At 42.5% G+C, this 461,373-nt stretch carries 401 protein-coding genes, 3 tRNA genes, 12 pseudogenes and 1 riboswitch (2 of these 417 cut by a window edge); of the genes and pseudogenes, 263 read left to right on the top strand and 153 right to left on the bottom strand.

All coding sequences use genetic code 11. The features are described from left to right. The 6 genes from QK890_RS03625 to QK890_RS03600 all read left to right on the top strand — a co-directional run. Positions 1-23 carry the 3' end of a glycosyltransferase gene (locus QK890_RS03625; protein ID WP_367627196.1) on the top strand. Its footprint begins 1,111 nt before the window's first position, so only the last 23 of its 1,134 coding nucleotides appear in the window; its start codon lies off the left edge, out of view; its stop codon occupies positions 21-23. After that, entirely contained in the window at positions 16-795 is a 780-nt protein-coding gene (locus tag QK890_RS03620) for a polysaccharide deacetylase family protein (protein WP_367627195.1), read from the top strand. Before QK890_RS03625 ends, QK890_RS03620 begins: the two co-directional genes overlap by 8 nt. Positions 796-849: 54 nt before the next feature. After that, positions 850-2,070 (top strand): glycosyltransferase, encoded by a 1,221-nt coding sequence (locus QK890_RS03615; RefSeq protein WP_234165319.1) that lies wholly within the window; start codon positions 850-852, stop codon positions 2,068-2,070. Positions 2,071-2,094: 24 nt separating this feature from the next. Further along, positions 2,095-2,844: a glycosyltransferase family 2 protein gene (locus QK890_RS03610; RefSeq protein ID WP_005800461.1), complete on the top strand. Its 750-nt coding sequence runs from the start codon at positions 2,095-2,097 to the stop codon at positions 2,842-2,844. A gap of 4 nt (positions 2,845-2,848) precedes the next feature. After that, complete coding sequence (locus QK890_RS03605; RefSeq protein WP_234190782.1) at positions 2,849-3,745, top strand: NAD-dependent epimerase/dehydratase family protein; 897 nt, start codon at positions 2,849-2,851, stop codon at positions 3,743-3,745. A gap of 115 nt (positions 3,746-3,860) precedes the next feature. Continuing rightward, positions 3,861-4,811 carry a glycosyltransferase family 4 protein gene (locus QK890_RS03600; RefSeq protein WP_234190783.1) on the top strand — a complete coding sequence of 317 codons (951 nt, stop codon included), beginning with the start codon at positions 3,861-3,863 and terminating at the stop codon, positions 4,809-4,811. A gap of 159 nt (positions 4,812-4,970) precedes the next feature. On the opposite strand, the gene QK890_RS03595 is transcribed toward QK890_RS03600, so the two are convergent. Further along, entirely contained in the window at positions 4,971-5,162 is a 192-nt protein-coding gene (locus QK890_RS03595) for a hypothetical protein (RefSeq protein ID WP_220575510.1), read from the bottom strand. Then, entirely contained in the window at positions 5,146-5,472 is a 327-nt protein-coding gene (locus tag QK890_RS03590; RefSeq protein ID WP_175636643.1) for a helix-turn-helix domain-containing protein, read from the bottom strand. The genes QK890_RS03595 and QK890_RS03590 overlap by 17 nt, the downstream gene beginning before the upstream one ends. Before the next feature lie 329 nt (positions 5,473-5,801). On the opposite strand from QK890_RS03590, the gene QK890_RS03585 reads away from it, so the two are divergent. Together QK890_RS03585 and QK890_RS03580 are read left to right on the top strand one after the other, a co-directional pair. Beyond that, positions 5,802-6,281, top strand: a complete 480-nt coding sequence (locus QK890_RS03585) for an HU family DNA-binding protein (RefSeq protein WP_005776650.1) — start codon at positions 5,802-5,804, stop codon at positions 6,279-6,281. Positions 6,282-6,335: 54 nt separating this feature from the next. Then, the gene (locus tag QK890_RS03580; RefSeq protein ID WP_005786866.1) at positions 6,336-6,431 is read left to right on the top strand and encodes a smalltalk protein; all 96 of its coding nucleotides are present in this window, start codon (positions 6,336-6,338) and stop codon (positions 6,429-6,431) included. 41 nt (positions 6,432-6,472) lie between these two features. Here the strand turns inward: QK890_RS03580 and QK890_RS03575 are convergent, their stop codons facing one another. Continuing rightward, positions 6,473-7,651, bottom strand: a complete 1,179-nt coding sequence (locus QK890_RS03575) for a dicarboxylate/amino acid:cation symporter (RefSeq protein WP_022012978.1) — start codon at positions 7,649-7,651, stop codon at positions 6,473-6,475. Positions 7,652-7,783: 132 nt separating this feature from the next. Here QK890_RS03575 and gnd point away from each other — a divergent pair, with 132 nt between their 5' ends. The 10 genes from gnd to QK890_RS03525 all read left to right on the top strand — a co-directional run bounded on the left by gnd (position 7,784) and on the right by QK890_RS03525 (position 17,852). Then, positions 7,784-9,259, top strand: coding sequence for a decarboxylating NADP(+)-dependent phosphogluconate dehydrogenase (gene gnd, locus QK890_RS03570; RefSeq protein ID WP_032530627.1), 1,476 nt, complete (start codon positions 7,784-7,786; stop codon positions 9,257-9,259). Positions 9,260-9,273: 14 nt separating this feature from the next. Beyond that, positions 9,274-10,770, top strand: a complete 1,497-nt coding sequence (gene zwf / locus QK890_RS03565; RefSeq protein WP_005819720.1) for a glucose-6-phosphate dehydrogenase — start codon at positions 9,274-9,276, stop codon at positions 10,768-10,770. Beyond that, complete coding sequence (gene pgl, locus QK890_RS03560) at positions 10,767-11,483, top strand: 6-phosphogluconolactonase (protein ID WP_022012975.1); 717 nt, start codon at positions 10,767-10,769, stop codon at positions 11,481-11,483. The genes zwf and pgl overlap by 4 nt, the downstream gene beginning before the upstream one ends. A gap of 355 nt (positions 11,484-11,838) precedes the next feature. Beyond that, complete coding sequence (locus QK890_RS03555; RefSeq protein ID WP_220575511.1) at positions 11,839-12,063, top strand: hypothetical protein; 225 nt, start codon at positions 11,839-11,841, stop codon at positions 12,061-12,063. A gap of 244 nt (positions 12,064-12,307) precedes the next feature. Continuing rightward, positions 12,308-12,622: a hypothetical protein gene (locus tag QK890_RS03550; protein WP_005776657.1), complete on the top strand. Its 315-nt coding sequence runs from the start codon at positions 12,308-12,310 to the stop codon at positions 12,620-12,622. A gap of 248 nt (positions 12,623-12,870) precedes the next feature. After that, positions 12,871-13,551: a hypothetical protein gene (locus QK890_RS03545; protein ID WP_220575512.1), complete on the top strand. Its 681-nt coding sequence runs from the start codon at positions 12,871-12,873 to the stop codon at positions 13,549-13,551. Between the two features lie 2 nt (positions 13,552-13,553). Beyond that, positions 13,554-14,162 carry a hypothetical protein gene (locus QK890_RS03540; protein WP_220575513.1) on the top strand — a complete coding sequence of 203 codons (609 nt, stop codon included), beginning with the start codon at positions 13,554-13,556 and terminating at the stop codon, positions 14,160-14,162. 71 nt (positions 14,163-14,233) lie between these two features. After that, positions 14,234-14,731 carry a hypothetical protein gene (locus tag QK890_RS03535; RefSeq protein WP_234190784.1) on the top strand — a complete coding sequence of 166 codons (498 nt, stop codon included), beginning with the start codon at positions 14,234-14,236 and terminating at the stop codon, positions 14,729-14,731. A gap of 198 nt (positions 14,732-14,929) precedes the next feature. After that, entirely contained in the window at positions 14,930-16,993 is a 2,064-nt protein-coding gene (locus tag QK890_RS03530; protein ID WP_022012971.1) for a sugar-binding protein, read from the top strand. A 49-nt stretch (positions 16,994-17,042) separates the two neighbouring features. Then, entirely contained in the window at positions 17,043-17,852 is an 810-nt protein-coding gene (locus tag QK890_RS03525; protein ID WP_220575515.1) for an RNA methyltransferase, read from the top strand. 105 nt (positions 17,853-17,957) lie between these two features. Here the strand turns inward: QK890_RS03525 and uraH are convergent, their stop codons facing one another. The 4 genes from uraH to QK890_RS03505 form a co-directional block, all read right to left on the bottom strand. Next, a complete protein-coding gene (gene uraH, locus QK890_RS03520; protein ID WP_032541214.1) occupies positions 17,958-18,380 on the bottom strand; it encodes a hydroxyisourate hydrolase in 423 nt (140 codons plus the stop codon). 46 nt (positions 18,381-18,426) lie between these two features. Further along, on the bottom strand, positions 18,427-18,561 hold the full coding sequence (locus QK890_RS03515) for a hypothetical protein (protein ID WP_005819730.1): 135 nt from the start codon (positions 18,559-18,561) through the stop codon (positions 18,427-18,429). Positions 18,562-18,789: 228 nt separating this feature from the next. After that, positions 18,790-20,463: a S41 family peptidase gene (locus QK890_RS03510; RefSeq protein ID WP_032541202.1), complete on the bottom strand. Its 1,674-nt coding sequence runs from the start codon at positions 20,461-20,463 to the stop codon at positions 18,790-18,792. An 11-nt stretch (positions 20,464-20,474) separates the two neighbouring features. After that, positions 20,475-21,209, bottom strand: a complete 735-nt coding sequence (locus tag QK890_RS03505) for an outer membrane beta-barrel protein (RefSeq protein WP_050550288.1) — start codon at positions 21,207-21,209, stop codon at positions 20,475-20,477. 630 nt (positions 21,210-21,839) lie between these two features. Between QK890_RS03505 and QK890_RS03500 the strand changes: the two genes are divergently transcribed. Next, on the top strand, positions 21,840-22,769 hold the full coding sequence (locus tag QK890_RS03500) for a hypothetical protein (RefSeq protein ID WP_032540547.1): 930 nt from the start codon (positions 21,840-21,842) through the stop codon (positions 22,767-22,769). A 404-nt stretch (positions 22,770-23,173) separates the two neighbouring features. After that, entirely contained in the window at positions 23,174-23,503 is a 330-nt protein-coding gene (locus QK890_RS03495; protein ID WP_005776668.1) for a hypothetical protein, read from the top strand. A 236-nt stretch (positions 23,504-23,739) separates the two neighbouring features. On the opposite strand, the pseudogene QK890_RS03490 reads toward QK890_RS03495, so the two are convergent. Further along, positions 23,740-23,919 (bottom strand): annotated as a pseudogene (locus QK890_RS03490) (LexA family protein); the annotation flags it as partial. 167 nt (positions 23,920-24,086) lie between these two features. On the opposite strand from QK890_RS03490, the gene QK890_RS03485 reads away from it, so the two are divergent. The 4 genes and pseudogenes from QK890_RS03485 to QK890_RS03470 all read left to right on the top strand — a co-directional run bounded on the left by QK890_RS03485 (position 24,087) and on the right by QK890_RS03470 (position 26,492). Continuing rightward, positions 24,087-24,845 (top strand): DUF4751 family protein, encoded by a 759-nt coding sequence (locus QK890_RS03485; protein ID WP_050550269.1) that lies wholly within the window; start codon positions 24,087-24,089, stop codon positions 24,843-24,845. 129 nt (positions 24,846-24,974) lie between these two features. Continuing rightward, positions 24,975-25,382 (top strand): hypothetical protein, encoded by a 408-nt coding sequence (locus QK890_RS03480; RefSeq protein WP_032540548.1) that lies wholly within the window; start codon positions 24,975-24,977, stop codon positions 25,380-25,382. A 102-nt stretch (positions 25,383-25,484) separates the two neighbouring features. Continuing rightward, positions 25,485-26,001: pseudogene (locus QK890_RS03475) on the top strand (transposase); the annotation flags it as partial. Positions 26,002-26,243: 242 nt separating this feature from the next. Then, a complete protein-coding gene (locus QK890_RS03470) occupies positions 26,244-26,492 on the top strand; it encodes a hypothetical protein (protein ID WP_032540646.1) in 249 nt (82 codons plus the stop codon). Positions 26,493-26,867: 375 nt separating this feature from the next. Here QK890_RS03470 and QK890_RS03465 read toward each other — a convergent pair. Together QK890_RS03465 and umuD are read right to left on the bottom strand one after the other, a co-directional pair. Further along, positions 26,868-27,515: pseudogene (locus QK890_RS03465) on the bottom strand (SOS mutagenesis and repair protein UmuC); the annotation flags it as partial. Between the two features lie 11 nt (positions 27,516-27,526). After that, positions 27,527-27,967, bottom strand: a complete 441-nt coding sequence (gene umuD / locus QK890_RS03460; protein ID WP_175413969.1) for a translesion error-prone DNA polymerase V autoproteolytic subunit — start codon at positions 27,965-27,967, stop codon at positions 27,527-27,529. A gap of 322 nt (positions 27,968-28,289) precedes the next feature. Here umuD and QK890_RS03455 point away from each other — a divergent pair, with 322 nt between their 5' ends. From QK890_RS03455 to QK890_RS03440, 4 genes are all read left to right on the top strand, one after another. Further along, positions 28,290-28,733: a hypothetical protein gene (locus QK890_RS03455; RefSeq protein WP_032540550.1), complete on the top strand. Its 444-nt coding sequence runs from the start codon at positions 28,290-28,292 to the stop codon at positions 28,731-28,733. Positions 28,734-28,750: 17 nt separating this feature from the next. Next, entirely contained in the window at positions 28,751-29,437 is a 687-nt protein-coding gene (locus QK890_RS03450) for a hypothetical protein (protein WP_032540551.1), read from the top strand. Between the two features lie 68 nt (positions 29,438-29,505). After that, positions 29,506-30,048, top strand: coding sequence for a hypothetical protein (locus QK890_RS03445; RefSeq protein ID WP_032540556.1), 543 nt, complete (start codon positions 29,506-29,508; stop codon positions 30,046-30,048). 491 nt (positions 30,049-30,539) lie between these two features. Continuing rightward, entirely contained in the window at positions 30,540-31,112 is a 573-nt protein-coding gene (locus QK890_RS03440) for a hypothetical protein (protein ID WP_032540557.1), read from the top strand. Between the two features lie 207 nt (positions 31,113-31,319). Here the strand turns inward: QK890_RS03440 and QK890_RS03435 are convergent, their stop codons facing one another. From QK890_RS03435 to QK890_RS03410, 6 genes are all read right to left on the bottom strand, one after another. Beyond that, positions 31,320-32,018 (bottom strand): LytTR family DNA-binding domain-containing protein, encoded by a 699-nt coding sequence (locus tag QK890_RS03435; RefSeq protein WP_022012080.1) that lies wholly within the window; start codon positions 32,016-32,018, stop codon positions 31,320-31,322. Then, the gene (locus QK890_RS03430) at positions 32,015-33,073 is read right to left on the bottom strand and encodes a sensor histidine kinase (RefSeq protein ID WP_005808802.1); all 1,059 of its coding nucleotides are present in this window, start codon (positions 33,071-33,073) and stop codon (positions 32,015-32,017) included. Before QK890_RS03430 ends, QK890_RS03435 begins: the two co-directional genes overlap by 4 nt. Before the next feature lie 225 nt (positions 33,074-33,298). After that, the gene (locus QK890_RS03425) at positions 33,299-34,519 is read right to left on the bottom strand and encodes an ABC transporter permease (RefSeq protein WP_005776673.1); all 1,221 of its coding nucleotides are present in this window, start codon (positions 34,517-34,519) and stop codon (positions 33,299-33,301) included. A 138-nt stretch (positions 34,520-34,657) separates the two neighbouring features. Beyond that, positions 34,658-35,401, bottom strand: coding sequence for an ABC transporter ATP-binding protein (locus tag QK890_RS03420; protein WP_005776674.1), 744 nt, complete (start codon positions 35,399-35,401; stop codon positions 34,658-34,660). A gap of 2 nt (positions 35,402-35,403) precedes the next feature. Next, a complete protein-coding gene (locus QK890_RS03415; RefSeq protein ID WP_005808799.1) occupies positions 35,404-36,627 on the bottom strand; it encodes an efflux RND transporter periplasmic adaptor subunit in 1,224 nt (407 codons plus the stop codon). A gap of 14 nt (positions 36,628-36,641) precedes the next feature. Continuing rightward, on the bottom strand, positions 36,642-38,069 hold the full coding sequence (locus QK890_RS03410; RefSeq protein ID WP_005808797.1) for a TolC family protein: 1,428 nt from the start codon (positions 38,067-38,069) through the stop codon (positions 36,642-36,644). A 459-nt stretch (positions 38,070-38,528) separates the two neighbouring features. Here QK890_RS03410 and QK890_RS03405 point away from each other — a divergent pair, with 459 nt between their 5' ends. From QK890_RS03405 to QK890_RS03360, 10 genes and pseudogenes are all read left to right on the top strand, one after another. Continuing rightward, a complete protein-coding gene (locus tag QK890_RS03405) occupies positions 38,529-39,356 on the top strand; it encodes a DUF4373 domain-containing protein (RefSeq protein WP_032543899.1) in 828 nt (275 codons plus the stop codon). Positions 39,357-39,632: 276 nt separating this feature from the next. Further along, positions 39,633-39,812: pseudogene (locus QK890_RS03400) on the top strand (AAA family ATPase); the annotation flags it as partial. A 165-nt stretch (positions 39,813-39,977) separates the two neighbouring features. Next, positions 39,978-40,193 (top strand): DUF4492 domain-containing protein, encoded by a 216-nt coding sequence (locus QK890_RS03395; protein ID WP_005776680.1) that lies wholly within the window; start codon positions 39,978-39,980, stop codon positions 40,191-40,193. Between the two features lie 32 nt (positions 40,194-40,225). Further along, entirely contained in the window at positions 40,226-41,779 is a 1,554-nt protein-coding gene (locus tag QK890_RS03390) for a cytochrome ubiquinol oxidase subunit I (protein WP_005776681.1), read from the top strand. 25 nt (positions 41,780-41,804) lie between these two features. Next, positions 41,805-42,953: a cytochrome d ubiquinol oxidase subunit II gene (cydB, locus tag QK890_RS03385; RefSeq protein WP_005776682.1), complete on the top strand. Its 1,149-nt coding sequence runs from the start codon at positions 41,805-41,807 to the stop codon at positions 42,951-42,953. Positions 42,954-43,075: 122 nt separating this feature from the next. Further along, a complete protein-coding gene (locus QK890_RS03380; protein WP_367627194.1) occupies positions 43,076-44,140 on the top strand; it encodes an STM4015 family protein in 1,065 nt (354 codons plus the stop codon). Positions 44,141-44,144: 4 nt separating this feature from the next. Continuing rightward, complete coding sequence (locus tag QK890_RS03375) at positions 44,145-45,155, top strand: STM4014 family protein (RefSeq protein WP_195316508.1); 1,011 nt, start codon at positions 44,145-44,147, stop codon at positions 45,153-45,155. Continuing rightward, positions 45,142-45,993: an STM4013/SEN3800 family hydrolase gene (locus tag QK890_RS03370; protein ID WP_005808788.1), complete on the top strand. Its 852-nt coding sequence runs from the start codon at positions 45,142-45,144 to the stop codon at positions 45,991-45,993. The genes QK890_RS03375 and QK890_RS03370 overlap by 14 nt, the downstream gene beginning before the upstream one ends. Beyond that, positions 45,990-47,270 (top strand): STM4012 family radical SAM protein, encoded by a 1,281-nt coding sequence (locus QK890_RS03365; RefSeq protein ID WP_122330482.1) that lies wholly within the window; start codon positions 45,990-45,992, stop codon positions 47,268-47,270. The genes QK890_RS03370 and QK890_RS03365 overlap by 4 nt, the downstream gene beginning before the upstream one ends. Positions 47,271-47,283: 13 nt before the next feature. Then, positions 47,284-48,795 (top strand): STM4011 family radical SAM protein, encoded by a 1,512-nt coding sequence (locus QK890_RS03360; protein WP_022012215.1) that lies wholly within the window; start codon positions 47,284-47,286, stop codon positions 48,793-48,795. 2 nt (positions 48,796-48,797) lie between these two features. On the opposite strand, the gene QK890_RS03355 is transcribed toward QK890_RS03360, so the two are convergent. The 5 genes from QK890_RS03355 to wecB form a co-directional block, all read right to left on the bottom strand. Then, positions 48,798-49,754 carry a D-2-hydroxyacid dehydrogenase gene (locus QK890_RS03355; RefSeq protein WP_005776688.1) on the bottom strand — a complete coding sequence of 319 codons (957 nt, stop codon included), beginning with the start codon at positions 49,752-49,754 and terminating at the stop codon, positions 48,798-48,800. A gap of 83 nt (positions 49,755-49,837) precedes the next feature. Further along, entirely contained in the window at positions 49,838-51,109 is a 1,272-nt protein-coding gene (locus QK890_RS03350; RefSeq protein WP_005808784.1) for a replication-associated recombination protein A, read from the bottom strand. A gap of 24 nt (positions 51,110-51,133) precedes the next feature. Beyond that, positions 51,134-53,728, bottom strand: coding sequence for a glycoside hydrolase family 2 TIM barrel-domain containing protein (locus QK890_RS03345; protein ID WP_044299681.1), 2,595 nt, complete (start codon positions 53,726-53,728; stop codon positions 51,134-51,136). Positions 53,729-53,762: 34 nt separating this feature from the next. Further along, a complete protein-coding gene (locus QK890_RS03340; protein WP_005808780.1) occupies positions 53,763-56,324 on the bottom strand; it encodes a DUF5686 and carboxypeptidase-like regulatory domain-containing protein in 2,562 nt (853 codons plus the stop codon). A 113-nt stretch (positions 56,325-56,437) separates the two neighbouring features. After that, positions 56,438-57,523 (bottom strand): non-hydrolyzing UDP-N-acetylglucosamine 2-epimerase, encoded by a 1,086-nt coding sequence (gene wecB, locus QK890_RS03335; RefSeq protein ID WP_032543915.1) that lies wholly within the window; start codon positions 57,521-57,523, stop codon positions 56,438-56,440. Between the two features lie 84 nt (positions 57,524-57,607). On the opposite strand from wecB, the gene QK890_RS03330 reads away from it, so the two are divergent. Then, complete coding sequence (locus QK890_RS03330) at positions 57,608-58,234, top strand: trimeric intracellular cation channel family protein (RefSeq protein WP_005776695.1); 627 nt, start codon at positions 57,608-57,610, stop codon at positions 58,232-58,234. Between the two features lie 13 nt (positions 58,235-58,247). On the opposite strand, the gene QK890_RS03325 is transcribed toward QK890_RS03330, so the two are convergent. From QK890_RS03325 to QK890_RS03315, 3 genes are all read right to left on the bottom strand, one after another. Beyond that, a complete protein-coding gene (locus QK890_RS03325) occupies positions 58,248-58,742 on the bottom strand; it encodes a DUF4251 domain-containing protein (protein ID WP_005776696.1) in 495 nt (164 codons plus the stop codon). Between the two features lie 261 nt (positions 58,743-59,003). Then, positions 59,004-59,972 carry a M48 family metallopeptidase gene (locus tag QK890_RS03320; RefSeq protein WP_032531373.1) on the bottom strand — a complete coding sequence of 323 codons (969 nt, stop codon included), beginning with the start codon at positions 59,970-59,972 and terminating at the stop codon, positions 59,004-59,006. 21 nt (positions 59,973-59,993) lie between these two features. Continuing rightward, complete coding sequence (locus QK890_RS03315; RefSeq protein ID WP_005808774.1) at positions 59,994-60,554, bottom strand: LemA family protein; 561 nt, start codon at positions 60,552-60,554, stop codon at positions 59,994-59,996. A gap of 290 nt (positions 60,555-60,844) precedes the next feature. Between QK890_RS03315 and QK890_RS03310 the strand changes: the two genes are divergently transcribed. The 4 genes from QK890_RS03310 to QK890_RS03295 all read left to right on the top strand — a co-directional run bounded on the left by QK890_RS03310 (position 60,845) and on the right by QK890_RS03295 (position 69,433). Next, a complete protein-coding gene (locus QK890_RS03310) occupies positions 60,845-61,348 on the top strand; it encodes an RNA polymerase sigma factor (RefSeq protein ID WP_005776700.1) in 504 nt (167 codons plus the stop codon). 251 nt (positions 61,349-61,599) lie between these two features. Then, a complete protein-coding gene (locus QK890_RS03305) occupies positions 61,600-63,375 on the top strand; it encodes an oxaloacetate decarboxylase (protein WP_005808770.1) in 1,776 nt (591 codons plus the stop codon). A 769-nt stretch (positions 63,376-64,144) separates the two neighbouring features. After that, positions 64,145-67,522, top strand: coding sequence for a SusC/RagA family TonB-linked outer membrane protein (locus QK890_RS03300; RefSeq protein ID WP_032540574.1), 3,378 nt, complete (start codon positions 64,145-64,147; stop codon positions 67,520-67,522). A 21-nt stretch (positions 67,523-67,543) separates the two neighbouring features. Further along, positions 67,544-69,433, top strand: a complete 1,890-nt coding sequence (locus QK890_RS03295) for a SusD/RagB family nutrient-binding outer membrane lipoprotein (protein WP_032540575.1) — start codon at positions 67,544-67,546, stop codon at positions 69,431-69,433. Between the two features lie 176 nt (positions 69,434-69,609). On the opposite strand, the gene mtgA is transcribed toward QK890_RS03295, so the two are convergent. The 3 genes from mtgA to QK890_RS03280 all read right to left on the bottom strand — a co-directional run bounded on the left by mtgA (position 69,610) and on the right by QK890_RS03280 (position 72,657). Further along, positions 69,610-70,356 carry a monofunctional biosynthetic peptidoglycan transglycosylase gene (gene mtgA, locus QK890_RS03290; RefSeq protein ID WP_032540577.1) on the bottom strand — a complete coding sequence of 249 codons (747 nt, stop codon included), beginning with the start codon at positions 70,354-70,356 and terminating at the stop codon, positions 69,610-69,612. A 128-nt stretch (positions 70,357-70,484) separates the two neighbouring features. After that, positions 70,485-71,159, bottom strand: a complete 675-nt coding sequence (locus QK890_RS03285) for an OmpA family protein (RefSeq protein ID WP_005776708.1) — start codon at positions 71,157-71,159, stop codon at positions 70,485-70,487. 154 nt (positions 71,160-71,313) lie between these two features. Then, complete coding sequence (locus tag QK890_RS03280; protein ID WP_005776709.1) at positions 71,314-72,657, bottom strand: MATE family efflux transporter; 1,344 nt, start codon at positions 72,655-72,657, stop codon at positions 71,314-71,316. Positions 72,658-72,755: 98 nt separating this feature from the next. Here QK890_RS03280 and QK890_RS03275 point away from each other — a divergent pair, with 98 nt between their 5' ends. Next, positions 72,756-73,655 carry a DMT family transporter gene (locus QK890_RS03275; RefSeq protein WP_005776710.1) on the top strand — a complete coding sequence of 300 codons (900 nt, stop codon included), beginning with the start codon at positions 72,756-72,758 and terminating at the stop codon, positions 73,653-73,655. Positions 73,656-73,668: 13 nt separating this feature from the next. Here QK890_RS03275 and QK890_RS03270 read toward each other — a convergent pair whose 3' ends face one another. The 5 genes from QK890_RS03270 to QK890_RS03250 form a co-directional block, all read right to left on the bottom strand. Then, on the bottom strand, positions 73,669-75,228 hold the full coding sequence (locus QK890_RS03270) for a carboxypeptidase-like regulatory domain-containing protein (RefSeq protein ID WP_220575523.1): 1,560 nt from the start codon (positions 75,226-75,228) through the stop codon (positions 73,669-73,671). Between the two features lie 26 nt (positions 75,229-75,254). Beyond that, entirely contained in the window at positions 75,255-76,100 is an 846-nt protein-coding gene (locus QK890_RS03265) for a FecR family protein (RefSeq protein WP_022012207.1), read from the bottom strand. Then, positions 76,097-76,648, bottom strand: coding sequence for an RNA polymerase sigma-70 factor (locus QK890_RS03260; RefSeq protein ID WP_005808756.1), 552 nt, complete (start codon positions 76,646-76,648; stop codon positions 76,097-76,099). Before QK890_RS03260 ends, QK890_RS03265 begins: the two co-directional genes overlap by 4 nt. A gap of 49 nt (positions 76,649-76,697) precedes the next feature. Then, positions 76,698-77,960 (bottom strand): carboxypeptidase-like regulatory domain-containing protein, encoded by a 1,263-nt coding sequence (locus QK890_RS03255; RefSeq protein ID WP_032530249.1) that lies wholly within the window; start codon positions 77,958-77,960, stop codon positions 76,698-76,700. Positions 77,961-78,099: 139 nt separating this feature from the next. Continuing rightward, the gene (locus tag QK890_RS03250) at positions 78,100-78,642 is read right to left on the bottom strand and encodes a hypothetical protein (RefSeq protein ID WP_022012205.1); all 543 of its coding nucleotides are present in this window, start codon (positions 78,640-78,642) and stop codon (positions 78,100-78,102) included. Positions 78,643-78,771: 129 nt separating this feature from the next. On the opposite strand from QK890_RS03250, the gene QK890_RS03245 reads away from it, so the two are divergent. Further along, complete coding sequence (locus QK890_RS03245) at positions 78,772-80,142, top strand: S41 family peptidase (protein WP_367627193.1); 1,371 nt, start codon at positions 78,772-78,774, stop codon at positions 80,140-80,142. Positions 80,143-80,742: 600 nt separating this feature from the next. On the opposite strand, the gene QK890_RS03240 is transcribed toward QK890_RS03245, so the two are convergent. Beyond that, positions 80,743-81,585, bottom strand: a complete 843-nt coding sequence (locus tag QK890_RS03240) for an aldo/keto reductase (protein WP_234190787.1) — start codon at positions 81,583-81,585, stop codon at positions 80,743-80,745. Positions 81,586-81,987: 402 nt separating this feature from the next. Between QK890_RS03240 and QK890_RS03235 the strand changes: the two genes are divergently transcribed. Beyond that, positions 81,988-82,761: a class I SAM-dependent methyltransferase gene (locus tag QK890_RS03235; protein ID WP_005776720.1), complete on the top strand. Its 774-nt coding sequence runs from the start codon at positions 81,988-81,990 to the stop codon at positions 82,759-82,761. A 180-nt stretch (positions 82,762-82,941) separates the two neighbouring features. Here QK890_RS03235 and hemG read toward each other — a convergent pair whose 3' ends face one another. From hemG to QK890_RS03215, 4 genes are read right to left on the bottom strand one after another with little or no spacing between them, the layout of a single operon-like run. Beyond that, positions 82,942-84,330, bottom strand: a complete 1,389-nt coding sequence (gene hemG, locus QK890_RS03230) for a protoporphyrinogen oxidase (protein ID WP_234190788.1) — start codon at positions 84,328-84,330, stop codon at positions 82,942-82,944. A gap of 2 nt (positions 84,331-84,332) precedes the next feature. Beyond that, the gene (gene hemN / locus QK890_RS03225) at positions 84,333-85,697 is read right to left on the bottom strand and encodes an oxygen-independent coproporphyrinogen III oxidase (protein ID WP_234190789.1); all 1,365 of its coding nucleotides are present in this window, start codon (positions 85,695-85,697) and stop codon (positions 84,333-84,335) included. Between the two features lie 5 nt (positions 85,698-85,702). Then, positions 85,703-86,932: an MFS transporter gene (locus QK890_RS03220; protein WP_022012200.1), complete on the bottom strand. Its 1,230-nt coding sequence runs from the start codon at positions 86,930-86,932 to the stop codon at positions 85,703-85,705. Positions 86,933-86,949: 17 nt separating this feature from the next. Further along, positions 86,950-89,019 (bottom strand): TonB-dependent receptor, encoded by a 2,070-nt coding sequence (locus QK890_RS03215; protein ID WP_234190790.1) that lies wholly within the window; start codon positions 89,017-89,019, stop codon positions 86,950-86,952. Positions 89,020-89,649: 630 nt separating this feature from the next. Here QK890_RS03215 and QK890_RS03210 point away from each other — a divergent pair. The 15 genes from QK890_RS03210 to QK890_RS03140 all read left to right on the top strand — a co-directional run bounded on the left by QK890_RS03210 (position 89,650) and on the right by QK890_RS03140 (position 114,881). Next, on the top strand, positions 89,650-91,959 hold the full coding sequence (locus tag QK890_RS03210) for a hypothetical protein (RefSeq protein ID WP_220575524.1): 2,310 nt from the start codon (positions 89,650-89,652) through the stop codon (positions 91,957-91,959). A 12-nt stretch (positions 91,960-91,971) separates the two neighbouring features. Next, the gene (locus tag QK890_RS03205) at positions 91,972-93,168 is read left to right on the top strand and encodes an OmpA family protein (protein ID WP_188520456.1); all 1,197 of its coding nucleotides are present in this window, start codon (positions 91,972-91,974) and stop codon (positions 93,166-93,168) included. Between the two features lie 298 nt (positions 93,169-93,466). Beyond that, a complete protein-coding gene (locus QK890_RS03200; RefSeq protein WP_367627192.1) occupies positions 93,467-94,336 on the top strand; it encodes a helix-turn-helix domain-containing protein in 870 nt (289 codons plus the stop codon). A gap of 816 nt (positions 94,337-95,152) precedes the next feature. Continuing rightward, entirely contained in the window at positions 95,153-97,384 is a 2,232-nt protein-coding gene (locus QK890_RS03195; RefSeq protein ID WP_022012196.1) for a TonB-dependent receptor, read from the top strand. Positions 97,385-97,428: 44 nt separating this feature from the next. Next, the gene (locus QK890_RS03190; protein ID WP_367627191.1) at positions 97,429-100,806 is read left to right on the top strand and encodes a SusC/RagA family TonB-linked outer membrane protein; all 3,378 of its coding nucleotides are present in this window, start codon (positions 97,429-97,431) and stop codon (positions 100,804-100,806) included. A 10-nt stretch (positions 100,807-100,816) separates the two neighbouring features. Then, positions 100,817-102,322, top strand: coding sequence for a RagB/SusD family nutrient uptake outer membrane protein (locus QK890_RS03185; RefSeq protein ID WP_220575526.1), 1,506 nt, complete (start codon positions 100,817-100,819; stop codon positions 102,320-102,322). Positions 102,323-102,360: 38 nt separating this feature from the next. Next, positions 102,361-103,365: a putative zinc-binding metallopeptidase gene (locus QK890_RS03180; protein WP_367627190.1), complete on the top strand. Its 1,005-nt coding sequence runs from the start codon at positions 102,361-102,363 to the stop codon at positions 103,363-103,365. A gap of 5 nt (positions 103,366-103,370) precedes the next feature. Beyond that, positions 103,371-104,396: a DUF4302 domain-containing protein gene (locus QK890_RS03175; protein WP_220575528.1), complete on the top strand. Its 1,026-nt coding sequence runs from the start codon at positions 103,371-103,373 to the stop codon at positions 104,394-104,396. Positions 104,397-104,417: 21 nt separating this feature from the next. Continuing rightward, the gene (locus QK890_RS03170; RefSeq protein WP_220575529.1) at positions 104,418-105,053 is read left to right on the top strand and encodes a hypothetical protein; all 636 of its coding nucleotides are present in this window, start codon (positions 104,418-104,420) and stop codon (positions 105,051-105,053) included. Positions 105,054-105,070: 17 nt separating this feature from the next. Continuing rightward, positions 105,071-106,258 carry a DUF4856 domain-containing protein gene (locus QK890_RS03165; RefSeq protein ID WP_005776737.1) on the top strand — a complete coding sequence of 396 codons (1,188 nt, stop codon included), beginning with the start codon at positions 105,071-105,073 and terminating at the stop codon, positions 106,256-106,258. An 8-nt stretch (positions 106,259-106,266) separates the two neighbouring features. Next, positions 106,267-107,367, top strand: a complete 1,101-nt coding sequence (locus tag QK890_RS03160) for a fibronectin type III domain-containing protein (protein WP_220575530.1) — start codon at positions 106,267-106,269, stop codon at positions 107,365-107,367. Between the two features lie 27 nt (positions 107,368-107,394). Further along, positions 107,395-108,318, top strand: a complete 924-nt coding sequence (locus tag QK890_RS03155) for a hypothetical protein (protein WP_220575531.1) — start codon at positions 107,395-107,397, stop codon at positions 108,316-108,318. Positions 108,319-108,398: 80 nt separating this feature from the next. Continuing rightward, positions 108,399-110,675 carry an SLBB domain-containing protein gene (locus tag QK890_RS03150; RefSeq protein ID WP_220575532.1) on the top strand — a complete coding sequence of 759 codons (2,277 nt, stop codon included), beginning with the start codon at positions 108,399-108,401 and terminating at the stop codon, positions 110,673-110,675. 340 nt (positions 110,676-111,015) lie between these two features. Continuing rightward, positions 111,016-111,235: riboswitch (cobalamin riboswitch) on the top strand. 60 nt (positions 111,236-111,295) lie between these two features. Next, complete coding sequence (locus QK890_RS03145) at positions 111,296-113,812, top strand: ribonucleoside-diphosphate reductase subunit alpha (RefSeq protein ID WP_220575533.1); 2,517 nt, start codon at positions 111,296-111,298, stop codon at positions 113,810-113,812. A 19-nt stretch (positions 113,813-113,831) separates the two neighbouring features. After that, positions 113,832-114,881, top strand: coding sequence for a ribonucleotide-diphosphate reductase subunit beta (locus tag QK890_RS03140; protein ID WP_005808712.1), 1,050 nt, complete (start codon positions 113,832-113,834; stop codon positions 114,879-114,881). Between the two features lie 489 nt (positions 114,882-115,370). Here QK890_RS03140 and QK890_RS03135 read toward each other — a convergent pair. From QK890_RS03135 to QK890_RS03120, 4 genes and pseudogenes are all read right to left on the bottom strand, one after another. Continuing rightward, positions 115,371-116,544, bottom strand: a pseudogene (locus QK890_RS03135) (TolC family protein). 1 nt (position 116,545) lies between these two features. After that, positions 116,546-119,659, bottom strand: coding sequence for an efflux RND transporter permease subunit (locus tag QK890_RS03130; RefSeq protein WP_367627189.1), 3,114 nt, complete (start codon positions 119,657-119,659; stop codon positions 116,546-116,548). Positions 119,660-119,676: 17 nt separating this feature from the next. Next, positions 119,677-120,870 (bottom strand): efflux RND transporter periplasmic adaptor subunit, encoded by a 1,194-nt coding sequence (locus tag QK890_RS03125; RefSeq protein WP_032530266.1) that lies wholly within the window; start codon positions 120,868-120,870, stop codon positions 119,677-119,679. Positions 120,871-121,078: 208 nt separating this feature from the next. Further along, on the bottom strand, positions 121,079-121,501 hold the full coding sequence (locus QK890_RS03120; RefSeq protein ID WP_234168646.1) for a DUF6769 family protein: 423 nt from the start codon (positions 121,499-121,501) through the stop codon (positions 121,079-121,081). Between the two features lie 251 nt (positions 121,502-121,752). Here QK890_RS03120 and QK890_RS03115 point away from each other — a divergent pair. The 5 genes and pseudogenes from QK890_RS03115 to QK890_RS03095 all read left to right on the top strand — a co-directional run. Continuing rightward, positions 121,753-122,226 (top strand): annotated as a pseudogene (locus QK890_RS03115) (TetR/AcrR family transcriptional regulator); the annotation flags it as partial. A gap of 41 nt (positions 122,227-122,267) precedes the next feature. Further along, the gene (locus QK890_RS03110; protein WP_032530268.1) at positions 122,268-122,702 is read left to right on the top strand and encodes a hypothetical protein; all 435 of its coding nucleotides are present in this window, start codon (positions 122,268-122,270) and stop codon (positions 122,700-122,702) included. Further along, positions 122,594-122,992 (top strand): DUF4375 domain-containing protein, encoded by a 399-nt coding sequence (locus tag QK890_RS03105; RefSeq protein ID WP_234168643.1) that lies wholly within the window; start codon positions 122,594-122,596, stop codon positions 122,990-122,992. Before QK890_RS03110 ends, QK890_RS03105 begins: the two co-directional genes overlap by 109 nt. 643 nt (positions 122,993-123,635) lie before the next feature. Further along, positions 123,636-124,106, top strand: a complete 471-nt coding sequence (locus QK890_RS03100; RefSeq protein ID WP_032530269.1) for a hypothetical protein — start codon at positions 123,636-123,638, stop codon at positions 124,104-124,106. Between the two features lie 38 nt (positions 124,107-124,144). Further along, positions 124,145-124,384, top strand: coding sequence for a hypothetical protein (locus QK890_RS03095; RefSeq protein ID WP_137569074.1), 240 nt, complete (start codon positions 124,145-124,147; stop codon positions 124,382-124,384). A gap of 274 nt (positions 124,385-124,658) precedes the next feature. On the opposite strand, the gene QK890_RS03090 is transcribed toward QK890_RS03095, so the two are convergent. Next, positions 124,659-125,567: an AAA domain-containing protein gene (locus QK890_RS03090; RefSeq protein ID WP_269096213.1), complete on the bottom strand. Its 909-nt coding sequence runs from the start codon at positions 125,565-125,567 to the stop codon at positions 124,659-124,661. A 123-nt stretch (positions 125,568-125,690) separates the two neighbouring features. Between QK890_RS03090 and QK890_RS03085 the strand changes: the two genes are divergently transcribed. The 11 genes and pseudogenes from QK890_RS03085 (at position 125,691) to QK890_RS03035 (ending at position 135,366) form a co-directional block, all read left to right on the top strand. Continuing rightward, the gene (locus tag QK890_RS03085; protein ID WP_032530271.1) at positions 125,691-126,302 is read left to right on the top strand and encodes a TetR/AcrR family transcriptional regulator; all 612 of its coding nucleotides are present in this window, start codon (positions 125,691-125,693) and stop codon (positions 126,300-126,302) included. A gap of 226 nt (positions 126,303-126,528) precedes the next feature. Further along, positions 126,529-127,221 carry a hypothetical protein gene (locus QK890_RS03080; RefSeq protein WP_220575536.1) on the top strand — a complete coding sequence of 231 codons (693 nt, stop codon included), beginning with the start codon at positions 126,529-126,531 and terminating at the stop codon, positions 127,219-127,221. A 20-nt stretch (positions 127,222-127,241) separates the two neighbouring features. Continuing rightward, complete coding sequence (locus tag QK890_RS03075) at positions 127,242-128,825, top strand: ankyrin repeat domain-containing protein (protein WP_032530273.1); 1,584 nt, start codon at positions 127,242-127,244, stop codon at positions 128,823-128,825. A gap of 23 nt (positions 128,826-128,848) precedes the next feature. Beyond that, entirely contained in the window at positions 128,849-129,823 is a 975-nt protein-coding gene (locus tag QK890_RS03070) for an ankyrin repeat domain-containing protein (RefSeq protein ID WP_032530274.1), read from the top strand. Positions 129,824-129,873: 50 nt separating this feature from the next. Further along, positions 129,874-130,986: a DUF1266 domain-containing protein gene (locus QK890_RS03065; protein WP_032530275.1), complete on the top strand. Its 1,113-nt coding sequence runs from the start codon at positions 129,874-129,876 to the stop codon at positions 130,984-130,986. A 28-nt stretch (positions 130,987-131,014) separates the two neighbouring features. Next, positions 131,015-131,950, top strand: a complete 936-nt coding sequence (locus tag QK890_RS03060) for a T6SS immunity protein Tdi1 domain-containing protein (RefSeq protein ID WP_050496825.1) — start codon at positions 131,015-131,017, stop codon at positions 131,948-131,950. A gap of 18 nt (positions 131,951-131,968) precedes the next feature. Beyond that, positions 131,969-132,757, top strand: a complete 789-nt coding sequence (locus QK890_RS03055) for a DUF1266 domain-containing protein (protein ID WP_032530276.1) — start codon at positions 131,969-131,971, stop codon at positions 132,755-132,757. Positions 132,758-132,793: 36 nt separating this feature from the next. Further along, positions 132,794-133,480 carry a hypothetical protein gene (locus tag QK890_RS03050; protein WP_032530277.1) on the top strand — a complete coding sequence of 229 codons (687 nt, stop codon included), beginning with the start codon at positions 132,794-132,796 and terminating at the stop codon, positions 133,478-133,480. 522 nt (positions 133,481-134,002) lie between these two features. Next, a pseudogene (locus tag QK890_RS03045) lies at positions 134,003-134,427 on the top strand (hypothetical protein). A gap of 168 nt (positions 134,428-134,595) precedes the next feature. Continuing rightward, entirely contained in the window at positions 134,596-134,946 is a 351-nt protein-coding gene (locus tag QK890_RS03040; RefSeq protein ID WP_080714208.1) for a GAD-like domain-containing protein, read from the top strand. 63 nt (positions 134,947-135,009) lie between these two features. Continuing rightward, a complete protein-coding gene (locus QK890_RS03035) occupies positions 135,010-135,366 on the top strand; it encodes a hypothetical protein (RefSeq protein WP_032530279.1) in 357 nt (118 codons plus the stop codon). Between the two features lie 386 nt (positions 135,367-135,752). On the opposite strand, the pseudogene QK890_RS03030 reads toward QK890_RS03035, so the two are convergent. Then, a pseudogene (locus QK890_RS03030) lies at positions 135,753-136,682 on the bottom strand (transposase). A gap of 28 nt (positions 136,683-136,710) precedes the next feature. Beyond that, positions 136,711-137,094, bottom strand: coding sequence for a transposase (locus QK890_RS03025; RefSeq protein ID WP_220575537.1), 384 nt, complete (start codon positions 137,092-137,094; stop codon positions 136,711-136,713). A 566-nt stretch (positions 137,095-137,660) separates the two neighbouring features. Here QK890_RS03025 and QK890_RS03020 point away from each other — a divergent pair. The 23 genes from QK890_RS03020 to QK890_RS02910 all read left to right on the top strand — a co-directional run bounded on the left by QK890_RS03020 (position 137,661) and on the right by QK890_RS02910 (position 155,211). Continuing rightward, entirely contained in the window at positions 137,661-138,281 is a 621-nt protein-coding gene (locus QK890_RS03020) for a TetR/AcrR family transcriptional regulator (protein WP_032530281.1), read from the top strand. 154 nt (positions 138,282-138,435) lie between these two features. Further along, positions 138,436-139,539 carry a site-specific integrase gene (locus tag QK890_RS03015; RefSeq protein ID WP_044300451.1) on the top strand — a complete coding sequence of 368 codons (1,104 nt, stop codon included), beginning with the start codon at positions 138,436-138,438 and terminating at the stop codon, positions 139,537-139,539. A gap of 130 nt (positions 139,540-139,669) precedes the next feature. Continuing rightward, positions 139,670-140,890: a transposase gene (locus tag QK890_RS03010; protein ID WP_122119191.1), complete on the top strand. Its 1,221-nt coding sequence runs from the start codon at positions 139,670-139,672 to the stop codon at positions 140,888-140,890. 222 nt (positions 140,891-141,112) lie between these two features. Beyond that, positions 141,113-141,457 carry a hypothetical protein gene (locus tag QK890_RS03005; RefSeq protein ID WP_367627188.1) on the top strand — a complete coding sequence of 115 codons (345 nt, stop codon included), beginning with the start codon at positions 141,113-141,115 and terminating at the stop codon, positions 141,455-141,457. A 77-nt stretch (positions 141,458-141,534) separates the two neighbouring features. Further along, positions 141,535-142,026, top strand: a complete 492-nt coding sequence (locus QK890_RS03000; RefSeq protein ID WP_367627187.1) for a YfbM family protein — start codon at positions 141,535-141,537, stop codon at positions 142,024-142,026. An 89-nt stretch (positions 142,027-142,115) separates the two neighbouring features. Continuing rightward, complete coding sequence (locus tag QK890_RS02995; RefSeq protein WP_367627186.1) at positions 142,116-142,700, top strand: hypothetical protein; 585 nt, start codon at positions 142,116-142,118, stop codon at positions 142,698-142,700. A gap of 73 nt (positions 142,701-142,773) precedes the next feature. Next, positions 142,774-143,310 carry a DUF4303 domain-containing protein gene (locus tag QK890_RS02990; RefSeq protein ID WP_367627185.1) on the top strand — a complete coding sequence of 179 codons (537 nt, stop codon included), beginning with the start codon at positions 142,774-142,776 and terminating at the stop codon, positions 143,308-143,310. Between the two features lie 71 nt (positions 143,311-143,381). Beyond that, positions 143,382-143,849 (top strand): hypothetical protein, encoded by a 468-nt coding sequence (locus QK890_RS02985; RefSeq protein ID WP_118477367.1) that lies wholly within the window; start codon positions 143,382-143,384, stop codon positions 143,847-143,849. Between the two features lie 39 nt (positions 143,850-143,888). Then, complete coding sequence (locus QK890_RS02980; protein ID WP_032529706.1) at positions 143,889-144,494, top strand: hypothetical protein; 606 nt, start codon at positions 143,889-143,891, stop codon at positions 144,492-144,494. Between the two features lie 84 nt (positions 144,495-144,578). Beyond that, positions 144,579-144,995, top strand: coding sequence for a hypothetical protein (locus QK890_RS02975; RefSeq protein WP_118477369.1), 417 nt, complete (start codon positions 144,579-144,581; stop codon positions 144,993-144,995). Between the two features lie 79 nt (positions 144,996-145,074). After that, on the top strand, positions 145,075-145,329 hold the full coding sequence (locus tag QK890_RS02970) for a hypothetical protein (RefSeq protein ID WP_367627184.1): 255 nt from the start codon (positions 145,075-145,077) through the stop codon (positions 145,327-145,329). A 137-nt stretch (positions 145,330-145,466) separates the two neighbouring features. Next, entirely contained in the window at positions 145,467-145,961 is a 495-nt protein-coding gene (locus QK890_RS02965; RefSeq protein WP_117963675.1) for an SMI1/KNR4 family protein, read from the top strand. A gap of 66 nt (positions 145,962-146,027) precedes the next feature. Continuing rightward, positions 146,028-147,143, top strand: a complete 1,116-nt coding sequence (locus tag QK890_RS02960; RefSeq protein ID WP_367627183.1) for an Imm5 family immunity protein — start codon at positions 146,028-146,030, stop codon at positions 147,141-147,143. A 68-nt stretch (positions 147,144-147,211) separates the two neighbouring features. Continuing rightward, positions 147,212-147,973, top strand: a complete 762-nt coding sequence (locus QK890_RS02955; protein WP_367627182.1) for a PoNe immunity protein domain-containing protein — start codon at positions 147,212-147,214, stop codon at positions 147,971-147,973. Positions 147,974-148,024: 51 nt separating this feature from the next. Further along, positions 148,025-148,621, top strand: coding sequence for a T6SS immunity protein Tdi1 domain-containing protein (locus QK890_RS02950; protein ID WP_367627181.1), 597 nt, complete (start codon positions 148,025-148,027; stop codon positions 148,619-148,621). A 66-nt stretch (positions 148,622-148,687) separates the two neighbouring features. Continuing rightward, entirely contained in the window at positions 148,688-149,152 is a 465-nt protein-coding gene (locus tag QK890_RS02945) for a hypothetical protein (protein ID WP_117963670.1), read from the top strand. Positions 149,153-149,192: 40 nt separating this feature from the next. Continuing rightward, positions 149,193-149,741 carry a hypothetical protein gene (locus QK890_RS02940; protein ID WP_032529712.1) on the top strand — a complete coding sequence of 183 codons (549 nt, stop codon included), beginning with the start codon at positions 149,193-149,195 and terminating at the stop codon, positions 149,739-149,741. Between the two features lie 27 nt (positions 149,742-149,768). After that, positions 149,769-150,593 carry a helix-turn-helix domain-containing protein gene (locus tag QK890_RS02935; protein ID WP_367627180.1) on the top strand — a complete coding sequence of 275 codons (825 nt, stop codon included), beginning with the start codon at positions 149,769-149,771 and terminating at the stop codon, positions 150,591-150,593. 95 nt (positions 150,594-150,688) lie between these two features. Beyond that, on the top strand, positions 150,689-151,546 hold the full coding sequence (locus tag QK890_RS02930) for an RteC domain-containing protein (protein WP_367627179.1): 858 nt from the start codon (positions 150,689-150,691) through the stop codon (positions 151,544-151,546). A 35-nt stretch (positions 151,547-151,581) separates the two neighbouring features. Continuing rightward, on the top strand, positions 151,582-152,010 hold the full coding sequence (locus QK890_RS02925; protein ID WP_175413995.1) for a helix-turn-helix domain-containing protein: 429 nt from the start codon (positions 151,582-151,584) through the stop codon (positions 152,008-152,010). Next, on the top strand, positions 151,973-154,012 hold the full coding sequence (locus QK890_RS02920) for a bifunctional DNA primase/helicase (RefSeq protein ID WP_269098146.1): 2,040 nt from the start codon (positions 151,973-151,975) through the stop codon (positions 154,010-154,012). Before QK890_RS02925 ends, QK890_RS02920 begins: the two co-directional genes overlap by 38 nt. A 12-nt stretch (positions 154,013-154,024) precedes the next feature. Continuing rightward, on the top strand, positions 154,025-154,303 hold the full coding sequence (locus QK890_RS02915) for a helix-turn-helix domain-containing protein (RefSeq protein ID WP_117988226.1): 279 nt from the start codon (positions 154,025-154,027) through the stop codon (positions 154,301-154,303). Positions 154,304-154,689: 386 nt separating this feature from the next. Further along, entirely contained in the window at positions 154,690-155,211 is a 522-nt protein-coding gene (locus QK890_RS02910) for a dihydrofolate reductase family protein (RefSeq protein ID WP_367627178.1), read from the top strand. A 105-nt stretch (positions 155,212-155,316) separates the two neighbouring features. On the opposite strand, the gene QK890_RS02905 is transcribed toward QK890_RS02910, so the two are convergent. From QK890_RS02905 to mobA, 6 genes are all read right to left on the bottom strand, one after another. Then, a complete protein-coding gene (locus QK890_RS02905) occupies positions 155,317-157,398 on the bottom strand; it encodes a DNA topoisomerase 3 (protein WP_367627177.1) in 2,082 nt (693 codons plus the stop codon). Then, positions 157,395-157,583, bottom strand: a complete 189-nt coding sequence (locus QK890_RS02900) for a hypothetical protein (RefSeq protein ID WP_122143630.1) — start codon at positions 157,581-157,583, stop codon at positions 157,395-157,397. Before QK890_RS02900 ends, QK890_RS02905 begins: the two co-directional genes overlap by 4 nt. After that, on the bottom strand, positions 157,580-159,109 hold the full coding sequence (locus QK890_RS02895) for a DUF3945 domain-containing protein (protein ID WP_367627176.1): 1,530 nt from the start codon (positions 159,107-159,109) through the stop codon (positions 157,580-157,582). The genes QK890_RS02900 and QK890_RS02895 overlap by 4 nt, the downstream gene beginning before the upstream one ends. Positions 159,110-159,283: 174 nt before the next feature. After that, complete coding sequence (gene mobC / locus QK890_RS02890) at positions 159,284-161,293, bottom strand: conjugal transfer protein MobC (protein ID WP_367627175.1); 2,010 nt, start codon at positions 161,291-161,293, stop codon at positions 159,284-159,286. A 20-nt stretch (positions 161,294-161,313) separates the two neighbouring features. Then, complete coding sequence (gene mobB, locus QK890_RS02885; protein WP_367627174.1) at positions 161,314-162,552, bottom strand: conjugal transfer protein MobB; 1,239 nt, start codon at positions 162,550-162,552, stop codon at positions 161,314-161,316. Then, positions 162,537-162,974, bottom strand: a complete 438-nt coding sequence (gene mobA, locus QK890_RS02880; RefSeq protein WP_367627173.1) for a conjugal transfer protein MobA — start codon at positions 162,972-162,974, stop codon at positions 162,537-162,539. The genes mobB and mobA overlap by 16 nt, the downstream gene beginning before the upstream one ends. Before the next feature lie 358 nt (positions 162,975-163,332). Here mobA and QK890_RS02875 point away from each other — a divergent pair, with 358 nt between their 5' ends. From QK890_RS02875 to QK890_RS02795, 17 genes are all read left to right on the top strand, one after another. Further along, on the top strand, positions 163,333-163,662 hold the full coding sequence (locus QK890_RS02875) for a hypothetical protein (RefSeq protein WP_118158783.1): 330 nt from the start codon (positions 163,333-163,335) through the stop codon (positions 163,660-163,662). Then, positions 163,659-164,420: a ParA family protein gene (locus QK890_RS02870; protein WP_118158784.1), complete on the top strand. Its 762-nt coding sequence runs from the start codon at positions 163,659-163,661 to the stop codon at positions 164,418-164,420. The genes QK890_RS02875 and QK890_RS02870 overlap by 4 nt, the downstream gene beginning before the upstream one ends. Before the next feature lie 4 nt (positions 164,421-164,424). Continuing rightward, entirely contained in the window at positions 164,425-164,862 is a 438-nt protein-coding gene (locus QK890_RS02865; protein WP_367627172.1) for a DUF3408 domain-containing protein, read from the top strand. A gap of 1 nt (position 164,863) precedes the next feature. Beyond that, positions 164,864-165,577 carry a hypothetical protein gene (locus QK890_RS02860; RefSeq protein WP_367627171.1) on the top strand — a complete coding sequence of 238 codons (714 nt, stop codon included), beginning with the start codon at positions 164,864-164,866 and terminating at the stop codon, positions 165,575-165,577. Positions 165,578-165,741: 164 nt separating this feature from the next. Continuing rightward, positions 165,742-166,038 carry a DUF4134 domain-containing protein gene (locus QK890_RS02855; RefSeq protein ID WP_224263108.1) on the top strand — a complete coding sequence of 99 codons (297 nt, stop codon included), beginning with the start codon at positions 165,742-165,744 and terminating at the stop codon, positions 166,036-166,038. An 11-nt stretch (positions 166,039-166,049) separates the two neighbouring features. Next, entirely contained in the window at positions 166,050-166,376 is a 327-nt protein-coding gene (locus QK890_RS02850) for a DUF4133 domain-containing protein (protein WP_367627170.1), read from the top strand. After that, positions 166,373-168,877, top strand: coding sequence for a TraG family conjugative transposon ATPase (locus QK890_RS02845; protein ID WP_367627169.1), 2,505 nt, complete (start codon positions 166,373-166,375; stop codon positions 168,875-168,877). Before QK890_RS02850 ends, QK890_RS02845 begins: the two co-directional genes overlap by 4 nt. A gap of 28 nt (positions 168,878-168,905) precedes the next feature. Then, on the top strand, positions 168,906-169,262 hold the full coding sequence (locus QK890_RS02840; protein WP_367627168.1) for a DUF3876 domain-containing protein: 357 nt from the start codon (positions 168,906-168,908) through the stop codon (positions 169,260-169,262). A 4-nt stretch (positions 169,263-169,266) separates the two neighbouring features. Then, positions 169,267-169,896: a DUF4141 domain-containing protein gene (locus QK890_RS02835; protein WP_367627167.1), complete on the top strand. Its 630-nt coding sequence runs from the start codon at positions 169,267-169,269 to the stop codon at positions 169,894-169,896. An 18-nt stretch (positions 169,897-169,914) separates the two neighbouring features. Beyond that, the gene (gene traJ, locus QK890_RS02830; protein WP_367627166.1) at positions 169,915-170,940 is read left to right on the top strand and encodes a conjugative transposon protein TraJ; all 1,026 of its coding nucleotides are present in this window, start codon (positions 169,915-169,917) and stop codon (positions 170,938-170,940) included. A 12-nt stretch (positions 170,941-170,952) separates the two neighbouring features. Then, complete coding sequence (traK, locus tag QK890_RS02825) at positions 170,953-171,576, top strand: conjugative transposon protein TraK (RefSeq protein WP_015532621.1); 624 nt, start codon at positions 170,953-170,955, stop codon at positions 171,574-171,576. 3 nt (positions 171,577-171,579) lie between these two features. Next, positions 171,580-171,885 (top strand): TraL conjugative transposon family protein, encoded by a 306-nt coding sequence (locus QK890_RS02820; RefSeq protein ID WP_175636678.1) that lies wholly within the window; start codon positions 171,580-171,582, stop codon positions 171,883-171,885. Further along, on the top strand, positions 171,860-173,245 hold the full coding sequence (gene traM, locus QK890_RS02815) for a conjugative transposon protein TraM (RefSeq protein WP_367627165.1): 1,386 nt from the start codon (positions 171,860-171,862) through the stop codon (positions 173,243-173,245). The genes QK890_RS02820 and traM overlap by 26 nt, the downstream gene beginning before the upstream one ends. A gap of 39 nt (positions 173,246-173,284) precedes the next feature. Then, a complete protein-coding gene (traN, locus tag QK890_RS02810) occupies positions 173,285-174,193 on the top strand; it encodes a conjugative transposon protein TraN (protein WP_367627164.1) in 909 nt (302 codons plus the stop codon). A 2-nt stretch (positions 174,194-174,195) separates the two neighbouring features. Further along, complete coding sequence (locus QK890_RS02805; protein WP_276858553.1) at positions 174,196-174,774, top strand: conjugal transfer protein TraO; 579 nt, start codon at positions 174,196-174,198, stop codon at positions 174,772-174,774. A gap of 21 nt (positions 174,775-174,795) precedes the next feature. Continuing rightward, a complete protein-coding gene (locus QK890_RS02800; RefSeq protein ID WP_367627163.1) occupies positions 174,796-175,245 on the top strand; it encodes a DUF3872 domain-containing protein in 450 nt (149 codons plus the stop codon). Between the two features lie 12 nt (positions 175,246-175,257). Further along, positions 175,258-175,575 carry a hypothetical protein gene (locus tag QK890_RS02795; protein WP_044301334.1) on the top strand — a complete coding sequence of 106 codons (318 nt, stop codon included), beginning with the start codon at positions 175,258-175,260 and terminating at the stop codon, positions 175,573-175,575. 300 nt (positions 175,576-175,875) lie between these two features. Here the strand turns inward: QK890_RS02795 and QK890_RS02790 are convergent, their stop codons facing one another. The 9 genes from QK890_RS02790 to QK890_RS02750 form a co-directional block, all read right to left on the bottom strand. After that, a complete protein-coding gene (locus tag QK890_RS02790) occupies positions 175,876-176,355 on the bottom strand; it encodes a hypothetical protein (RefSeq protein WP_270419494.1) in 480 nt (159 codons plus the stop codon). A gap of 19 nt (positions 176,356-176,374) precedes the next feature. Next, entirely contained in the window at positions 176,375-176,590 is a 216-nt protein-coding gene (locus QK890_RS02785) for a DUF3873 domain-containing protein (RefSeq protein WP_007483934.1), read from the bottom strand. A gap of 24 nt (positions 176,591-176,614) precedes the next feature. After that, positions 176,615-176,827: a hypothetical protein gene (locus QK890_RS02780; protein ID WP_278777818.1), complete on the bottom strand. Its 213-nt coding sequence runs from the start codon at positions 176,825-176,827 to the stop codon at positions 176,615-176,617. A 43-nt stretch (positions 176,828-176,870) separates the two neighbouring features. Continuing rightward, positions 176,871-177,404: an antirestriction protein ArdA gene (locus tag QK890_RS02775; RefSeq protein ID WP_367627162.1), complete on the bottom strand. Its 534-nt coding sequence runs from the start codon at positions 177,402-177,404 to the stop codon at positions 176,871-176,873. 298 nt (positions 177,405-177,702) lie between these two features. Beyond that, positions 177,703-178,155: a JAB domain-containing protein gene (locus QK890_RS02770; RefSeq protein WP_367627161.1), complete on the bottom strand. Its 453-nt coding sequence runs from the start codon at positions 178,153-178,155 to the stop codon at positions 177,703-177,705. 258 nt (positions 178,156-178,413) lie between these two features. Continuing rightward, on the bottom strand, positions 178,414-178,965 hold the full coding sequence (locus QK890_RS02765; RefSeq protein WP_367627160.1) for an ORF6N domain-containing protein: 552 nt from the start codon (positions 178,963-178,965) through the stop codon (positions 178,414-178,416). 11 nt (positions 178,966-178,976) lie between these two features. Next, on the bottom strand, positions 178,977-179,552 hold the full coding sequence (locus QK890_RS02760; protein WP_367627159.1) for a site-specific integrase: 576 nt from the start codon (positions 179,550-179,552) through the stop codon (positions 178,977-178,979). A gap of 75 nt (positions 179,553-179,627) precedes the next feature. After that, entirely contained in the window at positions 179,628-180,857 is a 1,230-nt protein-coding gene (locus QK890_RS02755; RefSeq protein WP_118308302.1) for a site-specific integrase, read from the bottom strand. Positions 180,858-181,131: 274 nt separating this feature from the next. Then, positions 181,132-181,204: transfer RNA gene (locus QK890_RS02750), tRNA-Lys, on the bottom strand. A gap of 116 nt (positions 181,205-181,320) precedes the next feature. Between QK890_RS02750 and ettA the strand changes: the two genes are divergently transcribed. From ettA to QK890_RS02735, 3 genes are all read left to right on the top strand, one after another. Beyond that, complete coding sequence (ettA, locus tag QK890_RS02745) at positions 181,321-183,009, top strand: energy-dependent translational throttle protein EttA (RefSeq protein WP_005776885.1); 1,689 nt, start codon at positions 181,321-181,323, stop codon at positions 183,007-183,009. Between the two features lie 195 nt (positions 183,010-183,204). After that, on the top strand, positions 183,205-185,994 hold the full coding sequence (locus QK890_RS02740; protein ID WP_022011057.1) for a TonB-dependent receptor: 2,790 nt from the start codon (positions 183,205-183,207) through the stop codon (positions 185,992-185,994). Positions 185,995-186,016: 22 nt separating this feature from the next. Continuing rightward, entirely contained in the window at positions 186,017-187,912 is a 1,896-nt protein-coding gene (locus QK890_RS02735) for a choice-of-anchor J domain-containing protein (RefSeq protein ID WP_367627158.1), read from the top strand. Between the two features lie 111 nt (positions 187,913-188,023). On the opposite strand, the gene QK890_RS02730 is transcribed toward QK890_RS02735, so the two are convergent. From QK890_RS02730 to QK890_RS02650, 17 genes are all read right to left on the bottom strand, one after another. After that, complete coding sequence (locus QK890_RS02730; RefSeq protein ID WP_367627157.1) at positions 188,024-189,109, bottom strand: endonuclease/exonuclease/phosphatase family protein; 1,086 nt, start codon at positions 189,107-189,109, stop codon at positions 188,024-188,026. A 149-nt stretch (positions 189,110-189,258) separates the two neighbouring features. Next, complete coding sequence (locus QK890_RS02725) at positions 189,259-191,946, bottom strand: ATP-binding protein (RefSeq protein WP_367627156.1); 2,688 nt, start codon at positions 191,944-191,946, stop codon at positions 189,259-189,261. A gap of 12 nt (positions 191,947-191,958) precedes the next feature. Further along, the gene (locus QK890_RS02720; protein ID WP_367627155.1) at positions 191,959-193,164 is read right to left on the bottom strand and encodes a glycosyltransferase family 2 protein; all 1,206 of its coding nucleotides are present in this window, start codon (positions 193,162-193,164) and stop codon (positions 191,959-191,961) included. Positions 193,165-193,183: 19 nt separating this feature from the next. Beyond that, entirely contained in the window at positions 193,184-194,038 is an 855-nt protein-coding gene (locus QK890_RS02715; RefSeq protein WP_005776892.1) for a glycosyltransferase family 2 protein, read from the bottom strand. Between the two features lie 3 nt (positions 194,039-194,041). Further along, on the bottom strand, positions 194,042-195,193 hold the full coding sequence (locus QK890_RS02710; protein ID WP_032540616.1) for a glycosyltransferase family 4 protein: 1,152 nt from the start codon (positions 195,191-195,193) through the stop codon (positions 194,042-194,044). Positions 195,194-195,197: 4 nt separating this feature from the next. Further along, entirely contained in the window at positions 195,198-196,109 is a 912-nt protein-coding gene (locus tag QK890_RS02705; protein ID WP_022011783.1) for an SP_1767 family glycosyltransferase, read from the bottom strand. Then, the gene (locus QK890_RS02700) at positions 196,106-197,266 is read right to left on the bottom strand and encodes a glycosyltransferase family 4 protein (protein WP_032540617.1); all 1,161 of its coding nucleotides are present in this window, start codon (positions 197,264-197,266) and stop codon (positions 196,106-196,108) included. Before QK890_RS02700 ends, QK890_RS02705 begins: the two co-directional genes overlap by 4 nt. Beyond that, the gene (locus QK890_RS02695; RefSeq protein WP_250709835.1) at positions 197,263-198,378 is read right to left on the bottom strand and encodes a glycosyltransferase; all 1,116 of its coding nucleotides are present in this window, start codon (positions 198,376-198,378) and stop codon (positions 197,263-197,265) included. The genes QK890_RS02700 and QK890_RS02695 overlap by 4 nt, the downstream gene beginning before the upstream one ends. 27 nt (positions 198,379-198,405) lie before the next feature. After that, positions 198,406-199,866 (bottom strand): lipopolysaccharide biosynthesis protein, encoded by a 1,461-nt coding sequence (locus tag QK890_RS02690; protein WP_005776896.1) that lies wholly within the window; start codon positions 199,864-199,866, stop codon positions 198,406-198,408. Between the two features lie 122 nt (positions 199,867-199,988). Next, on the bottom strand, positions 199,989-200,933 hold the full coding sequence (locus QK890_RS02685) for a glycosyltransferase (RefSeq protein WP_032540618.1): 945 nt from the start codon (positions 200,931-200,933) through the stop codon (positions 199,989-199,991). 71 nt (positions 200,934-201,004) lie between these two features. Further along, positions 201,005-201,184 carry a hypothetical protein gene (locus QK890_RS02680; protein WP_032530920.1) on the bottom strand — a complete coding sequence of 60 codons (180 nt, stop codon included), beginning with the start codon at positions 201,182-201,184 and terminating at the stop codon, positions 201,005-201,007. 845 nt (positions 201,185-202,029) lie between these two features. Then, positions 202,030-203,241, bottom strand: coding sequence for a glycosyltransferase family 2 protein (locus tag QK890_RS02675; RefSeq protein ID WP_032540619.1), 1,212 nt, complete (start codon positions 203,239-203,241; stop codon positions 202,030-202,032). A gap of 43 nt (positions 203,242-203,284) precedes the next feature. Then, positions 203,285-204,175, bottom strand: a complete 891-nt coding sequence (locus QK890_RS02670; RefSeq protein WP_032536123.1) for a glycosyltransferase family 2 protein — start codon at positions 204,173-204,175, stop codon at positions 203,285-203,287. Between the two features lie 138 nt (positions 204,176-204,313). Then, positions 204,314-205,666, bottom strand: coding sequence for an O-antigen ligase (locus QK890_RS02665; RefSeq protein ID WP_175413970.1), 1,353 nt, complete (start codon positions 205,664-205,666; stop codon positions 204,314-204,316). After that, positions 205,653-207,872, bottom strand: a complete 2,220-nt coding sequence (locus QK890_RS02660; protein WP_032536124.1) for a hypothetical protein — start codon at positions 207,870-207,872, stop codon at positions 205,653-205,655. The genes QK890_RS02665 and QK890_RS02660 overlap by 14 nt, the downstream gene beginning before the upstream one ends. 13 nt (positions 207,873-207,885) lie before the next feature. Beyond that, positions 207,886-208,635, bottom strand: a complete 750-nt coding sequence (locus QK890_RS02655; RefSeq protein ID WP_005820002.1) for a TolC family protein — start codon at positions 208,633-208,635, stop codon at positions 207,886-207,888. Between the two features lie 135 nt (positions 208,636-208,770). Then, positions 208,771-209,988 carry a BamA/TamA family outer membrane protein gene (locus QK890_RS02650; protein ID WP_032536126.1) on the bottom strand — a complete coding sequence of 406 codons (1,218 nt, stop codon included), beginning with the start codon at positions 209,986-209,988 and terminating at the stop codon, positions 208,771-208,773. Between the two features lie 162 nt (positions 209,989-210,150). Here QK890_RS02650 and QK890_RS02645 point away from each other — a divergent pair, with 162 nt between their 5' ends. From QK890_RS02645 to QK890_RS02575, 15 genes are all read left to right on the top strand, one after another. Then, complete coding sequence (locus tag QK890_RS02645) at positions 210,151-211,548, top strand: C1 family peptidase (protein ID WP_032540651.1); 1,398 nt, start codon at positions 210,151-210,153, stop codon at positions 211,546-211,548. 556 nt (positions 211,549-212,104) lie between these two features. Next, the gene (locus tag QK890_RS02640; protein ID WP_032540621.1) at positions 212,105-213,457 is read left to right on the top strand and encodes a Na(+)-translocating NADH-quinone reductase subunit A; all 1,353 of its coding nucleotides are present in this window, start codon (positions 212,105-212,107) and stop codon (positions 213,455-213,457) included. Positions 213,458-213,490: 33 nt separating this feature from the next. After that, positions 213,491-214,669 (top strand): NADH:ubiquinone reductase (Na(+)-transporting) subunit B, encoded by a 1,179-nt coding sequence (locus QK890_RS02635; RefSeq protein ID WP_367627154.1) that lies wholly within the window; start codon positions 213,491-213,493, stop codon positions 214,667-214,669. Between the two features lie 14 nt (positions 214,670-214,683). Next, positions 214,684-215,361, top strand: a complete 678-nt coding sequence (locus tag QK890_RS02630; protein WP_005805370.1) for a Na(+)-translocating NADH-quinone reductase subunit C — start codon at positions 214,684-214,686, stop codon at positions 215,359-215,361. Positions 215,362-215,377: 16 nt separating this feature from the next. Further along, entirely contained in the window at positions 215,378-216,010 is a 633-nt protein-coding gene (locus QK890_RS02625) for an NADH:ubiquinone reductase (Na(+)-transporting) subunit D (protein ID WP_005805372.1), read from the top strand. Positions 216,011-216,038: 28 nt separating this feature from the next. Then, positions 216,039-216,665 (top strand): NADH:ubiquinone reductase (Na(+)-transporting) subunit E, encoded by a 627-nt coding sequence (nqrE, locus tag QK890_RS02620; RefSeq protein ID WP_005776993.1) that lies wholly within the window; start codon positions 216,039-216,041, stop codon positions 216,663-216,665. Positions 216,666-216,687: 22 nt separating this feature from the next. Next, a complete protein-coding gene (nqrF, locus tag QK890_RS02615) occupies positions 216,688-217,959 on the top strand; it encodes an NADH:ubiquinone reductase (Na(+)-transporting) subunit F (RefSeq protein ID WP_032540623.1) in 1,272 nt (423 codons plus the stop codon). A 94-nt stretch (positions 217,960-218,053) separates the two neighbouring features. Further along, a complete protein-coding gene (locus tag QK890_RS02610) occupies positions 218,054-219,373 on the top strand; it encodes a DEAD/DEAH box helicase (protein ID WP_005805377.1) in 1,320 nt (439 codons plus the stop codon). 698 nt (positions 219,374-220,071) lie between these two features. Continuing rightward, on the top strand, positions 220,072-221,139 hold the full coding sequence (gene serC / locus QK890_RS02605) for a 3-phosphoserine/phosphohydroxythreonine transaminase (RefSeq protein WP_005776999.1): 1,068 nt from the start codon (positions 220,072-220,074) through the stop codon (positions 221,137-221,139). Between the two features lie 93 nt (positions 221,140-221,232). Further along, on the top strand, positions 221,233-222,153 hold the full coding sequence (locus QK890_RS02600) for an NAD(P)-dependent oxidoreductase (protein ID WP_367627153.1): 921 nt from the start codon (positions 221,233-221,235) through the stop codon (positions 222,151-222,153). An 11-nt stretch (positions 222,154-222,164) separates the two neighbouring features. After that, on the top strand, positions 222,165-223,412 hold the full coding sequence (locus QK890_RS02595) for a DUF1015 domain-containing protein (RefSeq protein WP_367627152.1): 1,248 nt from the start codon (positions 222,165-222,167) through the stop codon (positions 223,410-223,412). 138 nt (positions 223,413-223,550) lie between these two features. After that, positions 223,551-223,952: an FKBP-type peptidyl-prolyl cis-trans isomerase gene (locus QK890_RS02590; RefSeq protein ID WP_367627151.1), complete on the top strand. Its 402-nt coding sequence runs from the start codon at positions 223,551-223,553 to the stop codon at positions 223,950-223,952. 25 nt (positions 223,953-223,977) lie between these two features. After that, entirely contained in the window at positions 223,978-224,595 is a 618-nt protein-coding gene (locus QK890_RS02585; RefSeq protein ID WP_101604309.1) for a YigZ family protein, read from the top strand. A gap of 60 nt (positions 224,596-224,655) precedes the next feature. After that, positions 224,656-225,744 carry an HpaII family restriction endonuclease gene (locus tag QK890_RS02580; RefSeq protein WP_101603087.1) on the top strand — a complete coding sequence of 363 codons (1,089 nt, stop codon included), beginning with the start codon at positions 224,656-224,658 and terminating at the stop codon, positions 225,742-225,744. Between the two features lie 27 nt (positions 225,745-225,771). Continuing rightward, positions 225,772-226,341: a nitroreductase family protein gene (locus QK890_RS02575; RefSeq protein WP_005777012.1), complete on the top strand. Its 570-nt coding sequence runs from the start codon at positions 225,772-225,774 to the stop codon at positions 226,339-226,341. A 115-nt stretch (positions 226,342-226,456) separates the two neighbouring features. Here QK890_RS02575 and gcvP read toward each other — a convergent pair whose 3' ends face one another. The 4 genes from gcvP to QK890_RS02555 form a co-directional block, all read right to left on the bottom strand. Next, complete coding sequence (gene gcvP, locus QK890_RS02570) at positions 226,457-229,306, bottom strand: aminomethyl-transferring glycine dehydrogenase (RefSeq protein ID WP_367627150.1); 2,850 nt, start codon at positions 229,304-229,306, stop codon at positions 226,457-226,459. A gap of 42 nt (positions 229,307-229,348) precedes the next feature. Further along, on the bottom strand, positions 229,349-229,987 hold the full coding sequence (locus QK890_RS02565; RefSeq protein WP_005777014.1) for an MBL fold metallo-hydrolase: 639 nt from the start codon (positions 229,985-229,987) through the stop codon (positions 229,349-229,351). Between the two features lie 19 nt (positions 229,988-230,006). Beyond that, the gene (gene rsmG, locus QK890_RS02560) at positions 230,007-230,627 is read right to left on the bottom strand and encodes a 16S rRNA (guanine(527)-N(7))-methyltransferase RsmG (protein WP_005777016.1); all 621 of its coding nucleotides are present in this window, start codon (positions 230,625-230,627) and stop codon (positions 230,007-230,009) included. Positions 230,628-230,721: 94 nt separating this feature from the next. Beyond that, positions 230,722-231,576 carry an RsiV family protein gene (locus QK890_RS02555; protein ID WP_005777018.1) on the bottom strand — a complete coding sequence of 285 codons (855 nt, stop codon included), beginning with the start codon at positions 231,574-231,576 and terminating at the stop codon, positions 230,722-230,724. Between the two features lie 138 nt (positions 231,577-231,714). Here QK890_RS02555 and QK890_RS02550 point away from each other — a divergent pair, with 138 nt between their 5' ends. The 4 genes from QK890_RS02550 to QK890_RS02535 all read left to right on the top strand — a co-directional run bounded on the left by QK890_RS02550 (position 231,715) and on the right by QK890_RS02535 (position 237,131). Further along, the gene (locus QK890_RS02550; protein WP_080714260.1) at positions 231,715-232,110 is read left to right on the top strand and encodes a hypothetical protein; all 396 of its coding nucleotides are present in this window, start codon (positions 231,715-231,717) and stop codon (positions 232,108-232,110) included. 180 nt (positions 232,111-232,290) lie between these two features. Further along, entirely contained in the window at positions 232,291-234,507 is a 2,217-nt protein-coding gene (locus QK890_RS02545; protein ID WP_367627149.1) for a TonB-dependent receptor, read from the top strand. Positions 234,508-234,557: 50 nt separating this feature from the next. Then, entirely contained in the window at positions 234,558-234,869 is a 312-nt protein-coding gene (locus tag QK890_RS02540; RefSeq protein WP_005777023.1) for a heavy-metal-associated domain-containing protein, read from the top strand. 51 nt (positions 234,870-234,920) lie between these two features. Beyond that, positions 234,921-237,131: a cation-translocating P-type ATPase gene (locus QK890_RS02535; protein WP_005805402.1), complete on the top strand. Its 2,211-nt coding sequence runs from the start codon at positions 234,921-234,923 to the stop codon at positions 237,129-237,131. A gap of 116 nt (positions 237,132-237,247) precedes the next feature. Here the strand turns inward: QK890_RS02535 and QK890_RS02530 are convergent, their stop codons facing one another. Further along, positions 237,248-238,087 carry a helix-turn-helix domain-containing protein gene (locus QK890_RS02530; protein WP_005777027.1) on the bottom strand — a complete coding sequence of 280 codons (840 nt, stop codon included), beginning with the start codon at positions 238,085-238,087 and terminating at the stop codon, positions 237,248-237,250. Between the two features lie 65 nt (positions 238,088-238,152). Between QK890_RS02530 and lipB the strand changes: the two genes are divergently transcribed. Further along, entirely contained in the window at positions 238,153-238,818 is a 666-nt protein-coding gene (gene lipB, locus QK890_RS02525) for a lipoyl(octanoyl) transferase LipB (protein WP_367627148.1), read from the top strand. Positions 238,819-239,408: 590 nt separating this feature from the next. Here the strand turns inward: lipB and QK890_RS02520 are convergent. From QK890_RS02520 to QK890_RS02500, 5 genes are all read right to left on the bottom strand, one after another. Then, on the bottom strand, positions 239,409-240,185 hold the full coding sequence (locus QK890_RS02520; RefSeq protein WP_032530914.1) for an N-acetylmuramoyl-L-alanine amidase-like domain-containing protein: 777 nt from the start codon (positions 240,183-240,185) through the stop codon (positions 239,409-239,411). Between the two features lie 114 nt (positions 240,186-240,299). After that, a complete protein-coding gene (locus tag QK890_RS02515; protein WP_005777032.1) occupies positions 240,300-242,288 on the bottom strand; it encodes an OPT family oligopeptide transporter in 1,989 nt (662 codons plus the stop codon). Positions 242,289-242,418: 130 nt separating this feature from the next. After that, entirely contained in the window at positions 242,419-242,814 is a 396-nt protein-coding gene (locus QK890_RS02510) for a DUF1573 domain-containing protein (RefSeq protein WP_005777034.1), read from the bottom strand. Positions 242,815-242,998: 184 nt separating this feature from the next. Then, on the bottom strand, positions 242,999-244,318 hold the full coding sequence (locus tag QK890_RS02505) for a PAS domain-containing sensor histidine kinase (protein WP_032540631.1): 1,320 nt from the start codon (positions 244,316-244,318) through the stop codon (positions 242,999-243,001). A gap of 20 nt (positions 244,319-244,338) precedes the next feature. Then, a complete protein-coding gene (locus tag QK890_RS02500) occupies positions 244,339-245,709 on the bottom strand; it encodes a sigma-54 dependent transcriptional regulator (RefSeq protein WP_032530860.1) in 1,371 nt (456 codons plus the stop codon). A gap of 226 nt (positions 245,710-245,935) precedes the next feature. Here QK890_RS02500 and QK890_RS02495 point away from each other — a divergent pair, with 226 nt between their 5' ends. The 3 genes from QK890_RS02495 to QK890_RS02485 are packed head-to-tail and all read left to right on the top strand — an operon-like array spanning position 245,936 to position 250,399. Beyond that, positions 245,936-247,282 carry a DUF4933 domain-containing protein gene (locus tag QK890_RS02495; protein ID WP_032540632.1) on the top strand — a complete coding sequence of 449 codons (1,347 nt, stop codon included), beginning with the start codon at positions 245,936-245,938 and terminating at the stop codon, positions 247,280-247,282. A 6-nt stretch (positions 247,283-247,288) separates the two neighbouring features. Then, on the top strand, positions 247,289-249,706 hold the full coding sequence (locus QK890_RS02490) for an ABC transporter permease (protein WP_032540633.1): 2,418 nt from the start codon (positions 247,289-247,291) through the stop codon (positions 249,704-249,706). An 18-nt stretch (positions 249,707-249,724) separates the two neighbouring features. Then, entirely contained in the window at positions 249,725-250,399 is a 675-nt protein-coding gene (locus tag QK890_RS02485) for an ABC transporter ATP-binding protein (protein ID WP_005777044.1), read from the top strand. Between the two features lie 139 nt (positions 250,400-250,538). On the opposite strand, the gene QK890_RS02480 is transcribed toward QK890_RS02485, so the two are convergent. The 6 genes from QK890_RS02480 to QK890_RS02455 all read right to left on the bottom strand — a co-directional run bounded on the left by QK890_RS02480 (position 250,539) and on the right by QK890_RS02455 (position 255,166). Beyond that, the gene (locus QK890_RS02480) at positions 250,539-251,138 is read right to left on the bottom strand and encodes a DUF4923 family protein (protein WP_005777045.1); all 600 of its coding nucleotides are present in this window, start codon (positions 251,136-251,138) and stop codon (positions 250,539-250,541) included. Between the two features lie 16 nt (positions 251,139-251,154). Then, a complete protein-coding gene (gene yihA, locus QK890_RS02475; RefSeq protein ID WP_005777046.1) occupies positions 251,155-251,760 on the bottom strand; it encodes a ribosome biogenesis GTP-binding protein YihA/YsxC in 606 nt (201 codons plus the stop codon). A gap of 21 nt (positions 251,761-251,781) precedes the next feature. Further along, the gene (locus QK890_RS02470; protein ID WP_367627147.1) at positions 251,782-253,227 is read right to left on the bottom strand and encodes a sodium:solute symporter; all 1,446 of its coding nucleotides are present in this window, start codon (positions 253,225-253,227) and stop codon (positions 251,782-251,784) included. A gap of 255 nt (positions 253,228-253,482) precedes the next feature. After that, the gene (locus QK890_RS02465; RefSeq protein WP_032540635.1) at positions 253,483-253,740 is read right to left on the bottom strand and encodes a hypothetical protein; all 258 of its coding nucleotides are present in this window, start codon (positions 253,738-253,740) and stop codon (positions 253,483-253,485) included. 253 nt (positions 253,741-253,993) lie between these two features. After that, positions 253,994-254,509, bottom strand: a complete 516-nt coding sequence (locus QK890_RS02460) for an isoprenylcysteine carboxyl methyltransferase family protein (protein ID WP_005777051.1) — start codon at positions 254,507-254,509, stop codon at positions 253,994-253,996. A gap of 285 nt (positions 254,510-254,794) precedes the next feature. Continuing rightward, positions 254,795-255,166: a hypothetical protein gene (locus QK890_RS02455; protein WP_367627262.1), complete on the bottom strand. Its 372-nt coding sequence runs from the start codon at positions 255,164-255,166 to the stop codon at positions 254,795-254,797. 503 nt (positions 255,167-255,669) lie between these two features. Between QK890_RS02455 and recR the strand changes: the two genes are divergently transcribed. From recR to QK890_RS02440, 3 genes are read left to right on the top strand one after another with little or no spacing between them, the layout of a single operon-like run. After that, positions 255,670-256,287, top strand: a complete 618-nt coding sequence (gene recR / locus QK890_RS02450; RefSeq protein ID WP_005787270.1) for a recombination mediator RecR — start codon at positions 255,670-255,672, stop codon at positions 256,285-256,287. 39 nt (positions 256,288-256,326) lie between these two features. Next, complete coding sequence (locus tag QK890_RS02445; RefSeq protein WP_032540638.1) at positions 256,327-256,776, top strand: hypothetical protein; 450 nt, start codon at positions 256,327-256,329, stop codon at positions 256,774-256,776. Between the two features lie 3 nt (positions 256,777-256,779). Then, positions 256,780-257,316 (top strand): GNAT family N-acetyltransferase, encoded by a 537-nt coding sequence (locus QK890_RS02440; RefSeq protein ID WP_005805429.1) that lies wholly within the window; start codon positions 256,780-256,782, stop codon positions 257,314-257,316. Between the two features lie 2 nt (positions 257,317-257,318). On the opposite strand, the gene QK890_RS02435 is transcribed toward QK890_RS02440, so the two are convergent. Both QK890_RS02435 and QK890_RS02430 read right to left on the bottom strand, forming a co-directional pair. Beyond that, a complete protein-coding gene (locus QK890_RS02435) occupies positions 257,319-257,909 on the bottom strand; it encodes a YqgE/AlgH family protein (protein WP_005777059.1) in 591 nt (196 codons plus the stop codon). Between the two features lie 71 nt (positions 257,910-257,980). Continuing rightward, complete coding sequence (locus QK890_RS02430; protein ID WP_005805431.1) at positions 257,981-259,297, bottom strand: pyridoxal phosphate-dependent aminotransferase; 1,317 nt, start codon at positions 259,295-259,297, stop codon at positions 257,981-257,983. 173 nt (positions 259,298-259,470) lie between these two features. Here QK890_RS02430 and QK890_RS02425 point away from each other — a divergent pair. Continuing rightward, positions 259,471-259,544: transfer RNA gene (locus QK890_RS02425), tRNA-Asp, on the top strand. A gap of 602 nt (positions 259,545-260,146) precedes the next feature. Here the strand turns inward: QK890_RS02425 and QK890_RS02420 are convergent. Both QK890_RS02420 and QK890_RS02415 read right to left on the bottom strand, forming a co-directional pair. Then, positions 260,147-260,299: a hypothetical protein gene (locus tag QK890_RS02420; RefSeq protein WP_005820048.1), complete on the bottom strand. Its 153-nt coding sequence runs from the start codon at positions 260,297-260,299 to the stop codon at positions 260,147-260,149. A gap of 255 nt (positions 260,300-260,554) precedes the next feature. After that, positions 260,555-260,995 carry a hypothetical protein gene (locus tag QK890_RS02415; protein WP_005820049.1) on the bottom strand — a complete coding sequence of 147 codons (441 nt, stop codon included), beginning with the start codon at positions 260,993-260,995 and terminating at the stop codon, positions 260,555-260,557. 247 nt (positions 260,996-261,242) lie between these two features. Between QK890_RS02415 and QK890_RS02410 the strand changes: the two genes are divergently transcribed. Beyond that, a complete protein-coding gene (locus tag QK890_RS02410; RefSeq protein ID WP_005805556.1) occupies positions 261,243-261,479 on the top strand; it encodes a hypothetical protein in 237 nt (78 codons plus the stop codon). 59 nt (positions 261,480-261,538) lie between these two features. On the opposite strand, the gene QK890_RS02405 is transcribed toward QK890_RS02410, so the two are convergent. Beyond that, entirely contained in the window at positions 261,539-262,117 is a 579-nt protein-coding gene (locus tag QK890_RS02405) for an RNA polymerase sigma-70 factor (protein WP_032530196.1), read from the bottom strand. Positions 262,118-262,263: 146 nt separating this feature from the next. Between QK890_RS02405 and QK890_RS02400 the strand changes: the two genes are divergently transcribed. From QK890_RS02400 to QK890_RS02375, 6 genes and pseudogenes are all read left to right on the top strand, one after another. Continuing rightward, positions 262,264-263,280, top strand: a complete 1,017-nt coding sequence (locus QK890_RS02400; RefSeq protein WP_050496814.1) for a FecR family protein — start codon at positions 262,264-262,266, stop codon at positions 263,278-263,280. A gap of 172 nt (positions 263,281-263,452) precedes the next feature. Further along, positions 263,453-266,974, top strand: a complete 3,522-nt coding sequence (locus QK890_RS02395) for a TonB-dependent receptor (RefSeq protein WP_032539368.1) — start codon at positions 263,453-263,455, stop codon at positions 266,972-266,974. A gap of 10 nt (positions 266,975-266,984) precedes the next feature. Beyond that, a complete protein-coding gene (locus QK890_RS02390; protein ID WP_367627146.1) occupies positions 266,985-269,000 on the top strand; it encodes a RagB/SusD family nutrient uptake outer membrane protein in 2,016 nt (671 codons plus the stop codon). Positions 269,001-269,227: 227 nt separating this feature from the next. After that, on the top strand, positions 269,228-270,715 hold the full coding sequence (locus QK890_RS02385; RefSeq protein ID WP_234070555.1) for a sulfatase: 1,488 nt from the start codon (positions 269,228-269,230) through the stop codon (positions 270,713-270,715). Between the two features lie 63 nt (positions 270,716-270,778). Then, positions 270,779-273,462, top strand: a pseudogene (locus QK890_RS02380) (glycoside hydrolase family 2 TIM barrel-domain containing protein). 62 nt (positions 273,463-273,524) lie between these two features. Then, positions 273,525-275,099 carry an arylsulfatase gene (locus tag QK890_RS02375; protein WP_367627145.1) on the top strand — a complete coding sequence of 525 codons (1,575 nt, stop codon included), beginning with the start codon at positions 273,525-273,527 and terminating at the stop codon, positions 275,097-275,099. A gap of 312 nt (positions 275,100-275,411) precedes the next feature. Here QK890_RS02375 and lepB read toward each other — a convergent pair whose 3' ends face one another. Next, entirely contained in the window at positions 275,412-275,945 is a 534-nt protein-coding gene (gene lepB, locus QK890_RS02370) for a signal peptidase I (protein WP_032530200.1), read from the bottom strand. Between the two features lie 583 nt (positions 275,946-276,528). Next, positions 276,529-276,966: a DUF2000 domain-containing protein gene (locus tag QK890_RS02365; RefSeq protein WP_005805572.1), complete on the bottom strand. Its 438-nt coding sequence runs from the start codon at positions 276,964-276,966 to the stop codon at positions 276,529-276,531. 156 nt (positions 276,967-277,122) lie between these two features. On the opposite strand from QK890_RS02365, the gene QK890_RS02360 reads away from it, so the two are divergent. Then, the gene (locus QK890_RS02360; RefSeq protein ID WP_005777087.1) at positions 277,123-277,590 is read left to right on the top strand and encodes an Lrp/AsnC family transcriptional regulator; all 468 of its coding nucleotides are present in this window, start codon (positions 277,123-277,125) and stop codon (positions 277,588-277,590) included. Positions 277,591-277,699: 109 nt separating this feature from the next. Here QK890_RS02360 and QK890_RS02355 read toward each other — a convergent pair whose 3' ends face one another. Together QK890_RS02355 and QK890_RS02350 are read right to left on the bottom strand one after the other, a co-directional pair. Then, positions 277,700-278,023, bottom strand: coding sequence for a hypothetical protein (locus tag QK890_RS02355; protein ID WP_005805575.1), 324 nt, complete (start codon positions 278,021-278,023; stop codon positions 277,700-277,702). An 18-nt stretch (positions 278,024-278,041) separates the two neighbouring features. After that, positions 278,042-278,890 carry a helix-turn-helix transcriptional regulator gene (locus tag QK890_RS02350; RefSeq protein ID WP_005805577.1) on the bottom strand — a complete coding sequence of 283 codons (849 nt, stop codon included), beginning with the start codon at positions 278,888-278,890 and terminating at the stop codon, positions 278,042-278,044. Between the two features lie 200 nt (positions 278,891-279,090). Between QK890_RS02350 and QK890_RS02345 the strand changes: the two genes are divergently transcribed. The 7 genes from QK890_RS02345 (at position 279,091) to QK890_RS02315 (ending at position 286,323) form a co-directional block, all read left to right on the top strand. Next, positions 279,091-279,486 carry a hypothetical protein gene (locus QK890_RS02345; protein ID WP_032539361.1) on the top strand — a complete coding sequence of 132 codons (396 nt, stop codon included), beginning with the start codon at positions 279,091-279,093 and terminating at the stop codon, positions 279,484-279,486. Then, positions 279,483-280,787 (top strand): DUF3440 domain-containing protein, encoded by a 1,305-nt coding sequence (locus QK890_RS02340; protein WP_005777093.1) that lies wholly within the window; start codon positions 279,483-279,485, stop codon positions 280,785-280,787. Before QK890_RS02345 ends, QK890_RS02340 begins: the two co-directional genes overlap by 4 nt. Next, on the top strand, positions 280,784-281,329 hold the full coding sequence (locus QK890_RS02335) for a ParB/RepB/Spo0J family partition protein (RefSeq protein ID WP_005777096.1): 546 nt from the start codon (positions 280,784-280,786) through the stop codon (positions 281,327-281,329). The genes QK890_RS02340 and QK890_RS02335 overlap by 4 nt, the downstream gene beginning before the upstream one ends. Positions 281,330-281,667: 338 nt before the next feature. Next, entirely contained in the window at positions 281,668-282,234 is a 567-nt protein-coding gene (locus QK890_RS02330; protein ID WP_032539360.1) for a DUF3575 domain-containing protein, read from the top strand. 25 nt (positions 282,235-282,259) lie between these two features. Continuing rightward, positions 282,260-283,711, top strand: coding sequence for a DUF3868 domain-containing protein (locus QK890_RS02325; RefSeq protein WP_032539359.1), 1,452 nt, complete (start codon positions 282,260-282,262; stop codon positions 283,709-283,711). 38 nt (positions 283,712-283,749) lie between these two features. Beyond that, on the top strand, positions 283,750-285,309 hold the full coding sequence (locus tag QK890_RS02320; RefSeq protein ID WP_005805588.1) for an Mfa1 family fimbria major subunit: 1,560 nt from the start codon (positions 283,750-283,752) through the stop codon (positions 285,307-285,309). A gap of 33 nt (positions 285,310-285,342) precedes the next feature. Continuing rightward, positions 285,343-286,323 (top strand): FimB/Mfa2 family fimbrial subunit, encoded by a 981-nt coding sequence (locus QK890_RS02315; protein WP_032539358.1) that lies wholly within the window; start codon positions 285,343-285,345, stop codon positions 286,321-286,323. 114 nt (positions 286,324-286,437) lie between these two features. On the opposite strand, the gene QK890_RS02310 is transcribed toward QK890_RS02315, so the two are convergent. After that, entirely contained in the window at positions 286,438-287,397 is a 960-nt protein-coding gene (locus QK890_RS02310) for a hypothetical protein (RefSeq protein ID WP_367627261.1), read from the bottom strand. A gap of 248 nt (positions 287,398-287,645) precedes the next feature. Next, positions 287,646-288,605 (bottom strand): hypothetical protein, encoded by a 960-nt coding sequence (locus tag QK890_RS02305; RefSeq protein WP_032537476.1) that lies wholly within the window; start codon positions 288,603-288,605, stop codon positions 287,646-287,648. Positions 288,606-288,848: 243 nt separating this feature from the next. On the opposite strand from QK890_RS02305, the gene QK890_RS02300 reads away from it, so the two are divergent. The 3 genes from QK890_RS02300 to QK890_RS02290 all read left to right on the top strand — a co-directional run bounded on the left by QK890_RS02300 (position 288,849) and on the right by QK890_RS02290 (position 291,406). Next, positions 288,849-289,166, top strand: a complete 318-nt coding sequence (locus QK890_RS02300; RefSeq protein ID WP_005805595.1) for a hypothetical protein — start codon at positions 288,849-288,851, stop codon at positions 289,164-289,166. Positions 289,167-289,305: 139 nt separating this feature from the next. After that, the gene (locus tag QK890_RS02295) at positions 289,306-290,244 is read left to right on the top strand and encodes a UDP-glucuronic acid decarboxylase family protein (protein ID WP_005777113.1); all 939 of its coding nucleotides are present in this window, start codon (positions 289,306-289,308) and stop codon (positions 290,242-290,244) included. 34 nt (positions 290,245-290,278) lie between these two features. Continuing rightward, positions 290,279-291,406 (top strand): response regulator, encoded by a 1,128-nt coding sequence (locus QK890_RS02290; protein WP_005805597.1) that lies wholly within the window; start codon positions 290,279-290,281, stop codon positions 291,404-291,406. Between the two features lie 140 nt (positions 291,407-291,546). Here the strand turns inward: QK890_RS02290 and QK890_RS02285 are convergent, their stop codons facing one another. Genes QK890_RS02285 through QK890_RS02275 form a run of 3 tightly spaced genes read right to left on the bottom strand, consistent with a single transcriptional unit; the run spans position 291,547 to position 299,191 of the window. Beyond that, the gene (locus QK890_RS02285; protein ID WP_234190819.1) at positions 291,547-294,420 is read right to left on the bottom strand and encodes a PD-(D/E)XK nuclease family protein; all 2,874 of its coding nucleotides are present in this window, start codon (positions 294,418-294,420) and stop codon (positions 291,547-291,549) included. After that, positions 294,417-297,590, bottom strand: coding sequence for an exodeoxyribonuclease V subunit beta (locus tag QK890_RS02280; protein ID WP_032539356.1), 3,174 nt, complete (start codon positions 297,588-297,590; stop codon positions 294,417-294,419). The genes QK890_RS02285 and QK890_RS02280 overlap by 4 nt, the downstream gene beginning before the upstream one ends. A 23-nt stretch (positions 297,591-297,613) precedes the next feature. Beyond that, complete coding sequence (locus QK890_RS02275; RefSeq protein ID WP_005805604.1) at positions 297,614-299,191, bottom strand: beta-N-acetylhexosaminidase; 1,578 nt, start codon at positions 299,189-299,191, stop codon at positions 297,614-297,616. A gap of 257 nt (positions 299,192-299,448) precedes the next feature. On the opposite strand from QK890_RS02275, the gene QK890_RS02270 reads away from it, so the two are divergent. The 22 genes from QK890_RS02270 (at position 299,449) to QK890_RS02165 (ending at position 319,476) form a co-directional block, all read left to right on the top strand. Beyond that, entirely contained in the window at positions 299,449-302,088 is a 2,640-nt protein-coding gene (locus tag QK890_RS02270) for a zinc-dependent metalloprotease (RefSeq protein ID WP_367627144.1), read from the top strand. Between the two features lie 130 nt (positions 302,089-302,218). Continuing rightward, positions 302,219-305,524, top strand: a complete 3,306-nt coding sequence (locus tag QK890_RS02265) for a SusC/RagA family TonB-linked outer membrane protein (RefSeq protein WP_005805607.1) — start codon at positions 302,219-302,221, stop codon at positions 305,522-305,524. A gap of 21 nt (positions 305,525-305,545) precedes the next feature. Further along, a complete protein-coding gene (locus QK890_RS02260; RefSeq protein WP_234190821.1) occupies positions 305,546-306,877 on the top strand; it encodes a RagB/SusD family nutrient uptake outer membrane protein in 1,332 nt (443 codons plus the stop codon). A 645-nt stretch (positions 306,878-307,522) separates the two neighbouring features. Continuing rightward, positions 307,523-308,641 carry a site-specific integrase gene (locus QK890_RS02255; protein ID WP_234190891.1) on the top strand — a complete coding sequence of 373 codons (1,119 nt, stop codon included), beginning with the start codon at positions 307,523-307,525 and terminating at the stop codon, positions 308,639-308,641. 73 nt (positions 308,642-308,714) lie between these two features. Beyond that, entirely contained in the window at positions 308,715-309,335 is a 621-nt protein-coding gene (locus QK890_RS02250; RefSeq protein WP_052510105.1) for a hypothetical protein, read from the top strand. Between the two features lie 63 nt (positions 309,336-309,398). Continuing rightward, the gene (locus QK890_RS02245; RefSeq protein WP_234157059.1) at positions 309,399-309,611 is read left to right on the top strand and encodes a hypothetical protein; all 213 of its coding nucleotides are present in this window, start codon (positions 309,399-309,401) and stop codon (positions 309,609-309,611) included. A gap of 75 nt (positions 309,612-309,686) precedes the next feature. Continuing rightward, a complete protein-coding gene (locus QK890_RS02240; RefSeq protein WP_032543558.1) occupies positions 309,687-310,436 on the top strand; it encodes a hypothetical protein in 750 nt (249 codons plus the stop codon). A 75-nt stretch (positions 310,437-310,511) separates the two neighbouring features. After that, complete coding sequence (locus tag QK890_RS02235) at positions 310,512-311,087, top strand: hypothetical protein (protein ID WP_008627650.1); 576 nt, start codon at positions 310,512-310,514, stop codon at positions 311,085-311,087. A 22-nt stretch (positions 311,088-311,109) separates the two neighbouring features. Further along, the gene (locus QK890_RS02230) at positions 311,110-311,964 is read left to right on the top strand and encodes a hypothetical protein (RefSeq protein WP_137572316.1); all 855 of its coding nucleotides are present in this window, start codon (positions 311,110-311,112) and stop codon (positions 311,962-311,964) included. A 58-nt stretch (positions 311,965-312,022) separates the two neighbouring features. Continuing rightward, positions 312,023-312,400, top strand: coding sequence for an Imm10 family immunity protein (locus QK890_RS02225; RefSeq protein WP_008025582.1), 378 nt, complete (start codon positions 312,023-312,025; stop codon positions 312,398-312,400). Between the two features lie 78 nt (positions 312,401-312,478). Next, entirely contained in the window at positions 312,479-312,985 is a 507-nt protein-coding gene (locus tag QK890_RS02220; RefSeq protein WP_008643518.1) for a hypothetical protein, read from the top strand. Positions 312,986-313,060: 75 nt separating this feature from the next. After that, positions 313,061-313,522: a hypothetical protein gene (locus tag QK890_RS02215; protein ID WP_234190822.1), complete on the top strand. Its 462-nt coding sequence runs from the start codon at positions 313,061-313,063 to the stop codon at positions 313,520-313,522. Between the two features lie 74 nt (positions 313,523-313,596). Next, on the top strand, positions 313,597-314,523 hold the full coding sequence (locus tag QK890_RS02210; RefSeq protein ID WP_234190823.1) for a tetratricopeptide repeat protein: 927 nt from the start codon (positions 313,597-313,599) through the stop codon (positions 314,521-314,523). An 81-nt stretch (positions 314,524-314,604) separates the two neighbouring features. Then, complete coding sequence (locus tag QK890_RS02205; RefSeq protein ID WP_234190824.1) at positions 314,605-315,060, top strand: macro domain-containing protein; 456 nt, start codon at positions 314,605-314,607, stop codon at positions 315,058-315,060. Positions 315,061-315,111: 51 nt separating this feature from the next. Continuing rightward, positions 315,112-315,741: a hypothetical protein gene (locus tag QK890_RS02200; RefSeq protein ID WP_234190825.1), complete on the top strand. Its 630-nt coding sequence runs from the start codon at positions 315,112-315,114 to the stop codon at positions 315,739-315,741. A 44-nt stretch (positions 315,742-315,785) separates the two neighbouring features. After that, positions 315,786-316,139, top strand: a complete 354-nt coding sequence (locus tag QK890_RS02195) for a hypothetical protein (RefSeq protein ID WP_032536036.1) — start codon at positions 315,786-315,788, stop codon at positions 316,137-316,139. A 78-nt stretch (positions 316,140-316,217) separates the two neighbouring features. Next, positions 316,218-316,586, top strand: a complete 369-nt coding sequence (locus tag QK890_RS02190; RefSeq protein WP_234190826.1) for a hypothetical protein — start codon at positions 316,218-316,220, stop codon at positions 316,584-316,586. 49 nt (positions 316,587-316,635) lie between these two features. Continuing rightward, a complete protein-coding gene (locus QK890_RS02185) occupies positions 316,636-317,193 on the top strand; it encodes a hypothetical protein (RefSeq protein WP_367627143.1) in 558 nt (185 codons plus the stop codon). A 45-nt stretch (positions 317,194-317,238) separates the two neighbouring features. Then, positions 317,239-317,583: a hypothetical protein gene (locus tag QK890_RS02180; RefSeq protein ID WP_032536038.1), complete on the top strand. Its 345-nt coding sequence runs from the start codon at positions 317,239-317,241 to the stop codon at positions 317,581-317,583. A gap of 80 nt (positions 317,584-317,663) precedes the next feature. Next, on the top strand, positions 317,664-318,428 hold the full coding sequence (locus QK890_RS02175) for a DUF4274 domain-containing protein (protein WP_032530568.1): 765 nt from the start codon (positions 317,664-317,666) through the stop codon (positions 318,426-318,428). 82 nt (positions 318,429-318,510) lie between these two features. Further along, positions 318,511-318,978, top strand: coding sequence for a macro domain-containing protein (locus QK890_RS02170; protein ID WP_032530570.1), 468 nt, complete (start codon positions 318,511-318,513; stop codon positions 318,976-318,978). Positions 318,979-319,071: 93 nt separating this feature from the next. After that, complete coding sequence (locus tag QK890_RS02165; RefSeq protein WP_234190827.1) at positions 319,072-319,476, top strand: hypothetical protein; 405 nt, start codon at positions 319,072-319,074, stop codon at positions 319,474-319,476. Between the two features lie 180 nt (positions 319,477-319,656). Here the strand turns inward: QK890_RS02165 and QK890_RS02160 are convergent, their stop codons facing one another. Next, positions 319,657-319,878, bottom strand: a complete 222-nt coding sequence (locus tag QK890_RS02160; RefSeq protein ID WP_234190828.1) for a hypothetical protein — start codon at positions 319,876-319,878, stop codon at positions 319,657-319,659. 177 nt (positions 319,879-320,055) lie between these two features. Between QK890_RS02160 and QK890_RS02155 the strand changes: the two genes are divergently transcribed. From QK890_RS02155 to QK890_RS02140, 4 genes are all read left to right on the top strand, one after another. Then, complete coding sequence (locus QK890_RS02155) at positions 320,056-320,568, top strand: hypothetical protein (protein ID WP_032529924.1); 513 nt, start codon at positions 320,056-320,058, stop codon at positions 320,566-320,568. Positions 320,569-320,685: 117 nt separating this feature from the next. Then, the gene (locus QK890_RS02150; RefSeq protein WP_367627142.1) at positions 320,686-321,330 is read left to right on the top strand and encodes a hypothetical protein; all 645 of its coding nucleotides are present in this window, start codon (positions 320,686-320,688) and stop codon (positions 321,328-321,330) included. Positions 321,331-321,338: 8 nt separating this feature from the next. After that, positions 321,339-321,872, top strand: a complete 534-nt coding sequence (locus QK890_RS02145) for a hypothetical protein (RefSeq protein WP_032529955.1) — start codon at positions 321,339-321,341, stop codon at positions 321,870-321,872. A 6-nt stretch (positions 321,873-321,878) separates the two neighbouring features. Then, positions 321,879-322,367, top strand: a complete 489-nt coding sequence (locus QK890_RS02140; RefSeq protein WP_367627141.1) for a hypothetical protein — start codon at positions 321,879-321,881, stop codon at positions 322,365-322,367. Here the strand turns inward: QK890_RS02140 and QK890_RS02135 are convergent. Further along, a complete protein-coding gene (locus QK890_RS02135) occupies positions 322,350-322,895 on the bottom strand; it encodes a hypothetical protein (RefSeq protein ID WP_032529927.1) in 546 nt (181 codons plus the stop codon). The genes QK890_RS02140 and QK890_RS02135 overlap by 18 nt on opposite strands. A gap of 22 nt (positions 322,896-322,917) precedes the next feature. Next, on the bottom strand, positions 322,918-323,472 hold the full coding sequence (locus tag QK890_RS02130; protein ID WP_005777448.1) for a hypothetical protein: 555 nt from the start codon (positions 323,470-323,472) through the stop codon (positions 322,918-322,920). A 424-nt stretch (positions 323,473-323,896) separates the two neighbouring features. On the opposite strand from QK890_RS02130, the gene QK890_RS02125 reads away from it, so the two are divergent. After that, positions 323,897-324,748 (top strand): helix-turn-helix domain-containing protein, encoded by an 852-nt coding sequence (locus QK890_RS02125; RefSeq protein ID WP_367627140.1) that lies wholly within the window; start codon positions 323,897-323,899, stop codon positions 324,746-324,748. 292 nt (positions 324,749-325,040) lie between these two features. On the opposite strand, the gene QK890_RS02120 is transcribed toward QK890_RS02125, so the two are convergent. Together QK890_RS02120 and QK890_RS02115 are read right to left on the bottom strand one after the other, a co-directional pair. Then, a complete protein-coding gene (locus tag QK890_RS02120) occupies positions 325,041-326,411 on the bottom strand; it encodes a VWA domain-containing protein (protein WP_032536045.1) in 1,371 nt (456 codons plus the stop codon). Continuing rightward, positions 326,386-327,960, bottom strand: a complete 1,575-nt coding sequence (locus QK890_RS02115) for an AAA family ATPase (RefSeq protein WP_032529956.1) — start codon at positions 327,958-327,960, stop codon at positions 326,386-326,388. The genes QK890_RS02120 and QK890_RS02115 overlap by 26 nt, the downstream gene beginning before the upstream one ends. Before the next feature lie 185 nt (positions 327,961-328,145). Here QK890_RS02115 and QK890_RS02110 point away from each other — a divergent pair, with 185 nt between their 5' ends. Together QK890_RS02110 and QK890_RS02105 are read left to right on the top strand one after the other, a co-directional pair. After that, on the top strand, positions 328,146-328,928 hold the full coding sequence (locus tag QK890_RS02110) for a HipA family kinase (RefSeq protein ID WP_005777455.1): 783 nt from the start codon (positions 328,146-328,148) through the stop codon (positions 328,926-328,928). Further along, positions 328,906-329,289, top strand: coding sequence for a DUF3037 domain-containing protein (locus QK890_RS02105; RefSeq protein WP_005777457.1), 384 nt, complete (start codon positions 328,906-328,908; stop codon positions 329,287-329,289). The genes QK890_RS02110 and QK890_RS02105 overlap by 23 nt, the downstream gene beginning before the upstream one ends. 5 nt (positions 329,290-329,294) lie before the next feature. Here the strand turns inward: QK890_RS02105 and QK890_RS02100 are convergent, their stop codons facing one another. Beyond that, positions 329,295-330,959, bottom strand: a complete 1,665-nt coding sequence (locus QK890_RS02100) for a long-chain fatty acid--CoA ligase (RefSeq protein WP_005777459.1) — start codon at positions 330,957-330,959, stop codon at positions 329,295-329,297. A 213-nt stretch (positions 330,960-331,172) separates the two neighbouring features. Further along, positions 331,173-332,639, bottom strand: a complete 1,467-nt coding sequence (locus QK890_RS02095) for a potassium/proton antiporter (RefSeq protein WP_005805674.1) — start codon at positions 332,637-332,639, stop codon at positions 331,173-331,175. A gap of 172 nt (positions 332,640-332,811) precedes the next feature. Between QK890_RS02095 and QK890_RS02090 the strand changes: the two genes are divergently transcribed. Beyond that, the gene (locus QK890_RS02090; protein WP_005777463.1) at positions 332,812-333,996 is read left to right on the top strand and encodes a uracil-xanthine permease family protein; all 1,185 of its coding nucleotides are present in this window, start codon (positions 332,812-332,814) and stop codon (positions 333,994-333,996) included. 90 nt (positions 333,997-334,086) lie between these two features. On the opposite strand, the gene hcp is transcribed toward QK890_RS02090, so the two are convergent. The 6 genes from hcp to QK890_RS02060 all read right to left on the bottom strand — a co-directional run bounded on the left by hcp (position 334,087) and on the right by QK890_RS02060 (position 340,898). After that, positions 334,087-335,718 (bottom strand): hydroxylamine reductase, encoded by a 1,632-nt coding sequence (gene hcp, locus QK890_RS02085; protein WP_032539344.1) that lies wholly within the window; start codon positions 335,716-335,718, stop codon positions 334,087-334,089. Between the two features lie 106 nt (positions 335,719-335,824). Beyond that, positions 335,825-336,490: a Crp/Fnr family transcriptional regulator gene (locus QK890_RS02080; protein ID WP_005805678.1), complete on the bottom strand. Its 666-nt coding sequence runs from the start codon at positions 336,488-336,490 to the stop codon at positions 335,825-335,827. A 118-nt stretch (positions 336,491-336,608) separates the two neighbouring features. Next, complete coding sequence (locus QK890_RS02075; RefSeq protein ID WP_032536047.1) at positions 336,609-337,922, bottom strand: PAS domain-containing sensor histidine kinase; 1,314 nt, start codon at positions 337,920-337,922, stop codon at positions 336,609-336,611. Beyond that, positions 337,919-339,250 carry a sigma-54 dependent transcriptional regulator gene (locus QK890_RS02070; protein WP_032539343.1) on the bottom strand — a complete coding sequence of 444 codons (1,332 nt, stop codon included), beginning with the start codon at positions 339,248-339,250 and terminating at the stop codon, positions 337,919-337,921. The genes QK890_RS02075 and QK890_RS02070 overlap by 4 nt, the downstream gene beginning before the upstream one ends. A 153-nt stretch (positions 339,251-339,403) precedes the next feature. Further along, the gene (locus tag QK890_RS02065; protein WP_005805685.1) at positions 339,404-340,114 is read right to left on the bottom strand and encodes a hypothetical protein; all 711 of its coding nucleotides are present in this window, start codon (positions 340,112-340,114) and stop codon (positions 339,404-339,406) included. Next, the gene (locus QK890_RS02060) at positions 340,089-340,898 is read right to left on the bottom strand and encodes a metallophosphoesterase (RefSeq protein WP_005805687.1); all 810 of its coding nucleotides are present in this window, start codon (positions 340,896-340,898) and stop codon (positions 340,089-340,091) included. Before QK890_RS02060 ends, QK890_RS02065 begins: the two co-directional genes overlap by 26 nt. A 304-nt stretch (positions 340,899-341,202) precedes the next feature. Between QK890_RS02060 and QK890_RS02055 the strand changes: the two genes are divergently transcribed. The 5 genes from QK890_RS02055 to QK890_RS02035 are packed head-to-tail and all read left to right on the top strand — an operon-like array spanning position 341,203 to position 349,476. Beyond that, complete coding sequence (locus tag QK890_RS02055; RefSeq protein ID WP_269107234.1) at positions 341,203-343,443, top strand: FtsX-like permease family protein; 2,241 nt, start codon at positions 341,203-341,205, stop codon at positions 343,441-343,443. 32 nt (positions 343,444-343,475) lie between these two features. Then, positions 343,476-344,150, top strand: coding sequence for an ABC transporter ATP-binding protein (locus QK890_RS02050; protein WP_032529935.1), 675 nt, complete (start codon positions 343,476-343,478; stop codon positions 344,148-344,150). Between the two features lie 20 nt (positions 344,151-344,170). After that, positions 344,171-346,465, top strand: a complete 2,295-nt coding sequence (locus QK890_RS02045) for an ABC transporter permease (RefSeq protein ID WP_032539341.1) — start codon at positions 344,171-344,173, stop codon at positions 346,463-346,465. A 15-nt stretch (positions 346,466-346,480) separates the two neighbouring features. Beyond that, a complete protein-coding gene (locus QK890_RS02040; protein ID WP_022011725.1) occupies positions 346,481-347,155 on the top strand; it encodes an ABC transporter ATP-binding protein in 675 nt (224 codons plus the stop codon). A gap of 11 nt (positions 347,156-347,166) precedes the next feature. Further along, positions 347,167-349,476, top strand: coding sequence for an FtsX-like permease family protein (locus QK890_RS02035; RefSeq protein ID WP_032539340.1), 2,310 nt, complete (start codon positions 347,167-347,169; stop codon positions 349,474-349,476). Between the two features lie 83 nt (positions 349,477-349,559). On the opposite strand, the gene QK890_RS02030 is transcribed toward QK890_RS02035, so the two are convergent. Next, entirely contained in the window at positions 349,560-350,924 is a 1,365-nt protein-coding gene (locus QK890_RS02030) for an MATE family efflux transporter (RefSeq protein WP_022011727.1), read from the bottom strand. A gap of 113 nt (positions 350,925-351,037) precedes the next feature. Here QK890_RS02030 and QK890_RS02025 point away from each other — a divergent pair, with 113 nt between their 5' ends. From QK890_RS02025 to QK890_RS02005, 5 genes are all read left to right on the top strand, one after another. Then, a complete protein-coding gene (locus QK890_RS02025) occupies positions 351,038-351,694 on the top strand; it encodes an HAD family phosphatase (RefSeq protein ID WP_005805704.1) in 657 nt (218 codons plus the stop codon). 72 nt (positions 351,695-351,766) lie between these two features. Then, the gene (locus tag QK890_RS02020) at positions 351,767-352,762 is read left to right on the top strand and encodes a quinone-dependent dihydroorotate dehydrogenase (RefSeq protein WP_022011729.1); all 996 of its coding nucleotides are present in this window, start codon (positions 351,767-351,769) and stop codon (positions 352,760-352,762) included. Positions 352,763-352,776: 14 nt separating this feature from the next. Beyond that, positions 352,777-353,505 (top strand): alpha/beta hydrolase, encoded by a 729-nt coding sequence (locus QK890_RS02015; RefSeq protein ID WP_367627139.1) that lies wholly within the window; start codon positions 352,777-352,779, stop codon positions 353,503-353,505. A 91-nt stretch (positions 353,506-353,596) separates the two neighbouring features. After that, on the top strand, positions 353,597-354,418 hold the full coding sequence (gene panB, locus QK890_RS02010) for a 3-methyl-2-oxobutanoate hydroxymethyltransferase (RefSeq protein WP_005777498.1): 822 nt from the start codon (positions 353,597-353,599) through the stop codon (positions 354,416-354,418). Between the two features lie 7 nt (positions 354,419-354,425). After that, positions 354,426-355,592 carry an MFS transporter gene (locus QK890_RS02005; protein WP_005777500.1) on the top strand — a complete coding sequence of 389 codons (1,167 nt, stop codon included), beginning with the start codon at positions 354,426-354,428 and terminating at the stop codon, positions 355,590-355,592. 80 nt (positions 355,593-355,672) lie between these two features. On the opposite strand, the gene QK890_RS02000 is transcribed toward QK890_RS02005, so the two are convergent. Together QK890_RS02000 and QK890_RS01995 are read right to left on the bottom strand one after the other, a co-directional pair. Beyond that, positions 355,673-356,059, bottom strand: coding sequence for a diacylglycerol kinase family protein (locus QK890_RS02000; protein ID WP_022011731.1), 387 nt, complete (start codon positions 356,057-356,059; stop codon positions 355,673-355,675). Positions 356,060-356,061: 2 nt separating this feature from the next. Then, positions 356,062-358,275 (bottom strand): bifunctional (p)ppGpp synthetase/guanosine-3',5'-bis(diphosphate) 3'-pyrophosphohydrolase, encoded by a 2,214-nt coding sequence (locus QK890_RS01995; RefSeq protein WP_005805717.1) that lies wholly within the window; start codon positions 358,273-358,275, stop codon positions 356,062-356,064. Positions 358,276-358,382: 107 nt separating this feature from the next. Between QK890_RS01995 and QK890_RS01990 the strand changes: the two genes are divergently transcribed. Then, complete coding sequence (locus QK890_RS01990) at positions 358,383-359,900, top strand: DUF4301 family protein (protein ID WP_005777505.1); 1,518 nt, start codon at positions 358,383-358,385, stop codon at positions 359,898-359,900. Between the two features lie 65 nt (positions 359,901-359,965). Here the strand turns inward: QK890_RS01990 and QK890_RS01985 are convergent, their stop codons facing one another. After that, entirely contained in the window at positions 359,966-360,211 is a 246-nt protein-coding gene (locus QK890_RS01985) for an RNA-binding protein (RefSeq protein WP_005805721.1), read from the bottom strand. A 646-nt stretch (positions 360,212-360,857) separates the two neighbouring features. Between QK890_RS01985 and purT the strand changes: the two genes are divergently transcribed. The 11 genes from purT to QK890_RS01930 all read left to right on the top strand — a co-directional run bounded on the left by purT (position 360,858) and on the right by QK890_RS01930 (position 372,515). Further along, complete coding sequence (gene purT, locus QK890_RS01980) at positions 360,858-362,024, top strand: formate-dependent phosphoribosylglycinamide formyltransferase (RefSeq protein ID WP_005777515.1); 1,167 nt, start codon at positions 360,858-360,860, stop codon at positions 362,022-362,024. 570 nt (positions 362,025-362,594) lie between these two features. Beyond that, positions 362,595-364,112 carry a F0F1 ATP synthase subunit beta gene (atpD, locus tag QK890_RS01975; RefSeq protein ID WP_005777517.1) on the top strand — a complete coding sequence of 506 codons (1,518 nt, stop codon included), beginning with the start codon at positions 362,595-362,597 and terminating at the stop codon, positions 364,110-364,112. Between the two features lie 11 nt (positions 364,113-364,123). Beyond that, the gene (gene atpC, locus QK890_RS01970; protein WP_005805723.1) at positions 364,124-364,369 is read left to right on the top strand and encodes an ATP synthase F1 subunit epsilon; all 246 of its coding nucleotides are present in this window, start codon (positions 364,124-364,126) and stop codon (positions 364,367-364,369) included. Between the two features lie 30 nt (positions 364,370-364,399). Beyond that, positions 364,400-364,828, top strand: coding sequence for a hypothetical protein (locus QK890_RS01965; protein WP_032529940.1), 429 nt, complete (start codon positions 364,400-364,402; stop codon positions 364,826-364,828). Beyond that, positions 364,812-365,963 (top strand): F0F1 ATP synthase subunit A, encoded by a 1,152-nt coding sequence (atpB, locus tag QK890_RS01960; RefSeq protein WP_005805725.1) that lies wholly within the window; start codon positions 364,812-364,814, stop codon positions 365,961-365,963. Before QK890_RS01965 ends, atpB begins: the two co-directional genes overlap by 17 nt. A 26-nt stretch (positions 365,964-365,989) precedes the next feature. Continuing rightward, positions 365,990-366,247 (top strand): ATP synthase F0 subunit C, encoded by a 258-nt coding sequence (atpE, locus tag QK890_RS01955; RefSeq protein ID WP_005777530.1) that lies wholly within the window; start codon positions 365,990-365,992, stop codon positions 366,245-366,247. Positions 366,248-366,262: 15 nt separating this feature from the next. Further along, positions 366,263-366,760, top strand: a complete 498-nt coding sequence (atpF, locus tag QK890_RS01950) for a F0F1 ATP synthase subunit B (RefSeq protein WP_005777532.1) — start codon at positions 366,263-366,265, stop codon at positions 366,758-366,760. A gap of 6 nt (positions 366,761-366,766) precedes the next feature. Next, positions 366,767-367,327: a F0F1 ATP synthase subunit delta gene (locus QK890_RS01945; protein ID WP_005777534.1), complete on the top strand. Its 561-nt coding sequence runs from the start codon at positions 366,767-366,769 to the stop codon at positions 367,325-367,327. Positions 367,328-367,340: 13 nt separating this feature from the next. Further along, positions 367,341-368,924, top strand: coding sequence for a F0F1 ATP synthase subunit alpha (gene atpA / locus QK890_RS01940; RefSeq protein WP_032539335.1), 1,584 nt, complete (start codon positions 367,341-367,343; stop codon positions 368,922-368,924). A gap of 18 nt (positions 368,925-368,942) precedes the next feature. Next, positions 368,943-369,815, top strand: a complete 873-nt coding sequence (locus QK890_RS01935; protein ID WP_005777539.1) for a F0F1 ATP synthase subunit gamma — start codon at positions 368,943-368,945, stop codon at positions 369,813-369,815. 159 nt (positions 369,816-369,974) lie between these two features. Then, complete coding sequence (locus QK890_RS01930) at positions 369,975-372,515, top strand: helix-turn-helix domain-containing protein (RefSeq protein ID WP_250703458.1); 2,541 nt, start codon at positions 369,975-369,977, stop codon at positions 372,513-372,515. A gap of 68 nt (positions 372,516-372,583) precedes the next feature. On the opposite strand, the gene QK890_RS01925 is transcribed toward QK890_RS01930, so the two are convergent. Then, the gene (locus QK890_RS01925; RefSeq protein ID WP_005777545.1) at positions 372,584-372,940 is read right to left on the bottom strand and encodes a co-chaperone YbbN; all 357 of its coding nucleotides are present in this window, start codon (positions 372,938-372,940) and stop codon (positions 372,584-372,586) included. A gap of 231 nt (positions 372,941-373,171) precedes the next feature. On the opposite strand from QK890_RS01925, the gene QK890_RS01920 reads away from it, so the two are divergent. The 6 genes from QK890_RS01920 to QK890_RS01895 all read left to right on the top strand — a co-directional run bounded on the left by QK890_RS01920 (position 373,172) and on the right by QK890_RS01895 (position 381,595). After that, positions 373,172-374,434 carry a TolC family protein gene (locus QK890_RS01920; RefSeq protein ID WP_250709868.1) on the top strand — a complete coding sequence of 421 codons (1,263 nt, stop codon included), beginning with the start codon at positions 373,172-373,174 and terminating at the stop codon, positions 374,432-374,434. Positions 374,435-374,447: 13 nt separating this feature from the next. Beyond that, positions 374,448-375,536, top strand: a complete 1,089-nt coding sequence (locus QK890_RS01915) for an efflux RND transporter periplasmic adaptor subunit (RefSeq protein ID WP_005777548.1) — start codon at positions 374,448-374,450, stop codon at positions 375,534-375,536. Between the two features lie 14 nt (positions 375,537-375,550). Beyond that, entirely contained in the window at positions 375,551-378,676 is a 3,126-nt protein-coding gene (locus tag QK890_RS01910) for an efflux RND transporter permease subunit (protein WP_005777550.1), read from the top strand. A gap of 33 nt (positions 378,677-378,709) precedes the next feature. Continuing rightward, entirely contained in the window at positions 378,710-379,384 is a 675-nt protein-coding gene (locus QK890_RS01905) for a response regulator transcription factor (protein ID WP_005777552.1), read from the top strand. 17 nt (positions 379,385-379,401) lie between these two features. Continuing rightward, complete coding sequence (locus tag QK890_RS01900; RefSeq protein ID WP_101603135.1) at positions 379,402-380,739, top strand: HAMP domain-containing sensor histidine kinase; 1,338 nt, start codon at positions 379,402-379,404, stop codon at positions 380,737-380,739. Positions 380,740-380,920: 181 nt separating this feature from the next. Beyond that, on the top strand, positions 380,921-381,595 hold the full coding sequence (locus tag QK890_RS01895) for a MarC family protein (RefSeq protein ID WP_005805743.1): 675 nt from the start codon (positions 380,921-380,923) through the stop codon (positions 381,593-381,595). Positions 381,596-381,638: 43 nt separating this feature from the next. On the opposite strand, the gene QK890_RS01890 is transcribed toward QK890_RS01895, so the two are convergent. Both QK890_RS01890 and QK890_RS01885 read right to left on the bottom strand, forming a co-directional pair. Further along, positions 381,639-383,384, bottom strand: coding sequence for an SGNH/GDSL hydrolase family protein (locus QK890_RS01890; protein ID WP_032539383.1), 1,746 nt, complete (start codon positions 383,382-383,384; stop codon positions 381,639-381,641). Positions 383,385-384,126: 742 nt separating this feature from the next. Further along, a complete protein-coding gene (locus tag QK890_RS01885) occupies positions 384,127-384,831 on the bottom strand; it encodes a precorrin-2 C(20)-methyltransferase (RefSeq protein WP_005777562.1) in 705 nt (234 codons plus the stop codon). A gap of 113 nt (positions 384,832-384,944) precedes the next feature. On the opposite strand from QK890_RS01885, the gene QK890_RS01880 reads away from it, so the two are divergent. The 3 genes from QK890_RS01880 to QK890_RS01870 are packed head-to-tail and all read left to right on the top strand — an operon-like array spanning position 384,945 to position 388,148. Continuing rightward, positions 384,945-386,093 carry an ABC transporter substrate-binding protein gene (locus QK890_RS01880; RefSeq protein ID WP_320889380.1) on the top strand — a complete coding sequence of 383 codons (1,149 nt, stop codon included), beginning with the start codon at positions 384,945-384,947 and terminating at the stop codon, positions 386,091-386,093. Between the two features lie 8 nt (positions 386,094-386,101). Beyond that, positions 386,102-387,139 (top strand): iron ABC transporter permease, encoded by a 1,038-nt coding sequence (locus tag QK890_RS01875; RefSeq protein ID WP_022012794.1) that lies wholly within the window; start codon positions 386,102-386,104, stop codon positions 387,137-387,139. A gap of 4 nt (positions 387,140-387,143) precedes the next feature. After that, complete coding sequence (locus QK890_RS01870; protein WP_032529945.1) at positions 387,144-388,148, top strand: ABC transporter ATP-binding protein; 1,005 nt, start codon at positions 387,144-387,146, stop codon at positions 388,146-388,148. A gap of 126 nt (positions 388,149-388,274) precedes the next feature. On the opposite strand, the gene QK890_RS01865 is transcribed toward QK890_RS01870, so the two are convergent. The 6 genes from QK890_RS01865 to QK890_RS01840 form a co-directional block, all read right to left on the bottom strand. After that, complete coding sequence (locus QK890_RS01865; RefSeq protein ID WP_032529946.1) at positions 388,275-389,168, bottom strand: SDR family oxidoreductase; 894 nt, start codon at positions 389,166-389,168, stop codon at positions 388,275-388,277. Positions 389,169-389,179: 11 nt separating this feature from the next. After that, positions 389,180-389,701, bottom strand: coding sequence for a hypothetical protein (locus QK890_RS01860; RefSeq protein ID WP_032529947.1), 522 nt, complete (start codon positions 389,699-389,701; stop codon positions 389,180-389,182). 62 nt (positions 389,702-389,763) lie between these two features. Beyond that, positions 389,764-390,087, bottom strand: a complete 324-nt coding sequence (locus QK890_RS01855) for a hypothetical protein (RefSeq protein ID WP_367627138.1) — start codon at positions 390,085-390,087, stop codon at positions 389,764-389,766. Positions 390,088-390,244: 157 nt separating this feature from the next. Then, complete coding sequence (locus QK890_RS01850) at positions 390,245-390,556, bottom strand: hypothetical protein (RefSeq protein ID WP_367627137.1); 312 nt, start codon at positions 390,554-390,556, stop codon at positions 390,245-390,247. A 9-nt stretch (positions 390,557-390,565) separates the two neighbouring features. Then, positions 390,566-391,261, bottom strand: coding sequence for a response regulator transcription factor (locus QK890_RS01845; RefSeq protein ID WP_005805762.1), 696 nt, complete (start codon positions 391,259-391,261; stop codon positions 390,566-390,568). Next, positions 391,258-392,835, bottom strand: coding sequence for an ATP-binding protein (locus QK890_RS01840; RefSeq protein WP_032539326.1), 1,578 nt, complete (start codon positions 392,833-392,835; stop codon positions 391,258-391,260). The genes QK890_RS01845 and QK890_RS01840 overlap by 4 nt, the downstream gene beginning before the upstream one ends. 598 nt (positions 392,836-393,433) lie before the next feature. Between QK890_RS01840 and QK890_RS01835 the strand changes: the two genes are divergently transcribed. The 3 genes from QK890_RS01835 to QK890_RS01825 are packed head-to-tail and all read left to right on the top strand — an operon-like array spanning position 393,434 to position 395,074. After that, on the top strand, positions 393,434-393,970 hold the full coding sequence (locus tag QK890_RS01835; RefSeq protein ID WP_032539325.1) for a flavodoxin: 537 nt from the start codon (positions 393,434-393,436) through the stop codon (positions 393,968-393,970). Positions 393,971-393,976: 6 nt separating this feature from the next. Further along, a complete protein-coding gene (locus QK890_RS01830; protein ID WP_005805930.1) occupies positions 393,977-394,537 on the top strand; it encodes a flavin reductase family protein in 561 nt (186 codons plus the stop codon). A 15-nt stretch (positions 394,538-394,552) separates the two neighbouring features. Beyond that, entirely contained in the window at positions 394,553-395,074 is a 522-nt protein-coding gene (locus QK890_RS01825) for a DapH/DapD/GlmU-related protein (protein WP_005805932.1), read from the top strand. 105 nt (positions 395,075-395,179) lie between these two features. Here QK890_RS01825 and QK890_RS01820 read toward each other — a convergent pair whose 3' ends face one another. Next, positions 395,180-395,881, bottom strand: a complete 702-nt coding sequence (locus tag QK890_RS01820) for an epoxyqueuosine reductase (protein ID WP_022012790.1) — start codon at positions 395,879-395,881, stop codon at positions 395,180-395,182. Continuing rightward, a complete protein-coding gene (locus QK890_RS01815) occupies positions 395,878-397,005 on the bottom strand; it encodes a GyrI-like domain-containing protein (RefSeq protein ID WP_032539324.1) in 1,128 nt (375 codons plus the stop codon). Before QK890_RS01815 ends, QK890_RS01820 begins: the two co-directional genes overlap by 4 nt. 543 nt (positions 397,006-397,548) lie before the next feature. On the opposite strand from QK890_RS01815, the pseudogene QK890_RS01810 reads away from it, so the two are divergent. After that, positions 397,549-397,911 (top strand): annotated as a pseudogene (locus tag QK890_RS01810) (phage integrase SAM-like domain-containing protein); the annotation flags it as partial. Here the strand turns inward: QK890_RS01810 and QK890_RS01805 are convergent. Together QK890_RS01805 and QK890_RS01800 are read right to left on the bottom strand one after the other, a co-directional pair. Next, positions 397,905-398,024, bottom strand: a pseudogene (locus QK890_RS01805) (epoxyqueuosine reductase); the annotation flags it as partial. The pseudogenes QK890_RS01810 and QK890_RS01805 overlap by 7 nt on opposite strands. Further along, positions 398,021-398,194, bottom strand: a pseudogene (locus QK890_RS01800) (GyrI-like domain-containing protein); the annotation flags it as partial. The pseudogenes QK890_RS01805 and QK890_RS01800, both read right to left, overlap by 4 nt. A gap of 189 nt (positions 398,195-398,383) precedes the next feature. Between QK890_RS01800 and QK890_RS01795 the strand changes: the two are divergent. The 6 genes from QK890_RS01795 to QK890_RS01770 all read left to right on the top strand — a co-directional run bounded on the left by QK890_RS01795 (position 398,384) and on the right by QK890_RS01770 (position 406,118). Further along, positions 398,384-398,932: a flavodoxin family protein gene (locus tag QK890_RS01795; RefSeq protein WP_032539320.1), complete on the top strand. Its 549-nt coding sequence runs from the start codon at positions 398,384-398,386 to the stop codon at positions 398,930-398,932. Between the two features lie 49 nt (positions 398,933-398,981). Then, a complete protein-coding gene (locus tag QK890_RS01790; RefSeq protein ID WP_032537142.1) occupies positions 398,982-400,058 on the top strand; it encodes an NAD(P)-dependent alcohol dehydrogenase in 1,077 nt (358 codons plus the stop codon). A 308-nt stretch (positions 400,059-400,366) separates the two neighbouring features. Further along, positions 400,367-401,395, top strand: a complete 1,029-nt coding sequence (locus QK890_RS01785; RefSeq protein ID WP_005805943.1) for an alpha/beta hydrolase — start codon at positions 400,367-400,369, stop codon at positions 401,393-401,395. A 418-nt stretch (positions 401,396-401,813) separates the two neighbouring features. After that, positions 401,814-402,680, top strand: coding sequence for a DUF3737 family protein (locus QK890_RS01780; RefSeq protein ID WP_005777594.1), 867 nt, complete (start codon positions 401,814-401,816; stop codon positions 402,678-402,680). Beyond that, entirely contained in the window at positions 402,677-403,864 is a 1,188-nt protein-coding gene (locus QK890_RS01775) for a MalY/PatB family protein (protein WP_032537141.1), read from the top strand. Before QK890_RS01780 ends, QK890_RS01775 begins: the two co-directional genes overlap by 4 nt. Before the next feature lie 142 nt (positions 403,865-404,006). Beyond that, on the top strand, positions 404,007-406,118 hold the full coding sequence (locus QK890_RS01770; RefSeq protein ID WP_032537140.1) for an outer membrane beta-barrel family protein: 2,112 nt from the start codon (positions 404,007-404,009) through the stop codon (positions 406,116-406,118). Positions 406,119-406,144: 26 nt separating this feature from the next. Here the strand turns inward: QK890_RS01770 and QK890_RS01765 are convergent, their stop codons facing one another. Then, on the bottom strand, positions 406,145-408,154 hold the full coding sequence (locus QK890_RS01765; protein ID WP_005805948.1) for a sensor histidine kinase KdpD: 2,010 nt from the start codon (positions 408,152-408,154) through the stop codon (positions 406,145-406,147). A gap of 167 nt (positions 408,155-408,321) precedes the next feature. Between QK890_RS01765 and QK890_RS01760 the strand changes: the two genes are divergently transcribed. Continuing rightward, the gene (locus QK890_RS01760; protein WP_367627136.1) at positions 408,322-409,989 is read left to right on the top strand and encodes a formate--tetrahydrofolate ligase; all 1,668 of its coding nucleotides are present in this window, start codon (positions 408,322-408,324) and stop codon (positions 409,987-409,989) included. Positions 409,990-410,076: 87 nt separating this feature from the next. On the opposite strand, the gene QK890_RS01755 is transcribed toward QK890_RS01760, so the two are convergent. The 6 genes from QK890_RS01755 to pyrB all read right to left on the bottom strand — a co-directional run bounded on the left by QK890_RS01755 (position 410,077) and on the right by pyrB (position 415,142). After that, entirely contained in the window at positions 410,077-410,787 is a 711-nt protein-coding gene (locus QK890_RS01755) for a hypothetical protein (RefSeq protein ID WP_005777603.1), read from the bottom strand. Between the two features lie 183 nt (positions 410,788-410,970). Next, positions 410,971-412,251: a serine hydroxymethyltransferase gene (gene glyA, locus QK890_RS01750; RefSeq protein ID WP_005805953.1), complete on the bottom strand. Its 1,281-nt coding sequence runs from the start codon at positions 412,249-412,251 to the stop codon at positions 410,971-410,973. 107 nt (positions 412,252-412,358) lie between these two features. After that, positions 412,359-413,087, bottom strand: a complete 729-nt coding sequence (locus QK890_RS01745; RefSeq protein WP_005805955.1) for a porin family protein — start codon at positions 413,085-413,087, stop codon at positions 412,359-412,361. Positions 413,088-413,091: 4 nt separating this feature from the next. Next, positions 413,092-413,661, bottom strand: a complete 570-nt coding sequence (locus tag QK890_RS01740) for a flavin reductase family protein (protein WP_005805957.1) — start codon at positions 413,659-413,661, stop codon at positions 413,092-413,094. 88 nt (positions 413,662-413,749) lie between these two features. Continuing rightward, positions 413,750-414,211, bottom strand: coding sequence for an aspartate carbamoyltransferase regulatory subunit (pyrI, locus tag QK890_RS01735; RefSeq protein ID WP_005777611.1), 462 nt, complete (start codon positions 414,209-414,211; stop codon positions 413,750-413,752). Positions 414,212-414,215: 4 nt separating this feature from the next. Then, a complete protein-coding gene (gene pyrB / locus QK890_RS01730; RefSeq protein WP_005805962.1) occupies positions 414,216-415,142 on the bottom strand; it encodes an aspartate carbamoyltransferase in 927 nt (308 codons plus the stop codon). Positions 415,143-415,573: 431 nt separating this feature from the next. Between pyrB and QK890_RS01725 the strand changes: the two genes are divergently transcribed. Further along, positions 415,574-415,852 (top strand): LysO family transporter, encoded by a 279-nt coding sequence (locus QK890_RS01725; protein ID WP_005777620.1) that lies wholly within the window; start codon positions 415,574-415,576, stop codon positions 415,850-415,852. Beyond that, positions 415,849-416,469, top strand: a complete 621-nt coding sequence (locus QK890_RS01720; RefSeq protein ID WP_005805967.1) for a lysine exporter LysO family protein — start codon at positions 415,849-415,851, stop codon at positions 416,467-416,469. Before QK890_RS01725 ends, QK890_RS01720 begins: the two co-directional genes overlap by 4 nt. Here QK890_RS01720 and QK890_RS01715 read toward each other — a convergent pair whose 3' ends face one another. Both QK890_RS01715 and QK890_RS01710 read right to left on the bottom strand, forming a co-directional pair. Beyond that, on the bottom strand, positions 416,470-417,387 hold the full coding sequence (locus QK890_RS01715) for a FimB/Mfa2 family fimbrial subunit (RefSeq protein WP_005805970.1): 918 nt from the start codon (positions 417,385-417,387) through the stop codon (positions 416,470-416,472). 23 nt (positions 417,388-417,410) lie between these two features. Continuing rightward, on the bottom strand, positions 417,411-418,790 hold the full coding sequence (locus QK890_RS01710; RefSeq protein ID WP_032537137.1) for an Mfa1 family fimbria major subunit: 1,380 nt from the start codon (positions 418,788-418,790) through the stop codon (positions 417,411-417,413). A 240-nt stretch (positions 418,791-419,030) separates the two neighbouring features. On the opposite strand from QK890_RS01710, the gene QK890_RS01705 reads away from it, so the two are divergent. Together QK890_RS01705 and QK890_RS01700 are read left to right on the top strand one after the other, a co-directional pair. After that, on the top strand, positions 419,031-419,987 hold the full coding sequence (locus QK890_RS01705; protein ID WP_175413946.1) for a hypothetical protein: 957 nt from the start codon (positions 419,031-419,033) through the stop codon (positions 419,985-419,987). A 179-nt stretch (positions 419,988-420,166) separates the two neighbouring features. Further along, positions 420,167-422,338: a fimbrial protein gene (locus QK890_RS01700; protein ID WP_032539314.1), complete on the top strand. Its 2,172-nt coding sequence runs from the start codon at positions 420,167-420,169 to the stop codon at positions 422,336-422,338. 3 nt (positions 422,339-422,341) lie between these two features. On the opposite strand, the gene QK890_RS01695 is transcribed toward QK890_RS01700, so the two are convergent. From QK890_RS01695 to QK890_RS01685, 3 genes are all read right to left on the bottom strand, one after another. Beyond that, positions 422,342-423,292 carry a Dyp-type peroxidase gene (locus QK890_RS01695; protein ID WP_367627135.1) on the bottom strand — a complete coding sequence of 317 codons (951 nt, stop codon included), beginning with the start codon at positions 423,290-423,292 and terminating at the stop codon, positions 422,342-422,344. Positions 423,293-423,506: 214 nt separating this feature from the next. Continuing rightward, positions 423,507-425,591 (bottom strand): RagB/SusD family nutrient uptake outer membrane protein, encoded by a 2,085-nt coding sequence (locus QK890_RS01690; protein ID WP_032539381.1) that lies wholly within the window; start codon positions 425,589-425,591, stop codon positions 423,507-423,509. Between the two features lie 16 nt (positions 425,592-425,607). Then, positions 425,608-428,877, bottom strand: coding sequence for a TonB-dependent receptor (locus tag QK890_RS01685; RefSeq protein ID WP_032539312.1), 3,270 nt, complete (start codon positions 428,875-428,877; stop codon positions 425,608-425,610). 338 nt (positions 428,878-429,215) lie between these two features. On the opposite strand from QK890_RS01685, the gene QK890_RS01680 reads away from it, so the two are divergent. The 8 genes from QK890_RS01680 (at position 429,216) to QK890_RS01645 (ending at position 438,175) form a co-directional block, all read left to right on the top strand. Next, positions 429,216-429,707 carry a PepSY-like domain-containing protein gene (locus tag QK890_RS01680; protein ID WP_220575655.1) on the top strand — a complete coding sequence of 164 codons (492 nt, stop codon included), beginning with the start codon at positions 429,216-429,218 and terminating at the stop codon, positions 429,705-429,707. 1,056 nt (positions 429,708-430,763) lie between these two features. Further along, positions 430,764-431,285, top strand: a complete 522-nt coding sequence (locus QK890_RS01675) for a hypothetical protein (protein ID WP_233481147.1) — start codon at positions 430,764-430,766, stop codon at positions 431,283-431,285. A 214-nt stretch (positions 431,286-431,499) separates the two neighbouring features. Continuing rightward, positions 431,500-431,967, top strand: a complete 468-nt coding sequence (locus QK890_RS01670; protein WP_005805993.1) for an HU family DNA-binding protein — start codon at positions 431,500-431,502, stop codon at positions 431,965-431,967. A gap of 209 nt (positions 431,968-432,176) precedes the next feature. Next, positions 432,177-434,510, top strand: a complete 2,334-nt coding sequence (locus QK890_RS01665; RefSeq protein ID WP_032539311.1) for a transglycosylase domain-containing protein — start codon at positions 432,177-432,179, stop codon at positions 434,508-434,510. A gap of 11 nt (positions 434,511-434,521) precedes the next feature. Further along, positions 434,522-434,890 (top strand): 2-amino-4-hydroxy-6-hydroxymethyldihydropteridine diphosphokinase, encoded by a 369-nt coding sequence (locus QK890_RS01660; RefSeq protein WP_005805998.1) that lies wholly within the window; start codon positions 434,522-434,524, stop codon positions 434,888-434,890. Positions 434,891-434,919: 29 nt separating this feature from the next. Continuing rightward, a complete protein-coding gene (gene kdsB, locus QK890_RS01655; RefSeq protein WP_005777647.1) occupies positions 434,920-435,678 on the top strand; it encodes a 3-deoxy-manno-octulosonate cytidylyltransferase in 759 nt (252 codons plus the stop codon). After that, complete coding sequence (locus QK890_RS01650) at positions 435,675-436,961, top strand: M16 family metallopeptidase (RefSeq protein ID WP_367627134.1); 1,287 nt, start codon at positions 435,675-435,677, stop codon at positions 436,959-436,961. Before kdsB ends, QK890_RS01650 begins: the two co-directional genes overlap by 4 nt. Positions 436,962-437,011: 50 nt before the next feature. Then, entirely contained in the window at positions 437,012-438,175 is a 1,164-nt protein-coding gene (locus tag QK890_RS01645) for a phosphatidylinositol-4-phosphate 5-kinase (protein ID WP_367627133.1), read from the top strand. An 80-nt stretch (positions 438,176-438,255) separates the two neighbouring features. On the opposite strand, the gene QK890_RS01640 is transcribed toward QK890_RS01645, so the two are convergent. After that, positions 438,256-439,194, bottom strand: a complete 939-nt coding sequence (locus QK890_RS01640; protein ID WP_005777652.1) for a ribose-phosphate pyrophosphokinase — start codon at positions 439,192-439,194, stop codon at positions 438,256-438,258. Between the two features lie 131 nt (positions 439,195-439,325). Here QK890_RS01640 and QK890_RS01635 point away from each other — a divergent pair, with 131 nt between their 5' ends. From QK890_RS01635 to QK890_RS01590, 10 genes are all read left to right on the top strand, one after another. Continuing rightward, complete coding sequence (locus tag QK890_RS01635) at positions 439,326-443,801, top strand: DUF5113 domain-containing protein (RefSeq protein WP_220575593.1); 4,476 nt, start codon at positions 439,326-439,328, stop codon at positions 443,799-443,801. A gap of 26 nt (positions 443,802-443,827) precedes the next feature. Continuing rightward, complete coding sequence (locus QK890_RS01630; RefSeq protein WP_005777656.1) at positions 443,828-444,556, top strand: DUF5932 domain-containing protein; 729 nt, start codon at positions 443,828-443,830, stop codon at positions 444,554-444,556. Further along, positions 444,546-446,000, top strand: coding sequence for an AbgT family transporter (locus tag QK890_RS01625; protein ID WP_022012743.1), 1,455 nt, complete (start codon positions 444,546-444,548; stop codon positions 445,998-446,000). Before QK890_RS01630 ends, QK890_RS01625 begins: the two co-directional genes overlap by 11 nt. A gap of 90 nt (positions 446,001-446,090) precedes the next feature. Then, positions 446,091-446,164: transfer RNA gene (locus QK890_RS01620), tRNA-Arg, on the top strand. Between the two features lie 250 nt (positions 446,165-446,414). After that, positions 446,415-447,113 (top strand): SOS response-associated peptidase, encoded by a 699-nt coding sequence (locus tag QK890_RS01615; RefSeq protein WP_005806010.1) that lies wholly within the window; start codon positions 446,415-446,417, stop codon positions 447,111-447,113. 174 nt (positions 447,114-447,287) lie between these two features. Further along, the gene (locus tag QK890_RS01610) at positions 447,288-448,025 is read left to right on the top strand and encodes a hypothetical protein (protein WP_005806012.1); all 738 of its coding nucleotides are present in this window, start codon (positions 447,288-447,290) and stop codon (positions 448,023-448,025) included. 120 nt (positions 448,026-448,145) lie between these two features. Continuing rightward, positions 448,146-449,129, top strand: a complete 984-nt coding sequence (locus tag QK890_RS01605; RefSeq protein WP_080594334.1) for an aminodeoxychorismate synthase component I — start codon at positions 448,146-448,148, stop codon at positions 449,127-449,129. Continuing rightward, entirely contained in the window at positions 449,113-449,709 is a 597-nt protein-coding gene (locus QK890_RS01600) for an aminotransferase class IV family protein (RefSeq protein WP_005777672.1), read from the top strand. The genes QK890_RS01605 and QK890_RS01600 overlap by 17 nt, the downstream gene beginning before the upstream one ends. Before the next feature lie 287 nt (positions 449,710-449,996). Continuing rightward, a complete protein-coding gene (locus QK890_RS01595) occupies positions 449,997-450,665 on the top strand; it encodes a DUF2461 domain-containing protein (protein ID WP_005777676.1) in 669 nt (222 codons plus the stop codon). Between the two features lie 67 nt (positions 450,666-450,732). Continuing rightward, on the top strand, positions 450,733-452,745 hold the full coding sequence (locus QK890_RS01590; protein ID WP_367627132.1) for an alpha amylase C-terminal domain-containing protein: 2,013 nt from the start codon (positions 450,733-450,735) through the stop codon (positions 452,743-452,745). A gap of 68 nt (positions 452,746-452,813) precedes the next feature. Here QK890_RS01590 and QK890_RS01585 read toward each other — a convergent pair whose 3' ends face one another. The 4 genes from QK890_RS01585 to QK890_RS01570 form a co-directional block, all read right to left on the bottom strand. Next, on the bottom strand, positions 452,814-454,511 hold the full coding sequence (locus QK890_RS01585) for an alpha-amylase family glycosyl hydrolase (RefSeq protein WP_005806021.1): 1,698 nt from the start codon (positions 454,509-454,511) through the stop codon (positions 452,814-452,816). Between the two features lie 11 nt (positions 454,512-454,522). Next, positions 454,523-455,581, bottom strand: coding sequence for a Gfo/Idh/MocA family oxidoreductase (locus QK890_RS01580; protein ID WP_220390119.1), 1,059 nt, complete (start codon positions 455,579-455,581; stop codon positions 454,523-454,525). Continuing rightward, complete coding sequence (locus tag QK890_RS01575) at positions 455,572-456,372, bottom strand: patatin-like phospholipase family protein (RefSeq protein WP_367627260.1); 801 nt, start codon at positions 456,370-456,372, stop codon at positions 455,572-455,574. Before QK890_RS01575 ends, QK890_RS01580 begins: the two co-directional genes overlap by 10 nt. A gap of 180 nt (positions 456,373-456,552) precedes the next feature. Beyond that, a complete protein-coding gene (locus QK890_RS01570; RefSeq protein WP_367627131.1) occupies positions 456,553-457,761 on the bottom strand; it encodes an MFS transporter in 1,209 nt (402 codons plus the stop codon). Between the two features lie 225 nt (positions 457,762-457,986). Between QK890_RS01570 and QK890_RS01565 the strand changes: the two genes are divergently transcribed. The 4 genes from QK890_RS01565 to QK890_RS01550 all read left to right on the top strand — a co-directional run. Beyond that, positions 457,987-459,489: a glutamine synthetase family protein gene (locus QK890_RS01565; RefSeq protein ID WP_367627259.1), complete on the top strand. Its 1,503-nt coding sequence runs from the start codon at positions 457,987-457,989 to the stop codon at positions 459,487-459,489. A gap of 87 nt (positions 459,490-459,576) precedes the next feature. Further along, positions 459,577-460,155, top strand: a complete 579-nt coding sequence (locus tag QK890_RS01560; protein ID WP_022012736.1) for a Crp/Fnr family transcriptional regulator — start codon at positions 459,577-459,579, stop codon at positions 460,153-460,155. Positions 460,156-460,226: 71 nt separating this feature from the next. Continuing rightward, positions 460,227-460,940 (top strand): SDR family NAD(P)-dependent oxidoreductase, encoded by a 714-nt coding sequence (locus tag QK890_RS01555; protein WP_005806030.1) that lies wholly within the window; start codon positions 460,227-460,229, stop codon positions 460,938-460,940. Between the two features lie 203 nt (positions 460,941-461,143). Then, positions 461,144-461,373, top strand: partial view of a phosphatase PAP2 family protein gene (locus QK890_RS01550; protein WP_367627130.1) — the 5' portion only. The gene runs 364 nt beyond the window's last position; 230 of the gene's 594 nt are visible here — the first part of the coding sequence; it begins with the start codon at positions 461,144-461,146; its stop codon lies beyond the right edge, outside the window.

Here is a 461,373-nt window from a genome sequence, read left to right as displayed (position 1 = left end):
TTAAACAAGCTAAGGATGAATGACTTTCGGAGTTTAATAAGGAATAGTGTTTTGGATATTTTAGGGATATTTTCCTGTCCTCAAAATGGTATTCATATATTGAATGGACATATGATATGTCGTGGAGTGGCTAATGATCAAGCAAAATATTATTTTTCTTACCAATTAAAAGAACTTTCCCGACATATACGTTTCATAAGGGTGGAGGAGGCCACTTCTCTAATTCTCAATCATGAAAGTGTCGATGAACCTTTGGTTGCCTTTACATTTGACGATGGTTTTATGGAATGTCATTCAATGATAGCACCTGTTTTGGAACAGTTTGGGGTGAATGCGGCTTTTTTTATCAATCCCAATTTTGCGAATGGGGATGATGTGTATATTCAGAATTTTACAAATAACATAGTTCTCACTCCCGGTAAAACTCCAATGCGGTGGAAAGAGATAAGGGATCTGCATGAGAGGGGACATATTATTGGTGCACATACAATGGATCATTATATGATTAATGATAATGATTTGGCAGAATTGGATAAACAAATAGGCTGTTGTAAATCAGTTATTGAACATAAACTTTCTACTCCTTGTGAATACTTTGCTTTTCCATATGGACGCTTGGAACACGCTAATCAATCTTCGATTGATATTGCATGTAAGTATTACAAATATGTGTTTTCTCAATCGGACTATAAACATTACTTTTCTTTTGGCGGTCGCGTAATTAACAGACGGCATTTTGAGCCTTTTTGGCCCGTGAAACATGTTTCTTATTTTTTGAGTTGCCATAAAAAATAGGGGACTTTAATTAGTCTTTTCGATCTTGTTCTCTTCTATTTGATCACTACGATAGTGAAAACTCTCTTTCAAATAAATGTTGTTGCTAACTCTGGTTCCACCGGCCATATTGCAGAGGAGTTAGGGCGTTTGGTTATTGCTTCTGGCTGGAAAAGTTATATTGCTTACGGTCGTTGGGCCTGTCCCAGCCAATCTATGTTGATTAGGGTTGGAACTAGATTTGATCTCTTTGTCCATGGCTTGAAATCCATGTTGTTTGACAGGCATGGTTTTGGTTCACGGAGAGCTACCTTGCACTTAATTTCAAAAATAGAGAAAATAAAACCGGACATAATCCATTTGCATAATCTTCATGGCTATTATTTAAACTGTGAGGTTTTATTTGACTATCTATCTACAGCTAAAATACCTGTTGTTTGGACTTTGCATGATTGTTGGAGTTTCACGGGACATTGTGTCCATTTTCAGAATATCGGGTGTGAGAAGTGGAAGACAGGTTGTTTTGCATGTCCCAATATACGAGATTATCCCAAAGCTTTAGGTTGTGATAACTCTCGTATGAACTATATAGAAAAGAAGAGATTGTTTACTTCGGTTGAACGTATGATGATTGTACCTGTTTGCAATTGGCTAAGTGATATGTTGAGTAAGTCATATCTTTCTCAAATAAAACGGCAGACTATTGTTAACGGAATAGATTTAGATGTGTTTAAGCCGTCAACTGTAATATCTGAAACAGTTAAACAGTATGCTTTACAATCAAAGTTTATTGTGTTAGCTGTAGCTTCTAATTGGAATTCAACAAAAGGAGAATCTGATATATATTATTTTTCAAAGCAAATGCCTGAAGATCTCTTTATAATGATAGGCTTGAGTAAAAAGCAAATAGGAAAATTACCTCCTAATATAATAGGATTTGAACGAACTGAAAATATAAGTCAGCTAGTTGACTTTTATTCAATAGCAAATGTTCTTATAAATCCTACTTATCAAGATACATTTCCTACTGTAAATTTAGAAGCTATGGCTTGTGGTACACCTGTGATAACTTACGATACAGGTGGATGTAAGGAAATGATTTCAGAGCAAACTGGATTTGTAATAGCAAAGGGGGATAAGGAAAAATTCTTGAGTAGTTTGAATAAAATAAAACATGTATCTAAAGATTTCTATCATGAAAATTGCAGGAGGCATGCTGTTGATTTATATGATAAAGAAGAAAGATATAAGGAGTATGTAAATCTGTATTATGATCTCTTGAACAATGATTTATAATTGCTAAATAAAAAATTCCATTTTATGAAATTTTCTTTAATAACCGTTACTTTTAATAGTGGGCAAACACTTCGTTGTACTCTAGATTCTGTATTAAAGCAAACATATAAAAATATTGAATATATACTTGTTGATGGCTTGTCTCATGATAATACAATAGATTTAATTAAAGAATATGAACCATTATTCAAAGGACGCATGCATTGGATTTCTGAGAAAGATGAGGGATTATATGATGCAATGAATAAGGGGTTTTCTATGGCAACAGGGGATGTTATTGGTATAATTAATTCTGATGATCTGTTTGCTGAAGATACAGCGATAGAAAAAGTTATAAATTGTTTTGAAACTGATATATCAATTGATGCCGTTTATGCTGATTTGTATTATGTCTCTCGAAATAACACAGATGCAATAGTCCGTCGTTGGATCACGGGAAAACAAAAGAGTTTTGCTAAAGGTTGGCATCCTGCACATCCAACTTTCTATGTAAAAAGATGTATATATATGAAATATGGATTATTCGATCTGGATTTTAAGTTTGCTGCTGATTTCGAATTAATGCTTCGATTTGTAGAAAAGGAGCATATTAGTTTATTGTATTTTCCTGAACCTTTAGTTCGGATGCGTTTAGGGGGAACTACCAGTAGAAGTCTGAATAATATTAGAAAGGGAAATATTGAGTGTTTCAAGGCATTTAAAAAGAATAGGGTACCTGTTAGTCTTTTATATCCATTGTATCGCTTATTTCCTAAACTTAAACAATTTTTCTAGATATATGAAACTCTTATTTACCGGTGCCTCCGGATTTTTGGGAAGAAACATCTATCAGCTTTTGGAAAAGACGTATGTAATCAAAACGGTTGGACTTACTCCCCAAGATGATTATAAGATAGATATAGCTCGGAATATTCCTGTCTTTACAGAGGTATTTGATATTGCGCTGCATGCTGCAGGTAAAGCGCATTCTACTCCTAAAACAGAAGAGGAGAAACAGGCCTTTTTTGATGTAAACTTACAAGGTACTAAGAATTTATGTACCGCTTTGGAACAAAGTGGTATTCCTAAAGCTTTTATTTTTATAAGTACTGTTGCTGTTTATGGTTGTGATTCGGGTGAGAATATCACGGAAGAGCATCCTTTGAATGGAACTACTCCTTATGCTTTGAGTAAGATTAAGGCTGAGAAATACTTGGAAGGGTGGTGTGCTATGCATAATGTAAAGTTAAGTATACTTCGTCCTTCATTGATTGCCGGACCTAATCCTCCGGGAAATTTAGGAGCGATGATTCATGGGATTAGAAATGGTAAGTACTTAAGTATTGCCGGGGGAAAAGCCCGGAAAAGTGTTCTGATGGTTCAGGATATTGCAAATCTTCTTCCTATGTTAATAGAAAAGGGTGGGATATATAATGTTTGTGACAGTTACCAGCCGAGTTTTCGTGAGTTGGAGATGGTGATATGTAAACAATTGAGTAGAAAAGGACCAATATCTATTCCTTATTGGTTGGCTAAAAGCATGGCTGTCGTTGGAGACTGCCTGGGTGAAAAAGCTCCGATCAATTCTTTGAAACTTCGTAAAATAACAAGCTCTTTGACTTTTAGTAATGAAAAGGCAACGCGTGAACTTGGGTGGAAACCTATGAATGTTTTGAGGAATTTTCAGATAGAATAAGGAGGTATTGTAAGTGGAATTTTTTTTGATTATGGGACTCCTAATAGGGGGTATTTCTTTTGCCTTTTTAGGACTTCAACTTTGGTTTTATTTCATTAAAAAGAACGAATAGTTTATGTATTATCTGCTAATCTTAGTTCTGCTATTCTTAGTAGAACTTTTTTATTTCCGTATTGCTGATAAATGCAATATCATCGATAAACCGAACGAGCGGAGTTCGCACACCCGGATCACTTTGAGAGGGGGAGGAATCATTTTCTTCTTTGGCGCATTAGCTTACTTTCTGACGAATCAGTTTGAGTATCCTTGGTTTATGCTGGCTCTGACATTGATTACTTTTATCAGTTTTGTAGACGACATTCGTTCTACTTCTCAGGGGTTACGTTTGGTGTTTCATTTTACGGCGATGGCTTTGATGTTCTATCAATGGGGGTTGTTCAGCCTGCCTTGGTGGACCATTGTGGTTGCTTTAATTGTTTGCACAGGAATTATCAATGCCTATAATTTCATGGATGGTATTAATGGCATTACAGGTGGATACTCGTTGGTGGTGCTGGCGGCATTAGCATTTATAAATAGGGTATATGTTCCATTTGTAGAGCCGGCTTTGATTTATACCATGCTTTGTGCTGTGTTGGTCTTTAACTTCTTCAATTTCCGGAAACAGGCAAAGTGTTTTGCGGGGGATGTAGGTTCGGTTAGCATTGCTTTCGTGATTCTCTTTCTGATCGGTATGCTGATAATCCGTACGGAAAATTTCAGCTGGATTGTCTTGTTGGCAGTCTATGGGGTGGATAGTGTGCTGACAATAATTCATCGGTTGATGTTGCATGAGAATATTGGTTTGCCACATCGGAAACATTTGTACCAGATTATGGCAAATGAGCTGAAAATTCCTCACATGGTGGTTTCGTTGGTGTATATGTTGGTGCAGGCAGTAGTTATAGCCGGGTATCTTCTATTTCCGGGGAATGAATATGGGTATTTGTCGGGTACCATTATTGCGCTGAGTTTAGTCTATATTCTATTTATGAAGCGTTTCTTTTGCTTGCATCAAGCGAAGTGATATTGTCAATATTATGCTTCCTACCATAGATCTAATATGGTCTAAAAAATAAAAGAAGTTACAGTCGAAAAATAATAGAGTTACAAAACAAAGGGTAGCTAATAATTACAAAGATTCATGTTCAATATAGCATTGATATTCCCATTTTTTATATTTAGCCTATAACATCTCAATACGGTCATTGATTTCCTCTTTTATTTGATGGCTCCAATAGGCATCAACTCCTGCTATGTGCGCATATCGCTGGTAGTTGCTGACAACACTGATTACCTTGTCTACGTATTTCTCCTTATAGGCTACCAATGTACCCACTTTCCGATTCCATAAAAACACATCAAGATTTTGTATCATTATTGTTTCTCCTTACTCTTTGGGGAATGAATTTATTTAGTTGTTTCAGTGCCATTAGTGGCATGGGCAACTCAGGCAGTAAATCACTTATACGTTGCTCCATGCCGATTATCCGCAACAATGATATGAAATTATTTAGGGTCATGTTCTGATTGACACCTTGTTCAAAATGGCTTATAGTAGCAAGACTCACACCGGATTTCTCCGCCATTTCCTTTTGGCTCATCCGTGCGGCAAGCCTATACTCCTTTATGCGTTTCGCTAAAAGTAGCATTATCTCTTGGTTGGTAATATAGTCCGCTTTACTCATACATGGTGGAATATTACTATTTAATTGCAAAATTTTAAAAATAATATCTATATATTACTACCATTGTGAGACTTTCTATACTGGAACTATGCATTTGTCGGATGAACTAAAACTTAACTGATATTGGGTACATGTGTATGAACCTGTTTTGAACGAAGAGCTTAGAATTATGATACAGATAATCAGTGTCTTATAAGTTTTTCTGAGAAAACAGCTTTCCGGACCGTTTTTTTCTTTGCCGATAATTTGTAAATCTTCATCTTTGCAGTGTTGATCAACGAAACATGAATGAAACGTAGTAGTAACATTAGTAAAGAAGGAGAAAAATTATGCCTTTATTTTATAGAGCGAGACAATCGCAGTTGAAAACTAAAGAGGGAAAGAAACAGTGGCATCTCACTCTGGTGAAAGTTGGAAAAATGGTAACTTCACAACAGTTGGCCGAAGTAATAGCTGAAAAATCATCGTTGACACCGGGTGATGTTCATAATGTGATTCGTAACCTGATGACTGCCATGCGTAAAGAGTTGTTAAATAGCCGTTCGGTACGTCTGGAGGGATTAGGCACTTTCACGATGAAAGCTTGTACACAAGGGCATGGAGTGGATCAAGAGGAAGAGGTGAATCCGAATCAGGTGGCGGCTCTTCGTTGTCTGTTTACTCCGGAATATACTCGTCCCGCAGCTATCGGCACTACCCGTGCTTTGCTTCAGGGAGTGGAATTCCAGAAAGTCAGTGCGATAGGGGGAGCAATTAATGGTGGATCGGGTAGTGGAGATGGAGATATTGTAGATGATCCGACAGCTTGATAAAGTTTATTGTAGATATAATAATGATTGCAAATGAAAGGAGGTATGAAGAATATGAAGAAAACGGGATGGAATATTATATTGAAGTTGATTATTGCTGTGGCAAGTGCTGTAGCCGGTGTAATCGGTGGGCAGGCTATGACATTATAAAGCGGAATTAATAACCAAACAGGGTGAACTCCCGATAGCCATTAAAGGCTTTCGGGAGTTTTTCTTTTCCCCATGATCTTGTCTATAATCAGAGCGATGGCTCCATCACCGGTTACGTTACAAGCTGTACCGAAACTGTCCATAGCGATATAAAGGGCGATCATCAATGCCTGAGCCGATTCATCGAAACCGAGCATGGACTGGAGGATGCCTAAAGAAGCCATAATAGCACCTCCGGGGACACCGGGAGCAGCAACCATCGTGATGCCAAGCATGAAAATGAAACCTGCAAACAAGGAAAAATCGAAAGGCATGCCTTGCATCATCATTAAGGCTAAAGCGCAGGCCACAATCTTCAGGGTACTTCCGGATAAATGGATAGTGGCACAAAGCGGGATAACGAATCCGGCTATATCGGCTGATACACCGTTTTTCTTGGTCTGTTCGAGTGTAACAGGGATGGTGGCGGCTGATGACTGAGTGCCTAAAGCGGTGAAATAAGCCGGCAGCATCCGTCCCAACAAGCGGAACGGGTTTTTACGGACAAACAATGCTGCAACAGAGTACTGGAAGACCAACAGAAAGATGTGCAGTACAAAAATGACGCCAATGATCTTAATAAATACCATCAGGATGGAGAATACTTGTCCGGAATGTGTCATGTTGAGGAAGATGCCAAAGATATAAATGGGAAGTAATGGGAGGATAACTGCACTGATCATGCGTACGATGATCTCCTGGAAGTCGCGTGCTACGTTTTTCAAAGCGTCACTGTGCAGACTGGCAAGTCCTAAGCCGAGGGTAAAGGCAAGGACAAGTGCGGTCATGACATTCATCAACGGTGGGATGGCGACCGAGAAATAAGGTAGAATACCTTGGGCCTCACTTACCTCGTCGAGAGGTGCTCCCGGTGTGATAAGTGAGGGAAAAACGGCAGCTCCGGTGAAATAGGAGAGGAAGCCGGAGAAAAGAGTAGCACCGTAGGCAATGAGTGCGGTGACAAGTAGCATTCGTCCGGCTCCTTTACCAATATCGGCAATGGCAATGGTGACCAGGCCGAGGATGATAAGAGGAATGGAGAAATTGAGGAACTCTCCGAAGATGGAGTTGAAGGTCACGAACAGCCGTACCAAAGGCGTCGGCAGGAAATTTCCGATAGCGATACCAAGTATAATAGCTATGATGATACGTGGTAAAAGTCCGATGTGTATTTTCTTCATTACGAGTTTTTAGAAGTTTGTTACAAAAGTAATATTTTATTCTGAAACTATCCGAACAAATATTTTCGATATGTGTTATAGATAATAAGAAATAGAACAAAATATCAACTGATTTAGATAAATATTACAATTATGGCAACTCAGAATAAAACAGATATAGGCCTGATTGGTTTAGCTGTAATGGGAGAAAATTTAGCCTTGAACATGGAAAGTAGAGGATGGAGCGTATCGGTGTATAATCGTACGGTGCCCGGTGTGGAAGAAGGCGTGGTGGAACGTTTTATGAATGGAAGGGCTAAAGATAAGCATATAGAGGGGTTTACGGACATAGAAGATTTTGTGAAATCAATTGCTGTACCTCGTAAGATTATGATGATGGTGCGTGCCGGTAGTCCGGTGGACGAATTGATGGAGCAACTTTTCCCATACCTTTCTCCGGGTGATATATTGATTGACGGAGGTAACTCAAATTATGAAGATACAAACCGCAGAGTGAAACTGGCAGAATCGAAGGGATTTCTGTTCGTCGGTGCCGGTGTGTCGGGCGGAGAAGAGGGGGCTTTGAATGGAGCTTCTATTATGCCGGGCGGTTCGGAAAAGGCATGGGAGGAGGTAAAACCTATTTTGCAGAGTATTGCTGCCAAAGCTCCCGATGGAAGTCCGTGCTGCCAGTGGGTGGGACCTGCCGGATCGGGACACTTTGTGAAGATGATCCATAACGGAATAGAGTATGGTGATATGCAGTTGATTGCTGAAGCTTATTGGGTGATGAAGAAATTACTGGATATGCCTAATGAAGAAATGGCGTCTGTGTTTGCTCGTTGGAATGAAGGTAAGTTGCGGAGTTATCTGATAGAAATCACAGGCAATATACTCCGTCATAAAGATAATACAGGGGCCTATCTGATCGATAAAATTCTGGATGCTGCCGGACAGAAGGGGACAGGCAAATGGTCGGTGATCAACGCCATGGAATTAGGTATGCCATTAGGATTGATTGCTACGGCTGTTTTTGAACGTAGCCTGTCGGCACAGAAGGAACTCCGTGAGACGGCTGCCCGTCAGTACCAATGTAAGCATTCGATGGCTGTATATAATAAACAGGATACGGAAAAAGAAATATTTGCGGCGTTGTATGCTTCGAAACTGGTTTCGTATGCACAAGGATTTGCGGTATTGCAGCGTGCTTCCGATGCATTTGGATGGAACCTCGATTTGGCTTCGATTGCACGGATGTGGAGAGGTGGATGCATTATTCGTAGTATTTTCCTGAATGATATTGCTGCTGCATTTGAGGCAAAAGAAAAACCGGAACATTTGCTGCTGGCTCCATATTTTGAGCAGGAAATCAAAGGATTGTTGTCCGGATGGAAGAATCTGGTGGCGCAGGCTATGCGTGAAGAACTACCTGTTCCGGCTTTCTCCTCAGCTTTGAATTATTTCTATTCGTTAGTGTCGGCTGACCTTCCGGCCAATCTGATACAGGCACAGCGCGATTATTTCGGTGCTCATACATTTGAGCGGAAAGATGAGTTACGAGGAGTCTTTTTCCATGAAAACTGGACTGGATATGGAGGAGATACAAAGTCGGGTACGTATAATGTATAAGCAAAAAAAGAAATATGAGTAAATTTGTAATGACTATCTTTGGTGCTTCGGGTGACTTAACGAAGCGTAAGTTGATGCCGGCGTTGTATTCGTTGTATGTAGCCAAGCGTCTTCCGGAAGAATTTGAAATTCTCGGGGTGGGACGTACGGTTTATGAGGATGCGGACTATCGGACTTACATTTATAGTGAGATGGAGAAATTTGTGAAGTCGGAAGAGCAGAATAAGGAGAAGATGGACGCTTTCGTTGGACATCTTCACTATCTGGCAATAGACCCGGCATTGGAAAGCGGATACGGACAACTTCGGCTGCGAATTGAAGAACTGAGCGGGGACAGCCGGCCGGACGATTTGTTGTTTTACCTGGCTACACCTCCATCATTGTATGGCGTGATTCCGTTGCATCTGAAATCAGTACATCTGAATGAAGGTCGTGCGCGGATTATTGTTGAAAAGCCTTTTGGGTATGATCTGGAGTCGGCCGAGAAACTGAATCGAATTTATGCTTCCGTATTTGATGAACATCAGATTTACCGAATCGATCATTTCTTAGGTAAAGAAACTGCTCAGAATTTGTTGGCTTTTCGTTTTGCCAATGGTATTTTCGAACCTTTATGGAACCGTAACTATATAGATTATGTGGAAGTAACCGCCGTGGAAAATCTCGGAATCGAGCAACGCGGCGGTTTTTATGATACTACGGGTGCTCTTCGGGATATGGTGCAGAATCATCTGATCCAGTTGGTGGCACTTACTGCCATGGAGCCTCCCGCTGTGTTCAATGCAGATAACTTCCGTAATGAAGTGGTAAAAGTATATGAGTCTCTGACTCCTTTGACTGAAACGGATCTGAACGAACACATTGTCCGGGGACAATATACAGCCGGAGGAAACAAAAGAGGGTACCGGGAAGAGAAGAATATAGCACCGGACTCGCGCACCGAAACTTATATCGCCATGAAACTGGGGATCAGTAACTGGAGGTGGAGCGGAGTGCCTTTCTATATCCGGACAGGCAAACAAATGCCGACGAAAGTGACGGAGATTGTCGTACACTTCCGTGAAACTCCGCATCAGATGTTCCATTGTGCGGGCGGTAATTGTCCGAGGGCAAATAAACTGATTCTTCGCTTGCAGCCCAATGAAGGTATTGTATTGAAATTTGGTATGAAAGTGCCGGGACCGGGATTTGAGGTCAAACAGGTTACAATGGATTTCAGTTATGATCAGTTGGGAGGGGTACCCGGAGGAGATGCTTATGCCCGCCTGATAGAAGACTGTATTCTGGGTGACCAGACCCTCTTTACACGAAGTGATGCCGTAGAAGCATCCTGGCATTTCTTTGACCCTATTTTGCGTTATTGGAATGAACATCCCGAGGCACCGCTATATGGCTATCCGGCAGGAACTTGGGGACCTTTGGAAAGTGAAGCTATGATGCATGAACATGGTGCCGATTGGACCAATCCATGTAAGAATTTAACAAACACAGATCAATACTGCGAATTATGAAACCCTATATTTTCCCTTCGTCCATAGAGACGGCACGCGCACTGATATTACATTTGGTGAAACTGATGTTAGATGAACCGGACAGAACCTTCTGCATTGCATTCAGTGGCGGAAGCACTCCGGCACTGATGTTTGACTTATGGGCGAATGAATATACGGATATCACTCCTTGGGAACGATTGAAAGTGTTTTGGGTCGACGAGCGTTGTGTGCCTCCTGAGAATTCGGATAGTAATTATGGGATGATGAGGTCGTTGCTGCTGAGTATCGTACCTATTCCGTACGAGAATGTGTTTCGTATCCAGGGAGAGAATAATCCAAAGAAAGAGGCTGCCCGCTATTCGAAACTGGTAATGAAGGAGGTGCCGGTGGAGAACGGTTTTCCGGTGTTTGATGTAATATTGTTGGGAGCAGGTAATGACGGGCATACATCGTCTATTTTTCCGGGGCAAGAAGAACTGCTTTCGACAGATCATATATATGAGGCGAATTTTAATCCGAATAACGGGCAAAAGAGGATAGCTCTGACAGGAATGCCGATTTTGAATGCGCGTAGAATCATCTTCCTGATAACGGGAAGAGTGAAGGGGCCGGTTGTAGAAGACATCTTTTATTCGGGAGATACGGGTCCGGCTGCTTACATAGCCCATCATGCTGACAATGTGGAGCTGTTCATGGATAACGCGGCGGCGGAAAAGATTATCCGCAGATAAAAAACAAAAACCGTCCGACCTTCACAGGCCGGACGGTTTTTGTTCTATTTTTGAATACGTTATTTACATACAACAATTAAACAGTATGATAATTAAAATAACAACTCAACAAAATGGAATCCGGGAGAATCACTTCGGCCGGATTGGCTTATCTCACTTAAATGTGACTTACGTAATAATTATGACTAATTAATGTATGGCAAAGATAGGTGGTTTTTTGCTTTGGGACAATCACTCGATTTAGGTATTGTGAAGAGGGTTATCACTATAAGTAGGGATTGAGCCGGGCGGAAAGGAGGAGTGTGTTTTGTTTTATGCTCTTTAAGTTGTAAATTTGCGGAAAAACAAGAGTAATATGGAATATAAGTTTGACGAACAGAGTGTGAGAGAATTAATGGAATGGGCGCAAGCTGCACAGCTGCCTCAAGAGCTGGAACTGAGTAAGGCAGAGCGTATTTTTGATGTGAAGCTTTGTGTGGAATCTGATTTATCCTGCATCAGAGCTCACTATCCGGATGCTTTTTACAATCCTGCTATTACTCGCCTGTATCGTATCAAGGAGAAGCTGGAGGAGAAGTGACTTCCGGATATGAGTAAGTGACTTAAAAGTATGTAATCAATTTGCGATTCTGTGGAATTTTTCCACAATAAATGTGGAATACTCCTTTATATTCCACTATTCCAAATGAAAGCTGTTTTTATATAATTACTTGAAAATGAGTTGCCGATCTGGATTGGCATATGTCTGGCATGTGTATTGCATTATAATATTCAGATGTTTAGTTATAGTTAGTAGATCTAGAACAATTAAGTTTTCAAGAATTATGAAAAAGGTATTAGTAGCATTGGTAATAGTAATGGGATTGGGATTTTCAGTAGTAAAAGCAGATGAACCTCTAAAGAAAAAATCTGCGAAAGTGGAACAGAGGGATTCACGGGAAGATTTTACGCCAATCGAGGTTAATAATCTTCCTGAGGCAGTGATTGATGAGTTATCCTGTGAGGGAGCACTGATTAAAGAGGCTTTTATAGCCTATAGTCGTTCGGAAGGCAAACTCTACAAAGTGATTATATTATCGAGCGATTTTCATGAACAGGCAGTGTTCTTGAATGAAAGAGGGAATATACTGAATAGATAGTTTCCCAATCTTTGAAGAAAGCACACAACTGAATTTATGTTAAGCCTCGGTTCGAAAGAACCGGGGCTATTTTTTTGTTCAGGAGAAATGATTCTGTATTTGAGAGGTAAATAGAATGGTTTGAAATTAATAATTGTTTCCGCCTTTTCTCTTTCATACTTTTGTACTGTAAGCTTACAAGAGACAGGAGATTTATAGGCGGATTCTGAAAAGCCTGATAGAAAGAGTAAGAACAAAAAAAGAGTTTTATGGCGAGAATCAATGGTAAATTAGTAGGGAATTTTTTGACAGAAGGTATGATTACGGCGCTACCTGATTGGTTTGTTGTATTAGGTAAGTGTGGTAGTGGTAGTGAAAAAGAAACGTTCATGAATAAAGAGAGTGTCGTGAGAAGTTGTATAAATACTGTTTGGCCTCAAGAAATTGTGCCGTTATGCTATGTACCTGGTAATATTTCATATGTGACTTTAGATAAAATGGGACAGTGTGCTATGAGTTCTCAATTCACTGGTTGTCTAATGAGTTCGTTTTGGTTAAATAAAACAGTATATGGTTTGCCGGTCAATAAACAAATTATTTGTCATATCGCGAATGGAGACGATATAGTTAACGGTGAATGTATTGCAAAGGTTAATAAGTTAATTCCTGATAATATTTCTTTTAAGCCATCTTTGATCATTAATCTGCCAAAATGGGGGGATGATTATCAAAATGCTTGCAAAAAGTTAGGATACATTGTTAAAATAGAAACCAATATATGTGGGATTATTACTGAAGATAACGAATTATTTTCTTTTATTATTGGACAAAAGAATAGCGATAATAAGTTATATGTTATGGCGTGGTGCCGTTGGGAAGTTGATGGGAAGAACCAAAGAATGGTAGAAGCGCTTTCAATAGATGATGAATTGAATACATATTGGGGTTAAATATGGGAATTCGATATATAAATTATCAGGATCGGTTAGAAAATGCTTATTGCGGCGGGTATGCTTTGGCGGCCATGATTAATTTGTTCGATTCGTCACTGACTCCGGATAAACCGTATGGTAAAAGTATTTATGATCAGATTCAGGCCATACAGCGTGCAACTCTCAATAATAACAGGAAATGTTTTATTGATAGGATGACTCGATATTTGCATGATCGGAATATTGAAGGTACATACTCTCTGCCTTCCTCGGTCTCTATGTATGCAAAAAATATGGGATTGAATCCGAGAGTCTGTTATAATGAGTCAAAGTTGAAAGAGAATCTGGTATCCGTAATAAATAATATAGGTTTAGAACAATTTAATGTTGATGATTTGATAGGGGAAGAGATATCTCTGATAGTCTCTTCGGGAATACCAGTTGTTGAAAATGTTACTAATTTTTCTATCATGAACTCTCTGGCATTGGTGGAAGGAGGAATGCATTGGATTGCTATTGGCGATATAAAAGTCGCGAGTGGAGAAAATATGTATTACGATCCTGAATCAGTGGGAAAACCTCCTTATGAATATTCTGGCTTAAACATTGTGTTGAATCCTTTTCAGTGATTTTGCCGTGTTTTATAGGCGGATTCCGAAAAGCCTTGAATAGAGTAGGAAAAGCTTAAGGGTATTATAATATGAAAGTATGTATGTCGTCTAAAAAGAGAAACAATGGTTCTGTTGCTAAAATTCAAGGTCATTACTACAATAATAATGATGACTCTTGTTTTCAGGAAATAAAGGAAATGGCCCCAATTTCTATTAAAGCTTGTAAGGGGAATCAGTTGCTTATTACGCTTACCGTTTTGGATACTTGGTGTGAGAAATCCGGTGACGGAGCATGGTTTGCTATTAAAGTTAATAATAAAATTGTAGCACGGGGATTGTATTCTGTGGCAATGGATGGACAACGTGTTCCCATTACTTTACAGGCAATGGTTGATGTCACTTCGTTGGAAGAAGATATTACGATCAGAGCTATGTGGTGTAATTGTGAGGGAACTTCCGGCAGAGCTTGCTGCATAGGAGAATTCTCAGAATCAATACTTACTGTGTTAGTAAATGACTGGAACGTAGTTAATTCAAAATTAGAAGAAATGACTAAGAATTTATCTAAAATTCCAGGTCTGAAATAAGGCGGACAACGATAAGTCATGGATTATACGGGCAGTGAATTAATGGCGGCATTTGTTCACTGCCCGTTTTGTCGGATTTATCAAAAAAGTAAATAAAAAAGTCATATCTACTTTATGGAAGTTATAATTATGGGTGGTATTATTTACGGGTTTCAGAATAATTCATATCTTTGAAGCTGTAACTAAAACTAATCAATAATGAAGCAAATACATTTAGATTGCCTGGCAGTGAAGCTGTTTCTCTTTTTTTCTCTTTTTAGTTTGCCGTCCGGGGCACAGAGCATTTTTCAGAAATACGATCGTTTCCTGACGGAACCTCGTTCATACGTGTGTTATCGTGTGGACGGTAAACTGAAAATAGATGGTAAACTGGATGAAGTTTCATGGCAGAAGGCAAAATCGACAGCTCCGTTTGTAGATATCAGTGGCGAAGGATTCCCCACGCCCAAATATGAAACTACAGCTAAGATGTTGTGGGATGATGAATATTTGTATGTCGGGGCAATTTTACAGGAAGACGACATCAAGGCACGTCTTACTCAGCGGGATACCATTATTTACTATGATAATGATTTTGAGGTTTTTATAGATCCTGATTGGGATGGACACAACTATTTTGAAATAGAGACCAATGCCCGGGGTGTTATATTCGATTTGATGCTGGACAAGCCTTATCGGTCGGGAGGCAACTTTATGGTGCAATGGGATTGTCCGGGATTAAAGTTGGCTATTCATCGTGAAGGTACGTTGAATAAATCGAAAGACAAAGATAAATATTGGAGTGTGGAGATGGCTATTCCTCATAAGGCATTGACTATGAATTTTAACAACCCGTTGAAAGCAGGCAATTGCTGGCGAATTAACTTCTCACGGGTACAGTGGTTGAAAGCCGGGGGGCCTGAAGAAAATTGGGTTTGGACACCTACGGGAAAGGTGGATATGCACATGCCGGATCGTTGGGGATATTTGTTTTTCGCTGACGAGGCAGTAGGAGCGCCCGAACGTACTGTTGCGCTACCGTATAATACTGCTGTGTATAAACTGCTTTGGGCTATGTTCTATGCACAGCAGGAGAGATATGCAAAAGAGAAAAACTATTTACGTACGGAAAAAGATTTTTTCCTGACGGACGCGGAGTTGAAAGGACTCCCGCAGGGTGCGCAAATCTCAGTTGAGGCTACCCGGAATACATACCAGATAGCTATTACTGTTCCGGGTGAAAACAAGCGTTACGTTATTAATAATGAAGGACGTTTCTGGACAGAGAAGATTGCTCCGCGTCAGGTGAAGAACTGGGTATGGACACGTATAAATAAGAATAAAAGTGAAGCAGATTACCGTCAGTGGTTTGCTTTGCTTAAGGAGTGCGGAATCAGTGGGGTGATGTTTGAAGGGTATGATGAAAATCTATATCGCATGTGTAAAGAAGCCGGTCTTGAGGCCCATTTCTGGAAATGGACAATGAATCGTGCGGAACTGCTGAACGTGCATCCCGATTGGTTTGCGGTGAACCGCAAAGGGGAATCTACGCATGATAAACCTGCTTATGTGGATTATTACCGTTTTCTCTGTCCTAACCATGAAGGAGTGGCGCAATACCTGGCGGATGATTATGTGAAAATAGCTCATTTGCCTTATGTAGATGGGGTACATCTGGATTATGTTCGTTTTCCGGATGTGGTTCTGCCTGTCAGTTTGTGGAAAAATTATGGCATAGAGCAGACGAGTGAACATCCTGAATATGATTATTGCTATTGTGAGGTTTGTCGTGCCAAGTTTAAGGCGCAGACGGGACGTGATCCGTTGGAATTGAAGTATCCGATGGAAGATCAGTCATGGATCAATTTTCGTTTGGATGCCATTACCCGTGTTGTAGACCGGATTACTGAAGCGGTGAAAGCTGACGGAAAAGCAATTTCTGCCGCAGTATTCCCGGGACCTTCTATGGCCAAGAAGATGGTACGTCAGGATTGGGGAAATTGGACACTGGATGCTTATTTCCCGATGATCTATAACGGCTTTTATTACGAAGGACCGGAGTGGATCGGACGTTCGGTTCAAGAGAGTGTGAAGACGGTTGACGGACGTGCGAAAGTGTATGCAGGATTGATGTTTCCTGATATAAAAAATGATTTTGAGAAAGCATTGGATGAGGCGTTTGATAATGGCGCGTCCGGTGTCTCTTTCTTTGACGGACCATCGGACGAATATCTTCATAAATTTAAAGCCTATCTGGATAAGAAGGGATTAAAAACGGAATAAAGCCTGTGAAATATGAATGCTTTAATCAAATGTTATAAAGGATAACAATATGCCTATTATCGAAATATCATCCTTGTCCCATCCCGGAGTAGAGATATTCAGTACCCTTACCGAAGCTCAGTTGCGTAATCGCCTCGAGCCAGAAAAGGGGTTGTTTATAGCGGAAAGTCCCAAAGTCATTAAAGTGGCTTTGGATGTAGGCTATGAACCTTTAGCGATTTTGTGTGAGCAAAAACATATCACGGGGGATGCTGCGAATATCATTGAACGCTGTGGTGATATACCCGTCTATACAGGTGACAGAGAACTGCTTGCTACGCTGACCGGATACGTTTTGACACGTGGTGTACTTTGTGCCATGCGTCTTCCGGTTCCGCGAAGTATGGAGGAAGTATGCCGGAGAGCCAGGCGCATCGTGATCATAGACGGGGTGGTGGATACTACCAATATCGGTGCCATCTTCCGTTCGGCGGCCGCTCTCGGAATAGATGCGGTATTGCTTACGCGCAACTCTTGTAGTCCATTAAACCGACGTGCGATCCGGGTGTCTATGGGGGCGGTCTTCCTTGTACCATGGACTTGGCTGGATGGTCCTCTCAGTGATCTGGCTCGGTGGGGCTTCCGTACGGTTGCCATGGCGCTTACGGATAATTCTATTTCCATCGATGATCCTGTGCTGACAACCGAACCCAAGTTGGCTATTGTGATGGGTACCGAGGGAGACGGGCTCTCGCATGAGAGGATTGCCGAAGCGGACTATGTCGTTCGCATCCCTATGTCACATGGGGTCGATTCGCTCAATGTGGCTGCTGCGTCTGCCATCGCTTTCTGGCAACTTCGTGCTGAGAAAGAGTATTAGTGAATACAAAGAGTAATGTATAATGTAGAAGAACAGAAATGAAAGATAACGAGTAAGGCAGCCTCATAAGGCTGCCTTACTTTATAAATTGTAATAAGGAATATATTAATTCCCTCTGTATGTAGAATACCCGTTGGCTGACATAGTAATGGGAATATGATAATGCTTTTTGCCTTCAATTCTAAATATAACTTCGACAAACGGATAGATTGATTTTAAGCCTTGTTTCAGGAAATAAGGCTCTGTATAAAATTTAAGCATATATATACCTGTATTATCCTCTATGCTTGGTAAAAAATTGGAGATTCTTCCATTTACATCAGTCTTGCCGATTGCAATCTGTTTCCATTGGCTTGGGGTGGAAGGATTTAATTTATAGAGGGTGATGTCAACTCCTTGTGCCGGTTCTCCTTTACTAATATCAAGTATGTGTGTACTTAGCTGATGGCTTTCTGTTTGGGCATAGATAGAGAAGGGCAGGAGGAATAAAATAATAATTACCGAGAATTTCTTGATTAGTTGCGTCATATCTGTTTTCGTTATTATGATTATATAATTAACAAATAAATTGAATTTATGTTTGGTTTGGATCAAAGATGGATCTCCATACCGACTTACCCTCTTTAACCGATAACCATACCAGATATCCGCCACCAATTTCACAAATGCCGGCAAGTATGAAGACTAAAATAGTTCTTAATATAAGCATATATTCATTTTTTTATTATTGGGTCACAAATATAGTTTAAAAAGAGAAGGATGAAATCAACTGGATTCGATTTACATTCTCAAATTTGCTATGCCGGGAGGGATGCCGCTTGATATCCCGTCAATGATTGTACACTGAATACAGGGCACATCATGACCGGAACATCAATGCGGCAATTAATTTTTAGTCGATTCCCGGCTCTCTCCGGTCTTAATCGTAAAAGGGCTGTTAATTGTTGGTTAATATTTCTACAGCCTGTTTTAACGTGCGATCAATATGGGTATAAGGTGAAAGGGCCATTTCATAAATTTCTTCTTCGGTTAGTGGTTCCATTAGGAAGTCCGGTTTAATTCCGATTCCTTCTATTACAGTATGAGTTGCATCCTGCATTGCAAGTAAAGGCATATAAAACTCTAAGTAATCACCGACTTTACCTCTCAGCCCTCCGTTAAACTGATCCGAATCTCCTAATCCGGCAGTTGCACCGGCACTATAATGTCCTACGACAGTGACATGTTTCCCCTGGCTTTTTAGCATTAGGGTACTGATTTCAGACATACTTGCACTGTTCTTGTCTAAGAGAATAACTACCGGTATTTCTTTTTTTATCCCAATGTCTGTTGGCTTTGTCATGCAGGGTGTCCATGGGGTATAACTGAATGGATTATTGTCTTCTTTGAACCTCTGGTAGCCAAAGATGGCGTCTTTGGTGATAAAGCGATCTGTAAATGTTCTTGCATCAAGAACCATACCGCCACCGTTTCCTCTAAGATCCAGTATTATCTTTTTTATATCCCCGTTTTTGAGGGGTACCAGGAAATTCTTATAGAAATCTATCTTATATTGATTGTTGATAACATTATCTATATCCGAGAGAAAAACTGTATACTCACATGCTAATTGTAAATGCTCGGTCGAGCGTTGTTTAAACCACTTGGTATAATTCGGATTTAGTTTAAACTCTTCCAGGCCGCTTAGCTGTAATAGCTCTAAATTTATATTGGGTGCATTCTTTTTGGCTTTGAGTAATGCGTCGACAAAACTCTCGTCTATAGTTTCAGATTGCTTAAAGTTCTCTATTTTTTTTATTGCATCTTGCGCGATCTCGGACATCATAAAAGAGTTAAACTTATCTATATATTCTATAGACTTCTCAATCAGGACACTTTTTACAGCAGGGTCTTTTATTTTCGCTTCAATGGTATCTCTTATCTCTTTTCCTGTTAAATAATACGGGCTTTTATCATCTATAACCAAGTATTCATCACCAAAAGAAACTATATAATCATTACTTATTGTAAACGACTTAAAACCGAAATAGTATATGTCGGGATTGTCTGATAAGAAGCCACCTAACATATCATTTTTATGTCCGAATACTCCTGTGTCAGGTTGTATCTTAGACTTCATATATTCATACTTTAGATCAAAAGGATAAGCATATATCTTGTCTTTACTCTTCATTCCACCATAAAAAATGGTGCTTTTGAAATAACTATGTGACACGGGAAGTGCTATTTTTACATAGAAATGTTGGTCTATGATAGGATCAATGATTTCTGTAAAGTATTCTATTGCTTTGTTACAATCATCTGATATTTCAGCTTTGGTATACTGTTTATCCCTGTTAAACGTTTTTAATTCTTTGAACTTTGGAGTATATTCTTTATATATCGCTTCCCAGTTCAAACTACTCTGCTCGTAAAAATAATTGTATTTCTGGTTCATTGTATTCCAAAACACATCGAACAGGTCAGAATATGATTTTATATCACTTGCTGTATACCGTGTTGGTTCTTTGGTTGATTCTGTAACGTCTTCAACGCAACTTCCAGAAATAAAGAGCACAAGAAATAAAAGAAAGAAGTGACGTAATGTCCAATTATATTTTTTAGTTTTCATAATCTATAGTTTTAGAATTTATAGGCGATGCCCAATGATATTATGTTTGAGATTCTTCTCGATTTACGATTCGAAGAAGTTTTTGCTTTGTATATGTCGGTTAGACCATACTGATAGGTGTATGAAGCAAAAACATCGATCTTCTTAAAAGAATAACCGATTTCTCCTGTGCCCTCTATCCCGAACAGGTTTCTTTTCAAGTTATTTTCATTTCGCTTGAAATCATACGTTTCATTCACTTGAGCTCTGATATAGGAACCGTCTTTCTGTAATTGTGCAAAGATCGGGTATTCTCCTTTCCGGTGCATTCTTGTAAAGTATTCATAGTAAACACCGCCTTGAATTTTGAGCCATACACCATTCTCTTTATAAGGGTTATTGAAAATATATAACCCTACATTCAGCGGTACATTCATAAAGTTGTTTTTATACAGTGTATGCGTTCCCGTAATATTATCCGTCTTTTTATATTCATAGTTTCTTTGTATGAATCCCAGACCTGTTCCCACAATAAAGTCTTTAAAGAAGTTATATTCAAGATTTACACCGGTTGCAACCCCTGTTTGGGTATTGTAACGTGTATTGACCAGATTGGAAACGTCGCTACTTAAAATACTCTTGGAGATACCGACATCCAAACTAACTTTTAATTTCTGTGCTTTTACAGATGAAGGAATTGTTATAATTCCTAACAGAATGAAAATTGCTACTTGTTTTTTCATAAAATTAATGTTTAAATTAAACAAAGAACCAAACGGATGTTGTGGTTCGAATAAGTAAATTATGGTGGATTAAATTAGGTATAATACGAACAGGTATCGACTGTGTATTAATGCTGTCACGAGAAACGTGCAACGGAACTGTATCATCAATGGGATTTTATGCTACTCAGATCCATAGCATGCTCAATCATATTCAGGTATCTTATGATTGAAATATCACTTGGCGAATTCTTCTTGTGGAAAGAATTCGCCTACATCTGATTATCTCTATAAACTTTAAATTTCTTCATATATATTCAGGTTTTGATTAAAATAGGTACTTCTATATTTTACAAAACTATTATTCTATGCCGGAAAACAAACACATTTCATTGCTTTTTTTTAAAATTTATATGAAAAATACCACAAATATGTTAGATGATATTGGTAATATTACCTTTCCGGTATCCATCTGACTGATGCTATTTTGTTTTTTTTTCTTCGATTTAAAAGAAATCTCCCGGTTTTCGGAAGGCCAATATGCTCATCAGAAATTCATAATTGTTCCCGCCCTTTTTATCCCATATTTTTGTATCGTAAGCTTGCAGAAATAGTTAAAACGTATAGGCGGGTTTCGAAAAGCCTTTGATAGAGTAGAACAATATTTTTAGGGTTATGAATGAAAAGATGGACACAGCAGGTTTCAATATAGGAAATATTGCGGGTAACGGAAAAGCGGGCAACCTGCTTAATGTGAAAGGTATGAAGAGAGGAAATTGGAGTTATTTCTTTTCACCAATGGTGAGATTTGAGGAGAATGGTCAGAATTTTCTTTTTTCTCATAGTGCTGATGGAAATAAGATTAAGTTGTCATCTCTGACGTCAGAGGGAGAAGGTCAGGTTTTTATCGATGATAAATGGCATTGGTATTATAATTCTCAGGTTCCGTTTGTTGAGAATGGAAAAAATTACATATTCTGTTATAGTAACAGAGGAAATCGGTGGTTTATTTCTGAGTTATCTACTAAATGGGATGGACAGAAAGAAATAAAAAATGGCCAGGGATTCGGCAAAGACTATGATGTTATGATCCCCTTTAATGAAAACGGTAAAAATTATATTTTTGCTCATAGCAGTTCGGATAAGAGTTGGTTTATGACTGAGTTGTCCACTAATTGGGATGGAAAGAACAGGATTAAAGAAGGGCGTTGGGCACGTTTTTACAAGGTCTTGATACCTTTTGTCGAAAATGGACGTAGTTATTTGTTTGCGCATAGTGCACAAGACAATCGATGGTTTGTTTCTGAGCTATCTACAAAATGGAACGGTCAATCAGAATTGAGATGTGGCAATTGGGCATGCTATTACCCAAGTGTGACTGCGTTTGTGCATTTGGGCAAACCTATTGCATATTTCCACAGCGAGAAAGATAGACGTTGGTTTATGTGGGAACTTTCTACAGATAGAAGAACAGACAAAGATTTAAATAATGGAAATCTCGATTCGTTTTATGATACGGTTACTTCGTTCAAAGAGAATCAAGCATGTTATATACTTGCACAAAGCAGCAAAACCAAGGAGTTCTTTATTTGTCCGGTACTTTAGTTGATGTGCTTTAAATGTTATGGGCGGGTTCTGAAAAGCGATGATAGGGCAGGAAGAAATATCCGAGGTAGTATGGAAATATGTTACTTGAATAGTAAATCGGTACCTCTGGCACCCAAAGTGGCTATCTCCAAATATTGTGTAAACGGAAAACTACGCGATTCTTCTCGTTGTTTCTCTTATAATCGTGTAAGGCTCCGGATCGGAAGATTCGGAGCTTATTGTGTATTTATTCCCCAAAGTGTGTGTCTATTCCCCATTTATTTCCCAATCTTTTTTTATTATATTGAATGTAACTTGCTGTTTTATAGTTGATTTGTGGCCTGTTAGTATTCTGGCATGTCCTTTGCCTTTTATTTGGCATAAGAGTTAGTTTTAATTATTCACACTAAAAAATTACGATTATGAAAAAGGTATTAGTAGCATTAGCAATGATTATGGGATTAGGCACTTCAGTAGCATTTGCCGGTGTATCGGGTGACACTTTAGCAGTAGAACAAACTTTGCAAACTCCTCAGGACGAATTTACAAAAGTTGCCGCAAAGGAACTTCCTACTCCTGTCATCAATGCATTGGCCAAAGATTATGAAGGTGCTTCTATAAAGGAGGCTTTCGTTTCGGAAAGAGAAGACGGTAAGGTATATAAAGTGATTGTGACTGTAACCAAGGAAGATCAATCTACAGAAGATATCACTGTTCTTTTGAATGAAAAAGGTGAGATTGTGAAGGAATAGTTAGCTTTTCAACTTAATTTCTACTTTTATGGCCCTGGTTCTTAGGAATCGGGGCTTTCTCATTTAAGAGAAATCTCCCCCGTTTCCAGAAGGTTAGTTTTATTGTTTCCGTTGATATGGAATTGTGAAAATTCTGTTCGGGCAATCATAATGTATAATTTCTAATGTGTCATTGGACGATACCGGAAGATGTATAACTATTCGATGAAAAGACGGATCTATCATGTTTTTGAATGTCATCTTTCATCTGATATGACGGAGGTGGTAAATTCATTTTCTTTTGTTACCCTGATTAAAGAGTATTTGAGATTCGTCGGTATTAACCAGACGGCATTGGACTCAATTTGTATCCGCTTTATTGTAAACTCTCCATCAATAAAACATACGGCAAGCTAAGAGCCTTTTTATTTAAGGGATATTTTTTCGTTCCTGAAAGATCAATTAACCCGTCTAAAATTTATAATTGTTTCCGGTTCTCTTCTTCCATATCTTTGTATCGTAAGCTTTAATTATGGGCGGGTTCCGAAAAGCCTGGAATAGAGTAGGAAAAATTAAAAATATTTAATTACTAAAACTTAGTATTATGGGAGAAAAATGGTTTGTATTTACTTCTCTTGAGAATCCTCAGGAGACAAAAGCCCCTTCTTTGTATTTGGATTATCTCACTTGGAATACCAGAGGGCGCTGGACTGCGGAGTATAGGGATGGTCAGTTCTATCATTATGAAAATGGTGATAAGAACAAGTGTCATACTGATTCTATCTTGAATTATATATCGGATAGTGGTGATAACTGGCAGATGAAGGTGGAGGGTGATCATTTTGTTCATGCCCCCAATGGTGACTATTCACGTGCCCATACAGATAAGGTGGTACATTACATTGGCTGGGATGGGCGGAAATGGAGTGCCGAACTTTTGCCTTTGATGAATGGGCTTCGTCCTAAGTTGGATGTTGATATCTCTTCGAATTACCCGGAGGGTATGCTTCTTAAAGCTAATAATGCCGCTGAAGTTTATTTAGTTCTATTCGGTAATCGTCATCACATTCCGAATCCGGATGTTTATTTTACTTTATTTCCTTCTTGGGATAAAATTAAGATAAAGAGTCCAAGCGAAGTAAACGCTATTCCTTTAGGTGATCCACTTTCTTTGGATGCTTGTTTGATAAAAGCTAACGATTCTGATTCGGTATATCTTTATACGAATGGTGTGAAAAGTCATATTAAGTCAGCTGAAGATTTTAACAAGGTTGGTTTCGATTGGAATAAAATCAAAGTAATGTCTTCAATGGAGGTAAAGAAAATCCCTACCGTGCCCGAATACAGAATTGCCAACTGGTAATTAGTTTGATTGAGGATGAAGCGGTATGGAGAAGGGGAATTTTAACTGTATAAGTTTACAGAGATAGTTAATTATAGGCGGATTCCGAAAAGCCTGGAATAGAGTAGGAAATTATTAATATGTATAAAAATGGGAAGATATGCTGATTTTTTGAATAGATGTAAAGGTCTAAAAGATGGAACTTATAAGTTTAATAATTTAGATACACCTATTATACCAAGTAGGGACTTTGTTACTTTTTCATCTGGATATCAAGTGTCATTTGTACGCCCTAAAGAAAATATTGCTACAGTGAATATGGATGATGATAAGAAAGTAGTAGAAGCTATAAATGAGTTTAAAACACAATTAGGTTCTGACGTTTTTATTGGAGTTTATTGTGGAGAGCCAGAATTCTCTTTTCATTTGAGCAGTACCCCAACTACGCCAGCTATATCGCTTATGCGAAAGTATAATCAAGAAAGTATTTTTAGTTGGTCTCATAAAAGTATTATTACTAATCTCCATCACGATCATATATGGGAAATATTGGGATAAAGCTGATTAATTGAAATTCTATGTAATTTTTGCAAAAGGACTAAGAATGGAATTTAAACTGTGTTAGCAAAGAAAAATATAAATTTTGTTAACACGGTTTTTCTGAACGAAGAATTTTATTTTGAAAGTATTAAAAACAAGGCTCTTGAGCAGCTTAAATCCGGTAAGTCCTTGTTAGGTAAAGATGGTGCTTTTGCACTTCTTTGGGAAAGTATTCTCAACGCTGCCTTAGCAGGAGAGATGGATGCACATCTTACTCCCGAAGAGCGTGAAGTTTCCGCTGATACCATAAGTTTTATTACGGATCGCGTTCTTTCCGAAATCAAGGCTTGGAAATCCCGGGGCCTTGATCCTGTTTATCCCATCGTTTTCATGGATACTATCCGTTATAAGGTGATGGATGATTGTGGTCAGGCTGTCAGCCATGCTTTTATAATGTCTTAGGCATAGATGTTCAAGGTATCGCTCTTAGTGAAGGCGCTAATTTCTGGTTGTCTGTGCTTACTGATCTCCAGAACCGTGGAAAGATATTCTGATTGCTTGCGTAGATGGTCTAAAGGGATTTTCTGACGCTATTGTAAGTGTTTTTCCTGATACTACCGTGCAACTTTGTATGGTTCTTTTTCAAAATTGGTGGTAAGTTTTCTTCTACTTATAGATCTAATTCAAGTTTCGGAAGTGTAAGCCCTCGTTTATAGTTGACAAAAAAGCAAGTATCCCGGCTTTCGCCCGAAAAGTCCATCCGTAAGGTGGAGAAGCGAATTTTAGACTAAACCATCTAAAAATCAACATCTTTAAAAAATAAGATTTCTGTCCTCAAAAGCTTTGTTTTAACACAGAGTTAAAACTTGTTCTATGGATATGAATAGCAAGTTCTTTAAATGCAAAAGACTTGTTGTTTGCCCACAAGAACCTGACAACCTGAAAGAGGCGTTAACAATGTTAATTGAAGAAAGGTATAAGGATGAAGATACCGGTTCAGACGGCGTAAATTCATTTCCGAAACTTGAGTTATCTTATTCAGCCGGTGTCTATTTTTTCTTATTAAAGCAAGCAAAAAGGACAATTATCAACTTGAAAATAAAAGCAAAGTTACAAAGTATTTTTTAGCTAATCCATTAACTAAATAAGTAATAACCATGAATAACAATTAAAGGTCTGTTTCCAATTATTATTCATTTATTTAACCCTTATTGGTTTTATTAACAGATAAATAAAAAACTACAGAACTCTTCTCGTAGTTTTCTATTCTCTTTTAGGCTACTTTCGATCTTTTTCATAATCCTACAAGTTTTTCGAATAAGGTCTGTCCATTTGTATGTTCTCTGACATTTGACCGGTTGAGAATATTTATCTGGACCCTTTTTCTGTTTAAGAAGGGATACTATCATCGGTTTAGATAATATAGCTTTAGTTCAATGGGGCGCTGATGTAATATATCTGTCTCTATAATAAATCATCGTTAATCCTATTTCGTGTATATTAAGAGAATGATAAAATATTAATTTCTTTTTGTGTTTTGAGTTGAGTACGGTTTTTAATATGGGTAGCGATTGCTTCCGATATTATATCAATATCCTCTACCATCTTGTCGAATGGCCGCCTTGTGCATGTCTGTTTTTTGTTCGGTGCTTAAGTTTCTATATCAATACGGGAAATGCCTAAAAGTTCTTTCCAAGTTCTTTCTCCGACTACAGTCATGTTTTTACGCATCCAAGATCCAGGCAACTTGGTAAAGTCATAGGCTGTTTTGCCCCCTTGTTTTTCTAACTTGGCAACTTGCCGGCGACCGATCCCCCATATATCACCAATTTCAGTAAGCTGTAGGCCCTTGATGCGCTTTTCTTCTGTGCCAATGATACATAAGCGTACTTGTGCCAGTATGGACATCACGCGTCCGGACATGTCGCCGTATAGCGTATAGTTCGATGAAAAGACAGATATACCATATTTCTGAATATCATCTTTAATCTGATAGATATGCCGGAATCCCCATTTTTATTCCCTGTGCTTTCGCTTCGTTACTTCTGGCAATAACACATCCGTCGTTATTACTTAAAACAACGATAGGCTTACATTTAAAGCCGAATTGAACACTCTTTCGCAACTTGCGTAGAAGTTATTGCAGTCCATTAGTCCAAATATTATCTTTTTCTCCTGTTCTTTTTTATTGTATAGGTCACTATTCCCCAGACGATAGATTTATTCTCCTTTGTTATCTTGATTAAAGAGTATTTCGGATTCGTCGGTACTAACCAGACGGCATTAGGTTCAATTCGTACCCGCTTTACAGTAAAATCTCCATCAATAAAACACACGGCAAGGTCGTCATCCTGTAATTCCAGTGATTTGTCGATGACCAGAATGTCTCCTTCTTCTATGCCTTCATCCCGCATCGAATCGTCTACTACACGTCCAAAGAATGTACTGGCGGGATGTTTGATTAGCTCTTTGTTCAGATCTATGGCTTGCTCCATATAGTCTTGTGCCGGTGACGGGAAACCAGCCCGGATACCTTCATCTGCGTATGGGATCGGCAAACTGCTGGATACGTCAATCTTATGTATTTCAAGTTTTCTTTTCATCATTCTATTTCATTTGAGTTGTACCTTAACAAAGCGTTGCGGTATTTGATTCGTTCGGTTAGATTTTTTAGGTGTTTTCTTTATAAATTGTTATTAGACTTGATCATTTGATTTATTAAGTTTTTAGGGTAAGATATTAAAGAGTGTTTTATTCAAGAGAAATCTTTCCGTCTCTGAAAGACCAATCAACCTGTCTAAAATTTATAATTGTTCTCTTCTCTCTATCTCTATATTTTTGTACCGTAAGCTTACAGAGATAGTTAAATTTATAGGCGGGTTCCGAAAAGCCGAGAAGAGAGTAGGAGATAAAACAGTGTTTGTAATGTCGTCATACAGTCAATCAAGACCAGATCATTTGTTTAATGATATTCCGAGTGCACTTACCAAAGGAGGAATACCCGATTGTTTTATAATCGCTTTTAGCGGAGAACAATATGTTAGAGAACTATCGGGTTTGAGAGATAAATTTGTGACTGATCCTATGGGAAATAGAAAAAAGTTAGATATAAATTCTAATAATTATGCAACGTCTCTAACTGCTTTCAGAGATTATTTGAATGATTTAGGTAATAAAACTTTGGTATACAATCGAGAGAAAGCATTAGCAATTGTAATTGATTTGTTTAAAAATTCTATAGATACTGATGTACCTGCGAAATTGGAAAAGAAAAATCGAAATCAAATACAGCGTGCAATAGAGAAGTGGCAAAAGTATATTATTCAAGTGGTAGATACTATTGCTCAAGTTGCAACAAAGTTTGGCTAAATAATAGAAATAAAAGAATGAGCGTAAGAGTAATTAATAAAGATTTTAAATATCAGGAAAGGCAAAGTGATCATGATAATTATTGTGCAGGATTCGCTTTGGCCGCTATTCTGAGTGATTTAAACGGAGATGGAACTATATGTAAAGGAGAGGAAATTTATCGCTCTTTACAAAAATATCCAGTAACAGGGGAGTGGAGTTCTACTCTCCATCGCTTGACAGGATGTATTGAAGGGGTAGATGGGGTCATGACTTTACCAGGAGCTGTTGTAGTGGGAACAGTAGAATTGACAAAAAGAAATGTTTGCGTATTTATTGATGATAAGAAGCTGATTGAGGCGATAGATCAATTGATTCATTTCCTTTTAGATATTGGTCTTGGAAGGGATTTAGATCAGCAGTTGGAAAGTGTAAAACTACATATTCCTAAATTGATAGCTGAGCAAAAAAGTATTGTTGGTGCACAATGTATAAAACCGTGGAAATCGATAGAGGAGGTTCTTCAAGAAAGTCGTTATGCCATAATGTTAGTAAATGGTGTGCATTGGATTGCTGTTAAAAGGGTTGAAAATGGCTATAATGTATATGATCCCGCATGTGGAGTAAGAAGTGCACAGTTGAATACTCAATACATAACACTTATTTCGGACAGATACGGTGATAGACAATATACGATTTCGGGTATTATAATAGCCGTATCGTAGAATCAATTGCGGAATAATGACGGGTTCCGAAAAGTCATAATAGAGTAGGAAGAAATATTAGAAACAGTATGGAAATATATTTTTTAGATAGTAAATCGGTATATAATAAAAAGGAGGTCTCCGATAAAGAGATCCCTAATAATGTAATTAAAGTTGGGGGATTGGGGGATTATTTTAAGTATCATGCCATACTCGAGATTCCAAATAAACGATTTATGCTGAAAGATTTGGTTGGTCTTACTAAATTGTATAATACTGAATTTGCAATATATACATGTGAGGATAAACTGTATGTAAAGAAAGGGAATGAACCCGATTTACGGCATGGGAAGGCTGGGTCAGTTACTATAAAGAAGGGTGAGCAAATGTTGATTCATGTACATCCTACATATTACTCTGTACGTGATCATTTAAATGTTGACTTGCAGGCAAACTCCGGAGAGATAGAGGCCATCATTGATTATAATTATAATATTATCGTTTATCAGAATAACGAGGTTTTCAATAAGAAAGATATGGCCGGGATTTATCAAACTTTGGATATTCATGATGTACATTGGCCATGCTTTCTGGAAAAGAATGCTGGCTATAATATAGAAGTATACATTTAATACTTTGGGGCTATGATATAGATTAAAAAAAGAAACTTTTTTTATTTGCTAGCGGAGGAGGAAGTTCTGACATAAAAAGGGACTATCTCAAATATTGCAAAATAGATAACAACGGGATGCTTTTCGTATTGTTTATTATAAACGTATAAAGCTCCGTGTTGAAAAATTCGGAGCTTTTTGCGTTTTGCCGGTATTTAGGCATATCTTTTTAGTATAAGGGGAAGTTTTGATTATTTACACTAAAAGATTACAATCATATAAGAAAGAGATAGTGAATGAATAGAGCGATTTTAAACTTAATTTATATTTATATCCCTGGTTTCTAAGAATTGAAGCTTTTGTATTCAAGAGGAATTTTCCTGTTTTCGAAAGATTAGTTTCCTCATCTAAAATTTATAATCGTTTTAAGCTCTCTTTATCTATATTTTTGACGTATAGGCGGATTCCGACAAGCCGGAAAGAGAGTAGGATAAATAATCATTGTATTAATTATGAATGAATTAGACTTTAATTTACGCTTTTTAGACCTATTGAACAAGGGGGAAAATATTCCAGCATGGGGGATTCCTTCAGTTCCACAGCCCATTATTGTGGATGAGAATAAATATAAACTAATTAATTGTGGTGTAGAATATGCTCCTCAAAGATTGTATGGAGTTTATTGGCGGCAGTCAAATATCTCATACTATAGAATAGCAAAAGGAGCAGACGCTATTAGTTTTCAGTTTACAGGTTGTTATCTAGCCAAAGTAATGTATAATAGCGATTATTTTGTTTTTCATATTCATAGCTCCGATTCTGATAGTACTGCTCATTATTGGAATCAATTTATTGATGATAATAGAGATAGAATAGCTGAGATTACCATTTTCAAACCTGCTGTTGCTAACGAAAAAGATGATGTTATGTTTAAGTGTTTGAATGAATTTGATGAGGGGGTATTCACCATTGCAGGTATGATCACAGCGGATAATGAATGCTATGAGATATTATTAAATAATAAGACTTGTAAAGCCGAAGTGGTTCTACTTAAAACTAAGTTAACTGACCCACATTTGAGGTAATCAATTAATAGAAAGGGCTTCTAAATCCTCCTCTGAGGTAGAAGCCCTTCAACACAAAAACTAAACTAGACTTAACTAAACTATTCTATTCTTGGAAGTTTCACAACTTCCGTTCTGTTTGTTACAAAGATAGAGATTTTTTTGTTTATATATAAATAATAATCGACAAATGCTCACATTTTACCGATAAATCAGCTGCAAATCCTTTCAACTTCGTTCGTCAAGGAAAGCTTGGAAAGCTTGTTTGTAGCTATCGCTGACGGGGATGTAGGTCTTATCGAATACGATGCGGCCGCGGTCGATGATGCGTATTTTGTCCTTCTGGACAATGAAAGAGCGGTGTACACGCATAAAGCGGGTGGGGGGAAGCAGCTCTTCCATGGACTTCATACTCATAAGTGATAGGATGGGCTTGGGAGTATCTTCGGTATAGATTTTGATATAGTCCTTCAGACCTTCTATGTACAATATCTTTTTGAGCTCTACCTGTACCAGTTTGTAGTCGCTCTTCACGAAAAGACTGTCTATTTCCTCGGGTTTCTGAACGAGTTCGAACCACTGCAATGCCTTGTTGGCGGCCTGCAGGAAGTCGACATACGAGATGGGCTTGAGCAGGTAGTCCAGTGCGTTGACCCGGTATCCGTCGATGGCGTATTGACCGAAGGCGGTGGTAAAGACAATACGGGTACGGGCATCTACCATTTTAGAGAATTCCAGGCCGTTAAGCTCCGGCATCTGGATATCCAAAAACAGCAGGTCAATCTGATGTCCCGGAAGTTCTTTCATGGCTTGTACGGCGCTGGAATACTTTCCTGCCAGTTCAAGGAAAGGGGTTTTGTTGACGTAACTCTCCAGCAGGCTGAGTGCCAGAGGCTCGTCGTCTACTATGGCGCAATGTAGTTTCACGGCTGTGGATGATTAAATATTAATAATTTCGATATATATTCTTTGCCATCTTCAGAGATGGCTTTGTCCCATCGGTAGCGTCCGGGGTAAGACAGTTCGAGGCGCTTGCTCACCTGTTCGAGGCCGATGCCCGATCCGCTTTTATCCATATTGGTTTTGGGATGGCAGCTGTTGCGTATTTCACACCGGATCTCTTCTTTATTCTCAGAGATAAGGATGTGGATGAAGCTCGGTTCGGTAGGGGAGATGCCGTGTTTAAAGGCGTTCTCAATAAGGGAGATGAAGATCAGCGGGGCGATCTTCGTCTGGCTGTCCGGTTGTATGTCGAGTTGCGTAATGACCTCTACGTTTCCAGAGAGGCGGATACGCATTAGTTCGATGTAGTTGCGGATAAAGTCGACCTCTTTGCAGAGGGGGACATAGTTCTGCTGGTTGTCATAAAGCACATAGCGGAGCAGCTTGCTGAGCTCCTGTACAGCCTGCTGCGCTTTGTCGCTGTCGAAGGCAATCAGTGCGTAGATGTTGTTCAGCGTATTGAGCAGGAAGTGCGGGTTGAGCTGATTGCGCAGGTTTTTCAGTTCGGCTTCGGTGCGGCTTTTTTCCGCTTCGCGGCGGGCGGCTTCGGCTTCTCCCCAGCGGGCGCTCATGCGGATGGCGGCACTCAGGCCGATGGTGAAGATAAGGCTCAGGATGTCCCGTACAAAGAAGATCCATCCGGGAGGCATGTGAGGTTTTTTTATGGGGGGGATCGGGGCATTCAGGCTTTGCCAGATGTGCAGCAGGAGGCCGATTATGCAGACCAGCAGGATGTTATAGATGATGTACTTGTTCTTCTGTTCCCGGAACAAGAGGAAGGGGACCAGCAGGAAGTAGTTCAGATAGAATACGGTGACAAAGGAGATGGGTACGGCAGAGTGGCGCAGATAGGCACTCCAATTGATGCTGTTTCCCGCACGATCGATAAAGAAGAAAGGGAAACCAAACACGATCCCCCAGCTGATAATATGTATCAGTATTTCCAGAGGGCGGCGGGCTGATGTCAGAGACTGTTTCATGGGGACAAAGATACTAATTTTAGTTTACGTTTGGGACGTTTTGAACAATGAACGATAAACGGGGATCACCACAGAGGACACAGAGTTTACTATATATAATGTATAAAGAATATATAATAGGCAATGAAAGCAATCAGCATCATAGGCTTTACTGATAGAATATCGGGCTTTCGTCGTTCTTTATACTTTTTTTTACTTTACGTTCTCAGTGTCCTCTGTGATAGATTACTCGTATCGGATTGCCTCGATCGGGTCGAGGTCGGCTGCTTTCTTGGCCGGATACCATCCGAAGAAGACCCCGGTGACGGTGCACACAGCAAACGACAGGAATACACTCCAGGGCTGGATGAAGATGGGCCAATGGGCAACGCTTTTCACGAGCCAGCTGGCACCACACCCGATGATTACTCCGATAAGGCCGCCGGTGATACTGATCAGGATGGCTTCTATCAGGAATTGGCTCAGGATGTCGATTCCCCGTGCACCGACTGACATGCGCAGGCCGATTTCCCGGGTACGTTCGGTGACGCTGACGTACATGATGTTCATGATTCCGATTCCGCCTACCACAAGCGAGATGCCGGCGATGCAGGCAAGCAGGGTGGTCATCAGGTCGGTGGTGGAGTTGAGCATGCTGCTCAGTTCCTGCTGGCTGCGGATGGTGAAGTCATCATCGTCCCCTTCCTTGAGTTTATGATTGCGGCGGAGGAGTTCTGTGATTTCTTCCGTGGCATTGTCCGTCATATCCTCGGTGAGGGCGGAAGCGTAGATGCCTTGCAGATAGGTCTGTGCCAGCAGGCGCTTCATCACGGTGGTGTAGGGGGCCAATACGATGTCATCCTGGTCCATACCCATGGAGTTGTAGCCTTTGGACTTCAGTACGCCCACTACGCGGAACGGGATTTTATTGAACCGGACAATGCGTCCCACGGGGTCTTCTCCACCGGGGAAAAGATTGTCTACAATGGTTTTTCCTATCACGCACACCTTGGCGCTGGACTGGATATCGGCTTCGCTGAACATCTCGCCGTTGTCGACCGAGAGCTGGCGTATCTCCAGATAGTCCGTACCCACGCCACTGACGGATGACGGATAGTTATTGTTACCGGCTATCAGTTGCCCGGAGCTGGAAACATTCGGGCTGACGGCAGCTAAAAAACTGGTTTCGTCCCGCAATGATTCGTAGTCGGTCAGTTTCAGTGTCTGCATGGCACTGGGGTCCTGACGGACTCCTCCGCGCATATCTGCTCCCGGATGGATCATGATCATATTGGAGCCCATTTCGGAGATTTGTGCCTGAATGCTTTTCTTTGATCCCTGTCCGATGGCGAGCATGGTGATGACAGATGCCACACCGATAATGATTCCAAGCATCGTAAGGAATGCGCGCAGCTTGTTGTTGTTCAGGGCACGCAGGGCTATTTTAAATAAATTGGTTCCATTCATAATGGTAAGGTTTTTGAGTATTATTCACCACAGAGGACACAGAGTTTTAATATTTTGTTTATCAGGATGTTTAAGAGAAATATATTCTCTGTGTCCTCTGTGTCCTCTGTGGTGAATCGTATTCGTTTCTAAACTGTATTATTCTTCCTGCACAGGCAGTGCGGCCAGTGCCTCGGCTGCCGAAAGAATGTTCGGGTTGACACTATCATCCTTGACCTGCCCATCGCGCAGCACAATGTTGCGGCTGCTGTATTGGGCTATTTCCGGGTTGTGCGTCACAAAGATGATGGTACGCCCCTCGGCATGCAGTTTCTGAAACAGCACCAGAATCTCGAAAGAGGTGCGTGTATCGAGGTTACCCGTCGCTTCATCCGCGAGGATGACTGCGGGATTGTTGACCAACGCGCGGGCGATGGCTACACGCTGCATTTGTCCGCCGGACATTTGGTTGGATTTATGTTCCAACCGGTCGCCCAACCCTACCGCGCGGAGGGCTTCGATGGCCCGCCGGCGCCGTTCGGAGGCGCTGACTCCCGAGTTGTACATCAGCGGGAGCTCCACATTCTCCACGGCGGTCGTCTTCGGCAGCAGGTTGTAGCTCTGAAAGACAAAGCCTATCTTGCGGTTGCGCAATACGGCGCGTTGCGGCTTGCTCATGGTACGCACCGAGATACCGTCCAGCAGATATTCTCCACTGGTGGGTGTGTCGAGGCAACCCAACGTGTTCAGCAACGTCGACTTTCCCGAACCGGAAGTACCCATGATGGTGACAAACTCCCCTTCGGTGATGGTGAACGAAACTCCGCGCAGCGCATGTACCGTTTCGTCTCCCACCCGGAAGTTGCGTTTGATGTTCTGAAGTTCGATGACTGTTTTGCTCATACTTATTTTCCTTTCTTCTTACTGCCCGGGTGGCTTGGCATGAACGGGCTTTGCTCTCCGCCACCGTCCGGTCCGGCTTCGGGTGCTACGTTTCCACCGGGCATGCTTCCGATGGTTGCTTCGGTCACTACTACCATTCCTTCGGAGGCTCCTCCGGTGATTTCGGTATTGATACCGTTGGTGATACCTGTCTGTACGGGATGTGCCGTGAATGTATTTCCTTCACGTGTCCACAGTTTATGTTCGCCCTCACAGTCTTTTACCACATCCTTGTCGCTTATCAGCGGCTTTTCCGGGGTGAAGCGCAGTGCGCGTGCGGGCACGGAGAGCACGTCTTTGCGGTCCAGGGTATAAATGGTGACATTGGCTGTCAGGCGGGGTTTCAACTTCAAGTCCGGATTGTGGGCGGAGATCACTACTTCGTAAGTGACTACAGTGGTCGACGTACTGCTCGTGCTGGTGCTGCTTGCGTCTCCCAGTCGGATTTGCGTGACCGTTCCTTCGAATACGTCGTTCGGGTAGGCATCTACGGTGAATGTAGCCCGTTGTCCTTCTTCCACACCGCCTATGTCGGCTTCATCCACATCGGCCACAACCTGCATCTGAGTCAGGTCGGCGGCAATGGTGAATAGGGTCGGTGTTTCAAATCCCGAAGCTACGGTCTGTCCTTCTTCCACATCGCGGCTGATGACCACGCCGTCGATCGGTGAAGTGATGGTGGCATACGACAGGTTGCGTTCCGCTTTGGCCAACGAAGCCTGGCTGCTCTCGAACGAGCTTTTTGCCTTTTCATAGTTGTAGAGCGACTGCTCGTAGTCGGTATCGCTGATCAGCGCCTTTTCGTGCAGTCCCCGGCTGCGTTCATAGTTCTTCTTCTGATATTCGTATTCCGCTTTCGCTCCATTGTAAGTGGCGCGTTGTGAAGCGAGTTCACTCTGCAACGTCACGCGGTCCATCTCGGCAATCAACTGTCCTTTGGTCACTGCCGCATTATAGTCCACATAGATTTTGTCGATGATTCCGGATACCTGTGTACCGACTTCCACTTCCGTTACCGGTTCGATGGTTCCTGTGGCGGTCACCGATTCGGATATCTCGCCTTTGCTCACGGTCGCCGTGGTATAGGTCACTTTGTGCTTGGCCGTCGGGCTTCCGAAGAGCCAAAGCCCTCCGCCTGCCAGTACGACGATGCCTGCGGCGATAAGGATGATCTTTTTTTTATTCATATCGTTTATACGTATTAAATGTTTTTGTTCTCTGCGGTGAGTCCTGTCAACTCGTCTCCCTGATAGAACTTCAGCAGTTGAGTGTTCAGAATGGCCATATATTTGGACTGTAGCAACTCCTGCTGTGCTTGCAGCAGATTGTTCTTCTCCGTAAGCAGTTCTACCGTATTCTTCATGCCGGCATTAAACTGTTCGCTGATCAGTTCATAGCTGGTCTGCGTGCTGCGCAACTTTTCTACAGCTGCCGCATAGCGTTGTTGTGCGCTGTTGGCATCGAGCCACAACCCTTCGATGGTCTTATACAGAGTTTTCTGTTCATCGAGCAGCGTCAGTTGGCTGGTCTGATACTGAAGTTTGGCCTTTTCTACGGCGCTTTTCGTCTGCCGGTTGTTGAAGATAGGTACGCTGATGCTGAGTCCGATGGAGTTATTCCATCCGTTTTTCACCTGTTCCCCGAAGGTGAAGTCGCTTCCGCTCGTATGGTTTGTCCCTATTCCGGCTGTCAGGCTGACGCTGGGCAGATATCCCGACCGGGCTATTCCGATGCCCAGTTCCGAAGCCTCCACACTGAGTTTGCTTGCCTCGATCTCCGGCCGTAGGGCCACGGCAGCCTGAAACACGTCTGCTTTGGTGGGCAGGGGCGACAGTACATTTTCGTCACCCAGCACAGGCAGATATATCTGCATCTCCTGTTCGCCGTCCAGTTCGAGCAGTTGTTTCAGTTGCAGTTTATAATCCTGAAGCGTGGCCTGTGCCGTGACCAGTTGATAGCGGTCGGTGCTGACTTGTGCTTCCAGTTGGGCATAGTCGCTCCGGGCGATGCTTCCCGCATCCAGCAGTTGCTTGCCGCGGTCCCGCTGGGCTTCGGATACTTGCAGGGTGTTTTCGTTCACCTTCACCGACTCGGCCGCATACAGTATTTGTATGTAGGTCTGGGCGATGGACTGCCGGATGTCATTCTCCGAAGTAGCCACGTCGAGGTCCGCCACCCGGTTGTTGAGTTTTTCCTGCTCGATGGTCTTCAGGCGTTTGCTGCCGTTGTATACGGTCCATTGTGCATTCAGCCCGTAGTTTCCGTTGTAGGTTGTCTTGTTGCTGCTCTTCAGCACTTCCGATCCGCTGATGATGCTGCTCGACTCTTGATAGGGGCGGTTCACCAGATTCTGGCTGCTGGAGAATGAAAGGCTGGGGAAGAGGGCCGCTTTGGCTGTCTTCACGTCCACCTGTGTGCTTTGTGCGTTGATTCTGTTGCGACGGATGCTGATGTTTTGCTGCAAAGCATAATCGATGCAGCTTTGCAGGTCCCACCGGGCAGGTATTGCCACCGAGTCGCTGGCCTGCATTTGCCCGGAGGTTCCGGTTTGTTGCGCCCACAATCCGCCTTCGGGCAGGGTGGCTGCCAGGCAGAGGGCTATCAGGGTGATTCTTTTTACGTTTGTCATACGCTTGGTTCTTTGATTTTACTGAAACAAAGGTACAGCGTATAAGAAAGAGGCGCAAAAGCGATAGACGGGAGCGGAGGTTTTAACGATAAAAGATGAACTATAATCGATGAATGAAGTTTACCACGGAGTGACACAGAGTTCCACAGAGAATCTTTTTTAAGATTTCCTGAGTGGGAAATGTCCCGGTGACCGGTAACTGCCCTCACAGGTAAAAAGGAGGTGTGTTTCAGGAACTTTGATAGAAGTGTGACCTGTCAGGTCACACTTCTTAAAAGGTAAATATTTACTTTTGTAAGCCGGAACGTTTAGAACGATGAACTGTATAGAAATGAATACGATTCACCACAGAGTACACGGAGGACACAGAGTTTTAATCTCTTGTTTATTAAGATGTTTAAGAGAAAGATACTCTCTGTGTTCTCTGTGTCCTCCGTGGTGAATTAAACTCAAAAACAAATGGAAAGAAAACAATTTTTTATTCTTGAGAAAGATTTCCTGAACACACGGGAAGTGGGAGACTTGATAGAAGCTCTCGGACCGGGAGGAGTGGGAGCCTATATGGCAATTCTGATCTACTTGCGTCATCAGCCTGCCTATACGACGTGTTACAGACCTTCCTTATTGAGCCAGTTGGCGCGTTGCAATAACGGTACTGTTGAGTTGTTCAGAGATGTGCTGCTCAACTTCGGGCTTTTTGATTTTGGTGAAGGAGAGGAGCCGGAGTTTCATTCTTTTTATCTGGACCGAGTGATGGAACCTATGGACCGGAGATGTGCAAGCAGCCGTCGTAATGGAGCGAAAGGAGGACGTCCGCCAAAGGTGGCTCGTACTGTGCATAATGTGATTCCGGAAGTGATGGAAGAGGTTACGGAACCTGTTGCGGAAGAACCTTTGCAACTTGCTGTGGCTGAGGAAGAAAAACCCAGAAAAACCTACAATACAATACAGAACAATACAGAACAATACAATACAACAACAGAAACAACAGAAAAGAGTAAAAGCGAAACCTCCGTGCTTGTTCCTGTTGCCGCCGCCATTGCTGCCACCACTGCCGTTGTTGGGGAGAACATACAATCTTTGTTTGGCTTCCGGACAGACCGGCGGATAAGGATGGACGAAACGCGGATCGACAGGCAATGCTGTATCGGGCATATCCCTATCGGTACGAGGCATTGGCGGGAGGATTGCAGATCTATCTCTTGTCTACCTCACTTGCTTGGAGTGTCCGGAAGAAGTGGCGATCGGAAAATAAGGGCCTCCGGCTGTCAGAGATCTGGTCCCTGACTGTCGGTGAGGTGTAGCCCGGCTGTCGGTGAGGTGTAGCCCGGCTGTCGGTGGGGTGTAGCCCGGCTGTCGGTGGGGTGTAGCCCGGCTGTCGGTGGGATGTAGCCCGGCTGTCGGTGAGGGGGTGCCCGGATGGGTATCCGTCGTAAAATGTTATCTTTGCACGTATCTAAAAACACAATAGAGTCATGAATACACCCGTAACCATTCCGTTGCGGAAACTCCCGATAGGGATACAAAGTTTCGAAAAACTGCTTATCGACGAGTACGATAAACTCGTTTGGCGACTATTGGTTCACCGGCGGAACCCCTGCTTTCCTGGTGGAAATGCTGCAGAAGACCAATTTCGGTTTACGGGAGATGGAAGGAATCGAAGTGCCCTCCACTTCGCTGAACGATGACCGTGCCAATGTGGGCAATCCCATTCCTATGATTTATCAGAGTGGCTGCCTGACTATCTTTGTAATAATCAGAAACTTAGATTCGATTCTGTGTCGTTCTGTGTCCTCTGTGGTGAGTAAGAACCGTTTATTTTGCTTGTTTCATCAACATTTTTAAGATTATCTTTGTTATTATTTGTATAGACACTAATTTTGATATGTTATAAAATTACCCTGTATTATGAAGAATACACTGCTCCATATCTGGAACTTCTATGTCGAAGGTTTTCGAAGCATGACTCTGGGCCGCACCCTGTGGCTGATTATACTGGTGAAACTCTTCATCATGTTCTTCATTCTCCGCCTCTTTTTCTTTCCTAACTTTCTGAGCAGCCAGCCTACCGACAAGGACAAGGAAGAATACGTTGCAGGCGAACTGATACAACGCGGGCAATAAACGGCTGAAGTTTAACTCTAACTACTAATGATATGATTGAAAGTATTGACACTTCACTTATTGACTGGTCGAGAGCCCAATTTGCTCTGACAGCCATGTACCATTGGATTTTTGTGCCGCTCACTCTCGGCTTGGCAGTCGTTATGGGTATCATGGAAACCCTTTATTATAAAACAGGCAATGAGTTCTGGAAACGGACAGCCAAGTTTTGGATGAAGATTTTCGGTATCAACTTTGCCGTAGGTGTAGCCACGGGACTGATCCTTGAGTTTGAGTTCGGAACCAACTGGAGTAACTATTCCTGGTTTGTAGGTGATATTTTTGGCGCGCCGCTTGCCATCGAGGGCATTTTGGCTTTCTTTATGGAGGCCACGTTTATTGCCGTCATGTTTTTCGGGTGGGATAAGGTCAGCAAAGGTTTCCACCTGACTTCTACCTGGCTCACAGGACTGGGAGCTACGATCTCCGCCTGGTGGATTCTGGTAGCCAATGCCTGGATGCAGCATCCGGTAGGTATGGAGTTCAATCCCGATACAGTGCGCAACGAGATGGTCGATTTCATGGCAGTTGCCTTTTCGCCTGTCGCCGTTAATAAATTTTGCCACACGGTGCTCTCGAGTTGGGTGCTGGGAGCTGTTTTCGTGATAGGCATCAGTTGCTGGTTCTTGCTGAAGAAGAGAGACAAGGAGTTTGCCATAGCCAGCATTAAGATTGGTGCCATCTTCGGGTTGGTAGCTTCGGTGCTGACGGTGTGGACCGGCGACGGTTCCGGTTATGCCGTTGCGCAAACACAGCCGATGAAACTGGCAGCGGTAGAAGGATATTACGAAGGACAGAACGGAGCCGGGCTGGTAGCTGTCGGGGTGCTGAATCCTGATAAGAAGACTTATGACGACGGTCAGAATCCGTTTTTGTTCCGTATAGAGATTCCAAAGATGCTCTCCTTCCTGGCCGAGCGTAAAGCAGATGCTTTTGTGCCGGGCATCAAAAATATCATTGAGGGGGGATACGAACTGAAAGACGGCACGAAAGCGCTTTCGGCTGCCGAGAAAATAGAACGGGGTAAAAAAGCGATTACTGCATTGGGCACCTATCGTGCGGCTAAAAAAGACGGTGACGAGGCTGCTATGCAGCAGGCATCCGCCACGCTGAAAGAGAATGTTGCCTATTTTGGTTATGGTTATATTAAGGATGTGAACCAATTGGTTCCCAATGTGCCGCTCAACTTTTATGCCTTCCGCGTGATGGTGATCTTGGGTGGATACTTTATCCTGTTCTTCATTGCGATTCTCTTCTTTGTCTATAAGAAAGACCTGTCGCAAATGCGATGGATGCAATACATCGGACTATGGACCATTCCGTTTGCTTACATTGCCGGACAGGCAGGATGGGTAGTGGCCGAATGTGGTCGCCAGCCTTGGGCGATACGGGACATGCTGCCCACGTCGGCAGCCATCTCAAAGTTGGATGTAGGCTCTGTACAGGCCACATTCTTCATATTCCTTATTCTGTTTACGGTAATGCTGATTGCGGAAATCGGCATCATGGTCCGGGAGATCAAGAAGGGACCGGCGGCTAATCATTAATCACGAACCATTAATCATTTAAACTATGGGTACATACATTTTTCTACAACAATATTGGTGGCTGGTAGTCTCACTGCTCGGGGCTATACTCGTATTCTTGCTGTTTGTGCAGGGTGGCAACTCTCTGCTGTTTTGTTTGGGTAAAACGGAGGAGCATCGCAAGATGATGGTAAATTCCACCGGACGTAAGTGGGAATTTACGTTTACCACACTGGTCACTTTCGGTGGCGCGTTTTTTGCTTCATTTCCTCTGTTCTACAGTACCAGTTTCGGCGGCGCCTATTGGCTTTGGATGATCATTCTTTTCAGCTTCGTATTGCAGGCTGTCAGCTACGAATTTCAGAGCAAAGCGGGCAACCTGCTCGGGAAGAAGACTTACCGTACTTTTCTGGTGATCAACGGTGTGGTCGGCCCTCTGCTCTTGGGAGGTGCGGTAGCTACCTTCTTCACAGGGTCCGATTTTTATATCAATAAGGGCAATATGGTGAACGAGATTATGCCTGTCATCAGCCATTGGGGCAACGGCTGGCATGGGCTCGATGCGCTGACCAATATCTGGAATGTGATTCTGGGACTGGCCGTGTTTTTTCTGGCACGCATCCTGGGAGCTCTCTATTTCATCAATAACATAGCCGATAAGGAACTCGTCGGCAAGTGCCGTCGTTCGTTGATTGCGAATACAGCTCTGTTTCTGGTGTTCTTCCTAACTTTTGTGATCCGCACTTTGCTGGCCGACGGATATGCTGTCAATCCGGAAACAAAGGAGATCTATATGGAACCTTATAAGTATTTCAATAACTTTATCGAAATGCCGGTAGTGCTGATTATATTCCTTGCAGGGGTTGTGCTGGTGCTGTTCGGCATTGGCAAAACAATGTTGAAGAAGACATTCGATAAAGGGATCTGGTTTGCCGGCATTGGTACGGTACTCACCGTCCTGGCACTGTTGCTTACTGCCGGATATAACAATACAGCTTATTATCCGTCTTACACGGATATACAAAGCTCGCTCACCCTTGCCAACAGTTGTTCCAGCCAGTTTACGCTGAAAACCATGGCTTACGTTTCTATCTTGGTTCCGTTTGTCATCGCCTACATCTTCTACGCCTGGCGCAGCATCGACAATCGTAAGATCGATGCAAAGGAAATGGACGAAGGCGGACATGCCTACTAAGATTTTTATCAGATAGAAGTACAGGATATCGGAATTTTATTACTTTTGTAGTGATGCTTATCTGCTCTTGACAAACGAAGGCGGATAAGCATTGTTTTTATCAGTAATTAAACAGACATACTATGAAACGAGTATTTGTATTTCAAGACTTTAAGTCTCAGAAGTTCTGGAGCATCGATGTTCGGGGAACCGATGTTGTTGTGAACTATGGCAAGTTGGGAACAGACGGACAAACACAAGTAAAGAATTTCTCGTCGGTCGAAGAGGCCGAAAAGGCCGCTGCCAAATTAGTGGCGGAGAAGACGAAGAAAGGATATGTGGAAACCCGGGAAGAGGTTGCCAAGGAAATGAAGGTGGAAGCTAAAAAGTATGCGCTGAGCTATGACGAGGCAGAAGAAGGCGTGAACTTGATGGATAGGATATTGAAGGATAAAAAGCTGCCGTCGCTCAGGCAGATTACGATCGGCTGTTGGGGGTACGACCGAGAGGACTGCTCGGCTATTGCCGACGGCATTGTGGCGAATAAGGAAAAGTTTGCCCATCTTGAGGGCCTGTTCTGGGGAGACATGGATTCTGAAGAACAGGAGATCTCCTGGATTGAGCAGGTGGATTTAGGTCCGGTGTTGGACGTGATGCCCTTGCTGAACAATCTCAAGATTAAAGGTACCAATAATCTGAGCATTGGCAAGAAACCTCGTCCCAACCTGAAGTCACTTGAGATTATCAGTGGTGGCCTGCCCGATTCGGTGGTGGAGGACATTCTGGGATCCGACCTCTCTAACCTTGAAAAGCTGGTCCTTTATGTAGGAGTGGAAGACTACGGATTTGAGGGTGATCTGGCTGTATTCAAGCCTCTCTTCTCCAAAGATCGTTTTCCTCAACTGAAATGGCTGGGCATTGTCGATGCGGAAGAACAAGATGCTGTTGTGGAGATGTTCCTCGAATCGGATATTCTTCCGCAACTGGAGACGATGGATATTTCTGCCGGAGTATTGACAGACGAGGGAGCACAACTGTTGCTGGATCATGTGGACAAGATCAGCCACTTGAAGTTTATCAATATGAAATACAATTACCTAAGTGACGAGATGAAAAAGGAGTTGCAGAAGGCACTGCCGGTGAAGATCGACGTTTCCGACTCACAGGAGTATGATGATGATTACAGTTTCCCAATGATTACGGAGTAAATGAATGAAGATATGTGTTGTCAGTAATTCGACTTCAAAACGTACGGACTACTTTATCAAAGCGGGTAGAAGCCTTGGGGCGGATACCTGCTTTGTCACATACGATGAGTTGATGGCTACTCTTCCGGAGTATCGTGATACGGTTGTGAAGCTGGAACCTCCGGTGTTTCAGGAAACGGACTTCCGGAAATACAATTTGCTTTGCCGGGATTACAGGGAAATGTTGAGGCGCTTAGCCGCTGTGGATAGACCGGAGGGCGTGCATTTTCTGAACGAGCCGAGTGCAATTCTCTGTGCTTTGGATAAGGTCCGCACTCAGCAGAAACTGGCCGGGGCAGGCTTGAAAACAACCCCGTTGTTCTCGGCGGCACTACGCACTTTTGATGAACTGGCCGAACTGCTTTACCGGCAGAAGAGGGGAGGGTTTCTTAAACCTCGCTATGGCTCCGGAGCCGGAGGGGTAATGGCTGTCAGATACAATCATCGCCGGGACGAATGGGTGGCTTATACGACCATGCGTTGGGCGGGAAATCATGCTTGTAATGAAAAACGTATCTGCCGGTTGACAAACCGGAAAGAGATTGCCGTGCTGGCAGAAGAAGTCATGCGATGCGGAGCTGTCCTTGAAGAGTGGATGGTAAAAGAAAAACTGGAAGGGGAGAATTATGACTTGCGTGTTGTTTGTAGGGAAGATGAAGTCGACTATGTCGTGGTACGTTGTAGCAAAGGTACCATAACCAATCTTCATCTGAACAACAAAGCAAGGCTGTTCGGAGAGCTTTCGCTTGCACCTTCCGTCCGTGAGGAGCTTTTTTGCCGGAGCATTGCCGCCACGCGGGCTCTGGGACTGCGGTATGCAGGCATAGATGTGCTGATTGCACGGAACACGGATACACCTTATATTATAGAGGTGAACGGACAGGGAGATCATATCTATCAGGATATGTTTACGGAGAATAAGATATACACCAATCAGATAAGAACGATAGAATCACTTTTCAATGGAAATAGATGAACTGCCATCCGGTAAGCAAGACCGGAAACCGGATATAGATATGAATGGAATTGTGGGCACGCATGACATACTGATGCTCTGTTTCGACACCTTGCGCTATGACGTCAGTGTGGCCGAAGAGGCTTCCGGGGGAACTCCCGTACTGAATAGCTATGGCAGTGGCTGGGAGAAGAGGCATGCTCCCGGCAATTTTACCTATCCCTCGCATTTCGCCATTTTTGCCGGATTCTTGCCTTCACCTGCCGAACCCCATGTGTTGCGCAGCCGGAAGTGGCTTTTTTTCCCTTTTCAGGCCGGCACGGGGCGCATACCTCCGGAGGGCAGTTATGCTTTTAAAGAAGCTACATTCGTACAGAGCCTGTCCAATATCGGTTATGAAACCATCTGTATCGGCGGAGTCAGCTTTTTCAGTAAACGGAATGACATCGGAAGGGTATTTCCCGGTTATTTCAATAAAAGTTACTGGCTGCCTGCTTTTGGCTGCACGGATAAGAACAGTGCCGCCAATCAGGTGGACTTTGCTGTCAGTAAACTGGAAAAGTATCCGGCGGACCGGAGAGTATTCATGTATATCAATTTCTCGGCCATCCATTATCCCAACTGCCATTATGTAGAGGGTAAGAAGAAAGACGACAAAGAGTCGCATGCTGCGGCTTTACGATACGTTGACAGTCAGTTGCCCCGCTTGTTCGAGGCTTTCAGAAGACGTTCGGATACATTGGTCATTGCTTTGTCCGATCATGGCACCTGTTATGGTGAGGACGGTTACGAGTATCACTGCATTTCCCACGAGAAGGTATATACGGTGCCTTATAAACATTTTATTCTCAGAAAATGAACGATCAGCAGCAGATTTCACGATATATCAGCTATATGTACAGTTATCCGCATAAGACGGCTTACCGTACTTTTAATCCTCCGGTCTCTCTTGCCCCTTATTTTGAACGGTTGGCAGGGGGGCAGGCAAGTCTATATTTTCATATCCCTTTCTGTGCCCATAAGTGCGGTTATTGCAATCTGTTTTCACAGCAGAGCTGTGATGGAGGGCGTATCTCGGCATATCTCCGTACGATGCGCCGTCAGGCAGAACAGTTGTCCGTGGCGGCACAAGATCTGAAATTTACTTCGTTTGCAGTTGGGGGAGGTACTCCGCTTATTCTGAACGAAAAACAGTTGGATGAACTGTTTTGCATAGCCGAGCTGTTCGGCGTACGTCCTTCGGAGGTATTCACTTCCATCGAAACTTCACCGGAGTATGCCGACAAGAAAGTTTTGCGGCAATTGCGGACGAGGGGGGTGGAACGGTTGAGCATGGGTGTACAGAGTTTCAATGATGCGGAGTTGAAAAAACTGAAAAGGAGGCCTGTGCTTGCTACCGTGATCGATGCACTTCAAAATATTCGGGAAGCGGACTTCCCGCAGTTGAACCTCGACCTGATTTATGGCATTGAGGGACAGACGGTGGATAGCTTTATTTACTCGCTTACCACTGCGCTTACTTATCGCCCCGACGAATTATTTATTTATCCTCTTTATGTCCGGCCGGGTACACGTATCGATGTACGTTCAACGGATGACATGTGCTATGCTATTTACAGGTCAGCTCGTGAACTGTTGGTGGAGCAGGGATTTGTGCAGACTTCCATGCGTCGCTTTGTTAAACGGAAAACAGTGGAACTGGAGTTCTCCTGTGGCGATGAAACCATGCTGTCCTGTGGTTCCGGGGGACGGAGCTATCTGGGAGATTTACATTATGCCACTCCATACGCTGTGCGGCAGGAAGCCATAGCCGGAGAGATAGACCGTTATATCCGGACTGCTGATTTTTTGACGGTAACCAATGGTTATTTGCTTTCCGCGGAAGAGGTACAAATAAGGTTTATTATAAAGAACCTGATGTATTATCGGGGGCTGGACACGGCGGAGTATGAACGACGTTTTGGTAAGGTGCCGGACAGAACGCTCTTCCGGGAATTTACAGACCGGGGGTGGATTGAAGAGAAAAACCGGGTTCTGCTTCTTACGGAAGAAGGAATGGCCTACTCCGATTACATCGGCCAGTCTTTTGTTTCACCTGCCGTAAGGAGACTGATGTCCGAGTATATATATCCTTGATCAACTTTGCACGATGGGGGCTTTGAGTACTATCCGGAATATCTATTATAGGGGCAGTCTGGAATATTGCAATTATACATGTTCGTATTGTCCGTTTGGCAGGAAATCCGCATCTGCCGATACGGACGGTGACCGGGAAGCGCTGCACCGTTTTATTTCACGTATCGGTCAGTGGAAGCATGGGGCGTTGCGTATTCTGATTATCCCTTATGGAGAAGCGATGATACATCGGTATTACAGAGAAGGTATCATTCGTCTGGCTGCCATGCCCCATGTGGCCGGGGTTTCTTGTCAGACCAACCTGTCCTTTTCAGTTTCCCGTTTTCTGGATGAAGTTGAAGAGGCTCGGGCAGATGTCACCAAAATCAAATTCTGGGCGAGCTACCATCCTGAGATGGCGGATGTCACAGATTTTGCGTCTAAAATAGAAAAACTGCATGCGGCTGGTATTGAGGTCTGTGCAGGAGTGGTTGGTGATCCTTCGGCAAAGGAACAGATCCGGAGGTTGAGACTGCTGCTGGATCCGTCGGTTTACTTGTTTGTGAACGCAATGCAAGGTTTACGGAAGCCGCTTTCGGAGGAAGATGTCCGCTTTTTTAACGAGATGGATAATCTGTTCGATTATGATCGGCGGAACGCAAAAGCATGTTTGAATAATTGTTCCGGAGGTAGAGAGAGTCTGTTTGTTGATCGGGAAGGGGGGATGTATGCCTGCCCGAGAAGTGGGGTGCGGACAGGGAATTTCTACGATGATTCTGCTTCGCTCCTTCAGCCTTCTTGTCTCCGTAAAGTATGCGATTGCTATATTGCTTTCAGCAATCTGCGGGATACGCCTCTGAGGAGAATGATGGGAGAAGGGGCATTGTGGCGTATACCGGAGAGGAAAAAGGTCAGGGCTGTATTCTTTGATATTGACGGTACATTGACAGATGTGCAGGGGAGGATTCCGGGGCGTACCGTTTCTGCACTAAAATATATGTCCGGTCGCTTACCTCTGTACCTGAGTACTGCCTTGCCGATGGCACACGCCAAGAAGCGGCTTGGTGATGTGTTCGACTTGTTTTCGGGAGGGGTTTTTGCCGATGGGGGCTTTCTGTGTTATGAAGATACCGTTGAATGTGTTCCGGTTGAACATCCTGTGGCTCTTGATTTCCCCGGTTGCCGGATCACTCGTTATACTTGGAAAGGGGAAATCTTTAAGTATGCCGTGCTTGCGCCTACTGTCCGGGAAGCTACTCGGCTGTCGGCCGGATTGGAGGGGGAGGCATATCAACTGTATCAGGAAGGCCGGTTGCTGACAGTGGTGGACAGCAGGGCGGGAAAAAAGAATGGACTGATGACTCTATGTTCGAGGTTGGGAATCTCTTTGCGGGAGATTCTGGTGGTAGGTAATACGATGCACGATTGGCCGATGATGTCAGTTGCCGGTTATTCTTGTGCAGTGATGGATGCGGAAGAAGAGTTGAAGAAACTATCGGGATATATTCTGAATCCCGATAGTATTCCTGTCTTTTTTGATATCTGACTTTATTTGGCTACGTTGTTTATGGGTTTTCCACCGATGTATGCTTTCAGGTTGTCAACCAGAATGGTCATCAGACGTTCACGGGCGGCGGAAGTAGCCCAGGCTATATGCGGGGTGATATAGCAATTTCTGGCAGTCAGCAATGGGTTGTCCGCACGTGGAGGCTCGGTGGAGAGTACATCCAATCCGGCAGCATAAATCTTATAATTATTCAGGGCGTCTGCCAGGTCTTGTTCATTGATCAAAGGGCCGCGACTGGTGTTGATTAAGATGGCGTTTGGTTTCATCAGTTCAAGGCGGCGGGCATTAACCAGATCACGGGTTGATTCCGTTAACGGACAATGCAGACTGACGATGTCGCATTCACGGAAAATCTGGTCGAGTTCCGCTTTTCTGATTTCGGGAGGCAACTGAAGCCGTGACTTGGAGGTATAGGCCCACACTTTCATTCCGAACCCGATTGCGATACGGGCTGTATTATATCCGGTCTGTCCCAGTCCGATAAGACCGATTTTCTTTCCTAACAGCTCTATAAGCGGGGTATCCCAGTAACAAAAATCCTGATTCCGGGTCCACTGCCCTCCACGCACTTCGTCTGCATAGTGTTGCACTCGCTGAGTGATATTCAGGATATGGGCAAAAACCATCTGTCCGACGGATGGAGTGCTGTAAGCCGGGATGTTGGTAACCACAATACCGCGTTCTTTGGCTGCCGCAATATCAATAATGTTATATCCGGTGGCTATTACGCCGATATACTTCAGGTTAGGCAAAGAGGCCATGTGCTCTGCGGTGATCACGGCTTTGTTGGTAAGGATGGCCTCGGCGTCCTTCGCATGTGTAAGCACCTCTTCGGGGGCTGTGCGATCATAGATTTCACACTCACCTAAAGTTCTCAATTCATCCCAGTTCAGATCTCCGGGGTTGGCGGCATAGCCGTCTAAAACTACTATCTTCATAAATTATTAGGTGTTAAGTATTAAGTTTGTGTACTTGAATACTGAATTAATAACTCTTTATCTAATAAAACAATTACAGATGTTTAATAGTTCTTTTCATTTCCCCAGAGTTGTTTCATTCGTTCGGCATGTTTCTGTTCAGCCGGGTTGTGTTGGGGCTGCCATATTTGCTTATTCTTGATTTCGTCCGGCAGGAATTGCTGTTTTACGAAATTACCTTCATAATTATGGGCATATTTATATTCCTGGCCATATCCTAACTGCTTCATCAGTTTGGTGGGAGCATTGCGCAGGTGCAGAGGTACAGGCAGGTTGCCGGTTTCGCGCACCAATGCCAGTGCATCGTTGATAGCATTGTAGGCTGAGTTGCTTTTAGGGCTGGTTGCCAGATAAATGGTGGTTTCCGCCAATGGGATTCTTCCTTCCGGCCAGCCTATTTTCATCAACGTGTCAAAACAGGCATTAGCCAATAGCAGTGCATTCGGATTGGCCAGGCCAATGTCTTCCGAAGCCGAGATGACCAGACGTCTGGCAATGAATGCCGGGTCTTCTCCTCCTTCTACCATACGTGCCAGCCAGTAAATGGCACCGTCGGGATCGCTGCCCCGGATCGATTTGATAAATGCCGAAATAATATCGTAATGCATCTCGCCGTCTTTATCATAAGCCAGCGGATTCTGCTGTAAGCGTTCGGTTACCAGATCGTCAGTGATAACTACGGTCTCTTCCGTTTCCGACTCTACTACGAGTTCCAGTATATTCAGCAGCTTGCGGGCATCGCCTCCCGAAAAACGAAGCATGGCACTGGTTTCTTTCAGTTCTATTTTACGTTCTTTCAGTACGGTATCGGTAGTGATGGCACGTTGAAGCAATTCAAGCAGGTCCTCTTTCTCCAGAGACTTCAGTGTATAGAGCTGGCAACGGGAGAGGAGTGGACGGATTACCTCAAAAGACGGGTTCTCCGTGGTGGCACCTATCAGAGTAACTGTCCCGTGCTCGACAGCTCCCAGCAACGAGTCCTGCTGAGATTTGCTGAATCGGTGTATTTCGTCGATAAACAAGATGGGACTGGACTGAGTGAAGAATTTGTTGCTTTTGGCGCGATCTATCACTTCGCGCACGTCTTTCACGCCCGATGTTACGGCACTCAGTGTATAAAAAGGGGTTTCCAGCTTATTGGCTATTATCTGGGCCAGTGTTGTTTTACCGACTCCCGGAGGCCCCCACAGGATAAATGAAGAGATACGTCCTGCATCAATCATCTTGCGCAAGATAGCACCCGGTCCCACAAGGTGTTTCTGACCGATATAATCATCTAATGTCTTTGGCCGTAGCCTTTCCGCTAATGGTTGCATATCTATTTGTAATGAATCTGTTTATTAGTCGATCACCGTCCCCATCACCTGTACATCTGTGATAGCGGCTTTTTCTCCGATGAAACTGATACGTATGAAACGTCCCTGTATACCCGGAACAACCTGGATCATCCGAATGTTCTCGTTTTGTTTATAGTTGGTCTGATCCGGAATAAGTGTCCAGTGTTCTCTATCCATCGATGCCTCCACTTTGTATTGGTAATGGTCCGTATCCGGAAATGCGATTCGGATGTGGCGTATGGACAAACCTTTCTCTGTGTCCAATGTCCAGGAGCGTTCCGGGTCGTTGCCGGCAGCTTGCCAATAGGTGGCTCCATCTCCATCGGCAGCAAATGCGGACGAGTGTCCGTCGGCCGATGAACTGCAGAAGGTCGGATTATTGGGCCCGAAGGTTTGCAGGTTATCTGTTTTATCCTGAACCTCAAAACGTGTATAAGGTCGGTCTTTCACTTTGCAGGCTTCGGTATAGGGAGTGCTTCCGATGAACCGGAGTGTGATCTCGGCAGGCTCGAGCCCCGGCGAGGTAGCCCGTATCACGGTTTCTCCGGCATAGTACGACCGGAATTCAATCGCGGCTTTCCCATCGAGAATACGGATATCACTCTCTTTTTCAAATAGGATCGAGGTACCGGTAGGAAACTCTCCCGGACCGGATATGATGTTGAGGCTGACTGCCGGAGAATTGTTGACCGGTTTACCGTCTGCATCCAGAATGGTTACCGACAACATAACGTCATCTGTCCCGTCTGTCTTTATCTGGTTCGTTTGATCGGCTGTCAGGGCAATGCGTGCAGGTGTTCCTGCCTCTGGCCACTCCGGCGGAGCAATCCCTTTGTAGGCATTGCGGTACCAATACCAGGCACGTTTGGGAATCCGGAAGTAATCGATAATTCCCATTTTCCCAAGAGCACTTCCGGCTATACTCCCGTGGTCGAATGCGCACCAGATGGCTTGTCCGCTACGCCAGGCAAAGCCATTTTGCGCATTATTCTTTGCCAAGTCTCCCCAGCCCGGATCGTACTCTCCCGGACGGTCGGCTGTCGTGCTGCCATACTCTGAAACTACCGTCGGTATGCCCGGTTGCTGGAACTCGGGGATGTAGCTGCCATCGCCGTTATATCCGGCTATATCACCCAACTTGTCAATTCGTTTCTCTCCCAACGGACGTTGAGCACCGCCAATGGCCGCCGGACGGGTTGGATCGAGTTGCTTGGAGAGTTTGACGGTTTCTGACAGTAACTTGCGCATCGGGTCGATCGTTTCGGGTGCGGTAAAGAACGGTTCGTTACTCATACTCCATACAACAATAGAAGGATGGTTGCGGTGGATGCGGATCAATTCTTTCAGTTGGGCTTTTACACTGCTCTCAAATCCTGCCCTGTCTGCTTCATTTACGGGATATGCACTTGCGTTCCAGTAGCCATCTCCTTTGTGACCTCCGATTCCCCAAAATGCATTCTCTGCCCAGGATAGCATACCTATTTCATCGCATGCTTGTGAGAAAGCCGGTGAATGGGGGTAATGCGAACCTCGTATCAGGTTGAAGCCGGCTTCTTTTACCAGACGGATATCTCTTCGCATACCGGTTTCGGTCACGGCATCTCCCCATCCGGCATGATCCTGATGAACATTGGCTCCCTTAAAATAATAATGTTCCCCGTTCAGGAAGAATCCCCGGTCCGGTGTCCATTCAAACCAGCGGAATCCGAAAGACGTTTCATAGCGGTCTATCAATTTTTCTCCGTGGTAAAGCGAGCTGACCACCTTGTAAAGTGCAGGATGATCGGGATGCCACAGCTCCGGTGCTTGAATTTCGCGGGTTTGCTGCTCAAATGTGTAGGTTGCGTTGTCCGGCAATGATTGTGATGTAGAAACAGAAGCCGCTTCTTTGCCTCGGGAATCGATAACAGTGGTCAGAAGTCGGTAAGTTTCTGTTTTTCCGGAACGATTGCATACATCTGTCCGTATGTGGACGCTCCCTGACTTTCCTTTTTTTTCTCCTAAGTCCGGTGTGGTGACCAATGTGCCATACCAATCGATATAGGTCGGTTCTTTGATCACTAAGCGTACGTTCCTGTAAATGCCTCCGCTGAATACATGTTCGCCTGCACGTGGAGCGAGGTCAGGCCGCCAGCAGTTGTTAACCCGAACCGCTATCTGGTTTTTTCCTTCTTTCAGATAGTTCGATATATCAACGGAAAATCCGGTATATCCTCCTTGGTGGGTTCCTGCCCGATGTCCGTTCACAAAAACTTCTGCTTCCTGAAATACACCGTCGAATTCAAGAAAGCTCCTTTTGCCAAGCACTTCTTTCTTTATCGGAAAGGCTTTGCGGTACCATCCGTAACCTACATAAAAATCTTTCGACATGAAGTATGGAGTACTGAAAGAGTGGGGAAGTCCCGTCCTTTCCCAGTCGGAGTCGTCAAAATCCGGTCGGGAAGCACTCTTGAAGTCTCCCCGGCAATATTTCCATTCCCGGTTGAAGTTGATGGTTTGTCGTGGAGAGTCCGCCCGGCAAACATGGATTGCACTGCTTAACATAAGAAAAACCAACCATAGCTTCATGCCATTGCAGGTGTGTACTGTGAAATTCATCGTATTGGGTTTTATAGTGTGAATGATAGGCGGATCAGAATACTACCTGAATCATAAACCGGATGCCTTGTTTATTGATTCCCGGGTGGTTCAGGTAAGTCAGACGGCGTACGTATTCGATATGCAACAATTTAAAGATGTTGTAAATGCCCACGCTGGCTTCCAGGTAAGGTACTTTCGGATCCATCACATAGCTGGTGTAGCTGCCGTCCCGTTGCGGGAAATCAAACAGTTCCGGATTATTGCTCTTAAACGGGTTATTCTTATCCGTCAGGTTGCCGTATAGAGCGCGGAAACGGAATACCTCTCTCCACTTCAGTTTCTTAATCAGCGGGATGCGGTTGAAAAGTTTACCATTCATGTCATATGTGAGTGCCAGCGATGCATAACGGTCGTTGAGGAACTCCATATTATTGATCAGGTTGAACGTTTCTTTCTGTGTGATATACGATAGGTTGGCGGCTGGCAAAATAAGTAATGGGAACGGAACGGTATTCCATTGTGCACCTCCTTTTAAGGTAACATCTACTTTACCCCAGGACGAGAGCCAGAAGCGCTTCCAGATACTTGCCTCCGTCAGGTTGAAATTATATTCTCCTCCTAAAACACCTTTAAATCCGGTAGTGTGGGAGAGGGTGAAGATGGGAGCATCCAGCGATACCGGACGACGGCGTTGCTTTGTATTGACGAAGGTCTCGCCCGGCGCATAACGTAAGGTCAGCCCCAATTCGGCGGTAGTTATATCGGGTACGATGGTTTTGGCTGCGTCATTGCGGATGTATTGCAACTTGCCTGCCGGAGTGTCTTCCCGGTGTCGCGCCATGGCCGCAACCGAGAAACCCGATAAAGTTTCCATTTCATATCTCAGTGTGGCGTCCCGTACGTATGACATCTGGTCGACGGTTGTGGTTTTCCACGCTACGAATACGTTATCCTTATCCGTGTCGAGGAATTTATCCATTGGCGACATGACGTCGTAGCGGTAGGAGGCCGAGATGTAATGCTTCGGGAATTCCCAGGGGAAGAATTCGCATTTGCGGAAAGAGTAGGTCACATTACCTTCATATTTCCATTTTTTATCTTTGAGTCCGTACGCTCCGTATCCATTGAAGAACCAGTGGGGATTCAGCTTGGCGGTAGTCATACCGCTGAGACGGAAACGGGTACCATCCACATAATTGCTCGATATCATGGTGTTGATCGGTCCGAAGTCAAACTTACTCGGATGTTCTTTGGTCCCGGTTTCCACATAGTTTTCTATCAACGCTTTTGCTCCGAATATCACATATTTGAATCCGGGTATTTGTTCCAGCCGGTTCATGAAAAGATCCATGCTGCTCTCGGTCTTTGTTAGAGGCACCTGGCGTACTCCGGCCCAATATTCGTCACTTTTGGTCAGCATGTCCGCCTCTTTGATCACACTTCCTTTCAAACGGAAAAGTCGTGGCTCGATGGGGTCGAAGACATAATTGCTATATTTGGTTGTTCGTTTTACCTGGATGCCCTGAATAGCTTTCATGACTAAAAGATCCACAGTCATATCGTCGTCTGTCAGCACCCAGTTGCCATTGGGAAGCTGTTCATATTGCTGTACGACGTCCAGATTTTCTACAAAGTTTACTCCTGTCTTTTTAGGCAGATTCATGGTGCACTTTTTCACTGCATAGGTAGAGTCGTCCAGTACATACAGGTGTCCGGTGAATCCGAAGTCCTGAGAGTTCTGTGGGACGAAGGTGAGATGCACGCATTTATCTTTATCCACCATCACAGTGTCCATCAGGTAGAATTTATAGAAAGAGATGGCTCCGCTTCCGATTGGACTTACGAAACGGCGTTGCAACAGGCGGATATCATCATCATAGATATTGATATCGGCAAATACATCATTGAGGATGGTACCCAGCATATCACCTGTTGAGAAGAATTCTTCCACGCCATTGGAGTTCATACCTTCGATTATGGTCTTTTTGCTTTCCGGGTCCTTCCGGTAAATGGTTTTGGAAGACGTTTCCTGCACTGAGATAGGCAGAATCAGTTTGTTGGTTTCAGGCGAAACCTCAACCTGGTCTTTGAGGAAAGAAAACTTTTTATAGATTCCTTTTTCAAGGCTTTCGGGTGTCACGTCATTGAGTGACATCTTCATCTTCTGATACTTGTTGTACTGATAATAGTCGTTGGTTTCCAGCTTCTGAGCTTTCTTGTGGTCGATGACCTTTCGCATGAACTCCACAGCGGGATTGTTTTTCCGGGAATACTTTTCTTTTTTAGGTTTTATCACCACCTCGTCCAGCATGACATCATCTGGTGAGAGCACCACATTCAGTTCTTTGGCACCTGCCGGAATTTTCACTTTCTTGGTGATATACCCCACTGCAGAGAAGGTCAGTTCGTTCCAACCTTTGCGGGTTTCTACCTGATATTCTCCGTTAGCATTGGATATACCGCCTACGCCTTTTCCTTCATAGAAAACGGAAATGTACATTAGCGGCTCATGTGAAATAGAATCAGTGATTACTCCCTTCAACTGTGCAAAAGCCTGTGGTGCAGAGAGTATAAGGAAGACTACTATTAATAGTTTAGAATATTGTTGTTTCATACACACTTCATCTCATCGTGAGACTGCAAAGGTAATAAATTCCTTTTGATTGAACGGACTATATAACCTTTTTTGTGTATCTTTTGAGTCCTGTAAGGAGGGGGAATCCGGCATTATTCCCCCAATAATATTTGTACAATTCGTTCTGCGGTCCGTCCGTCCCAGCGTTCGGGCAGGGTGCCTTGTTTCCATTCTCCGTTCATCAGTTTATCCATACTGGCAGCCAATGCTGCCGGATCTTCACCAACCAGTTCGTTGGTGCCTGTGCGCCAGGTTTCCGGATGCTCGGCATAGGTGTTGAGGGTGATGCAGGGAATTCCCAGGAAGGTCGCTTCTTCCGCCACATTGCCTGAATCTGTTATAATGGCTTTTGCCTGGTTCATCAGATACCCGAAAGAGAGATAGCTTTGTGTGGGCATGATGTGCAGGTTAGGAGCTGTGATATCGAGAGTTTTGATCGCATTGCGTACATAAGTGTGCAGTGGTGCCACAATCGGCATGCCGTTTGCCTTTTCAAGTAAGGTCTCTATCAAATTCCGCAGATTTTCTTTGTTGTTCAGCAGCACATGGCGGTTGAGGGTCAGCAGGATGTACTCATGCTCTTTCAGTCCCAGGACAGAGAACCATATTGGCTTTATCAGGCGGTTGCGGTTATACCGTATTGTATCGATCAGGATGTTGCCTACATAGTAGACTGTTTCATTTTCTGTTCCTGTCTGATTCAGGTTGCGATTGGCCACCATGCCGGCTGTGAACAGATAGTCGGAAAGTCCGTCTGTTATCATACGATTGACTTCTTTGGGCATGGACATATCGAACGAACGGGTGCCGGCTACGAGATGTGCCACTTTTATATTTTGTTTTTTGGCTACGATCGCACAACTCATAGTTGCAGTGAGGTCATCGACTACCAGAACTACGTGCGTAGGGTTTTCCGTCAGTTCACGTTCAAAGGCGATCATTATTCCCGCAGTAAGTTCTGTAGGGTTATTGCCGTTTACGCCCAGATAGGCATCGGGAGCTTTCATATGCAGATCTGCAAATAAGGATGCATCCAGACTGGTGTCATTCTCTATCCCTGTGTAAACCAGGCGATAAGAAATGCGTTTACCTTGTGCCTTAGCGGCATCGATAGCCCGGGTGATAGGGGCGATTTTCATAAAGTTAGGGCGAGCCCCGGCAACAATCGTTATCTTCATCTTCGTATTCTTACAATTTTCAAGGAACAAATGTACACTTTCTTGCGGAATTATTTGTTTCTTTGCACACAAAAAACTTGATATATGCCAACAATCTTTCAGATTCCGACCTTTATCCAGATTCTGGAGTTTATCGGGACATTTGCTTTTGCCATTAGTGGCATTCGTCTTGCATCTGCCAAACAGTTTGACTGGTTTGGTGCTTATGTAGCCGGTGTGGCTGTTGCCATTGGCGGTGGTACTATACGTGACGTATTGCTGGACGTTACTCCGTTCTGGATGACGAATCCCATTTATCTTATCTGTTCGGCGCTGGCCCTTCTGTGGGTTATCTTTTTCCGGAAGCATCTGATTCATATGCACAACACGTTTTTTATCTTCGATAGCATTGGGCTTGCATTATTTACGGTAGTTGGTATCAGCAAAACGATCGATTTGGGCTATGCCTTTTGGGTGGCCATCATTATGGGCACAATGACCGGAGCGGCCGGTGGCGTAATCCGCGATGTGTTTATCAACGAGATTCCGTTGATTTTCCGTAAAGAGATTTATGCCATGGCATGCGTTATTGGCGGAGTCATTTATTGGGGACTCGACCGTCTGGGTGTTGATGCTGCTTTAACACAGGTCATCAGTGGCTGTTGCATTTTTGTGGTACGCGCATTGGCTGTGAAATATCAGATCTGTTTGCCTATCCTGAAAGGGGAGTAGACTTATACTAATTTTAGTCCGGCAGTATCAGATCACCGGAGAAGCTGATCGATTCACGATTCTGCATATCGACATCTATGCTGGACGAACCATTAGAATAGATAGTGATTCTAAACTTGAACTGATCTTCGGAGTTTCTGGCGGTGAAGTTTATCTTTGCTGCTCCGCGTTTGCCCATGACCATATTATATTTGTCAATCGGAGCCTTGAACATCAGTCCTTGCCCTCCTCCATAGGGAATAGAATAAGCACGCCCGAAATAGGGTAGTTGTGAAAAGACCGAATCGTTTCGAACTACCACAGAATAAACTGAGGTCAGTGGAATCATATGCCCTCGGCGTGGGTATGCTGTAGATACGTCAATCCGGTAGTTTTCCGATTCGATCAGCTCTTTTACTGTTTGCTCTTTTTGCTCTTTCTTTTCTTTCCGGCTTTGGGCCTGAAGCGGGCAAACTCCTGTTCCGATGATGAGCAACATCAGAAGGATGATACATTTGCTTGTTTTCATATCAATGGTTGTTTTTCGGATGTTTACATAAAGATAACGGTCGGAAGAGATAAAATGTATAAAGCAGACAAATGATTTAATATTATTTCGTGTTTACCGGATGGGATTTCACAAAGAATAAAAAAGGAGGGCATGTCAAAACTTACCACAGATTGCACTGATTAACACAGAATGAATTTTAAATCGTCGTTTACATAATGCTTAATCTGTATAACCTGTGGCGAAGAAGACTTTTGAGTCTATATGGGGAGGATATTTCTGTTAGAACTGTTCCAGAATGGCAATTCGTTTTTCGATTGGCGGATGGGTGGCGAAGAGCCCGCTTAGCCCGCTCAATGCGCTTTTAGCCTGTTTGCCAGGATGTTGTATGAATAACTGCGCTACATCTTCGCGCTCCACAGCTTCTATATCGGGATCTGCAGATATCTTTCTTAAAGCACTGGCCAGAGCCAATGGGTTCTTTGTCATTTCTGCTGCTCCTGCATCGGCCATGTATTCACGTTTGCGGGAGATGGCAAAGCGCATCAGCGTGGCAAAGAAATAGCCGATGGCGGCTACAATCATGGCTAAAACCAAGATGAGGATGGCACCATTGTTTTTATCATTCCGGCTGCGTGTCCACGAAGAGTAATAAACGGAGCGCAGTGCTATTTGTGCCAACATCGAAAAGATGCCTACGAATACAATGGAGATAATCAGCAGTCGGACATCGTGATTACGGATATGTGTCAACTCGTGTGCAATGACCCCTTCGAGTTCTTCGTCATTGAGTTTCTCGATGATTCCTTTTGATAAGGTGACCGTATAAGTACGTTCGTTAATTCCGCTGGCATACGCATTGAGTGAATTGTCATCGATTATGTTGATTTTAGGCATTTTCATCCCTTGCGACATACAGAGATTCTCCACTAAATTGTAGATGCGTTTATTTTCTTTACGTTCCAATGGTCGTGCCCCTGTAGCTGCTTTGATAATACTGGAATTGGCAAAGTAGGCAATAATAAACCAGACCAGAACGCCTCCTATAATATAAGGAATCAGGTTAATAAACATTTGATTGGTCATTGCCAATGTGTCGTATTGCCCGTAATCATCTGTCACGGTAAAAGTGATGAGCAGGTAGCTGAACAAATAAGTCAGTACTGCCACCAGGCAAGGGAAAAGGAACAGTAAGATGCCGGAACGTAGGTTATTCCGGCTCTGTTGTGTCTGTATTCCGACGTATTGCATGTGTATATACTTTCCTGGGGATTAGAATTTGATTTTCGGGGCTTCTTCCAGATTGGCACGTTGTTCAGTACCCAAATCGAACATCATTTCTTTATGAAAGCCGAACATGTTGGCTATCAAGTTAGAAGGGAATGTCTGTACTGCATTGTTCAGTTCTTTGGTAGCTGAGTTAAAGTAGCGGCGTACGGCAGCCAGTTTATTTTCTACGTCCGAAATCTCTTCCTGCAACTGGAGGAAGTTTTGGTTGGCCTTTAAATCGGGGTAAGCTTCCAAGGTGATTTTCAATCCCGCGAGGGCGGAACTAAGTTGATTCTCTGCTGTAATCTTTTCATCGATTGTTCGGGCACTGACAGCTCCGTTGCGAGCCTGAATGACGCGTTCAAGTGTATCCTTTTCGTGAGATGCATATCCTTTTACTGTATCTACCAATTGCGGGATAAGGTCGTGACGTTGCTTTAACTGTACATCGATGTCGGCAAATGCATTTTCACGGTTGTTTCTCAGTTTTACCAGCGAGTTGTACATGGAAGCAATGATAATGGCGAGGATGACTACAATCCCCAAAATGATAAGTAAGTTCATAATTCTTTTGATTCTTAGCGTTGTTAAACTTGATCCAAAGGTATGTGATTCAGTCTCTATTTACAAAAAGCGCATAATAAAAAACATTAATTATCAAACAAACCTCTCGAAGTGTATTGAATCCTTCCTAAAATAACACCCAAAAACTGTCAAATAGCACCCAAAAACTATCATTTGATAGTTTTTACCCCAAAGATTGGTGAAATTTACCCTACTGAAATCTAAAATAAGCCTTAAACTTGCATCATCGAGAAAGAAACGAAATATTAACCGCTTAAAAACCGCAACGTATGAAAAGTTTAAGTTTTAGAAAAGACCTGATAGGAGTACAAGAAGAGTTACTCCGTTTTGCTTATAAACTCACAGCCAATCGCGAAGAAGCCAATGACCTGTTACAAGAAACTTCATTGAAAGCATTAGATAATGAAGATAAATTTATGCCGGATACTAATTTTAAAGGCTGGATGTATACAATCATGCGCAACATCTTTATTAATAATTACCGCAAAGTTGTGCGTGACCAAACTTATGTAGACCAAACCGACAACCTCTTCCATCTGAATCTCCCGCAAGACTCCGGATTTGAAAGTACCGAAGGAGCCTATGACTTGAAAGAAATGCACCGTGTAGTAAATGCGTTGCCTAAAGAATATAAAGTACCGTTTTCAATGCATGTTTCCGGATTTAAATATCGTGAAATAGCTGAAAAATTAGAATTGCCACTCGGTACGGTTAAGAGCCGGATCTTTTTTACCCGGCAGAGACTGCAACAGGAATTGAAGGACTTCGTTTAATTAAGGTGATACTGATTATAATTAGAAAGATTGATTTTTAGATACTGATTTAGTGTAGATTTTTAGTTGTGCAAAAGAAGGAGTAAGCGAGGGAACCCCTCCTTGCTCCTTTGTTTTTGTGACAATATGATATATAACATATCTTTTATGGAAACTTTTTAAGGTTGATTTTTGTCTTTATGTCAGATATCTCAGTATATTTGTAATGACAAGTTAACCTATGAATGTGAAATCACTTATAACTTACGGCAATGAAAAAGGAAATTAAATTCAGTCTCGTATATCGGGACATGTGGCAGTCGTCCGGTAAATACCAACCCCGTGTCGACCAGTTAGTACGAATTGCACCTTTGATTATTGAAATGGGATGTTTTGCCCGTGTGGAAACCAATGGAGGAGCTTTTGAGCAAGTCAACCTGCTCTATGGTGAAAATCCTAACAAAGCAGTACGGGCTTTTACCAAACCCTTCAATGATGCCGGAATACAAACCCATATGCTCGACAGGGGACTAAATGGTTTGCGGATGTATCCCGTTCCTGCCGATGTCCGTCGGTTGATGTATAAAGTCAAGCATGCTCAAGGGGTAGATATAACCCGTATTTTTTGTGGATTGAATGAAGTGAGGAATATTATTCCTTCTATACACTATGCGCTTGAGGGGGGAATGATTCCACAAGCGACTTTGTGTATTACCTTCTCGCCGGTACATACGGTGGAGTATTACACAGCCATTGCCGACAAACTGATTGAGGCCGGTGCTCCTGAAATCTGCCTGAAAGATATGGCGGGAGTAGGACGTCCTGTCATGTTAGGGCGATTGACGAAAGCTATAAAAGAGCGTCATCCTGAAGTCTTGATTCAATATCACGGGCATAGTGGTCCCGGATTATCAATGGCTTCCATTCTTGAAGTTTGCGAGAATGGTGCTGATATTATTGACGTAGCCATGGAACCCATATCCTGGGGTAAAGTTCATCCGGATGTGATCTCCGTACAGGCCATGTTGAAAGATGCCGGTTTCCGTGTTCCTGAGATCAACATGAAAGCATATATGAAAGCACGTGCCATGACACAGGAATTCATTGATGATTTCCTCGGCTATTTCATGGATCCGACCAACAAGCATATGTCTTCATTATTGTTGAAATGTGGTTTACCGGGTGGGATGATGGGGTCTATGATGGCCGATCTGAAAGGAGTACATGCCGGTATCAATATGATACTTCGGAATAATAATCAACCTGAGCTCAGCATTGACGATCTGCTTGTGATGCTGTTCGACGAAGTAGAATATGTGTGGCCCAAGTTGGGCTATCCTCCGTTGGTGACTCCATTTAGCCAGTACGTGAAGAACGTGGCATTGATGAACGTAATGGCACATGTGAAGGGTGAGGAGCGTTGGAGTATGATAGATAATAATACCTGGGGGATGATTCTGGGGAAAAGCGGACGTTTGCCCGGACCTTTGGATCCCGAAATTATAGCTTTGGCAAAAGAAAAAGGATATGAATTTACGGATGAAGATCCACAGAAGAATTACCCTGATCAGCTTGAAGAGTACCGGAAAGAAATGCTGGAGAACGGATGGGAATTCGGACCTGACGACGAAGAACTTTTTGAACTGGCTATGCATGACAGGCAATATCGTGACTATAAGTCGGGGGTAGCTAAAAAAAGGTTTGAAGAGGATTTGCAACGTGCCAAAGATGCGGCATTAGTCAAACAAGGTTTCTCTGAAGAAGACGTGAAGAGAATGAAGCGTGCCAAGGCGGAACCAATAACCGCGATGGAAAAAGGAAGAATCATTTGGGAAATTGATGTGGAGTCACCTTCTATGCCTCCGGAAGTAGGGCATAAGTATGAGCCGGATGATGTATTCTGTTATATTGCCACTCCGTGGCATACTTATGACAGGGTATTGGCCAACTTTAGCGGACGTATCATTGAGGTGTGTGCCAAACAGGGTGCTTTGGTCAATAAGGGAGATGCATTGGCTTATGTAGAAAGATGTGAAGAACCGGCATAACGTTTAAAAGTTGTATTGTTATAGAGTGGATAAGGACCGTTCCCGGTGTAAACCGGGGCGGTCCTTGTTTTTTTGCCCTTTCCTCAAGTTAGATGCCTATTTTCTGTAGGTTGTCTGGTCAATTAAAGAAAGTCTGATAGCTATATTTGACTGTCATATTTGCTATAATATTTGATTTCGGTTAGATATTACATTTGTAATATCCTGTTTGGGTAGAAATCTATTGATTGTTTTTCGTAGTTAGTAAATAAATATTGGTTTTATATTCAAAAAAGAAATAAGGAATCTTTTCTAAGCTTTTAAGTATGGATAGAACTTTTACTTGTAAATAGTGATCAAACCTTATGGCTGAAGTTAATCGGAGAAATGACATATACATCTCAAACCCATCTTGGGCGAGTAGAAAAACATATAAGCTAAGTTCTCTTAGAACTCAGTTCTTGGATACATTACAGGCACTTCTATAGGGATTCTGGTGGGTGTTAATTGCCGAAGGGGAAAAAGTAGAAATTAGTATTTAAAAATATTATAGTATATTTATTGTATTTTGATACTTTATATCTATATTTACTCCGCAAAATAAGATTGGCAACTCCTTATTTTAGAATATACAACTAAATCTCATTGACAAATGTAAAATTACGCTGCAATAAAGAGGTTAATATTGTATATAATTTACGTTTTTCAAGAATAACCAAGTTCTAAGAGAACTATAATCTTTATTATAACCTAAATTAACACATATTGTTTAACTAAAAAAGAAAAATGAATGAATAACTCGAAAATTATCAATGTGAGATTGATGAAGAAAATGTTCGTGCTTGTTCTGTCTTTTTTATCTGTTACTGCTTTTGCGCAGAATATAACAGTGAAAGGAATTGTAAAAGATGGAACCGGTGAACCGATTATCGGAGGGAGTGTACTTGTTAAAGGTTCATCAAATGGTACAGTGACAGATATTGATGGCAATTACACCTTATCTAATGTTCCTGTAGAAGGAGTCTTGGAATTTTCTTATATCGGTATGAAGAAACAGGATGTAAACGTAAAAGGTAAAACCGTTATTAATGTTGTGCTTCAAGAAGATACCCAGATATTGGACGAGGTTGTAGTGACAGCTTTAGGTTTGAAACGTGAACAGAAAGCTTTGGGATATGCAGTGACCGAGGTCAAAGGAGACGATTTAAAAGCTGCCAATACGATTTCTCCGGTGGCTGCCTTACAAGGAAAAGTGGCCGGTGTCGAGATTCGTCAGTCGGATGGAGGTATGTTCGGAGCTACAAAAATTCAGATTCGTGGCGCCTCTACCTTGAAAGGCAATAACCAGCCTATTTATGTCATTGATGGGGTTATCCTTGATAACTCGACTTCCGGAAATACAACAATGGACTGGGATGCCGGAAACAATAACGCAAATGATTATGGAAATGAATTGAAGAATTTAAATCCGGATGACTTTGAAACAGTTTCGGTACTGAAAGGTGCAGCTGCGACTGCACTTTATGGTTCGCGTGGTCTGAACGGAGCTGTAGTAATTACTACCAAATCGGGTAAAGGCTTTAAAGGTTTCGGAGTTTCCGTATCTCAAACATTTGGTATCGATCATGCTTACAGAACACCGGATATCCAGACTGAATATGGAGTAGGGGTAATGCCTGGTTGGAAAGACACGGACAACAATGGCTCTGTATGGGATCCTTTTCAGTTTAAACTTGATGATAAAGGAGACCGGACCTTGATTGGTGCGGGTAGTTACGGGTGGGGACCTAAATATGATGGTCAGCCGATCCGTAATTATGACGGTACTTGGACCAACTATTCACCTCATAAGGACAATATGCTGGACCTGTATCAATTGGGACTGAACTCCAATACGAATGTGGCTATTCGCGGTGGGAATGATAAAACATCATATTACACCTCTCTTTCTTATAAAAAAGCAAGATCTACCAGCGAAAAAAATACATTCGAACGTTATTCGTTTTTGTTGAAAGGTTCGCATAAGATCAGTGACCGGGTGGAGGTTTCGGCAGCTATGAGTTTTACTAATTCGAATCCGAAGAACTCTCCGAGAACGGTGGGAGAACGTTTCGTCAATCCGAACGGCACCATTATGACTCCGATGCTGGATGTGAATTATTTCCGTGATAAATATCTGGGTGAGCATGGTGGACTGGCATCTACAAGCTATGGTGATAAATATGGTTCTGTTCCTGGACGTGATCTGTTTTTCATGATTGACAAATACGATTATTCTCAGAAAGAGACCGTGGTTCGCCCCCAGATGGAAGTGAACGTACAGATTCTGGATTGGTTGAGATTTAAGGCCGATGCTAATATGAACTACTATTATACTAAATTTGAAGAAAAACAGTTGGGTAGTGGATATGCAAATGAAGGCGGTAAGTACACAATGGGGCAAACTACGAAAGAGCAAGCTACTTTTGGCGGAACATTTACTGTCAATAAGCAGATAAAAGATTTCAGTGTAGGTGGTTTTGCGCGGTACGAATACTATACGAGCCGTTCGGAGGCATACAAAGTATATACAGATGGTGGTATGGTAGTACCGGGACAGTGGTTTGTCGATAACTCAAAGAATCCTAAAAAGTCGGAAGCCAGCATCTCGAATACTAAGCGAATGATGTCTGCTGTTTTTGCCCTGAATCTGGGATGGAAAAATCAAATTTATTTAGATATAACGGGGCGTAATGACTGGTCTTCTTCTTTGGTATATCAAAGCGGAATGGGTACTTATTCTTATTTCTACCCATCAGTATCCGGCTCATGGCTGCTTAATGAAACATTTGATTTGCCGCGTTGGATCACTTTTGCCAAAGTACGTGGGTCGTGGGCACAGGTCGGTAACGATACCGATCCCTATTATGTGAATTCGGTATATGGTTTTGGAACCAAAGAAATGTATGATGGCAATATCTATGTGAACACTCTGGATAAAACAATGAAGAGTCTGAAGTTGAAGCCGGAACGTAAGAATGCTTGGGAGATTGGTCTGGACTTGCGTTTGTTTGATAGCCGTTTGAATTTTGACGTTACCTATTATAAGGAAAATACGAGGGATCAGATTATGTCGATTGAAGTTCCTGCTATTTCGGGTGTCAACACTCAGTTGATAAATGCAGGTAATATTCAGAATAAAGGTATTGAGATTGCTGTAAACGCCACTCCATATAAAAACAAGGATTGGCAGTGGGATGTCGCAATGACTTATACAAAGAATAAAAATACTATTATCTCATTACATGAAAACGTAGCCGATTACATTGCGCTGAGCGGTTATGCTAATGATTACGATTACCATATCGGTTCGGTTGCCAGAGTAGGTGGTGACTACGGATTGTTGATGTCTGACATTCTCCCTGCCAAAAATGACAAAGGAGAAACACTGTTGGAATGGGACGACAGTTGGAGAGGGGCTTATGAAGCACGTAGCGGAAAAGTACAGGAAGTGGGTAAAATGACTCCTGACTTTTTAGGGTCCTTATCTACTACGCTGTCCTGGAAAAACCTTAGTTTGCATATTGCTACTGATATGCGTTTTGGCGGGTTGGTAGCTTCTTATTCTAACTTGTATGGCACACAGGCCGGATGGATCAAGAGTTCTTTGAAATGGCGTGACCCTGAACATGGTGGCTTGTCTTGGACCAGTCAGTATGGCGATAGCAAAGGTATCTTTTATGGTGATGGTGTTATCCCTGACGGAGTATTTAAGAACGGTACGTTCGCAACACTTGTAGACGGAACTAAAATGGATGTAAGTGGTATGTCCTATAAACAGCTGGTGGCAGAAGGAAAACTGGAACCCACACATGCCGGAACTTATCATGTGAATCGTGCGGCTTGGGGACAGAATACAATATTCGACACTTGGGTACATGAGTTGAATTACATTGCGTTGCGTGAGATCACATTGTCGTATCGCTTTCCGAAATCGGTAGCAAGTAAGTTTGGCGCTCAGGGATTGGGGTTGAGTTTCTCTGCACGCAATCTGGGATATCTGTATAATTCATTACCTAACCATCTGAATCCTGAGAGTGTCCGTGGTAATACGGCTTCTGAGTTCCGTATCCGTGGTTATGAACCTTATACGGCTAACTATATGATGACTGTTAATTTAGATTTCTAAACCTTTAATGTGATATTTAGTATGAAACAAATAATGAAAAAATATCTATATCTTGCAGCTATGACTGTTGTAGGTACAGGGTTCCTGATGTCGTCTTGTAAAGACGAGTTTGCCGGGCAGAATACCGATCCCTCTACAGTTTCTAAACCTAACGTACGCTATTTATTTACTCAATGTGCCATGAGTTTTCAACCGGCCGATTATCTTCAGTGGTTTGCCGGCTTCGATGCAATGTCTACCTGGGTGCAGGCAACTGCAGCGGGAGGTGGAAACTCCAGCAAGTTGAATGTGGTAACTCAAACCGGCTGTGGCTATCAGGTCAACGAAGTGCTTCGTTATACCAATGAAATAAAGTATCAGATCAGTCTGATGCCGGATGACGAGAAGGAAAAGTATGAATATATTGCTTATCTATGTAACCCGATGTTGGTATATCTGGGACTTGAAGACTCGGACATGTATGGTTCCCGTCAGTACTCAGAAGCAGAAATGGCTCGTTACGGTGGGACTCTGACTCCGAAATACGATACGCAGGAAGAATTGTTTGAGCTTTGGTTGAAACAGCTTGACGAAACGATTAACTATCTAAAAGAAAAAAATCCGCAGGACGTGCTTGGTGCCCAGGATTTTATTTATAAAGGAAAGCTTGACAAATGGGCCAAACTGGCTAATTCATTGAAGCTTAGAATTGCTGCCCGTCTGATTAATAAAGACAAGGCCCGTGCAATTGCCATTGTGAATGAAGCTGTTCAGAATCCGGCCGGTCTTATTTTATCCCTTGATGATGATTTTGTTTTCAATAAAGGTAAGAGAGATAATAACTGGAACAATGATATTTCTGTTGGTGCAGGAACCAAGCAGTTGATCGATTTTATGGTGAGCAATCGCGATCCACGTCTGTTCTATTTCTTCCAGAAGAATGATTATAACTCTAATGTAGTTCAAGGTTTCTTTGATCAGAAAAGAGCCTTACCATTTTATGTAGAGGCCAATGTGAATTATACGGTCGGTGCTGACGGAAAGAAACATTTTGAGAGCTGGAAGGCTCCCGGAGAGCCTTGGGTACGCTATTATGGGGTTCCTTGTCAGGTGGATATCAATAAAAAGGATGAATATAAAGATTATTTCGATCCCAACAACGAGTTGTTCTATTTGCTGAGCAAAGACGATGCGAAAAAGACCTATACTCCGATTGCTTACCGGAATACAGAAAATATTAAAGGTTTGCTTATTTACACGTTCCCCGATGTGCCCGATGTAGCTCCTGTACAGGATAAGGAAGAGTACGGATGGTATGGTTTGTATTTCTCTGCGGGTGAAACAAACCTTTTGTTGGCGGAGTTCAAATTGTTAGGAGCCAATCTGCCGATGACCGCACAACAGTATTTGAACGCAGGCGTGGAAATGTCTGTCCGCGGTTATGATTTTGTTGCCGGTAAGAATCATATTCCTTACTATGATAAAACCTATGCGAACGATGTACATGATAAAACAATCAGTCTGAAGGAAGGTATGATTGATGAAATGCTGTCACATGATGCTTACCACTTGACCGGTGATCTGAATAAAGATCTTGAGAAGGTTTATATTCAGCAATACATTCATTATCTGATGCTTCCGATGGATATGTTTGTTACTGCTCGCCGTTCGGGAGTACCGATGAAGAATAGTACCTTGTTACCATATCAGGACTTCGATCCGTTATTGGGCGACCAGTACGTAATTCCACGACGCTTCCCGGTAAGTAAACCTCTTGATTCTGATTTGCTCCGTGACATTACGATTGCAGCTTATCAAGCACAGGGATATACGTATGAGGGCGAAATGAGTAATTCGCCTGTAACGTTGAGCAAAGAACGTGTCTGGTATGATAAAGAGGCGCCGGCTTTTGGTACGGGACCTCAACAGTAATTTCCTGTTTCACATAAATCTGAGGCTGCTTCTATTCACAGAGGCAGCCTTCTTTATTATTCTTATATTATTTTATTTTAAGGAGTTTTTTCTCCGTATACATGATCTGAGACTTTTGAGCTATTATTGAACAATGTTTCTGTGATCAAATTAATCGTCTTTTAATTTTAAAGTTGTTATTTTTTCTTTTTCTTATTTTGAGGGCTTTTCGTATCTTTTCCTTGCTCTTTTTTCTTATTGGCAGAAGGGAATTTCGGAACCAGATTCATCAGACGCAGAATTTGCCCCTGACGTCGTTTGATATAAGGTGAAGGGCGTGCCGAATCAAATCGTATTGGGTTGGGTAAAGTAGCTGCAATTAGGGCACATTGTCCCCTGGTGAGTTTGGCTGCTGTAGTTTTGAACTTATATTTAGCTGTTGCCTGTGCGCCATAAATGCCTTTACCCATTTCGATGGAGTTTAGGTAGACTTCCATAATCCGTTCTTTCGACCAGCATCTTTCGATCAGGAACGTAAAATATACTTCGAATCCTTTTCTTATCCATGAAGATTGAGGCCAAAGAAAAACGTTTTTTGCAGTTTGCTGGCTGATGGTACTGGCGCCCCGTTTCTTTTTCCGGGTTTCGTTTTCTTTCATCGCTTTCTTGATTTCTATCATATCGAATCCGTTGTGTGAAGCGAAGCGATTGTCTTCGGAAGCAATCACAGCCATTGGCAGGCTGGGAGAGATTTTATTAAATGGTACCCATGTATGTTTGCATATCACTTTTTCTCCGGAAGTGAGTTGCTGAACAGAACGGATAATCATTAACGGAGTGACATATACCGGTACGAATCGATAGAAAATGACTGCGCCGATCGAGGAGATAAAAAAGAAGAGGATCAGGTTACGCAGAATGCGAAAGGGTTTCCGGAGTTTCATTGTGTGTGATATTGTTGGTTCGGTATACGAATGTGCCAATGTACCGATTTTATATATCCTCCATCATTCAGGATTAATCAGTATATTGGCACATGGCATAAAACACCTATGGGTGCGTTATGAAATTATTATTTACCAGCCTCAGCGTTTTTAATCATTTGCTCACTGGCGTACATGAATATTTCTACACGACGGTTTTGTTCAGGTGTTTCAGCTTCGTTGTACTGCGAATAGCCTACACCTTCTACCTTTTTGAATTGATAAGGTTTAACACCACAAGACTGAAGGTAATTTTCTACTGCATATGCACGGTTGGAAGATACTTTTTGATTCGCTTCATAAGTACCTACTTTGTCTGTATGACCGATAATGGCTACGTCGACTGTTGGATCTTCTTTCAGAATATTGGCAAATTCAGCTAAAGATTGTTTGGATGCTGCGCTCAGTGCGGAAGAATTGAATGCAAAAAGTATTCCTGACGGGAAAGTTACTTTTACAGCAGCCAGTCCGTTGTTATCAGTAACCTGTTCCACTTGCGCATCTTTAATTTTTGCAGCTTCGGCAGCTTTTTTGTCCATTTTACGACCAATCAACACACCTGCTCCGGCACCTACGGCAGTACCTACTGCCGCACCTATGGCTGCACCTTTTCCTTTACCGGCAATACCACCGATAATAGCTCCCAAAGCAGCTCCCGAACCACCTCCGATGACACCGCCTTTAGCTGTATTGTTCATGCTTCCACAACTTCCGAAAACGAGGGCCATGCTCAGAAACAAAGCCATAAATTTAATCTTCTTCATAATTAAGCTCTTTTTATATAGTTAATAATTAAATGGATACCTCCATTTTATAAAAACATGGCAAATATACAGATTATTTGGTTAGCCTGTCATTTGCCTTGTAAAAAAAACAAGAAGGTATATACTTTTGTTGCCTGAGTTGAACAATTTCTTTTCAGACTACGGGGCGTGACAGTACTTTTCGTTTAATCAGAGCAAACCACCCTGCCAATATCAGTCCTTTAGCAACTGTAGTGACGCACACGGCCCACCAAATGCCTTCTACACCCATGCCCATACGGACAAACAGAATAGCGAGTGGAATACGCATATAGTTACATGTAATACTGATGATGGCAGGCGGAATTGTTCGTCCGATGCCATAGAATACTCCTTGTGTCGTGATTTCAAGCATCATGAAGAGCTGTGAATAGCCATCGATACGGAGAAAAATACCACCGGCCTCATAGGCAGCCTGCTCGGGGACAAAAAGGGCAAATACTTCGTTCCCGAAAAAGACGAATAGTAAGGTACAAAGGGTACCGAAAACCGAAGTCATCAACAAAGTCGTATGCCATGACTTTATTACGCGGTCCGTTCGTCCGGCTGCATAATTTTGGGCGATAAAAGCACTCAGGGCTGTGGAGAATCCCTGCGATGTATTCCAGGTAATGGCTTCTATTTGTCCTCCGGTCGTAAAAGTCATCAGTCCGATGTGTCCTCCTTGTTCGGATGCAGTACGGCAAAGGAACATATTGACGAAAGCAAACAGAGTATTGAGAGTAGCTACCGGTAGCCCCAGTTTCAGGATGCGATGGGTGTATTTCTTTTTTAGCCGCGTGAAAAACGGGAACCGTTCCAACAAAGCATCTCTGCAACGTAATTGGTAGATGAAAATGCCGAATACTGCTGCCTGTGAAATCCAGGTAGCATAGGCCGCTCCGTTGGTACCCAATCCGAAACCGAAAATGAAAAGTGGGTCGAGGATAATATTAAGTAATAATCCGGTGCCACTGATATAGAATGGGATTTTGCTTCTTCCAGCCGCATTATAAATACCGGTGAAGGCCGCCGAAAGAAATATGAAAGGCAGTCCGGTAGAAATGATGCGCAGATAAGCAATTGCATTTTCGGTGATGTGTGCTTCCAGCTCGTAAATGCCGATGATGGGACGGGCGAATAGAAAGAGCAGTCCGCCCCAGCAGAGTGAAATAACAAGTGCAATGGTAATGTTGTGCGAAGCAAAACAACGGGCATCTTCGTAATTTTGTGCACCTATGGATTGTCCGACACTAACCTCAGAACCTACTTTATTCAATAGAGAAATGGAACCGGACATCCATGTAAGAATGCCTACTGAGCCTACGGCAGCGACGGCTTCACTTCCGAGGCGTCCTACCCAGGCCATATCTGTCAGGCTATATGCCATCTGGATAAAGGAGGTTGCCATAATGGGCATGGCCAGGTTGAACAGTTGTCTGTTGATAGGACCTTGAGTCAGATTCTTGATTCCTTGCATAATGGTATTTTTGTGGAAAATGAATGGCAAAGATACGATTTTCTTCCGTCTGCAATCCTTATCTTTGCGGAGAAAATTTTATAGCAAATCGGGCAAATATGAAAACAACTTTAAAAACGGCCGGATGGTATCACGTGATGGCGGCGGTGACGGTAATGATATGGGGAACTACGTTTGTTTCTACCAAGGTCCTGATAAAATATGGTCTGTCGCCTGTCGATATTCTGTTCTACCGTTTTTTATTGGCATATATCTGTATCTGGTTTTTCTCTCCCCGTGTGTTACGGGCCAAAAGTTGGCAGGACGAACTGCGGTTTGTGGGGCTTGGATTGTGTGGAGGCTCACTCTATTTTGTTGCCGAAAACACTGCGTTGGGGATGACGCTTGCTTCAAATGTATCACTCATTATCTGTACAACTCCTGTCTTAACAGCGCTGCTGGCTCCTTTCTTTTATAAAGGTGACAAATTGAAGGCCCGTTTGGTAGGTGGCTCTTTGATAGCACTCATTGGAGTGGGACTGGTTGTGTTCAATGGCAGTTTCATTCTGCAGCTTAGTCCGGTTGGCGATATTCTGACTCTGGCGGCAGCATTGATGTGGGCTTTCTATTGTTTACTTCTCAGGCGGATGAATACTCATTATCCAACGTTGTTCATAACACGGAAGGTTTTCTTTTATGGTCTGCTGACCCTTTTACCTCTCTTTTTTGTCTCTCCTTTGCAGATGGATACACATATTCTTTTCCAACCGGTCGTTGTTTTAAACCTGCTTTTTCTGGGAGTGATTGCTTCGATGCTGTGCTACATTATGTGGAATACGGCAGTGAAACAATTGGGAGTGGTTTGCACTACCAGTTATATTTACGTTGTTCCGCTTATTACCTTACTGACTTCTGCTATCGTGATTGACGAGACAATCACGATAGTTGCTCTATTGGGATCGGCATTGATTTTGAGTGGAGTCTATATTGCCGAACGAGGAGTAGGCAAGAAAAAGTAGATCTGTATGGTCTTCAGTTTTCGGTCTCTTCTATTTTTGAAGAAATTTTCTCGATGGCTTCACTTAACTTTTTTTCGGGAGGAATTATATTGAAATCCTCCCAAAAATCTTTGTCGTATACAAATGGAGTTTCTGCAAAAATGGTATGTGTAGCCAGTCGGTCACTGTAAGCGAAACGGCTGACATTGCCCGTTTCTATCTTACAAGTGACCATTTCAAACCAAGTATGCAGGTTTGTATTGCTGAGCCATTTGTTCCTTTGTTTTATCTTGAAGTGTAAGTCTCCACGGACATGGTGGATGTAATACGTTTGATTCCAGGGCTTATAAGATACCGTATAGACTACCTTTTGTGGAATGATCCGGATATTGCGGCTTCTTTTTTCTACCAGCATGTTGGCGGCTTTGTGTATATACCGGGGAATCAATTCGAATCGTGCGCGTAGCAGGGCACCATCTTCAGGATCGATATAGAGTTCTCCACAATAGTATGGGGTCTTGATGCCCGGATGTTGTTTGAAGTAGATCACGTTGGCAAGCCGGTTATCGATTACGGCAAGATCGCTGGAAGTATAAACGTATACACACTCTTTGGAGTCCGGAAGTAGGAAATCGGGCAGACTCTTGATAAGATCCAATTCGATACAGGCGTGGATACCCGATTTCATTTTAGCAATTAAAGTGTCTTTTACGGCTTGGTTGGTGATGCGTCGCATTTTCAGTAACTTCACCTGATCAGCCTTCTCCGGATCGTCCGAAGGAGCTTTGTATATCTTGAAGATTCCTTCTGTCAGACTGACAAACCGATTCTTTTGTTCGATTCCTTCTCTGTAAAAAGAAGTCAGGTAGACAGGATTTTGTGAGTAATTCTTTTTTCGCAAATTGAGCATTTCTCTCAACAGGCGTACCGGGTTGACAATACGTACAATAACCTCCTGCAAAGGAATTACTTTGGGTTCTAATGCAAAAGTACCGCTTCGTCCGGCAAGGAGGGAAGCGTCCGTCGTTTGTGGCACATAGCCCAGATGCGAAAAGTGAATCCGGCTGTTCTGGAGAGAGTCGGGCAGATTAAGTCTGAAACTTCCATTTTGATTGCTAACGCTGCCAATAGAGGTTCCCTGCACACTTACGGTAGCATAGGGAATCGGTTCTCTGGAGAGTTGGTCTATCAATATTCCCTCAAGGGTGAAAAAGGATGTGCTGTCTTTGTGAGAGTTTGCTTTCCATTCAGTTGTTACCATGCTTTCCGGTTGGTTGATAATAATGTGCTTATCCACAGAGCGGAGTTGAAGACTGTCGCTGCCGATGATGTCATAAATGGCCTGACGTACGGTTCGTTTTCCGCCTTTTAATTTTATCTTACGTTCATTGTCAATCAGTTTGCTGTCATAGATAAACAGATATCCTGTCTCTTCTGTTATTTTGGCCAAAGATTGATAGACTGTTGCTTCAGTTCTTGGAAGCCGGATGATGCGGTCGAAGATACCGGAGCCGTCTGCTTTCACCCGAACTGCCATAAACAATAGCAGACAAGTGAATAAATATTGCAGGGAGAGACTTTTCAAAGTTTTCATTTCTTTTTCTTCTTTAAGTTCCGGAGCTACTTAGTAAGAGTGATTACATTATGCTTACGTGTACACTTCAGGTTCAGTGCCATGCTAATTAATTCGGCCATTTTTTCAGGGGAGTCATCCGAAAAAGAAACTGTCAGCAAATGTTCGTCCAATTCCGGGGAACTCTCTAAATGGATCTCTGACTGGCGTAGATTAATGGCATGCAGGATATTGTCCAGCCGTTCGTCTTTAAAGCACATCTTTTGCATATAACGGGCAAACTGTTTGGAATCTTTGGTTGCAGTCAGGTGCCATTTATTCTGTAATAAAGTGGCAGTTTCTCCTGCTTTGACGTGTATTTCTTGTCCGTTCTGTTTTTGAGTGACTTTTACTTCGCCTCGCTGGACGGATAACTCAAATGGAGAATTACCACTGTTTTTTACATGGAAGGCTGTACCTATCACCTCAATCTGTACTTTTCCGGTTTCAATGAAGAAAGGACGTGCACGATTGCCCGCTACATCAAAAAGGGCATTCCCTTTTAGGCTTACCTCTCTTCTTTTTTCAGAAAAGTGTTTAGGATATTGCAATGAGGTTTGTCCGGAAAGATAGACTACAGAACCATCTTCAAGAGTGGTGACCAGTATGTTCTCTTCTTTATTGGCCTTGACCAGTAACTCACCGGTAGATGGTTGGCTGTCGGTTCGTAATGTTATGGGCAGATAGATACATAGGAATATGATTGCTGCAATCGATATTGTGCTGATCCATACAACCGGACGTATGGCGGAGCTGTGCCCCTCGGCAGGTAGCAGCCCATCTGTCTCCAGGCGATTATATAACTTGTTCCACGCCCGGTCTGTTTTGATCTTGTTTTTTTCTATTCGATTCATGATGTCTGAATATAGTTCTCAATTTCTTTTCGTAATGTTTGGAGTGCCCGGGTCATTTCTTTCTCCACAGTCTTCACCGATAGTGAGAGGAGGGAAGCTATCTCAGAGTACTTCTTTCCTTCTGTATGGTGCAGACGAAAGATCTGGAAACGGCGCTCCGGTAATTTTTTAAGGGTTTTGTCTATCAGCTGTTGCAGTTCTTTGTATTCAATCTGTTCCTGTGGATCGGCTGAAGCCACATTTTCCGGAATAGATAGAACCGCATCCTGATAGCGTTTTCTGACGTCTTGGTGTTCGCAGTACTGGATGGAACGGTTGCGTACAGACCGATAGAGATAACTCTTGATAGAATGAAAGATTTCAAGTTTTTCACGGTCTTTCCAGAGTACATAGAACAATTCTTCAACAATTTCTTCTGCTACGTCTGTTTCTCCCGTTATGCTGGCGGCGTACAGGCAAAGCGGAGTATAATATTGGCGGAATAATGTTTCAAACGCCTTTATATTTCCTTCTTTTATTTGAGTGAGTACGAATACGTCGTTCAGCATATCGGGGGTATTGGGAGTTAGAATTCGTCAAAGATACTAAAAAAAGTGGTTACTGTTTCTGTTGCTTTTTCAGTTTGTTTACCGCATGTTCCAATGATTCGGTGGGTTCTATGATGTTATAAGTTCCCCAGAAGTTGTCATTGGTAAAGTTATCCACTTTGTCGGAAAATACATGGTTTTGTTTGAAAGCGACTTTATAGGGAATGGCTGTTATGTTGTTTTCTTCCCTGTCTGTCACTACCATTTCCGATAAGATCGTGTAATTGGTAGAAAAGAGTTTGCGTTTCCAGTCACATTTGAAACGAATGTTGTTCCGGATATAACTCAGATAAGTAACGTCTCCCTGATTCTTGTACGATACCAGGTAGGATACTTCTACCGGCTTGAAATGCAGTCCGAAAGGTTTTTTCCTCAGAATAGCTTGAGTCGCCTTGTTTTTGTCATCCATACTGAGATTGAACTCTGCCCGCGTGAACGAAAGGCGTTCCTTGTCAATATAGAGTGTACCATAGCACAGAGGATAAGACAACTTTACTTTAGGGCGGAAACTGATGACATACTGTGACCGGTCACCGATGCTGGTCGGGTCTTCCATACGAAATTCGTAGAACAATAAATCTTCTTTAGCCAACAGGCAATCAGGGTTCTTTACTACATCAATATAAATGGCCATATTGGGACCTCCAAGTAATTTTACAGCCAGTGTATCGCTTTGCTTTTGGCTTAGCAGTCTGCGCCCTTTGGAAATCTGAACCCGGTCTCGTTCGGCTGTTTCATTGTAGGGTGTTTTATAAATGTCTATTACGGCTTCCGATATATTGATATACCGTCGTCCTTTTTGGGCAATTTCCCTGTAGAATCCCTTGAGCATATTGCTTTTCGGACTGTAGTTGGCTGGAATCTTGCGAAGTGCTTCTTCCACAATGCTTCGTGGATCTCTGGCCCGTACCAGAATCTCGCTGAGTAAGTTGGCATAAGGAGAGAGCCAAATGGTCTGTTCCGTGAGGCTTTCTCCTTTCAGGGGGATTCGGGCATTGAGATAACCGATATGCGAAACTTCTATGTCTTTAGCTTGAATCGATTCGGGAATTTTTAAAGAGAACTCTCCGTCAGTATTGGTGATGGTACCGATATTACTTTCCGGTATCGAGACATTGACATGCTCCAGCTTCTTTTTATTCGATTTATCCTTGATTACGCCACTGACTATCGTATATTTTTCCACATTGTCCTGTGCTGCCAGTGGAATAACACCCGACAGAATCAAAACTGCCAGTACACATCCGATTGATTTTATCCATTGCGTTTTCATCTTTTTCAGAGTTTAAAGGGTGAATAATAGTTTGCTTCCTATATATAAGATCGTTCAAACAGAGAATACCCTACGAGTTTCTGGAGAAAAATGAAAAAAACTTCAATGAAGAGTGTTTTTCAGGGATAATCTAATCGTTTTACTTCAAAATCTCGTTCAAATCTTTAGTGAGACATCCCCATTTGAATTCATGGTTAGGTGTCAGATAAGGGTACTTGGCATAAGAATTGCGGGTGACAACTTTAAATCTTACTATTTGCTCTCCTCTGATCCAACCATAAAAGCCAACTTCTTTTCTGTTGAAGTCTACCCACCCTACAACGACGTAATCTTTTGTTTCGGGGTGCTGTTCCTGTGGATAACCATAGGTCCAGTTGTCGGATGGAGGATTGGCGGTTGTTTTCTTTGCCACTTTGATATCTATTTTGGCATCGTTTACTTTTACGTCAAATTCATCGGTATGATGGGATTGGAAGTCTGTATGATCCAATTCGAATGGAATTCCCAGATTACTTAAATGTTGTTGGAATGCTAACTCTCCGATGCAGCCTAACAGAGCTTTATCCAATCTCTCTTTATCGGATAACCTGAAACGTGAATAAAGTCCGTTTTCTATCATTTTTTCAGCTTTGGCTTTTGCCAATGCAACCGTTTGATCAAAATTTAAATTTTGTACAATCATAGTAATAAGGTGTTTTGTATTTTATATCCGGTTATTGAATGAAAGCAAAGATAGTTTTTTTATATCGTAATAGTGGTATGAAAGCTAAGTATTCACTACATTTGCGCAGATTATGATTGCTGATAGATTATGAAAAGAGGAAAACTATTGATACTTCCCTTATTGGGAACCCTTATACTGACAAGTCTTTTTTCCTGTGGTGTAGACCGCTGGCCGGAATATTATCCGGAGACGGGACGTGACATTTGGATAGATAGTGTGATGCGTCAGGAGTATTTATGGTATAAAGACATGCCTTCACCTGCCGCTCCGGATTACTTTCAGGAGCCGGCAGAATTTCTAAAAAAGGCTGTTGCTTCCATGGATAAGGGCTTCAGTAATATTGACTCTCTGCTTGACGAGCCTATCCCAAGCTATGGCTTCGACTATAGCTTATATAAAGTGCTTGATAACGATACGGCTTATAATGCTCTGATTTCTTATGTTGTTCCAGGGTCACCGGCCGAAGAGGCCGGATTGAAGCGTGGGCATTGGATTATGATGCTGGATGGAGATTATATCACCAAAAAGGTAGAGCCGGAATTGCAACAAGGAGGTGTCCGGACGCTTCAAATAGGTGTATATAAAGAGATAGTTGGGGAAGATGGCAAAACAACTGGTAGTGTCGTACCGATAGGGGACACAACGATATCTGCTTCACGTTCTTTGACCGATAAGCCTGTCCATTATTTCGATGTTATCCCTTGGGATGGAAAAACGGTTGGGTACCTGATGTACAATGAGTTTAAAGCGGGATCAACAGCGGATAGCCAGGCCTATAATGACGATTTACGGAAAGTTTTCCGGAAATTCCAGACAGATGGTGTAAATGAGTTTGTGTTAGATCTCCGATATAACACCGGTGGCAGTTTAGATTGTGTACAGCTGCTCTGCACTATGCTTGCACCGGCTGATAAAATGAATCAATTGCTTGCTTTATTGAGGTATAATGATAAACGTGTAGAATCGAATCAGGATCTGACGTTCAATCCGGAACTTATCCAGTCGGGTGCAAATCTCAACTTATCTACTGTTTATGTATTGACTACCAATGCTACGAGAGGAGCTGCGGAGATGGTTATCAATTGCCTTAACCCTTATATGAAGGTGATATTGATAGGAACTCAAACTGCGGGAGAATATGTTGCTACAGAGCCTTTTGTTCATCCTACGGATCGGTTCATCCTGAATTTGGTTGTATGTAATGTATTCAACGTACAAGAAAAATCGGATTATGTCAACGGTTTCAAACCTGCATATGAATATAACGAGGATTCTTATTTAAGCACTTATCTGCCTTTTGGTAATACGAATGAGACATTGCTGAGTGTAGCATTGAAAACAATGAGTGGTGTATCGGAAAACGGAGGAGGAGAGGGAGCAACACGTATGGTTGTAACGAAGAGACTTATGAAATTCCATCCTCGCCGCGGATTGACTTTGGGAATATCGGAAAAGTAATCTGTCATTTTGTATTTTAGAAATGCGGAGAGACGTTTCTTTACGGACTGACGATGACAAATAGAATAAAAACGCGTGGATTTTGCAATAGCATAATTCATGCGTTTTGCATTTGGGAAATATTGTGCCCACGATGAAGGGCAATTGACGAATGTTGTAATAAAATTGAATGCTGAAATAGCGGAATGGTTCCAAAATGCTATTCTCCAGATGTTCATCTATAGTTGAATTCTGGAAGAAAATTGCCTTTTTTTGGTTCGGTTTATCATTTTTCTCACGACTTGATCTTGTTTTGCTTTCTGAAATTAATATCCTGAAAACAGAAAGTTAACTTTCTGTTTTCAGGATATTAATTTTCTCTTGATAAGAAGTTCGTTCTTTATTTTTACGATGTTAACTTCTTGTTAACGACTTCCGGCTTTCATCCTATAAATATGCGGAATATTTGCATCTTACTTGCCGATTCATTCCTGTTTCGCTGTTTTTTGAAAAATGAATAGTTAGTCAAAATGGACTTTCTACGATTTTCTGATCAGGATCTGAGGATATTGCTTGTATAATGTCAATCGTCAAGTGTAGATACAGATATATACTTTGCAGCTATTTCACATAGTTAATCAGCCATTTTACCATTTCTGGATCATAATGTGAGAAGAATAGACTTTTTTCATTGTCAAGTGCGGCTATAACCGTCATTTCTCTTTCTGTCAAACTGAAGTCAAAGACATTGAAATTCTCAATCATACGTTCTTTATGTGTAGACTTGGGGATTACTACTATGCCACGCTGAATTAAGAAACGTAGAGCAACTTGTGCAACCGACTTTCCATATTTGACACCAATGGCGGCCAAAGTCCCGTTGGTGAAAAAATCATTTCGACCTTCGGCAAACGGTCCCCAAGCCATTAGTTCTGTGCCGTATTCCTGCATGACTTCCTGTAGTTTTCTTTGTTGATTGAATACATGGGTTTCCATTTGATTCACCGCTGGCTTTATCTCGCAGAATTCTGCCAGATCGACAAAGCGGTCGGGATAGAAATTGCTGACTCCGATAGCTCGCACTTTACCTGTTTTGTTTGCTTCCTCCATGGCGCGATAAGTGCCATAATAATCATTGAAAGGTTGGTGAATCAAAAGCAAATCGATATAGTCGGTTTGCAATTTTTGCAGAGATTCCTCAATAGATGCCTTTGCTTTTTCGTAGCCTGCATTCGATATCCAAACTTTCGTAGTGATAAATAGATCTTTGCGGGGAATGCTTGATTTTCGGATGGCATTTCCCACGCCTTCTTCGTTTCCATAGGCTTGGGCTGTATCGATCAGCCGATACCCTACACTGATAGCATCTGATACGCATCTTTCACACTCTTCGGGAGTTACTTGATATACTCCGTACCCTAAAATCGGCATTTCAATGCCATTGTTCAGTTTTACATATTCCATAATCATATATTATTAGATTACACATTTACCGGCATTAGACTGATCATTCAGTTGTTTTTGCCTTTTTGATTCAAATGCAAAAATAGTCGGTTTTGTTCGTTGATATAGGATATGGATTACAGCTTTTATTACCTTTATTACGGATTAAAAAGTATTATTGCATTATGTTTACCAGATGGTTTGAAAACACTTATAAGATAAACTTGTTTCAACTGTTGTCATAATAAAAATTGTGGTTATCTTTGCGTTCTACTAAAAAAGTTTGGATGTTTAAACTTAAGAAGGATTCCGTGAAGTAAATAACCTTTTAAACGTAAGTTTGAGGTTATGCTGCAATTCTGGCTCAGGCATATTTTTTGTCTGAGATATTTTCATATATATACATTAATAAATTAAAGCATCATGAATAACGATAATAAATCAATTCACGAATTCGATTTCGATTTAATCTGCGAATATTTCTCAAGTATAAAACGACAGGGGCCTGGCAGTCCTGAAGTGACCATTAAGGCTCTTAGTTTTATTGAGGATCTGAACGAAAATTCTCGTATAGCTGATCTTGGTTGTGGTACAGGCACTCAGACAATGACATTAGCCGGGCATACATCCGGACAAATCATAGGTTTAGATTTGTTTCCTGCTTTTATAGACATTTTCAACTACCATGCCAGTCAGTTGAGCTTACAAGATCGGGTAAAGGGAATTGTAGGTTCAATGGACAATCTTCCATTCAGTAGAGAAGAGTTGGACTTGATCTGGTCGGAAGGAGCAATTTATAATATAGGTTTTCAGCATGGGCTGAAAGAGTGGTGGCAATATTTGAAAATAGGGGGCTATATCGCTGTCTCAGAAGTTTCCTGGTTTACTGATAAACGGCCTGCCGAGATTAATGATTTCTGGATGGATGCTTATCCTGAGATAGATACTATTCCCAATAAGGTTGCCCAAATGCAAAGGGCCGGGTATATCCCTGTTGCCTGTTTTATTTTACCTGAAAACTGTTGGATAGAACATTTTTATACTCCACAAGTAGAAGCCCAGGAGAATTTTCTGAAAAAATATGCCGGTAATAAAGCTGCTGTGGATTTTATTGCCAACCAGCGTCATGAGACCCAACTTTACTATAAGTATAAGGAATATTATGGGTATGTGTTCTACATAGGAAAGAAAATCTGATGTTCCTGTCAAAAAGTTAAAGAGGCTCTAAAGGTTATTATTATGGTATTGATAAATACCTTTAAAAGGATTGGGAAAATGAATTTCATCTTTCCCAATCCTTTCTTTTAAGTAGTGTCGTAAGGATTGATAGGTGTTTTTTCAGACTGTTTGTAAATATAGGTAGGCGATAAGAAAGGTTTATTTTTCGCGGGCAATCTCGACAGCTTGTTTGATGCGGTCGGCCATACCGATTCCTCCTTTGAGATTTCCTGCCAATACCAATCCGGGATATTGCTTTTGTAGTTCGTTAATTGTGGTAAACCTGTCGGCGCTGCTGCTTTCGTATTGGGGAATGGCTTTTTCATGCCGGAAGATGCGTATCAGATCGGGTACTATTCCAACAGGATAATTCAGCATCTCGTGCATGGTAGTGCCAATTAACGTGGTAATTTCGTCATTGCTTTTTGTCAGGAGTTCGGGATGCCTTGTTCCGCCCAGGAAATATGAATACAAGGCGCCATCCTTTGGAGAACGGTTGCTGAAGCAAGCCGATGGAAACAAAATACCTAAAACAGATTTTTGTTCACAGGAAGGAACCAATCCCCCAAAGGCAGGGAACTCTTTTCCATAAGTATTACGCAGACCTACACAGACTTGCATAACGGGAGCATAGGCAAGATTGCTAATCCGGTTTATTTGTTCGGTGGGGATAAAAGGAAGAAGTGGAGGCAGGGCATAGGCAGGTATGGTGGTTATCACCTTCCGGCAACGAATTTGATCGACCTTTCCGTTGGCATCTGTAAAGCAAACCAACCAACCACGTTCACAAGGTATCAGGGATGTTGAGGTAGCTCCCAATGAGAATCGTTTATTTCCAATGGCCTGTTCCAATGCTCCTGTCAGATTACTGAGGCCTCCATGGGTAGAGAAAACTTTTCGTGTGGCCAGTCGATCGCGTTGGTTTCGGGGTGAAAACGATTTTGCAATGCCACCGCGAATGAAGCTGCCATAGGTCTGTTCAAGCTGATAAAGCTTAGGGAGGGCGTGACGGGTGACCAACCGCATGGGGTCACCGGCATAGACACCCGAAATGAACGGGTCTACCGCATAATGCAGATAAGACGTGCCCAAGCGACGTTGTACCAGTTCGCCAATGGTTTCGTCAGGATTGTTTCCTCTTGAGCGGAAAGGTTCGCATAGGATATTTAATTTATCTTTTGTACTGAACAACGGTGTGGTAATTGCATTGAACAGTCCCGAGGGGAGAGGGTGAAAACGATTACCTTTCCATATAAGACGTTGTTTGGAAGCTTCGCGGGCTGTTTCTAAACGGCAGATTGGAGAGAGTGCCTCGAGAAGTTCGGCTACTTCAGGGTGAGAGATTATACCGGTATTCGGTCCGCTTTCGAAGGTGAAGCCACTTTCGTGGTAGGTACATATCTGACCGCCCGTGCGGGATTGTTGTTCGATTACTTCGACATCACATCCCTTGCGAGTGAGGTAATAGGCGATAGTCAGTCCGGTGAGACCTGCACCAATGATAATCGTGTCTCGCAAACGATAATTTTTTGTTTCTGGTTGGTTCATTTTTACAAAGGTTTTGAATATGAATGTGGGGTATGGAGCATAAGCTTGTCAAGTGAAGCGGCTACGTTGCGTACAAATGCCGAACCTTCGGTTGTCATCTCAAGATAGTCATCAGTATAGTAAATCAGCCCGTCATTGGCAAAGACCGACAGTTTCTGTTCATCATAGGCTGTAGCGGCTTTTAGAGTCGGTACTGATACGTGCAAACGGTTTGACAGAGCTTTCCAATCGATGCATCCATTGCACATTAAGGTTTCAATCACTTCTCTGGTTAATTGCTCGGTTGGAGAAAGGGCGTAGCCTTTGGTAATACATAGTTCGCCTTTGCCGATAGTCTCGATGTAGTGGGGAATATCTTTCGTGTTTTGAGCATAGGCCGATTCGAGTTGGCTGATAGCAGTTACGCCCAAGCCATATACCTGTGCAGTAGTGCGTCGGGTACAATAACCCTGAAAGTTGCGGTGTAATTTTTTGGTTTGCATGGCGATACTCAGTTCATCGTTTGGGCGTACAAAGTGATCCATTCCGATAGATTGATAACCGGATTCAAGCAATAGCTTGGCAGCAGTGTCAAACATATTCCGTTTTTCACGATTATCGGGTAGACCTGATTTCTCCAGAATCAACTGTCGTTTATTGATCCAAGGCACGTGGGCGTAACTGAATGTGACCAGTCTGTCGGGTGATAAGGAAATGGCTTGCTCTATACTACGGGCAAAGCTCTCTACTGTTTGCTTGGGCAAGCCATAAAGAAAGTCAAGGTTGATGCTTATCCCCCTTTCACGTAGCAGAGCAAAGATATCTTCCATCGCTACTAAGGAAGGGCGGCGATTCACTGTTTTCAGGACTTCGATGTTAAAGTCTTGCACGCCAATACTGACACGGTTGAAACCACATTCGGTTAACTGTAGCCAATCTTTCTCAGAAAGATATCCGGGATGGCATTCAATGGCTATTTCCGGACGATCGATCATCCGGAATGATGATAATAGGTGAGCATTCAGCTCTTTGATCAAGGCTATAGGAATGGCTGTGGGGCTTCCGCCTCCATAATGTATTTGTGCGATCGGGCGGCTCTTGTCCAATAAAGGAAGAATTTGATCCATCTCCTGATGCAAGGCCTTTACATAGGATTCAATGACTTCGGGACGTGCCATAGGATATGAGTTGCATCCGCAATAGTGACACAAGTGTCGACAGAACGGGATATGCAGATAAAACGATAACGCACGTTCTGAAACCTTGTTCGATTGCTGCACAGCCTCCAGGTAGCGGCTGTTGGTAAACGGTTCAAAATAATTGGCCGGTGGATAACTGGTGTATCGGGGTACCGGTACATTGTATTTATTGATTATTTCAGTATACATATGTGTTAAGAATGAATAGTTTGAGATTCTTTTCTGAAGAAACAAAAGATATAGATCAGCGATATGGAAGCCAATACGACTTCGAAGATAAATAGACCGTGATAACCAACCCTGTCGGCCACCACTCCGCTAAGAAAGGCCATAAGCAGACCACTTAGGTGTGTGAGTACAGTTTGAATGGTAAAATCAGTTCCTTCGCATCCTTTGCGTACACAATCCATGGCAGTGGTATATACCACAATGGTTGCCATACCGTAGGCACTCCACAATAGTACGATGCCCAAACAGAGCATTGGGAGTGAGGGAGGCGTCCACGAAATACACATAAAATAGAGTGTGGTAAACAGAATGAATATCGCGAATAGTATTCTGGAATAATATCGTCCGATTTTGCGAACCAGTAATCCGGCCAGAAAAGATGATGCGAAAGCGGCTCCGGTACCTACGATGCCTATCATAATGCCTATCTCTTTCATCGAATAGTCCAGATCAACCAGGTAAGAACGCAGTACCGATAAAATGCCGATAATGCTGGCGTAGTAAAGTAGTAGGAATCCTATTTGTTTCCAGATACTGCGGCGGGCAAAGAACCATATAAAATCGGTAAGTCGTGCTCGCTTTGCAGATTCCTTGACAGTCATTTTCATGCGCTTATTCTTCAGTAACGGGATAACTGCCAATAGTACGAAAATGCATAAGCACGGTATCACTGCATGCCAGCCATAGTGTTGGAGAACAAGAAGCAGCACGCCCGTTCCTATTAATGTACCTCCGAAGCTACCCATTGATTGCATACTGTTGACCAAACTTTTATCCCGCTTGTCAAAAGAAAGTACAGCAAGTGTGTCTGTGGCTATATCTTGTGTAGCTGAAGCTACAAGTGATAGAAACACCAATCCGATAATGAGGTAAAGGTCTGTCTGGATGTCGAGTAGCCCTACTAAAAGGATCAGTAAAGCATATACTATTTCGGATGAAATGATACAGCGTTTATAGTCTTTCATGGTGATGCAATGCCGGTCGATGAGTGGTGCCCAAAGAAACTTCAATATCCATGGAAGTTTGATAAGCTGTAATAAGGCGATGGACGAAAGAGAGTAATCAGCCTGTCTCATCAATACTTGTATGGCAGTAGAGAAGAAACTCATCGGGATGGCCTGTGCGATATATAGACAGAAAAACGTACCAAGGTTCAGTGTCTTCTGGGATAGTGGGAAAAATCTGTTTATTTCCATTTTTTGATGTTGCTTGATTAAAGACGGACGCTGACAGATGTCCCCAGGGTGATGGGTTTTCCTTTTTGCGCATAGGCTTTGCTTGTCACGAAGTAGTAGCTCAGATAGTCGGTATTGGTGAGGTTTTTGCTCCAGACTTCCCACGTAAAGTTTCCTTTACTCGCACCAATTTTCAGATTGACCAGTGCATACAGGTTTTGTTTGGCTTGGTTGTCTTCGTACCAATAGATTGGGCCTGTTGCCGATACGCCACCATTGAGTGTAAGGCGGTCGATCCAGGAGCAGATGTTGTAGAATGTATATCCGGCTGTTAAAGAGAAGGTGTGACAGGGGACCATAGGCAGGTAATTATCCCCATAATCTTTTAGGGTGCCACGTTCTTCTTTCTTATAGTGAACAAATCGGGCATCTGTATATCCATAATTCATATGTACGACCAATGAATTTACCGGACGAGCCTGCAAACTTATTTCGACGCCTTTATTGCGAGAGCGACCGGCGTTTCGGATTATATTACCTACAGCCGGAATAGTATTGGTTATCTGCTGATTGCGCCAATCTATATAGAACAATCCTAAGTCGGTTGTCAGTCGACCATTCAGGAAAGATAGCTTGGCGCCTATTTCGTAGTTCCAGTTATATTCGGGTGAATAGATATACTCGTCATCGTTGAGGAAAGAAACATTAAATCCTCCGGTTTTATATCCTCTGGATACGGAAGCGTAAAGCAATTGATTGTGGGATGAGAGATATTGCAAGCTGAACTTGGGAGTAAACTGGCTGAAGTGAAGGGATCTGTCGAATTGTCCGAGAGATTTTGTTTCTCCCTTACCATCCAACGGCTGTTGCACTTTGGAAAAATCGCATCGGGCCTGTTCATAATCGTAACGTAAACCCACAGAGCAGGACAAACCTTGGAACAGATCGAGTGTGGATTGATGATAAAAAGCAATCCCTTGAGTGGGGATCTCACTATTAGTAAGATGCCGGGTGGTATCTGTAAAACGACTGAGGTCAACTTTCCTATCTACCGTTTGCCGGAAAGCAAAAAGCCCCGTTATCCAGTGATAACGACTGTTATTGACAGATTTTGCTGTAAACTCCTGGCAATACATATGCTGTCGTATCCGGTTTTGCCCGTAGAATATATTGCGGGGCGAGAAATCTTGATCAATCCCCATTTTATCTTGTATATACTGATAGGAGGTTTGGCTGTTGAAACTAATGCGGGAACCATCGTAGCGTACATTAACCCCGGAAGTCAACAGATTTCGTCGATACAGTCCTTCATCATTGTAGTTTACGGCTTCTGTTGTTCCGTTATCGGCATTGTACAATCCGTATGGATATCCTCCCTGATTCGAATACTCGTAGGAAGTTATGAAACGGGTGGTCCAATGGGCTGCAGGTTTCCATATCAGTCCGATTCGTCCTGCTCCATTATCAAGCTTGTCCGCTTTCTTATGGGTATACAGGTTTGTAAAAAAGCCATCATTGTGGTGGTAATTGCCGCTAATGGATAAGCCCAGTTGTTCGTTTACCTTTGTATGGTTTGAAGCCATCAATCGAATATCATTGTAACTGCCATATCCTAAGCGAAAACGTGTACCTTGATAATCAAGGGGTGAATGGGTGTATATATTGATAATTCCACCGATGGAGTTACGTCCGTAGAGGGTGCCTTGTGGCCCGCGAAACACCTCTATACTACTTATGTCCGACAAGTCAACATCGAAAGCTGAGGTTTCAAAATGGGGAATTCCATCGACATAAAACCCCACCGATGGAGCATCTTTTTTTGCTCCTATGCCTCGGATATAAACCGGAGAGTTTTGTTTAGATCCATAATCGGGCATATAGAAATTAGGCAGTAAGGAGCTTAAGTCTTTAGCTCCCGATATTTCATTTTCTTTAAGGAAGCGATTATCTAAGGTAGAAATAGAAAGTGGTTCACGATTGGGACTGTTCTGTTTAAAACCTACTATCGTTACTTCATCCAGATTGATAGGCTTAACCAATACCGTATCGGGTTCATTAGCTGAAACCATTGTGGAAAAGGGTAGGAGGAAAAATAGTTTTCTTATCATATTTTTAGAATTTGCGGCAAAGGTAGACCATGTTTCCAGAGCGGGCAATCCTCATTTCTTAGGATTTTATCTACCAGTTTCAGTTTGCCTTGCATTAATCGTTTTTATCTTTTATTCTGACATTATTGGTCGTGTGCCTTTTTCGTGTTTTCTTCTGGTATATAACAAACCACCCAATTCTATCAGAATAGTATAAATAGGGGGTATTGCTTCATTTGACTGATTTCTGTTAGCGACGACAGCTCCTTTATATTTTCCCTAAAAGGGCTTTATGATATAACTTCCGGGGATGGAAATCATATGTTGTTTTCGTCGGTTTATAGGAAGTAATAGTTTGCTTATAGATTGTATTTATTTGTTGTATAGAGGTTTATGTTACTTCTGTTTTCCTCAGGATGCATTGCGGCTATTTAATAGTTAGCCAATTATAGTGCCGGTATTCTGAAATTGTCTGATACATATAAATAGTGTTCTTTTTTATATAAATATAAGAGTTTATAAGATATTACTTTTGCATCAGAAAGTACGTACTTATTAAACGCGGTTCTGATAATATGACTTTTTATCCCCATATCTGTATTGTCAACTGTCGTTTATATAATTATTTTATACATTTTATTGATAAACAAAATGAACAATGCTAAATTATTACATTTAATGGTTTATATCTTAACCATTATTTTAGGGTGGGCTTGCACAGAAGTGGATATTACGATGCCCAAAGGTCCTAAAGGTGATAGAGGAATGTCGGCTTACGAATTCTGGAAAGAGAATGTAGAGAATGGAGTGATATCCTGGCCTAAACAAGAGACTGAGATAACTGATTTTTTTAAGTACTTAAAAGGTAAAGACGGTCTGGATGGAAAAAATGCTTTTGAACTTTGGAGAGAGGATGTAGCTACAGGTACTTTAGATAATCCTCACCGTCCGGGAAGTAAATGGCCCGTATCTCAAAATAATCTTAGAGATTTTTGGTATTATCTGACAGGAGCGAGTGGTGAGAATGGCCAGACACCTCATATCGGAGATAATATGAATTGGTGGATTGGTAATAAGGACACTGGAATACGCGCACAGGGCAGGGACGGACGAAATGGTGAAGATGCTGTTCCACCGATTGTTACGATTGGGGATAATGGTAACTGGCTGATTGATGGGGTAGATACAGGAAGACCCTCCAGAGGTGAAGAGGGAGTTGCGGGAACAACACCTACTATTACAATTGGAGAAAATGGAAACTGGGTAATCAATGGGAAAGATACCGGAAAGGCTGCGATAGGTAAAGATGGAAGATCGCCAGAGGTAATGATCGGTACTAATGGAAACTGGTATATTAATGGGAAAGATACCGGTATTCGTGCATATGGTAAAGATGGTGTTGATGGCAAAGACGGTACTAATGGAAAGGACGGTACTAATGGAAAAGATGGTGCTGATGGAAAAGATGGTACTAATGGAAAAGATGGTGCCGATGGAAAGGATGGTAGCAATGGAAAGGATGGTGCTAACGGAAAGAGCGCTTATGAATTGTGGGTAGAGAGTGTTGAGGCCGGTTGTAATAATACTGGGCCTAAAGTGAAAGATCCCCATAATCCGTCTTTGGATTGGGATTGTGGTAAAACCTCTTTGAGTGATTTTTGGGAGTTTTTGAGAGGTGCGGATGGCAAAGATGGTGCGGACGGTAAGGATGGAAAACCCGGTATTCCAGGCAAACCGGGTGCTGAAGTTACTATTATTAAAGGAGTACCTAACGTAATTGCGCTTTATTCGCAGCAAGAATTTGGCGAGTATGTCCGTACAACCGATGGAGGAGTAGCTTATCGTGTGTATGATGAATCTGGTAATAAGGCCCCAAAGGCTGTAGTTAAGGGAATCCCCGGCTTGGATCCGACTAAAACCTACACAGCCAATGAGGAGGGGGAGTTTATTATTCCGAAAGAAGATCTTCCTCAGATTGATGATGTGGATGCTCGATGGGGAAAAGTTAAGGAGGTAACTATTAATAATGTGACAAAGGAATCTGCAGAAAACACTTATGTCCCTAACAGAATGCAGATTAGAATGATTTATATTGCCACCTCTCCATATCTTGATTTTGAACATAACCTGCAGTTTAGAGTAGAAAGAAAGACAGATCCTGGTGCGGAATGGAAAACTCTTCCCAGCTATTTACCTAATGTAAATGCCGGGTTTACGGCATACCAGGTTACAAATCCGGAAGATCCGACATCTCTTGATAAAACGAAAAAAATAGAAAGTTCTACACCTAATATGAGCAGTACATCAATGTCTATTAATCCTAATAGATATGTTAAAGAGAACCTTGCTGATATAAAAAATGGAATAGCTGACTTTTGGGATGGAAAAGATAACTATTTCTCAATAGTAAAAGATACCCCTTATTATGGAGAAAAGATTTATTGGAATGGAGTATGTAAAATGGCACCTTACCAGATACCTCCTACACTTAAAACATTAGTTTTGACTAAGGCATCTGCTGAAAGTGGAGATGATGTATTCTTAAATCGAGCTCAGGGGGAGTTTGACTTTTCGACTATTGATTTCAATATCATATCTAAGAGTAAATTGGTAAAAACAGTGAAACCGAACGGCATAGATTACATTGAACCTGAATATTATACCCCGGAAGAAGCGAAGGGACTTCTACTTTGTTATGTTAAGTTTACATATACCTCTCCGTTGGGAGTGCAAACAGCTACAAGCGAGCATAATAAGTCAAGTTATAATAAACCTGAATATGCTGCCCTTAGTCCGTATCTGGGAGCTACAATCTATTCAGTGGGGGCGAATAGTGCTTTTGTCTACTCTAACTCTGTATCTTTAGGAATTCTCAAGAAGAAAGTAGATGATGGTACATATTATGTTGAAAATACATATAAAAATATGCCTGCAATTAGTGTAACTTATAAAGATAAATAAAATATAAGCAAGATGAATTTCAGTGTAATAATAAATAGACTTTTTATAGGAGCATTGGCTTTTACTGTCTTTCCCTTCTATACTTATGCTCAAAACGATAAAGTGGAGAGACCGGAATATAGAACCAAAGCTTGGGAGGTGGGGGCTGGTGGGGCTCTTATCAACTGGGATAGAGTGACCTTCTCCGATTTCCGCCAAATAGATGGTGACTATTTGTATCGGATGAATATCGATCATCTTTTTGGTGGTATCCAACTATATGCTGCTCGTGAACTGAACCCCTGGTTTTACATTGATTTGCAGGGAACATTGGGCTTAGCAAGAAATCAAGTTGAAACAGGCGGGCGTAAATACGATTTCATGTATATGGCCGGTCCGGGACTTCAATTTCGATTTACTCCATTGTTTAAATCAAAATATGTAGAACCTTATTTACGTATAGGTGTTAACTACCTTCATCATGATTTTCATGCAATTAATGCGGGTAAGTTTGGGAATGATCCTATAGGAGAAGCAGAATGGACGTCATCAAATCCTTGGAATAGAGAGACAATAGGATCTAAACAATCCTATTTCCCCTTATCCTTTGGAGCCGGGGTACAAGCTTGGTTTAACGATCATTGGGGAATAGGATTACAGGGAGAATACATAATGCCTGTCGATAAAAATCAAACGCGCTTTGTTCAGGCTTCGATGCGTGTTATGTTCCGTTGGGGTGGAAGTACAAAACGTCCCATACCGGTTGTACAGTACATAGATCGTCCGGTTGATAGGATTGTAGAACGGATTGTTGAAAAGAGAGTTGAAGTACCGACTGTGGTAGAAAGTCATATCTGCGATCTGTTCGATAACATTCATTTTGCGTTTGATAAGGATGTGGTTACTTCCGAGTCTGAACTCACTTTGGATAAAATTGCAGATCTGTTGAAAAGCTATCCGGATAACAATTTCTTGATAACCGGATATACAGACGCAAGAGGAAGTGATAATTATAATATGGATTTGTCAAAACGTCGTGCAAAAGCTGTGTATCGTGCGTTGTTGAAACGACAAGTGCCTCAGCATATGTTGAAATGGCGGGGAGTCGGGTATCATGCCAGTTCGGTGCCGGCTTCAGGTCCGGATAAAGTCAGAATGGGTGATAGAAAAGTGTCTATTGAGAGAGTGACGAATTCAGATTACTGGGGTTGGTTAACAAATGAAGAATAATGAGCTATATTAATTTTTCATAAAACATAAAGGCGGCAAGAACAATTTTGTTTTTGTTGCCTTTTTTGTTCCGTTGTTTTGATGTAGAATGAAAAGATTCGAAGAAATAATAGAATGTTAAAGAATTAATCATCATCTGGCTTAAGAGTAGGTAACTCTTTAAACTTCATAAAAAGAAATGCTTAAAAAGATTATCTTATGAATAAATGTAGAGATAGTTGGCGGATTTGTATAAAATTTTATTCTGTGATAAATAACCGCTAATAGTTTAATTTTGTATGTTTAATAAAATAATATTATGAAATTACTTTATTTTAAAGAACATCTGTCATGCATGAACTATCAAGTAGATGTTAATACAGGTTTTGTTTGTTATAATTTAGAAAAAGATAATGTAAGTCAAATAGATAATAGTGCTTCTCCTTGTATTTTTTTCCTCCTTGATGGAGAGGTGTCTATCGATAGTGGTGAATATCAGAATGTACATGTTGAGAAAGATGAAATGCTTCTTATCCCACAGCATGTGGATAATAAAATCGAAGTCATATATGATGCAAAATGTCTCTTGTTGTTTTGGAATAAAGACATTAGAGTGTGTGATAAAGTTTATATAAATTCTCTCTCTTCTTATGAGAAAAAGAAAGAAGAGATGTGTGTACTTCCCATAAGAGCTCCTTTACTGGCTGTTTTGGATTCCATCGTTGCATATTTATATGCCAAAATGCAATGTAAACATATGCATCTTATCAAACAGCAAGAGGTCTTGTTGGTTTTGAGAGGGTATTATACGAAGAAAGAATTATTTACTTTTTTTTCTTCTATCTTAGGTCATGCAGGACATTTTGAAGATTTTGTAATGGATAATTATAGGAAAGTAAAGAGTGTGAAGGAATTTGCAGGTTTGTACTGTACTTCTGAGCGCTCTTTTAATCGTAAGTTCCGGAATTGTTTTAAAGAAAGTCCTTACCAATGGATGCAAAAAAAGAAAGCGGAGTTGATCAGAGAAAAAATAAGTGAGTCTGATACTCCTTTTCAAGAGATCGCAATGGATTTTGATTTCAATTCACAAGCTCATTTCACTTCTTACTGTAAGAGATTATTTGGAATGACTCCCAGTAAATTGAGAACAGAAAGTAAACGGATCGATGCTTCCGATTTGGGTTACTGATATATATACCGGAAAATCATATAAAGGCTGGATTAGATGCTTATTCTATTCCGGTCTTTTTATTTTAGTGATATTTTGTAATACAGTTAGTTGGGGGGGAAACTCTTTCTTTGCTTGGGTTTCTTGATGGCTTCGGTTTCAATTTCCTGTTTCATTTAAATACTTTTGATCACTTTAAGTCTTTGGTCTTTTTTATTGCTTTGCTCCATTCGGACATATTAATTCTGAAGTCGAAAAGTGTCACTGGAAAATAAGAATGCAGTTAAGAACTATACTGTGAGAAATGATACAAAACTTGTTCTCATGACATACTCCTGACATCCTGTTTGAGAGATGACTGATAAAAGCCGGCTTTAACTGCAGGTTTAATTTGCCGGGATCCGGTGGAACACATAAATATTACTTAATGGACTGTTATCTTACTCCTTTGGTAACTTTATAAGTTTAATGCCATATCATGCTCATACTCTGTGTGTAAGCAATCTGTTTTATGTAATGTTAGGAAAAATTTCGATTTGGTGCAAATACCTAAATATAGTGATTGTGGGTTAAATTTAGTGTCTTTATCTTTGCCGCCGTAATTAAACAAACAACTAAACTATATTAAGGAATACAGTTTCTATACCCTAACAAACATTAGAGTTTTGCTTTCCTTTTTTTCCTATCCATGCAGGCACTACAGCTTTTCTAAAAGAGTCGATATGGGTGTTAAGTAAGCAGGTTATACCGCTATTCGTAGCTTGATTTCTGCAAAGCGCATCTCTTGTGGAGGTAAATCTAATAGAAGCCCCCTGACAATGTTACAATTTTATTAATATGACAAATAGAAAACCTTTATTTATCATCCTCTTTTCTTTGGGATATTCAGCTATATACTCACAGGAACAGCAGGTGAAGAGTGACTCCATCTACCAGTTACAAGAGGTAGTAGTATCATCCCAACAAATACTTGGAAGCAAGTTTAAAGCAAGAAACCGTACAGGCTCGGCATATTATATCTCGCCCGAGGAAATTCGCAAGCTTGGATATACGGATATCAACCGCATGCTGAAAGCCGTTCCGGGAGTTAATATGTATGAAGAAGACGGTTTCGGGCTTCGTCCGAACATTAGTTTGAGAGGAACGAAGGCCGAGCGAAGTGAGCGTATCTCTATTATGGAGGACGGTGTACTGGCGGCACCGGCTCCTTATTCTGCTCCGGCGGCTTATTATTTTCCAAATGTTGCCCGAATGGAAGCTATTGAGGTACTGAAAGGGAGTAGTCAGGTACAATACGGCCCGTTCACTACGGGAGGAGCCATTAATCTGGTATCGACTCCTATTCCGAACAACTTTTCCGGCAAAGCAAACATTTCTTACGGAAGTAAGAATACGTTTAAATCTCATGCAGCTATCGGAAGTAACTGGAAACATTTTGGATATATGGTGGAATATCTGCGTTATCAATCGGATGGTTTCAAGAGATACGAAGATTATGCAGCCGAAGGATTTAAAAGAAATGACATTATAGCCAAAATGGTGGTAAAAACGGATAAAGTAAGGGGAGTGAATCATGCTTTGGAACTGAAATTCGGATATGCAGGCGAAAATTCGGATGAAACGTATGTGGGGCTTTCCGCAGATGATTTTAAGAAAACCCCTTTTCTCCGGTATGCAGGTTCGCAAATGGATAAACTTAAAACTGATCATCAGCAGTGGGTTGCTACTTATCTTCTGACTTTTTCCAACAAATTGAAAGTAACTACCAACGCATACTATAACTATTTTCACCGGAATTGGTACAAACTAAATGATGTGCGTGCAGGAATCACCTCGAAAGAGAAAATATCCGTCGCCGATGTACTTATAGACCCGGAAACTAATATCCGCTATTTTGATATTCTAACAGGAAAAACAGACCGGGAGGGTGAGGCCTTATTGGTAAGAGCCAATAACAGAACTTATCGTTCCAGAGGTATACAAACCAGAGCTGAATACCGTTTCAACGTGAAAGAGTTCTTCTTCGACCTGGAGTTCGGGCTTCGTTATCATGCCGATGAGGAAGATCGTTTTCAATGGGATGACTCTTACTCAATGAAAAATAAGAAGATGGTACTATTCATGGAAGGTATTCACGGTACAAATGCCAACCGTGTTACTTCTGCCAACGCTTTAGCCAGTTACCTGCTTGCCAAATTAAGATATAACGTGTGGACTATTACTGCCGGGTTACGATACGAGGACATAGACTTATTGAAAAAAGACTATACGAAAGAAGATTTGGCGCGTTCGGGTAAAGTACGTATTGAGACCCCGAACCATGCACGTGTACTGATTCCGGGAATAGGCGTACACTATCAATTGCTTCCGGCCGCTTCTGTTTTCTTCGGGGTCCACAAAGGGTTTGCTCCTCCAAGCGCGGAATTATATCAAAAGCCTGAAAGCAGTGTGAATATGGAATTGGGCACACGTGTTTCTATCGGGAAATTCAAAGCAGAGCTAATAGGCTTCTACAACAATTACAGTAATATGCTGGGAAGCGATCTGGCCGCTTCGGGCGGATCCGGAACGCTTGAGCAGTTCAACGTGGGAGAGGCCCGAGTAAAAGGTGCGGAGTTTCTGGTGCAATATCAGCCTCTGCCTCATACTTGTAGCCTAAGATTGCCTTTGCAGTTATCATATACTTATACGGATACGGAAATGAGGAACTCGTTCGAAAGCCACTCATGGGGTAATGTAGTTAGAGGTGATGAAATACCTTATATTTTCAAACACGCTCTGAACATGCAATTGGGGATAGAATATAAATGGTTCTACGCAAATATAGGTGCACGCTATAACAGTGACATGCGCACCTCACCCGGGCAGGGAACAATTGCGGAGAGAGAGAAAGTTCCGGCGAACCTTATACTCGACGCTTCGGTCAATGTACTTGTAAATAAATATCTGACGCTCAGGTTAAACGCGATCAACCTGACCAATAGGGTTTACCTTACATCCCGCCATCCTGCGGGTCTGAGAGCAGGACATCCTTTTGGAATCTATGCAGGAGCTAATGTACAGTTCTGATATTAAAATTCAATTGTGATAAACAACAAAAAGAATAAATAACAATGAATGCAACATCGATTATAAAAATTGTAATTAGTAGTTTGCTGCTGGCAATCTTTTCTCAGATTTGTCTGGCACAGGAGCCGGCAGAGATAAAAGGTACAGTACGTTCTACAACTGGAGAATTTCTGCCGGGAGCTACGGTGGTAGTGGAAGGAACAGCACGAGGGGTTATTACAAACGTGGAAGGGAAGTTCTCCCTTAAAGCTCGGAAAGGGCAGATGCTGAAAGTGAGTTTCGTGGGAATGAAAACCCGGGTAGTCAAAATCACGTCCGGTATAATGAATATAATACTTCAAGACGATGTACAAGAGATAGAGGGAGTGGTGGTCACCGGCTATCAACAGATTAAAAACAGGGTTTTTACAGGGGCGGCAGCTTCGGTAAAACTGGATGAAATCAAGCTAAACGGTATATCGGATGTATCGCGCATGCTCGAAGGACGTATCGCGGGACTTTCCATACAGAATGTAACAGGAAGTTTCGGTGCGGCACCCCGGATCAATATACGGGGCGGTGCTTCCATAATGGGGAATGTACAGCCTCTATGGGTTATAGACGGAGCAGTATACGAAGATCTTGTCTCGCTTACACTTGACCAGCTGGCTTCGGGTGATGCTGTAACCCTCATCAGTTCGGCTGTTGCCGGGCTGAATGCATCTGATATTGAAGATATACAGGTATTGAAAGATGCTTCGGCAACTTCGATCTATGGTGCCAGAGCATTGAATGGAGTGATCGTAATCACCACTCGATCCGGTCAAAGGAATTCGCCGAACAGATTTTCTTATACATACGAACTAAGTATGCGCTCTATTCCTTCCTATACGAATTTCGATCTGCTCAATTCTCAGGAGAGTATGTCTATTTATCAGGAGATGGACAGAAAGGGATATTTCTCTTTGCAAAATACACTATATGGGCGTCGCAGTGGAGTGTATTATCAAATGTATAAAGCACTCAATACAGTTGATCCGACTACCGGGCGATATTATCTGGAGAATACGGATGATGCTAAACGGACGTTTATGCGCGCAAGAGAGTATGCTAACACTGATTGGTTTAAAGAGCTGTTTACATATAAGCCTATCCATACACATACGGTGACTTTTTCCGGAGGAGGAGAGAATTCTGCTATGTATGCTTCTATCGGCTTTTATGATGACAGGGGATGGACACTGGCTGACAATGTTAAAAGGATTACTGCCAATATCAAGAACTCTTTCTACTGGAACGAGGACAAGATAAAGGTTACTATATCCGCACAAGGAAATCTGCGTAACCAAAACTCGCCGGGAACGATTTCGCAACGTAAAAATACTGTTATCGGAACATTCGAACGTGATTTCGATATTAATCCTTTTAGTTATGCTTTAAGTACGAGCCGCACTTTACGTCCTCATAATGCGGATGGCGAACGAGAGTACTATCGGAACAACTGGGCTCCGTTCAACATCCTGAATGAATTTGAAAACAATTACCTTAAAACCGAAGTGTTGGATCTCAAATTGCAGGGCGAACTCTCATACAGGCTTAATAACAACATTGAAGTAAAAGGATTGGCTACGATACGTCATGCGGTTACCAAAAGTTCGCATTTTATAACTGAAGGATCTAATGTGATACAGGCTTTTCGTGCCAACGAGACTCCCTATGTAGCCCGGGAAAACATTTATCTGTTGAAGAATAAAGATGAGCTGATGCAACTGCCCCGGGTGGCATTGACACATGGAGGTATATTCAATAAAACGGAAACTTCTTTGCGAAGTTATTTGGGACGTCTGGCTTTGGATTATAATAAGCAACTGGGCGAGCATAATATACGCGCTTTCGGATTTACTGAAATACGATATGCCGATCGCAGCATCAACCCCTTTCAAGGTTATGGGATACAGTATGATAGAGGGAATCAGGTTTTTTCCAACCCCTTGGTTTTTGAAAAGTTGACCAATGAAGGAGATACCTATTTTTCTCTGACCGAACGTTATGAAAGGGGAGTGACGCTATCGGGCAGCGCTACTTACGGTTATGCCGGAAAATACATTTTCAATGGGGTATTCAATTATGAAGGATCCAACACTGCGGGTAAATATAGTCGTTCTCGCTGGTTGCCGACTTGGAATATCGGAGCCAAATGGAATCTGGATCAGGAGGAGTATATGAAAAAATACTCTACCATTTCAAGACTCGCCCTGCGTGCAAGTTATGGACTAACTGCCAAAATGAATGAACAAGCTATTAACTCTACTGCGGTTTTCAACCATCTTATAGTCAACCGTACTCTTCTGAAAGACAGGGAGAATGCGTTGCGTATTTTACATTTGGAAAATCGTGATCTGACGTGGGAAAAAATGTATGAGTTGAACTTCGGTCTTGAACTTGGACTGTTCAACAATCGCATTAGTGCAACATTTGATGTGTACCAACGCAATTCGTTCGATCTGATAGATCTTATCCGTACTTCCGGTGTGGGAGGACAGTATTACAAATATGCTAATTTCGGGGATATGCGTACGCGCGGAGTGGAGTTGGCGGTACAGACCCAAAATATATTGAGTGAGAAATTCAGTTGGTCTACCACATTTACTATCAGCGGAATGAAACAGAAGATTACCCGGTTGCTGAATACCCCTAACACCTTCGATATGGTGGCCGGAACCGGACGTGGCAACATTGTCGGTTTTCCACGTGGATCTCTGTTTTCTTTCAATTTTCAGGGGCTTAACAGTGATGGTCTGCCTACTTTCGATTTCGGACTTTATCCTTCCAACAAGGGAGTGAACAGTGAAATATCAGGAGCAGACTTTCTGGATGCCCAGCATTCAAAGTCGTACCTTATTTACCACGGACCTATTGAACCGAGTTATATAGGAGGTATTGCCAATACCTTTAAGTATAAAAACTGGGAATTATCGTGCTTCGTTACCATGCAAGCAGGTAATAAGATTCGGCTGAACCCGTCGTTTGATCCGGCATTTGCCGACCTTAATGTATTTTCTAAAGAGTACTACAACCGCTGGTTGACCCCCGGTGATGAGTGGAAAACAAATATTCCCGTTATTCCTTCACAGGATCTGATACGGAATATCGGAAAAGAAAATATCGAAAAAGCTTATAACACCTATAACTATTCACAAAATAGGGTGGCCGATGGCAGTTTCGTGCGTATGAAAAACATCTCGTTGGGATATCGTCTGCCTCAAAGATTCCTTTCCTTTCTCAAAATCAAGCAGATGAATGTAAAGGTAAACGTGACGAATCCATTCCTGATCTATTCGGATAAGAAACTAAACGGGCAAGACCCTGAGTTTTATAGATCAGGGGGAGTTTCACTACCTACTCCCAAACAATATACGATGACATTGAATGTTGAATTTTAATTGGACAAAAATGAAGAAGACAATCTTTTTAAGTATCATGATCCTTCTGCTGACGGCGTGTCAGGACTATCTGGAAACAAATCCGGATTCTACCCTTGATGTACAAATAGACAGCGAGGACAAAATAGCCGAGCTCCTTACCGGAGCCTATCCCGAAGCCAGTTATTTTGCTTTCCTGGAAGCACGTACGGATAATGTGGAAGAAAGGGTAAACGGCATTCATTCGCGGTTGAACGAAGCGATGTATTATTGGGAAGACTACGATCAGGAAGATTTAGATACTCCGCTGAATTATTGGAATGCATGTTATGCCGGAATCGCTCAAGCCAATCAGGCATTAGAGTTACTCGGTAAATACCCTAAAACCGATCGGGTAAAAGCGTTGTATGGAGAAGCGTTTCTCTTGCGTGCTTATCTGCATTTCATGTTGATAAATATCTGGGCCGAGCCTTACGGAACCGCCAAATCGGCAACAGCCCCGGGCATACCTTATTTAAATCGACCTGAAAAAAATGCACTGGTAGACTATGAGCGCGGAACGGTGAAGGAGGTGTATGAAAAGATTGAAAAAGATATGAAACTGGGTCTTTCGTTGGTGGATGATGCTTATTACATCAAGCCTAAATTTCATTTCAATAAGAAAGCGGCCTATGCTTTTGCTTCGCGCTTTTATCTGATTAAGGGAGAATGGGACCGGGTGGTCTCATATTCTGATTATGTACTTGGTGTCGATCCAAAGCCTGTCTTAAGAAACTGGCAGAAGTATAAAAAGGAATTTAACTCCAATAATAAGTATCTCTATATTCGGTATGCAAGTGTTGATGAACCAGCCAATTTATTGTTAGCTACCACAGAATCAAGAGTAGCACGTAATATCCCCTCAGAAAAATATGGAGTAACAACCCAAAGTGCCGAAAAGGTGTATAATCAACACGGAATAGACGGATGTTTTAATTTCCGGAAAATGAAGATGCAGCCGTACTTTCTGTTCAACTATAATGATGGACGTATAGACGACGGACAATATATAGCAAAATTCGATGAACTGTCATTATCCGGTTATACAGGTATACGTCCCAGAGGGCTGTATGTTACCAATGTTTTATTCTCTACCGACGAAGTTATGCTCAACCGGATGGAAGCGTATGCCATGCTTGGAGAGTATGATAAAGCAATAGATGATTTGTTGGTCTACTTATCTGCCAAGTATGGAGTGTACCCTTCTTGCAACCGTTCGGCTTATACGCAGACAAGTAGCGACAATTACCAGACTTATACTCCATTCTATGGAATGAGTATCAATCAGTTGGCGCTGATAAAAATCTTTTTAGGTTTTAGAAGACAGGAATTCCTGCACGAAGGTCTGAGGTGGTTTGACATTCGCCGTTTTTATATATCGGTCAAACGTACATCGAAGTGTAAGTTTTACAGGCAACTGGAAAAAGAAGATTCCAGAAAACTTCTGCAAATTCCGGCAGAAGCCATTAACCGGGGATTGGTTCCTAATCCCCGATAAAATATTCTAAAAAATAATTAAACAATAAAACCGAGCGTATGAAAACAATAATCAAAAAAATGAAATTCAGATATTTTATCCGGGGAAGTCTGTATTTTCTCGTTACCTCTTTCCTATTGGCAGGCTGTGAGAAGGAAGCACCCTTATCTGATCGGAGTGTAGTGGAAGCGGGTGCGGTAGAGCGTGAAAAAACAGAGTTGGACAAATGGATATTGGATACATTCACCCTCCCTTACGGCATCGAAGTGGAATATCGGTGGGACAAAAATGTAGTGCAAAACGGGAGCTATATCTATCCTCCCGAAGTCGCTAATGTAAAAAGTGTGCTCAAGGCTATCAAGGCCTTATGGATTGATCTCTACACAAGCCCCGATTTGGGAGGAGAAAAGTTTTTATTGGGAAAGAATCCTCTTAAAATATATATGTACGGAGGAAGAAATGTAGATGGAAACGGGATGGAATTATTAGACAATCCCGAGGCGACAACTAATGAGATGTTTCTGTACAACATCAACGAGTTCGATCCTAAAGATGAAGATAAAGTTTTTGTCTTAATGCGAAGTGTACATCACCAGTTTGCCAGACATCTTATGGAGCTTTTCCCTTACGACAGAAACAGATTCCTATCCATAAGTAGAAATAAATATATCGAATCGACCACCCCCATTGCATGGGTCTTCAAAGGAGAGACGCATGGACGTAGAGTGTTCGTTTTGGCCAGATATGCCAATAGAAAAGGCTTTTTTACCTACCATTCTCTTCTCTCGCCCGAAAAGGACTTTGCGGAAATTATCAGTTCAAAGCTGACACATACCCTCAAAGATATACTTAAAGCCTTGACTGAAGCAAAAACTCCTTATACAGCCGGATCGGATCAGGACCTCCAAAATGCATATAATGAACAAGCTGTCCAGGCATACAAAGAGTTGACAGAAAAGCAAAAATTGGTAGAAGATTACTTCAAGAAAGAAATTAAGATTTCGCTTAATTATCTTCAACTGAGAAGTATAAAGCAATTAAAAGCATTTACTAAACAAAAATAAAAAGCATGAAAACAGGATTTCGAATACTGATTCTGATAATGGTTTTCTTTTCATGTAAGGATGAAGGAATCTTCGACTTATCTCCTTCTGAACGGAACGCGAAACATATTAGCGAACTGAGAAAGGAGCTTATAAATGCTCCTTACGGATGGTCTGTCACCTACTTTCCCCGAACAGACTCTCTGCTGTTTACGAATGTGAACGAATTGATAACTCTTCCCAAAGGGATATTCGACGAAAAGTATAAATATGGATATGGCGGACACTGCTTCCTGATGAGGTTCTCTGACAATGGAGTTGTACAGGCTGTGGCCGATTATACCGAGCAGAGTTTGCAGGAAGTTCGGCAAAGTGAGTTTGAAGTAAGCCAAAATACATTCACACAACTGAGTTTTACTACTTATAACTATCTGCACTCTTTGGTGAACGACCGGTTCACCGGTTCTTCGGATTTTCTTTATACAGGAAAAGATATTGACGGAAATCTGATATTTAAAACATCTTCATATACAGAGCCTGCACGGGAGTATATTGTATTTACAAAACTGAAGAGTGATGAAAGTTGGCAGGAGGATATTAGAAAGTCATATGACAATAAGCTGTTCTTTGAGAAGATGAAAAATCCTCAACTAAGTATCCGTAAGGCTGACCGGGTTTATTTTCGAAGCGACATGCGTATGAATGCCACTTATAGCACGGATGGAAATACGAAACAACCACTGGAAGTATATCAACGCTATCGTCTGTTTCTTGCCGTAGATTACTTTGCTCCTCGGGGATGGCTTGGGAATAAGGTGAGAGGCTTGGGATCGGGATATGTAGGTACAGCTGACGGCTTGACTTTCAGGCCCGGTATACGGTATAGTGAAACATACACTTTTTATGATTTCCGCAGAGAGGGAGAGCGGTTCGTCTGTGAACTTGTCAAAGTGTTTGACCCTTATAGTAAAACAATGCGTTGGGTAAGCAGATATCTTGCTCCCGAAGGAGAAAAGACCGGAGTAATAGCTGAAATCCGGGATGAAATTTAAATATTAAAAACCAGAATGAATATGAAACATATATGGATAATTTGCCTGCTGGTTGTATGCAGCTGCAATACAGTAAAAGAAGATTTCGCAGTGAATGAAGATTATGAAAAACTATTTCCACCTAAAGAGATAGAGAAACCTGCAAACAAGCGTGGAGAGCTGTTCGTGCAATTGTGTGATCCCAATCAGGCATTGGAAAGTTACCAATACCCCGGTACGGAAGCACCGGATGACGCTGAACAATATAAGATAACCCTGATATGTTCGTTTCAGGAAAAAAGTTGGGATGGAAACCTTACAAATGATGTCATTGCCCAGTACAAAGTGAAATATATTAATGAGAAGAAAGAGTTGGTGACAATCAGTTGTGGAAAGAAGAGTGCGGGAGTGGCACGGGAGGATACAGGCCGGTTAATCCCCAACGTAATGTATAATGGAGAGAAATTGGAAATCTCTTTTAATGTCCATTCGGGATTTTCTCTATATCTGTGTGTTACCGGGGAGGGACCCAGGTCTTCCAACATAAAAGCAAGTATCAAAGCCGTTTCTACCGACGGACTGATTGAAATTCCCGGTTTGGAAACAGAGCAATATCAAAATGAGGAAGGGATCAACCCACTGAGGTATCCTTATTGTGAATATTTGATTTTACCTTAAGAAAAAATAGCAAAAAGATGAATTACTTACTGAAATATATACTCTCTTTCTGTCTGCTGACGAGTGTTGCAGCTTGTACCGAAGGGATAAATGAAACAGTGGAAAGTGCGTACCAACTTCCGGTATTTCCTGAACCTTCATACAAATTCTCAAGAAACGGGGAGAGTTCTGTAAATGTGCTGGAATGTGAATTTCTGAAATCTCCCATTGACCGAATTTTTTCGGAATATATGAATGAAGCGCGTATGAGTACTCAAAGAGATTATGACGAAGCACGCCGTATCTATCATGAAGGGACATTCGGACTGAAACCCCAGAAAGAAGTTTCCACTTCTCCTGTACATCTGAACGATAGAGAAAAGATTCTGCGAGACATTGACAATTGGTTTGAAACTTCTGCACGCATTGCGGGTTTAGGGGCGAACATTCCCTCTTACGAACATAGGAACAGGGAAGCTGCGAAAGGTTCGACGGGATATGTAGGCAATAATATAAGCGATTCAGATATCTGTTATGTAGATGAGAAAGGGATTGCCGTGGCCGAGGTTTACAAATATGCTGTTATGGGGGCGATATATCTGGACAAAATATTGAATATACATCTGGGTGAGGAAATATTGGGAAATAACGAGATACTTGTCCGAAACGACCTGACACAACTCTTACCCGGTCATAACTATACAGAGTTAGAGCATCATTGGGATCTGGCTTATGGATATTACAGCTTCTGGAAAACATTGGCTCAGGCCGATGGCTTACCTGCCCTAAAAGACTGTCACTTACGCATCTTCCGCTCATTTGTAAAAGGACGGACCTTTATGGAGACTTCCCGATATGATGAAATGAGGCTACAGGCCGATACCATCAGACAAGAGCTTTCGCGGGTGGTTGCCGCAAGAGCTATGAATCTGCTTGTCGGCCCTAATACATTTGCCAATCTAAAAGAGAATCCCAGACGTGCATTCCGCCTGCTCTCCCAAGCTTACGGGTTGATCTATGCTGCACAATTTGCACGTAATACGCAAGGAAAGCCATTCATTACAAACGAAGAAACCGGAAACTTATTGCATGAACTGGAGAAGAACGATGGTTTATGGGATAAAGAGCGCTTATTGGGAAGAGAGCAAACCGAAGGGGCGTTATATAATTTGGCAACTCGCATTGGAAAAATATTTGGAGTTTCATTGGAAGACATTAAAAAATAAGGAGAAAAATGAGAAAGATACATAAACTGCTTTTACCGATAATTATATTCATGTCGGCAACAATCCAAGTCAAAGCTCAAAAAGAAAATATCATTCCCAATGGAGGATATGAAGAGTGGAGAGATGGGGGACAGCCCATTGGCTGGCGTATAGCAAGCGACTTTAGTCCGGAACAAGTACATGAGAGGCGTCCCGAGAGTCCGGGTACATATGCACTTAAGATATGGCTCAACGGAGGATCTATCTATTTGGCTCAACCTACACCGGTAGAAGGGGGAAAACAATATGCATTCTCTTTCTGGTACAAAACGAATATAAAAAACACTGAAATAGCAGTAACTTTATTGTGGTATGATGATGGAAGGGTAAAAAGTAGAGAGAAAATACTTTCGGTAAGAACAGTTAAAGATGAATGGAAAAAAGCGGAGGGTGTCGTAACAATTCCGAAAAATGTTTATAGTATGGGGATGGGCATAAAAACACTTCGGGTTTATCAGGAGGGCTATATGCTGTTCGACGATATGTCGATGGTGCCCAAAGGGAACGGACCGGACATATCTTCCGTTCCGAAAGCCCCCCGCAATCTGAGTATAAAAGCGTATCAGAGCGAAATGGAGATCTCTTGGAATAAAGTCATGGATGAAGAAATGCGATGGGAAGTTATGTTTGATGGCAAAACCGAAACAACCACATCCGGAAATTCATATATGAAGACAAAACTTAAACCGGGAAGTGAGCACCACGTTAAAGTAAGAGCAGTAAAGGGTAACGAGTTTTCACCATATGCCGAACGAAAAGGAGTGACGAAAGGAATGAGTAAAGCAGAAAACTCTGAAGATCGGATTCCTTACTTGCGTACTATCACTCCTGACGGGAGTTGTAAGGGGCGTTTCCTAAAGCTCTATTATAATGAACTGGCCAATCCTGATGCGAGAATCTCTTATAAATTGAACGGAATAACAGTTAACCCTAAAGATGATACTTTAGAGTTCCCGGAGTTCGGAGGGTTTTACAAACAGTTTCGACTGGAAATCTATATTGATGAGGGAGAAGGTCGTGAATGGGAGATTTTATATCCTCAACTGGGTGTAGAAAAGATTCAAGAATAAAAATACAATTAAACAGGAAACAAACCAATGATAAAGAATGTAATAACCCAATTGTGTATCGTTTTTTGCCTTATTTGCTTTTTTGCATGTGAAAAACAAAAAGAAGAACTTCCCGATATCCGCATAGGAAAAGAGAAGGGTGTCGAAGAATTGTTGTTGAATAAACAAACGGAAAAAAGACTCCTTCTCTCAGGCGGAAACGGGAAATACATAGTTAACGTAGAAAACGCACAGATAGCTACTGCCTATATAAGTATGGACACGCTTAAGGTAAAAGGTCTGTTGGAAGGTGAAACGTTTGTCACTATCATTTCGCATGACAAGCGTGCAAGGCTGAAAATCAGCGTGGTCTTTCCCGACTTGGAAGTGAGCCATTCAACGGTTCAGTTCCTTCCCGGATTTAAAAGTAAATACGTAAGTATCTTCGGAGGAGGGGAACTGACCAAATTGGAAGAGAACGACCCGGCGGATATCATGGATATCAAATGGGACGGCTCTACCGGGATGCTTGAGATAAATCCTAAATATGAGGGAGAAGCCCAAGTTATCGCTATTTCAGAAGATGCAAAAGAGAAGAAAATCATCCATATTAAAGTGAGACCGGAAGGAGAACTGGAGACTTTGGGTTGGTATAGTACCAATGCAAGTTCATATTATTTGATTCTGAATAATAAAATGGTGGTCAAAAGAAAAGGAGTAGGTACGTGGATTGCAAACAGCGCCCGTCCTTATGGAGGGGGAGGAGTGACTTATAGTAGTTCTTATATAAAATTAGCTCCCATTGTGAACCCCATACAGGGTGATTCTGTTGATCTGAATATTCTTCGTTATGAATCCCAAAAACCGCAAATAACAGAAGGGATACATCGGTTGTTTGTAGAAGAAGTGCGTGAGTCGGAAGTCATGTTGCGGGGGAGAGGTTTCAAGTTTCTGCTTCCTTATCAGAAGTGAAATATGGATGTGGATTGTGTTGATTTATGGGATTCATTATTTGTGTTAGAATCTATATGATTAATTAATAACTGTGTTTTATGAGTATAGAAATATTGTTGCAAACCGTTGCTGCGAGTTTTTCTTGTCAGTCGCTTTTTTGCGTCACAAAAAAAGTAAGCTGTCTGATTGATAAGATATCCGGCAGGGTGAATGATAAGGGAGCATTGTTATTTGCCCTGTTCATTCTATTGGCGGGTGGGAGCAGGGCAAGGCAACATAGAAAAGAGGATTTTATAATCCGTGGTAAGCAGGTTGCAGTTTTTGGACGCAATATATTTACAGACCGGAATTTATCTTTTGAACCTAACCTGGATATCCCTACCCCTGAAAATTATGTGTTAGGACCCGGAGACGAATTGATTATCGATGTGTGGGGCACTTCCGAAAATACAGTCAGAGAAATTATTTCTCCTGAAGGTACTATTCACGTGGCAGGTATAGGTCCCATCTTTCTGGATGGAATGAGTATACAGGATGCCGAACGGAGCTTAAGACGTGAATTCAGTAAGATTTATGCCGCTATTTCCGGAAAATCGGTTCATATCAAGTTATCATTAGGGGGAATCCGTACCATCATGATCAATGTCATGGGTGAAGTACAGGTACCGGGTACTTACCGCTTGTCGGCATTTGCATCGGTATTTCATGCCTTGTATCGTGCCGGTGGGGTCAGTGGTATTGGAAGTTTACGTGATATTCGTGTTGTGAGAGGTGGAAAAGAGGTCGCTTGCATTGATGTATATGATTACATTATGAAAGGAAAGTTGACGGACGACATCCGTTTATCGGAAGGCGATGTCATTTTGATTCCTCCTTATGAGAATTTGGTTAGTATTTCCGGAAAAGTCAAACGTCCGATGGCGTATGAAATGAAAAAAGGAGAAACCATAACAACTCTGCTCAGCTATGCGGGAGGTTTCACGGGAGATGCTTACCGGGACGCGATACGTCTGTTTCGTCTGAATGGGAAAGAGAAACAGATATACAATGTAGGGCAGGATGATTACCAATCTTTTGTTTTGACCGACGGTGATGAATTGTCTGTTGAGGCGGTATTGCAACGTTTCTCAAACAAAGTTGAAGTTCGTGGTGCTGTGTACCGTGCCGGCGTATATCAATTGGACGATAGTATCACGGGAACTGTCAGGCAGTTGATCAGTAGAGCAGAAGGACTTCGGGGAGATGCTTTTCTCAACAGGGCTTTGTTGAGACGTGAGCATGAAGACCTAACACATGAAATGATCCCGGTCGATTTGAAAAGAATGATGGCTGGTGCAGTCTCCGACCTACGTTTACAGAAAAATGATGTTCTTTATATCTCGAGTGTGAAAGACATTGAGAAAGAAGGTACTTTATCTATCTATGGTGATATAAGGAATCCGGGAGATTTCCCTTATGTTAAAAATACGTCCATACAGGATTTGATTGTAAAAGCGGGAGGATTGCTGGAATCTGCTTCTATGGTCCGGATTGATGTCTCGCGGCGGATTAGAGATCCTAAGAGTATATCATCTTCCACTGTTATCGGAAAAAGCTTTGCGGTTGAACTTAAAAACGGGCTGGTGATGGGGGAGGATAAAGGATTTGAACTGGAACCCTATGATATCGTTTTCATTCGCCGAAGTCCGGGATATCGTAAACAGGCCAATGTAACAGTTGAAGGCGAAGTGGCCTTCACCGGTAATTATACATTAATCCAAAGCAATGAGAGGCTGAGTAGTCTGATAGCAAGAGCCGGCGGACTATCGAAAGAAGCTTATGTAAAAGGAGCGCGTCTGATACGCAGAATGACGGCGGATGAAATGCGTCAGAAAAATGATGTTCTACGTTTGTCGGTCAGAGGAAGTGAAAAGGCTTCTGTATCTCCGGTTACTCTGGAAGCCTCTTCCACTTATCCGGTAGGCATAGAACTTGAGAAAGCATTGGTAAATCCAGGCTCTGACGAAGATATGGTTTTGCGCGAAGGAGATGTACTTTTCGTTCCTAAATATGTCAGCACGGTAACAATCAATGGAGCTGTGATGTATCCTAATACGATACTTTATCAGAAGGGGAGCAGTCTTAGTTATTACATTGAGCAGGCAGGTGGATTTGGAAACCGGGCACTGAAGCGGCGTGTTTATGTAATATATATGAATGGTATGGTTTCTCGTCTGAAAAGGAGAATGGGCAATGCAATTGAACCCGGATGTGAAATAATAGTGCCAAGCAAAAAGGGCAGGAAAAAAACTGTGGCGGCGGACGTTATAGGGATGAATATTTCCATCGCCTCTATTGCCGCAATGGTGGCTGCTATGGTTGGTATGACAAAGTAATGTTCATAATAAAAAGAGTAATCCGACAGCTTTTTGTACCCTTAAGATTAAATAAGGAGGCAACTTATAACAGAGTTAGTGGAAAAAATGTCAGTCAGTAACAAAGAAAAGGGACAATCAGCCTAAAACAAATTAACGGTATACGTAATTTTTTCCATCTTGCGCACTAAGATGTATATCTCGCGTGCTAAGATGTGCATCTTGGCTGCTGAGATATACATCTCGGCTACTGAGATGAACTTTAATTGCCTTCTCAGTTAGGATGGATAATCTGTGCATAATACATCTTATGGCAACTTTTTTTAACTACGGAATTATTTGTATATTACTGAAGTCTTTCGTTATTTTGTGGCGAATTGGTTCACTTATGCTTTTCTGCATAAGTGATTAAAAGGGAATCGGGTGTAAATCCCGGACAGTCCCGCTGCTGTGAAACTCCGGTAGACTTACCGATACTAAACTTATTGCCACTGCATTGCCCAAGTAGATGAGGAGAAGTGTGGGAAGGCATCGGAAAGGAGGAGTCAGTCAGAAGACCTGCCATTCATCAAAGGCTGTTTCTACTCGGGGGGTAGGGGAACAGTGCGAAACGATAAAATAATTCATTTCAAGAACATTTCATGCAAATAATCAAGAGGAATGGGGCAACGGAACCATATAATAGAGAAAAGATAGCCGTTGCGATACGGAAGAGTTTTGCCAGTACCGGAAGAGAAGTACCGGACGAAACCGTTTACACAATTGTAGATGAAGTACAACTCTTTTTGTGTGATGAAGTACACCGTAGCGTGGAACAGATTCAAGATGAGGTAGAACGTAGTTTGATGGAACATGGCTTTTATGCCGAAGCTAAAAACTATATACTTTATCGTTGGCAACGTACGGAACGGAGAAAAGCTTTTAACCATATTGTCAGCAGTATAGGTTCTGAAGCGTTGGCTGACACATTGAAAGATATTCAAAAGGATTTTGTTGCCAATGAATATAGTTTGATGATCCTGGCAGAGAAGTTTGTAAACCTCTGCAAAACCGATATGACAGCTGAAGAGAGGTTGACGACTCTTATTAAGGCTGCCGTAGAGCTTACTACGCAAGAGGCGCCTGACTGGGAATTTATTGCTGCCCGTTTGTTTAATTTTCAGTTGACGCAGAAGTTAAAGGTACAGGCAGAAATTGCCGGTATTTATTCTTTTTATGACAAGCTGCGCTATTTGACGGATGAAGGTTTGTATGGTGACTATATCCTGAGCGCTTATTCTCCACGAGAAATAGAAGTGGCTGCCGGGTTTATGTGTCCCGAACGTGATAAACTTTTCAATTATTCGGGATTGGATCTTCTCGCGAAACGTTATCTTATCCGTACGCACTCACATGAACCAATGGAATCGGTACAAGAAATGTATTTGGGGATTGCGCTTCATTTGGGTATGTCCGAAAAGTGTGATAGATTGCAGTGGGTAAAGAAGTTCTATGATATGCTGAGTCGGTTAGAAGTAACCATGGCAACCCCTACACTGTCCAATGCCCGCAAGCCTTATCACCAGTTATCCAGTTGTTTTATTGATACAGTGCCCGATAGCCTGGAGGGGATTTATCGCAGTATCGATAATTTTGCCATGGTCAGTAAGTTTGGCGGAGGAATGGGAATGTATTTTGGTAAGGTGCGTGCGGCAGGAGGAAATATACGAGGGTTTAAGGGAGTGGCAGGCGGAGTAATACGCTGGATGAAACTGGTAAATGACACTGCCGTAGCTGTCGACCAACTGGGTATGCGTCAGGGAGCTGTAGCAGTATATCTGGATGTCTGGCACAAAGATTTGCCCGAATTCCTGCAACTCCGCACCAATAATGGAGACGACCGGATGAAGGCACATGATATCTTTCCTGCCGTATGCTATCCTGATTTGTTCTGGCGTATGGCAAAGGAAGACCTGAATCAGCAATGGCACTTGTTCTGTCCCAACGAAATTATGAATGTCAAAGGGTATTGCCTGGAGGATTATTATGGAGAAGAGTGGGAGCAAAAATACTTGGATTGTATAAACGATCCCCTTCTCTCTAAGCGGGTTCTGAACATCAAAGATATTGTCCGGTTGATACTACGCTCTGCCGTAGAGACAGGGACGCCTTTCACATTCAACCGGGATACAGTGAACAGGGCTAATCCTAATTCGCATCGGGGGATTATTTATTGTTCTAACCTATGTACGGAAATAGCTCAGAATATGTCATCCATTGAAACAGTTTCCACTGAGGTCCGTACGGAAGGTGGTGATACGGTTGTAGTCAATACCGTCCGTCCCGGTGACTTTGTCGTTTGTAACCTTGCCAGCTTGTCGCTCGGACATCTTCCATTGGAGGATGAACGGCAGATGAAAGAAAAAATAGCTGTTGTAGTACGTGCGCTCGACAATGTGATTGATTTGAATTTCTATCCTATCCCTTTTGCCCGGATAACAAACCATCGATACCGTAGCATCGGTTTAGGGGTGAGCGGTTACCATCACGCACTTGCATTGCGTGGTATCCGTTGGGAAAGCGTGGAGCATCTTGATTTCATTGATAAAGTATTTGAGTGTATCAATTATGCCGCCATCGAAGCAAGTACCGGGCTTGCTAAGGAAAAAGGAAGATATGTTTATTTCGAAGGAAGTGACTGGCAAACCGGAGCTTATTTTGCGAAACGTGGTTATGATTCTCCTCAATGGAAAGATTTGGCGGTCAAGGTTGCGGCAGATGGCATGAGAAATGCTTATCTTCTGGCTATTGCTCCTACCAGCAGCACTAGTATCATTGCCGGAACAACTGCCGGAACAGATCCGGTCATGAAACGTTTTTTTCTTGAAGAAAAGAAGGGTGCCATGCTTCCGCGAGTGGCTCCGTCATTGTCTGATAAGACGTATTGGTTGTATAAGGGAGCTTACCGGATAGACCAGACATGGAGCATACGTGCTGCGGGTATCCGGCAATTGCATATTGATCAGGCACAAAGCTTGAATTTGTATATCACCAATGATTTTACCATGAGACAGGTATTAAACCTTTATCTGTTGGCATGGGAATGCGGAGTGAAGACAGTGTACTATGTACGCAGTAAATCGCTGGAAGTGGAAGAATGTGAAAGTTGTGCATCCTGACTAACATTAAATAATAAATATGGAAATAAAGAAATTAAAGAAGAATGCCCTCTTCAATCCCGAGGGTGATACCGAACTCCGTCTCAGAAAAATGATTGGCGGGAATACAACTAATTTGAATGATTTCAACAATATGCACTACAAATGGGTAAGTGACTGGTATCGTCAGGCCATGAATAATTTCTGGATACCCGAAGAAATCAATCTTACTCAGGATACAAAGGATTATCCACATCTGGATAAGGCGGAACGGACAGCTTATGACAAGATATTGAGCTTCCTTGTTTTCCTTGACTCCCTGCAAAGTAACAATCTGCCTACTATCAGTGAATACATTACAGCAAATGAAGTCAATCTCTGCCTGCATATTCAAGCCTTTCAAGAGTGCGTCCATAGCCAAAGTTACAGTTATATGCTGGACTCTATATGTAGTCCGGAGGAGCGCAATGACATTCTGTATCAATGGAAAACAGATGAACATCTATTAAAAAGAAACACTTTTATAGGTAATTGCTATAATGAATTTCAGGAAAGCCAGGACAGCTTTACGTTGATGAAAACATTGATAGCCAATTATATACTGGAGGGTATTTATTTTTACAGTGGCTTCATGTTTTTCTATAACCTGAGTCGTAACGGAAAGATGTCTGGATCTGCTCAGGAAATCCGTTATATCAATCGGGATGAAAATACCCATCTTTGGCTGTTTCGTAATATCATTCTGGAATTGAAGAAGGAAGAACCGGAATTGTTTACTTCTGATAGGGTGAAAGTATACGAAGCGATGATGCGTGAAGGAGTGAAACAGGAAATAGAATGGGGGCAATATGTGATAGGTGACGAGATCCAGGGATTGAATAAGAAAATGATAGAAGACTACATTCGTTATTTAGGAAACCTCCGCTGGACCAGTCTTGGATTTACTCCATTGTATGAAGACAATTTAAAAGAACCCGAAAGCATGCGTTGGGTATCACAATATTCCAATGCCAATATGGTAAAGACTGATTTCTTTGAGGCTAAGAGTACTGCTTATGCAAAAAGTACAGCATTGGAAGATGATTTGTAATTGATGTATTTGAATAAATCGGCATTTTTCATTTCATTTGTCCCGTTACAGCGAAAAAGTAAATGAATTGCTGGTCGGTCATTGTTATTATGTACTGAATGTCTGATTCTTTTTCTTGGGACGTATAGGGAGTGAGAGTTTTTAAATAAAGAACTTTCCGGTATTCATAACCCGGAAAGTTCTTTATTTAAATTGTATGTTACTATTTATAGTATTAACATATGGGATAATATGTTCTACGGGTATGGTCAGAATCTATCGTACCACAAGATGAAAAATAGAAATGCCCCCAGTAGTCCTCCTATGAACATTTCCGGCAACGGATAGTAATTGTAAAAACAATCCTGTTCACCACACTGTGAAACGAAAAACCAGTAACATGCGCCGGCTATGACTCCCAAACATGCAAAAATGATAAACATCTGTCTGGGCGGGAAAGTGTTTTGACTCTTACAGAATTTTTTTCTTGCAGGTTTCATATCTCAATGTTTATAGTTCGACTGCCGACAAATCAGCCAACGCTTTCTCAAAATCACGTTCGGCAGCCAATGTCTGGTTTACGGTATCATAATACAACCCTATTTCAACTATATAATTCAACAGGTTTATTTCACCAACATCCAGCGCTTTCATCAGGAGATCGGTGTTATTAAGCGATTGTAGTGATTTTCTGTACCCGGCGGCCGTTTGTTGCAGTCCGTTGGCACGCATGTATAGGTTTTGCAGCCTGTTGTAAAACTGTTGTTTGCTTTCCTGCTCTCTGGTCTGGGCTGCGATGACACCGGCTTTCGCCTGTTTCACACGATTCTTGTTTTCCCATAGAGGAATGGAAATGCCAATGTTGGCGCCTTGGTACTTTTGTCCAAGGGTTTTCTCCAATGAATACCCCGCGGAGAATTTCGGAAATCTCATAGCTTTATTCAATTTTACTTCTTTTCTGCTTACTTCAATCTGTTGTTTTACGTACTGCAGCAATGGATTTTTTTGCTCGGCGGATAAATACCACTCTTCAAAATCAGCGGGCAGGGAAGCCGGGCTGTAATTATTTTCTTCTAAAAGGATCTCTATACCACCATTCAGACGTTTGAGTTCGGACAGAAGGGTATTTCTTTCCACCTCTACCCGTGACATTTCTCCTTGTACAGTAGATAGGTTCAATTGTACTTTATTGTATTCCAATATGCTGGCATCTCCACGGTCCAACCTCTGCTTGTATGCATCTGCTATGGTTTGTGCATGACGCAAGCGGATTTCCAGCTCTTTCTTCAGCCCATTGTAGTAAATCAGGTCAATAGCGTACTGTTTGGCCTCCAACAGGAGATTGATCCTTTCGGAGGCATATTGTAGTTCTACCAGTTGGTTTTTGTTATTGGCCAACCGACTTTTCATTCCGGTAATCGTCGGGATGTCGAAAGTCTGTGTGACACTGAAATCTTTCCTTGTACCTATATTGGAGGGGGTCCCCCAAAGATAACCAAATGCGACATCAGGGTCAGACAGATATATACCTGTCTTATTCCCTAATTTTTGAGCCTTCATTTCTTCCTTCAATGCTTTGCTTCGTATTGTTCTCCTCAATAGAAAAGAGTATGCTGCTTATATTTTCTTGGGCGGCAAGCGACATACTTGCCAGCAACGCCACTATTATTATAATTGTTTTCATTTTAGTCTTCTGTTATTTCAATTATTTCAACTTGTTTTTCCTGTTTGCGATTAATAAACAGGTACATGATGGGGATAATGAATCCGTTCAGGATGGTTGAACTCAAAAGTCCTCCCAATATCACTTTAGCCATCGGGCTCTGTATTTCATTACCGGGTAATTCGCCACCCAATGCCAATGGAATCAATGCCAGTCCGGAGGACAAAGCCGTCATCAGAATCGGATTCAGGCGGTCCAGAGAACCGTACAGGATACTATCATTCACAGACATACCGGAAGCACGCAGGCTGTTGTACTTATCTATGAGCAGCATACCATTGCGTGTAGCGATACCGAACAGGGAGATAAAGCCTATGATTGCCGGTATACTTAATATACCCGATGTGAAATAGATGCTGAAAACGCCTCCGATCAGGGCCAGTGGCAGATTCAGTAGAATTACCAGTGACTGGGTCGTACTTTTGAATTCCTTGAATAGGAGCAGGAAGATGACCAGTATAGAAAATACGGAGGTAATAGTGATGATGCGTGAAGCAGCCTGCTCACTTTCAAATTGTCCGCCATATTCAAGGTGATATCCTTCCGGTAACTGGATTTCACTATCGACTTTTTTCTGAATATCATTTACTACACCACGTAAATCCCGGTCAGCAACGTTGGCTGAGATTACCAATTTACGTGCAACATTTTCACGGCTGATTGTATTGGGACCCATTGATGAAACTACATTGGCAATATTTTCCAAAGATACTTTACGACCGTTGGCATCCACAATCAGTTTACGTATCCTTTCCGCATTTTCACGGCTACTATCATTTACCTTTAGAGTCAGATCGAAAGATTTATTTTCCTCATATACCTGTGATACCGCCTCGCCTCCAAGCATTACATTTACAATATCTGCAAATTGCGGAAGTGTGACGCCGTATTTTGCCAGCATTTCCCGTTTGGGTTCTATTTTCAACTGAGGGCGTTCCACTTGTTGTTCTACGTTCAGGTCTGCTACACCTTCGATATTCTGGATGGAGTTCTTAATCTGGTTTCCGATTTCATACATCCTGTTTAGGTCTGTACCAAACAGTTTAATGGCAATATTGGCTCTCGACCCCGACAACATAGCGTTGATACGGTGGGTGATAGGCGCGCCGATTTCGATATTCACTCCCAGTATAACTTTTATCTTTTCACGGATTTCTGCCAATACTTCATCCTTTGAACGCTTGTCAAGCACGAACGGTGCTTCAATTTCAGAAGTATTCACTCCTAATGCGTGTTCGTCCAGTTCCGCACGTCCGGTTTTGCGCCCCACAGTTTGCACCTCTGGCACTGACAATAGAATTTCTTCAGCCATCCGCCCGATTTTATCGGACTCCTCCAGTGAGATTCCCGGCAGGGTACTGATGCTTATCGTAAACGAACCTTCATTAAACGGGGGGAGAAAACTACGCCCGAACGAAGCCATCATAATCAATGCTGCGATCAACATAGCACCGATTCCTCCCAGAACCACTTTCTTGTGGCATAGGGTCCATTGCAAAGCTACCTTGTATCCGGATTTCAGTTTGCGGACCAGATAAGGATCACGTTCTTCACCATTTCCCTTTTGCTTGTTCAGCAGATAACTGCACAGAACAGGGGTAAGGGTCAGGGCAACAACAGTGGAGGCAAAAAGGGAAATGACAAAGGTAATACCCAGCGGCGCCAACATCCTACCTTCCATACCGGAAAGGAAGAAAAGAGGAACAAAACTGGCAACGATTATCAGTGTGGAGTTTAAGATAGGCATACGTACCTCTTTGGAGGCTTCAAATACAACCGTTATGACACTCTTTTGTTCCTCTTTAGGTTTTTGCCTGTTCTCCTTCAGACGCTTGAATATGTTTTCCACGTCTACAATCGCATCGTCCACCAATGAACCGATAGCAATGGCGATACCTCCCAGACTCATCGTGTTGATGGTAAGTCCCAGTACTTTCAGGGTAAGAATGGCAACAATAACGGCAAGTGGTATGGTTATCAGTGAAATAATGGTGGTGCGTACGTTCATCAGGAAGAGAAGCAGTACGATAACCACAAAAATACCGCCTTCATATAGAGACTTCTGTACATTGTCAATCGAGTTGTTGATAAAGCGGGCCTGACGGAAAATGTCAGTGGTTACTTTTACGTCTTCTGGCATAACTTTTTGTAAGTCGGCCAATGATTGGTCCAACTTGTCAGTCAATTCAAGGGTGCTTGTATTGGGCTGCTTGGTTACTGTCATTAACACAGCGGATTTACCCCGGTCGGAAGCTAACCCCATTTTGGGGGCTTTAGCCCCGATTTTTACTTCCGCAATATTCTCCAGAACGATAGGCGCTTCGTTGATATTTTTTATCACAGCTTTTCGCAGTGCTTCCACTTTATTGGTTGACAACATACCACGGACGATGAACTCATTTCCAAACTCATATAATACACCTCCTGAAGCATTCCGGTTCATATCTTTTACAACGTCAATGACTTCATTCAATCCGATTCCGTAGCGTTTCATCTTACCCGGATCAAGCAATATCTGATACTCCTTGATATCACCTCCCAAAACCGTAACCTGAGCTACGCCGCCGGTAGACAACAGGCGAGGACGTATGGTCCAATCGGCCATGGTTCTCAGGCTTTGAAGTGACACGCTATCGGAAGTCAGTCCGATAATCACTAATTCTCCCAGGATAGAGGATTGCGGGCCTAAAGTAGGTTTTCCAACATTGGAGGGTAATGCGTCTCCCACTACGGCCAGCTTCTCGGAAACGATCTGTCGTGCCCTATAGATATCGGTCCCCCAGTTGAATTCAACCCATACGATAGAGAATCCGGTAGTAGAGGAGGAGCGTACACGGCGTACGTCAGTGGCACCGTTTACAGCGGTTTCTACCGGGAAGGTCACTAAACGTTCCACTTCTTCGGGAGCCATACCTTTGGCCTCCGTCATTACTACAACGGTAGGAGCGTTGAGATCGGGGAAAACATCCACTTCCATATTGGCAGCTGTATAGGTTCCCGCAATGATTAGCAATAGAGCTCCTATCAGAACAACGATGCGGTTGTTCAACGAAAATTTAATTATCTTGTTCAGCATGATTTCTTCCTTTTGAGTTAATGACTATGTCCTTCGGGCAGTACAGAAGAGTTTGAAGCCAGTTTTACCTGATAAGCGCCTTTGATAACTACCTTATCACCGGTACTAAGTCCGGAAAGCACTCTTACGTTTTTCCCGTCGCTCTCTCCAATGGCTATTTCACGTTTGAGGAATTCTTCTTCGCCTATTTGGAGATAGACGAAATAGATACCTTGCTCTTCGGTAAGTGCCGAGACGGGAATTGAAATGACATTGTTTTGAGGAGTGGCCAGCAGGTAAACCTCCACGTAAGAACCAGGGATGAAATCGCCGATATTGTCGAACTCGAAAGTTACAGGAATATAGAAAGAAGTTTCATCGGCAGCTTTACCAAAGGACAGCAGGCGTCCGTTAAGATCTGCCAACCGGTATGCCTTGTTATTGTAAGACACTACAAAATTGGCATTTCTGATTTTTCCAAGTTCATTGAAATAATTCTCCGAGACATCGGCTCTCAATTGTAGTCTCCTGTTCTTGGAAACCGTGGCAATCGGTTGTCCGACAGATACAAATTCACCTTGGTTGACCAATCTGTTCTTGATATATCCGCTGATTGGGGTGGTTACTTTAACCCCGGATGCCGTAACGTTGGTTGCCTGTGCTTCATAGGCTGTTCTTGCATTCTCGTATTTCAGGCGTGATTGTTCAAACTCCTTTTCCGAGATGATTTTGTCCTTTACCAGGCCTTCGGCACGTTTGAACTCTTTTAGGGCTGTTTCATAGGTGATCTTTGCTTTTGCTACCGGATCACCTTCATAAAGATTTCTGGCTGAAATAGTCACAATCGTAGTTCCTGTACCAACCGGTGCTCCCTCGATAATGGACCGAGCCGGGAAGGATACGATACCGTTAGTGATAGCTACAATGGTCGCTTCATCTCCTTGGGCAGATTGTATCTGTCCGCTGGTCTTTATGACTTGGCTGAATATGCCGGGTTCTACATTATATACTTCCAGCCCGATAGCGTCGGCCTGTTGCCGGGTGAAAACTATTTCGTCCGAGTGCTCTTCACCGGAGTTTTTTTCTTCTTTGTGATTATGCCCATCATCTTCTTCATGGTTGTGACCATCGCCTTTTTGATGGGTTTCTACCGTTTTTTTATCACTTTGTTTTTTATCGCAAGATGTCAGGGAAATGGCCGCAGCCAATATTATGAATATATATTTTTTCATTTTTGTAATTTTTAGAAATTTGACTGAAAGGGAAAGACCGTGTGGCGCAATCGTATAACCGGCAATATCATACCGGGGAGAAACATCCTTATGCTCTTACGAAAAGAATACGCATAGCCGGGCGGATAGCAACACGGAAGATGCTACTCTGGTAACAGCTATCGGAAAGAATGCATACATTGTAGTTTATGCCACACAATGAGATGCTTTAAGATAAGTAACAGGGAGGTGCACGAAGTCCGCAACTTTCGCCAAGCACTACGGACGTATAGGATACGACGTACTCGTCGTATATGGTTTCGAGTTCTGATGTATTGAGGTTAAGAGTCAGAATATCAGCCAGCAGAAACAAAATTGGCAAATGTAGCAGCATTCCATTTCCACTGTCGAGACTGCTCTTTGTCATACCGGAAGAAGAAATATAATCCACGTTGGGTACGCAGATGTTTTGGTGATGTATGTCTTGGTCAGTACCATGGTCGGTATGATCATCATTGTATGTGTTATCTTGTTCGCACAATTCCATAACCATGCACAACACCTCCTTGTGATGGTGGTGTGGAATAGCGGAGAATACTATTATAAATAGAGTCGCTATTACGAGTGGATATATGGAAAGGATACGTTTCATATATTGTTTTCTGGGTTTGATGGCAAAGATAGAGGAATTTCTTTGCAACCAAGTTGCAAAGAAGTCATGTTTCCGTTGTACCCCTTTGGGGAATGTCTGTCTCCGTTCATCTTGGGCTCAAGATACAACTTCATTCTGATTTACTAAGGGGATTCGCCGATTTATTTTTGTTAATCTATTACTTGTAATGTGGCTTGTATGCGAATAAAATATTATTTTCGGGATTGGAAAATATAAAAGGCTGCCATACAATGAAAATTACCCGTGATGAGTTGCTGATCGCTGCGTTCAAGTTGTTTATGTCCGTAAACTATGAGAAAGTCAGTTTTGCGGAACTGGGAAGATGCTTGGGATGTCGAAAGCCGGAATATTCAAATACTATAAGAACAAACAAGAACTATTCATTGCCGTAGTGGATAAGTTCTGGTTCAGCACACAAAACCCGCGAAACAAAGTTCACCGAGATGAACGGTACGTTTGCCGAATTTATAGATGAGTACGTAAGAGGCGTACAACGGACAATGGATATACTGGGCAATCTGATAGGTGTAGATGGCGATAAGGTGGCACAAGAAAAGTTTTCATATCATGCCCAATATTTTCATTTCCTATTCCAGATGCTCCAATATGACCCTGATGCAAAAGAGAAACTCCGTAACCTTGTCGCCAGCGATTATGCTTACTGGCGTGCCGCCATACAGCATGCGATAGATACCGGAGAGCTGCTGTTCCCCACTTAGCCATTAGCAACAAAATAGTGCGAAGCATGAAAAAAGTAAAGATGATATTATTTTATTCCCTGTTTGCCACAGTCCTTTACATCGGTTGTGCGTTTGTAGCTCCGTCTCATGGAGAAAGGTTCTCGGCTTCTTCGCTGGCTCCGTTCTATTGGGGATGCGCCATGATACTGTTCGTACCCGGTGATTTGTGGTTGCATCATAACCTGTCACGCTTTGTAGCCCTCGGCGTATTGGCACTGGCAGGGCTGATGAGCCTTGAATATTACTGGTTTTGCGATGAATACAGATTAATCATCCATCTGAACTCAAACGATAAGATTAGCCTCGCAGACAAATACAATTTCCATCGATATTGGATTCATCTGGGAATAGTTGCAGGATATTTACTTTCAGCGGCAGGAGTATCGCACTTGATAAAAAGAAAAAAGTCATTGGAGGCGACCGTTGCGAATGTGCCCTGAACACCTTCATCCTGCTTGGAGACGACCGGACGGCAGACGTGGTGAAACGTGCTAACGAGTATTTCGTTGCCAACCGCAACAGGCTGCATGCGGCATGGGAGGACGGAACGAAGAAAAGCTTCTGCATTGGTTACAAAGAGAAACTTTTCGATGCGTTCGACAAGGAGTATTATACCTTGATGAATAGCGACAACCAACTTTACGAACTGATAGGTACATACATCAAACATCATCCGCAAGAGTTCTTGTCCGAAGAAGAAACAAGACAAAGGTATGACAATAATGAGTGAACTGCCAGCCCCTGTACACCACCGACCATCAGCCTGTGTCTGCCACCGGACAAGGCATGGCTGTACAATAGGAGAGAAAAGCGTATGGGCATTTTCCTGAAATTCGTGCAATGGCAGAGAGCACGTTGAAGCCCGAGAGGAGATGAAAGGGTATCCGGTGCAGAGCACTGTAAAGATGGTGGAAGGCAAATTGTCTTTCGATTCTGAGTCTCTCGACGAGATAAAGGGTGACAGCTATTGAATACATTATCAATAAAGTAAGAAATATAAGAATTTCCATACCCCACAAGAAAGGAAATACTTGGGGAAGGTGGTATGTACGGTAAGTGGCGATTTGGATAAATTATATATAGAAAGTCATGTTGTCCGATATAGATTACCGTACATTTGGAATTGGACAGAAGATGATGAGGTGGCTCTTTTTATCAGAAATTATGCAGACATAATCCAAAAAACAGATTTGGATTTTTGGAAATTGGATGTGTATTTGGATAAAAATAATTTTTATCTGAGTCACACGAAGATAGAATACTGTTGTGGTTTACATCATGTTTTACAATCAAAAACAAATAAATAAGTTGATAACAAGCACCTGTGCCATCTAAACAGCGGTAAGCTGCGACCCATTACTAACAATAGTGCAATGAATAAAACAGTCCAATCCATCCTATCATTGACAGCTTTCAGCCTTTTGCTGATAGTGGTAACATTCTTTTTTGCTGGCTTAGGTTTCGGTCGGCTGTTCGGAATATATGGTGTTATGGAATATAGCTTTTTAGGTGTGCTGGCAGTTATAGATATACTAATAATCTGCAAGGTCTGTAAACTGTATTTCCTTCAGCCCAAAGTTATCATGTTATTGTTCGGTATGGAATGTTGCTCTGTGCTTTTGTGGCTGGCTTTTATCTGTTTAGACCAAAATCTATTAGATTGGCAAATAACAGACCATTTGTTGAAGATTATCGGTTTGGACGGTTTCACAGGAGATGAACGGGGGATGAATATGCTTGCAGTCTTATGTGGCATTATCTATCCGCCTATCGGGATTGTCTGTCTATTCATCGAATTGAGATCTATAAACAAGTCAGTGGTAACGACGAGAGATAACATCTGACACTGTTTCTTTCTTAATACTATTGATAATTTAGAAGCATGAATAAAACTAATAACTATTTTGAGCGTAACCAGATAGTGCGGAACGCACAGAATTACAGGTATAACTTTATCGACTATCTTTATTATCAAGGAAGGCGATATGAAAAAAGGTACACGACAAGTTGTTCCGACTGGAGCATGGTATTGTGGTATTGGGTGAGCGTTGTTTGCTTTCCGGCTATTTTTCTTTTCTTTCCCCGATTTATAGATATGAGTAATGTATTGATGGAATATTAATCACAAATGGGTATGGCCAGTAACAAGATCGAGCAAACTGTTAAATGCAGTTTCTCGTTAGCCCTATTATCTGTAATGCAAAAAATGTGGAACAATATATCGTTTCTCTAACTTTTCCGTGATTTTTCTCACGGGAAAGTATAGATTTAATTGATGTAAAGTTATCTTGTGTAGATATTACATAATATACAGGTATATTACTGAAATCTGATTAAATATTACCGTAGCAAACTTTATGCTGGTAAAGGTACACAATGTTGCTCGGTCGCAACTTTCATTTTAACGCTTTTAATTTGCTAAAATAGGGTTGTCTTAACCAAATCGTTCCGTCTCCTACGGCTACAAATCGTTGCTTGGCACGTGTCAGAGCAACATTCAGTAAATTAGGTTTAGATGATGCCCAAGAAGCAGCGCCTTTTGACTTCTGATCGAGTCCCAGACATAAGATTACACCTGCCGCCTGCTTACCCTGAAATGTATGGACTGTCCCAATATGAGCATCCAGCCACTTCTGCAACTCGTTATTTTCTATCTGTTTATAGACCATTAGTGCTTGCTTAATAGGCTGACGCAGTTCTTTTTTCAAAATAGATGGTATTTCTGAAAAAGGAGAGATCACGAATAGATCGGACAAGTCCTGTAGTTGGCGTATTTCGTCAATGATCATTTGCCTGATTAGGGCACCTTGTTCTGGTACGTAATGCCGTCCGCTTACTTTACCTTCCACCTGCACAAATCCATTCTGTATAAACAGATGAGGATTATCTGCCAATGTAGAGTTATACATCATGCCATTGTACGCGATCTCATTGGCTATGGAAAACATCGGGTCGACGCAACGCCGATGCACCCTTAGGGGAGAGCCAGTCCAAGTATCATTCGTTATCCAACCATACGGATTCGCACGATCGGCCATAGACTGAACGGAAAGAGAAGTCTGTATCTGTGTTTTATCCAACCCGAAATAACGGCTGATATTATTGACAACCTGCTCAGGTATTGTAATGACAGGTTCTATTTGAAAAGGATCTCCTACAATAACAGCTCGCTTGGAGCACCAGATCGCTCCCGCTGCTGCCTGTGGGACAGCCTGTCCGGCCTCATCAACAAATAACCAAGGGATTGTTCCTGGTCTTATCCTGCTAAACATGCGTTGAATGGATGCGAATGTAGAAGAAACTATAGGGATTATCCTTCGATGAATAACTCGGATTGTAGATGTAGAATGAAAAATGGAGAAAAGAAGATAAAAAATGTTTTTTAATAATGTATCTTTGTAAACGAAATTATTAATAGTAATATATTTATGAAAACCAATAGGGAAAAACTATTGCAAGACGCATTCGTCATGTTCCTGCAATACAATTACGAACGGGCAAGCTACAGTCTGCTGACACAGGCTACCGGTATATCTAAAGCAGGTATTTCATATTACTACCCCACAAAGCAGGAGTTGTTTGTGGCGGTGGTGGACCGCTATTTCATCAACGTGCATGATGCTGATGTGAAGTTTACGCCTGCCGCTTCGTTTGCTGAGTTCCTTGACCATTTCGTGGAGAATATACAGAAGACAATGGACTGGTACGTGGCGCTACTACGGCAAGCAGAGACCACGGGCGACAGTACGGCCTTTTCCAACTTCTTTGGCTTCATGCCGCAGATACAGCGCTACTATCCTGATGCGAAAGTCAAGTTGCAAACTTTCTGGGAAAAATTCCTGAACGGGTGGCGTATAGCGATAACCGCTGCCATAGAACACGGAGAGTTGCGTCGAGACATAGACATCGAATTGACCGCCAACATGTTCAATAACATCTACCTGGGTATGTCGTTTATGAAGTCCTTTTCCACAGGACTGGATACTGGAGAATTGCGTCGTTCCTATGACTACCTTTACTCTATACTGAAAGTACACTAAGAGCTCGTCAGAATTGTCCGGACCCTAAAAATACATCGACTTACAGTTGCTTTTCCCTATCAGTAGAAAGCATCCTAAAACAAAAAACCGACCAACCTTCCGATTTTTACCGGAAGAGTGGCCGGTTTTTTGTTTTTATTATTTATATTTGCCGCACAGATACAATAATCGGGTGTCTGGAAGACAATTAATTTATAGTAATAACCATTCTAATTAAAAAAAGGACATGACTTACCTTATCGTAATCGGATGCATAGCCCTCTACATGGGCTACTTTTTCTATGTGAAACAGAAGAATGCGCAGCGTGCGGCAGTGGTGAACCAAACAGACTTCAAAGCAGAATTTGCCAAGGTGGAAGCCTATAGGAAACAATTCTTAGACTCCGACGGGCTTTTCTTGAAAGAAGCGATGAAGCAGGCACGGATTGATGCCGTGAACTATGCCAATATAGAATATACGTTAGCGGATTCACTTAAAAACGACATGAAGAATAAGCTGAAGGGCATGGCCACGCTGGGCACCGTGCGTTTTCGTTCGGTACATACACCAAAGTACCTGGTGTTGAGCGGTGACACTCTACACTTGTTCGATACCGACACGGATGGAGAGATAGACACCCACCTGACCTTCCCGCCCTTACGCCTAAAGGAATCACGCCTTATTGAATATCCGCTTGCCGGGCAGGAGAAGGCACAGGCAGAAGCGCGTGGTAACAATGTGAAAACTTACAAACTGTCGCTACAGACAGACGACAAGCCTTTGGAACTCATCATCTACTCGTGCTTGATTTTCACTAACATACCGGAAACACCGGGTAGTCCCGAAGAGGCGGTACGAGACATTGTCGTGGCGAATGATTTCCTGAAACAACTGGGCGATTTATACCCGAATCTAAAGATGAGGCTCCCTATTCTGTGATTCATTCCGTCTATTCAACTATGAAAACTTGTAAGGATATATATAATTTGTATCAGGACAGAGAACCGGAGTCACAGATACACGCTGCTTTCGGTGAGGTGGCTGTCAACGACAGAGATGAAAAGTTTGGCAACTTCACGCCACTTCATCTGGCCTGCTACTTCGGCGATGAAGGCGCGGTGCGCATCCTACTGGAGCATGGTGCCTTCGTCGATGCCAAAGACCGAGATGGTTATACACCGCTCTGTACGTTGGGCATGTACCGATACACATATACCGATGAAGAGAAAATAGCCGCCGCTGCCCGACTATTACTTGAGAAAGGTGCGGACGTTCCCCATTCCGCCAAGTGGACGACTGCCCTGCTGGAGGCCATCCGCCAAATGCACTTCCGGATGGCGGAAGAGATTGTGGAGAGCGGTGCAAGAATCGATTCGACCGATACAGATGGACAGAATGCTTTGCATATCGCCTGCCTGACCGCCGGCAACATTGCCCACACTCTGCGCCGGACGGAGGAGCGGCTTGCTTATAAATTGGCAGAGTACCATTCGGAAAAACAGATAAGTGAAATCCAGGCGGAAATCGACCGACTGAAGCAGGCGGAAGAAGCCGTCTTCAATCTAACAAAGAAACTACTCGAAAGCGGACAGATAGATTCGGAAGAGAAGAATAACTGCGGGAAAACGCCGCTCGACATGGCCATGCAAGAAGGTGCTATGCACATCGGAACGCTTCTGGCTGGGCATAATCCTGAGGATGTGCTCGCCGCACGGGTGGGAGGAATGGATGTGTTCCAAGCCTTGTTCCACCAGAACGGGGATGCCCTCGATGCGCTCTTGCAACAAGGCGTGGAGCTTCAGACCTTGTGCGAACACAGGGAGATGTGCGATTTTCTTGGCAAGTCGCCCTTAGCCTGTGCCTTAGCCTGGTCCAACTTTGATGCCGCCGAGCGCATTCTCTGTGCGGGAGCCGATCCCAACTTCCGCATGATGGACGAGCAGACCGCCTTTGCCGTTTGGATGGAGGTGACGGACATTGGGGGAGCTGAGGAGACCTATATTTGCACTTTAGAGTTGATGTTGCAGCAAGGCTGGAACCCTGAAGCCTCCGCAGACCGGGAGGGAAACACTGCTCTTGCCTTGGCCTGCCGGCACGTAGGCTATGCGCCGGGCAAGACCGCTGTTCGCTTCCTGTTGGAGAAGAGAGTGAACACCGACGTTGCTAACCTTTGCGGACAGACCCCGCTGATGATTCTTTACGGAGGAGGCTATTGGGATGGTCGCATTCCCCCGCTGCCCATGTTACCGCGTTCCTATCCCTATGGGTGGAAGTATTGTGGGGAGGACGAGGCGGAGGTGCTGGAGTGGCTGCTTGAGGCGGGTGCCGATGCCCGCAGAAGGGACAAGTGGGGTAATAGCCTGCTACACTACATTGCTGCCTCCTGCTACAATACGGAGGCGCGTCAAGTCGCTGAAGTTCTTGCAGACTTCCCCCTGCCGGATATCGCCTGGACGAACAACGAAGGGCTGGCTGCCATTGACCTGGCTACCGACAAAGGTAGTGAATCGTTTGTAAAGTTCCTGCTCAGACACTTTTGCTAACCTATATAATTGAATATATCATTATGGACAACAACTTGACATTCCTCAACGCTTGCCGCAATGGGCAGAAAAGTATTGTACAGATATTCTTGAAGGGAGGAGGAATTGATGTGAACAAGCGGGATGCGGAAGGTAACACGCCGTTGCATTATGCTTGTCAGAAAGGTTTTAGGGACATTGCCGTTCTTCTTCTTGATAATGGGGCCACTCCAACAGTCGTAAACAATCGTTCAGAAAGTGCGCTTCACGCCGTGGCACGGTGTGGAAACAAGGAGATAATCGCCCGTCTCCTTTGGGAAGGAGCGGAAGTAGATGCCACCGACCGAGAGGGCCGCACTCCTTTACTTTGCCTGCTAAGCAATAAGCACACCGATGCAGCTCTCTATTTGATAAATCAAGGGGCTAATACGGAACTTGCAGACAATATCGGTCATCGGGCCATAGATTATGCCACTGCGTACGGGCTGCGGGAGGTCGTCCTTCACCTTTCCATTGACAATGCGGGCGATGCACGTGGCAACACACCATTACATCAGGCCGTCCGCAACGGACAAGGAGAAATTGTGCGTACCCTGTTGGCTGTTTCAGCTGCGATGCTCGATACTCTGAACGACGATGGTGAGACACCACTTGCCATTGCTTGTATAAAAGGCGACCTGATGATTGCCACCATGCTGGTTGAGAAGGGAGCCGATGTGAACAAAGCTATGCTTAACGGCTCCATGCCCCTGCACTTTGCCGCTCGGTCGGGCAATCAGTTTCTTGGCAAACTCTTATTGGAAGCTAAAGCGCGGACTGATGTGCAGAATGAAAACGGCGACACGCCTCTTATCGTGGCAGCACGCGAAGGAAACCATGAGTTTGTCAGCCTGTTGGTGGAATACCGTGCCGATGTAAATCTGGCCAACAATCTCCGCCACACTGCCTTGCACTATGCAGTGGAAAGGGGGTACAATGAAATCGTGGAAACATTGTTAGTGACCGGAGCGGAGGGCTGAGCGGTCACAAAAAAGGAATCATTATCAACCATTTTTTAATAGAAACAAATATGTCACAAGAAAAAGTAAATCCTCAAAGTCCGGAGGAGATAACCAAAGCGGCACAAGAAGCAGCTATCAAAGCAGCGATGGAGCAAGCGCAATCCATGTTAGGCAGCATCCCCGGTTTTCAAATACCTGATATAGCAGCTATGCAGGAACAAATCAGAGCGCAGATGCAAGTGGCAGTCCCCAACCTCAGCGAGATTCAGGCACAACAAGCAGCCATGGGCACCTTGGGTGGAATCAATGCTGACCACATCGCACAAGAGGGGCAAGATAATATGGCATTCGCTTCACAGATGATGCAAGCCATGATGGATGGAAGCTTGGAGGAAGCACTTAGGAAGACGAACGATAACATCGAGAACGATTGGATCGATGGAGAGGATACGGATAAAGAGAATTTATATGATGATGCAGAGGATAATGACAATCTTCTCATAGCAGTCAAAGACGAAGAGCTTTGGCAGATAGAGCGCGCTGACGATGGTCTCCTCACTCCGCGCCAACTGCATTTGTTGGCCTTCGGTGCGCCGCTGTTCGTCTATAACTCCGAGCAGGTAGACAGCACGGGCAGCACTTACAGCGTCAATACCACCCGAGAACAGATGCAGAGCTGGTGGGGTATTGTGGATCACGACACTACCTTTGAGACCGTCCGCTGGTTATTGGAAGAGGGACATCATACCACTGCTGACCGCATTCTCCATATCCTCCGTACCGAGGGTATTGAAGCTCTGCAACGTGGTGCCGAAGAGGACGAAGAACTGGCAGAGAAGATCGATGAGGTGCTCCCCATACTGCAACTGATGCCTCGTCTGGGCTGCACTACGGACGAGTTGCCTGCCACTTCCATCGGTTGGGACCTGGTACGTGTTACCAATGTCGCCCGCTGGACTTACCAATGCGGCTACATCAGCGAAGAAGAGATGTGGCAAGTGATGGAACTGGTGGAGAGCATTGCTCGTCAATATTTCACATCGTGGCAGGAGTACGGCTTCAGTTACATTTTAGGTCGTGGCGTGTGGCACGGTGACCGTCAAGACAGTATGCTTGCCTACGAAATCTCAGAAACCCTACTGCGCAAAAAAGAATCGCCCTGGAAACTAAGTGAATGGTAATTAGTAATCCATTTAATATATAACAATCATGGAAATTTTGAATGACTTCTTGCAGAAGTTTCCTCCAACCGGAGAATTAAGAAAACCTACAGTATCTGTTCTGAACCGCTTCAAGGGCAGACTACCTGCCGAATGGTTGAAGCTCTGGGAAACGTATGGCTTCGGCAACTACGGTAATGGATTGCTAAAAGTAATCAATCCTGATGACTACATACCTAACCTCTACACATGGCTGGGCGGAGAGAATACTGCCCGAATTCCTATTCTGGTAACCGGTTTCGGTAACATCATCTATTATCGGCAGTTGCCGGATGCGAAGGATGATGTCTGTCTGTTGAACATACACCGTTGTTCCACCCAAACCTGTACCTACAGCTTTAAGGAGTTCATGCGCTTTATCACGGACGACGAGGTCATAGAATCTCTTTTGGATAAGGAGCTCTTCGGACAGGCGGTGGAGAAGTGTGGTCCGTTGGCGGAAAACGAAACCTTTTTCTTTGCTCCGGCACTGGCCTTTGGTGGAGACGAATCGCTCTCATACATCCAAAAGGGGGATGGGGTTACTCACCAGCAACTGCTTTTTGAGATGATGAACAACTCGTCTGACAATGAAGAAGAGGAAGATGGAGAAAAAGACCAATGGATGGAAGCCTATGAAGCCAATCCGCATGTGTTCGAACGTGAAGATGGTACGCTGATGGTCAACTTCACGCTGACCGACACCGTAGACACCGTACTGCCTCAAACTCCCGAGAAGCTGTACGCCGTGGAGGGTAAAGAAATCACATTGTGGGTACTGACCTTTTTCAGCTATGACGATAAAAAGAACCTTGCCTCCCTGGAGTATCACACAGCTTTGCAGGCCCTTCAGAAATATGTAGTGGAAGAGCGCGACGACCATGTGCTACTGCGTGGACTCAATTTGGAGGAAATGAAACAAACCATAGCAATGATAGATTATTAATTGTAAAAAAAACTACTTATGACAGATTTCAACTGGATATTTTGGATCGTAGCTCCGATTATTATCATCTATTTTCTTTACCAACGTGTATGGCCTGTCGTACGCAAGGTGATACGTGTTTTTCAAGGAATACGTCTCAATCCCCGTTCCCATTTGACGGAAGCCGAGTACAAAAAACTTTCTATAGGTTCACTTTACGCTTTACAGCAGGGGGCATACCTCAATTCGCTGACATTAGACATCAAAGATAAACTCTCCACCATCCTTGCCAATTGGTGGAGCATTTACAATACCCAAGATGCCAAGCAAACATTGGAGTATCTCGGCGAGAAGGGATTTGCTTATTATTTTCCCTATGTCTATCAGGCTTTCTTGTTGGATGATGAAGAGGCACAGGACCAAATTTTCCAACAGCATATGACCAGTCAGGAAGATTACGACAAAGCTGTACAACAGCTGTACAATCTCAAGGAGTGTTACGATGAATTGCTGGAGTGCGGCACTATCACTTGTCGGGAGGATCTGCAACGTTACGGCGTAACAGGTTGGGATGCCGGACGTCTTAATTTCATGACACGCGCCTGCTACGACATGAAGTATATTTCCGAAGCCGAAGCGTGGTACTACATAGACTGTGCTTATGAAATGGCACACAACCATTTCTCTTCTTGGCACGACTTTGCCATGAGCTACGTCATCGGACGTGCCTTGTGGGGAGGAAAAAGCGCTTGCAACTCTGGCATGAAGTCTATGGCCGACGACTTATTGAAGGATGAGAAAAGCCCGTGGGTAAGAATCAAATGGTAATACTTCTTATTAATAACATTCAAAAAACAAACTAACATGATAACAAACATCGTAAGAACCTTGTGGACTGCCTCACTGGCCGTCCTCATTCTCACCGCCTGTACAGGTAAAAGCCGTCTGGGCATGGCCTCGGAAGAAGGTATCAGCAAAGTGAAAGAATTGGTCCGTACGCACGTGGACACCGGCACTAATAAAATATATCGCCTCGTGTGGGCAGAGGACGGCGACGAACGTAAACTGGATAACATTTTGACTACCGTAGAGATAGACTACCTTGATCCGGAGAGCAATGATTATTCCCTCACCATCAGCCTGAAGGATGGTGAGTTCGTAGCTGACGGGCCGTTGAAGAGTAAGCGCAACATCTACTCTTACGAGCACTCCACACCGCTCGAACTCGATGTTCTCACCACTGCCGAGGTGCAGCGACTCGTGCAGGAGGCGCACGATCTTTTCCTTACGCAGGAGGATGCCGATAAGTACGAACTGAAGTCAGTCGGCAAATATCACCTCTACATTCCACCCGTGGACAAGCGAAACATCGACCTTTTGCAGAAGCGGTCGGATTACAAGAAAGAGCACAGTCGCACCGCCATTTTCTTCGAACTGAACTTCGTCAAGAAGGACGAACAGCCTGAAGTTAAGGGACGTCACACGTGGACGAACTATTATACCGTGCCTTTCGTGGTGAACCAGGAGGGAAAAGTGGAATTTGAACCTTAAGCCATCGTGAGTAAGCTATTATATGCCTTCTGCCCGTTGCCTTACCGCTGTACGGGCAGATGGCTGTGAAACAGCAATCTCCGGCTGACTCTGTGTGCTGTGCCGACCATCCGTTCGCCACTTCCGTTTCAAGAGACTGCGACCTACGAGGTGATTTCTATTACCCGTGTTTCTCATTTTCGCCTTGCAATATAGGCATGTATAGGCAACGTTATGTATTCTATAGCATACAAGACCAAGATATATGTATCATTTTCATAAGGGATAAGGAGTGGGCAATCGATTCCCGCAAACTATCCTTTGACTTGTTGGGAAATAGGCTTAACAACCCATCGGGTGGAAATCCGGAAAAGCATACGAAAATTACCAATGAGAAATTATATCTGTTAGGAAACAAGCAGAACGATTGGATCATAACAATTTTTGAATGGAAGGAATTGTTTGACAGACTGTAAATAATGAGGTCGAGCCAACAGTTAAACACTATCACCCACCAAACCATTATAAACATAAATCAAAAGTATGGAAGATATTGATATTCTAAAGAAATTCGACAACGCTAAGTTGATAGACATAGTGAAAAATCACCAGCGTTATGGTTATGATGACGAACTTCGTGACAGTGCTATCTGCTTATTGGAAGAAAGAGGCTGGAGTAGAGAAGAATTACAGCAATTCGGTTATCTGACAAACCAGAGGAAGCCAAAAGGCAGTATAAAGCCTATAATCGAAACTCATTGATAGGCATTTGTACGCTTGTGTTCAGCGGAGGTATCCTGGCTGTCGTTTATCTCATCTTTCTAATCCTGGCTTATCGGAATGTAGCCAAATTCTACAAGGCATTAGGGCGCAATGAAGATGAAACCGCATTGTTTAATGCTCTTGGTGTGCTGGCTTATTTTCATCTGAAAGGAAAAATGAGGGAAGAACTAAAAGGAATAAGGTAAGTTGATAACAAGCAGCTAAACTAAGAAATACAGTTAGCTACTGGATATGTTTACTCTGTATAGCCAGTAAATATAGGGTGTAAGTCCCGAACAAGCCTTGATAGTGGGAATCGTTAACCAAGAGCAAGCTGGAAAATTGGTTGTTAATATACCGCACAATATGCTGATATTGCTTTGGAGAGTCTGATTATCTTTTGGAAAGAGACTGGTTGGGGAATGTTTTGTAACGGACTGTTTCGAATTATTCATCCTGAAGAATTTCAGGATTTTGCGGATGAATATAACTCGGACTCATTCAACAAGATTGTTTTGCCATTTATGGTAATGGCTTTCGGATACATATTTGCTTATGTGAATAATTCCATTATTGTGGATTACGTCATTTATATGAATATCAGATACGGATACGGAATAGAAAAAGTCTTAAGCAACAACATTGCACTGCTTCTCAATAAATGTATATTCAATAAAAGTATTCTGGAAGTATGGTTTAAGATAGAACGCTACGAAGCAGGATGATTTAATAATTACAGTGTTAATAAAGTCGAAATGCAGTTTTCCGTTTAACCATTGTGCAGAAGCATGAAAATAACAACGTCATATAAAAGAATTGAAAATGTTCTGCTTGCCGTGATTTCGCTATTCGTAGGATGGCGTCTCATTTCTCATTATACATCCTCATTGCCTGATTTTGATATAGCCGCTAACAATATATTCATAGCGATTAAATGTAAAGTGCTGACATTTGTATTATGGGGGATTCTGTTATTTCTTTTCCGCTTCATCAGAAAACGGGTGGATGATATAATGAAAAGGCGGTTGTTCAAGATAACTTCCGTGCTAGTATATTGGCTAATCGTGTGGAGCTTCTGCTATTACCAATGCGCTATAAAAGCGGTACTGGATTGGAATGACATGATGAACTGGAATGTGGGATAATCATAGTAGTTATAGTTGTCCGAATATCATAACTTCCTGTTAAAAAAGAACAGAGATCAATATAGTCCAGAATCATTATGTAAACAATTACTTCATTTTTATTATCTAAAGAGAGGGAGTATCCGGACATACGCAAGAGCTGGCAGACAAGATACAATGGCTGCCAAACAACAGCCCTTCGCTCAAAGAGAGGTAGTGCTCTCAAAAGTGTGTAAATACCATCATGATTAAAGTTTTATTGCAAATACAAAACTAAATCAAAAAAGGGATTTACACACTTTTGGGAATACTACCTTATCCACCAACAATATGCTTGAAACAGCTATTTTGGGCTCAGTTGTAATTCTAGGGGGATTAACTTAGGTTAATCTCCTTCATTCTCCTTCTCATGCATATACCTTTGCTATTCTGAACAGAAAGAATTTCATATCGACCACTCCTCTGAATGCCGCTCTGAATGCTTTGATTTTAGCGTTAAAAGCTTCTGCCGCTGCATTGGTACTTCTATTAACAAAGAAGTTCAATATCTTTTCATAATGATTTTCAATAGATTGTGCTACTGTTGTAAATGTGTCATATCCATATTCTTCTATTTTATTATACCACAATGCTAATTTGGCTCTTGCTACATCTTTATCCGAGTTTGTAGAGAATATCTTTCCTAATTAGTAATAATAGACTTCCTTAATATCTTCAAATTCCCTAAATAGGATATTTGCTCTAATCTGCTGGCTTTTCGTCCACTTATCGGGTGCCTTAAATAGTAAATATCTGCTTCTGACTAATAATTGTCTGAGTGTATCTCCATTTTCAAAAGTTTCCGGTTCATATTTTTTCCCCTTAGCCCTAGCCTCCTTTATTGCTTTGTTTTCATCCTTGATAACTTGCCAGCGATACGTAATTCTCAGCTCCTGTACCGTCTCATATACTAGCTTTTGTACATGAAAACGGTCTATTACCTGCATAGCGCGCGGGAAGCAATGTTTAGCTATTTTCTGCATACTACCTGCCATATCCAAAGTAATTTCCTTTACCTTGTTGCGTGTTTGTAGTTCGATAGTTTTCAGTACAGCTATAATATCTTCTGCTTTGGTACCTTTAATGATCGCTATGATGGAGCCCTTTCGTCCTCTCTTGTCCTTGTTTGTTAGAATCGTGTAAAGTTCTCCTCTGGTTAATGCTGTTTCATCAATACATAAGTGGTGACCCATGTTCTTGGGGTAAAGGATGTAATCCTTAGCATGTTCCTTTTGCTCCCACTGCCCATACTCACTCAAGTGGCCTTTATACTGGCATTGAAGCTGCTTACCGTCCATACAGTAGTGTTCTGCTACGCTTTGACAGCTAACTGCATGATTGTCTAAGTAGGTCTTTTAAAAAAGCACCGAACTCAGCAGTTATACGAGTTCCGGTGGCAACCAGATTCCAGTCACGACTGTAGGTCTGACTTGTAGAAGGTGTTTCCCAGCGTCGGCGCTTGATGCGTAAATAAACAGCTTTACCACGAATGGGAAAGTCTTGAACTTCAATCTCGGGAAAGAAACCTTTGGAATGAAGAGATAAATGAGAGTATTCATCTGGAATAACAGGCTTTTCCTCAAGATAAAGGATAAAACAAGTGTCCTGAGTGACACCATTGACAAGATCAAAGTAATCAAGCAGGCCCGAAGGAAGAAACAAGCTTAAAGCAGAGAAGGAATCAAAGGGAGATTGAGATTTCTTTTTCATGAAGCAAAAGTAAGCATTTTAACGATATCCCCCAAGTTTTCAAACTGAGCCCTTTTTTGTCTTTTAAGCAAGACTGAAACAATAAAAAAAAGTCCTACAATACGTTGATATTGTAGGACTTGTCTCTTTTTTGTCGCCGTTTGGCTTTGTTCTTATGTGATCCGCCTGGGTCTTTAACCCATGCGGTTCACTGTCCTAAATATCAATATTTTAACTATCGTTATCCCTTTGAGGGGGTACGATTTGGACACTGACTTTTTTATATGTTTCTGTCCGCTTTTGGCGGATGTCTGTCTCCATGTATCTTGGGTTCAAAAGTACACATTCGTTTTGAATTATGCAAGTCTTTGATTATTAATATTTCAACTTAGGTGCAAGGTGCAAGCTATATATATAAATATATGCTTGCACCTTGCACCTAAAATTTATCTTGTCCTAAACCAATTTCGTTCCGATTTACTTAGGCGTTCGCTGATTTATTTTTGTTAATCTATTACCTACAATGTGGCTTGTATGGGAATAAAATGTTATTTTCGGGATTGGAAAATATAAAAGACTACCATACAATGAAAATTACCCGTGATGAATTGCTGATAGCTGCGTTCAAGCTGTTTATGTCCGTGAACTATGAGAAAGCCAGTTTTGCGGAACTTGGAAAGATGCTCGGAATGTCGAAAGCCGGAATATTCAAATACTACAAGAACAAACAGGAACTATTCATTGCCGTAGTGGATAAGTTTTGGTTCAGTGCGCAAAACCCACGAAATAAATTCACTGAAACGAACGGCACGTTTGCCGAATTTATAGACGAATATGTACGTGGCGTGCAACGGACGATGGATATGCTGGGCAATCTGATAGGTGCGGATAAAGACAAGTTGGAGCAAGGAAAATTCACATACCACGCCCAATATTTTCATTTCCTGTTTCAACTGCTCCAATACGACCCTGACGCAAAAGAGAAGCTCCGTAACCTTGCAGAGGGTGATTACGCTTATTGGCGTACTGCCATACAACGTGCGATAGATAGCGGAGAGTTGAGAAAGGATGTGGATGTAGAAGATGCGGTAGTCATGTTCCGGCAGGTTTACATGGGGTTGTCTTTTGAAATGTCCTTTCTCGGCGGATTGGACACCGGGCGACTTGCCAAACATCTGCATGCCGTTTACTCCTTACTGAAATGTTAGGCAGTGCCACCCGGCACATATTCCTTGCAAATCTGACTTTCTCTGCAAAAAAAAGATAAAAAGAAAACGTTCGTTTACTTTCTTCGGAATAGTTTTATAACTTTGGCAATATCATTTAATTAGTGATAGTTGTAACGTTATAAACCAGTTCTATATGGAAGCAGACAAACAACGGGGAAGTATCGTACTGACAAAGCAGAATATAGACGGTCAGGACTATATACGGATTGATTATGGAAATAATCAGGCTATTGCCTTGCTGCTTTCCGAAGATAGTGGAATTAAAATAGCCGGAAACGGAAGTGCCTATATACAGGCATCCGCTTTCCGGCTTCCTGCATTTTATGACCGCTATTCCCCCCACGCCTACATTGATTACAGCCGTGTATATGTACGGCATCCCAAACCTAAGCGGGAATATCTGTTACCGAAAGGCTATTTGGAACTGTTGGAGCAAAAGCGATACAGCCTTTCCACCATAAAAGCCTATAAAATCTATTTCAGCGACTTCATGGAATACCACAAAGGGCATGAACTTGACCTGCTGACGGTCGAGGATATTAATAATTATATGCTCTATATGGTAAAGGAACGACACATATCTGCTACCCAGCAGAATATGCGTATCAATGCAATCAAGTTCTACTATGAGAAAGTCCGAAAAGGCAAACGACAATACTATGGCGGGATAGTCCGTGCCAAAGAATACAAGGCTTTGCCCGAAGTGTTAAGCCGGGAAGAAATGAAAAATATCTTTGCACAGATACCTAACCGGAAACATCGGTGCATGATTTCATTGATATATTCTGCCGGATTGCGGCGAAGTGAACTTCTGAACCTGACCCCTAAAGATATTATCAGTGAACGGATGCTGATAAGGGTAACTGGCAAAGGAAAGAAATGTAGATATTCCTTGTTATCAGAAAAGGCACTCAACGAACTAAGGGTTTATTACAAAGAATACAGACCGCAAAAATGGCTCTTTGAGGGCGAACAGGCAGGTGAACAATATTCACCCAGTGCATTGGTGAAAATACTGAAAGAAGCAGCCCAAAAAGCCGGAATAAAGCACCGGGTACACCTGCACATGCTCCGTCACACTTTCGCTACTCACCTGCTGGAACAAGGGACTGACCTTAGAACTATTCAGGAACTTATGGGGCATAATGATATAAAAACGACTGCTATTTATTTGCACGTATCAAATGCTCACAAAGCCAAAATACCTAATCCACTGGACTATTTAGATGATGATTAGGTATAATTTATTAGTAAATAGGAACTACACCATAGGTGTGGTTATTGAATACATTCAAGACAACTAAAGCAACTATAAATCAACGACTTATATCAGCAAGTCAAAGGCGGACAAAAATAAACTCACTAATATGGTAGATTTGTTAAATAGCATATATACAGCCAGTTACAACACGAAGAAGTACCGTTTATCGGATTTCTTCAATCGGTGGTGGGACGAGTATGCACAGCACCCGGCGGAGTATATCACCCCCGAACAGTACAAGGCGGTGAACGCTATCCGTGTATGCCGTACAGCAGCTTTAGGCATAGATACATATGCTTGTCCCGAATGTGGCGAAGTACGGGAAATCTACCATAGCTGCAAGAACCGTTTCTGCCCGTCATGCGGTTGGCGTGATACGCTGAAATGGGCGGGACGCATGAAAGACAAGTTGCTGCGAGTGCCACACCGCCATGTGGTTATGACCTTGCCGCATATATTACTGGATTTGGTGAAGCACAACAAGAAAGAAATATTGAATATCTTGATGCGCACATCGGCTGAAACTGTTAAGGACTGGATGCAGCATAAGTTCGGCTTGAAAACCGGAGTGATTGCCGTGTTACATACCTACGGGGAAACGAAGCAGTTTCATGTACACACGCACATGATTATGTCGTGGGGTGGTATTGACAGCAACGGAAAGATTGTCATTCCCGAACGTGACTATGTACATATCCCCTCTATCTGTAAGGTGTTTCGCTACAAGTTTGAAAATGCGTTGATAGAACTGTTCGATGCGGGCAGACTGGAACATGATTTTCGTGATCGCATGGAGTTTATGGGCTTCATCAAAAAGGTGGCGAACAAAAAGGATTGGATTGTGCATTTGGAGCCGCCGATACAAATGCCGGAGCAGGTGATACAATATGTAGGCAGATATTCCAAAAGAGCGTGTTTGAGTGAGTATAAGATTACGGCAATGGATGGTGAAAACATTTCATTCCGCTATCGTGACTACCTGAACTCGCCCGACAGAAGAAATCCGGTAGAAAAGGAACTGACATTGCACTATCGTGAGTTCTTCCCCCGATTGTTGCAACACGTTCCCCTGCGTTACTTCCGCATCGTGAGGTATTACGGCTTCTACTCCAACAAAGGTAATTTGCCGGAAGAATACTTCGGACGGGATGAAAGCGAGATTGAGGAAGCCAAATTGCAGCAGGAAGAAAGCGAGTATGAAAACCCGTATTTCTGCGAGTGCTGCGGACAAATGAGAGTTTACAGTCACACAACGGTAGCAAGTGGCGGCACAACATATACGGTTGTATTGGAGCATTGCGACATACACAGACGAAAAGCGGCATGATAGCAACATGGGATAGCTATGCCCTGCCGTGAACAAATACAGAAAAATCCCATAAAACAGAAGAAAGGAGAACAAAAAATGAATGAAATACAGATAAGAGCAGTAATAAAACAAGGAAGGTGTAAGCGTGAACTTTACACCTCTTTCTGCCGGAAACAGCAGTTAAAAATTGAAGTTCTATATAATATGTAACAAGGCAAGGCGGGTAAAACTGTCTTGAACATGAAAATTAAGCACCTAAACGGTGCATATTTCCGTGCCATTATCAACAATAAGATGGAAGAGAGAATACTATATGATAAGATAAGAGATATTTGCGAATACGAACTTGGTGAATATACAAGTTGGGAAGACAATTTATTTCAAAAAGGGTTTATTGTTACAGCCCAATATTGTGCCGAAGGAGGAGAGCAACAAAAGGCTTATGATACTCTTCTTCGACTTCATAATTTTTATATTGGGAAAGAAAGTGATGAAAGTAAACTAAATTATATAGATGATTTATTGGACTGTGTTTCTGGTTTTGTTGGTAATGATAATTATAAAATATGGGATAAACACTTATAGATTGATAACAAACAGATTAACCACTCAAACAATAGGTTATCTGCTGGACATTATCAACAATAAAATAGAAAATAATTATGGGAATGTTAGGAGTTTACATGCTGACAGATGAAAACACAATGAATATATTATCTGATAACGATAATTTATTTGAAGCAGTGGAAAATTACGGAGAGGAGAAAACAACCATATCTTATGGTATTGACAAGTTATGGGATGGACTTCACTTTTTATTAACTGATAAGTCTGCACAAGAGCCTATTGAAGGAGAACCTTTAAGCGAAGCTGTTGTTGGTGTACACGTTCTTGATTGTGAGAGTTTTATAGCATATACTGCTCCATATGAAATTCATACTATCATAAAAGCACTGAATGAAGTGGATATAGATACGCTTATTACGGAAATGAATTTGTCTAAATTCAGAAAAGATAAAATATATCCCAATATTTGGGTAAAGAAGAATGAGGAACAACTAAAAAAAGAGTTGAAAAAAGAGTTCTTCAATCTGAAAACCTTTTATGAAAAAGCATTGAACTCTCAAACTGGAGTTTTAGTAAGTATTTACTAAATAGGTTGATAACAAGCACCTGTACCGTCTAATGGCGGTAAGCTGCATCCCATTAGGCGCAAAATAGTAAAACAAAAAAATATTATGTTATGAATTTCTTAAAGTGCATGAACAATTTTCCGTGGAATAGATTTGCCACGGTATATGAAACCAATTCAATCGGCTTAAAAGGCATCTTTATAAAGATGTTCAACAATACTGCTGAAATGTCGGATTATCAATACGTGATTGATAGGCTTGAATGTCAGGACACACTGTATAGAATTACCCCTTGGGGACTTAAATTCTATATTTGTTTGCTTATGGAAGACAAATCGAATCAAAATATATTATTACAAAACATAAATGTGCTTTTTGAAGCTGCAAATTATAATATGCAGGTCGATATTGCAACCAATTATAATCCAACCAAAGGTAATCTGATGAAATATGAGATAATTAAATCAAAACTCTTTGATAGAGATTTTGACGGAACAATGGATGCCGATTACATAAAAACATTCAAATCCATAGACCGAAATTTCATGCAGAGAAGTACAATAGATTTAATTCAACAGAATATTTCTTTGTTTGAAGATTTAGCAAAGTCAACGAATAGCAATATTGCCCAAAGTGCTTCTTTGCTTATTAATTCAATTTATAATCCTAAAAAGTATGACTTTGGTAAATCGTGATTAAATAATCGCCTAACAAGCACCTGTACCGCCTGACGGCGGCAAGTTGCATCCCATTACCAACAGTAGCATTATGGATAAGGAAATAGAAAAACTTACAGCAGCAATAACAAAAGCCACACGAATGGCTTTCCAAAAGTTGTTTAGCAATGGAGAACATTTCTATTATTGTGCGCTTTTGACAACTGGAGAAGGTCTTGCTCCCATTATTTCCGCATGGTCTTGGGAAGTATTAGACAGAGTATCACAAAAATATTCCAAAACATACGCACAAGATGTAAAGTGGTCTTATGCAGACTCTCCCTATTATGCTTTTGGAGATAACGAATATTTCGATGCTGTTAAACAACTTTTTGAACATAGGACAAACATTGATAATCTGAATGATGAAGCATGGGAAAAAGAGTTGGATTTCAGGATAATGGCAATGGTAGAAGCAATGTCAATTCTTGATAGCGAGGGATTGTTTGCGCAAAACCAATCACGCAAGAATATTCTGATAAATGTAGAATTGATGCCGCCTGATGCTTCGAATACACAAAGGGCTTTAGAGTTAAACAACCCAGAAGATATTGAAGATTATCTTCAAGAAGCTGCTGAAAGTGAATAATTAAGTTGGTAACAAGTAGATAAACTTCCCTAACGGTCAGTTATCTACATCCCATTACTAACAATAGTGCAATGAATAAAACAGTCCAATCCATACTATCATTGACAGCTTTCAGCCTTTTGCTGATAGCGATAACATTCTTTTTTAGCGGCTTAGGCTTCGGACGGCTGTTCGGAATGTATGGTGTTATGGAATATAGCTTATTAGGTGCGCTGGTGGTTTTAGATATGCTGATAATCTACAAAGTCTGTAAGCTATATTTCCGTCACCCCAAAGCTATCATGTTATGGTTCGGCATGGAATGTTGTTCTGTACTTTTGTGGCTTGCCTTTATCTGTATAGACCAAAATCTATTGGCTTGGCAAATTACAAACCTATTATTGCAAGTTGTCGGTTTGGACGGTTTCGCAGGAGATGAACGAGGGTTGAATATACTTGCGGTCTTATGCGGCATTATTTATCCGCTTATCGGGATTGGATGTTTATTCACCGGATTAAGATTTATAAATAAGTTAGTAACAACGAAAGATAGCATCTGACGATGCTTCTTTCTAACCATTAATATTAAAAGAAGCAATATGATACCTGATAGATTGAAAGAAGAGTTTAATTCATCGAAAAGTCTTTTTGATGAATTGAAAAAACAAATAGAAAAGAATGTTGTAAAGGTGGAAAATTATAAAGGTGAGTTTTATGAGATAGCCCCATATTCTTACCAAAGAGGTGGTTTTAAACAAGGGAAAATTGTCAGAAATGTATCAACTCTTAAAACGACTAATAATTTATACACTTATTCTTTTAATGCAGAAAATAAAATTATAGAAGTTCGAGAAGGTTGTGAACTTAAAGACCAATTCGATTATATTTTCTTGTTTTATGAGAAAGATTTTATGAAAACCATTGCATATGATAATAGTAAACGTCTTATAAATGTTTGCCATTATCAATATGGAAGTAATAATAAAATTGAAAAAATGTACTCGGTTGGATTTCGTGGAAGCAGAGAAGAAACTTATTTCTATGAGAATAATAGTCTGCAAAAAATAGTAATAAGACAATTTGATAGAAATGGAGTTGAACACGCAACTTTACAACATTCATTTGAATATAAGCCCAATGGAGAATTAAACTCTATTATTCTTTCAACAGAATTGTATTCTGAAACAATCTATCAAGAGAAGTAAACTTAATATTAACGAGCCGGGATAACGGACTAACGCCGTTCCCCGTCAAACCATTAGCATCAACAAACTAAAAAGTAATAAGATATGAAAGCGACAGAAATAATTTTTAATGAAGACCTCGAAATGTATGTGTTCTTGAAAGACTTGGATGATGAGGTTTGTATCACTTTATCAGATAGTTTATCTGCATCAGAAGAAGAACTGACAGAAGATTATAAAGGAAAGATTGCTTCTTTTGTAAACAATATGCCACAATGGTATAGTAGAGCTTATAATTCTATTATAGCATGGGCTAAAGATACTTACAAGATTGATGCACACGTACAAGATATAGAATTGATAAACATTTTCGTCTTGTTTGAACAAAATGAAGATGAACTGTTTGGAGTAGAGTTCAGAGTTGAATTTGACGTTGAACATGGTTGTGGTATTAAGATAAAGGTCGATAATGGCAAATATGATATTATCGAAGTAGGAACTGGAGATGTCGCTTTCTGCTGATAGTTAAATATGATGCTAACAACGCAGGATAACGGGCAAGCCGTTCCCTGCTAACCATTATCCATAAATAGTTCAATATATGAATAGAATAAAAACAAAGGGATATGCAAATCTTACACGAGAAGCATATATTATGTATTATTTTTGCAATCGAACTTGTGTAGCCAGCGTTGATGATTTCTTGAACCTTTTGAATACTCAAATAAAACTTGACTTCAATAGTTTCAAAAAATCACAGATTATATTGTTAGAAGATGATTTTGATTATTTTATATTGGATTGCAATATAAAGGATAATATTGTCAATATATATATGAAGAAGATTGGAGCTTAATATATGACCTAATAGAAACAAATAATCATTTCATTCTACGTGAATGGGAAACATCGGCATGAACATATGGATAACAAAGCGTGATAACGCTTACAGCGTTCCCCGCTTAAACATTATGAACAATTAAAAACTAATATATGATTGAAGCATTGAGAAATAGAGGATTTGTCGTACAAGAAAGAACAGAAGCTAATGAATTATCTTCTGACTTTTTGCAGCGATACAATAACCTGCCGACAGATTATTTGAAATTCCTGAATGAATTTCAGCTTATCACGAATAAAGACGATAACGCTTGGTTTAATTCCATTGAAGATTTTAACGGAGAAAGTGACAGTGGATTCCGTTGGAATGAATATGAAATGATGAGTCTCGAAGCACTTGGAGATGATGAAGAAGCCTGTAATGAAATCTGTAATTTTTGGAATATACATATTCCCATTGCTATAGCAGTCGAGGGAGAATATCAGTATTTATGTATTGATTTGTCAACAGAAAACTATGGTAAAATTTATTATGGCTTAGAACCTGAATTTGAAGATTCAGCAGACTTACTCTGCAATAGCTTCAATCAATTATTAGAACTGCTTTCTTCTGACAATGAAGATAGTAGGCTTATATCTTTTAAATGAGTTCATAACGATGCAGGATAACGCTTACAGCGTTCCCTGCTTAGCCATTAGAAACAATTAGTGCGCATGAAATATAGTGAAGCCATAAATTCATTGATAAGAAAGGGGTTGAATGAAGTAAATCATTCAATCAATGGACATTTGCCTTTATCTATAAGACGTGAGATACTGCAAACAATCAATGAGCCATGCGTCATTGGGAAAATAAGCATTTCATGCGCATTGAAAGTATATCCGATATGGAATGATTTTTTCAAGAATGATACTGAAATAATCGGATTGATAAAACAGTCGGAGAAATTTCTATTAGGGCAGATAAATGAAAAAGAGTTGTTAGGTAATGCCGAACATTTAGAAGTGTTCGTTCAAGATTATAACAAAGAGGACAATATTATGGCAATGTTTGCGGGTATGACTGCCGTTCATGCCGCATACGATGTTCTTACAAGTGGGGGTATGGAAGAATGTGTTTCGGATGAAGAAGCGTTACAGAACCCTGACACATGGGACACTGCTTTTATTGCAAGTTTAGCCTATAACGGTGGGGCTGTCGCTTTAGACGCAATCAATCACGACCGTAATAAAGAATTTTGGAATTGGTATCTGACTGATTGTATCAGAATAGCTTTTTTCAACGATAAATTGCCATATCCTCCCACCACTTCAATAGTATCTGCCCAATACTTTTCGGGGAATAATATTAAGGAGTATCGTACTCAACCAAATATTTGGAAAGAAAATGCAGAATGTCGTTCCCGCATGAATGACATCAAAGGAATTTTAGTCAAAATAATGGATATTACCCATTGGACTAAAAGTGATTTCTATTTTTATCATGTTGGAACTGCTTCTTATACCCAAGTTTTCTATTATAAAGGAAATGAACTTGTCAAATTTAACCTTGACATAAATATTTCAATGTATCTTTCCCGAAAAGTGGGAGAATTGAAAGATTTGATGTATTCCTTATGTTCGCAAGAGGGAGCTTTTTATCTATGTAAAATAACGATAGGTAGAGAAATTACAATGGATATAAAGTTTGCTTATAACACGAGGGATAAAGTTCTGCAAAAGTCCTTCTTCGATAGTGATTTCAGTGAGGATTTTGAGAAATATCCACGAGCTAAGAAATTCATTCCTGAATGGTTATCGGATATACTTAAAAGGAAAAAAAGAATTTAGTTTCTAACAGCGCAGGATAACGGCAAACCGTTCCCTGCTATACATTAACATTAAAAAAGCGCACCATAATGGAAGTACGAGACAAGTTAAATACAGCAGAAAAATATCAATCACTAATTGATATGAAAAGGGCTTTTATTTCGGAAGAACTAAAGGATTTAGGAGAGTTAGAGCAAGAAAAAATATTGGGGCATCCTGTCGATGATGATATAATATTTAACATATCATACAGTATCTTCGAGGAACAAAAGGCAGTTTTTATCGCCTTATATTCTAAAGGGGAAGCGATTCACAATCTTATACCCGAATACCGTTCATTGATTGATTATATGGATAAGGGTTGGAATAAGATTGGCGGTTATGTACAAATGATATGGATGCTTTCTTGTGGCATAATGTTGAACACGCCTTTATCTGAATTTGAAAAAATGACAGTGTTAGTAAAAGCGCAAGGATTAAAAGATTTTTTAATTGATTTTCTTATTCGATATAAAATACCTGCATGGGATATATCAACGAATGATTTCGTAGATATTCGACCTTACAAGGGCTTGCAGGATGTTATTTTATTATCGAAGCAAGATAAGGAAAAAGCTGTAAACCGCTTGAAAACTTATCTTTCAAAGGAATGGTACAGAGGACATTCGGATTGTGGGTGGCATGATAATCACAAAACAGCATCTATCCATTTCGGTTATTGGAGTTTTGAAAGCGGTGCATTAGTCAAGATATTAGGATTGGACGATAGTAGTCTGAAAGGACTACAATACTATCCTTATGATATGGTGCACTGGGACGAGAATAGAAATGACATTAATAACGCAGGATAACAGCAAAGCGTTCCCCGCTTGCCCATTAGTAACAATTAGAGCATAAATATTATGTACGAAGAATTTTTAAATCAGAACATAAACTGCGCAAGGCAGGTAGCGGATGACGCTTTTCTTGTAAAGTATGCCAGCAAAGCCCCTAAAGAGTTGATTACCCTATGGCAAGAAGTTGGTTTGGGTATATTTTCTAATGGTCTGTTTCGTATTGTACCACCTGATGATTATCAGGATTTTGTAGATACATATATCGAAGACAAAGAAAAATATTTTGAATACTTGCTACCTTTTATGACAACTGCGTTTGGGGATATATTTGTATGGGTTAAAGACATTTGCCAAAATCAGGAATACGTTATCTTTATTAATGTAAGAAGCGGTGACTGGGATATTGTAACTTCACGAATGGATTTATTATTTAGTCTTTATATAGCATCAGAGGGATGTTTGAAAAGAAAATTTGAAATAAATATTTCTGATTTCTCTAAACTGGTAGAGAGGTTAGGACTACCTGCCGAAGATGAATGTTACGGCTATGTTCCTGCATTAGCATTGGGCGGAAATAAAAGCCTTGATAATATTCAAGTCGTAAAAATGTTACCATACATTGATATGATAGCCCAAATGATAGGGGCTTTTGATATGAAATAATGAAGTTACTAACGAAGCAGGCTAACGCTTACAGCGTTTCCCGCTTAACATTGGCATAAAGACAAAATGAAAGTCACAAACGAACCCCGCAGCCGTTTTGAGCAAATGAACTCAAAGCGCAGTACGAAGAAATACAGCTATTGTTTCTTCGACTATCTGTATTACAGGCTTTATGTCACCTACAAGAAGCACAACGACCCGCCACGTTTCAGTGCTTGCTGCGTGTTTGCCGCCACTTTCGATGTTATGCTGCTATTTCTAAGCATCTATGTAAACAATGTTTTGACAGATTCTTACTTTTCGCGGAAGAATTTCACGGAACTGCAAGGCGGACTAATGGTTCTTTGTCTGGATACATTGTTTTGCGTTATCCCCTTTTACCTGCGGTACACCCGGAAGCGGACTGCCGCCATACTGCTGAAATACAAAGGCAACAAGTGGAACAGGATTATCCCCATATGGATAATATATACTTTTCCGGGATGGGGTCTCTTGGCAGGGATAGGAATATATATGTTGATATTCAAATAAGTAACAGATTATAAATAAGATTCATAGAAATCAGTAAAGTATGAAAGCGACATTGAAATACCCCATATTCCAGTTCAGCCCGGACGAAAATATGGTTTATACCTTTTGGAAAGAGAACAAAACAACGCAGCTTGCCCTACTGAAAGAGTGCAAGGGGTGGAATGGCGATATAGTGATAGATTCCACCGGGACAAAGTACACCGTCCGGCGTTCCTACATGACCGGATGGAAAGGCATACACGGCTTTACGGGAATGAGTACGGGGATGATTAGTTACGAAACGGAATATGAAGATAACCCCGAACCTTTCTCCTTGCGCCAATTGCAAGAGAGGATAGCGGAGAGATACCCCAAGACACGGTGGTTCCGGGAAGAATGTTGGGACAGCGTGGACGATTTCCGGCAAACGATTTTCGCTTGCAAATCCTTTGAGGAACTTGCCGAAACGATGATGCCTAAGCATGAATTTACCGTTTGGGAACGTATTCAGGATTATTTCTTCCGTGGATTCTTCTTGGTGCTCGGCGGCATGCTCCTTTATATAATATGGCTGTTCATTAAAAAGGCATGGTTATGGATTGTTGGATAATATGCTAAAAAAATACAGTTATTAAATATGGAAAAACGGATTACATCACTGTTGTTGGCAAACAATCCCGGTAATGAACTGGTACGGCGTGTCAAGGAACTGGATGATAAAATAAAGTGGTTGCAGCACAACAGCCGGAACATGGATAACTACTTGGAACTGGAACCGTTCAGCAAGGACAGTGAACTGTGCGGGTACGTCTGCGACACGTTGAAAGCATTGCCGGAAGTCCCGACCATCGCCGCCTGTAAGGATTATAAGGCGATAGTCATATTGCTGGGGATTTCTATCACGCATTACCAAATACTGGACGAACTGGCGGAACAGCACCGCCACAGGGACGATGTACCCGAACTGCTGGCGTACTGCGATGCGCTGCACTGGATGCGACCGGGGCGGCAATACCTGTGCAACGTATATAATACGGTGTGTTACGCTTTCCATCGCCTGCGCCTGCATCCGGTAAAAGACAGCATCCTGCTGATAACGGAAAAGGAGCTGCGCCATGCCGAACGTATGCTGCCGGAACTGGGCAAGCAGACGTTCATCGAAATGGTGCGGATGAAAGGGTATAAAGTATATGATGCCAAAAGGCTGGCGGAAGCGTGCGGCATGGAATATGGGGCGTTCCGGCGGAAGTTAAAGAAAATGACCGGGTACACGACAAGCCAGTGGGTAAAGATAGAACGGGCAAAAGACGTGGCACACTACCTGAAAAACACGAACTATACACTGACCGAAGTAGCGTTCACCACCGGGTTTTCATCCACATCGAACCTGAACGACTTCTGCAAGGATTACCTGCTCGATACTCCCGGCGAAATAAGAAGAAAAGCGCAAAATACAAAATAATGCACGCTATGAAGAATAGAATGTGAAAAATGAAGAATAAAACAGCGATTTAAAGCCTGTAACTTTGCGCCCGATTAATAAAGGAACGATTAATTATGGGACAACAGAATTTGAACGAATACTTTACCGACCTTTTGCAAAAGGTGGATTTACAGATACAGGATTTTGAAGATAACAACAACGACCCTTTCAGCCTGTGCAAACAGGTCATTGACTACCTGCAAGAAATCATAGGGGAACTGAAAGCCTTTATCATTTCCTACTCTTTCACCAGCAAGGAAGAAGAAATTTATTTCTTCAAAGAGCAAAAGCCAATAATAGCAAGTAAAATTATCTATTACAATACGGTTTACCAGTTTGAACTGCGTTTTCCGAACGGCAGCGAAGAAAGGCAAAAGGAGTTCATTATGGCGGAAACCGACCGGATTTTGGCGCATTTCCAACGTAATATAAGTTTCTACCAGTATTACCGGACAAAAGCCACCTATTTAGACCATAAATATTTCCTGCGTGGGAAACCTGACATTCATATCCTTATAGATAATTTCTATTATGAAGCAGACCCACAGTTCAGCACCAGTTATGATTATAAGGTAGCCAAAATTTTAGCCATCGAACTGTTTGCCATCTACCTCACCAACCGATTGAATGAACTTGAACGGCGTTTCCAACGCCAGCAGGTCAAAAACGGGAATATAAAGAAGCTGCTCCGGTGGACGGGGACAAAACGGGCATTGGTGGAACTTATCTACGCACTCTATACCAATGGCGATTTCAATAAGGGAACGGTTGATATAAAGGATATTGTATCTTGCTTTGAAGATATGTTCGACATAGATTTAGGTGATTTCTACCATACCTACATGGAACTTAAATCCCGGACAAATGACCGGACACATTACCTGAACACCCTGCAAAAACGACTGTTGCGCCGGATGGAAGAACAGGAGTAAACCTTATCCGATTAACAAACTTTATTTCGCCACAGGTGGGTTCGCCTGTGGCTTTTTATTTCCCCGAACCGTCCAACTTTGCAGCAAATCAATTAGTTAATAAAATGGACGTAATAACAGTAGAAACAAAAGCCTTTAAGGAATTGATGGCAAAAATCAATGTGATTGCCAATTATGTATTTTCCCGTCAGGACGACTGCAAAGAGAATGAGGATGATATTTGGGTGGATAGTTACGAAGTATGTACTTTCCTGAAAATCAGCGACCGCACCCTGCAACGGCTTCGTTCCAAAGGAGAAATCGCTTACTCTACCATCAGGGGACGCAATTTCTATAAAATCGGTGAAATAAAACGGTTGCTGGAAAGCCGTTTGATAAAGAGCAATGACGAATGTATGCGTAACCTGATAACCAACCACAAGCTATATGTTAAGGAAAGACGAAATATTAGAGAGGACAAATAACGGTCTGAACGTGTTTAAACATTATATTCCCGGCACGTGGCGGGTCGGTCGTAATTTCCTTAATCCATTGTATGAGGACAGCAAAGCGTCCTGTAACATCTATTTTGACCGCCGTAGCAACAGTTATAAGCTGAAAGACTTCGGAAATGACGATTATTCCGGCGACTGCTTCTTTTTTGTGGGTATGCTCAAAGGGCTGGACTGTAACAATTCAAGCAGTTTCATAGAAATTTTGCGGATTATAGACCGGGATTTGTCACTGGGACTTTCAGAGGGTAATCCCATACCTGTACCTAAAACATTCAAAGAACCGGAAAAGCCTGTGCCTGCTCCGGTAGAACGTACTGGCAGACCGTACACATTCAAGGAGAGGAAACTTACCGCTTCCGAACTGGAATACTGGCAACAATACGGCATTACCCCTGAAATACTGGAACAGTATAAAGTCTGTTCAGTGGTTCAGTTCCAAAGTGAAAATGCAGATGGCAATCCGTTTTCTTATTCTTCCACTAAGGAAGAACCCATTTACGGGTATAAGAACAAACGTTTCATCAAACTGTACAGACCGTTTTCCAAGACCCGCTTTCTATATGGCGGAAACATTGGCGAAAGCTATTGTTTCGGGCTGGAACAGCTACCCAGTAAAGGCGATACCCTGTTTATTACGGGCGGGGAAAAAGATGTCATGTCACTGGCAGCGCATGGTTTCCATGCGATTTGCTTCAATAGCGAAACGGTAACTGTTCCGCCGAACATCATTTATAAACTTACATTCCGGTTTAAACATATCATATTGCTTTACGATATGGATGCTACCGGAGTGGAAAGCGCAAAAAAGCATGAGAAACAACTCTGTGAATACGGTGTGAAACGGTTGCTTCTCCCTTTGCAGGGGACAAAATCGGAAAAGGACATTTCCGATTATTTCCGGGCGGGCAACAGCCGGGAAAATTTCATCAAACTATTTATCGACTTCTTAGATACAATCTATAATGAAACAATGACTATGCTTAAATCGTGTGAGATTGATTTTAATAATCCTCCGGCAAAAGCGCAGGAAATTATTTCGGCGGGTGACGTTCCACTGGGAACACAGGGGAACTTGTGCTGCATCACTGGCGGAGAGGGAACAGGGAAAAGTAACTATGTGGCTGCACTGGTGGCGGGTTCAATCCGTCCGGCGGATATTCAGATTGATACGCTGGGTATCAATGTGAGTGAGAATACGAAACATAAAGCCGTCCTGCTTTACGATACGGAACAATCGGAAGTACAACTGTTCAAGAATGTAACCAACCTGATAAAGAGGGCGAAACAGACCGACAAGCCGGATGAATTTAAGGCTTTCTGCCTTACGGGTATGTCCCGCAAAGAACGGCTGCACGCCATTGTTCAGAGCATGGACAGGTATTATTTCCAATATGGGGGTATTCAGTTGGTAGTGATAGATGGCATTGCAGACCTTGTAAGATGTGCCAATGATGAAGCGGAAAGCGTGGCAATCATAGATGAACTTTACCGACTGGCAGGGATATATAAGACCTGCATCATCTGCGTGCTGCATTTCATACCCAACGGATTGAAACTGCGGGGGCATTTAGGCTCGGAGCTTCAACGCAAAGCGGCTGCTATCCTCTCGATAGAAAAAGACGAAGACCCGGCTATGTCTGTGGTGAAAGCCCTGAAAGTAAGGGACGGCAGCCCGTTGGATGTTCCCTTGATGCTCTTTTCGTGGGACAAGGTAGCCGGGATGCACCTTTACAGGGGTGAAAAGACCCGTGAGGAAAAAGAGAAGCGCAAGGAAAAGGAACTGGTCGGGGTTGCCCGTGACGTGTTCGGCAGGCAGGAGCATATAACCTACATAGACCTGTGCGAGCAGATACAGCAGATTTTGGACGTGAAAGAACGCACCGCAAAAAGCTATATCCGCTTCATGCGGGAACGGGATATTATCATTAAAGACCCGTCCAACCAAAGTTATTTTATGATTGGTATAATTTAATCAGACAGCCTTATGTATATAGATAAAGATGATTTTACTGCATGGATGGAACGTATCATGGATAGGTTCGATATGCAGGACAAGAAGATAGACAAAGTGATAAACGGGCGTAATTGTTTGGACGGGGAAGAACTACTGGATAATCAGGACTTGTGCCTGCTTCTGAAAGTAGCCCCCCGAACACTGACCCGTTACCGGAAAAAGGGAATACTCCCTTTCCTTATGTTGGACGGTAGATGTTATTACCGAGCAACGGATGTACACAAGTTAATCCGTGAGAAAACCGATTAATTTTTTCTTTTCTAATGGCTTTAAATCCTGTTTTGTCGTGAGATAAGGCAGGATTTCTTTTATTGTATGCCGAAGTTTTCAGGGATTTGGCTAACTTTGCAAAAGTTACATAAGAAAATAACGGCGATTGAACAGTAACCTGTGATTTCGCCTTTATATATAACATATTCGTTCGCAGAATATCTCACTACGAAAACTGGCACTTTTCAAAAATGACGAGATTTTCAGCGCAATGTCTATGCTATGTTTTAACATAGCGTGGGCTTGCCTGTTTCGTCATTTAGGTATGCCAGTACCTCGTAGTGGAACAGTGTGAGTTCACGCTACTTTTTAGATATTGGCGGACAGTTTGAATAAGGGTTATAAACTGTTTAATACCTGATAATATGAAGCAAATAAAAGCGAACATCGCTGTATCTCTTGACGGGTTTATCGCAACGCCGGACAATGAACTGGACTGGATGCCCCAAAATGTAAGAACCTTACTGAATAAGGAATACGAAACTACAAATTACCTGTTGCTGGGTGCGAATACCTATACCTGTATTTTTGAACATTGGGGCGGATGGCCGTACAAAAGTAAAAAGACTTTTGTAGTGTCCCACTACGACACCAATGTGACCGAAAAGGAGAATGTAACCTTTCTTACCGATATGCCCTTACGGGCAATCAATGAACTTAAATCAAGTTCGGAAACGGATATTCAGGTCATTGGCGGGGGTAAGTTTATAACCTCGCTGATTGAAGCGTCCCTGCTGGATGAAATAACGCTGTATATCGTTCCGGTCATGCTTGGGGACGGTATGAAGTTTATAGGCAAGACTTTCGGGTCGAAGTGGGAACTGACCGGACACCGGGTTATAGACAATCAGGTCGTTTGCCTGACCTACCAGTATAAAGGAGAATGATTAAAAAAAGCACCCGGTGTCCCTCCGGGTGCTTCAACCACAAAAATTTCAATTATAAATCTATCTATAATGAAATTTTCTGTGGCAAATATAACTATTTCCGTCTTATTTCTTCGGTTTGCCTTTCTTTTCAGGGAACACGAAAGTAACATTAAACTGTTCGTCAAAGGCAAGTGAAGCGTCAAAGACTTTGCCGTTCTTGCTTTTAAAGCCTTTGATTAGCCCGGTTTTCCCGGTAGTCACCAGTTCGGTAATCTGTTTGTCCGTTAGCTGCTTGTCGCTCTTGTTGCGGAAGATGGTAACGGAACAATCCACATTGGAACATTTGGCGACTTTCGGATAGAAAAGGATGCGTCCGGTCTTACATTTCGGGCAGATACAACCACTGCCCGAAGCGAAAGAAAGTTGAACATCCAAAAGTTCAGCCGTGATTTGCCGTGCATACACTTCGATGCCTTTGCGGAACGTGTCGGGGTTCATTTCTCCGCTTTCGATTTTGGCAAGCGTATTTTCCCACATTCCCGTCATTTCAACGTCTGCTATCTTCTTGTCCCGGATGATGTTGTAAACGGCAAGACCTTTCTCGGTCGGGACAAGGTTCTTTTTCTCCCGGACGATATACTGGCGGGAAAACAGCGTTTCGATGATGGCTGCCCGTGTTGCGGGCGTGCCTATACCCGTATCTTTCATGCTGGCTTTCAGGTCGGCGTTTTCCAGTTCTTTTCCTGCTGTTTCCATCGAAGAAAGCAAACTGCTTTCCGTGTGTAACGGCTTGGGCTTGGTCTGTTTCTCCAGTAGTTCAATGCCGGAAAGCGGTAAACTATCTCCGTCCTGCATGGCGGGCAGGGTGGCGTTATCTTCCCCGTCCTCTTTCTCGCCGAATACGGCACGCCATCCGGCGGACTTGATTACAGAACCTTTGACCGTGAAAAGCGACCCTGCACATTCCAGCGTTACACTGGTAACGTCTTTGACGCATTTTTCAGAAAAGGCTTCCAACATCCGTCCGGCTATCAGTTCATAGATTGCCTGTTCGTCTGTTTCCAGTTTACCGGGCAGGTTTTCCGTTACTATCAGGGCGTGGTGGTCTGTTACCTTGCCATCGTTCACGGAACGGGAATTTAAGGCTTTGCCTTTCATTCCGGCAGCATACCCGGCAAAACGGGCGTACTGTTCCAAATTAACAAGACGTTCCGGGATTTCCTCGAACACGTCCTGTGAGATATAACGGCTTCCGGTTCGGGGGTAGCTGATTAGTTTACCCTCGTATAACTTTTGGGCGATGGATAGGGTTTTGTCTGCGGAAAAGTTCAGTTTGGTATTCGCTTCTTTTTGGAGCGTGGTTAGGTCATAGAGCAACGGCGGTTCTTGGCTCACTTCCTTACGCTCTACGGTTTTCACCTGTACCGTTTCCGTTTCCTTTATCCTTTGCAGCGTGTCGATGGCGGGCTGCTGCATATCGTATTTGTCTGCGGATAGTGCAGCAAAAGAAACATTGTCCTTTGCTGCCTGTAATTTCAGTTGCCAATACTTTTGTGGGACAAAGTTCTTGTTCTCCAAAAAGCGGGTACATATCATTGCCAACGTGGGCGACTGTACCCGTCCCAAAGAAAAAATGCCTTGTCCGGCTGCCACACTTAAAGCCTGTGTACCATTAATTCCAATTAAATAATCCGCTTCGCTGCGTGCCTGTGCCGAAAGGAAAAGGTTATCATACAGGCTACCGGCTTTCAGGTTTTGCAGTCCCTCACGGATTGACTTGTCGGTAAGGCTGCTTATCCATAAACGGACAAAGGGCTTGTTACATCCGATATACTGGTAGATGTAGCGAAAGATAAGTTCTCCCTCTCTCCCTGCATCGGTAGCGACAATTATCTTATCCGACTGGTCGAATACTTCTTTGATTATCTTTAGTTGTTTCAATGCGCCGGGGTCTGCCTTGTACCCTTTTTCCGCTTTCACTTGTCGGGGTGTAAGTTGAAAACTATCCGGGATAATAGGCAGACTTTCCCGGCGGAAACTCTGTATGCCGTATGCTTCCGGCATTGCCAAACCTACAAGATGGCCGAACGCCCAGGTAACGAGATACCCGTTACCTGAAAGATAGCCATCCTGTTTTTCACTCGCTCCTAAAATACGGGCAATGTCCCTTGCCACACTTGGTTTTTCTCCGATTACTGCAATCATTCTAATTTTGATTTTAATTGTTCCACTTCTTTTTGTCTTAGGATTTTCCGGTCATAGTAGATGTGATAGCCATCTATATAATATTGTCGGTTCTGCTCGTCTATGACTTCCCAGTCTGTTTTGTAACAGACAAGGGTAAACAGGGCGAAACCGACAACCGGGATAAGGATTAACACCGCTATCATCTTTTGCGTCCCCTGCTCTGTTTGGGTTTGTCCGTCTGCTCCTGCTTCTCCTTTTTATCCTGCTTGGTTTTCTGCTTTTCAGTGGGCTTGTCCTGACCCTTTTTCAAGGGTTCTTTCACTTTCTTGGTGGCTTCGTTGGTCTTGCCTTCCGAATTGACCGCTACCTGTGTGCGGTTCTTGCTGGCGGGGGTAATCTCTTTCACGGCGGAACGGTCAAAGCTGGGATTGTCACTGTAAAAGCCTAACTTCTTTTTATCATGGTTCACCTGAATATAAGCATCGTATTCGACCCCCCGCTTGTCTTTCAGCCCGGCAACAAAGATGGTTTTGTCATTGACTAAATCCTGCTGTTGCTGGCGGGATAGCTCTATTCCTGAAATGCTTTTGGGAATGGTTACACCGTCACTGGTGACAAGGCTGTTCTGCTGTTCCTGTTTCTGCCGTTGCTCCTGTGACTGTTTGGCATTGGGATAGATAAATTCCAGACTTTTCTTGTCCGCATTGACCTGAACAGTTGCGGAAAAGGGATTTTTACGGTTGGAAATCATGTTTTCAAGGAATACCCCTTTTCCTTCCCGTAAGGCTTCCTTTTGTTCCTTGTTCAGTTTGACACCCTTTATTTCATCCGGTATTTGGACGCTGCTTGCACGCATGGAAACCAATTCGTTTGTTACCTTATCCACGCTGACGAAAGAGGGTATCATTTCTCCCGTGATATAGTTTTTCAGGTTTACTATCCGTCCCATGTTTCCCGTTTCAAGAAGATTGGCTTTATCTTCTTTGGAAAATTCATGTCCGAAGAACGGACGTTCAAGTTCCGGCTTTTGTCGGATGCCGTGTATAGCCAAAACTACATTCCCGTCCTTGTCGTGCCGGAAAGATAAACGTGCGTCCAGTTTCATAATGGCTGAATTGTAGTTACCTGCAATGGTGAACGCTCCGGGTGACTTGTAGCCCCTTAACATGGGTTCTAAAGCCTTTGCCTTTTCAAGCTGTTCTTTGGATAGACCAAAATTCTTCAAGGCTTCCCAGTCCACCTTATCCGGGTCAATCACATACTTGCTTTTGTCGGGTTGCTGCGGTGCTTGCGCCGTTGCTCCCGTTTCTTTGGCTGGCTGCTGTTGGGTTTGGGTTTCCTGTTGCTCTTTCTTGGCTTCCTGCTTCACGGTTTCAGGTGTCACCCGGTAACGCTCTATGCCCGCTTCGTTTTCAGGTGTCGGATGATTAAAATTATCCCTGATTATCGGCTCTATTTTGGGAAGTTCAATCTTAGGGATTTTGAAGAAGTTAAAACGGGTCGGGTTCTTCAACTGGTTCATCATATTGGAAAAGAAGTTGGAAAAGAAATCACCGTGACGGTCGAATTTCAGAAGTTCGCTGTTGTTCTCCGGTGGTACGGTTTGGAGTTCCCCGTTTTCATCCACGCCTTTTACTGCGCTGATTGTCTTTTTCTCCTTATCCAGTACAAGAAGAATATCCATCATCTGTTCGTCAGTGGTGGATTGGCTGGCTGTGTTTACATCCATAATGTTTTGAATTTTAGTGAATAAATAAAAATTTCGGAAGTAAAAGTAAGGATGAAATAGAGTATATTTAAGGATTTGGGAACGGGTGGCTTTATTAGTCCTCGTTTGGCTTCATTAGTCCACACAAACAGAAACGGCAGCCTGTAAAAAGCTGCCGTTTATCTGAAAAATCTTCTATTCTTCTGTTTTTATTAAGTGCTGCAAATTGGGGTCGTTCTTAATCCGTTCCATTTCGTCCGTGACAATCTGCTGGACTTCCTGCTTGACCCGGTTGTAGTTCGCCTGTATTTCTTCCTGCATCCGGTCGTTCCCGTCCTCGTCCCTGAAATCTATAATTTGGGGCAGCTTCTTGTAGTTGGCAGTTTCCCGTTTCACTTGCTCGTTATCCACCACAATTTCCGCATGGAATATTTTCTGCTCTATCCGTTCATCGAAATTGTCACTGACCGCACCCACAAACATACCCTGCGTCAAGTTGGATATTTTACTGGGTGGTATCAGGCTATCCATTTGCGTACTGATAGAGGTTGATTTATCATTCCGGTTGATAGTCATGCTTTGCCGTTTTTGTAGTACCTTTCCGAAACGGTCTGAAAGCGTTTTTGCTGTTTCAGAAACCACCTGACCGCTAAAAATATTACCAACCGTATTTTCGATTACTTTGCTTTCCTTGTCCCCATAATCCCGGCGTAACTGGCTGAAATCCTGAAAGCCCAAACAGACCGCTACCTTGTTGCTTCGTGCCGTTGCTATCAGGTTATCCAGTCCCCGAAAATAGATAGTAGGTAATTCATCAATGATTACAGAACTTTTCAGTTGGTGCTTCTTGTTTATCAGCTTCACGATACGGGAATTATATAATCCCAAAGCACAGGAATAGATATTTTGGCGGTCGGGATTGTTACCTACTACTAAAATTTTAGGTTCTTCCGGGTTGTTTATATCCAGTGAAAAATCGTCCCCTGTCATTACCCAATATAAAGCGGGTGAAATCATCCTCGAAAGCGGGATTTTAGCACTTGCAAGCTGCCCCTGAAGCTGGTCTTGGGCGTTGGATTCCCATGCGTCCATGAACGGTGAAAGGTAGTTTTCCAGTTCGGGATAACTGGTTAAAATAGTGAACGTGTCGGCGTACTTCTTGTTCAGAAATTCAATGGCGTGCGGAAATGTACAATACTTACCACCCTGATAGATTTTCAAAAACCATATTATAGAAGCCAGCAGGATAATCGGGCTTTCCACAAAGAAATCTCCCTGTTTGGTTATCCAACTGCGGTTCAAATTTAACATGATTGTATAACTGGCTTCGTATGCGTCCGATATGTCCGTCATAAATGCCGGATTTATCGGGTTGCATCGGTGGCTCTTACGTGGGTCGTCAAAATTGATTATGTAAAATTTGGGCTTCACCTTGTACCCGTCCGAATGGTTAAGTAAATGATTGTAGGCTATCTCCGAAAGGTCGGGAAATTTGTAATCATACAGATACATTGCGAAGCCCTTTTCTATTTGCTGTTTGATAAATTGATTTACGACACAAAAAGACTTCCCACTGCCCGGATTTCCAACAACGATGCACGCACGAAAAATTGCTACAACGTTTATCCATCCATCGTTCCACTTCTTTTTATAGTAGAAACGAGAACGAAGATTTACGGAATATTCGTTTTCTATCAGGCGTGTTTCTTGTGCGAAACTTTCGTTTTCCAAATTAAAAACATCATCCATCAGGTTATTTTTCAACAGGCGGGAAATCCATACTCCGGCAGCCAATAACGAAAGATACCCGGCTGTCATGGTAAAGATATACAATGCCGTGTTTGCCGCCAGTGGCAACGGCAGAACCAACAGCCACCAGTTTAGGAAAAACAGGATAAAACCGATAGTGAGGAACACATAAATCCTGTTCCATGTGATTTTTTCCTCTTTCACTCCCTTTGTTCCCAAACAGGAAAGCGCAAGGAATACCACTGAAAAAAGTTTGGTATATAGGATATTGGAGAACAGCCCGGCGGTACGCTGGAAGTTCAACAGGATTTTATCGACTACCCCGATATTGATACCCCATTCCCTGAACGACTGGTAACAAAACCAATAAATGTTTATCACTACAAATAAAATACTGATTGCCTGCATAAAGTCCATGACCTTTGCAAGTCCTCTTAAATCATCTTCATTCTGCATAATTGAAATTTTTATAGTTATTAAATACGTCTTTGTTTCTTCTTCTTTTTCTTCTTGGGTGGTGGAACTTGGCTGTTGTCGGGTGGCGTATCGTCCCCACCGGATAACAGGCTGAACAGTCCCGCAATGGCTTTACCTGTATTTGAAATATGTCCGGTCGGGTTATATTCAGGCGTGCGTTCCTGCGTTTCCTGTTTACTGTTTCCCGTCAAAGTACGGGAGCCGGAAAACAGGTCGTTGAACACATTGGCGGAAAAGTCCTTTCCCAACCGTGAACCGTTCAGGACGGTACGGTTTTCATGGTCGATGAATGCTACCCCGTATATCCTGCCCGTATCGTTCTGCCGGAATAGTACATCTATGCCTTTCGCTTTCAAGTCTGCAATCAACTGTTCCCGGCTACGGGCGGATTGCATCACTGCGCCCACTGTTCGGCGGGTACGCTCTTTCAGGTTCTTGTCCTGAATGTCCTTTGCGGATTTCTTGATACGCCGCTGAATGGCTTCGTAACCTACCGACTTACCCAAAGAAGAAGATTTGAACGGGTTTCCTTGCTTTTCCCCCTTGTCATTGGTCGCCGAATAGACAATGCCGTTATAAGGTTTGCCGTTTACTTGCCCTTTCACTTCCTCCGCCTGTACATTATATATAGATAGCAACGCTTTGTATTCCATAAAACTCTGGAAACGGTAACTGCCGACAAGGGCTTTCACCGTATTGGATAACTGGTGCTTTACGTCCCCCGCCTGATAGTCCACCTTTTTAAGTTCGGGGCGGTCGGCTGCCTGTTTCTTCTCTGCCGGATGCAGCCCGTACTTCTGTTCCAGTTCACGGGTAATTTGTTTGCTGCGGATATGCTCGAACTTGTCGTTTATCTTTTTGCCCGTATCATCCACCCGGATGGAAACGATATGTATATGATGCCTTGTAATATCTTCGTGCTTGTACACCATATACGGCTGATTGCCGTACCCCAACTTATCCATATACTCTTTAGCAATGTCCGCAAGCTGGTTGTCGGAAAGTACATCGTCCGGGTGCGGGTTCAGGGAGATATGGATAATCGGTTTTTCCGTTTTCAGGTCTGCGGGCAGGTGCATATCGAAACATTCCATACATCGCCGGATGCTGAAATTTCCGTCCTCGCTTTCAAACATACGGTTACTTAAAAGTACCTTCCCCTGTTCTTCATCCACCTTGTTTTGGTTATAGGAAAGCGCACCGAACAGGGAACTGCCTACGCTTATCTTTGCAACCATCTTGTTTCAAACTCACGGGTCAATTCAATAATTTGGCGGTTCAGGTCGGCAAGTTCTATCGTTGCCTTTTCCAGTTTATAGAGAAAAGCGAGAGCTTTCTTCTCTGAAAAATTGGTATTGAGAGCCTTTACCACCTGATTATAATTCACGGTGATACCCCTGTACTGGGAATATAAAGCGGTCAGCCGGGTATAATATTCTACTGCCGCCTTGTCTATTTTAATCACTTTGAACGGTTCGCCAAAGATGCGGGCGGTGATAAAATGCGCTTTGGTGCGCATACCGGACTGGTCGAACAATGCCAAAAAGCGGGCGTGGTCTATCGCATTGAAGCTGATAGAGTACCGGAACACTGCCGGGTCTGCTTTGGGCTTTCGTCCTGCGCCACCCGGACGGGACGCATTTTCATTTTTCTGTTTCATGCTACATTTCTTTAAAGGGTTACGACTTCGGAGTGACCCTATCCCGGCTTCGTCCGGGCAAGGCGTTCAAAGCTGCTGAAAGAATTTCAAGCTGCTTAGAACACACCTTGCTATTTGCCAGTGCAAATAAAAATCCGCCTACGGACGGATTGGAGTTAGCGGATATTGGAACGCTCCCGGCGGCGGGGGCTTGGTTAGCCTGACCGATACCTTTCGGTTACAAAGTAACGGGTATTAAAAATGCTGTGAAATAGCGGGTTATAGGACAAATGAGGACAAACGGGGACATTTGAGGACACATCTCGAAAGGGGTTGTTTTTCTACGTTTATTTGTCCCGGATTTAAGAAAGAAAGCAATATGGATAGATGGATATATGTAACGGAAAGCAGACGGAAAGAAAGCGGTTTTGAAAACTTGAAAACAAGATTTCAAGATTGCAATCTTTCAAGAAAGCAGGAAAGCAAACCGGATGGAATGATTGAAAGAAAACTGTCATTCAATCGGGAAAGCAAACTGTCTGCAAAGAAAACAGGCTGTCTTTGCAGAAAGATAACAAGAAACAAGGAAAGAGAAAAAGAAGTCATTCCGGCTTTCGAGCTTTCAACATGGAACGAAAGAAAACCATCCGTCAATCTGTACGGATGGAATGAAATAAAGATGTATCACAAAAAAGAATTATTACAATGAAGAAAGAAACCTTGTATGTGGCTTTCTCCACCCAAAAGGGCGGGGTCGGCAAAACAACGTTCACCGTCTTGGTGGCAAGTTATCTGTATTATCTCAAAGGGTATAACGTGGCGGTCGTGGATTGCGACTACCCGCAGCATAGTATAAGTGCCATGCGCAAACGGGATGCCGAACAGGTGAACGGTGACGATTATTACAAACAGCTTGCTTTCAGCCAGTTCAAAGCACTGGGAAAGAAAGCGTACCCGGTGTTGTGTAGTTCACCTGACGAAGCGATAAAAACGGCGGATGAATTTCTTGCGTCTGCCGGGTCGGATTATGATGTGGTCTTTTTCGACCTGCCCGGAACGGTGAACAGTGAGGGTGTTATCAATTCGCTTTCAGGGGTGGACTACATTTTCACTCCCATAGCCGCCGACCGGGTGGTATTGGAAAGCAGCCTTTCCTTTGCGGTGGCTATCGACAAACTGCTGGTAAAGAATGAAGCGTGCCGACTGAAAGGGCTGCACCTGTTTTGGAACATGGTAGATGGGCGGGAAAAAACAGACCTGTATACCCTGTATGAACAGACCATCGGGGAACTGGAATTACCCCTTATGAAAGTATTTATCCCGGACACCAAAAGGTTTAAAAAGGAACTGGACGCACAACGTAAAACCGTGTTCCGTTCTACGCTGTTCCCGGCGGACAAACGGCTGGTAAAGGGCAGCAACATGGAAGAACTGATAACCGAAATCGCATACCTTATAAAACTGTAACGATATGGCAAAGCAAAGCGGCGGGAAACCGCAAATTGACGAGGATTTTATGAAAGAGATTATTTCACAGGGCTTGCCCGTGAAAAAACAGGAAATACCATCGGTAACAGTGGAAACACCGGATAAGCAGGGAACGGTGGATAAGGAAGAAATCAAGGCAGAACCAAAGGAAGAAAAGGCGGTGAAAGAACATGCCCGCCGGAAAAAGAACACTCCGGGCGATTATCGGGAAACCTATTTCATGCGGGTGGACTTGACCGACCGACAACCGTTATATGTCAGCCGTACCACCCACGAAAAGCTAATGAAGATAGTAACCGTTATCGGCGGACGCAAAGCAACCGTGAGCAGCTATGTAGAAAATATCCTGCTCCGGCATTTCGACCAGTTTCAGGACGAGATAAACGAACTGTACGAAAGCAAATTTGAAAAGCCGTTCTGATATGTTGAAATGGTTTATTATCGGAACACTCCTGTATTACGCCGTTCTCTTATGGCGATACAGGGATAGCTTGGGAACATGGTTCACGGGTGGGAAAAAGCAGCCGGAACAACCGGAAAGCAAACCGACCGGAAAAATAGAAAATAGTGATTGCCTTGTAGGTGCAAGCCGTTACCGAATGGGACAAATGAGGACAAACGGGGACATCTTAGGACACCTTTCAAAAGAGGTTGATAATGCTTCTATATTTGTTCCGCAAAGCGATGAAGCGGTGGAAGAAACGCCTGATAACAAACAGGTGGAAGATGAAAATACCGATACCCTACAAGCGATTGAAACCGAATTTGAAATGGAATTTGAAACGGAAAATACGGAAGAAACGGACGTTTCGGCGGATGAAATCGAAGCGGAAGAAATCGCCTGCTACATGGGTGACGGTGAACCGGAAATGGCGCAAGGTATCACACTGGGGGAACTGGCGCAAATGGTTCAGGTCATTCAGATAAAACAAGCATCCGAAACGGAAGAACGGCAAGCGGTACAAACCATCTGCCGGACGGAAACAAACCTGTTTCATTCGCTGGTGGAGCAGATTAACGGGGGCAGGTCACGGGTGGCGGAACTTTTACAAAAGCATGAGATACCCGTGCCCGCCACTGTCCCGGCTGCCGTAAGTAATGAAATGGCAGATTTTGACATGAACGATTTTCTTTAATGGTAAACTTTAAATAATAAGATGATGAAACAAAAAGATTACGGTTAAACAAACCTTTCCGAACATGGGGAACATTCCCCACAACCACAAAAATATCAATTATTAATCACTCCGCCGGGCGGACTATCCAACCGTCCGGCAATTTAAAAATCAATGTATTTATAATGAAAAAGAAAGTTCTCTTTTCGGTAGCCGTGCTAATGGCTGCATCCTCCGCTTTTGCACAAGGTAACGGCATGGCGGGTATTACAGAAGCTACCAATATGGTAACATCCTATTTCGACCCGGCGACAAAATTAATTTACGCCATTGGTGCGGTGGTCGGCTTGATTGGGGGCGTGAAAGTCTATGGCAAGTTTTCTTCGGGCGACCCCGATGTTTCAAAAGTCGCCGCTTCATGGTTCGGTGCTTGTATCTTCCTGATTGTGGCAGCCACTATCCTACGTTCATTCTTCCTCTAAAGAAACAGACTATGGCAGACTATCCGATTAACAGGGGGATAGGCAATACAGTTGAATTTAAAGGGTTGAAAAGTCAGTATCTTTTCATTTTTGCGGGCGGGCTGTTAGCCCTGTTCGTGCTTTTCATCATCATGTACATGGTGGGTATCAACCAGTGGGTGTGTATCATCTTCGGCGTTACTTCGGCAACGCTGCTTGTATGGCTCACATTCCGGTTAAACGAAAAGTACGGGACACACGGGTTAATGAAATTGTCCGCACGCAAAAGCCACCCTTTCCATATCATCAACCGAAAAGCCATATCCCGATTATTCCATTTAAAACAAGCATCGAAATGAGAAATATATTAAAAGCTACTACGCTGGAAAACAAGTTTCCACTGTTCACGGTGGAAAACGGCTGTATCGTTTCCAAAGATGCCGACATAACGGTGGCGTTCCGGGTGGAACTGCCCGAACTGTTCACCGTTACGGCAGCCGAATACGAAGCGATACATTCCGCTTGGAACAAGGCGGTAAAGGTGCTGCCCGATTACAGCATCGTACACAAACAGGACTGGTTCATCAAAGAAAACTATGCGCCTGACATCCAAAAGGATGATTTGAGTTTCCTTTCCCGTTCCTTTGAACGGCATTTCAATGAACGACCGTTCTTAAATCATACCTGCTACCTGTTCCTGACGAAAACGACAAAGGAACGCAGCCGGATGCAGAGTAATTTTTCCACCCTTTGCCGGGGCTTCCTTGTCCCCAAAGAGATAAAGGACAAGGAAACGGTTACAAAGTTCCTCGAAGCGGTGGGGCAGTTTGAAAGCATTATGAACGATAGCGGTTTCATTACCCTTACCCGCCTGAACTCGGACGAAATCACCGGAACAAGGGAAACGGCGGGTATCGTGGAAAAATACTTTTCACTCTCACAGACCGATACCACCACACTGAAAGATATTTCACTGGGTGCTGACGAAATGAAGATTGGCGATGACATTCTTTGTTTGCATACCCTTTCGGATGCGGAAGATATGCCGGGCAAGGTGGGAACAGATACCCGCTATGAAAAGCTATCCACCGACCGGAGCGATTGCAGGTTATCTTTTGCTTCTCCGGTGGGCGTGTTGCTTTCCTGTAACCATATCTATAACCAGTACATCTTCATTGACGACCATACGGAGAACCTGAAACAGTTTGAAAAGATGGCTCGCAATATGCACTCCCTTTCCAAATACAGCCGTGCCAATCAGATAAACAAGTCTTGGATAGAGGAATATTTGAACGAAGCACATTCACAGGGGCTTATCTCCGTGCGATGCCATTGTAATATCATGGCATGGAGTGACGACCGGGACGAACTCAAACACATTAAAAATGATGTGGGGTCACAGCTCGCACTTATGGAGTGCAAGCCACGTCATAACACCACCGACACACCGACCTTGTTTTGGGCGGGCATACCCGGCAATCAGGCGGACTTTCCGGCGGAAGAAAGTTTCTACACCTTTATAGAACAGGCTCTTTGTATGTTCACCGAAGAAACGAACTACAAAAGTTCGCTTTCTCCCTTTGGTATCAAGATGGTGGATAGGGTCACAGGAAAGCCGTTGCACATTGATATTTCAGACCTGCCAATGAAAAAAGGTATCATTACCAATCGCAACAAGTTCATACTTGGGCCGAGTGGTAGCGGCAAATCATTCTTCACCAATCACATGGTGCGCCAGTATTACGAACAAAATGCGCACGTCCTGCTGGTTGATACCGGAAACAGTTACTTAGGATTGTGTGAAATGATAAACCGGAAAACGCACGGGGAAGATGGGATTTATTTTACCTATACTACTGAAAACCCGATAGCGTTTAATCCTTTCTATGTGGAAGATGGGGTATTCGATATTGAAAAGAAAGAGAGTATCAAAACGCTTATCCTGACCCTGTGGAAAAGGGATGATGAAGCACCCACACGGGCGGAAGAAGTGGCTTTGTCAAATGCTGTAAGTTCCTATATCGAACTGATTACTAAGGACAGTTCGGTTACTCCCTGCTTCAATACGTTCTACGAGTATGTGAAAACCGATTACCGGGCGCACCTGCAAGAAAAGAACGTCCGGGAAAAGGATTTTGATATAGATAACTTCCTGAATGTATTAGAACCTTACTACAAAGGGGGCGAATACGACTACCTGCTGAACTCCGACAAAGAACTTGATTTGCTGCATAAACGCTTCATTGTCTTTGAGTTGGATAATATCAAAGACCACAAAATTTTATTTCCGATTACTACGATTATCATCATGGAAGTTTTTATAAACAAGATGCGTAAACTAAAGGGTATCAGGAAATTAATATTGATTGAGGAAGCATGGAAAGCGATTGCATCGGCGAACATGGCGGATTACATTAAGTACCTCTATAAAACGGTTCGTAAGTATTTCGGTGAAGCGATTGTAGTTACCCAAGAAGTGGAAGATATTATTTCCTCGCCCATTGTAAAAGAGAGTATTATAAACAATTCTGATTGTAAGATACTGCTCGACCAACGGAAATACCTTAATAAATTCGATAGCATACAGAACCTTTTGGGACTGACCGATAAAGAACGGTCACAGGTGCTTTCCATCAACCTTGCCAATCATCCGGGTAGAAAATACAAGGAAGTTTGGATAGGCTTAGGCGGTACACAATCAGCCGTATATGCTACCGAAGTGAGTTTGGACGAATATTTTACATATACGACCGAAGAAACGGAAAAAATGGAACTTTTCGCCTTGTCCGAAAAGTTAGGCGGAAATCTCGAACTGGCTATCAAACGGCTTGCCGAAAGCAAGCGCAATCCTGAAATATAATCAATTAACAATTTAAAAATCATTCAGTATGAAACTTTTAAAATTCCTGTTTCCGGTGCTGTTATGCACCTTGTTACTGGGGCTTTCCTCCTGCAAAGAAACGAACGCCGACCGTCTTAGGGCGATGCGTGGCGACTGGGAAAGCGTGAAAAACCGTCCTGCGTTCTCTCTCTTTGAGGAAAACGGGCATTACCGGGTAACGACCTATCGAAAGACCTACCGGGGAACTATCCAAACGGAAACCTATCAGATTTCAGAACAAGACGGAAACCTGTTCATCGAAACGGGGTTGTCCGTCCTGCTGACTTATGACAAAGAGAATGACCGGATTCTGCTTTCTCCCGGCGGAGAATATAAACGGAGTAACCAACCAATAAAGAAGTAAGCGTATGAAAACAAAGATTATAATGCTGCTCGTAGTATGCAGCCTGTTTGCCGGAAAGGTAAATGCACAGTGGGTGGTGAGTGACCCCGGCAACTTGGCACAAGGGATTATCAATGCGTCAAAGAACATCGTGCAGACATCATCCACAGCCCAAACAATGATAAAGAATTTTCAAGAAACGGTAAAGCTGTACAATCAAGGCAAGGAGTACTACGATGCCTTAAAATCAGTGCATAACCTTGTCAAAGATGCACGGAAAGTACAGAAGTCTATTCTGCTTATCGGTGAGATTTCCGACATCTATGTGAACAGTTTTCAGAAGATGCTTTCGGATGAAAACTATACGCCGGACGAACTTTCAGCCATTGCCTACGGCTACACCCAACTGTTGCAGGAAAGTTCCGATGTACTGGAAGAAATGAAAAGCGTGGTGAACATCAACGGGCTTTCCATGTCGGATAAAGAACGGATGGACGTTATCGACCGGACGTATAACGCCATCAGGAACTACCGGGACTTGGTGAGCTACTATACCCGGAAAAATATTTCCGTTTCCTACCTGCGGGCGAAAAAGAAAAAGGACACCGACCGGGTAATGGCTTTGTATGGTTCGACGGATGAACGTTACTGGTAACTTCTAAAAATAAGTAGTATGTTATTAGCAATCGAATTTGATAACCTGCATCAGATACTCCGTAGTTTATACACGGATATGATGCCACTTTGCGCAAACATGGCGGGGGTAGCCAAAGGAATAGCGGGACTGGGGGCTTTGTTCTATGTGGCTGCCAAAGTATGGCAGTCGCTATCCAATGCCGAACCGATAGACGTTTACCCTTTGCTCCGTCCTTTTGTGATTGGTTTCTGTATTATGTTCTTCCCCACATTCGTACTGGGTACGATTAACAGCGTGATGTCGCCAGTAGTCAAGGGGTGTAACAATATGCTCGAAACGCAAACTTTCGATATGAACGCCTACCGGGAACAAAAGGACAAACTGGAATATGAAGCGATGGTGCGTAATCCGGAAACGGCTTACCTTGTTTCGGATGAAGCATTTGATAAACAGATTGACGAATTGGGATGGTCTGCCAAAGATATTGCCACAATGGGCGGTATGTACATGGATAGGGCAGCCCACAATATCAAGCAATCCGTCCGGGATTGGTTCAGGGAACTTTTGGAACTGCTCTTTCAATCGGCAGCCCTTGTGATAGACACTATCCGAACCTTTTTCTTGATTGTCCTTGCCATACTGGGTCCGATAGCCTTTGCCATCAGTGTATATGATGGCTTTCAGGCGACACTGACCCAATGGATAACAAGGTATATTTCCGTTTACCTGTGGCTACCTGTTTCAGACCTGTTCAGTTCCATTCTTGCCCGAATACAGGTGCTTATGTTGCAAAAGGATATTCAGGAGCTATCAGACCCCAATTTCGTACCCGATAGCAGCAATTCAGTGTACATAATTTTTATGATAATCGGTATCATCGGTTACTTCACCATCCCCACCGTATCGAACTGGATTATTCAGGCGGGCGGAATGGGTAACATGAGCCGGAATATAAACAGTGCAGCTAACAAAACAGGTAGCGGAGTTGGTGCGGTAGCCGGAGCAGCCACCGGGAACGCTGGCGGCAGGGTCGGCGGTAAACTAATCAAAAGTAACCAATAATTAAAAATCAAGATGGAATTTAAAAGTTTAAAGAATATTGAAACCAGTTTCAAACAGATACGGCTTTTCGGTATCGTGTTTGTCGTTATGTGTACCCTGATAACGGGGTATGCCGTTTGGAACTCCTACACGTTTGCCGAAGCGCAACGGCAAAAGATTTATGTGCTGGACGGTGGTAAGTCGTTGATGCTTGCGCTTTCGCAAGACCTGACACAAAACCGTCCGGTCGAAGCAAGGGAACACGTGAAGCGTTTTCACGAACTCTTTTTCACATTGTCACCGGATAAAAACGCTATCGAAAGCAATATCAAACGGTCGCTGTTCCTTGCCGACAAGAGCGCATTTAATTATTACCGTGACCTCTCGGAAAAGGGATATTACAACCGTATCATTTCGGGCAATATCAGCCAGACCATACAGATAGACAGCGTTTCTTGCAATTTCGATGTGTACCCGTATGCGGTGGCTACCTATGCCCGCCAAATGATTATCCGTGAAAGCAGCGTGACGGAAAGAAGCCTTGTCACCCGTTGCCGGTTATTGAACGCCGTAAGAAGTGATAATAACCCGCACGGCTTTATGATGGAAAGTTTCGAGATAACGGAAAACAAGGATTTGAACACCATAAAGCGGTAAGCCATGATACGGAAAATTCTCTCTCCGGTTAATCAGGCGATTACCCATGTGCAGGACTGGGCGGATGAAAAACTCCGCCGCCTGTGCGGGCGAATGACACCGGAAATAAGGCTGGCGGTAATCTTGCTTATGCTCCTGTTCTTCGGCGGGCTATCCATCTACTTTACGGTATCATCCATTTACCGGATAGGAAAAGAGGATGGCGAAACCATACGGATAGAACACATCAGGCAGTTGCAGCTACAAGGTAAAGACAGTACGAACATTTTTAATCAGTCAGACAATGGAAGAAAAAGAAGTGAAGAATGAAGTTCCCGCACCGGAAACGGACAGGAAGAAAGAACCTGAAAAACAGGTAAAGGAAAAAAAGGAACTGACCCCACAGCAGATACAGCAACGAAAAAAGATGCTGGTTTACCCGCTTATGGGACTGGTTTTCTTGGGGTCTATGTACCTGATTTTTGCACCGTCCGATAAGGACGAAGCAAAGGTGGAAAACGTGGGCGGATTTAACGCCGATATTCCGCAACCCAAAGGGGACGGGATAATCAGCGATAAAAAGACAGCCTACGAACAGGAGCAAATGGAGAACAAACAGGCGGACAAAATGCGCTCCTTACAGGATTTTGCCTTTTCGCTGGGAGAGGAAAACGGGAACGGGGAAGATTTGACCCTGATAGATGATGCTCCGGCGGAAAAACCGAAAACCAATGTAATAGACTTCGGGGCGGGTGCGCCGAACAATAGCCGTTCCTCTATCCAATCTTCGGCGGCAGCTTACCGGGATATGAACCGTCAGTTAGGCAGTTTCTACGAAACGCCGAAAGAGGACAAGGAAAAAGAGGAACTGAAACGTCAGGTGGAAGAACTCACTGCCCGGCTCGATGCGAAAGAAAACGGTGCGGGCAGCATGGATGAACAGGTGGCTCTTATGGAAAAATCCTACGAACTGGCGGCAAAATACATGAACGGACAGAACGGGCAAAGCGTACCACCGCAACCGGGACAGATTGTACAGGTCGCACCGTCCGCACCTGTTCAGGGCAAAGGAAATGCCACACCTGTAAAATCGGTATCGGACAGGACGGTTTCAGGATTGCAGCAACCTATGAGCAACGCCGAATTTATCGCCGAATACAGCAAGCCACGCAATTACGGGTTTAATACGGCGGTCGGCAGTGGTTATTCGATGGGAAAGAACACTATCCGGGCGTGTGTTCATAACGACCAAACACTTATGGACGGGCAGACCGTCAAGCTCCGGCTGTTAGAACCGTTACAGGCGGGGAATGTGATTGTCCCGAAAAACAGCCTTGTTTCAGGAAGTGCCAAAGTGCAGGGGGAACGGCTCGACATACTGGTGTCCTCGCTCGAATATGCGGGTAACATCATTCCGGTGGAACTTGCCGTTTACGACAGTGACGGGCAAAAGGGGCTTTCCGTCCCCTCGTCACTGGAACAGGAAGCGGCAAAAGAAGCGATGGCAAACATCGGGGCGGGACTGGGTACGAGTATTTCCTTTGCGCAAAGTGCCGGGCAGCAGGTCGCAATGGATATTACAAGGGGCTTGATGCAGGGCGGTTCACAATACCTCGCTAAGAAATTCAGAACGGTAAAAGTACACCTGAAAGCGAACTATCAGGTGATGCTTTACGCCAAACAGCAATAATCTATTTATCAATTATCAACCATAAAAATTTCAATCCAAATGAAAAAGTTAATTATCATGTTCGCCCTACTCTTGGGCGTGGTTTCAATGAAAGCACAAAGTAACGATTTGTATCAGGGCATTACAAAGAAGCTCCCTTACCGCCAAATGGTGACACCTTACGGCGTACAGGTGACGTTTGCAAAAACAGTACACCTTATTTTCCCGTCTGCCGTTAAGTACGTGGACTTAGGCAGTAACTACATTATTGCCGGAAAAGCGGACGGGGCGGAAAATGTTGTCAGGGTCAAGGCTACAACAGAGGGCTTTCCCGGTGAAACCAATTTTTCCGTTACCTGTGAGGATGGTAGCTTTTACAGTTTCAATGCAAAATACGCACATGAACCGGAAATGCTGAACATCGAAATGAAAGACTTCTTGGAGAATGAGGACACCACCGACTTTTCACATACCCGGATGAATATCTATTTCCGTGAACTGGGTAACGAAAGCCCGCTTTTGGTAAAGCTGATTATGCAGTCCATCTACAAAAACAATGACCGGGAAATAAAGCATTTGGGATGCAAGCGTTTCGGGGTGCAGTTCTTGGTAAAGGGCATTTATTCGCATAACGGGCTGTTCTACTTCCACACACAAACAAAGAACAGTTCAAACGTGCCGTTTGATACCGACTTTATCCGTTTCAAGATTGTGGATAAGAAAGTAGCCAAAAGAACGGCGATTCAGGAAACCGTTATCGACCCGGTGCGGAGCTATAACGAGATACTGGTTATCGGTGGCAAAAGTACCGTCCGCACCGTGTACACCGTCCCGCAGTTTACTATCCCTGACGATAAGATATTAGTTATCGAACTGGTGGAAAAGAACGGGGGCAGACACCAAACCATCCGGGTGGAGAACTCCGACATCGTGGCGGCAAAAGTGATTAACGAACTTAAAATCAAATGAACATGAAAAGGATATGCTGTATTATATCCCTTTTTGTGCTGTGCCTGACTTTCAACCAGGCACACGCACAAAGATGTCTGCCGGGAATGAAAGGTTTGCAGGTTACGGGCGGCATGGCGGACGGCGTTCACTGGAACAGTAAAAGCGATTTCGCCTATTATTTCGGGGCGGCTCTTTCCACCTATACCAAAAACGGGAACAGGTGGGTTATCGGCGGGGAATACCTCGAAAAGCATTACCCCTATAAGGATTTACAGATACCCGTAAGCCAGTTTACAGGTGAGGGCGGTTACTATCTGAATTTCCTTTCAGATAGGAAAAAGACCTTTTTCCTTTCGCTGGGCTTGTCTGCCCTTGCCGGGTACGAAACAAGCAACTGGGGCGATAAATTGCTGCCCGATGGCTCGACCCTGACCGATAAGGACGGTTTTGTCTATGGCGGTGCGCTGACGCTGGAACTGGAAAGTTACATTACCGACCGGGTGGTGTTCCTGATTAACGCACGGGAAAGATGCCTGTTCGGTTCTTCAGTCGGAAAGTTCCACACACAGTTTGGTATCGGTCTAAAGATAATAATGTGATAAACTAACCTATTATATATAATGTATATGAGAAATGTAATTTATAAGATGCTAACAGGGTGCTACATGGTGGCTACCTTGTTATTGGTGGGTGCGTGTAATGACGATGTGGATATACAGCAGTCTTACCCGTTTAGTATCGAAACGATGCCAGTGCAGAAAAAATTAAAAGTGGGTGAAACCGCCGAAATCAGGTGTCAGCTTCACCGGGACGGGCGGTTTGAGGAAACAAAGTATTTCATCCGCTATTTCCAACCGGACGGGGCGGGAACGCTGAAAATGTCCGATGGGACGGTTTTACTGCCGAATGACCTGTACCCGCTTCCCGGTGAAACATTCCGGCTTTACTATACCTCTGCATCGACCGACCAGCAAACGGTAGATGTGTATTTTCAAGATAGCTTCGGGACGTTACAGCAATTAACATTTTCATTTAACAATGACAATAACAAGGAAGAAGAAAACAAATAAAGTAAAAAGGACATGGTTAAAATAGAATTGGATATAAACGGTATTTCATTTTTTGTAAATACCACATGGAAAACAGATGCAGTTCCGGCAGTCGGTGATATTGTGATAGTGGATAAAGAAAGCATTTCCCAATTTGACCGGGTGGAATTAAGGAAAACACCGTCTAATCAGGCTTTCAGGTGGGCGGATGAAGAAGATAATGCACCCGTACTGGAACATTTCGATTTTGATACGGAAATGGTTGTCAAAAAGCGGACGTGGAAATTTGATGCCGAAGATGAAGAAATGGTATGTGTTCTGAAAGTAACCTTTCTGCACCATGAGGAATAATATCAGGTTTCAGATATACTATCCTTATGATATGTAATTTCTTTATGGCTTTGGCTGCCTTTTACCTGTTGGTGGGTGGCTGGTGCTGGCATGAAATGAAATACGCACCGACCGATAAGGAACTATGGGGCGAAGAATTGGAATGATACGTTATGCGTAATGTTATGATAGATAATCCGGCGGGTATTTCCCGGCGGGTTATCTTTTTATAGGGAATGGAAACAGGTTTCTTTGCTATCTTTCTTTTTCCGCTTCGGCTCACGGAAAGAAAGTAGCGGCGGCATTTGCCGCCGTTCTTCATTAACCGATTATAATATCCTTTATGGGTGTGTTATGTTCCAACCACTCTTTTACACATTCCATATTATATTCACTCGTTATAACTGCCTTATCTACGTCTATGGGCGTGAAACGGGTGCTTTCGTAGCTATCTATCCAGCCTTTCAGGGAACAAACACCCCACGTTTTCACATCTTCAAAAATACCGTCCAGTGTGCCGATAGGGTCGCTGAAAGTAACTATCATTGCATCGAATGTCGTTTCGTCGGGCAACAGTTCCAAATATTTCAAAGACCCGAAACCGTCTGTTTTACGTCCGAAAGACCAGTCATAGGAATAAAGTTCATCCCCCCATTGGTGCGGCGTGTCAAAACGTACTTTCACCTGCACGGAATGTTCGTTTTCTTCTACGGCTTCAATAATACCCGTTACCAGTAAGCCCGTAAATATACACTTACAACGTCTGCCGATAATCCTTTTATTTACTTCTGTCGTTTTCATAAATGTAACTTTTAAATTATTATTGTACCTTTTCTTTTTTCGCCATCCATTCATCCCGCCGTTTGCGGCACTCGTCAAGTGTTTTGGCAAGGGTGCTGAACAGTTCGCCGTCTGTATGGCGGTAATCATATTGATAATAGATTTGACCCCTAAATGCGCCTAAACAGCATTTTACATATTTTTCCTCTCCCGGCGTTTGGGTAATGCTTACCCCGTTTTTGTTTAAACTTTCCATATTGCTATAATTTATAATGAGTTATCAGATAATCAGAAGTGAAAGCAGGACAATGAAAATAAAAGCCATACAAAACAGGTAAACGGCAGAGATAAACAACCGGAGAACGAACCGGAGAATAAAAAAGCCTATGATTAGGGCTATCCACATTCCGGCGGTGCTGGTGGCTGCCTGATAGATGATAAAAGCAAGTATAAACCATCGTAAAAAAGTCGTTATTTTATTATATACTTTCATTGTCTTGGTGTGTTGTGGGTGGATTGCTCCACCCGGTTAGTAATCAGGCGCAACGGAAAACAAAGCCGTTATCCATCCAGTAATCAGTTATAAACAGGTCGCGGGCAAAAGCCGAATAATCAAAGTAGGTCTTTGCGAACTCCGGCAGGTCGTAACATTCCTCTACGATTTCATAGGCGTAATCTTCCTCGTCCTTATATTCTCCCTGATATTCGTCCTCAAAAGAAGAAATAAGGTCGTCCGCATCTTCTTCGCTTATATCGCTGTTGTGGTGGTCGCACCATACGAAAAACGCTTCCTGCTCGGTTTCGCTTAGTTTCTCGATGGCATCCCGAAGCTCAAAGAACTTATCGGAAAGCCAACTTTCGGAAATCAGGGCTTCCGGGATATTCTCGTAATCCTGAAACATAAATTCCGGGTCTTGGTCGTCCTTGTGCAGTTCCCGGCACGCTTCCATAAATTCGTCCTTGTCCGAATAATCGGAAAGGTCTAACCACTTGCCGAAAAGTGAACCACTGTTATACTTGTTGTAAGTACCTACATAAACTCTTGCTTCTGATAATGTTACTGTTTCCATGACTTTTGAATTTTAATCGTTTACATCGCTTGTCGCCCACCACATAAATTTTTCCTTTAACTGAATGGGAACATTGTCTTTTCAAAGGTTCGGGACTGGTACAGGGCAAATTATTATTTATGAAATACTACCCGCAGGTGTGGAGATTTCTAAAAAATAATTTGAACAGTAACAGGCACGGATATACCTTTGACAATGTTCCAATCAGTTTTAGGGAAAATTTTTCTCTTGTTTAAGAGGATAGAAACAAAAGCCATCAGGCTTTTTGTATTGGGTAATGAGAGAGTAAAAAAAGGGCTTATAAAAGCCCCTCGTCTGTAAAACTGTAATAGCTTTCTTCTGTCAGGATTATATGGTCTAACAGGTGTAAATCTAAAACTTTGCAGGCTTCATTTATTTTGGTAGTTATTTTTTTATCCGGTTCGCTCGGACGTAGATTGCCCGATGGGTGGTTATGTGAGAGGATGATGCCCGAAGCATGGACTTTTAAGGCTGTTTGCAGGATGATTTTCACGTCCATTACAGTTTCAGCCATGCCGCCTTTAGAGATAAGGGAAACGCCTAAAGCCTTGTTTGCCCGATTGAGGAACATTACATAACTTTCTTCGTGGTGTTCCATACATTCGGAGTAGAAAGGTTTTAAGTAAGAATAAGAAGTTTCAGAAGAAAGTATTTGCATTCTTTCGGATGCTTTTACATTGTCTTTATAAGAGATAGTGATTTCCGGCATAGTAAATTCTGTTGTTTTCATAACGCTTGAATTTTAAATTAAACAATAAGAAATTTTGCCGGACACCCACAGTTTGGCGGGGACTTCAACCTAATCTTTTCAAAAAATACGACCCGTAGGTGTGGAGATTTTTTAGAAAACCGGAACGGCTCGGATTTGGTATTTGTCCCCGCCGGGCTGTAACTTTGCTAAAATTTGTGATTGAGATACATTACTTTAGGGAACTAAAAAAGGGGTATCACTGGTGACACCCCTTAGACAACCGAATACCTTAAACAGTTATTCGTCATAGGTTCTATATCCTATCGGTTTGCGTGGCTTCGGTTCGGGTTTGCTTAATAACTGGGTCAATGCTTGGTACACTTCGCTGAATTGTGCATCCGTACTCTGTTCCAGTTCTTCGATGCGTTTAAGAAGTTCCTCGTAACCGATTGACATTTGCCGCATGAGGACGAAAGCACGCATGATGGAAATATTCACCTTAACGGCTGTATCACTTCTTAGAACGGATGAAATCATGGCGACCCCCTGCTCGGTAAACACGAAATTTTGATAACGAGAGCCACCCCATCTTGAGGTCACAATTTGTGACCTCAAGTTAGTTTCATTATCTGCTCCTTTCTCTAAGGTTGCTATTTGCGACCTTAAACATTCGGTTTCTTCTTTGGTAAGTTCAAACATAAAATCGTCCGGGAAACGGTCGAGATTACGTTTTACAGCCTGTTTCAAGGCTTTTGTTTCCACTTGGTAAAGTGCCGCAAGGTCGCTATCGAGCATAACCCGGTAACCCCTGATTTCATAAATCTTGCTTTGGATGATTTGTAAGTCCATAATTTTTTTATTTAGATATTTATAATGTTGTTCCCTTTTAATTTCTCTGAAACTGTCTTCATTGCTTTGTATAGCTGAAAGTCTGTGATTTTGGAATTGCCTTGTACTTTTCTTTCTATAAGTTTATTTACTATCGAAGTTTCTAAATCGTTACCCATTATGATAGTACAAATGAATGTGTGTCTTGCAAAATTAAAAGTAAGATGTTTCTCTAATTTACATTCTTTACCTACTTCTTTAAGATAGTAATTTGTCTTTTGAATACTGGGTACAGGCAGTAATGAACCTGTTTCATTTGAACTGTTCCTATATTTTTCTATAATAGTGCGAGATATGTCTAAAAGTGGTATTTTTATCGGGGTATTACTTTCTTGCACATATATCTTTAGCCAATATTTCCCATCAGGAGTAATAACCAAATTGTTAATAGTCAGATTTTTAATATCATTATAACTTAATCCGGTGAAGCAGGAGAAAAGAAATATATCCCGGATTTTATCTAAACGTGTTATTGTAAACCGGGCTTTCAGGATAAGATTAGTTTCTTCCAATGTCAGGGAAGTATTTTTGATTGGTAGCGATTTCATATATCAATTATTTATAGGATTATTAATATGTAGGTAAATAGGAACTTATCACAAACTGTGATAAGTTCCGGAGCGTTATACAGTAACAAGGCATTTACTGTTGAGCTTTTGTGCCAATAGTTCCATGTCATTGCTCAATTTCGTGTCTATTACCTTTGCGTAGATTTGAGTTGTCCGAATATCTGTATGACCTAACATCTTTGAAACACTCTCGATAGGCACGCCATTAGCCAGTGTAACAGTCGTTGCGAATGTGTGCCTTGCAAGGTGGAACGTGATATTTTTGTCGATACCACATAGAACGGCAATTTCTTTCAAATAATCATTCATCTTTTGATTGCTGATAACAGGTAACAACTGACCGTTTTTCAATTTCCCTTCATATTTGTTCAGGATGGCTTTAGGAATATCCAGCAAGCGGATGTTTGATGTTACTTTAGTCTTGTGACGTTTCTTTATAATCCATAGATTATCATCAAATGCCAAACGTATGTCGTTACTGGTTAATTCGCATATATCCACGTATGAAAGTCCCGTATAGCAGCTAAAAATGAAAATATCCCGTACCTGCTCCAATCGCTTTGAAGCAAAATCCTTATTGCATATCCTGCTTATCTCGTCCTTGTCAAGATACCCTCTTTCTATATACTCGAATTTCAGTTTATAATTGGCGAACGGGTCGGCTGTTATCAATCCTGTACCCTGTGCAAAGTTTACCACCGTGCGGAAACGCTGTATAAACTTCATTGCCGTATTGGGTGAACAATCGTGGTTCTTTATTATATACAGGTAGAAATTCTCAATAAATACTTTGTTGATTTGGCGTATAGGCAAATCCGATACACGATATTCGTCTTTTAGGAAATCAGTTAGGCGTAACTTTGTTAGTTCGTATCGGCTGTACGTTTTGGGTGTGGCTTCTCCTGCTTCGACCTTTTTCTTGTATTGGTCGTTGTGCTGGGTGAAAAAAGAAATAATGGTATTTGCTTCTTCCTCTTTTCCCAATAGTGCATTTTTCACGCTTTCGGGTGTAACATAGCTATCCCGCATTAATTGATTGTGGAAGTGGGAACGGATATTTGCTTTGATGTCGTCCAGCATGGAATTAAGCCTTTGTATCTCCATTGATTTACCTATGGCTCTGCCGGATTTCCAGTTAGTTTCTAACACTTCTAACTTGGTATTGAATTGGGTCTGTTTGCCGTTGATTGTGATACGGGCATGAATGGGTACTAAACCATTCTTTTTCATCTTGTCTTTTTTCAGGTAAAACAATACGCTGAAAGTACTTTTTTCATTCTTCATAATCTCACTTTTTTTAGATTGCAAAACTAATTTTAATCACTGTAAATGAGATAAATAGAGTATAGACAAATCACGTCAAAAGTAAGCCATTTTCCGACAATCGTACCCCCTAATCGTTTTTTGGGGAAGGGGGTACGATTTGGATACTCAACCGTGTCTTTTCGTGCCCCTTTTTTGTCTTTTAGGCAAGACTGAAACAATAAAAAAAGTCCTACAATACGTTGATATTGTAGGACTTGTCTCTTTTTTGTCGCCGTTTGGCTTTGTTCTTATGTGATCCGCCTGGGGCTCGAACCCAGGACCCCAACATTAAAAGTGTTGTGCTCTACCTGCTGAGCTAGCGAATCAATCCTTTATTGCTGTTAAGCGGGTGCAAAGATAGAGCTATTTTTTATAATTGCAAATAAATTCCGAACATTTTTGTTATCTTTGTGCCATAAATATCAATACACATTATTTATATATGGCTGACGATAAAAAAATAATTTTCTCGATGGTGGGAGTAAGCAAAGCTTTCCAACCTAACAAGAATGTGCTAAAAGACATTTATCTTTCTTTCTTCTATGGAGCTAAGATTGGTATTATCGGTCTCAACGGTTCGGGTAAATCTACTTTGCTGAAGATTATTGCCGGTCTGGAGAAGTCTTATCAGGGAGAGGTGGTTTTTTCTCCCGGATATTCAGTAGGCTATCTGGCACAGGAGCCTTATCTGGATAACACTAAAACAGTGAAAGAAATCGTAATGGAAGGTGTGCAACCCATTGTTGATGCACTGAACGAATACGAAGAAATTAATCAGAAGTTCGGTTTGCCTGAATATTATGAAGATCAGGACAAGATGGATCAACTTTTTGCACGGCAAGGGGAATTGCAGGATATTATTGATGCGACGGATGCCTGGAATCTGGATAGTAAACTGGAACGTGCAATGGATGCTCTCCGTTGCCCGCCCGAAGATCAGTCTGTGGCTAATCTTTCGGGTGGTGAACGTCGTCGTGTGGCGCTTTGCCGCTTGTTATTGCAAAAACCTGATATTTTATTGCTCGACGAGCCGACCAACCATTTGGATGCTGAGTCTATCGACTGGTTGGAACAGCATTTGCAGCAATACGAAGGTACGGTAATTGCTGTGACACACGACCGTTATTTCCTTGACCATGTGGCTGGATGGATTCTTGAACTTGACCGTGGCGAAGGTATCCCCTGGAAGGGTAATTATTCCAGCTGGCTGGAGCAGAAAACCAAGCGGATGGAAATGGAAGAGAAAACTGCCAGCAAACGTCGCAAAACTCTGGAACGTGAGCTCGAATGGGTACGTATGGCACCCAAGGCACGTCAGGCTAAGGGCAAAGCCCGTTTGAACTCGTACGATAAATTGCTGAACGAAGACGTGAAAGAAAAAGAAGAGAAACTGGAAATCTTCATACCGAACGGTCCTCGTTTGGGTAATAAGGTGATCGAGGCTAAACATGTGGCTAAAGCTTACGGTGATAAACTGTTGTTTGACGATCTCAACTTCATGCTTCCTCCTAATGGTATTGTGGGAGTTATCGGTCCGAATGGTGCCGGAAAAACAACTCTTTTCCGTTTGATTATGGGACTGGAAACAGTTGATAAGGGTGAATTTGAAGTAGGGGAGACCGTGAAGGTGGCTTACGTAGACCAGCAACATAAAGATATTGATCCGAATAAGAGTGTTTATCAGGTAATTTCCGGCGGAAATGATTTGATCCGCATGGGAGGGCGTGACATTAACGCACGCGCCTATCTTTCACGCTTCAACTTTTCGGGTGCTGATCAGGAAAAGCTTTGTGGAGTACTTTCCGGTGGTGAGCGTAATCGCTTGCACCTTGCCATGGCATTGAAGGAAGAAGGAAATGTATTATTGCTCGACGAGCCGACCAATGATATTGATGTCAATACCTTGCGTGCACTTGAAGAAGGTTTGGAAGATTTCGCCGGTTGTGCCGTTGTGATTTCGCATGACCGTTGGTTTCTCGATCGAATCTGTACTCATATTCTTGCTTTTGAAGGCGATTCGAACGTGTTCTATTTTGAAGGTTCTTACTCGGAATACGAAGAGAATAAATTGAAACGGCTTGGCAACGAAGAGCCTAAGCGCGTGAGATATAGAAAGCTGATAGCTGACTAATACTTAACAATGTGTAAGCCCCGCAAATTAATTGCGGGGCTTTTTTGTTTCATAGAGCTATAATATGTTTATCTCTCTTAAAAAATTGTAGCATCTTTGTAATGTATATATAAAGAATATTAATTACCTTTGTGCTCCAAAACGTTTATTTACAATTTATTAATTAACAAGTTCTATTAACTAACAAAGAGAATTATGAGAAGACATCTAATTCATTTCCTGCTGGTTGCAGTACTGACGGTATGCTCTGCCGCTACGGCTATTGCCCAGGTAACAGTGAAAGGTCAAGTTGTGGATGCGGAAACAGGTGAGCCATTGATTGGTGCAGCCGTAACGATTGTCGGTACTACTCAAGGTAGTGTGACTAACCTGGATGGTGAGTTTACACAGAAAGCTGCCTCCGGTTCGACACTGCTTATCAAGTACCTTGGCTACAAAGACTTCAGTAAGAAGATCACCCACAAAGGGGGTACTGAAGATTTGGGCGTGATTAAAATGGCACCGGATGCAATGGTATTGAACGACGTTATCATTACATCTTCCGTTGCTGTTTCGCGTAAAACTCCGGTAGCTGTATCAACAGTTGACCCCGTCTTTATCGAAGAAAAACTCGGAACGCAGGAATTTCCTGAAGTTCTGAAGTCAACTCCGGGTATCTATGCAACTAAGCAAGGTGGTGGTTTTGGTGACTCCAAAGTAAACATACGTGGTTTCAAGACTGAGAACTCTGCTATGATGATTAATGGTGTTCCGATGAATGATATGGAGTGGGGTGGTATCTACTGGTCTAACTGGGCCGGTTTGAGTGATGTGACTCGTAGCATGCAGGTACAGCGTGGTTTGGGTGCGTCAAAGGTAGCAGCTCCTTCTGTGGGTGGTTCTATCAACATCGTGACAAATACAGTTGATGCCAATAAGGGCGGTTTCGTATCTTATGGTATGGGTAATGACGGATTAAACAAGATCCTGTTCAAGGTATCTACCGGATTGACTAAGTCAGGTTGGGCTATGACCCTTTTGGGAGGTAAGACCTGGGCAGATGGTTATATCCAGGGAACCGACTACGAGGCTTATAACTGGTTTGTGAATATCACAAAACGTTTCAACGACAATCATCAATTGTCATTTACTGCTTTTGCTGCTCCTCAGTGGCACAATCAGCGTGGAAATAAAGACGGACTTACTATTGAGGGATGGCAAGAAGTTGCTAAAAACTATATGAATGGTGAAAAGCCTTATCGTTATAATCCTACTTACGGTTTTGGATTGAATGGACAAAGAAAATCATCTGCATATAATGTATATAATAAACCTCAGTTGTCGTTGAACCACTTATGGCAGATTAATGATAAATCAAGCTTAAGTACAGCCTTGTATGCTTCTATCGGTCGTGGATATGGTTATTCCGGTCAGGGATTGACCAGTGCTGATCGTAGCAACTGGTATGGTAGTAACAGTGGAAAGCTGAATATGACTTTCCGTAAAGCTGACGGTACATTTGCTTATGATGAAATCTATGCTCTGAACGAAGCCAGCGAGAACGGTTCGGTTATGGCTATGTCGAAGTCTAAGAACTTCCATAACTGGTATGGTCTGCTCTCTACTTATACAACCAAGATTGGTGACTATTTTGATTTTTATGGTGGTATAGACTACCGTTATTATAAAGGTACGCATACGAATGAATTGGTTGACCTCTATGGTGGTGACTTTTATGTAGATTCCAGTTCAAGAACCAATGTGCTTACTTCCAACAATGCCGCTGCTGCTGCCGGTTCGGCATTCGTAAATCAGAAGTTGAAAGTGGGTGATGTGGTTTATCGTGACTACGATGGTTATGTAATGTCTGAAGGTGTGTTTGCCCAGGGTGAATACAACAGAGATAAGCTGAGTGCTTTCATTTCCGGTTCGGTTTCTAATACCGGTTACTGGCGTTATGACCGCTTCTATTATGACAAGGCACACGCTAAATCAAAAACCACCAACTTTATCGGATGGAATGCAAAAGGAGGTTTGAATTATAACCTTACCGAAAATCATAACGTTTTTGCTAATATCGGTTATATCAGCCGTGCTCCTTTCTTCTCGGGCGGTGCTTTTCTGAATTCAACTACCAGCAATGCGACTAATCCGGATGCAGTAAACGAAAAAGTTTTCTCTTTCGAAATCGGATATGGTTACCGTTCAACGTATTTGACGGTGAATGTCAATGCTTACCACACTCGCTGGATGGATAAGACTACTACTCGTTCGCAAGATATTAATAATTACTACGAAGGTAGTCTTAGCGAGCCTTATGATGCAAGTAAGCTGGTTTCTACCAAATCTGTTATCAATATGCAAGGTGTAAACGCCTTACACCAAGGTGTTGAACTTGATTTTGTTGCAAGACCTTTCCAATGGCTGGATTTGAGCGGTATGTTCTCTATCGGTAACTGGCGTTGGGATAGCAATGCATCAGGAAGTTTCACCGTTGAAGGTCAATTTGTAAACAGTGCATCTATTAAGGGAAATGATGGTAAGGATATAACAGTTCTTGTTAATGCCGCAGCCAATGGGTTGGAACCGGGTACAATGAAACTGAATCTGAAAGATGTGAAAGTGGGAGGATCGGCACAGACTACTGCTGCTTTGGGTGCTACTTTCAAGATTGATAAGGCCATTCGTCTGGGTATCGACTGGAATTTATACGCACGTAACTATGCTGACTGGGCATTAACCTCAAACGACCTGGTGATGAACAGTGAAAAAGACTTTTCTACTCCCTGGCGTATTCCGTCAGCAAGCACATTCGACTTGAACGCAAGTTATAAATTCAATTTTGGTAAGTTGAATGCAGTGCTGTCAGGTAACGTGAACAACTTATTCGATCAGACTTATATTTCTGATGCTACAGATGGTAGCAATCACGACTGGAAGACCGCTTATAATGTGTTCTACGGATTTGGCCGTACTTATAGCTTGAGATTAAAAGTTAATTTCTAATCTAAAACAGGAAGTTTAAATTATGAATAGAAATCTATTAATGCCTGTAGCGGTATCGTTGATTCTGCTGTCCGGCTGTAAATATAATGATGATAACTTCGAAGGATTGGACGAGATGACCCAGCCGACGAATTTGATGAAGATAGAATATACGCTGACTGATGCTGATTATGCAACTATCAGTACGAACTCTACTAATAAAGATATCGCCAAAGCAGGTGGTGTATCTAAAGATCTTGAGAACATCAAGACCAATCTTTATCTGACAGAGAAGATTACAGGAGCCACCTATATCCCTGCTTTCTTGCTTGATAAGTATTACACCGCCGATAAGGGTTCGAGTGCAAAGATTACTTATAAGTACAAAGAAGCGATGTCTTCTTTGCTGTCTGAGTATGCTTCGGTGAAATATCTGAAACCGACGGATGCCGAATACAAGTTGGTTTATGGTGAGGATGCGTTTGCGCCTTATCTGAATGAAAAGACTGAAGGCCAAATGTATAAGATATTGAACGAGAAGTTTAAAGATGCTGAAAAAGGAACTGCTGTTTTCGTTGACTATAAGTTGGGCGAGGGACAGTTGGAGAATCCGTTGATGTGGCAGGATTTTGAGGCTGTTGCGACGGGTGAACTGAAATCCTTGGATGGATGGTTTATCAGCTCTACCGGTGGCACTCAGTGGAAAGTCACTTCTTATGATGATAACCAGTATGTTCAGTATTCGGCAAACGGTACGAAAGGAGCATGCGTCGGCTGGATGGTTACTCCTGCTATTTCTGTTGCTGCCGGTGATTATCTTGGTTTTGATGTGACCGTGGGATACTATAATGCCAGCTGCTTGTCCGTTCTTATTTCAGAGAATTTCGATGGTAAGAATGTCGATGCCGCCAGTTGGACTGACGTAACTTCGGATTTCAACATCCCTACCAAGCCGACAAGCGGTTACGGTACATTTGCATCTGCCGGTAAGCTATCTTTATCAGCTTATGCGGGCAAGAAGGTTTATGTAGCCTTTAAGTATGTAGGTGATGGTGCCAATAAAAAGACTACTACTTATCAGATTGATAACATCATGGTAGGTACTTCTATCCCGGCTAACAGTCTTTCTACTCCTGCTTACGCAGTGAAAGTGTACGATGGTAAGAGCTGGAAAGATAAGAACAATAACGTATATGTTCCGACATACGCTGATTACGGAGATATGGGACAGAGCAAACGTTACTTTACTTCAGAAGTTCCGGCTGTTACTTATCTGCCTGCTTATTTGTCTAAGATGGTAGCATATCCTGTTGATGGCGATGCACGTGTAGTGATTTACAGATATTATAATGGTACCGAATTGAAGATCTACAGTGATGAATACACTTATTCTGCTGAAACTACAAGGTGGTCACTGAATACACGTATTGTTGATAAAACAGAGCAGTTTGTACTGTCTGACGGTAAGTGGAACTTTGACCCGAGCACTGTGGTTACTTTGAAGGCAGAAAAGGGCGATGCAGAAACTGCTGCATTCTATCAGACCATTACCGATTGGGTGATTGCCAATAAGGGACAAGAATATGCACCTATATTTAACGGTAAGAGTAATAACGAATATTATTATGGTAGCTCTGCTTATCAGAACAATTTTGATTTCCGCCCGGCGAAGTGGAGAGAACAAAATGCTGCCGCTTATGGCAACATGTCGGATGCCGATCTTACTAAGTTGATGTTCGAACGTTTGCCAGAAGCATTTCTTCCGGGATTGAAAGCAATCTATGGTAGTGCGGATGTTGTGGAAGGTGTAGATGTGTTCTATACAATTAACTTCGCCATCTACGATGGCTCTTCTACCACACAATATACCATTAAGTATAAAGTGACAGGTAAAGGACAGTTTGAATATGTTGCAGACTCTTTGAAGAAAGTAGAATAAGAAAACTAATTCATTTATAATAAGAAAGGCCGCTCTGAGTAATCAGGACGGCCTTCTTTTATATTATAACGGGAGCTATGGGAGTGAAAAGGTGTTTTGATACATTCCCGTTTATATCTTCACCTCCATCACTACCGGATTATGATCACTGCACAAATTGAGGTCAGGCGAATAGTAATCTACCCCTTTAAATTCTTTGGAATGGAAAATATAGTCGATTCTCAGCAGGCGTTTAAAGTACCGGAACGTATACATGTACCCATGTCCGCAAGTCTGGAATCCGTCTTGAAGATTGTCACCTTTCACGGTACTGTATGTGTAGGACGATGGGAGAGAGTTAAAGTCACCGCAAACCAGTATAGGGTAGGGGGTGGTGCGGATTAATTGTTCCAAAGTCTTTGCCTGTGCCGCACGTTTCCTGAAGTTCTCGTTGAGTCCCTCCAACAATTGCCTGGCCACTGCTTCCTCTCTGCCTGTCAGTTCGTTTTTAGCCAGTTCCCTTTCCAGCCTGCGCTTATTTTGGCTGACCTCCGTTGTTTGCAGGTGGTTATTGAAAACACGAACCGTTTGTCCGTCTACGTCCAGGTCGCACCACATACTGCAATTCCTTGAGTCCGGATAAGTGATCAGCTTGCTGTCCTTCACCGGATATTTGCTGAATAAAGCTATCTGCAGGATGGAGATGCTGTCTGGAGCTTGCGGGATAATGACGTATTGCCAGTTTGCAAAAGTGTTTCGTATGCTGTCTGCGGTGAAATATCGGTTAGCGGCAAACTCTTGAAGACAGACGATGTCCACTTGATGCTCTTCCATATATTTCGCGATTTCTTTGCATGAGTATCCCGATTGCTCGTTACCGAAACTGTCTACGTTATACGTCGCTATTTTCAAAGTTCTTCTATCTTCTTTTTTCGCCGGAAAGGGTGGTTGGAATATCCGTCCCAGATATTGCCAGTTGGCAGCTATGGCTATCAGCGGAATGACTATCCAGAACCGGCGGCGTATGCCCCAATAGATGGCCGCAGCGAGGTTGATTAACAAGAGCCCCGACAGCAAGAGCCCGATGAAAGGTATTAAAGTAGAACTTTCCGGGGGAACATGCCCGGCAAATGCTCCGGTGATGGTGACACCTGCCAAAGCAAAAGTCAGTGCGACAGAGGTATAATAAAATAATTTGGATACGGCTTTCTTTCCCATTGTTTTGAATTCTGTATTTTAGTCCACCATAAGTTCACCACAGAGGACACAGAGGACACGGAGTTTTTATTTTCCAGGTTTATAGAAAGATCTTAAATTCTTCCTCTGTGAACTCTGTGTCCTCTGTGGTGAACTTGTGGTGAGGTTCTTTATCTCAACCATTTCTTTATCATCTCCTTCAGCTTTTCCTGAGCAATCGGTTTCGAGATGAAATCGTTGCATCCTGCCTCTTCGGCAGCTTTCCGGTCATATTCATAAGCATAAGCACTCTGTGCGATGATAGGTACATCTGCGGACAATTGCCGGATGATCCTGGTGGCTTCCAGCCCATCCAGATTGGGCATTTTTATATCCATTAATATCAGGTCCGGTTCCGCTTCATCGTACATGGTTACAGCTTCCATGCCATCTCTGGCACGTACCAGGTGGTATTTCCTGCCCAGAATTGCATTTAGCAAGTCATAATTGCTGTCGGTATCTTCTGCTATCAGGATGGTAGGCTTATCGGTTTCCGTCTCCGTTACTTCCATGGATTTACGTTCCTCCTTGCTTCCCGCCGGCTCTTTTGTCCGGTCGTCGGCTTCCGGATATTGCCGGTCGTCGGTTTCTCCGTCCCGACGTTCTTCCTTATCGGCCTTCACATCTTGCATTACGCTTTCCAGAGGCAGCCAGAAGGTAAATGTAGTACCTGTCCCCACTTCCGAAGAAACGGATATTTCTCCTCCCAGACGTTCGATGATAGTCTTGCATATCGACAGTCCCAACCCCGTGCCCTGAGCGAAGTTATTGAGCTTGGCAAAGCGCTGAAACACCCGTCCCAACTTCTCCGGTTCGATGCCCAGTCCGGTGTCTTTTACGTAAAATACCACTTTTTCGGCTTCTTGCCTGTAACCGTAGCTCACGCTGCCTTGTGTCGTGAATTTAAATGCATTTCCTATCAGGTTAGAGAATACCTGGAAAATCCGGTTCTTGTCCGAGTGAATGCTCAAAGCTTCGTCCGGCGAGTCAAATTTCAGTTCCACTCCTTGCGGGCAGCGGAACACATGTGCATCATGAATCTCTTTGCAAAGCGTGTGCAGCTTTACCGGTCCGTAAGTGAACTCCACGATGCCCGATTCTATTTTCGACAGATCCAGTATTTCATTGATCAGTTGCAGCAGCCGTTCGTTGTTGGCATCCACTATTTCATAATATTCTTTTCGCTCTTCCGGGTTTTCGCTCTCCGAGATGATGCGTGAGAATCCTACGATGGCGTTGAGCGGTGTCCGTATTTCGTGGCTCATATTGGCAAGAAAGGCCGACTTCAGTTTATCCGACGTCTCTGCTTTCTCTTTCGATTCCATCAATTCGCGGCGCATCAGTTCCAGCTGAGTAATGTCCCACTCGATGCTGACAATGATGGGCGAGAAGTCTTCACTTTCTACTATGATTTTTTGTTTGTCCAGAATCAGCAGATTGCCATTTTTGTCTTTACCTTCCATGATCCAGTGCATCCCTTTTCCGGTATTGGCTATTTCCATGTCCTCTTTCCGTTTCTGCTGTGCCATTTCCAGCGGATAATAATCGAAATCGTTCATACCGATGGCATTTTCCGCGCTGATATCCCGGTTATACGATTCCCGGTTTCGGTAGATATACCGGAAATCATTCTCTATATCCTTCACAACGATCCCCGCCGGGAGGTTTTCCATCGTGGTATCCATGATGCGGTTGAGCCGTTTTATCTGCGATTCGTACCGTATACGTTCCGATATGTCGTGTGTAAACGACCAAAAGGTTTCCTCTCCGTCATCCGTTGTCACGCTGTACATCGTACCCTCAAACGCCAATGTGCTTTTATCATGCTTCAGCGGGTGGTAGGCCAGGAAGTTGAAATTCTGTCCTTCCCGTATGCTGTGGTAACGTTCTTCCCAATCCTTCGGACTGTCCATGTCGCCTACAATGTCGAAAATCCGTATTTGCGATAGGTCCGCCTGTTCCGTGATCCGGTGGTTGAGCCTGAACTGTCTGTTGGCAAATATCAGCGTGCCGTCTTTCCGTGCCGCATAAATACTTTCTTTGGCATTGTTGATGGCATGCGTCAGCGTGTTGATGTCATTCCTCTTCCGCTGGATGTCCGTAATGTTCTGTATATACCCTTCCAGAATGATGTTACCGTCTTCTTCTTCACCCCTCAGGTAGCATTGCTGGCGCATATAGTATACCTGTCCTTCCAACAGAATGCGGTATTCGATGTACTCCTTTACCAGTTTACGGCGGTTTGCCTCCATCCATGTGTTCACGGCAGGCAGATCTTCGCTCAGAATGGTCTCGTAATAATCCTGAAAGTTGACGCTCCGCTCTTCTTCCGTACATACTATTCCGTTGTATCCCCGATAATAGAATGTCTTTTCGCGCGATGCATATTTCCATTGCCCTATCTGTGCCGCTTTTTGTATCTCTTTCAGTTCGTAATTCGTACGTTCCAGTTGCAGCTTTACGTTGCTCCGTGCCGTGATGTCACGATATTGGCACAACACCTTGTCGCCGTCATACGGCTGCATGATGCATTTGAAGTAGTACGTTTCGTCCTCTTCCAACGGCAGCCTGTAGTTGCGGTTCACCGTTATCCCCTGTTGGGTCACCCGGCGGAAGTCCGGCAGCAGTTTCTGGAAGGTATGGTCGGGAAGCAGATTGAACAGATTTTTTCCCAAGAGCCTGTCTTCTTGCAGGAACCACAAATCGCTGTGCGGGTCGATGTCCAGACACGTGCCGTTTTTGTCCACCAAGATCAGTGTGTCAGCTGTCAGTTGCAGTATCTTATGGGCATTGTTTACGTCATGCAGTATTCTATCCATGCTTCGTTCGGTTTATTGGTTTAAGGATTCTGTTTTCGTTCTTTGGGCTTTTTCCCATGCTCCTGTTCCTTTCATTTTACGAAGGTAGTTAACACCTTTCATCACGTTAATGTTCATAAACAGGAAATAATATGGGATGAATAACAGCTTGTTTTTTATTTGCCGGGCAGACAGGTAATAACCTCCCATCGCTAAGATGTAGAACAATACCTGAAGTGCCAGAATGGTGCCGTACCAGATAGGAGAGCCCCCCATCAGCAGTATGGCAACGTTGAGCGGGAGCAAGGCGAACAGCAGCACCGGGGCCACCGACCACCGCAGCACCCTGTGTGATATATACTGGAAACTCAGCACTCCGTAACGGAAGGGATTGAGCAGTTCCCTCAGCCGCCAGACAGATTGCAGTCCGCCGGCGGCAATGCGTACCTTTCTTTTCTGCTCTTCGCCCATGTCTGCCGATCCGCTTTCGATGGCATATGCCCGGGTGCAATAGGCTATCTTGTATCCCTGCATGGCGATGCGCAGCGACAGGATGAAGTCATCCAGCAGTGTGTCCGGTTCCATCACCGTGAACAGCTCCCGGCGTACGGCAAACAGCTCGCCTGCGGCTCCCACAGCCGAATAGAGACGTGCGTCCAGTGCTTTCAGTGTCGATTCATATTTCCAGTATATGCCCTCGCCACCGGCTGCGGCTCCATCCTTTTCTTGCACGGCGATGCGTTTTTCTCCGGCCACGCATCCCACCCCCGGGTCCTCAAAAGCCAACACGATTTCGCGTATCGCTTCCCGGTTCAGCATTGTGTTGGCATCGGTGAATACCACAAGTGGCGTGTCCACCAGTGTCATCCCCCGTGTCATGGCAGCGGTTTTTCCTTGTCGCAGGGGTTGGAAGTGGACGGTGGCTTGCGGCCATGCCTTCAGCCGTTCGTTGGTAGAGTCGTTGCTTCCGTCGGTGGTCCACACAATGTGCAATTTGTCCTTGGGATAGTCCAGTTTCAGGCAGTTGTGCATTTTTTCGTCCACAACGTCTTCTTCGTTAAAGGCTGTGATAAAAAGTGTCACGTCCGGCAGCAGCTTGTCGGGCGGGAGTTGCCGCTTGACGGGTTTCACAGTGAGTTCTTTGAGCTTGACCAGTGTGTAAAGCAGTATTCCGTATCCCAAGTGGGTATAGAATACGAGGAAGAGGGCAAGCCAGAAAAGAATTTGTACGGTGATCATAGTATTTTTTATTTTAATTTTATTTAGGTTGAATCAGGTTGTCGTCTTCATCTTTATATTCTTTTCGGGAGGTGAATATTCCTCCTATGTTTCTGAGAGCATTGATCGCCCGCACTTTGAAACTGCCGGCTAATGATCCGTCAGCACTTATGGTGCCATATCCTGTGACCGCACGTGCCTTCTTTTTACGTATAAAGTATATTTTTCCATACTCTTTGAGCCGTAAAGCCAACGATCCGTCTTCACCCCGTTTGATGTCTGTGCGTATCCCTGTTTGGCGGGCGTAATCCGTGCGGTATGCGAATACCAGTCCTCTTACACTTAATTCCGGGCGTTTGATTGATTGTATCCATAGATGAATATCCCTGAGAAACTCATATACTTTTAATCCGGTCCGGGAGTGTTCTTTGTCGGGTATATAACTCCATAGTGAACTTACCGCCACAACTCCGGGACGCTCTAATGCGTTAACCATTGTCTCGACATAGTGCGGAGGGTACAAAGTATCGGAATCAATATTAATGTGATATTTTCCCCGCGCACGATTTAATCCGCAAAGCCGGGCGTGTCCGCAGCTGTGTTGATATTCTATCGCATATGGTACCCCTGTCGCTTCATAGATTTCTGCCGTCCGGTCCTTAGAATCATTGTCTGTCCCGATAATCTCCACCGGATATTTGCACTTCATCTCACTTAAGGACCACAGGCTTGCCAATAGACGTTTCTCTTCGTTATATCCTATGACGGAGACTGTAACAACCGGAGAATCCGACTGTAGCTTTCTCAAATTCTCACGAACTTCGTCAATGACATTTTGCGGTGCTTCAGCAAAAGGTTTTTCGTATACTTGCAAATATTTTGTATACCATTTCATCATTTACTCTTTTGTTACTTTTAATGTTTCAAATAATGTTTTCCACTCCTGCGCGATAGTTTCCATTCGGAAGCGTTCTGAACGTATGCGGGCATTTCGTCCCATTTCTTTTCGTTTGTCTTCATGCTCTATCAGGTCGTTTATTTGCGTGGCTAAATCGTTTATGTCTTCCGGTTGTGCCAAGAGTCCGTTCAGTCCGTGCTCTATGATGTCACGGGGCCCGCAGGGGCATGCGAATGCCACGGGTGGGACTCCGCACGACATCGCTTCAGTTATGACCATTCCGAACCCTTCGAACCGGGAGGAGAGTACAAAGATTGAACTTTCGCAATATTTATCAGCTATGTTGGGGGTGGTAGGCTCCAGAAAGCAAGTCTGACCGATGCCTGCTTGATTTATTTGCTGTTGCAATTTGTCATGCAGTATGCCTTCACCATAGATGCGTAACGTCCAGTCCGGATGTTTTTGAGATACGATGGACCAACTTTTTATTAGTAAGTCGAACCCTTTTTGCGGAGCGTATCTTCCGGCCGCTATTACATATTTCTGAGTGCAGTCCGATTGTAGATCAGTCGGAGTAATGATAGGATTGGGTATGACGCAAAGATTGGTAAGTTCCGGCCAAAAATCCTTTTCCTCAAGAGTTAATACTATTACTTTAGAGAGTTGTTGTAGATGCTTTAAAAATGCTTTTTCCCAATATCTTCTGAGTTTCCCTACTATTGATTTACCATACTCTTTGCTTCCCACTCCATACGAATGGCGTGTGACATGGAATTCTCCGATTTTTGTACTTCCATCACAGATACCTGAGATAAAATTGAGTTCTCTTCTCAGGGTTGAAATTGTGATGTCGGGTCTTAGTTCTGTCAGTGTTTTACTGAGGCGTTGTTTGAAAAGCCTGTAGCGATATGGGTACTTTAAAAGTTTACTGACACGTGATTGATTGAAAGGCCAGTCGAAAGGTACGTTCAGATCAATGTGCCTCACTTTGGGCGACAAATCATAATAGATGGGGCGTCCCACTTGCTCTGATGTGAGGATATAGATTTCGTAACCTTCCAGATGTTCTGCAAAGTAATTGGCTTTGAACGTAATGATACGTTCAAGTCCACCTGGGGCATAGAGCGACGGAAGATAATAGACGATTCTCATGCTATCAACTTATTTTTGCGATTATTTGTTTGTTATATTCTTCTCCCGCGTCAGCTACCAGATTTCCATTAGGAACTTCGTTCACATATTTGCGTTCAAGTTTCACTTTGCGTCGCGCACCCATACGCCACCATTCATATTCCACATCCACGTGCCCGATGTCGATAGCTTGGTATCCCGCTTTGAACAAATCGTAGGCCAATGCTGTAGCTGTGGGGCCCAATGCGATCAGGAAGAGCACGTTTTTGTTTTGTTTGCATGCTTCTGCCCGGATGCGATTTATAGAGTTGAAAGCGTTACAGGGCGGGCATAAAATCCGGTGGATGCTCTGTGCATTGTCAAAGAGGTCGTTGCCCACCCCTAAACGGCTTTTTTCGCCTTCGATAAATATGATGTCTCTGCCTTCCCAAATGCCTTTCATGTCATGGAACCATTTCCCGCATTCTCTTTTCGATTTAAAATCCATATAAGGACGTGTGACAAATGTATTATAATAGGTTCGTCCGGGAACTAATAGCCGGTCCCACCACGGGCCGTAGATAAAGAAGTGAGTGCGCCAGAATCTTCGCGCTTTCCGGTTGTAGCGTTCCAAATGCTGAAAAACATCGGATATGCATACTAAATGTTTATCATTATCGCTGGTCAACACCTCTTTGAGCCGCTGGGCCAGTTGGGGATTACCTTCTTGGAAACCAATTCTTTTGTGGGCGTTGGTCAATAACATTTCTCCGTCACCAAAGCGGCTGACGGAGCATCGGTCTTGTATTATTTTCCGGATCGTTTCATCTATTGATGCCACTTGAGGGATAATCTTTTGCCGTCTGCGGAGAACTATATACCAAAAGTTATACCACTCCACCGTACTGCCATATTTCAATTTATGGTATATCCGGGTTATAAGCTGCGTTATGTTCATGATAGTAGTTTTTTAAAGAGTTCATCCCATTGTTGCATGATCGTATCCAAATGAAATTTTCGTATGCTTTGCTGTGCCTGTTGTCCCATCTGCTGTCGTTGACCTTTATGTTCTATCAGGTAGATGATTTTCTCGGCCAGGGATTCGATGTTGCCGTTTTCGGCCAATAACCCGTCTTTTCCGTCTGTAATAATGTCGCGTGGACCACAGGGACATGTAAAAGATACCGGTGGCACCCCGCATGCCATTGCTTCGCCGATTACCATTGGCATTCCTTCATATCGTGATGAAAGTATGAAAATAGAACTTCGGCTCATTTCTGTTGCTATGTCATTGGTAATGCCGTTCAGATGGCATGTTTTTTCTATATCCAGTTTCCGAGCTTGTTCTTGATAAGCAGCTCGGTCACCTGCACCAAATATCTCCAGTTCCCAGTCCGGATGTTTACGGCTGACGATCTGCCATGCAGGCAACAGTAAGTCGATTCCTTTTTGGTAAGTGTATCGTCCGACGGTAATAGCCCGGTGTGCCGTCCCTTCGGCTGTATGCTCTACTTTGAAAGAAGCAGGATTGTATATGCAAATGACATTGTTCAGTTCCGGCCACATCTCTTTATCTTCATTGGTCAACACGACAAAACGGTCCAGCTTACGCAGTTTATTAATCAGTTGCCCGATCCATAATTCTGATAATTTCCGGCGGACAAAGCTTGGAAGGAACTTTTGGTGTTCCAGGCTGCGGTAATTATGCCGGCTGAAGTGGAACTCGCCGATTTTCAGGCTGCCGTCTTTGATGGAAGTTAAGAAATTAATCTCTCGCCGCAAAACGGATATTGCAATATCCGGACGGATTTGCATCAATGCCTCAGTCAACCGTTTCTTATAGATTCTTTGCAGTTGGCTGTATTTCCACAATCGCTGCCACAAATGCTTAGTAACTGTGTGCATGCGGTCGAAATTGAGGTCCAGATGGATGATGTGGGCTTTTTCTGATAAAGGATAATAAGGAGGCAGTTCTTTTTCCTCAGTCAGGATGACGTATACATCATAGCCCAAAACGTCGACCAGATAGTTTATTTTTAATGTAAGTACCCTCTCCATGCCACTTGCGGCATAGAGTCCGGGGATACAGTAGGCTATTTTTATAGGTTGTTTCATAGTTCCTCAATTACATGTTTCATTTGCACTTCCCACGAAAGTTTATTCCGGATGGAGGCTCGTATGTCAGCCGGTCGGATCTCTTTTGCCGAATGGTAGAACCGGACCACTTGTCCGATGTCTACCGGAGATTCGTCTGCCGGTATCTTCAGGATGTAGGGCATCGATTCGAAGTCCGCATCTGTTTCTGAATAGATGAAAGGGATACCTCTGGCAGCGTACTCGCGATTTTTCAGTGACCGCAGGTCTGTGATTCCGCTTCGATGGCGCCCCAGGCTGCCTATTCCTATTTGACATTGGTCGAATACCCGGTTCAGAGGTTCTCCGAACAAGGGGCCATGGAAGATAACGTTTTGTTCTATTGCCCCTTCCTCCACCAGGGCGTGGTATTCGTCGACGACTGCCGGTACGCCCTGACCTACGATGTGTAGCTTGACATCTTCCCGATGCTCGTGCTGGAGGTAGTGTGTCAATCCCCGGATGACACGGTCGAATCCGTGCCACGGGTGTATGGTGGCTACGGCTATCAAGTGCAGTTCGCGGGTAGTGGCAGTGCTCTGTTTGAGGGGAATGAAGTCAAAATCGATTCCATTGGATATTTGTATCGTAGGGCGGCCGAAGATGGTTTTGTGGTCTGAGAAAGTGACAAACTTATCGATTTGCGTGGCCATTAATCCACGTAAGCACTTGTCTGCCATTAATACACGCCGATATGCCCATGGAAGACCTTTGTATTCCTGGTCATAGGGATAGGTGGGTATTTCCATGACAACTTTTACGCCGGCCCGCTTGAGGCGCCACAACATGCAGATCAAAAAAGGAGTTGTATTGTGGTCGCTTCTTACATAAACCAGTTGTATTCCGTTTGTCTTTACATAATGGACGATGCTGTTTAATTCGGTGCGTTTCAGAATCTTTCCCCGGATTCCGTTGCCATAATCCCGGAGGACATGGTTATTTATCATCCGCCGTTTGTGGTCGTGGGCGTCATCCAGCCAACAGGTATCTACTTCCAAGCCACACGCTTTGAGTGCCTTTATCTGGTAACGGATTTTCTTGCTGATCCCGTTTGCCTCTTCGAATCCGTGGAAGATAAGAAACAGTGCTTTCATTGTTTGTTTTGTTTTTAAGATGGGCTTTCACCCCCTGCTTTTACGTTTGTTCAGGATGCCTTTTGCCTTGCCGATGATGTCATATTCACCGGTCAACTGTATGTAGCACCCAAATATACAGAAAAATATAATGCTTTTTACAATCAGGGTCAGAAAAATGTTGCCTCCTTCTGTCAGCAGGCTGAGCGGATAGAGTACGGCTATCAGCAGCACACTGACCGCTAATGGTGATACAAGCTGAACCGCGAAATGTCGCAGGCTGCGGTGCAGTGTCACCCGGTACATCATCCAGTAGCATTGCACAAAGTTGACGGTAAACGTCAGTGTGATGCACGTGGCTACGGCTTGGAGTGTGCCTATCCGGAAAATGCCCAGCAGGATGCCCGCCACGTTGAGTACCGATGAAAACAGGCCGCACACAAACAGGCTTTTCGTATCGCCTGCCGCCTGAAAGATGGATCCGGAGGAGGAGAGGACGATCTGTATGCCTACCGACAGCGTGAGTATCCGGAATATAGGGATGGAGGGCATCCATTGGTCGCCGAACAGGATCAGGGTCACCTCGCCGGCCGTGAAGTATAGCAGCACGCTCAGCGGCAGTCCGATGAAGGCCAGAAAGCGGACAATGCGTTCGTAACCCGATGCCAGGCGTTCAAGGTCGTTCTGGTATTCGCTGAAGATGGGGTGCATCACCGGGGTGATCACCTGTGTGATGTTTTGTAACGGCAGCATCATCAGGCGGTACGATTTTTCATAATAACCCAGGGGAGACATTCCCATGTACTTGCCGATCAGTAGTTTGTCGAGGTTCCGGCTGAAGTAGTTGATGATGTTGAACAGGAACTGGTAGGCAGAATAGGAGAATATCCGGCGCAACACGTCCAGCCCCAACGTAAGCCTCAGGCGCTGCGGATAGCGTCGTATGGAGACCACGAAAATCAGGATGCCCGACAGGATGGGTCCGATGACCAGCGCATACAATCCGGCTCCGCACAGAGCCGCCACTACGGCTGCCGCACCGGTGGCGATCTGTATGACGAAGCTTCGCAGGGCGATGAATTTGAATTCTTTGTTGCGGTAGAACAGTGCGTTGGGAACGATGGTGGCAGAGGCGAAAAACAGGTTGACGGCCAGCAGCTGGCACAGCGTCCGCAGTATTTCCCGGTCGTAGTAGGCGGCAATGGGCCACGAGGCAGCGGCGAAAAGCAGTGCCAGGCCGATGCCTGTCCAGATGGTGAAAGAAAAGAGTCCGGACAGGTTCTCCCGGGTCAATCCTTTGTGCTGGATGATGGCGGGTGACAGGCCTACGTCGGTGAATAGGTTGAAAAAGGCAATGATCACCGTGGCTATGGCCATCACGCCGAAGTCGTCCGGCGAAATCAGGCGTGCCAATACGCCCGCGACGACGAGTGACACCCCTATGCCGCTGTATTTGGCAAGGGCGGTATAGAATACTCCGGAGAAAAGTTGATGTTTGATAGACGTCATTCTTATGGTGTTTTTGAGTTTGGTTCACCACAGAGGACACAGAGTTTTAATCTTTTATTTATCAAGAAAATTAAGAGAAAGATATTCTCTGTGTCCTCAGTGTCCTCCGTGGTGAAATGGATTCATAACTTTTGTTTTTTTAGCATCAGCACCATCAGTGTCCGTGTGCTGACGTATCGTTTGTAATGCCGCAGGCAGAGCAGGCATAGCTTGAGGCGCTGTCGTAAAGGTAATGTATGGGCTTGCCATACGGCAGCATCGAGCATCTGTCGCAAAAAGAGGGATATGATGTAATGGCATTCTTTGGGATAAGTTGGGATTTTATTCAATAGTTCGTTGGTTACGGTAAGGTATCCCTCCATGTTTTTCCATGTAAATTTTCGGGTCATGATAGAGTCTGTTCTGACACGGCGGTGAAAAAACGCACGGCAGATGAATCCTATGTGTGAAGCATGCAGATAGGCTTGTGCCATGAAAAGTTGATCTTCATGCAATATTCCGGGATAGAATGAAAGCTTTTCAGTGCTGATAAATTCCCGTCGGAATAAGTTGAGGCAGACTGATGACTTAAACTTGTAGGTTTCTAATTGTTGTTTCAATATATCTGTGCCTTTATATGTTTTTTCAGATAGTCCTGAGGTTCTTTTATAATCGAAAGGCTTATTGCCTGTATTGGCTTCACCGCTAAAGGTTTCCGCATCAAAAAAGACGAAGTCGAGAGCCTCTGCTATACATTTGTTATAGCAAAGCTCAAGTGCGTCCGGCTCTAAGAGGTCATCACTATCCATGAAATAAATATATTCTCCGACAGCATATTTGAGGCCTTCGTTGCGTGTGACAGACAATCCTTGATTCGTTTGTCCGTATACCTGGATACGGCTGTCTGTGGCAGCTATCTTGTCTATAACTTCCCGGCTTCCGTCAGTCGACCCATCGTCTATCACGATTATTTCCAAGTCCGTCAATGTCTGCCGGCAAATGCTTTCAAGTGCTTCCTGCACGTAGTTGCAGGTGTTATATACAGGGATAATGACACTCACCTTGGGGTTCCCGTTAGGTTGTTCCATGTTGTTTGTATGAGGTACGGTTCAATAGAGCAAAGATACACAAAAAGATTTAAATAAAGTCTTTTTCTCCTTCAGGAAAAAGGTGAGGCCTGCATGATGATTTCGTTCAGTATCTCCCGGCAACTGATTTTCACTTCCGAGTTTTCTTCTATGAAAGCAATGTAGTAAGCGATGATGTCTGCCAGTTTTTCAGTCGACATGTTTTTGCCGTGCTCCAGTTTGCATAGCAAGCTGCGGCTTATTTCCATCATCTCGGAGGCCTGTGTGGTAGATAAATTCGCTTTTTTTCGTAAGCTTGCCAATAGTTCCGGGACAGTCTGGTGCGATTTATGATGCTGGGCCCTGGATTTGTTTCGGGAGCAGTGAGATTAGATGATAGTGAAAAATCGTCCTCCGATCGCAAATTCTGCTGATATATTTTAATATATCTTTTTTGTTTATTATTTATTTATGTGCAGGTTTTCATGTTGGCAGGTTTCGATGCAGTCTTTATAAACAGCTGATTGAAAGAGTATTGCGGGTGTGAAAGCATGCTGGTCTCCGTGTTGGTGTTTTGGAGGCTCTGGATGGTGGAAATGGAAGGTTCAAAAGGGAGTAAAAGAGGCTCTGTTTAACCTGGGTAGAGGGTGTGTTTCATCGGGAAAGCGCTGTGCTCTTTTGCACCGAAATGCACCAATCTGCACCACTTTTTTGTATTCTCTACTTCCAATGCTTAGCTTTGTCCGGTCGTTCCCCGAAAGGAAGGCATACTCTCAACTTTTTAAAATGAAATCTTATGAACATATTGACCGAAACTGTTTTGATTAAAAGATGGATCTTGATTCTCAAATCGGTGATTGCGTCTATTGCACCAACGATGAGCGTTTTTGAACAAGGAACGGTGAACGAGGAACAGAAGGAACTGCAAAACTCAGTGATAATTAACTATAGAGGCTTACAGAGTTTCGCAGAGGATGATTTATCACAGAAGCTCATAGAGTTCCAGTCTTTCGTTTATGGGTATCCAAAAGAAAATAAATTCTTTGTGTTCATCTGTGAAATTTGTGGCGAACTGAAACTCCGTGAAACTCAGTGTCACGGAGTGGTGATTTATCACTCACCCGTGTTCGGTATGTATGAATTTCTTGTTAGCTCCTTTGAGCCGGAACAGGTTAGCGATGGTTCCCAGTGCCAGCGAGGGTACTTGCATCAGTGCCTTCAGCAGTCTGCCGTTGAGCAGACGGGCGGGGACGGGAATGAACATGGCTGCCATCTGTGCTGCCGACAATATCCACCATTTGGGTGCCGCCTGCCAGCTCACTAATGTGGCGAGCAGTGTCAGCCCGAAAACGGCCGTCAGTTGCACCAGGCGCGGGGGGAGCATCCATTGGACGATTTTATTGGTCAAATCCGGTTCCGGCCACCATCGCCACCATCCCGCATCCTCCTTGACGTCTCTTACGAAGCGCAACGCCCTGAGCAGAATGCTGAATTGTGCTGCCATCCAGCGCCGGCGCTGATTCTTGATGTTCTCTTTCTTTTGCGTCTTCTCGTCGTAGACGGGCAGGTGATCCAAGTAGACGGTATGCATTTCGTACTCAATCAGCAGAAGCTCCAGCTCCTTATCTTCGCCCGCCGTTTTGAGTTGATCCACAGCCTCGTAATACCAGGAATACTGGAAAGCCATACCCGAACCCGCCAAGCCGGCGGACAATCCGAGGACATTGTGCCCTTTCCTGAAAAATCCGTTGTTGATTTCCTCGCTCACCCCGTCCAGCAGGGCGATGTCCGTATTCAGGTTTTTGCCTGTGCGGTGGGCTTGCATCGACTTTACTCCGGCAGAGTAGGCACGGTTTACTTCGGAAAGGAAACCGGGGACGGTTACGTTGTCGGCATCCATTACCACGGCGATGTCATACATGTAAGCCAGCCGGTAGTCGCTTAGCCCGCTTGCCTTTCCGTCCTCCTGGATGGCACGGATGGCCAGCAGGAGAGCTTTGGCCTTGGAACTGTCTTCGTAGGTGGCTGTCAGTAGGCGGATGGGGAGCTGCCGAAGGGCTTCGTTGGTGGAGTCCTGCATGTGGTCGGAGATGACGTATACATCGTACATCTCTTTGGGGTAGTCCTGTTCAAGGAAAGAGCGTACGGAGTCGATGATGACTTTGTCTTCCTTGTAAGCGGGGAAGAATACGGCGATGCGGTGCAACTTGTCCGCTTCCGGATAGATGGGGGAACGATAGAATTTGGAAGCGATGGCATATACCAGCAGATAGCTGACGCAGAGCGCCAGCGGAATGAATAAAATCCAGTCGATCAAGGTTAGTATCATAAGTCTGATATTGGGTTATTGTTTAAACATTTATGCGGACGATTCAGCACAGCGTCCAGAAATCCTTCACTCCGCGCCAGACGGCCCCTGCTAACTTGGGCTGTCCTTTCAGGGCGAAGCGCAGGCTGTCTTTGGGAGCTACTACCAGCATCTGGTAAACGATGGACAGGCAACGTTCCATTCCCGACAGGTTGCGCCAGGCGTAAAGCATTCGGTTTCGCATCATGTAAAAAGCGCGAAGGGGGCTCTGCCTGCCGGTGCTTTGGCTCTCTTTATGGAAAACGGTGCAGCGCGGTTCGTACCAAAGCTGATAGCCGGCGCGCGTCATGCTGGTACACCAGTCCAGTTCTTCATAATAGAGGAAATAAATCTCCGGCATCAGCCCGGCTTTCCAGATGACCTCCCGTTTCAGCATCAGTGCGGCTCCATGAAGGTAGGCGCTGGGGCGGGGCGTGCTGAAAGTAGCATCGTCCGGACATCCCATACCCAAAGCCTTGTTGCGCATCGTATAGGGGCTCAACTTGGTGTAGCCGGCAAACTGGATGTTTTGCGGTGGGAAGGCGAAGCGGATCTTGGGTGATACGGCCCCGATGCGGGGGTTGCTCTCCAACCGTTCTATCAGGGCGGGCAACCCGTCTTCGGTCAGGTAAGTGTCATTGTTGATCAGGAACAGGTATTGTCCTTGCGCTATCTGTATCCCGAGGTTGTTGCCTCCCGCGAATCCGAGGTTCTTCTCGCTGCGGAGGGTACGCACAAAGGGGTATCGTTCCTGTATCATCCGGGCTTCATCTTGCCGGGACGCGTTGTCCACCACAATGATTTCGTAACTGACGGAGTGTATGGTAGTGCGTAGCGACTCTATCAGCTCACAAGTGTCATTCAAGCCGTTGTAGCAGATGGTGATAAAAGAGATGATAGGAGATGTTTGTTTCATTTATGTAACGGTTTTGAGTTCACCACAGATTACACAGATTAACACAGATATTTTAATTTAACTCTCAGTAAAATAAATTATTAATCTGTGAGAATCCGTGTAATCTGTGGTGAATCGTATTCATTTCTATTTTAATTATTAATAAAATTCTTCTTGCTCTGTCTTATTTTTCTTCTTTTTCAGTTCCTCTTCTTCTTTCTGCATCACGGGATCGATATAAGGACCCGCTATGCAAAGGGCGAAACCGGTATAAACGATAATGGAGTTGGGATATTGCATCACATCATTTACATAGGCGGCAACGAAGAAACCGGCAGCCATACAAAGCCAGGCGGCCAACAAGCCTCTCAAGCGCTTGTTCATCACCTTAAACATCAATAGCCAGGAACACCAGGCAAAGAGTACTCCATGAACAAGCAGATAGAGCACCAGTCCTATGATTCCCGTTTCTACCCATACGCTCACCAACCACGAATCGGGCGGGTAGTGCATCAGCTCCCGGGGCTGAAAACGTGCTCCTTTCGACAGGCCGAGCCCGTAACCGATGGGTCTTACTGCCATCAATGCTTTCATGTTGTTCTTATTCTCAACCCTTACTTGATAGGACGCATCTTTGTTGGGGCGGAAGGCAGAGCGCATTTTGCGGACATACTGGTTGCTGTCTCCGATATTAGTGAAGTAAAAAAATGAAAAGACGGCAAACAGTGAAACGACTCCAAGCACAAATCCTTTCCAGTTTTTAGAGATTAAAACATACAGCAGGATTCCTCCCAACGGTACGCCTACGGCTGCCCGGGTACCCGAGATGCCAATGCAATAAAGAGCGCAAAGGGTGATGACACCGAAGTATATCTTCATCCACTTTTTACGGACGAAGAAGGCGGACAGGCCGAATGTGGTGGCGGCCATGGCTGCGTGGACTCCATAGTTGGCTGCATCGGAAAAGCAGGAAAAATAGCGGATGCCGGACCAGATGATATGGGTGCGATATCCGCCCAATACGTAAAGAAAATAGAGTTCCCGTTCGTTGAAGCCGTGATTTTTTTGCCAGTAACCTTTCAGGGTGGCTATTAAAACGAAAACAGACCAAATCAGCAGCAGAGCTTCTATCCCTTTATAGTTACGGATGGTCAGGGGCACTAAGAATGCGCAAAGCAACGGATAGAAAAAGTATTGGGTGATGGCTATGTTCCAGGCTTCCTGCACGTGGTTAGGATTGCCTATTTCGAACAGGCAATAGAGCCCCCATATCAGGATAAGTCCTGCCATTAAGTTTCTTCCCCGTTTCCAGTCTGTACTCCGGCTGCTGCATCTGCCTAAAGCAATCACACCCAATACGGTAACTATCGGAAGAGTGACCAGACCCATTTTGACAGACATGAACATCCCCATCAACATCAGTATCAACTGAGAGGCAAACAAAAGATAAAAAACGGGCTCGGATGTATCCGGATCCCGTTCTTTATAGATTTCTTCATCATTCGTCATCATCGTCATCCTGGAGATTGTCTTTGGAGGTTTTCTTGCTGCGGAGGCGGTATAGAGACCTTTCTGTCAGTGCGAGTTGAGAGATCCGATACATCTGTTTGCGCATCCAGGTATATGGCGGAAGCATACCGGTGTAAGTCTCTACTTCGTACTTCGGCGCGCGGTTGAGGTAGAAATAAGGAGGCTTTCCTATCTGTAACCTGAGCTTTTGGAGTAATACCTTGTCAGTCGCCTTCCAACCAAGGATAGCCGAAGCAATCAATAAGTTCAATTGAGCTTCTTGCAACAAGGGTGTCGGTATGTTTATTTGCTTCAGATTGCGGTATTCCACAATCACGATTTCTTCGGACTGAGGCGTATAGATGTCTTTCAGACTTTGGGATAATATGAAGCCGGGTGAACCGGAGTCGAAGTCAATCCCGTCGGTCAGCAGTCGTACTTTCAGGCCAAGCGATTCCCAATAGTTCTTAAGGCGCTCTGCCAAATAGGACTTGCCACTGCCTTCTTCGGTACTGAGAAGATTGAGAATAAAAGGAAGCCCTTCTGCTCGTCCGGTAAAGAAACGTTGAATAGCGGTGCCCATATAACGGGTGGCCATATCCTCACATTGTTTATTGACGGGACCGGGCTTCATGGGAGCAGGATAGGAGCCCAGTACAATGCCGCCTGTCAACTTGCGCGTACGGGTCGTGTCACGCAGGGTGCGGTCAATCAGTTCTATCAATAGGAATACTGCCACTAAAAAGATAAAGGTGCCGACACATGCCATCGCTACAATTTTCCGGCGTCCTACAGATTCTTGATTGATCGGATAGGCAGGCGGATTGAGCACTTTCAGGATGGCGGCTGTCATCTCCAGATTCTTTTTGCGCAATAGGGCATCGTTATAGCTCTTTAAATTGGTCAGGTAGCTCTGTTCAGTAAAGTTGATGATGCGTTCTTTGCGCTTAATGGTGGTGCCCACCGGAGCAAAGTGAGTGTATTTTGCATTCAGGTCATTACGGCTTTTTTGTACGATTTTCAGTTCGGCCTTTGCTTTCTCAAAAAGCAGTAGTTGGTCGAGCCACTGTTCCACGATGGTGTTTCGGGCAACTCCTTCTTTGGAATGTTGTCCGTTCACGTATCGGCTGGCAATGCTTGACAATTCTTTCCGATTCTGCGCTAAGCGGTCTTTGTAGGCTTGGAGCTTGGTTCCGGTACTGTCACTTGGCGATGAAATTGTTTCCATCTCAGTGATTTTTCCGGTTAAATTGCTCGTCTGCTTTAGCTTATCCACTAACTGCACGTTATGGATCAGTAGCTTGGAGTTTGCATCCATCTGTCTCTCGAGTTCCATAAGCATCGCTTTCGAACTGTTGTAAGCAAACTCGACATCTTGTTCGCGCAATTCAAATTCTTTATTGATGGCAGCTATCTCTTTGGTCTCGTCATAATAATTGATAATCCGGTTGTCCACGTTATATTGAGTCAGATTATCTTCCTGTCCGGCAAGTTCTTTGCCGATGCGTTTCAATTCAGCTTCAAAGTATTCAATCACTTTATCGGTGCCTCCGTAACGGAGTGCCTGATATTCGTTGACAAATTCCTTCATCAGGATGTCAATCGTATTATAGGCAATGCCTGGATCACCGGACTGATAGCTGGTCTTGATTAAATCACTGTTTCCCTTACGTTCTACTTTGATCTTCTTCAGGGCTTGAAAGCTGTAAAATACATGCTGAAAATAAAACAATCCGTAAATGTAATTTTCTTTGTCCGGACGTTCATATTTCATGAAGTTCTCCATGGTCTTGTCTTCGCTGTTCCGATCAATCAAGGCAACCAGCGCTTTACCATCCTTGCTGTTCTTCATGTGATTGTAAGTATAATTATAGCTGGAGGCGGTGATTCCTTCGTTGTCTTTATCCGGCCTCCCTTTTACCAGGACGCGTGAGAAAAGACGTAGGGAGACACGCTTCAGGGTACTTTCCGATTGTAGGATATTGACCAGGTTGTCCATTGAGTTTTGAGCCAACGCCCAGTCTACTTTAGTCTCTTCTTCAATGCCATAGCCCGATACAACCCCTGTATAAAGAGTGGATTCCACATTGTAACCTCCCTGCATCCGTCCTATACGGAAATATACAAAAGCGGTAATAAGGGCCGTACCCAACAGGATCCACCATTTCACGCGATAGAGGGAACGGAGCAGATAAAATACATAGTCCATAATGTATAATTGTTTATTTTCTTAAAATAGGTGTACGGGTGATGACTTCCAGAATCATCAGGCTTTTGGTTACTTCAAACTTACTTTTTTCGAAAGCTTCTAATGCAGCGGATTGTCTTTGCTTCTCGACAGACAAATTTCCCGTGTCAATGATGTTGTTTACAAAATTCTTCTCGGCTACATCATACTGCATAGTTGCCAATTCCAAGGCTTCCGCCCGCAGTTTTAATACATTGAGTTGAGAGGTTGCGGTTGCGTACATTTCGATGATTTCCCGCTTCATCTCTTCAAACTTTACTTCCCGTTCCAAGGCAGCGGCTTTTACATTCAGCTTCTGGCGTTTAACGCGAGGAGACAGATCGAATAATTCGTCAAAGGGGATGTTGATAGCGCCACCTATCGTATACATGGTTTGTTTGGATGTATTGTAGTTGTACATGATGGGCGTAGATACATCAGTAAAGGTATTATCCATACCTACTTTTCCCCATTGATAAGTACCCCGGGCACTGAAGAACTTCAGGAACGCGCGTCTTTCCTTGGCCAGCAGTTTGCGCTCTATCTGCTCTTTTACACCGGCCAGTTCATAGATCGGTCCTCCTTTGGCATTTTCGAACAGAAGGTCGAGTGGGGGAAGGGAAATATTAGTATAGTCTTCCGTAGTCAGTTTAGAGTAATCGCTGGTTTCCTGCGCATATACAAGAGAAGCTGCACCAAATAAGAGTAGGGGTATACTAATGAATATGAATAGGATTCTTTTCATAAACGGGTATATTTATTTGTATATATTGTCTGTATGCTTGTGAAATCTGTGCAAATATAAGACAAATCTGCAACTAATGCCCTAAATATACCCCTTTTTTTTATAAATATAGCATTGAATTTGAATATAATTTATTTAAAATGCCTCGGTCATGTTGAAATAGAACAGGTTTTGTTTGTTCACCATGTTGCGTCCCAGGTCGAGACGGACGTTCATACGGGGCTGTACTTCTATGCGGAGACCCACGCCCATGTTGGGCAGAACACCCTCTATTTTTCCCGGATTGGGACCCATAAATCCGCATCCGGCCCAAGCCACATAGCCTACATGGCTGAGCATGCGTTTCACCCAGTTGCCCTTGTCCGTATTGATCATCTGGCGATATTCGGCCATGACGACGTGTGACGATTTATCGCGGTATTGCCCCATATAATATCCCCGAAGGTCGAACGGAGTGCCGCTTAGCGCGTATTTATTGAGTGGAACGTCGCCAAATACGTTTTTACTTTGGGCGGTCCATGCAAGCACACCGCGTTTGCGCAACGTTTTGTACTGGCGGTAGTCTATCTCCAAACGGTAGAAGTTGTTGTCGCTTCCCAGGAATTTTTGGTACATCATGCCTCGGAAGTCGAGATACATGCCGCGATAGGCATTGGCGGGTACGTCGCGTGTATCATAAGTCAGCAGGAAACCGACACCTGAACTGAAGTTCTTGTAGCCTTTCTCTGTGCCGCCGGCCGCTTTATAAGAGGGTTGGTCGACAAGGTATTTGGCCGGATCGTACATGTGGTCATAATTGAGGTCGACTTGCGGACCGGCAAAGAAGTTGCTTTCGCCCAGGCGGAACAGGAACCAGGGGTTGATCTGCAATCCGCTGTAACGATACTGGCTGGTGGTGTCGCTGCGCACATAATCCTTATTGGTGCTGTAGCCGATGCCGTAAAAGTTTTCCTGTGTGTTTTTATAACTGAACTGTCCGAAAATACGGAAACGGTCGCCCTTAAAGAAAAGTTGCGGCTTGGAGAACAGGTTGAGTCCGCCATTGAACATCAGGGCAATGGCTACGGGCACTACAGAGCGCTGCTGGGTGGTGTCGCTGGGATTCATCCGGAAGGTCATCAACCCGCTGCCGCCAATCAGCAGACCGAAATCGGGAGTGTAGCTGGGCCCTCCGAGAATATTGTAGTGAAGGTTACGGCGGGCCACCCGCTGACGTCGTAGTTCGCGCTTGGATAGGGCGGGAATGCTGTCTTGATTTGTCGTGTCAGTGCTGAGCGTAGTGCCTTCTTCTTGAGCCACAGTGAATGTGGCGGGCATGATCGCCATCAATATACCTATTATATATTTTTTCATTGCTTTGTACGAATATGGGTGCAAAGGAAACTATTTTATTTGGATTAGTTTTCATTCGAATAGATAATAAATCTAAATACTGTGACAAAAAATCCGGAAAAGGATGCTATTTTTGCAAAGAAAAAGGAGAAGGCTCCTTTATTAACCAAATTACTTTACCACATGAATAAACGAATATTATCTGTTTTTGTTCTGAGTGCCGCATTCTTAAGTGTGTATGCACAGCAGGACAAGGGAGGTATCAGCCCCGAAATGCTGAACCGGATTAAACAAAACTACCAGGGCACGACAACCGACAAGGCTATCCGTAACGCGATCGGTAACAACGATATCCGTAAGCTGGCTCTGAATCAGGACAACCTGAAGGGAATGGATACCCATTTTTCTATTAAAGTAGACTCAAAAGGAATTACAGACCAGAAATCGTCCGGTCGTTGTTGGCTGTTCACTGGCCTGAATGTGATGCGCGCCAAAGCCATCGCCCGGTACGGACTCGGATCGTTTGAGTTTTCTCAGAATTACAACTTCTTCTGGGATCAACTGGAGAAAGCGAATCTTTTCCTGCAAGGTGTCATCGACACCCGTGAGAAGCCGATGGACGACAAAATGGTGGAGTGGCTGTTCCGTAATCCGCTGAGTGACGGAGGTACGTTTACAGGTGTAGCCGACATCGTTTCTAAATATGGTCTGGTGCCCAAAGAGGTGATGCCTGAGACGAACAGCAGCGAGAATACATCACGTATGGCTGGGCTGATTGCTGAAAAATTGCGTGAATTTGGTCTGCAACTGCGTGATCAGGTTGCAAAGGGAGACAAACTGCCTGCGCTTGAAAACAGCAAAACGGAAATGCTGGGCACCGTATACCGCATGCTGGTGCTGAATCTGGGGGTTCCGCCTACGGAGTTTACCTGGACGCGTAAAGATGAAAAAGGAAATCCGGTGGAGACTGCACAATACACACCGATGTCGTTCCTCGAAAAATACGGCGACAAGAATCTGCTGGACAATTACGTGATGCTGATGAACGATCCGAGCCGTGAATATTATAAGTGTTATGAAATCGACTTTGACCGTCACCGTTATGACGGACGCAACTGGACGTATGTTAACCTGCCGGCCGATGAAATCAAGGAGATGGCCATCGCTTCGCTGAAGGATAGTACGATGATGTATTTTTCGTGTGATGTAGGTAAATTCTTGAACTCGGAACGCGGGTTGCTGGATGTGAACAACTATGACTATGCTTCGTTGATGGGTACCACTTTCGGTATGGATAAGAAACAGCGTGTGCAGACATTTGCCAGTGGATCGAGCCATGCCATGACTCTGATGGCGGTAGACATTAAGGATGGCAAACCGGTGAAATGGATGGTGGAAAACAGTTGGGGAGCTGCCAATGGCTATCAGGGACACTTGATTATGACGGATCAGTGGTTCAACGAATATATGTTCCGCCTGGTGGTAGAAAAGAAATTCGCAACTCCCAAAGTGTTGGAAGTTCTGAAGCAGAAACCTGTTCGTTTGCCTGCTTGGGACCCGATGTTTGCTCCGGAAGAGTGAAAGGAACGCTGACCGATGAACTCTGAATGATAAACGGTCAACAGGTTTGTGTATTGCCTTCATTCTCCCCCGGTTTATAAGGGGAGCGTCCTTTGGGGGGGAGAGGAGATTGAATACATATCTTTATATATCGATTGAAGGGTTCAAAACGATCGACGCTAAATAAAAAGGGGTGTAGCTGTCCTCCGCGGATGGCTACACCCTTTTGCTGTTGGGGCTACACCCTTTTGCTGTTGGGGCTACACCCTTTCATCCATAGGGCTACACCCTTTTACAACTAAGGCTATACCCTTCTTTCCGGATGGCTATGTCCCCCCATAATTTATACTTTCCGGCATCCCCTGTTCGCCGTCAATAATTCATTCAGCATAGCCTGTTCCTCGTTCTTTGTTGACCGTTCATCAGTGATAATTTTAGCCTTTTTAGTATCTTTGTGATCGTTAACGATGCTAATTAAAGAAATATCTCCTTAATTCCTTTCACATTTCCTCTTTATTCACATTATTATTTATTACTTTTGCGGGCAAATTATGAAACCATTATTTTATATAATCACATGGCAAATGTAATAAAGTTACGTAAAGGCCTTGACATCAACCTGAAAGGAAAAGCTGCTGAAGAGCTCTCAACGGTGAAAGAACCGGGATTCTACGCACTCGTACCCGATGATTTCCCAGGAGTGACTCCGAAGGTGGTGGTGAAAGAACAGGAATATGTGATGGCCGGGGGACCCTTGTTTATCGACAAGAACCATCCTGAAGTTAAATTTGTTTCGCCCGTTAGCGGCGTTGTAACAAGCGTGGAGCGCGGTGCACGCCGTAAGGTGCTGAACATCGTGGTTGAAGCCGCTGCTGAGCAGGATTACGAAGAATTCGGCAAGAAGGACGTATCCAAACTCGACGGTGAGGCTGTGAAAGCTGCACTCTTGGAAGCTGGTATGTTTGCATTTATGAGACAGCGTCCGTATGACGTGATTGCCGATCCGACAGTCGCTCCGCGGGCTATTTTCATTTCTGCTTTCGACAGCAACCCGCTGGCACCCGATTTTGAGTTCGCTCTGAAAGGGGAAGAAGCTAATTTCCAGACTGGACTGGATGCCCTGGCTAAGATCGCCAAGACGTATCTCGGTATTAGCAGCAAACAAAAAACGACAGCCTTGACACAGGCTAAAAATGTCACGGTAACCGTATTTGACGGACCGAACCCTGCCGGAAATGTAGGGGTGCAAATCAATCATGTAGCTCCTGTGGTGAAAGGTGAAACCGTGTGGACCATCGGCGCAGAAGCTGTGATCTTCATCGGACGTCTGTTCAATTCCGGACGGGTGGATCTGACACGCACTGTAGCCGTTACAGGCTCTGAAGTCCTGAAACCGGCTTATTGCAAACTGAAAGTAGGTGCATTGTTGACCAATGTGTTTGCCGGAAACGTGACAAAAGGTAAGGAGTTGCGTTACATCAGCGGTAATGTGCTGACAGGCAAGCAGGTGAAACCAAACGGATTCCTCGGTGCTTTCGACAGTCAGTTGACCGTGATTCCCGAAGGCGACGACATCCACGAGATATTGGGATGGATCATGCCGCGTTTCAATCAGTTCAGCGTGAACCGTTCGTATTTCAGCTGGTTGATGGGGAATAAGAAAGAGTATGTGCTGGATGCCCGTATCAAGGGAGGCGAACGCCATATGATCATGTCCGGCGAATACGACAAGGTGTTCCCGATGGACATTCTGCCTGAATTCCTGATTAAAGCAATCATTGCCGGAGACATCGACCGCATGGAAGCTCTGGGTATCTACGAAGTAGCGCCCGAAGACTTTGCTTTGTGTGAGTTTGTCGACTCTTCGAAACTGGAATTGCAACGCATCGTTCGTGCCGGACTCGATATGCTTCGTGCTGAAATGATGTAATTCATAACACATAATTTATATAATTCATAATTAATGAAAGCGTTAAGAAATTATCTCGATAAGATAAAGCCGAACTTTGAAGAGGGCGGCAAACTCCACGCGTTTCGTTCGGTGTTCGACGGTTTCGAAACATTCTTGTTCGTGCCAAACACCACTTCGAAATCGGGAGCGCACATCCACGACTCGATTGATAGCAAACGTATCATGTCGATTGTGGTTATTTCGTTGATACCGGCTTTACTGTTCGGTATGTACAACGTAGGTTACCAGCATTTCACTCACACCGGAGCTCAGGGTGGTTTCATCGAAATGTTCATTTACGGTTTCCTGGCCATACTGCCTAAGATTATCGTATCTTATGTAGTGGGTCTGGGCATCGAGTTTGTCGTAGCACAGTGGAAGAAAGAAGAAATTCAGGAAGGTTTCCTCGTTTCGGGTATCCTGATTCCGATGATCGTACCGGTGGACTGTCCGTTGTGGATTCTGGCGGTAGCTACTGCATTTGCTGTTATCTTCGCTAAAGAAGTATTCGGCGGTACAGGTATGAACGTGTTCAATGTTGCGCTCGTTACCCGTGCTTTCCTATTCTTCGCATATCCTACCAAGATGTCGGGTGACACCGTTTGGGTGGCGCAAGACAGTATCTTCGGACTGGGTAATACGGTAGATGGACTGACAGCGGCCACTTCGTTGGGTGTAGCATCTACTGCTACCGATCCGAACGGGTTCCCGGCTTTCTCCTGGGACATGGTGACCGGTCTGATTCCGGGTTCTATCGGTGAAACCAGTGTGATTGCTATTCTGATTGGTGCTGCTATCCTGTTGTGGACAGGTATCGCAAGCTGGAAAACGATGCTTTCCGTATTCGTAGGTGGTGCTTTTATGGGCTGGATTTTCAATGCTGTAGGTCCGGACACTGCCATGGCTCACATGCCTTGGTACGAACACCTCGTGCTGGGTGGTTTCTGCTTCGGTGCCGTATTTATGGCTACCGACCCTGTGACTTCTGCACGTACGGAGACCGGTAAGTATATCTTCGGATTCCTGATCGGTGCGATGGCCATCATCATTCGTGTGCTGAACCCCGGTTATCCCGAAGGTATGATGCTCGCTATCCTGCTGATGAACATCTTCGCTCCGCTGATTGACTACTGTGTGGTTCAGAGCAACATCAAACTGCGTGAAAAACGCGCTATTAAGTCTAACAATTAAACCGAACAAGAAAGATGAATACAAATAGTAATTCTTATACTATCATTTATGCTTCGGTAATGGTTGTTATCGTGGCATTCCTGCTCGCATTCGTCAGCTCTTCACTGAAAGCGATTCAGAACAAGAATCAGGAGCTGGATACGAAGAAGCAAATTCTGGCTGCTTTGAACATCAGAGATGTGAAAGACGCCGATGCTGAATATAATAAATATGTAAAGGGTGACATGCTGATGAACGTAGATGGCACTCTGACAGAAAATACGGATGGTTTCTCTATCAGCTACGAAAAAGAAGCAAAGGAGAACAATCGTTTGCACGTTTTCGTATGTGAGGTAGACGGAGAGACCAAGTATGTGGTACCGGTTTATGGCGCCGGCCTTTGGGGCGCTATCTGGGGATATGTGGCTTTAAATGCTGATAAGGACACTGTTTATGGTGTTTATTTCTCGCATGCCAGCGAAACTCCGGGATTGGGTGCCGAAATTGCGACAACCGCTTTCCAGGGTGAATTCTCGGGCAAGAAGGTGTTGAAAGACGGACAGGTTGCACTGGCTGTAGAGAAAAACGGAAAGGTGACAGACCCTGCTTATCAGGTGGACGGTATTTCGGGTGGTACAATCACTTCGAAAGGTGTGGACGCCATGATCAAAGCTTGTCTGAGCCAGTACGATAAATTTTTAACTAATAATTAAGGAGGAACGATAGAATATGAGCCAATTATTTTCTAAAAAGAATAAAGAAGTATTCGCTACTCCGCTGGGATTGAATAACCCGGTAACCGTGCAGGTGCTCGGTATCTGTTCGGCGCTGGCTGTAACGGCCAAACTGGAACCGGCTATCGTGATGGGTCTTTCGGTAACTGTGATTACGGCCTTTGCAAACGTCGTTATCTCTTTGCTGCGTAAGACGATTCCTAACCGTATCCGTATCATCGTACAGTTGGTGGTAGTAGCTGCGTTGGTAACTATAGTAAGTGAGGTGCTGAAGGCATTTGCATACGACGTAAGCGTACAGCTTTCGGTATATGTAGGTCTGATCATTACAAACTGTATCCTGATGGGACGTCTGGAAGCATTTGCCATGGCAAACGGCCCGTGGGAGTCATTCCTCGACGGTGTGGGTAATGGTCTGGGATATGCCAAGATTCTGATTATCGTGGCTTTCTTCCGCGAATTGCTCGGATCGGGCACGTTGCTCAACTTCCGTATTATCCCTGAGGCATTCTACAAGATGGGCTATATCAACAATGGTTTGATGTTGATGCCGCCGATGGCACTGATCATCTGTGCTTGTATCATCTGGTATCAGCGCAGCCGTTGCAAAGAACTCCAGGAAAAGTAATACAACCTAAGAAAGTAAAAGAAAAATTATGGAACAATTATTAAGTTTATTCGTCCGCTCCATCTTTGTGGACAACATGATATTCGCCTTCTTCCTGGGTATGTGTTCATATCTGGCTGTGTCGAAGAATGTGAAAACTGCTGTAGGACTGGGTATCGCCGTAACTTTTGTTTTGATCGTTACGTTGCCGGTCAACTACTTGCTTCAGACAAAGGTGCTGGCTGCCAATGCTATCATTGAAGGTGTTGACCTCAGCTTCCTGAGTTTTATTCTCTTTATTGCCGTTATTGCCGGTATCGTGCAGTTGGTAGAAATGGTAGTGGAACGATTCAGCCCTTCGCTCTACGCTTCATTGGGTATCTTCCTGCCGCTGATCGCCGTTAACTGTGCCATCATGGGTGCTTCACTGTTCATGCAGCAGAGAATCACGATGGATCCATCGAATCCGCAGGCCATCACCGGTGTAGGTAGTGCTGTGGTATACGCGCTCGGTTCCGGTATCGGTTGGTTACTGGCTATCGTCGGTCTGGCTGCTATCCGCGAAAAGATGGCCTACTCTGATGTTCCCGCTCCGCTGAAAGGTCTGGGCATTACGTTTATCACAGTAGGACTGATGGCTATGGCCTTTATGTGTTTCTCTGGATTGAAGTTATAACTAAAGTAAAAAGAATAAAACAATGACGTCTTTAATATTAGCAAGTATCGGAGTCTTCCTTGTGGTGATCATCCTGCTTGTCATTATACTGCTCGTTGCGAAGAGCTATCTTTCTCCTTCGGGCGAGGTTACGATTACGATGAATGGAGAGCAACAACTGAAAACATCTCAGGGTGGTACACTGCTGGGTACGTTGTCTGCCAACAATGTGTTCCTTTCATCGGCTTGTGGTGGTAAGGGTTCGTGCGGACAGTGCCGTTGCCAGGTGCTCGAAGGCGGTGGCGAGATTTTGCCTACCGAAACCGGTTTCTTCTCTCGTAAAGAACAGGCCGATCACTGGCGCCTCGGTTGCCAGGTAAAGGTGAAACAGGATATGTCTATCAAGATCGACGAGTCTATCCTGGGTGTGAAAGAGTGGGAGTGCGAGGTGATCTCGAACAAGAACGTGGCTACGTTTATCAAAGAGTTTATCGTGGCTCTGCCTCCGGGCGAACACATGGACTTCGTGCCGGGTTCGTATGCTCAGATCAAGATTCCTGCCTTCTCAATGGATTATGATAAGGATATCGATAAGAGCCTGATCGGTGACGAATATCTTCCGGCATGGGAGAAATTCGGTCTGCTGGGCTTGAAGTGTCGCAATGACGAGCCGACTATCCGTGCTTACTCTATGGCCAACTATCCGGCTGAAGGTGACCGCATCATGCTGACTGTACGTATCGCTACTCCTCCTTTCAAACCGAAAGACCAGGGACCGGGCTTTATGGATGTGATGCCGGGTATCGCTTCTTCTTACATCTTTACGCTGAAGCCGGGTGACAAGGTGACCATGAGTGGCCCTTACGGTGACTTCCACCCGATCCTCGACTCGAAGAACGAAATGATGTGGATTGGTGGTGGTGCAGGTATGGCTCCGTTGCGTGCTCAGATTATGCACCTGACGAAGACACTGCATATCACTGACCGTACGATGAACTACTTCTACGGTGCCCGTGCACTGAACGAGGTGTTCTATCTGGAAGACTTCCTGCAGATTGAAAAAGATTTCCCGAACTTCAAGTTCCACTTGGCACTCGACCGTCCGGACCCTGCAGCAGACGCAGCCGGCGTGAAGTATACAGCAGGTTTCGTACACAACGTGATTTACGAAACTTACTTGAAGAACCATGAAGCTCCGGAAGACATTGAATATTACATGTGTGGTCCTGGCCCGATGAGTAAGGCTGTCGAGAAGATGCTCGACGATCTTGGTGTTCCGGCTAAGAACCTGATGTTTGATAACTTCGGTGGATAATCCTTCGGGAATTATAATAAAGAAACTGCTTTCGGCTGTCCGGAAGCAGTTTTTTTTTATCTTTGTGTCATCATTAAAAAATGTGGAAGAAACAATGAATGGATTGAAGGAGATACTCGATAGGTTGAAAATAGAACAGCTCAATCCGATGCAGGAAGCATCTATTGAGGCATTTAATAAAGGTGGCGAAGACCTGATATTGCTTTCGCCCACAGGTTCGGGCAAGACCCTTGCTTTCTTGTTACCGTTGGTCGGTAGTCTGAGGGCTGATGTGAAAGGAGTACAAGCTGTCGTGCTGGTGCCTTCGCGCGAGTTGGCGTTGCAGATAGAGCAGGTGTTCAAGGCGATGGGAACAGAGTTCAAGGCAATGAGTTGTTATGGCGGACGTCCGGCAATGGAAGAGCATCGGACGATGAAAGGAATGCAGCCGGCGGTTATCATCGGTACGCCCGGCCGTATGAACGACCATCTCTCCAAGCAGAACTTCGATGCAAGCACAGTGAGCCTGTTGGTGATCGATGAATTTGATAAATGCCTGGAGTTTGGTTTTCAGGAAGAGATGGCAACGGTTATCGGACAGTTGCCCGACTTGAAACGACGTTTTCTGACTTCGGCAACAGATGCGGAAGAGATTCCGCAATTTACAGGACTGAACCGTACGATAAAGCTTGATTTCCTGACAAACGATGTGGAGGAATCACGTTTGCGGTTGATGAAGGTGGTTTCGCCTGCTAAAGATAAGATAGAAACCCTCTATAAGTTGCTTTGTACGTTGGGAAGCAGTTCGAGTATTGTTTTCTGTAACCACAGGGATGCGGTGGACCGTGTGAGTGCCTTACTAACGGAAAAAGGAGTTTCCAATGAACGCTTTCATGGAGGTATGGAGCAACCGGATCGGGAACGGGCACTGTATAAGTTCCGTAATGGCAGTTGTCCGGTGCTGGTGTCTACAGACCTGGCTGCCCGCGGACTTGATATCCCGGAGGTGGAGCATATCATTCATTATCATATCCCGGTGAATGAAGAAGCTTTTACTCATCGTAACGGACGTACTGCCCGCTGGGATGCGACGGGTACTTCTTATCTGATATTGAATCCGGAGGAACGCGTGCCGGATTATATACCTTCGGAACTCGATATCTTTGACTTACCGGAGAACGCGCCCCGTCCGTCTAAACCTCAGTGGATAACTATTTATATAGGTAAAGGGAAGAAGGACAAATTGAGTAAGATCGATATTGCCGGATTCCTCTATAAGAAAGGAAATCTGGCGCGTGAAGATGTTGGAGCAATCGATGTGAAGGACCATTATGCTTTTGTAGCCGTGCGGCGGTCTAAGGTCAAGCAATTGCTGACGCTTATACGCGGTGAGAAGATCAAAGGGATGAAGACGGTGATTGAAGAGGCGGATTAAAACGGATTTATTTGATAGAGGGGGCACGGCACCACCGATTTCACCGATTACTTTTAGTTTTATTGCTGATAAGGTAAATCATCAATCTGTGTCAATCCGTGAATTCAGTGGTGAGATCGCAAGAAGCATTCACCGCAGATTACACCGATTACTTTTAGTTTTATTACTGATAAGGTAAATCATCAATCCGTGTTAATCCGTGAATTCAGTGGTGAGATCGCAAGAAATATTCACCGCAGATTACACCGATTACTTTTAGTTTTATTGCTGATAAGATAAATCATCAATCTGTGTTAATCTGTGAAATCTGTGGTGAAACAGTTTTTCGGATTCCGGCTCTTCCTTCCCTACATCCCGGCGCTCCGAACATTGTACCCCGGCGCTCCGGTTGTCCGCCCCCGGTTCTTTACGGTCTTTGCCTCTTCTTCTTATAAATATTCACTTTTTAGTCACTCTCTCTTTCATTTCAAAATAGATAGCCTTGTAATAATATCAGTTTGAACTTTTTTCTACCATCTTGGCATGTATAGATAACAAAATGGTGTATAATTCCTGCATAAACCATTAAAAAGTAAGATAAATGCCCTCTGAGATTGTAATTTTATAGAGAAACGTTTGTTGAGAGGAAATAAATTCGTAAATTCGCCATGTCAGTAGACATAAAATAACGAAATTGTATAACCAAAAACACTCATCAAATGAAAAAGCATAATTTCAGTGCAGGCCCTTCCATTCTCCCTCGCGAAGTAATAGAAGAAACAGCGAAAGCTATTCTCGATTTCAACGGTTCAGGTCTTTCTGTTTTGGAAGTCAGCCACCGAGGCAAAGATTTTCAGGCAGTCATGGACGAAGCCGTAGCTTTGTTTAAGGAAATACTTAATATTCCCGAAGGGTATTCGGTACTTTTTTTGGGCGGTGGTGCCAGTATGCAGTTCTGTATGGTACCTTACAACTTCCTTGAAAAGAAAGCTGCTTACCTGAACACCGGTGTTTGGGCGAAGAAAGCGATGAAAGAAGCGAAAGGGTTTGGCGAAGTGGTTGAGGTAGCTTCTTCGGCTGACGCAAACTATACGTTTATCCCTAAAGACTTTACCATACCTGCTGATGCAGACTATTTCCATGTGACAACCAACAACACGATTTATGGTACAGAGTTGAAGGGAGATCTCGATTCACCGATTCCGATGGTTGCCGATATGTCATCTGATATTTTCTCTCGTCCGGTAGATGTTTCGAAGTACATCTGTATCTATGGTGGTGCACAGAAGAATCTGGCTCCGTCCGGTGTCACTTTTGTTATCGTAAAGGACGATGCAGTGGGCAAAGTGTCACGTTACATCCCGAGTATGTTGAATTACAAAACCCATATTGACGGCGGATCTATGTTTAATACACCTCCCGTATTGCCTATATATTCTGCGATGCAGACTTTGCGCTGGATCAAAGCTCAGGGTGGCGTGAAAGAGATGGATCGCCGGGCTACCGAAAAGGCAGATATGCTGTATGCCGAGATAGACCGCAACAAGATGTTCGTGGGAACGGCTGCTAAAGAGGACCGCTCACGCATGAATATCTGTTTCGTAATGGCACCGGAATACAAAGACCTTGAAGCCGATTTCCTGAAATTCGCTACGGACAAAGGTATGTCCGGCATTAAAGGACACCGTTCTGTAGGTGGTTTCCGTGCATCTTGTTATAATGCGATGCCGAAGGAAAGTGTACAAGCGCTGATTGACTGCATGCAGGAATTTGAGAAACTTCATTAATAATGTGATTTCACCACAGAGTGCCATAATTGAAGAAGAAAGACAAATCTGTGTCCCTCTGTGGTGAATTATCCCCAAAACATAACAAAGGAAATGAAAGTACTTGTTGCAACCGAAAAACCATTTGCCAAAATTGCCGTAGATGGTATAAAGAAAGAAATAGAAGGAGCTGGATTCGAATTGGCTCTGCTTGAGAAATATACAGATAAGGCTCAATTACTTGACGCGGTGAAAGATGCGAATGCCATTATCATTCGCAGTGATATCATCGATGCGGAAGTGCTTGAGGCTGCGAAGGAATTGAAAATAGTAGTCCGTGCAGGTGCCGGATATGACAATGTGGACTTAAACGCCGCTACCGAACACGGTGTGTGCGTAATGAATACTCCGGGGCAGAATTCGAATGCCGTGGCCGAATTGGTGTTCGGGCTGCTCGTTTATGCCGTCCGCAATTTCTATAATGGAACGTCGGGTACGGAACTGATGGGAAAGAAACTGGGTATCCACGCTTATGGCAATGTGGGACGCAATGTGGCACGTATTGCCAAAGGATTCGGCATGGAGCTTTACGCTTACGATGCTTTCTGCCCGAAAGATGTGATTGAAAAAGATGGAGTGAAAGCCGTCGACTCGGCCGAAGAACTTTACAAAATTTGTAATATCGTCTCACTGCATATTCCGGCTACAGCCGAAACAAAGAATTCCATTAACTGTGATTTACTGAAGAATATGCCGAAAGGAGCTATTTTGGTCAATACGGCCCGTAAAGAGGTGATCAATGAGGACGAACTGATTCAGCTGATGGAAGAACGTCCGGACTTTAAATACATCACCGATATTATGCCTGCTGCCAATGCGAAGTTTACCGAACTCTTTGCCGGACGTTATTTCTCAACACCGAAGAAGATGGGTGCTCAGACTGCCGAGGCAAATATCAATGCAGGTATTGCTGCGGCGAAACAGATTGTAGGCTTCCTGAAAGAGGGTTGCGAAAAATTTAGAGTGAACAAATAATCCCCAGTTTTATGGCAACAATAAAACCATTTAAAGGCATCCGCCCTCCACAGGACTTGGTAGAACAGGTCGCATCACGTCCGTATGATGTGTTGAACTCAGAAGAGGCTCGTGCAGAAGCTGCCGGAAACGAGAAATCACTGTATCATATCATTAAACCTGAAATAGATTTTCCGGTCGGAACAGACGAACACGACGAGAAAGTCTATACCAAGGCGGCAGAAAACTTCCGTCTGTTTCGCGATAAAGGGTGGTTGGTGCAGGATGACAAAGAGAATTATTACATCTATGCCCAGACCATGAACGGCAAGACGCAGTACGGACTGGTGGTAGGTGCTTATGTGCCCGATTACATGAACGGCGTTATCAAAAAGCATGAGCTGACCCGGCGTGATAAGGAAGAAGACCGTATGAAGCATGTTCGTGTGAACAATGCCAATATCGAACCGGTATTCTTTGCTTATCCCGACAATGCAGTGCTCGACACTATCATCCGGAAGTATACGGCTCAAAAACCGATATACGACTTTATTGCTCCCGGTGACGGATTCGGGCATACTTTCTGGGTGATTGATGATAACGATGACATTGCTGTGATCACAAAAGAGTTTGCTGCTATGCCGGCACTTTATATTGCCGACGGACACCATCGTTCGGCCGCTGCCGCTCTGGTTGGAGCCGAGAAGGCGAAACAGAATCCCGATCATCGCGGAGACGAAGAATATAATTACTTCATGGCTGTATGTTTTCCGGCGAACCAGTTGACTATTATTGATTACAACCGGGTGGTGAAAGATCTCAATGGTCTGACACCTGCCGAATTCCTGACTGCTCTTGAAAAGAATTTTGTGGTAGAGGAGAAGGGGAAAGAGATTTATAAACCCGCTGCATTGCATAATTTTGCCCTTTATCTGGAAGGTAAATGGTATAGCCTGACAGCCAAACCGGGAACTTATGACGACAATGATCCCATTGGGGTATTGGACGTGACGATCTCTTCCAATCTGATTCTGGATGAAATTCTGGGTATCAAAGATTTGCGTTCGGACAAACGGATCGATTTTGTGGGAGGTATCCGTGGCTTGGGTGAGCTGAGCAGACGGGTGGATAGCGGAGAGATGAAAGTGGCACTGGCCCTTTATCCCGTTTCAATGAAGCAACTGATGGATATTGCCGATACGGGAAACATTATGCCTCCGAAAACCACTTGGTTCGAGCCGAAACTGCGTTCCGGACTGGTGATACACGAGTTGGAATAAAGAGCGTATCGATGTAGAAAAAGAACGAGGATGTTACTCTAAAACAGAGGAACATCCTCGTTTTGCATTCCGGGCTATCCAAATATGTACGTTTTTCCGTATCTTTGTGACCGAAGTAATTATTATCTGAATAGATCTATGGGACGAAAAGAAGAATACAAGTTGCAGAACGAGCAATTCATGCAGGCATTACGTGCCGAAGCGGATGTATACGAATTGCCTTGTGGCATATTATATAAGGTTTTGGAGGAAGGTAGTGGTACCGCTACTCCCCGGCCCGGCAGTGTGGTGTCTGTCCATTACAGGGGGACACTGATCAATGGACGGGAATTTGATAATTCCTGGAAACGGAACTGTCCTGAAGCTTTCCGTTTGAGTGAGGTCATCGAGGGATGGCAGATCGCTTTGCAGAAAATGCGGGTGGGAGATCGTTGGATAATTTACATCCCGTATACCATGGGGTATGGGACACGTACCAGTGGTCCTATTCCGGCTTTTTCGACCCTGGTTTTTGAAGTACAGTTTTTAGGTATAGCCTGAACCACTAAAAATGATTCCGGATATCATGTCAGAAGATACATACAAAACCATCACTGAAGTTTCAGAAGGTACCTATACCGAGAAGCGTAGTAAGTTCATTGCCATCGCTCTTCCGGTGCGTACATTGGAAGAGATTAAGAATCACCTGGAGACGTATCAGAAGAAATATTACGATGCCCGTCACGTCTGTTATGCCTATATGTTGGGGCACGAACGTAAAAACTTTCGTGCAAACGACAACGGAGAACCTTCCGGTACGGCCGGCAAACCGATTCTGGGACAAATTAATTCCAACGAACTGACGGATATTCTGATTATCGTGGTTCGTTATTTCGGGGGAATCAAGTTGGGAACCAGTGGATTGATTGTGGCTTATAAAGCCGCCGCCGCCGAGGCTATTGCCGCTGCCACTGTTGTAGAGAAAACGGTGGATGAAGAAGTAACCGTGCTTTTTGAATATCCGTTTATGAACGATGTGATGCGGATTGTGAAAGAGGAGGAACCGGAAATTCTCTCCCAGTCGTATGATATGGATTGCAGCATGACACTTCGCATCCGACAGTCGGCGATGCCTCGCTTAAGGTCTCGGTTGGAAAAAGTGGAGACTGCACGTATTTTAGATGGAGAAGAAGGAAATGAATAAGAGAAAGAAATAAGACAGGGGGGAGGTTTTCTTCCCACACATAATAAAAAGATAGATAGAATGGCATTTGAAGCAACAAAAAGAGAGTGGAGTGAGCTATATGTTTTTTTTCGTCTGCTGGCAGACGGAAAAGTTTCTCTCGGAACTCCACAAGCAAAGAAAGAAGATGAAAAGTGCTGGCCCATTGCGATGATTCAGCGTGAGGAGCATGATGGCACCCGGTGTTATTATATCGAAGGAGAAGATATCCGGATGGAAGGTGAGAGAGTCGGAAAAAGCTTGCCCCGCGAAGATTTTGCAACGGTGGCTGACCTGATTCTGAATGCGATAAAAGGTTCGTCTACCGATGAAGTCACTTCTCCCGATGGGGTGGAGGAGTTTTTGGACGAAGCCGGAATCTTTGATCTTGAAGCACGGACGGAAGATCGTACCGATTTCTCAATCGCCTTTTGGCATCCCGAAGCTCCGTTAGCCGGTTTCAATGTCCGTTCGCGTCTGAGTGCAATGAATCCGTTGCTGGATGGGGGACGTGCTGCAAACCTGAAATTGGAGCAATCCGGTGTAAAGTTTGCTGCACCTACCGTAAATAAAATTAATGCCCTTCCCGAATCGCCTACGGAGGTTGCCGAGCGCATGATGATGATCGAACGTCTGGGAGGCGTGTTGAAATACTCGGATGTGGCAGACCGTGTGTTTCGCTGTAACTTGCTGATGATTGACTTGCATTTTCCTCGTGTGTTGGCGGAGATGGTGCGTACGATGCATCTGGACGGCATCACACGTATCAGTGAACTGACCGAACTGATGAAGACCGTAAATCCTCTCAAGATAAAAGAAGAGTTGATCAGCAAGCATGGTTTTTATGAATTTAAAATGAAGCAATTCTTATTGGCGCTCGCTTTGGGTATGCGCCCGGCAAAGATATACAACGGGACGGACTCGGCTGTTGAAGGTATATTATTGGTTGATGGCAGTGGCGAGGTGTTGTGCTATCATAAGTCGGAAAAGAAAACGTTTGAAGACTTCCTTTATCTGAATTCACGTCTTGAAAAAGGATCGGTTGATAAAGATAAGTATGGATTCCTTGAAAGGGAGAATGGTGTATACTATTTCAAACTGAATGCCAAGATTGGTTTAATTAAAAGATAAGGAATACAATATTAATAGATATTCATGATGAAAACCAATGAAGTTTTAGAAACGATTAAGGCACGCCGCAGTGTGCGTGTCTATGATAAAAAGCAGGTACCGTCGGAAGACTTGAATGCCATACTGGAGGCAGCTACCTATGCACCGAGCGGCATGCATTATGAAACGTGGCATTTTACGGCAGTCCGTAATGCGGCTAAACTTGAAGAATTGAACAATCGTATCAAGGAAGCATTTGCTAAAAGTGACGATAAGCGTCTTCAGGAGCGTGGACATAGTGAGACTTATTGTTGTTATTATCATGCTCCGAGTTTGGTCATTGTTTCTAATGACCCTACCCAGTGGTGGGCCGGGATGGACTGTGCCTGTGCCATTGAGAATATGTTTTTGGCAGCCCGTTCTTTGGGCATCGGTTCTTGCTGGATCAATCAACTCGGGACGACTTGCGATGATCCGGAAGTCCGGGCGTATCTTACCTCTCTTGGAGTACCCGAGAACCATAAAGTTTACGGTTGCGTAGCTTTGGGATATCAGGCAGAAGGTGTATCGTTGAAGGAAAAAACGGTGAAAGAAGGTACAATAACCATTGTGGAATAGAGTATCGGATTCAAGTTTAAATTCACCACAGAGTAACACAGGGTATCACGGAGTAGAAATTACAAGAGATAAACTCTGTGATACTCTGTGAACTCTGTGGTGAATCAAATTAATTTCAGTCGAAACAGCCATAGCATGTCGGCAATAGTTTGCGGTCGCCTAATGTATTATCGACACGGGCTACATTCACCCAAAACTTATTTTCACGTACACTTTCTATCGGGTATGCAGCTTTTTCACGCGTATAGCAGTGTTCCCACCGGTCGCTTACTACTTCATACTCGGGGTGTGGAGCATTTATAAGCACATTGTCCCCCTTATCGGCTTCACCGTTCTTCACTTCCTGAATTTCATTCCAGATGGTCAACATCGTATGGATGAAGTTATCCAATTCGGCGAGGCTCTCACTTTCAGTCGGTTCAATCATCAGTGTGCCGTGAACCGGGAAGGAGAGGGTAGGAGCATGATAGCCATAATCCATCAGACGTTTGGCAATATCATTTTCACTGATACCTGTCTCTTCATATACTTTCCGACATTCCAGGATCATTTCGTGTCCCACAAAGCCGTTGGATCCCCGGTATACGATGCCATATGTATCTTTCAGACAGGCTGCCAGATAGTTGGCATTCAGGATTGCTATTTTGGTTGCCATTGTCAGTCCTTCGGTTCCCATCATGCGGATATAGCCGTAAGTGATGGGCAGAATGCCTGCACTGCCAAATGGAGCGGCAGAAACCTCGTTCTGTGAGTTTCCGAACAGTCCGTGTCCCGGAAGGAATGGTACCAGATGTTCGGCTACACAGATCGGGCCTACACCGGGACCGCCGCCACCGTGAGGAGAAGCAAATGTTTTGTGCAGATTCAGATGGCAAACATCTGCACCGATAAATCCCGGATTCGTTAATCCTACCTGAGCATTCATGTTGGCGCCATCCATATATACCTGTGCTCCGCAATCGTGAATGATCTGGCAGATTTCGACAATTTCCGTTTCGAAGATACCATGTGTGGAGGGATAGGTGATCATTAACGCAGCCAGATCCTCCTTGTTTTCTTCAGCTTTGGCGCGGAGATCGTCCATGTCTACGTTTCCGTGTTCATCGCAAGCACAAGTCACGGTAGTGAAGCCTGCTTGTATGGCAGATGCCGGATTGGTCCCGTGGGCAGATGCAGGGATTAATACTTTGTTCCGGTGTCCTTGTCCGATGCTTTCAAGATAAGCGCGGATGGTGCGTAGTCCGGCGTATTCACCGGCAGCACCGGAATTGGGTTGCAGGCTCACTCCGGCAAACCCAGTGATAACCTTCAACTCTTCGCTCAGGTTGTGGATCAGTTCGCGGTAACCGGCAGCCTGGTCTTCCGGAACAAGCGGATGCATGCACATGAACTCGGAACAACTCAACGGTAGCATTTCGGCAGCTGCATTCAACTTCATGGTGCAGGAGCCAAGTGAAATCATTGACTGTGCCAGTGAAATATCTTTGCGGTCAAGGCGCTTGATGTAGCGCATCATTTCCGTTTCCGTGTGATATTTAGAGAATACTTCGTGTGTCAGATAGGGGCTCTGGCGTTTCAGTTCTTTGCTGATGGTACTTGTTTCGGGTACGTCATCCACTTTCTGGAAGTCTTTTCCGGCAGCAATAGCAAAGATAGACAACAGGATGTTAACGGCTGCTATATCGGTCGTTTCGTCAATGCTCAAACCTACATCGCCATTATCAAAGTAACGCAGATTCACCTCTTTGCTTAAAGCGATGGTTCGGATTTGCTGTGCTGAGATGCTATCGGGCAAGATAAAACGGAGGGTATCAAAGTATTGTTTGTTTACCTGCTTATATCCCAGTTTCCCGATATTTTTTTCAAGGAAAACAGCGATGCTATGGATGCGTGAAGCAATGTTACGGATACCTTCCTGTCCATGATAGACGGTATAGAATCCGGCCATCGTAGCCAGTAATGCCTGTGCGGTACAAATATTTGAGGTCGCCTTTTCCCGTTTGATATGCTGTTCGCGCGTCTGGAGTGCCATGCGGTAACAGAGTTTGCCATACTTGTCTTTTGACCATCCGATGATACGTCCCGGCATGTTACGTTTGTATTCGTCGCGGGTAGCGAAATAGCCAGCCGAGGGACCACCGTAGAACATCGGAGTACCCAAACGCTGTGTAGTGCCGAATACGATGTCTGCCCCCCATTCTCCCGGAGGTGTAAGCAGGGCGAGGCTCAGGATGTCGGCGGCTACAGCCACTTTGCAGTTGGCTGCATGTGCTTTTTCCGTAAACTCACGGTAATCTTCCGCATTACCATTCGCATTGGGATACTGTAAGACGCAGGCAAAGAGATCGTCTGTAAATTCAAGTTCATGGAACTTTCCGGTACGGATTTCAATTCCTTGCGGGATGGCTCGGGTAGTGATGACAGCCAGGGTTTGTGGGAAGATGTTCTCGTCGATAAATACCACATTGGCTCCGGATTTTTGCTGGTTGCGTGAACGCAGAGCGTACATCATTGTCACAGCTTCGGCAGCGGCGGTTGCTTCATCAAGCAGAGAGCAGTTGGCCAATGGCATGGCAGTCAAGTCGCATACGGAGGTTTGGAAATTCATTAAAGCTTCCAGTCTGCCTTGCGAAACTTCTGTCTGGTAAGGAGTATAGGAAGTATACCAGACGGGGTTTTCGAAGACGTTGCGTTGGATGACTGCCGGAGTGATTGTGTTGTACCACCCCATGCCGATATAGGTCGTGAACAACTTGTTTTTGCTTGCCAACTCGGCAATGTGGCGGGCAAATTCATATTCGGTCATCGGCGCAGGCAGTGCCAGAGGTGCTTTGAGCCGGATATTGGCTGGAATGGTTTTATCAATCAGTTCGTCGAGCGAACCAACTCCAATTTTCCGGAGCATTACTTCGGCATCCGCTTTGTTGACGCCGATGTGACGGCAGGCTAATAAATCGGTTTTCATGTTATTAATGATTTATTTATAATAAGGTTTGTTGATATTCTCTTACCTGAAGAACGGATTTTCCGCCTTCTCTATCCCAATGGTAGTCGGTGCGCCGTGCCCCGGATAAACGATTGTTTCGTTGGGCAGCACGAACAGTCGGCTACAAATATGCTCTTTCAGTTCATCAAAGTTGCCTCCGGTCAGGTCTGCCCGGCCGATGCTTCCCTGAAACAATACATCTCCTGAAAACATGCAGTTTTCTGCCTGGCAATAATATACAAGACTTCCGGGAGAGTGTCCGGGTACATGGATTGCCTCCAGCGTTGTATTTCCAAAAGTTATGATATCCCCGTCATGCAGGTATTTTCCCAATGGCACAGGTGCCTCGTTCAGCTGAAAACCAAACATGCGGCTCTGCTTGGGAGCTTCGTCTATCCAGTACTCGTCCGCCTGGTTTGCTTCGGCAGATAGTCCGAACTCACGGAGCATGAATGGATTACCGAAGATGTGATCCAGATGTAAGTGAGTGTTCAGCAGATGTTTTACGTTCAGATGGTTGGTGACGATGAAGTTCTTTAAAGCTTGTTTCTCTTCGTCATAAAAGCAGCCTGGGTCTATCACGACTGCCTCGTTCGTTTCATCCCATAACACATAGCAGTTTACGGGAAACATATTGAACTCAAATCTCTTTATTTTCATGACTATGTTGTTTGATCGTTTAAATCGTTACATATACCACTTTCTTGGTCTGGAAAAACTCTTCGTCGAAATCCTCACTCAGGCTATGCATGGTTGTCTTGTGCTTGAACGGCATTGCTTCATGTTCCAACTCGCCGCCTTTCAGGCAGATTAACCCGTTGGGGAGGGCATTCTGCTGTTTGGACGAAATGTTCTTCCGGATTATCTTTATCAAATCGGCCAGGGGCATCACGGCACGGCTTACGACAAAGTCGAATGTTTGTTTTTCCTCCTCGGCTCTGGCATGACGGAAAGTGACGTTCTTTAGACCGATGGCATTGGCCACTTCGGTTGCTACACGTACTTTCTTTCCAATGCTGTCCACCAAGTGAAACTTTGTATCCGGAAAAAGAATAGCCAGCGGGATACCGGGGAATCCGCCTCCGGTGCCAAGATCCATAACTTTGCTACCCGGACGGAAACGAATGACACGGGCAATTCCCAGTGAATGGAGCACATGATGTTCGTACAAGTTTTCGATGTCTTTGCGCGAGATTACGTTGATTTTAGAATTCCAGTCAATGTAAAGTTCGTAAAGAGCTGCGAATTGTTTGCGTTGCTCTTCCGTCAAGTCAGGAAAGTATTTAAGAAGAAGCTCCACTCCGGTTTCCCCTCCGGTAGAGGGGAGGGAGGAAGTTTGTTCTGTTGTATCCATAAGGTTGTAATATATCTGTATTTTAATAAAAAGGGTTAATCTATTGAGCTTTCATCTCTCCGATGATCGGGTTGCTGCCCAGCATGTGCTCCATCATCTCGTATGGAATCTTAATTTCTACCGGTCCCATGGCATACGGAGTGATGTCGTATACATTATAATAGAAGGTAATGCCGTCTTTGTCGAGGTAGAAGTTTTCTGTCGGGGCGATATCTCCGGTAGAACCGTAGCCCATATCTTCAAGTGCTTCATGGGTCGTTACTTTTTTGTCTGCCATCAGCTGGTTCCATAACAGGTCGGTCAGTGCTTCCTTATAATCACCTGTGAAAATGTCATCCAGCTTCAGTGGACGCAGGTTTATCAGATCCATATTGAGGAAGGTTGTCATGTAAATGCCATGCGCGCCTCCGGTATATTCATTGTAGTTGATGCGATAAACCAACAGGTTCTTATAATAGAGTTGCACGTGGCTCTCTATTCCTTTATAATACGAATACCATGCGCCGATGGACCCTTCGCTTTCTTTGTTCTTTTCGTCTTCGGCATACATGGGTTCAAGGTCTGTGCGATATTCCTTTACGTAATGTTCAGTATATTCCTTTACCACCTTTGCCGGTTTTTCACCGATATATCCTTCTCCGAAGCAGGCAGCTATAAAGTAGCTGTTCAGGCTATCCTTCAATTTGTTGTCCGATGACTTCACCGGATACGTGAAATTGATGGTCAGGTTACATGCCGGCTTTGCCGTATCTCCGAAGAGATGTGCCGTTTCGTTCACTTGTATGCTGTCGAATTCCAGCGCACCGGTATTCTTATTCATCTTGTCACCACAAGAAAATAAAAAGCCACTTGTAGCAAGTATTATCGCAAGCAGACTGACATATTGTTTTTTCATAAGGGGTTCTTCTTTAAATTCAACATTTATATAATCGTTCACTATCGACAAATATAGTTCATATTAGTGAATCGGCAGCATAAAAAAAGAAAAAAGAATGAGGAGAGCTGGTTAAATCTGCTTATCTTTGCAACCGTTATGAAGAGATTCCGCTATATACTCGCTGTTATTCTTTCCCTCCTTATAGTGTATGTAGGGGCGGGAGTCTCTGTCGTTCAATATTGTTGCAGTGGTTGTGAGACGGCAAATTGCTGTTGTGCCGACAAATGCGGCTTCTGTGATAAGTTCGATTTTGAATTCCATAAATCGTGCCGGGGTGAGGGATGTACGGCGACTATCTATAAACTTGACCTGGTGAAGCAGGCGTTCGAATCTTCTGTCCCTGCTCCTGTCAGCGTATTCCTTTGCAACCAGGTATCGGAACTGCTGTGTGCGCTTTTCCGTGACGGGGTGTTGGAAGCTCCTTATGTGGTACCGCCACCTAAAACCAGTTCCCGGCATTATTTAGCTCTTTATTCTACTTTGCTTATTTAGTTTCTTCAATATTTTACTGTTTGGATTGCATCACAGATTGCACAGGCTTTCACTATTTAAGGGGTAATACCGTTAATTATTGAAGCGGGACAACTTGTGTTCTTCTGTGTAATCTGTGGTGAATCCTACTTATTTCTTATTGAATATAAACCAAATAAAAAAGACAAACGAAGTTATTTAATGAAATATATATTATTGACCGGACTGCTTCTCGGCAGTCTGACTGTACAAGCGCAAGTGAGCGGTACGGTGAAAGATCAGGCCGGCGAACCGATTATCGGTGCCAACGTTTTCTGGAAGAATATTCCCGGTGGGGTAGCTACTCGTGAGGACGGTACTTTTTCCATATCCAAACCCGACAGGGGCAGTCATCTCATTGTAAGTTTTGTAGGTTACGAAAACGATACCATACAAGTGAAAGACAAGAACGCCGTTCTGGACGTAGTACTTCGCGAGGGGATGGAACTGAGTGAAGTGAATATTGTCAGTCGTAAGTTGAGCACATTGAAGCTGCGCAACAGCGTGATGAACGAAGAGATCATTACCAGTGACGAGCTCTGTCGTGCAGCATGTTGCAATCTTGGCGAGAGTTTTGTCACCAATCCTTCAGTGGACGTCAGCTATTCGGATGCTGCTACCGGAGCGAAGCAGATCAAGTTGCTCGGACTATCGGGAACTTATGTGCAGATGCTGACCGAGAATATTCCGAACTATCGCGGTGCTGCTTCTCCTTACGGATTGGGTTATGTTCCCGGTCCCTGGATGCACAGCATACAAGTATCCAAGGGGATTTCGTCCGTGAAGAATGGTTATGAAGCCCTTACCGGACAGATCAATGTTGAATTTAAGAAGCCGCAACTGCCTGAGGCGGATTGGGTTTCGGCCAATCTTTTTGCCAGTACCACCAATCGTTATGAGGCGAATGCGGATGCCACGGTGAAACTTTCCAAACGATGGAGTACTTCGTTGCTGGCACATTACGAAAATGAAACGAAAGCACATGACGGCAACGATGACGGCTTTGCCGATATTCCCCGGATAGAGCAGTATAATTTTTGGAACCGTTGGGCCTATATGGGTGACCACTATGTGTTTCAGGCAGGCATCAAAGCGCTGGACGAAAGCAGAAAAGGCGGTCAGGTGAGTCATAGCGGCGTGCCGGCAGCCGATCGCTATGCTATCGATATTGAAACCCGCCGTTACGAGGCTTTTGCCAAGAATGCCTATATATTTAATAAGGAGAAGAATACGAATCTTGCGCTGATTCTGTCCGGGACGCTGCACAACCAGGATGCGCTTTATGGACGGAAGATTTATGATGTTGACCAGTCCAACGCTTATGCTTCGCTGATGTTTGAAACCGAATTTACAAAGCAACACAGTCTTTCGGCGGGATTCAGTTATAATTATGACGGATATGACCAGCATTACCGTTTGACTAACAATGCTGACACTCCGTTGACGAAGGCTTTTGCACGCGAATCGGTAGGAGGAGCTTATGCGCAGTACACTTTTAATCTGGAGAATAAACTGGTGGTGATGGCCGGACTTCGTGGCGACCATAGCAGTGAGTACGGCTTTTTCGTGACTCCACGTGCCCACATTAAATACAACCCCAATGATTTTGTTCATTTCCGTCTTTCTGCCGGAAAAGGGTATCGTACGAATCACGTGCTTGCCGAAAACAATTATCTGATGGCAAGTAGCCGGAAGGTAAGTATTGCCGGTCACCTCGACCAGGAAGAAGCGTGGAACTATGGCGCAAGTATATCGGGTTACATTCCGCTTTTCGGGAAAACGCTGAACCTGAATCTGGAATACTATTACACTGACTTCCTGAAACAGGTCGTTGTCGATATGGATACGAATCCCCATGAGGTGACATTCTACAATCTCGACGGACGGTCGTATTCACAAGTGTTTCAGGTGGAGGCTACCTATCCGTTCTTTCAGGGTTTTTCGCTGACAGCTGCCTATCGTTGGACAGACGCCAAGACGACTTACAATCACCGGTTGATGGAGAAGCCGCTGACCGGGAAATACAAAGGACTTGTAACCGCTTCTTATCAGACTCCGCTGGGCTTGTGGCAGTTTGATGCCACCTGGCAGATGAATGGAGGAGGACGTATGCCCGATCCGTATACACTTGCTGACGGCACTCCTTCGTGGGATGCCCGTTATAAAGGCTTTAGTCAGCTTAGTGCACAGGTGACGCGCTATTTCCGACGCTGGTCGGTATACATTGGAGGTGAGAACCTGACAAATTTCAAACAAAAGAATCCGATTATCGATGCAGCCAATCCTTGGGGAGACCATTTTGACTCGACTATGATATGGGGACCGGTACATGGAGCAAAGGGATACATCGGAGTGAGGTTTAACCTGGCACGAGATTGAAAGAGAGTAAAACGAACGACTAAAATTATTGATTACTAATACTTACATTCATGAAGACTAAAAAAATGATTGCCACACTGGTGGTGGCTTTACTTTCGGTGACTGCCGTTGCGGCAAAAGACTTTCGTACCGTTGTTTTCAAAGTGGCACAGATGGAGTGCGCCAACTGCGAACGAAAGGTGAAGAACAATATCAAGTTCGAAAAAGGACTTAAAAACTTTAAGACTGATTTGAAAACTCAAACCGTCACCATCACTTACGATGCGGAAAAGACGAATGTTGAAAAACTGAAAGAAGGCTTTCGGAAATTTAAATACGAAGCTGTAGTCATAAAGGAAGCAAAGGAAACGGACAAGAAGTGAACATTGTTCTTTACCTCATTGTTTATTAGATAGTATATATAATAATAGATTATGGGTAATATTATAAAGAAAGCGTTTCCTGTACTGAACATGCACTGTGCGGGGTGCGCTAATAATGTGGAAAAAACAGTGAAGAAATTGGCCGGTGTGGTAGACGCATCGGTCAACTTCGCCACAAACACACTGTCCGTTTCGTACGAAGCCGACAAGCTGACTCCCGGAGAAATCCGTGCGGCCGTACTTGCCGCAGGTTATGACCTGATAGTGGAAGAGGCCCTGAAAGAGGAGCGTCAGGAGGAGGCCCAGGAGAAACATTACCGACTGCTGAAGCGGCAGGTCATCGGTGCATGGATCTTCGTTGTCCCCATGTTGCTGTTTTCTATGGTCTTGATGCATGTGCCCTTCTCTAACGAGATTCAGTTGATACTCGCCCTTCCCGTGATGATTTTCTTCGGAGGTTCTTTCTATGTCAATGCCTGGCGGCAGGCACGCTTGGGGAGGAGTAATATGGATACCCTGGTGGCACTCAGTACCTCCATCGCCTTCCTGTTCAGCGTCTTCAACACATTTTTTCCCGAGTTCTGGTATAACCGCGGACTTGAACCTCACGTTTACTATGAGGCGGCAGTAGTCATCATCGCTTTTGTGCTGACCGGTAAACTGATGGAAGAGCGTGCCAAGGGGAATACCTCTACTGCCATTCGGAAGTTGATGGGACTTCAACCCCGTGTGGCCCGTGTGCTTCGGGGAGGAGTTGAAGAAGATATCCTGATAGACCAGTTGCAGGCAGGCGACCTGGTGGTGGTACGTCCCGGTGAGCAGATTCCCGTAGACGGGCGGTTGTCCGAAGGAGAATCTTATGTAGACGAAAGTATGATCAGCGGCGAACCGATTCCCGTAGAAAAGAAAACGGGCGACCGTGTATTGGCGGGAACTATCAACCAGAAAGGCTCTTTTGTGATTAAAGCCTCGAGTGTAGGAAGCGAGACGGTGCTGGCACGCATCATCCGCATGGTGCAGGAGGCTCAGGGGAGTAAAGCGCCCGTACAGCGCATCGTAGACCGGGTGACCGGAATCTTTGTGCCTGTCGTGCTTTGTATTGCCGTGCTGACGTTTGTTATCTGGCTTTTGGTGGGAGGTACCGATTATTTCTCACACGCCCTGCTTTCGGCAGTATCCGTACTGGTCATTGCCTGCCCGTGTGCTCTGGGACTTGCCACACCTACCGCTCTGATGGTGGGCATAGGCAAAGCAGCCAGTAATCATATCCTGATTAAGGATGCGGTTGCCCTTGAGCAGATGCGTAAAGTAGATGTAGTGGTGCTCGATAAAACCGGGACGTTGACCGAGGGACATCCCACGGTTTCCGGATGGCTTTGGGCACAGGTGCAGGAAGAACATTTCAAGAATGTCCTGTTGGCGGCCGAACTTAAATCCGAACATCCGCTTGCCGGAGCCATTGTCTCTTCTCTGCAGGAAGTGGAGAAAATAGTTCCTGCCCAACTGGACAGCTTTGAGAGTATCACTGGAAAAGGAATCAAGGTGGTTTATCAAGGGGAGACTTATTGGGTGGGCAGCCACAAGTTACTGAAAGATTTCAGCGCTTCGCTCTCTGATGTGCTTGCCGAAATGATGGTGCAATACGAATCGGATGGAAACAGCATTGTATACTTTGGCCGTGGCAGTGAGGTGCTTGCCGTAATTGCCATTGCCGATCAGATAAAGCCGACTTCGGCCGAGGCTGTGAAAGAGTTGAAACGTCAGGGGATCGACATTTGTATGCTGACCGGCGACGGACAACGCACGGCACTTGCCGTATCGGGTAAGTTGGGTATCGACCGCTTTGTGGCAGATGCCTTGCCGGATGATAAAGAAGAGTTTGTGCGTGAACTCCAGATGCAGGGAAAAACCGTAGCTATGGTAGGTGACGGAATTAACGACTCACAGGCGTTGGCACTGGCCGATGTCAGCATAGCCATGGGGAAAGGGACGGATATAGCCATGGATGTAGCAATGGTTACGTTGATGACATCCGACCTGCTGTTGCTCCCCCGCGCCTTCGAGTTGTCAAGACAGACTGTGAAACTGATTCACCAGAATCTGTTTTGGGCATTTATCTATAATCTCATAGGTATCCCTATTGCAGCCGGCATCCTGTTCCCTATCAACGGACTGTTGCTGAACCCGATGCTTGCCAGTGCGGCAATGGCATTCTCAAGTGTTAGTGTAGTACTGAATTCATTGAGTCTGGCCAGAAAATAACAAGTCCTTTCAAAACTAACTCACCACAGAGGACACAGAGTAAACTTCAAGTCATAGATGATCAACATGAATACTCTGTGGCCTCTGTGGTGAAAATCTTTTTGCCACGAAAGGTGTCAGCTGTTTCTGAATTCCAGCGGACTCATGCCTACATATCTCCTGAAGTACTTTCCGAAAAAAGAAGCACTGGGGAAGTTCAACGAATAGGCAATCTCCTGAATGGTCATGTGAGTTGATTTCAATTTGGCTTTCGCGTCGATAATGACCACATAGGCTATCACATCCAGTACGTTGCGTCCTGTCACTTGTTTGACTGTGGTACTGAGGTGTTGCAGTGATATTCCCAACTTGTCTGCATAGAACTGGGCACGGCGTTCCTCCGCATAATGCTCTGTGACCAATCCTACCAATTCGCGGCAGATTTCTTCTTTACGGTTCGTGTTGTGATCTTTCCGGGAATATTTCTGATAAATCAGTCCGACGGCGGTCAGAATAGATTTCAAAGATACTTCCGTCATCTCGGAGGGAAGAGAGAACCTTTCATCACATGTCACTCGTGCCAACAGGGAGAAGTAATCTTTTAGATAACTGGCTATATCCTCCTGTAATTCCACAATCGGGCACTCGGTTATCTTAGAGAAAGAGCTGACCATCGATTTTATCAGGTTGATTCGTTCTACACATTCCGACGAGAATCCGGCGAAGCATAAACGTACTTTCTCTGTCCGTTCGCGGAACTGGATGATAGTGCCCGGCAGCAGTGTGATCAGATCGTTCGGTTTTATTTCGTAATCGATCAGGTTAATGGTTGCGGTCATCTTACCTTCCGTACAAATAGCAAAGATGCCGGCTTTCAGCCTGCACGATTGTTTGTAGATATTCAAGATATCTTCAGTTACATCATTCCATGCCAGAAGTTCGCATGGGAGATCTACTTGTGGAAAGTCAAACTTCATATTACTTTCTTTTTTTGAATCACGCAAATATACACATTTTCTTTTATTTTTTTATCTTTGTCCGTATGAAAACAATTACAACCGATTGGGAACTTATTCCGTATTCTGAAGCATGGAGCCGACAGACGGAATGGTTCGATGCCCTCGTCCATGCCAAGCAGGGCGGAGAAAAGTACGAGAATCGCATCATTTTTTGTGAACATCCGCACGTTTATACTCTGGGGCGTAGCGGAAAGGAAAATAATATGCTGCTGGGAGAGGAGCAACTGAAGGCTATCGGTGCCACCCTCTATCACATCGACCGTGGCGGCGATATCACCTATCATGGTCCCGGGCAATTGGTGTGTTACCCGATTCTTAATCTTGAGGAGTTCGGATTGGGGCTGAAGGAATATGTACACTTACTGGAGGAAGCCGTTATCCGTGTCTGTGCATCTTACGGTGTCGAGGCCGGCCGTTTAGAGAAGGCGACAGGAGTCTGGCTGGAAGGTGATACGCCCCGTGCCCGTAAGATATGTGCGATAGGGGTTCGGAGCAGTCATTACGTGACGATGCATGGACTGGCGCTGAATGTGAATACCGATTTACGCTATTTCAGTTACATTCATCCTTGCGGTTTTATCGATAAAGGCGTGACTTCCCTTCAGAAAGAACTCGGACACAGTGTTGATATGGACGAGGTAAAAAAGAGGCTGGGGAGCGAACTGCTTACTTTCCTTTTGTCAAAATGATAATCAGACCTCTCTGGTTTGCTCTGTTTGCATCCAATGATACGGTTGCCTGGTAAAATCGCCCTCCTTACAGGTTGGCGATTTTATGTTTGATGCGGAAAGACTTTATGAGTTGGCATGATGTAAGTGTGGCGAAGCTAAATGCGTGAAGAATTGTGTCAATGGATGCTTACGGCTTTCTTTTTGACAGTCGGGACTCGTTCGTTTACGGTATGCAACCAGAGAATAATCCTTCTCTTTTTAACGATAAAACCGTAACAACAGATGTAAAGTGGGAAAACATATAGAGATAATTTGAAAAGAAGTAAGCATTTCAGCGGAATGCAACCGTCTTTCGGGTCGAATGCTTACTTCTTTTCATAGAAATCCCGGCTCTTTTCGGGGCAGACCCCGGCTCTCCGGACGCAAAACCCCGGCTTTTCGGGAAGAAAAGTCCTGTTTTCCGTCTTCTGTGCTTCCCGTTGCCGTTGAAAAGCAGAAGGGGCAGTCAGGAAATAAGGCTATTCTCTTTCTTACTGAAAAGAAAAATCCCCGAAACGCATCAAAATGGTTTCGGGGATCAGATAAGTCCAGTATGGTTTGTCTTCGGTTTATTTCTTCATTCTCAGCACTCTGATACCTGTCAGTGATTTTCTGTCTTTCAACATCTGGCTCAGTGCACTCTTGTCTACTATTACCTTGCCTTCTTTGGACGAAGCATGCAGCAGGTGCAGCTGTCCCTTGATGTAAATGGCAATGCCCATGTGGCTTACGTCCAACCCCGGAGTATTGGTGGTCAGGGCAATAATGTCCCCATTCTTGATCCAGGGCAATCCGTCCGGCTCCAGTTTGTCTTTCGGAAGGTAATGAACCTCTTTACCGCTCAGTGCCTTTTCATACTTTGCCATCTGCGCTACATTTTCCGGAGAGTTCTTCAACGATTTGTAGAGTTGCGGATGTGTGCTCATGTAAGAGATCGACAGTTTCTGTGTGAAAGGGCTGTGGGCAGCCGTTACGTCTTCAAGAAAGCCTTGGCGGACACCATTATTGATCCAGTCGGATATATAATGCAGACGAGAGGTATAACCGTCAATTTTTCCGTCGCGATAGCGGATACGTTGCAGGTTACGGGCAAAGTCACTTTCCTGCATGTCGTCTCCCTGTTGCGGGCAGAGTGCCATTGCCAGTGCATATTCTACGAAAGTGGTGCAGTCCACCTCGTCACAATTGATAATGAGGTCTTCTGCATCGTCTACTTCAAGGGTACCTGCCTTATAGGGGGTATCAACGAACCCGAGTCCGTTACTCAGCACCAGACTGTTTTCCTGTGCTGCAACTGTTCCGGCCAATAGGCTGGTACATAACAAAAGTGTACGAATTGTTTTCATCTTTATAAATGTTGTTTCGTGAGTTTCTTTATATGTCATCTGGAGAATTTCACTCCGTCGCGGAGCCGGATTGACATACGCTCCTCCCGGATACATGAAATTCAGCTATATACTTCATTTTACCTTCATGGATGCTTTAATGAAATACAGGATTAGCAGTACGTAAGCTACCAGGGCAGCCAACTGTGAGAGGGTATTGTTGAGCCATGCATCGTTCACCAGATTGATTCCGCCGAAGCGCATGGCAGCGCTGACTACACCCATCAGGGCACCTCCGGCAATGAATCCGGATGCCAGCAGCGTCCCTTTTTCGCCCCGTTCGGTGTTGAGCGCACTGTCTTTGCTGCGGGTGGTGACATACCAGTTGATAGCTCCGCCCACTACGAGCGGTACATTCAGTTCGAGCGGGATGAACATACCCAACGCAAACGCCAGTGCGGGAACCTTAAAGAACGTCAGGATGATGGCCAGTACCGCACCGATGCCGTACAGCAGCCAAGGGGCGCCTACACCACTCATCAAAGGTTCGATTACAGCAGCCATCGCGTTGGCCTGCGGTGCGGCAAGTTGTCCGCTTGTGAATCCGTATGTCTTGTTCAGTATAATCATTACACCGCCTACGGTGGCAGCGGATACGATTGTTCCGAGGAACTTCCACGCTTCCTGCTTGGCGGGCGTACTGCCCAGCCAGTAGCCGATCTTCAGGTCGGTGATGAAACCGCCTGCCATAGAGAGGGCTGTGCAGACTACACCGCCCATCACTAATGCGGCAACCATGCCCGAAGGACCTTTCAGCCCGACGGCTACCATTACAACCGATGCCAGAATCAGCGTCATCAGCGTCATGCCCGATACCGGATTGGTACCTACAATGGCGATGGCGTTGGCCGCTACGGTGGTGAACAGGAATGAAATTCCGGCTACCAGTAAAATGGCTACCAGTGTATGTACCAGGTTACCCTGCATTACGTCGAAATAAAAGAACAGCACCACCAGGATCAGCGTGATGATGGAACCGATGGCAATGATCTTCATGGAGAGGTCGCGTTGCGTACGGATGACGTTTTTCTCCACGTCTCCTTTTCCTCCCATCTCTTTAGCTGCCAGTCCCACTGCGCTGCGGATGATGCCCCATGATTTGATGATACCGATCACTCCCGCCATGGCGATACCGCCGATACCGATGCTTTTGGCATAATGGGAGAAGATCTGCTCCGGACTCATGGAACCTACAGTGGCGGTGATTTCCGGATTCCACTGGTTCAGTACAGAGTCGCCGAAGAAAAGGGACATGCCCGGTACGATGATCCACCATACGGCCAATGAACCGATGCAGATAATGGAAGCGTACTTCAATCCTACGATATAGCCCAGACCCAGTACGGCTGCGCCGGTGTTTACTTTAAATACCAGTTTGGCTTTCTCTGCCAACATTTCACCCGCACCACAGACGCGGGTGGTGAAGTTCTCGTTCCACCAGCCGAAAGTTGCCACGATAAAGTCGTACAGACCTCCGATTAACCCGGCCATCAGCAATGGTTTTGCCTGGCTGCCGCCCTTCTCGCCCGACACCAGCACCTGTGTAGTGGCTGTTGCCTCCGGGAAAGGATATTTACCGTGCATATCGCTTACGAAGTATTTGCGGAAAGGAATCAGGAACAAGATACCCAGCACACCGCCCAGCAGTGAACTGATAAATACTTGCATGAAGGTGACTGACATTTCCGGATATTTGGCTTGCAGGATGTAGAGGGCAGGCAGTGTGAAGATGGCTCCTGCTACGATGACACCCGAGCAGGCACCGATGGACTGGATGATTACGTTTTCGCCGAGTGCGTTTTTACGCTTGGCTGCACCGGACACACCGACTGCTATGATTGCGATGGGGATGGCTGCTTCGAATACTTGTCCCACTTTGAGCCCCAGATAGGCTGCGGCAGCAGAGAAGAGGATGGCCATGGCGATTCCCCATGCTACCGACCAGAGAGTGACCTCCGGATACGTTTTCGTCGGACTCATCAGCGGGTTGTACACTTCTCCCGGCTTTAGTTCCCGGAACGCGTTTTCGGGCAAGCCCGTAAATTTGTCTTCTTCTTGTTTCATAATTGTTTTTTGTAGTTTATGTATAGTTTATCGGATTTCCAAACGGTTGGTTTTTCAAAACAGCCTCAAAGTAAGCAAAAAAAAAGGAGAATCCCGAAAGATTCTCCTCATTGTTGTTATTTATTTTTGCTTACTTTGCGTCTTTGGCCGTCATGTCGCCTTCCACAAAAAGACGTATCATCTCTGTTTTGGCGTTTGTACGCAGGGTAATCGACTTTTTGAAGTGTCCCGGATATTTATCCGTTCCGTTGTAAGTCACTTTGATTGTACCTGTTTTTCCCGGCATGATGGGTTCCTGGGTATATTCGGGTACGGTACATCCGCAAGATGCCACTGCCTGATGGATGACCAACGGGCCATCGCCGATATTCGTAAACTTGAATGTGCAACTGACAATCGGGTTGTTTTCAGAGAATGTCCCGAAGTCGTGTGTTGTCTTATCAAACTTTATTTCTGCTTTACCTTGAGCCTGGACAAGACCGACGCTCAGTACCATCATAGTGATAAAAAATAGTATTTTCTTCATTTTCTATTTCTTTTTTATGGTTTCGTGGGCGGCAAAGTTAAGGCTTTTTTTGATAAATGGTGTCGTATGACGGTGAAATTGTATTAAAAACCGTCTGATGGAGAGGGTGTAGCCATCCGGTGTATAGGGTGTAGCCCTAAGGTGCGGATGGCTACACCCAATGCCCCGGATGGCTACACCCTCCTTAAAAAAGGGGTGGAAACAGGAGGGTGAAGGTACTGCCTTTACCTGTTTCGGACGAAGCGGTGATGGTGCCGTGATGCAGGTGCATGATTTGTCGTGAGATGGTCAGTCCGATACCCGAACCGGTAGTTTTGGTAGTGAAGAACGGTACGAAAATACGTTCGAGCACTTCCTGCTCGATTCCCGTCCCATTGTCTTCAATCCTTATATACGGACGTTCGCCGGAGCTTAATCCGGTCGACAGCCGAATGTCGGTCGCATCGTTTTCGCGGGCATTCCTGATCAGGTTGATAAGTACTTGTTCTATCAGATCCTTGTCTATAATAAGACGCAGGGGCTTGTCCGGCAATACCAGGTGCAAGTCATCCCGGTCTGTATGCATCAGTTGTGCTATCCCTGCCAGTAATTCCCGGTCTGTATATATTTTCAGGAGCGGTTGTGGGAGATGGGATACTTCCCTGTAGCTGTTCACGAACCGGATCAGTCCGTCGCCCCGCCGGCGGATGGTCTGCAACATCTGGAGTATTTCTTTCCGTTCTTCGGCATCACCGTCGAAGTTGCCTATCTGCTGTTCCAGCAATTCCGATAAAGAAGTGACCGGAGTGATGGAATTCATAATTTCGTGCGTCAGTACCCGAATCAGCTTTTGCCAGGCTTCCGTCTCCTGATTGTCCAATACAGAGTGTATGTTCTTCATGCTTGCTACGATCAGGGGACGTCCCTGTATGACGAACTCCATGCCTGAGAGTGCGAGTTGTATTCTTTCTTCTTCCTTTTGCACCTGCAATACAGACAGGTCTCCGGCTTTGAGCGAATAGAGCCGCGAAGGAAGTTCGGGTTGGAAGTCGGCCAGATCTTCGACACTTTTCAGTGTGGATTTTCCCAGTAATCTTTTGGCGGCTTCGTTCAGCCATTCTATCTTTCCGGAAGGGGTGTAGACAAGGACCGACAGGTCGATATGATTGGCCAGAGCCTGAAAATACTGGAGTTGGCTCTCTTTTTTCTGAAGATTCTGTTTATAGAAGTCCAAGGCTTCGTTCAGTTCATCCCAAAGTTCTGCAGGGAGCGAATGGAGGTGCTCTTCTCGCTGTGCGGGCAAGGAGAGGAAATCGGAATAACGAATGGCCCAGATGAGTTGTGCCATGGCACGTGCGGAACGGAGGATATACCGGTAAATGGTGTAAGCCACGAAAAGGGTGACACAGCCTGCGACAAGCAGACTGATATAAAACCCGTGCATGCCGAGCCAGATGGTGATAAAACAGCAGAGCAGCAACGCTACCGTTAATAAGAGGGGATGTTTCACCCATTTTTGTTTCATGTTGTTTCTGTTTGGTGCTCTTATAATCCGTACTTTTCAATGCGCCTGTACAGCGATGTACGGGTGATGCCCAGCATTTCCGCAGCCACTGTGATGTTGCCGGCACAAAGGCGGAGTACTTCGTCGATAGTTTCCCGTTCCTGCCGTTCAAGGTTGTATCTCTCTTTTTCGGAGGGCTGTTCCTGCAGGGCGGGACGGAGCATAAAATCGTCGGGTGTCAGGGTGGAACTTCCTGAGAGAATGACGGCCCGCTCGATGGTGTGTTCCAGTTCGCGTACATTGCCCGGCCAGTGATAGAGCTGCATGCGCTTGCGGGCTTCTTTCGAGATGGTACGGACTTCCTTTTTATACTTCTTCCGGTAATGTTGCAAGAAATGGTCGGCCAGCAGGAACAGGTCGTTTCCCCGTTCACGCAATGGAGGAATGCGTATTTCGATGGTATTGATGCGGTAGAGGAGGTCTTGCCGGAACTGTCCGTTGTCGATAGCCGTATAGAGGTCGGTGTTGGTGGCACATATCAGCCGCACGTCTACCGGGTAAGAGGCAGTGGCTCCCAGTCGGGAACTCTTCCGTTGCTCGATGACCGAAAGTAGTTTGGCTTGTAGCGGAAGGCTGAGATTGCCGATTTCGTTGAGGAACAACGTACCTCCCGAAGCCACTTCCAGCCTGCCGGGTTTGTTTTTCCGTGCATCCGTGAATGCTCCTTTTTCATATCCGAAAAGTTCGCTCTCGAACAGTGTTTCGGGGATACTACCCAAATCGATCGGTACGTATATCCCGTTTTTGCGGGGCGACTGTTCGTATACATATCGGGCTATCAAATCCTTCCCAGTACCGTTCTCGCCCAACAATAAAAGGTTGGCATCCGTATCGGCCAATTTACGGATGGTCTGGAAGATGGCTTGCATGGCGGCCGATTCACCGATAATGCGGGTGGGTTCGGGTGAGGGCGCTGCCAAAGCCTCTTTCTGTTCTTTGAGAGATTCCACCTCCGTGCGGCTGAAACTGAGTTGCAGTGCGGCAGATACCGTAGCTATCATCTTGTCATTCTGCCAGGGCTTGGCTATAAAATCGGTGGCTCCCTGTTTGATGGCCTGTACGGCCTTTTCCGTATCGGCGTATGCGGTGATAAATATTACTACGGCCTTGGGATCGAGTTTCAGAATCTCTTCCAGCCATCGGAAACCTTCACGTCCGCTTACGGCATCGCTGCGGAAGTTCATATCCAGCAGTATTACGTCGTGATGGGTACGTGAGAGAATCGGCAATAATTCCCGCGGGTCGGTGGTGACGGTTATTGTTTCCGCAATGGGACGCAACAACATCTTCAACGTGAAGAGGATGTCTTCATTGTCGTCCGCAATCAGTATTCTTCCTCGCTTTAGTGTCATAGTCGGATGTCTTGTATAGCGACAAAGATAGGGAATATGTTTGAATAAGCGGTGTACGATATCGTACAAAAAGTGCACGGTATCGTGCAAAATACCGGTTTGCTGTTTGCGTCAATCGGCTGATAAATAGGGGAGTGCTTATTTGGTATGCTTCTTGTCATTATCTTATTAAAATAACGCATGGCATTGGGGCATCGGAGTATGAACAGGAAATAAGAAGAACGGTATGAAGAGAAGATGTTGTTACATTGAAAGTTTGTTTCTGGCAGGTATTATCTGCTTGTCAGCTTGTGGCAGTAAGAATCCGGGAGTCAGTAAGGAAGAGCTGAAAAAAGAATTTGTCAAAGACAGAACTCAAAAGGATTCTCCGGTTGAAGAAAGCGCACCATCGGAGTTTGCGGAAGATTATCAGGCTCCTCCGGGTATCAAATATCAGCCCCGGATCATGACTGAAGGTGCGATTGTGCTGAATGTTGAATCGGCATTGAAGAATGTCCGTCCTTTCCGGCTCAGTGATTTGGGGAAGGAGGTGAATTATAAAAAGATGGAACCCCGATGTGATGGGAGCTCACTGATTAGGATTGATGATGACTTTCTGGTGTTTGCCGAAGACGGACTTTGGTTGCTGGACCGGGATTTTGAGAAAAAGAAAATGCTGGTTCGTTCGGATTTAAAGGTTATTCACAGCGGAGGTGGTTCAGTGAAAGTTGAAGGAGGATATTTCCTGAGAGATTTTTATTATGATCCTGCCAAGGGGCAATTGCGATTTACATGCCGGAATATGAAGACGGGCAAAGCGCATTTAGTGGTTACTCCCTGGGCAGAGTTGCTGGCATCTCCTCAGCCGGTAGAGTTAAAGTCTATCCGCAGTAAGCTTCCGATAGACAGAAATTATCTTTTTTCCATGCCCGACGGTTATGGAATGCGTGTCAGTTGTTCGGATGAACTTTATACGATGGGATTGAAAGGTGATACGCTTTGCCATTTCGTATTGGGGGATAACGAGCGGTACAAGGCCCGGCTTTTTGAGGCTGAAGGGGATATCGTTTACTATTATCAAGGCAACACCATGTTCTACCATGCGTATGGCGGTAAGATATACAGAATAAAAAATGCTTCGACTCTGGAAGTTGCCTATAAACTCGATTTCGGTTCATTGCCCCACCTGACAGGGGCCCGGGTGGCCGGTGGGGCTGATGTGGGTAATTCTTATTTCCTCACTTCGTGCGTTGATACGGATCGCTTCCTTTTCTTAAGCATCGATAAAGGATATGATAGCATAAATGCCCGTAAAAACAGGAGTGTGAAACTTTATTCTCTGGTGTATGACAAGCGGAGCGGAGAGTTTTTCTCCTTGCCTGTGGTGTCTGATAAAGTGAATCCGGAGCAGCCGCTTATCATTGCCGATTTGCCGGAAAGTTTACCTTTCTGGCCCAACCGGAGTATAGAAGGCAATCCGGCCCGGTTTTTCTCTAAAAGTTCTTTGTTAGAGTTGTATCCGGCCCAGATGCGGGAAAATGGGCAAGTGGAGAAGTTGAGTAAGACTGATAATATCTGGTTAATTATTAAATAGGTAAATATGATAAGCCATTATTTAAAAGTAGCTCTTCGGTTGATAAAACGGAGCTTCCTGTTTTCTACCATTAATATGTTGGGATTTGTATTGGGCATGGCAGCTGCATTCCTGATTTATTTGTGGGTAGTGGATGAATTGACATTTGAAGATTATAATCCGGATGCAGGGAGGATATTCCGGGTGATTGAAGCCAATTGTACTGAGAGTGGGGAAATAGTGGAAAGCCCTTTTACAGCCATACCCTTGGCCGAAGCTTTTCGTAAAGAGTTCCCTCAGGTGGAACAGGCAACATACGTTAAAGCCAGGGAGTTAAGGTCTTTGTGCTTGAAGGACCGGAATCTTTCTGCCGATATGATATGTGTCGATACGACATTTTTTGATATGTTTCCCTTCAAAGTGGCAGAAGGTGATCCTTCCAAACTCAAATCGGGCTTCAACCATATAGTACTTTCCGAGAAAATGGCCCGAAAGTTCTTTGGTACAGCTTCGGCAATCGGACAACAGCTGATATATACCGAAGGTATGGATACTGAGTACAGCCTTACGGTAGTCGGGGTGGTAAAAGTGCCCCGTAAGAGTCATCTGCAATTTGATGCTGTCGTCGGACAGGCATTATTTGATAAGATGAACGAGAATGTATGCATCTACCGGAGCGGCACAGACTGGGATCGCAGAGAAGCGAATGTCTACGTGAAAATGCGTTCCGGTTCGTCGATGTCCGATGCAGACAGGAACCAAATGAGTCGTTTGTTGAGTAACCGTGTCCATGCAGAACGTTTACTACGGTTTCAGCCCTTGAATGATATACATTTAAAGACCGACTTTGTGGATGTATCTGTCCGGAATCACGGCAATATGACTTCCATTTTCCTGTTTATAGCTTTGGCCGTATTGATTGTTTTTATGGGGGCATTTAATTTCACTACCCTTTCTACAGCCCGGGCAGCGTTACGTTATAAAGAGATAGGAGTGAGGAAAGTGACCGGTGCCAAGCGTAAAACACTGATTGTGCAGTTTCTTTCCGAAAGTCTGGTGCAGGCGTTCATTTCACTGGTGTTGGCATTAGCCCTGACAGAACTGCTTTTACCACTCTTCAATCAGATGATGGGTAAAGATATTACTCTGCAATTCAGCTGGAGTGTATTGGTCTATATTGTTGTGGGAATTGTCGGTGTGGGATGTCTTTCCGGCAGTTATCCGGCATTTTATCTCTCGGCCATAAATCCGCTGATGGCTTTCAAAGGAGGACAAAAGTCGGGAAAAAAGGGAGGCCTGATACGCGGTCTGCTTTGCGTACAGTTTGTTATTGCCATCACGCTGCTGTTGTATACCGGCATTGTATTCAAACAATTGAATTATTTACAGAATAAAGATTTAGGTCTGAATAGAGAGAATATAGTTTCTGTCTATACGAGTTTATGGTATAACGTTGATGGATTCCGACAAGAAATTCTAAAGAATCCGAATATCCTCAGTGTTTCGATGGGGGCTGAAATTGCCGATTATATGGAAGATAGCAAGGGGCAGGGTGATGTATTGCAGTGGACGGATGCGGAAGGAAAGGTCGATTCACTGCGGATGATGTGTATCTGGGCTGATGGCAATTTTGTGAATACCTTCGGACTGAAACTTCTGAAAGGAGAGATTTTAAAGGCAGATGCCGGAGCTTATTTTAGTGGAGCGTATGATTTTCCGATAATTATTAATGAAACAGCCTGGAAGGCAATGAATGTGTCTGATCCCGTGGGTATGGAGATTAGCGGAGGTTTTGGTGTGGGGAGTTTTAAGAAACGTATTGTGGGCGTTGTGCAGGATTTTAATTTTCAATCGTTGCGTGAAAAAATTAAACCGGCATACCTGATGTACAGTCCGGAATGTCTGGTGAATATACACATTAAGATCTCTCCGGAGCATAAGCAGGAAACTTTGGCGTTTATTCAAAAGAAGTTTGAGGAGATGGCTCCCCTGTTTGTCAAGGAGTTTAAGTATCAGTTTTTTTCAGATGCTTTGAATCGGAATTACGAGAAAGAGCGACAACAAGGCCGGATGCTGTTTTCGTTTACCGTACTTGCTATTGTTATAGCTATGATGGGAGTGTTCGGGCTGGTTTCACTCTCTACCCGGCAGCGTACTAAAGAGATCGGTATCCGTAAAGTGAATGGTGCCCATTCGGATCGGATTGTAAAGATGTTCTGTCTGGAATACCTGAAATGGGTGGGCATTGCCTTTGTGATTGCTTGTCCGTCGGGTTATCTCCTGATGTACTATTGGTTGAGCGATTTTGCCTATCAAACAGCGATCAGCTGGTGGCTGTTTCCGTTGGTGGGACTGATTATAGCCAGCATCACCTTGCTTACGGTGATTGGCCAGACTTGGCGGACGGCTTCACAAAATCCGGTAAAGTCATTGAGATATGAATAATAAAAAAACTGAAAGATTATGATAAAAGCAATTGGATTGACAAAGATATTCCGTACAGAAAGTGTGCAGACTACCGCATTGAACGAAATTAGCATCGAAATATCAGAAGGAGAATTTGTAGCAATCATGGGGCCTTCGGGATGTGGAAAATCAACTTTGCTGAATATGTTGGGCTTGCTGGACAATCCTACTTCGGGGCAGCTGTGGTTCATTGACAAAGAGGTTTCCCGCTACTCGGAAAACGATCGGACGGATATGCGGAACGGGAATATTGGTTTTGTCTTCCAGAGTTTTAATCTGATAGACGAGCTGACTGTGTTTGAAAATGTGGAATTGCCATTGCTGTATGCCGGAGTACCGGTTCGTGAACGTGTGGAACGTGTGAACAAGGCGTTGGAAAGAATGCAGATTGCCCATCGTGCGGAACATTATCCTCAACAACTGTCCGGAGGTCAGCAGCAGCGTGTAGCTATAGCCCGGGCCATTGTGACGAATCCGCGGATTATATTAGCGGACGAGCCGACAGGTAATCTTGATTCTACCAATGGTAATGAGGTGATGGCCTTGTTGAAAGAGTTGAATAAGGATGGGGCAACTATTGTAATGGTGACCCACTCGGAAGAGAATGCGCGGGAGGCCAACCGTATTGTGAGGATGATGGATGGGTGCATTTTGACGGAAAGCAAACGATGAAGGTTTTTGAATGATAAGCAATAAGCGATCAACGATGAATAATGCGATTAACAGAGAGAATTATGATAACCTATTTTACTCGCTAATTACTTTATTATTCATCGTTGATCGTTGTTTACCGTTCATCATTCAAAAGCTCTCATCGTTTCAGTTCATATCCAAGCATCATGCCGTCATAGCTGTCTGCCAATGAACTGATGGCCTTGAGGGTGGCACTGCTGCTTTTACTGGATAAGAAAGTGATTAATTTCAGTAACTTATCTGCTTCAAACAGAAGATCCATTTGCTGGGTCGTATAGTTGACTTTTGCGTTCATGGGGATCAATTTCATGTACTTCAACTGGAGCATACCGGTTGTGGGGTTATAAGAGTAGGTACCGTTCAGCTTGCGTTTGCCTAAAGTGCTGACAAAAGTACTGTCTGTGTTGAACGTAAAGCTCAGTTGCCCTTCTTTTATGCCGAGTTTGGCTAATTGTTCATCCAGTTTTTGTTCGGCAGCGGAAGCGGCAACCGTTCCTCCGGCTTTTTTCAGCAGATTTTCCGATTCGAATTCAATGGCGGAGCCGGTATAACGCCAGGTTCCGGTCATATCCACTGTTTCGGTATGCCCGGTGACGGCATTGACCACTTTGGAAATATTGTCTTTGTTGAATAGATCTTTAATGGATTGTGCACGACCTGTGGCCGGTACAAGCAGCAGTGTGGCAAGAACTGCCAATGATAATAGTTCTCTTTTCATTTTGATATCTCTGTTTTTACTTTGAATAAAGTTCTTTGTTAATTGATTCGATGTAATTTAATACTTCTGTTCTACCAAGGCATTCTTCCGATGAAGTGATGAAGTAGGGGGGGAGTTCTTCCCACTGTTTCCGTAACTCCTTCAGATATGCGTTGATATTCATTTTGAGTCGTCCTCCTTTTAGCTTGTCTGCTTTGGTGAAGATAATGGAAAAGGGGATTCCGTTCTCACCCAACCATTCCATGAACTCTATATCTATTTTCTGGGGCTCCAACCGACTGTCTATCAATACGAAAAGATTGGTCATCTGTTCCCGCTCGAGGATATAGTCTTCGATGATAGTGCGTATTTGCTCCTGTCCTTTCTGGCCTCGTCTGGCATATCCGTATCCGGGGAGGTCAACCAGATACCAACTGTTATTGATCAGAAAATGGTTGATAAGCATTGTCTTACCGGGAGTGGCGGAAGTCATGGCCAGTCCCTTTCGGGCGGTCAGCATATTGATGAGGCTGGATTTGCCCACATTGGATCGGCCGATAAAGGCGTATTCGGGAAAGGTGCCTGCAGGACATTTTTTCACGTCCGTGTTACTAATTACAAACTCAGCATTGGTTATTTCCATATTTCTTGTTAGTTTTTAAATTCATTTTTTAGTTGCTTTTCTTGATGCAATCCACATCCCTGCAAAAGTAAGCATACCGTTCAGCATCAGTAATTCATAACCAAACTGATAGCCGGTTTCCTGACGGACAAGCCTATCGGCTGCGTAACATATCAGCGGTGAAACTATCGCAATAAACGGTATGTACCGATCGTTTGTTTGCCGTCGGGTAAACAAACCGAAAGCAAACATTCCCAAAAGAGGGCCATATGTATAGGAAGCTATGATGTAAATGGCATCAATAACACTTTGATTGTTCAATGCATCGACAAGGCAGATAAAGAAAACAAGCAGAATAGAGAGCCCGATGTGTACCCGGTTTCGTTTTTTACGGGCTATTCCTTCTGTGTCTTTCCCTGTGTCGAGCAGATCGATGCAAAAGCTCGTTGTCATGGCGGTCAAAGCCGAATCCGAATTACTAAAGGCGGCGGCAATGATACCGATTGTGAATAGAATCAGCACTCCTTCTCCCAAATACCCTTGAGTGGCAAACATAGGCAGGATATCGTCACCGGTTGCCGGAAGTTCCAGCTGCATCTCCTGAGCAAGGACCAGTAATAAAATGCCAAGGCCGAGGAACAGCAGGTTGAGCGGGGCGAATGCGAAGCCATAACAATACATATTTTTCTGTGCGTCACGCAGGCTACGGCAAGAAAGGTTTTTTTGCATCATGTCTTGATCGAGTCCGGTCATAACGATAACAATGAAAATCCCGCTCAGAAACTGCTTGAAGAAATTCTGGCGTGACATCCAGTCGTCAAATACAAAAATGCGGCTGTGTTCATTGTTACTGATTGTCTGTATGACTCCGCTGAAGTCAAGATTTAGTTTTGCTGTGACAAAAACAAGGATACAGATCAGTGCGGCAATCAGACAGAAGGTCTGTAAGGTGTCTGTCCAGACGATAGTTTTAATACCGCTCTTGTGAGTGTATATCCAGACTAAGGCTACCGATCCGGCAGCAATACTCCAGAATGGTATGCCCATGTCGCGAAACACATAGGTATATAGAATCAGACAGACGAGGTATAGTTTTGCAGCTGTGCCCAGCATACGCGAAAGAAGGAAAAAAGAAGCTCCTGTACGGTAGGCGCGCTTTCCGATACGGGTATCCAGATAAGTGTATATGCTGGTCAGGTTGAGTTTATAATAGAGTGGGAGGAGTATATGGGCAACTGCCAGGTAACCGAAAAAGAATCCGAATACAGTTTGCATATACGTCATATCCATCGCCTTTACCATGCCGGGTACAGATACGAAAGTCACTCCCGAAATGGATGCGCCAATCATTCCGAAAGCAACGATGTACCACGGAGACTGGTTTTCTCCTTTGAAAAACGCTGCATTCGAACCTCCTTTCCGTCCGGTGATACGGGCTATCAGCAAGAGAATGGCAAAGTAACATACAATAGTGACAAGTATCATCATAACGGGTACAAAGGTAACACTTATTTTGCAAACGATGATTGCTAATTAAAATTTGATATTTATCTCTACGGGTCTATAATGGAATTTTATATATGGATCAGCAATATTTATAGACGAATAAATAATAAAAGTTTGGTAATCACCCGCACCGCTCTGTTGCAGGTAAACACACCCTCTTGTAACAGTTGAAACACCCGCCTATGCTGCGTTTATTTAGATATTAACGATTGATAAGCAAATGATGAATAACCATATTTATGTCAATATGACGGCATAAACAACTGCCGAAACTGAGAGGCTTATTATAGAATAAATAGTGGCAGCCTTTGGTGATTTCTTCACGAGTTTCACGATACCCATCAAAAGGCCACCCAATATAGGCGTCAGGGTGCCGAGTGTTATTAACAGATTTCCATCGCCATTGGGATCTAATACGATGCCCATGACGGCATAGACAGGAATAATGCTGGCCAATAGCGCGAGAACGGTAGCGATTCTTGATATAGTTTTCATTATGACTGGGGTGCTTTATAAATAAGTCCGGCAAATTTAGAAATAATAATGGATAAAGAACGATTCAAATACTGGTTACGGATAAAAAGTTTCTGTTTGAGGCAGTTTGGGAGCGGTGAGAAGTGGGAGCTGATTCAGTTCAGATTTGTAATGGTTCTGATTTCACCACAGATTACAAGGATTGATAATTAATTTCGTTGAGAATAAGATTAAAGAATCTGTGCTCATCCGTGTAGTCTGTGGTGAAATGGATTTAGTTTTCCAGTAGTTTTTTCATCACCTTCTCTTCTTGTCGGATACGTACAGCCAGCAAGCATACATAAATCGGTAGCCCGATAAATAGCGTGTACCAGGCATTACAGAGTAAACCAACTCCAATTAGCTCAGGTATGATATTCAGATAGTAATTGGGATGTCGCACCGTCCTGAAAAGGAAGCTCTTTTCAATGCGTTGACCGGGAACAATATAAAGTTTCACTGTCCATACATCGTGTAGTTTATAGATGACATAGAATAACATAGCATAGGCAAAGCCCATTACAAGAACACCACACACGGAGAAACAGTTGAAGGTAGTTCCCGAAATATACGCTTCATAAAGGGCGGATAAATAGTAAGCGACATGCGCTAATGTCAGTAATAACGAATTAACTTTACCATATTGTACAGCTCCGTTTTTCAGGAGACGTTTTTCGTTACGAATGGAATAGGCCAAGGACAACAATCTGAGTGTAAAAAAGACGATAAATGTAATAATGATATTCTGCATTGTTTTTGTATTTTAGGGAGCAAAGATAATTTTTTATTTTCGTTCTCAAAATGACGAAGGAATGCCCGGCACAAACGAGCCAAAACTCAGTTCATTTCAGAATAGCTATGAATTGGCGGATAGGCATAGGAGTTTTTAAATACTGGTTAAAAATATGCGGCTTTCATTCTGATCTGTTTGATATTTGTGAAAAAAGGAATTTGCTGAAGATAAAATCTAAAAAGCGGTTTTAAAAGTAATTCCGTGAGATTATAACCTGGAACCGCTTATAAAACCGCTTTCCGTTTACAAAGGTTTTAACTTCAACTCTATTTGTGTAACTGAGCCCGAACGTATGGTACGTCCCGAAGACCATATTTCATAGTTCTCCGTACCACTGCCATATTGAACGGCGAAAGTAAAGAATCTGTCTTTACTTGACTCGAACCACTCATCATAAGTAAAAATGAAAGTGGCCACTCCTTTAGAGTTGGTTAATGCATATGCTGTAGGAGTCGTTCGATTATCCTTTTTGAACTCTTCATAAGTTTTTTCATCGAACATTTGGACGATTTCGTTAGACAGGGGTTTGTCATCAGCACTGATCACAGTGACTAATACCTGCGTATCATTTTTGTTTTCATCATCGCTGCTACAGGATGTAAGCACTAAACTAATGAGGGTGAATAGATAGAAAGTAGTCTTTTATAAGTTCATAATTTTAGTTATTTAGCTATAATAACAAAAATGTGCCGTTGGTTGTTCAATGTATAAGAGGTAGCCATCGGGAACCGCACTTGTTCATGTCCTAAGAAATATGATCTGAACATTTAGGAATATTTGAGATTAATTTTCATCATCTGATACTTGAAAATTATCGTTCGGCGGTGTCGAACCTGATTGCGGTATGTGTCTGTGAGCGTTATTCTGAGCTGTTTTTATAGTTCCGTAATGATAGGTTGTCTCGGAAATTGTAATAGAAGAAATGAACATGCCGATTGAATAAGTCTCCTATTTTATCAGTGGCAGATTTGCCATTTATAAAATATGCGTATCTTTGTGCTTCATTAAGTATACAATATCTTTATGGGAGAGTTGAAGTGCTTTTATATTAAATCTGTTGCTTCTATGCGTATTGATATATACTTTATTGAAAATTAAATAGATATACTTGTTTGTATATGAATCAACAATATCCATCGACGTTGCTTGAAAAAGCCGTCGGAGAATTTTCTAAATTGCCGGGTATCGGACGGAAAACAGCTATGAGACTGGTGCTTCATTTATTGCGTCAGGATACATCTGTGGTAGAAGCTTTCGGAAGCTCTATTATAACTTTAAAGCATGAGGTGAAATATTGCAAGGTGTGTCATAATATATCTGATACAGAGACTTGTCAGATCTGCGCAAATCCGCAGCGAGATGCGTCTATGGTTTGTGTCGTAGAGAATATACGGGATGTGATGGCTGTAGAGGCTACTCAGCAATATCGTGGGCTATACCATGTTTTGGGTGGTGTAATTTCACCTATGGATGGGGTGGGGCCGGGCGATTTGCAGATAGAAAGCCTGGTGCGTCGGGTAGCCGAAGGCGGAATAAATGAAGTCATTCTTGCTCTCAGCACAACTATGGAAGGGGATACTACAAATTTTTATATTTACCGTAAACTTGAGAAAATGGGTGTCAAACTGAGTGTGCTTGCCCGCGGGGTATCTATTGGTGACGAGTTGGAATACACTGATGAGATAACATTAGGTAGAAGTATCGTGAACCGCACAACGTTTACCGGAACCGTTTAAAATGGAATTACTGTAATTGATAATCATTATATATAATAAATGGAAGAACAAATAAAACGCGTTGTGAAAAGCCAGAAGATACAGTATATTTCTTTTTGGATCATTCCGTTACTGTTGGTACTGCTTGGAGAAGCTGGTGTGTTGCCTGTTGGAATAAAAGCAGATAATGTAAGGGCCGTTTATGTTTTTGAAACAATCGGTATTTTGATAACCGCTGTCTGTATACCACTTTCTCTTAAATTATTCAGTTTTGTTTTGACAAAGAAAATAGATCAACTGACGTTTCCGGTGGCATTGAGCCGCTATATGCTTTGGAGTGCTGTTCGGCTGGCTTTACTGGAATTTGTAGTGGTGTTTAATCTGGCAGGTTACTACTTTACACTTAGCAGTACAGGTGCGCTATGTGCACTTATAGGCCTGACGGCTTCCTTTTTCTGTCTTCCGGGAGAGAAAAGATTACGTGCCGAGCTACATATCAACAAAGAATAAATGATGAAACAATCTTTCTTAACCAATGAGCGAATATACCTCCGTGCAGTGGAACCGGAGGATTTGGATATCATGTACGAAATGGAAAATGATCCTTCCATGTGGGATATCAGTAGTTTTACAGTTCCGTATTCTCGTTTTGTGCTGAAACAATACATTGAAGGTTCACAGAGCGACATGTTTGCTGATAAACAGCTGAGGTTGATGATTATGCGCCGGAATGACAATCGTGCTTTGGGAACAGTTGATATAACTGATTTTGTGCCCTTGCATTCAAGGGGAGCAGTCGGAATTGCCGTTCATAGGAATTATAGACAGGAGGGGTATGCTGCCGATGCATTGAAGTTGCTTTGTGAATATGCTTTTAATTTTTTATTTGTGAAACAATTGTATGCCCATATAGCTATAGATAATGAGGCCAGTTTACGATTGTTTACTTCTTGTGGATTTACCCAATGTGGGGTATTGAAAGATTGGCTGTTGACACACGAAGGTTATAAAGATGCAGTACTTGTGCAATGTATGAATCCTAAGCGGTAATTTTAGTTTAGAGAAGGAACTTGTGGGAAGCGGGACCAGGTTTCATACTTGCTACCCAATTTCCCTAAAGCTTCTTTCCACATGCCTTTTATATCTTCATTCATTAAATAGGTGTTTTCTTCTTTTGAAATAATCCAGGTATTCTCCTTTATTTCCTGAATTAGTTGTTCGCACTCCCAACCGGAATATCCGAGAAAAAAGCGTATCTTTCCTTTTACAGGATTTCCTTGTAAAATGTATCTTTTGATAGCATCGAAATCTCCATTGAGGTATAATCCATTATTGATTGGAAGGGTTCCGGGAATTTCGCGTAGAGTATGTAAATAGAATAGGGTATCGGTTCCGATAGGACCACCTTTGTGTAGCGGAATATCTTCTATATATTTAAATTCTTTAATAATATCATTGAGCATCAATGGGAGTTGTTTATTTATAATCAATCCCATGCTTCCTTCCTCAGTATGATCAACAAGTAATACTACTGACCTTCCGAAGGTTACATCGTGGAGGAAAGGTTCTGATATCAGAATCTTTCCTCTCGATGGCATTACGTTATTCGATTGGATCTTAAATATGTCGGAATTGATGTTCATGCCCCTAATTTAAAGATTTATTTTACACGAACAAACAATATTCCTCTTTTTTTCGATTTAGTGTGCTCTTTTTAAGATATAGGATGGTTCTCGGCAAATAATTTCATTCTTTCATCCAACTGAGTATATTGGTGCTCTTTAATGAAAGAAGTGCATGCACGCAATCCCTGTTGATGGCTTCCTGTGGTAACTAAAGAAATTGCACTCACTCCATAGTACATCAATTCTTTAGCTAACTCTCCACCGGTCATTCCCGGATAGCCAATGGTGAAATAAAAACCGTCGGCAACAGGATCTTCAAGATCTTTATCGTATACCAAATGGAAGCCGTAGCGTAAGAATATCTCTTTTAACTTACGGGCACGTTCACCATATATCTTCACTTCATTTAGGAAATTGTATTTACCTTCATTGGCTGCTTTCAGCATAGCTGCCATAGCGAATTGTGCCGAATGACTGGTTCCTGACGAGAGAGCATACAGTACACGATGGATAAATACAGTACCAAAAGTGCCGCCTCCGTAGCGTTTGTCGAATCCGGGATAATGGCGATGATATAATTTATCAGAGATACAGCTGACACCGATACGTTGTCCTGCATAACTGAATGCTTTAGAACCGGATATAAGTAGAATATAGTTGTCTGTGTAGTGTGCTACCGAAGGTTGGTAAGGTGCATGATATGGATTGCTTAGATCTTGACGGAAGTCCATAGCAAAATATGCCAGGTCTTCAAGGATAATCACATCGTATTGGGTCGCTAATTCACCGATAATCTTCAGCTCTTCGTCTTTCAAACAAATCCAGCTTGGATTATTGGGATTCGAATATATGATAGCTGAAATATTTCCTTTTTTCAGATAGCTTTCAAGTTTCTCTTTTAATTTGTCTCCTCGGTAGTCGTAAACATCAAATGTTTCGTATTTCTGCCCCATAACAACTAATTGTTGTTTTTGTACCGGAAAACCGGGATCTATGAATAAAATTGTATCTTTCTTTTCGTCGCATTGACTGCAAGTCAGGAAAGATGCGAAAGTACCCTGCATAGATCCTGTGACAGGTACACAACCTTCTGGTTTGAGATCTATATTGATAAATGCTTTTATGAATTTTGATGCTTCCAGTTTTAGTTCCGGCAATCCATTAATATCAGGATATAAACTTGCTATTCCGTTTTGCAGTGCTTCTATTTCGGCCTTCACTCCTACAGAAGAGGGGGGAAGACCTGGTACTCCCATTTCCATTTTTATAAATTCAACTCCGGATGTTGCTTCTGCTTTCGCTGCTATGGCTTTTACTTCACGGATGGTTGCTTTTGAAAAGTCGGCTATTTGAAATTCTTCGATAGTTTCATCAATAAGATGCCGTTTGATAGGTGTATCTTTCATGTTTCTTTTTATTGCTTTATAATTTGTGTCACAAAGATAGGTATAATCTACTTATAATCAACAAATGAATATGAAAGATGAAAAAAAATCTTTCTTAGCTATTGCAGATATAAAATAAATATCTACCTTTGCAACCGCAATCGAGAGAGATAGCGATTAAGAAATGAAATACTGGTGCGTTAGTTCAGTTGGTTAGAATACATGCCTGTCACGCATGGGGTCACGGGTTCGAGTCCCGTACGCACCGCAAAGGAGAATTGAGAACAAATATTTAGCACTGATATTCAATATATTAGTGCTTTTTTATGTTCTTACCTTTGCTACACTTTTAAAAATGGTGTGCATAATATGCGACCGATTATTAGTAACCCGTGCGACCAATCCATGCGTAACATTCATGTATTTTAACTAACTGAACTAATGAATGTTATATATTGATTACTTTTTAAATTTTGTACCTTCCGTCTTATATGAATACGTTTTTCTATCTTAAGTCCATCATTTATCATGTAAAGTGATTTTGTAAAAGGATGAGATCCTTATGTCATATAAGCAAAAAAGACTGTATGGAGTTTTGTTCAGAACAGTCTTGCAATTCAATGCATTCTTTGTCTTGTTTTGGTATTATTGGTGTCCCATTCCACTTCAGTTTGTTGACTAATCCTTTCTTTTGAGTAACATGCCAAGACACAGCTATCTATCTTCTACCTTTTCCTTTGTTTAGTCCTCCCATAGGAGTGGAGATAAGGACAGCTTTTAATGGTTTTACCATATCAACTTTACGTTCATAAATTCCCATGTGTTTCTTTCCTTTAAAACGGTTCTTCTCCAAATTTGGTGGTAAATTCTTTATTTCTTTATTTTCAAGTTGATAATTGTCCTTTTTGCTTGCTTTAATAAGAAAAAATAGACACCGGCTGAATAAGATAACTCAAGTTTCGGAAGTGAATTTGCGCCGTCTGAACCGGTATCTTCATCCTTATCCCTTTCTTCAATTAACATTGTTAATGCCTTTTGCAGTTTGTCAGGTTCTTATGCGCAAATAATAAGGCTTTTGCATTTAAAGAACTTGTTATTCACATCCAAAGAACAAGCTTTAACTCTGTGTTAAAACAAAGCTTTTGAAGATGGAAATTTTACTTTTTAAAGATATTGATTTTCAGATGGTTTATTCTAAAATTCGCTTCTTCACCTCATGGATAGACTCTTCGGGGGAAAGTCGGGATACTTGCTTTTTTGTCAACTATAAACGAGGGCTTACACTTCCCTTACCACCAAATTTGAAGAAGAACCTTTAAAACTGTTATTCTGTATTTTGCATTGTGCTTTGAATGATAAATAATTGGAAATTATTCCTTTAAAGTAAGATCTATTGATAAATAAATCTCTTATTTCCAACTTGGAAGTGGATAAACATGAATTTGTATACGGATTTTTTGTTTTGATGAGTTCCAATATATCGTTTACTTTTACATTATATGCTTTGGCAATGTCTCCGATAGTCATTCCAACTAGATTCTTGAATTTCTTTCGGCTATAGGAATCGTTTGGGTTGGGAACTAAAAAATTCTTTTGGCGTATTAGTTCCTTTTCCTCTTGGCATACTGCTTCCTTTTTCTTTTGCGTGACCTGTTTAATTTTCCTTAGTTCAGTCAGTTGTTCAAGGAAATAGAGTTGTATCTTATATTTATTAATCATATTCATGATTCTTAATTGGAAAACTTTATTGTTTAGTAGATTCTCTTCCAAAAGTTCTTTGATTATCAAATCTATTTTTCTGTGGTATTAACTGGTATATAATGGGTTAGCTCCATGGATGTATGTCTTTAAGGTTTCAGACAAATTTAATTATAATTTGGGTAATATGATTAGGATTGAATAAAAAAGATGAGGAATCTTTCACTTTCCTACAAAGGAACACATAACTCATACCATAAATATTTTTATGAAAAGACTTCCTCTGGTGATAGACAATATGCCAAAAGAAGAACAAAAAACAATATCATTCTTCATTGGTAGAAACTTGGCAGAATCAGAAGTCCCTCTTCTGCTAATTACCCGGAAAGAGATTGAGTATGGGGTAAATATTGTTTCTGCTGCATTTGCAAACGAGAAAAATCAAGAACCAAGACTTTCCTCTGTTAAAATGTTTTCTACTTTTGTTGGAAGGGGACTTCTCTGATAGTAATTTTTTACTCTAAGAATTCTTTTTCAGCAACTGAGGAAAAACTAATTCAATAGCTAACGGATGATTGTCAATACACAAACGAGGGTGGTGATTAGTAAATCTGCAAGATCCTCACGAAGCAGCTTTGTTGCCTGTTGTATGCGGTAAGCAATGGTTTTTATTGAAACTCCGGAAATCTCAGCAATTTCTTTATAACTCTTTTGGGTAAAACGATGCATAAGAAAAGCCTCCCGATAAGAAGTTGGTAACCCATCTATGGCCTCTTTTATTCGTCTGGAAAGCTCTTGAAATTGAAATGCTTCTACACCATGTATTAGCTTTTCCATTTCTTCATAAAATATGGTATCAGCTTGATTTTTCAAATTTTTCTGCTTAATGCAGTTGAGTGACCTGTGATATACCGATTTGAGTAAATATCGACCTAATGAAGTTTCAACCTGGAGTGTCTGGCGATGTTCCCACAACCACAAAATTGCGTCTCCGGCTATTTCTTTTGACTCTTCATTATCTACAAACCTATTCCCATATGCGCAAAGAATTGGGTAGTACTTTTTAAATATACTATCGAAAGCTATTACTTCTCCTTTTCTCAGTGCAATTAATAAATATGCATCTTCATTGCTGTGTTCCATGTCTGCAATGATAATGCTTGTATTTTAAATATATACAATCACTGTTGTTAATTATAAAGTTTATTAATATTAAGTAATGTTAATTATGAAAATGAGTTTAGTATTTTTTATTTCCCGGTTGTCTCTTTAATAAATTTATCATGGAAATGGATTATTCGAATATAGAAGACTTGCTCATTAGCTATTATGATGGTAAAGCGACAGCAGATGAAGTACGGGAAATAGAAGCCTGGATCAAGTCGTCAGATGGGAATAAAAAGAAGGCTATTGACATTTATACTCTTCTTCTTATGACCGACGCACAGCAAGTCGCTGAAAATATAGATTTGAATGAAGAGTTAACCAAAGTGAAAGGGCATATGCAGGGAAGCAAGTATCATATTCCCTGGTGGAGTTGGATGCAGCGCGTAGCCGTGTTTTTACTTATACCGATGACAATTACTATTTTTATTTTGCTCTATCAATCGGGATCTGCTGCGCCTGTCCGTACCCAATTATACGAAATCCGTACACAGCCTGGGATGATTACCTCATTTAGATTACCGGACAGTACTTTGGTATATTTGAATTCTGGTTCAGTTTTGAAGTATCCTTCAGCTTTTACTGGTGATATTCGTGAAGTAAGCTTGGATGGTGAAGCTTATTTTGATGTGACTAAGGATTCCACTCGCAAATTCATTGTTTCAACGCTTCAAAATTCTAAAGTGGAGGTTTTGGGTACACGTTTTAATCTGGAAGCATTCGGCAATATGGATGAAGTCACTACGACGTTGATAGAAGGTAAAGTAGAATTTATATATCAGCAGGCAGGTACTAAACGTAAAGTGACAATGAAGCCGGGACAGAAAACCATTTATAACAAAAAGAACGAAGAAATTTTATTAAAGAGTACGAATGGAGAATCGGAATTGTCGTGGAAAGATATGAAAATGATATTTGACCGGACTCCTATGAGGGATGCATTACGCATGCTGGGGAAACGTTATAATGTAGACTTTATAGTAAATACTTCTAAGTATGACAAATATACATTCACCGGTATGTTTACAGATCAATATGTAGACGAAATCTTGGAAAACTTTAAAATTTCATCATGCATTCGTTGGCGGGTCATTAAGGCAAAAGATAACGATCAGAAGAAGCGGGTTATAGAGATATATTAGAAAGAACCCTTATGTTTAACTAAATTTGATACTATTATGAAACATTACAAGCCTCCTTAATTAAAAAGACATACAGGCATGATGCGCCAACATCTGCCTGTATGTGAAAGCCTTTAAACTGTTTGCGCGCAAACAGAATAAATTATTTCTTAACTTTAATTCATGCAAAGATATGAAGAAAAACAACTATGTCCAACAATTATGGGCGGATAATCCCATGCCTGCCGTTTGGAAAAATTTTCCATTAACTATGAAATTGCTTTTTGTGTTTTCTTTTTGTTTTGTTGGTTTACTATGTGCCAGCGACAGTTATGCCCAACGCACTATAATCAATGTGGAAGCAAAAAATCAGACTGTAAAAGAAGTACTTTCCCAAATTGAGTCACAATCTGAATTTAGTTTTTTTTATAATGATAGTCATGTTGATATTAACCGCCGGGTATCAATATCAACCGGGTACAATAACATCTTTACTATATTGAATGAGGTGTTTAAAAATACTAATGTAAAATATGTTATAAATAACAAGAAAATAATATTGTCCACGAAGATACCGGATACATCTTCCGTAAAACAGACAATACATATAAAGGGAAAGGTGACGGACATATCCGGCGATCCGGTGATTGGAGCTACTGTTATGGAGAATAGCACTAAAAACGGCGTGATAACAGATCTGAACGGAAATTTCACTCTGGATGTCTCTTCGCCTAACACTACTATCACAGTTTCTTATGTAGGTTATGTATCTCAGACTGTGAAGGCGCAAGGTGACAAGGTTTTGTCGATTATTCTGAAAGAGGATATGCAAACATTGGATGAAGTCGTGGTCGTAGGTTTCGGTACACAAAAGAAAGTGAATCTGACCGGTTCTGTATCTACAGTAAATGCTGATGAATTATTGTCGCGTCCGGTTTCCAACGTAAGCCAGGCTTTACAGGGATTGGTTCCGGGAATGAATTTTTCCTATGCTTCCGATGGCAATGGCGGTGAGATAGGTGCGGACATGAAGGTCAATATTCGTGGAACAGGTACTATCGGCGCTGGTTCCAATGCGGCTCCGTTAATCCTGATCGATGGTATGGAAGGAAATATGAATATGCTGAATCCGAATGATATTGAAAGCATATCAGTTCTGAAAGACGCTGCCGCCTCATCTATCTATGGTTCGCGTGCACCTTTCGGGGTAGTGTTGATAACAACTAAGAAAGGAAAAGCCGGGAAGGCAACCGTTAATTACAATAACAGTTTTCGTTGGTCGCAGGCTATCAATCTGCCGCATGTGGCAGATGCATACACATATGCTATGTATTTCAATACTATGCAGCGGAATGACGGTGTAACGGCAGTACAGTTTGATGATACCCGCCTTCAAGCTATCAAAGATTATGCATCGGGAGTGATTACCACTACTACTCAGCCTAATAGGAATACCCCTACTATTTGGGACTGGATCGGCAATACGGATACGGATTGGTATGATGTAGTATTCGGAGGAACGGCATTTTCACAGGAGCATTCGCTGAGTGTTAGTGGCGGAACGGAGAAAATACAGTATTATTTTTCGGGAAATTACATGGGGCAGGAAGGCATGATGGCTATCCGTCGTGATCAATTGCAGCGTTACTCGGTGACAGGAAAGATTAATGCAGAACTTTTTCCCTGGCTTCATATGAATTATAGTATGAAATACATGAGAAAGGATTATTCCAAGCCTACTGCTATGACCGATAATACTCTTTATCAGAATATTTCCAAACGTTGGCCGATGGAGCCTACTGTAGATCCTAATGGATATCCAATGGGAAACACGATCATCCGGCCTATTCTCTACGGAGGTGACAATGATTCTCAGACTGACTGGCTATACCAACAATTCCAGGTAGTAGTGGAGCCTGTCAAGAACTGGAAAATTTTCGGGGAGATTAATTATAAAACGATCGATAACTTTTCCCATACGGCTTCTTTAAAGGTTACACAAATGAATGTAGCCGGTGAGCCTTATTTGGGTGATACCTGGCAAACATCGAAAGTTACAGAAAATGCTGAACGTACCAATTATTTTAACACAAATGTTTATAGTGACTATAGCAGAACTTTTGCTGAGGCACATCATGTGAAAGTGATGGCAGGATTTCAAGCTGAAATGAGCAAATGGAGACAGCTTAAGGCTACGAAGCAGGATTTGATATCAGAATCCGTCCCTAATATAAATGCTGCCACGGGAAAACCTACTATTGACAAGTCTCAACTGACTCATTGGGCTACAGCCGGCTTTTTCGGTCGAGTCAATTACGATTATAAAGAACGTTATCTGTTCGAGATGAATCTTCGTTATGACGGAACTTCACGTTTTGCAAGGAATAAGCGCTGGAACTTGTTTCCCTCGTTCTCTGCCGGATGGAATGTGGCGCGTGAGGCATTTATGGAACCTTATAACGATGTTATCAATAATTTGAAAGTCCGTGGCTCTTGGGGAGAGCTTGGCAATCAGAATACGACAAATCTATATCCGTATATCCAGTTGATGAAGTTTGTTGCTGAAGATCCTAACTCTAATTGGCTGATTGAAAACAAGCGTCCCAACACAGCGAATGCACCGGATTTGATCTCGGCGTTATTAGGCTGGGAAACCATGCGGTCATGGAATATTGGTTTCGATTTGGGATTGTTGAGCAACCGCTTGACTGTAAGCTTTGACTGGTTCAACCGGAAAACCATTAATATGGTGGGGCCGGCTCCCGAACTTCCTGTCACTTTGGGAACGAATGTTCCTAAAGTGAACAATGCCGATATGCAGTCTACCGGTTTTGAACTGGATTTGGGATGGAGAGATCAAATCAGAGGATTTAATTATGGAGTCCACCTGTTACTTTCGGATGACCGCCAGAAGATTTTGAGGTATCCTAATAAGACGGGTAAAATCGACACTTGGTATGCAGGTGAATATAGCGGTAATATATGGGGATTTGAAACCATCGGCATAGCCAAGAGCCAGGAAGAAATGGACGCCCATCTTGCTTCACTGCCCAATGGCGGACAGGATGCTTTAGGCACCAAATGGGGTGCGGGTGATATCATGTACCGGGATTTGAATGGCGATGGTAAAATTACCTCCGGTGCCACTCTCAATGACCCGGGAGACAGGAGGATTATCGGTAACAGTTCTCCTCGGTTCAAATTCGGTCTGGATTTGAATGCATCCTGGAAAGGTTTCGATGCGCGTTTGTTCTTCCAGGGGGTAGCAAAACGTGACGCATGGTTAGGTGATAATATGTTCTGGGGAGCTACAGGTGACATATGGCAATCAGCATGCTTTACTCCTCATCTTGATTTTTTTCGTGAAGGCGATGATTTTTGGAGTCCTAATACAAATGCTTATTTCCCCAGGCCGCTGTCTGTCAATTATGCTAAAAACCAACAGGCGCAGACTCGTTATTTGCAAAATGCCGCTTATGTACGGCTGAAAAATCTGCAGATCGGCTATACTATCCCTGCACGGATAACGTCTAAAATGGGTATTTCCAATCTGCGAATATTCTTCTCAGGAGAAAACCTGTTTACACTTACGGGATTGCCGCAAGGCTTTGACCCGGAAACAATCGGTACCGGATACGGATCAAATTCATATACTTCAGGAAAGACCTATCCGTTGTCTCGTACTTTCTCCACAGGATTTAGTGTTAATTTTTAATTGATGACGTATGAAAAAGATAATTCAATATTTGTTTTTGTTGGCAGGAGGAAGTTTTATTCTTTCTTCTTGCAATGATTTCTTGGATAAGGAACCTTTGGATAGTGTGACTCCGGACAACTTCTTCTTCAATGAAAGTGACTTGGCTGCCTATGCTGTAAAGCACTACAATTTCACGACTCACGGCGGATACAATGCAGGTATTTGGAGAAATGATAATGCAACCGATAATCAGGCTGCTACCAGTTATGATAATAAGTGGATTCCCGGTCAATGGAAAGTGCCGGAAGCTTACAGTGATCCCAGTAATAATGACCCTTGGTATTTTGGGCCTATTCGTGAAGCAAATTATTTTCTTGAAACAGTGATACCCCGTTTTGAAAAAGGAGAAATAGAAGGTACGGAAGTCAATATCAAACATTATATTGGCGAAATGTATTTTTTACGTGCTAAAAATTATTTATCTAAATTACAGACCTTCGGTGATTTTCCTATCATAACAAAAACATTGCCGGACGAAAGCGAGGCTTTAGTTGCAGCCAGTAAACGGGAGCCCCGCTACAAAGTCGCTCGTTTTATTTTGCAAGATTTGGATAATGCCATCGGTATGCTGAGCAATAATATTACAGGTGGAAAGAATCGTATAACCAAAAATGCGGCTTTATTATTGAAATCGAGAGCTGCCTTATTTGAAGCCTCCTGGCTGACATATCATAAAGGTACGGCTTTAGTTCCGGGTGGCCCGGGGTGGCCGGGAAAGGCGGAGGATATAACGGGTTTTAATATCGATACAGAAATTGCATTTTTTCTGAAGGAGGCTAAGGCCGCAGCTAAGGAAGTAATCGGGAATGCGGCTTTGGTACAGAATACAGCAAAAGACTGTACGGATGAAATAGTTAAGACAGATGAAGACGTATATAAAATGAGCAATCCTTATTTTGCCCAATTTTCCGCAGATAACCTGGAAGGATATTCAGAAATATTAATGTGGCGTCAATACAATCTCCTTGAGTATAAAATCATGCATTCGGCTCCTTATTATATTCGAGTGGGAGGAAATACAGGATATACGCGGAATTATGTGGAGAGCTTCCTTTGTCGTGACGGCAAGCCGATCTATGCAAGCGATGAATATAAAGGGGATGGGGCATTACGGAATGTACGTAAAAACAGAGATTTGCGTCTGCAACTTTTCATGATGACTCCTGGTGAAACACTCAGCCCGACTATCATGAATGGTACTCCCGATTTACTACCGGAAGCTCCGAATCTTTTGGATATAACAGAATTAAAATGTGTGACGGGCTATCAGGTTCGCAAAGGGCTTTCCGATCATTGGTATCGTGATGGCAATACAGCGATCGAAGGTTGTCCGGTATATCGTGTAGCCGAGGCGTATCTGAATTATATTGAAGCCGACTGTATGGAACATAACGGTACATCTATCGGTTCAGAAGCGGCCGGCTACTGGGGGGATCTTCGCGAGAGGGCCGGGTTGCCGAGAGATTATACGGTGACAGTGAATAATACGGACCTTTCCAGAGAGAGAGACTGGGCGGTATATTCGGCAGGAAAAGAAGTTTCTTCTTTATTGTATAATATACGTCGTGAACGGCGTTGCGAATTCATGGCGGAAGGTCTTCGTATGATGGACTTAAAACGGTGGAGAGCCTTGGATCAGGTTAAGGGTTACATTATTGAAGGTGTCAATCTGTGGGAATCCGATTTGAAGGATATGTATATGAAGGACGGGAAGAATCTTTTGGTACAGGAAGGCGAACCGAATTCTAATGTTTCAAGCTATGCCAGTAGTGGTAAGTATCTATGTCCTTATCGGGCTACTAAAACAAATAATCTGATGTATGATGCCGGATACTCCTGGTGTGAAGCACATTATCTGAATCCGATTGCTATTACGCATTTCAGAATCACTGCTTCAGATCCTAATGATCCCAGTACTTCTGTTATTTACCAGAATCCGGGATGGCCTACTGTAGCTAATGAAGGACCGATTGGTGTAAAGTAAAACATATAGAATTTCAATTTGAAAGAAGTTATTGCAAGAGCCTGGGTGGTAGGTAAAAATACCAATTGCCACTATTATATATCCCTAACACCGCTCTTTGGGTAGCCACTCTTTCTTCCTGAGAAAAAATAGTGGGGGGGAGAAGGCTTTTGCAATACTTCTTCTTTAACAACAAACTAAAAATGGAAAGAATTGCTTCCTTATTTTTGTTATGTCTTGCGGGTAATATGTATGCAGGAGGCATAAAAGTGGACAAGCGTCCCAATATCCTTCTTTTTCTGGTAGATGATATGGGGTGGCAGGATACTTCCGTACCTTTTTGGAATCAGAAGACACCTTTTAATGAACGTTACGAGACACCCAACATGGAACGTCTTGCCCGGAAAGGTATGAAGTTCACACAGGCATATGCCAATAGCATCAGTTCGCCCAGTCGAGTAAGCTTATTCACAGGTATGAACAGTACCTGCCACAAAGTCACCAATTGGACCCTGGAGAGAAATGCTTCCAATGATGCTCCAAGTGACAAACTCATCTATCCACAATGGAATGTAAACGGATTCTGTCAACAGGACAAGATTGAGCATTGTACCTATGCGACTTCGCTGGCACAGTTATTAAAAGACAATGGATATTATACCATACATTGTGGTAAAGCACATTTTGCCGCACGTTCAACACCTGGTGAAAATCCGCTGAATATGGGGTTTGATGTTAATATTGCCGGTGGAGCTCCCGGGGCTCCCGGCACTTATCAGGGACTTACACATTTCGGAAATGCCTATGAAGGCCATGCGCCATCGAAATTTGCTACTCCCGGCCTTGAAGAGTATCGCGGGAAAGATATTTTTCTGACTGAGGCACTTACCTTGGAAGCGGTCAGGGCACTCGATAAAGTGAAGCAGGAAAACCAACCGTTTTTCCTGTACATGGCACATTATGCCATTCATGTGCCACTGGAAAAAGATAAGCGGTTTTATAAGAAGTATAAGGAGAAAGGACTATCAGATAATGATGCTGCTTATGCGGGACTCATTGAAGGAATGGACAAAAGCCTTGGGGATCTGATGGATTATCTGGAAAAGAATGACCTGATGGATAATACAATCATACTTTTTATGTCGGATAATGGAGGACTGGCGTCGGAGCCTTACTGGCACACGCCTTTGTATGTACAAAATGCTCCGCTCAGTAGTGGAAAAGGATCGGCCCATGAAGGGGGAATCCGCGAACCGATGATGGTCTATTGGCCTGGTGTAACTCAACCGCAGACTGAATGTGACAAATATGTAATTATAGAGGATTTTTTTCCTACTATTCTTGGAATGGCAAAAATCAAACGTTACCATACGGTACAGCGTGTGGATGGAATCAGCTTTATCCCGTTGCTGACCGGTAAAAAGGATACCTCTAAAAATCGGGCCCTTTTCTGGAATTTCCCCAATGGATGGGGGGAAGAAGGGCCCGGGTTCGGAGCCAGTTGTACTATCCGTAAAGGCGACTGGAAGTTGATCTACTACTATGGTACGCAAAAGAAAGAACTCTTCAACATAGCCAATGATCTTTCAGAAAAACAGAATCTCGTACAAAGTCATCCCGGTATAGTGAAAAGGTTATCTGATGAATTAGGTAAATATTTAAGAAAGAATGAAGCTCAGCGTCCGAGATTTAAAAGTACTGGAAAATTAGTGCCTTGGCCGGATGAAGTTCTATGAGAAAGTAAAATAGTCTATCGTTGATATACAGAAAAATACCTAATTTAGTAAAATAGAAGAATTATGAGATTTTCTTTAATCTTTTGGAAAATTGTGCTTATCTGTCTGATGTTGACCGAAGCAACAGGTATTTATGCAGACGGCTACCAGCCATCTTATTCCACTGCCGGCTTTTATTCACTTCCCAACACAGGACGTGCGGTGTATAGTATGAATCCCGGCTGGAGACTTCATAAAGGAAATATCGAAGGAGCGGAACGGCCGGGATTCAATGACAAGGCCTGGAATATCGTATCATTGCCGGATGGCATAGAGTATCTCCCCACTGAGGCCAGCGGATGCGTCAATTATCAGGGTGAGGTCTGGTATCGGAAACATTTTACTCCCGAACCGTGTTGGAGGGGCAAACAGCAATTCCTCCATTTCGAAGCTATTATGGGAAAGTCCAGAATATGGGTGAACGGAAAGTTGCTGAAGGAACATTTCGGTGGTTATCTGCCTGTAATCGTTGATGTCACTCCATACCTGAAATACGGAGAAGATAATGTAATTGCCGTATGGGCGGACAATGGTGATGATCCCGATTATCCTCCCGGAAAACCACAGGACGCATTGGATTTTGCTTATTTTGGAGGAATTTACCGCGACTGCTGGATGATAGTCCACAACCAGGTATTTATTACCGATCCCAATTATGAAGACGAGGCTGCCGGAGGCGGGCTGTTTGTCTCCTTCGACAAAGTGTCCGAGTTGTCTGCACAGTTGAAATTGGACACCCATATACGCAACAACTCCGGAAAATCTTTTGGCGGAAAAATAACGTATGAACTCTATGATCAAGATAACAAATGCATTCTTACCAAAGAAACCGGCTTGTCAGTGAGTAACGGGATTGCCAGACAGTTTTCCTGTAAAGCAACTGTCGAAAAGCCTCACCTCTGGTCACCCGACACTCCCTACCTTTACAAACTGCACATTTATGTGAAAGACAAAGCCGATAACATCATTGACGGATATTGCCGCCGTATTGGTATTCGCAGCATTGAATTCAAGGGAAAAGATGGCTTCTGGTTGAATGGAAAGCCGTATCCGTATCCTCTGATAGGAGCCAATCGTCATCAGGATTATGCTGTAATAGGCAATGCCCTGCCCAACAGTCTGCATTGGCGCGATGCGAAAAAGTTGCGTGATGCTGGATTACGTGTTATCCGGAATGCCCATTATCCGCAAGATCCGGCATTTATGGATGCTTGCGATGAATTAGGACTCTTTGTGATTGTCAATACACCGGGGTGGCAGTTTTGGAATGACAAGCCGATCTTTGCCCGGAGAGTATTCAGTGATATCCGCAATATGATTCGCCGGGACCGTAATCATCCTTGCGTATGGATGTGGGAACCGGTCCTGAATGAAACCTGGTATCCAGCGGATTTCGCCAAGAAGGTAGTAGATGTTCTCAAAGAAGAATATCCATATCTGTATTGTTATGCCGGATGTGATGCGACGGCACGCGGACATGAATATTTCTTCGTCCAATTTACCCACCCGATAAACGGTGGCGGCGGAGCCTTTAATTCCAAAGATTTAGACCCTAAAATCAGTTATTTCACCCGCGAATGGGGGAGATAATGTGGACGACTGGAACTCTCATAACTCACCGAGCCGGGTCAACCGCAGCTGGGGAGAAGTGCCTATGCTGATTCAGGCACAGGGATATGCCAAGAATGATTATCAGCTTACAAGTTATGATATACTGTACAGGACTCCCAGACAACATATAGGCGGTTGCCTCTGGCACTCCTTCGACCACCAGAGAGGCTATCATCCCGATCCGTTCTACGGGGGAATCATGGATGCTTTCCGGCAACCCAAGCTATCTTATTATATGTTCTGTTCCCAGCGTCCTGCCGAACCCAACAAAGAACTGATAGCCGATAACGGACCGATGGTTTACATAGCCAATGCGATGACTCCTTTCTCCCCAAAAGATGTGACAGTATATAGCAACTGCGATGAAGTTCGCCTTACCTATTGTAAGGGAGGCAAGCAATATACTTACCATAAGCCGGCGAATGAAGCCGGAATGCCTTCACCGGTTATCATGTTTAAGGATGTCTTTGATGTCATGCACGACAAAAAGTTGGCACGACAAAACAAACAGGCGGATTCTTATCTCCTGGCGGAAGGAATAATGAACGGAAAGGTGGTTGTGACACATAAAGTAACGCCTGCCCGTCGTCCCGTGAAATTATTGCTTTGGGCGGACGATGAGAAAGTACAGATGAAAGCGGACGGTTCGGACATAGTGACAATCATAGCCGCCATCGCAGATGAAAACGGGAATATCAAACGTTTGAATAACTACGAAGTCAAATTTGAGATTGAAGGACAGGGGCAGCTCGTTGCCGATGAAGCGACATTTACCAATCCCCGTCCGGTACTTTGGGGAACTGCCCCGGTGCTGGTAAGGTCAACTACTACACCCGGAGAAATCAAAATTCGCGCATCGGTGGTATGGCAAGGCAAACAGACTCCCGTTCCGGCAGAATTGATTATTTCCACTTTTCCTTCAGAGCATACTCTGATAGCAAGAGGAACTGGCACAAGCCCAATCAACAGACGGGCGTAACAACGAAAAAGCAATTACTGTCTCTTCTGATTGTGAAAAGCGTGTCCTTGATCTGCAACAGGAATTAAGCCGCCTGAAACTAAAAGAGGTAGAAAAACAGCAGAGTGACTTTGAATAATCACCCCGGCTTGCTGTGGATAGAATAAACACATATTTATTTCAATTTTAAATTATAATCATATGAACAGAGTATTGTATACTTCATTCTTGTTAGGAGTCGGGCTTACCTGTATAAAGGCCCAGACAAATACTCCTCCTAACATTGTATTGATTTTATGTGACGACATGGGCTTTTCCGACCTGGGTTGTTACGGAAGTGAAATCCAGACCCCAAACATCGACAGTCTTGCAGAAAACGGTGTTCGCTTCAGCCTGTTCAAGAATACAGGAAGAAGTTGCCCCAGCCGTGCTGCTTTGCTGACAGGGCACTACCAGCATGAGGCGGGCATGGGATGGATGATGGCAGTAGATGAACATCGCCCCGGATACAGAGGACAGATTACGAAAAACATCCCTACTATTGCCGAAGTGATGAAGGCGAATGGTTACAGCACTTATATGAGCGGCAAATGGCACGTTACAGTAGATGGAGCTTTTGATGCTCCTAACGGCAGCTATCCGGCCCAGAGAGGTTTTGACAAATATTACGGTTGCCTGAGCGGAGGAGGGAATTATTATAAACCGACTCCCGTATACAGTAATCTGACCCGAATTACAGAATTCCCCGATGATTATTATTACACCACTGCCATCACCGATTCGGCAGTAAGTTTTGTCAAACAACATCCTGCAGGCAAACCAATGTTTATGTACGTGGCTCATTATGCTCCTCACTTGCCTCTTCAGGCTCCTGCTGATCGCGTGGGTAAATGCATAAATCGGTATAAGGTGGGATATGACGTGCTGCGCAAGCAACGTTTCGACAGATTAAAGAAGTTGAAGTTCATTCCGGACGAAATGGATTATCCCGTCTTCCAAAAAGAGTTTGGTGGAAAACGTCCTTCTTGGGAAACACTCACACGAAAACAACAGGAACAATGGATTACCGATATGGCTACTTATGCTGCTATGATTGAAATCGTGGATAGCGGAATTGGTGAATTGGTGGAAACAATCAGGCAAAAAGGGATGCTGGATAATACCGTATTTATCTTTTTAAGTGATAATGGTGCAACAAAAGAAGGCGGATATTTGGGACAGCTTATGGCTGACTTGAGTAACACCCCTTATAGAAGTTATAAGTCACAATGTTTTCAGGGAGGTACAAGTACACCTTTTATCTTATTCTATGGAGATGCTGAAAAAAATAAGATGAGAGGTCAGATTTGCAGACAACCGGCTCATATTATTGATATACTGCCTACTTGTATAGATCTTGCCACAGCCACTTACCCTTCGGATTTCAAAGATAATTTGCCAGGTAAAAGCTTACTTCCTTCAATCAATGGGAAAAAAATAAAGCCCAGAGAATTATACTTTGAACACCAAAGTTCCTGCGCTATTATTTCCGATCATTGGAAACTGGTACGTGGCAGCCAGAATGAACTATGGGAACTAATTGATTTAAAGACGGATCCATTTGAAACAAAAGATCTGTCCACTCAATATCCGAAAGAAGTGAAAAAGCTGGAGGCTAAGTGGAATAAATGGGCGGAACGCTCTAATGTGTTTCCACTTGAAGATAAACCCTGGTCCGAAAGAATCAAATACTATATAGAGCGAAACCCGGATCAAAGCGGAAGAGAAGCGAAATAGTAAATGTTCCATGTTTTAATAGGAACTGTATATATCCGGGGCTGTGTCAAAACTCTTTTTACCACAGATTACACAGATTATCACAGAATAAGAATGTTGATAATCAATAACTTAAAAATCACTCTGTGTTACTCTGTGTCCTCTGTGGTGAGTTTTGACACACCCTCTTTTAGTTCATCTGTATCGTTGAACAATGGGCTTTTTAGGTATACAAAAAATTCGTTGCGCTTAAGTGATATCAACTTTAACCTATTTGAAGTTCTTGCTATTCATTGTTTTGTGGTATGATAAATCGGGGATATCCTCAGATATTCATTTTCTTTTTGCACTTTTACCGATAATTGAATCCGCAGCTATGCATCCTTGCGAACGGCTGTCAATTGAGCCACTTCTGTAATCCCCTGCAACGAAGTAGCTGCCCGCCGGAACAACAATCGCAGACGTGGTAGCCGTTGTCGAATCTATGGGTACAACGCTTTTACAGATATTTACCTTTATGCCGTTGGGCAGACGTTCACAATACTCTTCACATTCATCATCTTCATAGAAAAGCTTTCGTATAAATTCCCATTCGCACTTCTTGCCGTTAATGATACATTGCTGATCCTGAAAACGGATAGTGTCACCAGGAAGTCCGACAATTCGTTTAAATGCCCTCTCCTGAAAGCCGGGTATATATGCATAATATGCGATCACATCTCCATAAGTCAGGGAGTCTACCGGAATAAGACTAACCACTTCACCAACTTGATAGTTCGGATACATTCCGGTACTACCCAATTCAACTTTTTGACTACATGCTACCAATATCAATGGTACGACAAGTGAATACAATCGCTTTCTCATAAGTTCAACTTTTATTTATTCAGGAATTCGTCATGATTTAGATAATATTCAATAACTTTTATGTAATCTTTATATAATGTTTTAAGATTTAATTTGTATTGAAAATTCAATATTCCTTCGAATGTTTCAACATCGACCAACGAACGTATATCCAAATTGGATGCCTGTTTCGTAAGCAAATATAACGATTGTTTTTTATGGCATAGTAGAATATGCCAAATAGTTTGGACTATTGCGTTTTTTTCAAATGATTCTGATTCTTTCTGTTGTGTTGCAATGTTCCGGGCATAAATTGGAAGCTGGTGTTATTCCCAAAACTGTGTTTTCTGCAATAAAATACAGAGAACCTCCGCATAATCCCGCAAGGAAAAGAAGTAATTCATCCTTCGGGCAATTAGCCCAAAGTTTTCCGTGTGATATTATCCATATACATGAATAAGCTAAAATAAAACGGCATAATAGAATCTCTACCAGTGGTAATCTTTCATTGATTAATACTTTGGCAGAGACAAAAATGGTACCCTGTATAACAACCGTCAGTAAAGAGATAATAGGGTATAGTATATTCTTATTTTTATACATTTTATCTGATCAGGCTTAAACAGCCGGTTACTTTATTTATAATTTTCTTCTCGGCACAAATTCCAATGCCAATGTAGTGCAGGTCTGCTTCATTGGCACTATACATTTCCCGTTCGTATTCATCATAAGTTTTAGATTGTTGAGCAATAGTAGAAAAATCGACTAATACCAGCTCTTCTATTTTTAAAGAATTGAATAGCTTACGGATTTCTTTTATCTTTTCTTGCGAAGCTCCAAGTATAGGAATTGGGAGTTGGGTTATGCCTAAATGTTTTTCGCCTTGTTTATCGTATACATCATGACTCACAATGTTATTGACTTTACATCCAAGTGTCATGGACAAGACACTGGCAATGTTAGCTACTATGCCCGTAGGTTGGGCGTTATCAATCACTAAAACACATTTGTGTGTGGCACTTGAAAGATTCTTTGTTTCCATATATTTATATTGCTTTTGTGTTTGCAAAGTTATCTATAATGGATTATTTTCCTATATGTCGGTTTAAAATACGATATTATTCCTATATTTGCTTGTTTTTCTATTCTATTTTCCTGAAAAGGAGAACTTAAACCATTTAAAATAGGAAAAAAGACTATGGGGCAATTAGACAAAACCGACATTGAAATACTTCAGGTATTACAGAAAGACGCTAAGGTAAACACTAAGGAGCTTTCAGAGAAGCTTCATATTTCCAAAACTCCGATATACGAACGCATCAAACGGCTGGAAAATGATGGCTATATAAAAGGGTATGTTGCTTTGGTAGATAATAAGAAGATAGGACTGCCGTTAATTGTCTTTTGTAATGTCTCTCTGGCAGTTCATGATGACGAACATATTAAACGTTTTCAAGAAGAGATAAAGAATATAGATGAAATCATGGAATGTTATTCTACCGGTGGTATTTACGACTTCTTCATTAAAGTAGTTTTAAAAGATTTGGATGCTTATAATCAATTTGTTTTTGAGAAACTGACTAAGGTACACGGTATCATTAAAATGCAGAGCTCATTTGTTTTGAGTGAAATTAAACATACAACCGTATTAAATATCGATAAATGATTTATAAGGGGGGGGACTAACTATAAAATAAGAATTTTTCACTAATATTTGAATATCCAATGTACTGTTCTGCAGTGCCTTTCTTAGTGAGACGCTGTGATAATCGATTTTATGGAGGGAGTAATGCTTTCCAATTCAGGAAGATATTTTCATCTTCGTTGAAAGGAGGAAGCAAAATTTTGATGGAGTCATCCATCACGGATGTCGGATATTTCTTTTCAAGCTTTTTTATAATTGTTTTTTTTACTCGTGCTATGGCGTAACTCTCTTGAGGCTGCACTCCAAAAAGTTTTCTTACTTCGATTTCCGGGAAGAGCATACATAACAAGAAAGCCGACCATTCATAAGTATACCAGTAGCCGTTGACGTAGTTCAGATAAATGCCATTTCTGTTATTTTGTTCCCGTCGCAATACAAATTCTATTTTTTCCATTTTTCGGGTCAGGACTTCTTATTCTGCAATTTTTTCTCTGAATTCACTTGGAGTGATTCCAAGCTTTTTTTTGCAGTAGGTGGTGAAATGTGAGGGTGAGGCAAAGTGAAAAGTTCGGGCTATCTCACTGATGGGTATATCGCGATTAGCTAATTGCCCTTTGATGTGGCGTGTTTTTTGGGTGAGAATCCAATTATAGGGAGTATCATGAAAACAACTTTTAAATTTACGGTTGAAAGAACGTTCGGAGCAATGATATAGTTGTGCAAACTGTTTGATGTTTCGTACTTGTCTGTAATTTGCGAGTACGAAACTCTTGAAGTTTAGATCTCGTCCTATGATAGGCATCAGGAAATGTGCCATTTCTGTCTGGTTGTAGAATGTTCCGAATGCCATGAATACCTCTTTTTGTTTTAATTCGTGTATATGGCTACACTGAACCTTCTGTTTTAGATAGTAGCAAATACTATCCAACACATGTCGCAATGGGGGATAGATAGGTAAGGAGTAGAAATAAGTATTTTCGTATTCAGAGTGAATGGTAAGCGATTCGATAGACGTCTTATTATAAAGATTTATCTGGTTGTCAAAGAATAGCAATACAAATTCTGTCTCTGTCATGCTCTTGCTTTTATTCGGGTCGTTTTGGGGAAAGAGAATCATGTTTCCTTCAGCAACTTGTTGATTGTGGAACTCACTGCAAGATGTCAGGAGTTCTCCTTTTAAAAGAAATAAAATGCACGAGTGATGATGATTATCTACTTTAAAATCGCCTCCTGAAAAGAGTCTTTGGTGAATAAAGCATATGTTGTAATCAGATACATAATTGAGGCAAGTGGTGTGTCGTTTTATATGTAATAATTTCATAGTCAAGCTATTTCTTATTTTAATAATTATATAAGAACAAAAAAGGAAAGCGGGAAGTTTTATATTAAAAAGACACAATGTTTTATAATCGTGCCATCTTTTTTCTTTTTGGTTTTTTATAGTTATATCTGCATTTTGCTTTCATTTTTTATCTATTTTTGCCATTTGCATAGATTATATACCAAAAGGGCTTTGATACCATGATACAAACAATACAAGTGCAAGGAACAGAAAAACGCTTATACCAACTTATAGCTCCGTTAGTGATGAATCCGGATGTTTTGAGTGCAAATAATAATTATCCTTTTAAAACGACTGAACACTATGTGTGGTTCATTGCTGTAGATAAAAAGTCTGTTGTTGGCTTCATGCCGGTGGAGCGGAGGAGAAGCGGTTGTGTTATCAATAACTATTATGTCTGTGATGATAACCGTGAAACACTCTCTTTATTAATTACCACCACCTTGGAGGCAATCGGCTCGGAAGTACGGTTGTGTGCCGTTGTCATGGTCGAGCATCAGGCAGTGTTTGAAAAACATGGGTTTATAGTAGATAAGGCATGGAAACGTTATGTAAAAATGCAAAAAGATGAATGATGATTAAAACAGCAACTACCCCTAAAAATGTATATGAGTTAGCGCAGGAACGTTTGCGTATCATTTTCAATGAGTTTGATAATGTCTATCTTTCCTTTTCGGGAGGTAAAGACAGCGGGGTGTTATTGAGTTTATGTATTGATTATATCCGTAAGAATAACCTGAAAATAAAACTCGGGGTTTTCCATATGGATTATGAGATACAATATAAAATGACAATTGATTACATTGCCCGTATGTTGGAGGAAAATAAGGATATTCTGGAAGTATATCGTGTCTGTGTACCGTTCCGGGTAGCAACCTGTACATCCATGTATCAGTCTTTCTGGCGTCCGTGGGAGGACAGCAAAAAGGAATTGTGGGTACGTCCGATGCCTGAGAATGCCATGACGAAGGAAGACTTTCCTTTTTATAATATACAGATGTGGGACTATGAGTTCCAGATGCGTTTTGCCTCTTGGCTGCATACTAAAAAGGATGCCGTGCGTACTTGTTGCCTGATTGGTATCCGTACACAAGAAAGTTTCAATCGTTGGCGTTGTATCTATCTCAATCGTAAATATCAGATGTATCATCGCTATCGATGGACCTCAAAGGTGGGAAACGACATCTTTAATGCGTACCCTATATATGACTGGAAGACAACGGATGTATGGACAGCTAACGGGAAATTTAAGTGGGATTACAATAAACTATATGATTATTATTACTGGGCAGGAGTTAATCTGGAGCGTCAGCGTGTAGCCAGTCCGTTCATAGGTGAGGCGCAAGAGAGCCTGGCACTTTATCGTGCTATTGATCCGAATACATGGGGGAAAATGATAGGCCGTGTCAATGGGGTCAATTTTACGAGTATGTATGGAGGAACTCATGCGATGGGATGGCAGTCCATCAAACTTCCGGAAGGATATACCTGGCGGGAATTTATGTATTTCCTGCTTTCCACTTTACCCGATCGAACCCGAAACGGATATCTTCGTAAGTTGCAGGTCAGCGTTCAGTTTTGGCGTACAAAAGGAGGATGTCTGAGTGACGAAACAATTCGTAGACTGAATGCGGCAAAAGTGCCTATTATCGTTATGGATAGCTCCAACTATAAAACGAACAAGAAACCGGTTCGTATGGAATATCAGGATGATGTCGATATTCCGGAATTCAGGGAAATTCCCACTTACAAGCGTATGTGTATCTGTATCTTGAAAAATGATCATGCTTGCAAGTATATGGGATTCTCTCCGACGAAAGAGGAGATGAGTAAACGAAATCAAGTAATCGAACAATATAAAAACATATTGCAATGAGTATAAAGAAAAGTCCGGTATATAATGTAATTGCGGTTCCGGTTGAAAAAGTACAGGCCAATGATTACAATCCCAATATAGTGGCTCCTCCGGAAATGAAGCTCCTTGAACTTTCTATCTGGGAGGATGGGTTCACTATGCCTTGCGTTTGTTATTATGATAAGGAGAAGGATATTTATATCCTTGTCGATGGTTTCCATCGTTATTCTGTGCTGAAGACCTCCAAACGTATCTTTCAGAGAGAAAATGGGATGTTGCCTGTAGTGGTGATCGACAAAGATCTTTCCAATCGTATGAGTTCCACTATCCGCCATAATCGTGCCCGGGGTACACACAATATAGAATTGATGTGTCACATTGTTGCCGAACTGGATAAAGCAGGCATGTCCGACCAATGGATAATGAAGAATATTGGTATGGATCGGGATGAGTTGTTGCGCTTAAAGCAAATATCGGGTCTGGCTGATCTGTTTGCCAACCGCGACTTTAGTATTCCTGAAGAGGACCAGCCAGGAAATGTCGATAAGAAGCCTGCCCGTTAAATTAGTCTTTCAGGCATAGATTTTACAAGTATATATCCCATCGTTGGCGGGCATATTCTGTGTAGAATCTATGCCTGTTTTTTTGCCCCTTCTTTTTGCCCGGATCGCAACATACTGCTGTTTTATTTGCGGAAAGCGAAACTACGCAGAACTTTCCCCTCCCTTTTTTACATTTAGCAACTTCATTTCATTAAAGCCTCATTATTAGAATTTTTATTATTCTTTTTTCTTCTATAAGAGAAATGAATACAATTCCCGGAATGATACAATTCCGCGATATTTGTCATGTTCATTTTGAGCAAGTTTTTTAGTCAGTATATATAATAGAAGAAACGAGTATGAAAAAGCTAATTCTGTTTGGAGCCGCAATATCGATTTCAGTAGCCATAAGTGCACAGCATGTCGCTCTGAAAAACAACCTTCTGTATGATGCTACCACTACACCGAATCTGGCATTGGAGATAGGGCTGGGCAAGAAAACCACACTCGACCTGTATGGCGGTTACAATCCGTTTACGTTGGGGGGGAACAAGCGTTTCAAGCATTGGCTGGTACAGCCGGAATTTCGTTACTGGACCTGCGAACGTTTCAATGGAACCTTTTGGGGATTACACCTGCATGGGGGTGAATTTAGCGTGGCCGGTATCCATTTGCCTTTTAAGATGTTTCCTTCACTCAAAGATCATCGTTATGAAGGGTATTTCTATGGAGGAGGCGTCAGTGTGGGACATCAGTGGGTGCTGAGTAAGCGTTGGAACCTGGAAGCCTCGGTCGGAGTGGGATATGCTCATTGGGTATACGATAAATATCGTTGTGTGAACTGTAGCCCTAAAATAAAGAGTGGACATAAAAATTATGTAGGTCCTACTAAAGCAGCTGTCTCTTTAGTCTATTTTATTCGCTAAGTTGAATTTTTTAAAAATGAAAGATATGAAAAGGTTTTATTTTCTGATATTGGGTTTTGTTCTTTATAGCATGGGCATTCAAGCGCAAAATACTTATCAAGGTCATATCGTTTTTGGACAGCATCATGTAGTCCGGAAGGGAGGGGAGTTGAATCTGGATGTATCCCTTGATTTGGAAACCGTGAAGTTGGGTAGTCAGCAAATGGTTGTACTTACACCGATTCTGCAATCTGCCGGAGGCGGGGAACAGAAACAGTTTGCTCCTGTAGTGATTGCCGGACCCAAGCGATATCGGGCCCTGAAACGAGCTTTGGCTTTTGGCTCTGCTGATTTTGATACGCTTCCTATGCTTGTCGAAAAACGGAAAAACGGAATGCCCCAGATGGTGGATATCCATCTCAGGTTACCATATGATGAATGGATGCGGCAGTCAAGATTTGTTTTCCATGAAAAAGTGACCGGTTGTGCCGATTGTGCTGTCGGGCGGGATGAGCATATTGTCATGACATCGGTATTTGACGAGGTGTTTACGCCCCGGTATGAATTGAGCTATGTAACTCCACCGGTGGAACCGTTGAAGCAACGTAGCGAGACGCATACGGCCCGTCTGAATTTCGAAGTAGATAAACACGTTTTGTTACGCAATTATAAGAATAATGCCAATGTACTTGCTGAAGTAGATCGGATTGTCCATGAGATACATAATGACTCCAACCTGACTGTAACGGAATTTAAGGTTACAGGCTATGCATCACCTGAGGGCAATTACAATCGTAACATGAAGTTGTCGGAAAATCGGGCATTGGCGTTGGTCGGTTATTTGCGGAATCGTGGGGGAGTTGACAGGTCTTTGTTAACCGTTGATTGGAAGGGAGAAGACTGGACAGGTCTGCGTAATGAAGTCGCAGCTTCTCGCCTGAATGATAAAGAGGTTATACTCGCTCTTATCGATGGGGAGACTGATATTACCCAGCGAAAGAATCGGTTGCAGGCTTTGAATGGGGGCGTTACCTACCGAATGCTATTGCAAGACTATTATCCGCCTTTGCGTCGTAACGAATATACCATTGCCTATGTGGCACGTGCTTTCAATGTAGATGAAGCAAAAGAACTGATTAAAACAAAACCCCGGTATCTCAGTCTGAATGAGATGTTTCTTGTAGCCGATACCTATCCCAAGGATAGCAAGGAGTTTAAAGAAGTGTTCGACATAGCTGCTCGTATTTATCCCGATGATCCGATAGCACAGCTTAATACGGCGGCACTCGAATTGGAGAAGGGTGCTGTAGATGCTGCTATTATTCGTCTCCAAAAGCTGGATATGCCCGAAGCGTGGAATAATTTAGGAGTGGCCTACCTGATGAAACAGGAATATGGGAAAGGAGGAGAATATCTGGAGAAAGCAATAAATGCCGGTATACAAACGGCAGTATACAATATGGGGCAGTTAGCGGCTTGGCTAAAAACCCAGGAGTGACCAATAAATGTATTTATTAATTAAACAATTGTAGAACTATGAAAGTAGAATGGAAAAAACTAATGTTCGGCCTCGCAATCGGAGCCGGAATGATGATGATGGTATCTTGTAGCGATGAAGAGAATTTTGACCCTGGCGGCAGTCCCGGTAAAGAAGTGCCGGAACCAACGGAGAAAGCGTTTCTCTCCATGCGCTTATCTACCGGTTCGTTGGCCGGTACCCGGGTGGCAGTCGACCCGACAACCTCGGGACGTACAGAAGAACAGGTGGTAAATCATGTACGCATGGTGCTGTATGAAACCAAGAATAATACGGTGCGATACTCTTGGGACCTGAATGTATCTACTGATGGAGTGAATGAATTTACCGGAGGAGATGTAGTCAGAGGAGAAGACGTGCCTTCGGCTACTCCTACAGTGAGCCGTTTTGTGACGGTGGGGCGTGAAGTGGTGAAGCAGGACTATGAATTGCTTATTCTGATCAATCCTCCCGGCGAATTACTGGAAATAACCGAACAAGGAAATCCCAGAAGTTATTTATCACGTGCTGCCAACATGACAAAAGAGTCGTTGATACAGCCTTATGGTATTGCCGCAGACAATAACTTTTATATGACCAATCATCAGGATCTTATTTTTGTTCCTGAAGTAGAGCTGAAGGATAATCAGCGGATGGCTGAGGAAAATCCGGTGAGGGTAGAAGTAGAGCGTGCAGTAGCAAAAGTGGTTGTTAGTGGGGTGCCTGAAGTAGTGCCGCACGGAGACCGGATTGATAATTTGAAATGGGGGCTGGATGTAACCAACCAGTATACTTATTGGATGCGTAAAATGACTTTTATCGCTAATTCGGGTGGTGTGCCGGGCGAAATGGAACAGCTCAATAGCGGATACAGGGAAGAACGATATGCCGAGGACCCGAACTTTACCGGATTCAGTGCATGGAATGGTGGAAATCCTGCCGGGCAATTTGAATACCTGTCCGGAACTCCGGAGTTGACGAAGGATTTTGATGATTATGATTATACTCTGGAAAATACAATGGAAGCTGTTGAACAGCGCCATGACGTTACTACCCGCGTAGTGATCAGTGGTACTTATACACCGAATGGCTTTGGATCGGTGGCAACTCGTAACAGTGGTGGCATCAGCTTCTACTATTTCAAAGGTAATGCTATCAGAGTAGAAGCCATGAGAGACATGGTGAATGACAGGAACCTGATTCCTCAGGAATTGCGTGACGCCGGATTGGAACAGGCTATCAACGATGTACTGGCATGGAATCCGAATGCGTTTAACTCGCCTACGGCTTCATTTTCGGTGGGTGGCCTTAATTTCTACTATGAAGGAGTGTGCTATTATACTGTCCTGATTCGCCATTTCTCCAATAATATGGTACCCGTACTGATGGGATATGGACGTTATGGCGTAGTGCGTAATAACGTTTACCAACTTAGCATCAATAAGATTATTGGTCCGGGACAGCCGGTGATCAATCCTCCGGGAACAGATCCGGATGATGAAGATACCTCTTGGATCTCGGCAGATGTCAACATTATGCGGTGGTATATCCGTAATCAGAATGTAGAGGAACTTTTATAAATTCTTTCTTATTTAAACTAAACTGAAGTAGCTATGAACAGATTTATCGGATACATACAGGTTGCATGTTGCTGCCTTCTGCTATGTGCTTCCTGCGTCAGAGACGGGATGGATGAAGATTGCAATTCTTATGTCCGCTTTGTATACGACTACAACCTGGAATACATAGACCTGTTTCATAAGCAGGCAACCAAGATGAACTTGTATGTATTCGATGAAAAAGGCGTATTTGTGACAGAACTTGAAGAAAAATCCGGTGCTTTTGCACCGGATTATCTGATGACTTTACCTCAATCCATGTCAGGCAAGAAGTATATTTTTGTTGCTTGGTCCGGATTGTACGGCGAGTCGTATGATAAGGTTGCACTCACTCCCGGAGTATCTACACTGGCGGATCTGGAGGTCAGCGTCAATAACTTGAAAACCCGGAGTGGTGGGGGAGTGGTCGACAGGGAACTCCATCTGCTATGGCATGGCAAGCAGGCAGAAGTGTCTCCGCAATATAATAATGATGTCACTACTGTCTCGTTGCTGAAAAATACGAAAAAATTTCGCATTATCATGCAAATGCTTGATGATAGCAACATTGATGTGGATGATTATGATTTTCGGATCGTTTCACCCAATGGAAGGTACGATCATGAAAACGGCCTTTTGGGAGATGAAACGGACGAGAAAGTAGAATATACTACTTACCATACCGAAAACGATTCTGAAACCGGAGCTATAGCCGAACTGAACACATTGCGACTGATGACTGACAAAGAAAACAGATTGGTTATTACACATAAGCCATCGGGCAATGTGATTCTTGACATCTCTCTGAATAAGTATCTCAACGCGTTGAGGCTTCAGCAATATTCTGATTTACCTCTGCAGGAATATCTGGATCGTGCTGATAAGCATGGTATCATTTTGTTCTTTAAGGGCATGGATAGCAATGGAAACTATATTAGTGTGGATGTGCAGATCAACGGTTGGTTGATTCGGAAACAAGAGGTCGATGGAGTTTAGGTGGGAGGGTGTAGCCATCTGGGGCGGATGGCTACACCCAAACGTCGGGATGGCTACACCCTATATACTAAAGGGCGTAGCCATCTTTTTTATGCATATCTTCGTCGGGTAAGCTTATAATGCGTCGATAAAACTTTTTTGCTGTTCAAGAAAGCTGATTCTTTGTGCCTCTCCGCTCTCTGAGATCAGTGTAGAGTGTCTTTTTAACGATTGTATCCAATCTTTTTGTATCCCGCAAATTCGTGGGCTCTGAGAATCCATCGAATTAATGGAATATACCCGGAGGAGACTGATCTGGAAATCTTTCTTTTCTATATAGCTATAGGTTGCCTCAAAGTCGATATTCGATAAGTAAATGGCCACTTTGTTTCCGTTACCGAATTCTCCTTTTGCGGATATTTGTTCCAATTCATGCAGCAACAGTACCAGTTCGTTTTTTAAATGCATCAGGTCTGTTTCCGAGATCAGATTTAATCCGGCAAAGTATTTCATTTCTTTCACAAACGAGTAGAATACGTTACTATCCCATATGAAACAAGTCTTTCTGCACGCCTTAACTGCTTCACTCAATAACTTGTGGGCATTTACCGCTTTGACGGGTATTTGCATACCCGACAAGTTGTTAGGAGTACGTATTTTCCCGTTCTGATAAATCCATCTGCATAAACGGAACTTCGATAGGTATTCATACGAAGAATAAAGAGTAAAAGGGATCACATTGGAAGCCGTATATATCTTCGTACTACTGTCGTCCTTTACATAATTGAAGATGCGAAGATAACGCTCTATAATTTCATAATAACTCTCCAGGGGATCGGGTGAATGCAGTAAGTTCAGGTCGAAAGTCACCCGGTTTGACTGGTGGTTCCCAATAATCTGGTCGATTGATATCCCCAGTTTACATGAAACCAGTGCAACCTCGTCGAAAGTGAAGGCTACTTCTCCCCGTAATCTTCGGTATACAGCTTCTTTTCCCATGCATAGCGCATCTGTCAGATAGTTAGCCAGATTTATTCCCCGGGGAATCCGCTCTTTCATTGCTGCAATAAGCTCGTTAACGATATAATTTTTCATAACTGCCATTTGGGTTATTGATTAATAATATTGTAATAATTGTAATAGCTTGTGGCATATACAAATATAGAGTAAGTAACCCGAACTTTTGTGTGGCATATCATGTGTGGAAAAAAGAAGGTATTTCTGATTGGGAAATAATTGTCGGAAAGACAGGTTGGGAATGAAAAAAAACAGATGGCAATGCCACCTGTTTTCGATAATTGTCACTATTCTCCCCAGTTGTTTCGTTTTTCGTTTTAAGAAAGTTACAGGGTGTTTATTATTTCACGCTGTTCTTTAAAGAAGCGTATACGTTGCATCTCTCCGCTTTCGGATATTTGTGTTGAGAATTTCTTGAGTGACTGCACCCATTCTTTCAAACTGCGGAACATGCCGTCATCCTGGGTAGTAATGGCATTAATAGAATATATACGTATCATGCTGATGTGACTGTTGCTGGTTGCCACATAACTGTAAGTGGCGTCGAACTTAATATTCGAAATATAGATGCGTACATCATTGCCGGTTTCGTATTTACCTTTCCCGGCGAGTTCCTCCAATTCTTCCGTCAGAAGTAGTAAATCATCTTTTATCATTTCTTTATCTTCTTCAGATATCAGATGGATTTCCGAGAAGAACTGTATGTCTCTCACAACATGTTCAAAAACGGTATTATCCCAGATGTAATCTGTAGTTCTCATCTGCTGTGTCATGTTGACGAAGTCTTTTTGGGCATCATATATTTTGTGTGGAATCTCCAGTTCGTCAAAGTGTTTACATCTGATATTTTCGTTCTGATACATCCACTTAAACAAACGGAATTTCGAAAGAATATCATGCTTGAGATATAGTGCCTGAGGCAAAATATTCGATGACGTTGCCATTTCTGTTGTAGGGTCTTCACGGATACTGTCGAATGCATTGACATATCTTGTGAGGATGTCATGGTAAGTCTCGAATGTGTTACTATGGTGTACTACATTAAGATCGAATACTGCGTTATTGCTGAAACTCACACCAATCATTTTGTCGAGCGATATTCCTAATTTTCTTGAAATGACAGCAGCTTCTGCCAGTGTAAATGGTACTTCTCCACGCAGGCGGCGATAAATAGCTTCTTTACCTATATATAAGATATCCATCAATGTATTTGCCAGATTGGCTCCGGCCGGAACTTTTTCTTTTGCGGCTTCTATTAAGCCTGTATTTAATTCGTTTATTATCATAGCCTTTGTTTCTTTGTTTAACATATTTGCACCCTGGCTTGTTTCGGTATTCGCAACTATTTTTTCATTTGCAGCCTCTATTTGCATAATAAGTGAGTTGATACCGCTTAATGTAGATAGAGAGAAAGCATTTCTGAAACAGAAACATTCTATCGGTCACGAATATCTTCTGATCCTGATGTAGCTTTGTATACACCGAGTCGGAAGTTCCGTTTTTATGTTAAACCCCTAAAAATGATTATTATGGATTTAGAAAAAGTATTATTTAGAGAAATAGACAATAAAAGCCGTATTTTTTTGTATAAGGAAGGAGATTGTTGGAGTGCACACGATAATTCGGCGCGTCATCTTTGTTTTTTGTATTCGCAGTTCAATGCTTTTGATCGTATTTATCATGCATATGAGATTGTACTGAAGTGTGTTATGCTGAGTAATGCCATGATTGAGAAGTTTGTTGAACACACATTGGTACAGACGGGTCGAGCAGATGAAATGGAAATCAGCATTCCGGAAGAAAAAAAAGCGGAATTTGAAAGCTGGCGCAGCACGTTCGGAGTATAAATGAATTTTTAGAATTGGCGGCTTTTTATTAAAAATATGTGTTCGGAAAACTTGCATATTTTAATCAAATCGTTTACATTTGTGCAGATCTAAATGATAGAGGGCGCACGTTTGCCCTCTGTCATTATAAAATAATTACATGAAAAGAATCTTAGTTAGCGGAGGTGCCGGGTTTATTGGCTCACATCTCTGTACTCGGCTAATCAACGAGGGACACGACGTCATTTGTCTGGATAATTTTTTTACCGGATCAAAAGAAAATATTATCCATTTAATGGATAATCACCATTTTGAAGTGGTACGTCATGATATAACATTCCCATATAGTGCTGAAGTAGACGAAATATACAATCTTGCCTGTCCGGCTTCTCCCATACATTATCAGTACGACGCTATTCAGACCATTAAAACATCGGTGATGGGAGCTATCAATATGTTAGGATTAGCCAGAAGGCTTAATGCTAAAATTCTGCAGGCTTCGACCAGTGAAGTTTATGGTGATCCGGAGGTACATCCGCAACCGGAATCTTATTGGGGAAATGTCAATCCGATAGGTATCCGTTCTTGTTATGATGAAGGGAAACGCTGCTCTGAGACCCTTTTTATGGATTATCACCGCCAGAATAACGTACGTATTAAAATTGTTCGTATTTTCAATACATACGGTCCACGGATGCTGCCCCATGATGGGAGAGTGGTTTCTAATTTCGTCATTCAGGCGTTGAAGAACGATGATATAACTATCTATGGGACCGGTGAGCAAACCCGTAGCTTTCAGTATATAGATGACTTGGTCGAAGGTATGATTCGGATGATGAATACGGATGATGATTTTACGGGACCTATAAATCTTGGTAATCCCAATGAATTTTCCATGCTTCAGTTGGCAGAGATGATTATCCGGAAAACCGGGTCGAAGTCAAAGATAACTTTCAAACCTTTGCCTCATGACGATCCTCAACAGCGTAAGCCTGATATCAGTTTGGCACAGGAAAAGCTGGGATGGCAGCCTACAATTTTGTTGGATGAAGGTCTGGATCGTATGATTGATTATTTTAAAAAGAAGTACACGTTATAATAAAATAAGAACTCAAGATTAAAGCTACATAAAGATGAATATGGAAATTAATCCCTCGGAATATAAAATTCTCATTGTAGACGATGTAATGTCAAATGTCCTTTTGCTGAAAGTATTGTTGACCAATGAGAAGTTTAACATAGTGACAGCCTGTAATGGAACCCAGGCACTGGATCAAGTGAAAAAAGAGAATCCGGATTTGATATTGTTGGATGTGATGATGCCGGACATGAGCGGTTTTGAAGTCTCTCAGAAATTAAAGGCTGATCCCGAAGCAGCTCATATTCCAATTATCTTTTTGACAGCACTGAATAGCACTGCCGATATAGTGAAAGGTTTTCAGGTAGGTGGCAATGACTTTATATCTAAACCTTTTAATAAGGAAGAGTTGATTATTCGTGTCACACACCAAATTTCTTTAGTAGCAGCCAAACGTATTATTGAAGCTAAAACGGAGGAGCTTAAAAAGACTATTATCGGGCGTGATAAGCTCTATTCGGTTATAGCTCATGATCTTCGTTCGCCTATGGGATCTATTAAGATGGTACTTAATATGCTGATCTTGAGTTTGCCCAAAGAAAAAATAGGTGAAGACATGTACGAACTGCTGACCATGGCTAATCAGACTACTGAAGATGTATTTTCTCTGTTGGACAACTTGTTGAAGTGGACAAAAAGTCAGATAGGTAAACTTAAAGTTGTATATCAGGATATTGACATGGTTGAAGTTGTGGAGGGAGTTGGAGAGATTTTCTCAATGGTGGCCGGTTTGAAGAATATTCATTTGCGTATTGAAGCACCGGAACATCAGGCTGTATATGCTGATATTGATATGATAAAAACAGTTATACGCAATTTAATAAGCAATGCTATCAAATTCAGTAATGAAGGTTCTGAGATCCTCATAAAAGTAGAAGATATGGATGGAATGTCAATCGTTAGTGTGAAGGATAGCGGATGTGGTATTGATGAAGAAAGTCAGAAGAAACTATTGCACACTGATACGCACTTCAGTACTTTCGGGACTAATAATGAAGAAGGTTCGGGACTTGGATTGCTGTTGTGTCAGGATTTCGTAGTGAAGAATGGAGGTAAGTTGTGGTTTACTTCTGTTAAGGGTGAAGGCTCAACTTTCTATTTTTCTATTCCACTGAAAAAATAAGGCTTCAGCAGTTTGGGTGGATCGTTTGAGAATCAGACTATTCAAGTAGATAAAAATGGTGCAGACTATATTTCTAAAAATAAGTCTGCACCATTTTATTTTGTCTGATTCATTCGTGTGATTATACCAGTGGGAGCTTTTTATCGTTTACACATAGCTTTAAAATCGCAATATTCGCATTTCTTTAGATCCTCAGTTTGGGTGAACTCCTCTTGGTCGTTGTATATTTCCTCAAGTAGTGCCAATAGTCGTTCGCGGAACTCTTTTTCATAAACAGAAAAATCATCGACAGGTAGTTTGGGTTTGCGTGCTTCTCCCATTTCAATTACAGGAGAGTAGCTTTCGGAAGCTGCCCGATGGATATATAATAGAGAAGGAGCCACCTTTAATGTTTGTTGGCGTGCCATGATGGCGGCATAAAGAAAGGTTTGGAAAATATAGTTGGGACGCCCTTCGGCAGGTGTGAATAGTTGCTCCACATTCGCCGGCACTTTGGGGCTTCCTCCGGTTTTGTAGTCCACAATCCGAAGTGTACCTTCTTTACTGTCCATACGGTCAATCGTACCTCCGATCTTTAATGATAACATTCCTTTGGGGCCTTCTATCTGGATATCTTCCGTTACTTTCTGTTCCATACCTATCATTCGGAAAGGAGCATATTGCAGATCGTTACGTAACAACTGGCGGAGATAGGAAGTGATAACCTTTGAGTTTATTAATTGTACTCCGTTATACTCGGGCTTTTCGTCAAGAGGAACGTGAAAAAATTCTTCTTTGAAAGCTGTATCGACATAATTTTGCAGACGGACATTATCGCGCAACAAACGTTCAATATCTTCTTTGTGTATTTCTTGCTTGTGGGCTGTCAGGTCCAGATAGGCTAATTGAGCCGAACGGTGGAAGATAGTTCCGAACAGAGCGGAATCAATCTCTGCACTGACCTCATCGGGGGCTTTGAGACGTGCCACGTAACGGAAATAAAACTTCAGTCGACAGTCGAGATATGTATTCAGTGCCGATGGAGAAAGCATTAAGGCATCGGCGTTATGTGAGAAATCGTAGGTCTGGTATAAACGATCAATGATTTCCGGTGTTTTTGTGATACGGATGTCCCGGCTGTTTTGTGGTGATTGGCCTGCTTCCAGATATTCACGGCTGATTTCATGTGGCCATTCGATCAGGAACTGTAGCATAAAGCGTGACCATTCTCCCCGGTTTAGTCCATCCGATGAAGTGTTATACATCAGGGTGATATTTTCTGCCCGCTGAATCAGGCGATAGAAATAATAGGCATAAACTGCATTCTTGTGTTCAATGGTAGTCATGCCGAAAGCCTTACGTAGGTTATATGGAATAAACGATGATTCGCCTCCCGATTTAGGTAACTGTCCTTCATTAAGCGAGAGGAGGAGCAGATTACGAAAATCAAGATTGCGTGTTTCCAAAACTCCCATTATCTGCATTCCTATGGCCGGTTCACCATGGAAGGGGATATTGGCGGCATTTAATATTTTGTTCAGCAGGCGTTTCAGAGTATCTATACGCACTTGCAATTCACCGTTGTCAATCAAGTTGAGTAACCTGTTTACCAGAGTGAAACTCTTAAAAAGAGATTCACGGTACAGTTGGTTGAAAATATCATCATTCTCCTGCTCATGACGGTATAGAATAGATACCTCTTTCAGTAATTCCGTGATATAAATACAGAGCTCCCGAATGCCATTACGGGGAGTGAATAATAAATCCAAAAACCTGTCTTTCTTTAATTCGGAAGGAAAAGGATAAAAGCGGTTGGTTTTAGTGAGTTCCCGTTGCAATGGTTCGGCATTGTCCGAAAGACGACGGGTATACGGATGTTTTAATATAGTTTGTACGGCCTCATAAGTGTATCTTCCTGATTCTGTACGGTATCCGCTGGTTTGCAGTTCGAGTATGGCATTGATAAAGCTATATACCGGCGTTTGTGCCAGTGGAAATCCCATGGTGATATTAACGTTCCTTACTTCTTCCGGGATGGAATGCAAGACAGGAAGGAGTAAGGCTTCATTACATAGAACGACAGCATTTTCTTTTTCTTCACTACTCAGGTTCTCTCTGATCCATTCGGGCAGATAACAGGCCTGAGCGTTTTCGGTGGGTGAAGAGATAAAACGGACCTTCTTGGGTTTTCTCAATTCATCAAACAATTCGGCCGGAAGCTCGTTGGGGAACAGTTTGAGATTACGATTTATAAATTCTCCGGCTTCGTGGCGTTGTTTGTGTTGTGAAGGAAGTTGAGTATAAAATACATCGTAGTCCCAATAGAACAGGGCCTTTCCCGTACTCTGCAATTGCCGGAAGAAGTGGGTCTCTACTTTGTTCAGTACATTGAAGCCGACAAATACGTAACGATCGTACTTCAATGATTCAGGCTCAAGGTGTTCAATGACGTTCCGGTAGAGCATACCTTCATATGCAAGTCCTGATTCTTCCAGATTCCTTCGGTACTGACGATATATATTACCCAATTTATCCCAAAGTGAGATAAATTTCTCCTTTAACAGTGTTCGCTTTTCAATAGAGAAATTCAGGAAAAACTGTTGGATCGCTTGTTCTTGCTCTTCGTCGAGAAAGTTGTAATCGTCCATGACGTTTTTCAGGTCCTGAAGATTGGTAAATAGCTTGTCGGCATCAACCATATTTTTGTCCACGTCATCGAAGTCGCTTATCAGTAGCTCACCCCAGAAGTAGAAATCGTCAAGTGATTCTTCGCTTTTCGTTTCTTCACGGAATACCTTGTAGAGTTCACATACCAGACGAATCGGATCTCCTAACTTCAAGACTGAAAGCTGTTGGAACAGTTCGCTGATGCTCACATAAGCAGGTGACCAAAGTGGTTGATCGGATTGGTTGGCTAAATGCTCGTTAAAGAACAGGCTGGCACGTTTATTTGGGAAAACGATAGCTGTACGTGACAGATCGTTCCCTATCTTGCTATAGAGGTCCTGTGCGACCAACTGGAGAAATGTTTTCATACTTTTTCAATTATTTCTTCTTCCACATACCACAGATAGCCTGTGATGTTTTTATATCCCATTCGGGAGAGGAGTTGCATGTATCCTTTCACCTGTTTGTTGTACTTCTTATTTTCTTTACCAAACTTAAAATCCACTACGACGACTTGCCCGTCTTTCATCATCACTCGGTCAGGGCGCCTGGTTTGCAATACTCCTTTATCTTTGTAGATGATGGCGCATTCGTTAAACAATTTCCACTCGCCGGAATACCATTCCTGTACTTCAGGCAGAGAGAAGGCTTTCATGGTCAAAGTACGTATTTCCTCTTCTGTCTCTTTGCTGCCGATAACACCTTCGAATACCAGTTTTTGGATGGCAGATTCTATATCTTCTTTCGTTTCAATGGCAGAAAACAGTGTATGCAATAATTGTCCATGATTTATGAAGCGGTCATCCGATTCTTCTTCGGAAAGTCCTTTTATGAAATCGGCTGAACGGTTTGATTGCCGGAACTCAATATCCGGATGCATGGATTCCATGCTAACCGGAAGTTTCTCAGGTTTGCGTGTAAGCTTGTTGCCTGAATCGACCATTTTTTCATCTTCGGACGGGCAGAGGTCACCAAACTCATATACTTGCTCCTCGTCCCATTCTTGCTCCAACTTACAGGCTGCTTGCGGTAATGCTCCGGCCAATAACTCAGACATTGTGTTTCTTTGTCCTTTCCGACTCCAGATAATCAGGTTCTTGCCCGCACGGGTAAATGCTACATAGAGCAGGTTCAGGTTGTCTACCCAAAGTTGCAAGCGCTCGTGCAAGTAGTCATTCCGGTATACCGATTCTGCCATCGCAGAAGAATAGTTTACCGGTACAATATCTAACTCGTTGAAAGGAGACTCTTGGGGTACGCACCAAACGAGTTGATTATTTGTTTCATTTTCCATTTTCCAGTCGCAGAAGGGGAGAAGTACTGTATGAAATTCCAACCCTTTGGACTTATGGATGGAGAAGATACGTATGCCTTCTACTTCACCGCTTGGTATTGTTTTACCAGATAAAGTTTCGTCCCAGTATCGGATAAAGCTGTCCGGATCTGAAGAGTGGCTTTGAAGATAATCGGTCACTGCATCAAAGAAAGCAAATAAATAAGCATCCTGCTGCTTGATGCGGTGCAGCTCAAAGAGGTTGAAAAGTTCTTCCAGTAATTCGTAGAGAGGCATCAGGCGGAGTTCTGTCATCCTTTCCAGAAAAACAGAAGGCAATAGTTCTTCAGCCTTATGGAAGAGCAGTGAATTAAGATTGTTTTCGGTATGAAGTACTTGTAACTGATAGTTAGTTGCAAGTTGAGCTTTTACAATCCGATTTTCCGGATCGGAAAGATAGCGCAGGGCATCCAGCATCATGCAGATGGCAAGTGAAGCGTCGAGCCGGAAAGCTTCGTCAGACACAACCTTATAATGCAGTTGTTTGTCAAAGTAATCGGCAATGCGGGGGATACTTTTATTCTTTCTTACCAAAATGGCGATATCGTTCAGCTTTATACCCGATTGTATCAGATGTTCCACTTCCGTTCCGAGGCTGATAAGGGTTTGTTCGGTATAATCGTGTTTTTCATCTGATTCGAGAAACTCGACTTTAACGTATCCTTTTTGTTCGTTCCGGGGGGATTCTTGCTCCACATCAGCATATGCATTAATTAAAGGCTCACAAATGCTTCCCAATTGCTTATTGTGTATTTCGTTCAGATAATCTACAGCAGCCGTAAAGATACTGTTGTTGAACCGTATGATATTGGTTTCACTTCGTCGGTTGGTCTTCAGTGTTTCTGTACGGATGGAAAAGTATCCAAGGCGTTTGTTCAATCCGTTCAGGATGCCCCAATCACCGTTTCGCCAGCGATATATAGATTGCTTGACGTCACCAACGATCAAGCTGTCCGCTCCTTGTGAGAGGCCTTCAAGAAGCAACAGTTTAAAGTTATCCCATTGCATCCGGCTGGTATCCTGAAATTCGTCAATCATCACATTACGGATGTTTGTTCCGATTTTCTCAAACACAAAAGAAGAGTCTCCGTCTTTTACCAGTTGATGGAGCAGAGCATTGGTGTCTGAAAGGAGAAAGCGATTGTTTTCACGATTTAGTTGACGTACCTCTTCATCAATATTAGCCAATAGTTGTACTTTGTTTAAATGTTGCATTGAGAGCCGGCAACTGTTTACAATCCGGTTATTGCGTGAGCGATGTTGCTCAGCATCTTGCAGAAGCGGCATTAAGATGGAGGAGGCTAATACGATAATGTCAGTATAGTATCTGGAAGTTTTGGCAGCCCAGTTTGTTTCCTCCTCCAGACATTTTACTACGGTTGCATTCGCTATTTCGTCCCCCAATATACCATTCCTGAGCTTATTAAAGTAGCTTCCTATCCCTTTAGCACCGTTTTTTAAATCAGTTGGCTTTAGCGATTGGCTGGAAAGTACATTTTCAAACTGCTGAGCGAAATCTTTCATTTGTTCAAGAGCGGCTGTTTCCATCTCTTTTAATGTCTTGCGATACTCGCGGATTACATTCGGGTCGCGAAGACGTTGACGGAGACCGTCACCTTTTTCAATATACCCTTCATCAAAAATATTGCGTCCGAAATTTTTAATCTCATCCGAAACATTCCAGCGTTTGTCATCAGCAATGCGTTCGTTTATGTAATCAAGTAGCCATGCCAATACCGGTGAATTAGGGCCCAATTTTTCAATCATACTGTCTACGGCATCACTTAATACTTCAATATTATTCAGCTCGATATTCAGGTTGGGACTCAGCTCAAGTTCACGGGCCAGATTACGCATGACGGATTGGAAAAAGGAATCGATGGTTTCGACACGAAACCGGCTGTAATCATGGAGCATGTAGCTCAAAGCTATGCCAGCTGTTTTTCGTATTTCATCTTCCGAACGGCCTGTCTCAGCGATGATGCGTTTTAGGTACGCATCCGAGTCCGGGTCAGCTATATGTATTCCATATAGCTGACTGAGAATACGTTCCTTCATTTCGGCAGTAGCTTTATTGGTGAAAGTCACTGCCAATATCTGGCGGTAGGCACGCGGGTTTTGTATTAGCAACTTGATATACTCAGCGGCCAGGGTGAATGTTTTCCCGGAACCGGCAGAGGCTTTATAGACAATAAGTTCGCTCATTCACAGTTTATGTTGGATAATAATTATTTTCTTTTTACTATTTCAAACGGCACGCGCACTGAAACACCGTTTTTCATTAAATTGGTCAGGTTCGGATATAACCGTTCTTTGAAAGAGTCCCAGCTGCGATGTTCCATTTGGGTCCATCCGGCTTCTGCCAATGCCAGTCCGCGAGGATAGGTCATGTACGTTACCCGGTTGATATCTTTTATTGCTTCTCCCCAAAGCGTTCCCATTACGCCCAGAATATGTGCTTGTTCGGATGCAGGTCTTCCGTATCCCGGGTCAAATTGATAACAAGTTTCGAGCGTTGTGACAGGCATTCCCCAATTGTTGAATTCCGGAAGATCACCTTTAAACTGGGGATAATCGAGATATGCAAATTCTCCCGGTGCCATGATCAGAGGGTTGCCGTGCTGTCGGGTCAGCTCCTGGCAAGTAGGTGTCAATCCGTATCTCCAGCTTACGAGTGTCACATCTTTGGGGTAAGGAAACAGATAGTCATTGGCAGGCATACGAATATTATCCAGTTCGCACCAAAGGATCGGCTGTTTTCCATCTGCCCGTACAAAACTGAGCATTCGGTCGAAGAAAGGAATCATTAACTGAGATGCTTTTTCATATTTCAGTTCTTTCATCATCTTTTGGCAGCGTTCGCATTTGGTCCAGTTTTTTTCTATTACTGCCTCGTCGCCTCCCAAATGGATATAGCGTGAAGGGAAGAGAGCACTTACTTCGTCAATAATGTCTTTGTATACCGTGTATACCTTTTCATTATTGGCGCAAAGCATTAAATCTACTGTTTTACCCACATTCTTTTCAATGGTATCGGTATGTGTACATCCCAATTCCGGATAAGCGGCTAATACAGCGACCGTATGCCCGGGAATGTCCAGTTCCGGGATTATTTCAATATGGCGTTCAGCTGCATAATGAATCAGATCGGTTAGTTCTTCCTGAGTATAAAAAGGTTGTCCGGCTGTAAGCTTCGGGTGCTTTTTGATCTCCATTCTCCATCCCTGATCATCTGTCAGGTGGAGTTGAAGCACATTGTATTTGTATCGTACCATTTGGTCAATGTAGAATTTTACATCTTCTACCGGCAAAAAATGCCGGGCAGGATCGAGCATTAAAGCCCGATATTCAAAGCGTGGAGCGTCATCAATGCTGACTGCAGCCATTTCTTTCCGATTGGTGGTACATACATCTCCTAAAAGTATTTGATCAACCGTCATTACCCCATAGAAGACAGCTGCTGCACTGGCTCCGCTAATGGTAATTCCTTTCTGATCTATTTTGAGTTTATAATGTTCTTTCCCGTTTAGTTGCGGATCAATAGTTAACCGGATGGCTGATTGCCGTGAGCCGGAAAGAGGGATATTTATTTGCATCCGATCTTTCAGGATGGCTTGCAGGGTGGTAGCCGCAAACTTAAGTTCCGGTTGCTCTGGATGAATAGAGATATTTTTGCCTGTCAGGCTAAAAGGTTTACTTTGCAGTTGCTCTATATGATTGGGCATAGGCAACAGGGCCGAACGATTGTTTTGTGCAATTGCCGTAAAGGCAAAAAGAAGGAAAATCAGTCCTAAATAGTTTTTCATGGGATTAATTTATTTAATTAGTTTCGCGGCAAATATACGATTATTGTACGAGAAAACGGACACTTCAGCACAGAAAGAGGGGAGAACTGAACTTTCTTTTTAATCGAAAACTTGCATAAAAATGTGATATTTACTCATGAAATAGAGAAAAAAAGTCAAAATGTATCATTCTTATTAGGTATTATGGGCTATTTTGTTACCTTTGCGCCCCCTTATTCCATAGCGTAGAATAAGGTTAAGTGCTAATTAGATTTAACATGAGACTAAAAACAATCCTACTGACCACTGTGGCCACCGGTTCATTTTTGTGCGAGCCTGTCGCTGCTATGCGTGTTGAACCTCCCGCTATTTCTGAAATGGGATGGTTCTCGAAAAAGAAAAAGAAGAGTAATCCCCAAGACAGCGTCAAAGTTGAGAATGAGTATGAGAAACTGACGGGAAGCGATAGTGTCGCTCATCGCGGTATGTTCAATGTGTTCCGGAAGAAGAATGATTACTACTTTGAGATTCCCGCCACTTTGTTGGGACGTGATATGCTGGTAGTAAATAAACTGCAACGAGTACCTTCGGAACTGAATGAGGCCGGAGTGAACCGCGGAACTAACTATGAGAACCAAATGATCCGTTTGGAACTGGACAAGCCGGCTAATAAATTATTAATCCGTCAAAGTCGGCCTTTGCCTCTTTCTCCATCCGAAGATGCTATCAGCCAATCGGTGAAGGACAACTATATATCTCCGTTAATAGCCGGTTTCAAGATAGAGGCATATAATAATGACTCTACCAGCATGTTGATTAAGGTAAACGATATATATGATGGTACGGAGACAAGTATTAATAACGTATTTACCAATATTAATCTGGGAACATCGGCTATAAAGAACTTATCGAGAATTTTATCCATTAAGTCTTTCGATAATAATGTAGTGGCAACTTCAGAACTCACTACACGTGTCACAGAAGGGACTACTACTATCTACGTGACAGTGGAGGTAAGTTCGTCTATCCTGTTGCTTCCCGAAGTGCCGATGACCGGACGTCTGGATAATCCTCGCGTGGGGTATTTTACTAATCCTCTGACTAACTTCAGTGATGGTCAACAACGGGTGAATAAAAAACAATTCATTACCCGCTGGCGTCTTGAACCAAAGCCTGAGGACAGGGAAGCATATCTGCGCGGTGAACTGGTAGAGCCCCAGAAGCCCATTGTATTTTATATAGAAAACTCTACGCCTTATCGGTGGAGGAAGTATATCAAACAGGGAATTGAAGACTGGCAGGTAGCTTTTGAGCGTGCCGGATTTAAGAATGCCATTATAGCCAAAGATATTACCGATGATATGGAGGTGGATATGGATGATGTAAACTACTCTGTATTGACATATGCCGCATCTACCAAGGCAAATGCGATGGGACCCTCTATTCTTGATCCGCGTTCGGGGGAAATACTTGAGGCTGATATAATGTGGTGGCATAATGTGCTTTCAATGCTTCAGGAGTGGATTACGGTACAAACCGGTGTGGTTCGTCCCGAAGCTCGCGGCGTAACACTGCCGGATAGTCTGATGGGGGATGCTATGCGTTTTGTCGCTTGCCATGAAGTAGGGCATTCACTCGGGTTACGTCATAATATGATGGGTTCTTGGGCTTTTCCTACCGACTCTCTTCGTTCGAAAGCATTTACCGACCGGATGAATTCTACTTCATCATCCATAATGGACTATGCCCGCTTTAATTATGTGGCACAGCCCGGTGACGGTGTGAAAGCTTTGTCACCTCATATCGGACCTTATGATATTTTTGCCATAGAATACGGTTACCGTTGGTATGGCAAACAGACTCCGGAAGAAGAAAAAGGATTGTTGCAGGATTTTCTGGCAAAACATACCGATCGGCTTTACAAGTATAGCGAGGCACAGGATCCCCGGGATGCCGTTGACCCTCGTGCGCAGAACGAGGATCTTGGTGATGACCCCATCCGTTCTTCGCAGTATGGTATTGCCAATTTGAAGCGTATTGTTCCTCAAATAATCCAGTGGACCACTACCGGGGAGAAAGGGCAGACATACGAAGAGGCGTCACGTTTGTATTACGCAGTTATCAATCAATGGAATAATTATCTCTATCATGTGATGGCAAATATCGGGGGTATCTATATTGAGAATACAACCGTAGGTGATGGCGAGAAGACTTATACGTTTGTGGAAAAAGAGAAGCAGCAGGCTGCTTTGAAGTTTTTGCTCGATGAAGTATTGTGTTATCCTAAGTGGTTGTTCGATCCGGAGGTTGCACAATATACTTATCTGCTCAGAAATACACCTTTAGGAGTAGTGGAGAATGCACCGACTCAAGTGTTGAAAAATGCACAGTCCTATATCTTTTGGGACTTGCTATCAAATAATCGCCTGATGCGTATGTTTGAGAATGAGTCTGTAAACGGCAGAAAGGCTTTCACAGCCGTGGAAATGATGGATGGTCTGCATAAGGGGATTTTTGCCGTAACCGAGCGTGGCGGCTTACCCGATGTGATGACCCGCAATTTGCAAAAAGGCTTTGTAGATGCATTGATTACTGCTGCTGCCGAAAGCGAAGGAGTGAAGGTGAACAAAAAGTTGACCGATAACCATTTCTTGTTCGATCATCAGGCACCGCTTTGCAGTTGTGACGATCATGCACATCGTTCGGCATACGCCGACCGTATGGGGGCACGCCGTGAACTGAATTTTTATGGTTCTCAGATAAATCGTATTTCCGATGCCATTTCAGTGAAACGGGGAGAGCTGCTCCGCATTAAAGATTTGCTCCAGAGCCGTCTGGGTACATCGGATGTAGCCACCAAATATCATTATAAAGATTTGATTTTGCGTATCAACACTGCGTTAGGCATTTCTAAGTAAATACACCAAAAACACAAAGTTCCCTCTGACAAACACTCAACGATTTTATTTGCTGAGCGAGGGGCTTTGTGTATTTATATAAATAAAAGACAGTTTTCAAAATGAGTATTAATTTTATAGGATGTAACAAATGAAAAGACACGTTTTTATTCTTTTATTGTCTTTTGTCGGAGCATTGACTTCTGCATTTGCCGCCGACAGGCAAGTTCAAGGAGTGGTGATCTCATCGGAAGATAATATGCCGTTGATAGGTGCTTCTGTCTATATAAAGGCAGAGGATCTGTCAAAAGACGGCAACTCTCCGACAATGACAGGAGTGATTACCGACATAAATGGTAAATTCAATATTTCAGTACCCGAGGGAGTAACTCGTCTATTCTGTAGTTATGTAGGATATGATGTGCAGGAAATTAAGCTTGTTCCCGGGAAGAATCAATATGAAATAACTCTTTCTCCATCGGCACAAATGCTTGATGCAGTAGTAGTGACCGGTTATCAAACTGTAGAACGTCGTAAACTGACAGCTGCCGTTGGGAAGCTGAACATTTCGGATGAAACTATTGGTGCTGTAAAAAGTATCGATCAGGCATTGGCCGGACAAATTGCCGGACTTTCCGTAACCTCTACTTCCGGTGCACCCGGTGCACCGGCAAAAATACGTATTCGTGGAACTTCGTCATTAAATGGAACTCAGGATCCGTTGTGGGTTCTGGATGGTATTCCATTGGAAGGTACGGATGTACCTCAGCCAGAGATCTTGAATGATATTTCTAATATACAACAGTCGTCTATTGCCGGATTGAATCCTGCGGATATTGAAAATATTACCGTACTGAAGGATGCGGCTGCTACTGCCATTTACGGGGCTCGCGCTGCAAATGGTGTGATTGTGATAACTACTAAAAAAGGAAAAGTAGGGAAGCCGGTGATTAACTTTTCTTCAAAGTTTACTTATATGCCTACACTGAGTTCCAAGCGTTTGAATCTGTTGAACTCTCAGGAGAAAGTAGATCTGGAACTTGAACTGCTCCGTTCTAATTTTGCCTATGGGAATAATAAGGGTGGAGTCTCTAAAATCATTTCCGGCTACGGTCTGACCGATGCATACAAAAACGGGGGCTGGGGAGCATTGACTTCTGAAGCGCAAGCCGATATCAACCGGTTACGGGATACTGAAACCGATTGGAATGATATTCTCTTTCGTGATGCTTTTAATCAGGAGTATAGTTTGAGCCTTTCGGGAGGTAACGAACGTGTAACCTATTATACCTCTATCGGATATTATAAAGAAAACGGTAACGTAAAAGGTGTTGGGTTGGATCGTTTGAATATTGTAGCGAAGACTTCGTATAAAGTCAACCGCATGTTAAAGTTCGGTGCTTCTTTGTTTGCCAACCGTCGTAATAACAAAACTTACCTGACAGATACGTACGGATTAGTGAATCCGGTTTATTATTCACGCAAGGCCAATCCATATTATCAGCCTTTCGACGCAAATGGAAATTACGTGTACGATTTCGATGTACAAAATACTTCTGATACAGATTTAGGTTTTAATATTTTTGAGGAACGTAAAAATACATCGAACGAAGAGACAATTAATGCGATTTCATCTATTTTCGATGCTGAACTGAGATTCAATGATAAGCTGAAGTTTACTACCCAGCTTGGGTTGCAATTAGATAAGGCCTCAAAAGAACAGATTGCCGACCAGGAAAGTTTCTCAATGCGTTTAACCCGTAAGAACAGTAAATATTGGGATTCTGCTTCTCAAAGCAACAAATACTTCATACCGGACGGAGGCGTGCACAAAGCATATGAAAACACGAATTCTCAGATTACCTGGAAGGCAATGGGAGAATATCGGGATAGCTTCAATGATATTCATGAACTGGAAATAATGGTGGGTACTGAATTGCGTAAAACCTGGTATGAGACACTCTTTTCCGCGGGATATGGTTTCGACAGACAGACGTTGACTACGAAGCCGGTTATCTTTCCGGACGAAGATCGTGCCAAACAATTTCCACTCCATAAGAAAACGTATAAAGAGAATGCTTATGTTTCTTTCTTCTCCACAGCTTCCTATTCGTTGATGAACCGTTATACATTCGGAGGAAGCATCCGTTTTGACGGTTCGGATTTATTTGGTGTCGATAAGAAGTACCGTTATCTTCCTCTGTATTCAATAAGTGGATTATGGCGGTTATCGAATGAACCTTTTATGCAGGGAGCCAGAAAGTGGATGGATAATCTTGCATTCCGTGCTTCATATGGTATTCAGGGAAATATAGATAAAAACACTTCTCCTTTCTTGTTGGGCAAATATGTGGTAGACAATATTTTACCGGGTGGATCCGAACATATGATCGATATAAACTCGGCTCCGAACAAGAAACTTCGTTGGGAGAAAACTCAATCCGTGAATGTTGGGTTTGATTTCTCGGTACTCAATCAGGCAATTAACCTGAGTGTGGATTATTACTATCGTAAAGGTACAGATCTGATCGGAAGACAAATGTTGCCTCTTGAAACCGGTTTTGTTTCGACCAGTGTCAATTGGGCGAGTATGACCAATAAAGGTGTGGAAGTATCTCTTTCCACACGAAACGTTGCTACCAAAAATTTCTCATGGTATACGAACTTCAACTTTGCCTACAATAACAACAAGGTATTGCAGGAAGCTATTCCGGAGGCTCAGACTACTCCGGGGCGTGAAGGATATCCGGTCAGTGCTATTTTTGCGATAAAGACTGCCGGATTGGATGCGGATGGTTATCCTCTGTTCTATGATAAAGAAGGGAAGAAGGTTACTTTGAAAGAACTGTATCGCTTACAGGATCCTTATGGATTAGGTTTTACGGTTAGTTCGGATGTAACTCCGGCAGAAGAACGTGGATTTTATTCATATATGGGTTCGGAAGATACTCCTTATACCGGTGGTCTGATCAATACATTCAGTTATAAAAACTGGGAGTTGACAGCGAATTTATCCTTTAATTTAGGAGGATATGTACGTACGACCCCTTCCTATAACTCTATCAATTTTGATCGGGGACAGAATGTGAATCGTGACATTTTGGATCGTTGGACTCCGGAAAACACCGACGGACATTTACCGGCATTGATTACCAGTGAAAAACGTGCTGATGAGTATTATTGGTATGATCAAAAGAGTGATATATATCGGCATCTGGATATTTGGGTGAAGAAGCTGAACTATTTCCGTTTGCAGAATCTGCGTTTAGGTTATCGTTTACCGGAGAAAATGACCAAAGCTTTAGGAATGGGGTCAGCTTCGGTAGCTATTGAAGGACGTAATCTACTTGTATTTGGTTCAAGCTACAAAAATTTCCTCGATCCGGAATCAATGTACAATCCGTATGCACCGCCCATTCCTAAATCAGTAACGTTTAGCTTGAATTTAAATTTTTAATCATTAAGCAGAAAAAAGAAGATGAAAAAAATATATGTTTTGACTTTATTGAGTTGTCTGTTGATGCTATCTGCCTGTGATAGTTATCTGGACATAAAACCGGTGGGAAGCGTGATCCCCCAAACTGCTGAAGAGTATCGCGCTTTATTGGCGCGTGCTTATCTGAATGTACCGAAGGACCGCGGACAAGCTTGTTTCCGTTCGGACGAGATGATGGTGAATGATAATGAATACGACCGGAATTCATTCGGAGACATCGAACGTTGGAATGATGTTTCTCCGTTTCCGGGAACGAATCAGTTTACCTGGTCCAATTTCTATAATGTACTTTTTATAGCTAACCAGTTGATCGAGAATGAAAAAGAAATTACAGAGGGCACTCCTGAAGTAGTGAACCAGCTGGTGGGGGAGGCCTATCTACTTCGTGCTTATATGCATTTTGTTTTGGTAAACTTACATGGTCAGCCATATACTAAGCCCGGAGCCTTGAGTTCAAAGTCAGTACCTTTGAAGTTGGATACGGATATTGAAAAGACATTAGGACGCAATACTGTAGAAGAAGTTTATATTTCTATTTTGTCAGATATCGAACGGGCTCGTGAACTGATAAACAAAGAAGAATGGGAAACAGTTTTCTCTTATCGGTTCAGCGTTTTGGCAGTAGATGCATTGCAGTCCCGTGTCAGCCTATATATGGGTGAGTGGCAGAAATGTCTGGAATCTGCCGAAGCAGTATTAGCAAAAAAATCTGTTCTTGTTGATATGAACGAAGCCTCCTTTGTCCTGCCTAATCATTTTGAATCAGTTGAAACCATAACGGCATTGGAGCAAGTTATGAGTTCAGTAGTCAATAACGCCGCATGGGCTCCTGCCCCTTTTCTTACTATTTATCAGGAAGGTGACAGGAGATTGGCTGCCTATTTTGCTGCTCCCGATGAAAATGGAAATCGAAAGAGTTCTAAAGGAGGGAAAAGAGATTACTCCTGTACTTTCCGTGTAGGTGAACTTTATCTTAATGCAGCCGAGGCTGCTGCGCGTCTGGACAAATTGCCGCAGGCACGTACACGTCTTTTGGAACTGATGCAGAAACGTTACACTCCCGTAGCTTATGTTGAGAAAAAGAATGCTGTGAATACAATGGATAAAGATGCTTTGATTGGTGAAATATTGAATGAACGTGCCCGTGAACTTGCTTTTGAGGGACATCGCTGGTTTGACCTTCGTCGTACTACGCGTCCACGGATTGTGAAAGTCCTCCAAGGCGAAACCTATATACTGGAACAGGATGATCCGCGCTATACGATTCCTATTCCGAAAGATGCTATTGCTGCCAATCCGGGATTAGCCAACTAATACACATGAAGATCTAAAAAAGCACACACAACCCAAGCCGCAGAGTCTATAAAAAGACTTTGCGGCTCTTTTTATTTGTAATTTATCGCTGTGCCCTAATAAATAGCTTACGTTAGTATTGATTTAGAATGAAACTTTACTTGTCAGAAAAGTAATTATCTTCTTTTAGAATGTATGAACGGAATTCAGGGGATATGAATTGAATGTTTTATGTATATGTTTGCAAATTAGATGATTATGACGCTTTGTTGCTTGTCGGTCAAAGCTTTGTTTTAACACAGTGTTAAAGCAAGGCTTTTGATGATAAAGAAGAAGTCTTTTAAGTGCAAAAGATTTATTCTTTCTATTCAAGAATGGAATACTTTAAGAATAGTATTAACATTGTTAATTGGGAATTCTTCCGAAACGAGGAGCCGTATTGTTATATTTTATAGGATATAGGAAAAAACTAACAGATTCCTTTGTGGGTGATTGGACAAAACCGTATTTTTAGAGGCATAATACCTATATTGATGAATTATCAGAATGTATGTGATAAAAATCAGAATAGAGAATAGAAGGAAATAGCGTAAATTTGCCCAATATCGTCATTTAGTAAATAAGAAGCCATATAACACAGACATTATGCCTGACGAAATAAAGAATATAAAAACATACCGGAAAAAAGAACGCATGATTCTCTCCCGCTCCATACGGAGAAGGAGAAGGTATATTGAGGTCGCTTTCGGAAATAACGATGCTGCAAGACTATTGTTGTCAAAGGAGAAGGGTGTGCTGTTTGAAAGTAACAAGGCATACCTGTCGGCAGAAGACTTTGTTTTGGCAGAGTTCTTCGACCGTTATGTGAATCTTGCATTTATTGACTATTCCAAAGTAACAGACACTACAAATAAACCGGAGAAAGAAAAGACCATCCGCCCGGAACTGCCTGCGGGCTTTTTGGAAAAGCTGAAACAGATGCGTTACAGCGATCATACAATACGGGTATATACTACCTATATCGGAGATTTTCAACAGTATTTTACCGGAAGTAACCTGAAAAGGATTTCGCCGGACGAAATAAATGCCTACCTGCTTCAACTGATAGATAAGAAAAATATCTCTTCCTGCCAACAGAACCAACGTATCAACGCAATCAAGTTCTATTATGAAAAGGTGCTGGGTAACGAACGTCACTGCTACAAGGTAAACCGTGCAAAACGTGAGAAGACACTGCCGGATGTATTGAGCAAGGAAGAAGTGAAAGACTTTCTAACAGTAGCTAAAGAAGATTTGCGGTTTTATTGCATGTATTCACTGCTGTACTCGGCAGGGCTTCGTATCAGCGAATTGCTGAATTTAAAACCGGATGATATAAAAATTTCCCGTTCACTGATACATGTGCGACAGGGAAAAGGGAAGAAAGACCGATATACGCTGCTATCCAAACCGTTTATCAATAAACTGGAAGAATATAGGATAGCATATCAGCCGGAAAAGTGGCTTTTTGAACGTGAAGCCGGAGTACAATTCTCTGAAAGTATCGTTTCCAAAAAATTGAAAGAGATAGCCCATGAAGCAGGAATAACAAAAAGAGTATATCCCCATTTGTTCCGCCATTCGTTCGCTACACATTTGATAGAACAAGGAACAGACTTGAAAATCATAAAAGAACTGTTGGGGCATGAAAATATTAAGACAACAGAGATGTACGTCCATATTGCAGACACTTATAAAAGTAAGATCAAAAGCCCGTTGGACGATATTTTGGAAGAAGAGATTTAATAAAATACTTAGAGAAAATAACAGCGAAACATTAAATGACCGCTGTTAGCATAACGTTAGCAACCCCAAATAAATGGAAATGATTGAAGAAACTTTAAGAACTGAATTTGAAGCATTGAAAAATGATTTTGAAACCATAAGACAACAAATAGAAAGCGATGTTGTCAGGACTGAGTTGTATAAGGGCGAGTTTTATGAACTTACCCCATATTCCTATCAGCGTAATGGTTTCAGACAAGGAAAACCTGTAAAGCGTCCTGATACAGTAAAAAGCACCAAAAATCTTTGTATTTACGGGTTTAATAATCAAAATCAAATAGTCGAAGTTAAGGTTGGTTGTTCGATTGAAAATCAGTTTTATCACACTTTCCTATATTATACAGACAATTTTGTGAAAAGTATTCTATATAATAATGGTAAACGTTTGATAAATGTACGCCATTACTTTTTCGAGGGCGGAAAGTTGAAACGGTTACAGTCATGTGGTAGTCGTGGTAGCCGTGAAGAGAATTACATCTATAATGAAAATGCCTTGACACATATTGAAATTAAACAATATGATATTGATGGCAAAAACGGTGGTGACTTAATTCACAGATTCCAATATCAGGACGATGGGAGTTTAGAAACTATTACCCAATCATTTCCAAATGGATATTCTGAAATAATCTATAAAACGAAAAAAGGCTGCTAACAAACAGATGAAACATTTAAGGCTGTTTATCTGCCGGACATTATCCGCAATAAAAAAACAGATATGGAAAAAGAAAAGAAAATCGAAGAAGCCAAACAAGTATTTAGAAAAATGCTTGTTGACGAGTACAGTATAAAATCAGCCGACCAGTTTTTCTCTACCGAAGGCGAGGCAATGGCTGAAATATACGAGAGTATGAAAATTGAACAAGAAAATTTCAATCTTACAGACGACGAATTGAATAGTCTTTTAGATTCAATTTTCGATGAAATGTAAATGCGGATAACACGCAGATAAGCAACTTTAATAAGTTGCTATCTGCATCCCATTACCGACGAGAAAACAAAAATAATGAAACAAATATTGACTGATTATCTTGATATATGCTTGAAATTCCGAAAGGAATATCTTAGCAAGCCCGAACGGAAACAGCGGCACATTCTTTTGACGGAATGGGCTAAGACACAATATGCAGACGGCAATCTAACTATTCCTGAATTATACGAGTTTTGGGATAAATACAAAGATATAAGCTATAACAAAGTTTTTATCGAGAATGTAATAGTCCCAGCAGTTAATGTTGATATTAGAAATGGAGACATCGAAGGATTGAAATTCCTATTCTACTGTCTGCGTGGTAAGGATGCGATTTTATATAGGTCATCCGATAGTCCCGTATCTATCTTTTCTAATGAGAGCAATTATAAATACAGTCCATTTCAGTTAGCTGATATGGTTCTTGAAAAAGAGCCGGATAATGAAGATGCGTTAAAAGTAAAATATTTCATTGGGAAAGAGATTTTATGGTATTCAATACATGAAATTCCATATGGCGTTTTGAATGGTGTGAATGGAGCAAATATTTCGGATATACCGGATATGCTAAGTTCTGTTGATAGATTCCAAACCATTTCAAACAAACTAAAAATTGACAATGACAAAATCCTTATAGAAGATTGCCGAAAATTTTATGCCGCATATAGAGAATATCTACAACAACTGGAACGGTATGCCGATTTTGAAGATTATTTGAATAAGAATAATATTTCATATGAACGGTATTGTAGTACATACTATTACGACAAGGAGAATAAAAGATAATCAGTAACAAAAACGTCGGTAACAAACGGATGAATCTCCCCTAAAGGTTGATTATCTGCCGGACATTATATGCGAATGAATAGAAAAGAAGAACTAATAATGTGTTTCCCTCTAAATTTAAAAGAGGATGTTCAAGTAGTTATTGATAATTTGAAAATCAAGGACAAAGATATTCATGAAAGGTCGTATAGCGTCAAAATTAATGATATACTCTTAACAATACCGGAACGGATATACTTTAGTGAACCTGTATCTGGAAATTTGACTACTATACAGAAACATATTTTAGATTGCATTTTCACAAGACATGATAATGGTTTTATTAGACAGAAGCATTTGCACAATCTATTATTTTGTACAGAGTATTGGGTTATTCCGTTCAGTTTTAGGTTATTAGGTGAATATGTAAAAGATATATTAATTGACATAAAAATTCACTTAGAAAATAATATTGAAAATTACCTTGACTTTATATCTGAAAATAACGTGTTTTATAATAGAACAAGAAGTCAGATGATTAGCTATTGGGATTGTTATTATAGAGAAGAATGCCCTAATCTTAAATCATATATAGGTTTTCATATTTTCAGTGATTTAGAAACAGCATATAACAAACGAATAAACAGCCCTAACGGTCAGTTATTCACATAACATTATCAATAAAAAGTTGAGTATGCGAATACATGATTCTGAAACAAATAAATGCAAGAAAAAATTAATGCTTGAACCAAAAGAGTTTGAACAAGGTATAGAATATGCCCTTGCGAATGATTGTGACGGTTTACAAGTTGACACATGGAATATTGTTGATACAATAATGGATTTCAGGCTTTTCGAGAAAGTGGCTAATCAAATTGTATTCCTATCGTTTATGAATGTTAATACTACAAATGTATCCAATTTTGAATATATATACTCTCTTGAAAGATTAAAAACATTCTATTGTCAGAAAGTGGATTTGCATATAGATTTTGCTCGTTTTTCATCACTTCGGAATATTGGAATCTTTTATAATAAGAACTTTCTAAATTTGGATAAGCTGGAACAATTAGAGAGTGCGGTTATCAGCAAATTTACAGGGAAAGATATGTTGTTGTTTTCCGGTTGGAAATCTATAAAAATATTACATATCTATCAATCACAAATAGAATGTTTACGAGGCATAAAAGATTTGGTTCGGATTGATACCTTAGTTTTTGGGCATAATAGAAAGCTAACCGATATTGGCTGTATCAACCTTTTGGATTATGCCGGAGAAGTTTCATTTGAAAAGAATAGCAGACTACATGATTATTCTATGCTGGCGAATAACCGGAATATTCATAATCTTTTCATTTCGGATTTGGACGATTTGGAATTTATTAAAAGCATGAAATCCTTGTCATCATTCAAGTTTTGGAATTGCAAAAATGGAGATTTATCTCCCTTGTTGGCAAACCCTATATTGAAAGAAGTGTACTTCACACCAAACAAGAAACATTATTCGCATACATTAGAGCAGATTAAAATATTGATAACAAGCGAATGAACTGCCCTAACGGTCAGTTATTCACAAACCATTAGCAAATGATTAAAACAGGTGAAATATGGAAATAAACTTTATAGCAAATGATATAGTATATGAAGTAACAGAAGACAATTCATATTTAGTCGGTTTCGCAGATGATAAGAATGAACCCAAAGAATATGTAATTGTCGAAAGAGCATTAGAGTTTGATGAACAGGATATTAAATTGGGTATGGATTCATACTACTTTGAATATTCAGATCAATCTAATTCTGGTTATGGTTTATGTAGTAAAGTCGTCATACGTCAAAATGAGATTGTCTTTTCAGTAAAACATAAATATGAAGACGATATTACTTCAATAACTGTGTCATATAAGGATAATGCAATTGAAGATATAAAAGAGTATAGAAAAATGCTTTCAAATATCTTTGGAGATATTTTGATTATTGAATAAGTTGCTAACAAACAGCACTACTGCTTAAAGCGGAACGCTGCCGGACATTATCGGTCAAACAATAAAAAGAAAAAGTTTATGAAACTACGAGAAGAAATAGAACCTAAAATTATTCAAATAGAAAAAATATGTCCGCAAATATCGAGGTTACTACGTGGGTATGATAGTGAAAAGGACAATAAATGTTTGAATATAATAAAGAAAATTTCTGAATTAACTCACAAAGTTATTACTAAAGATATTCTTTCTGAATATATGGAAGATGACTCTATTTGTATGGTTGCTCTTAGGCTTTCAATAGGGACTCCACCATTACTCCATATTCCATTATCGTGTGACGAACTTCTTGAAATCATACAAAGAATACATTCTAAGAATTATGTCGAATATAAAGTTAAGGCTTTTCCTGAAGATGAACTTTGGTGGGTTCTGTCACACGATTATTATGTTCCGTTATTGGAAAAAAACATGGAATTATCAGAACCTTCGCTTATTCGTGAAATGCTATATCAAGAAACTGTATTTGACAGTTTGCGGTATAAGCCGGAAGAAGTACTTGAAAAAATTTTAGGTGTAATGAAATAGACCGATAACAAACAGCAAACCGACTGAATAAGCGGAACGCTGTCAAACATTAGTTTCCATTAAATGAATTTGATTATGAAAATTGAAGATATAACGATAGAGCATTTCAATCGGTCGATTAAGAATGAAAATATTACCGTAGAAATGTGGGATGAAGAAGTCTTGCTTCAAACCGATATTTATTTTTATACGGAAAATCATGACATTTCCCCTTTTATAGAAGAAATAAAATATAGGTTGATTCGATTTAATCAAGACAGAAACCTGGTTCTTCAAAATATTATAGATGAAGGATATTTGCAGACTGCTGAAACTTGGGCTGAAGATTCTAAGATTACTTTGCCTATATCAAAAGAAAAGTTTTTGGAAAGTTTTTATCCTTTTGAGATAGGATTTTGCATAGGAAATTTAGAAGATGAACCTGACGTCATGGTTTATCTTGGTAGTGATGTTGAATATTTTTCAGACCATGTTTTGTGTTGTTATATAATGAAAAAGAATAATCAAATAGAATATAAATCTGTATTAGAAGGATAATTGGAAACTAACAAGCGGCTCAACCTCCCATAAAGATTGGTTAGCCGCCGGACATTAAACGCAATAATAAAAATATGGAATTGAAAGATAATTTGTATAACCAAATAGAATCCCTATCGGAAAAGGGAAATGAGGCAATGGAAAATGAAAGGTATGATGAAGCCATTTCATTTTTCCAGCAAGCCTATAACTTATTGCCTGCCCCTAAAGAAGAATGGGAAGCCTATACTTGGATAATGGTTTCTATTGGAGATGCTTATTTCTCCAAACAAAAATATCAATCGTCTTTAGAATGTTTTAGAAAATGTTACAACAATGGCGATGTCGATAATCCTTTTATTCTACTACGTATAGGGGAAAACTCTTTAGAACTGAACGATAGTGAAATGGCAAAAGAGTTTCTGTTGCGTGCTTATATGCTTGAAGGAAAAAAGATATTCAAACATGAATCTAAATATCTTCAGTGGCTATCGAATAACGTTGAATTAAAGAAAATTCGGAAAAAGAACACTCAACAGGAAATAATCATCAAACAGAGTTCACCAGATAACGATGTTAAACCTGCATGTATGGAATCATCAGATGAATTGAATAATCAGGAAAACCAATGGCTGAATAAAGTCGTACCATTTTCCCGGAAACAAGAGTATGACGAAGTTTTAAAGATTAGCAAACATTATTGGGGTATGCTCCCGGAACCCAAAATGACTACTGAGTTCAGCTATCATCTTGTGAATACATTAACTATAACGTATTTAAAAATGGAGCAATTTGATATGGCTCTACACTGGGCAAAAGTTTATGATACTTTTGATTTTGCATCTACCGGTCGAATTGATAGCGGAGAAAAGGATTATTATGTAGCCATTGCATATTATGAAAATGGAGTATTTGAAAAAGCACAGGAGTATTTCTCCATTGCCAATAAAAAATCTAAAGGACGATGTTTCCAACTTTTATTTGGAGATAAGTATAAAAAGGTATTCAAGGGCAGCGTTTAACAAGCGGCTCAACCGTCCTTAAAGTCGGTTAGCCACTGGACATTATCTGCCAGAATAAATTAACAATAAAAAAGAAAAACAATGATTAGATATATAGAGAAAGGCGACATATTCCGCATCGAGGGTGTGAGCAGTTATGCACACGGGTGTAATTGCGCTGGTGCTATGGGTAAAGGCATTGCCGTACAGTTCAAGGATAAATATCCTGATATGTATATTGAATATAAACAGTTGTGCAAAGAAGATAAGTTTTGCCCTGGAGACGTCTTTGATTATAATTATGGCAACGGACATATTTATAATCTTGGAACTCAAGCAACGTGGCGAACACGAGCTAAAATAGAGTATATCGCAAAGGCATTGATAAAGATGCTTGAGTTTGCCAATCGTGATAACGTAACGGCAATAGCTTTACCTGCGATCGGTGCTGGATTAGGCGGATTAAAATGGAATGATGTAAAAGCTATTTTAGATAAAGTTTCAAATGATTATCCGAATGTTGATTTGTATATAGTTGAAACTTATCAAAGTGAATAGAGGCAGATAACCGCAAAACATTAGTGGCGAAAAGTATAATATATATAGAGTATGAATGTAATTATTGAAAGATACATCACAGACCAAGACATGAATGAGTACAATGCTTTGATACATCGTCCTCGTGTTTCATTTCAAATATCTGAATATATTTGGAATCATATATATGCTAATTGTTTGAAATCATATCAAATTATAATGGATGAATTTATGTATCACATAAATTTATGGTTCATACTGTATGATGAAAAAAGGAATTATGAGACTTTTAACTCCCCTTATAATAGGAAGTGTACTTATTTTCGTCCACTATCTAATTTTAGAACTATAAATAAAACACATAAGCAAATTTGTATCGGCATTTGTTCTGAGTATATAAATGAGAATATTAGCCCATCGTTATATGCAGATTTGGTTTATGATATGTTTTGCGCACAATTAACATTACTCTATCAAAACATAAAAGACGTTGAATTAAAAAGAATAAAATCAACTTTAGACTTTGACTATATAAATAGCTTCTCTTATCCAGCTCCTTTCGAGGAACAAAAATATATTCGAGATAATGGATTTATAATTAGAAAGGATAGCTCTACTAAGAGCTATAAAGTCAATGTCAAAGAAGAGTATATGAAATTTTGGTATAATAACGCCACTAACAAACAGATAAATCGTCCCTGAAAGGTCGATTACGCCGGACATTAGCATCATATAAAATTGAAATTATGAAAGAATTAGAATTAAGAAAACCATATCGTTTACAAGAAATTATCGAAATAGTTTCTAAAAATATAGCTAATAATGGCTTCACTGACTCTAACTATTGCTTATACTCCAATGAGGGTATAGTCCAACCAAATCAATTATGCTATTTGGAACTATATCCTACGATAGATGATAATGATGAGGAAGTATATCCAGATTTTGTAAGAGATAAGTCTTTGGATTTATTTTATTACGGGCAACAATTTGAAGATGTATTGATGTCCGTATTTGATCAAAAAGAAACTGCATCAATTAATGACTATATTGATGCGTTGAACTATTATATGGAAAATGATACGTTTATGGATTTCTGATGATGCTAACAAACAGCAAACCGACTGAACAAAGCGGAACGCTGCCAAACATTATGTGCAACTTAAAAATGGAAAAATATGAATGATTCAGAATTTGTTAATTCATTGAAAAGAGAAATATTGAATGACTTATATAATCGCTATTTTAACACTCTAAATACATTTCCGGTGAGCGGTGGTGATGAGCGATGGAATGATAGCAAAGAATTATATAGTCATTTGAATGAAAAACAACGGCAAGAGCTAAAATCTTTTGTCCGTTTAATCATGACTGATACATTATCTAATGTTTTTGCCAAATTGGATAACGTATCATCTTTTGCCAACCAAGAAGGATTTTTTGAATTAACCTTGAATGGTAAAATAATAAGTGGAGATTTGCAGGAAATATTTCTTATGCAAATAGAAGAAGACAATGAGGCACATAACAATCACCTAAACTGCTAAACGCAGTTAGTTGAATCCCATTAGCAGTCAGGAATTAACTGAAAATATTATGAAATTAAGAGATGAAATAGAATGTAATATTATTAAAGCCAAACAAATTTATCCACAAGTATTGGACTTGATTGATAAATACGACAATGCTTGCAATATTGAGGATAAGGAAAAGTGTGTAGAAATTATTCAGCAGCTTTCAATACTAATAGGTAAACATATTACTGAAAATGATTTATTTGAACATTGGGAAGGTGATGGAACAGAAGAACTCGCTTTTCGATTTTGTTTATCAGAGCCTCCAACACTTGTAACACCTTTATTAGAACAGGAATTATTTGAAATCATTCAAAGAATATGTGAACCTAAATATGAACCTTATCCTGAACTCTATGAAGATATGCCATATCCTAAAGAATGGGTCAAAGCATGGTTTTGGATTCCTTTAAACTGTGTGTACTATTTTCCTTTATTAGAGAAAAATTTGAATTTACCTAAAAGTTTTAATATAAGAACTGATGCTTTTAATGATAACGATGCTGCACCAATAGAGATACTTGAAATAATTTTAAAAGCAATGAAGTTAAAGACTGATAACAAACAGCAAACCGCCTAAGGCTGCACGCTGTCAAACATTATCGCGACAAATAAAATTATAAAAATGGAAGAATTAGAAAAATTATTGATAGAAGAAATTGAAGCTAATATTGAAACAACATTCTTATACCAATTTCATGAGAAGAATTTTTTTGATAGAGAGAAGTTTCAATTGCTTATCGTTAATGTTAATAAAATGGCAAACTATTACATAAGCAATGGTAGAACTGAATATTACAAAAAAATAGCGGCTGGTATAATTGATAGGTTTGAATATATTCTATGTTGCTTTTATTGGCATTTAGCGCCAAATGACCTATGTTCTATTATAAATTACAACGATATAAAAGATGAAATTTCAGATTATTGTGATAAAATGCGAGAGGTAACAGGCAAATTGATTTTATAGTATAATAATCGCGATAACAAACAGCATTACCGACTGAAAAGCGGAACGCTATCGGATATTATTGTCAATATGAATAAAATATGAAAGATGAAGTAAAACAATATATAGATGACTGCATTGTTGAGAATCCGGATATTGACTTAAACGGTTTGTCTATATTAACACAACCTGACGAACTGCACTATCTGGCAAATGTGGTGAATTGGGATATTCACATACCAATATTAGTTTGGATTGTGGAGCAAGCTATATGTAGCGAAGCCACTGCTTTAATGATTTTTTGGCAGGCACAACCTCAAGACTTCACTATTTATAAGTGGAATACCACCCGAATATATGAAGATATAGCTGTATTCCAGCTTATAAAAGTAATCATCACCAATTATAATAATGGATTTTATCTCAAAACTGATATACATTATAATCCGATAAATGACAGATACAATGTTTTTACTATTCCCGATTTCATGTATAAAGACGTTAACGGAGAAGAGCCATATAGTATTTATGATGAAACGGAAGTAAGGTCTTGGTTTGGAGAATATCTGAACAAACAGATAGATTCTTGTTCTTCAACAATGGATTTATATGGTATAGCTTGCTATCTTCCCACTCTTGGTAATATAGATACAGTCTTTCATGTTTTAAGGCATCCATTGTGTGATAAAGGTATAGCTTTTATGCTATTTTGGCGATTTGAACCTATTGTCAGTGATAGTATTCGCAATGAGTTAATATCTGAAATCTACCAAAAGAATTATCCCGAAATAATTGAATATAAACATGAACGGAATAATTTAAAAGCTGTGTGGAAAATTCCAGAAATAATGATGAAACCTGTATAACAATGACAATAACATATGAATGAGCAGCCCTAACGGTCAGCTATTTACAAACCATTATAAGCAACAGAAAAACGGAAACAATATGATAAAATACATTTCGGGAGATATATTACAGAGTAAAGATGAGTACATAGCACAAGGTGTAGCTATTGGCTCACAAGAAGGATTAGGGACTGGGCTTGCCTTTAAGCTGTCAAGTCAATTCCCTGAAATCCAAAAGCTCTTTAAGAAGTACACACGAAACACTAAGTTTCAAGCTGGCGATGTGTTCATAGGAGAAATCAAAGGTTTCTCTCCGGGTATAATTTACATCGCTACACAACCCGATATGTATCATGCGGAACTTACCTATCTGAATAAAGGTTTGAAACGCTTGAAAAAAGTGTGCGAAAGCAGAGGTATCAAAACTGTGTCGCTCCCGAAAATAGGTGCTGGTTTGGGTAAGTTGGATTGGAATAGTGAAGTCAAACCTTTACTTGAAAGTATTTTATCTGATTGTGAAACGGTATTCAATGTATATGAAGATTACAAGATTGAATACGAAATTTAGCTTATAACATGCACCTGTTCCGACTAACGGCGGCAAGCTGCAACCCATTATCAACAGAGTACAAAAAAGAAAGTATATAGAATAGCAATAAATATGATTAGTCAAACTAAGATTTTAAAATTTATAGTTCCAATTGTAGTATTCATTCTATTGTATGGCGTTTCAACAATTAGAAACAACAATATAAGAAAGGATGGTATATATTCTATCGTAACTCTTGTTAAATACGGTTCTGCTTATAGAGGGCAAAGTGCAAAATATGAGTTTGTATATAATAAGACTTTATATGAAGGAAGTTTTTTTATATCATTTGCCGAGAGTAAAAACACTCTAATCGGAACCCGTTACTTTGTAACATTCTTAGCCAAAGCCCCCGACCGACATCTTATATTAGACAGCGTACCATCTTGGTTTACTCTAAAAGCGCCGGATAAAGGGTGGAAAACATTACCTACACAAAAACAACTACGAATAATGATGAAAGATAGCTCGAATTAAAATGCTGCCACCGGACATTAACTTGATAATAAATAAACGAAAAATGAAACAGAAATACTATATAATCAAACTCTTATTGAAAATATGGTTTGGAATATTATGTATTAGTCTATTGTGTACCACGGGTATTCTTTGGCTAAGGACTCAAAATATAAAACCTGTACCAGGTATGGATACTTCTTATAGAGGCATGGCATTGGCTTGGTCAATTTTGGGAATTTTGGCATTATCTACCGGAGCAATCACTTTGTTCTTGAACTGCTTTGCAAGAGTTAGAAACAGCATACTGTATAGTTTCCTATCATTTTTTCTTATTCCTATTTTGATGATTTTATTTTCTGGAACAATGTGCTTGTATGATACTACAATACCATTTTTACTTTGTTTATTGGCGTCATACATATTGTTTAGAAATAAAATAATACAGAAAACAAGCGGATGAATCGCCCTGATGGTCGATTAGCCACCAGACGTTATCAGAATATATATGATAAAAATCAGAGTATAGGATTGAAGCACATAACGTATATTTGCAGTCTATTTCAATGAAATAGATGAAATCATAAAAGTAATTTGAATATGAAACACTTTAAAATAATAACGATGGGAATACTTGCCTCTATTCTGAGTTTACTGGGATGTGGATATGGAAACAAGCGAGCTACGCAGAGTGAGAGTATAAATCCTTATATTCCGGTAGCCGCACAGATTACAATGGATAAGTTGCCGGGCGTGCTGAAAAACGTACAGGCAGGACGAACGGAATATGATTTTACGGGTATCTGTGCCAATGGTGTGGATTGTATCTATTTCATGCAGGATAACGGAAAGTTCTACATTGATTTTGAAGCCATGAGCAAAGACCAGCTTCCCTATCTGGATACATTGAAGCAGTTTGCCAAAGAGCATAATTACCCAATTATCGAAACGACCTATAACAACACTCCCATTGATTACGATCATGTGAAATATGCTCCGGTTCTAAGCCTGAAAGTCAATGCGGATATTGACAGCATCGTTCATGTTGGAAAATTGATTGAACAAACCATCTTCAAGAATAACGATCAGACCATTTACGATATAGTGCCTTAGAGGGCATAAGGGAACTACTATGGGAATAACAAGCGGATGCGCTGCCCTAACAATTAAAAAAACAACTCAAAATAGAGAATGAAAGGAAGAATCTTATTCATATTGATAATTCATGCAATGATAGCAACTGCATGTGTCAACTCAAAAAACAAAAAGACGGATCAGAATGAACCGTTAGTCATGGCTGGTAAAACTGTTGAACGGGCATTACAGCTTGCCGGAGCAAACCGCAATAATCCGGATTCGCTGGCTTTAGCGATTGAACTGATCGATGGGGCAATCGTGCTTGTAGACCAGTCGCAAACATCTGATGATGACAAGTCGTGGTTCTATCACACACTCTATGGGCAAAAATCCCAGATACAGTGTTGTCAGGGAAAGTTTGACACGGCACTTGCCACACTGGATGATGCAGAGGTAAAATATGGTGCTTTTTGGATGAACTGGTTTTTAAAGGCTATCATATCCGATTTTACGGGAGATACTGCGTCTGCCAACTTGAATTATGAGAAGGTGATTGACTATTGCGACTCTAATTTAAAGGAAACGGATCAAAATACTCAAGAGTATTTGAACATGCTCGTCACGTGCATTACAGCTAAAGTGAATAGATACGGTAAAGAAACGGTAAAAGAGGATATTGAGATGTTGAAAGCCCGAAAGGATTATACCGAAGGCTCTCCTGTTTATCATGTCGTTATTGGATTTGAGGATTGGGATAAAGAGATATATTTCAAAAGTTTATGGGGAATAAAAGAATAGAATTGGATATGAGAGATAAGGATTCCGGGAAAAAGACATTCTGGATTTACTCTACAAATAAGTTTGTTTGGGCAGGAGTTGTCATATGCAGTATATTCAGTGCATTTATGATCTACTTTTTATGTGTAGCCAATTTAAGTGAGAATAAAATCCTCCTTATTTTCCTGTTGCCCATATTTTTGTCTATCCTGTTAATCTGTTGGGCACTACCCAGTAAAATTTTGCTTTGCGAAGATAGAATAGAAGCACGAAGCCTGTTCGGGAAAAGAAGCATCCGGGTGGATGAGATAAACTCGTGGGGAGTTGTGCAAATGTATAAGCCCTACCGTTGTAAAGAGGGTATTTATTCTTACATACCTGCCAAGTCATTCAAACCTTCCCGTAAAATAGAGGAGAACATGATTTTCTCGTATAGCCTGTTTTTATCCAATATTCCGCACTATGACGGGAAAAAGAAAAATTCGTCCCAAACAGATAAAACTATTTTTGTCAGTTACAGGAAAGAAGTGTATATTGCATTGGAAAAGCATCTGAAAAAATAAAAGACAATGAATATAAGAATCATTTCATTTATATATGCAGGATTGGTCGCAATAAGTTGCGTGTCCTCACTCTGTTTCTATGATTATTTTGCCAACGATGGCACTACCAGCAATCCCATCTATTGGATTTTCGACTTTTTCCAGTTATCCATACTGCTGGGACAAGCCGGAATAGGCATTTATGCTATCAATGTGCTTCTACGGCAGAGGAAAGAAGCCGTTTCTTCTTTGGGATATTTTGCGGCTCACGTATTTCTGCAAAATATAATTCCTTTGCTCCAAGCATGGTCTGCGGCTGTCATTACGGAGTATCCGCAATGGTTGCTGATGAGTCAGGTCGGTTTTAGCATTGTTCTTTTTCTTACTTTGCTAATCATCCAGCCTGCCTCTCTATTCAGGAAGTCGGAATATATCCCCCGGCTGTTGATGGCTGCATTTTATATCAACTGCGTATATACGGCACTTACCGTCATCGGATTAATTATTACCCTGTAATGATTGCATATAAACAGAATCCAGCACAGCACCTTCCCAATGAATAGCAGGCGGGTATTGTTTCCAACCTCTTTCCGGTGGGGACAGTACCCATGTGGGGACAAACTCGTCCCCGAAAGCCTTATTGTATTCAGGGTTGCTGACGGCATACCTCACTATGATGCGCAAAGGATTGCTGACACCCAAGAATTTGGGGTATGTCGTCATAGTATTATATTTCACCCCATCCACATAAAAACCGAACTGGCGTACCTTGTGCCCCCCTTTAATGACACCCGACACTTTTTCATAAGTGGCTAAAGTGTATCGGTTGCCTTCTGCCAACGCGCGGGCTTTGTGTATGCTATCATACCATGTCCAGCCGGAACCTGCCATTGCAATCAGGCATAAAAGATAAGTGAATAGCGAAGTCTTTTTCCCCTCCGTAGCCCATTGCATTTTCAATAGCGAGCCTACTATCATGGCAAGGGCTCCCGCACCTAACAGGGAGACACAGACCAAAGCCGGAATGTTCATGTACTCTATCATATTGTTGTTTATACCGTACCTTTTAGTTCTTGTTTTTGGTTGTCCATTCTCTTTCGATAGCTTGACGGATTGCTTCCCGGTTATCACAATTCCTGCCACCGGAAGCGTGCCAACGGCGAGTGGGATTGCATCGGCTATTGTAAGCCATATGCGGATTCCCGAAAATGACGGTTATACGCACACGCCAGCGCATACAAATGTCATCGGCTACGAATTGCTGTTTGTTGCACAATATTATTTTCCACTGATTTTCCTTAGCCAGCCGTATCAGGACTTTTTGCTGCTCTTGGGGGGTGAGTGCCGTACTGATGTAATGCAGTTTGAGCGTGTTCTTCTTATTCCGATAGGTAATGTAACCAACCGCAGCGAAAACAACCGGAAACAATACGACAAACCATACAGATTCCGGTTCTATCGTTTCACCCTTAATCTTTGCCATCAGAAGGCAAAACAGTAAAGCGACAGAAGTAAACAGAAGCATAAAAAGAGGTTCTTTAGGATAGTAATCCTTTTTCTCCTGATTCGTCAGCTCTATGCGGCGGTTCTTTAGCGTGCGCTTTAATAATTCCTGATTCATATCGGATTCTTTGATTTACAAAGTTACGGATATGGCAGGGAAAGGGCAAATTTCAATCGGGAAAAGATTATGACCGGAGCTTGTTTTTATCTTTAACGTGTTAAACTGACGTTAATAAACAGGATGGGCACTGGTATTATACACCTTTCGCATATATTTGATAATAATAAACAGCAGGCTGCACGGCATTTATAACAAGCAGAGTAAAGTAATATGAAAGCAACTGAATAAAATGCAGTACGACATGTTTTATTTTGGGGAATCAGTTTATTGGACGTATAAGATGTGTAGCCCGGAACCGCTGTCCCTGTTATATAGATGAGAAAAAGGGCGATAAGAACCAGTACATGGGATGCGGTTGGAAAAGATCAGCTAAACAGAATGAAATAAAGTTCATATAACTTTTCCATTTAAAATAGAAAGTATGGGAAAAACTTTGGGTCAGATTTTGATGGATGAAGCTCGACAAACAGGGTTACAGGAGTGGATGAAAAAGGTACAGGTCGCTGTGTGGCAGACGGATGTGAAGAATCCGGTAACGTGGATGGCATTGGAAAGATTGTCCCGGGACGAGGATAATATGCCCTGTCTGGTGAAACTGTTGAAGGAACATTGCCCTTGCCCTTCATTAAAAACACAGGAAGAACCGGCTTACCTGATATTGGCTGCTTATCATAACGACAACGATTCTTTGGGATATTTATTGGATACAATGAAAGTATATATCAAAAAGAAAGACCATGACGGGATATTGTTCTTATGCCGGATGCAGGCTGCCATCAATGATAATGAGGATTATCCGCACCTGAACGGATTGTACAACGAACTAACGGGCTACCTGCTATCTTGTCGCCGTGATAGGGTAAAGGAGTACCGAAAAGGGAATATTCCCGTATTCAGCGAAGCGGATCTGCAAGTGGCGGAAAAGTACTTGCCACACTTGAAAGAATATTCTTTTCGTGACAAAGTGATGGCTGCCTTCCCTACAGCAAAGACCGTTACGGAATTGGCGGAGAAATGCGGATGTGCGGTGAATACTTTTGAACGTCGTTTCAAAGAGGAGTTCGGGGCTGCTCCCCGCAAATGGATGATGGAGCAAAAAGCAAAGCGTGTAGTAACGCTGCTCACCCATACCAACCTTCCCATGAAAGAGATTGCGGGTGATTGCGGGTTTGAGTCGAGCAACTATTTCTGGGACTTTTGCAGGCGTAACCTCAAAGCTACACCCACCAAAATAAGGGAAGGATTCATGGATGAACAGAAGTCCGTTGATTAAAGATAGTGGGATGTCGTGGATATAGGAACGGCTTGGTACCTGAACAATGGGGTTATAACCTTACTTTAGGGACTTTTTACTCGAAAACTGTTTTACCGTTTTGTGAGTAAGATGCTGACCTGTTTGATTGGATATTTAATAGGATTAATATATAAATAAAAAAAGGAGTACCGCCGTACTCCAACCTTTGTTAACCTTAAAATCTAATACTATGAAAAACACATTGCAAATATACGCACGATAAATTAATCTGCAAACTATCCAAGAAAAAAAGCATGCTTTATAACATAATTTAAATAAACCAGAATCTATCGCAGATATCTAAATAAGTTTTTTCACATTGTTTTTGTACAGAAAGAGCATATATGTAGGTATTGTGTTGCTTGATTTTCTTTATTTCTTCCGAAAGCTCGTCATTTAAAGGAGACATTTCGAAGTCGGACATCATTACCAGATCAGCATTCCGATAAGATTTAGTTCTTAAAATATGTATAGCGTGAAGAAGTGCAGGGGTTAAATCAGTGCCTCCATGAAAACTTTGACAAAGAAAATCTGCTAATTCCTGTATATTTTGGCTTAAACGTTCTATCTCAATGCAGGCTATGTCGTCGGAAAAGCTGATAAGATAGCATTTTCGATCTTGTTGTTCTGTGAGTTCGGCAATGGCAAGAATGGCCGATTTGACAAACTCTTCTCTTTCTCCACTCATAGATCCTGAAGTATCCACACAGATAATAAATGGTCCTGATTGTTCTTCTACAATATCTTTTCCCTGTACCTTTACATCTTTTATGCGGTGTTGTTCTTTTGATTCATAGTCTATCATCTGTAACTTCTTCTTGCTGAATCGTTCGAAGAAAAGAGATTGTAAGACTGGATCTGAAAGATAACAATACTCTATGGGTAAGAGGCTGTTTAAATCATTGCCTTCACATATTCCTCTTATATCGCTTTGGGCAGCAGGCGTAATGATCTGTTCCTGGTGTATGCCTGCAATCATACGGAATTTTTTCTCCTTACCTTGATGTTGTTTTCCGAGAATTTCTGCCAGTTCCCGAATAGCCGGGTGAGTTTTTGCTATTTCGTCGTAATGGAAAAGTTGTTTAGCCAGTTCTTTGTGACCCCTTAATAACCACATTAAGCGGATGCTACCACGTTGGGGCAGCTGATCGGCTATACTTTTCTGTAGTTGGTAGAAGTTCTCACAAAGTCCGTCGATACGTTCTGTCTGATAATTATATTCATTATTAGCTAACAGGTGATGCCATTTGCCGAAAAAAAGATTTCGAAGGTTTTTCCACTCTTTCGACCGTTTTTTAAGTGTATGAAATCGGCTGATATAGTATTGAATATTTAAGTCACCGCGGTTGTATTTCATTTGTAACGGATAGGCTGAATTCTCAAGAAAATGCAAAAAAGCGGTGTCCGTAAGTTCACGACTTTCGTAAAAATGTTCCCATTGCGCAGCATAATGTGAATAAAATTCCTGCAGGGAGGGTTGAGTGTGTTGATAATAAGACTTGATTTCTTCATCAAGTTCCTCTTGCTTGATAATATCATTCCGAAGATGTGACTCGTATAGTTGGTAAGTTACCTTTTCCAGCTTTTCCAGATAGATGTCTCTAAGTTCTTGCAGCCTAATATTCCTTATTTTCCAATCCATGTGTATATGCTATTTCCCGGATTTCATTCTGGCAGATGTCCAGCATTTCTTTCTGGCTGTTTAATACTCGTTTAATCATACTGCGTTGTTTATCGTCCATAAATAAATGTTCCTTGCAATATTGTAATTCGATGTCAGTTATGCGCTTTAAGTCATTTTCGCGGTTGTGGCATAGGTCAATCAACTCCTGAAACCGAAATTCAAAAGGTTGATATGTCTCTTCCGGAATATCAATGTCATATCCTGTATTACAGGTTAATGGGTGCTCTTGATTATTGATGAATACAGAGCGAGTGCCTTTTTTAAGTGAGACGACGGCTGATTGGGATACATTGCGATTGCGGACATAGTCATATACCTTTAATATCCAATTTACAGGACGATACTTATCTCTCTGGATATAAAACAATTTTTGAGTATCTTTCCTTAAACCTTGGTAGTCGGAAGCAAAAATCAATAAATTGCCTGCTACAGGATATCTTTCAATCTGATGATAGAAAGTATCTACAATCTGTAATGCAGGATCTTTTATTTCTCTCAGGCTGTGTTCTGATTTCATGTTTTCCCGGATACTGTTCAATTTCTGTTCTAAAATTCGTTCACCACAAAGATAGTGGTCGATGCACTCGCGGAGTGCGGCCGAAACTATTTGTTCGACAACCGGGATTTGTTCCACCTCGTTCCACAGGCAATGTAGTAATAGCGTACAGTCGGAGAAGCGAATGGTATCTGCTCCGTTCAGAAAAGCAGAAGTTCTGAGTAAGGATACGATTTTTTTCCATCGGCGGTCAGAAACATAAAGAACAGAGTGGGGGATTTCTTCTTTCTGTATGTTATATTTTTCTATCTGCCGTTTGATGGAGTGAATTAATTCAAAGATGGTATAATGTATATTGACTTGGTTGATTTGAGTTCGCCAGTCCCTGTATTGCTCTTCTGTAATGGAAAGTCCGGATGGAATTACCGGTTCAGCATCATTTACTGAGGCTATCATCCGGTCGAAAGCGAATTCCTGTTCGATGTTCCCTACGAAACAGCGTATTAGGAAACGATCCCACAGAGCTTCTAAACCTTCTCCCTGAGCGGGCAGTTCGTTAGAAGCTGCTATTAATCCTTTCAATGGCAACCGGATCGTATATTGTCCGTTGCGGTATATTTTCTCATTGATGACTGTCAGCAATGAGTTTTGTATGCTTGGTCCGGCTTTCCATATTTCATCCAGAAATACGATCGTTGCCGATGGAAGGTAGCCTTCGATAATACGTTCATATTTATCCTCGTCTTTCAGCTTAGAGATGGATACCGGACCGAATATTTCATCGGGGGTACTGAAACGGGACATCAGGTATTCAAAGGAAGTGCTTCTGTCGAATGCCAGTTTCAATCGTCTTGCGATAAGGCTTTTGGCGACTCCCGGAGGTCCGAGGAAGAAAATGCTTTCTCCGGAAATGGCTGATAAAAGTGATAATGCGATGGGATGTTCTTTCTCAAAGATTCCCTCGTTCATGGCATACAATAATTGGGTAATATGTGATTTTACTGTTTTCATGTACTTTTGAATTTTGTGCAAAAATAAGGGATTTTTCTGCCAAATTGAGGCATAGTTGTATTTTTGTATGTCAACGGCTTGTATAAACATATATTCGTATGGAGTGTTATAAACAGAAGTTGGTGAAATGGAAACATTATTGTATCTTTATCACCTATAACAGTATACAGGAAGGAGTTTGAATTATGGAGTTGCGTACAGTCGATGTCACTCGTTACATTATGCCGCTGCGTGAGGGTGGGTCTTTACCGGCGCTGGCCGAAGCTGATGATGGTTTTAAATATGTTGTTAAGTTTCGGGGTGCAGGGCACGGAACTAAAGCACTGATAGCAGAATTGATTGGTGGTGAGATTGCACGGATGTTGGGTTTTCGTCTGCCGGAGTTGGTCTTTTTGAATTTAGATGAAGCTTTCGGACGTTCGGAAGGCGACGAAGAGATACAGGACTTATTGCAGGGAAGCCGGGGATTGAATCTGGGTTTGCATTTTCTTTCAGGCGCTTTACCATTCGATCCGGTTGTTACTGAGATCGACGGCAAACTGGCGTCACAGGTTGTATGGCTGGATGCGTTATTGACTAATGTGGACCGTACCACGAAAAATACCAATATGCTTATGTGGCATAAAGAGTTGTGGCTGATAGATCATGGTGCCTCTCTCTTTTTTCAGCATTCATGGGTCAATTGGCACAAACATGCAATGAGTCCTTTTACTCAGATTAAAGATCATGCTCTATTGCCGCAAGCCGATAAGTTGGAGGAGGTGGATGCCGAATTTCGGGTATTACTGACATCGGAGAAGATTCGTGAGATCGTAAATTTGATTCCGGATGACTGGGTGGAGTGGCGTGACAAAAATGAAACTCCCCAAGATATCCGTGATATCTATTACCAATTTCTTATAGAAAGGATAGAACATTCTGAAACGTTTGTAAAAGAAGCAAAACATGCCAGAGAAGCATATTTATGAATACGCCGTTATCCGGATTGTTCCGAAAGTGGAACGTGAGGAGTTTATCAATGTTGGAGTTATCCTGTTTTCCAAACAAGCATGCTTTATCAGGATGCGTTATGATATCAATGAAAAAAGGCTGAGGCTATTTGCACCGGAACTTGATATTGATTCTTTCCGTGAACATCTGGAGGCTTTTAGCAAAATTTGTGCCGGTTGCCGTACAGGAGGAGCTATTGCCCAATTGGAAATCCCGGAACGTTTTCGATGGTTGACTGCACACCGGAGTTCGTGTATTCAAACTTCAAGACCTCATGTGGGTTACTCCGATGATCTGGAGGAGACATTGGAGCGATTGTTCCGGGAATTGGTACTTTAATGCTTTTATCCTTTTGCCTCCTGATACATAAATCGTTTGATGCTCTTCTTCGCAGTTTTCTCAAATTCTTCGAAGTGAATCTTTATTTTAGTAATCTGGCAATAAGAGGGTAATTGCTGATTGAGTTCAATCCGGTTGGTTTCCATCATCCTTTCAATATCTGTTTGTGATAGTCCATGTGCAAAGGCATCATCGAAATCAGGGTAGATTAATGCCACAAGTTTATCTTTCTGGAGCAGGACTAATGATTCGGATACATAAGGCATGTTGTTGAATTTACTTTCTATTTCTTCCGGATAAATGTTCTGTCCGCTTGAAGTTAGTAACATGTTTTTACTTCGTCCACGTACTGTGACATACCCCTCCGAATCCATTGTGGCTAAGTCTCCGGTATGGAGCCATCCGTTTACATCGATGATTTGTGAAGTCGCTTCCGGATTTTTGTAGTACCCCAACATTAGGTTCATACCCTTACAAATGATTTCTCCGGCAATGCTTTTCGGATCAGGGGAGTCGATTTTCACTTCCATACGGCTGGTTGCTTTTCCGCACGAAGCCTGTTTCAAGGTTTCCCAGCGACTTGAACAGATAATGGGCCCACATTCTGTCATGCCATAAGCAATGGTGTATGGAAATCCTATTTGTTTAAGGAAGGCTTCCACTTCTGCATTGAATGGAGCTCCTCCGATAATAATCTCATCGAAATTTCCCCCGAAGATCTCCATAGCGGCCTGTCGGGCAGCGGCTTTTATTTTATCATTAACAATGGGGACCTTCAACAGCAATTTACCTATTTTATTGTCCAGTTTGGGGAGAATATCTTTTTTAATAATCTTTTCAACAATCAACGGCACACAAGAGATCACTCTCGGCTTGATTTCCGCAAATGACTGTGCAATGATCTTAGGAGACGGCATACGCGTCAGAAAGTAGAGATGGGCGCCGGCAGAGAATCCGTAAAGGAAGTCGTAGACCATGCCGAACACATGTCCCATAGGGAGCATGGAGACGATATGATCTCCCGGTTTTACCGGAAGCATCTCATGACAATAGGCGATGTTTGACCACAAACTCCGGTATGGAAGCATAACTCCTTTGGAATAGCCGGTTGTTCCCGACGTATAATTTATGACAGCCAGTTCTTCCGGCATTTCTTTACGGTAGGAGATATGTTCCGGGCGGAAATTTCTGGGATATCGTTGCCCGTATATTTCATTACGGTGTTCATGTGCATACGTCAGTTTATTGTTGCGCGACACAAGTGGGGCAAAATCAGTTAAGGAAGATATGCCTTCAAGTAGCGGCATCCGGTCCTCATTAAGGTTTTCCCACACCTGCTCACCTACAAAAAGCAATTTTGCTTCGGAGTGATTGACGATATTGTGAATATTGTCAGCCTTAAATTCGTGTAAGATAGGAACAATTACTGCACCATAGGTCACAGTAGCCAAAAAGGTTACAGCCCAGTGGGCACTATTACGTCCACAGACAGCTATTTTATCTCCCGGCTGAATGCCGGCCATTTCTAATATGATGTGAAATTTGGCTATTTTCCGGGCTACATCCTTATATTGAAGGGTGATTCCTTTGTAGTCTGTCAGGGCGTTTGCATCCCAGTTGTTTATGATGCTCTGTTCAATATAACCAATGAACCGTTGTTCTTGTTCCATTTTGTAATTTTTGCACATTCAGTTTAAAACTGCGCAAAATTAATATTCTATTAACGGAAACCGAATTCTTTCGTAAAGTTTTACGTTAAATTAACGGAGGATGGGAGAGCTTTATTTGTCTATTATTAAGCCGATAAAAGTCACAGAGACACGTCTTATGATATCAGGGTGATATATAATCTCCGTGTTCTCTGTGTACTTCGTTATGAGCTTTTATTCACTCTCAGCCATTTCCTTTTTATTTTTTTCTGAGATCAGCAATAATTTGTCCCCTACGTGCAGTTTTAGTGTGCCATTAGGAATCAGGAATTCATCTCCGCGTTTTACGATCATTACCAAAGTTCCTTTAGGCAGGTTCATATCTTTCAGCGTATCGGCTTCACTCAATATTTCCGAAGTGATGGTCATGTCCGAGAGGTCGGTATCTATTTCTTCGGGAAGTTCGACACCAAATTCATTTCCAGTTTTTTCAAGAGGAGTAGACAGATGCAATAAGCGTGCTACAAACGATACGCTTGTTCCTTGCACAATCAGCGAAACAATCGTGATGAAAAATACAATATTGAAAATCATATTCGATCCTTCTACATTGGCTACTACCGGATAGGTTGCAAAAATGATAGGCACAGCTCCCCGCAGACCTACCCACGAAACGAATAAACGCGATTTCAAAGTGATTTTTCGGAAAGGCAACAGACAAAGAAATACACTTAAAGGACGCCCGATAACGATCATGAATACTCCGATAAGTAATGCTACAACAGCAACTTCAAGCATTTCGTGCGGATTGACAAGTAGTCCCAGCATGAGGAACATAATGATTTGGAATAACCATGTAAGTCCGTCCATAAACGTTGCAATTTCTTTCCGAAAGGTTATTTTATGGTTACCTACCATCATACCGGCAATGTATACAGCCAAATATCCGTTACCGCGGAGTAGGTCGGTGATGGCAAAAGTAAAGAATACAAATGACAATAACAGAATGGGATAAAGTGACTGGTTATCGATATTTATTTTATTAAGGATCAGTATTGCCAGCTTTCCCAGTATATATCCGGCGGCTGCGCCTACCAGGAACTGGATGATGAATGAGCCGATAATGGTGCCTGTACCCATACCATCCGATTGGATGAACTGTATCAGGACAATGGTCAGCATATAAGCCATCGGGTCGTTGCTTCCGCTTTCCAGTTCAAGCATGGGACGCAGATTATGTTTCAGATTCATCTTCTGTGAACGGAGGATAGCGAACACGGAGGCAGAATCGGTGGACGACATGGTCGATGCAAGCAGTAGGGAAGTAATCAGCGGGAAATGGATATTCGTCCAACCCATTCCGGAAAGATACCAAATGAACAAACCGGTGAAAAGAGCTGTGAGGAGTACTCCTACAGTAGAGAGTACAATTCCCGGTGACAGGATGGGACGGATTTCTTTGAACTTAGTATCCATACCACCGGAAAACAAGATGACGCTAAGGGCTACCATACCTATAAATTGAGCGACTTTAGCGTTGTGGAACTGCAGTCCCAGACCGTCGCTTCCGAAAAACATGCCTACGAGAAGAAATAATAATAAAGCGGGTACTCCGAAACGATAGCCGGTTTTTCCGACAACAATGCTAACGAATAGTAAGATAGAACCAATGAGTAGAATGTTTTCTGCGGTAAATATCATAAGCAATGAGTGCTGAAGGTTATTAATTTGTTATTTTACATTTCACTGTGCGAAGTTACTTAAATTATGTAACAAATAGAAATCCTCTTTGGATGTATTTATGTCCCAAATTGCCGTAAAATAGTTTAAAAATGTTATTTTTGCAGCCAAAATAATATCATTCTATATCTATATGGATTCAAATCATCTTTCTCCTTTACGTAAGGGCGTGGTAGGAGTACAGTTTCTTTTTGTGGCTTTTGGCGCTACTGTTCTCGTACCTTTATTGGTCGGACTTGACCCCTCTACAGCCTTATTTACGGCCGGTATCGGTACACTTCTTTTTCATTTGGTAACAAAGGGGAAAGTTCCTATCTTCCTGGGCAGCAGCTTTGCGTTTATTGCTCCCATTATTAAAGCAACCGAATTATACGGACTCGCCGGCACGCTTTCTGGAATGGTGGGGGTTGCATTGGTATACTTTGTCATGAGTGCTTTGGTCAAATGGCAAGGAATCAGACTGATTGAACGCCTGTTCCCTCCGGTAGTTATTGGTCCGGTAATTATCTTGATCGGGCTTTCACTTGCCGGAACCGGAGTCAATATGGCAAAAGAAAACTGGACTCTTGCATTACTTTCATTACTGACTGCCGTGGTTGTATCTATCCGTGCTAAAGGACTATTGAAGCTAATACCTATCTTTTGCGGAATTATCGTGGGGTATGTTGCCGCATTGGTCTTTTATGATGTAGACCTGTCGGGAGTGAGAGATGCAGCATGGTTGGGCTTTCCGCAGTTTGTATTTCCTAAGTTCTCCTGGGAGCCTATTTTGTTTATGATGCCGGTAGCGATTGCTCCGGTGATAGAACATATCGGTGATGTGTATGTAGTAAATACTGTAACCGGAAAGGACTATGTGAAAGATCCCGGATTGCATCGAACGCTCTTGGGAGATGGTTTGGCCTGTCTTTGTGCAGGCTTGTTGGGAGGTCCTCCTGTGACTACATATTCGGAAGTAACCGGAGCGATGTCACTTACCAAGGTGACAAATCCTCAGGTAATACGAATTGCGGCGGTCACGGCAATCCTGTTTTCAGTGATCGGCAAAGTCAGTGCTTTGCTAAAGTCTATCCCTTCGGCTGTATTGGGAGGAATCATGCTGCTTCTTTTCGGTACGATTGCTTGTGCGGGAATTGCCAATCTTGTCAATAATTGCATTGACTTGAGCCGGACACGCAATATCATAATTGTTTCTCTGACCTTGACAATAGGCATAGGTGGAGCCGTGTTGACATGGGGTGAGTTTTCATTGTCAGGAATCGGTCTCGCTGCATTGGTAGGAGTAGGGTTGAACCTGGTGCTCCCGAGAGAAGAGTGATAAACGATGAAGGGTAAACGATAAACCGGTTGTGTGCCATAGACAAGAGTCCTCCGTTTATCGTTTACTGTTCATCATTTACCGTTCATATCATGCCAGGAACCTTGCAATATCTTCATCCGCTGTGCTGATACCTCCGATTCCGAAGTTATCGATCAGTACCTGTTTTACGTTAGGTGATAAGAATGCAGGAAGTGTCGGTCCCAAATGAATCTTTTTCACTCCAAGTGCTAACAAAGCCAGCAGAACAATAACGGCTTTTTGTTCATACCACGCAATGTTATAAACGATTGGCAAATCATTGATATCTTTTAGTCCGAATACTTCCTGCAATTTCATGGCGATGATAGCGAGCGAATAACTGTCATTACACTGTCCGGCATCCAGTACTCGGGGAATGCCGTTGATGTCTCCTAAAGGCAGCTTATTATATCGATACTTGGCACATCCTGCTGTCAGGATCACTGTATCTGCCGGAAGTTTCTCTGCAAACTCTGTGTAATAACTGCGACTTTTCATTCGGCCGTCACATCCGGCCATGACGAAGAACTTACGGATAGCACCGCTTTTTACTGCTTCTACCACCTTATCGGCCAATGCGATTACTTGGGCATGGGCGAATCCGCCTACAATCGTACCGTTTTCTATTGCTACCGGTGGTTGGCAACGTCGTGCATGTTCAATGATGATAGAGAAGTCTTTGGGCTTTCCGTTTTTACGTTCGGGGATGTGGATAGCACCTTCCAAACCGGTAGCTCCCGTTGTGTAAATCCGATCTTTATAAGTGGCATTCGGGCGTGGTGGAACGATGCAATTGGTAGTGAAGAGGATGGGACCGTTGAAACTCTCAAATTCCTCTTTTTGCTTCCACCAGGCATTGCCGTAATTTCCTACTAAATGCTTGTATTGCTTCAGCCGGGGATAATAATGTGCCGGCAACATTTCACTGTGGGTATAAATGTCTATACCGGTACCTTCTGTTTGCTGTAGCAATTCTTCTATATCTTTCAGGTCATGCCCGCTGACAAGGATACCAGGATTGCTCCGGACGCCAATATTCACTTCAGATATTTCCGGATTTCCGTAATGATTGGTGTTGGCAGTATCAAGCTGGGCCATTGCCTGTACCCCATAATTTCCGGTAGTGAGTGTGAGGGTTATCAGTTCATCTACCGTAATATCTTCGCGGGTCAGTTCTGCCAGTGCGTGTTGCATAAAAGCAAATATTTCCGGGTTTTCGTATCCTAAGTTATAGGCATGTTCTACATATGCCGCCATACCTTTAATGCCATAGTGAACCAGTTCTTTCAGTGAACGGATGTCTTCGTTCGGAGTGCGAAGTACGCCTACAGTTTGGGCTTTTTCTTCAAACTCTGATTCATCGCCATACCAGGTACATTCATCGGGGACGGACTCGATAGTAACCTGACTACCTAAATCTTTTTTAAGTTCGAGGCCCTTCTTTATTTTTTCAATAATGGCCCGTTTGTCAAAATTGGCGTTTGTAATAGTGACAAACAAGGCATCGAAGATGAACTTATCTGCCTGGGCAGAAGAACGTCCTTCTTTGCGTAATGCCTCGTTGTAGACTGCGATTCCGCGTACAACAAAAAGCAAGAGGTCTTGCATATTGGCTACTTCGGGAGTTTTCCCGCATACTCCGCTAAGGATACAGCCTGTACCTTTTGCGGTTTCCTGACACTGATAACAGAACATACTCATAATTCTTACGTATTAATTGGTTTCTTAATTGAAGGCAAAGATAGGTGGAGGATTTGAGGTAGTTCTGTAACCAATGTTACAAACAATAGAAAAAAGATTGGAGATTTTATTGTATCAACTGCATTAAATCTTCTTTTCTCAGGATGTGCACTAATTTCCGGTCTGTTCTGATCAGGCCATCATCCTGCATGTGTGCCAGTTCGCGTGCCAGTGAGGGGCGTGACACTCCGAAATAATCGGCCAATTCTTGCTGTGAGCGATCGAGTAGTATAGGATTTCCCTCCTGCTGTTTTGAAATCCGGAGCAGGTACGAGGCCAGTTTTTGCCGGATCGTCTTGAAAGACATAAAAAATAGTTTGTCGGCAAGTGTCCGGGCATAATTGGCCGAAAGGTTCATATAGTTTTCTAAGAATCTCTCATTTCTCCGGAATAGCTTCAGTACACTTTCTTTAGGAATTTCAAAAATCTCAGTAGCTTCGTTTGCTGTGACCTCTACCGGGTAACGATTGTCGGCACCAAACAAGAAAAGTGGGGCTATCGCACGAGGGGCAGTAATATCCTCTACTTTAATCAGTCTGCCCGAATAATCGATCATTTCTCCCCGGACACTGCCCTTTAGCAATATCATCAGCCGGTTGCATACGTCACCTTGTCTGGCAAGAATGTCACCTTTGCGGAACATACGGAGGTGAGAAACGATTCCGTCAAAATCACGGGATAGCGTTTCGGGCGAAATTCCGTGGAATAAAGGGTTGTTAGCAAGATAGGTCATGGCTTTAAAGATTGAATTGATATATTATTAATAACAGGAATCTTTTCTCATTGTTTGCCGGTAACTGTTGCTATTGCGTTGCTAATAATACTGATATCGCATTTTGGAAACAATGGTTTTACTTAAATTTCAGCACAAATTTAGTTTCTTTACCCGGTAATAAGGTGATGCTTCCTCCGGACAGACGCATGATCTGGCGAGAGATACTAAGTCCGATGCCGCTACCTCCCTCTTTGGTCGTAAAGAATGGGATGAAGATATGGTCTGCTATTTCCGGGGGAATGACGGGACCATTGTTCTTGATTTCTATCAGTACCTCTTCCGAATCGTTACAGCGGGCACTGATTTCTATTTTTCCGTCAGCTTGTGTACCAATAGCTTGAATTGCATTTTTGAGCAGATTGATGACAACCTGCGAGATTAGATTTTCATCGGCATAAACAATTAAGTCGGCAGGAGAAATATCTGTATGAAACGTGATGTTTTTGCAAGTGTTCTGATGCCGTGCCAGTTCTACCATGCGATCGATGAAGGCTTTTACATAAAACAAAGATGGTTCGGGAGTGGGGATACGGGTAAAACGTCGATAAGACTCTACAAAAGCTAATAACCCTTTCCCTGTAGTGCTGATGGTCTGGAGACCACTGCGTATTTCTTCGTCATGGGTATCGGAAAGTGAGAGCAGGGTATCGCTCAGTGAAGTGATGGGAGTTACCGAATTCATTATTTCGTGAGTCAATACACGCGTCAGGCGTATCCACGAATCAATTTCCTTTTCGTCCAATTCGCTGTTGATGTCGCTGAGGGCGAGGATGCGTAAATGTTCTTTGCGTATTGTAATATCCGATACGCGAATGGAAAGATTGACTGTGCCCCGTTCATTATTAAAAGTAATCTGTAGTTTTTCTCCGGTACGGCAGAATTCCACCTTTTGCATCAATGTCACATCTACTTTACTCAGTTGGCGGATGTGAGTGAGTACATTCAATCCTAACAGACGGAGTGCTTCGTTATTTTTTTGATAGATGGCTCCATTATCGTTGAGCACTAATACTCCTGTGTTTATACAGTCAAGAATAAGTTCATAGTACTTCTCTTGTTGTGCCGTTTCCGATTTTACATTATATAATATGTGTCCCACCCGGTTCAGTGCACGATTGATGTCCCGGGTTTCGGGTGTGGTTTTTTCTTCCGGGAAGTGAATGGCATTGTCGTTGTTCTCAAGCGCATCGATCATGAAAAGAACCCGCTTGGTATGGATGCGGTATAGAGATAATTGCCACCAGATGCTGAAGATTAAAAAACAGAGGCTCAATATCATCCAAACGAAGTCTCTGTTTGAGTAAAACAGAGCCGCTGTTATGGCAAAACAGAGGCTCACTCCGAGGCGGAACCAATATCGTTCGGTAAGTAGTCTGATGTGAGTCTTCATAAGCCGAACTTTTTCATCTTATTGTATAGTGTCTGGCGGGTGATTCCCAATTGGGAAGCTACTGCCGAAAGGTTGCCTCCGCATTTATCCAATGCCTTCCGGATCATGGCTTTTTCCATCTCCTCAAGTGTGGAAGCTTCGATTTGCTGTATTTCTGTTTTTTGTACCAATTGAAACATTTCGGCAGGTATCGAATTGCCGTCACAGATGATGACTGCTTTTTCGATAGCATGTTCCAGTTCCCGGATGTTACCGTACCAGGAGTGTGCGGTCAGCCTTTCACAAGCAGATGCAGTCAGGCTGATGGGAGCTTTGTCGTATTGTTTACAGAAACGTGTAATGAAGCGTTCGGCCAGTGGGACAATATCTTCTCTGCGATTACGCAGAGGTGGAATCTCTACATGAATGGTGTTGATACGGTAAAGTAAGTCTTCGCGGAACTCTCCTTTATCAACCATTCCCTGTAGATTCCGGTTGGTAGCACAAATCAGCCGGATATCTACAGGAACAGGTTCGTTACTACCTACCCGTACGATACTTCTTTGTTGGATGGCTGTCAACAGTTTGGCTTGCAGATGGTAGGGGAGGTTCCCGATTTCGTCAAGAAAGAGAGAACTATGGTTGGCTGCTTCAAATTTACCCGTGCGGTCGGCATGTGCATCGGTAAAAGAACCTTTCACATGTCCGAAAAGCTCGCTTTCGAATAAAGACTCGGTAATTGCCCCCATGTCTACGGAGACCATCGTTTCTTTATAACGGGATGACAGGGCGTGAATCTCCCGGGCGAGCATTTCTTTTCCAGTGCCGTTTTCTCCCGTAATCAATATGTTGGCATTGGTTGTAGCTACTTTTTCTACCAGCATGCGAAGTTGTTGCATAGCACTGCTTTCACCCCAGTACATGGCAGCTATAGAAGGATTTTCTTTCTTTCGGTTCTTTTTTTTGCCTTCTTTGGCCTGTGAAGCAGCGTTTAGCAGAGTCTCGACTAACTTTTGGTTATCCCATGGCTTTACGATAAAGTCGGTAGCGCCTTCTTTGATACCTCGTACAGCTAAATCAATATCGGCGTATGCGGTGAAAAGTACTACCGGGAGATTGGGGTATTGGCGTTTGATTTCGTGCAACCAGAATAGGCCCTCGTTGCCGTTGTTGATGCCGGAAGTGAAATTCATGTCCAATAAGACGACTTCCGGATTTTCTTCTCTCAGAACAGATGACAAGCTGACTGGTGAAGAGAGGGTGATGGCTTTCGAAAAATGATTTTTCAGTAATAGCTGCACTGCTGTCAGTACTCCTTTGTTATCGTCGACAATGATAATGGTTCCCATTTAGAAGATTGAAATTTAATTGTTAGCGGCAAAGTTAATAACAATTCTCTATTACAGAGGATCAAAATGAATCTAAATCCGGGAAATATCTTATTATCTCCCCTCCTGACAGGAGAAAGAGGGGAGATAAGATTTCATCTTTTGTTTATGTCGTTATAGCCACTGGAATTTTAATCCGAAAGATAGGCTTAAATAGTCACGTGCCCGTAAATAACGGTTTGTGGCACGGCTTATCAGCAGCAAGTCGCAAGTACTCAATTCATAAAAGAGTGTGACAGACTTGGTAAAGAAACGACGGTCTTTATCTATGTTATAGGTTAACCGTTGTCCCAGAAAGATGTGGGTACGGATTTTGGAAGAGAAGCCATAGTATCCTTCCGGATAGCGGCTGGGTTCTTTTACCCAGAACTCGTGTCCGAATACCGTATTAAAGTAGAGCCCGCATGACAGAGGTTCCGTAGAAAAGCCTTTCCCCAACTCAAGACTCCAAGGCATATAGTTTTGCTTGAGGGTCATAGTCAGTTTCGTGCGATGTGAGTCATGTTTGGGAATAAATCCCAGAAAAAGGTCGGTTTCCCACTGATCCCTCCGTCCGTAATCCCATCCGGTTCCGAAAGAGAACATGCCCATATTTCCGGCAAACTGTATTTTATTGTGAGTCGGTATCAAAGAGTTCCATCCTTTCCGGAAACGGTGGATGCGTTTATCATATTTGCTGGGCTCCGATTTGGAGACCAGAACAGTATCTTTGGTTTCTTCTTCATCACTTTTGTCTGCCTGTGCCAAAGCGTCTTCCGGACAAAATAAGAACAGTGCCAATACAGTATAAAGAGTAGATTTAAAATTCAACCACTTCATAATCATATCCTTCAGGTTTTATGGTGAATACTAAATAACTGCGGTTTTTCATACAATTGCTGCCGTAATACATTACTCCGTCCTCAAATACATCCGAAGCACTGATCCGATGCTCATGGGCTACAGTACAGAATTGCAGGGCTGGAAATTGACGTATATACATTTGAAAGATCTTGGCTACATTGTTATTAAATTGATCGCACAAAGGGCGGGCATGCATGCAAAATACCGTCTTGTCAAACTCGTCCGAACGTTCTGTCAATTCCGCTTCGATAAAATTGAAATCCGGAATCGGATCCGAGTAATCATATTCCATTGCATTCGTATTGAGGCATACAAACTTTACTCTTCCTGCGATAAATGAAAAATTAGTATCTCCAAATATCTTCCTGAATGCTTCTTCTCCTGTTCCCAAACAGTCATGATTACCAATCAAGGCGACATACGGCACATTTAGTTTGTTCATGATATCTCTTTGCCATAGAAATTCGTCTGTTAGTCCGAAATCGCTCAGATCTCCTCCATGCACTACAAAGTCGATGTCGTTTCGTTTATTTACGGCATTTACGAAGTCTACTGTCTCGTCATACCATCGTTGCGAGTCACCCATAGCTATAAAGCGGATAGTAGTCTTATTCAGACATTTGGCTTCTATCTTCTCGATATTTTTGTTATTAATATCTCTTTCGCCTTTGATTTTGACATCGTAGGGATGGTAGTCTATCATGTCGCAACCGGTAAGTAACAGGCAAGAGAGAAAGATTCCGATTATTCCTTTTTTCTTATCCATAAACTATTTTTTTGAATTGAAAACTCGATGCAAAGATAGAGTTTTCTTCTTGATAAGCAAATATTGTTGTCTAATAAATAGACAGCAGTGTCTAAGAATTAGACAGGTAGAATGAAGATGGTGAAATGTAATGGTTTGATTGTCAATAGATAAATTCTCTTGGCACGCTTTCTGCTTTATAATAGATAAATAACTTTATAATTATTGAGTTACTTCTGTTTTTCTAAAATAATAATATACAGACAGAGATATGAGACAACTTTACTACACTTTCCGGACTCTTCTTAATAGGCGGGGCTTAAATTTGGCTAAAATTATTTCGTTGACCTTGGGATTATTTATGGGGATACTGCTTTTTGCACGTGTTACTTTTGAATTAAGTTTTGACAACCATTATTACGAGGCTGATAAATTATGTGCCGTCAATGTTACAGTGCATTATAAGGATGGTGAAAAGAAAGGTCCTTACCCGACAGTGATGGCTCCTGTTCCGGCTGCTATTAGTGAAAACTTTCCCGAAGATATTGAGTCGGCTACAGTGGTGCGTGTGCAAAGTCGTAGTAATACTTTGTTCAATGGAAATACTCGTTTGGAGCCTAAGGTCATTCTTGCCGATTCTCTTTTTTTTCGGACGATGGGTATTGAGGTCCTAAAAGGTAACCCGCATGAGCTGGGTAATCCGGAAACCATGTTCATTTCCGAGAGTTTTGCACGAAAAGCATTTGGCAATGAAGATCCGATAGGGAAAGTACTACTTTATAAGCGTTCCTTTCCCATGACTGTTAAAGGTGTCTATGCGGATATTCCGGAGAATAGTTCTTTACGCCATGATGTGGTAATATCTTTTGCTACCATCATAAAATATGAGTGGGAATGTGTCAGCTGGACTTGTGGCGATAGTTTCGAAGGGTATATTCGCCTGAAAGAGACCGGAAGTTTGGAGAAAGTGAACTCTCGGATAGATAAGGTGATTGAAAAGTACTTGCCGTTCGATCTTGAAAATGACGGCTTTGGAATGCGCTATTCACTTCAACCGATCCGTGAAGTTTACGCAGAGACTCCCGTTGTACATAAAATGATAATGATTATGTCCTTATTGGGATTTGTTATCCTTTTTATAGCTGCAATGAATTATGTTTTGATTTCTGTTTCGTCACTCGCAAGTCGTGCCAAAGCGATAGGTGTACATAAATGCAGTGGAGCCAGTGGCGAAAACATCTTTTCGATGTTTCTTTGGGAGACAAGCATTATCATTTTGGTATCTTTGATATTGGTCGGTATCTTGGTTTTAAATTTTGATGAGCAAATAGAGGATATTGCTTCCGCTTCTTTAAGTTCTCTTTTTGCATGGAGAACTCTCTGGGTACCTGTTTGTGTTATTCTGGTTCTGTTTTTATTTGCCGGTATCATTCCCGGATATCTATTTTCCTCTATTCCTGTCACTCAGGTGTTCCGACGTTATACTGAAGGGAGGAGAGGTTGGAAACGGTCTCTGCTTTTTGTACAGTTTACCGGGATGACTTTTATTTTTGGTGTATTGTGCGTGGTTCTTATACAGTATAATCGGATTACAACCAAACCTTTAGGGTATAATGCTGACGGAGTGGCTTTCACTTATCACAGCTTTGATGATCCGGAATCTGCTTTGGATAATCTCCGTCGTTTATCAATGGTAAAAGATGTTGCAGTCTGTTGGTCAAACATAACTTCCGGTTATAGCGGTCAGCCTGTTGCTGATGATAACGGAGCGATTGTATTCACAGCCCGTCTGAATGTTTGTTCATATAATTATGCTCCGTTTATGGGGATTCGTATTAAAGAAGGGAAGAATTTGGATGGTCCCAATCAGGTTCTGGTAAATGAAAAGTTTGTAAAGTCTATCCATTGGACTGATGGGGCTGTGGGCATGAGATATGAGGATTTTACAGTTGTGGGAGTGATGGAAGACTTTCCGGTAAGCAGTTATTATAATGAATTAAAACCGGTGGTATTTATGGGGCAACAGGATGTGAATGATTGTTATCACGTCCGGCTCAAGGCACCTTACGAGGAAAATCTTCGTCTGCTTAATAAAACAATAAGAGAAATGTATCCTACTGAAGATATTGTATTTATATCATTACAGAAAACCATTGATAACCAATATTTAAGCGTACTTCGCTTTCGCAATGCCGTGATATTGGCTTTTATTGTTATCTTGCTGATTTCACTGATGGGACTGATAGGATATACTAATGATGAAGTACGTCGTCATAGCAAAGAAATAGCTATTCGTAAGGTTAATGGTGCCGAAGCTTCCCATATATTAAAATTACTTTCCAAGGAGGTCGTTTGGGTAGCTCTGCCAGCCGTATTGTTAGGTGCTACAGGAGCCTATTTTATGGGTATTCATTGGTTGGGACAATTTACCGAACAGATTCATTTGAAGGTGTATTGGTTTGTACTGATTGCTTTGGCTATAATGGCTGTAATTGTGATTAGTGTGATGATAAAATCCTGGCACATAGCCAACGAGAATCCTGTAAAGAGTATAAAGAATGAATAAACAAAAATAAACCGATTAAAATAAAAAGGATTATGATACAAATTAATGATCTTAGTAAAGTTTTTCGTACTTCTGAAGTAGAAACCGTAGCGTTAAACCATGTGAGCCTGGATATAGAGGAAGGTGAGTTTGTTGCCATTATGGGACCTTCCGGTTGCGGCAAGTCTACGTTGCTCAATATTTTGGGATTACTTGATAACCCGACAGAAGGTTCTTATCAGTTGATGGGGCAGGAGGTAGCCGGTCTTCAGGAGAAGGAGCGTACGCGGGTACGTAAGGGTAAACTGGGCTTTGTCTTCCAGAGTTTCAACCTGATTGATGAACTGAATGTTTACGAGAATGTGGAACTTCCTCTCACTTATCTGGGGTATAAGGCTTCCGACCGGAGAAAAATGGTAGAGAATATGCTGCGCCGGATGAATATTAGTCATCGTGCCAAGCATTTCCCACAGCAACTCTCCGGTGGACAACAACAACGTGTGGCTATAGCCCGTGCGGTAGTAACTAATCCGAAATTGATCCTTGCTGACGAACCTACGGGAAATCTCGATTCTAAGAATGGTGCTGAAGTCATGAATCTGCTGACAGAGTTGAATAAAGAAGGTACTACGATTATTATGGTGACCCACTCCCAACATGATGCCTCGTTTGCCCATCGTACAGTACATCTGTTCGATGGCAGTATCGTGGCGAGTGTAACTGCTTAATAAATTAAAAGGATCATACGATGAAACAATTCTATTATACCATTCTGACATTGATTCGCGGACGCGGAAGTAATGTCATTAAAGTAATATCTCTGACACTGGGGTTATTAGTTTCTATTATTTTATTCTCTCGGGTTGCTTTTGAGCTTAGTTATGATAACTTTTTTCAGGATGTGGATGATCTTTATATCGTAAAAACGGAGTGGGTTGAGAATGGAGTGATTAAAGGGAATGCCGGAGTATATACATTGATTCCGGTAGCCTCTACCATTGCTGAGGAATTTCCGGAAGAGGTAGAAAGTGCAGCTTTTTCGAGTTTGTCTTTCGGAACTACTTTAAAGATAGGCAACCGAAAGTTGAATAGGTCTTTCATTTTATCTGACTCTCTTTATTTTCGTACCATGGGGATAGAAGTTATTAATGGCAATCCGAATGACTTGACCAACCCAGATGTGATTTTTCTATCACAGTCTGTTGCACGAGAAGTATTTGGTGAAGAGGATCCTATAGGAAAAACCTTACATCTGATGGTTTGGGGCACTCAAGTTGAAGCTTTGGTGAGAGGAGTTTATGCCGATCTTCCGGATAATGTATCGCTGGAACGTCACGAAATGGTTCTTTCTTTTGCCAGCCATAATAAATATGGTTGGGGACGTTCGGGTTGGACGAGTGGTGGTAATTATAATGCTTTTATCCGCTTAAAAGACGGAGAAAGAAGCGCTGATGCTATCAATGCCGGTATTGATAAGGTGATTGCAAAGCACATTCCTCCTGAAATGAATCTGCATTTACATATGTTTGTAGTACCTTTACGTACTATTCATTTGGAGCAATCTAATGTGCGGAAGACAATTTTAATAATGTCTTTATTAGGATTTGCCATTCTTTTTGCCGCCACTATGAACTATGTACTTATTTCTATTTCTTCACTTTCTCAGCGGGCAAAAGGAATCGGTGTTCACAAGTGTAATGGTGCGTCTGATAGGGCTATACTTTCGATGTTTATATATGAAACAGCTTTGATTATAGGGATCTCTCTGCTTTTCATGGTAGTACTTTTATTCCAGTTCCAGGAAAAAATTGAAGAATTGGCGGGAGTGTCGTTATCATCTCTTTTCACTTGGCACAATCTATGGGCTCCATTGTCGGTAGTTGCCTTTTTGTTTGTTATTGGAGGTGTATTGCCGGGAAAAGTTTTCTCTTCAATTCCGGTAACGCAGGTTTTCCATCATTACACTAAAGGGAATATGGGTTGGAAGCGGACACTTCTATTTATAGAATTTGCAGGAGTAGCTTTTATTTTTGGATTGATGTGTGTGACTTTTTTTCAGTTCCATTATATTACAAATAGAGATATGGGGTATCGACCGGAACGTATAGCATCTTGTTGGCATAAGTTTGCTGAGCCGGATAATGCACGTAATAATTTGAAATCGTTGCCTTATGTAGAAGGGGTAGCCACTGCTGAGGGAGGTATGATGTGGCTTGGGAACCGACAGGTGACTGATGAGAACGGGAATGCTCTTTTTACTCCCCGTTGTGGTATATTTGACAAAGATTTTGTCCCACTTATGGGGCTTCGGCTTAAGGCCGGGCAAAACCTCACTGGCGAAAGGCAGTTTCTGGTCAATCAACCCTATGTAGAAAAGATGGGTTGGACAGGTAGTGGCGTTGGTGAAATAATCCCTAATCGAGGAACAGTGGTAGGAATACTCGCTCCTTGCTGTTTTGGTACGCTTCCACCTGACTATGAACCCATAGAAATTGAATGGGGGACTAATTTAGTAAATATGCATGTACGTCTTAAAGAACCTTTTGCAGATAATCTGCGTATGTTGAATAATGAAATGAAAAAGATATATCCACAAGAAGAAATAGAGTTCACCTCTTTGGAGCGGGATTTGGAAAGGGGCTATCGTCCTACAATGATATTTCGTGATACTACTATATTGGCTTTTATAACGATTCTGTTTATCACTTTGATGGGATTGATCGGGTATACGAATGATGAAGTTCGCAGACGTGGTAAAGAGATAGCTATTCGTAAGATAAATGGCGCCGAAGTAAGTTCTGTTTTGCTTTTGTTATCTAAAGATATCTTCTGGGTAGCTATTCCTTCAATTGCTATCGGTACATATGGAGCTTACTTAGTAAGTCAAATATGGATAAGCCAATTTCGGGATACGGTATGTATAAGTATAGGCTGGTATGTAGCAATAGCTATTTGCCTACTGGCTTTTATCATTATATGCATTATTTGGAAATCCTGGCACATCGCCAATGAAAATCCGGTGAATAGTATTAAGAGTGAATAACAAATAAAATAAATTATGATACAGATTAATGACATTAGTAAAGTCTTTCGTACTTCTGAAGTAGAAACCGTAGCGTTAAACCATGTGAGCCTGGATATAGAGGAGGGCGAGTTTGTTGCCATTATGGGACCTTCCGGTTGCGGCAAGTCTACGTTGCTCAATATTTTGGGATTACTTGATAACCCGACAGAAGGTTCTTATCAGTTGATGGGGCAGGAGGTAGCCGGTCTTCAGGAGAAGGAGCGTACGCGGGTACGTAAGGGTAAACTGGGCTTTGTCTTCCAGAGTTTCAATTTGATAGATGAATTGAATGTTTACGAGAATGTGGAACTTCCTCTCACTTATTTGGGTATAAAATCTTCTGAACGGCGTCAGATGGTAGAAGATATGCTACGCCGGATGAATATTAGTCATCGTGCCAAACATTTCCCACAGCAACTCTCCGGTGGACAACAACAACGCGTGGCTATAGCCCGTGCAGTTGTGACTAACCCGAAATTGATTCTTGCTGACGAACCGACGGGTAACCTTGATTCCAAGAATGGTGCGGAGGTAATGAATCTGTTGACCGAATTGAATAAAGAGGGAACAACAATTATTATGGTGACCCACTCCCAACATGATGCTTCATTTGCCCATCGCACGGTGCATCTGTTTGACGGTAGCGTGGTGGCAAGTGTAAAGGCTTAATAAAGATCAATATGCTAAGACACATATATTATACCATTCGGACCTTAGTCCGTGGACGCAGTTCAAATGTCATTAAGATTATTTCGTTAACTTTGGGACTGTTTGTCGGACTTCTACTGTTTGCCCGGGTCGCGTTTGAACTGAGTTATGACCATTTTTATCCGGAGTCAAGAAACCTGTTTCTGATACAGGCTTCTTACTCCTATGAAGGAAAGCAGGAGAAGCCAAGTCCTTATATTTATGGTGCAATGCCTGCTGCTATCCGGGAGAACTTTCCTGATGAGGTGGAAGAGGCTACTGTGCTGCGTAATGTTGGTCAGCAAATATTTTTTAAAGGAAACGAACGTTTTGATCAACAGCAGACTATTTATGCAGACGATCACTTCCTCCCAACTATGGGGGTAGAAGTGTTGAAAGGGAACAAAGCTGATTTAGTGGCTCCCGACGCTATTTTCATTAATGAATCATTGGCACGACGTGTCTTTGGTGATGCAGACCCTATCGGGCAAACCATGTTATGGGAAAAGAACTATCCGGTCACTGTACGGGGAGTATTTGCCGATCAGCCGGAGAATACAGACCTGAAATATGATGTAATCGTATCGTTTGCCACTTTATATAAGCGGATGGGAGAGGATCGTGCCGGTTGGGGATATGATATCAGTTACATGGGGGTGGTTCGTTTCCATAATGATACGGAAGCTCCTGAGAGGGTTGCCGGACGGTTACCGGAAATGCAGAAAAAGTATCTTCCGCAGGGGAAGGATGGTTTTTCTGAAGAGTATTCTTTTCAACCTATATCTGAGTACCACAGTAGTCAGCCGGAGGTTCGAAAAATGGTGCTTATCATGTCGGTTCTTGCTTTTGCCATTTTATTGATAGCTGCTTTGAACTATGTCTTGATTTCCGTATCGTCATTGGCACGTCGTGCAAAAGCAGTGGGAGTCCATAAATGCAGTGGGGCCAGTGATGGTAACATATTCGGTATGTTTTTATGGGAAACCATGTTTATTATATTGTCTGCACTCGTATTGGTCGGCCTGTTGATTCTGAATCTTAGGGAACTGATTCAGGATACGCTGAACGCCTCGGTCGGTGCACTTTTCACTTGGGAGACCTTATGGGTGCCTTTGCTTGTGATAGCAGTTGTTTTCTTCGTGGCAGGAGTGATACCCGGATATATGTTTTCGTCTATTCCGGTGAGTCAGGTTTTTCGTCGTTATACCGAACGGAAGACAACCTGGAAGCGCCCGTTACTTTTTGTTCAGTTTGCCGGAGTACCTTTTGTCTTTGGTTTATTGGCAGTCGTATTGCTTCAATACTATAGTGTGATGAATCGTGAGTTGAATTATAATCCTGAACGGATAGCTGTTGCGAGGTGTTACTTCAGCGATGACGAAGTTGATAATGCCCGTTCTGATATACGTCGTTTGCCGATGGTAGAAGATGTTGCTTTTGCCTGGTTTCCTATTTCCGATTACTATAGTGGTTTCAGTGTCTATAACAGTACAGGAAAGTTGCTTTTCGATGCACATACTTCAATGTGCGATTACCACTTTTTGTCAATGATGGGAGTTCAGCTTATTGATGGTAAAAATTTTGATTCTCCCAAACAGGCTATTGTAAATGAAGAATTTGTGCGGAAGATGCATTGGGAAGACAGTGCGGTAGGTAAACAGGTCAATATTGGGACTTCTCTTCCTGTTGTGGGAGTCGCAAAGGATTTTCCGATACGAAGTGCATATACTCCTCAGGATATAGTGATGTATATCAGCAGTCCCTTTGCTTCCGGAGCTCCCCATGTACGTTTGAAGGAACCATTCGATCAAAATTTGAAAGCTCTCAATCAAAAGATGGGAGAACTGTTTACTACGAAGGATATTGTGTTTATCCCTTTGCAGGAAATAATCGATCAGCAATACGAAGCGATTCGTCGTTTCCGCGATTCGGTAATCATTGCTTCTATTTCCATCCTGCTGATTACCTTGATGGGACTTTTCGGCTATACTAACGATGAAGTCAGTCGTCGTAGTAAAGAGATTGCGATCCGTAAAGTAAATGGGGCTGAGGCCGGAGATGTTTTGCAACTTCTTTCAAGAGATATTTTCTGGACAGCCTTGCCTGCTGTACTATTGGGTGCAGCAGTAGCCTGGTTTGTCGGTGGCAAATGGCTTGAGCAGTTTAGTGATGCCATTGTCCCCAGTGCTTGGTTATACCTCAGCATAGCATTGGTTGTGTTGCTGTTGATTGTTGTCAGCGTAATGCTGCGGGCATGGAAAGTAGCCAACGAAAATCCGGTGAACAGCATTAAATCTGAGTAATGTTTCAAGACTATACGACAGAGGCTCGGTTTCACTGAAACTGAGCCTCTGTCGTATCTATACCAAGCCTCTGTTTCATAGGGTTAGAGGCTCTGTCCGGATGCTTTCTCTTTTACCTTTTTAATATATACCATCAAAATCACTACCGCTGTTATGAAAGCCAATCCGTCAGAGACAGGCATGCTGATCCATACTCCCTTTACACCATATAAAGGGGGAAGCAAAAGTAATCCCGGAAGCAGGTATACTAACTGGCGTGAGAGTGACAGGAAGATACTGATCTTAGCCATCCCTATACTCTGGAAGAAGTTTGATATAACGATTTGTGCGCCTACGAACGGGAACATCAGCGTGCAAATGCGTAGTCCGGACGATGCCATGTCAATCAGTTCATCGCTGTCGGTAAAGATAGCCGAAACTGTATGCGGAAAAAGTTCACAGATAACGAAGCCGCTGCTCGTAATCAATACACCGACGATGATACCCAGACGGAGCGTATGTTTCACGCGGTCAATCTTCTGTGCACCATAATTGTATCCGACGATGGGTTGCATTCCCATTGTTAATCCCATAACTACCATCACATACAGCATCAGTAGTCGGTTAATGATACCGTAGGCACCGATAGCCATATCACCACCGTATTTTTGCAAACTATTATTAATGAGGATGACGATGATACATGCCGTGACATTCATGGCGAAGGGAGACATTCCTATAGAGAAAATGCTGCCGATGATGCGTTTCTTCATCTTCCAGAAGCCCGGCATAAAGTGAACGAAACTCTCTTTGTTACGGAAGTGGCTTACTACCCATATCATTCCGATAAACTGTGACAGGACTGTGGCCATGGCAGCTCCCCGAATTCCCCAACCGAAATGGAAAATGAAGACAGGGGCGATGATAACATTCGCTATAACCGTCACCAATGATGTCAGCATTGCCTTTCTCGGATATCCGGTGGCACGCATCACGTTGTTAAGTCCGATCATGGTATAGGTGATGGGAGTTCCCAGAAGAATTACCTGCATAAAATCGCGGGCATAGGGAAGTGTGCCGCTACTGGCACCGAAGAAAAACAATATCGGGTCCAGAAACAGATAAGCCAGTCCGCCGAACAGCACTGCATTCGTCAGGCAAAGCATTAATGTATTTCCCAAAACATCGGTTGCTCCCTTGATGTCTTTTTGCCCCAGGCGTATGGAGGAGATGGTGGCGCCACCTGCAGAGATCAGCACGCAGAAGGCCACGACCAGATTCATTAGCGGAAAAGTGATAGCCAGTCCGGAGATAGCCATGGGACCGACACCGTGCCCGATGAAAATGCTGTCGATGATATTATAAAGTGACGTAATAGTCATTCCGATGATGGCCGGGATGGAGTATTGTAACAGAAGTTTGCCAATAGGTTCTGTGCCCAGTATACGAGGATCGGTTTGTTGTGCCATATAGTGAAGCGTTACATATTTTTAAGTGCGGCAAAGGTACAAATAATTTGCCTGATTCGATGATTATTCTGAACTTTGCCCACAGAGTTTAACAAACAGGTAAAAGAATGTTTATGGATACAACAAAGAAGATTACCGCATTATTCGATTGTGATGGTGTAATTGTCGATACAGAAGGACAATATACTGTTTTCTGGAATGAAATGGGACAAAAGTACGTAAACGATGAAAACTTCGGTTCCAAGGTTAAAGGTCAGACGCTGGTACAGATTTATGATAAATACTTTGCAGGAGAACCGGAGAAACAAAGGGACATAACCGAGGCATTGAATCGTTTTGAAATAGAAATGAGTTATGACTATGTTCCCGGAATAGTTGAGTTTATAGCAGATCTGCGTCAGCATGGTGTAAAAATAGCCTTGGTCACCAGTTCCAATACAGCTAAAATGGAGAATGTTTATCGTGCACATCCCGAGTTTAAATCCCTTTTTGATGAAATATTGACTGCTGAGCGTTTTAAACGTTCTAAACCCGATCCGGAATGTTTCTTATTGGGAATGACGATTTTCGGTTCCGATTCAAAAGATTCCTATGTGTTCGAAGATTCATTTCATGGTTTACAGGCCGGCAGGGCATCCGGTGCCACTGTTGTCGGATTGGCAACTACAAATCCACGCGAAGCTATTACTGATAAGGCAGACTATGTGATAGACGATTTCAAAGGAATGACTTACGAAAAGCTGCTGACTATAACTTCACGTTATATCTGATAAGAAAGATTGAATAGTATCTCAGGGAAGAATCCCTTAGCTTTGCATGGTATTTAAAAAAGAGAGAAAATCATGTATAAGCAAACGATTCGCCCTGTTTTATTTCTGATGGAACCCGAAAAGGTACACACCTTGTTGGTTTCCTTCCTCAAATGTTACCGGCATTTGCCATGGTGCAAATGCTGGATGCGTCATCTCTATACTTGTTCCGACAAACAGTTGATATGGAACCATCTTACTTTCCGAAACCGTATCGGCCTGTCGGCCGGTTTCGATAAAGGTGCCGAGGTTTTTGATGAATTGGCCGATTATGGTTTCGGATTTATTGAAGTCGGTACTGTCACTCCCGATGCCCAGGATGGAAATCCCCGTCCCCGTATTTTTCGCTTACCTCAGTGTGAATCTTTAATTTCCCGTACAGGTTTCAATAATCCCGGATTGGATATTATTAAACGCCGTCTTGAACAGAAACACGGTTCATATGTTTTAGGTGTAAATATCAATAAGAATCCCTCTTCGGAAGGCGAACAAGCTGTGGCAGACTTTTTGCATTTATACAAAGAGTTATATCCTTATGCCGGCTATTTCACGCTTAATTGGGGATCGGTGGAGATTACTCTGATGAAGCGGGTACTCAAAACGCTGGCTGCTTTTCGTTTGGAACAGAATATACATGTTCCGGTACTTCTCAAACTTCCTGCCGATATAACAGAAGAAGGAATGGATGATGTGATCGACTGTACTCGTCTGTACCGGGTAGATGGAGTGATAGCTACCGGACCTACCATGGAGCGTACTTGTTTAAAAGGTTATTCGCCTGCACAATTGCAGAAGATCGGAGCCGGTGGAGTCAGTGGACGCGGGATAGGGGAGAAGTCATTAAAAGCCGTCGGCTATTTGCGTGCCCATGCCGGAAAAAGCCTTTTGATAGTAGGGGCAGGCGGAATTATTACTCCCCCCGATGCCCGTCGAATGTTGGATGCGGGGGCCAATCTGATACAAATCTATTCTTCGTTTATTTACGAAGGGCCGGGCATAGTGAAAAAGATGATTCAGGAAATTAAATAATAAGGAATAAAGTTATGGAACGGAGTTTTATTGAATATTCATTAGGAAAAGATGCTTCTTCGGCTACTCTTTGGGTTTATCCGGCTCGTAAGTCAGGAGGTAAAGCCATTATTATGTGTCCCGGTGGCGGATTCAATCAAGTAGCTTCAGATCATGAAGGTCGCGATTTTGCCGTATGGTTTAATAATCTGGGTATCACATATGCCGTACTGAATTATCGCATGCCTCATGGTGATGTTGAAGTGATTCGTGAAGATATTCATGAAGCGATTCGCCTGATCCGCCGCCAGTCGGCAGAGTGGGGAATCCATCAACTGGGTGTTATGGGAGCTTCTATCGGAGGCTATATTGCTGCTACTGCCGCAACTCTTTATACCGGGACCGACCGCCCCGACTTTCAGGTATTGCTTTATCCTGTTATCAGCATGAACGACCGACTGACCCATTTGCCTTCACGCGGACGTATGTTGGGAGAAACTATTCCGGAAAGTCTGAAAGAGACATTATCTCTTGAACTTCATGTCACAGCCGATACTCCTCGTACATTCATTGTTTTGGCTGAGGATGATCAGGCGGTATCTCCTCTCAACAGTATTGTCTATTATACAGCATTATTGAAACATGGGGTTTCTGCCGGACTGCATATTTATCCGGAAGGCGGACATAGCTTCGGATTTCGTGATAGCTTCATATATAGGAAGTTATGGACTGATGAACTGCAAAAATGGTTGCTGACCTTTTAATGCGGACGCGCTAATTTATTCGCTTTTACTTGTATGGTATGAATTAAAAGTTATACCTTTGCGCCCGATTTTTAATTTAAAAAGATTGGATATGGCTGGTTATATATCAGATGACACAAGAAAAGTGACGACTCATCGCCTGATCGAAATGAAGCAAAGAGGCGAAAAAATATCTATGCTTACTTCGTATGACTATACTATGGCGCAGATTGTAGACGGTGCCGGTATCGATGTTATCCTTGTAGGCGATTCTGCATCAAATGTGATGGCAGGTAATGTAACTACACTTCCTATTACTCTCGATCAAATGATTTATCATGGTAAATCGGTTGTGCGCGGTGTGAAGCGTGCAATGGTAGTAGTTGACATGCCTTTTGGTTCTTATCAGGGAAATGAGATGGAAGGGCTTGCTTCGGCTATCCGTATTATGAAAGAGAGCCACGCTGATGCTTTGAAACTGGAAGGTGGCGAAGAGATTCTCGACACTGTGAAGCGTATCCTGAGTGCCGGTATTCCGGTGATGGGACATCTCGGACTGATGCCGCAATCTATCAATAAATACGGTACATATACCGTTCGTGCCAAAGATGATGCAGAAGCAGAGAAGCTGATTCGTGATGCACATCTGCTTGAAGAAGCCGGATGTTTCGGGCTTGTGCTTGAGAAAATTCCCGCAGCATTGGCCGCCCGCGTTGCAAGCGAACTGACTATTCCGGTTATCGGCATTGGTGCCGGTGGCGATGTAGATGGACAGGTATTGGTTATTCAGGACATGTTGGGTATGAACAATGGTTTCCGCCCCCGTTTCCTTCGTCGTTATGCCGACCTCTATACGGTGATGACTGATGCAATCAGCCACTATGTTTCGGACGTAAAGAACTGCGACTTCCCGAACGAGAAAGAACAATATTAATTGTCGTATGGCAACTAAATTATGGACATTGCATTTTATGCGGATATGCCTTGCTAATTTATTGTTGTTCATATCCCTGTACCTGTTGTACCCTGTGCTTCCGGTAGTGATGGCTTCACGTTTGGGCGTGCCAGTCAGTCAGACGGGGGGAATATATATACTTTTTACGCTTGCCATGTTTTTTATCGGCCCGTTTCATGCGTATCTGGTCGATGTCTATAAGCGAAAATATATATGTATGCTTTCGTTTGGGATAATGGTAGCGGCGACTGCCGGTTACACACTTGTGCAAAGTGCCACACATCTGTTGTTGCTTTGCTTGGTACAGGGAATCTCCTTTGGAATGGCTGCTACGGCAGGCATTACATTGGCCATTGATGTCACCAATTCCACTTTTCGCAGTGCCGGCAATGTAGTCTTTTCTTGGGCAGCACGTCTGGGGATGATTATAGGGACAGCGTTGGGAGTGTTTTTATTCCGGACACATGGCTTTGAAACTCTGTTATATGTTTCTGTCGCATCGGGAGCCTTGGGAATGCTGTTTGTGTCGAGGGTATATGTGCCTTTCCGTGCACCAATAGGGATGAAGGTTTGTTCGATGGACCGTTTTCTGCTTCCCCGTGGATTTATTCCGGCATTTAACCTGATGTTGATCGCTTTTGTGCCCGGATTGTTGCTTCCTGTGCTTGCCGGTGCGCCAAGTGATGTGCCGGTAGGAGGTGAACTGATACCTTTCTTTGCTTTGGCCGGAGTCGGTTTTCTCTTGTCAGTAATGGTGGTGAGACTGTTTTTCCGTTATGATAACAAGATATGGCTGCAGATAGTCACCGGGTTGATAACAATGATCGGAGCGATGGCTTTGTTGTTTTCTCCTGAAACCGGTTGGAATGTCCCGGCAGCAATATTGATGGGATTAGGACTTGGATTGGTTACTCCGGAATTCTTGATGATGTTTGTCAAGCTGTCTCAACATTGCCAGCGTGGCACGGCCAATACGACTCATTTACTTGCATGGGAACTTGGAGTCGGCTTAGGTATTGCATCTGCCTGTCACTTACATCTCACAGCTAATGAACATGTGGTTTGTCGGGTAGGATTGTTGGCGGCAATCGTGGCTCTGGCTTTCTTTGTCCTGATTACATATCCTTATTTTAAAAGGAAGAAGGTGAGATAAACGATATATGTATATCTGAAAAACAGACTCCGTAGTTTGGTGATGAATTGTCGCAAAACTACGGAGTTCGTTTTTATTGTCTATCCCATGTTGCACAATAAAACCGCAAGCACGTAAGGCATGAAGATAATGACTCCTATGATGGCGGCAACTATGGCACATATCAGCACTGCACCTGCCGCAATATCTTTCACATCACCTGCAATCGGATTGTGTTCCGGGGATACGAGGTTGACTAATCTTTCTATAGCTGTATTGAATCCCTCCGCTGCCAATACCATTCCGAAACAAAGTATGATGGCTATCCATTCGTTCCGGGTGATACCGAAGTAAAATCCGGCGATTGTTACTGTGATGATTGCCACACAGTGTATCCAGGCATTATGCTCTTTGCTTACAAAACTCCGAATGCCTTTCCAGGCATATCCGAAGCTTTGTATCCTTTTTTTTATACTGAATTTTTCCATTCTCAGTTTCTGCTAACCTGTTTTACACCTTTCACTGTGCGTAGCTTTTTAATCAGTGCCTCCAGTCGTCCGGTGTCACTCACCATAATGGTCAGTGTGCCCGAGAAGAGTCCGTCGTTCGAATCAATTCCAATGGAACGCAGTGAGATGCCATTCTCTTTTGATATGATAGAGGTGATATTGGTCACAATACCGATGTCATCATGACCCACTACACGGAGTGTGATCGGATATTGAGTACCTTCCGATTTTCCGGCCCAGCGTGCTTTGACAATACGGTATCCGAAACGTTCGCGCATCTGTCCCGCATTGGGGCAGTCGTTGCGGTGAATCTTGATACCTCCGGATACAGTGACAAATCCGAATACGTCGTCTCCATATATGGGGTTGCAACATTTGGCCAACTTGAAGTCCAGTCCTTTCAGGTTTTGGTCAATGACGAGTACATCCTCTTTAGTGACAGTGGTTTCGTCTATCTGGTTTTGCAGGTTGTATTCTTCGGCACTGCGGTAGATCACTTCATCACGTTCACCGTCCCGTTTCTGTTGTTCGATGTATTTATCCAGAATGTCGTTCACGTCAAGCACTTCGTCGGCAATATTCTGATAAAACTCTGTCACATTCTTGAATCCCAGGCGTTTGATCAGACGCATCATTACTGCTTCGTCATATTCCATCTTCCGGTTTTTGAATTTCCGTTCCAATGTTTCTTTGGCGAAATCGTGCTGGCGTGCCACCATTTCCTTCAGGGCCTGGCGGATCTTCGTACGGGCTTTTGAGGTAGTGACAATGTTCAGCCAGTCCTGTTTCGGAGTCTGTGTGTTCGATGTCATAATCTCTACCTGGTCTCCGCTATTCAACTTTTGTCTCAGCTGTACATTTTTACCGTTTACCTTTGCACCGATGCACTTACACCCCAATTTGCTGTGAATGTGGAAAGCGAAATCGAGTACCGTAGCTCCTTTTGCCAGTTTGAAGAGGTCTCCTTTCGGCGTAAACACAAATACCTCGTCTTCATACAGATCCAGTTTAAACTGATCCATCATTTCCAGGTCGTTTTCTGTATTCTCCAATGCTTCGCGTATTGAAGTCAGCCATTCGTCCAGCCCGCTTTCACCTTTCACGCCTTTGTATCTCCAATGTGCGGCCAGTCCGCGCTCGGCTATCTCGTCCATACGTTCCGTACGGATTTGCACTTCGACCCATTTTCCTTCCGGCCCCATTACAGTAATGTGCAATGATTCGTAACCATTGCTTTTGGGAACCGACAGCCAGTCACGCAGACGTTTCGGATTAGGTTGATACATATCCGTCACAATGGAGTAAGCCTGCCAGCATTCCTGCTTTTCTTTTTCGAACTGGGATTCCAGAATGATACGTATGGCAAATAAGTCATACACGTTTTCGAACTGGCATTTCTGTTTCTTCATTTTCTGATAGATGGAATGAATGGATTTGGTGCGTCCTTTCATGTGAAAATGCAGTCCCGCTTCCTCCAGTTTCCGTTGTATCGGAGCGATGAAGTTGGCAATATAACGGTCACGTGACTTTTTCGTCTCGTTCAGTTTCTCTTTGATGTGGTAATAAATGTCATGTTCGGTGTACTTCAATGACAAATCTTCCAGCTCCGATTTCAGTTTATACAATCCCAGTTTGTGAGCCAACGGAGCGTACAGATAGGCGGCTTCATTAGCCACTCGTCTGCGGGCCTCGTCATTCTCGGCATCCTTTATTTGCCGCATCACGTTTACACGGTCGGCGATCATGATCAGGATCACACGCATGTCTTCGGCAAAAGACAACAACAGGTTACGGAAATTTTCCGATTCGATAGTCGGACTCTTATCGTAAAGGTCATTAATCTTAATGAGTCCCCGGATAATTCCAGCTACATCTTCGCCATACTCCTGTTGAATATATTCTATTGTATACGAGTGACAACGCACCGGTGTGTGTAACATGATACCCAGAATAGATGCCCGTTTCATACCGATTTCTTCGGCTACGATTACAGCAGTCTGCATATCTTTGATGACAGGATTCAGACCGAAACTGTCCCTTTGCATCGCATTGTTCTGTGTGGAGTCGATAAGGTGCTTTTTCAGCTTTCTGCAGTCTCCTTTTTGTAAGGTTTCTCCGGTGAGGCGCAGTAGTTTTTTGTATAGTGAGAACAATAATTCTCTCTCTTCTTTCGTAAAGAATTCATCTCTTTCCATAAGCAGCTCAAATTTATCGTCGGTAAAGATAGTTTTTTTCCGGGTTTTGTAGGGTGTCCTCTTCCTTTTTTTGTATTTTTGGGCATGAATTAATAAAATTAGATAGTATGATAACACCTGAAGACAAAGAATTGCTTGCCCAAAAAGGCATTTCGGAAGTACAAATCGCTGAACAGTTGACTTGTTTCCAAAAAGGCTTTCCTTATTTGAAATTAGATGCTGCCGCATCTGTAGAAAAAGGTATTTTGGCTCCTGATGCCGAAGAACAGAAAGCTTATCTCGCAGCTTGGGATGCTTATACCAATTCTGACAAAACGATTGTAAAGTTTGTACCCGCTTCGGGTGCTGCCAGCCGTATGTTCAAAAATCTTTTTGAATTTCTGGATGCTGACTATGCTGAGCCGACTACAAAATTCGAACAAACGTTCTTTGCCTCAATTGAGAAATTTGCTTTCTATGATGATCTGAATACTGCCTGTATGAGGATAGAAGGTAAAGATATTCCTGGTTTGATTGCAGATGGCGACTACAAGGCAGTTGTTTCAGGATTGCTGAACGTAGCGGGATTAAACTATGGTGCACTTCCGAAAGGTTTGCTCAAGTTCCATAAGTACGAAGAAGGCTCACGTACTCCGCTTGAAGAACATTTGGCGGAGGGTGCTATGTACGCTGCCGGTAAAAGCGGAAAGGTGAATGTCCACTTTACTGTTTCAACCGAACATCGTGAACTCTTTAAATCATTGGTAGCCGAAAAAGCCGATGCCTTTGCCAAACGTTATGGAGTAGATTATAATATTAGTTTTTCCGAGCAGAAACCAAGTACTGATACGATTGCCGCTGATATGGAAAACCAGCCTTTCCGCGATAATGGCAAGCTTTTGTTCCGCCCCGGTGGTCATGGAGCACTGATTGAGAACCTGAACGATTTGGATGCGGATGTGATTTTTATTAAGAATATAGATAATGTCGTTCCGGACAGATTAAAAGGTGATACGGTGCTTTATAAGAAATTGATTGCCGGTGTACTTGTATCCCTCCAGAAGCAGGCTTTTGAATATCTGGAACTTTTGGATAGCGGTCGTTACACACACGAACAGGTAATGGATATTCTGCAATTTGTGCAGAAGAAACTTTTCTGCAAGAATCCAGAAACGAAGGATCTGGAAGATGCTGAATTGGTCATCTATCTGAAGAATAAATTGAACCGCCCGATGCGTGTTTGTGGTATGGTGAAGAATGTGGGTGAACCGGGTGGCGGTCCGTTCCTTGCTTATAACAGTGACGGAACGATTTCATTGCAAATCCTTGAAAGTTCACAGATCGATATGAATAATCCGGAAGCTAAAGAAATGTTTGAGAAAGGTACCCACTTCAATCCGGTAGATTTGGTTTGTGCGGTACGTGATTACAAAGGACATAAGTTTGATCTGGTAAGATACGTGGATAAAGCCACAGGCTTCATATCTTATAAGTCGAAGAGTGGTAAAGACTTGAAAGCTCTTGAGCTTCCCGGCTTGTGGAATGGTGCCATGAGTGATTGGAGTACGGTATTTGTGGAAGTTCCGCTTTCTACATTTAATCCGGTGAAGACGGTAAATGATCTGTTGCGTGAACAACACCAATAGTCGAGGGAGAAATAAAAAGGGATGTCAATTGACATCCCTTTTCTCTTATTCTATTGCTTATCAGATCAGTTTCTTGGTAAAGCTTCTTTTACTACCATCGGACGACCGGCATATTCTGCTCCGTTCAATTCTTTAATGGCATTGCTGGCTTCTGAAGATTCCGGCATTTCAACAAAAGCAAAACCTTTAGATCTTCTTGTTTCGCGATCTGTGATCAGTTTTACTGATTCTACTGTTCCATACTCTTCCATAACTTGTCTCAAATCTGACTCCTTAACATTATAGCTAAGATTTCCAATGTACATATTCATAAATATACAAAAATAAAAAATTAATAAAATAACAATAAAGCTTTAGGAAGTGTAAATCAGAAATGAAAGTTCTCAATGCGAACATTGAGGAAATACATGTGAGAGTTAGACCAATAAAAACCTCTTATTGTTTGGTTTTGCAAAGTAAGGCATTAATTCCGGATAATATGCTATATTCGGTTCTTTTCATCCTTTTAAATATTCTTTTTTGTGTAATTAGACCAATAATTAACACTTTGTTTTGGCCACCCATTCTTGTATTTGTCTCTATATTAGAAATTATTTTATGCCGTTTATGAAGTTAACATCCTGTTGTATACGATGTTAATAACGTAATTATACGAAGTTAATATCGTAAAGTCGAGAAGTTAACTTCCTGCAAATACGATATTAACTTCGTATAATCCCTTTCTATGTGTGCTTTAAGTGGTTGAAAATCAGTGATGTTCTATGAAGTGAAAATACTCCATTCTTCTTTTAGGAGGAGAGTTTTCTCTTGAATATGTTTTGCAGACCTTTTACTTGTTAATCATTTTTTATACTGTTCCCTTTTTCTTTCCTTTATTGCAATCATTTAGTAGCTCGTTCGGGATTTATTGGAAGAAAAGTAGTATTTTTGCGTCATTATATCTTAAAATATTCAATCATGAAGAAAATACTTTTACTCGGATCGGGCGAACTGGGAAAGGAGTTTGTAATTTCTGCTCAACGTAAAGGTCAATACACCATTGCTTGTGATTCGTATGCCGGAGCACCTGCTATGCAGGTAGCCGATGAATATGAAGTTTTCGATATGCTGAACGGTGAAGAACTGGAGCGTATTGTAAAGAAACACCGGCCGGATATTATCGTCCCCGAAATTGAAGCCATCCGCACGGAACGTTTATACGATTTCGAGAAGGAAGGCATTCAGGTAGTGCCGAGTGCCCGTGCAGTGAATTATACCATGAACCGCAAAGCCATCCGTGATTTGGCCGCTAAGGAATTGGGGCTGAAAACTGCGAAATACTATTATGCCAAATCGTTGGAGGAATTGAAGGAAGCTGCTGCGAAGATAGGTTTTCCCTGTGTTGTGAAGCCTTTAATGTCATCATCGGGCAAAGGGCAGTCGCTGGTAAAAAGTGCTGCTGAGTTGGAGCATGCCTGGGAGTATGGTTGTAGCGGCAGCCGCGGAGATATTCGTGAACTGATTATTGAAGAGTTTATCAAATTCGATAGTGAAATAACTTTGCTCACGGTAACTCAGAAGAATGGTCCGACACTATTTTGTCCACCTATCGGACATGTACAGAAGGGAGGAGACTATCGTGAAAGTTTTCAGCCCGCACACATTGACCCGGCACATCTGAAGGAAGCGGAAGAGATGGCTGAAAAAGTAACCCGCGCATTGACCGGTGCCGGATTATGGGGAGTTGAATTCTTCCTGAGTCATGAAAATGGGGTTTACTTCTCAGAACTGTCTCCGCGTCCGCACGATACAGGAATGGTAACATTGGCGGGAACACAAAACCTGAATGAATTTGAACTTCACTTACGTGCCGTATTAGGATTACCCATTCCGGGTATAAAGCAGGAGAGAATAGGAGCGAGTGCTGTTATTCTTTCACCGATTGCCAGCCAGGAACGTCCGCAGTATAGAGGCATGGAGGAAGTTACCATAGAAGAGGACACCTATCTGCGTATATTTGGTAAGCCATATACACGTGTGAATCGTCGTATGGGGGTAGTACTCTGTTATGCTCCGAACGGTTCTGATCTGGATGCTTTGCGTGATAAGGCAAAACGAATAGCTGATAAAGTAGAAGTATATTAAATACGGAGGTTTCTTTCTGAAAATCCAATAACAGGTCTTTGTCGCTTAAGAAGTGGCAGAGACCTGTCTTTTTATTAGTCTATGCCTCTGTCTTTTTCTGCTCTTTTGCAATTGTTAATACTCTGCCCGGTTAAGTCTGCAGAGACCGAAAAATGACCCTCAAACACAACTCTCTTTTATCAATATAAAACTCGTTGCATGTTGTACTATCTAACATTTGACTAATTGACTGAAAACACTATAGGTACTTGAAAACTCGATAGGTCGCCTTGTTAGATTGAGAACAGTGCCTATTTGCCTGAACATGCTTTGTATAACAGTAAAAAGGGCACTAATAATGTTCATTTTCACGCTGCTGTAAGTTTAATGAATGTTATCTAAAGAGAAAATATAGAAAAATGGTACAACGGGAAAAAAAAGTTTCTACATTTGCGAAGTTGTTTGTTTAACTATCTGTGTGAACAAAACCGAATATCGAACGTTATGTTAATAGTGAAACTGGTAAAAACGCGACTTACCATGCTATAACGCTTTAGAGTATTAGAAGAATAATATATAAAAAGATTGCTTATGTCACAGATTATAGGACATATCTCTCAGGTAATTGGCCCTGTGGTCGATGTGTATTTTGAAGGTACAGAATCGGACTTGATATTGCCAAGTATCCACGACGCATTGGAGATAAAAAGGCACAACGGCAAAAAGCTGATTGTAGAAGTACAACAACACATTGGTGAAAATACTGTTCGTACCGTGGCCATGGATAGTACCGACGGCTTACAACGCGGGATGAAGGTATTTCCTACAGGAGGTCCTATCACAATGCCGGTAGGTGAACAAATCAAAGGACGTTTGATGAACGTAGTCGGCGATTCTATTGACGGAATGAAAGAACTCAATCGTGAGGGTGCCTATTCCATTCACCGTGATCCCCCAAAATTTGAAGATTTAACCACCGTACAGGAAGTGTTGTTCACCGGAATAAAGGTGATCGACCTGCTTGAACCTTATTCAAAAGGAGGTAAAATTGGTCTGTTTGGTGGTGCCGGAGTAGGTAAGACGGTACTTATTATGGAACTCATCAATAACATTGCAAAGAAGCATAATGGTTTTTCCGTATTTGCCGGGGTAGGAGAACGTACCCGTGAAGGTAATGACTTGCTTCGTGAAATGATTGAATCGGGTGTAATCCGTTATGGAGAGGCTTTTAAAGAAAGTATGGAAAAAGGACACTGGGACCTTTCGAAAGTAGATTATAACGAAGTAGAGAAATCGCAGGCTACATTGGTGTTCGGACAAATGAATGAACCTCCCGGTGCACGTGCTTCGGTTGCGCTGTCGGGACTGACTGTTGCCGAATCTTTCCGGGATATGGGGGCCAAGTCGGGTGCCAGGGATATCTTGTTTTTCATTGATAATATTTTCCGTTTTACTCAGGCAGGATCCGAGGTCTCAGCTTTGTTAGGACGTATGCCTTCTGCCGTAGGTTATCAACCTACATTAGCTACGGAAATGGGTGCTATGCAAGAGCGAATCACTTCAACCAAGACGGGCTCCATCACTTCGGTGCAGGCTGTATATGTGCCGGCTGACGACTTGACCGACCCTGCACCGGCAACCACTTTTACTCACTTGGATGCAACAACTGTATTGAGTCGAAAAATCACTGAACTCGGAATTTATCCGGCTGTAGACCCGTTGGAATCTACTTCTCGTATCCTTGACCCACATATTGTGGGGCAAGAGCATTATGATGTGGCTCAGCGTGTGAAGCAGATTCTGCAACGAAACAAGGAATTGCAGGATATCATTTCCATCTTGGGTATGGAGGAGCTGTCCGATGCCGATCGTTTGGTTGTGAACCGTGCGCGCAGGGTACAACGTTTCCTGTCTCAGCCGTTTACTGTAGCCGAACAGTTTACCGGTGTGCCGGGAGCAATGGTCTCTATTGAAGACACCATCAAAGGGTTTAAGATGATTTTGGACGGTGAAGTGGATTATCTGCCCGAACCGGCATTCTTAAATGTAGGTACGATAGAAGAAGCTATTGAAAAGGGTAAGAAGTTGCTTGAGCAAGCCAATAAATAAAATAAGGAATCATGAAAGAACTGCATTTGAATATTGTATCGCCGGAAAAGGAGGTATTTGATGGTGAAGTGAAGAGTGTTACTCTTCCGGGAACCAGTGGGGTATTTTCCATTTTGGCGCAGCATGCGCCGATTGTCTCTTCTCTGCAAGAAGGAACAGTCAGTTACACGACAACGGATGGCGAAGAGCATACGTTGGATATTCACAGCGGTTTTGTGGAGCTAAGTAACGGAGAAGCTTCCGTTTGTGTATCCTGACCTTGATCCACACAAGAACCTGTTTTTACTATGAATATGAGCATTACAAAACGCAATTTCCTGAGTTATCTTACCATTTTGACTCTTGTCGGAGGTGGGTTGGGAGCTTTGGTTTTGCATTATCTTGAGCCCGGACACTATTTCGGAGGTTATCCGTTGATACCGGTATACTTTTATATATTCGGTGTATTTTACATTTATATGTTTGATGCCTGCAGGCGTCATGCACCGGACAAGATGGTGATGCTTTTTTTGATAGCAAAGGTTCTGAAGATGATTATATCAGTCTTTCTGTTGATAATCTACTGTGTGGCTGTGCCCGATTCTGCTGTGGAATTTCTGCTGACATTTCTGGCATTCTATCTGGGCTACCTTATATATGAAAGCTGGTTTTTCTTCGTTTTCGAATGGAATCAGAAACTAAAAAAGAAATCAAAAAAATATGAAACAGTTGCGTAACATAGTTACCGGAATGTTGATCCTGATAGGAGGTATGTTGCCTGTTATGGTCTCTGCACAAGAGCCTGTGGAGGGCGATACCGCCACTGCTTTACAGCAAGAGATTATTGTGGGGAAAGACACAATCAATCAGGAGGCAAATCAGGTAGATGTAAAAGGCATTGTATTCGGTCATATCGGCGACTCCTACGAATGGCACATCACAAATATAGGAAAAACCTCTATCTGTATTCCATTGCCGATTATCGTATATAGCGAAACTTCGGGTTGGCATGCTTTTTTGTCATCGCGCCTTGAAGAGAATGACGGTAAATACGAAGGATTCTATATCGCTCCTGCCGGAAGCAGGTACGAAGGCAAAATTGTAGAACGTAATGCGGCGGGAGAAGAGGTTCGACCATGGGATATTTCTATTACTAAGGTTACTTTATCTCTATTTATCAATAGTGCTATCTTATTAATAATCATCCTTAGTGTGGCGCATTGGTATCGTAAGCGTGAACAGGGGGCTTATGCCCCTGGCGGATTTGTCGGTTTTATGGAGATGTTTATTATGATGATCCATGATGATGTGATTAAGAGTTGTGTAGGGCCTAACTATAAAAAGTTCGCTCCTTATTTGTTGACAGCCTTTTTCTTTATTTTCATCAATAACATCATGGGACTGATACCGATTTTCCCGGGAGGAGCGAATGTGACCGGAAATATCGCTATAACGCTGGTATTGGCTTTATTTACATTTGTCATCGTTAATATATTCGGGACGAAACACTACTGGAAAGATGTTTTCTGGCCCGATGTTCCCTGGTGGCTGAAAGTGCCTATACCCATGATGCCATTTATCGAATTTTTCGGTGTATTTACGAAACCGTTCGCATTGATGATCCGTTTGTTTGCCAATATGTTGTCCGGACACATGGCTATGTTGGTTCTTACCTGTTTGATATTTATATCGGCAAGTATGGGGCCTGCCATTAACGGTTCGCTTACGGTGGCTTCGGTGCTGTTCAACATCTTTATGAATTTGCTCGAAGTGTTGGTTGCCTTTATTCAGGCCTATGTGTTTACAATGTTATCGGCTGTATTTATCGGACTGGCTCAGGAAGGCGGTAAAAAAGAAGAAGTAAAAGAATAATATAAACCATTTTAAAACTGAAAATTATGTTACTATCAGTATTATTGCAAGCTGCTGCTGCAGGAGTAGGATTGAGTAAATTGGGAGCTGCCCTCGGAGCTGGTTTAGCTGTTATCGGAGCAGGTATCGGTATTGGTAAGATTGGTGGCTCGGCCATGGAAGGTATTGCACGTCAACCGGAGGCATCGGGAGATATTCGTATGAATATGATTATTGCTGCTGCTTTGGTAGAAGGTGTGGCATTGTTGGCATTGGTTGTTTGTCTGTTAGTACTTTTCTTATAATAAACAAAGAAGATTATGTCATTGTTACTACCCGATAGTGGCCTGATATTCTGGATGCTCCTTTCTTTTGGAATTGTATTCGCGGTATTGGCTAAATACGGCTTCCCCGTCATCATTAAGATGGTGGAAGGCCGTAAAACCTATATCGACGAATCATTGGAGGTAGCCAGAGAAGCAAACGCCCAGTTGTCACGACTGAAAGAGGAGGGCGAAGCTATTGTGGCTGCCGCTAATAAGGAACAGGGACGTATCATGAAAGAGGCTATGCAGGAACGTGAGAAAATTATTTACGAGGCCCGCAAACAAGCTGAAATAGCTGCCCAGAAAGAACTGGACGAAGTGAAACGACAGATTCAGATTGAAAAGGAAGAAGCCATACGCGATATTCGTCGTCAGGTAGCTCTTCTATCTGTGGATATAGCTGAGAAAGTTATTCGTAAGAATCTGGCTGATAAACAAGAGCAGATGGGAATGATAGACCGTATGCTTGATGAAGTATTAACGAAGAACTAAGAGAAAATGGAAGTCGGAATAATTTCAATGCGGTATGCGAAAGCTCTGATGGCTTATGCGGAAGAGAGAGGAGCGGAAGACAGGCTATATCATGAACTTGTCACGCTGGCACACAGTTTCCGTACAGTGAAGGGATTTTGTGCCGTACTTGATAATCCCATTGTTTCTGTTGACGAAAAGTTCAGTCTGATCTGTACGGCAGCCGATGGAGACAATAAACCGAGTGAAGAGTTTATTCGTTTTGTCCGTCTGGTACTCAAGGAGAGAAGGGAGACTTATCTGCAATTCATGAGTCTGATGTATCTGGATCTTTACCGGAAGAAGAAGCATATTGGTGTAGGTAAACTGATCACTGCTGTCCCGGTAGATAAGGCTACTGAAGAGCGTATCCGACAAACTGCTGCACATATTTTGCATGCGTATATGGAGTTGGAAACAGTGATCGACCCTTCTATAGAAGGTGGCTTTGTTTTCGATATTAACGATTACCGACTTGATGCCAGTATCGCTACACAGTTGAAGAAAGTGAAACAACAGTTCATTGATAAGAATCGAAGAATTGTATAATTAGTGAAAAATTATGTCTGAAAATATAAGAGTAAGCGAAGTATCTGAGATTCTGCGCCAACAGCTTGAAGGAATCGAGACCAAGGTGCAGCTTGATGAAATCGGTACGGTGCTGCAGGTGAGTGATGGTGTGGTACGTATTTACGGTCTGCGCAATGCCGAGGCCAACGAACTGCTTGAGTTTGATAATGGTATCAAGGCCATTGTTATGAACCTGGAAGAAGATAATGTGGGTGCCGTCTTGCTCGGACCTACGGATAAGATCAAGGAAGGTTTCACAGTGAAACGTACCAAACGAATCGCTTCTATCCGTGTGGGAGAAAGTATGTTGGGACGCGTTATCGATCCGTTGGGAGAACCGTTGGACGGAAAAGGATTGATCGGCGGTGAACTCTATGAAATGCCTTTGGAGCGTAAAGCTCCGGGGGTAATCTATCGTCAGCCGGTAAATCAGCCGTTGCAAACAGGTCTGAAAGCAGTTGATGCAATGATTCCTATCGGTCGTGGACAGCGTGAGTTGATTATCGGTGACCGGCAGACGGGAAAAACATCGATAGCCATTGATACGATAATAAACCAGCGTAGTAATTACGAAGCGGGCGATCCGGTATATTGCATTTATGTAGCTATCGGACAGAAAGGATCTACAGTGGCTTCTATTGTGAATACTTTACGCCAATATGGTGCGATGGATTACACTATTGTAGTAGCTGCCACAGCCGGAGATCCTGCTGCACTTCAATATTTCGCTCCGTTTGCAGGGGCTGCTATCGGTGAGTATTTCCGTGATACCGGTCGTCATGCGTTGGTGGTTTATGATGACTTGTCCAAACAGGCGGTATCTTATCGTGAAGTATCTTTGATTCTCCGTCGTCCTTCCGGTCGTGAAGCTTATCCGGGTGATATCTTCTATTTGCATTCCCGTTTGCTGGAACGTGCAGCCAAGATTATCAATCAGGAAGAGGTGGCTCGTGAAATGAACGACCTGCCCGAGAGTCTGAAAGGAAAAGTGAAAGGCGGAGGTTCACTGACGGCATTGCCTATTATCGAAACACAGGCCGGAGACGTTTCTGCCTATATTCCGACTAATGTGATTTCCATCACAGACGGTCAGATTTTCCTTGATACGGATTTATTCAATCAGGGTAACCGTCCGGCTATCAATGTCGGTATCTCAGTTTCCCGTGTGGGAGGTAATGCTCAGATTAAGGCTATGAAAAAAGTGGCCGGTACGTTAAAAATAGACCAGGCGCAATATCGTGAACTGGAAGCATTCTCCAAATTTAGCGGAGACATGGATCCGGTTACCGCACTGACCATTGACAAAGGACAAAAGAATGCCCGTTTATTGGTTCAACCTCAATATTCTCCGATGCCGGTAGAGAAGCAGATTGCGATTCTCTATTGTGGTATCAACGGATTGCTGAGAAATGTTCCACTGGATAAGGTAGAAGACTTTGAGGCGGCATTTCTCAATACACTCGCTCTTGAGCATCAGTCGGATGTACTGGACGTATTGAAGACAGGAGTAATCAATGATGAAGTAACGAAAGCGATTGAGGAAACAGCAACGATGGTTGCGAAACAGTTTAGTTAATTATAAACCATAAAGACTATGGCTTCACTAAAAGAAGTAAAAACCAGAATAAATTCGGTACAGAGTACCCGAAAAATCACTTCAGCAATGAAGATGGTGGCTTCTGCCAAGTTACACAAGGCACAGGGAGCCATTGAAAACATGCTGCCTTATCAGAGGAAACTGAATAAGATATTGACCAACTTTCTGAGTGCTGACCTTCCGGTAGAGTCTCCATTCTGTGCGGAACGCCCTGTCAAGCGTATTGCTATTGTAGCTTTCTCTTCCAACAGCTCTTTATGTGGTGCTTTCAATGCGAACGTACTAAAGATGTTTTTGCAGACGGTTGGAGAATATCGTGAGCTGGGGCAGGATAATATCCTGATCTATCCAGTTGGCAAGAAAATAGAGGAAGCTGTGAAAAAATTAGGATTTTTTTCTCAAGGGAGCTATCAGAGACTGGCAGATAAGCCTTCGTACGATGAAGCTGCTGCGTTGGCCAGATTGTTGATGGAACTTTTTCTGGAGAAGAACATCGACCGGGTGGAGTTGATTTATCATCATTTCAGATCGATGGGAATACAGGAGCTGTTGCGTGAAAGATACTTGCCGATTGATCTGTCTGCCGTTCAGAATGAAGACGGGAAAACCGGAATGGTAAATGACTATATCATAGAACCTTCCGCAGCCCAGTTGATAGCAGATCTGATTCCGCAGGTTTTGAGTCAAAAGATCTTTACGGCTGCTCTCGATTCTAATGCATCCGAACATGCCGCACGTACTTTAGCTATGCAAATAGCAACGGATAATGCCAATGAACTGATTCAGGAACTGACAAAGCAGTATAATAAGACCCGCCAGCAAGCCATTACAAACGAGTTGCTTGATATTGTGGGCGGTAGTATGGCTTAAACTTTCCACAGGGGGCACAAAGGTTGCGGAGTTGTTATCAATGAAGAAACTGACAACCAATCATCGTCCGTAGCCTTTGTGTCTTCTGTGGCAAAATAACTTATTATTATATTGGTTTCTTCTTTCTTTTGCTATAACTTTGTAGCAAAGTATTATTTCATGGAAGAAAATCACGAATTAGAATTAGCCTGGCAAGTCATTGAAAATACCGGTACCCATCTGTTTCTGACAGGAAAAGCCGGAACCGGAAAAACAACCTTCCTTCGTCGGTTAAAGGAATTAACTCCCAAACGCATGGTAGTGGTCGCTCCTACGGGGATTGCTGCCATTAATGCCGGAGGTGTCACCATACACTCTTTTTTCCAATTAAACTTTGCGCCATATATTCCGGAGAGTACATTCAATTCTGCCCAACAAAGCTTCCATAAATTCGGGAAAGAAAAAATCAATATTATCCGTAGCATGGACCTGTTGGTGATCGATGAAATCAGTATGGTACGTGCCGATCAACTTGATGCGGTGGATGCAGTGTTGCGTCGTTATCGGGATCGTTCGAAACCTTTTGGAGGTGTTCAACTTCTGATGATAGGCGATTTACAGCAGTTGGCTCCGGTAGTAAAGGAAGAAGACTGGAACTTGTTGACCTCTTATTATGACACGGCATTTTTCTTTGGCAGTCATTCACTGAAAGAGACTGAATATATCACTATAGAGTTGAAGAAAGTCTATCGGCAGAGCGATACGGCTTTTGTCGGATTATTAAATAAAATCAGAGACAAAGAGGCCGACGAATCTGTGCTGGAAGAATTGAATAAACGTTATCTTCCGGAGTTTCGTCCGAGAGAAGAAGAAGGGTACATCCGGCTGACGACACATAATTATCAGGCCCAGCAATATAATGACAGACAGCTGCTTTCTCTTTCCGGCAGGGCTTTCAGCTTTCAGGCGAGGGTAGAAGGTACTTTCCCGGAATCGGCTTATCCGGCGGATGAAATGCTCACTGTCAAGGAAGGGGCTCAGATTATGTTTATTAAAAACGACTCTTCCGGGGAACATCGATATTATAATGGAATGATCGGTTTGGTTACGGCTGTTGGTAAAGATGGCATCCGGGTGAAAGGAAATGGAGAATCGCAGGACTTTTTACTTGAAACGGAAGAATGGACAAATAGTAAATACAGTCTGAATCCGCAGACGAAAGAGATAACGGAAGAGGTTGAAGGTACTTTCCGGCAGTATCCTATTCGTTTGGCATGGGCTATAACGATCCATAAAAGTCAGGGTTTGACTTTTGAACGTGCCATCATTGATGCAAACGCTTCTTTTGCTCATGGGCAGGTTTATGTTGCGCTGAGTCGTTGTAAATCTCTTCAGGGACTGGTACTCAGTTCTCCTTTAAGGAGAGAGTCTATTATCAGTGACGACACGATTGACGAATTCACCCGTAATGCCGGAGAACTGACCCCTGATAAGCATAAGCTGGCTCTGTTGCGTCAACATTATTTCTACGAGTTGCTATGTGAACAATTCGATTTTCATCCTCTTGAGCAACATTTCGCACGTGTTCTGCGTCTGCTCGATGAACACTTATACCGACTCTATCCAAAGTTGCTGGAACGGTATAAAGAAACGATCGATCTGTATAAAGCTCAGATAATGAAGGTTGCCGATACTTTCAAGTTGCAATATTCGACTCTGTTGGTGGAGGTGGAGGACTATGACGCAAATCCGAAGCTGAATGAACGAATTGTGGCCGGTGCCCATTATTTCCGTAAACACCTGGAGGATTTGTTAAACCCACTGATGGTTTCTACAAAGGTAGAAACGGATAATAAAGAACTGAAAAAGAAATTTTCCGAAGCGTTAGATACATTGAAGACGACACTACATGTGAAGCTGGGAACACTCTATTATACCGAAAAAGAAGGTTTTACCGTATCAGCTTTTCTAAAACATAAGGCTGTCCTGACCTTATCCGTTTCCGGAGGAGAAAGTACATCCTCGTCCGGAAGATCGGAACGTAAACCCCGAACTGCTGAAAAAATAGAAGTTCCTACCGATATCCTACATCCGGAACTGTATAAACAGTTGATTGCATGGAGAAACTCAGAAGCTTCGAAAGCTAATCTTCCTGTTTACACTGTTATACAACAGAAAGCAATACTGGGCATTGTGAATTTATTGCCCTGTGATACAGCTTCGTTGGTGCGTATTCCATATTTTGGGAAGCGTGGTGCCGAAAAGTACGGCGATGTTTTGCTTGAAATGGTGAGCCGGTATGTAAAGGAACAAGGAATAGAACGTCCACCAATGCCTGCAATAACATTGACCCTCAAAAAAGAAACTAAGGAACCGAAAGAGCCAAAGCCTCTAAAAGAAACTAAACCCGTGAAGGAGCCAAAACTTGACACCAAAGAGATAACCTATCGTCTTTTCAGGCAGGGGAAAAATATCGAAGAGATAGCCAAGGAACGTGAGTTGGTTTCAGGGACTATAGCCGGACATCTGGAGCATTATGTACGCTTGGGAGCAGTTAAGATAGAGCAGCTCGTTCCGAAAGAAAAGATTATGAAAATTACCCGTTATGTGCAAGCTAATGGAAGTGACAAAGGACTTACGGCAATTAAAGCTGCTTTGGGTGATGAGGTTTCATATGCAGATATAAGGCTGGTACTTGCTGCCGAAAAAAAAGAATCATAAGATTTGTACGTCAGTCAGCTTACGTTTTACCGTGGTTGACTGACGTACCCAATGCTTAGTCAGGTAAATTATAATAGTGCCTCTTCTATTAACGCTTTTAGTTGCGTTTTATTCATGGTTCCTAATTTCATGGTCGGTTCTCCTCCAACAGGACAAAGCAGCAGATTAGGGATTGTACGAATGGCAAAAGCCGCTTCCAATTCCGGTTCCTGATCTACATCCACTTTATAAATATCTATTTTACCATTATATTCTACAGCCAGTTGATCCAGTATGGGTGACAGTGCTTTGCAATATACACACCAGGGAGCATGAAAATCTACCAGGCAGGGCTTGTTGCCTTTAAACTTCCATTCTTTCGGATATCCTTGATAATCTGCAACTTTTTCTACAAAACTTTCTTTGGTTAAATCGATGACTTTCATATTTCTATTTTTTAAAGGGTTACTACTTGTTTGTTTCTTTGATGTTGCAAAGATAGGAAGATCGGAGTTATTGGCAGATAGCTATTTCTCCTATTGTATTAGCAATTCTTCCTTGTCCTGCTTTTTCCGCTTTCTAATAACTTTCTAATCTCATCTGAGTATCTTATAATTGCTTTCAAACGGTCTGCGTGAAGTGTGAATTGTACTTTTGTCATCAAAATAACAAGGACTATGACCAGAAAGTTTTTTATTCTCTTTTTTCTTGGATTTTTCGGAATTGCCGGAGCACAGCAACCCTCCGGGAGCTTGACGCTGAAAGAGGCCGAGCAACGTTTCCTGAAATGTAATTTATCCCTATTGGCCGAACGCTACAATATAGATATGGCACAAGCCAGGTTGCTTCAAGCTCGATTATTTGATAACCCGGTGATCTCATTCGAACAAAATGTTTATAACCGGCTTAATGGCACTTATTTTGATTTTGGTAAGAGCGGTGAATCTGTTGTAGAGATAGAACAGGTGATCCGTCTTGCCGGACAACGGAATAAGCAAATACGGTTGGAGAAAATAAACCGGGAAATTGCCGGTTATCAGTTTGAGGAAGTAATGCGGACTTTACGTCAGGAGCTTGGGGAAGCTTTTATCGAAGTTTACTATCTGTCAAAGTCATTATCGGTTTATGATAAAGAGGTCAGTTCGCTTGAACATTTGTTGGCAGGCATTAAGGAACAGCATGTGAAGGGGAATGTTTCTTTAATGGAGATGACCCGTCTCGAATCAATGCTGTTCTCCTTGAAAAAGGATATGAGCGAATGTGAGAGCCATTATCTATCACGGCGGGGAGAGTTGAATTTATTATTGAACTTGCCCATTGATTTTCTCACTGAGCCAATAGTAGATGAAGGTTCGCTTGAACGTTTGACCATAAATGGATTGTCTTATGCCGGTTTACAAGAGATGGTATCCGTGAGGCCTGACCAAAAGATGGCACGTAGTAATATCATTGCTTCGCAAGCCGATCTGAAATTACAGAAATCGTTGGCCTTTCCCGAATTTTCAGTGAAAGGTAACTATGATCGTCAAGGTAATTTTATTAATAATTATTTCGCTATCGGGTTTAGTATGTCTGTTCCTATCTTTAACCGTAACCAAGGGAATATCAAGATGGCACGCTTCAATCTCCTGAAGGCAGGCCGGGAGCAGGAATATATTCGCAGTAAAGCTGAGACAGAACTGTATGCTGCCTATACTGCCTTAGATAAAGCGTTCAGGCTTTATCGGTCAGTAGATAGAGGATTGGAACATAACTTTGAGAAACTGATAGCCGGAGCCAATGAAAACTTTATCAAACGTAATATCAGTCTTTTAGAGTTTATCGATTTTTACGATAGCTATAAAGAGACCTGCATTCAGCTTTATGATATAAAGAAAAACGTATTTCTCGGCATTGAGAATCTGAATGCAGTAGTCGGGCAACATGTCTTTAATAATTAAATCCATATAATTTATGAATTGGACAAAATACTTTCCATGTATATTGATTCTGGGGTTGGGAGGTTGTTCATCAAAGATGAAGCAATCTGAGGTGCATACAAACTTATGTCTGACAGATAGTTTACTGAAAATAGTCTCTGTCGATACGGTACGTCTGCATGATGTGACGGATGAACTGGTTCTAAACGGGCGTGTGACTTTCAATCAGGAGCAGGTAGCGCACATTTATCCTATGTTTGGCGGTACTGTGGCGGAGCTTCATGCCGAAGTAGGGGATTACGTACGAAAAGGAGATATACTTGCGGTGATCCGTAGCGGTGAAGTGGCTGACTACGAGAAACAAATGAAGGAAGCAAACCAGCAGGTTATCATTGCCCGTAGAAATATGGATGCCACTCAGGATATGTTCGATTCAGGCTTGGCGTCTGATAAAGACGTATTGCAGGTGCGACAGGAATTGGCTAATGCAGAGGCGGAAGAGAACCGCATCAAAGAAATCTTTTCCATCAACCATTTCAGCGGTCGATCATTTTACGAAATCAAATCTCCGGTTTCCGGTTTTATTGTAGACAAAAAGGTGAGTAAAGACATGCAACTCCGCTCCGATCAGAGTGAGGAGATATTCACTGTTTCCGGCCTGGAAAATGTATGGGTGATGGCAGATGTTTATGAAAGTGATATTAGCAGAGTAGTTGAAGGAGCACCCGTACATATCACTACCTTGGCTTATCCCGATAAGGTCTTTTCCGGAAGTATCGATAAAGTCTATCACATGCTGGATACCGAAAGTAAGACGATGAATGTGCGCATTAAATTGTGTAATGAAGATTACTTGCTGAAGCCGGGTATGTTTACCAATGTCGGTGTGGAGTGTAAGTCGTCCGGGAAACAAATGCCCCGGATCGATGCACATGCCCTGATATTCGAAGGAGGGAAAAACTATGTTGTGGCAGTGGCTACGGACCACCGTTTATCGATTAAGGAGATTGATGTTTACAAACAGCTGAGTAAGGAATGTTATGTCCGTTCCGGACTTTCAGAAGGTGACAGAGTGTTGAATCAAAATGTATTATTGGTCTACAATGCTTTGAATGCAGACTAAAAGCGAAAAAAACTATGCATAAGTTTATAGACAATATTGTGGCTTTTTCGTTGAAGAATAAGTTTTTCGTCTTTTTTTGTACGGTGATTGCCATCATCGCCGGTGTGGTTTCATTCAGACACACTCCGATCGATGCATTTCCCGATGTGACGAATACGAAAGTGACCATCATTACCCAGTGGCCGGGACGCAGTGCCGAAGAGGTAGAGAAGTTTATTACGATTCCGGTGGAGATAGCCATGAATTCGGTACAGAAGAAGACAGATATCCGTTCGACAACCTTGTTTGGGTTGTCAGTCATCAATGTGCTGTTTGAGGATCATGTGGATGATTTTGTTGCTCGTCAACAGGTATATAATTTATTGAATGATGCCGATCTGCCGGAAGGAGTAACTCCTGAGGTGCAGCCTCTCTACGGACCTACAGGAGAGATTTACCGCTATACCCTGCGAAGTGACAAACGGAGTGTACGCGAACTGAAAACGATTCAGGATTGGGTGATCGATCGCAATCTGCGTGCCGTATCGGGTGTGGCGGATATTGTCAGTTTCGGTGGTGAAGTAAAAACCTGTGAAGTAAGTGTCAACCCAAACCAGTTAATCAATTATGGCATCACCTCGCTGGAACTTTATGATGCCATTTCGAAGAGTAATATTAATGTGGGCGGAGATGTAATAACCAAAAGCTCCCAGGCTTATGTCGTAAGAGGTATAGGGCTGATTAACGATTTGGAGGAGTTGCGGAACATTGTAGTGAAAAATATCAATGGTACTCCCATTCTGGTGAGGAATCTGGCTGATGTCCGTGAATCTTGTTTACCTCGTCTGGGACAGGTAGGGCGAATGGACGAGGATGATGTCGTGGAAGGTATTGTAGTGATGCGCAAGGGAGAGAACCCGGGTGAAGTGATATCCGGGCTGAAGATGAAAATAGATGAATTGAACGAAAGCATCTTACCGACGGATGTAAAGATTGTACCTTTTTATGATCGGGAAGACCTGGTGGATCTTGCTGTACATACAGTAACGCACAATCTGGTGGAAGGCATACTATTGGTAACTTTCATTGTATTCATCTTTATGGCGGACTGGCGGACAACGGTAGTGGTAGCTGTCATTATCCCTTTATCCCTGTTGTTTGCTTTTATCTGCTTGCATGTAATGGGGATGTCCGCCAATCTGCTTTCTATGGGAGCCATTGACTTTGGGATCATAATAGACGGGGCCGTAGTGATGGTAGAAGGTATATTCGTTGCTCTCGATCGGAAAGCGAGAGAAGTGGGGATGCCCGTTTTCAACCGGATGTCGAAGATGGGGCTGATCCGGAATACTGCCAAAGAAAAGGCCAAAGCGGTCTTTTTCTCCAAGCTGATTATTATTACGGCGTTAATCCCCATATTCTCGTTTCAAAAGGTGGAAGGGAAAATGTTTTCTCCTTTGGCTTATACATTGGGATTTGCTTTACTGGGAGCCTTGATTTTTACTTTGACCCTGGTTCCGGTCATGTCATCCATCCTGTTAAGGAAAAATGTGAGTGAGAAAAGTAATTTTTTGGTGAGTTTTATTAGAGAGAAAAGTTCGGCCTTATTTGCCATTTTTCATGCTCATCGTAAGCTGTCCATCGGATTAGCTTCTTTGGTCGGAGGAGCCGGGCTGTTTCTTTACTCTTTTCTGGGGATGGAGTTTCTGCCGCAGTTGAATGAAGGAGCCATCTATATTCGTGCTACCCTTCCGCAAAGCATTTCTCTGGATGAGTCAGTTTCACTTGCCAACAGAATGCGTAGAGAGCTGTTGGCTTTTCCCGAAGTAAAGCAGGTGCTCTCGCAAACCGGGCGCCCGAATGATGGGACTGATGCTACCGGTTTTTACAATGTGGAATTTCATGTTGATATTTATCCGGAGAAAGAGTGGGAGAGCGGACTCAGTAAAGAACAGTTGATTGAAAAAATGCAATCTGCCCTTGCTCTCTATCCCGGTACCGATTTCAATTTCTCACAACCGATTACCGACAACGTGGAGGAAGCCGCTTCGGGTGTAAAAGGTTCTATTGCCGTTAAGGTTTTCGGGAAGGATTTATATGAGGCAGAGAAACTGGCTGTACAGATAAACAAAGTGTTGGGAACCGTAGCAGGTATTGAAGATCTGGGAGTGATCCGGAATATAGGTCAGCCGGAACTTCGCATCGAGTTGAACGAAAAACAGCTTGCCCGTTATGGTGTATCGAAAGAAAATGTACAATCTATTATTGAGATGGCCATCGGAGGTAAATCTGCTTCATTGCTCTATGAAGACGAGCGTAAGTTCAATATCATGGTTCGTTATAATGAAGAGTTCCGCCAGAACGAAGAGCAGATAGGTAAGATTCTGGTACCAGCGATGGATGGTGCGATGATCCCGATCAAGGAATTGGCAGATATCCGGACCATTACAGGACCATTGCTTATATTCCGTGACAGCCATACCCGTTTTTGTGCTGTTAAGTTCTCTGTACGTGGTCGTGCCATGGGGTCTGCCGTTGCCGAAGCACAAAAGAAAGTGGAAGCTTCGGTACATCTTCCGGACGGATATACACTGAAATGGACCGGAGATTTTGAGAATCAGCAACGTGCCAGCAAACGCCTTGCACAGGTTGTTCCCGTCAGTATTGCCATTATATTCGTTATCCTCTTCATCCTGTTTTCCAATGCCCGGGATGCAGGACTGGTATTGTTGAATGTCCCATTTGCGGCGGCCGGCGGTATCATTGCCCTGTTGATCACTCACTTCAACTTCTCAATTTCTGCCGGGATCGGTTTTATAGCCTTGTTCGGCATCTGCATTCAGAACGGAGTGATTATGATTTCGGGTATTAAGTCGAATGTGCATTCGCACATGTCTTTGGCCGAAGCAGTGAAGAGTACGGTTCATTCGCGGGTCCGGCCGGTTGTGATGACGGCTGCTATGGCTGCTATCGGACTGATGCCGGCAGCCATGAGCCATGGTATCGGCTCCGAGTCACAGCGTCCGCTTGCCATTGTTATTATCGGTGGCGTATTGTGTGATACTTTCTTTACGCTTTTTATTTTTCCGCTGATTGTAGAGGCCATTTATGGTAAAACTTTGTTTGATAAAGATGGAAAGCTGCGGCAAAGACGAGTGTAAACCGTATATTTGTCACTTTAAAACTCAAAAGTTATGGCAAAGATATTATTGGTAGAAGATGAAGTGAATATAGCTTCGTTCATAGAACGGGGACTGAAGGAGTTCGGACATACAGTGTCAGTTGCCAATGACGGTAATTCCGGATGGGAACTGATCCGGCAGGAAGTATTCGATCTGCTGATCATAGATATTATTATGCCCGGAATGAATGGCTTGGAGCTTTGCCGTCTCTATCGCCGTCAGTATGGTTATCTGGTTCCGGTGATTATGTTGACTGCGCTGGGTACGACGGAGGATATCGTAAAAGGATTGGATGCGGGAGCTGACGACTACTTGGTGAAGCCTTTCAGCTTTCAGGAACTGGAAGCCCGGATCAAGGCCATCCTGCGTAGAGGAAGAGAAGATTCCGCCCGGCAGTTGGTATGTGATGATTTGGTGCTTAACTGTAACAGCCGCCGTGCCAGACGTGGAGAAGCGGAGATAGACCTCACCGTCAAGGAATACCGTTTACTGGAATATTTTATGACCCATCAGGGATTGGTGCTTTCGCGCCTGACATTATTGAGAGATGTATGGGATAAGAATTTTGATACGAATACCAATGTAGTGGATGTATACGTAAACTACCTTCGTGGTAAGATTGATAAAGACTTTAGTAAGAAACTGATTCATACTGTAGTTGGTTCCGGATATATCATGTATGCCTGACTAAAAAACACCTGACTATGAAAATCGGACGTAAGATTGCCCTCTTTTATACGTTGATAACAGTGTTGACCACCATGATCGTCATTGGAGTGTTTTATCTCTTCAGTTCGAGGTATATCGACGGATTGTATCAGTCGTATCTTCGGGAAAAAGCTTTTCTGACTGCCCAGAAACATTGGGAACGGGATGAGGTGGACGAACAAAGCTATCTGGCCATTCAACGGAAGTATGATGAACTGTTGCCGGAGGCCAAAGAGATTTTGCTGAATATGGACAGTGACGTCGTGGTACGTGATACGTTGAATAAATATCTTTCTGCCGGGCAACAAAAACTGCTCCTTGATTCAAAGGAGATGTCATCGGTATCTTTTGTCCATAAAGATATGTTGGGAGCTGCTTTGTACTATCCTGACAATGAGGGAAACTTTATCGTAATCGTAATGTCGCATAATGGCTATGGGGTTAAAATACAGGAACATTTGCTGGTATTATCTACCTTCCTGATAATCAGCAGTTCGGTATTGATCTTCTTCATGGGACAACTTTATTCTACGAGAATATTAATCCCCTTACAACATATTTTATTGCAGCTGCAGCGGATACGGGGCAATAGCCTGAACCGCCGACTGAAGACTACCGGCAATAAAGATGAACTGGATCATTTGATAGAAGCATTAAACAGTATGCTCGACCGTATCGACACTGCGTTCAAAGCAGAAAAATCGTTTGTCAGCCATGCTTCCCACGAATTGAATAATCCCATTACCGCCATTCAGGGTGAGTGTGAAATCAGTTTGTTAAAGGAGCGTAGCACGGAGGAATATGTCGAAGCCCTTCAACGAATTGCCGGGGAAAGCAAACGTCTCTCTAACTTGATCAGGCATTTGATGTTTTTGTCGAGGCAGGAAGAGGATATCCGGAAAAACAACGTCGAAAAGATTTATCTGGCAGACTTATTACAGGAGATGAGTTCTGCTGTCCCCCGCCTCCGGTTGCAATATCCGGAGGAGGGCGTAAAGAGTGCTGTGGTCGATGCAAATCCTTATTTGTTTAAGATAGCCTTGCAGAACATTATAGACAATGCCTGCAAGTATTCGCAAGAAGAGGTGATTGTGCGGCTTTACAAAGAGGGGGAACGATGGGGAATAGCGGTCGGGGACTCCGGAATCGGAATTCCCAAGGACGAGATAGAACATATCTTCCAGTCGTTCTACCGGGGAAGTAATACGAGAGAATATACAGGGCAGGGGGTTGGACTCAGCCTTTCAGCGAAAATATTTTCTGTTTACGGAGGAAAAATAGAGATTGCCTCCGAAGAAGGGAAGGGGACGGAAGTGAAGGTCATTTTCGGGTGACGCATCATCCGGATTTCTAAGTGGGGTACGTACGTTAGCATATGCTTTGGCACGTATATGATGGGCTGTTAAAATATCACAATAAGAAGATGTTTCTTGCATTTATAACATCAATAAGAGGCAATCTGTGTTTGTAGATGAGTGTTGCATTCTTAATAAAGTGTTTTAAAAAGCAAGAACTATGTCGTTGAGTAATCTGCTAATCATATTTTCATCCTCCTTTATGGCTTTGTTTCCCGTAGTAAACCCTTTGGGAAACGGTTTTGTCGTAAATGGCTTTTTTACAGACCTGGACCCAAAACAGCGAAAGACTGCCATTCAGAAGCTGATTTTCAACTTTATAATGATCGGTGTCGGTACTTTGGTGATAGGGCATCTGTTTTTGTTGATTTTCGGTCTGGCCATTCCTGTGATTCAGCTTGGAGGCGGCATACTGATTTGTAAAACGGCAATGGAATTGCTTGCCGATTCCGGTTCTTCTGATAAGGGAGAGTCTAACCAAAATCTGGATAGCTTTAAATGGAAGAATATAGAACAGAAGATATTTTACCCCATCACATTCCCCATCAGCATCGGTCCCGGCAGTATATCTGTCATATTCACTTTGATGGCCTCTGCCAGTGTCAAAGGGAAACTACTGCAGACCGGAATCAACTATTTTGTTATCGCACTTGTCATCATCTGTATGGCTGCGATACTGTATGTTTTCCTCTCACAGGGGCAGAGGATTATTCAGAAACTCGGGCCTGTAGGCAATCAGATTATAAATAAGCTCGTAGCCTTTTTTACATTTTGCATCGGCATACAGATTTCGGTAACAGGTATATCTCAGATCTTTCATCTGAATATCTTGTAATGATGAAAGGTTGATATGTATTTATCAGCAACCGGATCTCTGCTTATAGATACCCTTTCAGCACCTTTGCGATCCGTTTGTATCCTTCTGCATTCGGATGCAGTCCGTCACGGAACAGAGAAGAGTCTATCGATCCGTCTTTTTGCGTCAGTTGCGGAGCAAGGTCAATGTAAGTACAGTCTTTGCCTGCCAGTTGTTTTTGTAATTCCGCATCGATTCCGGCAATGCGGGCTTCCATCCCTTTTCTTGGCAGGATGCCCATGATACAGAGTTTTGCCTGCGGCTGACGTTCATGAATGGCTTTTGCGATCCGGCAGATACCTTCTATAATTTCTTCATCACTGTTGAATAACAGATTATTGGTACCTATCAGCAGAAATATATTGCGAGCCTGGAAACCGTCCAGTTCTCCGTGATAGATGCGCCATAGTACATTCTCTGTTTTGTCCCAGCCGAATCCGAGGTTGCGTACACTTCTCCCTTTGAATAATTTCTCCCAGGATTCTTTGCCAAACTGGTTATGCGCGATGGGTTCGCCTCCCCAGAAGTGTGTTATCGAGTTGCCGATCATCACTATTTCAGGAGCACTTTGTTTGTTCAGTTTCAAGATTTCTTCGTGACGGCCGTACCAATCATACGGATCTCTTTGTTGCTTGCATGGGATGCACGAAGCAGGTCCTTGATTGTCTTCACGCAAAATTTCACGTATTTTCTTCTGGTAGCTGTCAGCGTATTGTTGCATACCCAGGTCGGTGGAGTGAACACCATCTACCATGGCATCCATCGGGATACCGATCTCTTCCTTGGTCAGATAGTATACAGCCGGAACCTGCTCTTTTTGTAACGTTTCATATGCCTTGCGCAGTTCTGCATTGGCTACACGATAAGATTCTTCCGCACTTTCGGAACTATATTCGTTGCTATAACCGTCGTGTTCTACCAGCAAGATAGGGGTCCGGCTCTTTTCACGCAGCTTTTTCACTCCTTTCAGAGTGCGCTCGTATACAACGGCGGATTCTTTCTTTCCCGACAGATTGGGCATGCAATCGATGATATACAATTGCGCATCGATTTCAGACAATAGATCAAAGAGCGCTTCTTCCAGCTTTCCATTGCCGGAGAAACCAAGATTGATGACCGGATGTCCCAATTTCCGGTTTAAAATATTTCCCCATGCCATGCCCGGGCGGGAAGCGCAAGCTCCTTGTGCAATAGAAGTACCGTATATAACCAGTGGTTTTTCTTGTGAGACCGGTAGAAAACGGAAAGAGGCATCGGCAGGAACTCCTATTTCCATCCACGATACTTTATTGTATAACGGCAAAAATAATTGATATTCGAACCCGTTACCGGATTTGGCTGCATATGAAAGTCCGCTGAAACTGTAGGTTATCGTGTCACCCATGGAGTATCGTCCGGCACACCATCGTTCCCGTCCGTTGTTGTCCGTAGCGTATAAGTCTACACCCGAAACTCCGGTTGCCGGCATGTGTGGCATAGAGAGTCCGCCTTTCACCACATAACGAATCTTTATTTCCGGTGCATTGGAACGGAACGCAACAGACAGTCCTGCACTTTGCTGCGCCAAATCCCATAAAGGCTTGCGCACTTTATCCCGGGCCCGTAGAGGCAGTCGGGCATATGAATCTTTTAATTCGCTCTGCCATGCTTGTCCGCGCACCACATGGATATCTTGGTTTAATGGATTTGCCCATTTGTATTGTGCTTGCAGAGAAACACATCCCAGGAAAAGGGCTAAAAGGGAAAGTTGGAGTTTGGTTGTTTTCATAATCATCATCGTATTAGGGGCATGTAAAGGTAATTATTCCATCTCAAATATGCAATCGTCCTGACCAATAATAGACGAGTTACACACGGCTCTTTCATCTAACAACCGTCTTCCTCCCTTGTCCCTCCCCACAAAACCTTCCATTCGCACACAGCGATGTGGAAACAGCGCTTCGTTGTTTCTTTTTTAAGAAAGAATCCGGCCGGCTATTACCGGAGAAGTGTAGTAGATTAACCATTGTCATACAACTCTTTATCCAAGCCCGCGTACCTGGGCTGACGAGCCCGCATACCCGGGCTGATGAGCCCGCATACCCGGGCCGATGAGCCCGCATGCCCGGGCCGAGATAAGGATCCGACCATTTGCACTAAAGAGAGTAAGGGAAATGAAATGCTTTTAGAGAGATAAACGGATAAGAAATTGGACATATCCATTTGTTTTCCAAATCGTTACTATTGAAATATCCCCTAAAACAGCGGGTGGAAGATGGAAGATGGGGGTGGAAGATAAATGGCATAAAAACCGCATCTTCCACCAATCTATACATCTCACAATCAACGATATGCACTCTAAAAGGTGGAAGATGGAAGATCGAAACGCGCTTTTTGTATGAGAGGAAGGCAGGGTATGAAAGATTCGTGCGAGTTACACAACTGGTCCATGACGAGTTGTACAACCGGTATATGCCGGGGTACACAACTCGTCTATAGGTAGTTCAAGACCTTCACCGGATAAAGTCCGGTCAGAACCTGATAATCATTACTGAAAAATAGGGGAATCTCTTCTCACGGAGTTCTTCGTTGGAGCAAGAGTAGTATTCCTTCTCTGTTCCTACATTCTCAAAATAGTGATACTGATATTCTGGATGGCTGTTTATGCATTGGTGTACTTCTTCTACACATTGCGAGAGCTTCATAATGACCACTACGGTTTGTTGCTTCAGGTAATTTTCCAGCTCTTTGGTTGTGACAAGTCCGGGTAGTATAATCAGCCGTTCTTCCCGGCTGACGATGTGCATGCCTGCCATTGCTCCGGAAGCTATAAAAGCGGGAATACCTGCAATCTGTTCTACAGGGATACCGTCTTCCCGCAACTTGTCGTAAATATAATGGATGGAAGAGTAGAGACCTGCATCTCCTTCCGCCACAATTACAATGTTTTTTCCTTCCGCACGGAGTGTTTTGCTGCTTTCGTATACAGCTTCGTAGGCTTTTAGAGCTTGTGTCCGATCTTTGTCCATTGGAAGCCGAAAACATTGTACGGTGTCCGAGAATCCGAGAGTGTCCAAGATGGAAAGTGCCCGTGACGAAGATTTCCCGTCGCGGGTCATGGTGGCAGGACAAAAGATACAGTCGGCCGTTTGCAGGGCTTTGAATCCTTTCAGCGTTATCAGGTCCGGTTCACCCGGTCCTAAAGATACGAAACGTATGGGGTGTGATGTTGTCATTTGCTATCGGTTTATCATCTTAATGTTCTGCAAAAGTGAGGAAAATATCCCTATGAAACAAGAATTATTAAGTATCTTTGACCGCTATAATCTGAATTAAAAGACGAATACCGATGAAACAATTCCTGATTGGATGCGCACTGCTGGCCTGTATTTCTTTTGCCGGTTGCCGTCCGAAGAACAACCAGAACGTAACAACTGTAACCTGTGAGGCGGCCGATACTTCTTCCATCCGTATCACACCTGTTTATGCCAAAGGATTCAGAGTGACTTATACACCTACGTGCCGTTTGGTCGATATCAGTGATCCTCAGAAGGAAGGCAGCGAGTCTTTTCATTATGCGCTTGTACCCAGAGGCGTGAAATCCGAAAATATTCCTGCTGACTATACGATCATAGAAACGCCTGTTAAAAGTGTTATCTGTATGACCTCCTTGCAGTTATCAAATTTCATTAAACTGGATGCTTTAAGTCATGTGGTAGGTATTACGAGCACCCGCCATCTTTTCAACAAAGAGATGAACGAACGTCTGAAGCAAGGGAAAACAGCTAAGATAGGTATTGAGGGGAATTTCGATAACGAAGTAATCATGAGTGTAAATCCCGATGTCATTTTCATCTCACCATTCAAACGAGGCGGATACGATGCCATGCGTGAAGTAGGTATTCCGCTGGTTCCGCATCTGGGTTACAAAGAGATGACTCCGTTGGGGCAGGCCGAGTGGATTAAGTTTATCGGACTTTTTATAGGTGAAGAAGAAGCGGCCAACCGGAAGTTTGCGGCTATTGAAAAGCATTATAACGAACTGAAAGAGCGGGTTGCCCATGTAGAAAAGCGTCCGGTAGTTTTCAGTGGAGAAATCCGGGGAGGCAACTGGTATGCTGTAGGAGGTAAGAGCTTTCTGGCACAACTTTTCCGTGACGCAGGAGCCGACTATTTCTTGAAAAACGATCCCCGTTCAGGAGGTGTCACGCTCGATTTTGAAACGGTGTATAGCCAGGCAGAGAATGCCGATTATTGGCGCATCGTCAATAGTTTCGACGGAGCCTTTTCTTATGATGCACTGAAAAGCGAAGATCCGAGATATGCCGATTTCCGGGCTTTCCGTGATAAAGGGGTGATTTATTGCAATATGCGGGAGAAGCCGTTTTATGAAAGTATGCCTACCCAGCCGGAAGTTGTACTGGAGGATTTGATTAAAGCTTTTCATCCGGATTTGTTGCCCGATTATACTCCTGTTTATTACGAACGCCTCAATTGATCTGCCTGATGAAACGACCGACAGTACCTCTTATGTTGCTTATAGCGGCATCTATTTTTATCTTTTTCCTGTTGAACCTTCTTTTGGGTTCGGTTTCCATCCCTATCGGTTCGGTATGGAACATACTTTGGGGAGGGACAGATGAGTCCATTATCTGGCAGAATATAATCTGGAAATCACGTGTGCCACAGGCCCTGACAGCTTTAGTGGCCGGTGCCGGGCTTTCCATCAGTGGTTTGCAGATGCAAACCGTATTCCGTAATCCGCTGGCGGGACCTTCCGTACTTGGAATCAGTTCCGGTGCCAGTCTGGGGGTAGCTTTTGTCGTATTGCTGTCCGGTGCGTTGGGAGGTGTGGCACTTAGCAAACTGGGATATATGGGTGAAGTGGCACTTTCGTTAGCGGCTGTTATCGGAGCCTTGTCGGTTATGGCACTTATTGTATATGTGTCGCAAAAAGTGAAAGGGAACGTCACACTGTTGATAATCGGTGTGATGATTGGGTATGTGGCAAGTGCTATCATCGGTGTACTCAAATATTTTAGTGTGGAAGAAGATATCCGTGCCTATGTGATCTGGGGACTGGGAAGTTTTGCCCGTGTCTCCGGAGATCAGATGACTTTGTTTGTCTGCATTATGGTCGTACTGATTCCGCTCTCTTTCTTGTTGATTAAAACCATGAACCTGATGTTGCTTGGCGATGGATATGCCCGTAACCTGGGATTGAACATAAAGCGTGCCCGGCTTTTGGTAATCTCTTGTTCGGGAGTGCTTGTCGCCATTGTGACGGCTTATTGTGGTCCGATCATGTTTATCGGTTTGGCGGTTCCCCACCTTTGCCGTGCCATCTTTCACACTTCGGATCACCGCATCCTGATGCCGGCTACTTTGCTGGCGGGGGCGTCACTGGCTTTGGTGTGTAATCTGGTGGCCCGTATGCCGGGGTTCGAGGGGGCACTTCCTGTCAACTCCGTGACAGCATTGGTCGGTGCGCCGGTCGTGGCATCTGTGTTGTTCCGTAAACGTAAAAGTGAATTAAGTGAATAAAGATATGAAGCAGAAGACCATTCATATAGAGAACCTTTCGATAGGCTATCTGGGTAAGACCGATGTCAAAGTGGTGGCCGACCGCATCAATGCCGGCATTAACTGTGGCGAATTGACTTGCTTACTGGGCGCCAATGGAGTGGGGAAGTCTACTTTGTTGCGTACGCTTTCGGCTTTTCAGCCTAAACTGGGAGGCAAGATAGAGATTGTGGGTAAGGAAATCGATGCGTATACCGACAAGGAGTTGTCGACTGTGATTAGTGTGGTGCTCACCGAGAAATGTGACATACGCAATATGACGGTACACGAGCTTGTAGGTTTAGGCCGGAGTCCGTATACCGGTTTTTGGGGAACACTCCGTGGAGAAGACAAAGAGGTGGTTGAACGTTCTATTGCTCTGGTAAAGATTGAGAATCTGACGCACCGCATGGTACATACCCTGAGTGATGGTGAGCGCCAGAAAGCAATGATTGCCAAAGCACTGGCACAAGAAACCCCGGTGATTTTTCTGGATGAACCGACAGCCTTTCTCGACTTTCCCAGTAAAGTGGAGATGATGCAATTGCTCCACCAACTGAGCCGGCAGACCAACAAAACGATTTTTCTTTCTACCCACGACTTAGAGTTGGCTTTACAGATTGCCGATAAAATATGGCTGATGGATAAGATGAATGGAGTGACTATCGGCACTCCCGAAGATCTTTCCCTAAGTGGTAAATTGAGTAGTTTCTTCGCTCGTAAAGGTATTGTATTCGATCTGGAGACCGGTTTGTTCCGGGTAGATAATGAATATACATCACGAATACGTCTGGTAGGGCACGGACAGAAATATGCCATGGTACGTAAAGCCTTGCAGCGTAATGGAATTCTGGCAAATCGTAACATTGAGTCCGATATTTATATCGAAACCGGTGATTTGAAAGAGGGTAATGGATTCATTATGCATCTGCAGGAAGGAGAAGTGGTGACGGTGGGGAGCATTGAAGAATTGTTGGAGAAGTTAGGATGAAGCCCGCTTTTTCACCACAGAGGGCACGGAGGATTAATATCTGATTTTGCGAATACGTCAAATAAGAACATTAAAACTCTGTGCCCTCTGTGTCTCCTCTGTGGTGAAAAAATATAAGTGTCGATACTATTCAGACAAGCAGGCTGCCATTCCTTCTTCCAATGTGTGTGGGTTGTATCCGATTTCAGTTTTAGCTTTTTCAATGCTCAATCCGCTAAAGCGGGGACGGGGAGTAGCCTCTTGCATTTCTTCGGTAGTGACGGGCTCAATCAAAGAACGGTCCAGTTTCAGAAAATCGGCTACCCGGTAGGCGATTTCGGCAATCGTGAGACATTCATTCCCGCAAATGTGATAGATTCCGTTGGAGGAGTGAAACATCAGTTTTTCTACTCCTTCCGAAATATCTCCTACAAAAGTCGGTGTACGCCATTGGTCGGATACAACACGAATTGTTTCTCCTTTTCTCAACCGGTTGGCAACTAACTGAAGAATGTTGCCATGCTGCCCCGTGAGAGCCTTTCCATAAACAACAACTACACGCACTATTGCATAATTGCTGCAGCAATCAGCCACCACTTTTTCAGCTTTCAGTTTCGTAACTCCGTAATAATTGACCGGAGAGGCTTCATCTTCTTCTTTGTAGAGTTGATTGCTTTTACCATCAAATACAAAATCAGTTGACAGATGGATGAAACGGCTGCCATACTGTTCACAGGCATGTGAAATGGTTTCAACAGCCGTTACATTCGTGGCTTCAGCTTCTGCATGGTGAGTTTCACAATAATCCGGCACCGAAAGGGCAGAAGTATTGATTACAATGTCCGGTTGGGATTCATTGAATAACCTTTGTACGGCATCTGTGTCCCGAATGTCTGTACGTACAAAACGGTAACCCTTTCCGGGGCAGATATCATCTCTTAAAGAACATCCGGTGACATTGTAGATAGGTTTAGCCGACAAATCGTTCAGTATCCGGCGACCCGTAAATCCGTTTGCACCGATAATCAGTATGTTTTTCATTTCTTTCTTTTTTAATATGGATAGTAGCGTCCTTGTTGAACCTCGATGCGGATACCGAAATTACCATCGGAAGATTTCATTTCAAAAGCACCTTTGAAGTTATTCTTTTCCCATGGCATGGCACCATGGTTAGGCACCTTCTGGCCTTTGGCATTATATTCTCCGTATGTATTCAGGCGCATGCCGTTTTTCAGTTTAAACGATCCCATCTGGAGTTGTTGTGGAGACGAGAAGAAACCACCAAATCCGTATGAAAGAGAGGGCGTGAATACATTGGATAACCCTTGTGTCATTATAATGTCGGGATTTAGACTGAATATTCGGCTATAATCTTTGCTCGCATCGGGCAGCTCGAATTTATATTCCGGTAGTTTGGGAGGAGCTGCCATAAACAGTCCCATGTCGATCAGGAAGTCTCCGTATTGTTTGACGGTAGAGGGCAAATGCCGGATGCTGTCGGACGGTGATTCCGACTGTGCAGAAAGTGAGGCCGTACTCAGTAACAGCAGCAAAAAGAATATCAGCTTCTTCATATCCGTTGGGTTTATCTTTAGTGTCGCAAAGATATGAAAATAATCAGCTTGCCGTGAATCCTTTATTTCTTTTTTAGATGAATTACGGGACCGAAAACAGGGGTGGTTTCCCAGTGCCCTTTTATTGGATTAAATTCATGGACAGCTCCCCCGGTAATACCGAATTTATCATTGAACATGTAGTCGAGTGTACCTCCGAAATGGCTCTGCATATAGAGATCGGGAACCATATACCCCATTTTAGAGTTACGTTGGCCATTAAGTGAATATTGTCCGAATACGTTCAAGTATAGATGGTCTGTAAGTCGGTAAGTGATGTTCCCGTTGATGCCGGCATCGAAGCGTGAACCTGCCATTGGAGCAGTGGGGATACGCAAGCTTGGCATTATATATTGAGCTACATATATTCCTCCCGAGAAAGTCCAGCGGTCGTTGGGGGTGAAGGAATAGACAGCACCTGCTTTTATTATGGTTCCTATACTGAGATAAGTGTTGTGGTTGCTGAAAGTACTAAGATAGCTGTTTCCGGAAAGGTCGAACTCATTATAGCGGTTGTAGTCCCCATATGAAAGGATTGAAAGAAGTACCCAGTTGGGGAATAATCCATCCGGATGGAATATTCTCTATGTGTGGCATACGGAAAGTCATACTGTCACCGGTTGCAGAGTGCAGAGTTTCTTCGGGGAGATTATTGTCTGATTGAATCTTTCTGTCGCTGTGATGTAATTCCTGACGGATTTCGGGCACAGTCCTGCGATGACCTGTGACGCTGTCTTGCGGTTGTTCCGTTTGTGCAAAGGCTATCGTAGACATGATTGCCAGTATAAATGTGCTGTATATCTTTGAGGTTATCATGCTGTTTTTTTAGTTTAATATCAATTTGTATCCGATTCCTCTGACATTTACGATGCGTATACGTTCGTCAGCCGATAATTTATGTCGGAGTTTAGTGATGAAAACATGTAAGCTCCGTGAATTGAAAAAGCTATCGTCTCCCCAAAGGTCGAGTAGTACATTCTGTGTGTTGACTACCTGATTCTGATTTTCGCAAAGCCGTTTTAGAATTTCTGTTTCCCGATGGGAGAGCTCTTGTTTCAATCCGGCATGTGTCAGTGTTTGTGCAAGGGTATCGAACAAATAGTTGCCTATCTCAAACCGTGTGGTTATTTTCTTTTCTTCTGCAAAACTGAATGCCTTACCTACCAATGCTTTAATACGGATGATCAGTTCCTGCATTCCGAATGGCTTTTTCAGGTAATCATTGGCGCCCAATTCAAAACCTTCTACTACGTCATTGATGGCCGAACGGGCTGTCAGGAAAAGTACCGGGGTCTGTTTATCGGTCTGGCGGATACGTCTTACCATCTCAAAGCCATCCATACGTGGCATCATCACGTCGGCTACCAGTACATCCGGACGTATGTCGAAAAACATACGCAATCCCTCTTCACCGTTGGCAGCAATGGTGAGGGTGAAGTCATTCTCTTCAAGTGTATCCTTGATAATCATGGCGAGGGTCAGTTCGTCTTCCACTAATAATACTTTAATTTTCTCTTTCATAACATAATGGTGAATGTACTACCGTGTCCTGGTTCGCTTTCTACACAAACTGTGCCTCCATGCTTCTCAATCATTGTTTTCACATAGTAGAGTCCCAGACCGTATCCTTTTACGTTATGGAGATTTCCGGTCGGTACACGGTAAAATTTGTCGAATATATGTTTTTGTTTCTCTTGTGCGATACCTATTCCCTCATCGGTGACTGAAATTTCTACTTTTCCGTTAACTTCTGTTTCACGACAGCGGATATGGATAACGGCTTTCTCTGGTGAGTATTTCACGGCATTGTCTATCAGATTACTCAGAATATTGCTGAAATGAGTCCGGTCGGCAAATACCGTAAGATCTTCTGGTTCTGTTTTATAGTCAATGCTGACGGGTTTCTTTGCTTTGAGTCGATGTTGCTCTGCTAATGTTTCGAGCAAAGGGATAAGAGTTATCTCTTCCGGGCGGAGTCGGAAAGCCTTACGCTGTTCCATACTCATCGTTAGTATCTGTTCGACCAGCCCACTGAGTCTTTGCAGTTGCTCCTGGCTGATATTTAGATATCTGTCTCGCTTTTCTTTTTCATCAGCTTGTCCGAAGTTTAGCAATGCGTCGTTGGCGGCATATGCCACAGCTATAGGGGTCTTTAATTCATGCGTGATGTTGTTGGTGAAATCACTTTTCATTTCTTCCAGTGTTTTCTGTTTCAGCAATGTACGGATCAAGTACCAGAAAGAGAATCCTAATATCAACAAAATGATAAATGAAGTAATAAGTATACCAGCCATCTGCCGGACAATAACTCCGGCTACAGAATCCATCCGGAGGCGGTAGAGCGAGTGTGAATGGATGTCGAAAGTATAGTCGTAAGTATGTGCATCCGGTCCGGGGATGTAGTCCGCTGTACCGGCAACTCCCAAGGTATCGGTAAAAAATTGAGTAGAATCGAGAGTGTGGCTGAAACGCAGATATTCTATCCGATATGGAAGTGTTATTCCCCTTTCTTGCAGGCTTAGTGTCAGCAGGCTGTCGTAGGACTGAAAGTCGGGATCCATGATTATGTCAAGTCCCGAATGTAATCCCCTTTGAAAATAAGTAGCCAGTTCGAGCATGCTACTCTGATCTTTCAATAATAGGTCCAGACCACCTTTCGTTTGTAGCATGGCAGCTTTCACTTCCTGCGAAGTAGAGTCCTGGGGGATTACTTTTATTTCCCTCTGATCATTACGGACTACGATCAGGGTGTCCAGTTTTTTTTCGGTTCTAAGAATGGTGTCCTGTTGTACATCCATACCTTTGGGAACCTTCTCTTTATGAACTGTAGTGCTGCTGCGAACCAGTGTTCCACCTTCATCATTGTACCCGGCAGAGACAGAGATCTCACCATGATCTTTGTCATCACGGCGCATGCATTCTATGCGTAGCATCATTTCATTATAATCACATGTGCGCATAGCCTCGGTAATGGAATGCTCCATGTCTGTTTTCATGGTATGGTACATGCTGACCAACCAATATGTCTGATAGGCAAAAATAGCTATCAAAGAGGCTATTACGAGTATGGCAATATGTTTTATGGGGAGTTTCATGCAAACAAAGATAATAGCAAACTTTCTGGATTATCACATCTGATAAGACTAAATAACACTAAAGTCAAAAACTACAGTGATGAAATAGCCTGATTAGCAGGATATTCGTGAAGTCAAAGAAAAATGAATAGTGAATTAGGTAACGATTGATTTTTGAGGTCAATTTCATTATTCTGCATTAATCTTCAAAGAACTCTCTTTCAGGTAAAGATAAAATATTTGTTTGTTACTTCGATAACTTGGATTGGAAATATATAAAATTGAGAATTTGTCTGTTTTTGTCTGCATATATACTGAGTTTCAAAAGATAGCTAATATGTCGATTTTTTAATGTATTGATAATGAATGTATAACTTATGTGTAAGGTGCAACCCTATATTTAGATATAGGGTTGCACCTTACACATACTATTTCTAAATCTAAAAGACTTTTAGTATCATTGAAGTTACCGGTAACCCAGATATAGATTTAAGCTCGTCCTTCGTTTTTTCTTTTATCAGTGATTTTGGTTAGATAATCAGTGATTTATATACCTTTATGATGGGTACTATTTTGTAATTTTGTACCATGATAATAGAAACTAAAACTATAAAGGGCAATGAAGAGTAAAAGTATGATTACGGTAGTGATCATGATGTTATGTATCACTATAAATGCACAGGAACAGAGTAATAAAACATTGGTGGCTTATTTCTCGGCAACAGGAACGACGGAAAAAGCAGCGAAGTTGATTGTAGAAGTTACAGGTGGTACGCTCTACGAGATACAACCTGAAAAGGAATATGTCACTGCTGATTTGGATTGGCATGACAAGTCTTCACGTAGCAGTGTGGAGATGTCAAATGCTAAATCACGCCCTGCATTAAAATCTAAACCGGAGAATCTTGCAGATTACGATATCATTTATATTGGTTTCCCTATTTGGTGGAATTCAGTTCCGAGAATCATCAATACTTTTATTGAAAGCGGTGATTTTGCAGGTAAAATGATTATTCCGTTTGCTACATCGGGTAGCAGTAGTATTTCTAATGCGGAAAAAGAGTTGCAGGAAACCTATCCTGATATGAAATGGCAGAAGGGTCAACTTCTGAATGGTGCGACGAAAAAAGATATTAAGAAATGGACTAAAAAATAAATTGTTATGAGAAAGAATTTTGGGGCAAAGCCCTTTACTTATCCGCAGCCGGTGTTTATTATCGCTGCTTATGATGAAAATGGTACTCCCAATGCTATGAATGCGGCTTGGGGTGGTATCAGCGAGATGCATGAAATTAGTATTTGTATTAGTGAGGGACATAAAACGACAGCCAATATACTGAAGCGTAAGGCTTTTACCGTAAGTATGGCAGAGGTCGGACAGGTGGTTGCCTGTGATTACGTGGGTATTGTTTCCGGCAATAAGGTTTCGGATAAATTTGCTCGTGCAGGTTTCCATGCTACTCGTTCGGAGTTTGTAGATGCACCGTTGATCGACGAATTATCTGTAGTGCTGGAATGTAAGTTGAAGGATTATAATCCAGAAACCTGCATTTTGCGTGGTGAGATAATAAACGTAAGTGTAGATGAACGTGTTCTCGACGAAAACGGAAAAGTGGATGTATCCAAAGTGTCTCCTATTATATTCGACCCGTTCAATAACGATTACCTGGAAGTGGGTAAAAAGATAGGTAATGCCTTTTCGGATGGAAAGAGATTGAAATAAGGAGTAGCATTATATATGAAAGAAATAAGAATAGACTGCGCACACCAGAGTGAGGCGGAACTTGCTTTGGCGAAAGAACAGGCACAATTGGTATTCCGCCTGAACCATACTATGCCGATGACGGACGAATATGATGAGCTGCTTCATCGTCTTTTTCCGGATATGGGGGAAGGCAGTCGTGTGAATACTCCGCTTACTGTCGTTCGTCCCCATGAGGTGAAGATTGGCCGCCATGTCATTATTATGAATGGTTGCCTGATGATGTCTGCCGGTGGTATTACGATTGACGATGATGCTCAGATAGCTGCCAACGTACAACTGATATCGAATAATCATGATCTTGACAATCGCTCGATTATTACTTGTAGACCGGTACATATTTGTAGCAGGGCATGGATAGGAGCAGGGGCTACGATCCTTCCGGGAGTTACAATCGGTGAGAATAGTGTTGTAGGAGCGGGCAGTGTTGTGACCAGTGATGTAGAACCGAACACGATTGTGGCAGGTAACCCCGCCAGGGTAATTCGAAGGATTTAGATTTTTCGATTATTGGTTATGGAAAAATATAAGAATGAAAACGGAAGGGATTGATTTCTCTTCCGTTTTTATTCTTGTGAACTCTCGTTTGTTACTTGTGGAGATTCAGACAATCTTCCTCTTTATATATGTTTGTGTTCTGGGACAATGCACAAGGCATTTCAAACAGGTACTACATCCATGTATGTTAACGATTTCATCTCTTGAAACAGATCTACTCCAAACTTTACCTTTAAGGACCTTTTTCTCGCAGATATTGACGCAAGTAATGCAATTTCCGCATTTTGGAGATAAGGGTTCATGCAATACCGTTTCCAGTGGAGTATCAGTCAAAACCGTGCCGAGACATTGTGCTGCGCCATATTCAGGGGTAATTAGCAGGTTGTTTTTTCCAATCCACCCTAATCCGCCAAGTAGTGCAACGGTTTTATGGGGCAATATTGATTCTTTTGTTTCAAAATTGAATACGCCATCAGCCACTAATCCTGTATCGGATTGCGATATGGCTTTATAGCCCTTCCCGGTAATGAACTTGGCTAATTCGTCTGCTATTTCTCCCGCCTTATGTTCGGTTTGCGAATATTCATCATCATCGAAATTGTAATTATCCGCTATCCGTGCTTGTACGTAGTCGGGAATATTAAATACCATTTTAGCATATTCTGCGGTTAGCGGAAGTGCAAAAACGATGGCGGTCGGGAGTTGTCTGTTTTGCTTTTCATCCAAATGTGATATGCCGACAAAGCGAATCAGTTCTGCTCCTTGATTTTTTAATTCGTTTTCTATCTCTTGGTTTAAGTATTTCATGTTTCTTTTTTTGTAATAGGGATATAAATATCTGTTATAAGCTCCGAAGCCGGAGTTTTTTCGGGAGTGTTGATGTAAGTCTCAAAGGTGAGCTGTTCTCGCAGGGTATAATCGCTTGTCGGCAACCAGTCAAGGTAAATATGGCGGTACACCTTATTCAGTTCATGATAAAACCCTTTGAAACGAAAGATTGCATATTCTCCCGCATGAATCTCATAAACGCCAAAGCCTTTCGGCGTTTCAAATGATTTGGGCAATATTACCCCAATCATAAAACGGCTTTGTTCTTCTGGCGTGATATACGGATAATCGAGAGTCAAACTTATGTATTTACATCCTTTTGAAGACAATTCATATTTTTCGGAAAATTGTAGCAACTGCTTCCACAAAACAGAGAAGCTATGGATGACATTATTTGTTCTTTCCAATTTCAAGTATGCGATTCGGATACCAGATATTTTTTCAATACTTGGTTCAATTCGTATCGGATTCTTTCTTTCAGGATTGACGTTTGAATGCTTTTTGCGAAATTCCGGAATGGAACAATTGAAATAACTCTTGAATGCCCTCGAAAGTGTATGCTTGTTCTGATAATTGATTTGCCCGAGAAGTTTCGGGACACTTATATCAGTTGTTATTAGCTTAAATGCAATGTACTCTAATCTCAGTCGTTGAATGTACATTCCCATATTTTCGCCACAAACTGCTTTGAAAAGCCTGCGAAAATAATATTTGGAGATACCTGCAACATGCGATAGCTTTTCGGAATTAAGGTCGTCAAACAAATGGCGGTTGATATACTCCTGAACTCTTATAATCAAATCATATTGCACATGAGCCGTATTGATCTTTTGTTTCCACCTCTTGATATTCGGAAGTCGTTTGGACATTTCCGCTCTCAATTCTTCCGAAGTGAGATTGACTCCTGTCTCTTTATAATATTCTTCGGGGAAAAGCCCCCAAAGATAAATGAGATAATCCATTGAGAAATCATAGAGTTTAACCCCGTTGTGCAAACAATAGTCGCAATACTCCACATTTTGGTTTGCTTTAAGATTGGTATAATCTATGTCTAATGGGATTCCACACGTTTGGCAATATTTTGTTTCAGCATTGATTTTCATATATTTCTTGTTCTTGGGGTGCAAAGTTAATCAATAGATTGTGCTAAAGGTTACCATAAGTAGTCTTCTTTTAAAAGAAAATAGGGAATGCCTTAATATAATTATAGATTCAATACTTTACATATAGAAATGGGTGATTATATTTTCATTAGTGTAAAATTTCTTTCTGTTAGGATTCTATTTAATAATTTGAGGGTACCCCTTAACTATAAATTAGCATTATTGATTTTCCCTTGCATCACTTAACCAAACTTGCTCTTATCTCTGTGTTAGGAGAAGAAGCAAAACCTGATCGTTTTATCGTGATAAGTGAAAGAACAGCGGCGGATAAAGTTGGTGGTTATTTCGGTGTCCAACCTGGACATCCGGAATAGATAAATTATACAGCCTACGCCTGAAATTGAATACTTGCCGGGTTCTTTTATTTCCCCTTTTGTGTTCTTTATCACTTCCTCACATTCTTTACTTTGCATCCCAAAACTTTCCCGTCGTCATGCCTGTTTCAGGACATACGCGCGATGCGGAACTAAAAATCAGAGTATTATGGATGAAAAAGAAAGGAATGCAGGAGGGACGCTAACCACGAACTTACCGGATCTGGCATGTTACATGCAGTCGGTGATCGGACAGTTGGAAGCGGACAAGAAACGTTCGGCGGTACATACGTACACGTATGCGCTGAAATCTGTTACGGAGTTTTACGGGGGTGAAGGAACACCGATGCCGGTGGATGAAGTTTTCACTCCGGGCAGGTTGAAGGAGTATGAGGAATGGATGAAACTGGAAGGGGCGCGAAAGAGAAGCTCCGGCAAGGAAGGGGCGCAAAAGATAGATAGGAGGCCGAAAGGGTTGAGCCTCAATACCATCTCTACCTACATGCGTGATTTGAAGGCGGTGTACAATCGGTTCGGGAGTTGTCTGTTTTGCCTTTCGTCCAAATGCGATATGCCGACAAAGCGAACCAGTCCTGCTCCATGATTTTTTAATTCATTTTCTATTTCTTGGTTTAAGTATTTCATGTTTCTTTTTTTGTAATAGGGATATAAATATCTGTTATAAGCTCCGCAGCCGGAGTTTTTTCGGGAGTGTTGATGTAAGTTTCAAAGGTGAACTGTTCCCGCAGGGTATAATCGCTTGCCGGCAACCGGTCGAGGTAATTATAGCCGTACACCTTATTCAGTTCATGATAAAACCACGCCGATACCCAGTATCGCACCCCCCTACTGCCAGTTGAATCCACCAGGCCGAACAGCAGGTAGATGCCTAATTGCAGAATCTGTAATTCGGGTTATATTCCCCGTAATTTATCTACTAAGTATATTCTCTTAACCACATACCTTTGTAACATGAAAAACAACAATTTAAACAATAGATAATTATGAGCAAGAAAGTATTGATTATATCATCCAGTCCGCGACGCGGGGGAAACTCTGATACACTTTGTGATGAGTTTATGCGTGGAGCCACAGAGGCGGGGAACGAAGTGAAAAAGGTTTTTCTACGGGACAAGACCATCCACTATTGTACGGGATGCGGCGTATGCAGCCAATATAAGAAGCCGTGTCCTCAGAAAGATGATGCGGCGGAAATTATTGAGAAAATGTTATCGGCCGATGTTATCGTTTTAGCGACACCCGTTTATTTTTATGCAATGAGTGCACAGTTGAAAACGTTACTCGACCGTTGTTGCGGCCCTTATACCGAAATGATTAATAAGGAGTTTTATTTTCTCGCTTCTGCTGCCGAGGGTAAAGAGGGACTTCCTTATTTGGAACATGTATTCGATAACCTCATGGGATTTATCGATTGTCTGGAAAATCCGGTAGTGAAAGGTAAAGTGCTTGCTACCGGTGTTTGGCATGTGGGTGAAATAAAAGGTAATCCGGCATTGGCAGAAGCATATGAAATGGGGAAACAAATTTCATAATATAGATTGGTATAGAATAAATTATTTCAAAACATAATCCTAAAACAGTATGGAAACAAAGACAGTAAAAGCTTACGGAACAGAATCGGCTGAAACACCGCTTCATCGTTTGGATATTCAGCGTCGTTCACTTCTACCGAACGATGTGGAAATTGATATTTTATATTGTGGAATTTGTCACTCAGACCTTCATTCTGTGCATAATGACTGGGGCGGAACTATTTATCCCATAGTTCCCGGACATGAGATTGTAGGATGTGTTACAGGAATTGGTTCGGATGTGACAAAATTTAAGGTTGGTGATTTAGCTGGTATTGGTTGCATTGTTGATAGTTGCGGACATTGCGAACACTGTCACAACGGTGAAGAGCAATATTGTGATGAAGGCTGGACTGTTGTTTTTAATTCGCCCGATAAATATCTTGGCGGACAGACCTATGGCGGTTTTTCGCAAGCTATTGTGGCCGATGCCAATTATGTACTGAAACTTCCTGAGACGATTGATCTTGCAGCATCAGCTCCCATTTTGTGTGCAGGAATTACCGTTTATTCGCCATTGAAGCATTGGGGGGCAGGTCCCGGAAAGAAAGTAGGTATTGTCGGTATCGGTGGGTTAGGCCACATGGCAATAAAGATTGCCAAGGCGATGGGAGCCCATGTTACTGTGTTTACAACATCTCCTTCAAAAATGAATACAGCCAGAGAATTGGGTGCAGACGAAGCTGTTCTGTCCACCGACCCCAGACAGATGGAATATCAGACTCGTTTTGATATGATCCTGGATACGGTTTCCGCACGGCATGACGTAAATATGTATCTGAATGCCTTGAAAGTGGACGGTAGTCTCGTTTTAGTTGGCCTTCCTAACCAACCGCTTGAAGTCGGTGCATTCAATATTGTAAATGGCCGCAAAAGTTTCTCCGGTTCCAATATTGGCGGTATTGCCGAAACACAAGAGGTGATTGATTTCTGTGCGGAACATCATATTACGGCTCAGATAGAGTTGATTGGTGTTGATCAGATAAACGAAGCCTTCCGACGTTTGGAGAAGAATGATGTCAAGTACCGTTTTGTGATTGACATGAAAGCGAAAAAAGTTTCTCCGAATACCGATAATGTGATGTAAGGTCCCATAGACTGATAACACGGACATGGTCCGTGTGTTTCATTTCCAACATATTGGTAGATATCAAAAAAAGCATTCTGTCCTTGTAAGGTATGGAATGCTTTTTTGCGTAATGCCGTTAGTTAGCTGTCTGTATCGCAGTGGCACTTTATGCCAAACTTAAAATTGGTGTAGGCATAAAGAAGCATAATCTGTAATTCGGGTTATGATGTCTGTAATATGTCTACAAGGAGTCTCTTTTCTTCCTTGTATATTTGCAATGTAGAAAGAAGACAATCAATTATTTAATTACTAAAATCAAGGAAGATATGAAACGAAATTTATTATTGGCAGCAACATCGTTTACGATGCTCAGTGCAAATCCTTCTTTTGCTCAAACCGATGCAGATAATTTCTATAGAAGCAATGTGGTAAATATGGAGAAGGTATCCTTTCCCAATCAGTACAAAATGAAAGTGGCAGGTAATCTCTTTTTGCCTAAAGAGATGAAAGCAGACGAGAAACGTCCGGCAATTATTGTAGGACATCCTATGGGAGCCGTCAAAGAGCAGAGTGCTAATCTCTATGCTACGAAAATGGCCGAACGCGGTTTTGTAACTTTATCCATCGACTTATCTTTCTGGGGAAGCAGCGAAGGAGAGCCTCGCAATGCAGTCCTTCCGGAGCTTTATGCGGAAGCCTTCAGTGCTGCAGTCGATTATCTGGGGACACGTTCATTTGTCGAACGTGAGCATATCGGTGTGATTGGGATTTGTGGCAGTGGAAGTTTTGCCATCAGTGCGGCAAAAATAGATCCTCGTCTGAAGGCCATTGCAACCATAAGTATGTACAACATGGGGACAGCCAGTCGTAATGGGCTGAAGCATGCCTTGACTTTGGAGCAACGGAAGCAAATCATGGTCGAAGCCGCTGAACAACGCTATGTAGAGTTCTTGGGTGGAGAAACCCGATATACTGGTGGAACTCCTCATGAAATAACAGAAAACTCCGATCCGATAGCACGTGAGTTCTATGAGTTCTACCGTACTTCACGGGGAGAATATACTCCTGAAGGAGCAACCCCATTGACCACTACACATCCCACGCTCAGCAGCAATGTCAAGTTTATGAATTTTTATCCGTTTGCTGATATTGAAACCATTTCACCACGTCCGATGCTTTTTGTTACCGGAGAGAATGCACATTCGCGTGAATTCAGTGAAGATGCCTACCGGCTTGCCGCCGAACCAAAAGAACTCTATATTGTGCCTGGTGCGGGTCATGTGGATCTTTACGACCGCGTGAATTTTATTCCGTTCGACAAATTGGAGGATTTCTTTAAGACATATTTGAAATAATAAAAGTTCATCCGACACAAATGCGTAGTTTTTTCTCATGCATTGCTGGAATCTGGTTTATCCGAAGAATGCGTTGTCTTGACGTTAGCTCCAGGTGCGGACATCCGTAACCTTGAATGCCGGTTCCATTTACCGGCCGGGGTAAATGCTTTTACATACCGAGGTAAATGGATTTACATGCCCAGGTAAAAGCTTTTACGTGCCTGGGTAAATGGATTTACGTCGATAGTAAAATTTAGGTAAATATAATATTCTGATTATCAATTCCATTTAAACGCTGATTCAACTGCGCATGTATCGGGTGAACCATAAAAAAGAAGGATATGGGAATGAAATATGATATAATCATTCTTTTGAGTTACTTTGATGGAGGATATACCAGGGGAAGAAATAAAATCGATAACTAAACAATCAAATCATGGAAATAATTAAGAATAAGGACTATGAAGGCGAACGTCCTTTGTTTGCCACACACGACTTGCAATTGGAAAACGTAACGATTCATGCCGGTGAATCCGCATTAAAAGAGTGCAGTAATATCATAGCAGTGAACTGCCGTTTTGAAGGTAAATATCCTTTCTGGCACACGAATGGTTTCATTGTGAGAAGCAGCTTTTTTACGGAAGGAGCACGTGCCGCACTTTGGTATTCACAAAATCTCCAGATGATGGATACCGTGGTAGAAGCTCCGAAAATGTTTCGTGAAATGGATGGTATCAAATTGGAAAACGTACAACTTCCCAATGCGTTGGAAACGTTCTGGCATTGTCGTAATGTAGAATTAAAAAAGGTACAGATAGATAAGGCCGATTACCTGTTCATGCATAGTGAAAATATCCGTATTGATAATTATAGCCAGAACGGGAATTATTCTTTTCAGTATTGCAAGAACGTAGAAATTCATAATGCTGTCATTAATTCGAAAGATGCCTTTTGGAATACGGAGAATGTAACCGTGTATGACTCTGAATTGAACGGAGAGTATTTGGGGTGGCACTCTCACAATCTACGTCTGGTAAATTGCAGAATCTCGGGAACGCAGCCACTTTGTTATGCTCACGACCTTGTTATGGAGAATTGTATGATGGCTGATGATGCTGACCTTTGTTTTGAATACAGCAGTTTGCAGGCAACTATTAACACTCCGGTACATAGTGTGAAGAATCCGCGTACCGGCAGTATAACGGCAGAAAGCTACGGGGAAATCATTATGGATGGAAGTATTAAAGCTCCTGCTGACTGCGCACTGCAACTATGGGACAACTTAACTTGCTTTAGCGCATGAAGTACGATTTTGATGAAATAATTTCCCGTCGTAATAGCAATTCCTATAAATGGGATGCGGTGATGGAAGAGGGTGTTCTGCCTATGTGGGTAGCCGATATGGATTTCCGTACGGCTCCTGCTGTGGTTGAAGTGTTACGTAAGCGGATGGATCATGGCATTTTTGGCTATACCAAAGTCCCTCCGGTTTATTATGATGCCATTATAAACTGGTTCACACGCCGGCATGGTTGGCAGATAGATAGAGATTGGATTATATACACTTCGGGAGTCGTTCCGGCTTTATCTGCCATAATCAAAGCCCTGACAGTTCCGGGTGACCGTGTGCTGGTACAAACCCCGGTTTACAATTGTTTCTTTTCTTCTATTCGTAATAATGGTTGCGAAATAGTAGCTAATCCCCTTGTATACACGAATGGAACATACCGGATTGATTTTGACGATTTGGCAAGGAAGGCTACCGATCCGAAAGTAAGACTATTGTTACTTTGCAATCCACACAATCCTGTAGGAAGGGTTTGGACCCGGGCAGAACTGATGTGTATCGGTGAAATTTGCCTTCGTAATGATGTACTGGTTGTAGCGGACGAGATACATTGTGAGTTGGTTTACTCGGGGCATACTTATATACCTTTTGCTTCTATTTCGGATGATTTCCGAACTCGTTCGGTTACCTGTACTTCGCCAAGCAAAGCATTCAACCTTGCCGGATTGCAGATTGCCAATATCTTTGCGGCTGATGAATCTGTACGTGTGAAAATAGATAAAGCAATCAATTTGAATGAGGTTTGTGACGTGAATCCGTTTGGTGTGGAAGCCTTAGTGGCCGCCTACAATGACGGGGAAGAGTGGCTGGAGGAACTGAAATGTTATCTGTCGGATAATTACCTGTACATGAGGACTTTTTTCAATAAGTATCTTCCACAATTTCCTGTTGTGAAATTGGAAGGTACATATCTGGTATGGGTAGATTGTTCGGTGCTGAATCGTAGTTCAAAGGAAATTGCAGAGTTATTATTGAAGGCAGAAAAACTTTGTATAAACGAAGGAAGTATGTATGGAGAAGCCGGTGAAGGCTTTATCCGTATCAATATAGCCTGTCCCCGACAGATATTGATTGACGGCCTAAATCGATTGAAGAGAGGTCTTAAAGAAATGAGTCTTTGCTATTGTCGGGATAGGTAGATGCTGCTCCATGATACAATTGAGTAAATATAAGAATAGTATTCCCGATAACAGTAGATAACTCTAAATAAGCCGGTGATAACTCATTGTTTTGTCTTTTCTTCGGTACTTTGCAGCTGTAACCCAAACAAAAAACGAAAAGATGAAACGGATTTACGTAACTTTAGTGTTTGTTGCTGCTGTCTGTTGGCAGGTGGCAGCGCAAAATGAAGACCGGATACTTTCTGCAGATAGCCTGATTACGATGGATGGACGTTTAGACAGTTTATACAGATCCTTGCCGGAAGTGATGGTGGTAGGTGAACGCCCGATAGTGAAAGCTATGCAAGGCAAACTTATATATGACCTGCCACGGCTCCTCCGGAATTTAGCGGTAGATAATGCTTATGATGCAGTGAAGGAGCTTCCCGGTGTCACGGAAATGAACGATAACCTTACTTTAGGTGGAAAGAGCGTTACTGTTGTATTGGATGGCAAAGTGACTACAATGACTCCCGAACAACTGAACACTCTATTAAAAAGTATTCCTGCCAGTCGTATAGAGAAAGCTGAAGTGATGTATTCGGCTCCAGCACGTTATCAGGTGCGTGGAGCCATGATAAACATTTGTCTGAAGCAAGGTGATTCCGGAGCAGCCTCCCTGCAAGGAGAAATTTTCAGTGACTACCGGCAAAAGCATTATGAAAACCTGACTGAGCGTGCGAGCCTTCTATATTCCGGACATAAATTTTCTGTAGACTTTCTTTACTCTTACAGTCATGGACGGAACTATTTCTTGACGGATAAGAAGGCTTTGCACACCTTGTCGGATGGTACGATACATCCCATGAACACCAACGAATCTCAAAAAAGTCGTTTTAACAGACACAATTTACGCTTGGGAGGTGATTATCTTTTTGCCGACGATCATCAGCTCAGTTTGACATACAATGCCCAGTTTATGAATGGCTTTAATTTAAGTACAGTGAATGGTACACAAACCTCAAATGCCCGTACCCGGATGGTCGATCAACTACATAACGGGCGGATCGATTATCACACCCCATTCGGAATGAAAGCAGGAGTGGAATATACTTATTATCATTCGCCTTCTTCACAATTGCTACATAGCCGGTTAGAAGGCGATGAATTGAATTTTCGTAGTAGCGATTCTCAGCGTATCAATCGTTGGAAGCTTTTCCTTTCTCAAGAACATGAACTGCCTAATGGATGGGGAGTAAACTATGGAGCTGTCTATACTACAAGTTTAGACAACAGCTATCAATATTATTATAATTCTGAGAATGACAACATGATGTTGGAAAGCAACAACATGAAATCTCGTCGGCGGGAACAAACACTGAATTTCTATGCCGGATTTAACAAGAGTTTTGGCGATAACTTGTCTTTGGATGCCTCGTTGGCTGCCGAACAATTCCATACGACTGTATGGAATGAATGGAGTCTATATCCGGCTTTTAATCTCAATTACACTCCGGCACCGGGAAACGTGTGGCAATTGTCACTCAGCAGCGATAAAAGTTATCCCGACTATTGGGCAACTCAAGATGCCGTGTCCTATATGGGCGGAGAATATTCGGAAATTCATGGAAATCCTTATCTGAAACCGGAAATTAATTATCAGCTACAATTGACTTATATTCTGAAGAGTAAATATATATTCAATGTCTGGTATAGCCATACTAAAGATAATGCAACACAAACTCTTTATCAGTCCCCCGACCGATTGGTCGAGATCTATAAATACTTCAATTTTGATTTTGAGCAACAAGCAGGTATACAAGCTGTTGTTCCATTTACGATAGGTCGCTGGCTAAGTTCACGTTTTACGTTGACCGGCGTTTACGATCGCCAGAAAGACAGTGACTTCTGGAATATTCCTTTTGACAGGAATGTATATTATGCCATGTTGAATATGAATCATACCCTGACCCTTTCTTCCCGTCCGGATCTCAGGTTGATTGTGAATGGGATGATGCGCAGTAAGGCAATACAGGGCATTTATGATTTACCGGTATCCGGCAATGTAGATGTAGCACTCAGATATACCTTTGCTGGTGGGAAAGCGTTGTTAACCTTTCGGTGCAATGACTTGTTTGAAACGGCTCAAATCTCTCCGCATATTCGTTATGCCACGCAGAACGTAACAAACCATTATTCCGCTTTTCGTGAATTGGGTATCTCGTTTACCTATAAATTCGGAGGATATAAAGAGAAGAAACGTGAAGGTGTGGATACTTCACGTTTCAAGTAGATTTACTCTTAAAAATTAAGGAGGGGCTATTGGACAGGTATGGTTACTGTTATTTTAGTACCTTCCTTGTATGTCGGATCGATATTTATCTCTCCGGATAACCTGCGGATAATTAGTTGACACAGATATAGTCCTAATCCATTTCCCGGAGTAAACGTGTTGAGTTTCGAGAAACGTTCGAATACCTCTTTGTGCTTGTCAACCGGAATACCGCATCCGGTATCTGTCACACTGATATGAAGCTGTTGGTGTGCTTCATCCATGCGGTAACGGAGGGTGATAGTTCCTTTTTCGGTAAATTTATTAGCATTGTTCAACAAGTGTTCTATAACCAATGATAAATATTTCTCATGGGTAGACAAAATGACAGGGTGTTCCGGTAAGTCCATATGATATTCTATATCAGGCTTATGATACCGGCTTAGTTGCTTCATTTCTTGTATGCAGATATGATGTAAATCGACTTGTTTACAAGGCAGTTTTTCCTGTGATACATCCAAGCTGGATACCTCGAGCATATTATTGATCAGTGAAGTCAGTAAGACCGTGTTCTTCTGCACCTCGTGTGAGAAGCTTTCGCGGTTTTCTTTATCTACTTCATCATTGAATATCAAATCAGAGAAACCGACAATGGCGTTAAGTGGTGTTCGTATCTCGTGGCAAATAGAATTAATGAAAGCTGTTTTCATCTTTTCACTTTCTTCGGCCTTTTGCTTGAGATTCCGGAGGTGAATCTTCATTTTTTTTTCTTTTTTCAGATTGTGATATAAATAAAGACAGATAACGATTACAATGGTCAGGATGATGAACAGGCATATCACTAAGATGCGTTTATTTTTTATTTCAAGTTGTGACTTTTCATTATTCAATTTGTTCACCTCATATTTTATTTGGAGTTCACTAAGTTGCTTTTGCATATTTTCAGTGTTTAGCGAATCTTTATACTGAGCAGATATTCTAAGGTATGCCAGCGCCTCCTTAAAATTGCCCATGGCCTCATATGTTTGTGATTGGATGTCGTAGAGTCCTGGCAGATTGTTTGGAATTATCGTTTGAGCTATTTGAATCAGACTGTCATTGGCAATTAATGCTTTCTCGTAATTGGGGTGAGGCTTTAAGTTCAAGTAATAGTTGTCCATTGATAGGAAATAATTGTACCGGTCGTACGGATTTGTCAGCTCCTTGTTCAGTTTTACTATTTGCTGCCAGTAATAATCCATCTTCTCGGGAGCTACCATGATAGCATTTGTCAACAGTGACGCATAGATTTGTAACTCACGTGCAGCCAGATTGTAAAAGGGGCGTTTTGCTTCGTAATGATCTTTATAATACAGTTGCTGATTTTCCAAATCTTCTTCCAAAAGACGGATCGCTGAGTCACATTCGTTCAAAAAGCTATAGATATTGGATAATTTCCAAACAATCATTGATACAAATTTAATGCGTTTCTCAGGAGGTAATTGCTTGGATAAGTTCATTGCTGTTTCCAAATAGGGGAGTGCTTCTTTCATCATTTCATTGGAATGAAGGCTACTTCCGGTGATATAAGCTTGTACGATCTTACTGTATAGAGATGGTGCGTCCGATTTCTTTTCTTCCGTAAACTGCAATTCCTTCGCAATGGCCTCTTCTGTCTCGTTATGGCTGCATAGCACATCGAAAAAACGCATGTGAAGATAAGCTGATAAAGGAATTATTTCTTTGACATTATGAGTTGCTTTTATCAGATTCATATAATGATACGCTGAATCCATGCGGTATTCTTTAGCCTCTCCACATGCAAGATCATTCAATGCATCAAGCATCATGGGTGTGTCACCTGCCTTTTTAGCTTCTCTATACATGCCAAGCAAATATGTTTTTTCGTCCGGTGTTTCAAAACAGATATCTGCCAAGTTTCTGTAGATACTGATTCGTTGAGCGGATACTGTTGTATGTTTTAGTTGTAGTAAGAGGCTGTCTTTTGCATGGTGATCTATAGCTGATACTATTCCGGTACAGATACATAGAGCCACAAAGATTATATATCGTATCATATTGCTTGTTTGTTTGTAAGTAGCAAATATACGTCTTTTTTCCCTGAAAAATCCAGCAATGATGTGGCATCTTTTTATCTCCACTAAAAAAAGGTAATAAAGACAACTTTGATATGGAGTTAATTGTTAATTTTGCGACTTCATTTACTAACTTAATAACTCTCAATATGAAATCAGACATAGAAATAGCACGTAGTGTTGAATTGAAGAAAATAAAACAAGTGGCTGAAAGCATCGGCATACCTCGCGATGAAGTAGAAAATTATGGCCGGTATATTGCAAAAATCCCTGAATATCTGATTGATGAAGAGAAGGTGAAACAGAGCAATCTGATTTTGGTCACTGCCATTACCGCAACGAAAGCAGGGATTGGTAAAACGACTGTATCCATAGGGCTTGTATTAGGATTAAACAAGATAGGTAAAAAGGCAATTGTTGCTTTGCGTGAACCTTCCCTGGGACCGTGTTTCGGTATGAAAGGAGGGGCAGCAGGAGGAGGTTATGCCCAGGTACTTCCGATGGAAAAGATTAATTTGCATTTTACCGGTGATTTTCATGCCATCACTTCGGCTCACAATATGATCTCTGCATTACTGGACAATTATTTATACCAGAATCAATCTAAAGGTTTTGGTCTGAAAGAGATTCTCTGGCGTCGCGTACTCGATGTCAACGATCGTTCATTGCGCAATATCGTAGTTGGTCTTGGTCCGAAAACAAATGGTATTACACAGGAATCCGGATTTGACATTACACCGGCTTCGGAAATTATGGCTATTCTTTGTCTTTCAAAGGATGTAGATGATCTCCGCCGTCGTATCGAAAATATTCTTTTAGGCTACACCTATGATAACAAACCGTTTACTGTAAAAGATCTGGGTGTGGCAGGGGCTATTACTGTCTTGCTGAAAGATGCTATACATCCGAATCTGGTACAGACTACCGAAGGCACCGCTGCATTTGTACATGGTGGCCCATTTGCTAATATTGCCCATGGCTGTAACTCTATTTTGGCAACAAAAATGGCGATGACTTTTGGAGATTATGTTATCACAGAAGCCGGCTTCGGTGCCGATCTGGGAGCAGAGAAATTTTATAATATTAAATGTCGTAAGAGCGGGCTTCAACCACGTCTGACAGTGATTGTTGCCACAGCACAAGGGCTCAAAATGCACGGAGGAGTAAGCCTGGACCGAATTAAAGAACCGAATCTTGAAGGATTGAGAGAAGGTTTGCGCAATTTGGACAAGCATGTTCGTAATCTTCATTCGTTCGGTCAGACGGTTATCGTTGCTTTCAATAAATTTGCGAGTGATACGGATGAAGAAATGGAGTTGCTTCGTGAGCACTGTGAGCAGTTAGGAGTAGGCTATGCTATCAATAATGCCTTTACGGAAGGAGGCGAGGGTGCTGTCGAACTGGCGAACCTTGTGGTTGAAACAATTGAAAACAAACCGTCTGAACCATTACAGTTTACATATGATGATGGAGACAGCGTACAGCAGAAAATCGAGAAAATCGCAATCAATCTATATGGTGCAAGTGTCGTGACTTATAGCACACTGACCCGTAACAAGATTAAATTGATTGAAGAAATGGGTATTGGTCATTATCCTGTATGTATTGCTAAAACCCAGTATTCTTTCTCAGCCGATCCGAAAGTATATGGTGCGGTAGATAATTTCGAACTTCATATTAAAGATATCGTTATAAATAACGGTGCCGAGATGATCGTAGCGATTGCGGGCGAAATAATGCGTATGCCGGGTTTACCTAAAGAACCACAAGCTCTGCATATTGACATCGTGGATGGTAATATTGAAGGATTGAGTTAAAAATAGTCCGATATAAAGCAATAAATAAATCCCCGCTATTCTTCTTGAAAGAATGGCGGGGATGACGGATATATAGAGTCCAGTGTGCTACTTCTTGATTCTTTCTAACACACTGTACGATTGTAGCTCCTTCTTATTATTGTATTGTTCAGAGCGGACAATTCCAATATTGGGTGCATACCATTCATATCCATAACCTTTTATTGTTTCCTGAGGAGTCCAGATATTCATTTCGTACTTTACTTTGGTACAATAGAATGCTCCTGCTGGAGTGTTTACCGTTTCGGTAGCAACAAATTCCCGGTCGAAGATAGAAATTTCGGCGCGGTTATTTTTATTGCCTTTTTGATAAAGACGCAGAGTGCCGTCATCAAACTCGTCATCGTCTCCCGGATTCATTGGATCGGAAAATGCATTCGGGTAATTCATTAAATCTCCCATCATATATACATCGGCATTCATCATATTAAGTGCAGTGGGGAATGTGGCCACATCTCCCATACTCATAGAGAAGTTACCGTCATTGCAGCGAGCTACCATTTGCCCGGAATTGAGTGTTTTTCCGGAAGCATCAGTAAATGTATAGTTGGCTACTACTTCCATTCCTGAAGGGTAATCGTAGGCTTGGTCTACTCTGTAGACAAGGATGTTGGTGAGTTTACCATCAGCGGTGTAACAATTACGAGTGATTTGCTCACCTTCTTGATTAGGAAAGAAGAAGGCGCAATCCTGATTTTGAGCCATAGCTCCTGCAGCAACAAATAATGTAGTTGCAACCATTAAATTTCTTATTTTCATATCAGTTTAGGTATTAAGTGAATATCTTCTTTTTTTAACTACTTAACAACGGTTCTTGGGAAGGAAAGGTTTTAGGGTGGGGTGTTAATGCCATGTTAAAAGAGCAAAAAAAAATGCCCGCAACTTTCTTCACAGAGAATTGCGAGCCCACGTATGTTATTGTTTAATACTAAAATGTGCTATTTAATAAGCGAAGATCGGATATTTTTCCATTGTCTTATTGACACGTGCACGTACTTGTGCTATCACTTCTTCGTTCTCTACGTTCGATAGAACGGTTTCGATCATTTCTGCAATCTCCAGCATCAGATCTTCTTTTGCACCACGAGTCGTGATAGCGGGAGTACCCAAACGGATACCTGAAGTCTGGAACGCAGAACGACTATCGAACGGAACCATGTTTTTATTGACTGTTATATCAGCAGATACAAGTGCTTTTTCGGCAACTTTACCTGTCAAGTCAGGATATTTACTGCGTAGATCCACCAGCATCGAATGATTATCCGTACCGCCGGAAACGATGGTAAAGCCACGGTCAATTAAGGCTTGTGCCAATACGGCAGCATTCTTTTGTACTTGCTTCTGATATTCCTTATATTCCGGTTGCAAACACTCACCGAAAGCTACGGCTTTAGCTGCAATTACATGTTCCAGCGGACCACCCTGTATTCCGGGGAATACAGCTGAGTCGAGCAACTGAGACATCATTTTAATTTCTCCTTTTGGAGTTTTCTTTCCCCATGGATTGGGGAAATCTTTACCCATCATGATTACACCGCCACGAGGTCCCCGCAAAGTCTTGTGGGTAGTTGAAGTTACGATATGAGCATATTTCACCGGGTTGTCCAACAGTCCTGCTGCAATTAATCCGGCAGGATGTGCCATATCAATCATAAGGATCGCACCCACCTTATCGGCAATTTCGCGCATACGTTTGTAATCCCATTCACGAGAGTAGGCTGAACCTCCTCCAATTATCATTTTGGGTTTCTCACGTAATGCCACTTCTTCCATCTGGTCGTAATCCACGCGACCGGTTTCCTGTTTTAAATTATATTCGCAGGGAGTGTAAATGATTCCCGAAGTATTTACTAATGAACCATGTGAAAGGTGACCTCCGTGTGCCAGGTTCAGTCCCATGAACTTGTCGCCCGGGTTCAACACAGCAAGAAATACAGCAGCATTAGCCTGTGCTCCTGAGTGAGGTTGTACATTGGCCCATTCTGCACCGAAAATCTCTTTCAAGCGGTCGATGGCAATTTGTTCACTCTGGTCTACCACCTCACAGCCGCCATAATAGCGTTTACCCGGATATCCTTCCGCATATTTGTTGGTAAGACAAGATCCCATTGCCTCCATCACCTGATCACTCACGAAATTCTCTGATGCGATCAGCTCAATGCCTTTCAACTGACGTTGATGTTCTTTTTCGATAATCTCGAAAATTAAATCGTCTCTTTTCATTATTTGTTATAATAAGATTAAAGTATATCTTGAAACCTTTATTATTATAATCGCACAAATTTAGGTAATATTTAAAGAGTGTGCAACCTTTTAGCTAAAAAAGTTATTTAAAATATAACTCCGAGTGAAAAACTAAGTACATTATCACGGCGTCGAAAAGTGATATTACTTACTTCGGGCTTACCTTCGACGTCTATATTATCGTAAGTAACAGACTTCGACAAGTTGCGAAGTCCTTGTTCATAACGAAAATCGAAAAAGATACGTGAAATGCTGACGCTTACTCCGATCACTGCGCTGGCATTGAAGGGATGTAACCTCTCATGGATGCCTTGCTGGTCGAAGTTCTCAAAGGTGATTTTATTTTTTTGATTCCACAGATATCTTAGTTTCGGTCCGGCAAAAAGAGACATGCTGTAAGGGCCTTGTCTTACTACGTGATAGCCGTAAAGCAACGGAAAATCAATACTGTGAATAGTTGAATTAACCGATGCATAGTCAGGTTCGATATCGGGATGTTGTGAACCCAGTTTGTCGAAAGTGATTTCGCATCTGCTGATGTTATACGATATCTCGGGCTGTATAAAATGTCTCTTCATGTTGAAGCGCATGAAGAGAGCACCGAAATAACCTATTTTATAATTATTCTGAATCTCGTCAATGGTTACATCTTTGATTTTCAGATTGGAAACCAAAAACATGGAAGAGTTAAAACCACCCCTGATTCCTACATTTATTTTGCGGTCATCCGGGCGTTTTTCCTTTTTATGATCACCTTCACCATAAGCGGCAAAAGTAATCCACATATATATAAAAAGGAGAATCACTCGTTTCATAGCTTCACTTTGTTTTCTTTTCTACTGACCAACCGAATTTACCGATCTTTTCTCCCAGATTATAATATCCCCCATGTACATATACAAGCGGATTAGCTTCTGCCAGTTCCAGTTTTCCGGTTTCCCGGTTTAAGTGACGGTCATCCGCCCGAATGTTTACCACATCGGCAATAAACATATCATGTGATCCTAAAGATACAATTTCTTTTACCCGGCATTCGATACAAAGGGGAGATTCCTCAATGAGAGGCGCACTCACCACCGTGCATTTACCCGGTGTCAGTTTCATTTCTTCAAATTTGTGATAATCCTTACCCGACCGTACCCCACACCAATCTGTTGCAAAAGCCATATCCCGGGTTGTCAGGTTGATCACAAACTCCATATTCTTTTTTATAATAGGATAGGAGTAGCGTTCGGGACGGACAGAAATATAACACATCGGTGGATTGGTACAAATGGTTCCGGTCCAAGCCACCGTAAGTATATTGTATTCACTTTCATTGTTTCCGCAACTCACCAGTACGGCAGGCAACGGATAAATCAGGGTTCCGGGTTTCCAGTCTTGCTTCATCTTTTTTATTAATAGCGTGCTATATGCGCTACAAGTGCTATTACGTCATAGCACAGTATTTTAAAACTCGTAGCGCTGTGACACGTAACTAAATGATTGTGATATCTTCTCTTTTCTGTTCTTTTTCGCAATAATGGCATTTTATAACGCAACTATCCTTGTCAATCACATGGAATAACGTGGCCATCGGTTCATTGTTCGTAATACATTTCGGGTTGGCACATTTCACTATACCTTTTAACTCGTCCGGCATACGTACCTCTTTCTTTTCTACCACTTCGTAGTCACGGATAATGTTTAGTTTTACATGAGGTGCTACTACGGAAATACGGTTGATTTCTTCGTCACAGAAGAACTTGTCAGCAATCTTGATGATCCCTTTCTTACCCAGTTTCTTGCTGTCCAGATTGAATCCGATAGTAATATTGGTCGTCATGTGTTCCAACCCAAGCAGTGAAACTACAGTAAAGAGTTTCTCCGAAGGGATATGGTCAATAACAGTGCCGTTTTTCAGTGCGGCCACCTGTAGTTCTTGTTTATTCTCGCTCATGATTTTATAAAATATCTTGTAAAGTGATTCCTAATACATCGCAAAGTATAGCTTGACGGGCATAGAGACCGTTCTGTGCCTGCTGAAAGTAGTATGCTTTCGGACTATCGTCTACGTCATAAGCTATTTCGTTAACACGTGGCAATGGATGCAGGATACGGAGGTTAGAGCGAGTGTTTTCGAGCATTTTCGCTTTCAGGATATATACATTCTTCACCCGTTCATATTCCATTAGGTCAGTGAAACGCTCACGTTGTACGCGGGTCATGTAAAGAATATCCGCATCCTTAATTACCTCTTCGTTGAAGTCTGTGTGCTCCACATATTTTATGTTATGTTCTTTGCAATAAATCTTATATTCTTCCGGCATCTTCAGCTCTTCGGGAGCAATGAAGTGGAAAGTCGGATTAAAATGCCGCATTGCCATCAGTAAAGAGTGTACTGTACGTCCGTATTTCAGGTCACCTACCAGATAGATGTTCAGATTCTCCAGTGTACCTTGTGTTTTATAAATGGAGTAGAGATCGAGCATTGTTTGTGAAGGGTGCTGATTGGCTCCGTCTCCGGCGTTTACGATAGGCACTGGGGCCACTTCACTGGCATAGCGTGCTGCTCCTTCCAGAAAATGCCGCATTACAATCACGTCAGCGTAGTTACTAACCATCATAATTGTATCTTTCAGAGTTTCCCCTTTGGATGAGCTGGTGGCTTTAGGATCCGAGAATCCGATAACCCGTGCGCCCAGGCGATTGGCAGCAGTTTCGAAACTTAGCCGGGTGCGGGTAGAAGGTTCAAAAAATAGGGTAGCCACTACTTTACCTTCCAATAACCGGCGGTTGGGATTCTTCTCAAATTGTTTCGCCATTTCGAGCATATAGAGGATTTTTTCTTTCGAATGCTCCGCTATGGTTACTAAACTTCTGTTTTCCATATCGTTATATGTTTATTGATATATCCTTTATTTCGGTTTGTAAAGATACGAAGAAAAATACAGGTTCTGCAAGATTTTCATCGTCTTTTTATGAGTAATTCTACTACTATGACTATTTATATTTTGCATAATTATTTGGAAAATATGCGCAATAGTATTACCTTTGCACTGTAATTAATGAATGATATGAACCGATTGTTTACTACATATAGCATACACAATGCCGTGCGAGAAAATAAGATTCTGTACGGACACTGCATTGTGCATGTACATTGGTTTAGCGGATTTATCTGAATTACTCCCTGTTTTGTAGTTTGATTTATCTCTTTTCGTTTCCTTATTAAATAAAGGTGAAAGGGAGGATCTGTCCGGCAGCTCATACATAAAAGTTGCCAGGGATTGCATTGTGTAACTTTTTAAAATATACGAGTATGTTTTCCATTATATCTATCATGTTTTTAGGTATTGGCATCGGTTATTTGCTGCGTAACCTGAAATTTCTGGAGAAAGTAGAAAAGAGTACTTCGCTTACGATATTCCTGCTACTTTTTGTGCTGGGCCTTTCGATAGGCTCCAATAGTTTAATCGTAAATAATCTGGGTAAATTCGGATGGCAAGCCATTGTGTTGGCCACTTCAAGTATCTTGGGCAGCATGTTGGCTTCTTTTCTCGTATTACGCCTGTTTTTCAAGAAAGGAGGAAAATCATGAAAGGTAGTCTGATTGTTGTCGCATTTTTCTGTATAGGCTGTTTGGTCGGAATCTTCAATGATTTCCAGTTTGACATGCACAATCTTTCTATGTATATACTTTATGCGTTGATGTTGCAGGTTGGCATCAGTATCGGAAGCAATAAGAATCTGAAATTTCTGATCAAAAGTCTACGCCCCAATATGCTTTTAGTGCCGATAGCTACTATTGTCGGAACCCTTCTTTTTTCAGCTTTTGCCAGTTTATTGTTGAGTCAGTGGAGTGTATTCGATTGTATGGCAGTGGGAAGTGGATTTGCATATTATTCCCTTTCATCCATCTTGATTACTCAGTTTAAGGAAGCTTCTGTAGGATTACAGTTGGCAACGGAACTTGGTACAATTGCTTTGCTGGCCAATATTTTCCGCGAAATGATGGCATTGCTGGGCGCACCACTGATCAGGAAATATTTTGGGAAACTGGCCCCTATTTCTGCTGCCGGTGTAAATTCAATGGATGTATTGTTGCCGTCCATTACTCACTATTCGGGAAAGGACATGATACCTGTTGCCATCTTTCACGGAATCCTCATTGATATGAGTGTACCTTTCTTTGTTTCATTCTTCTGCAGTTTATAGTTATATTTCTTCATTAACTATCTCCCAGCCATTAATCTTGATAATGACCGGGATGTAGTTATCGAAGGATATTTCAATGGTGAAATCATGGTTATGCTCAAAATCAATATTGGGATTTTCGCCTATGAGTTTACCAATAAGATTCTCATCATAGCGGATTGTACCTGTTTTGTCGGCAATTCGCAGCCGGGGTTCTCTATCCTTTTCCAGTCTCATTACATTGAAGTCGGCAATCAACGGATCTGATTGTCCCGATGATGCTTCATAAATGGGAATATAGCTTATCTGGTCATCATCGGAGAATTGTGAATCATATCCATACTTACCGTTATTATCCTCTATATAAATGTTGTCACTTCTGTCTTGATTCAAATTATGAGCAATGACCCGGATATGATTCGTCATTTGTTTCAAGTTTATCAATACAATTGTTTTTTCTTTACTGTTAAGCCCGACTATATCGTGCATACCGTGATAGAGCAGTTTGGGCTGATTGATTACCCGGTTGTCCTCCTGACGTTTTACAGATAGAAAGAAATCATCGATATAAGTTTTTCCCGGCACACATTCAGAAGTCTGATAAGTACTTTTATCATAGCCACCCCATGCTACAAATTGGTAACTGCCCTGTTTGTAAGGCAGCTCCATGACATAATCGTCATTGATTGAAGTCATAGAATCGTTTACCTGAGAGATAAAAAGCCCTTTTTCATCGAATATGAAAACAGCCAACCGATCGATACCTTGTGGAGTGTTCTGTCTTGAGTCTGCATTTGTATCATAGCTGAATTTGAGGGCCAACCCTCCATCATCCCGGGGACATCCGGACATATCTTCCCGAATGCAATTCGTGAGTACGAAAGGCAATATAATGAATATGAATACTCTGAATCCGGCTTCTATCTTGCAGGTGAACATTCTGTGGGACATTAATTAGCTGGTTATAAATCGTGATCTTCTTCAATCACCTCCCAAGGGATAATCTGGATGTCGACTCCAATCCATGAATTAGGCTTGATTGGTTCTCCGCTGTCAAAGTTATCCGAAGGATTTCCCGGTGCTTGTATAGAATTGATGTTGATCTTAAAATATTGGTTTCTGTAGATATTATAAGGAGCCTGTGGTGTGACTGCATCACTGTTAACAAAAATATGATAGTAACACAATCCGTTGCTATACGTATTCTCCGATAATAGGTAGGCCCCATTGATAGATGGCATTTGCGGAGTATTTGCGGCACATAGCTCCGCAAACTTTTCTGCCGTAGGTCCATCTATAAAGTAATTGGCAACACCATCGGCAGTCCGCACGACAAAGAATGTTTTATCCGCCGGTTTCGGATTCACGATGATTTCAAAATCAGCCGCAACTGTAGGGGGATTTATTTTGGCAGATATGATGTTAGTGGGTGTAAATACCCCGCTGACACTGATAAAAGTTGCTGCATCCACATTGGATGTACCCGAAATATACTGGAATGCATTTTCCGTAGCATAAGAAAAAGAGGTAGGCACATCAGCCGAAGCATAAACGTTGATGGCATCTGCTCCCCTCGTAAAATCTGCTGCGGTATAATTAGCCCAGTTATAGTCTTTGATGAGAGCGTCCCTGTTATCCTGAATAAAGTAGAATTTTTTATTCAGGTTTCTCCAGCCGAACTTCAGATCTGTCATCGTTCCGCCTCCATTCACTACAAAGCTCTGTGATTGGAACACCGCCGCTTTTGCAGTGACGCGATTTACAGAAATGGTTATGTGATTGTTTTCGGCTTCACTTTTCTTCTCATATAAGTCAGTAGCGGGCGTAAGGGTCGGATAAGCACTATTGAACATGACAAATCCATTTGTTTGATCGGCCAATTTTGTTATTTCTTGTGTGAAATCTTTATAGCTGAATGCACCTAATCCATTAGAAGTAATATAGTTCACTATTTCTGCATTAAGGTTTACTCCCGCAAAAATATATTTATCCGTCTTTTTGGTACTGACCGGTTGGCTGGTCACCCAGGTAGAACTCCCGGCTGGTTTCTGTGTGAGTGTGCCTCCTGCGACCGTAAATTCAGCTACAGTAGGTGTATTGGGAGATTCTGCGTCATAAATAAACACATGTAGGGATTTCACTGTATTTTCCGCTGCAATTCCCGGATCTGTAGATACTGCACGTGTCTTCGATGCGTGGGGAATGCTGATGGAAAAAGAGGCATATGCATCCGGGGCAATTACGTCCGGATTGCTGGGCTGGTCAACCCAATCATTGTCATTGCTGCATGCGGCCATAGTCAATGCAACCAGTGTAGTCATAAAGATTTTACTTGTTTTCATTATCTTTTTATTTAAGTGGATATACTACGTTTTTTTCAGATAACAAATATACCTTCCAGACAGCAACGATTTGTGACTTTAAAAATGTATTTATAAACAAAAAGTGTCTATTGAAGCAACCCCTGAAAAAGAAAGCTCTGATAATGCAACGCACCGTCATCAAAGGGATTGTTCGTTTCGATAGGCGCAACAAAAGTTACAGATTACTTGTTTACAGATAAAAATATAAAAACAATGATTATGCGTGATATAAATACAGATTTAATAGATGCAATGAAAATATACTTACCCAAGGGGAACAATCTTGCAAATGCGCTGATGGACATTCTTTACCTTGGCAAAGAAGCTACTTACAGGCGGTTGCGGGGTGAAGTACCGTTCACTTTTGCCGAAGTTGCCACCATATCTCAACACATGGGCATTTCTCTTGATAAAATAGTAGGGGCCGATTTGAATGACAACGCTATTGTTAATCTGAATATGTTGCAATGTCAACGCCCTGCGGAGACCTATTATTCTATTATTGATTCGTATATAAAGTTGTTCGGTCAATTGATTGAACGGGAAAGTTCGGAAAGAAGTACCTCCTCAAATACCGTTCCGCAAACCCTGTATTTAAAGTATGAAGCCTTATCCAAATTCCAGCTTTTCAAATGGATTTACCAACATGAAAGCACATATGCAGGCAGACATTATGAAGATTTGGAGATTCCGGAAAAGTTGATTGACAAGCAAAAAGAATTTGTAAATTTGTCCCAGCTATTCCAGACAACCAATTATATATGGGATAAAGAGATATTTATCAGATTGGTCAATGAGATCAAGTTTTTCTTAAATATCAATCTGATATCAGAAGACAGTGTAAAAAGAATAAAGAAGGAATTATTGGTATTACTGAATGAATTGGAGAAGATCTCAGCTCAGGGAAAATATTCATCCGGAAAAGATGTGAAAATATATATATCCGATATCAATTTTGAGTCTACATATAGTTATGTAGAAACAGATATCTACCATCAATGCCTGATAGGGGTCTTTTCCATTAATTCCATAACTTCGAAAGATGATTTGCTATTTCAGCATTTGAAGGTATGGATACAGTCATTAAAGAAGTATTCAACTTTGATTTCGCAGAGTGGTGAGATTCAGCGAATCCATTTCTTTAACCGGCAACAAGAACTGGTGACAAGTTTATGACGAAGTTTCGAAAATGGATACACGTCTTTACACACATTTCCGATTGTTGCATAATTGGACAATAAATTCATGTGAGATGTGATAATAGAAAAATCTTTGTTTACACCATTCATTAAACGCCACGGATTCCTTCCTGAAAAAGTCCATCTTTGTATCTGAGAAAACAAACCTAAACCCTAATGAAAAAATTAATGGTTATTCTGATAACCGGCCTTTTATATATGTCATGTACCGACAGTATGGAAGTGCCCGGAGATGCAGATAGAAATAATACAGAGGATGTATCGGTAAGGTTAGTGATAACCATACCGGCCTCCACTACATATGCCCGGACGCGAGGAACATTTGCGACGACCGATCATGAGTCTAAAATCAGTGAGATTCAAGTGTTAGTGTTTGAAGAAGGTAAATATAAGTACCGTGTACCCGGCATATCCATCAACAACACTTCATCCGCTGCTTCTTTTAAAGCTTTATTAAAATCAAGCAGTTCGCCTTTAAAATTACTCATATTAGCCAATGCTACCGATGCGGTAATAGCCAATGAGCCTTCGGTGGATGATAGCGAAGATTTGGTGAAAAAAAACATCAATCTCCGGTTCAACAATATCACTTCCGATTTTCCAATGTATGGGGAGTATGAATTGCCCGGAGGATTAGAAGCAACGGTTATAAATAATATTACCGGAATAAAGATGTTACGTTCCATTGCCCGGGTAGACGTGAAAGCTACGGAAGTGGCAAACTTTAAGTTGTCAGGGGTAAAAGCATATCGTGCCAATGACCACTTGCAGATAATACCCGATGAAACCGGAGTCGTCAGGGTTACGCTTCCGAGCGTACCTGCCGGAAGTACCGGAAATGTAAACAGTGTCCTGTATCCTGTATCTGCTGAGAACCTGAATGAATTTTCAGCCCAACTCTACTTGCCTGAGGCCGATTCACCAGCCCCGGATAATTGGGTTAGTCAGGCAACCTGTATTGTTGTGGAGGGTTATTATGAAGGAAGTGATCAACCGGGTTACTACCGTATGGATTTTGATCCCGATAATGTTGAAAATGCTTTCGGGCAAGTACTTCGTAATCATAAGTATATTTTCAATATAAAGAAGGTCTCAGGTCCGGGGTGGGGTAGTCCGGACGAAGCGGCTAATAATCGTTCCGCCCATATCGTAGCCGAAGTACAGGCATGGGATGATTATACCATTGACATGAGTTTCGATGGAGAACATCATTTTGGGGTGTCTTTGCGAGAGATCATCCTCAAGAACAAAGCCGGTTCGGCAGGAATCATCAGTGTGAATACCGATCTTCCGGATTATACTTTACAATGGGCCGACGCGGCAGGAACTCCCCAAGGAACCGCCGACCAGTCATTAGCAAATGAATTCTTTAAAGTAGAAAAAACACAGAATGGGAGTCAACTGGTGATTACAGCTCTGCAGAACAATTCGGCAAGCAATATCCGCCGTATTCAAAACTTTATGATTACAGCCCATCGCTGGCGTATTTTAGTGAATATACAGCAGAGATATGATGTCGCTGCCTACAAAACAATTGATCTTTTAACATTCAATGCCGGTTTGGGATATTTAGGAACGAATATAATTGGCTCTGGCAATGCAGAGGCGCGCGCAACTGGTCTTCGCGGAATACTCAATAATCAAAATAATTTCGGTCCGGCCGGAACAGTTGAATGCGGAGGATATAATCTGATTGGCGTGAGTGCGAGCAATAATAATCTGACAGATGCTCTTTTCACGGCTTTTGATGTTGTTTATGTCCATTATATGAGCAATTCTTTATTCGGGATCTCGGATGCCCAGAAAGCGCACAATTGGGTGAAGGCTAAAAAGAACCGTGTATTGATTGTTTCTTATGATGCCAGTGATGTCAGCCAGAATTTATTAAAAGAGATATTGGGTGGAAATAGTGGCATTTCTTTTTTAACGAGTAATACCGGTCCCTATCCTTTGGCAACTCTTGAGGATGGTAATAGCTACTTTACTACTAACGGGCCTTTTACCATTGCTCCATATACTCCTGTCAATACTGACTTCTCTTTACGCAATTATGATCCTTATCATGGCGAGATACAACTCAATACAGATGCATCCAAAGGTATTACTCCTATATTGATGGGGCCTGCAGGAGGTATTGTTTTGGGCGTTGACTATTCAAGGAGAATCGTTTATTGGGGAGATACGGATATTGGCAGTTCGGCATCCAGTTCAACGTCTACTACCGATAACCGTATAAACAATAATTCCGGGACCATTAATAATAATGCCTCCAAACTGATAGCCAATGTTTTTGCCTGGATAGCGGAGACTGTACTGTATGGAGAGTGATTACTATTCTCCGAGTGTAGCAAGCAAATCGTACGAAGGTAGAAAAAACAATGTGCCTGTTACCGGAGTACTGAAGTCCAACAAACGATCGGTGTTCCCCACAGGGTCACCAATAAACATGTTCTCCAACATTGTGCGGGTAGTACTGAAGGTGCTGGCATAGCCAATAAAGTATGTTCCATATTCTCCTTTAGAAGTGTTGGCAAACGGCATATTGGCACGTACGATTTTCAAATCGTCACCGATATTGGTTACGGCATTGTGGGCATTTTGCGGCTTCTCTTTGTCCGACAATTCCACATCATTATATTTGCGGCGGCCAATCACCTTTTCTTGTGCTTCGACCGGAAGCGAGTTCCATGCTACCATGTCATGGATATATTTCTGCACAAAAACGTAACTGCCTCCTGCGAATTGCGGGTCTTCGTCACCGACAACCGCAAAATGATAAGGGTTTTCATCTACGGCCGGATTCTCCGTACCGTCTACGAAACCGATGATCGCTTTTCCGTCCATATATCTGAACCCGTGTGTTTCATCGATGGATTCTGCCACACCTTTGAGTTTTTCGTCAATTATAGAGGCAAATTCAAAACAGAGACCCATCTGTTTAGCCCGGATGTGCAGTAACAGGTCGCCCGGGGTAGATACAGCTATATATTTATCTCCTTTTATCTCTTCAAAGGTACTTAACTCTTTAGGTTTGTCCAACTCCGGAAAAAGTCTGCTCCAGGCATCGGCACCAAACCCCATCGTGCAGCTAAATTGCATATCAGGAAAACGGTTACGCATACTGCGTTTCAGGGCGGAGAAGTTAGCACATACATCTTTTACTTGCTTGATTGCATCGTCCGATTGCTTCAGTCCATAAACAATAAAAATAGCGTTTTCGCCTTGTTTCTCAGTTACATCTTGTGGTATATTTCCACCGAATAATTCTTCATGTACATTCATACTTTCCTATATTTTAAAGTTGTTGTTTATTGTAGTCGGTCTGATCTGATCAAATCAGATTTTATTCTTTTCTATATATCATATAACTTAAAAGACTTGGCTTAGGTTCATTCGGAGGTTTGATTTTGTTCACCACAGGATACATCGGCAAACATACCTTGTATAAACTCTGTGGTGAACTTTGTTATATTATGGTTTTACGTATTCGGCGACATTACTCAAGCGCTTTTCCTGTACCGACAGGCCAATATGGATTCTGATACATCATGGATGTATTGATGTCTTCCGGATTGGTGGCCGATAATTGCAAATCCTGTAGTCCGAGTGGCTCCAGATAATAAGCTTTTTTCCAGGTATATCCGTCATAAAGTTGATTATTCGTTTGTGTCCTTCGCAGTGGTCGTACGTATTTCCCATCCGATTTCGGCGACATGTTGGCAGATGTGCTGCCATCGGCTACTACAGCAGACTTTTCATTACCGTCTTTATCCGTGGTTGTGTAGAGTTTATAGGCTTCATCCCAGAAGTTGATGCCTTCTACAATGTATGGTTGTGTAAATAACCGGTCCCAAGAGCGCCATCTCTTCAGGTCATCCCAGCGCATGCCCTCGGCGATAAATTCGCAGCGGCGCTCACGGCGAATGTTGTAAAGCGTCGCATCTACCATTCGGTCTCCCGAGTAAACTCCGAGGTCGTCTTCGCGGCTCAGATCCGTACTATTGATCGTCTTCTGATAGTCTTCATCGACACCGGCACGTCTGCGAATGGCTTTCCAGTAGTCCTGTGCCTTACTGTCTAACGAACCATTCTTCTCATAACAAGCCTCGATGTAGTTAAGATATGCTTCGGAAGCACGAAAAATAGGACAGGCATTGGTCCCCAGCAATTCGTCCGATCTGCTTTGTTCGTCATCATACGGATAGAACTTACGGGAACGATAACCGGTGATATCACGTGTCTGTTCCTGATCACTGATTACTGTAGATTTTACCCAAGGTACAGGTATCGGATTCGTCACCATGTTTCCCGCCTGGTCCTTATTGTAATTCTTCACTGTATCTGCTCTTTCATCTGTCATCCACGCATCTTTTTCTCCCCACACAAACAGTTGCAAGCGCTCGTCACGGTCTTTCTTTTCATCAGAAACCGTTCTGTCATCAATAGCATTGTTGCTTGCATAGATAGGCATACCGTCTTTCATCAGAAATGTTTTGATCAGTGAACGTGTCAGTCCGGTACGGTCTCCGTTTTTAAGGCGTGCACCTACACAATGTGATACGGTAAGTGACAGGTTATATTGTTTCCACAGCAGTACTTCTTCCACATTCGAAAGATCCGGCTGGCTGAACATTTCGAAATAAGGATTCCACCCATAAAGTGTATTGTATGGAGGATTCATTACATGCGAGTTTTCTGCCAGTTGAACATGATCGGCAACAGCTGCCGCTGCTTGCATTGCTTCCGTCAGGAAGAAGTTTATTTCTCCTGCTATATCGAATGTTTTTCCACTGTTATAGCTCATTACGGCTCCGGGCCATGTTGGATCACCCGGTACGCGCCCCGTTCCCTGATGATATTTCTCGAAGGTTGCTTCGAACAGTGCAACTCTTGATTTCAGCACCAATGCAGCCTGTTTGTTAATACGCTGGTTATTCTGGAAACCACGTTCTTTCAGGCGACTGATAGCTTCGTCAAGATCTTTTAGAATGAAGCGTGCCACTTCATTGCGTGGTGCGCGCTGACTTTTCTTGATCAGTGTTTCGGAGTCGTCCGGCAATACTTCGGTAATGATGGGATAATCGCCAAAACGTACCAATGCGTTATAATACGCCAGGGCACGGAAGAAATAAGCCTCTCCGATATACTGCTTCAACAATTCTGCATCTCCGGGAATCGTACCCTCTTTCTCTTTCGGCAGTACTTGTTCAAAGAGATAATTCCACACACGAATACGGTTCAGAGGTTCCTGAATGTTTTTCCCTTCGGGCACCTGTTTGTTTCCCGCAAAATAATCAAGGTTTCCATCATCACTCAATAAATTGTCGGTGTTAGCATCATTTCTTACCACCCCGGAGTTCCATGCCCTTTGGTGATACATCTTGGTTGTATTTGAATTTTCAAGGTAGTCGTCATAGTAATTGATAACATAGCTTCCCACTTGATCTACTGTGTTGAAGTAATCTTCCGGAGTGATATCACTGATTGGCGAACGGTCCAGGAAGTCGTTGCATGAAGTCAGTGCCAGTCCGCCCATTCCGATTAACGAGCAGAAACAGATATGTTTCAGTTTTAGTTTCATCATTTGTCTGGTAAAATTAGAAGTTAACATTTAAGCCAATAGAAATCGTTCTCTGCAAAGGATAGAGCTTACCGTCTCCCCAGTCGCTACCCAATAATTCCGGATCAAATACTCCGCTGATTCCCGAGAAGGTCAACAGATTGTCTCCGGACACATAAACACGTACCGATTCCATTGCTGCTTTCCGGGTCCATGTTTTGGGCAGAGTGTAGCCAATCTGGGCATTCTTCAGACGGCAATATGCGGCATTCTGTAGATATCCGCTTTGTACTTTCTGGTTTTTATCCGTATTAAAATAGGGTTTTGGGTAGTAAGCATTAGTGTTTGCACCGAGAGGATCACCTTCCGGACGCCAATAGTCCATGTGCTCTTTGAATGCAGTTGATTGCCATAATCCGCCATTTGCTCCCCAGAAGTACGGACCGTCCAACCAGTAATCTCTTTTCATCACTCCCTGCAGGAATACTGAGAAATCGAATCCTTTCCATGCTCCGGTCAGTGTCAGACCGAAATTATACCTGGGTGTGCTGTTACCGATAATTGTTAAGTCACCATGATCTTCCAGAGTGTTCGATCCGTTGTTAACCCCTTCTTTTCCATCCAGGTTTGCATACATAATGTCACCGGCTCCCCAGTTTGTTCCCCAGTTGGGTGTGCCTCCGTTGGCCAGGTGCGCATTCATTTCCTCTTGGGTTTGTGCGATACCAACAGTTTTGTATCCCCAGATGTCACCCAATATCTGTCCATTATAGTATACGTCCGAAGAGAGTGAATTCGTCGGGTTTGGATATTTCAGTATCTTACGTTTTCCATCAGATAAAACGAATCGCGCACTATAATCAAACTCGCTGATGCGGTCTCTCCATGAGAGCTCCAGCTCCCAACCGTATGACTTCATGTCGCAGTTGTTCACTTGAGGGGGTAGAGCTCCCAGTACGGGGGGTAATATAGGAGCAGGACCTATCATATCGTATGTGTAACGGTTATAATAACCGACCGATCCTGTCAGGCGATTATTGAGCAAACCAAAATCCAGACCGAGATCCCATGATTCAATGGTTTCCCATGTCATCAGTGAATTAACGATGCCCGGCAGTTGAGCTGTATTTTGTTTCTTGCCGTCGATCAGCCATCCGGAATTGGCAGATCCCGTAATCATATTTTGATAAAAGGGATACCAGGCATTGGCCTTATCCGTGTTGTTGTTGCCAAGCTGCCCCCAAGAGCCCCTCAGCTTTAAGGTGCCGATAATACCGGCCAAAGGACGGAAGAAATCTTCACGTGCGATATTCCATCCGGCTGAAAAAGAAGGGAACAATCCCCAACGCTTATTGCCTACAAACCGTGAAGAACCGTCATAACGCAGATTGGCTTCTAACATATACCGCTCTTTGTAGTTATAGTTCACACGTCCGAAGAAACCGGCAATTGCTCTTTCGCGTGCCCATGCATTTGCCTTCTGATTGTCCTGAGTCAATCCTAAAGAAGGAACATTCGAACTGATCAGGTCAGTTCCGAATCCGGTCATTCCGCTTGGCCGGAAAAGTTCGGCGTTGAAACCACCCATCACTTTAAAATAATGATCACCGATTGTTTTTGCATAGTCGCTGTAAATGTTGCCGGAGAAGTAATCTTCATCTTCACGTTCGTCCTGAACCTCTGAATATCCGGCCGCTCCACCGTTCCACGACAATAAGTAAGGTTTGTTGTTCACGTCATATCCATAGATCGGTAATACTGCCCAATGTTGCTTTCGTGTATAGGTACGCATACTTCCCTCTACTACAATTCGCCAGTCTTTGACGGGCTCGAAGATAGCTTGCAGCTGATTGGTATACCAGTTTTTCTGGCTCGTTTGCACACCTCCCTCTTCCAACTGAATGATTTCCATATTGGGCATGTAATGACCGTTCGGATCCATGGGAGCACAGGTCGGCCAGCGGCGGGCAATGTTATGAAAGAATGCGCCTGTCATGTAAGTTGGGCGGTCATAGTCTTCACGGGTCCATTTGCTCGTGTAGTTTAACGTGATCCACTCCGCAGGTTTTGCCGAGATTTTAGCATTCATCGTATAACGGTTGAAGTTATCTTCGCCGTGCTTGATAAGGCCATTCTGATTCAGGAAACTGCCGCTGATCATATAAGTCAGCTTCTCTGTTCCTCCACTGATACTGAGGTTGTGTTCCGTAGAGGGTGTCCAGCTTTTGTAAAACTCTTTAAACCAGTCTGTATTGGCAAAAGATCCTGCATAGCTTTTCCATTTGCCGTCCGGTCCGGCTTCCAGCCCGTAATACTCGGGAGTGGAAGGATCGGTAAACTTTCCGTTTTGGAAGTCCAGAATATTTTGCAATGCTTTTTCGTCAAAGGTAGGAGATTCCCCACCATTGGTCGAAGCCCGGTTAAAATACTGCGCAAAGGTGTAAGAATCCACCATGTCAGGCAACTGAATGGCATCCGAGAAACGTACATTACCCGAATAGTTTACACGTGTTTTGCCACTTTTACCACTCTTCGTAGTGATCAGGATGACCCCGAATGCCGCACGCGCACCATAGATCGATGAAGAAGCTGCATCCTTCAGTACAGATACCGATTCAATATCATTCGGGTTGACTGTATTCATGTCTCCTTCGATTCCATCGATCAGTACCAACGGACTACTGCTCGAACCATCGCTTATCGTACCTGCTCCTCGGATGTTTACGTTTAGTTCGCCATCCAGTGTACCACCGCTACTGCCCACGGACATGTTCAGTCCCGGAATAACTCCTTGCAGTGCCTGTGACACATTCTGTACGGGGCGCGACTCCAGGACGTCCGCATTGACCATACTTACAGATCCGGTAACGTTTACTTTCTTTTGTGAACCATAGCCCACAACTACTACTTCATCCAGTTGCTTTGAATCTTCCTGCATGGTGATATGGAGTTCCTTTCCGGTCACTTCCGTTGTGACAGTTTTGTAACCGATAAATGAAAACTCGAGGATAGCTCCTTTGGGAGTGTCAATAGAGAACTTTCCGTCCAAGTCGGTGATGGTTCCCGTATTGGTGCCCTGCACTTTTACGGAAACTCCGATAAGTGGTTCACCCGTGTTGTCGATGATTACACCGGTGGCTTTCACGGTTTGTTGTTGTATACTGGCAGTCGCTTGTGTTTTGTAAGTATCGGTCGTCGCTTGTGCCGACTGTGCGCACCACAGCAACAAAGTAGCAACTACTGTTTTCAGGCAGTGTTTTTCCCATACTCTTGTAAACCTTAAGGATAGGTTACTTTTTTTCGTCATAAATTAATAGGTTTGAGTTAAACATGTTTTTCAGTTTTTTACTTCTTTTGTAACTCCGTCCTCATTTCGGAATCGAAGTCTTGTTAGTTTTTGTTTTCTTCTACTTTTTCATAATTTTTCTTTTAAGTGATACAATTATTCCGGTTTCTCTGAAAAGAAACTAATTGATGAAGTAGACAAAGATTATGCCAGATGTGAAAAGATGGTATAAGGCACTAATGAAGTATAATACGGGGATGTAAATGTGGAATTCACCACAATTTTGTGGAATAAATCCACAAACAAAATCCGCTTGACGTTGTTGTTGTATCAAACTTAAATTAATAGAAACCCAAATGATAAAGAAGCTTAGCCCCCTTTTGTTGATGGCAATGTTGTTATTCATTTCCAGCACTGTTTTTTCAGCCGGTTTTCCTCCTCCCGATAAAGTGCAGGAAGCCTTTCAGAAAATGTATCCTAAAGTGACCACGGTCGATTGGGAACGAAAAGGAGATTATCACATTGCCGATATCAGGGTGAAAGGGCGGGAGCTAAACGTCTGGTTCAGTGATAAAGGTAAATGGTTGATGACAGAGACCGATGTCGAATCTTTGGAGGCTGTTCCTCCTGTTGTGGCAAAGGCCTTTATGCAAAGTACGATGGCGTCCATGCAATTGGAAGATGTAAGAATCATCACTTTTCCCAAGCAGCCGGCGGTCATCATAATCGAAGTGGAGGAATATGACACTGATTCGGAATTTCAGTTGTTTTATTCTCCGGACGGTAAACTCTTACAGACTCTTAATGTAAGCGAAACAGGAGGGGAGATTTATCCCGGACTGTTTAAATAGAGTTTGCTACATAATACCAGCTACTCTTTTCACCACAGCTAAACAAATTACGCAGATATTCAAATCACATCTATTGATTTCTTTTTTCTCTGTGTAATTTGTGAATCTGTGGTGACTAATCTATGAAGATCATTCCTTTTCTCCATGCGATTGTTCATTGAGATTTCTTTTTTATTGTGCCATGGTTTCAGAATCATCCTCAGATTTTGTATCGTTATCTTCTTATGCTCGTACAATTCATTCCCGGACGCAATTATTCTTCAGCTTTTCTCCAAAATTGCATTTGAGAAAGGTGTAGCCCAACTGTTGTTTGGGTGTAGCCATCCGATCGTTATGGCTACACCTTTCACCTTGGATAGCTACACCCTTTTCAGGTAATCAGTCTTACCTCCTTCCGATAATTCTCTTTGTAGGAACTATATCTTTTTGATTTTTAGAATATTATTTTGTTGTCTAACTTACATTTTACAAAATTGTCTGCATCTATGAAAGGGTATCTTGGTAAGATGATTACTATTACGAATCATAATAATATGATGATTGGAGTAACAACTGTCATGAAATACTATTTTATAGGATAGAAGAAAAAAAGAACAGATTCCTCTGTGAGTAATTAGACAAAACCGTATTTTTAGAGACATGATTATGTGCGGTCGGATGATATGTATATAAATTTCTGATAATTAATTTATTAGATATTAGAATTATGATGAAGTCCATAAGCTGATGTTGTAAATCTCGGAAGGAATGACTCTATGTGTGAAAATATCATTTGTTCTACATGTGATAGTATGCCAAAAGAGTCGTATCGAACAAATTGCGTAGTTAGATAGCCAGTGGACATTATCAATTTAAAGAATAAAATGAAAGATATTATTGATCTATTACAAAAGAAACGAATAAAAACTGTTGATGCCTTAAAGCAAGGCGAACAACATCAGTTCTCTTGCCTTCAACAAATAGTAAATAACATATCAGGTTTCAATTCCCAATTTTGGAGAATTGGAGACCTAGGATTATATGAAACCAAACATCCAATCAACATAGATTCTTTGAATGGAGATTTTTGTTGCGTGGTTTGACGTCGGGAATGAAAATTTTCCCACTGAAAAACAACTTGCCACATGGGAAGACTTTTGTAAAATCAGCCCAACGAACATGAAAGAAATGATTATCGAGGGACTTACGAAGTTATCAAGGCAAATGGATTTATTATTTGCTGATATCAAGCCTCAATATGGCCCAGTTTACAATCCAAAGGCGGTATCAAGAAACGCAAAGAAAGCCATTGAAGTGATGAGCAAAAACAACAGGTCTATCGGTCGGCAAGCTAAATCGATTTTCCAATGCACTTCTGTTGTGATTCCAAAGCAAGACAAGTCCCCAGTTCGGTTTATAATTCTAAACTTTCAGATCGGGCGGCATCCATATGAATTTGAAGCTGTCTTATGTGATAGTGTAGTATTTATCATTGGAGAAAACTCAGGTTTATGGACTCGACTTGATTGGGATTATGAATTTAATGTATCAGATTTTAATATTGCAACAGCTTTGCATCCATATTGGCGACAGAAATAATATGAGATTAAAGGCAGAGTAAAGAAAATAAAGCTATTCTGTAATGTAGTCGTGAGATCAGTTGATAATAAGCGAGTTATATCATAATCCTGAAAAACACTCCGTGAGGGGCTGTTTTGCTTGGTACTCTTCAGGGAAAACCGGATATTTGCACTGTTGATCAACGAAACGAGACTATAAAAATGAAATTTAAATCTTTAAAAAGAAACGTAGTATGAGTGTAATTTTTAAAACAGTGCAACGCCCGTCAGATCCGCGCGTTGAGAATTCTCCGAAGAGGTATTATCCGCAACTCATTACATTGGGTCGGTCGGTAAACCTGAAGTTTATAGCACAGAAAATCCAAGACCGTTCATCACTTTCGGTAGGTGATATTAAGAGTACGATTCAGAATTTTGTAGAAAAGTTGAAAGAGCAGCTGCTGGAAGGAAAAGCGGTAAACATTGAAGGATTGGGGGTGTTTATGCTCGCAGCCAAGTCGAAAGGTGCCGAAAAGAAAGAAGACATCACGGCCAAAAGTGTAGAGGCTGTACGTATCTATTTTCAGGCTAACAAAGAGTTGAAAATTACCAAAACGGCTACCCGTGCGGGTGAAAAACTGGACCTGATCAGTCTGGACGATTACCTGAAAGGGACAACTGATGGAGGAGACGGAGGTATCGTAGATGATCCGACGGCATAAAACGGCTGACGGAGAGGTAATGATCCTGTAACAGACGAATAGAAAACAGGATGTGTGTATGGCTTCCGGCCGATTCCCGAAAAAACGGGACGGCCGGGAGCCTTTTTTTACTTCGCTTAGGCTTTTTTGTGTGCAAACATGGAAGGGAACGCTTGTCAGATGGAAGGGAATGATTATCTTTGCAACTTCGAATAAAACTACGGAATAAAATGGTTAAGAAGATAGTAAAAGGCCTTTGGATTTTCTTTGCACTGATGGTGCTGGCAGGAATTGCAGTATTTGCTTCTATCGCTTATGGATGGATTGGATATATGCCTCCTGTGGAAGAATTGGAAAATCCAAATTACAAGTTTGCCACCGAAATTCTTTCGGAGGACGGTAAGGTTTTAGGAACATGGTCGCTTAGTAAGGAGAATCGTGTATATACCTCATATAATGAACTTTCACCTAACATCATCAATGCACTGATAGCAACGGAAGATGTACGCTTTGCCGAACATTCGGGCATTGATGCCAAGGCACTGATACGCGCTGTAGTGAAACGTGGATTATTGATGCAGAAAAACGCAGGTGGAGGTAGTACGCTCTCGCAGCAACTTGCCAAGCAGCTGTTCACAGATGAAGTTGCCAAAAACACTCTGCAACGTCTGTTTCAGAAACCGATAGAGTGGGTGATAGCCGTGAAATTGGAGCGATATTACACCAAAGAGGAAATTCTGAGTATGTATCTCAATAAGTTTGACTTTCTGAACAATGCAGTAGGAATCAAAACAGCTTCCTATACCTATTTCGGATGTGAACCGAAAGACTTGAAAGTTGAACAGGCGGCTACGCTGATCGGTATGTGTAAGAATCCTTCACTCTACAATCCGGTACGCTTTAATGAGCGCTCGCGTGGACGAAGGAATACTGTACTCGACCAGATGAGAAAAGCCGGATATATCACGGAGGAGGAGTGTGACTCGTTGCAGAACCTGCCGCTGGAGCTGGTATACCACCGGGTGGACCATAAAGAAGGATTAGCTACTTATTTTCGCGAATATCTGCGTGGTGTGATGACTGCTTCTAAACCCGTTCGCAGTAACTATCGTGGCTGGCAGATGCAAAAGTTCTATGAAGACTCGATCGACTGGGAAATGAATCCGTTGTATGGCTGGTGTGAGAAAAATAAGAAAAAGGACGGTTCGAACTATAACATCTATACGGACGGGCTGAAAATTTATACAACCATCAATTCGCACATGCAGCGTTATGCCGAAGAGGCAGTGGAAGAGCATATCGGAGACTATCTGCAACCTCTGTTCTTCAAAGAGAAGAAAGGACGCAAAAAAGCTCCGTACAGCAATCAATTGACTCAAGAAGAGATTGACCGCATTCTGGACAGGGCAGTGAAGCAGACCAGCCGTTATCAGAGCATGAAAGCAGCCGGGGCCTCGGAAACAGAGATCAAGAAGGCATTCGACAAGCCGGAGCCGATGTCAGTCTTCACATGGCACGGTGAAAAAGATACCATTATGACTCCAATGGATTCCATCCGTTATTATAAACACTTCCTGCGTGCCGGATTTATGTCGATGGATCCGATAAACGGACAGGTAAAGGCATATGTGGGTGGGCCGAACTATACTTATTTCCAATATGACATGGCGATGGTGGGGCGCCGACAGGTGGGATCTACTATTAAACCCTATCTATATGCGTTGGCAATGGAAAACGGATTCTCTCCCTGCGATGAAACACGCAACGTGGAAATCACCCTTATTGATGAAAATGGAAAGCCCTGGTCACCGAAGAATACTTCGAAAGGACATTATGGTGAAATGGTAACTTTAAAATGGGGACTTGCCAACTCAAATAACTGGATATCGGCTTATTTGATGAGTAAACTGAACCCGTATGCGTTGGCACGTCTGATCCACACTTTCGGGGTACGCAATAAAGAAATTCAACCTACAGTATCTCTCTGTCTTGGTCCGTGCGAAATTTCGGTAGGAGAGATGGTCAGTGCTTATACAGCCTTTGCGAATAAGGGAATTCGGGTAGCACCTTTGTTTGTGACCAAAATAGAAGACAGTGAAGGCAATGTGTTGTCCACCTTCTCGCCACAGATGGAAGAGGTGATCAGTGCATCGAGTGCCTATAAGATGCTGGTAATGCTGCGTGCCGTAATCAATGAAGGTACAGGAGGACGTGTCCGCAGGTACGGAATAACAGCCGATATGGGTGGTAAGACCGGAACGACTCAGCGCAACTCGGACGGATGGTTTATGGGATTCACTCCTTCACTGGTATCCGGTTGCTGGGTAGGCGGTGAAGAACGGGATATCCATTTTGACTATATGAAAGACGGGCAGGGTGCTGCGCTGGCATTGCCCATCTGGACAAAATACATGCATAAGGTGTATGCAGACCAGACATTGGGATATGATCCGAAAGAGACTTTTAAACTCCCTGACGGATTTGACCCGTGCAAAGACTTCAGTATTTCGGGGGACAGCATCATAGATGAACCGGCATCGGGACTGGACGATTTATTCAATTAACGTAGTCAGTGATGCACTCCTGTCTGATTTGTATCGGAAGTAATTATAACCGGAAGGAGAATCTCCTTCTTGCCCGCAGGAGGCTGACGGCTCTGTTTCCCTCCATCCGCTTTACGGGTGAGCAGGAAACAAGGCCGTTATTCTTTCGTAATCCGGCATTATTCTCTAACCAAGTGGCTCGCTTCTATACTGATGCGGACGCCGAACGGGTGGTGAAAGAGTTGAAAACAATCGAAAAGGAGGCTGGAAGAGAGAAGGAAGACAAAAAGAGGGAAAAGGTTTGTCTGGATATCGACTTACTCGTTTTTGATAACCGGGTATTGAAACCGGAAGACTTGAAAAGAGACTATATTCTCAAAGGACTTGAAGAACTGAAGTAGCCTATGGCTCGCAACTAAATATAAGAAATATGAAATTTTTAGGAATAATTCCCGCACGTTATGCTTCTACCCGCTTCCCGGCAAAACCATTGGCTATGCTGGGAGGAAAAACGGTGATACAACGTGTATATGAACAAGTGGCCGGTGTACTTGATGATGCCTATGTAGCCACGGATGACGAACGGATCGAAGCTGCTGTAAAAGCATTTGGCGGCAAGGTAATAATGACTTCTGTTAACCATAAAAGTGGAACAGACCGCTGTTATGAAGCTTGTACAAAGATAGGCGGGGACTTTGATGTAGTGGTTAACATACAGGGAGATGAACCTTTTATTCAGCCTTCGCAGCTGAAAGCTGTAAAAGCCTGCTTTGAAGATGTGTCTACACAGATTGCTACTTTAGTGAAACCCTTTCCGGCAGATGACGAGCTTGCCGTGCTGGAAAATGTGAATTCTCCGAAGGTAGTACTGAATAAGAACATGAATGCATTGTATTTCAGCCGGTCTGTGATCCCGTACCAACGTAACGCGGATAAAAAAGATTGGTTGAAAAATCACACTTATTATAAACATATCGGACTATATGCATACAGAACAGAAGTACTGAAAGAGATAACTTCACTCCCACAGTCTTCGTTGGAGCTGGCTGAATCATTGGAACAACTTCGCTGGCTGGAAAACGGGTATACCATTAAAGTCGGAATCAGTGAAGTAGAGACAATCGGGATCGATACACCTCAGGACCTGGAAGAGGCAGAGAAGTTTTTACAGAAAAATAATTTATTATGAACCGGACACTTCAACCCGAAATTCAGGAATTAGTTCAGTTCAACATCCTTCCTCCGGAACGTACGGTAATGCCGAACGGAGTACCGTTGACGGTTATCAATGCCGGCGAACAGGATGTGGTACGCGTTGACATTTTGTTTGGTGGCGGACGTTGGCAACAGTCGAAAAAACTACAGGCATTGTTTGCGAACCGTATGTTGCGTGAAGGATCCCGGAAATATACCGCAGCAGAGATTGCTGAAAGGCTGGATTATTACGGGGCATGGCTCGAACTATCCAGTTCGGTGGAATATGCATATGTCACACTGTACTCACTGAATAAGTATTTTGCCGAAACGCTCGATGTGCTTGAATCGATTATCAAAGAGCCGCTTTTTCCGGAAAAAGAGCTGAATACGGTAATAGATGCCAATATTCAGCAGTATTTGGTTAATACGTCAAAAGTGGATTTTCTGGCACACAGGAGTCTACTGAGGGCACTTTATGGTGAAGAACATCCATGCGGACGCTATGTGGAGGAGACAGACTATCATAACATAACTCCAGACTTATTGCGTGAGTTTTATAATACGTATTATCATTCGGGAAATTGCTATATTTACCTTTCCGGTAAAGTAACGGACGAAATTACCCGCCGTATAGAAGCTGCATTCGGTACGGTTCCGTTTGGCAATCATCAGCAAAGGCTGGTTAAGAAAGAATATCCGTTTGTTGCGGTCCCGGAGAAGCGTATTTTCACGGAAAGAGAAGATGCAATGCAGAGTGCGGTGAAATTGGGAACTACAACTATCTTGCGAACACATCCCGATTATCTGAAACTACGAGTGTTGATCACTCTGTTCGGGGGGTATTTCGGCAGTAGATTGATGTCGAATATTCGTGAAGATAAAGGATATACCTATGGAATTTCTGCCGGGATCATGTTCTATCCGGGTAGTGGCCTGCTTGGCATCAGCACGGAGACAGCGAATGAATATGTAGAACCGTTGATACAGGAAGTTTACAAGGAGATCGATAAATTGCAGAATGACCGGGTGGCACCGGAGGAGCTGGCCATGGTACGTAACTATATGCTTGGAGAGATGTGCCGGAATTATGAATCACCTTTCTCACTGGCTGACGCTTGGATGTTTATCCTTACTTCCGGTTTGGATGATGCTTATTTTGCCCGCTCGCTACAAGCTGTGAAGGAGGTTACGCCGGAAGAAATACGGGAGTTAGCAGGTCGTTATTTGTGCAAAGAGAATTTAAAAGAGGTCATTGCAGGTAAAAAGTTAGCATAAAAATGCGTCAAAAGAAAGCAGCTTTAGTGTATAAATTGTATATTTGCCAAATGAAAACAACAAGATACATCTATACAGCACTCATTTTAGCGGCTCTTTCGCAAGGGAGTGCTGTCGCACAAAATAAAGGTGGATTCTTCAGCAAAGTGCGGGACACCTTCTCTACTGAAATTAAAATAGGAAACTACACGTTTAAGGATGGCTCCGTATATACCGGAGAAATGAAGGGACGTAAGCCAAACGGTAAAGGTAAGACTATTTTTAAGAATGGCGACGTTTACGAAGGGGAGTACGTAAAAGGTAAGCGTGAGGGATTCGGAGTTTATACTTTCCCAGACGGTGAACGGTATGAAGGACAGTGGTACCAGGACCAGCAACATAGCAACGGGATCTACTATTTTATGAACAATAACCGTTATGACGGTATGTGGTTTCAGGATTATCAGCACGGGCCGGGAACGATGTATTACCATAATGGAGACGTATATGTGGGTGACTGGGTGAACGACAAACGTGAAGGTAAAGGAACATACACTTGGAGAGACGGTTCCAAATACGTGGGCGACTGGAAAAATGATAAAAAAGACGGTAAAGGCGTATTGGAATGGAATGACGGTTGTAGATATGACGGTGACTGGAAAAATGATGTCCGTGAAGGTAAAGGAACCTTTGAATATACAAACGGTGAAAAATATGTGGGTGACTGGAAGGACGACTTGCAACATGGAAAAGGTATCTTCTTTCTGGGAGGCGACCGCTATGAAGGTTCATATCTGCAGGGCGAACGTACCGGTTCCGGTATATATTATCATGCTAATGGTGACAAATATGTAGGTAACTTCAAAGATGGCATGCAGGATGGTGAAGGTACGTTTACCTGGGCTAACGGTGCCGTATATGAAGGTGAATGGAAAGATAACAAGCGTAACGGACATGGAACCTATAAATGGAGCAACGGGGATGTGTACGAGGGAGAATGGAAGAATAACCAGCCTAATGGTAAAGGTACTCTTACTTTGACAAACGGTACCAAATATAAAGGTGGATTTGTGAACGGATTGCAGGAAGGCAATGGAGTGGAAGAAGATAAAAACGGGAATCGTTATGAAGGCTTCTTCAAGCAAGGTAAGAAAAATGGACCGTTTGTAGAAACAGATAGTACCGGAAAAGTAATCCGTAAAGGAACTTACAAATTCGGACGACTGGAACAATAGACAGAGCAGAGATAAGCATAAATAAAAAAACGTAGAACTGAAAGTTCTACGTTTTTTTATTGTCCTTTATCCTATCTTTCTTAGATAATGTATTGTGAACTGATGGATTCGTTGTTCATTACACGTTTAATTGTTTCGGCAAACATATCGGCAATGCTCAGCTGTTTTACTTTGACACATTTTTTAGAATAAGGAATGCTGTCGGTGAAGACCATTTCAGTCAGTCCTGACTCCTGAACACGGAATGATGCGGGATCGGACATTACACAGTGACTGGCAATGGCGCGTACTGAGTTGGCTCCGGCTTCAAGCATGATGTTGGCGGCTTTTGTAATAGTACCGGCTGTATCAACAATATCGTCAATCAATACTACGTTTTTACCTTTTACATCGCCGATGATTTGCATAGAGGCTACTTCATTTGCTTTCTCACGTGACTTATTGCAGAGAACCAGGGGTACACCCAAATACTTGGAGAATGTACTTGCTCTTTTTGAACCACCGACGTCGGGAGTTGCAATTACGAGTTCTTCCAGCTTCAATGACTGAATATAGGGGAGGAACACGGCCGAAGCATACAAGTGATCCACCGGAATATTGAAGAAGCCCTGAATCTGGTCTGCGTGCAAATCCATTGTGATCAGACGATCGATGCCTGCAACTGAAAGCAGGTCTGCTACCAGCTTTGCGCCGATAGAAACACGTGGTTTATCTTTTCTGTCCTGACGTGCCCATCCGAAATAGGGGACAACTGCAACGACGCTCTTTGCAGACGCTCTCTTGGCTGCATCGATCATCAGAAGAAGTTCCATCAAATTGTCAGAATTAGGGAAAGTGGACTGAACCAGGAATACGTGTGCGCCACGAATTGACTCTTCATAAGAAACTGCAAATTCACCATCAGCAAAGTGGGTGATATTCATGTTTCCCAAAGGACAATTGAGGCTTGCGCAGATTTTTTCTGCCAGGTATCTCGAATTAGTTCCCGAGAATACCATAAAGGGTGCTTTTTCGCTCATTGTGTGTAATAGTTGTTACCTATTGGTTATAATTTGCGCGCAAAGGTATGAATTATCTGGGCATTTTAAAAGACTTATTGTAGAAAAAATTGTAGTTTTGCTACCTGAACACTAATTGTATCCGAAAAGAAATGAATCCGCGTTTGCCTATAGTGCTTTTTTGTGTGTTGTTGCTAACGACATTCTTCTCTTGTGTCGATACAGCTCCAACCAAGGAGGTACAGCATATCGATTCGCTAAACCAACTGGCATATACTTATCGATATAGAAATCTGGATTCTTCTTGCCGGGCTGCGTCGCAGGCCTATAAAGAGGTTAGCATGTACCAGCAGGGAAAAGCGGAAGCCTCCAATAATCTTGCTTTCTGCGCTTTCATGCGGATGGATTTTGATAATGCGGAACGTTTGTATAAAGAGGTCTACAATCTGACGAAAAATGAACTGGAGCTTTTGATTGCTGATATCGGACTGATGAAAATTTATCAGCGGACAGCTATGAATAAAGAGTTCTATGATTACAGGAATAGTGCAATCCGGAGAATGAAGCGGATTGATGAAGAAAGTAACCTGTTTATAGATCGTCACGAAAGTGCCCGGTTGAATTATGCTTTTACAGAGTTTTTTATCGTTTCAGCGGTTTATTACTACTATCTGCAACAACGTGCCGAGGCGATGGCTTCGCTGAACGAAATACGGCAAAACGAGGAGTTGGCAGCCGATACAAACCAAATTCTCTATTTTCATTATATCAAAGGTTCAGCCGGTTTATGTGAGGGGAAAACACCGGAAGACCGGAAGCTTGAAGAGTTTGATGAACTGTATACCACTTGGAAAATGGCATCGGAGCAAGGATATTTATACTTCGAAGGAAATGGCTTGCAGGGGCTTGCCAATCTGATGGCATCTCCGGGTAGTTATGAATTATTCCTGAACAGGCGTTCGCATGCTCTGACAAGATTCGGTATGCCTGTAGATTCATTGTTGCCGTTGAGATTAGGACAAATGGCACTGGAACGTTTTCGCAAATATAACGACCTTTATCAAATAGCGGGTGCCTATGTATCAATCGGCAAATATCTGAATGCTCATGGGCGCTATGCAGAAGCGCTGGACACGTTGGCAAAAGCGTTGGATTGCGTGAACCAGCACCATATAACATATTACCATTCTGTAGCAGATACACTTGATAAACTGGAGGTGTTTGTCCCAAACAAAGATGTGGCATATACTGAAGTAACCTGGCTTGGGAAAGAAAAGGTGAAAACTGTGCCGGAATGGATCTCCAGAATACGTGAACAGTTGAGTGTGTCATTTGCGTGTCTGGGTATGAAACCGGCTTCGGATTATAATAGAAATGTCTATCTGGATATCTTGCGATATACCCGTCAAGACAAGGAACTGGAGAGTCGTTACCTGTCTCTGGAACAAGAATCCAGACAGTTGAATGTGGTATTATTTTTCGTAGTTATAGGGCTCGTACTGGTTGCTGTCATGTTTTGGCTGTTCAACAAAAGATCGAAAGTACGAAACCGCATCCATATTGCCCGTTTGAAACAAACATTGGATGTCTGTCAGAAAATCACCGCTTCTATCCCGGCTGATGTGGCGGATGAAAGTGAGATTGTACGTGCCATCGCTGGATCGATATTGCCGGATATGGAACAATTGTTTAGTGCGACAGGAATCAGAATCGGGGTGAGGGATGAAGAAGCTGGAGAAATTAAGTTTGACGAAGAATGTGAAAGTGAACAGGAAACTGAAGTAAAGCCGGGTAGCGAGATTGGTATAAGAGCCGACTTTAATTTATATGTACCCGATAAAACAGATCCTATCGGTATTTTGATTCTCTTTACCCGCCATCGGCTGAATAAAGACGAACAGGCGTTGGTGAAAGTAATAACTCCTTATATTGCTTGGGCATTAGACAATGGAATGACATTTATTTCATTGGGTGATGAACGAAATAAGCTGGAAAAACAAAGGTATGTTTATGAACAGCACATCGCCGGAAACAAACGTCAGAACCTGATAAAAAAATCCTGCCTGGCTATCGTAGACGGAATCAATCCGTATATAGATCGGATTATTAACGAAGTCCACAAGCTGACGGAAAAAGGCTTTATTAATGACGACCGGATAAAAAAAGAGAAGTACCAGTACATTGACGAACTGGTCACTACTATCAATGAATACAATGATATATTGGCGTTGTGGATTAAAATGAGACAAGGTTCACTTAGCCTGAATATTGAAAATTTTGAGCTGAACGAACTGTTTGAGTTAATAGGCAAAGGGCGTAAAGCTTTTGAAATGAAGAAGCAGAGGCTTGAAATAGAACCGACAGGGGCATTGGTAAAGGCGGATAAAGCTCTGACCTTGTTTATGATTAACACACTGGCCGAGAATGCCCGCAAATATACCCCGGAGGGAGGTACCGTAAAGATATATGCTGGGACGACCGATGAATATGTGGAGATTTCTGTGGAGGATAACGGACGGGGACTTTCGTCTGAAGATATAACGAAAATTATCGGTGAGAAAGTCTATGATTCTCAATCGATAGGGATGAAAGAAAGTACGGATCAAGAAGAACTGAAACGCAGTAAAGGCAGTGGGTTCGGACTGATGAACTGTAAGGGAATTATTGAGAAATACAAAAAGACCAACGACTTGTTCAGGGTGTGTACATTTAACGTAGAGAGCACACCGGGTAAAGGAAGTCGCTTCTATTTCCGGTTGCCTCCCGGGATACGTAAGATCTTCGGGATCTGGCTATACCTGATCATATCTTGCAGTTTCTTCTCTTGTCAGGATGAACCGATGCCGGAGAAACTGAAAGATGTCCCTGTCGACTCCGTAACCTTGGTAGCTGAAGAGGAATACGAACGTTTATTAGACGAAGCTTCCCGCTTTGCTGATACAGTGTACTATTGTAATGTGATAGAAAATTTTGAACTCGCTTTGCAGTATGCCGATTCGGCACTAAACCGACTGAATGCACATTATAAAAAGTATGCTCGCCATCCTCAACGATATATGAAACTGGTGGGGAGTGGAGTACCGGCCGAACTGGAATGGTGGGTGGAACCGTTCAATACCGATTTCCATGTGATATTGGATGTGCGAAACGAAGCGTCAGTCGCTTTCTTAGGTCTCAAAAAACTGGATGCATATAATTACAATAATGTCGCTTATACGGCATTATATAAACTGACTGGAGAAGATCAGTCTCTGGAAGGTTATTGCCGTCAACTGGAACGGTCGACTACTAATAAGACAGTAGGGATTATTTTGTGTATTCTTTTGTTAGTGGTTTCTCTTTGCGGCTATTATCTTTTGTACATGCGCAAACGGCTCCTGAACCGCCTGAATCTGGAGCAAGTCCTGGAGATTAACAAAAAAGTATTTGCCTCTTCACTGACACGTACGCAAGAATCGGCAGAAGCTTTGCAACGCGAAGAAGATACGCTGAAAGAGATACCACAGAGAATTGTAAATGAAGCTTTTGACTCGGTAAACGAACTTTTGACCATAGAGAGGTTAGGCATTGCTGTATATAACGAAATGGGACATCGGCTTGAGTTTGCTTCCAGTCCTCGCATGAATGTGACTCCGGAAATTGTACAACAATGTTTTGACTGTCAGTCTTATCTTTCGGACAAAGACATGCAAGCATTGCCTTTGCTGGTCGATGCGGGAGGTGAACATCAGTGTGTGGGTGTATTATATTTGGAAAGGCAGGAAGAAAGCATGCAAGAGGCAGACCGCCTGCTGTTTCAATTGATCTCCAGATATGTAGGCATTGTGGTTTTTAATGCAGTTGTCAGGCTTGCTACGAAATACCGCGATATTGAAGCAGCACATGAAGAAACAAGAAGAGCTTCATGGGAAGACAGTATGCTGCATGTACAGAACATGGTACTGGATAATTGCCTTTCGACCATTAAACATGAAACGATTTATTATCCGAATAAAATCAAACAGATCATCGGCAGGTTGAATGTGCAGTCCCTCTCAGAAGAGGAAGAGAAGGAGAGTGTAGAGACCATTAGTGAGCTGATAGAATATTATAAAGGTATTTTTACGATATTGAGTTCGTGTGTTTCACGTCAGTTGGAAGAGGTTACATTTCGGAGAACAACAATTCCGGTTGCCGATATAATGGCATATGCCGGTAAGTATTTCAAGAAAGCTGGTAAAGGGGGTGCTAATAAGATAACGATGGCTATAGAGCCTCTTGAAGCTAAAGTAATAGGAGATATCAATCAATTGCGTTTTCTTATGGAAAACCTGATTGATGAAGCCCTCTCTTTCCATCAGGATGGAGAGTTGATATTAAAAGCTGTCGCAGACGGAGAATACATTCGTTTCCTGTTTACAGACAGAAGACGTGAAAAACACGTAGAAGAACTGAACCTGTTGTTTTATCCGAATCTGGCACGTATGACTTCGGGGGAAAAAGGTGAGTTGCGCGGAACTGAATACTTGATATGCAAACAAATTATCCGTGATCATGATGAATTTGCCGGAAGACGCGGTTGTCGCATCAATGCCGAACCAGCACAGGGGGGAGGATTTACAGTCTATTTTACTGTACCTAAAAGATAAGAAAACTAATATACATAGATAATAGTATGGAAGATAAGAAATTTAAAGTAATTATTGTAGAAGACGTCAAACTGGAACTGAAAGGAACCGAAGAAATATTCCGTCATGAAATACCGAATGCCCAGGTAATTGGTACGGCAATGACGGAAAATGAATTCTGGCCTTTGATGGAGACTCAGTTACCCGATATGGTATTGCTGGATTTAGGGTTGGGAGGTTCTACGACGATCGGTGTCGATATTTGCCGGAACATATTTAAACGCTATCCAGGGGTGCGGGTGCTGATATTCACAGGAGAAATTCTAAATGAAAAGTTATGGGTAGACGTATTGAACGCCGGAGCAGATGGAATTATATTGAAAACAGGTGAATTACTGACCAAAACAGATGTGCAGGCCGTGATGGATGGCAAAAAACTGGTATTTAATTATCCTATTCTGGAGAAGATTGTCGAGCGGTTTAAAAAATCCGTTGCCAATGACGCTAAACGTCAGGAAGCTGTCATAAGCTATGATATCGATGAATATGACGAACGGTTTCTCCGCCACTTGGCCTTAGGATATACCAAAGAGATGATAGCTAACCTGAAGGGTATGCCTTTCGGAGTGAAATCACTGGAAAAACGGCAAAACGATTTGATTGGGAGGTTGTTTCCGCAAGGTGAACGGGTGGGAGTAAACGCAACCCGGCTGGTGGTTCGTGCATTAGAACTTCGCATTATCGATCTGGACAATCTGGAAGCCGATGAAGAGTAAATGGCGCATTCCGCATCCGGCAACGATGTTCTTCCTGTTTACGCTGGCAGTCATCTTTTTATCTTGGATATTCGATATCTATGGACTAAGGGTACAGCTTCCGCAAACAGGAGCGGAAATTCGTGTGCAGAGTCTGCTGAGTCCGGAGGGGATTCGCTGGATGTTGCGGAATGCGATCACTAACTTTACCGGGTTCGCACCGCTGGGCATGGTACTGACAGCAATGTTTGGCATCGGAGTAGCCCAACATTCCGGATTTATCGATGCTTGTATCCGACAGGGAGTGAAGAACCGGAGAAACACTAAAAAAATAATTCTTTGGGTGATTATCCTGGGATTGTTATCGAATATAGTGGGGGATGCAGGTTATATCATACTACTGCCGATAGCAGCTACTCTATTCTATTCGGTTGGATTGAATCCGGTAGCAGGAATCATCACTGCATACGTATCGGTATCTTGTGGCTACAGTGCCAATGTGATGTTGAGTACAATGGATCCGTTGATAGCCCGTACCACACAAGAGGCGGCCATCGACTCCGGAGTATATCAGGGAAACACAGGACCTTTATGCAATTATTATTTCATGTCTGTTTCTACATTTATTATTGGAGCTATTATTTATAGAATAACCTGTAAACAACTGATTCCTTCTTTGGGAGAATATGAAGGAATGCAAATATCTGAGGTCTATAAACAACTCTCACGGAAAGAACGTCGGGCTATGACTATGGCAATCGTAGTAGGGATGATCTACGCCTCAATCATACTATGGGCTACTTTTTCATCTTGGGGTATTTTGCGGGGAGTAAATGGAGGACTGATACGTTCACCTTTCATTATGGGCATTTTATTCTTACTATCGTTGGGAGCTGCAATCATGGGAATGGTCTACGGATTTAGTTCCGGACGTTATCGTACGGACGGAGATGTAATAGAGGGACTGGCAAAACCGATGAAGTTATTGAGTGGCTATCTTGTCATTGCTTTTTTTGCTGCTCAGATGTTTGCTTGCCTTGAATATTCACATCTTGATAAATGTGTGGCTATCATAGGGGCTAATTTGCTTTCTTCGGTGCAAGCAGGTCCATTATGGACTCTCATCCTGTTTATATTGTTCACTGCTGCAATCAATCTGATTATGGTTTCTGCGACTGCCAAGTGGGCCTTTATGGCTTTTATCTTCGTACCTGTATTTGCACGGATGGGGATTGAACCGGATATGACGCAATGCGCTTTTCGGATAGGTGACAGTGCGACGAATGCCATTACCCCATTTATGTTTTATATGCCTTTAGTATTAACCTATATGCAACAATACGATAAACAGGCCACTTATGGTTCGCTTTTAAAATATACTTGGCGATATTCTGTATATATATTGATAGGCTGGACTATGTTACTTTTTATTTGGTATTTAACTGGCTTACCTTTAGGATTATAGAATAGTGTGATGAAAATGTAAGTAAAAAAAGTCATAGATTCTTTTGGAGATTTCAGAAAAAGCACTACCTTTGCACTCGCAATCAAGGATGGTTCCGTAGCTCAGCTGGATAGAGCAACGCCCTTCTAAGGCGTGGGTCAAGCGTTCGAATCGCTTCGGAATCACAACGTAAAGGCAAGTAGTCTGTAAAAAGACTGCTTGCCTTTCGTCATTTTCTGGCTATCAGACACTTAGTACTATATCGTTTCAGATCAAAATCGTGCGAATTTCTTCAAAAAGGTAGAAAACATGCCCTAATAGGGGCATGGTAGAAAGAATTTAGAAAACAACTAAAGTAGTGGATGGAAACAAGTAAAGCCATCTGGATGTTATATAACCAATATTAATGAAATACTAACTATTAACTACTAAACCATGTGTTTTCATAATTCAATGTCTGCCAAAGCTATAAAACTGGCTACACGTTACGGACGAAAATCTGATATCATTGAGATATATCGGGATGTTCTTAACGAACAATATCACATTAACGCCTTTAACTTTCCCAAATATCCGATTATCACTGCATCTGATGAGATACAGGTATTCAATTGGGGACTTATTCCCTTTTGGGTAAAGACAGAAGAGGATGCTGAAGAGATGCGTAAAATGACCTTAAACGCAAGAGCAGAAACAATATTTGAAAAGCCGTCGTTTCGTGAATCTATAATGAGGAAAAGATGTATCGTTCCCTCTACTGGATATTTTGAGTGGAGACATGAAGAGAGTAAGAAGACTCCTTATTATATTTATGTTAAAAATGAATCCATCTTTTCAATGGCAGGCATTTATGACATCTGGACAGATAAGGAATCGGGTAGGCAGCATGCTACTTTCTCCATCATAACGACTGCTACAAATTCGTTGACGGATTACATACATAACACTAAACACCGAATGCCGGCTATTTTGTCACCGGAAGATGAAGAACAGTGGCTGAATCCTGAATTATCCCGCGAGAATATTGAATATTTCTTTAAACCATATTCTTCAGATGAAATGGGGGCATACCCGATAGGTAATGATTTTATAAAGAAAATGCCAACGGACAAAAGTATTTTGCAGCGGGCATAAAGTTGGTGTATGGCTTCCGGAATATTATCAGATTGGTATTTTATCACTTTTTTTAACGGAAAAATAACTATCGTTATTGACTTTTCAAAAAAGTCAAAAGATGAAAAAATATATTGTGTTTACATAAGATTCGTGTTACATTTGAACGATAAACAATTAAAAAACACAATAACCATGAAAAAAATTATTTTATTACTTGCTTTATGTTTTACCGCAAATAATTTCTTTGCGCAGACTACTGATCCGAATCAACTGAAGAATGAAGGTAATGACGCTTTGAATGCAAAAAATTATGCTGTTGCTTATGAGAAATATAGCGAATACCTGAAATTAACTAATAATCAGGACTCTGTTACTGCATACAACTGTGGCGTATGTGCGGATAACATAAAGAAATATAATGAAGCTGCCAACTATTTTGATATTGCAATTAAAAAAAGGTACAACTTAGCAAATGCATATATCGGTAAATCGGCTGCCTATCGTGATATGAAGAATAATAAGGAGTATATTGCTACATTGGCAGAAGGTATCAAAGCTGTTCCAGGCAATGCAACGCTTGAAAAGCTATATGCAATATACTATTTAAAAGAGGGGCAGAAATTTCAGCAGGCAGGCAATATTGAAAAAGCAGAAGAGAATTATAAACATGCAACTGACGTGAGCAGTAAAAAGTGGAAGACTGATGCTTTATATAGCTTGGGAGTTTTGTTCTATAACAATGGAGCAAGTGTTCTGCAGAAAGCAACTCCTTTAGCAAATTCGAACAAAGAAAAATATGCTTCCGAGAAAGCCAAAGCAGATGCAGATTTCAAAAAAGCCGTAGACTACCTGGGAGAGGCAATTACCTTGTCACCCAATAGAACTGAAATCAAACAGATGCAAGATCAAGCAAAAGGAATGATAAAATAAAAAGATTATCCTAAAGATAGAAGAGAATGGGGTTGCTAAAATCAGCAACCCTATTTTTTTGTATGCATCTGTTTTTTATTGTAAGTTTGTCACTTGAACTAAACAGTGAAAAAAAGAATGATGCAATCCTATAGTAAAAATGAAGCTATCGACCGTATAAATAAACTGGCCAAAACAGGAAAAGCGTTTCTGTTTATTATAAACTATAAACAAGATTGTTCTTTTGTAGAGCAGATAGATAATATAGACCCGTCTGAGCTTCTTTATAATCTGAATGGCTTTAGCAACTGTACGTCTGTACCTATACCTTTACAATCTCCTATAACATGGAGGCCGACCCCAATATCGCTTGTACAATATAAAACTTCGTTCGATATTGTACGCAGAAATATTCTGGGAGGAAATAGTTTTTTAACGAATCTCACCTGTATAACTCCGGTCGCTACAAATTTAGGATTGGAAGATATTTTTTATCATTCTCAAGCTTTATACAAACTTTGGCTGAAGAATCGCTTTGTCGTTTTTTCCCCAGAGATATTCATTCGTATAGAGAATGGGAAGATTTGTTCTTATCCTATGAAAGGAACAATGGACGCAACTTTACCTTCCGCCTTGGAGGTATTGATGGAGGATGAAAAGGAGGCGGCAGAACATGCCACAATTGTTGATCTGATACGGAATGATTTGAGTATGGTGGCAGATTGTGTAGCTGTAACCCGTTATCGCTATGTAGATACTCTCCATACAAATCACGGCCCTATTTTACAGACCAGTTCGGAAATCAGTGGGATTTTGCCGAAAGATTATGTTTCCTGTTTGGGAGATATTCTTTTCAAGCTTCTCCCTGCCGGTTCCATTACGGGAGCCCCAAAACATAAAACGATGGAGATAATAGAACAGGCGGAAAATTATGATAGAGGGTTTTATACTGGCATTACCGGATACTATAACGGAAAAAAGTTGGATAGTGCCGTCATGATTCGTTTCATTGAAGAACAAGATGGAAAAATGTTTTTTAAGAGTGGAGGAGGGATTACCTGTAAAAGTGACTTAGAAAGTGAATATAATGAAATGAAGCAGAAAGTTTATGTGCCAATTTATTGAAACAATACATATAGAGAGAGGAATAATATATAATCTGGATTATCACACGAATCGGATGAACCGGACACGTGCAGTTTTCTGGCCGGAACAGCCAGCGTTAGAGCTATCAAAATACCTTTATCCTGTATCAAGCGAAGGAGTGATGAAGTGCAGAGTAATCTATGGTCGCGAAATAGAGGAGATTACATATACGTCTTATCAGATACGTCCGGTACATTCTTTACAGATTGTTTATTCGGATGATATCGATTACACTTACAAAAGTACAGATCGGAGTGTAATTAATGAACTTTTCGCTCGCAGACAGGAACAAGACGACATACTAATTGTCAAGAATGGACTTCTGACAGATACATCTATAGGTAATATTGCTCTTTTCGATGGAAATGAATGGTATACCCCAAAACAGCCTCTCCTTAAAGGTACCCGAAGAGCATCATTGTTAGCTATGAATCTAATCAAGGAAAAAGAAATAACCGTAGAGCGGTTGTTTGAATACTCTCAAATCTGTTTATTCAACGCAATGATCGACTTTGGTAAGATAAAGATTGATGTCAATCAGGATCTCATACGGATATAACGATTATTAACAAGTTTATTTCTGGTCTGTTTGAACAAAACCTCTTTGGGGCATGTTATATAGATGTGTTTTTCATAGTATTAGATATAAGATTAATTAAAGAGATTGTACCAGCTTGTGATAAGTAAGTACGTCAGAAACAGAGGCGTCTGTTTTATTGATAAATGTGTTAAAGTGTCGGCTCTTTGTAGCCGACACTTTTTTTATACCTGTTTTTCGTCAATTTTATGGATAGTTACAAATAATTCTTATATATTTGTGGGATATAAACAGAAAAGAATGACACAATGAGTAATATACCTGTTATCTTTCGTTTTTTAAAAGACCTTACTGCGAATAACAATCGTGAGTGGTTTAATGAACATCGGGGTGAATATGAAATAGCCCGCATAGAATTTGAAAACTTCCTTTCTTCCGTAATTGCCCGTATTTCACTCTTTGACGAAAGTATCCGTGGCATTCAACCCAAAGATTGTACCTATCGTATTTACCGAGACACCCGTTTTTCTTCTGATAAAACTCCTTATAAGAATCATTTCGGAGGATATATTAATGCGAAAGGGAAAAAATCCAATCATAGTGGTTATTACGTACATATACAACCAGAAGGTTGTATGCTGGCCGGAGGTAGTTTATGCCTGCCACCCAACGTTTTAAAAGCATTGCGTCAATCTATTTATGATAACATTGACGAGTATCGTTCAATTGTGGAAGATCCTGAATTCAAAAAGTTCTTTCCAGTCGTTGGTGAAGATTTTCTAAAAACTGCTCCTAAAGGTTTTCCTAAAGATTTCAAATACATTGATTATTTGAAACCTAAAGAATTTACTTGTGCTTATTCTGTGCCAGACAGTTTTTTCCTGGCTCCTGATATTCTGGATAAAACAGAAGAGGTGTTCCGGCAATTCAAACGCTTTGCTGATTTTACGAATTTTACTATCGATGATTTTGAATAACGATTGGATAGGTATATCCTGAATGACTCTAAAAACAAATTCTGAAACACAATAATACATCCTTTTTATGGAAAAGACTCTTAATCTGATTAAAAATGATCCTTGGCTGGAACCTTACAAAGACGCTATCGTCGGACGTTTTGAACATGCCATGGATAAGAAGGCCGAATTGACCAATGGGGGAAAATCTACGTTGTCGGACTTCGCTTCCGGATATCTTTATTTCGGTTTACATCGCACTGATAAAGGATGGATATTCCGTGAGTGGGCACCGAATGCGTCGCATATTTACATGGTAGGTACATTCAGTAATTGGGAAGAAAAACCTACTTATAAACTAAAACGCCTGAAAAATGGTAACTGGGAAATTAAATTGCCTGCTGACGCTATCAAACACGGCGATCTATATAAATTACATGTATACTGGGAAGGTGGTCAGGGAGAACGAATTCCCGCTTGGGCTAACCGGGTCGTGCAGGATGAAAGCACCAAAATATTCAGTGCTCAGGTATGGGCACCGGAGAAGCCATTTAAATTTAAAAAGAAAACCTTTAAACCCAGTACCGATCCATTGCTGATTTACGAATGCCACATCGGTATGGCACAGCAAGAGGAAAAAGTTGGAACATATAATGAATTTCGCGAGAAAATTTTGCCACGCATTGCCAAAGAGGGATACAATTGTATCCAGATTATGGCCATACAGGAGCATCCATATTATGGTAGTTTCGGTTATCATGTGTCAAGTTTCTTTGCGGCATCATCTCGTTTCGGCATTCCAGAGGAACTCAAACTGTTAATTGATACAGCTCACGAACTGGGTATTGCCGTTATTATGGACATTGTTCATTCGCATGCCGTAAAAAATGAGGTAGAAGGGTTGGGCAACTTTGCAGGTGATCCGAACCAATATTTCTATCCGGGCGGACGCAGAGAACATCCGGCATGGGATTCACTTTGCTTCGACTATGGTAAAAACGAAGTAGTGCATTTCTTGCTTTCAAACTGCAAATACTGGCTGGAAGAGTATCGCTTTGACGGATTCCGTTTCGATGGTGTCACTTCTATGCTCTATTACAGCCACGGATTGGGCGAGGCATTCTGTAATTATGGAGATTATTTTAATGGGCATCAGGATGGCAATGCCATCTGTTACTTGACACTGGCTAATGAATTGATTCATGAAGTGAATCCTAAGGCTATTACCATTGCAGAAGAGGTATCCGGTATGCCGGGACTTGCCGCCAAAGTGGAAGACGGAGGGTATGGATTTGACTATCGTATGGCTATGAATATCCCCGACTATTGGATTAAGACCATTAAAGAAAAGATAGACGAAGACTGGAAGCCATCCAGCATGTTTTGGGAAGTAACTAACCGCCGACAGGATGAGAAGACAATCTCATATGCCGAAAGCCATGATCAGGCGTTAGTAGGAGATAAGACAATCATATTCCGCCTGATTGACGCCGACATGTACTGGCATATGCAGAAGGGCGATGAAAACTATATGGTTCATAGGGGCATTGCTCTCCATAAAATGATTCGTCTACTTACGGCAAGTACGATCAACGGTGGATACCTGAATTTTATGGGAAACGAATTCGGACATCCGGAATGGATTGACTTCCCGCGTGAAGGTAACGGATGGTCATGTAAATATGCTCGCCGGCAGTGGGATTTGGTTGATAATAAAAACCTGACTTACCATTATTTAGGTGATTTTGATGCTGACATGCTGAAAGTAATCAAGAGCGTTAAAAACATTCAGCAGACTCCTGTACAGGAAATTTGGCATAACGATGGTGACCAAGTACTGGCATACCAACGTAAAGACTTGATTTTTGTGTTCAATTTCAATCCGAAACAATCATTTACTGATTATGGATTTTTGGTAACCCCCGGAACTTATGAGGTAATATTGAATACAGACAATGTAGTTTATGGAGGCAATGGCTTGTCAGACGATAGTGTGAAACATTTCACATTGCCCGATTCTTTATATAAAAAAGAAAAGAAAGAATGGTTGAAACTCTATATTCCTGCGCGAACAGCAATGGTATTGAAAAGAACCAAATAAAAATGGGAATAAACAGATAAAAAACAGCCCTTGCACAGATTAGATTGCAAGGGCTGTTTTATATTCAACTAAAATTTAATCTTCAGTATTTTACCGGTATATGCTCCTAAAGCTATTTCTGTGGCTTTATAAGGCAATAAACAGACTACTTCTTCTTTATCGGTCATTAAATCGGTTGCTTTGTATGAGTCAAATTGGGGAATCTGCAAAAAATCGAAGGCATGAGAAGGTACATTAATTGCAACATTTACCGATTGATTATCAAAGTTTACGACTACAAACAGCAATTCATTTTTATACTTACGCATGAAAGTATACTGCTTATGTTCATTAAATCTCCATCCATTTTCATTGGCATACATCAAATCAAAAAATACACCTTTTGATATTGCCTGCTCTTCATTACATAGAGTCAAAACCTTATGGTAAATTGCATATAAATGCTTTTGTTCTTCAGTTAGCATTTTTCCATCAAATTTACCTTCGTTACGCCAACGCCGAATGGTGTCTACACTCCAATAATCGAAAATAGTGGTTCGTCCGTCACGTCCGCTGAATCCTTCACTATCCATTCCCATTTCTCCGAACTCCTGACCAAAATAGATCATCATCGGATTCGTATTCATGCAAGCTGATACGATTAGTGCGGGAATGCCCTTGCGTGGGTCTCCGGCAAAGAAATCAGATGCAATGCGCTGTTCGTCATGATTCTCAAGGAAGTTAAGCATCCGCTTTTCAATCCCCCCCAAAGACTGCCAACTACGGGTGATGGCAGTTGCTGAATCATAACCACAAGCCACGTTACGCAAGGTATCATACAGTCCTACTTTATCATAGAGATAATCGAACTTACCACGAAACAGATAATTTTTATATTCGTGAGGATTGTATACTTCAGCAATAAACAAAATATTGGAATAGGTTTGTTTCACTTGTGGAATAGCCCATTCCCAGAACTCTACCGGAACCATTTCAGCCATATCACAACGGAATCCATCAATGTTCTTGGAAGCCCAGAAAAAAAGAATATCCAACATTTTAATCCAGGTATCCGGAGTCGGTGAAAAATGACAGGTTCCTCCATTTTGATAATCTACTCCATAATTCAGCTTTACAGTTTCATACCAGTCATTTATATTCGGGTAAGCATCAAATCGATTGTTACCAGTTGCTTTGGCAGGAAATTCACGATAAGGTTCCACTGCGTTTCCTGTCATATCAAACTGACCGTGCAATTCCGATTGTGGAATATAATAAAAATTATTGTATGGACTGAACGAGTAATTAGGATCATCGTTGGCTCCGAGCTGGCTGGTACCATCCGGCTGTGCATCCGAATGATATTGGCGCGCTACATGATTCGGTACAAAGTCGATAATCACTTTTAGTCCTACCCTGTGTGTGCGGTTTACCAGGTTTTCAAACTCTTTCATTCGTCCGGGAACATCAGTAGCCAAATCCGGATCTACATCATAATAATCCTTAATGGCATAAGGAGAGCCCGCTTTGCCTTTTACAATAGCCGGATGATCCGGTCGGATATTATATCTTCTGTAATCAGTCTGAGTAGCGTGTTCGATAATACCGGTATACCAAATATGAGTCGCTCCGAGCTTTCTGATCTCACCCAAAGCTTTGGCTGTGAAATCAGCCATTTTTCCACAACCGTTTTGTAAGATGTCTCCGTTATTGATGCAGTGGTTATTATTATTTCCAAACAAGCGCGTAAACACTTGATAAATAATCATTTTTTCTTCGTTCTTCATTTTTATAAAAGCTATTTAAGATTAACTATTTTAGTTTCCCGATGGCTCTGATAAGCCGCTTCGATTATTCGTATCACATTCAAGATGTCTTGTGCATGCGTTTTCAACGTTTTTCCTAAACACAAGTGTTCATATATATTCTGATAGAAACCACCATAATTACCGGATATACCCGGATATTTCCGGCAGATTTCTTTTCCATTCATTTCTGTATGCAATAATCCCCATTCTTGTTCCGATTCCTCTCCCCAATTAGGGCTGCCAGGCATTTCACCAGCCAATAAGGCAGCTTCTTGTTTGTCGACTCCATATTTGACATACGATCCTAACGTCCCATGCAACATGAAACGTGGTTCGGCTTCCCGCATCAAATAGCTTGCTTTCAGGGTGATCTTCACATCAGGTGCCAAGGAAGGACGTAACAAATGAATTATAAAATAATCATCTACTTTTCCTCCATTACGAAGTACACCCAAATCGGCAAAAACAGCTTCAGGCATTCCGAAAAGCTGAACTGCCTGATCAATCAGGTGTGATCCCAGATTATATGTCAGTCCACCTCCCGATACTCCGGTTTCTTTCCATGTGTTAGGCTTGATGAAGTTTCGGTAACGGGCGAAAGTTGATTCATATTCCACTAAGCGACCTAACAACGACTTATCAAGAATATCACGTACTGTCAAAAAGTCTGCATCCCACCTGCGATTTTGATACACACTAAGCATTAGTCCTTTTTGTTCAGACAAAGCTATTAATTCTTTTCCTTGTTCTGTAGTAGAAGTAAAAGGTTTCTCAACTACCACGTTTTTTCCGGCTTCAAGAGCCATTCGGGTATATTCATAATGTGTGCTGTCCGGGGTATTAACCACAATCAGATCTATCTCGGGATCCTCTGTCAACTCATTAAAACTACGCACAATCGTTGCTTGCGGATAACGTGCTTTAGAGAGTTCCTTGGTACGCTCTACTATTTTACAAAGTTTGAAATGCGGATTCGTACTGATAAACGGGGCATGAAATACCTGTCCCGACATACCAAAAGCAGCCAATCCGGTTTTTATTATCTCCATATCTTTCCTTTCTCCTCAATCAGTTGATCCAAAACTTCGGAAGCTGTGTTATAGCCTTGCTCGAAAATCTCTTCAGCTTTTTCAAGCTCAGTATTGCTGTAACCCTCCAGATTATAAGGTTCTATTAGTAAATCACAATTATCGCGCTCCGGAAACGTATTGGCGCGAAACATAAAATGATAAGAGCGCATGGCAATACTGACAATATTCATTTTATATTTCTCTGCCATCAGCGGACTGACATTTACTGCCACTACTTTTTCACATTCATTTCGGATGGTAGAAACTGGTAAATTCATCAAAAGCCCTCCATCCACATAGTGTGTATTTCCTATTTTTACAGGCGTAAACAATACCGGCATACAGCATGAAGCTGCCACTCGTTCGGCTATATTCCCTTTATGAAAATGCATACTGCGCCCATGATCCAGATCAGTGGCGGTGATGATTAGTGGAAGTTTTAAGTCTTCCAGTTTCTGTGCTTTAAGATTCGACTTCAGAAAGTCTATAAATTCTCCCAGTGCAAATAAACCGACTTTGGGAATCACAAGTTTGGTCAAGTCCTGAAATTTATGTCCGGAAAAGTAGTCCAACACTCTATAGGGTTCATTACCGTCGGCGTAAAAAACTCCGGCCAAAGCTCCGGCACTTACTCCTGAAATGATATCCGGTTTAATATCATGCTCCAATAAGGCCTGGATAACTCCCAAATGGGCAAATCCTTTAATAAAGCCTCCGCTTAAGGCATATCCAATGTTATAAGGTTTTCCGGTTGATGCGTTATTCTCCATTTTCATTTACTTGATTCATATATGTACGCCACGAAATTAGTAAAATAATTAAGAGGGAGAATTGATATAAGAAAAAAACTGGTAGAAAATAGCATTAAAAAGGATAAAATCCGGAAAAGTGATTCCGGATTTTATTTATTCAAATATAAAAAGCAGATACAGATTACTTTTCAATTATTCTTATTTTTCTTTTTTCGTTTTTTTTAAATCCGGTAAAAACCAAGTAACCAATCCTAATAACGGCATGAATGCACAAACATTGTATATCGCATCGATTCCAAATTTATCGGCCATATTGCCAAGGACAGCAGAGGCGATACCGGCAACACCAAATGCAAATCCAAAAAAGAGTCCCGAAATCAGCCCTAATTTATTAGGAAGCAGTTCCTGCGCATAAAGCAAGATAGCGGGAAAAGCGGACGATAACATCAGTCCGACGCAAAAACTAAGAAGTACAGTCCATACAAGTCCGGCATGTGGCATCAACAAACTAAACGGTGCTGTGCCAAGGATTGATCCCCAAATTACATATTTGCGCCCGACCTTATCACCGATAGGGCCTCCCATTAATGTACCGATGGCAGTAGCTACCAGAAATACAAATAAGAAAAGTTGTGATTGCTGAATACTTACATTAAACTTGTGTATCAGATAGAAAGTATAATAGCTGTTCAGACTCGCCATATAAATATATTTAGAAAAGATCAAGATCATCAGTATCGTAATGGCAAATACTGTTTTGCCTGGAGGGAGCGGGCGTTCAATATAGGTTCTTGCAAGTATGGGACGTTTTTTAAGATGGTTCAGATAGCCCCAATACCAACGGCAAATAGGGAACATTGCACAGATAGCCGCTAAAGCAAGAATTGCAAACAAAGCAATATAATGCCTGCCGTAAGGAGCCACTAACAACGCCACTAACAAAGGACCTAATGATCCGCCCAAATTGCCGCCCACCTGAAAGAGTGATTGCGCTAATCCCCGTTTTCCTCCTGAAGCTAAAAAGGTTATACGTGATGCTTCGGGATGAAGGACAGAAGAACCGATTCCAATAATAAAAACGGATGCAAGCAACCAGTGTAAATTGGACGCAAAAGCCAGATTCAACATACCTACCAGTGTGAAACTCATTCCGATGGGAAGTGACCATGCTATAGGACGTTTGTCAAAAATAAGACCGGTCAGTGGTTGAAACACGGAAGCGGACATCTGGTAAACAAGAGTTATCAATCCAATCTGAGCAAAACTTAACGAGAGATCTTCTTTAAAGAGAGGATATACAGCCGAAATGACAGCCTGCAAAAGATCATTTAAACAGTGAGAAATACTTAATGCGATCAATATAGGAAATGCAATCCTACGAATCGGTTGGACCTGACTTTGTACCATATATTCTATAACCTTATTTAAAATCGGGTGCAAAGGTATAAAAAACAAAAGAAGTAAGTAGCATAGGAGTGAGTCTAAATTAAAGAATAGCCGAATCGTCAGCGGATAAAAGGGGACTATTATTTTTCATGGGAATAAATCTTGATTTGCTAACTTTTTATGTATCTTTGGTTCATAAAATAATCTGTTAACCCCAATAATTAATGAAACAACAACTAACGTATGATGAATCAAGAATTATTAATGAGTCCCAATCATCTGGTGACATTTTTGCAAAAGCCTGCTGCTGAATTTACAAAAGCAGATATTATTTCCTATATCCAACAAAATGAAATCCGCATGGTCAACTTTATGTATCCTGCTGCGGACGGACGACTTAAAACATTGAATTTTGTAATAAACAACGCTGCCTATCTGGATGCTATCCTGACTTGTGGTGAACGAGTGGATGGATCAAGCCTGTTTCCTTTTATAGAGGCAGGGAGCAGTGATTTGTATGTAATTCCACGCTTCCGTACCGCATTCGTTGATCCATTTGCAGAATTACCTACACTCGTGATGCTTTGTTCTTTCTTTAATAAAGATGGAAAACCTCTGGAAAGTTCTCCCGAATATACCTTACACAAAGCTTGTAAAGCGTTCACGGAAGTAACAGGCATGGAGTTTCAGGCTATGGGAGAATTGGAGTATTATGTGATTGCCGAGGACGACGGAATGTTTCCGGCAACCGATCAGCGCGGTTATCATGAATCAGGACCTTATGCTAAATTCAATGATTTCCGTACACAATGTATGTCTTACATAGCTCAAACGGGTGGACAAATAAAATACGGGCATTCTGAAGTCGGTAATTTTATGCTTGACGATAAAGTCTACGAGCAAAATGAAATAGAATTTCTGCCAGTCCGTGCAGAAGATGCTGCCGACCAATTGATAATAGCCAAATGGATTATCCGCAACTTAGCTTACCAATATGGTTATGATATTACATTTGCTCCGAAAATTACAGTGGGCAAAGCTGGATCCGGATTACATATCCATATGCGCATGATGAAAGACGGACAGAACCAGATGCTAAAAGGTGGGATTCTTTCTGATACAGCTCGTAGAGCCATTGCGGGCATGATGCTGCTTGCCCCATCCATCACGGCTTTCGGAAATACAAATCCTACTTCATATTTCCGGCTTGTACCACATCAAGAGGCGCCGACTAATGTTTGTTGGGGCGATCGAAACCGTTCTGTATTGGTACGAGTTCCATTGGGATGGTCTGCTAAGACAGATATGTGTGCGTTAGCCAATCCATTGGAGTTGGACAGCCACTATGATACGACGCAAAAGCAGACAGTGGAAATGCGTTCACCGGACGGATCAGCCGATCTCTATCAATTACTGGCAGGACTTGCAGTGGCCTGTCGTCACGGTTTTGAGATAGACAACGCCTTAACCATTGCAGAGAAGACATACGTTAACGTAAATATCCATCAGAAAGAGAATGCTGATAAACTGAAAAACTTAGCACAACTACCGGATAGCTGTGCGGCATCAGCAGACTGCTTACAGAAACAACGGACTGTATTTGAACAGTATAATGTATTCAGCCCTGCTATGATTGATGGCATTATCAGTAGATTACGAAGCTATAATGATGCTACCCTGCGTATAGAGATACAGGGCAAACCGGAGGAGATGCTGGCATTAGTAAGCAAGTACTTCCATTGCGGATAAAGTCCCCAAAAGATCATTTTAATGCGGATTGAGTATCATAGTTCAGTCCGCATTATTTATATTCGCACTTCAAAATGAAATTATATCATGGAAGAAGCAAAAGATTTCAATAAGTATACATCGAAGGTTAACTTTGCCCCCATTACAGATTTTGTACTTCAAAATGGGCAACTTACCCAATATCAAAAAGGAGATTTCTTTTGCCGACAAAATGAATCCTGCAAATTGATGGGGTATGTGGCAGAAGGTTCTTTCCGCTATTGCTGTACCAACAGTCGGGGAGAAAATAAAATTGTAGGCTATACATTCGAACACTCGTTTGTGGGTAATTATCCGGCATTCCGTTTAGGAGATAATTCAAATGTAGATATACAAGCCATTTGTAACTGCACTGTTTATATAGTAAACAACAGACAGTTAGAGGAATTCTATGACCGGGACGACACGAATCTGAAATTGGGCAGACATATAGCTGAAATATTGTTATGGGAAGTATATGAACGGATGATATCGATGTACAGCATGACGCCCGAAGAACGATATAGGGAGATACTTGAACGTTGTCCCGGACTGTTGAATTTGATTTCATTGAAGGAACTGGCATCCTATCTGATGATATGTCCGGAAACACTCAGCCGTCTTCGAAGAAAGTTAGTACAAAAATAAAATCTTGATTTCAGTCAAGATTCATTTGTTCCGATCCCAATACCTTTGTGTAAGCATTAAAAAGAATAAAAATGAAAAAGGTTATCATAATAGGAGCTACATCCGGGATCGGCAGAGGATTGGCAGAACGGTTTATTCAGGAAGGGAATATGGTTGGCATAACGGGACGAAGGGAAAATAAACTGCAAGAGCTTTGTTCACAAAATAAAAACTGTTTTTATACCATATCAGATGTTACAAAGGAAACTGATACAATCCGGCAACTCAATAATCTTGTGGACAGAATGGGAGGTATGGATATACTCGTGTTCTGTTCGGGGGTAGGGGAACTAAACCCTGAGCTCGATTATAATTTAGAGAGACCGGCTCTTTTGACCAATGTTATCGGATTCACCAATGTGGCAGACTGGGCATTTTATTTTTTCCAGAGACAAGAATCGGGGCATCTGGTTACAATTTCCTCTGTAGGCGGGATGCGTGGTGAAGGAATAGCACCGGCATACAATGCTTCGAAAGCCTATCAAATCAATTATACGGAAGGCTTGAGGAAGAAAGCAGCCAAGCTATCTTACCCCATTCACATTACGGACATACGCCCAGGATTCGTAGACACAGCGATGGCTAAAGGAGAGGGGTTGTTTTGGGTCACTCCACTACAGAAAGCCGTACAACAGATATACCGGGCGATCTTTCGGAAAAGAAAAGTTGTATACATCTCAAGAAGGTGGAGATATGTAGCAATGCTTTTGAGAATAATGCCTGCTTCTATTTATTGTAAAATGTGACAGCAGAAGTAGGGCTCCGGTTTTTCTGACATTTGACAGATTGAGTTATCTACTTTCGTTCGATCTTTGCTGCTCCCGGAATATTTATTAATATGAATGTTATAATAAGACAAATAATATTTTCATATTAATTGTTCCTAATGTCTTCTGCATCAAAAGAATTATCTTTGTAGGCATATACTATAAACCTATAATAGAACGAAATGAGTCCACGTAAATTAATACTTTGGCTATTTGCCTGTACCCTTATAGTATGTGCCCTGCGGGCCGGGTTATTGACAAGTGCAGATCAATATATCTATCATCTGCGGAATATGCATGCTTCGACTTTTGCATATCGGTATGATGATTTTCTACCCTATCTACCGATTGTTGTCATGTTTATATTGAAACTTGCAGGAGTAAAAAGTCGTAGTAACTGGAAACGTATGCT

Source organism: Bacteroides sp. NGMCC 1.200775 (assembly GCF_040798045.1).
Taxonomy (GTDB): Bacteria; Bacteroidota; Bacteroidia; order Bacteroidales; family Bacteroidaceae; genus Bacteroides; species Bacteroides hominis.
This window is presented reverse-complemented; position numbering and strand designations above follow the sequence as displayed.

Coding starts and splice junctions, on each gene's coding strand:
- QK890_RS02140 (WP_367627141.1), top strand. CDS start 321,879: ATGAATATAAGAATCATTTCATTTATATATGCAGGATTGGTCGCAATA.
- QK890_RS02995 (WP_367627186.1), top strand. CDS start 142,116: ATGAATTTCTTAAAGTGCATGAACAATTTTCCGTGGAATAGATTTGCC.
- QK890_RS03140 (WP_005808712.1), top strand. CDS start 113,832: ATGGAAATAAAGAAATTAAAGAAGAATGCCCTCTTCAATCCCGAGGGT.
- QK890_RS03425 (WP_005776673.1), bottom strand. CDS start 34,519: ATGAATGGAACCAATTTATTTAAAATAGCCCTGCGTGCCCTGAACAAC.
- QK890_RS02470 (WP_367627147.1), bottom strand. CDS start 253,227: ATGATGATACTTGTCACTATTGTATGTTACTTTGCCATTCTCTTGCTG.
- QK890_RS02690 (WP_005776896.1), bottom strand. CDS start 199,866: ATGACGTCTATCAAACATCAACTTTTCTCCGGAGTATTCTATACCGCC.
- QK890_RS03085 (WP_032530271.1), top strand. CDS start 125,691: ATGAAAACCAATAGGGAAAAACTATTGCAAGACGCATTCGTCATGTTC.
- QK890_RS03595 (WP_220575510.1), bottom strand. CDS start 5,162: ATGATACAAAATCTTGATGTGTTTTTATGGAATCGGAAAGTGGGTACA.
- QK890_RS03250 (WP_022012205.1), bottom strand. CDS start 78,642: ATGATTGTACAAAATTTAAATTTTGATCAAACGGTTGCATTGGCAAAA.
- QK890_RS02495 (WP_032540632.1), top strand. CDS start 245,936: ATGAAGAGAAGATGTTGTTACATTGAAAGTTTGTTTCTGGCAGGTATT.
- QK890_RS03430 (WP_005808802.1), bottom strand. CDS start 33,073: ATGAAACAGTCTCTGACATCAGCCCGCCGCCCTCTGGAAATACTGATA.
- QK890_RS01870 (WP_032529945.1), top strand. CDS start 387,144: ATGAAGCAGAAGACCATTCATATAGAGAACCTTTCGATAGGCTATCTG.
- QK890_RS02550 (WP_080714260.1), top strand. CDS start 231,715: ATGAAGAGATTCCGCTATATACTCGCTGTTATTCTTTCCCTCCTTATA.
- QK890_RS03375 (WP_195316508.1), top strand. CDS start 44,145: ATGAAGATATGTGTTGTCAGTAATTCGACTTCAAAACGTACGGACTAC.
- QK890_RS02805 (WP_276858553.1), top strand. CDS start 174,196: ATGAAAAGGATATGCTGTATTATATCCCTTTTTGTGCTGTGCCTGACT.
- QK890_RS03370 (WP_005808788.1), top strand. CDS start 45,142: ATGGAAATAGATGAACTGCCATCCGGTAAGCAAGACCGGAAACCGGAT.
- QK890_RS02420 (WP_005820048.1), bottom strand. CDS start 260,299: ATGTTAATTGAAGAAAGGGATAAGGATGAAGATACCGGTTCAGACGGC.
- QK890_RS01825 (WP_005805932.1), top strand. CDS start 394,553: ATGAAAGAAATAAGAATAGACTGCGCACACCAGAGTGAGGCGGAACTT.
- QK890_RS02760 (WP_367627159.1), bottom strand. CDS start 179,552: ATGAAATCGCTACCAATCAAAAATACTTCCCTGACATTGGAAGAAACT.
- QK890_RS02555 (WP_005777018.1), bottom strand. CDS start 231,576: ATGAAAAAACAATATGTCAGTCTGCTTGCGATAATACTTGCTACAAGT.
- QK890_RS01880 (WP_320889380.1), top strand. CDS start 384,945: ATGAAACAATTCCTGATTGGATGCGCACTGCTGGCCTGTATTTCTTTT.
- QK890_RS03265 (WP_022012207.1), bottom strand. CDS start 76,100: ATGAATCGAATAGAAAAAAACAAGATCAAAACAGACCGGGCGTGGAAC.
- QK890_RS03195 (WP_022012196.1), top strand. CDS start 95,153: ATGACAAATAGAAAACCTTTATTTATCATCCTCTTTTCTTTGGGATAT.
- QK890_RS02240 (WP_032543558.1), top strand. CDS start 309,687: ATGAAACAAATATTGACTGATTATCTTGATATATGCTTGAAATTCCGA.
- QK890_RS03495 (WP_005776668.1), top strand. CDS start 23,174: ATGAAAAAGGTATTAGTAGCATTAGCAATGATTATGGGATTAGGCACT.
- serC (WP_005776999.1), top strand. CDS start 220,072: ATGAAAAAGCATAATTTCAGTGCAGGCCCTTCCATTCTCCCTCGCGAA.
- QK890_RS02180 (WP_032536038.1), top strand. CDS start 317,239: ATGGAAGAATTAGAAAAATTATTGATAGAAGAAATTGAAGCTAATATT.
- QK890_RS02660 (WP_032536124.1), bottom strand. CDS start 207,872: ATGGACTATGTATTTTATCTGCTCCGTTCCCTCTATCGCGTGAAATGG.
- QK890_RS02405 (WP_032530196.1), bottom strand. CDS start 262,117: ATGGAACACAGCAATGAAGATGCATATTTATTAATTGCACTGAGAAAA.
- nqrE (WP_005776993.1), top strand. CDS start 216,039: ATGGAACAATTATTAAGTTTATTCGTCCGCTCCATCTTTGTGGACAAC.
- QK890_RS03205 (WP_188520456.1), top strand. CDS start 91,972: ATGAATTTCAGTGTAATAATAAATAGACTTTTTATAGGAGCATTGGCT.
- QK890_RS01640 (WP_005777652.1), bottom strand. CDS start 439,194: ATGAGCGAAAAAGCACCCTTTATGGTATTCTCGGGAACTAATTCGAGA.
- QK890_RS02270 (WP_367627144.1), top strand. CDS start 299,449: ATGAGACTAAAAACAATCCTACTGACCACTGTGGCCACCGGTTCATTT.
- pyrI (WP_005777611.1), bottom strand. CDS start 414,211: ATGAGCGAGAATAAACAAGAACTACAGGTGGCCGCACTGAAAAACGGC.
- QK890_RS02855 (WP_224263108.1), top strand. CDS start 165,742: ATGAAAAAGAAAGTTCTCTTTTCGGTAGCCGTGCTAATGGCTGCATCC.
- hemN (WP_234190789.1), bottom strand. CDS start 85,697: ATGTATACTGAAATAATCAATAAATACAATGTACCGGTACCCCGATAC.
- traM (WP_367627165.1), top strand. CDS start 171,860: ATGGAAGAAAAAGAAGTGAAGAATGAAGTTCCCGCACCGGAAACGGAC.
- QK890_RS03255 (WP_032530249.1), bottom strand. CDS start 77,960: ATGAAAACGCAATGGATAAAATCAATCGGATGTGTACTGGCAGTTTTG.
- QK890_RS03015 (WP_044300451.1), top strand. CDS start 138,436: ATGGAAGCAGACAAACAACGGGGAAGTATCGTACTGACAAAGCAGAAT.
- QK890_RS02145 (WP_032529955.1), top strand. CDS start 321,339: ATGAGAGATAAGGATTCCGGGAAAAAGACATTCTGGATTTACTCTACA.
- mobB (WP_367627174.1), bottom strand. CDS start 162,552: ATGGTTGCAAAGATAAGCGTAGGCAGTTCCCTGTTCGGTGCGCTTTCC.
- QK890_RS03075 (WP_032530273.1), top strand. CDS start 127,242: ATGAAAACTTGTAAGGATATATATAATTTGTATCAGGACAGAGAACCG.
- QK890_RS02230 (WP_137572316.1), top strand. CDS start 311,110: ATGCGAATACATGATTCTGAAACAAATAAATGCAAGAAAAAATTAATG.
- QK890_RS03440 (WP_032540557.1), top strand. CDS start 30,540: ATGAATGAATTAGACTTTAATTTACGCTTTTTAGACCTATTGAACAAG.
- mobC (WP_367627175.1), bottom strand. CDS start 161,293: ATGCAGAATGAAGATGATTTAAGAGGACTTGCAAAGGTCATGGACTTT.
- pgl (WP_022012975.1), top strand. CDS start 10,767: ATGAAACCCTATATTTTCCCTTCGTCCATAGAGACGGCACGCGCACTG.
- QK890_RS01770 (WP_032537140.1), top strand. CDS start 404,007: ATGAAACGGATTTACGTAACTTTAGTGTTTGTTGCTGCTGTCTGTTGG.
- QK890_RS03050 (WP_032530277.1), top strand. CDS start 132,794: ATGATAACAAACATCGTAAGAACCTTGTGGACTGCCTCACTGGCCGTC.
- QK890_RS02915 (WP_117988226.1), top strand. CDS start 154,025: ATGTATATAGATAAAGATGATTTTACTGCATGGATGGAACGTATCATG.
- QK890_RS03060 (WP_050496825.1), top strand. CDS start 131,015: ATGGAAATTTTGAATGACTTCTTGCAGAAGTTTCCTCCAACCGGAGAA.
- QK890_RS01910 (WP_005777550.1), top strand. CDS start 375,551: ATGCATAAGTTTATAGACAATATTGTGGCTTTTTCGTTGAAGAATAAG.
- QK890_RS03295 (WP_032540575.1), top strand. CDS start 67,544: ATGAAACAAATAATGAAAAAATATCTATATCTTGCAGCTATGACTGTT.
- QK890_RS01670 (WP_005805993.1), top strand. CDS start 431,500: ATGAGTGTAATTTTTAAAACAGTGCAACGCCCGTCAGATCCGCGCGTT.
- yihA (WP_005777046.1), bottom strand. CDS start 251,760: ATGGAAATAACCAATGCTGAGTTTGTAATTAGTAACACGGACGTGAAA.
- QK890_RS02715 (WP_005776892.1), bottom strand. CDS start 194,038: ATGAAATGGTATACAAAATATTTGCAAGTATACGAAAAACCTTTTGCT.
- QK890_RS03245 (WP_367627193.1), top strand. CDS start 78,772: ATGAAAAGAGGAAAACTATTGATACTTCCCTTATTGGGAACCCTTATA.
- QK890_RS02695 (WP_250709835.1), bottom strand. CDS start 198,378: ATGAAAGCACTGTTTCTTATCTTCCACGGATTCGAAGAGGCAAACGGG.
- QK890_RS02860 (WP_367627171.1), top strand. CDS start 164,864: ATGTTGAAATGGTTTATTATCGGAACACTCCTGTATTACGCCGTTCTC.
- QK890_RS01650 (WP_367627134.1), top strand. CDS start 435,675: ATGAACCGGACACTTCAACCCGAAATTCAGGAATTAGTTCAGTTCAAC.
- QK890_RS01905 (WP_005777552.1), top strand. CDS start 378,710: ATGGCAAAGATATTATTGGTAGAAGATGAAGTGAATATAGCTTCGTTC.
- QK890_RS02500 (WP_032530860.1), bottom strand. CDS start 245,709: ATGACACTAAAGCGAGGAAGAATACTGATTGCGGACGACAATGAAGAC.
- QK890_RS02320 (WP_005805588.1), top strand. CDS start 283,750: ATGAAAGTAGAATGGAAAAAACTAATGTTCGGCCTCGCAATCGGAGCC.
- QK890_RS02410 (WP_005805556.1), top strand. CDS start 261,243: ATGAAAAGACTTCCTCTGGTGATAGACAATATGCCAAAAGAAGAACAA.
- QK890_RS03555 (WP_220575511.1), top strand. CDS start 11,839: ATGGAATATAAGTTTGACGAACAGAGTGTGAGAGAATTAATGGAATGG.
- QK890_RS02970 (WP_367627184.1), top strand. CDS start 145,075: ATGAATAGAATAAAAACAAAGGGATATGCAAATCTTACACGAGAAGCA.
- QK890_RS02095 (WP_005805674.1), bottom strand. CDS start 332,639: ATGATATTTACCGCAGAAAACATTCTACTCATTGGTTCTATCTTACTA.
- QK890_RS02035 (WP_032539340.1), top strand. CDS start 347,167: ATGCTAAGACACATATATTATACCATTCGGACCTTAGTCCGTGGACGC.
- QK890_RS02820 (WP_175636678.1), top strand. CDS start 171,580: ATGATACGGAAAATTCTCTCTCCGGTTAATCAGGCGATTACCCATGTG.
- QK890_RS03285 (WP_005776708.1), bottom strand. CDS start 71,159: ATGAAGAAGATTAAATTTATGGCTTTGTTTCTGAGCATGGCCCTCGTT.
- QK890_RS02155 (WP_032529924.1), top strand. CDS start 320,056: ATGAAACACTTTAAAATAATAACGATGGGAATACTTGCCTCTATTCTG.
- QK890_RS01985 (WP_005805721.1), bottom strand. CDS start 360,211: ATGAATATGTACATTGGAAATCTTAGCTATAATGTTAAGGAGTCAGAT.
- zwf (WP_005819720.1), top strand. CDS start 9,274: ATGAGTAAATTTGTAATGACTATCTTTGGTGCTTCGGGTGACTTAACG.
- QK890_RS02300 (WP_005805595.1), top strand. CDS start 288,849: ATGGATTTAGAAAAAGTATTATTTAGAGAAATAGACAATAAAAGCCGT.
- QK890_RS02295 (WP_005777113.1), top strand. CDS start 289,306: ATGAAAAGAATCTTAGTTAGCGGAGGTGCCGGGTTTATTGGCTCACAT.
- QK890_RS03480 (WP_032540548.1), top strand. CDS start 24,975: ATGGGAAGATATGCTGATTTTTTGAATAGATGTAAAGGTCTAAAAGAT.
- QK890_RS03485 (WP_050550269.1), top strand. CDS start 24,087: ATGGGAGAAAAATGGTTTGTATTTACTTCTCTTGAGAATCCTCAGGAG.
- QK890_RS02595 (WP_367627152.1), top strand. CDS start 222,165: ATGGCAACAATAAAACCATTTAAAGGCATCCGCCCTCCACAGGACTTG.
- QK890_RS02165 (WP_234190827.1), top strand. CDS start 319,072: ATGATTAGTCAAACTAAGATTTTAAAATTTATAGTTCCAATTGTAGTA.
- atpB (WP_005805725.1), top strand. CDS start 364,812: ATGAAACAGTTGCGTAACATAGTTACCGGAATGTTGATCCTGATAGGA.
- QK890_RS02415 (WP_005820049.1), bottom strand. CDS start 260,995: ATGATTAATAAATATAAGATACAACTCTATTTCCTTGAACAACTGACT.
- QK890_RS02090 (WP_005777463.1), top strand. CDS start 332,812: ATGGATTCAAATCATCTTTCTCCTTTACGTAAGGGCGTGGTAGGAGTA.
- cydB (WP_005776682.1), top strand. CDS start 41,805: ATGGGTACATACATTTTTCTACAACAATATTGGTGGCTGGTAGTCTCA.
- QK890_RS01890 (WP_032539383.1), bottom strand. CDS start 383,384: ATGAAAACAACCAAACTCCAACTTTCCCTTTTAGCCCTTTTCCTGGGA.
- QK890_RS03020 (WP_032530281.1), top strand. CDS start 137,661: ATGAAAATTACCCGTGATGAATTGCTGATAGCTGCGTTCAAGCTGTTT.
- QK890_RS02985 (WP_118477367.1), top strand. CDS start 143,382: ATGAATAAAACAGTCCAATCCATACTATCATTGACAGCTTTCAGCCTT.
- QK890_RS03185 (WP_220575526.1), top strand. CDS start 100,817: ATGAAGAAGACAATCTTTTTAAGTATCATGATCCTTCTGCTGACGGCG.
- QK890_RS02725 (WP_367627156.1), bottom strand. CDS start 191,946: ATGGATAGAATACTGCATGACGTAAACAATGCCCATAAGATACTGCAA.
- QK890_RS02875 (WP_118158783.1), top strand. CDS start 163,333: ATGGATAGATGGATATATGTAACGGAAAGCAGACGGAAAGAAAGCGGT.
- QK890_RS03280 (WP_005776709.1), bottom strand. CDS start 72,657: ATGCAAGGAATCAAGAATCTGACTCAAGGTCCTATCAACAGACAACTG.
- QK890_RS03010 (WP_122119191.1), top strand. CDS start 139,670: ATGGTAGATTTGTTAAATAGCATATATACAGCCAGTTACAACACGAAG.
- QK890_RS03260 (WP_005808756.1), bottom strand. CDS start 76,648: ATGCTGAACGACGTATTCGTACTCACTCAAATAAAAGAAGGAAATATA.
- QK890_RS03450 (WP_032540551.1), top strand. CDS start 28,751: ATGAGCGTAAGAGTAATTAATAAAGATTTTAAATATCAGGAAAGGCAA.
- QK890_RS03005 (WP_367627188.1), top strand. CDS start 141,113: ATGAAAATTAAGCACCTAAACGGTGCATATTTCCGTGCCATTATCAAC.
- QK890_RS01850 (WP_367627137.1), bottom strand. CDS start 390,556: ATGATAACCTCAAAGATATACAGCACATTTATACTGGCAATCATGTCT.
- QK890_RS02465 (WP_032540635.1), bottom strand. CDS start 253,740: ATGAAAACTATATCAAGAATCGCTACCGTTCTCGCGCTATTGGCCAGC.
- QK890_RS01615 (WP_005806010.1), top strand. CDS start 446,415: ATGTGTTTTCATAATTCAATGTCTGCCAAAGCTATAAAACTGGCTACA.
- QK890_RS01845 (WP_005805762.1), bottom strand. CDS start 391,261: ATGAAAGAGAAAATTAAAGTATTATTAGTGGAAGACGAACTGACCCTC.
- QK890_RS02075 (WP_032536047.1), bottom strand. CDS start 337,922: ATGAAGACTCACATCAGACTACTTACCGAACGATATTGGTTCCGCCTC.
- QK890_RS03100 (WP_032530269.1), top strand. CDS start 123,636: ATGAATAAAACAGTCCAATCCATCCTATCATTGACAGCTTTCAGCCTT.
- QK890_RS02350 (WP_005805577.1), bottom strand. CDS start 278,890: ATGAAATTATTACATATAAAACGACACACCACTTGCCTCAATTATGTA.
- QK890_RS03120 (WP_234168646.1), bottom strand. CDS start 121,501: ATGAAACGTATCCTTTCCATATATCCACTCGTAATAGCGACTCTATTT.
- QK890_RS02845 (WP_367627169.1), top strand. CDS start 166,373: ATGAGAAATATATTAAAAGCTACTACGCTGGAAAACAAGTTTCCACTG.
- QK890_RS03500 (WP_032540547.1), top strand. CDS start 21,840: ATGAATGAAAAGATGGACACAGCAGGTTTCAATATAGGAAATATTGCG.
- QK890_RS03445 (WP_032540556.1), top strand. CDS start 29,506: ATGGAAATATATTTTTTAGATAGTAAATCGGTATATAATAAAAAGGAG.
- QK890_RS02755 (WP_118308302.1), bottom strand. CDS start 180,857: ATGAAGAATGAAAAAAGTACTTTCAGCGTATTGTTTTACCTGAAAAAA.
- QK890_RS02015 (WP_367627139.1), top strand. CDS start 352,777: ATGGAACGGAGTTTTATTGAATATTCATTAGGAAAAGATGCTTCTTCG.
- gcvP (WP_367627150.1), bottom strand. CDS start 229,306: ATGAAAACCGATTTATTAGCCTGCCGTCACATCGGCGTCAACAAAGCG.
- QK890_RS02130 (WP_005777448.1), bottom strand. CDS start 323,472: ATGAATCAGGAATTATTAAAGCGCACGCTAAAGAACCGCCGCATAGAG.
- QK890_RS03455 (WP_032540550.1), top strand. CDS start 28,290: ATGTCGTCATACAGTCAATCAAGACCAGATCATTTGTTTAATGATATT.
- QK890_RS02310 (WP_367627261.1), bottom strand. CDS start 287,397: ATGAAAAATTATATCGTTAACGAGCTTATTGCAGCAATGAAAGAGCGG.
- QK890_RS03405 (WP_032543899.1), top strand. CDS start 38,529: ATGGAAAGAAAACAATTTTTTATTCTTGAGAAAGATTTCCTGAACACA.
- QK890_RS02210 (WP_234190823.1), top strand. CDS start 313,597: ATGGAATTGAAAGATAATTTGTATAACCAAATAGAATCCCTATCGGAA.
- QK890_RS01725 (WP_005777620.1), top strand. CDS start 415,574: ATGTTTTCCATTATATCTATCATGTTTTTAGGTATTGGCATCGGTTAT.
- QK890_RS01755 (WP_005777603.1), bottom strand. CDS start 410,787: ATGAAAATAAGAAATTTAATGGTTGCAACTACATTATTTGTTGCTGCA.
- QK890_RS01570 (WP_367627131.1), bottom strand. CDS start 457,761: ATGGTACAAAGTCAGGTCCAACCGATTCGTAGGATTGCATTTCCTATA.
- QK890_RS03525 (WP_220575515.1), top strand. CDS start 17,043: ATGCCTATTATCGAAATATCATCCTTGTCCCATCCCGGAGTAGAGATA.
- QK890_RS02390 (WP_367627146.1), top strand. CDS start 266,985: ATGAAAAAGATAATTCAATATTTGTTTTTGTTGGCAGGAGGAAGTTTT.
- QK890_RS03355 (WP_005776688.1), bottom strand. CDS start 49,754: ATGAAGATAGTAGTTTTAGACGGCTATGCCGCCAACCCCGGAGATCTG.
- panB (WP_005777498.1), top strand. CDS start 353,597: ATGGCTGGTTATATATCAGATGACACAAGAAAAGTGACGACTCATCGC.
- QK890_RS01695 (WP_367627135.1), bottom strand. CDS start 423,292: ATGAATGTACATGAAGAATTATTCGGTGGAAATATACCACAAGATGTA.
- QK890_RS02305 (WP_032537476.1), bottom strand. CDS start 288,605: ATGATAATAAACGAATTAAATACAGGCTTAATAGAAGCCGCAAAAGAA.
- QK890_RS01605 (WP_080594334.1), top strand. CDS start 448,146: ATGCAATCCTATAGTAAAAATGAAGCTATCGACCGTATAAATAAACTG.
- QK890_RS02100 (WP_005777459.1), bottom strand. CDS start 330,959: ATGGAACAAGAACAACGGTTCATTGGTTATATTGAACAGAGCATCATA.
- QK890_RS03300 (WP_032540574.1), top strand. CDS start 64,145: ATGAATAACTCGAAAATTATCAATGTGAGATTGATGAAGAAAATGTTC.
- QK890_RS02505 (WP_032540631.1), bottom strand. CDS start 244,318: ATGAAACAAAAATGGGTGAAACATCCCCTCTTATTAACGGTAGCGTTG.
- QK890_RS02445 (WP_032540638.1), top strand. CDS start 256,327: ATGGAAGAACAAATAAAACGCGTTGTGAAAAGCCAGAAGATACAGTAT.
- QK890_RS03550 (WP_005776657.1), top strand. CDS start 12,308: ATGAAAAAGGTATTAGTAGCATTGGTAATAGTAATGGGATTGGGATTT.
- QK890_RS01820 (WP_022012790.1), bottom strand. CDS start 395,881: ATGAAATACTTAAACCAAGAGATAGAAAACGAATTAAAAAATCAAGGA.
- QK890_RS02935 (WP_367627180.1), top strand. CDS start 149,769: ATGGAAAAACGGATTACATCACTGTTGTTGGCAAACAATCCCGGTAAT.
- QK890_RS02135 (WP_032529927.1), bottom strand. CDS start 322,895: ATGATAGAGTACATGAACATTCCGGCTTTGGTCTGTGTCTCCCTGTTA.
- umuD (WP_175413969.1), bottom strand. CDS start 27,967: ATGAAAAGAAAACTTGAAATACATAAGATTGACGTATCCAGCAGTTTG.
- QK890_RS02850 (WP_367627170.1), top strand. CDS start 166,050: ATGGCAGACTATCCGATTAACAGGGGGATAGGCAATACAGTTGAATTT.
- QK890_RS02705 (WP_022011783.1), bottom strand. CDS start 196,109: ATGAACATAACGCAGCTTATAACCCGGATATACCATAAATTGAAATAT.
- QK890_RS01915 (WP_005777548.1), top strand. CDS start 374,448: ATGAATTGGACAAAATACTTTCCATGTATATTGATTCTGGGGTTGGGA.
- kdsB (WP_005777647.1), top strand. CDS start 434,920: ATGAAATTTTTAGGAATAATTCCCGCACGTTATGCTTCTACCCGCTTC.
- QK890_RS03150 (WP_220575532.1), top strand. CDS start 108,399: ATGAGTATAGAAATATTGTTGCAAACCGTTGCTGCGAGTTTTTCTTGT.
- QK890_RS02580 (WP_101603087.1), top strand. CDS start 224,656: ATGGCATTTGAAGCAACAAAAAGAGAGTGGAGTGAGCTATATGTTTTT.
- QK890_RS02765 (WP_367627160.1), bottom strand. CDS start 178,965: ATGGACTTACAAATCATCCAAAGCAAGATTTATGAAATCAGGGGTTAC.
- QK890_RS02040 (WP_022011725.1), top strand. CDS start 346,481: ATGATACAGATTAATGACATTAGTAAAGTCTTTCGTACTTCTGAAGTA.
- QK890_RS02225 (WP_008025582.1), top strand. CDS start 312,023: ATGGAAATAAACTTTATAGCAAATGATATAGTATATGAAGTAACAGAA.
- QK890_RS02520 (WP_032530914.1), bottom strand. CDS start 240,185: ATGAAAACAATTCGTACACTTTTGTTATGTACCAGCCTATTGGCCGGA.
- QK890_RS02175 (WP_032530568.1), top strand. CDS start 317,664: ATGAAAGATGAAGTAAAACAATATATAGATGACTGCATTGTTGAGAAT.
- mtgA (WP_032540577.1), bottom strand. CDS start 70,356: ATGAAACTCCGGAAACCCTTTCGCATTCTGCGTAACCTGATCCTCTTC.
- QK890_RS02790 (WP_270419494.1), bottom strand. CDS start 176,355: ATGAAAACGACAGAAGTAAATAAAAGGATTATCGGCAGACGTTGTAAG.
- QK890_RS03510 (WP_032541202.1), bottom strand. CDS start 20,463: ATGAAAACTAAAAAATATAATTGGACATTACGTCACTTCTTTCTTTTA.
- QK890_RS03165 (WP_005776737.1), top strand. CDS start 105,071: ATGAATTACTTACTGAAATATATACTCTCTTTCTGTCTGCTGACGAGT.
- atpA (WP_032539335.1), top strand. CDS start 367,341: ATGTCTGAAAATATAAGAGTAAGCGAAGTATCTGAGATTCTGCGCCAA.
- QK890_RS02150 (WP_367627142.1), top strand. CDS start 320,686: ATGATAGCAACTGCATGTGTCAACTCAAAAAACAAAAAGACGGATCAG.
- QK890_RS02335 (WP_005777096.1), top strand. CDS start 280,784: ATGAGTATAAAGAAAAGTCCGGTATATAATGTAATTGCGGTTCCGGTT.
- QK890_RS02980 (WP_032529706.1), top strand. CDS start 143,889: ATGATACCTGATAGATTGAAAGAAGAGTTTAATTCATCGAAAAGTCTT.
- atpC (WP_005805723.1), top strand. CDS start 364,124: ATGAAAGAACTGCATTTGAATATTGTATCGCCGGAAAAGGAGGTATTT.
- QK890_RS02160 (WP_234190828.1), bottom strand. CDS start 319,878: ATGTATGACGCCAATAAACAAAGTAAAAATGGTATTGTAGTATCATAC.
- QK890_RS02485 (WP_005777044.1), top strand. CDS start 249,725: ATGATAAAAGCAATTGGATTGACAAAGATATTCCGTACAGAAAGTGTG.
- QK890_RS02635 (WP_367627154.1), top strand. CDS start 213,491: ATGAAAGCGTTAAGAAATTATCTCGATAAGATAAAGCCGAACTTTGAA.
- QK890_RS02105 (WP_005777457.1), top strand. CDS start 328,906: ATGCCAGAGAAGCATATTTATGAATACGCCGTTATCCGGATTGTTCCG.
- QK890_RS01855 (WP_367627138.1), bottom strand. CDS start 390,087: ATGCCAAGCTTGCGTATCCCCACTGCTCCAATGGCAGGTTCACGCTTC.
- QK890_RS02245 (WP_234157059.1), top strand. CDS start 309,399: ATGGAAAAAGAAAAGAAAATCGAAGAAGCCAAACAAGTATTTAGAAAA.
- QK890_RS03330 (WP_005776695.1), top strand. CDS start 57,608: ATGCCAACAATCTTTCAGATTCCGACCTTTATCCAGATTCTGGAGTTT.
- QK890_RS03390 (WP_005776681.1), top strand. CDS start 40,226: ATGATTGAAAGTATTGACACTTCACTTATTGACTGGTCGAGAGCCCAA.
- QK890_RS01865 (WP_032529946.1), bottom strand. CDS start 389,168: ATGAAAAACATACTGATTATCGGTGCAAACGGATTTACGGGTCGCCGG.
- QK890_RS02190 (WP_234190826.1), top strand. CDS start 316,218: ATGAATGATTCAGAATTTGTTAATTCATTGAAAAGAGAAATATTGAAT.
- QK890_RS03470 (WP_032540646.1), top strand. CDS start 26,244: ATGAATAGCAAGTTCTTTAAATGCAAAAGACTTGTTGTTTGCCCACAA.
- QK890_RS02800 (WP_367627163.1), top strand. CDS start 174,796: ATGTATATGAGAAATGTAATTTATAAGATGCTAACAGGGTGCTACATG.
- QK890_RS02050 (WP_032529935.1), top strand. CDS start 343,476: ATGATACAAATTAATGATCTTAGTAAAGTTTTTCGTACTTCTGAAGTA.
- QK890_RS02545 (WP_367627149.1), top strand. CDS start 232,291: ATGAAATATATATTATTGACCGGACTGCTTCTCGGCAGTCTGACTGTA.
- QK890_RS03410 (WP_005808797.1), bottom strand. CDS start 38,069: ATGACAAACGTAAAAAGAATCACCCTGATAGCCCTCTGCCTGGCAGCC.
- glyA (WP_005805953.1), bottom strand. CDS start 412,251: ATGAAAAGAGACGATTTAATTTTCGAGATTATCGAAAAAGAACATCAA.
- QK890_RS02530 (WP_005777027.1), bottom strand. CDS start 238,087: ATGAAGTTTGACTTTCCACAAGTAGATCTCCCATGCGAACTTCTGGCA.
- QK890_RS02330 (WP_032539360.1), top strand. CDS start 281,668: ATGAAAAAGCTAATTCTGTTTGGAGCCGCAATATCGATTTCAGTAGCC.
- QK890_RS02680 (WP_032530920.1), bottom strand. CDS start 201,184: ATGATGGAAATAAGCCGCAGCTTGCTATGCAAACTGGAGCACGGCAAA.
- QK890_RS02020 (WP_022011729.1), top strand. CDS start 351,767: ATGTATAAGCAAACGATTCGCCCTGTTTTATTTCTGATGGAACCCGAA.
- hemG (WP_234190788.1), bottom strand. CDS start 84,330: ATGAACCAACCAGAAACAAAAAATTATCGTTTGCGAGACACGATTATC.
- wecB (WP_032543915.1), bottom strand. CDS start 57,523: ATGAAGATAACGATTGTTGCCGGGGCTCGCCCTAACTTTATGAAAATC.
- QK890_RS03515 (WP_005819730.1), bottom strand. CDS start 18,561: ATGCTTATATTAAGAACTATTTTAGTCTTCATACTTGCCGGCATTTGT.
- QK890_RS01665 (WP_032539311.1), top strand. CDS start 432,177: ATGGTTAAGAAGATAGTAAAAGGCCTTTGGATTTTCTTTGCACTGATG.
- QK890_RS03420 (WP_005776674.1), bottom strand. CDS start 35,401: ATGAGCAAAACAGTCATCGAACTTCAGAACATCAAACGCAACTTCCGG.
- QK890_RS01990 (WP_005777505.1), top strand. CDS start 358,383: ATGATAACACCTGAAGACAAAGAATTGCTTGCCCAAAAAGGCATTTCG.
- QK890_RS03025 (WP_220575537.1), bottom strand. CDS start 137,094: ATGAAAAAGAAATCTCAATCTCCCTTTGATTCCTTCTCTGCTTTAAGC.
- QK890_RS01610 (WP_005806012.1), top strand. CDS start 447,288: ATGAAAAAAATTATTTTATTACTTGCTTTATGTTTTACCGCAAATAAT.
- QK890_RS03080 (WP_220575536.1), top strand. CDS start 126,529: ATGACTTACCTTATCGTAATCGGATGCATAGCCCTCTACATGGGCTAC.
- QK890_RS01965 (WP_032529940.1), top strand. CDS start 364,400: ATGAATATGAGCATTACAAAACGCAATTTCCTGAGTTATCTTACCATT.
- QK890_RS02185 (WP_367627143.1), top strand. CDS start 316,636: ATGAAATTAAGAGATGAAATAGAATGTAATATTATTAAAGCCAAACAA.
- QK890_RS02645 (WP_032540651.1), top strand. CDS start 210,151: ATGAATAAACGAATATTATCTGTTTTTGTTCTGAGTGCCGCATTCTTA.
- QK890_RS01660 (WP_005805998.1), top strand. CDS start 434,522: ATGCACTCCTGTCTGATTTGTATCGGAAGTAATTATAACCGGAAGGAG.
- QK890_RS01565 (WP_367627259.1), top strand. CDS start 457,987: ATGAATCAAGAATTATTAATGAGTCCCAATCATCTGGTGACATTTTTG.
- QK890_RS02290 (WP_005805597.1), top strand. CDS start 290,279: ATGAATATGGAAATTAATCCCTCGGAATATAAAATTCTCATTGTAGAC.
- QK890_RS03215 (WP_234190790.1), bottom strand. CDS start 89,019: ATGATAAGAAAACTATTTTTCCTCCTACCCTTTTCCACAATGGTTTCA.
- QK890_RS01860 (WP_032529947.1), bottom strand. CDS start 389,701: ATGAAGAAGCTGATATTCTTTTTGCTGCTGTTACTGAGTACGGCCTCA.
- QK890_RS01925 (WP_005777545.1), bottom strand. CDS start 372,940: ATGAAAGTCATCGATTTAACCAAAGAAAGTTTTGTAGAAAAAGTTGCA.
- QK890_RS02345 (WP_032539361.1), top strand. CDS start 279,091: ATGATACAAACAATACAAGTGCAAGGAACAGAAAAACGCTTATACCAA.
- QK890_RS01920 (WP_250709868.1), top strand. CDS start 373,172: ATGACCAGAAAGTTTTTTATTCTCTTTTTTCTTGGATTTTTCGGAATT.
- QK890_RS01885 (WP_005777562.1), bottom strand. CDS start 384,831: ATGACAACATCACACCCCATACGTTTCGTATCTTTAGGACCGGGTGAA.
- recR (WP_005787270.1), top strand. CDS start 255,670: ATGAATCAACAATATCCATCGACGTTGCTTGAAAAAGCCGTCGGAGAA.
- QK890_RS02700 (WP_032540617.1), bottom strand. CDS start 197,266: ATGAAACAACCTATAAAAATAGCCTACTGTATCCCCGGACTCTATGCC.
- QK890_RS02535 (WP_005805402.1), top strand. CDS start 234,921: ATGGGTAATATTATAAAGAAAGCGTTTCCTGTACTGAACATGCACTGT.
- QK890_RS02625 (WP_005805372.1), top strand. CDS start 215,378: ATGAGCCAATTATTTTCTAAAAAGAATAAAGAAGTATTCGCTACTCCG.
- QK890_RS01835 (WP_032539325.1), top strand. CDS start 393,434: ATGAAGAGTAAAAGTATGATTACGGTAGTGATCATGATGTTATGTATC.
- QK890_RS01995 (WP_005805717.1), bottom strand. CDS start 358,275: ATGGAAAGAGATGAATTCTTTACGAAAGAAGAGAGAGAATTATTGTTC.
- QK890_RS01585 (WP_005806021.1), bottom strand. CDS start 454,511: ATGAAGAACGAAGAAAAAATGATTATTTATCAAGTGTTTACGCGCTTG.
- QK890_RS03190 (WP_367627191.1), top strand. CDS start 97,429: ATGAATGCAACATCGATTATAAAAATTGTAATTAGTAGTTTGCTGCTG.
- QK890_RS02585 (WP_101604309.1), top strand. CDS start 223,978: ATGTCAGAAGATACATACAAAACCATCACTGAAGTTTCAGAAGGTACC.
- nqrF (WP_032540623.1), top strand. CDS start 216,688: ATGACGTCTTTAATATTAGCAAGTATCGGAGTCTTCCTTGTGGTGATC.
- QK890_RS02900 (WP_122143630.1), bottom strand. CDS start 157,583: ATGATAGCGGTGTTAATCCTTATCCCGGTTGTCGGTTTCGCCCTGTTT.
- QK890_RS02710 (WP_032540616.1), bottom strand. CDS start 195,193: ATGAGAATCGTCTATTATCTTCCGTCGCTCTATGCCCCAGGTGGACTT.
- QK890_RS01830 (WP_005805930.1), top strand. CDS start 393,977: ATGAGAAAGAATTTTGGGGCAAAGCCCTTTACTTATCCGCAGCCGGTG.
- QK890_RS01745 (WP_005805955.1), bottom strand. CDS start 413,087: ATGAAACGAGTGATTCTCCTTTTTATATATATGTGGATTACTTTTGCC.
- QK890_RS02080 (WP_005805678.1), bottom strand. CDS start 336,490: ATGACCTATCTTGCTAACAACCCTTTATTCCACGGAATTTCGCCCGAA.
- QK890_RS02575 (WP_005777012.1), top strand. CDS start 225,772: ATGAAAACCAATGAAGTTTTAGAAACGATTAAGGCACGCCGCAGTGTG.
- QK890_RS03035 (WP_032530279.1), top strand. CDS start 135,010: ATGAAAATAACAACGTCATATAAAAGAATTGAAAATGTTCTGCTTGCC.
- QK890_RS02600 (WP_367627153.1), top strand. CDS start 221,233: ATGAAAGTACTTGTTGCAACCGAAAAACCATTTGCCAAAATTGCCGTA.
- QK890_RS02460 (WP_005777051.1), bottom strand. CDS start 254,509: ATGCAGAATATCATTATTACATTTATCGTCTTTTTTACACTCAGATTG.
- QK890_RS02990 (WP_367627185.1), top strand. CDS start 142,774: ATGGATAAGGAAATAGAAAAACTTACAGCAGCAATAACAAAAGCCACA.
- QK890_RS02720 (WP_367627155.1), bottom strand. CDS start 193,164: ATGATCACCGTACAAATTCTTTTCTGGCTTGCCCTCTTCCTCGTATTC.
- QK890_RS02005 (WP_005777500.1), top strand. CDS start 354,426: ATGGCAACTAAATTATGGACATTGCATTTTATGCGGATATGCCTTGCT.
- lipB (WP_367627148.1), top strand. CDS start 238,153: ATGAAAACAATTACAACCGATTGGGAACTTATTCCGTATTCTGAAGCA.
- QK890_RS02945 (WP_117963670.1), top strand. CDS start 148,688: ATGAAAGTCACAAACGAACCCCGCAGCCGTTTTGAGCAAATGAACTCA.
- QK890_RS01900 (WP_101603135.1), top strand. CDS start 379,402: ATGAAAATCGGACGTAAGATTGCCCTCTTTTATACGTTGATAACAGTG.
- QK890_RS03590 (WP_175636643.1), bottom strand. CDS start 5,472: ATGAGTAAAGCGGACTATATTACCAACCAAGAGATAATGCTACTTTTA.
- QK890_RS02110 (WP_005777455.1), top strand. CDS start 328,146: ATGGAGTTGCGTACAGTCGATGTCACTCGTTACATTATGCCGCTGCGT.
- QK890_RS02975 (WP_118477369.1), top strand. CDS start 144,579: ATGAAAGCGACAGAAATAATTTTTAATGAAGACCTCGAAATGTATGTG.
- QK890_RS01700 (WP_032539314.1), top strand. CDS start 420,167: ATGAAAAAATTAATGGTTATTCTGATAACCGGCCTTTTATATATGTCA.
- QK890_RS02835 (WP_367627167.1), top strand. CDS start 169,267: ATGAAAACAAAGATTATAATGCTGCTCGTAGTATGCAGCCTGTTTGCC.
- QK890_RS03320 (WP_032531373.1), bottom strand. CDS start 59,972: ATGCAATACGTCGGAATACAGACACAACAGAGCCGGAATAACCTACGT.
- QK890_RS03310 (WP_005776700.1), top strand. CDS start 60,845: ATGAAAAGTTTAAGTTTTAGAAAAGACCTGATAGGAGTACAAGAAGAG.
- QK890_RS03125 (WP_032530266.1), bottom strand. CDS start 120,870: ATGAAAAAATATATATTCATAATATTGGCTGCGGCCATTTCCCTGACA.
- QK890_RS03340 (WP_005808780.1), bottom strand. CDS start 56,324: ATGAAACAACAATATTCTAAACTATTAATAGTAGTCTTCCTTATACTC.
- QK890_RS03605 (WP_234190782.1), top strand. CDS start 2,849: ATGAAACTCTTATTTACCGGTGCCTCCGGATTTTTGGGAAGAAACATC.
- QK890_RS02780 (WP_278777818.1), bottom strand. CDS start 176,827: ATGAAAGTATATAATAAAATAACGACTTTTTTACGATGGTTTATACTT.
- QK890_RS03395 (WP_005776680.1), top strand. CDS start 39,978: ATGAAGAATACACTGCTCCATATCTGGAACTTCTATGTCGAAGGTTTT.
- QK890_RS03315 (WP_005808774.1), bottom strand. CDS start 60,554: ATGAACTTACTTATCATTTTGGGGATTGTAGTCATCCTCGCCATTATC.
- atpF (WP_005777532.1), top strand. CDS start 366,263: ATGTCATTGTTACTACCCGATAGTGGCCTGATATTCTGGATGCTCCTT.
- lepB (WP_032530200.1), bottom strand. CDS start 275,945: ATGAGAAAGCGATTGTATTCACTTGTCGTACCATTGATATTGGTAGCA.
- QK890_RS02355 (WP_005805575.1), bottom strand. CDS start 278,023: ATGGAAAAAATAGAATTTGTATTGCGACGGGAACAAAATAACAGAAAT.
- QK890_RS03110 (WP_032530268.1), top strand. CDS start 122,268: ATGAAAAAAGTAAAGATGATATTATTTTATTCCCTGTTTGCCACAGTC.
- QK890_RS02510 (WP_005777034.1), bottom strand. CDS start 242,814: ATGAAGAAAATACTATTTTTTATCACTATGATGGTACTGAGCGTCGGT.
- QK890_RS01775 (WP_032537141.1), top strand. CDS start 402,677: ATGAAGTACGATTTTGATGAAATAATTTCCCGTCGTAATAGCAATTCC.
- QK890_RS02735 (WP_367627158.1), top strand. CDS start 186,017: ATGAATAGAAATCTATTAATGCCTGTAGCGGTATCGTTGATTCTGCTG.
- QK890_RS02540 (WP_005777023.1), top strand. CDS start 234,558: ATGAAGACTAAAAAAATGATTGCCACACTGGTGGTGGCTTTACTTTCG.
- QK890_RS02385 (WP_234070555.1), top strand. CDS start 269,228: ATGTATGCAGGAGGCATAAAAGTGGACAAGCGTCCCAATATCCTTCTT.
- QK890_RS03350 (WP_005808784.1), bottom strand. CDS start 51,109: ATGCAACCATTAGCGGAAAGGCTACGGCCAAAGACATTAGATGATTAT.
- QK890_RS02640 (WP_032540621.1), top strand. CDS start 212,105: ATGGCAAATGTAATAAAGTTACGTAAAGGCCTTGACATCAACCTGAAA.
- QK890_RS02865 (WP_367627172.1), top strand. CDS start 164,425: ATGGCAAAGCAAAGCGGCGGGAAACCGCAAATTGACGAGGATTTTATG.
- QK890_RS03415 (WP_005808799.1), bottom strand. CDS start 36,627: ATGAATAAAAAAAAGATCATCCTTATCGCCGCAGGCATCGTCGTACTG.
- QK890_RS02685 (WP_032540618.1), bottom strand. CDS start 200,933: ATGGAACAACCTAACGGGAACCCCAAGGTGAGTGTCATTATCCCTGTA.
- QK890_RS02740 (WP_022011057.1), top strand. CDS start 183,205: ATGAGAAGACATCTAATTCATTTCCTGCTGGTTGCAGTACTGACGGTA.
- QK890_RS01765 (WP_005805948.1), bottom strand. CDS start 408,154: ATGATACGATATATAATCTTTGTGGCTCTATGTATCTGTACCGGAATA.
- QK890_RS02260 (WP_234190821.1), top strand. CDS start 305,546: ATGAAAAAAATATATGTTTTGACTTTATTGAGTTGTCTGTTGATGCTA.
- QK890_RS02285 (WP_234190819.1), bottom strand. CDS start 294,420: ATGAAAACATTTCTCCAGTTGGTCGCACAGGACCTCTATAGCAAGATA.
- QK890_RS03275 (WP_005776710.1), top strand. CDS start 72,756: ATGAAAACAACTTTAAAAACGGCCGGATGGTATCACGTGATGGCGGCG.
- QK890_RS01595 (WP_005777676.1), top strand. CDS start 449,997: ATGAGTAATATACCTGTTATCTTTCGTTTTTTAAAAGACCTTACTGCG.
- QK890_RS01580 (WP_220390119.1), bottom strand. CDS start 455,581: ATGGAGATAATAAAAACCGGATTGGCTGCTTTTGGTATGTCGGGACAG.
- QK890_RS02770 (WP_367627161.1), bottom strand. CDS start 178,155: ATGAAAACAACAGAATTTACTATGCCGGAAATCACTATCTCTTATAAA.
- QK890_RS03620 (WP_367627195.1), top strand. CDS start 16: ATGAATGACTTTCGGAGTTTAATAAGGAATAGTGTTTTGGATATTTTA.
- QK890_RS01575 (WP_367627260.1), bottom strand. CDS start 456,372: ATGGAGAATAACGCATCAACCGGAAAACCTTATAACATTGGATATGCC.
- QK890_RS02200 (WP_234190825.1), top strand. CDS start 315,112: ATGAATGTAATTATTGAAAGATACATCACAGACCAAGACATGAATGAG.
- QK890_RS01945 (WP_005777534.1), top strand. CDS start 366,767: ATGGAAGTCGGAATAATTTCAATGCGGTATGCGAAAGCTCTGATGGCT.
- hcp (WP_032539344.1), bottom strand. CDS start 335,718: ATGAGTATGTTCTGTTATCAGTGTCAGGAAACCGCAAAAGGTACAGGC.
- QK890_RS03235 (WP_005776720.1), top strand. CDS start 81,988: ATGAATAACGATAATAAATCAATTCACGAATTCGATTTCGATTTAATC.
- QK890_RS02730 (WP_367627157.1), bottom strand. CDS start 189,109: ATGGGAAAGAAAGCCGTATCCAAATTATTTTATTATACCTCTGTCGCA.
- QK890_RS02340 (WP_005777093.1), top strand. CDS start 279,483: ATGATGATTAAAACAGCAACTACCCCTAAAAATGTATATGAGTTAGCG.
- QK890_RS02065 (WP_005805685.1), bottom strand. CDS start 340,114: ATGATTATGAAGTGGTTGAATTTTAAATCTACTCTTTATACTGTATTG.
- QK890_RS02115 (WP_032529956.1), bottom strand. CDS start 327,960: ATGAAAACAGTAAAATCACATATTACCCAATTATTGTATGCCATGAAC.
- QK890_RS02480 (WP_005777045.1), bottom strand. CDS start 251,138: ATGAAAAGAGAACTATTATCATTGGCAGTTCTTGCCACACTGCTGCTT.
- QK890_RS01935 (WP_005777539.1), top strand. CDS start 368,943: ATGGCTTCACTAAAAGAAGTAAAAACCAGAATAAATTCGGTACAGAGT.
- QK890_RS02910 (WP_367627178.1), top strand. CDS start 154,690: ATGAAGCAAATAAAAGCGAACATCGCTGTATCTCTTGACGGGTTTATC.
- QK890_RS02435 (WP_005777059.1), bottom strand. CDS start 257,909: ATGAACATCAATTCCGACATATTTAAGATCCAATCGAATAACGTAATG.
- QK890_RS02395 (WP_032539368.1), top strand. CDS start 263,453: ATGAAGAAAAACAACTATGTCCAACAATTATGGGCGGATAATCCCATG.
- QK890_RS01590 (WP_367627132.1), top strand. CDS start 450,733: ATGGAAAAGACTCTTAATCTGATTAAAAATGATCCTTGGCTGGAACCT.
- QK890_RS02650 (WP_032536126.1), bottom strand. CDS start 209,988: ATGAAAAAATATATAATAGGTATATTGATGGCGATCATGCCCGCCACA.
- QK890_RS02665 (WP_175413970.1), bottom strand. CDS start 205,666: ATGATGACGAATGATGAAGAAATCTATAAAGAACGGGATCCGGATACA.
- QK890_RS01720 (WP_005805967.1), top strand. CDS start 415,849: ATGAAAGGTAGTCTGATTGTTGTCGCATTTTTCTGTATAGGCTGTTTG.
- QK890_RS02360 (WP_005777087.1), top strand. CDS start 277,123: ATGGGGCAATTAGACAAAACCGACATTGAAATACTTCAGGTATTACAG.
- QK890_RS03095 (WP_137569074.1), top strand. CDS start 124,145: ATGAATAAAACTAATAACTATTTTGAGCGTAACCAGATAGTGCGGAAC.
- traN (WP_367627164.1), top strand. CDS start 173,285: ATGAAAAAGTTAATTATCATGTTCGCCCTACTCTTGGGCGTGGTTTCA.
- QK890_RS03070 (WP_032530274.1), top strand. CDS start 128,849: ATGGACAACAACTTGACATTCCTCAACGCTTGCCGCAATGGGCAGAAA.
- QK890_RS03365 (WP_122330482.1), top strand. CDS start 45,990: ATGAACGATCAGCAGCAGATTTCACGATATATCAGCTATATGTACAGT.
- QK890_RS03055 (WP_032530276.1), top strand. CDS start 131,969: ATGACAGATTTCAACTGGATATTTTGGATCGTAGCTCCGATTATTATC.
- traK (WP_015532621.1), top strand. CDS start 170,953: ATGGAATTTAAAAGTTTAAAGAATATTGAAACCAGTTTCAAACAGATA.
- QK890_RS02930 (WP_367627179.1), top strand. CDS start 150,689: ATGGGACAACAGAATTTGAACGAATACTTTACCGACCTTTTGCAAAAG.
- QK890_RS03360 (WP_022012215.1), top strand. CDS start 47,284: ATGGGGGCTTTGAGTACTATCCGGAATATCTATTATAGGGGCAGTCTG.
- QK890_RS01645 (WP_367627133.1), top strand. CDS start 437,012: ATGAAAACAACAAGATACATCTATACAGCACTCATTTTAGCGGCTCTT.
- QK890_RS03380 (WP_367627194.1), top strand. CDS start 43,076: ATGAAACGAGTATTTGTATTTCAAGACTTTAAGTCTCAGAAGTTCTGG.
- QK890_RS02610 (WP_005805377.1), top strand. CDS start 218,054: ATGAATGGATTGAAGGAGATACTCGATAGGTTGAAAATAGAACAGCTC.
- QK890_RS02655 (WP_005820002.1), bottom strand. CDS start 208,635: ATGAAAAGAATCCTATTCATATTCATTAGTATACCCCTACTCTTATTT.
- QK890_RS02280 (WP_032539356.1), bottom strand. CDS start 297,590: ATGAGCGAACTTATTGTCTATAAAGCCTCTGCCGGTTCCGGGAAAACA.
- QK890_RS01560 (WP_022012736.1), top strand. CDS start 459,577: ATGGAAGAAGCAAAAGATTTCAATAAGTATACATCGAAGGTTAACTTT.
- QK890_RS03130 (WP_367627189.1), bottom strand. CDS start 119,659: ATGCTGAACAAGATAATTAAATTTTCGTTGAACAACCGCATCGTTGTT.
- QK890_RS03000 (WP_367627187.1), top strand. CDS start 141,535: ATGGGAATGTTAGGAGTTTACATGCTGACAGATGAAAACACAATGAAT.
- QK890_RS01630 (WP_005777656.1), top strand. CDS start 443,828: ATGGAAGATAAGAAATTTAAAGTAATTATTGTAGAAGACGTCAAACTG.
- QK890_RS03155 (WP_220575531.1), top strand. CDS start 107,395: ATGATAAAGAATGTAATAACCCAATTGTGTATCGTTTTTTGCCTTATT.
- QK890_RS02630 (WP_005805370.1), top strand. CDS start 214,684: ATGAATACAAATAGTAATTCTTATACTATCATTTATGCTTCGGTAATG.
- QK890_RS03210 (WP_220575524.1), top strand. CDS start 89,650: ATGAACAATGCTAAATTATTACATTTAATGGTTTATATCTTAACCATT.
- QK890_RS01710 (WP_032537137.1), bottom strand. CDS start 418,790: ATGAAAACAAGTAAAATCTTTATGACTACACTGGTTGCATTGACTATG.
- atpE (WP_005777530.1), top strand. CDS start 365,990: ATGTTACTATCAGTATTATTGCAAGCTGCTGCTGCAGGAGTAGGATTG.
- ettA (WP_005776885.1), top strand. CDS start 181,321: ATGGCTGACGATAAAAAAATAATTTTCTCGATGGTGGGAGTAAGCAAA.
- QK890_RS02840 (WP_367627168.1), top strand. CDS start 168,906: ATGAAACTTTTAAAATTCCTGTTTCCGGTGCTGTTATGCACCTTGTTA.
- QK890_RS02315 (WP_032539358.1), top strand. CDS start 285,343: ATGAACAGATTTATCGGATACATACAGGTTGCATGTTGCTGCCTTCTG.
- QK890_RS03345 (WP_044299681.1), bottom strand. CDS start 53,728: ATGAATTTCACAGTACACACCTGCAATGGCATGAAGCTATGGTTGGTT.
- QK890_RS01555 (WP_005806030.1), top strand. CDS start 460,227: ATGAAAAAGGTTATCATAATAGGAGCTACATCCGGGATCGGCAGAGGA.
- QK890_RS02000 (WP_022011731.1), bottom strand. CDS start 356,059: ATGGAAAAATTCAGTATAAAAAAAAGGATACAAAGCTTCGGATATGCC.
- QK890_RS02070 (WP_032539343.1), bottom strand. CDS start 339,250: ATGGGAACCATTATCATTGTCGACGATAACAAAGGAGTACTGACAGCA.
- QK890_RS02440 (WP_005805429.1), top strand. CDS start 256,780: ATGAAACAATCTTTCTTAACCAATGAGCGAATATACCTCCGTGCAGTG.
- QK890_RS01760 (WP_367627136.1), top strand. CDS start 408,322: ATGAAATCAGACATAGAAATAGCACGTAGTGTTGAATTGAAGAAAATA.
- QK890_RS02590 (WP_367627151.1), top strand. CDS start 223,551: ATGGGACGAAAAGAAGAATACAAGTTGCAGAACGAGCAATTCATGCAG.
- QK890_RS03145 (WP_220575533.1), top strand. CDS start 111,296: ATGCAAATAATCAAGAGGAATGGGGCAACGGAACCATATAATAGAGAA.
- QK890_RS01815 (WP_032539324.1), bottom strand. CDS start 397,005: ATGAAAATCAATGCTGAAACAAAATATTGCCAAACGTGTGGAATCCCA.
- QK890_RS03175 (WP_220575528.1), top strand. CDS start 103,371: ATGAAAACAGGATTTCGAATACTGATTCTGATAATGGTTTTCTTTTCA.
- QK890_RS01785 (WP_005805943.1), top strand. CDS start 400,367: ATGAAACGAAATTTATTATTGGCAGCAACATCGTTTACGATGCTCAGT.
- QK890_RS02400 (WP_050496814.1), top strand. CDS start 262,264: ATGGATTATTCGAATATAGAAGACTTGCTCATTAGCTATTATGATGGT.
- QK890_RS01895 (WP_005805743.1), top strand. CDS start 380,921: ATGTCGTTGAGTAATCTGCTAATCATATTTTCATCCTCCTTTATGGCT.
- QK890_RS03580 (WP_005786866.1), top strand. CDS start 6,336: ATGAAGAAAACGGGATGGAATATTATATTGAAGTTGATTATTGCTGTG.
- QK890_RS03575 (WP_022012978.1), bottom strand. CDS start 7,651: ATGAAGAAAATACACATCGGACTTTTACCACGTATCATCATAGCTATT.
- QK890_RS01705 (WP_175413946.1), top strand. CDS start 419,031: ATGCGTGATATAAATACAGATTTAATAGATGCAATGAAAATATACTTA.
- QK890_RS02365 (WP_005805572.1), bottom strand. CDS start 276,966: ATGGAAACAAAGAATCTTTCAAGTGCCACACACAAATGTGTTTTAGTG.
- QK890_RS03610 (WP_005800461.1), top strand. CDS start 2,095: ATGAAATTTTCTTTAATAACCGTTACTTTTAATAGTGGGCAAACACTT.
- QK890_RS02375 (WP_367627145.1), top strand. CDS start 273,525: ATGAACAGAGTATTGTATACTTCATTCTTGTTAGGAGTCGGGCTTACC.
- QK890_RS02940 (WP_032529712.1), top strand. CDS start 149,193: ATGAAAGCGACATTGAAATACCCCATATTCCAGTTCAGCCCGGACGAA.
- QK890_RS02895 (WP_367627176.1), bottom strand. CDS start 159,109: ATGGATGTAAACACAGCCAGCCAATCCACCACTGACGAACAGATGATG.
- QK890_RS01690 (WP_032539381.1), bottom strand. CDS start 425,591: ATGAAACTAAAACTGAAACATATCTGTTTCTGCTCGTTAATCGGAATG.
- QK890_RS03585 (WP_005776650.1), top strand. CDS start 5,802: ATGCCTTTATTTTATAGAGCGAGACAATCGCAGTTGAAAACTAAAGAG.
- QK890_RS01790 (WP_032537142.1), top strand. CDS start 398,982: ATGGAAACAAAGACAGTAAAAGCTTACGGAACAGAATCGGCTGAAACA.
- QK890_RS02960 (WP_367627183.1), top strand. CDS start 146,028: ATGAAATATAGTGAAGCCATAAATTCATTGATAAGAAAGGGGTTGAAT.
- QK890_RS03325 (WP_005776696.1), bottom strand. CDS start 58,742: ATGAAAACAAGCAAATGTATCATCCTTCTGATGTTGCTCATCATCGGA.
- QK890_RS03530 (WP_022012971.1), top strand. CDS start 14,930: ATGAAGCAAATACATTTAGATTGCCTGGCAGTGAAGCTGTTTCTCTTT.
- QK890_RS03160 (WP_220575530.1), top strand. CDS start 106,267: ATGAGAAAGATACATAAACTGCTTTTACCGATAATTATATTCATGTCG.
- QK890_RS02265 (WP_005805607.1), top strand. CDS start 302,219: ATGAAAAGACACGTTTTTATTCTTTTATTGTCTTTTGTCGGAGCATTG.
- QK890_RS03305 (WP_005808770.1), top strand. CDS start 61,600: ATGAAAAAGGAAATTAAATTCAGTCTCGTATATCGGGACATGTGGCAG.
- QK890_RS03240 (WP_234190787.1), bottom strand. CDS start 81,585: ATGGAATATGTAAAACTGAACAATGGCATTGAAATGCCGATTTTAGGG.
- QK890_RS02490 (WP_032540633.1), top strand. CDS start 247,289: ATGATAAGCCATTATTTAAAAGTAGCTCTTCGGTTGATAAAACGGAGC.
- QK890_RS03600 (WP_234190783.1), top strand. CDS start 3,861: ATGTATTATCTGCTAATCTTAGTTCTGCTATTCTTAGTAGAACTTTTT.
- gnd (WP_032530627.1), top strand. CDS start 7,784: ATGGCAACTCAGAATAAAACAGATATAGGCCTGATTGGTTTAGCTGTA.
- QK890_RS01600 (WP_005777672.1), top strand. CDS start 449,113: ATGTGCCAATTTATTGAAACAATACATATAGAGAGAGGAATAATATAT.
- QK890_RS02025 (WP_005805704.1), top strand. CDS start 351,038: ATGGATACAACAAAGAAGATTACCGCATTATTCGATTGTGATGGTGTA.
- mobA (WP_367627173.1), bottom strand. CDS start 162,974: ATGAAACAGAAAAATGAAAATGCGTCCCGTCCGGGTGGCGCAGGACGA.
- QK890_RS03170 (WP_220575529.1), top strand. CDS start 104,418: ATGAAACATATATGGATAATTTGCCTGCTGGTTGTATGCAGCTGCAAT.
- QK890_RS01840 (WP_032539326.1), bottom strand. CDS start 392,835: ATGAAACTCCCCATAAAACATATTGCCATACTCGTAATAGCCTCTTTG.
- QK890_RS02950 (WP_367627181.1), top strand. CDS start 148,025: ATGTACGAAGAATTTTTAAATCAGAACATAAACTGCGCAAGGCAGGTA.
- QK890_RS02795 (WP_044301334.1), top strand. CDS start 175,258: ATGGTTAAAATAGAATTGGATATAAACGGTATTTCATTTTTTGTAAAT.
- QK890_RS02920 (WP_269098146.1), top strand. CDS start 151,973: ATGTTAAGGAAAGACGAAATATTAGAGAGGACAAATAACGGTCTGAAC.
- QK890_RS03200 (WP_367627192.1), top strand. CDS start 93,467: ATGAAATTACTTTATTTTAAAGAACATCTGTCATGCATGAACTATCAA.
- QK890_RS01625 (WP_022012743.1), top strand. CDS start 444,546: ATGAAGAGTAAATGGCGCATTCCGCATCCGGCAACGATGTTCTTCCTG.
- QK890_RS02235 (WP_008627650.1), top strand. CDS start 310,512: ATGAATAGAAAAGAAGAACTAATAATGTGTTTCCCTCTAAATTTAAAA.
- QK890_RS03180 (WP_367627190.1), top strand. CDS start 102,361: ATGAAAACAATAATCAAAAAAATGAAATTCAGATATTTTATCCGGGGA.
- QK890_RS02275 (WP_005805604.1), bottom strand. CDS start 299,191: ATGAAAAACTATTTAGGACTGATTTTCCTTCTTTTTGCCTTTACGGCA.
- uraH (WP_032541214.1), bottom strand. CDS start 18,380: ATGACGCAACTAATCAAGAAATTCTCGGTAATTATTATTTTATTCCTC.
- purT (WP_005777515.1), top strand. CDS start 360,858: ATGAAGAAAATACTTTTACTCGGATCGGGCGAACTGGGAAAGGAGTTT.
- QK890_RS02775 (WP_367627162.1), bottom strand. CDS start 177,404: ATGGAAACAGTAACATTATCAGAAGCAAGAGTTTATGTAGGTACTTAC.
- QK890_RS02205 (WP_234190824.1), top strand. CDS start 314,605: ATGATTAGATATATAGAGAAAGGCGACATATTCCGCATCGAGGGTGTG.
- QK890_RS03545 (WP_220575512.1), top strand. CDS start 12,871: ATGGCGAGAATCAATGGTAAATTAGTAGGGAATTTTTTGACAGAAGGT.
- QK890_RS02905 (WP_367627177.1), bottom strand. CDS start 157,398: ATGATTGCAGTAATCGGAGAAAAACCAAGTGTGGCAAGGGACATTGCC.
- atpD (WP_005777517.1), top strand. CDS start 362,595: ATGTCACAGATTATAGGACATATCTCTCAGGTAATTGGCCCTGTGGTC.
- QK890_RS02965 (WP_117963675.1), top strand. CDS start 145,467: ATGATTGAAGCATTGAGAAATAGAGGATTTGTCGTACAAGAAAGAACA.
- QK890_RS02125 (WP_367627140.1), top strand. CDS start 323,897: ATGGGAAAAACTTTGGGTCAGATTTTGATGGATGAAGCTCGACAAACA.
- QK890_RS02955 (WP_367627182.1), top strand. CDS start 147,212: ATGGAAGTACGAGACAAGTTAAATACAGCAGAAAAATATCAATCACTA.
- QK890_RS01715 (WP_005805970.1), bottom strand. CDS start 417,387: ATGTTCACCTGCAAGATAGAAGCCGGATTCAGAGTATTCATATTCATT.
- QK890_RS03220 (WP_022012200.1), bottom strand. CDS start 86,932: ATGGAAATAAACAGATTTTTCCCACTATCCCAGAAGACACTGAACCTT.
- QK890_RS03535 (WP_234190784.1), top strand. CDS start 14,234: ATGAAAGTATGTATGTCGTCTAAAAAGAGAAACAATGGTTCTGTTGCT.
- QK890_RS02170 (WP_032530570.1), top strand. CDS start 318,511: ATGATAAAATACATTTCGGGAGATATATTACAGAGTAAAGATGAGTAC.
- QK890_RS02430 (WP_005805431.1), bottom strand. CDS start 259,297: ATGAAAGATACACCTATCAAACGGCATCTTATTGATGAAACTATCGAA.
- QK890_RS02325 (WP_032539359.1), top strand. CDS start 282,260: ATGAAAAGGTTTTATTTTCTGATATTGGGTTTTGTTCTTTATAGCATG.
- QK890_RS01930 (WP_250703458.1), top strand. CDS start 369,975: ATGGAAGAAAATCACGAATTAGAATTAGCCTGGCAAGTCATTGAAAAT.
- QK890_RS01675 (WP_233481147.1), top strand. CDS start 430,764: ATGGAGATTTTTGTTGCGTGGTTTGACGTCGGGAATGAAAATTTTCCC.
- QK890_RS01740 (WP_005805957.1), bottom strand. CDS start 413,661: ATGAAGCAAGACTGGAAACCCGGAACCCTGATTTATCCGTTGCCTGCC.
- pyrB (WP_005805962.1), bottom strand. CDS start 415,142: ATGGAAAACAGAAGTTTAGTAACCATAGCGGAGCATTCGAAAGAAAAA.
- QK890_RS02515 (WP_005777032.1), bottom strand. CDS start 242,288: ATGAAACAAGAAGAAGACAAATTTACGGGCTTGCCCGAAAACGCGTTC.
- QK890_RS02675 (WP_032540619.1), bottom strand. CDS start 203,241: ATGATACTAACCTTGATCGACTGGATTTTATTCATTCCGCTGGCGCTC.
- QK890_RS02215 (WP_234190822.1), top strand. CDS start 313,061: ATGAAAATTGAAGATATAACGATAGAGCATTTCAATCGGTCGATTAAG.
- QK890_RS02045 (WP_032539341.1), top strand. CDS start 344,171: ATGAAACAATTCTATTATACCATTCTGACATTGATTCGCGGACGCGGA.
- QK890_RS02870 (WP_118158784.1), top strand. CDS start 163,659: ATGAAGAAAGAAACCTTGTATGTGGCTTTCTCCACCCAAAAGGGCGGG.
- QK890_RS03270 (WP_220575523.1), bottom strand. CDS start 75,228: ATGAAAACTTTGAAAAGTCTCTCCCTGCAATATTTATTCACTTGTCTG.
- QK890_RS01875 (WP_022012794.1), top strand. CDS start 386,102: ATGAAACGACCGACAGTACCTCTTATGTTGCTTATAGCGGCATCTATT.
- QK890_RS01685 (WP_032539312.1), bottom strand. CDS start 428,877: ATGACGAAAAAAAGTAACCTATCCTTAAGGTTTACAAGAGTATGGGAA.
- QK890_RS03065 (WP_032530275.1), top strand. CDS start 129,874: ATGTCACAAGAAAAAGTAAATCCTCAAAGTCCGGAGGAGATAACCAAA.
- QK890_RS02120 (WP_032536045.1), bottom strand. CDS start 326,411: ATGGATTGGAAAATAAGGAATATTAGGCTGCAAGAACTTAGAGACATC.
- QK890_RS02785 (WP_007483934.1), bottom strand. CDS start 176,590: ATGGAAAGTTTAAACAAAAACGGGGTAAGCATTACCCAAACGCCGGGA.
- QK890_RS02195 (WP_032536036.1), top strand. CDS start 315,786: ATGAAAGAATTAGAATTAAGAAAACCATATCGTTTACAAGAAATTATC.
- QK890_RS02030 (WP_022011727.1), bottom strand. CDS start 350,924: ATGGCACAACAAACCGATCCTCGTATACTGGGCACAGAACCTATTGGC.
- QK890_RS02670 (WP_032536123.1), bottom strand. CDS start 204,175: ATGAAACAAACATCTCCTATCATCTCTTTTATCACCATCTGCTACAAC.
- QK890_RS01795 (WP_032539320.1), top strand. CDS start 398,384: ATGAGCAAGAAAGTATTGATTATATCATCCAGTCCGCGACGCGGGGGA.
- QK890_RS01780 (WP_005777594.1), top strand. CDS start 401,814: ATGGAAATAATTAAGAATAAGGACTATGAAGGCGAACGTCCTTTGTTT.
- QK890_RS02060 (WP_005805687.1), bottom strand. CDS start 340,898: ATGGATAAGAAAAAAGGAATAATCGGAATCTTTCTCTCTTGCCTGTTA.
- QK890_RS02250 (WP_052510105.1), top strand. CDS start 308,715: ATGGAAATGATTGAAGAAACTTTAAGAACTGAATTTGAAGCATTGAAA.
- QK890_RS03540 (WP_220575513.1), top strand. CDS start 13,554: ATGGGAATTCGATATATAAATTATCAGGATCGGTTAGAAAATGCTTAT.
- QK890_RS02565 (WP_005777014.1), bottom strand. CDS start 229,987: ATGAAAATAAAGAGATTTGAGTTCAATATGTTTCCCGTAAACTGCTAT.
- traJ (WP_367627166.1), top strand. CDS start 169,915: ATGTTATTAGCAATCGAATTTGATAACCTGCATCAGATACTCCGTAGT.
- QK890_RS02220 (WP_008643518.1), top strand. CDS start 312,479: ATGAAACTACGAGAAGAAATAGAACCTAAAATTATTCAAATAGAAAAA.
- QK890_RS01635 (WP_220575593.1), top strand. CDS start 439,326: ATGAATCCGCGTTTGCCTATAGTGCTTTTTTGTGTGTTGTTGCTAACG.